At 60.5% G+C, this 455,739-nt stretch carries 422 protein-coding genes, 2 tRNA genes, 1 pseudogene and 1 riboswitch (2 of these 426 cut by a window edge); of the genes and pseudogenes, 256 read left to right on the forward strand and 169 right to left on the reverse strand.

Annotated features, from left to right (window positions below; genetic code table 11):
* The 4 genes from ACSPX5_RS01090 to ACSPX5_RS01105 all read right to left on the reverse strand — a co-directional run.
* Nucleotides 1–457, reverse strand: the 5' portion of a protein-coding gene (locus ACSPX5_RS01090; RefSeq protein WP_011332769.1) for a transporter substrate-binding domain-containing protein. 326 nt of this gene lie to the left of the window's left edge; only the first 457 of its 783 coding nucleotides appear in the window; its start codon is at nt 455–457; its stop codon lies off the left edge, out of view.
* A gap of 251 nt (nt 458–708) precedes the next feature.
* A complete protein-coding gene (locus tag ACSPX5_RS01095; protein WP_439820792.1) occupies nt 709–2,397 on the reverse strand; it encodes an ATP-dependent DNA ligase in 1,689 nt (562 codons plus the stop codon).
* On the reverse strand, nt 2,394–3,428 hold the full coding sequence (locus tag ACSPX5_RS01100; RefSeq protein ID WP_439820793.1) for a ligase-associated DNA damage response exonuclease: 1,035 nt from the start codon (nt 3,426–3,428) through the stop codon (nt 2,394–2,396). The genes ACSPX5_RS01095 and ACSPX5_RS01100 overlap by 4 nt, the downstream gene beginning before the upstream one ends.
* Nucleotides 3,429–3,747: 319 nt before the next feature.
* The gene (locus ACSPX5_RS01105; protein ID WP_439820794.1) at nt 3,748–6,198 is read right to left on the reverse strand and encodes a penicillin acylase family protein; all 2,451 of its coding nucleotides are present in this window, start codon (nt 6,196–6,198) and stop codon (nt 3,748–3,750) included.
* 188 nt (nt 6,199–6,386) lie between these two features.
* Between ACSPX5_RS01105 and ACSPX5_RS01110 the strand changes: the two genes are divergently transcribed.
* A complete protein-coding gene (locus tag ACSPX5_RS01110; protein WP_169429137.1) occupies nt 6,387–6,944 on the forward strand; it encodes a cysteine hydrolase family protein in 558 nt (185 codons plus the stop codon).
* Nucleotides 6,945–7,093: 149 nt separating this feature from the next.
* Here ACSPX5_RS01110 and ACSPX5_RS01115 read toward each other — a convergent pair whose 3' ends face one another.
* Genes ACSPX5_RS01115 through ACSPX5_RS01130 form a run of 4 tightly spaced genes read right to left on the reverse strand, consistent with a single transcriptional unit; the run spans nt 7,094 to nt 8,808 of the window.
* The gene (locus tag ACSPX5_RS01115; protein WP_003198420.1) at nt 7,094–7,297 is read right to left on the reverse strand and encodes an SEC-C metal-binding domain-containing protein; all 204 of its coding nucleotides are present in this window, start codon (nt 7,295–7,297) and stop codon (nt 7,094–7,096) included.
* A 5-nt stretch (nt 7,298–7,302) separates the two neighbouring features.
* Nucleotides 7,303–7,788: an LEA type 2 family protein gene (locus tag ACSPX5_RS01120; protein WP_169429138.1), complete on the reverse strand. Its 486-nt coding sequence runs from the start codon at nt 7,786–7,788 to the stop codon at nt 7,303–7,305.
* A gap of 41 nt (nt 7,789–7,829) precedes the next feature.
* Complete coding sequence (locus ACSPX5_RS01125) at nt 7,830–8,306, reverse strand: YchJ family protein (RefSeq protein WP_169429139.1); 477 nt, start codon at nt 8,304–8,306, stop codon at nt 7,830–7,832.
* Nucleotides 8,307–8,310: 4 nt separating this feature from the next.
* The gene (locus tag ACSPX5_RS01130; protein ID WP_323159896.1) at nt 8,311–8,808 is read right to left on the reverse strand and encodes a DUF6231 family protein; all 498 of its coding nucleotides are present in this window, start codon (nt 8,806–8,808) and stop codon (nt 8,311–8,313) included.
* A 199-nt stretch (nt 8,809–9,007) separates the two neighbouring features.
* On the opposite strand from ACSPX5_RS01130, the gene ACSPX5_RS01135 reads away from it, so the two are divergent.
* The 4 genes from ACSPX5_RS01135 (at nt 9,008) to ACSPX5_RS01150 (ending at nt 11,707) form a co-directional block, all read left to right on the forward strand.
* Complete coding sequence (locus ACSPX5_RS01135; RefSeq protein WP_207866671.1) at nt 9,008–9,703, forward strand: OmpA family protein; 696 nt, start codon at nt 9,008–9,010, stop codon at nt 9,701–9,703.
* A gap of 88 nt (nt 9,704–9,791) precedes the next feature.
* Entirely contained in the window at nt 9,792–10,514 is a 723-nt protein-coding gene (locus ACSPX5_RS01140) for an OmpA family protein (protein WP_134825708.1), read from the forward strand.
* A gap of 163 nt (nt 10,515–10,677) precedes the next feature.
* On the forward strand, nt 10,678–10,956 hold the full coding sequence (locus ACSPX5_RS01145; protein WP_134825709.1) for a DUF1145 domain-containing protein: 279 nt from the start codon (nt 10,678–10,680) through the stop codon (nt 10,954–10,956).
* Nucleotides 10,949–11,707, forward strand: coding sequence for a collagen-like protein (locus tag ACSPX5_RS01150; protein WP_169429143.1), 759 nt, complete (start codon nt 10,949–10,951; stop codon nt 11,705–11,707). Before ACSPX5_RS01145 ends, ACSPX5_RS01150 begins: the two co-directional genes overlap by 8 nt.
* A 45-nt stretch (nt 11,708–11,752) precedes the next feature.
* Here ACSPX5_RS01150 and ACSPX5_RS01155 read toward each other — a convergent pair whose 3' ends face one another.
* The gene (locus tag ACSPX5_RS01155) at nt 11,753–12,217 is read right to left on the reverse strand and encodes a CopD family protein (protein ID WP_169429144.1); all 465 of its coding nucleotides are present in this window, start codon (nt 12,215–12,217) and stop codon (nt 11,753–11,755) included.
* A 99-nt stretch (nt 12,218–12,316) separates the two neighbouring features.
* On the opposite strand from ACSPX5_RS01155, the gene dinG reads away from it, so the two are divergent.
* The 5 genes from dinG (at nt 12,317) to pdxH (ending at nt 20,043) form a co-directional block, all read left to right on the forward strand.
* Complete coding sequence (gene dinG / locus ACSPX5_RS01160) at nt 12,317–14,461, forward strand: ATP-dependent DNA helicase DinG (RefSeq protein WP_169429145.1); 2,145 nt, start codon at nt 12,317–12,319, stop codon at nt 14,459–14,461.
* A 95-nt stretch (nt 14,462–14,556) separates the two neighbouring features.
* Entirely contained in the window at nt 14,557–16,914 is a 2,358-nt protein-coding gene (locus ACSPX5_RS01165; protein ID WP_207866669.1) for a beta-galactosidase, read from the forward strand.
* Nucleotides 16,915–17,008: 94 nt separating this feature from the next.
* The gene (locus ACSPX5_RS01170) at nt 17,009–18,154 is read left to right on the forward strand and encodes a serine hydrolase domain-containing protein (protein ID WP_323159893.1); all 1,146 of its coding nucleotides are present in this window, start codon (nt 17,009–17,011) and stop codon (nt 18,152–18,154) included.
* Between the two features lie 113 nt (nt 18,155–18,267).
* The gene (locus tag ACSPX5_RS01175) at nt 18,268–19,371 is read left to right on the forward strand and encodes an OmpA family protein (protein ID WP_323159892.1); all 1,104 of its coding nucleotides are present in this window, start codon (nt 18,268–18,270) and stop codon (nt 19,369–19,371) included.
* Nucleotides 19,372–19,395: 24 nt separating this feature from the next.
* On the forward strand, nt 19,396–20,043 hold the full coding sequence (gene pdxH, locus ACSPX5_RS01180) for a pyridoxamine 5'-phosphate oxidase (protein WP_169429149.1): 648 nt from the start codon (nt 19,396–19,398) through the stop codon (nt 20,041–20,043).
* A 5-nt stretch (nt 20,044–20,048) separates the two neighbouring features.
* Here the strand turns inward: pdxH and ACSPX5_RS01185 are convergent, their stop codons facing one another.
* On the reverse strand, nt 20,049–20,285 hold the full coding sequence (locus tag ACSPX5_RS01185) for a hypothetical protein (RefSeq protein ID WP_085712943.1): 237 nt from the start codon (nt 20,283–20,285) through the stop codon (nt 20,049–20,051).
* A gap of 168 nt (nt 20,286–20,453) precedes the next feature.
* Here ACSPX5_RS01185 and ACSPX5_RS01190 point away from each other — a divergent pair, with 168 nt between their 5' ends.
* The gene (locus tag ACSPX5_RS01190; protein ID WP_024776354.1) at nt 20,454–20,918 is read left to right on the forward strand and encodes a glycine zipper 2TM domain-containing protein; all 465 of its coding nucleotides are present in this window, start codon (nt 20,454–20,456) and stop codon (nt 20,916–20,918) included.
* Between the two features lie 63 nt (nt 20,919–20,981).
* On the opposite strand, the gene ACSPX5_RS01195 is transcribed toward ACSPX5_RS01190, so the two are convergent.
* From ACSPX5_RS01195 to nhaA, 5 genes are all read right to left on the reverse strand, one after another.
* Nucleotides 20,982–21,236 (reverse strand): colicin E3-like toxin immunity protein, encoded by a 255-nt coding sequence (locus ACSPX5_RS01195; protein ID WP_439820795.1) that lies wholly within the window; start codon nt 21,234–21,236, stop codon nt 20,982–20,984.
* Nucleotides 21,237–21,272: 36 nt separating this feature from the next.
* The gene (locus tag ACSPX5_RS01200) at nt 21,273–21,503 is read right to left on the reverse strand and encodes a DUF7683 domain-containing protein (protein WP_439820796.1); all 231 of its coding nucleotides are present in this window, start codon (nt 21,501–21,503) and stop codon (nt 21,273–21,275) included.
* A gap of 3 nt (nt 21,504–21,506) precedes the next feature.
* Nucleotides 21,507–21,755: a pyocin S6 family toxin immunity protein gene (locus ACSPX5_RS01205; protein ID WP_439820797.1), complete on the reverse strand. Its 249-nt coding sequence runs from the start codon at nt 21,753–21,755 to the stop codon at nt 21,507–21,509.
* 17 nt (nt 21,756–21,772) lie between these two features.
* Nucleotides 21,773–22,945, reverse strand: coding sequence for an S-type pyocin domain-containing protein (locus tag ACSPX5_RS01210; RefSeq protein WP_439820798.1), 1,173 nt, complete (start codon nt 22,943–22,945; stop codon nt 21,773–21,775).
* 133 nt (nt 22,946–23,078) lie between these two features.
* Complete coding sequence (gene nhaA / locus ACSPX5_RS01215; protein WP_169429153.1) at nt 23,079–24,266, reverse strand: Na+/H+ antiporter NhaA; 1,188 nt, start codon at nt 24,264–24,266, stop codon at nt 23,079–23,081.
* Nucleotides 24,267–24,512: 246 nt separating this feature from the next.
* On the opposite strand from nhaA, the gene ACSPX5_RS01220 reads away from it, so the two are divergent.
* Nucleotides 24,513–25,607 carry a PLP-dependent cysteine synthase family protein gene (locus ACSPX5_RS01220; RefSeq protein WP_439820799.1) on the forward strand — a complete coding sequence of 365 codons (1,095 nt, stop codon included), beginning with the start codon at nt 24,513–24,515 and terminating at the stop codon, nt 25,605–25,607.
* A 137-nt stretch (nt 25,608–25,744) separates the two neighbouring features.
* Here ACSPX5_RS01220 and ACSPX5_RS01225 read toward each other — a convergent pair whose 3' ends face one another.
* From ACSPX5_RS01225 to ACSPX5_RS01235, 3 genes are all read right to left on the reverse strand, one after another.
* Entirely contained in the window at nt 25,745–27,358 is a 1,614-nt protein-coding gene (locus ACSPX5_RS01225; RefSeq protein WP_207866663.1) for an NAD(P)/FAD-dependent oxidoreductase, read from the reverse strand.
* Between the two features lie 95 nt (nt 27,359–27,453).
* Entirely contained in the window at nt 27,454–28,107 is a 654-nt protein-coding gene (locus tag ACSPX5_RS01230; protein WP_169429156.1) for a COG3650 family protein, read from the reverse strand.
* A 59-nt stretch (nt 28,108–28,166) separates the two neighbouring features.
* On the reverse strand, nt 28,167–28,766 hold the full coding sequence (locus ACSPX5_RS01235) for a short chain dehydrogenase (protein ID WP_323159887.1): 600 nt from the start codon (nt 28,764–28,766) through the stop codon (nt 28,167–28,169).
* Between the two features lie 103 nt (nt 28,767–28,869).
* Here ACSPX5_RS01235 and ACSPX5_RS01240 point away from each other — a divergent pair, with 103 nt between their 5' ends.
* Nucleotides 28,870–29,784: a LysR family transcriptional regulator gene (locus ACSPX5_RS01240; protein ID WP_323159886.1), complete on the forward strand. Its 915-nt coding sequence runs from the start codon at nt 28,870–28,872 to the stop codon at nt 29,782–29,784.
* On the opposite strand, the gene ACSPX5_RS01245 is transcribed toward ACSPX5_RS01240, so the two are convergent.
* The 9 genes from ACSPX5_RS01245 to ACSPX5_RS01285 all read right to left on the reverse strand — a co-directional run bounded on the left by ACSPX5_RS01245 (nt 29,775) and on the right by ACSPX5_RS01285 (nt 37,380).
* Complete coding sequence (locus tag ACSPX5_RS01245) at nt 29,775–30,248, reverse strand: DoxX family protein (protein WP_169429159.1); 474 nt, start codon at nt 30,246–30,248, stop codon at nt 29,775–29,777. The two genes, ACSPX5_RS01240 and ACSPX5_RS01245, sit on opposite strands and share 10 nt — an antisense overlap.
* Nucleotides 30,245–31,003, reverse strand: coding sequence for an HvfC/BufC N-terminal domain-containing protein (locus ACSPX5_RS01250; protein WP_439820800.1), 759 nt, complete (start codon nt 31,001–31,003; stop codon nt 30,245–30,247). The genes ACSPX5_RS01245 and ACSPX5_RS01250 overlap by 4 nt, the downstream gene beginning before the upstream one ends.
* On the reverse strand, nt 31,000–31,887 hold the full coding sequence (bufB, locus tag ACSPX5_RS01255) for an MNIO family bufferin maturase (protein WP_439820801.1): 888 nt from the start codon (nt 31,885–31,887) through the stop codon (nt 31,000–31,002). Before bufB ends, ACSPX5_RS01250 begins: the two co-directional genes overlap by 4 nt.
* A gap of 25 nt (nt 31,888–31,912) precedes the next feature.
* Nucleotides 31,913–32,221: a BufA1 family periplasmic bufferin-type metallophore gene (locus ACSPX5_RS01260; protein WP_323159883.1), complete on the reverse strand. Its 309-nt coding sequence runs from the start codon at nt 32,219–32,221 to the stop codon at nt 31,913–31,915.
* Nucleotides 32,222–32,378: 157 nt separating this feature from the next.
* A complete protein-coding gene (locus tag ACSPX5_RS01265) occupies nt 32,379–33,080 on the reverse strand; it encodes an ABC transporter ATP-binding protein (RefSeq protein WP_085683273.1) in 702 nt (233 codons plus the stop codon).
* On the reverse strand, nt 33,081–33,848 hold the full coding sequence (livG, locus tag ACSPX5_RS01270; RefSeq protein WP_007969480.1) for a high-affinity branched-chain amino acid ABC transporter ATP-binding protein LivG: 768 nt from the start codon (nt 33,846–33,848) through the stop codon (nt 33,081–33,083).
* Entirely contained in the window at nt 33,845–35,101 is a 1,257-nt protein-coding gene (locus ACSPX5_RS01275; protein WP_169429163.1) for a high-affinity branched-chain amino acid ABC transporter permease LivM, read from the reverse strand. The genes livG and ACSPX5_RS01275 overlap by 4 nt, the downstream gene beginning before the upstream one ends.
* Nucleotides 35,098–36,021 (reverse strand): high-affinity branched-chain amino acid ABC transporter permease LivH, encoded by a 924-nt coding sequence (gene livH, locus ACSPX5_RS01280; RefSeq protein WP_169429164.1) that lies wholly within the window; start codon nt 36,019–36,021, stop codon nt 35,098–35,100. The genes ACSPX5_RS01275 and livH overlap by 4 nt, the downstream gene beginning before the upstream one ends.
* A 231-nt stretch (nt 36,022–36,252) precedes the next feature.
* Entirely contained in the window at nt 36,253–37,380 is a 1,128-nt protein-coding gene (locus ACSPX5_RS01285; RefSeq protein ID WP_169429165.1) for a branched-chain amino acid ABC transporter substrate-binding protein, read from the reverse strand.
* Between the two features lie 352 nt (nt 37,381–37,732).
* On the opposite strand from ACSPX5_RS01285, the gene ACSPX5_RS01290 reads away from it, so the two are divergent.
* The gene (locus tag ACSPX5_RS01290; protein WP_439820802.1) at nt 37,733–38,038 is read left to right on the forward strand and encodes a DUF2288 domain-containing protein; all 306 of its coding nucleotides are present in this window, start codon (nt 37,733–37,735) and stop codon (nt 38,036–38,038) included.
* Between the two features lie 294 nt (nt 38,039–38,332).
* Here ACSPX5_RS01290 and ACSPX5_RS01295 read toward each other — a convergent pair whose 3' ends face one another.
* Nucleotides 38,333–40,534: a hypothetical protein gene (locus ACSPX5_RS01295; RefSeq protein WP_169429167.1), complete on the reverse strand. Its 2,202-nt coding sequence runs from the start codon at nt 40,532–40,534 to the stop codon at nt 38,333–38,335.
* 196 nt (nt 40,535–40,730) lie between these two features.
* Between ACSPX5_RS01295 and ACSPX5_RS01300 the strand changes: the two genes are divergently transcribed.
* Complete coding sequence (locus ACSPX5_RS01300; RefSeq protein ID WP_439820803.1) at nt 40,731–41,627, forward strand: NAD(P)-dependent oxidoreductase; 897 nt, start codon at nt 40,731–40,733, stop codon at nt 41,625–41,627.
* Here the strand turns inward: ACSPX5_RS01300 and ACSPX5_RS01305 are convergent.
* Both ACSPX5_RS01305 and ACSPX5_RS01310 read right to left on the reverse strand, forming a co-directional pair.
* Nucleotides 41,518–43,800 carry a putative bifunctional diguanylate cyclase/phosphodiesterase gene (locus ACSPX5_RS01305; protein WP_207866655.1) on the reverse strand — a complete coding sequence of 761 codons (2,283 nt, stop codon included), beginning with the start codon at nt 43,798–43,800 and terminating at the stop codon, nt 41,518–41,520. The genes ACSPX5_RS01300 and ACSPX5_RS01305 overlap by 110 nt on opposite strands.
* A gap of 148 nt (nt 43,801–43,948) precedes the next feature.
* A complete protein-coding gene (locus tag ACSPX5_RS01310; RefSeq protein ID WP_439822059.1) occupies nt 43,949–44,302 on the reverse strand; it encodes a YkgJ family cysteine cluster protein in 354 nt (117 codons plus the stop codon).
* Nucleotides 44,303–44,604: 302 nt separating this feature from the next.
* Here ACSPX5_RS01310 and ACSPX5_RS01315 point away from each other — a divergent pair, with 302 nt between their 5' ends.
* The gene (locus ACSPX5_RS01315) at nt 44,605–45,954 is read left to right on the forward strand and encodes a spinster family MFS transporter (RefSeq protein ID WP_439820804.1); all 1,350 of its coding nucleotides are present in this window, start codon (nt 44,605–44,607) and stop codon (nt 45,952–45,954) included.
* Between the two features lie 181 nt (nt 45,955–46,135).
* On the opposite strand, the gene rapA is transcribed toward ACSPX5_RS01315, so the two are convergent.
* On the reverse strand, nt 46,136–48,982 hold the full coding sequence (rapA, locus tag ACSPX5_RS01320; RefSeq protein ID WP_439820805.1) for an RNA polymerase-associated protein RapA: 2,847 nt from the start codon (nt 48,980–48,982) through the stop codon (nt 46,136–46,138).
* Between the two features lie 241 nt (nt 48,983–49,223).
* Between rapA and ACSPX5_RS01325 the strand changes: the two genes are divergently transcribed.
* Entirely contained in the window at nt 49,224–49,565 is a 342-nt protein-coding gene (locus ACSPX5_RS01325) for an aspartate-semialdehyde dehydrogenase (protein WP_096819497.1), read from the forward strand.
* Here ACSPX5_RS01325 and ACSPX5_RS01330 read toward each other — a convergent pair.
* From ACSPX5_RS01330 to ACSPX5_RS01340, 3 genes are all read right to left on the reverse strand, one after another.
* The gene (locus ACSPX5_RS01330; RefSeq protein WP_439820806.1) at nt 49,535–50,746 is read right to left on the reverse strand and encodes an aminotransferase class V-fold PLP-dependent enzyme; all 1,212 of its coding nucleotides are present in this window, start codon (nt 50,744–50,746) and stop codon (nt 49,535–49,537) included. The genes ACSPX5_RS01325 and ACSPX5_RS01330 overlap by 31 nt on opposite strands.
* A complete protein-coding gene (locus tag ACSPX5_RS01335; protein WP_439820807.1) occupies nt 50,743–51,213 on the reverse strand; it encodes a RidA family protein in 471 nt (156 codons plus the stop codon). The genes ACSPX5_RS01330 and ACSPX5_RS01335 overlap by 4 nt, the downstream gene beginning before the upstream one ends.
* A gap of 88 nt (nt 51,214–51,301) precedes the next feature.
* Nucleotides 51,302–52,168: a LysR substrate-binding domain-containing protein gene (locus ACSPX5_RS01340; RefSeq protein ID WP_439820808.1), complete on the reverse strand. Its 867-nt coding sequence runs from the start codon at nt 52,166–52,168 to the stop codon at nt 51,302–51,304.
* Between the two features lie 185 nt (nt 52,169–52,353).
* On the opposite strand from ACSPX5_RS01340, the gene ACSPX5_RS01345 reads away from it, so the two are divergent.
* From ACSPX5_RS01345 to ACSPX5_RS01360, 4 genes are all read left to right on the forward strand, one after another.
* Complete coding sequence (locus ACSPX5_RS01345) at nt 52,354–52,515, forward strand: hypothetical protein (RefSeq protein ID WP_167443762.1); 162 nt, start codon at nt 52,354–52,356, stop codon at nt 52,513–52,515.
* Nucleotides 52,516–52,661: 146 nt separating this feature from the next.
* Nucleotides 52,662–52,778: a cytochrome c oxidase subunit CcoM gene (ccoM, locus tag ACSPX5_RS01350; RefSeq protein WP_007959205.1), complete on the forward strand. Its 117-nt coding sequence runs from the start codon at nt 52,662–52,664 to the stop codon at nt 52,776–52,778.
* Between the two features lie 252 nt (nt 52,779–53,030).
* Complete coding sequence (locus ACSPX5_RS01355; protein ID WP_169428789.1) at nt 53,031–53,324, forward strand: transposase; 294 nt, start codon at nt 53,031–53,033, stop codon at nt 53,322–53,324.
* A 49-nt stretch (nt 53,325–53,373) separates the two neighbouring features.
* Nucleotides 53,374–54,183 carry an IS3 family transposase gene (locus ACSPX5_RS01360; protein WP_439820809.1) on the forward strand — a complete coding sequence of 270 codons (810 nt, stop codon included), beginning with the start codon at nt 53,374–53,376 and terminating at the stop codon, nt 54,181–54,183.
* Nucleotides 54,184–54,601: 418 nt separating this feature from the next.
* Here the strand turns inward: ACSPX5_RS01360 and ACSPX5_RS01365 are convergent, their stop codons facing one another.
* Entirely contained in the window at nt 54,602–56,077 is a 1,476-nt protein-coding gene (locus ACSPX5_RS01365) for an inorganic phosphate transporter (protein WP_085712967.1), read from the reverse strand.
* Between the two features lie 375 nt (nt 56,078–56,452).
* Entirely contained in the window at nt 56,453–56,653 is a 201-nt protein-coding gene (locus ACSPX5_RS01370) for a hypothetical protein (protein WP_007957826.1), read from the reverse strand.
* Nucleotides 56,654–57,295: 642 nt separating this feature from the next.
* Here ACSPX5_RS01370 and pcaR point away from each other — a divergent pair.
* The 11 genes from pcaR (at nt 57,296) to pcaC (ending at nt 68,320) form a co-directional block, all read left to right on the forward strand.
* On the forward strand, nt 57,296–58,138 hold the full coding sequence (pcaR, locus tag ACSPX5_RS01375) for a pca regulon transcriptional regulator PcaR (protein WP_207866649.1): 843 nt from the start codon (nt 57,296–57,298) through the stop codon (nt 58,136–58,138).
* A 294-nt stretch (nt 58,139–58,432) separates the two neighbouring features.
* Nucleotides 58,433–59,779, forward strand: coding sequence for an MFS transporter (locus tag ACSPX5_RS01380; protein WP_207866648.1), 1,347 nt, complete (start codon nt 58,433–58,435; stop codon nt 59,777–59,779).
* Between the two features lie 287 nt (nt 59,780–60,066).
* Nucleotides 60,067–60,924, forward strand: a complete 858-nt coding sequence (locus tag ACSPX5_RS01385) for a CoA transferase subunit A (protein WP_003222404.1) — start codon at nt 60,067–60,069, stop codon at nt 60,922–60,924.
* Nucleotides 60,924–61,703, forward strand: coding sequence for a CoA-transferase subunit beta (locus ACSPX5_RS01390; protein WP_169429178.1), 780 nt, complete (start codon nt 60,924–60,926; stop codon nt 61,701–61,703). The genes ACSPX5_RS01385 and ACSPX5_RS01390 overlap by 1 nt, the downstream gene beginning before the upstream one ends.
* Nucleotides 61,700–62,905: a 3-oxoadipyl-CoA thiolase gene (gene pcaF / locus ACSPX5_RS01395; RefSeq protein WP_323159874.1), complete on the forward strand. Its 1,206-nt coding sequence runs from the start codon at nt 61,700–61,702 to the stop codon at nt 62,903–62,905. Before ACSPX5_RS01390 ends, pcaF begins: the two co-directional genes overlap by 4 nt.
* A 36-nt stretch (nt 62,906–62,941) precedes the next feature.
* Nucleotides 62,942–63,646 (forward strand): protocatechuate 3,4-dioxygenase subunit beta, encoded by a 705-nt coding sequence (gene pcaH, locus ACSPX5_RS01400; protein ID WP_207866646.1) that lies wholly within the window; start codon nt 62,942–62,944, stop codon nt 63,644–63,646.
* Nucleotide 63,647: 1 nt separating this feature from the next.
* Nucleotides 63,648–64,214, forward strand: coding sequence for a protocatechuate 3,4-dioxygenase subunit alpha (gene pcaG / locus ACSPX5_RS01405; protein ID WP_169429181.1), 567 nt, complete (start codon nt 63,648–63,650; stop codon nt 64,212–64,214).
* A gap of 193 nt (nt 64,215–64,407) precedes the next feature.
* The gene (locus tag ACSPX5_RS01410; protein ID WP_169429182.1) at nt 64,408–65,703 is read left to right on the forward strand and encodes an MFS family transporter; all 1,296 of its coding nucleotides are present in this window, start codon (nt 64,408–64,410) and stop codon (nt 65,701–65,703) included.
* Nucleotides 65,704–65,748: 45 nt separating this feature from the next.
* Nucleotides 65,749–67,113 carry a 3-carboxy-cis,cis-muconate cycloisomerase gene (locus ACSPX5_RS01415; RefSeq protein ID WP_439820810.1) on the forward strand — a complete coding sequence of 455 codons (1,365 nt, stop codon included), beginning with the start codon at nt 65,749–65,751 and terminating at the stop codon, nt 67,111–67,113.
* Between the two features lie 12 nt (nt 67,114–67,125).
* Nucleotides 67,126–67,917 carry a 3-oxoadipate enol-lactonase gene (pcaD, locus tag ACSPX5_RS01420; protein ID WP_439820811.1) on the forward strand — a complete coding sequence of 264 codons (792 nt, stop codon included), beginning with the start codon at nt 67,126–67,128 and terminating at the stop codon, nt 67,915–67,917.
* 10 nt (nt 67,918–67,927) lie between these two features.
* Nucleotides 67,928–68,320, forward strand: coding sequence for a 4-carboxymuconolactone decarboxylase (gene pcaC, locus ACSPX5_RS01425; protein ID WP_011332825.1), 393 nt, complete (start codon nt 67,928–67,930; stop codon nt 68,318–68,320).
* A 51-nt stretch (nt 68,321–68,371) separates the two neighbouring features.
* On the opposite strand, the gene ACSPX5_RS01430 is transcribed toward pcaC, so the two are convergent.
* The 7 genes from ACSPX5_RS01430 to emhA form a co-directional block, all read right to left on the reverse strand.
* The gene (locus ACSPX5_RS01430; RefSeq protein ID WP_439820812.1) at nt 68,372–69,190 is read right to left on the reverse strand and encodes a methyltransferase domain-containing protein; all 819 of its coding nucleotides are present in this window, start codon (nt 69,188–69,190) and stop codon (nt 68,372–68,374) included.
* Nucleotides 69,191–69,211: 21 nt separating this feature from the next.
* Complete coding sequence (locus tag ACSPX5_RS01435) at nt 69,212–69,568, reverse strand: DUF1641 domain-containing protein (RefSeq protein WP_243433378.1); 357 nt, start codon at nt 69,566–69,568, stop codon at nt 69,212–69,214.
* 26 nt (nt 69,569–69,594) lie between these two features.
* A complete protein-coding gene (locus ACSPX5_RS01440) occupies nt 69,595–70,785 on the reverse strand; it encodes an NAD(P)/FAD-dependent oxidoreductase (protein WP_439820813.1) in 1,191 nt (396 codons plus the stop codon).
* A gap of 185 nt (nt 70,786–70,970) precedes the next feature.
* Nucleotides 70,971–72,230 (reverse strand): OprD family porin, encoded by a 1,260-nt coding sequence (locus tag ACSPX5_RS01445; RefSeq protein WP_169429187.1) that lies wholly within the window; start codon nt 72,228–72,230, stop codon nt 70,971–70,973.
* Between the two features lie 287 nt (nt 72,231–72,517).
* A complete protein-coding gene (emhC, locus tag ACSPX5_RS01450) occupies nt 72,518–73,978 on the reverse strand; it encodes an efflux RND transporter outer membrane subunit EmhC (RefSeq protein ID WP_169429188.1) in 1,461 nt (486 codons plus the stop codon).
* Nucleotides 73,975–77,139: an efflux RND transporter permease subunit EmhB gene (gene emhB, locus ACSPX5_RS01455; protein ID WP_207866640.1), complete on the reverse strand. Its 3,165-nt coding sequence runs from the start codon at nt 77,137–77,139 to the stop codon at nt 73,975–73,977. Before emhB ends, emhC begins: the two co-directional genes overlap by 4 nt.
* Nucleotides 77,140–77,142: 3 nt before the next feature.
* Complete coding sequence (emhA, locus tag ACSPX5_RS01460) at nt 77,143–78,300, reverse strand: efflux RND transporter periplasmic adaptor subunit EmhA (protein ID WP_169429190.1); 1,158 nt, start codon at nt 78,298–78,300, stop codon at nt 77,143–77,145.
* Between the two features lie 267 nt (nt 78,301–78,567).
* Between emhA and emhR the strand changes: the two genes are divergently transcribed.
* A complete protein-coding gene (emhR, locus tag ACSPX5_RS01465; RefSeq protein WP_114881735.1) occupies nt 78,568–79,200 on the forward strand; it encodes an efflux system transcriptional repressor EmhR in 633 nt (210 codons plus the stop codon).
* Nucleotides 79,201–79,449: 249 nt separating this feature from the next.
* Here emhR and ACSPX5_RS01470 read toward each other — a convergent pair whose 3' ends face one another.
* From ACSPX5_RS01470 to ACSPX5_RS01480, 3 genes are read right to left on the reverse strand one after another with little or no spacing between them, the layout of a single operon-like run.
* Nucleotides 79,450–80,499 carry an alkene reductase gene (locus tag ACSPX5_RS01470; protein ID WP_169429191.1) on the reverse strand — a complete coding sequence of 350 codons (1,050 nt, stop codon included), beginning with the start codon at nt 80,497–80,499 and terminating at the stop codon, nt 79,450–79,452.
* A gap of 32 nt (nt 80,500–80,531) precedes the next feature.
* A complete protein-coding gene (locus ACSPX5_RS01475; protein ID WP_439820814.1) occupies nt 80,532–81,695 on the reverse strand; it encodes an MFS transporter in 1,164 nt (387 codons plus the stop codon).
* 33 nt (nt 81,696–81,728) lie between these two features.
* The gene (locus tag ACSPX5_RS01480) at nt 81,729–82,031 is read right to left on the reverse strand and encodes an ArsR/SmtB family transcription factor (protein WP_007957866.1); all 303 of its coding nucleotides are present in this window, start codon (nt 82,029–82,031) and stop codon (nt 81,729–81,731) included.
* A gap of 171 nt (nt 82,032–82,202) precedes the next feature.
* Between ACSPX5_RS01480 and ACSPX5_RS01485 the strand changes: the two genes are divergently transcribed.
* Entirely contained in the window at nt 82,203–82,775 is a 573-nt protein-coding gene (locus ACSPX5_RS01485; RefSeq protein ID WP_169429192.1) for an ACP phosphodiesterase, read from the forward strand.
* Between the two features lie 14 nt (nt 82,776–82,789).
* Here ACSPX5_RS01485 and ACSPX5_RS01490 read toward each other — a convergent pair whose 3' ends face one another.
* Together ACSPX5_RS01490 and olsB are read right to left on the reverse strand one after the other, a co-directional pair.
* Nucleotides 82,790–83,584, reverse strand: a complete 795-nt coding sequence (locus tag ACSPX5_RS01490; protein ID WP_169429193.1) for a lysophospholipid acyltransferase family protein — start codon at nt 83,582–83,584, stop codon at nt 82,790–82,792.
* A complete protein-coding gene (gene olsB / locus ACSPX5_RS01495) occupies nt 83,584–84,339 on the reverse strand; it encodes an L-ornithine N(alpha)-acyltransferase (RefSeq protein ID WP_085729947.1) in 756 nt (251 codons plus the stop codon). The genes ACSPX5_RS01490 and olsB overlap by 1 nt, the downstream gene beginning before the upstream one ends.
* Nucleotides 84,340–84,492: 153 nt before the next feature.
* On the opposite strand from olsB, the gene ACSPX5_RS01500 reads away from it, so the two are divergent.
* The 9 genes from ACSPX5_RS01500 (at nt 84,493) to ACSPX5_RS01540 (ending at nt 93,633) form a co-directional block, all read left to right on the forward strand.
* Entirely contained in the window at nt 84,493–85,398 is a 906-nt protein-coding gene (locus ACSPX5_RS01500; protein WP_439820815.1) for an acyl-CoA dehydrogenase, read from the forward strand.
* Between the two features lie 31 nt (nt 85,399–85,429).
* Nucleotides 85,430–86,509, forward strand: coding sequence for a serine hydrolase domain-containing protein (locus ACSPX5_RS01505; protein ID WP_439820816.1), 1,080 nt, complete (start codon nt 85,430–85,432; stop codon nt 86,507–86,509).
* The gene (locus ACSPX5_RS01510; RefSeq protein ID WP_169429196.1) at nt 86,506–86,808 is read left to right on the forward strand and encodes an amidase; all 303 of its coding nucleotides are present in this window, start codon (nt 86,506–86,508) and stop codon (nt 86,806–86,808) included. Before ACSPX5_RS01505 ends, ACSPX5_RS01510 begins: the two co-directional genes overlap by 4 nt.
* Before the next feature lie 144 nt (nt 86,809–86,952).
* On the forward strand, nt 86,953–88,128 hold the full coding sequence (locus ACSPX5_RS01515; RefSeq protein WP_439820817.1) for a M20 aminoacylase family protein: 1,176 nt from the start codon (nt 86,953–86,955) through the stop codon (nt 88,126–88,128).
* 79 nt (nt 88,129–88,207) lie between these two features.
* Nucleotides 88,208–89,518: a citrate-proton symporter gene (locus ACSPX5_RS01520; protein WP_439820818.1), complete on the forward strand. Its 1,311-nt coding sequence runs from the start codon at nt 88,208–88,210 to the stop codon at nt 89,516–89,518.
* On the forward strand, nt 89,515–90,972 hold the full coding sequence (locus ACSPX5_RS01525; RefSeq protein ID WP_439820819.1) for an amidase: 1,458 nt from the start codon (nt 89,515–89,517) through the stop codon (nt 90,970–90,972). Before ACSPX5_RS01520 ends, ACSPX5_RS01525 begins: the two co-directional genes overlap by 4 nt.
* Nucleotides 90,973–91,031: 59 nt before the next feature.
* Nucleotides 91,032–91,802: an IclR family transcriptional regulator gene (locus ACSPX5_RS01530; protein ID WP_323161559.1), complete on the forward strand. Its 771-nt coding sequence runs from the start codon at nt 91,032–91,034 to the stop codon at nt 91,800–91,802.
* Nucleotides 91,803–91,883: 81 nt separating this feature from the next.
* Complete coding sequence (locus ACSPX5_RS01535) at nt 91,884–92,474, forward strand: YceI family protein (protein ID WP_439820820.1); 591 nt, start codon at nt 91,884–91,886, stop codon at nt 92,472–92,474.
* Nucleotide 92,475: 1 nt separating this feature from the next.
* Nucleotides 92,476–93,633 carry a phospholipase D-like domain-containing protein gene (locus tag ACSPX5_RS01540; RefSeq protein WP_323161561.1) on the forward strand — a complete coding sequence of 386 codons (1,158 nt, stop codon included), beginning with the start codon at nt 92,476–92,478 and terminating at the stop codon, nt 93,631–93,633.
* A 136-nt stretch (nt 93,634–93,769) separates the two neighbouring features.
* Here the strand turns inward: ACSPX5_RS01540 and bglX are convergent, their stop codons facing one another.
* Nucleotides 93,770–96,061, reverse strand: coding sequence for a beta-glucosidase BglX (gene bglX / locus ACSPX5_RS01545; RefSeq protein WP_439820821.1), 2,292 nt, complete (start codon nt 96,059–96,061; stop codon nt 93,770–93,772).
* Between the two features lie 260 nt (nt 96,062–96,321).
* Here bglX and ACSPX5_RS01550 point away from each other — a divergent pair, with 260 nt between their 5' ends.
* The 4 genes from ACSPX5_RS01550 to ACSPX5_RS01565 all read left to right on the forward strand — a co-directional run bounded on the left by ACSPX5_RS01550 (nt 96,322) and on the right by ACSPX5_RS01565 (nt 99,884).
* Complete coding sequence (locus tag ACSPX5_RS01550) at nt 96,322–96,930, forward strand: LemA family protein (protein ID WP_169429204.1); 609 nt, start codon at nt 96,322–96,324, stop codon at nt 96,928–96,930.
* A 13-nt stretch (nt 96,931–96,943) separates the two neighbouring features.
* The gene (locus ACSPX5_RS01555) at nt 96,944–97,696 is read left to right on the forward strand and encodes a TPM domain-containing protein (RefSeq protein ID WP_169429205.1); all 753 of its coding nucleotides are present in this window, start codon (nt 96,944–96,946) and stop codon (nt 97,694–97,696) included.
* Between the two features lie 28 nt (nt 97,697–97,724).
* Nucleotides 97,725–98,342: a TPM domain-containing protein gene (locus tag ACSPX5_RS01560; protein ID WP_323161563.1), complete on the forward strand. Its 618-nt coding sequence runs from the start codon at nt 97,725–97,727 to the stop codon at nt 98,340–98,342.
* 309 nt (nt 98,343–98,651) lie between these two features.
* Nucleotides 98,652–99,884, forward strand: a complete 1,233-nt coding sequence (locus ACSPX5_RS01565; protein ID WP_323161564.1) for a class I SAM-dependent methyltransferase — start codon at nt 98,652–98,654, stop codon at nt 99,882–99,884.
* Here the strand turns inward: ACSPX5_RS01565 and ACSPX5_RS01570 are convergent.
* On the reverse strand, nt 99,874–100,788 hold the full coding sequence (locus tag ACSPX5_RS01570; protein WP_129972890.1) for a DMT family transporter: 915 nt from the start codon (nt 100,786–100,788) through the stop codon (nt 99,874–99,876). The genes ACSPX5_RS01565 and ACSPX5_RS01570 overlap by 11 nt on opposite strands.
* Nucleotides 100,789–100,957: 169 nt before the next feature.
* On the opposite strand from ACSPX5_RS01570, the gene ACSPX5_RS01575 reads away from it, so the two are divergent.
* A complete protein-coding gene (locus tag ACSPX5_RS01575) occupies nt 100,958–101,539 on the forward strand; it encodes a DJ-1/PfpI family protein (protein ID WP_085605454.1) in 582 nt (193 codons plus the stop codon).
* 22 nt (nt 101,540–101,561) lie between these two features.
* Nucleotides 101,562–101,906: a YegP family protein gene (locus tag ACSPX5_RS01580; protein ID WP_169429208.1), complete on the forward strand. Its 345-nt coding sequence runs from the start codon at nt 101,562–101,564 to the stop codon at nt 101,904–101,906.
* Between the two features lie 61 nt (nt 101,907–101,967).
* Here the strand turns inward: ACSPX5_RS01580 and ACSPX5_RS01585 are convergent, their stop codons facing one another.
* Nucleotides 101,968–102,849 (reverse strand): dihydrodipicolinate synthase family protein, encoded by an 882-nt coding sequence (locus tag ACSPX5_RS01585; RefSeq protein WP_207867674.1) that lies wholly within the window; start codon nt 102,847–102,849, stop codon nt 101,968–101,970.
* Nucleotides 102,850–102,875: 26 nt separating this feature from the next.
* Complete coding sequence (locus ACSPX5_RS01590; protein WP_323161565.1) at nt 102,876–103,658, reverse strand: aldolase; 783 nt, start codon at nt 103,656–103,658, stop codon at nt 102,876–102,878.
* 108 nt (nt 103,659–103,766) lie between these two features.
* Between ACSPX5_RS01590 and ACSPX5_RS01595 the strand changes: the two genes are divergently transcribed.
* Nucleotides 103,767–104,309, forward strand: a complete 543-nt coding sequence (locus tag ACSPX5_RS01595; protein ID WP_169429211.1) for a helix-turn-helix domain-containing protein — start codon at nt 103,767–103,769, stop codon at nt 104,307–104,309.
* On the opposite strand, the gene ACSPX5_RS01600 is transcribed toward ACSPX5_RS01595, so the two are convergent.
* Nucleotides 104,310–105,329 (reverse strand): DUF4917 family protein, encoded by a 1,020-nt coding sequence (locus ACSPX5_RS01600; RefSeq protein ID WP_439820822.1) that lies wholly within the window; start codon nt 105,327–105,329, stop codon nt 104,310–104,312. It abuts the gene before it with no gap.
* 155 nt (nt 105,330–105,484) lie between these two features.
* Between ACSPX5_RS01600 and yiaY the strand changes: the two genes are divergently transcribed.
* Entirely contained in the window at nt 105,485–106,633 is a 1,149-nt protein-coding gene (yiaY, locus tag ACSPX5_RS01605; RefSeq protein ID WP_439820823.1) for an L-threonine dehydrogenase, read from the forward strand.
* A gap of 137 nt (nt 106,634–106,770) precedes the next feature.
* Here yiaY and ACSPX5_RS01610 read toward each other — a convergent pair whose 3' ends face one another.
* A complete protein-coding gene (locus tag ACSPX5_RS01610; protein WP_439820824.1) occupies nt 106,771–108,006 on the reverse strand; it encodes an aminotransferase class I/II-fold pyridoxal phosphate-dependent enzyme in 1,236 nt (411 codons plus the stop codon).
* Nucleotides 108,007–108,239: 233 nt separating this feature from the next.
* Between ACSPX5_RS01610 and ACSPX5_RS01615 the strand changes: the two genes are divergently transcribed.
* From ACSPX5_RS01615 to ACSPX5_RS01630, 4 genes are all read left to right on the forward strand, one after another.
* Nucleotides 108,240–109,148 (forward strand): LysR family transcriptional regulator, encoded by a 909-nt coding sequence (locus ACSPX5_RS01615; protein ID WP_439820825.1) that lies wholly within the window; start codon nt 108,240–108,242, stop codon nt 109,146–109,148.
* Between the two features lie 103 nt (nt 109,149–109,251).
* A complete protein-coding gene (locus ACSPX5_RS01620; protein ID WP_439820826.1) occupies nt 109,252–110,445 on the forward strand; it encodes a CaiB/BaiF CoA transferase family protein in 1,194 nt (397 codons plus the stop codon).
* Nucleotides 110,442–111,368 (forward strand): hydroxymethylglutaryl-CoA lyase, encoded by a 927-nt coding sequence (locus tag ACSPX5_RS01625; protein ID WP_439820827.1) that lies wholly within the window; start codon nt 110,442–110,444, stop codon nt 111,366–111,368. Before ACSPX5_RS01620 ends, ACSPX5_RS01625 begins: the two co-directional genes overlap by 4 nt.
* 81 nt (nt 111,369–111,449) lie before the next feature.
* Nucleotides 111,450–112,781: an MFS transporter gene (locus ACSPX5_RS01630; protein WP_207867690.1), complete on the forward strand. Its 1,332-nt coding sequence runs from the start codon at nt 111,450–111,452 to the stop codon at nt 112,779–112,781.
* Nucleotides 112,782–112,813: 32 nt separating this feature from the next.
* On the opposite strand, the gene ACSPX5_RS01635 is transcribed toward ACSPX5_RS01630, so the two are convergent.
* Entirely contained in the window at nt 112,814–113,302 is a 489-nt protein-coding gene (locus tag ACSPX5_RS01635) for a DMT family transporter (RefSeq protein ID WP_439820828.1), read from the reverse strand.
* A 78-nt stretch (nt 113,303–113,380) separates the two neighbouring features.
* Between ACSPX5_RS01635 and ACSPX5_RS01640 the strand changes: the two genes are divergently transcribed.
* The 8 genes from ACSPX5_RS01640 to ACSPX5_RS01675 all read left to right on the forward strand — a co-directional run bounded on the left by ACSPX5_RS01640 (nt 113,381) and on the right by ACSPX5_RS01675 (nt 119,200).
* The gene (locus ACSPX5_RS01640) at nt 113,381–114,292 is read left to right on the forward strand and encodes a LysR family transcriptional regulator (protein ID WP_439820829.1); all 912 of its coding nucleotides are present in this window, start codon (nt 113,381–113,383) and stop codon (nt 114,290–114,292) included.
* Nucleotides 114,293–114,312: 20 nt separating this feature from the next.
* The gene (locus ACSPX5_RS01645; protein WP_439820830.1) at nt 114,313–115,050 is read left to right on the forward strand and encodes a hypothetical protein; all 738 of its coding nucleotides are present in this window, start codon (nt 114,313–114,315) and stop codon (nt 115,048–115,050) included.
* Between the two features lie 35 nt (nt 115,051–115,085).
* Entirely contained in the window at nt 115,086–115,802 is a 717-nt protein-coding gene (locus ACSPX5_RS01650; RefSeq protein WP_439820831.1) for a hypothetical protein, read from the forward strand.
* Between the two features lie 3 nt (nt 115,803–115,805).
* On the forward strand, nt 115,806–116,222 hold the full coding sequence (fos, locus tag ACSPX5_RS01655) for a fosfomycin resistance glutathione transferase (protein WP_439820832.1): 417 nt from the start codon (nt 115,806–115,808) through the stop codon (nt 116,220–116,222).
* 60 nt (nt 116,223–116,282) lie between these two features.
* Nucleotides 116,283–116,921, forward strand: coding sequence for a LysE family translocator (locus ACSPX5_RS01660; protein ID WP_169429222.1), 639 nt, complete (start codon nt 116,283–116,285; stop codon nt 116,919–116,921).
* Between the two features lie 76 nt (nt 116,922–116,997).
* The gene (locus tag ACSPX5_RS01665) at nt 116,998–118,347 is read left to right on the forward strand and encodes a diguanylate cyclase domain-containing protein (protein WP_439820833.1); all 1,350 of its coding nucleotides are present in this window, start codon (nt 116,998–117,000) and stop codon (nt 118,345–118,347) included.
* A gap of 118 nt (nt 118,348–118,465) precedes the next feature.
* Nucleotides 118,466–118,621, forward strand: coding sequence for a KGG domain-containing protein (locus ACSPX5_RS01670; protein ID WP_082302357.1), 156 nt, complete (start codon nt 118,466–118,468; stop codon nt 118,619–118,621).
* A gap of 75 nt (nt 118,622–118,696) precedes the next feature.
* Entirely contained in the window at nt 118,697–119,200 is a 504-nt protein-coding gene (locus tag ACSPX5_RS01675) for a DUF4142 domain-containing protein (RefSeq protein ID WP_085683215.1), read from the forward strand.
* A 49-nt stretch (nt 119,201–119,249) separates the two neighbouring features.
* On the opposite strand, the gene ACSPX5_RS01680 is transcribed toward ACSPX5_RS01675, so the two are convergent.
* Nucleotides 119,250–119,660, reverse strand: a complete 411-nt coding sequence (locus ACSPX5_RS01680; protein WP_011332870.1) for a low affinity iron permease family protein — start codon at nt 119,658–119,660, stop codon at nt 119,250–119,252.
* A gap of 215 nt (nt 119,661–119,875) precedes the next feature.
* Here ACSPX5_RS01680 and tam point away from each other — a divergent pair, with 215 nt between their 5' ends.
* The gene (gene tam, locus ACSPX5_RS01685) at nt 119,876–120,646 is read left to right on the forward strand and encodes a trans-aconitate 2-methyltransferase (RefSeq protein WP_439820834.1); all 771 of its coding nucleotides are present in this window, start codon (nt 119,876–119,878) and stop codon (nt 120,644–120,646) included.
* 42 nt (nt 120,647–120,688) lie between these two features.
* Here the strand turns inward: tam and ACSPX5_RS01690 are convergent, their stop codons facing one another.
* A complete protein-coding gene (locus tag ACSPX5_RS01690) occupies nt 120,689–121,417 on the reverse strand; it encodes a class I SAM-dependent methyltransferase (protein WP_439820835.1) in 729 nt (242 codons plus the stop codon).
* A gap of 518 nt (nt 121,418–121,935) precedes the next feature.
* Between ACSPX5_RS01690 and ACSPX5_RS01695 the strand changes: the two genes are divergently transcribed.
* The gene (locus tag ACSPX5_RS01695; protein ID WP_439820836.1) at nt 121,936–122,304 is read left to right on the forward strand and encodes a DUF6124 family protein; all 369 of its coding nucleotides are present in this window, start codon (nt 121,936–121,938) and stop codon (nt 122,302–122,304) included.
* 260 nt (nt 122,305–122,564) lie between these two features.
* Nucleotides 122,565–123,728 carry an ATP-binding protein gene (locus ACSPX5_RS01700; RefSeq protein ID WP_323161581.1) on the forward strand — a complete coding sequence of 388 codons (1,164 nt, stop codon included), beginning with the start codon at nt 122,565–122,567 and terminating at the stop codon, nt 123,726–123,728.
* 291 nt (nt 123,729–124,019) lie between these two features.
* Here the strand turns inward: ACSPX5_RS01700 and ACSPX5_RS01705 are convergent.
* The 12 genes from ACSPX5_RS01705 to ACSPX5_RS01760 form a co-directional block, all read right to left on the reverse strand.
* Nucleotides 124,020–124,093 (reverse strand) — tRNA-Gly (locus tag ACSPX5_RS01705).
* Nucleotides 124,094–124,263: 170 nt separating this feature from the next.
* Nucleotides 124,264–125,148 carry an alpha/beta fold hydrolase gene (locus tag ACSPX5_RS01710; RefSeq protein ID WP_169429227.1) on the reverse strand — a complete coding sequence of 295 codons (885 nt, stop codon included), beginning with the start codon at nt 125,146–125,148 and terminating at the stop codon, nt 124,264–124,266.
* A gap of 316 nt (nt 125,149–125,464) precedes the next feature.
* Nucleotides 125,465–126,157: a pseudouridine synthase gene (locus ACSPX5_RS01715; RefSeq protein ID WP_439820837.1), complete on the reverse strand. Its 693-nt coding sequence runs from the start codon at nt 126,155–126,157 to the stop codon at nt 125,465–125,467.
* Nucleotides 126,158–126,190: 33 nt separating this feature from the next.
* Nucleotides 126,191–126,409, reverse strand: coding sequence for a cysteine-rich CWC family protein (locus tag ACSPX5_RS01720; protein ID WP_207867706.1), 219 nt, complete (start codon nt 126,407–126,409; stop codon nt 126,191–126,193).
* Nucleotides 126,410–126,414: 5 nt separating this feature from the next.
* Nucleotides 126,415–127,902 carry a sensor domain-containing diguanylate cyclase gene (locus ACSPX5_RS01725; RefSeq protein WP_439820838.1) on the reverse strand — a complete coding sequence of 496 codons (1,488 nt, stop codon included), beginning with the start codon at nt 127,900–127,902 and terminating at the stop codon, nt 126,415–126,417.
* A gap of 168 nt (nt 127,903–128,070) precedes the next feature.
* A complete protein-coding gene (gene atzF, locus ACSPX5_RS01730; RefSeq protein WP_439820839.1) occupies nt 128,071–129,843 on the reverse strand; it encodes an allophanate hydrolase in 1,773 nt (590 codons plus the stop codon).
* A 24-nt stretch (nt 129,844–129,867) separates the two neighbouring features.
* Nucleotides 129,868–133,500, reverse strand: coding sequence for an urea carboxylase (gene uca, locus ACSPX5_RS01735; RefSeq protein ID WP_439820840.1), 3,633 nt, complete (start codon nt 133,498–133,500; stop codon nt 129,868–129,870).
* 280 nt (nt 133,501–133,780) lie between these two features.
* Nucleotides 133,781–134,422, reverse strand: a complete 642-nt coding sequence (locus ACSPX5_RS01740) for an urea amidolyase associated protein UAAP2 (protein WP_439820841.1) — start codon at nt 134,420–134,422, stop codon at nt 133,781–133,783.
* Nucleotides 134,423–134,433: 11 nt separating this feature from the next.
* Nucleotides 134,434–135,159 carry an urea amidolyase associated protein UAAP1 gene (locus tag ACSPX5_RS01745; RefSeq protein ID WP_439820842.1) on the reverse strand — a complete coding sequence of 242 codons (726 nt, stop codon included), beginning with the start codon at nt 135,157–135,159 and terminating at the stop codon, nt 134,434–134,436.
* 13 nt (nt 135,160–135,172) lie between these two features.
* Nucleotides 135,173–135,961 carry an ABC transporter ATP-binding protein gene (locus ACSPX5_RS01750; RefSeq protein ID WP_207867711.1) on the reverse strand — a complete coding sequence of 263 codons (789 nt, stop codon included), beginning with the start codon at nt 135,959–135,961 and terminating at the stop codon, nt 135,173–135,175.
* Complete coding sequence (locus ACSPX5_RS01755) at nt 135,958–136,773, reverse strand: ABC transporter permease (protein WP_102685956.1); 816 nt, start codon at nt 136,771–136,773, stop codon at nt 135,958–135,960. The genes ACSPX5_RS01750 and ACSPX5_RS01755 overlap by 4 nt, the downstream gene beginning before the upstream one ends.
* Nucleotides 136,774–136,791: 18 nt before the next feature.
* Nucleotides 136,792–137,859 (reverse strand): putative urea ABC transporter substrate-binding protein, encoded by a 1,068-nt coding sequence (locus ACSPX5_RS01760; RefSeq protein ID WP_439820843.1) that lies wholly within the window; start codon nt 137,857–137,859, stop codon nt 136,792–136,794.
* Nucleotides 137,860–137,922: 63 nt separating this feature from the next.
* Nucleotides 137,923–138,023, reverse strand: a riboswitch (guanidine-I (ykkC/yxkD leader).
* 280 nt (nt 138,024–138,303) lie between these two features.
* Here ACSPX5_RS01760 and ACSPX5_RS01765 point away from each other — a divergent pair.
* From ACSPX5_RS01765 to ACSPX5_RS01785, 5 genes are all read left to right on the forward strand, one after another.
* On the forward strand, nt 138,304–138,567 hold the full coding sequence (locus tag ACSPX5_RS01765) for a hypothetical protein (RefSeq protein WP_169429235.1): 264 nt from the start codon (nt 138,304–138,306) through the stop codon (nt 138,565–138,567).
* Between the two features lie 178 nt (nt 138,568–138,745).
* The gene (locus tag ACSPX5_RS01770) at nt 138,746–139,129 is read left to right on the forward strand and encodes a hypothetical protein (protein WP_169429236.1); all 384 of its coding nucleotides are present in this window, start codon (nt 138,746–138,748) and stop codon (nt 139,127–139,129) included.
* Between the two features lie 203 nt (nt 139,130–139,332).
* Nucleotides 139,333–140,532 (forward strand): glycosyltransferase family 4 protein, encoded by a 1,200-nt coding sequence (locus tag ACSPX5_RS01775; RefSeq protein WP_439820844.1) that lies wholly within the window; start codon nt 139,333–139,335, stop codon nt 140,530–140,532.
* Nucleotides 140,533–140,578: 46 nt separating this feature from the next.
* Entirely contained in the window at nt 140,579–141,439 is an 861-nt protein-coding gene (locus ACSPX5_RS01780) for a hypothetical protein (RefSeq protein ID WP_439820845.1), read from the forward strand.
* A 2-nt stretch (nt 141,440–141,441) separates the two neighbouring features.
* The gene (locus ACSPX5_RS01785; protein WP_439820846.1) at nt 141,442–147,000 is read left to right on the forward strand and encodes a calcium-binding protein; all 5,559 of its coding nucleotides are present in this window, start codon (nt 141,442–141,444) and stop codon (nt 146,998–147,000) included.
* Nucleotides 147,001–147,077: 77 nt separating this feature from the next.
* Here the strand turns inward: ACSPX5_RS01785 and ACSPX5_RS01790 are convergent, their stop codons facing one another.
* Nucleotides 147,078–148,190 (reverse strand): enoyl-CoA hydratase/isomerase family protein, encoded by a 1,113-nt coding sequence (locus ACSPX5_RS01790; RefSeq protein WP_323161594.1) that lies wholly within the window; start codon nt 148,188–148,190, stop codon nt 147,078–147,080.
* Between the two features lie 133 nt (nt 148,191–148,323).
* Between ACSPX5_RS01790 and ung the strand changes: the two genes are divergently transcribed.
* Nucleotides 148,324–149,019 (forward strand): uracil-DNA glycosylase, encoded by a 696-nt coding sequence (gene ung / locus ACSPX5_RS01795; protein WP_323161595.1) that lies wholly within the window; start codon nt 148,324–148,326, stop codon nt 149,017–149,019.
* A gap of 158 nt (nt 149,020–149,177) precedes the next feature.
* On the forward strand, nt 149,178–149,624 hold the full coding sequence (locus tag ACSPX5_RS01800; RefSeq protein WP_439820847.1) for a hypothetical protein: 447 nt from the start codon (nt 149,178–149,180) through the stop codon (nt 149,622–149,624).
* A 66-nt stretch (nt 149,625–149,690) separates the two neighbouring features.
* Here ACSPX5_RS01800 and ACSPX5_RS01805 read toward each other — a convergent pair whose 3' ends face one another.
* Genes ACSPX5_RS01805 through ACSPX5_RS01825 form a run of 5 tightly spaced genes read right to left on the reverse strand, consistent with a single transcriptional unit; the run spans nt 149,691 to nt 155,066 of the window.
* On the reverse strand, nt 149,691–150,731 hold the full coding sequence (locus tag ACSPX5_RS01805) for an AbrB family transcriptional regulator (RefSeq protein ID WP_207867718.1): 1,041 nt from the start codon (nt 150,729–150,731) through the stop codon (nt 149,691–149,693).
* Nucleotides 150,724–152,238 (reverse strand): tripartite tricarboxylate transporter permease, encoded by a 1,515-nt coding sequence (locus tag ACSPX5_RS01810; RefSeq protein ID WP_085729996.1) that lies wholly within the window; start codon nt 152,236–152,238, stop codon nt 150,724–150,726. The genes ACSPX5_RS01805 and ACSPX5_RS01810 overlap by 8 nt, the downstream gene beginning before the upstream one ends.
* A 1-nt stretch (nt 152,239) precedes the next feature.
* On the reverse strand, nt 152,240–152,698 hold the full coding sequence (locus tag ACSPX5_RS01815; protein ID WP_169429244.1) for a tripartite tricarboxylate transporter TctB family protein: 459 nt from the start codon (nt 152,696–152,698) through the stop codon (nt 152,240–152,242).
* A 58-nt stretch (nt 152,699–152,756) separates the two neighbouring features.
* Nucleotides 152,757–153,734: a Bug family tripartite tricarboxylate transporter substrate binding protein gene (locus tag ACSPX5_RS01820; protein ID WP_169429245.1), complete on the reverse strand. Its 978-nt coding sequence runs from the start codon at nt 153,732–153,734 to the stop codon at nt 152,757–152,759.
* Nucleotides 153,735–153,773: 39 nt separating this feature from the next.
* Nucleotides 153,774–155,066, reverse strand: coding sequence for an OprD family porin (locus ACSPX5_RS01825; RefSeq protein ID WP_207867719.1), 1,293 nt, complete (start codon nt 155,064–155,066; stop codon nt 153,774–153,776).
* Between the two features lie 237 nt (nt 155,067–155,303).
* Between ACSPX5_RS01825 and ACSPX5_RS01830 the strand changes: the two genes are divergently transcribed.
* Both ACSPX5_RS01830 and ACSPX5_RS01835 read left to right on the forward strand, forming a co-directional pair.
* A complete protein-coding gene (locus tag ACSPX5_RS01830) occupies nt 155,304–155,975 on the forward strand; it encodes a response regulator (RefSeq protein ID WP_169429247.1) in 672 nt (223 codons plus the stop codon).
* A complete protein-coding gene (locus ACSPX5_RS01835; protein WP_169429248.1) occupies nt 155,968–157,353 on the forward strand; it encodes a sensor histidine kinase in 1,386 nt (461 codons plus the stop codon). The genes ACSPX5_RS01830 and ACSPX5_RS01835 overlap by 8 nt, the downstream gene beginning before the upstream one ends.
* Nucleotides 157,354–157,356: 3 nt before the next feature.
* Here ACSPX5_RS01835 and ACSPX5_RS01840 read toward each other — a convergent pair whose 3' ends face one another.
* Nucleotides 157,357–158,178 carry an HDOD domain-containing protein gene (locus ACSPX5_RS01840; protein ID WP_439820848.1) on the reverse strand — a complete coding sequence of 274 codons (822 nt, stop codon included), beginning with the start codon at nt 158,176–158,178 and terminating at the stop codon, nt 157,357–157,359.
* A 35-nt stretch (nt 158,179–158,213) separates the two neighbouring features.
* Nucleotides 158,214–159,155, reverse strand: coding sequence for a CAF17-like 4Fe-4S cluster assembly/insertion protein YgfZ (ygfZ, locus tag ACSPX5_RS01845; protein ID WP_439820849.1), 942 nt, complete (start codon nt 159,153–159,155; stop codon nt 158,214–158,216).
* Between the two features lie 149 nt (nt 159,156–159,304).
* Between ygfZ and ACSPX5_RS01850 the strand changes: the two genes are divergently transcribed.
* On the forward strand, nt 159,305–159,559 hold the full coding sequence (locus tag ACSPX5_RS01850) for a succinate dehydrogenase assembly factor 2 (protein ID WP_065257636.1): 255 nt from the start codon (nt 159,305–159,307) through the stop codon (nt 159,557–159,559).
* On the forward strand, nt 159,543–159,995 hold the full coding sequence (locus ACSPX5_RS01855; RefSeq protein WP_169429251.1) for a protein YgfX: 453 nt from the start codon (nt 159,543–159,545) through the stop codon (nt 159,993–159,995). Before ACSPX5_RS01850 ends, ACSPX5_RS01855 begins: the two co-directional genes overlap by 17 nt.
* On the opposite strand, the pseudogene ACSPX5_RS01860 reads toward ACSPX5_RS01855, so the two are convergent.
* Nucleotides 159,964–160,155 (reverse strand): annotated as a pseudogene (locus tag ACSPX5_RS01860) (L-aspartate oxidase); the annotation flags it as partial. The gene ACSPX5_RS01855 and the pseudogene ACSPX5_RS01860 overlap by 32 nt on opposite strands.
* A 43-nt stretch (nt 160,156–160,198) precedes the next feature.
* Here ACSPX5_RS01860 and ACSPX5_RS01865 point away from each other — a divergent pair.
* The 6 genes from ACSPX5_RS01865 (at nt 160,199) to ACSPX5_RS01890 (ending at nt 166,271) form a co-directional block, all read left to right on the forward strand.
* Nucleotides 160,199–161,659 (forward strand): tyrosine-type recombinase/integrase, encoded by a 1,461-nt coding sequence (locus ACSPX5_RS01865; protein WP_439820850.1) that lies wholly within the window; start codon nt 160,199–160,201, stop codon nt 161,657–161,659.
* An 86-nt stretch (nt 161,660–161,745) separates the two neighbouring features.
* The gene (locus tag ACSPX5_RS01870) at nt 161,746–162,561 is read left to right on the forward strand and encodes a TIR domain-containing protein (protein ID WP_439820851.1); all 816 of its coding nucleotides are present in this window, start codon (nt 161,746–161,748) and stop codon (nt 162,559–162,561) included.
* Nucleotides 162,562–162,695: 134 nt separating this feature from the next.
* Nucleotides 162,696–163,232, forward strand: coding sequence for a hypothetical protein (locus tag ACSPX5_RS01875; protein ID WP_439820852.1), 537 nt, complete (start codon nt 162,696–162,698; stop codon nt 163,230–163,232).
* A 779-nt stretch (nt 163,233–164,011) separates the two neighbouring features.
* On the forward strand, nt 164,012–164,407 hold the full coding sequence (locus tag ACSPX5_RS01880; protein ID WP_439820853.1) for a hypothetical protein: 396 nt from the start codon (nt 164,012–164,014) through the stop codon (nt 164,405–164,407).
* A 52-nt stretch (nt 164,408–164,459) separates the two neighbouring features.
* Complete coding sequence (locus tag ACSPX5_RS01885) at nt 164,460–165,455, forward strand: hypothetical protein (protein WP_439821996.1); 996 nt, start codon at nt 164,460–164,462, stop codon at nt 165,453–165,455.
* 288 nt (nt 165,456–165,743) lie between these two features.
* Nucleotides 165,744–166,271, forward strand: a complete 528-nt coding sequence (locus tag ACSPX5_RS01890) for a hypothetical protein (protein WP_439820854.1) — start codon at nt 165,744–165,746, stop codon at nt 166,269–166,271.
* A 310-nt stretch (nt 166,272–166,581) separates the two neighbouring features.
* Here ACSPX5_RS01890 and nadB read toward each other — a convergent pair whose 3' ends face one another.
* A complete protein-coding gene (gene nadB / locus ACSPX5_RS01895; RefSeq protein WP_439820855.1) occupies nt 166,582–168,189 on the reverse strand; it encodes an L-aspartate oxidase in 1,608 nt (535 codons plus the stop codon).
* Between the two features lie 558 nt (nt 168,190–168,747).
* Here nadB and rpoE point away from each other — a divergent pair.
* From rpoE to ACSPX5_RS01915, 4 genes are all read left to right on the forward strand, one after another.
* On the forward strand, nt 168,748–169,329 hold the full coding sequence (gene rpoE, locus ACSPX5_RS01900) for an RNA polymerase sigma factor RpoE (RefSeq protein WP_003172477.1): 582 nt from the start codon (nt 168,748–168,750) through the stop codon (nt 169,327–169,329).
* Nucleotides 169,330–169,360: 31 nt separating this feature from the next.
* Nucleotides 169,361–169,948, forward strand: coding sequence for a sigma-E factor negative regulatory protein (locus ACSPX5_RS01905; RefSeq protein WP_011332903.1), 588 nt, complete (start codon nt 169,361–169,363; stop codon nt 169,946–169,948).
* A gap of 8 nt (nt 169,949–169,956) precedes the next feature.
* Nucleotides 169,957–170,919, forward strand: coding sequence for a MucB/RseB C-terminal domain-containing protein (locus ACSPX5_RS01910; RefSeq protein WP_439820856.1), 963 nt, complete (start codon nt 169,957–169,959; stop codon nt 170,917–170,919).
* A 206-nt stretch (nt 170,920–171,125) separates the two neighbouring features.
* A complete protein-coding gene (locus ACSPX5_RS01915) occupies nt 171,126–172,574 on the forward strand; it encodes a DegQ family serine endoprotease (RefSeq protein WP_169429254.1) in 1,449 nt (482 codons plus the stop codon).
* A 64-nt stretch (nt 172,575–172,638) separates the two neighbouring features.
* Here the strand turns inward: ACSPX5_RS01915 and ACSPX5_RS01920 are convergent, their stop codons facing one another.
* Nucleotides 172,639–174,072, reverse strand: coding sequence for a M48 family metalloprotease (locus tag ACSPX5_RS01920; RefSeq protein ID WP_207867722.1), 1,434 nt, complete (start codon nt 174,070–174,072; stop codon nt 172,639–172,641).
* Nucleotides 174,073–174,169: 97 nt separating this feature from the next.
* On the opposite strand from ACSPX5_RS01920, the gene ACSPX5_RS01925 reads away from it, so the two are divergent.
* Nucleotides 174,170–174,409, forward strand: a complete 240-nt coding sequence (locus tag ACSPX5_RS01925; protein WP_007958011.1) for a sulfurtransferase TusA family protein — start codon at nt 174,170–174,172, stop codon at nt 174,407–174,409.
* Nucleotides 174,410–174,441: 32 nt separating this feature from the next.
* A complete protein-coding gene (locus ACSPX5_RS01930) occupies nt 174,442–175,512 on the forward strand; it encodes an AI-2E family transporter (protein ID WP_439820857.1) in 1,071 nt (356 codons plus the stop codon).
* A 124-nt stretch (nt 175,513–175,636) separates the two neighbouring features.
* Here the strand turns inward: ACSPX5_RS01930 and ACSPX5_RS01935 are convergent, their stop codons facing one another.
* Nucleotides 175,637–176,110 carry a peroxiredoxin gene (locus ACSPX5_RS01935; protein WP_169429257.1) on the reverse strand — a complete coding sequence of 158 codons (474 nt, stop codon included), beginning with the start codon at nt 176,108–176,110 and terminating at the stop codon, nt 175,637–175,639.
* A 10-nt stretch (nt 176,111–176,120) separates the two neighbouring features.
* The gene (locus ACSPX5_RS01940) at nt 176,121–176,681 is read right to left on the reverse strand and encodes a glycine cleavage system protein R (RefSeq protein ID WP_169429258.1); all 561 of its coding nucleotides are present in this window, start codon (nt 176,679–176,681) and stop codon (nt 176,121–176,123) included.
* A gap of 312 nt (nt 176,682–176,993) precedes the next feature.
* Between ACSPX5_RS01940 and dapA the strand changes: the two genes are divergently transcribed.
* From dapA to ACSPX5_RS01965, 5 genes are all read left to right on the forward strand, one after another.
* Nucleotides 176,994–177,872 (forward strand): 4-hydroxy-tetrahydrodipicolinate synthase, encoded by an 879-nt coding sequence (gene dapA, locus ACSPX5_RS01945; RefSeq protein WP_169429259.1) that lies wholly within the window; start codon nt 176,994–176,996, stop codon nt 177,870–177,872.
* Between the two features lie 17 nt (nt 177,873–177,889).
* Nucleotides 177,890–179,005: an outer membrane protein assembly factor BamC gene (bamC, locus tag ACSPX5_RS01950; protein ID WP_169429260.1), complete on the forward strand. Its 1,116-nt coding sequence runs from the start codon at nt 177,890–177,892 to the stop codon at nt 179,003–179,005.
* 4 nt (nt 179,006–179,009) lie between these two features.
* Nucleotides 179,010–179,771: an MBL fold metallo-hydrolase gene (locus tag ACSPX5_RS01955; RefSeq protein ID WP_085710246.1), complete on the forward strand. Its 762-nt coding sequence runs from the start codon at nt 179,010–179,012 to the stop codon at nt 179,769–179,771.
* A gap of 28 nt (nt 179,772–179,799) precedes the next feature.
* Complete coding sequence (gene purC, locus ACSPX5_RS01960) at nt 179,800–180,513, forward strand: phosphoribosylaminoimidazolesuccinocarboxamide synthase (protein WP_007963288.1); 714 nt, start codon at nt 179,800–179,802, stop codon at nt 180,511–180,513.
* An 84-nt stretch (nt 180,514–180,597) separates the two neighbouring features.
* Nucleotides 180,598–180,687, forward strand: a tRNA-Ser gene (locus ACSPX5_RS01965).
* 82 nt (nt 180,688–180,769) lie between these two features.
* Here ACSPX5_RS01965 and ACSPX5_RS01970 read toward each other — a convergent pair.
* A complete protein-coding gene (locus ACSPX5_RS01970) occupies nt 180,770–181,060 on the reverse strand; it encodes a DUF3077 domain-containing protein (RefSeq protein ID WP_439820858.1) in 291 nt (96 codons plus the stop codon).
* A 337-nt stretch (nt 181,061–181,397) separates the two neighbouring features.
* Here ACSPX5_RS01970 and ppk2 point away from each other — a divergent pair, with 337 nt between their 5' ends.
* Nucleotides 181,398–182,222 carry a polyphosphate kinase 2 gene (gene ppk2 / locus ACSPX5_RS01975; RefSeq protein WP_169429262.1) on the forward strand — a complete coding sequence of 275 codons (825 nt, stop codon included), beginning with the start codon at nt 181,398–181,400 and terminating at the stop codon, nt 182,220–182,222.
* An 87-nt stretch (nt 182,223–182,309) separates the two neighbouring features.
* Here the strand turns inward: ppk2 and ACSPX5_RS01980 are convergent, their stop codons facing one another.
* Entirely contained in the window at nt 182,310–182,501 is a 192-nt protein-coding gene (locus tag ACSPX5_RS01980; RefSeq protein ID WP_064383113.1) for a YegP family protein, read from the reverse strand.
* A gap of 280 nt (nt 182,502–182,781) precedes the next feature.
* On the opposite strand from ACSPX5_RS01980, the gene ACSPX5_RS01985 reads away from it, so the two are divergent.
* The 6 genes from ACSPX5_RS01985 (at nt 182,782) to ACSPX5_RS02010 (ending at nt 188,353) form a co-directional block, all read left to right on the forward strand.
* Nucleotides 182,782–183,750 carry a glycosyltransferase family 2 protein gene (locus tag ACSPX5_RS01985; RefSeq protein ID WP_169429263.1) on the forward strand — a complete coding sequence of 323 codons (969 nt, stop codon included), beginning with the start codon at nt 182,782–182,784 and terminating at the stop codon, nt 183,748–183,750.
* A 3-nt stretch (nt 183,751–183,753) separates the two neighbouring features.
* Entirely contained in the window at nt 183,754–184,455 is a 702-nt protein-coding gene (locus tag ACSPX5_RS01990) for a class I SAM-dependent methyltransferase (protein WP_207867203.1), read from the forward strand.
* Nucleotides 184,452–184,838, forward strand: coding sequence for a GtrA family protein (locus tag ACSPX5_RS01995; protein WP_439820859.1), 387 nt, complete (start codon nt 184,452–184,454; stop codon nt 184,836–184,838). Before ACSPX5_RS01990 ends, ACSPX5_RS01995 begins: the two co-directional genes overlap by 4 nt.
* The gene (locus ACSPX5_RS02000) at nt 184,835–186,931 is read left to right on the forward strand and encodes a DUF6311 domain-containing protein (RefSeq protein WP_439820860.1); all 2,097 of its coding nucleotides are present in this window, start codon (nt 184,835–184,837) and stop codon (nt 186,929–186,931) included. Before ACSPX5_RS01995 ends, ACSPX5_RS02000 begins: the two co-directional genes overlap by 4 nt.
* Before the next feature lie 72 nt (nt 186,932–187,003).
* Entirely contained in the window at nt 187,004–187,930 is a 927-nt protein-coding gene (locus ACSPX5_RS02005; RefSeq protein ID WP_169429267.1) for a LysR substrate-binding domain-containing protein, read from the forward strand.
* Nucleotides 187,931–187,987: 57 nt separating this feature from the next.
* Complete coding sequence (locus ACSPX5_RS02010; protein WP_439820861.1) at nt 187,988–188,353, forward strand: 5-carboxymethyl-2-hydroxymuconate Delta-isomerase; 366 nt, start codon at nt 187,988–187,990, stop codon at nt 188,351–188,353.
* A 3-nt stretch (nt 188,354–188,356) separates the two neighbouring features.
* On the opposite strand, the gene ACSPX5_RS02015 is transcribed toward ACSPX5_RS02010, so the two are convergent.
* Both ACSPX5_RS02015 and ACSPX5_RS02020 read right to left on the reverse strand, forming a co-directional pair.
* Nucleotides 188,357–189,292, reverse strand: a complete 936-nt coding sequence (locus tag ACSPX5_RS02015) for a LysR family transcriptional regulator (protein ID WP_169429269.1) — start codon at nt 189,290–189,292, stop codon at nt 188,357–188,359.
* A gap of 213 nt (nt 189,293–189,505) precedes the next feature.
* The gene (locus ACSPX5_RS02020; RefSeq protein ID WP_439820862.1) at nt 189,506–190,690 is read right to left on the reverse strand and encodes a cyanate transporter; all 1,185 of its coding nucleotides are present in this window, start codon (nt 190,688–190,690) and stop codon (nt 189,506–189,508) included.
* Nucleotides 190,691–190,999: 309 nt separating this feature from the next.
* Here ACSPX5_RS02020 and ACSPX5_RS02025 point away from each other — a divergent pair, with 309 nt between their 5' ends.
* From ACSPX5_RS02025 to ACSPX5_RS02040, 4 genes are all read left to right on the forward strand, one after another.
* Nucleotides 191,000–192,649 carry a phosphoethanolamine transferase gene (locus tag ACSPX5_RS02025; RefSeq protein ID WP_439820863.1) on the forward strand — a complete coding sequence of 550 codons (1,650 nt, stop codon included), beginning with the start codon at nt 191,000–191,002 and terminating at the stop codon, nt 192,647–192,649.
* Between the two features lie 131 nt (nt 192,650–192,780).
* Nucleotides 192,781–193,914, forward strand: a complete 1,134-nt coding sequence (gene rnd, locus ACSPX5_RS02030) for a ribonuclease D (RefSeq protein WP_169429272.1) — start codon at nt 192,781–192,783, stop codon at nt 193,912–193,914.
* Nucleotides 193,911–194,204, forward strand: coding sequence for a YcgL domain-containing protein (locus tag ACSPX5_RS02035; protein ID WP_085703814.1), 294 nt, complete (start codon nt 193,911–193,913; stop codon nt 194,202–194,204). The genes rnd and ACSPX5_RS02035 overlap by 4 nt, the downstream gene beginning before the upstream one ends.
* Before the next feature lie 106 nt (nt 194,205–194,310).
* A complete protein-coding gene (locus tag ACSPX5_RS02040; RefSeq protein ID WP_169429273.1) occupies nt 194,311–195,243 on the forward strand; it encodes a D-2-hydroxyacid dehydrogenase in 933 nt (310 codons plus the stop codon).
* Between the two features lie 126 nt (nt 195,244–195,369).
* Here the strand turns inward: ACSPX5_RS02040 and ACSPX5_RS02045 are convergent, their stop codons facing one another.
* Nucleotides 195,370–195,963, reverse strand: coding sequence for a nitroreductase family protein (locus ACSPX5_RS02045; protein ID WP_102717527.1), 594 nt, complete (start codon nt 195,961–195,963; stop codon nt 195,370–195,372).
* A 282-nt stretch (nt 195,964–196,245) separates the two neighbouring features.
* Between ACSPX5_RS02045 and ACSPX5_RS02050 the strand changes: the two genes are divergently transcribed.
* Together ACSPX5_RS02050 and ACSPX5_RS02055 are read left to right on the forward strand one after the other, a co-directional pair.
* Entirely contained in the window at nt 196,246–196,695 is a 450-nt protein-coding gene (locus tag ACSPX5_RS02050) for a YcgN family cysteine cluster protein (protein WP_169429274.1), read from the forward strand.
* Nucleotides 196,696–196,715: 20 nt separating this feature from the next.
* Entirely contained in the window at nt 196,716–197,945 is a 1,230-nt protein-coding gene (locus tag ACSPX5_RS02055; RefSeq protein WP_439820864.1) for a hypothetical protein, read from the forward strand.
* Between the two features lie 134 nt (nt 197,946–198,079).
* On the opposite strand, the gene ACSPX5_RS02060 is transcribed toward ACSPX5_RS02055, so the two are convergent.
* From ACSPX5_RS02060 to ACSPX5_RS02075, 4 genes are all read right to left on the reverse strand, one after another.
* Nucleotides 198,080–198,457 carry a YgaP family membrane protein gene (locus ACSPX5_RS02060; protein ID WP_439820865.1) on the reverse strand — a complete coding sequence of 126 codons (378 nt, stop codon included), beginning with the start codon at nt 198,455–198,457 and terminating at the stop codon, nt 198,080–198,082.
* 81 nt (nt 198,458–198,538) lie between these two features.
* Nucleotides 198,539–199,009: an RNA methyltransferase gene (locus tag ACSPX5_RS02065; RefSeq protein ID WP_007958066.1), complete on the reverse strand. Its 471-nt coding sequence runs from the start codon at nt 199,007–199,009 to the stop codon at nt 198,539–198,541.
* 192 nt (nt 199,010–199,201) lie between these two features.
* Nucleotides 199,202–199,573: a YajD family HNH nuclease gene (locus tag ACSPX5_RS02070; protein WP_007944009.1), complete on the reverse strand. Its 372-nt coding sequence runs from the start codon at nt 199,571–199,573 to the stop codon at nt 199,202–199,204.
* 49 nt (nt 199,574–199,622) lie between these two features.
* Nucleotides 199,623–200,309: a hypothetical protein gene (locus ACSPX5_RS02075; protein ID WP_439820866.1), complete on the reverse strand. Its 687-nt coding sequence runs from the start codon at nt 200,307–200,309 to the stop codon at nt 199,623–199,625.
* Nucleotides 200,310–200,388: 79 nt separating this feature from the next.
* Between ACSPX5_RS02075 and ACSPX5_RS02080 the strand changes: the two genes are divergently transcribed.
* Complete coding sequence (locus ACSPX5_RS02080) at nt 200,389–200,673, forward strand: hypothetical protein (protein ID WP_439820867.1); 285 nt, start codon at nt 200,389–200,391, stop codon at nt 200,671–200,673.
* On the opposite strand, the gene ACSPX5_RS02085 is transcribed toward ACSPX5_RS02080, so the two are convergent.
* Entirely contained in the window at nt 200,670–201,143 is a 474-nt protein-coding gene (locus ACSPX5_RS02085) for a cyclic nucleotide-binding domain-containing protein (protein WP_169429279.1), read from the reverse strand. The two genes, ACSPX5_RS02080 and ACSPX5_RS02085, sit on opposite strands and share 4 nt — an antisense overlap.
* Nucleotides 201,144–201,251: 108 nt before the next feature.
* A complete protein-coding gene (locus ACSPX5_RS02090; protein ID WP_439820868.1) occupies nt 201,252–203,306 on the reverse strand; it encodes a S9 family peptidase in 2,055 nt (684 codons plus the stop codon).
* A gap of 99 nt (nt 203,307–203,405) precedes the next feature.
* Between ACSPX5_RS02090 and ACSPX5_RS02095 the strand changes: the two genes are divergently transcribed.
* From ACSPX5_RS02095 to ACSPX5_RS02105, 3 genes are read left to right on the forward strand one after another with little or no spacing between them, the layout of a single operon-like run.
* The gene (locus ACSPX5_RS02095; RefSeq protein WP_169429281.1) at nt 203,406–203,906 is read left to right on the forward strand and encodes an MFS transporter; all 501 of its coding nucleotides are present in this window, start codon (nt 203,406–203,408) and stop codon (nt 203,904–203,906) included.
* Between the two features lie 16 nt (nt 203,907–203,922).
* Entirely contained in the window at nt 203,923–204,699 is a 777-nt protein-coding gene (locus ACSPX5_RS02100) for a class II glutamine amidotransferase (RefSeq protein WP_025110635.1), read from the forward strand.
* A 14-nt stretch (nt 204,700–204,713) separates the two neighbouring features.
* A complete protein-coding gene (locus tag ACSPX5_RS02105) occupies nt 204,714–205,256 on the forward strand; it encodes a DUF2937 family protein (RefSeq protein WP_085710286.1) in 543 nt (180 codons plus the stop codon).
* Nucleotides 205,257–205,290: 34 nt separating this feature from the next.
* Here ACSPX5_RS02105 and ACSPX5_RS02110 read toward each other — a convergent pair whose 3' ends face one another.
* The gene (locus ACSPX5_RS02110) at nt 205,291–206,202 is read right to left on the reverse strand and encodes a LysR family transcriptional regulator (RefSeq protein ID WP_439820869.1); all 912 of its coding nucleotides are present in this window, start codon (nt 206,200–206,202) and stop codon (nt 205,291–205,293) included.
* A gap of 146 nt (nt 206,203–206,348) precedes the next feature.
* Here ACSPX5_RS02110 and ACSPX5_RS02115 point away from each other — a divergent pair, with 146 nt between their 5' ends.
* Genes ACSPX5_RS02115 through ACSPX5_RS02130 form a run of 4 tightly spaced genes read left to right on the forward strand, consistent with a single transcriptional unit; the run spans nt 206,349 to nt 210,060 of the window.
* Nucleotides 206,349–207,635: an MFS transporter gene (locus tag ACSPX5_RS02115; protein WP_207867192.1), complete on the forward strand. Its 1,287-nt coding sequence runs from the start codon at nt 206,349–206,351 to the stop codon at nt 207,633–207,635.
* A gap of 60 nt (nt 207,636–207,695) precedes the next feature.
* Nucleotides 207,696–208,448 (forward strand): 5-oxoprolinase subunit PxpA, encoded by a 753-nt coding sequence (locus ACSPX5_RS02120; RefSeq protein WP_439820870.1) that lies wholly within the window; start codon nt 207,696–207,698, stop codon nt 208,446–208,448.
* Nucleotides 208,445–209,149 carry a 5-oxoprolinase subunit PxpB gene (pxpB, locus tag ACSPX5_RS02125; RefSeq protein WP_323161613.1) on the forward strand — a complete coding sequence of 235 codons (705 nt, stop codon included), beginning with the start codon at nt 208,445–208,447 and terminating at the stop codon, nt 209,147–209,149. Before ACSPX5_RS02120 ends, pxpB begins: the two co-directional genes overlap by 4 nt.
* Complete coding sequence (locus tag ACSPX5_RS02130) at nt 209,146–210,060, forward strand: biotin-dependent carboxyltransferase family protein (protein ID WP_439820871.1); 915 nt, start codon at nt 209,146–209,148, stop codon at nt 210,058–210,060. Before pxpB ends, ACSPX5_RS02130 begins: the two co-directional genes overlap by 4 nt.
* A gap of 37 nt (nt 210,061–210,097) precedes the next feature.
* On the opposite strand, the gene ACSPX5_RS02135 is transcribed toward ACSPX5_RS02130, so the two are convergent.
* Nucleotides 210,098–211,276 (reverse strand): vWA domain-containing protein, encoded by a 1,179-nt coding sequence (locus ACSPX5_RS02135; RefSeq protein ID WP_007956512.1) that lies wholly within the window; start codon nt 211,274–211,276, stop codon nt 210,098–210,100.
* A 12-nt stretch (nt 211,277–211,288) separates the two neighbouring features.
* Nucleotides 211,289–212,134, reverse strand: coding sequence for an AAA family ATPase (locus tag ACSPX5_RS02140; protein WP_007911294.1), 846 nt, complete (start codon nt 212,132–212,134; stop codon nt 211,289–211,291).
* A gap of 200 nt (nt 212,135–212,334) precedes the next feature.
* Here ACSPX5_RS02140 and ACSPX5_RS02145 point away from each other — a divergent pair, with 200 nt between their 5' ends.
* Both ACSPX5_RS02145 and ACSPX5_RS02150 read left to right on the forward strand, forming a co-directional pair.
* Entirely contained in the window at nt 212,335–212,565 is a 231-nt protein-coding gene (locus ACSPX5_RS02145) for a DUF4160 domain-containing protein (RefSeq protein WP_169429289.1), read from the forward strand.
* Nucleotides 212,553–213,053 (forward strand): helix-turn-helix domain-containing protein, encoded by a 501-nt coding sequence (locus tag ACSPX5_RS02150; protein ID WP_169429290.1) that lies wholly within the window; start codon nt 212,553–212,555, stop codon nt 213,051–213,053. The genes ACSPX5_RS02145 and ACSPX5_RS02150 overlap by 13 nt, the downstream gene beginning before the upstream one ends.
* Here the strand turns inward: ACSPX5_RS02150 and ACSPX5_RS02155 are convergent.
* A complete protein-coding gene (locus ACSPX5_RS02155) occupies nt 213,050–214,126 on the reverse strand; it encodes a DUF748 domain-containing protein (RefSeq protein WP_439820872.1) in 1,077 nt (358 codons plus the stop codon). The genes ACSPX5_RS02150 and ACSPX5_RS02155 overlap by 4 nt on opposite strands.
* 128 nt (nt 214,127–214,254) lie before the next feature.
* Between ACSPX5_RS02155 and cysK the strand changes: the two genes are divergently transcribed.
* Together cysK and ACSPX5_RS02165 are read left to right on the forward strand one after the other, a co-directional pair.
* The gene (cysK, locus tag ACSPX5_RS02160; RefSeq protein ID WP_207867187.1) at nt 214,255–215,229 is read left to right on the forward strand and encodes a cysteine synthase A; all 975 of its coding nucleotides are present in this window, start codon (nt 214,255–214,257) and stop codon (nt 215,227–215,229) included.
* A 187-nt stretch (nt 215,230–215,416) separates the two neighbouring features.
* On the forward strand, nt 215,417–216,355 hold the full coding sequence (locus ACSPX5_RS02165; RefSeq protein WP_169429293.1) for an aspartyl/asparaginyl beta-hydroxylase domain-containing protein: 939 nt from the start codon (nt 215,417–215,419) through the stop codon (nt 216,353–216,355).
* 46 nt (nt 216,356–216,401) lie between these two features.
* Here ACSPX5_RS02165 and ACSPX5_RS02170 read toward each other — a convergent pair whose 3' ends face one another.
* Nucleotides 216,402–216,581 (reverse strand): hypothetical protein, encoded by a 180-nt coding sequence (locus tag ACSPX5_RS02170; protein ID WP_439820873.1) that lies wholly within the window; start codon nt 216,579–216,581, stop codon nt 216,402–216,404.
* A gap of 408 nt (nt 216,582–216,989) precedes the next feature.
* Between ACSPX5_RS02170 and ACSPX5_RS02175 the strand changes: the two genes are divergently transcribed.
* Nucleotides 216,990–217,853, forward strand: coding sequence for a DMT family transporter (locus tag ACSPX5_RS02175; RefSeq protein ID WP_439820874.1), 864 nt, complete (start codon nt 216,990–216,992; stop codon nt 217,851–217,853).
* A 57-nt stretch (nt 217,854–217,910) separates the two neighbouring features.
* Here ACSPX5_RS02175 and ACSPX5_RS02180 read toward each other — a convergent pair whose 3' ends face one another.
* Nucleotides 217,911–218,819: a DMT family transporter gene (locus tag ACSPX5_RS02180; RefSeq protein ID WP_169429296.1), complete on the reverse strand. Its 909-nt coding sequence runs from the start codon at nt 218,817–218,819 to the stop codon at nt 217,911–217,913.
* An 84-nt stretch (nt 218,820–218,903) separates the two neighbouring features.
* The gene (locus ACSPX5_RS02185; protein WP_169429297.1) at nt 218,904–220,529 is read right to left on the reverse strand and encodes a methyl-accepting chemotaxis protein; all 1,626 of its coding nucleotides are present in this window, start codon (nt 220,527–220,529) and stop codon (nt 218,904–218,906) included.
* Nucleotides 220,530–220,949: 420 nt separating this feature from the next.
* Between ACSPX5_RS02185 and aceK the strand changes: the two genes are divergently transcribed.
* The 5 genes from aceK to ACSPX5_RS02210 all read left to right on the forward strand — a co-directional run bounded on the left by aceK (nt 220,950) and on the right by ACSPX5_RS02210 (nt 229,097).
* Nucleotides 220,950–222,671: a bifunctional isocitrate dehydrogenase kinase/phosphatase gene (aceK, locus tag ACSPX5_RS02190; RefSeq protein ID WP_169429298.1), complete on the forward strand. Its 1,722-nt coding sequence runs from the start codon at nt 220,950–220,952 to the stop codon at nt 222,669–222,671.
* A 188-nt stretch (nt 222,672–222,859) separates the two neighbouring features.
* Nucleotides 222,860–226,771, forward strand: coding sequence for an ATP-dependent RNA helicase HrpA (hrpA, locus tag ACSPX5_RS02195; protein WP_439820875.1), 3,912 nt, complete (start codon nt 222,860–222,862; stop codon nt 226,769–226,771).
* Nucleotides 226,772–226,984: 213 nt separating this feature from the next.
* Nucleotides 226,985–228,106: a beta-ketoacyl-ACP synthase III gene (locus ACSPX5_RS02200; RefSeq protein WP_439820876.1), complete on the forward strand. Its 1,122-nt coding sequence runs from the start codon at nt 226,985–226,987 to the stop codon at nt 228,104–228,106.
* Nucleotides 228,107–228,255: 149 nt separating this feature from the next.
* The gene (locus tag ACSPX5_RS02205; protein ID WP_169429301.1) at nt 228,256–228,867 is read left to right on the forward strand and encodes an RNA polymerase sigma factor; all 612 of its coding nucleotides are present in this window, start codon (nt 228,256–228,258) and stop codon (nt 228,865–228,867) included.
* Nucleotides 228,861–229,097 (forward strand): anti-sigma factor family protein, encoded by a 237-nt coding sequence (locus ACSPX5_RS02210; protein WP_169429302.1) that lies wholly within the window; start codon nt 228,861–228,863, stop codon nt 229,095–229,097. The genes ACSPX5_RS02205 and ACSPX5_RS02210 overlap by 7 nt, the downstream gene beginning before the upstream one ends.
* 132 nt (nt 229,098–229,229) lie before the next feature.
* Here the strand turns inward: ACSPX5_RS02210 and ACSPX5_RS02215 are convergent, their stop codons facing one another.
* A complete protein-coding gene (locus tag ACSPX5_RS02215; RefSeq protein ID WP_169429303.1) occupies nt 229,230–230,561 on the reverse strand; it encodes a putative porin in 1,332 nt (443 codons plus the stop codon).
* Nucleotides 230,562–230,841: 280 nt separating this feature from the next.
* On the opposite strand from ACSPX5_RS02215, the gene ACSPX5_RS02220 reads away from it, so the two are divergent.
* Nucleotides 230,842–231,966 (forward strand): GNAT family N-acetyltransferase, encoded by a 1,125-nt coding sequence (locus ACSPX5_RS02220; protein WP_169429304.1) that lies wholly within the window; start codon nt 230,842–230,844, stop codon nt 231,964–231,966.
* Between the two features lie 15 nt (nt 231,967–231,981).
* Here the strand turns inward: ACSPX5_RS02220 and aqpZ are convergent, their stop codons facing one another.
* The 5 genes from aqpZ to ACSPX5_RS02245 all read right to left on the reverse strand — a co-directional run bounded on the left by aqpZ (nt 231,982) and on the right by ACSPX5_RS02245 (nt 237,091).
* A complete protein-coding gene (gene aqpZ / locus ACSPX5_RS02225; protein WP_169429305.1) occupies nt 231,982–232,677 on the reverse strand; it encodes an aquaporin Z in 696 nt (231 codons plus the stop codon).
* Between the two features lie 184 nt (nt 232,678–232,861).
* A complete protein-coding gene (locus ACSPX5_RS02230) occupies nt 232,862–234,694 on the reverse strand; it encodes an ABC transporter ATP-binding protein (RefSeq protein WP_169429306.1) in 1,833 nt (610 codons plus the stop codon).
* Nucleotides 234,695–234,782: 88 nt separating this feature from the next.
* A complete protein-coding gene (locus ACSPX5_RS02235; RefSeq protein ID WP_007956541.1) occupies nt 234,783–235,346 on the reverse strand; it encodes a peptidylprolyl isomerase A in 564 nt (187 codons plus the stop codon).
* 3 nt (nt 235,347–235,349) lie between these two features.
* Complete coding sequence (locus ACSPX5_RS02240; RefSeq protein ID WP_323161618.1) at nt 235,350–236,153, reverse strand: alpha/beta fold hydrolase; 804 nt, start codon at nt 236,151–236,153, stop codon at nt 235,350–235,352.
* 14 nt (nt 236,154–236,167) lie between these two features.
* Nucleotides 236,168–237,091 carry a LysR family transcriptional regulator gene (locus ACSPX5_RS02245; protein WP_169429308.1) on the reverse strand — a complete coding sequence of 308 codons (924 nt, stop codon included), beginning with the start codon at nt 237,089–237,091 and terminating at the stop codon, nt 236,168–236,170.
* A gap of 49 nt (nt 237,092–237,140) precedes the next feature.
* Here ACSPX5_RS02245 and ACSPX5_RS02250 point away from each other — a divergent pair, with 49 nt between their 5' ends.
* The 3 genes from ACSPX5_RS02250 to ACSPX5_RS02260 all read left to right on the forward strand — a co-directional run bounded on the left by ACSPX5_RS02250 (nt 237,141) and on the right by ACSPX5_RS02260 (nt 239,314).
* Complete coding sequence (locus ACSPX5_RS02250; protein WP_169429309.1) at nt 237,141–237,455, forward strand: 3-phosphoglycerate kinase; 315 nt, start codon at nt 237,141–237,143, stop codon at nt 237,453–237,455.
* A 165-nt stretch (nt 237,456–237,620) separates the two neighbouring features.
* Nucleotides 237,621–238,220, forward strand: coding sequence for an FMN-dependent NADH-azoreductase (locus ACSPX5_RS02255; RefSeq protein ID WP_169429310.1), 600 nt, complete (start codon nt 237,621–237,623; stop codon nt 238,218–238,220).
* 212 nt (nt 238,221–238,432) lie between these two features.
* Entirely contained in the window at nt 238,433–239,314 is an 882-nt protein-coding gene (locus ACSPX5_RS02260) for a carboxylate/amino acid/amine transporter (protein WP_102685997.1), read from the forward strand.
* On the opposite strand, the gene ACSPX5_RS02265 is transcribed toward ACSPX5_RS02260, so the two are convergent.
* Nucleotides 239,259–240,164, reverse strand: a complete 906-nt coding sequence (locus tag ACSPX5_RS02265; protein WP_323161619.1) for a LysR family transcriptional regulator — start codon at nt 240,162–240,164, stop codon at nt 239,259–239,261. The genes ACSPX5_RS02260 and ACSPX5_RS02265 overlap by 56 nt on opposite strands.
* Nucleotides 240,165–240,333: 169 nt before the next feature.
* Between ACSPX5_RS02265 and ACSPX5_RS02270 the strand changes: the two genes are divergently transcribed.
* Entirely contained in the window at nt 240,334–240,975 is a 642-nt protein-coding gene (locus ACSPX5_RS02270) for a hydrolase (RefSeq protein ID WP_007956548.1), read from the forward strand.
* A gap of 64 nt (nt 240,976–241,039) precedes the next feature.
* Here the strand turns inward: ACSPX5_RS02270 and ACSPX5_RS02275 are convergent, their stop codons facing one another.
* Nucleotides 241,040–242,338 carry a mechanosensitive ion channel family protein gene (locus ACSPX5_RS02275; protein ID WP_323161620.1) on the reverse strand — a complete coding sequence of 433 codons (1,299 nt, stop codon included), beginning with the start codon at nt 242,336–242,338 and terminating at the stop codon, nt 241,040–241,042.
* Between the two features lie 191 nt (nt 242,339–242,529).
* Between ACSPX5_RS02275 and ACSPX5_RS02280 the strand changes: the two genes are divergently transcribed.
* The gene (locus tag ACSPX5_RS02280; protein WP_115076934.1) at nt 242,530–243,870 is read left to right on the forward strand and encodes a DEAD/DEAH box helicase; all 1,341 of its coding nucleotides are present in this window, start codon (nt 242,530–242,532) and stop codon (nt 243,868–243,870) included.
* Between the two features lie 114 nt (nt 243,871–243,984).
* On the opposite strand, the gene ACSPX5_RS02285 is transcribed toward ACSPX5_RS02280, so the two are convergent.
* The 4 genes from ACSPX5_RS02285 to ACSPX5_RS02300 all read right to left on the reverse strand — a co-directional run bounded on the left by ACSPX5_RS02285 (nt 243,985) and on the right by ACSPX5_RS02300 (nt 246,506).
* Entirely contained in the window at nt 243,985–244,584 is a 600-nt protein-coding gene (locus ACSPX5_RS02285; RefSeq protein WP_207867169.1) for a hypothetical protein, read from the reverse strand.
* A gap of 12 nt (nt 244,585–244,596) precedes the next feature.
* Nucleotides 244,597–245,181 (reverse strand): papain-like cysteine protease family protein, encoded by a 585-nt coding sequence (locus ACSPX5_RS02290; protein ID WP_323161622.1) that lies wholly within the window; start codon nt 245,179–245,181, stop codon nt 244,597–244,599.
* A gap of 233 nt (nt 245,182–245,414) precedes the next feature.
* Nucleotides 245,415–245,690, reverse strand: coding sequence for a hypothetical protein (locus ACSPX5_RS02295; RefSeq protein ID WP_439820877.1), 276 nt, complete (start codon nt 245,688–245,690; stop codon nt 245,415–245,417).
* A gap of 81 nt (nt 245,691–245,771) precedes the next feature.
* Nucleotides 245,772–246,506, reverse strand: a complete 735-nt coding sequence (locus tag ACSPX5_RS02300; RefSeq protein WP_323161623.1) for a DUF899 domain-containing protein — start codon at nt 246,504–246,506, stop codon at nt 245,772–245,774.
* A 176-nt stretch (nt 246,507–246,682) separates the two neighbouring features.
* Here ACSPX5_RS02300 and ACSPX5_RS02305 point away from each other — a divergent pair, with 176 nt between their 5' ends.
* On the forward strand, nt 246,683–247,075 hold the full coding sequence (locus tag ACSPX5_RS02305) for a transcriptional regulator (protein WP_207867165.1): 393 nt from the start codon (nt 246,683–246,685) through the stop codon (nt 247,073–247,075).
* A gap of 48 nt (nt 247,076–247,123) precedes the next feature.
* Here the strand turns inward: ACSPX5_RS02305 and ACSPX5_RS02310 are convergent, their stop codons facing one another.
* The 3 genes from ACSPX5_RS02310 to ACSPX5_RS02320 form a co-directional block, all read right to left on the reverse strand.
* Entirely contained in the window at nt 247,124–247,993 is an 870-nt protein-coding gene (locus ACSPX5_RS02310) for a DUF6279 family lipoprotein (RefSeq protein ID WP_169429319.1), read from the reverse strand.
* Between the two features lie 71 nt (nt 247,994–248,064).
* On the reverse strand, nt 248,065–248,781 hold the full coding sequence (locus tag ACSPX5_RS02315) for a TorF family putative porin (protein ID WP_169429320.1): 717 nt from the start codon (nt 248,779–248,781) through the stop codon (nt 248,065–248,067).
* 218 nt (nt 248,782–248,999) lie between these two features.
* The gene (locus ACSPX5_RS02320; RefSeq protein WP_016985943.1) at nt 249,000–249,188 is read right to left on the reverse strand and encodes a hypothetical protein; all 189 of its coding nucleotides are present in this window, start codon (nt 249,186–249,188) and stop codon (nt 249,000–249,002) included.
* Nucleotides 249,189–249,538: 350 nt separating this feature from the next.
* Between ACSPX5_RS02320 and ACSPX5_RS02325 the strand changes: the two genes are divergently transcribed.
* The 3 genes from ACSPX5_RS02325 to ACSPX5_RS02335 all read left to right on the forward strand — a co-directional run bounded on the left by ACSPX5_RS02325 (nt 249,539) and on the right by ACSPX5_RS02335 (nt 252,054).
* Nucleotides 249,539–250,375 (forward strand): CvfB family protein, encoded by an 837-nt coding sequence (locus ACSPX5_RS02325; protein ID WP_169429321.1) that lies wholly within the window; start codon nt 249,539–249,541, stop codon nt 250,373–250,375.
* Between the two features lie 45 nt (nt 250,376–250,420).
* Nucleotides 250,421–250,825, forward strand: coding sequence for a DUF2177 family protein (locus ACSPX5_RS02330; RefSeq protein ID WP_323161625.1), 405 nt, complete (start codon nt 250,421–250,423; stop codon nt 250,823–250,825).
* Nucleotides 250,826–251,121: 296 nt separating this feature from the next.
* The gene (locus ACSPX5_RS02335) at nt 251,122–252,054 is read left to right on the forward strand and encodes a DMT family transporter (RefSeq protein ID WP_439820878.1); all 933 of its coding nucleotides are present in this window, start codon (nt 251,122–251,124) and stop codon (nt 252,052–252,054) included.
* Here ACSPX5_RS02335 and ACSPX5_RS02340 read toward each other — a convergent pair.
* Entirely contained in the window at nt 251,999–253,180 is a 1,182-nt protein-coding gene (locus tag ACSPX5_RS02340) for an MFS transporter (protein ID WP_439820879.1), read from the reverse strand. The two genes, ACSPX5_RS02335 and ACSPX5_RS02340, sit on opposite strands and share 56 nt — an antisense overlap.
* Nucleotides 253,181–253,284: 104 nt before the next feature.
* Here ACSPX5_RS02340 and ptrR point away from each other — a divergent pair, with 104 nt between their 5' ends.
* The gene (ptrR, locus tag ACSPX5_RS02345) at nt 253,285–254,178 is read left to right on the forward strand and encodes a putrescine utilization regulator PtrR (protein WP_439820880.1); all 894 of its coding nucleotides are present in this window, start codon (nt 253,285–253,287) and stop codon (nt 254,176–254,178) included.
* A 142-nt stretch (nt 254,179–254,320) separates the two neighbouring features.
* Nucleotides 254,321–254,449, forward strand: a complete 129-nt coding sequence (locus ACSPX5_RS02350) for a PA1414 family protein (protein WP_007914492.1) — start codon at nt 254,321–254,323, stop codon at nt 254,447–254,449.
* 106 nt (nt 254,450–254,555) lie between these two features.
* Here the strand turns inward: ACSPX5_RS02350 and ACSPX5_RS02355 are convergent, their stop codons facing one another.
* The 6 genes from ACSPX5_RS02355 to speB form a co-directional block, all read right to left on the reverse strand.
* Nucleotides 254,556–254,804, reverse strand: coding sequence for an acyl carrier protein (locus ACSPX5_RS02355; protein WP_439820881.1), 249 nt, complete (start codon nt 254,802–254,804; stop codon nt 254,556–254,558).
* 43 nt (nt 254,805–254,847) lie between these two features.
* Nucleotides 254,848–255,573 carry an MBL fold metallo-hydrolase gene (locus ACSPX5_RS02360; protein WP_439820882.1) on the reverse strand — a complete coding sequence of 242 codons (726 nt, stop codon included), beginning with the start codon at nt 255,571–255,573 and terminating at the stop codon, nt 254,848–254,850.
* Nucleotides 255,574–255,656: 83 nt separating this feature from the next.
* The gene (locus tag ACSPX5_RS02365) at nt 255,657–257,036 is read right to left on the reverse strand and encodes a sodium:solute symporter (RefSeq protein WP_169429328.1); all 1,380 of its coding nucleotides are present in this window, start codon (nt 257,034–257,036) and stop codon (nt 255,657–255,659) included.
* Between the two features lie 154 nt (nt 257,037–257,190).
* Nucleotides 257,191–258,702, reverse strand: coding sequence for a purine-cytosine permease family protein (locus tag ACSPX5_RS02370; protein ID WP_439820883.1), 1,512 nt, complete (start codon nt 258,700–258,702; stop codon nt 257,191–257,193).
* Between the two features lie 55 nt (nt 258,703–258,757).
* The gene (locus ACSPX5_RS02375) at nt 258,758–259,180 is read right to left on the reverse strand and encodes a YybH family protein (RefSeq protein WP_085683062.1); all 423 of its coding nucleotides are present in this window, start codon (nt 259,178–259,180) and stop codon (nt 258,758–258,760) included.
* Nucleotides 259,181–259,190: 10 nt separating this feature from the next.
* A complete protein-coding gene (speB, locus tag ACSPX5_RS02380) occupies nt 259,191–260,141 on the reverse strand; it encodes an agmatinase (protein WP_439820884.1) in 951 nt (316 codons plus the stop codon).
* Between the two features lie 428 nt (nt 260,142–260,569).
* On the opposite strand from speB, the gene ACSPX5_RS02385 reads away from it, so the two are divergent.
* Together ACSPX5_RS02385 and ACSPX5_RS02390 are read left to right on the forward strand one after the other, a co-directional pair.
* Nucleotides 260,570–261,463 carry a LysR family transcriptional regulator gene (locus tag ACSPX5_RS02385; protein WP_169429331.1) on the forward strand — a complete coding sequence of 298 codons (894 nt, stop codon included), beginning with the start codon at nt 260,570–260,572 and terminating at the stop codon, nt 261,461–261,463.
* Between the two features lie 4 nt (nt 261,464–261,467).
* Nucleotides 261,468–262,064: a tRNA-uridine aminocarboxypropyltransferase gene (locus ACSPX5_RS02390; RefSeq protein ID WP_439820885.1), complete on the forward strand. Its 597-nt coding sequence runs from the start codon at nt 261,468–261,470 to the stop codon at nt 262,062–262,064.
* Between the two features lie 120 nt (nt 262,065–262,184).
* Here ACSPX5_RS02390 and ACSPX5_RS02395 read toward each other — a convergent pair whose 3' ends face one another.
* The 3 genes from ACSPX5_RS02395 to ACSPX5_RS02405 all read right to left on the reverse strand — a co-directional run bounded on the left by ACSPX5_RS02395 (nt 262,185) and on the right by ACSPX5_RS02405 (nt 267,188).
* Nucleotides 262,185–263,546 carry an HlyD family type I secretion periplasmic adaptor subunit gene (locus ACSPX5_RS02395; protein WP_169429333.1) on the reverse strand — a complete coding sequence of 454 codons (1,362 nt, stop codon included), beginning with the start codon at nt 263,544–263,546 and terminating at the stop codon, nt 262,185–262,187.
* Nucleotides 263,547–263,555: 9 nt separating this feature from the next.
* Nucleotides 263,556–265,715, reverse strand: coding sequence for a type I secretion system permease/ATPase (locus ACSPX5_RS02400; RefSeq protein WP_169429334.1), 2,160 nt, complete (start codon nt 265,713–265,715; stop codon nt 263,556–263,558).
* 114 nt (nt 265,716–265,829) lie between these two features.
* The gene (locus ACSPX5_RS02405; protein WP_169429335.1) at nt 265,830–267,188 is read right to left on the reverse strand and encodes a TolC family outer membrane protein; all 1,359 of its coding nucleotides are present in this window, start codon (nt 267,186–267,188) and stop codon (nt 265,830–265,832) included.
* Between the two features lie 533 nt (nt 267,189–267,721).
* Here ACSPX5_RS02405 and ACSPX5_RS02410 point away from each other — a divergent pair.
* Nucleotides 267,722–278,578 (forward strand): retention module-containing protein, encoded by a 10,857-nt coding sequence (locus tag ACSPX5_RS02410; RefSeq protein WP_439820886.1) that lies wholly within the window; start codon nt 267,722–267,724, stop codon nt 278,576–278,578.
* Nucleotides 278,579–278,646: 68 nt separating this feature from the next.
* On the opposite strand, the gene ACSPX5_RS02415 is transcribed toward ACSPX5_RS02410, so the two are convergent.
* Entirely contained in the window at nt 278,647–279,018 is a 372-nt protein-coding gene (locus ACSPX5_RS02415; protein ID WP_439820887.1) for a DUF6124 family protein, read from the reverse strand.
* A gap of 537 nt (nt 279,019–279,555) precedes the next feature.
* Here ACSPX5_RS02415 and ACSPX5_RS02420 point away from each other — a divergent pair.
* The 3 genes from ACSPX5_RS02420 to ACSPX5_RS02430 all read left to right on the forward strand — a co-directional run bounded on the left by ACSPX5_RS02420 (nt 279,556) and on the right by ACSPX5_RS02430 (nt 286,046).
* Nucleotides 279,556–281,478, forward strand: coding sequence for a hypothetical protein (locus ACSPX5_RS02420; protein ID WP_323162204.1), 1,923 nt, complete (start codon nt 279,556–279,558; stop codon nt 281,476–281,478).
* Between the two features lie 167 nt (nt 281,479–281,645).
* Nucleotides 281,646–283,568 (forward strand): hypothetical protein, encoded by a 1,923-nt coding sequence (locus ACSPX5_RS02425; protein ID WP_439820888.1) that lies wholly within the window; start codon nt 281,646–281,648, stop codon nt 283,566–283,568.
* 240 nt (nt 283,569–283,808) lie between these two features.
* The gene (locus ACSPX5_RS02430) at nt 283,809–286,046 is read left to right on the forward strand and encodes an autotransporter outer membrane beta-barrel domain-containing protein (RefSeq protein ID WP_439820889.1); all 2,238 of its coding nucleotides are present in this window, start codon (nt 283,809–283,811) and stop codon (nt 286,044–286,046) included.
* Nucleotides 286,047–286,114: 68 nt separating this feature from the next.
* Here the strand turns inward: ACSPX5_RS02430 and ACSPX5_RS02435 are convergent, their stop codons facing one another.
* From ACSPX5_RS02435 to ACSPX5_RS02460, 6 genes are all read right to left on the reverse strand, one after another.
* Nucleotides 286,115–292,957: a beta strand repeat-containing protein gene (locus ACSPX5_RS02435; RefSeq protein ID WP_439820890.1), complete on the reverse strand. Its 6,843-nt coding sequence runs from the start codon at nt 292,955–292,957 to the stop codon at nt 286,115–286,117.
* Between the two features lie 234 nt (nt 292,958–293,191).
* The gene (locus ACSPX5_RS02440; RefSeq protein ID WP_283241416.1) at nt 293,192–293,314 is read right to left on the reverse strand and encodes a hypothetical protein; all 123 of its coding nucleotides are present in this window, start codon (nt 293,312–293,314) and stop codon (nt 293,192–293,194) included.
* Nucleotides 293,315–293,346: 32 nt separating this feature from the next.
* The gene (locus ACSPX5_RS02445) at nt 293,347–294,255 is read right to left on the reverse strand and encodes an Ig-like domain-containing protein (protein ID WP_439820891.1); all 909 of its coding nucleotides are present in this window, start codon (nt 294,253–294,255) and stop codon (nt 293,347–293,349) included.
* Between the two features lie 71 nt (nt 294,256–294,326).
* Nucleotides 294,327–298,340, reverse strand: a complete 4,014-nt coding sequence (locus tag ACSPX5_RS02450; protein ID WP_439820892.1) for an RCC1 domain-containing protein — start codon at nt 298,338–298,340, stop codon at nt 294,327–294,329.
* A gap of 118 nt (nt 298,341–298,458) precedes the next feature.
* Nucleotides 298,459–298,854, reverse strand: coding sequence for a YbaN family protein (locus ACSPX5_RS02455; RefSeq protein WP_439820893.1), 396 nt, complete (start codon nt 298,852–298,854; stop codon nt 298,459–298,461).
* Nucleotides 298,855–298,864: 10 nt separating this feature from the next.
* Entirely contained in the window at nt 298,865–299,452 is a 588-nt protein-coding gene (locus ACSPX5_RS02460; protein WP_169429347.1) for a UPF0149 family protein, read from the reverse strand.
* Nucleotides 299,453–299,729: 277 nt separating this feature from the next.
* On the opposite strand from ACSPX5_RS02460, the gene recQ reads away from it, so the two are divergent.
* From recQ to ACSPX5_RS02475, 3 genes are all read left to right on the forward strand, one after another.
* Nucleotides 299,730–301,859: a DNA helicase RecQ gene (gene recQ / locus ACSPX5_RS02465; RefSeq protein ID WP_323161799.1), complete on the forward strand. Its 2,130-nt coding sequence runs from the start codon at nt 299,730–299,732 to the stop codon at nt 301,857–301,859.
* Between the two features lie 134 nt (nt 301,860–301,993).
* Nucleotides 301,994–302,428 (forward strand): MarR family transcriptional regulator, encoded by a 435-nt coding sequence (locus ACSPX5_RS02470; protein ID WP_065260957.1) that lies wholly within the window; start codon nt 301,994–301,996, stop codon nt 302,426–302,428.
* A gap of 127 nt (nt 302,429–302,555) precedes the next feature.
* Nucleotides 302,556–304,361 (forward strand): FimV/HubP family polar landmark protein, encoded by a 1,806-nt coding sequence (locus ACSPX5_RS02475; RefSeq protein WP_439820894.1) that lies wholly within the window; start codon nt 302,556–302,558, stop codon nt 304,359–304,361.
* 6 nt (nt 304,362–304,367) lie between these two features.
* Here ACSPX5_RS02475 and ACSPX5_RS02480 read toward each other — a convergent pair whose 3' ends face one another.
* Entirely contained in the window at nt 304,368–306,557 is a 2,190-nt protein-coding gene (locus ACSPX5_RS02480) for a patatin-like phospholipase family protein (protein ID WP_169429350.1), read from the reverse strand.
* Nucleotides 306,558–306,628: 71 nt separating this feature from the next.
* Between ACSPX5_RS02480 and ACSPX5_RS02485 the strand changes: the two genes are divergently transcribed.
* On the forward strand, nt 306,629–306,916 hold the full coding sequence (locus ACSPX5_RS02485; RefSeq protein ID WP_439820895.1) for a SelT/SelW/SelH family protein: 288 nt from the start codon (nt 306,629–306,631) through the stop codon (nt 306,914–306,916).
* Here the strand turns inward: ACSPX5_RS02485 and ACSPX5_RS02490 are convergent.
* Together ACSPX5_RS02490 and ACSPX5_RS02495 are read right to left on the reverse strand one after the other, a co-directional pair.
* A complete protein-coding gene (locus tag ACSPX5_RS02490; protein ID WP_323161796.1) occupies nt 306,910–307,803 on the reverse strand; it encodes a DMT family transporter in 894 nt (297 codons plus the stop codon). The two genes, ACSPX5_RS02485 and ACSPX5_RS02490, sit on opposite strands and share 7 nt — an antisense overlap.
* Before the next feature lie 72 nt (nt 307,804–307,875).
* Complete coding sequence (locus ACSPX5_RS02495; protein WP_439820896.1) at nt 307,876–308,640, reverse strand: AraC family transcriptional regulator; 765 nt, start codon at nt 308,638–308,640, stop codon at nt 307,876–307,878.
* Nucleotides 308,641–308,772: 132 nt separating this feature from the next.
* Between ACSPX5_RS02495 and ACSPX5_RS02500 the strand changes: the two genes are divergently transcribed.
* Complete coding sequence (locus tag ACSPX5_RS02500) at nt 308,773–309,588, forward strand: UDP-2,3-diacylglucosamine diphosphatase (RefSeq protein ID WP_007958385.1); 816 nt, start codon at nt 308,773–308,775, stop codon at nt 309,586–309,588.
* A gap of 15 nt (nt 309,589–309,603) precedes the next feature.
* Here ACSPX5_RS02500 and ACSPX5_RS02505 read toward each other — a convergent pair whose 3' ends face one another.
* Both ACSPX5_RS02505 and ACSPX5_RS02510 read right to left on the reverse strand, forming a co-directional pair.
* Nucleotides 309,604–310,194 carry an HD domain-containing protein gene (locus ACSPX5_RS02505; RefSeq protein WP_439820897.1) on the reverse strand — a complete coding sequence of 197 codons (591 nt, stop codon included), beginning with the start codon at nt 310,192–310,194 and terminating at the stop codon, nt 309,604–309,606.
* A gap of 24 nt (nt 310,195–310,218) precedes the next feature.
* Nucleotides 310,219–310,530 carry a DUF962 domain-containing protein gene (locus ACSPX5_RS02510; protein WP_323161794.1) on the reverse strand — a complete coding sequence of 104 codons (312 nt, stop codon included), beginning with the start codon at nt 310,528–310,530 and terminating at the stop codon, nt 310,219–310,221.
* A gap of 167 nt (nt 310,531–310,697) precedes the next feature.
* Between ACSPX5_RS02510 and ACSPX5_RS02515 the strand changes: the two genes are divergently transcribed.
* Nucleotides 310,698–311,759 carry an AraC family transcriptional regulator gene (locus tag ACSPX5_RS02515; protein ID WP_439820898.1) on the forward strand — a complete coding sequence of 354 codons (1,062 nt, stop codon included), beginning with the start codon at nt 310,698–310,700 and terminating at the stop codon, nt 311,757–311,759.
* Here the strand turns inward: ACSPX5_RS02515 and ACSPX5_RS02520 are convergent.
* Entirely contained in the window at nt 311,716–313,170 is a 1,455-nt protein-coding gene (locus ACSPX5_RS02520; protein ID WP_169429356.1) for a TrkH family potassium uptake protein, read from the reverse strand. The genes ACSPX5_RS02515 and ACSPX5_RS02520 overlap by 44 nt on opposite strands.
* Nucleotides 313,171–313,291: 121 nt before the next feature.
* Between ACSPX5_RS02520 and ACSPX5_RS02525 the strand changes: the two genes are divergently transcribed.
* Nucleotides 313,292–313,858, forward strand: a complete 567-nt coding sequence (locus ACSPX5_RS02525; protein WP_169429357.1) for a nitroreductase family protein — start codon at nt 313,292–313,294, stop codon at nt 313,856–313,858.
* Between the two features lie 5 nt (nt 313,859–313,863).
* Here the strand turns inward: ACSPX5_RS02525 and ACSPX5_RS02530 are convergent, their stop codons facing one another.
* The 6 genes from ACSPX5_RS02530 to ACSPX5_RS02555 form a co-directional block, all read right to left on the reverse strand.
* On the reverse strand, nt 313,864–315,204 hold the full coding sequence (locus tag ACSPX5_RS02530; protein ID WP_169429358.1) for a sensor histidine kinase: 1,341 nt from the start codon (nt 315,202–315,204) through the stop codon (nt 313,864–313,866).
* A 166-nt stretch (nt 315,205–315,370) separates the two neighbouring features.
* Nucleotides 315,371–315,823 carry a Spy/CpxP family protein refolding chaperone gene (locus ACSPX5_RS02535; protein WP_169429359.1) on the reverse strand — a complete coding sequence of 151 codons (453 nt, stop codon included), beginning with the start codon at nt 315,821–315,823 and terminating at the stop codon, nt 315,371–315,373.
* A 136-nt stretch (nt 315,824–315,959) separates the two neighbouring features.
* Entirely contained in the window at nt 315,960–316,637 is a 678-nt protein-coding gene (locus tag ACSPX5_RS02540) for a response regulator transcription factor (protein WP_169429360.1), read from the reverse strand.
* A gap of 7 nt (nt 316,638–316,644) precedes the next feature.
* Nucleotides 316,645–317,055: a translation initiation factor 2 gene (locus ACSPX5_RS02545; RefSeq protein ID WP_169429361.1), complete on the reverse strand. Its 411-nt coding sequence runs from the start codon at nt 317,053–317,055 to the stop codon at nt 316,645–316,647.
* Nucleotides 317,056–317,164: 109 nt separating this feature from the next.
* The gene (locus tag ACSPX5_RS02550) at nt 317,165–317,464 is read right to left on the reverse strand and encodes a YciI family protein (RefSeq protein ID WP_096822226.1); all 300 of its coding nucleotides are present in this window, start codon (nt 317,462–317,464) and stop codon (nt 317,165–317,167) included.
* A gap of 1 nt (nt 317,465) precedes the next feature.
* The gene (locus ACSPX5_RS02555) at nt 317,466–318,062 is read right to left on the reverse strand and encodes a septation protein A (protein WP_169429363.1); all 597 of its coding nucleotides are present in this window, start codon (nt 318,060–318,062) and stop codon (nt 317,466–317,468) included.
* Nucleotides 318,063–318,149: 87 nt separating this feature from the next.
* On the opposite strand from ACSPX5_RS02555, the gene ACSPX5_RS02560 reads away from it, so the two are divergent.
* From ACSPX5_RS02560 to ACSPX5_RS02590, 7 genes are all read left to right on the forward strand, one after another.
* Nucleotides 318,150–319,013, forward strand: coding sequence for a PHP domain-containing protein (locus ACSPX5_RS02560; RefSeq protein ID WP_207866364.1), 864 nt, complete (start codon nt 318,150–318,152; stop codon nt 319,011–319,013).
* 13 nt (nt 319,014–319,026) lie between these two features.
* Complete coding sequence (locus ACSPX5_RS02565) at nt 319,027–319,656, forward strand: L-threonylcarbamoyladenylate synthase (RefSeq protein WP_439820899.1); 630 nt, start codon at nt 319,027–319,029, stop codon at nt 319,654–319,656.
* Between the two features lie 120 nt (nt 319,657–319,776).
* The gene (locus ACSPX5_RS02570; RefSeq protein ID WP_169432605.1) at nt 319,777–320,475 is read left to right on the forward strand and encodes a segregation and condensation protein A; all 699 of its coding nucleotides are present in this window, start codon (nt 319,777–319,779) and stop codon (nt 320,473–320,475) included.
* 11 nt (nt 320,476–320,486) lie between these two features.
* Nucleotides 320,487–321,506: an SMC-Scp complex subunit ScpB gene (gene scpB / locus ACSPX5_RS02575; protein ID WP_439820900.1), complete on the forward strand. Its 1,020-nt coding sequence runs from the start codon at nt 320,487–320,489 to the stop codon at nt 321,504–321,506.
* 2 nt (nt 321,507–321,508) lie between these two features.
* Complete coding sequence (locus ACSPX5_RS02580) at nt 321,509–321,700, forward strand: DUF1289 domain-containing protein (RefSeq protein ID WP_323161789.1); 192 nt, start codon at nt 321,509–321,511, stop codon at nt 321,698–321,700.
* 155 nt (nt 321,701–321,855) lie between these two features.
* A complete protein-coding gene (gene rluB, locus ACSPX5_RS02585; RefSeq protein ID WP_169429367.1) occupies nt 321,856–323,067 on the forward strand; it encodes a 23S rRNA pseudouridine(2605) synthase RluB in 1,212 nt (403 codons plus the stop codon).
* Between the two features lie 847 nt (nt 323,068–323,914).
* Nucleotides 323,915–325,327 (forward strand): amino acid permease, encoded by a 1,413-nt coding sequence (locus tag ACSPX5_RS02590; RefSeq protein WP_439820901.1) that lies wholly within the window; start codon nt 323,915–323,917, stop codon nt 325,325–325,327.
* Between the two features lie 102 nt (nt 325,328–325,429).
* Here the strand turns inward: ACSPX5_RS02590 and glyA are convergent, their stop codons facing one another.
* Nucleotides 325,430–326,779 (reverse strand): serine hydroxymethyltransferase, encoded by a 1,350-nt coding sequence (glyA, locus tag ACSPX5_RS02595; RefSeq protein WP_439820902.1) that lies wholly within the window; start codon nt 326,777–326,779, stop codon nt 325,430–325,432.
* A gap of 556 nt (nt 326,780–327,335) precedes the next feature.
* On the opposite strand from glyA, the gene ACSPX5_RS02600 reads away from it, so the two are divergent.
* A complete protein-coding gene (locus ACSPX5_RS02600; protein WP_439820903.1) occupies nt 327,336–327,935 on the forward strand; it encodes a helix-turn-helix transcriptional regulator in 600 nt (199 codons plus the stop codon).
* Nucleotides 327,925–328,803 carry a queuosine precursor transporter gene (locus ACSPX5_RS02605; RefSeq protein WP_169429371.1) on the forward strand — a complete coding sequence of 293 codons (879 nt, stop codon included), beginning with the start codon at nt 327,925–327,927 and terminating at the stop codon, nt 328,801–328,803. The genes ACSPX5_RS02600 and ACSPX5_RS02605 overlap by 11 nt, the downstream gene beginning before the upstream one ends.
* Nucleotides 328,804–328,873: 70 nt before the next feature.
* Here the strand turns inward: ACSPX5_RS02605 and queC are convergent, their stop codons facing one another.
* The gene (queC, locus tag ACSPX5_RS02610; protein ID WP_439820904.1) at nt 328,874–329,572 is read right to left on the reverse strand and encodes a 7-cyano-7-deazaguanine synthase QueC; all 699 of its coding nucleotides are present in this window, start codon (nt 329,570–329,572) and stop codon (nt 328,874–328,876) included.
* A gap of 285 nt (nt 329,573–329,857) precedes the next feature.
* Here queC and arfB point away from each other — a divergent pair, with 285 nt between their 5' ends.
* A complete protein-coding gene (gene arfB / locus ACSPX5_RS02615; RefSeq protein WP_169429373.1) occupies nt 329,858–330,271 on the forward strand; it encodes an alternative ribosome rescue aminoacyl-tRNA hydrolase ArfB in 414 nt (137 codons plus the stop codon).
* On the opposite strand, the gene ACSPX5_RS02620 is transcribed toward arfB, so the two are convergent.
* The 6 genes from ACSPX5_RS02620 to phhA all read right to left on the reverse strand — a co-directional run bounded on the left by ACSPX5_RS02620 (nt 330,268) and on the right by phhA (nt 334,700).
* Complete coding sequence (locus ACSPX5_RS02620) at nt 330,268–331,455, reverse strand: MFS transporter (RefSeq protein ID WP_439821997.1); 1,188 nt, start codon at nt 331,453–331,455, stop codon at nt 330,268–330,270. The two genes, arfB and ACSPX5_RS02620, sit on opposite strands and share 4 nt — an antisense overlap.
* Nucleotides 331,456–331,550: 95 nt before the next feature.
* Entirely contained in the window at nt 331,551–331,733 is a 183-nt protein-coding gene (locus ACSPX5_RS02625; RefSeq protein WP_439820905.1) for a hypothetical protein, read from the reverse strand.
* 73 nt (nt 331,734–331,806) lie between these two features.
* Nucleotides 331,807–331,938, reverse strand: a complete 132-nt coding sequence (locus tag ACSPX5_RS02630) for a hypothetical protein (protein WP_007958347.1) — start codon at nt 331,936–331,938, stop codon at nt 331,807–331,809.
* 258 nt (nt 331,939–332,196) lie between these two features.
* The gene (locus ACSPX5_RS02635) at nt 332,197–333,390 is read right to left on the reverse strand and encodes an amino acid aminotransferase (protein WP_439820906.1); all 1,194 of its coding nucleotides are present in this window, start codon (nt 333,388–333,390) and stop codon (nt 332,197–332,199) included.
* Nucleotides 333,390–333,746, reverse strand: a complete 357-nt coding sequence (locus ACSPX5_RS02640) for a 4a-hydroxytetrahydrobiopterin dehydratase (protein WP_003222798.1) — start codon at nt 333,744–333,746, stop codon at nt 333,390–333,392. Before ACSPX5_RS02640 ends, ACSPX5_RS02635 begins: the two co-directional genes overlap by 1 nt.
* Nucleotides 333,747–333,863: 117 nt before the next feature.
* Nucleotides 333,864–334,700 carry a phenylalanine 4-monooxygenase gene (gene phhA, locus ACSPX5_RS02645; RefSeq protein ID WP_323161804.1) on the reverse strand — a complete coding sequence of 279 codons (837 nt, stop codon included), beginning with the start codon at nt 334,698–334,700 and terminating at the stop codon, nt 333,864–333,866.
* 223 nt (nt 334,701–334,923) lie between these two features.
* Between phhA and ACSPX5_RS02650 the strand changes: the two genes are divergently transcribed.
* From ACSPX5_RS02650 to flhB, 53 genes are all read left to right on the forward strand, one after another.
* On the forward strand, nt 334,924–336,489 hold the full coding sequence (locus ACSPX5_RS02650) for a sigma-54-dependent transcriptional regulator (protein WP_323161784.1): 1,566 nt from the start codon (nt 334,924–334,926) through the stop codon (nt 336,487–336,489).
* Nucleotides 336,490–336,750: 261 nt separating this feature from the next.
* Nucleotides 336,751–337,491 (forward strand): flagellar basal body rod protein FlgF, encoded by a 741-nt coding sequence (locus tag ACSPX5_RS02655; RefSeq protein WP_085710427.1) that lies wholly within the window; start codon nt 336,751–336,753, stop codon nt 337,489–337,491.
* Nucleotides 337,492–337,536: 45 nt separating this feature from the next.
* Complete coding sequence (flgG, locus tag ACSPX5_RS02660; RefSeq protein ID WP_011333017.1) at nt 337,537–338,322, forward strand: flagellar basal-body rod protein FlgG; 786 nt, start codon at nt 337,537–337,539, stop codon at nt 338,320–338,322.
* Between the two features lie 53 nt (nt 338,323–338,375).
* Nucleotides 338,376–339,071, forward strand: a complete 696-nt coding sequence (flgH, locus tag ACSPX5_RS02665; RefSeq protein ID WP_007965503.1) for a flagellar basal body L-ring protein FlgH — start codon at nt 338,376–338,378, stop codon at nt 339,069–339,071.
* A 27-nt stretch (nt 339,072–339,098) separates the two neighbouring features.
* A complete protein-coding gene (locus ACSPX5_RS02670; RefSeq protein WP_080593281.1) occupies nt 339,099–340,187 on the forward strand; it encodes a flagellar basal body P-ring protein FlgI in 1,089 nt (362 codons plus the stop codon).
* Between the two features lie 11 nt (nt 340,188–340,198).
* On the forward strand, nt 340,199–341,491 hold the full coding sequence (gene flgJ, locus ACSPX5_RS02675) for a flagellar assembly peptidoglycan hydrolase FlgJ (RefSeq protein WP_439820907.1): 1,293 nt from the start codon (nt 340,199–340,201) through the stop codon (nt 341,489–341,491).
* Nucleotides 341,492–341,512: 21 nt separating this feature from the next.
* The gene (gene flgK / locus ACSPX5_RS02680) at nt 341,513–343,558 is read left to right on the forward strand and encodes a flagellar hook-associated protein FlgK (protein WP_169429379.1); all 2,046 of its coding nucleotides are present in this window, start codon (nt 341,513–341,515) and stop codon (nt 343,556–343,558) included.
* 13 nt (nt 343,559–343,571) lie between these two features.
* Entirely contained in the window at nt 343,572–345,143 is a 1,572-nt protein-coding gene (locus ACSPX5_RS02685) for a flagellar hook-associated protein 3 (protein ID WP_169429380.1), read from the forward strand.
* Nucleotides 345,144–345,260: 117 nt separating this feature from the next.
* Entirely contained in the window at nt 345,261–348,857 is a 3,597-nt protein-coding gene (locus tag ACSPX5_RS02690) for a glycosyltransferase (RefSeq protein WP_439820908.1), read from the forward strand.
* Nucleotides 348,858–349,097: 240 nt separating this feature from the next.
* Nucleotides 349,098–351,101 carry a calcium-binding protein gene (locus tag ACSPX5_RS02695; protein ID WP_439820909.1) on the forward strand — a complete coding sequence of 668 codons (2,004 nt, stop codon included), beginning with the start codon at nt 349,098–349,100 and terminating at the stop codon, nt 351,099–351,101.
* Nucleotides 351,102–351,348: 247 nt separating this feature from the next.
* Nucleotides 351,349–352,122, forward strand: coding sequence for a glucose-1-phosphate cytidylyltransferase (gene rfbF / locus ACSPX5_RS02700; RefSeq protein WP_085605742.1), 774 nt, complete (start codon nt 351,349–351,351; stop codon nt 352,120–352,122).
* Complete coding sequence (gene rfbG / locus ACSPX5_RS02705; protein ID WP_439820910.1) at nt 352,104–353,186, forward strand: CDP-glucose 4,6-dehydratase; 1,083 nt, start codon at nt 352,104–352,106, stop codon at nt 353,184–353,186. Before rfbF ends, rfbG begins: the two co-directional genes overlap by 19 nt.
* Complete coding sequence (rfbC, locus tag ACSPX5_RS02710) at nt 353,183–353,743, forward strand: dTDP-4-dehydrorhamnose 3,5-epimerase (protein WP_439820911.1); 561 nt, start codon at nt 353,183–353,185, stop codon at nt 353,741–353,743. Before rfbG ends, rfbC begins: the two co-directional genes overlap by 4 nt.
* Nucleotides 353,740–354,966, forward strand: coding sequence for a methyltransferase domain-containing protein (locus ACSPX5_RS02715; RefSeq protein WP_439820912.1), 1,227 nt, complete (start codon nt 353,740–353,742; stop codon nt 354,964–354,966). Before rfbC ends, ACSPX5_RS02715 begins: the two co-directional genes overlap by 4 nt.
* Nucleotides 354,963–355,814 (forward strand): NAD-dependent epimerase/dehydratase family protein, encoded by an 852-nt coding sequence (locus ACSPX5_RS02720; protein ID WP_439820913.1) that lies wholly within the window; start codon nt 354,963–354,965, stop codon nt 355,812–355,814. Before ACSPX5_RS02715 ends, ACSPX5_RS02720 begins: the two co-directional genes overlap by 4 nt.
* Nucleotides 355,811–356,884: a class I SAM-dependent methyltransferase gene (locus ACSPX5_RS02725; protein WP_207866336.1), complete on the forward strand. Its 1,074-nt coding sequence runs from the start codon at nt 355,811–355,813 to the stop codon at nt 356,882–356,884. The genes ACSPX5_RS02720 and ACSPX5_RS02725 overlap by 4 nt, the downstream gene beginning before the upstream one ends.
* A gap of 17 nt (nt 356,885–356,901) precedes the next feature.
* Nucleotides 356,902–357,639, forward strand: coding sequence for a cephalosporin hydroxylase family protein (locus ACSPX5_RS02730; protein ID WP_007958324.1), 738 nt, complete (start codon nt 356,902–356,904; stop codon nt 357,637–357,639).
* Between the two features lie 54 nt (nt 357,640–357,693).
* Nucleotides 357,694–360,609, forward strand: a complete 2,916-nt coding sequence (locus ACSPX5_RS02735) for a glycosyltransferase family 2 protein (protein WP_439820914.1) — start codon at nt 357,694–357,696, stop codon at nt 360,607–360,609.
* Between the two features lie 25 nt (nt 360,610–360,634).
* The gene (gene pseB / locus ACSPX5_RS02740) at nt 360,635–361,636 is read left to right on the forward strand and encodes a UDP-N-acetylglucosamine 4,6-dehydratase (inverting) (protein WP_169429389.1); all 1,002 of its coding nucleotides are present in this window, start codon (nt 360,635–360,637) and stop codon (nt 361,634–361,636) included.
* Entirely contained in the window at nt 361,633–362,790 is a 1,158-nt protein-coding gene (pseC, locus tag ACSPX5_RS02745) for a UDP-4-amino-4,6-dideoxy-N-acetyl-beta-L-altrosamine transaminase (protein ID WP_439820915.1), read from the forward strand. Before pseB ends, pseC begins: the two co-directional genes overlap by 4 nt.
* A 31-nt stretch (nt 362,791–362,821) precedes the next feature.
* Nucleotides 362,822–363,442, forward strand: a complete 621-nt coding sequence (locus ACSPX5_RS02750; RefSeq protein WP_439820916.1) for a pseudaminic acid biosynthesis-associated methylase — start codon at nt 362,822–362,824, stop codon at nt 363,440–363,442.
* Nucleotides 363,439–364,134: a pseudaminic acid cytidylyltransferase gene (gene pseF / locus ACSPX5_RS02755; RefSeq protein WP_169429392.1), complete on the forward strand. Its 696-nt coding sequence runs from the start codon at nt 363,439–363,441 to the stop codon at nt 364,132–364,134. The genes ACSPX5_RS02750 and pseF overlap by 4 nt, the downstream gene beginning before the upstream one ends.
* Nucleotides 364,131–365,633 (forward strand): UDP-2,4-diacetamido-2,4,6-trideoxy-beta-L-altropyranose hydrolase, encoded by a 1,503-nt coding sequence (pseG, locus tag ACSPX5_RS02760; protein WP_439820917.1) that lies wholly within the window; start codon nt 364,131–364,133, stop codon nt 365,631–365,633. The genes pseF and pseG overlap by 4 nt, the downstream gene beginning before the upstream one ends.
* Nucleotides 365,630–366,682, forward strand: a complete 1,053-nt coding sequence (gene pseI / locus ACSPX5_RS02765; protein WP_439820918.1) for a pseudaminic acid synthase — start codon at nt 365,630–365,632, stop codon at nt 366,680–366,682. Before pseG ends, pseI begins: the two co-directional genes overlap by 4 nt.
* 225 nt (nt 366,683–366,907) lie before the next feature.
* Complete coding sequence (locus ACSPX5_RS02770; RefSeq protein WP_207866321.1) at nt 366,908–367,834, forward strand: ketoacyl-ACP synthase III; 927 nt, start codon at nt 366,908–366,910, stop codon at nt 367,832–367,834.
* Between the two features lie 86 nt (nt 367,835–367,920).
* Nucleotides 367,921–369,213, forward strand: coding sequence for a motility associated factor glycosyltransferase family protein (locus ACSPX5_RS02775; protein WP_169429396.1), 1,293 nt, complete (start codon nt 367,921–367,923; stop codon nt 369,211–369,213).
* Nucleotides 369,210–369,476 (forward strand): hypothetical protein, encoded by a 267-nt coding sequence (locus ACSPX5_RS02780; protein WP_439820919.1) that lies wholly within the window; start codon nt 369,210–369,212, stop codon nt 369,474–369,476. Before ACSPX5_RS02775 ends, ACSPX5_RS02780 begins: the two co-directional genes overlap by 4 nt.
* 243 nt (nt 369,477–369,719) lie before the next feature.
* Nucleotides 369,720–370,571 carry a flagellin domain-containing protein gene (locus tag ACSPX5_RS02785; protein ID WP_085605772.1) on the forward strand — a complete coding sequence of 284 codons (852 nt, stop codon included), beginning with the start codon at nt 369,720–369,722 and terminating at the stop codon, nt 370,569–370,571.
* Nucleotides 370,572–370,643: 72 nt separating this feature from the next.
* Nucleotides 370,644–371,000, forward strand: a complete 357-nt coding sequence (locus ACSPX5_RS02790; protein WP_439820920.1) for a flagellar protein FlaG — start codon at nt 370,644–370,646, stop codon at nt 370,998–371,000.
* 80 nt (nt 371,001–371,080) lie between these two features.
* Entirely contained in the window at nt 371,081–372,535 is a 1,455-nt protein-coding gene (gene fliD / locus ACSPX5_RS02795; RefSeq protein WP_169429399.1) for a flagellar filament capping protein FliD, read from the forward strand.
* A 129-nt stretch (nt 372,536–372,664) separates the two neighbouring features.
* On the forward strand, nt 372,665–373,063 hold the full coding sequence (gene fliS, locus ACSPX5_RS02800; protein ID WP_169429400.1) for a flagellar export chaperone FliS: 399 nt from the start codon (nt 372,665–372,667) through the stop codon (nt 373,061–373,063).
* Nucleotides 373,064–373,073: 10 nt separating this feature from the next.
* Entirely contained in the window at nt 373,074–373,370 is a 297-nt protein-coding gene (locus ACSPX5_RS02805; protein WP_323161772.1) for a flagellar protein FliT, read from the forward strand.
* Between the two features lie 172 nt (nt 373,371–373,542).
* Complete coding sequence (locus ACSPX5_RS02810; RefSeq protein ID WP_016984300.1) at nt 373,543–375,018, forward strand: sigma-54 dependent transcriptional regulator; 1,476 nt, start codon at nt 373,543–373,545, stop codon at nt 375,016–375,018.
* A gap of 128 nt (nt 375,019–375,146) precedes the next feature.
* On the forward strand, nt 375,147–376,340 hold the full coding sequence (locus tag ACSPX5_RS02815; RefSeq protein ID WP_439821998.1) for a sensor histidine kinase: 1,194 nt from the start codon (nt 375,147–375,149) through the stop codon (nt 376,338–376,340).
* Between the two features lie 5 nt (nt 376,341–376,345).
* The gene (gene fleR / locus ACSPX5_RS02820) at nt 376,346–377,737 is read left to right on the forward strand and encodes a sigma-54-dependent response regulator transcription factor FleR (RefSeq protein WP_439820921.1); all 1,392 of its coding nucleotides are present in this window, start codon (nt 376,346–376,348) and stop codon (nt 377,735–377,737) included.
* A gap of 128 nt (nt 377,738–377,865) precedes the next feature.
* On the forward strand, nt 377,866–378,195 hold the full coding sequence (gene fliE / locus ACSPX5_RS02825; RefSeq protein WP_085710460.1) for a flagellar hook-basal body complex protein FliE: 330 nt from the start codon (nt 377,866–377,868) through the stop codon (nt 378,193–378,195).
* A gap of 15 nt (nt 378,196–378,210) precedes the next feature.
* Nucleotides 378,211–379,998 carry a flagellar basal-body MS-ring/collar protein FliF gene (gene fliF, locus ACSPX5_RS02830; protein WP_169429404.1) on the forward strand — a complete coding sequence of 596 codons (1,788 nt, stop codon included), beginning with the start codon at nt 378,211–378,213 and terminating at the stop codon, nt 379,996–379,998.
* Complete coding sequence (fliG, locus tag ACSPX5_RS02835) at nt 379,991–381,010, forward strand: flagellar motor switch protein FliG (RefSeq protein ID WP_007958288.1); 1,020 nt, start codon at nt 379,991–379,993, stop codon at nt 381,008–381,010. Before fliF ends, fliG begins: the two co-directional genes overlap by 8 nt.
* Nucleotides 381,011–381,014: 4 nt before the next feature.
* Nucleotides 381,015–381,821 (forward strand): flagellar assembly protein FliH, encoded by an 807-nt coding sequence (gene fliH / locus ACSPX5_RS02840; protein WP_169429405.1) that lies wholly within the window; start codon nt 381,015–381,017, stop codon nt 381,819–381,821.
* Nucleotides 381,811–383,169: a flagellar protein export ATPase FliI gene (fliI, locus tag ACSPX5_RS02845; protein WP_207866310.1), complete on the forward strand. Its 1,359-nt coding sequence runs from the start codon at nt 381,811–381,813 to the stop codon at nt 383,167–383,169. The genes fliH and fliI overlap by 11 nt, the downstream gene beginning before the upstream one ends.
* A 6-nt stretch (nt 383,170–383,175) precedes the next feature.
* Nucleotides 383,176–383,625, forward strand: coding sequence for a flagellar export protein FliJ (gene fliJ / locus ACSPX5_RS02850; protein ID WP_114881898.1), 450 nt, complete (start codon nt 383,176–383,178; stop codon nt 383,623–383,625).
* A 101-nt stretch (nt 383,626–383,726) separates the two neighbouring features.
* Complete coding sequence (locus tag ACSPX5_RS02855; RefSeq protein ID WP_065260769.1) at nt 383,727–384,032, forward strand: STAS domain-containing protein; 306 nt, start codon at nt 383,727–383,729, stop codon at nt 384,030–384,032.
* Between the two features lie 5 nt (nt 384,033–384,037).
* The gene (locus ACSPX5_RS02860; protein ID WP_439820922.1) at nt 384,038–385,741 is read left to right on the forward strand and encodes an ATP-binding SpoIIE family protein phosphatase; all 1,704 of its coding nucleotides are present in this window, start codon (nt 384,038–384,040) and stop codon (nt 385,739–385,741) included.
* Between the two features lie 81 nt (nt 385,742–385,822).
* On the forward strand, nt 385,823–386,119 hold the full coding sequence (locus ACSPX5_RS02865) for an Hpt domain-containing protein (protein WP_243433359.1): 297 nt from the start codon (nt 385,823–385,825) through the stop codon (nt 386,117–386,119).
* Between the two features lie 105 nt (nt 386,120–386,224).
* Nucleotides 386,225–387,598, forward strand: a complete 1,374-nt coding sequence (locus tag ACSPX5_RS02870) for a flagellar hook-length control protein FliK (RefSeq protein WP_439820923.1) — start codon at nt 386,225–386,227, stop codon at nt 387,596–387,598.
* Nucleotides 387,599–387,822: 224 nt separating this feature from the next.
* Nucleotides 387,823–388,326: a flagellar basal body-associated protein FliL gene (gene fliL / locus ACSPX5_RS02875; protein WP_065260765.1), complete on the forward strand. Its 504-nt coding sequence runs from the start codon at nt 387,823–387,825 to the stop codon at nt 388,324–388,326.
* Nucleotides 388,327–388,335: 9 nt separating this feature from the next.
* The gene (gene fliM, locus ACSPX5_RS02880; protein WP_003222890.1) at nt 388,336–389,304 is read left to right on the forward strand and encodes a flagellar motor switch protein FliM; all 969 of its coding nucleotides are present in this window, start codon (nt 388,336–388,338) and stop codon (nt 389,302–389,304) included.
* A gap of 56 nt (nt 389,305–389,360) precedes the next feature.
* Nucleotides 389,361–389,819: a flagellar motor switch protein FliN gene (fliN, locus tag ACSPX5_RS02885; RefSeq protein WP_439820924.1), complete on the forward strand. Its 459-nt coding sequence runs from the start codon at nt 389,361–389,363 to the stop codon at nt 389,817–389,819.
* Nucleotides 389,820–390,299 (forward strand): flagellar biosynthetic protein FliO, encoded by a 480-nt coding sequence (fliO, locus tag ACSPX5_RS02890; RefSeq protein ID WP_225739953.1) that lies wholly within the window; start codon nt 389,820–389,822, stop codon nt 390,297–390,299.
* Nucleotides 390,299–391,057, forward strand: coding sequence for a flagellar type III secretion system pore protein FliP (fliP, locus tag ACSPX5_RS02895; RefSeq protein WP_085710474.1), 759 nt, complete (start codon nt 390,299–390,301; stop codon nt 391,055–391,057). Before fliO ends, fliP begins: the two co-directional genes overlap by 1 nt.
* Complete coding sequence (gene fliQ / locus ACSPX5_RS02900) at nt 391,054–391,323, forward strand: flagellar biosynthesis protein FliQ (protein WP_085710476.1); 270 nt, start codon at nt 391,054–391,056, stop codon at nt 391,321–391,323. Before fliP ends, fliQ begins: the two co-directional genes overlap by 4 nt.
* Before the next feature lie 3 nt (nt 391,324–391,326).
* On the forward strand, nt 391,327–392,112 hold the full coding sequence (gene fliR, locus ACSPX5_RS02905; protein ID WP_114881905.1) for a flagellar biosynthetic protein FliR: 786 nt from the start codon (nt 391,327–391,329) through the stop codon (nt 392,110–392,112).
* Between the two features lie 3 nt (nt 392,113–392,115).
* Nucleotides 392,116–393,255: a flagellar biosynthesis protein FlhB gene (gene flhB, locus ACSPX5_RS02910; protein WP_169429411.1), complete on the forward strand. Its 1,140-nt coding sequence runs from the start codon at nt 392,116–392,118 to the stop codon at nt 393,253–393,255.
* Between the two features lie 201 nt (nt 393,256–393,456).
* On the opposite strand, the gene ACSPX5_RS02915 is transcribed toward flhB, so the two are convergent.
* Nucleotides 393,457–393,831 (reverse strand): DUF6124 family protein, encoded by a 375-nt coding sequence (locus ACSPX5_RS02915; protein ID WP_439820925.1) that lies wholly within the window; start codon nt 393,829–393,831, stop codon nt 393,457–393,459.
* A gap of 523 nt (nt 393,832–394,354) precedes the next feature.
* Here ACSPX5_RS02915 and ACSPX5_RS02920 point away from each other — a divergent pair.
* From ACSPX5_RS02920 to ACSPX5_RS02990, 15 genes are all read left to right on the forward strand, one after another.
* Nucleotides 394,355–395,023, forward strand: a complete 669-nt coding sequence (locus ACSPX5_RS02920; RefSeq protein WP_439820926.1) for a hypothetical protein — start codon at nt 394,355–394,357, stop codon at nt 395,021–395,023.
* Between the two features lie 186 nt (nt 395,024–395,209).
* Nucleotides 395,210–397,339: a flagellar biosynthesis protein FlhA gene (gene flhA / locus ACSPX5_RS02925; RefSeq protein WP_169429417.1), complete on the forward strand. Its 2,130-nt coding sequence runs from the start codon at nt 395,210–395,212 to the stop codon at nt 397,337–397,339.
* An 11-nt stretch (nt 397,340–397,350) separates the two neighbouring features.
* Nucleotides 397,351–398,691 (forward strand): flagellar biosynthesis protein FlhF, encoded by a 1,341-nt coding sequence (flhF, locus tag ACSPX5_RS02930; RefSeq protein ID WP_207866296.1) that lies wholly within the window; start codon nt 397,351–397,353, stop codon nt 398,689–398,691.
* Nucleotides 398,692–398,804: 113 nt separating this feature from the next.
* On the forward strand, nt 398,805–399,635 hold the full coding sequence (gene fleN / locus ACSPX5_RS02935) for a flagellar synthesis regulator FleN (protein ID WP_003222917.1): 831 nt from the start codon (nt 398,805–398,807) through the stop codon (nt 399,633–399,635).
* On the forward strand, nt 399,632–400,372 hold the full coding sequence (gene fliA, locus ACSPX5_RS02940) for an RNA polymerase sigma factor FliA (protein ID WP_007951959.1): 741 nt from the start codon (nt 399,632–399,634) through the stop codon (nt 400,370–400,372). The genes fleN and fliA overlap by 4 nt, the downstream gene beginning before the upstream one ends.
* Before the next feature lie 167 nt (nt 400,373–400,539).
* Nucleotides 400,540–400,911 (forward strand): chemotaxis response regulator CheY, encoded by a 372-nt coding sequence (locus tag ACSPX5_RS02945; RefSeq protein WP_003183998.1) that lies wholly within the window; start codon nt 400,540–400,542, stop codon nt 400,909–400,911.
* Nucleotides 400,912–400,928: 17 nt separating this feature from the next.
* Nucleotides 400,929–401,717, forward strand: a complete 789-nt coding sequence (locus ACSPX5_RS02950) for a protein phosphatase CheZ (RefSeq protein WP_085710486.1) — start codon at nt 400,929–400,931, stop codon at nt 401,715–401,717.
* Nucleotides 401,718–401,752: 35 nt separating this feature from the next.
* Nucleotides 401,753–404,038 carry a chemotaxis protein CheA gene (locus ACSPX5_RS02955; RefSeq protein ID WP_439820927.1) on the forward strand — a complete coding sequence of 762 codons (2,286 nt, stop codon included), beginning with the start codon at nt 401,753–401,755 and terminating at the stop codon, nt 404,036–404,038.
* A gap of 49 nt (nt 404,039–404,087) precedes the next feature.
* Entirely contained in the window at nt 404,088–405,224 is a 1,137-nt protein-coding gene (locus tag ACSPX5_RS02960) for a protein-glutamate methylesterase/protein-glutamine glutaminase (RefSeq protein ID WP_439820928.1), read from the forward strand.
* The gene (locus ACSPX5_RS02965; RefSeq protein ID WP_169429421.1) at nt 405,224–405,964 is read left to right on the forward strand and encodes a flagellar motor protein; all 741 of its coding nucleotides are present in this window, start codon (nt 405,224–405,226) and stop codon (nt 405,962–405,964) included. Before ACSPX5_RS02960 ends, ACSPX5_RS02965 begins: the two co-directional genes overlap by 1 nt.
* A gap of 12 nt (nt 405,965–405,976) precedes the next feature.
* Entirely contained in the window at nt 405,977–406,867 is an 891-nt protein-coding gene (gene motD, locus ACSPX5_RS02970) for a flagellar motor protein MotD (protein WP_439820929.1), read from the forward strand.
* A gap of 43 nt (nt 406,868–406,910) precedes the next feature.
* On the forward strand, nt 406,911–407,699 hold the full coding sequence (locus ACSPX5_RS02975; RefSeq protein ID WP_007959220.1) for a ParA family protein: 789 nt from the start codon (nt 406,911–406,913) through the stop codon (nt 407,697–407,699).
* Nucleotides 407,700–407,701: 2 nt separating this feature from the next.
* Nucleotides 407,702–408,655 (forward strand): CheW domain-containing protein, encoded by a 954-nt coding sequence (locus ACSPX5_RS02980; protein ID WP_169429422.1) that lies wholly within the window; start codon nt 407,702–407,704, stop codon nt 408,653–408,655.
* An 85-nt stretch (nt 408,656–408,740) separates the two neighbouring features.
* On the forward strand, nt 408,741–409,226 hold the full coding sequence (locus ACSPX5_RS02985) for a chemotaxis protein CheW (protein WP_007959223.1): 486 nt from the start codon (nt 408,741–408,743) through the stop codon (nt 409,224–409,226).
* Nucleotides 409,227–409,619, forward strand: coding sequence for a DUF2802 domain-containing protein (locus ACSPX5_RS02990; protein ID WP_169429423.1), 393 nt, complete (start codon nt 409,227–409,229; stop codon nt 409,617–409,619).
* Between the two features lie 123 nt (nt 409,620–409,742).
* Here ACSPX5_RS02990 and ACSPX5_RS02995 read toward each other — a convergent pair whose 3' ends face one another.
* Both ACSPX5_RS02995 and fliK read right to left on the reverse strand, forming a co-directional pair.
* Nucleotides 409,743–410,072 (reverse strand): EscU/YscU/HrcU family type III secretion system export apparatus switch protein, encoded by a 330-nt coding sequence (locus tag ACSPX5_RS02995; RefSeq protein ID WP_323161758.1) that lies wholly within the window; start codon nt 410,070–410,072, stop codon nt 409,743–409,745.
* Nucleotides 410,069–411,643: a flagellar hook-length control protein FliK gene (gene fliK / locus ACSPX5_RS03000; protein WP_439820930.1), complete on the reverse strand. Its 1,575-nt coding sequence runs from the start codon at nt 411,641–411,643 to the stop codon at nt 410,069–410,071. The genes ACSPX5_RS02995 and fliK overlap by 4 nt, the downstream gene beginning before the upstream one ends.
* A 198-nt stretch (nt 411,644–411,841) precedes the next feature.
* Here fliK and ccmA point away from each other — a divergent pair, with 198 nt between their 5' ends.
* The 12 genes from ccmA (at nt 411,842) to ACSPX5_RS03060 (ending at nt 420,074) form a co-directional block, all read left to right on the forward strand.
* Entirely contained in the window at nt 411,842–412,477 is a 636-nt protein-coding gene (gene ccmA, locus ACSPX5_RS03005) for a cytochrome c biogenesis heme-transporting ATPase CcmA (RefSeq protein ID WP_169429426.1), read from the forward strand.
* Nucleotides 412,474–413,142, forward strand: coding sequence for a heme exporter protein CcmB (gene ccmB / locus ACSPX5_RS03010; RefSeq protein WP_085710502.1), 669 nt, complete (start codon nt 412,474–412,476; stop codon nt 413,140–413,142). The genes ccmA and ccmB overlap by 4 nt, the downstream gene beginning before the upstream one ends.
* Nucleotides 413,143–413,220: 78 nt before the next feature.
* Nucleotides 413,221–413,976: a heme ABC transporter permease gene (locus ACSPX5_RS03015; protein ID WP_439820931.1), complete on the forward strand. Its 756-nt coding sequence runs from the start codon at nt 413,221–413,223 to the stop codon at nt 413,974–413,976.
* Nucleotides 413,973–414,149, forward strand: a complete 177-nt coding sequence (gene ccmD / locus ACSPX5_RS03020; RefSeq protein ID WP_011333085.1) for a heme exporter protein CcmD — start codon at nt 413,973–413,975, stop codon at nt 414,147–414,149. Before ACSPX5_RS03015 ends, ccmD begins: the two co-directional genes overlap by 4 nt.
* Nucleotides 414,146–414,601, forward strand: a complete 456-nt coding sequence (gene ccmE, locus ACSPX5_RS03025) for a cytochrome c maturation protein CcmE (RefSeq protein ID WP_085699419.1) — start codon at nt 414,146–414,148, stop codon at nt 414,599–414,601. Before ccmD ends, ccmE begins: the two co-directional genes overlap by 4 nt.
* A gap of 3 nt (nt 414,602–414,604) precedes the next feature.
* Nucleotides 414,605–416,593 carry a heme lyase CcmF/NrfE family subunit gene (locus ACSPX5_RS03030; protein WP_439820932.1) on the forward strand — a complete coding sequence of 663 codons (1,989 nt, stop codon included), beginning with the start codon at nt 414,605–414,607 and terminating at the stop codon, nt 416,591–416,593.
* The gene (locus tag ACSPX5_RS03035) at nt 416,590–417,126 is read left to right on the forward strand and encodes a DsbE family thiol:disulfide interchange protein (RefSeq protein ID WP_248737940.1); all 537 of its coding nucleotides are present in this window, start codon (nt 416,590–416,592) and stop codon (nt 417,124–417,126) included. Before ACSPX5_RS03030 ends, ACSPX5_RS03035 begins: the two co-directional genes overlap by 4 nt.
* Nucleotides 417,123–417,593 carry a cytochrome c-type biogenesis protein gene (locus ACSPX5_RS03040; RefSeq protein WP_169429428.1) on the forward strand — a complete coding sequence of 157 codons (471 nt, stop codon included), beginning with the start codon at nt 417,123–417,125 and terminating at the stop codon, nt 417,591–417,593. The genes ACSPX5_RS03035 and ACSPX5_RS03040 overlap by 4 nt, the downstream gene beginning before the upstream one ends.
* Entirely contained in the window at nt 417,590–418,789 is a 1,200-nt protein-coding gene (gene ccmI / locus ACSPX5_RS03045) for a c-type cytochrome biogenesis protein CcmI (protein ID WP_439820933.1), read from the forward strand. Before ACSPX5_RS03040 ends, ccmI begins: the two co-directional genes overlap by 4 nt.
* Before the next feature lie 25 nt (nt 418,790–418,814).
* A complete protein-coding gene (locus tag ACSPX5_RS03050; RefSeq protein WP_169429430.1) occupies nt 418,815–419,222 on the forward strand; it encodes a hypothetical protein in 408 nt (135 codons plus the stop codon).
* 235 nt (nt 419,223–419,457) lie between these two features.
* Nucleotides 419,458–419,670, forward strand: a complete 213-nt coding sequence (locus ACSPX5_RS03055) for a type II toxin-antitoxin system HicA family toxin (protein WP_085611511.1) — start codon at nt 419,458–419,460, stop codon at nt 419,668–419,670.
* Nucleotides 419,670–420,074 (forward strand): type II toxin-antitoxin system HicB family antitoxin, encoded by a 405-nt coding sequence (locus ACSPX5_RS03060; RefSeq protein WP_011333093.1) that lies wholly within the window; start codon nt 419,670–419,672, stop codon nt 420,072–420,074. The genes ACSPX5_RS03055 and ACSPX5_RS03060 overlap by 1 nt, the downstream gene beginning before the upstream one ends.
* A gap of 48 nt (nt 420,075–420,122) precedes the next feature.
* Here the strand turns inward: ACSPX5_RS03060 and ACSPX5_RS03065 are convergent, their stop codons facing one another.
* Nucleotides 420,123–421,310, reverse strand: coding sequence for an MFS transporter (locus ACSPX5_RS03065; RefSeq protein WP_169429432.1), 1,188 nt, complete (start codon nt 421,308–421,310; stop codon nt 420,123–420,125).
* Between the two features lie 243 nt (nt 421,311–421,553).
* On the opposite strand from ACSPX5_RS03065, the gene ACSPX5_RS03070 reads away from it, so the two are divergent.
* The gene (locus ACSPX5_RS03070; RefSeq protein WP_169429433.1) at nt 421,554–422,174 is read left to right on the forward strand and encodes a DUF5666 domain-containing protein; all 621 of its coding nucleotides are present in this window, start codon (nt 421,554–421,556) and stop codon (nt 422,172–422,174) included.
* A 55-nt stretch (nt 422,175–422,229) separates the two neighbouring features.
* Here ACSPX5_RS03070 and ACSPX5_RS03075 read toward each other — a convergent pair whose 3' ends face one another.
* From ACSPX5_RS03075 to gcl, 8 genes are all read right to left on the reverse strand, one after another.
* On the reverse strand, nt 422,230–423,228 hold the full coding sequence (locus ACSPX5_RS03075) for a sulfate ABC transporter substrate-binding protein (protein WP_169429434.1): 999 nt from the start codon (nt 423,226–423,228) through the stop codon (nt 422,230–422,232).
* 105 nt (nt 423,229–423,333) lie between these two features.
* Entirely contained in the window at nt 423,334–424,158 is an 825-nt protein-coding gene (locus ACSPX5_RS03080) for an ion transporter (protein ID WP_064378643.1), read from the reverse strand.
* Between the two features lie 21 nt (nt 424,159–424,179).
* Nucleotides 424,180–425,094: an urea transporter gene (locus ACSPX5_RS03085; protein WP_439820934.1), complete on the reverse strand. Its 915-nt coding sequence runs from the start codon at nt 425,092–425,094 to the stop codon at nt 424,180–424,182.
* A gap of 146 nt (nt 425,095–425,240) precedes the next feature.
* Nucleotides 425,241–426,656, reverse strand: a complete 1,416-nt coding sequence (gene pyk, locus ACSPX5_RS03090) for a pyruvate kinase (protein ID WP_207866278.1) — start codon at nt 426,654–426,656, stop codon at nt 425,241–425,243.
* Nucleotides 426,653–427,927 (reverse strand): glycerate kinase type-2 family protein, encoded by a 1,275-nt coding sequence (locus ACSPX5_RS03095; protein WP_439820935.1) that lies wholly within the window; start codon nt 427,925–427,927, stop codon nt 426,653–426,655. Before ACSPX5_RS03095 ends, pyk begins: the two co-directional genes overlap by 4 nt.
* 155 nt (nt 427,928–428,082) lie before the next feature.
* The gene (locus tag ACSPX5_RS03100) at nt 428,083–428,976 is read right to left on the reverse strand and encodes a 2-hydroxy-3-oxopropionate reductase (protein WP_085605836.1); all 894 of its coding nucleotides are present in this window, start codon (nt 428,974–428,976) and stop codon (nt 428,083–428,085) included.
* Nucleotides 428,977–429,135: 159 nt separating this feature from the next.
* Nucleotides 429,136–429,918 carry a hydroxypyruvate isomerase gene (gene hyi / locus ACSPX5_RS03105; protein WP_011333102.1) on the reverse strand — a complete coding sequence of 261 codons (783 nt, stop codon included), beginning with the start codon at nt 429,916–429,918 and terminating at the stop codon, nt 429,136–429,138.
* A gap of 178 nt (nt 429,919–430,096) precedes the next feature.
* Nucleotides 430,097–431,872, reverse strand: coding sequence for a glyoxylate carboligase (gene gcl, locus ACSPX5_RS03110; RefSeq protein ID WP_169429439.1), 1,776 nt, complete (start codon nt 431,870–431,872; stop codon nt 430,097–430,099).
* A 268-nt stretch (nt 431,873–432,140) separates the two neighbouring features.
* On the opposite strand from gcl, the gene ACSPX5_RS03115 reads away from it, so the two are divergent.
* Together ACSPX5_RS03115 and ACSPX5_RS03120 are read left to right on the forward strand one after the other, a co-directional pair.
* On the forward strand, nt 432,141–432,581 hold the full coding sequence (locus ACSPX5_RS03115; protein ID WP_169429440.1) for a GlcG/HbpS family heme-binding protein: 441 nt from the start codon (nt 432,141–432,143) through the stop codon (nt 432,579–432,581).
* A gap of 199 nt (nt 432,582–432,780) precedes the next feature.
* Nucleotides 432,781–433,239, forward strand: coding sequence for an REP-associated tyrosine transposase (locus ACSPX5_RS03120; protein ID WP_439821999.1), 459 nt, complete (start codon nt 432,781–432,783; stop codon nt 433,237–433,239).
* Between the two features lie 113 nt (nt 433,240–433,352).
* Here ACSPX5_RS03120 and ACSPX5_RS03125 read toward each other — a convergent pair whose 3' ends face one another.
* The gene (locus ACSPX5_RS03125) at nt 433,353–433,958 is read right to left on the reverse strand and encodes a TetR/AcrR family transcriptional regulator (protein WP_169429442.1); all 606 of its coding nucleotides are present in this window, start codon (nt 433,956–433,958) and stop codon (nt 433,353–433,355) included.
* Nucleotides 433,959–434,092: 134 nt separating this feature from the next.
* On the opposite strand from ACSPX5_RS03125, the gene ACSPX5_RS03130 reads away from it, so the two are divergent.
* Nucleotides 434,093–435,007 (forward strand): DUF808 domain-containing protein, encoded by a 915-nt coding sequence (locus ACSPX5_RS03130; RefSeq protein WP_207866270.1) that lies wholly within the window; start codon nt 434,093–434,095, stop codon nt 435,005–435,007.
* A 64-nt stretch (nt 435,008–435,071) separates the two neighbouring features.
* On the opposite strand, the gene ACSPX5_RS03135 is transcribed toward ACSPX5_RS03130, so the two are convergent.
* Complete coding sequence (locus tag ACSPX5_RS03135) at nt 435,072–435,860, reverse strand: MlaA family lipoprotein (protein WP_169429444.1); 789 nt, start codon at nt 435,858–435,860, stop codon at nt 435,072–435,074.
* Nucleotides 435,853–437,151 carry a serine/threonine protein kinase gene (locus tag ACSPX5_RS03140; protein WP_207866268.1) on the reverse strand — a complete coding sequence of 433 codons (1,299 nt, stop codon included), beginning with the start codon at nt 437,149–437,151 and terminating at the stop codon, nt 435,853–435,855. The genes ACSPX5_RS03135 and ACSPX5_RS03140 overlap by 8 nt, the downstream gene beginning before the upstream one ends.
* A 223-nt stretch (nt 437,152–437,374) precedes the next feature.
* Here ACSPX5_RS03140 and ACSPX5_RS03145 point away from each other — a divergent pair, with 223 nt between their 5' ends.
* Nucleotides 437,375–437,743 carry a hypothetical protein gene (locus ACSPX5_RS03145; RefSeq protein WP_169429446.1) on the forward strand — a complete coding sequence of 123 codons (369 nt, stop codon included), beginning with the start codon at nt 437,375–437,377 and terminating at the stop codon, nt 437,741–437,743.
* Between the two features lie 122 nt (nt 437,744–437,865).
* On the opposite strand, the gene ACSPX5_RS03150 is transcribed toward ACSPX5_RS03145, so the two are convergent.
* Nucleotides 437,866–439,461, reverse strand: coding sequence for a beta (1-6) glucans synthase (locus ACSPX5_RS03150; RefSeq protein ID WP_439820936.1), 1,596 nt, complete (start codon nt 439,459–439,461; stop codon nt 437,866–437,868).
* 287 nt (nt 439,462–439,748) lie between these two features.
* Here ACSPX5_RS03150 and ACSPX5_RS03155 point away from each other — a divergent pair, with 287 nt between their 5' ends.
* From ACSPX5_RS03155 to ACSPX5_RS03165, 3 genes are all read left to right on the forward strand, one after another.
* Nucleotides 439,749–440,600, forward strand: coding sequence for a glycine betaine ABC transporter substrate-binding protein (locus ACSPX5_RS03155; protein WP_169429448.1), 852 nt, complete (start codon nt 439,749–439,751; stop codon nt 440,598–440,600).
* A gap of 230 nt (nt 440,601–440,830) precedes the next feature.
* Entirely contained in the window at nt 440,831–441,142 is a 312-nt protein-coding gene (locus ACSPX5_RS03160) for a DUF485 domain-containing protein (protein WP_096822125.1), read from the forward strand.
* Entirely contained in the window at nt 441,139–442,797 is a 1,659-nt protein-coding gene (locus tag ACSPX5_RS03165) for a cation acetate symporter (protein ID WP_169429449.1), read from the forward strand. Before ACSPX5_RS03160 ends, ACSPX5_RS03165 begins: the two co-directional genes overlap by 4 nt.
* Before the next feature lie 837 nt (nt 442,798–443,634).
* Here ACSPX5_RS03165 and gltA read toward each other — a convergent pair.
* Nucleotides 443,635–444,924, reverse strand: coding sequence for a citrate synthase (gene gltA / locus ACSPX5_RS03170; protein ID WP_007959044.1), 1,290 nt, complete (start codon nt 444,922–444,924; stop codon nt 443,635–443,637).
* Nucleotides 444,925–445,288: 364 nt separating this feature from the next.
* On the opposite strand from gltA, the gene sdhC reads away from it, so the two are divergent.
* From sdhC to sucC, 8 genes are all read left to right on the forward strand, one after another.
* Nucleotides 445,289–445,663: a succinate dehydrogenase, cytochrome b556 subunit gene (gene sdhC, locus ACSPX5_RS03175; RefSeq protein ID WP_011333113.1), complete on the forward strand. Its 375-nt coding sequence runs from the start codon at nt 445,289–445,291 to the stop codon at nt 445,661–445,663.
* Nucleotides 445,657–446,025 (forward strand): succinate dehydrogenase, hydrophobic membrane anchor protein, encoded by a 369-nt coding sequence (gene sdhD / locus ACSPX5_RS03180; RefSeq protein WP_085710546.1) that lies wholly within the window; start codon nt 445,657–445,659, stop codon nt 446,023–446,025. The genes sdhC and sdhD overlap by 7 nt, the downstream gene beginning before the upstream one ends.
* A 3-nt stretch (nt 446,026–446,028) precedes the next feature.
* Nucleotides 446,029–447,801 carry a succinate dehydrogenase flavoprotein subunit gene (gene sdhA / locus ACSPX5_RS03185; RefSeq protein ID WP_085682949.1) on the forward strand — a complete coding sequence of 591 codons (1,773 nt, stop codon included), beginning with the start codon at nt 446,029–446,031 and terminating at the stop codon, nt 447,799–447,801.
* A gap of 11 nt (nt 447,802–447,812) precedes the next feature.
* Nucleotides 447,813–448,517, forward strand: coding sequence for a succinate dehydrogenase iron-sulfur subunit (locus ACSPX5_RS03190; protein WP_169429450.1), 705 nt, complete (start codon nt 447,813–447,815; stop codon nt 448,515–448,517).
* Between the two features lie 259 nt (nt 448,518–448,776).
* On the forward strand, nt 448,777–451,608 hold the full coding sequence (locus tag ACSPX5_RS03195) for a 2-oxoglutarate dehydrogenase E1 component (protein WP_085732274.1): 2,832 nt from the start codon (nt 448,777–448,779) through the stop codon (nt 451,606–451,608).
* Nucleotides 451,609–451,650: 42 nt separating this feature from the next.
* Nucleotides 451,651–452,871, forward strand: coding sequence for a 2-oxoglutarate dehydrogenase complex dihydrolipoyllysine-residue succinyltransferase (odhB, locus tag ACSPX5_RS03200; RefSeq protein ID WP_169429451.1), 1,221 nt, complete (start codon nt 451,651–451,653; stop codon nt 452,869–452,871).
* Nucleotides 452,872–452,968: 97 nt separating this feature from the next.
* On the forward strand, nt 452,969–454,405 hold the full coding sequence (lpdA, locus tag ACSPX5_RS03205; RefSeq protein WP_011333117.1) for a dihydrolipoyl dehydrogenase: 1,437 nt from the start codon (nt 452,969–452,971) through the stop codon (nt 454,403–454,405).
* A 201-nt stretch (nt 454,406–454,606) separates the two neighbouring features.
* Nucleotides 454,607–455,739, forward strand: partial view of an ADP-forming succinate--CoA ligase subunit beta gene (gene sucC / locus ACSPX5_RS03210; RefSeq protein ID WP_007959029.1) — the 5' portion only. The gene runs 34 nt beyond the window's last position; only the first 1,133 of its 1,167 coding nucleotides appear in the window; the start codon lies at nt 454,607–454,609; its stop codon lies beyond the right edge, outside the window.

The following is a 455,739-nucleotide window of genomic DNA, read 5'->3' on the forward strand; positions in this document are numbered from 1 at the left end:
CCAGCACGGCTTTGGCATAGGCCTCCTGGATGGTGCCTTGCTCGTAACCGACGGTTTTGCCTTTCAGCGAGGCGACGTCGTCGGTAATGCCCGAACCTTTCTTCGACACGTAGGCCGTCGGGCCGGAGAACAGCTCGCTGGAGAAGTCGATGACTTTTTCGCGGGCTTCGGTAACGGTCATCGACGAGATCACGCCGTCGAACTTATTGGCCTTGAGGCCCGGAATCATGCCGTCGAAGTCGCTTTCGACCCATTTGCACTTGACCTTCAGCTCGGCGCAGATCGCGTTGCCCAGATCGATGTCAAAGCCCACCAGGCTGCCGTCGGCCGCTTTCGACTCGAACGGTGCGTAGGAAGGATCGACGCCAAAACGCAGCTCTTTGTATTCCTTGGCCAGCGCGGAGCCGGCGGCCATGCACAACGCCAGTGCAGAAAGGGTCAGCAATGCTTTTTTCATTATTCAATCCCTAAGAACCAATATGAGCGCTTGTGGCGCAGAATGATTGTTACTGGAACGCTTACGACTTATAGAAAGTAGCAATTTCCGAACCAGAGTCCCGAACAAGTGTTTTAAAAGGTGTATGAAGTGCATGCCGGGGACGGTCAGTGCACGAAAACGGGCACGCTGCAAATGCTGCACCAGGATGGTTCGGAGGGATCGTTCCCACGCTCTGCGTGGGAACGATCGGGGAGGCGTGAGGGCAAGGATCAGACCAAGAGGTTTTGCAGGGTCGCCAGGCTGTCGGCCTCCTCGACGGTCTTGTCCTGACGCCAGCGCAGCATGCGCGGGAAGCGCACGGCGATGCCGCTCTTGTGCCGGCGAGAGAGGGCGATGCCTTCGAAGCCCAGTTCGAACACCAGACTCGGCTTCACGCTGCTGACCGGACCGAATTTTTCCACGGTGGTCTTGCGCACGATGCTGTCGACCTCGCGCATTTCTGCATCGGTCAGCCCGGAATAGGCCTTGGCAAACGGCACCAGCGCCCGTGAACTGGAACCGGGCGGGCCGTCCCACACTGCAAAGGTGTAATCGCTGTAGAGGCTGGCGCGGCGACCATGCCCGCGCTGGGCGTAGATCAACACCGCGTCGACGCTGAACGGGTCGACCTTCCATTTCCACCACACGCCCATGTCCTTGGTCCGGCCGACGCCATACATCGCGTCCCGGGCCTTGAGCATCATGCCTTCGACCCCCAGGCGCCTGGAGGCCTCCCGCTGACGGGCTAGGTCGAACCAGTCGTCACCCGTCAGAATCGGCGACGGCAGCAACACCGGGTTGTTGCACTGGGCAATGACGTGTTCCAGTTGTTCACGACGCCTGGCCTGAGGCTGGTTGCGCCAGTCTTCACCCTGCCACTCCAAAAGGTCGTAGGCGAGTACTACCACCGGCGCGTCTTCGAGGATTTTCCGGTCCAGCGACTTGCGGCCGATCCGTTGCTGCAACAAGGCGAACGGTTGCACCGCCGGCGCTTCTGTCGACTGCGGAGCAAAAGCGTCTTCGGTGACCGGGCGGTTGTTCTTCCACACAACGATTTCGCCGTCGATCACCGTGCCGTCGGGTAAACCGTGCAGCAGGGTGTCGAATTCGGGAAAACGCTCTGTCACCAATTCCTCGCCGCGCGACCAGACCCACAGTTTCCCGTCGCGCTTGACCACCTGCGCGCGAATGCCATCCCACTTCCATTCGACTTGCCAGTCGCTCGCGGGGCCGAGCAACGCGTCGAAGGTTTCCACCGGTTGCGCCAGCGCATGGGCGAGGAAGAACGGGTAGGGCTGACCACCGCGCTGGGCATGTTCGTCGCTGGATTCGGGGGCGATCAGTTTCAGGTAGCTGGCGGCGTTCGGCCGGTTGGACAAATCGGTGTAACCCACCAGCCGCTGCGCCACGCGTTTGCTGTCGAGCCCGGCCATGGAGGCCAGGGCGCGGGTCACCAGCAGTTTGGACACGCCGACCCGGAAGCTACCGGTGATCAGTTTGATGCACAGCATCAGGCTCGGCCGATCCAGTTGTGCCCACAGTGCCGGCAACTGATGGGCGAGGTATTCCGGGGTTTCACCGCGCAGGGGCAGCAGTTTGTGCTCGATCCATTGAGCAAGGCCGGCCTCGGAGGTGTACGGGTTTTCCGGGAGCACCAGCGAGATGGTTTCCGCCAGATCGCCGACGGCCTGATAGCTTTCCTCGAACAGCCACGGCGTAAGTCCCGACACGTCGACGGCGAGTTCGCGCAGGATCCGCACGGGCACCAGTTGCCGTGGCCGTCCGCCGGACAGAAAGTACACCGCCCAGGCCGCGTCCTGCGGCGCCGCGTGAGCAAAGTAGGCCTGCATGGCCGCCAGTTTGGCGTTGCTGGAGGTGGTGGCGTCGAGTTCGGCGTACAACCCGGCGAAGTCTTTCATGGTTGCACCTCGGCCACGGTGGGTTCGACGGCGAGGGTGTCCTGTTCATCGTCACCGTATTCGGTGTTGAAACCTTGAGCATCCAGCCCTTTTTCCCGCAGGTGGCGGACCAGCACACCGATCGAGCCGTGAGTGACCATCACCCGTTCGGCGCCGGTCTGTTCGATGGCCCACAACAGGCCGGGCCAGTCGGCGTGATCCGAAAGCACGAAACCGCGATCCACGCCGCGCCGCCGACGGGTACCACGCAGGCGCATCCAGCCGCTGGCGAAGCTGTCGCTGTAATCGCCGAAACGGCGCATCCAGCTGCTGCCGCCGGCCGACGGCGGGGCGATGACCAGCGCCTGGCGCATCATGGGATCGTTTTTCTTCACGTCGCCGGCGTAGATCGTCGGTGGCAGATACACGCCGGCCTCGCGATAGACCCGGTTCAGTGGCTCCACCGCGCCGTGGCTGAGGATCGGCCCGAGGGTTTCGTCGATGCCATGCAGGATTCGCTGGGCCTTGCCGAACGAATAGCAGAACAGCACGCTGGTCCTGCCAGCCTGGATATTCGCCTGCCACCACTGATTGATCTCGCCAAACACCTGCGCCTGCGGCTGCCAGCGGTAGATCGGCAGGCCGAAGGTCGATTCGGTGATGAAGGTGTGGCAGCGCACCGGTTCGAAAGGGGCGCAGGTGCCGTCGGGTTCGATCTTGTAGTCGCCGGACGCGACCCAGACTTCGCCGCCGTACTCCAGGCGAATCTGCGCCGAGCCGAGCACATGGCCGGCGGGATGAAAACTCAAGGTGACGCCGTGGTGGGTCAGGCGCTGGCCGTAGTCGAGAGTTTGCAGGTTGATGTCCTGGCCCAGACGCGCGCGCAGAATCCCTTCGCCGGCGCTGGTGGCCAGGTAATGCTGGTTGCCACCACGGGCATGATCGCCGTGGGCATGAGTGATGACCGAGCGCTCGACGGGTCGCCACGGGTCAATATAGAAATCCCCGGCGGGGCAGTACAAACCTTCGGGGCGGGCGATAACAAGATCCATGGCGTTACCGGAATGGAAGACTTGTTAGCTATGAGGTTGGCGCGAAGTCAGAAGTTCTATTGATTTTCAAAAGCACCCTCACCCCAGCCCTCCCGAAGCGTCGGACCGCCCGGAGGGAGAGGGAGCCTACGGGGGTGTTTGGCGAGGGACATCGACCTGTGAGATCGCGTCGATTATGGATCTTTCAAGCAGCAATACGAATCTGGATTCGGTGCAGCAAGTTCAGGTCGGCGAACCTCTTGAATATTCCCCGATCAGTCCCCTCTCCCTAAGGGAGAGGGTTAGGGTGAGGGGGCTTTTGATCTTTTGGGGAGTAGCGCTATTTCCCGGGAGTAAGCGTCAGCCGCGTCTTGCCATACACCCGGTCAAAGTTCTGCGGCTGCATCGGCAAGCCGATGTACTGGCCTTTGAGCCACGGATCGATGCCGTTCAGGTAGTTCGGGCTCACCGGATTTCCGGATTGTCCTGTGCCGTTCTGCCCCATCAACGGCTCGCTCTGACCGAAGTCGACGATAAAGCGCATCGACGGCGCACGCGTGGTGTTGAAGTCCTGGCCCCAGGCAAATGCCGCCGTATTCAGCGTCGTGTGATCGCCGCCAGCCGCGATCGGGCCGCGGACGGTCTGGCCGTTGGCATTCTTCCACTCGTAGCGGTGCAGTTTTCCCCACTGCCAGGCTTTGTGATCGCCACCCAACTGACTGTCGCCGGCAGTAATCGCTGCCGCCAGACTGCGGGCCAGGATCGCCGGTTTGTCTTCTTTTTGCGGGGTACGGGCGTCGTCCCAGAATGGACTGTCTTCGCGGCCCAGCAAGTGATCGGCCTGGGCGGCGTAGGACAGATCGCCATTGGCGATAAACGCTTTCCACGCCGGGCTGCTTTGCGGGCCGAGTTCGTCGAGGAACATCTGCTTCATGCTTTCCTGCAGGAACAGCTCGTAGATCGCCGCGTCGGCGGAGGTCGGGCTGAGTTTGCCGTCGAACGCCATCAAGCGGGTGTAGGCTTCGCGGGCCTTGCTGCGGTCGGCTTCCGGCAGGGCGTCGATCGCCTGTTTCAGCGGCTGCGCCATGCCCGGGGCTTCGAACATTTTCTTCAGCTTGGCGGCGAACGTGGTGGTTTGGTCGTACTGCATGGCGATCATGCTGCGACCGTCCTGTTTACCGCTGCCGGCCATTTCTGCGAGGCGCTCGCCACGCTCCGGCGCGGCCCAGGAATTGGACAGTTGCATGCCGTAGCCATGGGGAATGACCCGCTGATTGGCGGTGCCGAGCCAGCCCTGCGCCGGATCCTGATCGTACGGATGCAGCATCGGGTCGGCGTAACCGTCCCAGTCGTAGCGACCTTCCCAGCCCGGCGACGGCAACAGGCCTTCGCCTTCACGGCGGTTCGGGAATCGCCCGGTGACTTGCCAGCCGATGTTGCTGGCGTCGGCAAATACCAGATTCAGCGCGATGGCGCGGATTTCCCGGCTGGCGTCCGAGGCGCGTTCAGCGGTTTGCGCGCGGCTTAGATCAAAAAACGCATCGAGGGATTTGTCATCGGTGAAGCTCGGCGTCTGCAGGGCCAGGCCGAAACCTGTGCCCTGAGCGGCGGCCTGAGCACTGTTGAGCAGCGCGCCGTGGCGGGTTTCGTACACCGCTTCGCGAATCGGCCGCTGGCCTTTGACGAAATAGGTTTCGTTGCGCACGCCCAGCGGTTGCCATTTGCCGTTGACCTCGTATGTCAGGCTGCTGCCCTGGCGACGGATCTTTTCCAGAAACAGGTCCTGGTTGTCACCGAAAACACTGGTCGCGCTCCACGCCACTTTGCCGTTGAAACCACCGAGCACCATCGGCAGGCCGGCGACAGTCACGCCGGCGGCCTGGTATTTAGGTGCGTGAATCTGCACGAAACTCCACAGCGACGGCGCGGCCAGCGGCCCATGGCTGTCGCTGGCCAGCAGGCTCTTGCCGTTGCGGCTGCGTTGCGGGGCAATCGCCCAGTTGTTCGAGGTGCTGGCGCCGAGCAGGTTCATCGCCGCCAATTGTTCGCTGGCGTTGCTCAGTTCGTTCAGGCCGGGAATCTGCCCGTTGAGCTTGATGCCTTGCAGTTTGTCGACTTCAGCCATCGGCAGGTTTTCGTCAGGGGCGGACGGCGTCAGCCAGGCGAGCTTGTCGGTGGTGACGGTCTGCGCCAGCACCAGCGAAGCGATTTCTTCCGGCAGGTTGGCCGACTGACTGAAGTTCAGCAGGCAGAAAATCAGCGCCGAATCTTCCGGTTTCCAGTATTCAGGCTTGTAGCCGCTGGAGGCCAGATCCCCCGGCAACTTGTCGGCGTAGCGGAACAGGTAGGCGTTGACGCCCCGCGCATAGACTTCGAAGAAGCGCTTGAGCCGTGGCGACGAGGCCTTGTACAGCTCGCCGGCGCTTTTCTTCAGATTGACGGCGCGCATGTAGCGGTCGGCGTCGAGCATCGAAGCCCCGGACATTTCCGCCAGACGACCCTGGGCCAGCAGGCGCAGGGTGACCATCTGATTGATGCGGTCGCTGGCGTGTACATAACCGAGGGCGAACAACGCATCGTGGAAGCTGTTGCTCTCGATCAGCGGCATGCCCATGGCATTGCGGCGTACCGAAACGTTCTGCGCCAGGCCCTTGAGCGGCTGTACACCGGAGGTGGGCGGGAGGGTGTCCTGGGCGTTCCAGGTCTGACAACCGGTCAGGCTCAGAACACCGGCCACTGCTGCGGCAACGCCGAACCGGGGAAGAAAATGTGAAAGGGCTGGCGAGGCCATGGCAAAGCTCCTGCGGGGGTGTAGAGGCTGGGGGCGCAATAAAGCCGCTACGTTAGTGAGCAGGAGGGGGCCGCGCAAGCGGGGCAAGCGGTTATTTCTTCCCGCTCACGCAGATCGATAGCTTGCTTAGTCACAGGAGGTGATGCTTAAGTTCGGGAATTCAATAATCCCGCGTGAGAAGAATCGCCATGGAGCTCAAGGCCAACGCTGCACTGATCATCATCGACCAGCAAAAAGGCATTCTGGAGCCGCGTCTGGGGCGGCGGAATAATCCGTCGGCCGAAGAACGGATCCTCGATCTGCTGGGCTTTTGGCGGCGCAACGGGCGGCCGGTGATCCACGTGCAGCACCTGTCGCGCTCACCGGATTCGGTGTTCTGGCCCGAGCAGTCAGGCGTGGAATTTCAGGAAAGGTTTTTGCCGCAGGACGGGGAATGGCTGATCCAGAAACAGGTGCCGGACGCGTTTTGTGCAACAAAGCTTGAAGTGAAGTTGCGTGAAGCCGGGATCGGGCAATTGGTCATTGTCGGCGTGGCGACGAACAACTCGGTGGAGTCCACGGCGCGCACGGCGGGCAATCTGGGGTTTGATACGTGGGTAGCGGAGGATGCGTGCTTTACCTTCGACAAGGCCGACTATTTCGGCACGCCGCGTTCGGCTGAAGAGGTGCACGGGATGTCGCTGGGGAATCTGCACGGGGAGTATGCGACGGTGGTCAGTTCGGTGCGGATTCTGGCGGCTGGCTGAAAAGCCTTTGATGATTAGGCCGGCCCCCTTCGCGAGCAAGCCCGCTCCCACATTTGACTGCATTCCGTCAGAAGGAATGCGATCTACTGTAGGAGCGGGCTTGCTCGCGAAGGCGGTGTTTCAGGCGAAGAGATTCTTCGCCTGAAACATCAAGCGCCGTGGCACTTCTTGAATTTCTTGCCGTTGCCGCACGGGCAAGGGTCGTTGCGGCCGACGTCTTTCAGGGCATTGCGCACCGGTTCCTGGTGAGCGTGGCCGCAGTTCGGGCCGTGGACATGGCCATGGTCGTGATCATGGTGATGGTCATGATCGTGGTTGCAGTCTGGGCCATGGACATGAGGTTGCTGGGTCATCGGGGTCACTCCGTAATCAAATCGGCGGGGATTATCACGCCATTGCGTTCCAGGTGCACGTAGTGAGCGATGAATAAACCGGTTTCCATTTCGCCTTGCAGGCGGTAGGGAACCTGCTGGTGCGGATTCTTCAGCATTTTCACCACGTCCTTGACCTTCGGCCACAGGTTGGTGCGGATCGGCACCTTATAAAAAGCACTGCTTTTGGCGCCGACGGTGATCCAGTGTTCATGCTCGCCCTCGGCCAGCAGCATGTCAGCCAGATGTACGCGGTATTCCAGGCCGCGCACGGTCAGCTCGCTGTCATTGGGATTGTCGATGCGAAAGTGCAGGATGAATTTCTGTTCGAGCAGTTTGGCCCGCACCACTTCTACCTTCACCAGATGCACGGCAGGGTCGAGGGTGTCGTCGGCGAACCATGAGGCACAGCCGCCGAGCCCCAGAAACAGCAGCAGTGTGAAGGCTTTGAATATGCGCCATTGACCGACCATCGCAGAACTCCCTTTTGCGCCCAGTCTAGTCGCCGCTCACCCTACGCGCCGAAATACCCCGCGCAGCACTTCTTGAACTTCTGCCCGCTGGCGCAAGGGCAGGCATCGTTGCGCCCGACCTTGAGCGGTACGGTCGGGTCGATGAAGTACCAGCGCCCGCTGTTTTGTACGAACGAGGAGCGCTCGCGGTGACTGTGCTCACCCTGACTGTCATGCCAGCGGGCGGTGAAGGTGACGAAGGCGTGTTCCGGCTGGCCGCCGAAGACCTCCGAACTTTCCACGTTGAGGCCGAGCCAGGTGCTCGATGCACTCCAGTTGCTGATCGACTGGCGATCGAGCCCGGCCTGTTGGGCGGGCAGGGTGGTCGTCACCAGATAATCGATCAGGCCCAGCACGTAGGCGCTGTAGCGCGAACGCATCAGGGCTTCGGCGCACGGTGCCGGATGGCCGGCGTGATAATGGCCGCAGCAGGCATCCAGCAGGTTGCCGCTGCCGCAGGGGCAAATGGCTGTACTCATGGCATTACCACCAGTATTTCCCGAAGTTTTCCGGATTGGCCCAGAACCGAGAGTTGAGCCAGTCGGGGACTTGTTTGTAGTCAAGCAGATCATAGGTGAACAGCGTCAGCACCTGTTCATCCCGGGCAAAGCGTTCGCTGGCCTGAAGGGCGAGCGAATAGAAATCGGTTTCCTGCCAGCCGCTGGCCGTCAGGTCGGCCAGCACGGCGATGCGGCTGGCGTTGAGGTTGCGGATTCCGCCGAGCAGATTCAGGCCATCGCGCTTGGGCAAATGTTCCAGGCAATCCACCACCAGCGCCAGGTCGAAACGGCGCGCCGCCAGTTCTGCCGGCAACGCACCGGGCGCGGCGTGAGCGACGCAGGTATCCGGATGCGCGTCCTTGAAAGCGGCCAGCGCCGGAAATTCGCTGGCGCCGATCAGCAGCAGACGTGCCGGGGCGTAGCGGTCGAGCAGAGCGGCCAGTGCCTGCTGTGGCGTGCGGGAAGAAATCGCGACGTTCATCGAAGCTCCTCAATCAGAGCGCCAAGACTAGCCTGCCCGAGCGTCGAGGCCTAGATCTCTGTTCCGCGGGTTTGCGGCAAATGCCTCGAAGTCCTGTGAACACGCTCGCAAAGACCAGTGGCCTATTGCTGGCGGAGATTAAAACTCCGGTCTTTACTCCCTGAATCGGTTCTAAGCCGATCCCTCAGGAGAAAACTAGATGAGCATAGTTCGGACAGCATTACCCTTGGTTCTGCTAACCAGTGTGTTGACTGGTTGCGCAGGTTTGCAGAAAACCGACTGGCCGACCTGTGCGGCAGTCGGTGGTGTCGTCGGCGCGGGGCTCGGGGCGACGGAAAGCTCGGCCTGGGCCGGTTACGGCGCGTTGCTGGTCGGTGGCACGGCAGCGGCCTATTGCTGGGTGCACGGTGATGGCGATGAAGACGGCGATGGTGTGCCGGACAGTCGCGACAAGTGCCCGCACACGCCTCGCGGCACCAAGGTCGACGCAGACGGCTGCCCATTCCCGGCCCCTGCGCCAGTGGTTGAAGAGGCTGTAGTGGTCAAGGAAGAAACCATCGTCATCCGCGATGTGCACTTCCAGTTCGACAAGGCCAACCTGACGCCATCCGACAAGCAAGTACTCGACAAGGTCGCCACGCGCCTGAAACAGGAATCGTCCACGGCGCGTCTGACCGTGACTGGCCACACCGACAGCGTCGGCAGCGATGCCTACAACAAAAAACTGTCGGATCGTCGCGCGCACTCGGTGGTGGAATATCTGATTCAGCAAGGTGTGCCGCGCGCCAGCTTCGTTTCGGTGACCGGTGCCGGTGAAAGCCAGCCAGTGGCGGATAACAAAACCGCCGATGGCCGCGCGCTCAACCGTCGCACGGAAATCAAAATCGAGCGTTGACGCCCTCGCATCCGCGGCTTGTGCAGTCGCGGATGCGGGTCTTTACTCCTGTGTAACCGGTATGGGCCGGTAACACAGGAGCTTTCATATGAGTGTTCTCTCACGGTCCGTCTTACCGGTGCTGCTGGCAGGCAGCCTGTTGACCGGCTGCGCTACCCACAGCGATGGCACTGCCCCCCTCAATCAACGTACCTGGCCGATCTGCAGCGTCATTGGCGGACTGGTCGGCGGCGGTCTCGGCGCCATTGAAAACGGTGGCTGGGCCGCAGGCGGTGCGGCACTGGGTATCCTCACCGGCGGGCTGATCTGTTATGCCCAGGATGGCGACGAGGACGGCGATGGCGTGTTCGACCGCCGCGACCGTTGCCCTGACACCCCGGCCAACACCCCGGTCGACCACCGTGGCTGTCCGTTGCCGCAATACCCGGTCACTGAAAAACCGGCCGAACCGGCCCCGCAATCCGAAGTCATCACCCTGAGCGATGCTGGAAACGTGCTGTTCGCGTTCGACAAGTCTGACCTGACCCCGGCCGCGAAAAGCCAGCTCGATGCGCTGATGGACAAACTGCGCAATGCCGATGTGGTGAGCATCAAGGTGATCGGCCACACCGACAGCAAGGGGACCGATGCCTACAACCAGGCCCTTTCGGAGCGTCGTGCAAGCAGTGTGGCGGCCTATCTGTTGAGCCAGGGGCTGGCGCCGGAAAAACTCACCAGTGAAGGACGTGGCGAGCGCGAACCGGTTGCCGACAACGAAACCGAAGAGGGGCGCGCGCAAAACCGTCGCGTGGAGTTGCACATCAATCGCTAGGAATCTTCTGTAGTCCGCAGGTTAGAGCTGTCGGTCGACGATCATCGTCGGACCGGCAGCCATCCGACGAGTGCCCGGAACTTTTTTATTTGCCCCTCTGGCTTATCCCGTACGGAAGCCGTTACTGTGCGCCCAAAGAATAATTCGCAACACGGGGGAGCGTATGAAGGTGTTCTGTGGGCTGGGGCGATTGTTGACCCTGGTGTTCTGCTGCGTGGTACTGGCCAATCAGCTGGTGCCGTTTGTTCATCCGTTGCATCTGCTGGTCAATGTGGCTGGCGTCCTGCTGCTGGCCATCCACCTCCTTGAAGTGCTGCTGTGCAACGCCAGCCTCAAGGGTCGGCCGCACCCATGGCGTGATCGTGGCCGTGTTCTGCTGTTCGGCGTTTTCCACCTGCAAACCATCCCGGCCCCGGCCGCTCCGGAGGCTTCCCATGCGTAAACTTTGCCTGCTCGCTGCATTCATCAGTCCGCTGGCCTGTGCCCAGGTGGTCAGTGTCGAAGCCAACTCCCTGATGCGTCTGCCCAACACGGCCAGCACGCTGCAGGTGGAAAAACTGGTGGTCGCCGATTACGGCACTTTGCTGGTGCCATCGAACGTGACCGAATTGAGTGTCGGCGAATTGCAGTTGGGCCACGAGGCGCGTATTGCCATCGTCCCGGGCGATCAGGCGCTGGACATGAAAGTCATCCGCGCCCGGTTTGCCGACGGTAGCCGGATCACGGCGCGAGGCGCACCGGGCACTTATGAAAAGGCGGCCCGTGCCGGGCGTAACCTGAACCTGCAATTCAAGGCGCTGGAGGCTCCGCGGCTGATCGTCGATGCCCGTGGCGGCACCGGAGCGCCGGGTTTCGTCGGGCTTGACGGGGCTAACGGTCAGGAACCGGGCTGCACCTGGGGCCAGGCCGGGCATGGTTTCGACGGCAGTGATGGCAGCAACGGCCAGCCCGGTGCGCCGGGCGCGCTGGTGCGGCTGGAAGTGCCGCGGGAGTTTCCGGCGGAGCTGATCAAGGTCGACGTCGCCGGTGGTGCCGGCGGCGCGGCAGGGCCTGGTGGCAAACCGGGGGCCGGTGGCAAGTCCAAGGGCTGCCTGGTCTATCGCGCCGATGGCGGCAAGAGCGGCAAGCCGGGGGCTGACGGGCAGCCGGGGCCTGCGGGTGCGGCAGGTTCTGTGACGGTGCAGCGCCTGTAATCTGTCAACTGATCGCCCCCGCGCCGTGCGCGGGGGCGATCACAGTCAAATCATCGGCCGCGCAGCAGCCACGGCCACCAGCACCACCCCGACCAGCAGGTTGAACCCCACCACCTTGCGAATCCGACCCAGCACCGCCGCACCTGCCGGCCAATCCTTCGCCTGCACCGCCGTGCGCAGTTCCGGCAGCATCAGCCCCTGAACCCGGATGAACAGCGCGGTCATCACCACGTACAAGCCCATCATCACCTGAACGTACTTCGGCGCGGTCTCGAAGCCGATGTGCTGCAGATGCAACATGCCCACCCCGGTCACCGGCAACAGAATCACCGCTCCCCACACCCAGCGGAAAAAACCTTGAAACACTTCCACCCAGAGCGTCAGGCGCCCAGGCCCGTCCAGCGCCTTCACGGCCGCAGGGCGCAGCACTATCCAGGCGAAAAACATACCGCCGACCCACACCAGCGCGGCCAGTACATGGATGGGGTAAACGAGGCTAAAAGGTGTCATTGGGGTACTCCGATCTGCGCAGGATTGATTCGCGGGGTATGATAGCCCCCCATCCGAACCACTGAAAATTTATCCAGCGTTTTTAGCGCCCGACACTCAATGATCAGCACTGAACTCAAAACCACGATCCAGGGCGCCTACTCGCGTTTTCTAGAGGCCAAGAGCCTCAAGCCGCGTTACGGCCAGCGCCTGATGATCGCTGAAGTCGCCAAGGTCCTCGGGGATATCGACACCGACGACGAAGGCCGGCGCAGTGGCGACCCCGCGATTGTCGCGGTGGAAGCCGGCACCGGTACCGGCAAGACCGTGGCCTACAGCCTGGCGGCGATCCCGACGGCCAAACTGGCGGGCAAACGCCTGGTGATCGCTACCGCGACCGTCGCCCTGCAGGAGCAGATCGTCTACAAGGACTTGCCCGACCTCATGCGCAACAGCGGGCTGAATTTCAGCTTCGCCCTGGCCAAGGGCCGTGGCCGCTACATGTGCCTGTCCAAGCTCGACATGCTGCTGCAGGAAGGCCACGCACAGACCGCTACCGCACAGCTGTTCGAAGAAGAAGGCTTCAAGATCGAGGTCGATGAGGCCAGCCAGAAGCTCTTTACCAGCATGATCGAAAAGCTCGCCGGCAATAAATGGGACGGCGACCGCGACAGCTGGCCCAATGCGCTGGAAGACGCCGACTGGGCGCGCCTGACCACCGATCACAGTCAGTGCACCAACCGTCATTGCCCGAACTTCGGCCAGTGCGCCTTCTACAAGGCCCGCGAAGGCATGGGCAAGGTCGACGTGATCGTCACCAACCACGACATGGTGCTGGCCGACCTGGCGCTGGGCGGCGGGGCGGTTCTGCCGGATCCGCGCGACACCATTTATGTGTTCGACGAAGGCCATCACCTGCCGGACAAGGCCATCGGCCACTTCGCCCACTACACGCGCCTGCGCTCCACCGCCGACTGGCTGGAAACCACCGCCAAGAACCTCACCAAACTGCTGGCCCAGCATCCGTTGCCGGGGGACCTCGGCAAACTGATCGAGCAGGTGCCGGAGCTGGCGCGGGAGATCAAGACCCAGCAGCAATTCATGTTCACCGCCTGCGAACAGATCGCCGATTTCAAGCCCGGTGAAGATGTCGAAGGTCGCGAGCGCCCGCGCCATCGCTTCATTGGCGGGGTGATTCCCGAGCACATGCGCGAGATGGGTATCGAGCTGAAGAAAGGCTACTCACGTCTCAACGACCTGTTCACCCGTCTGACCGACCTGCTCAAGGAAGGCATGGATGGCGAGGTCAACATCGGCATCGCCAGCAACCAGGCCGAAGAGTGGTATCCACTGTTCGGCAGCCTGTTGTCCCGTGCATCCGGCAACTGGGAGCTGTGGACCGCGTTCACCGCCGAAGACCCGGAAGACAACCCGCCGATGGCCCGCTGGCTGACCCTCGCCGAAAGCGGTTCGCTGTTCGACATCGAGGTCAATGCCAGCCCGATTCTCGCCGCCGAAACCCTGCGCCGCAGCTTGTGGAATGTGGCTTACGGCTGTCTGGTAACCTCGGCGACGTTGACCGCGCTCGGCACGTTCGACCGTTTCCGCATGCGCGCCGGTCTGCCGAAAAAAGCCGTCACCGCCGTGGTGCCGAGTCCGTTCCATCATGCCGATGCCGGTGTGTTGCGGGTGCCGGACCTGAAGGCCGACCCGCGTGATGCCGCCGCCCACACCGCCGCGATCATCCGTGATCTGCCGGAACTGGTCGAAGGCTCTCGCGGCAGTCTGGTGCTGTTCTCTTCGCGCAAACAGATGCAGGACGTGTTCGACGGCCTCGACCGCGACTGGCGCAAGCAAGTGTTCATTCAAGGCAACCTGTCGAAACAGGAAACCCTGAACAAGCACAAGGCGCGGGTCGATGGCGGTGATTCCAGCGTGCTGTTCGGCCTCGCCAGTTTTGCCGAAGGGGTGGACTTGCCGGGGGCCTATTGCGAACACGTGGTGATTGCCAAGATTCCATTCTCGGTGCCGGACGATCCGGTCGAGGCCGCACTGTCGGAATGGATCGAAGCCCGGGGCGGCAATCCGTTCATGGAAATCTCGGTGCCCGATGCCTCGCTGAAGCTGGTTCAGGCCTGTGGTCGTCTGCTGCGCACCGAGGAAGACCGCGGCACCATCACCTTGCTGGATCGGCGACTGGTCACCCAGCGCTACGGCAAGGCGATCCTCAATGCGTTGCCGCCTTTCCGTCGTGAAATATCCTGAGACATCGGTGGGCAGTTTTGCCCGCCGCGTTGTCTATCTCTCTGTCATTGCTTTTCCATTGGCCCATGCGGGTCGTTAGGGAGAATTCCGTTCTCATGATTCGTCGTTCGTTGCCTGCCATTTTTGCCCTGGTTTTCGCTGCGCCTTTGCTGGCGGCGCCTGCCGGCCAGCAGACCCTGTTCAATTTTGTCCGCCCCGCCGATGTGGTGAAAGTGGCGACCGAAAACGCCGACCTGCCGCAAGCCAACGCCGAGCAGACCCCCGAAGGCGAAGTGCTGCGCCGAGTGACGTTCAATCCGACGGCCCGCCCGACCTTGCGTCTGTCCCCACAGACCGGCGCCTGGGACTGGTCGCAGTCCGGCATGATGAGCCTGCGCATCCAGAGCGCGATGAACTGGGCGGTGACCGTTTACGTACAAATCCAGAGCAACGACGGCAAGACCCTGGTCAGCCGCGTCGATCTGCCGGCCGGCCCGGCGCAGACCTTGCTCGTGCCGTTGACCGCGACCTCGCCGCTGAGCCAGGGCATGAAGGCTGGCCCGTTGATGCCGATGACGGTCGACGGGCAGCGCATTCTGCTGGCCAGCAGCTCCGGTGAGCTGGATCGCAGCCAGGTGGTATCCGTCAGCCTGTCGATGGATCAGCCGAAAGCCGCGCAAAGTCTGTTGCTGGAGCGTTTCGGCGTGCAGGACGAGGGCGATGTGATCAAGGCCGCCTACGGCAATCTGGTGGACGCCTACGGCCAGTCGACCCGCAACAAGTGGCCGGAGAAAGTCGCCAATGACGAACAGCTGAAATCCGCCGCGGCCAAGGAACAGCAACAGCTGAAAACCTGGTTGGCCGAGCGCGAAAAGTCGTCGCTGGACACATTCGGTGGTTTGAAGAAGGGGCCTGCGTTCAAGGCCAGCGGCTTCTTCCGCACCGAAAAACTCGACGGTCGCTGGTATCTGGTGACGCCTGAGGGGCATCCGTTCTATTCCCTGGGCGTGAACACGGTCAGCCCCGAGGTCAACCAGACCTACGTGGCTGGCCGCGAGTACATGTTCGAGTCCCTGCCCAAACCCGACGAGCCACTGGCCCGTCACTTCGGTGAAGGCGACAACCGTGGCGGCAACGGAGCCGATCAGGGCCGTGGCTACGGCAACGGACGCTGGTATGACTTCTATGGTGCCAACCTGCAGCGCCTGTACGGCGAACCTTGCGTGACCCCGGCGGCGACTGAGCCTGCGCCTGCTGCGCCATGCAAGGCCGCCATCGACGAGCAGAAGTGGACCGGCCATACCCTCGACCGTTTGCAGGCGTGGGGCTTCAACACCGTCGGCAACTGGAGCGCACCGCAACTGGGCGACGCCGAGCGTGTGCCTTACACCTTGCCGCTGTCGATCGTCGGCGATTACACCAGCATCAGTACCGGTAACGACTGGTGGGGCGGCATGCCTGACCCGTTCGATCCGCGTTTCGCCATGGCCACCGAACGCGCCGTGGCGATTGCCGCCCGCGATCACCGTGATGATCCGTGGCTGATCGGCTATTTTGCCGACAACGAACTGGCCTGGGCCGGTCCCGGTGATGATCCGAAGTCGCGTTATGCGCTGGCTTACGGCACGTTGAAAATGACCACCGACGTACCCGCCAAGCGTGCGTTTCTCAAGCAATTGCGCGACAAATACCGCAATCAGGCCGGGCTGTCGAAAGCCTGGGGTATCGATCTGCCGGCGTGGGAATTGATGGAAGACCCTGGTTTCGAAGCGCCGCTGCCGAATCCGGAACACCCGGAAATCGAGGCTGACTTCAAATACTTCCAGAAAGTCTTCGCCGACACCTACTTCAAGACCATTTCCGATTCGCTGAAATGGCACGCGCCGAACCAGTTGCTGCTGGGCGGTCGCTTCGCCATCAGCACGCCGGAAGCCGTGGCCTCCTGTGCGCAGTATTGCGACGTGCTGAGCTTTAACATGTACACCCTGAAACCGCAGGACGGTTATGACTTCGCCGCGCTGCGCAGCCTCGACAAACCGGTGCTGATCACCGAGTTCAACTTCGGCTCCACCGATCGCGGCCCGTTCTGGGGCGGCGTGACGCCGTTGAGCAAGGAAGAAGACCGTGGTCCGGCGTATGCCAACTTCCTCAAGCAGGCGCTGAGCGAACCGTCGATTGTCGGCGTGCACTGGTTCCAGTACCTCGACCAACCGGTGACCGGTCGCCTGCTTGATGGCGAAAACGGCCACTTCGGTCTGGTCGGCGTGACTGATCTGCCATACCAGGGCTTCGTCGAAACGGTGCGCAAGAGCAATCTGGCGACCCTCGATCAGCTCGGGAAAGCAGCCGAGAAAGCCGCGGCGGCAGCGGACAAGGTCGACCACGAGACCGAAGGCGGCCGCAAGGGCGAGGCCGGCAAAGGCCCGGGGCAGGGCGCCGGTCATACCGGCGGGCACTCCGGAAACGGTCATTAAGGCAGGACCGCCCGGCCCGCCGCTGTTCCCAAATCCCTCAAGGGCTGGAACAATGCGGGCCACTTTGTAGAGCGTTTTCGCGGGGGAGTTGCGGGTGCAGATTCAGGGACATTACGAGCTTCAATTCGAAGCGGTGCGCGAAGCTTTCGCGGCACTGTTCGACGATCCCCAGGAGCGTGGCGCCGCGTTGTGCATCCGGGTCGGCGGGGAAACCGTCCTCGACCTCTGGGCCGGCACCGCCGACAAGGACGGCAGCGAAGCCTGGCACAGCGACACCATCGCCAACCTGTTCTCCTGCACCAAGACCTTCACCGCGGTCACTGCGCTGCAACTGGTGGCCGAAGGCAAGTTACAACTCGATGCGCCGGTCGCCCGCTATTGGCCGGAGTTCGCCGCGGCCGGCAAGGAATCCGTGACCCTGCGCCAATTGCTCTGCCATCAGGCCGGTCTGCCGGCCCTGCGCGAACTGTTGGCCCCTGAAGCCTTGTATGACTGGCAGACCATGGTCGACGCCCTCGCGGCCGAAGCACCATGGTGGACGCCGGGCACCGGTCACGGTTATGCCGCCATCACTTACGGCTGGCTGATCGGCGAGTTGCTGCGCCGGGCCGATGGTCGCGGGCCGGGTGAATCCATTGTGGCGCGGGTCGCCAGACCGCTTGGGCTGGATTTCCATGTCGGCCTGGCCGACGAGGAGTTCTACCGCGTCGCGCATATCGCCCGTGGCAAAGGCAATGTCGGCGATGCCGCCGCCCAGCGCCTGTTGCAAGTGACCATGCGTGAGCCGACCGCGATGACCACCCGCGCCTTCACCAATCCGCCGTCGGTGCTCACCAGCACCAACAAACCGGAATGGCGGCGCATGCAGCAACCGGCGGCCAACGGCCACGGCAATGCGCGCAGTCTGGCCGGGTTCTATGCCGGTCTGCTCGACGGCAGCCTGCTGGAAAGCGAAATGCTCGACGAACTGACCCGGGAACACAGCCTCGGCGAGGACAAGACCTTGCTGACCCGCACCCGTTTCGGTCTCGGTTGCATGCTCGACCAACCTGATGTACCAAACGCCACTTACGGCCTCGGCCCGCGGGCGTTCGGTCATCCAGGCGCGGGCGGTTCCATCGGTTTTGCTGATCCGGAGCACGATGTGGCCTTCGGTTTTGTGACAAATACCCTGGGGCCGTACGTCTTGATGGATCCGCGCGCGCAGAAGCTGGCGCGGGTACTTGCCACTTGTCTGTAAAGCGTTACCAGAGGATCCAGGGCCGGAACCTCATACGGTTTTTCGATTCAAAGCGTCTGTTTATCCGGGCGAAAGTCCTCTGATTGTCCATTACTAATTTTTGTGGGTTTCCAATGTCGTCCAAACAAACTCTCGCTCTGGCCCTGTGTTTCGCGATTACCGGTTGTGCACAGACTCCGAAGAATGACGCCGATGGCGGCAGCTGGTGGCCGTTCGGCTCGTCCGACAAGGTCGCGGCCAAGGAGCCGACGCCTGCACCCGCACCTGCACCGGTAAAGCCAGCCGCTACTGCACCGCTCGCCAAGACCGAGAGCAGCAGCCACTGGTACTGGCCGTTCGGCTCCGACGATTCGGCAGACAAGGCCAAAGCCGACGTGAAGCCCGAAGTAAAAACGGAGACCAAGCCTGCCGTTGTCGCCAAGGCCGATGCCGATACCGGCAGCAAGTGGTGGTGGCCGTTCGGCGGCAAGTCTCAGGACACCGCCAAAGCTGTGCCGATGCCCGACCCGAAAGTGACCCAGGCCTGGCTCGACGACTACGAGCCACGCCTGCGTGACGCGATCAAGGGCAGCAACCTGCAATTCGAGCGCCGTGAAAACGTCCTCGTGGTGATCGCGCCGGTTGAAGGTTCGTTCAACCCGAAACGCCCGGCCATGCTGTTGCCGGTGACCCTGAGTCCGTTCACCAATATCGCCAAGATCCTCGAAGCTGACCCGAAAACTGCTGTGCTGGTACTGGGTCACAGCGACAATACCGGTGCAGCACCGGACAACACCAAACTCAGCCAGGAGCGTGCCCAGTCGGTGGCGGCGATCTTCCGTCTGAGTGGCCTGCAGCGTGATCGTCTGATGTTGCGCGGCATGGGCTCCGAGGCACCGCGTGCCGCCAACGACAGTGTTGAAGGTCGCGCCCTGAACCGTCGCGTCGAACTGCTGGTGACCCCGCAGAACACCATGGTTGCGCTGCTGAGCAAGTACAACATGCCAGCACCGAAGCCGGTGACCATGGTTGCCGCTCAGGACGTCAAGCCAGTCGCCAAGCCTGTAACCCCGGCACCTGCTGCGAAGAAAGCCGCTGTCCCTGCCACCAAAAAAGCACCGGCCAAGAAGGCCGCAGCCAAGGCGCCAGCGAAGAAGACCCCGGCGAAGAAAACCGCTCCAGCCAAAGCCGCCGCAACCGACAAGAAAGTCGCTGCGACCGATGCGGCAAAACAGTGATCCGCTAACGAAAAGGAATGCGCCATGACCCAGGCTCTGGCAGATATGCGTCGTGATTACACCCGGGATGGCCTGACCGAGGCGCAAGCCCCGGTCGAGCCTTTTGCGCTGTTCCACCAGTGGTTCGCCGACGCGGTGAAAACCGAGCAGGCGCCAGTGGAGGCCAACGCCATGACCCTGGCCACGGTCGATGCGGACGGGCGTCCGCACTGCCGCATTCTGCTGCTCAAGGGTCTGGACGAGCAGGGCTTCACCTTCTTCACCAACTACGAAAGTGCCAAAGGTCAGCATCTGGCCGCGAATCCGTTCGCGGCCATGACGTTCTTCTGGCCGACCCTGGAGCGCCAGGTGCGCATCGAAGGGCGGGTGGTGAAGGTCACGCCGCAAGAGTCCAACGCCTATTATCAGGTGCGACCTTTGGGCAGCCGACTGGGCGCCTGGGCTTCACCGCAGAGCCGGGTGATCAATGGCCGGGGGGAACTGGAAGAATTGCTCAAGGCTACCGAGCAGCGCTTCACCGACACCCAGCCCGATTGCCCGGAACACTGGGGCGGTTACCGTTTGCTCCCGGAGCGCATCGAGTTCTGGCAGGGGCGCGCCAGCCGCCTGCACGATCGCCTCAACTACCGTTTGCAGGGCGCCGACTGGATTCTTGAACGTCTGGCACCTTAAGCAGTCTACCGAGCGGGATAGCCTGCCGCAGCGGCCTCAAGCCACTTCGGCAGGTCCCGACGCCTGATCTTCTGCGATCGGGCTTGCGCCAGCCGTTCGAGCATGTAGGCGCGTTTGCCTTCATCCTTGCCGGCCAGCGACAATGCCAGATCGCGGTCCATCCAGCGTTTGATCCGCACGTACAACCACCAGTGGAAGTACAAACCGGCGACGGTTGTGACGACGATGATGAAGTAATCCATGAAAATCCTTGGGGTCGGCGGCGCAAGCTATGTATTTTGGCGCTACTGTTGGGTGAGTTCGTGGAGGCCCTGTACCGGACCTGAATGAAACCAAATTTATCCGGGCGGCGCCGTGACAGGCGTCAAGCTGCGGAGTTTAATAAATACCTGTCCTTTGGAGTTGATCCTATGCGTAAGTCTGTTCTGCTGGTTGCTTCCTTTTCCACGATGGCGATGTTGCTTACCGGCTGCCAATCGAGCCTGACCGGTGACTCCTACTCCCGTGACGAAGCGCGTCGCGTGCAGACGATTCGCATGGGCACCATCGAATCCCTGCGTCCGGTGAAAATCGAAGGCACCAAGACCCCGATCGGCGGCGCAGCCGGTGCAGTGGTCGGCGGTGTCGGCGGCAGCGCCATCGGCGGTGGTCGTGGCAGCATCGTGGCAGCCGTTATCGGTGCCGTGGCCGGCGGCCTGATCGGTTCCGCCACCGAAGAAGGCCTGACCCGTACTCAAGGTGTTGAAATCACCGTGCGCGAAGACGACGGCAGCATGCGCGCCTACGTGCAGCAAGTGCAGGAGAATGAAGTGTTCCGCGTCGGTGAGCGCGTGCGGATTTCGACTGTTGGCGGGACCAGCCGCGTTTCGCACTAAGCGGGAAAGAGCGGTAAAGGAAAACCCCGATCAGGTGACTGGTCGGGGTTTTTTGTTTGGTGTTTACCAGTGATCGCAGTAGTCGAAGGGAACTTGGTAGTCATACAAATTTAAATTGATGGCATGACTGAAATGAGTTTGAAGAATACTTACCCAGTCGTTGGTAACGTTAAATCCACCGTTGTTTATGTTGTTTTCTATTGGAATGCCCAGCGCCTCGATCACGGAGCCATCGTCACCGAAGTCTTTCGATAACTCTTCTCCGACGCCGTGACTAGTTTCTTTGTCATACCAATCGAGGCTGATTTTCAAACCCACAAGTTTCTCCTAGAACTCTCGCGACGTAGAGTGTTTTTATACATTGCATGTCAATTGGAAGTAAAAATCCGGATTCACAATTGAACTGCCTATAAGCTTTTCGATCGCTTGTATGTGCTGGGGACTTAAATCGTAACCTTCCCAGCCGTGTTGCTCCTTGGTCCAACCCATGATGGCTTTTATCTGCTCGTCACATCCCGCAGGCAACTCAATTACGAAAGCCTGGAAGTCTGTTTTTTTGTCAAAAGCTTCTACTAAAAATCTCAAGGTTCAGCCTTCACTGCAAAGTCCCATGCAGTACATCAAGTCGTTCCTGAAGGGGGAGCCAATGATTTTCATCGCCGCTCTGGCTTGTGTTTCGGTTAATTCATGCTCGCCCATCGGGACGTCTTTTAAGGATGACCATCCCATAACGTTAAGAATATCCAGCTCTAAAGCTTGTGGTACGGTTTTCTGATACTGCAATGAATTGTCCGGGTTCGGTTCAGGGAAAAAGCCAGTAAGGGCGATAAAAATCATAGTTGAACTCTCATTTGTTATTTTGTTGAGGTGCGTCGTTTAGATCTTGCTTTGCCAGTTTTTTCGCCTGTGTGTATATCGAACTCACCGAGATGGTCTCCTTCCCAGTTGTAAACCTCGACGGCTCCGTGTTGATAGTCCCACTCGTAAATGCGTTTCTTGCTTTCCCAGCGCTTGCGATGGCTTTTTTTACGAACGAGTACAGCATCGGGAAAGGCCGGTAGAACGTCCGGTGGAACATGATAGACATGATCCCCAGAAACCGGACGTGCAACCACTATGTACAGCGGCCGAACTCCAGAATCCGCCGGAAACACCAAAATGAAATCCCGATACTCCGGCGGATAAACCGGGTTCACCAGAATCCCGTCCGCCGCTTTCGTCGGTGGGTACACCCAGATATGCGGTGCCTGCGGAGCGGCTTCCAGCGTGGGGATGCCGAGGATGTCGGAGCCGTCCACGGCAGGCGTCCAGATCAGCTCGATGCCTTCGCCGAGGTCTGCGACAAAGCGGTTACCGCGTGCGGTGAACTGCGCGACATCGACCATTTCCCAGTCGCGGTTCTTGCCGGTGTAGAAGCCGTAACCCTTGAGGCTGCCGTCGGCCTGTTGTTCGACATGCAAGCGCACGCGGGTTCGAGCCTGCTTGAGGGCAAGCAACTGGTCTTCGGTATAGAGCGCGCTGTCGCCCAGGTTCGATGGCATGAACATCGCCACCAGCCCGACCAGCGGGGTGATGACGGCAGTGGAGGCCATCGCGGGCAATGCCTTGAATGCTTCACCCGCAAGGGCGAAGGTGCCCAGTCCTGCCGGGATGGCGGTGCCGCTGATTTTCTTGAGTGGAACGCCGCCGCTGTCATCGGCTTCTCGGCCGCCGAGCAGGATCAGATCGCCGTAATCTTTAAGGCTGTCGGTGGGGACCATTCCCGAAGGATTCGAGTAATCGATGATCGCGTCCGGCAATTTGCAGGACTTGGCAAACACACAGCCGGCACGCACCGGCTCGGGTTTATTCGCAGCAACCTCGCGGCTGCGCTCGAAGGCCTCCTGCCGCGCCAGCATGGCGTCGTACTTGTTTTGTCGCTCGTCCTGATCGGCCAGTTCGGTGGCCGTCATGTAGCGGTAGGTGACGTGATGCCCGTCGCCTGCCGGTGGGTTGGGAACCCGGGGAATGTCCTTTTGACCAGCCACTGATTGTCCTTTCGTTCATGCATCGACAGCCCCTAGAAAGGGGCTGCACGACGTTAACGAAGCAGGAAAATCGTGGCTGTAGGACGCGTCTCTAAAGACGTGGAGATTGTTCGCTACGGCGATCCATGGCGTATCAGGAAGGCAGCGCGGTGTTCTTTCTGCTTGCCGCCAACGTCACCGCATAACCGATCAATGCCGCGAACACCGAGCCGGTGAGAATGCCCATCCGGTCCATCCCGGCGTATTCACTGGCACCCGGCACGAAGGCGAGGGAGCCGACAAACAGGCTCATGGTGAAGCCGATCCCGCACAGGATCGCCACGCCCAGCACCTGACCCCAGTTGGCGTTCTGGGGCAGGGCGGCGATGCCGGTTTTCACGGCAAGCCAGGTCAGACCGAATACACCGACAGTCTTGCCCAGCAACAGGCCGACGGCGATGCCCATCGGCACGTGGTGGGTGAAGCTTTCGGCGGTAACGCCGGTCAGCGACAGGCCGGCATTGGCAAAGGCGAACAGCGGCAGGATGCCGTAGGCCACCCATGGGTGCAGGGCGTGTTCGAGGGTCAGCAGCGGCGAAGGCTCGGCGTTTTTGGTGCGCAGGGGGATGCAGAACGCGAGGGTCACGCCGGCCAGCGTCGCGTGGACACCGCTCTTGAGCACGCAGACCCACAGGATCAGTCCAATGATCATGTACGGCCCGAGCTTGACCACCCCGAGCCGGTTCATCGCCACCAGCGCCGCAATGCACGCCGCCGCCAGACCCAGCGACAGGGTCGAGAGTTCGCCGGAATAGAAGATCGCGATGATCACGATGGCACCGAGGTCGTCGATGATCGCCAGGGTCATCAGGAACAGCTTCAGCGACACCGGCACCCGCTTGCCGAGCAAGGCCAGCACGCCGAGGGCGAAGGCGATGTCGGTGGCGGTGGGGATCGCCCAGCCATCGAGGGCGGCCGGGTTGTCACGGTTGAGGAACCAGTAGATCAGCGCCGGCACCAGCATGCCGCCAATGGCCGCCGCGCCGGGCAGGACGATCTGCGACGGTTTCGACAGCTGGCCGTCGAGCACTTCGCGCTTCACTTCCAGGCCGATGAGCAGGAAGAACAGCGCCATCAGGCCGTCGTTGATCCACAGCAGCAGGGGTTTGGCGATTTTCAACGCGCCGATCTGCGCGACCACCGGGGTGTCGAGCAGGCCGGTGTACAGCCACGACAGCGGCGAGTTGTTGATGATTAGAGCCAGGATGGCCGCGGCGATCAGTAACAGACCGCTGGCAGCTTCCAACTGAAAGAAACGCGTGAAAGTGCTACGCAGAGGCAAGGTCGCTCTCCATCGATAAAGTCAAAAGGTGGGACACCCTAACCCGTACTGTTAGTTGTTAAAACAAAAGTTATATTCTTTTTTGTTATATATGGTTACAAGGCGCCTGCCAGACCTGCAGCAGAGCCTAGCAGTTGCCAAAGGTATTGAAGCTCAGCTGTATCTGTCAGTGCGGCAGGATTTTTCCTAAGCTTGGGGGCTGAGCCTGTGAAGGCACTTCTGCCCGATTCAACGAGAACAACAGCCATGAGCGACAACCGACAGTGGGCCCGCGAAGCCATCCGGATCATCGAGGCTGACTTTCAGCGCAGCGCCGACACGCACCTGATCCCCTTGCCGCTGCCGGGGTTCCCGGGTATCGATTTGTATTTCAAGGACGAGTCCAGCCATCCCACCGGCAGCCTCAAGCACCGTCTGGCCCGTTCGCTGTTTCTCTACGCCTTGTGTAACGGCTGGCTCAAGCCCGGCAAGCCGGTGATCGAGGCGTCCAGCGGTTCAACGGCGATTTCCGAAGCGTACTTTGCGCGGATGCTGGGGTTGCCGTTCATTGCGGTGATGCCGGCGACCACGTCCAAGGAGAAGATTGCCCAGATCGCGTTCTACGGTGGCCAGAGTCATCTAGTGGACGATCCAACCCAGATCTACGCCGAATCCGAACGCCTGGCCCGCGAGCACGACGGTCACTTCATCGACCAGTTCACCTACGCCGAGCGCGCCACCGACTGGCGGGCGAACAACAACATCGCCGAGTCGATCTTCCAGCAGATGCGCTACGAGCAGCACCCTTGCCCGGCCTGGCTGATTTCCAGCCCCGGCACCGGCGGCACCACCGCGACCCTCGGCCGTTACGTGCGCTATCGCCAGCACTGCACCCGCGTGCTGTGCGCCGATGCCGAGCGTTCGGTGTTCTTCGATTTTTACCAGACCGGTGATGCCAGCCTGCGTCTGGACCACGGTTCGCGGATCGAAGGCATCGGCCGGCCACGGGTGGAGGCGTCGTTCCTGCCGAAGGTGATCGATGCGATGGTCAAGGTGCCAGATGCCTTGTCGCTGGCGGCCATGCATTACCTGGCGCAGCGTCTGGGTCGGCATGTGGGTGGGTCGAGCGGCACCAACCTGATCGGCGCGCTGATGGCGGCGCAGCAGATGAAAGCGGCGGGGGAGTCGGGGTCGATCGTGGCGATTCTGTGCGATGGCGGCGAGCGCTACGCAGACACGTATTACGATCAGGCGTGGCTCAAGGCACAGGGCTATGAGCTGGAGGGATTGATGGCGGCTGTGGCAGCAAGTGCCGAGAAGGGTGAGGCGCTGCCAGCCTCGGTTCTGCGCGCCAATATCTGAGAGAAACGCACAAACCAATGTGGGAGCGAGCCTGCTCGCGATAGCGGTAGATTAATCAACATTTCTGTTGAATGTCAGTCCGCAATCGCGAGCAGGCTCGCTCCCACAGTTTTTTGCATTGTTTCAGGTATTGCGAATCAGTCTTTCAGGCCCAGGATGTCACGCGCCACAGCTTCGGCAATGCGAATCCCGTCAACGCCCGCCGACAGAATCCCGCCCGCATACCCCGCACCTTCACCGGCCGGGAACAGACCCTTCACGTTCATGCTCTGCAGCGATTCGTTACGCGTGATCCGCAGCGGCGACGAAGTCCGCGTCTCGATCCCGGTCAGCACCGCATCGTGCAGCGAATAGCCGCGAATCTGCTTCTCGAACGCAGGCAACGCCTCACGGATTGCCTCGATGGCAAAGTCCGGCAGCGCCAGGGCCAGATCCCCGAGTGCCACGCCCGGCTTGTACGAAGGTTCAACCTCGCCCAGCTCGGTGGACGGCGTGCCGTTGATGAAGTCGCCAACCAATTGCGCCGGCGCCTTGTAGTCACTGCCGCCGAGGATGAAGGCGTGGGATTCCAGACGCTCCTGCAACTCGATGCCAGCCAGCGGGCCGCCCGGGTAATCGACTTCCGGGGTGATGCCGACGACGATGCCGGAGTTCGCGTTGCGCTCGTTACGCGAGTACTGGCTCATGCCGTTGGTGACCACACGATTCGGCTCGGAGGTCGCAGCGACAACGGTGCCGCCCGGGCACATGCAGAAGCTGTAGACCGAACGGCCGTTTTTGGCGTGGTGTACCAGTTTGTAGTCGGCGGCTCCCAGCTTGGGGTGACCGGCATACTTGCCCAGCCGCGCACGGTCGATCAGCGATTGCGGGTGCTCGATGCGGAAACCCACCGAGAACGGCTTGGCTTCCATGAACACACCACGGCTGTGCAGCATGCGGAAGGTATCGCGGGCGCTGTGGCCCAGCGCCAGGATCACGTGTTTCGAATGCAGGGTTTCGCCGCTGGCCAGCTCGACGCCGACCAGTTGGCCGTCTTCGATCAGCACGTCGGTGACGCGCTCCTGGAAGCGTACTTCACCACCCAGGGCGCGAATCTCTTCGCGCATGGTCTCGACCATGCCGGTCAGGCGGAACGTACCGATGTGCGGCTTGCTGACGTAGAGGATTTCTTCCGGTGCGCCGGCCTTGACGAATTCGTGCAGCACCTTGCGGCCGAGAAACTTCGGGTCCTTGATCTGGCTGTACAGCTTGCCGTCGGAGAACGTGCCCGCGCCGCCCTCACCGAACTGCACGTTGGACTCGGGGTTGAGCACGCTTTTGCGCCACAGGCCCCAGGTGTCTTTGGTGCGCTGGCGCACTTCGGTGCCACGTTCGAGGATGATCGGCTTGAAGCCCATCTGGGCCAGCAGCAGGCCGGCGAAGATCCCGCACGGACCGAAGCCGACCACGATCGGGCGCTGGCTCAGGTCGCTTGGCGCCTGGCCGACGAATTTGTAGCTGACATCCGGCGCCACGTTGACGTTGCGGTCATCGGCGAACTTGGCCAGTACCTTGGCCTCGTCGCGCACTTCGAGGTCGATGGTGTAGATGAAGCACAGTTCGGAGGACTTTTTGCGCGCATCGTAGCTGCGCTTGAACAAGGTGAAATCGAGCAGCTCATCGCTGGCAATGCCCAGGCGCTGCACGATGGCGGCGCGCAGGTCTTCGTCGGGATGGTCGATCGGCAGCTTGAGTTCAGTGATTCGTAACATGACAGGATCCGGTTCGCGGGGCGCACAACTGCGCCAGGGCGTTTGAAGGCGGCGATTATAAGCCGCAACGGCCGGATCCCGTGAGGGTTAAACGATCAGTCGTTGCGCGAACCGCCGAAATACCCGCAACCGCGCTGCACCTTGCCGTCGATACGCAGTTCGGCGCTCATGTGCTGCACGCTGCCGGTGTTGCTGTCGACGCACCGCTGCGGCGCCACCCACAGCTCGATGCGCTGGTTGTTGGCTTCGCTGCTGAGGTTGAAACGACCGTCGCCCAACTGTTCTTCGACGTAAGGCACTGCCAGCGGTGGTTGACCTTCGCGGTCGATGACCATGCCTTTGCCGCTGACCTTGACGTTCCATTCCGGGCCATGGCCGGCGGCGCGCAGGATCATTTGTTTGAAGTTAGGGTCGTCACAGGCAGTGCCGGAACGTTCGACGCGGTACAACTGGGTCAGGTCGAGACGATCACCGGCGATCTTGCCGCGTACGTCGGCGAAGAGCTTGCCCTGTTGATCGGCCAGGGTGGCGGCCTCCTGCAGGACGCTGGTGCCGCCGACGTCGTTGATCACGTACTGGCGCTGCTCGCCGCAGGCCTGGAACACCAGTTTGCCGTCGGCCGCGGTCAGTTGTCCCTGCATCCGCGTCTGGCCGACGTGGGAGGCGCTTGTCCGCGCACCGTCGAACAACTGGCACGCGGCAAACAGAGGGAGCAGGGCAACAACGATCAAGGAACGGGCAACACGCATCTTCGGCTCTCCAGACAAGTGCCGTCACGTTACGCAGGCTGACCGTTCATCACAAGGGTTTAGCCCACGTGAAATGTCTGACCTGTCTGCAAGCCTTCGACACTTTTGGCGTAGGCCAATGCCACATCCGCTGCGGGAACCGGCTTGTAGCCGCGGAAGTACGGGGCGTAGCTGCCCATGGCTTCCACCAGAACGGTCGGGCTGATCGAGTTCACGCGCAGGCCGCGTGGCAGCTCGATAGCGGCGGCGCGGACGAAGCTGTCCAGCGCGCCGTTCACCAGTGCAGCCGAGGCACCGCTGCGGATCGGGTCGTGGCTGAGCACGCCGGTGGTGAAGGTGAACGATGCACCGTCGTTGGCAAATTCGCGACCGATCAGCAGCAGATTGACCTGGCCCATCAGTTTGTCTTTCAGGCCGAGGGCGAAGCTGGCTTCGGTCATGTCACTCAGCGGGGCGAAGGTCACGTTGCCGGCGGCGCACACCAGCGCGTCGAACTTGCCGGTCTGTTCGAACAGCTTGCGGATCGACGCGCTGTCGCTGATGTCCACCTGGAAATCGCCGCTGCTGCGGCCGATGCGAATGACTTCGTGACGCTGTGACAGTTCTTTGTCCACCGCCGAACCGATGGTGCCGCCGGCGCCGATCAACAGAATTTTCATCGTACTTGCCTCAAGTGATTGAACGAGCTTTCAGTCTAGAGTGGTTTTTTTCGCTGATAAGCGCGCTAATGGGCAACCTTTGGTTTTCAAATGGAAACAATCCATGAGCGAGATCGATGATCTGGCGGCGTTCGCGGTTTTGATTGAGGCCGGCAGTTTTACCTTGGCGGCGCAGCAACTGGGGTGCAGCAAGGGGCAGTTGTCCAAGCGCATCAGTCAGCTGGAGGCGCAGTTTTCCGTGGTGTTGCTGCAACGCACCACGCGTCGGTTGAACCTGACAGCAGCCGGCGCGGCGTTGTTGCCGCAGGCCCAGGCGCTTGTCGTCCAGGTCGAAAGAGCGCGTCAGGCATTGGCACGTTTGAAGGACGACATGGCAGGTCCCGTACGTATGACCGTGCCGGTGTCGCTGGGGGAAACCTTCTTCGACGGTCTGGTGCTGGAATTTTCGCAGAAATACCCCGAAGTGCAGATCGAACTGGAGCTGAACAACAGTTACCGTGACCTGTCCCGCGACGGTTTCGATCTGGCGATCCGCACTGAAGTGGCCAACGACGAGCGACTGGTGGCCAAGCCTTTGCTGGCCTGGCAGGAAATGACCTGCGCCAGTCCGGCCTACCTTGAACGTTTCGGCGAACCGCTTTCGCCACAGGCGCTGACCGAACATCGTTGCCTGCTCAACAGTCACTACGGCGGCCGCGAAGAGTGGCTGTACCACCAGCAGCACGAGCTGTTGCGGGTACGGGTGTCGGGGCCATTCGCCAGCAATCATTACAGCCTGCTGAAAAAGGCCGCACTCGCTGGCGCCGGCATCGCTCGACTGCCGTCCTATCTGTTGCAGACGGAATTGGCTGACGGCCGATTGCGCTGGCTCCTTCGGGATTTTCAGACCCGGCGCATGCCGATGTATCTGGTGCATCCGTATCAGGGCGGGCTGCCGAGGCGTACTCAAGTGCTGGCGGACTATCTGATCGACTGGTTCAAGCGCAGCGGCGAGGCCCTGGACCGTCTTCAGCGGTAACGTCGTGCGATCAGATGATCGATCGACAATTTGCCCGGTCCGGTGGTCATCAGGTACAGCAACACTGCCGCCCAGGTGCCGTGAGTCGGGTAAGCGTCGGGATATACGAACAGCTCGATGACCAGCGTCATGCCCAGCAATGCCAGCGCTGAAAACCGGGTAGCGAAACCGACGAGGATCAGGATCGGGAAAAAGTGTTCGGCGAACGCCGCCATGTACGCGGCGATTTCCGGTGACAGCAGCGGCACGTGGTATTCGCTCTGGAACAGCGGAATCGTCGAGTCCGCCAGATGTGGCCAGCCAATCTGGAACGTGCCGTCGATCAGGTCGATGGCCAGGCCCTCGACCTTGGTCTGCCCGGATTTCCAGAACACTGCGGCGATGGAGAAACGGGCGATGAAGGCGATCAGGCTGTGCGGGATTTTTTCCAGCAGCGCAATGGCGCGGGCAGTGAGGCTGTTCATGGCAAAACCTTGTGATGTAAATGGGTGATGGCCTGGCGACTGATCAACAGGGCGAGGGTCTGGCCGAGATCGAAGGCGTCTGCGGATGCCAGCGCCTGGGTAAGTGAAAGGCCGGCCTTGAGCTGGCGAATGAACTGGCTGATGCCGAGATCCACGTTGAATACCTCGACCTCCAGCCCGTTGCGCAGGATCAGCGCGTGCTGGGCCTGATTCAGATCGATGCCGGCCAGGGTCGCGTCGTGCTGATGCGCGGCCCAGATGTCCACCACGGCGAAGTTTGAATCGAGCAGATACAGCGAAGGATGCAGGCCGATCCGCAGTTCGTTCAGCCCATCGGCATCTGCAAATACAGTGGCGATCCGCTCCTGACTCAGAGGCAACGCATCGGCCGCGTGATAGGCCAGCGTGCGCAGGCGTTCCAGTCTTGCCACGTCGTCCAGATAGGGAACGCTCGCGGCAGGTTCGAACCCGCTGATGAAGTCCGCCAGCTCACTGCCGTAGTCGCTCATCAAAGGACTGTGGGGCGGATGGCTTTGCACAAAAACTCCGGCCATGGCCCGAAAGAACTCGTCACCCACCAACTGCATCACCACGGGATAACTGTCGGCCAATGCATTGATCAGCGAACCCTGCACGTTGTTGCGGTGCACCGCGAAACGACTGGCCGGATCGGCGCCGTTGGCACTGCACAAACCGTCGGGGCAGGGCAGGTCGGTATCGAGCAACGCTGCGCTGAATGCGGCTTGAGTGCTCATGGCCGAGCTCCCGCGCACAGCAACAGCTCATCGGCCTGCTGCGCTTCGGCCATCAGCACATCGAAGGCCGGCACCTGATTGTCCCGTTCGATCAGCGTCGCCACCGGGCCGACGCGCTCCAGCGCCTTGCGGTACAGCGACCAGACGGCCTGATCGATCGGTGCGCCGTGATCGTCGATCAGCAAGCGATCACCGAGGCTGTCGGCATCTTCGGCAAACCCCGCCAGATGGATCTCGCCAACTGCATGCAAAGGCAGTGCGTCGAGGTAGGCCAGGGGGTCGCGCTGATGATTGATGCATGAGACGTAGACGTTGTTCACGTCCAGCAACAGACCGCAGCCGCTGCGCCGAATGACTTCACGGATGAACTCCGCTTCGTCGATGGTCGAGCGCTCGAACGCCAGATAGGTCGCCGGATTCTCCAGCAACATCGGACGTTTGAGGGTGTTCTGTACCTGGTCGATGTGTTCGCAGACGCGGTTCAGCATCGGCGTGTCGTAAGCCAGGGGCAGCAGGTCATTGAGAAACACCGGGCCGTGAGTCGACCAGGCCAGGTGTTCGGAAAAGGCGTGGGGTTGATAACGCTCGATCAGCGTACTCAGGCGTTTGAGGTGCTGAACATCCAGCGGGCCCTCGGCACCGATAGACAGGCCGACGCCATGCAGCGACAGCGGATAAGCCTCGCGGATCAAACCCAGAAAATGATGAAACGGGCCGCCGGCCACCATGTAGTTTTCGGCGTGGACTTCGAAGAAACCGATGTCCGGAAGAGAACCGAGCACTTCACGAAAGTGCCCGGTCTTGAGCCCCAGCCCGGCGCGAGGCGGGAGCCCGGTGAGGGCTGCCCGAGTGCGGGGGGAGGCATGGTCGCAGGATGTGATCATGATCGACACTCGGGCAGCCTCCGGATCAGGACTTGGCCTTGAAGGCTTCCATCTGACCGAAACCGGTCGGCGAGGTTTTGCTTTCGGTGGTGGCGCAGGTGCCTTTTGGAACGAACTTCCAGGCGTTGCCCTGGTAATCCATTTTCGCCGTGCCTGCGCAGGTGGTGCCGGCGCCGGCGGCGCAGTCGTTATGACCTTTCATGGCCACGCCGAAGCATTTTTCCATGTTGCTGTTGTCGGCCGCTTGAACGGTCGAAACAGCGGCCATGCTCAGGGCGGAACCAAGGGCCAGAACCAGGGCGGTGGCGGACAGGGTGCGGGTGGTAGCAGTCATGATGTTTCTCCGGTTTCAACTTGGGTTGGAACAAGCGATGTGCGCTTGCTTACCCCACTAGAGAAACGACCTGGCGATGCGTTACAGCGATCGCGAAAACAATTTTAAAAGCGCAAAAAAAACGGCCCGAAGGCCGTTTTCTGTTTAACGCGATCGATCAACCGCCGAGGTACGCCTCGCGCACTTTCGGGTCGGTCAGCAGCGCTTCACCGGTGCCTTGCATCACCACCCGGCCGTTCTCCAGAACGTACGCACGGTCAGCGATTTTCAGCGCCTGGTTGGCGTTCTGTTCGACCAGGAACACCGTCACACCGTCCTTGCGCAGCTGTTCGATGATGTCGAAGATCTGCTGGATGATGATCGGTGCCAGGCCCAGCGACGGCTCGTCGAGCAGCAGCAGTTTCGGCTTGCTCATCAGCGCACGGCCGATGGCGAGCATTTGCTGTTCGCCGCCGGACATGGTGCCGCCGCGCTGGTTGAAGCGTTCTTTCAGGCGTGGGAAAAGTCCGAGAACCTTGTCCATCTGTTCCTGATAGTCGCCCTTGTCGGTGAAAAAACCGCCCATGGCCAGGTTTTCTTCGACGGTCAGGCGGGCAAACACCCGGCGACCTTCCGGCACTACGGCGATGCTCTTGCGCATGATCTGCGACGAGTCCTGGCCGACCAGTTCCTCACCCATGTAGCGGATGCTGCCGCTGTGGGCCTGCGGCGAACCGCAGAGCGTCATCAGCAGCGTGGACTTGCCGGCACCGTTGGCGCCGATCAGGGTCACGATCTCGCCCTGGCGGACTTCGACGTTGACGCTGTGCAGGGCCTGGATCTTGCCGTAGAAGGTGGAAACGTTTTCGAACTGCAGCATTTACGCTTCCCCCAGGTAGGCTTTGATCACTTCAGGATTGTCGCGGATCTGTTCCGGCGTGCCGTCGGCCAGGGGCGTCCCCTGGTTGATCACGACGATGTGGTCGGAAATGCTCATGACCAGTTTCATGTCGTGTTCGATCAGCAGCACGGTGACGTTGTGCTCTTCACGCAGCACGCTGATCAGCGCCTTGAGGTCTTCGGTTTCTTTCGGGTTCAGACCGGCGGCCGGTTCGTCGAGCATGAGGATCCGCGGACGGGTCATCATGCAGCGGGCAATTTCCAGGCGACGTTGCTGACCATACGCCAGAGTGCCGGCGGTACGGTTGGCGAACTCCTTGAGGTTGACCTTTTCCAGCCAGTATTCGGCGTACTCCATGGCCTCGCGCTCGCTCTTGCGAAACGCCGGGGTCTTGAACAGGCCGGACAGGAAGTTGGTATTCAGGTGACGGTGCTGGGCGATCAACAGGTTCTCGACCGCCGTCATGTCCTTGAACAACCGCACGTTCTGGAAGGTGCGCACCACGCCCTTGAGGGCGATCTTGTGCCCCGGCAGGCCCTGGATCGGCTCGCCGTCCAGCAGGATGCTGCCGCCCGACGGCTGATAGAAACCGGTCAGGCAGTTGAACACGGTGGTCTTGCCCGCGCCGTTCGGCCCGATCAGTGCCACCACTTGTTTTTCCTTGACGGTCAGGGCCACGCCATTGACCGCCAGCAGACCGCCGAAGCGCATGCTCAGGTTTTCGACTTTAAGGATCTCGCGGCTCATTTTCGCAACTCCATGTGTGGGCGTTGCATCGGCAGCAGACCTTGTGGACGCCAGATCATCATCAACACCATCAGGGCACCGAACATCAACATGCGGTACTCGCTGAACTCACGCATCATTTCCGGCAACAGGATCATCACCACGGCCGCAAGAATCACGCCCAGTTGCGAGCCCATGCCACCCAGCACCACGATGGCGAGGATGATCGCCGACTCGATGAAGGTGAACGATTCCGGCGTCACCAGCCCCTGACGGGCAGCGAAGAAGCTGCCGGCGAAACCGGCGAAGCTCGCACCCAGGGTGAACGCCGACAGCTTGATCACGGTCGGGTTGAGACCCAGTGCGCGGCAGGCGATTTCATCTTCACGCAGCGCTTCCCACGCACGGCCGATCGGCATGCGCAGCAGGCGGTTGATGATGAACAGTGCGGCCAGCGCCAGCAGCAGGGCAACCAGGTAGAGGAAAATCACCTTGTTGATCGAGTTGTATTCCAGGCCGAAATACTCGTGGAAGGTTTGCAGGCCTTCCGCGGCCTTGCGTTCGAAGGTCAGGCCGAAGAACGTCGGTTTCTCGATGTTGCTGATCCCGTTCGGACCACCGGTGATGTCGGTCAGGTTGCGCAGGAACAGACGGATGATTTCCCCGAAACCGAGGGTCACGATCGCCAGGTAGTCACCGCGCAGACGCAAGACCGGGAAGCCGAGCAGGAAGCCGAACGTTGCCGACATCAGGCCGGCGATCGGCAGGCAGATCCAGAAGCTCAGGCCGTAGTAGTGCGACAGCAGCGCATAGCTGTAGGCGCCGACGGCGTAGAAGCCGACGTAACCCAGGTCAAGCAGACCGGCCAGACCGACCACGATGTTCAGGCCCAGGCCGAGCATCACGTAGATCAGGATCAGCGTCGCGATGTCCACCGCACCACGGGAGCCGAAGAACGGCCACACCAGTGCACCGAGGATCAGTGCAATGATGATGTAGCGCTGAGTGGTCGGCAGGGTCAGGAAGTTGCTGGCCTTGGCCGGAATCAGCGGCATCCCCGGCGACGAACGCCACGCCTTGCTGATCTGCTGGTTGAACAGCACCCGCAGGAACATCAGCACCGAGCAGATGGCGATGGTCGCCAGAATGGCCGGGCTGGTGTTGTGCACTTCCAGGTTGATGCCGACGATGGTCAGTTTCAGACCCAATACCGGATAGGCCACGGCCCAGACCAGCAAGGCGCTGAACAGCGCCTGTTTAAGATTCCTAGTCATACTTTCTCAACCTCCGGACGGCCCAGAATGCCGGTCGGACGGAACAACAGCACCAGAACCAACAAGCCGAAAGCCACGACGTCCTTGTACTGGTCACCGAAGATATCGGCACCAAAGGCTTCCGCCACCCCGAGCACCAACCCGCCGAGCATGGCGCCGGGGATGCTGCCGATACCGCCCAGTACCGCGGCGGTGAAGGCCTTGAGGCCGACGAGGAAACCGGCGTTCGGGTTGATCACGCCGTACTGCATGCTCAGCAGTACCGCAGCGACAGCCGCCAGCGCGGCGCCGATGACGAAGGTCAGGGCGATGATGTTGTTGGTGTTGATGCCCAGCAGGTTGGCCATCTTGATGTCTTCGGCGCAGGCGCGGCAGGCACGACCCAGGCGAGAGCGGGAGATGAACATGGTCAGGCCGAGCATGGCGACCAGGGTCACCACGAACACCACGATTTGCATGTAGGAAATCAGCACTTCATGTGCGCCACCTGGCCCGATGGAGAAGTTTCCGGGGATCAGGTTGGGGATGGATTTGTCCTTGGAGTCTTGCGCCAGCAGAACCGTGTTCTGCAGGAAGATCGACATACCGATCGCGGAAATCAGCGGGATCAGACGGTTGCTGCCGCGCAGGGGGCGGTAGGCAATGCGTTCGATGCTGTAACCGTAGGAACTGGTGACGACGATACTGGCGATGAACGCCGCGGTCATCAACAGCGGGACATTGTCGAGTCCCATCATGGCCAGCCCGGCGATGGCGATGAACGCCACGTAGGAACCGATCATGTACACCTCGCCGTGGGCGAAGTTGATCATTCCAATGATGCCGTAAACCATCGTATAGCCGATGGCGATCAGGGCATACGTGCTGCCAATGGTCAGACCATTAACCAGCTGCTGGAAGAAGTGATAGATGTCAGGCATTACAGCGCTCCTAAAAACCTGATACGCATTTCACTGGTGGAGTCATTTTCCCGCCCGGCCCCGTGGATCTCTATCCACTTCGAATCCGGGTTTTGCCAGCGAACCGCTGATGACGGTTTTGAGATTTTCAGGTGGGGAGACTGGCGGATCACGCCAGCGCGGCCCAATACATTCGTAAAACAAAGCCCACGGCACGCCGTGGGCTTTATTGGCAGTCAGTCAGGCAGCGCCTTACTGAGGCGACACTTCGGTTTTAGGTTTGCCGAAGTGCCACTGGTAGACCACGAACTTGAAGTCCTTCAGGTCGCCCTTGGCGTCGAAGCTCAGGTCGCCGGTAGGGGTCTTGAAGGTGCCGGCGTGAATGGCAGCCGCCACTTTCGCAGGGTCTTCGGATTTGGCCGCGCTGATACCACCGGCAATCACTTCAACTGCCGAGTAGGACGGGAACACGAACGGGCCGCTCGGGTCTTCTTTCTTGGCCTTGAATGCATCAGCCAGCGCAACGTTGGCCGGATCCTGGTCGAAGGACTTCGGCAGGGTCACCAGCAGGCCTTCGGACGCGTCCTTGGCAATCTGCGAGATAGAGTCGTTACCCACGCCTTCCGGCCCCATGAACTTGGCTTTCAGGCCTTTTTCCTCGGACTGACGCAGGATCAGGCCCAGCTCCGGGTGGTAGCCGCCGTAGTAGACGAAGTCGACGTTGGCTTGCTTGAGCTTGGAGATCATCGAAGAGAAGTCCTTGTCGCCGGCGTTGACGCCTTCGAACACGGCGACTTTCACGCCTTTCTTCTCCAGGGTTGCCTTGACGGCGGTGGCGATGCCTTCGCCGTATTGCTGCTTGTCGTGCAGGACAGCAACGATTTTCGGCTTCACGTGATCGGCGATGTAGTTACCGGCGGCAGGGCCCTGGGCGCTGTCCAGACCGATGGTGCGGAAGACCATCTTGTAACCACGGTTGGTGATGTCCGGGCTGGTGGCAGCCGGGGTGATCATGATCACGCCTTCGTCTTCGTAGATGTCCGAAGCAGGCTGGGTGGAGCTGGAGCACAGGTGACCGACCACGAACTTGACGCCGTCGTTGACGACCTTGTTCGCTACCGCTACCGCTTGTTTTGGATCGCAGGCGTCATCGTATTCAACGGCTTCGAGTTTCTTGCCGTCGACGCCGCCCTTGGCGTTGATCTGCTCGATGGCCATTTTGGCGCCACTGAACTGCATGTCGCCGTACTGGGCTACTGGACCGGTTTTAGGGCCGGCGATACCGATCTTGATGGTGTCAGCTGCGAACGAATGGCTGGCCGCCCCGGCCAGTACCATAGCGGCAAACAGTTTGGAAATCTGCTTAGTAGCCTTAGTCATAGTGCTCCACTCTTACTGTTGTATTTTTTTAGAGTCCTGGCGCCGTAGCAACAGAACCGGGCTGGATATCTTCGCGATACCTTCCGGAAATGCCCCCGGCAACTGTACCGGTACAGTGTAGAGCGCCGGTTGTTGGCCTGGGAAGCTGGCGCCAAGGGGCAAAACCTGAGGGTGTCGCTTTAATGAAAGAAAAAGACAGAATTGCGGCGGGTCTTTCAGAGGGCTTATGCCTCAATCATCAGCATTCCTTGGCTTTCCTGCGCTTTTCGTTCGGTACAGCCTTTTGCTACCGGGTTTTTCTGCCGGACCACCGACGTTATCATTCGCGCCGATTTCTTTTCCGGACAGTCCCATGAATCAAGAACCTAGCACCCTCTATGCCAAGCTGCTTGGTGAAACCGCATCTATTACCTGGAAGGAGCTGGAGCGCTTCTACGCCCAGGGTGCCCTATTGTGGGTCGACGGCGACCTGGATTTGATCGCCATCGCCGAAGCCGTGGCCTCGGATCAAGGCGAGAAAGTCGCTGCCTGGCTGGCCGAAGACAAGGTCGCGAAGCTGTCTGAAACGCGGGCGCTGGATATTTTCGAACGTGATCCGCAGATGTGGGCGGTGGTGGTACGGCCGTGGATTCTGGTCCAGGAAAGGGCGTCGGTCTGAATGGTTGCACCTTGTTGGTGCGATCAAGTGCCGGAAAAAAGTGTGTAGCCGAGTAGCGTGATGGCACGTTGCCGTAGAGAAACGCCACAAGCGCAGGTGGCATAACGGTGACGTAAACGTAACGGGCACAGTTTAGTAAGCAGCCTAACGGCTGCTTAATTGTTTCGGGATGTTGGAAAAGCCTGAAATCTTCAGTGAATTTCAGGGCCCCTTCGCGAGCAAGCCCGCTCCCACAGGAAACGCATTCCAATGTGGGAGCGAGCCTGCTCGCGATGGCGGCGCCACGGTCTGATGTCAGACCGAGTAAGTCTTGCCGGTATGGTTATTGAGCGAAATAACCTTGGTCTTGCCGATCCGGTGACGATAGATCTCGCGCAGGTACTTGATCGACTTCTTCACGCAGTCTCGCGACAGACGAATGTCGTTGATCGAGACAAACTTCTCTTTGTCGTTGATCAGCTCGCGGTACTTCTTCTCGTACATCGGCTTGATCGCGTACCAGTTGGTATCGAGGATCTTCGCCGGGTTCTCGAACTCGTTGAGCAGGTCGTCGATGCGCGCTTCGTCGAATTCCTCATTGATGATGAAGTCGAGGATCGAGTTGTCGAGGGTTTCGTCGAAACGGTACGGGGTCTTCGCGAAGCAACGCTTGATGAACGCCACGATCAGGGTCAGGAAGTCGTCCGACAGGCACGGGCTCTTGGCGATCAGGGTGGTCAGCGACAGGTTGGCCGATGCACCGATCACCAGCGCGTAGCGCTTGAGCGTGGTGTTGGGGAACAGGCTGTTGAGGTGAGTCTTCAACCGGTTCAGGTCCATGTACGACAGCTTGTAGTCTTTCGGCAGCGAGACGATCGAGACCACCGACGAGCAGTTCTTGAAAAAGTGCAGGTCGTGCAGCGCGGCGGCGTCGTAGCCGGAATTCTTGTACTGCTCAAGCGACGCGCGGTAGCGCTTGGATTCGATCGGCAGCAGGCTGATGCCTTCGATGGCCTGAGTGACCTTGTTGAAGTGCGGCAGATCGATCGAGCGGAAGAACAGGTCGTCGATGTTCAGGCGCTGCGGTTCTTTGTCGAACACCTTGAACTTGTCGCTGCTCGGTGGCGGCGTTTCCGGCACTACCGATTCTGCGTAGGCAATCGCCACCGGGCCGGCCAGACTCATGAACAGGTCGTTGGCGTCCAGGCGAATGGTCTCGCCGATGTCGATGCCGGCGCGACGGAAATAGTTCTGGTCGTAGTCGGTCGTGACCGCCTGGGCCGTCAGAATGTTGAAGATCTGCTGCGAGATGTACTGGTTGGCGTGCTTCTCCATCGCATTGACATCAATGTTCTGGATGTTGCCGTCATCGCTCTCTTCGGCGTAACGCATGATGTCGTTGGAAATCAGCATCATCGCGTTCCATGGGCGGATACGGCCCATGACGCTGGCTTCGCTGCTGTCTTCGTTGGCGAAGTTGTACGAGAAATCCCATTCTTCCGACAGGTATTTGCACAGCAGGCGACCGGCGTTGATGTGCAGCGCCTCGGACATTTCGCTGCGGTGGTCGGAAATGTTCGGCAGCACGCAGATGCCGCTGGTGAAGATCGGTTCGAACACGAACGAATGACCGCTCTTGCCGTCATGCTCGTCCATCGGCTTGGTGTCGAACGTCTTGTTCATGTACGAGTGCTGCTGGGCCAGGCCGAATTCCGAGGCCATGCCCGAGCCGGTGCCGCCGCCGGCACTGAAGATCGAAAAATACAGGCGCGACTGGTTGGCCTTGATGCCGCAGCTGTCGATCAGGTACGAGTGGATCATTTTCCAGTCAGGGCTGGAGAAACGCTGGGTGTCCTTGTTCAGGATGATCTTCGCCAGGTACTGGCCGAGGATCGGCGCGTTACCGGCGCCACCGGCGTGGACTTCGGACAAGTCCATGATTTTCATTTTGCTGTAGTCGCGCAGGAAGCCGCTTTTTTCGCCCTTGCGCGAGAAGCGGATGCGCCCGGCGATGTCCTTGTCGAGGTCGCCGAGCATCACCAGCGGCTCGACCAGGAACACTGGCTTGGTCGACTTGTTCGGGCCGATCCGCAGGTTCTGCTTGATCCACTGGGCCGGGCTGTAGCCTTTGTCGGAGGCCAGACGACGGTCGGCCGCGCGGTCTTCATTGTTGAATTCGTTGAGGTAGAACTTGCGCGCGTTGTACACCAGCTCCGCCACGTCGAGGGCGATGTTGGAACCGCAGCGACCGAGGCCGATCAGGCACACCGACGGGAATTCCTGGTCGTTGTGCTGCTCGTTGTCACCTTCCAGGTGCGGCGGACGCGGGAACACCAGATCACGCAGGCCGTCGAGGTTGTCGAGGATGCGGTCAGTGTTGGTTTCGGTGAAGTACAGGTATTGCTGGGTGCCCAGTGGGCGCGAGGGTGGCAATGGCTTCATCGGGGTGGGGCTGTTCGCTGCAGGACTCAGGGTCAGATCGGATACCGCAGTGGCCGGATTATTTTTAGAGGTCATTGTGCGCCATGTACCTGGACTGGTTGGTTCGGCGACCGCTGTCGTCGAGCCTCACGGAATGGGATCTCGCGTCTTTTTGCTGCGCGTATTTGGCCCGTGCGTCAGGGTCTTTGCCTGTGTGTCGCACGGGGGAATCCTTTCCTGATTGATGATGGATCGGCCATTATTCGGCGATCTTTAATCAAAAGGAGGCTAAATGATGTCAACGCGACCTTCGTTGGGGTTTGCCGGAATCGGGCTGATGGGCCTGCCGATGTGCCGGCGTCTGCTGGCCGCCGGTTATCCGCTGACCGTGTGGAACCGCAACCCGGCCAAGTGCGCGCCGCTGGTCGAGGCGGGTGCCCGGCAAGTCGCAACCCCGGCCGAACTGTGCGGGCACGCCGACGTGGTGATGCTCTGTCTGGCGGACACGGCGGTGGTGCGCGAGGTGGTGTTCGGCCCGACCGGCGTGGCTGAAGGGGCGAAACCCGGTCAGTTGCTGGTGGATTTTTCCAGCCTCGAACCCACTGCCACCCGTGAGATGGCAGCCGAGCTGGCCGGCAAGACAGGCATGGCCTGGCTCGATTCGCCGGTGTCTGGCGGGGTGGTCGGGGCCGAGGCCGGCAGTCTGGCGATCATGGTCGGCGGAGATGAAACGGATCTTGATCGCGTACGCCCGGTTTTGCTCGCCCTCGGGCAACGCGTCACACACATGGGCGGTGTCGGCGCCGGTCAGGTGACCAAGGCCTGCAATCAGATGATCGTCGCCTGCAATGCTTTGGTGATCGCCGAAGTGGTGGCGCTGGCCGAACAGGCCGGGGTCGATGCCAGTCTGATCGCCGAAGCGCTGGCCGGTGGCTTTGCCGATTCCAAACCGTTGCAGATCCTCGCCCCGCAAATGGCCGAAAGCCGTTTCGAGCCGGTGAAGTGGCACGTGCGCACGCTGCTGAAAGATCTGGATACCGCAGTGAAGTTTTCCCGGGAAACCGGTTCGGCCACGCCGATCAGCGGATTGGCCGCACAACTGATGCGCCTGCATGGGGCGCAGGGCTTTTTGGAGAAAGATCCATCGACGCTGGTGCAAATGTTCCGCGGGCCAGAGACAACGGATTGACCGCGTGGGGGTGTTTGCGCTGATTGATTTCTTCGAGGACCGGGCGCAGTTCTTCCAGCGGCACCGGGCGGCTGAGCAGGTAACCCTGAATGAAGTCACACCCGGAGCGCTCGAGGAATTCGTATTGCTCCAGGCTTTCCACGCCTTCGGTGACCACTTGCAAGTGCAGGGTGTGAGCCATGACGATGATCGCCTGGACGATCTCCATGTCGGCGGTGGCCTTGGGTATGTCGAGGATGAACGAACGGTCGACTTTCAAGGTGTTGAGCGGCAGACGCTTGAGGTAGGCGAGCGACGAATAGCCGGTACCAAAATCATCGATCGACAGCGATACCCCGAGGGCGCGGATCTGCCGCAACAGCACCAGCGTATTGGCGATGTTGCCCATCAGGGCGTTCTCGGTCACTTCCAGCTCCAGCCGTTCGGGGGCGACCCCGGCGCTGCGCAAGGCCCGTTCGATTTCGTTGGCCAGTTCTTCCCGGGCCAGGTTCAGCGGTGAGCAGTTCCAGGCGATTTTCAGTTCGTCGCAGCCATGGCGCGACAGTTCGCCAAGGTCTTCACAGGCCTTGCGCAGCACCCAGTTGTCCAGCTCGGCGATCAGGCCATTGTTTTCCGCAATGGCGATAAAACGGTCCGGAGTCAGCAGGCCGTGCACCGGGTGTTGCCAGCGTATCAGCGCTTCGAGCTTGGTGACCTTGCCGGTCTTCAATTCGAAGATCGGCTGGTAATACAGTATCAGCCCGTTCTCTTCGCGCAGGGCATGGCGCAATTCTTCTTCCAGTTGCAGTTCCTGGCTGGCGCGGTTTTTCAGGTTGCAGTCGAAGAAGTGCACGCCGTTGCGCCCGGCCCCCTTGGATTGGTACAGCGCCAGGTCCGCGTGCTTGAGCAGTTCCTCGCAAGTGGTGCCGTCCTCGGGAAACAGGCTGATGCCGATGCTGGTGGTCATCACCATGCGGCGTCCGGCCAGTTCGATCGGCTCTTTCATCTTGAGCATGATGCGCTGGGCCAGGTTGCGAGCCTCCTCGCGGTCCCGCAGGCCGATGAGGATGCAGAACTCATCGCCGCCGAAACGCGCGACCACGTCTTCGTGGCCGCGCACCGAGCCCTTGATGTGCTGGGCGATGACTTTGAGCAACTGGTCGCCGGCGTCATGACCGAGGCTGTCATTGATGCGCTTGAAGTGGTCGATGTCGAGAAACATCACCGCGAGCATGCCGCCCTCGGTGGATTTCTGGCTGAGTTTTTCGGCAAAGATCTGGTTGAAACCGCGACGGTTGATCAGGTTGGTCAGGGCATCGTAATTGGCCGCCTGCTGCAGCGACACGCGCGCCTGATCGAGCTGGCTGAGCAGCATGTTGACCCGGCGCAGGTCATCCTCCTTGTTCTGCAGTTTCTTGTCGGCCAGGGCGGCGCTGATGGCGCTGCCGAGGATCAGCAGGGTGATGAAGGCAACGGTGAGCCCCAGTTGCAGATGGTTGGTCTCGGCCTTGAGGGTAGGGATGTTTCCCTCCGGCAACATCAGGTTCAGCGCTGCCATGGCCGTGAAATGCATGCTGATGATGCCGGCGCCGAGAATCAGGGCGGCCACGTACTTGAGCATCTGGATGTGCAGACCGCTGCCTTCGCGCAAATACCCGGCCACCCACAGCGCGGCGAAACTGGCCGCGATGGCGATCACGATCGACAGGATGAACAGGATGGGATCGTAGTAGGCGCTGGCCGCCGACTGCATGGCGGCCATGCCGACGTAATGCATGCCGGCGATGCCCAGGCCGATGACAATGGCGGTCTTGAGGTATTGCAGCAGGCTGGGCTGTGGCTCGCTCAGGGTGTGCATTGCCAGCCAGGACGCCAGCAAGGCGATCAGCAGGGAGAACAGGGTGATGGCGAGGTCGTACTGGATGTCGATCGGAGTCTGGAACGCCAGCATGCTGATGAAATGCATGGCCCAGATGCCGCCGGCCAGGCAGGTGGCGCCGATCCAGCGCCAGAGCCTGCGCGATCCGAGGTCTTCGGCATGGCCGACGCGTTCCGCCATGTCGAGGGTGGCAAAACTCGCGGCGCACGCCACCAGATAGGCGATCAGCACCAGCAAGGGATTGTGTGTGCAATTGAGAATGATCTGCCCGCTGTGCGGCAGCTCGGCAACAAACTGCAAACCAAGCCACTCCATAGCATGCCCCGTCTCTGAGTGCTTCCTTACTGCGTCATGAACGCAGGCGAATGAATGCAGTATAGAGGCCGATTTCGGGGCGCAAGCCGTAGTGGCATATTGGTTCTAATGATTTTGGCATGAGCGCCATAGCGATTGGCGCTAAGGCTCAGGCGACCTCGTTCCAGTGCGGTTGCAACGGCGGCAAGCCGAAGCGGGCACGGGCCTTGTCGCAATCGGTGTTCTGCTCGCCGTTTTCCCACGACGCCTCGAACTCGCGGCAGGGGCTTGAGCGCTTGTCGTAGATCGTGCAACTCACTGCCTTTCCGACTTCGCCCTCCAGCGCGGTGCAGCGCGGCGCCTTGCGGTCGGTACCGATCATGGCGACCCGGCTGGGTGTGATCTGGGTGACCAGCTTATCGGGCACGGTCCCGCCGGAGGATGCGCATTCACCCCAGAAAAATGACACACGAAAATGGGAACAGCAGGCACCGCAATTCAGACACGGACTGACATCGGACATGGGAGGGGCATCAAAGGGATTGATCGGCAGGATCCGGACGGATCCGGCGGCCATTCTAGGCTTTGCCACGGCGTTGGGAAGGGGGGCGCGAAAGTATTTTTTCATTGCCGGATTTTTCCGCAAAACCCCCGGTTTTCGGGGGATTCGAGCCTTTTCAAGGGCTTACGTTTCGTTACAGTGCCATGGTTCCCTATCAGGCTGGCGAATGATCACAGACAGCCCCGACGAGCGTGACTAGATTGCAGGTTCCGGGCTCGAATGCGTCGGCAGTGAAGCCCCATAACAATAAAAGAGACGGACCCATGCAGAACTCGACCCAAGCGGCGAATGCCTGGCGCATTCTGTTCCTGTTGTTCCTCGCCAACCTGTTCAACTTCTTCGATCGCACCATCCCCGCGATCATCATCGAGCCGATCCGCATGGAATGGCACCTCAGCGACTTTCAGCTGGGGATCGTCGGCACCGCATTCACCATCGTTTATGCCATTGCCGGTCTGCCCTTGGGGCGCATGGCCGACACTGGCTCGCGCAGCAAATTGATGGGCTGGGGGTTGGCCACCTGGAGCGCGCTGACGGCGGTCAACGGCCTGGTGGGCAGCTTCTGGAGTTTTCTGCTGGTGCGCATGGGCATCGGCATCGGCGAGGCCAGTTACGCACCGGCGGCCAACTCGCTGATCGGTGACCTGTTCCCGGCCCACCGTCGGGCGCGGGCCATGGGCATCTTCATGCTGGGCCTGCCGTTGGGGCTGCTGTTGGCGTTTTTCACCATCGGCGCGATGGTCAAGGCCTTCGACAGCTGGCGCGCGCCGTTCTTCATTGCCGCGGTGCCGGGGCTGCTGCTGGCGGTGTTCATGTTTTTTATCAAGGAACCCAAGCGCGGCGCGGCAGAAACCGTGCAGGTGTCGCAAGAGAAGGTCGACAAGCCGATTCGCCGGGTGCTGGCGGTGCCGACGTTTCTGTGGCTGGTGATGGCCGGGTTGTGCTTCAACTTTGCGACGTATGCCTGCAACTCGTTTCTGGTGCCGATGCTGCAGCGCTATTTCCTGATGCCGTTGCAGGAGGCGGCGGTGGCCACCGGGCTGATCGTCGGTGTGACCGGTCTGATCGGCCTGACCCTCGGCGGCTGGATCGCCGACAAGATCCACCAGCGCGTGGCCAGCGGCCGGTTGCTGTTTGCAGCGTTCAGCCTGATTGTCTCCACCGTGTGCACGGCCTGGGCGCTGCATGCGGGACGGATCGAGATCGGTGTGTTTGTCGCGCTGTTCAGTGTCGGCTGGCTGTTTGCCTACAACTTCTACACCTGTGTCTACACGGCGATTCAGGACGTGGTCGAACCACGACTGCGGGCCACGGCGATGGCGCTGTTCTTTGCCGGGTTGTATTTGCTGGGCGGAGGTTTGGGGCCAGTGGTGGTGGGCGGTTTGTCGGATCACTTTGCCAAGTCGGCCATGATTTCGGCGGGTGCCGAACAGATGACCGAGGCATTCAAGGCTGTCGGCCTGCATGATGCGATGTACCTGATCCCGGTGGCGCTGTTCTTTACGATGGTGTTTCTGTTTCTGGCGTCGCGGTGTTTTGTGCGGGATGCGAAGCGGATGAAGGAGGGATTGGTCGCGGTGGATGAGCCAGAGGGCTCAGCGGTGACTGCATGACCGCCTTCGCGAGCAAGCCCGCTCCCACATTCGACCGCATTTCCTCCTGAAGGAAACCGGCCAACTGTGGGAGCGGGCTTGCTCGCGAAGAGGCAATCAACAGCGCAGCATAAATAGCAGACAAACAAAAAGGCCCGCATCGCAGCGGGCCTTTTCATGGGTGGCGATGGAGCAGGGCGGTTTAACCCGCCACCAGCACCCGGATCGCTTCCAGTCGCAACGCCGCCTTGTCGAGCATGGCCAGGCCTTGCTCGCGCTGTTTGCGCAGGGCAACCAGTTCGCTGTCGCGCACGGTCGGGTTGACCGCTTGCAGGGCGGTCAGGCGCGCCAGCTCTTCGTCGGTGTCCGCTGCCAGACGGCGGCGGGCCTCGGCCACGCGCTCGGCGTGACGCGGAGTGACCTTGTCTTCACCAGCGTTGATCCGCGGCGTCAGTTGATCGCGCTGGGCCTGAATGAACTTGTTGGCGCTGGCGCGCGGTACGCTCTCCAGTTGATCGTTCAGGGTCTCGAAGGCCACGCGCGACGACAGGTCGTTGCCGTTGGCATCGAGCAGGCAGCGCAGGGCGGCCGGCGGCAGGTAACGGCCCAGTTGCAGCGAACGCGGAGCCACCACTTCGCTGACGTACAGCAGTTCCAGCAAGACGGTGCCCGGCTTCAACGCCTTGTTCTTGATCAGCGCGACAGCGGTGTTGCCCATCGAACCGGACAGCACCAGATCCATGCCACCCTGCACCATCGGGTGTTCCCAGGTGATGAACTGCATGTCTTCGCGCGACAGCGCCTGGTTGCGGTCGTAGGTGATGGTCACGCCTTCGTCGTCGCCCAGCGGGAAACTGGCGTCGAGCATCTTCTCGCTCGGCTTGAGGATCAGGGCGTTTTCCGAATGGTCTTCGCTGTCGATGCCGAACGCGTCGAACAGGGTTTCCATGTAGATCGGCAGGGCGAACTGGTCGTCCTGTTCCAGAATCGCCTCGACCAGTGCTTCACCTTCGCCGGCGCCACCGGAGTTCAGCTCCAGCAGGCGGTCGCGACCGGTGTGCAGCTCGGCTTCCAGACGCTCGCGCTCGGTGCGCGCTTCGTCGATCAGCGCTTGCCACTCGCCGTCGTCGGCTTCTTCGAGCAGCGGCAGCAGGCGCGGGCCGAACTGATGCTGCAAGGCGTTGCCGGTCGGGCAGGTGTTGAGGAACGCGTTCAGCGCTTCGTGATACCACTGGAACAGACGCTCTTGCGGGCTGGTTTCCAGGTACGGGACGTGCAGTTCGATGATGTGCTTCTGGCCGATCCGGTCCAGACGACCGATGCGCTGTTCCAGCAGGTCCGGATGGGACGGCAGATCGAACAACACCAGGTGATGAGCGAACTGGAAGTTGCGACCTTCACTGCCGATTTCCGAGCAGATCAGCACCTGCGCGCCGAACTCTTCATCGGCGAAGTAGGCGGCAGCGCGGTCACGCTCGAGGATGTTCATGCCTTCATGGAACACCGTGGCCGGGATGCCGGAGCGCACGCGCAGCGCGTCTTCCAGGTCCATCGCGGTTTCGGCGTGGGCGCAGATCACCAGCACTTTGGTGCGCTTGAGCATTTTCAGCTGGTCGATCAGCCACTCGACACGCGGGTCGAATTTCCACCAGCGTTCTTCTTCGCTGGCGTCCGGCTGGGACTGGAAGCTGACTTCCGGGTACAGCTCGGCGTGATCGCCCAGTGGCAGTTCGAGGTATTCGTCCGGGCACGGCAACGGGTACGGGTGCAGCTTGCGCTCCGGGAAACCCTGCACGGCGGCGCGGGTGTTGCGAAACAGCACGCGGCCTGTGCCGTGACGGTCGAGCAGTTCACGCACGAGGCGGGCGCTGGCTTCGCTGTCGCCATCGTTGACGGCGGTGAGCAGGGCTTCGCCTTCGTTGCCGAGGAAACCGTGGATGGTCTTGTGCGCTTCGGCCGAGAGACGGCCCTTGTCCAGCAGCTCCTGAACGGCTTCGGCCACCGGGCGATAGTTTTCGCTTTCGGCGCGGAAGGCGGCCAGGTCATGGAAGCGGTTGGGGTCGAGCAGGCGCAGACGGGCGAAGTGGCTGTCCTGGCCCAGTTGTTCCGGGGTAGCGGTGAGCAGCAGCACGCCCGGGATGGTTTCAGCCAGTTGTTCGACCAGCGAGTATTCCGGGCTGACCTTGTCTTCGTGCCACACCAGGTGGTGCGCTTCGTCGACCACCATCATGTCCCAGCCGGCGGCGAACAGCGCGTCCTGGGCCTTTTCGTCTTCAACCAGCCATTCCAGCGCCACCAGGGCCAGCTGGGTGTCTTCGAACGGGTTGGAGGCATCGCTTTCGATGAAGCGTTCTTCGTCGAACAGCGCGACCTGCAGGTTGAAACGGCGGCGCATTTCCACCAGCCATTGGTGCTGGAGGTTTTCCGGCACCAGGATCAGCACGCGATTGGCACGGCCGGAAAGCAATTGGCGATGGATTACCAGACCGGCTTCGATGGTCTTGCCCAGACCCACTTCGTCCGCCAGCAATACGCGCGGTGCGATACGGTCGGCGACTTCACGGGCAATGTGCAACTGGTGGGCGATGGGTTGTGCGCGCACGCCGCCCAGGCCCCAGAGCGCGGATTGCAACTGGCGGCTGGTGTGTTCCAGGGTGTGGTAGCGCAGGGAGAACCACGCCAGCGGGTCGATCTGGCCGGCGAACAGACGGTCGCTGGCCAGGCGGAACTGGATGAAGTTCGACAGCTGGGTTTCCGGCAGGGTGACAGCTTCGTTCTCGGCATTCAGACCGTGATAGACGAGCAGGCCATCGGCATCCTCGACTTCGCGCACGGTCATCTTCCAGCCTTCGAAGTGGGTGATGGAGTCGCCCGGCGAAAATCGCACGCGGGTCAGGGGCGCATTCCTTAGCGCGTACTGGCGGGTTTCGCCAGTGGCCGGGTAAAGCACGGTCAACAAGCGGCCGTCCTGTGCCAGAACGGTGCCTAAACCAAGCTCTGCTTCGCTGTCACTGATCCAGCGTTGCCCCGGTTGATACTGCTGCGCCATGCTGCCTGACTCCCACCTTGAAAAAGCGGGCTATCTTAACGGAATGAGGCCCTGAGGCCAAAGGATTAGGCGTCGCGTGCGGCTATTAAATGCCGACGGCCAACGGAAGGAAGATTAGGTCATGTGTCGGTTTCACGAGCGCTGGCGGCACGAATGAGTGCCAACCCGGTCACAAGTTTTCGACCGATGGCTCAAGGCCCCGATGCCGCAGCCGATAGCCTGCTGACAGGAGACCCTTCATATGTTGCCACCGATGCTCCCCCTGAGCGCCGTGCCGATCACATCCCAACAGGACCCGATCCGCCAGCGGCCGGACATTCCCCCGGTGGTACCGGTGCAGGAAAGCTCCAACGAAAGCACCATCGACCTGCAAAAGCGCGATCCGGAAGAGGACGGTTATCTGCTGCGCGAAGAGCAGCGCCGCCAGCAGGAGCGTGATCGTCGCCGCCGTGAAGCCGACGACGACCCCGAAGCGCACCTCGCCGTTCCTGGCACCGAACTCAATGCCGACAATACCGTACCGGTGGTGCCGCTGATGGAAGACCAGCCGCGTCAGGGCCTGTGGGTCGACATCGAGATCTGAGGCTGGGCGGCCAACTCAGCCAGATTCGTCAGCAATACTTCGATTTCTTCTTCGGTATTCAGATAGCTCACCGACACCCGCGCAATGTTCACCAGCCCACGCGCCTGCATGTCCAGCGGCGTGTAGGCCACGCCATTGGCGCCGATGTTGATTCGCCGCTCGGCCAACGTCTGCTTCAGCGCCACACTGTCCCAGCCTTCAAGCGTGAAGGCGATCAGCCCGGATTGTTGATTGGCCGCTCCGAGATCCCGCAGCGTCAGGCCGGGAATCGCCCTCAGGCGTTGGCGCAATCCACTGCTCAGTTGTTCGATGCGCTGGCGGACGGGGATCGCGCCGAGGCGGTTGTACTCTTCCAGCGCATTGGCCATCCCGGCCAGCAGCGCCAGCGACACTTCACTGGTTTCAAAGCGACGGGCGTCGTCGCGCAGGGTAAAGCGCTTGCCATCCCATGGCGCCGACAATACATCGCGTTGCACGGGGAGCAACCGTTGCAGGAATTGCGGCCGGATGTACATCAGCGCCGTGCCGCGCGGCCCGCGCAGGAACTTGCGCCCGGCACCCTTCAGCACGTCGCACTGCAAGACCTGGACATCGCAGGGCAACTGCCCCAGCGCCTGACCGGCGTCAATGAAATAAGGGATGCCGTGACGCCGCGCCACGCTGCCGATCTGCGCGGCGGGGTTGATCAGACCGCCGTTGGCCGGTAGCCAGGTCAGGGCGATCAGCCGCACCTGGCCGTCGATCATCTGCGCCAGGGCTTGCGGGTCGACCGCACCGTGGGCGTCACAAGGAATCACTTCGAGCCGCGCGCCGGCCTTCACCGCTTCGGCCATGCAGGCCAGGTTGCCGGCCCATTCATGGCGTCCCACCAGAATCCGTTCGCCGGGCTGCCACGGTCCCAACGCGTTGAACGCCTGGCTCCAGGCGGCTGAACCGCTGCTGGCAAAGGCGATGTCCTCGGGCTGGGCGTTGAGCAGGGTGGCTGCGGCTGCTCGTGCGCGTTCCTGCACTTGAATGTCGGCCATCTCCATCGGCCCGCCGAGCGCTTCGCGTTGCAACTGTTCGATCACCGCGGCGAGGGTGGCCTGGCTCGGCAAGGAAGCGCCGGCGTGGTTGAAGTGGATCAACTGAGCGCAGCCAGGTGTGGCGGTGCGCAGACGCAGGATGTCGTCGATGTTCACGGCTTGAGCTCGAAGATCGCGTCGATTTCCACCGCAACGCCGGCCGGCAGGCTCGACACGCCGACCGCGGTGCGCACGTGCCGGCCCTTGTCGCCGAGGGCGTTGACCAGCAGGTTCGAGGCGCCGTTGGCGACGACGCCCTGAGCCTTGAAGTCCGGTGTGGCGGCCACGAACACCCCGAGGCGCAGGATGCGCACCAGTTTCGACAGGTCATCGCCCAGTGCATGGCTCAACTGGGCGAGCAGTCCCAGGGCAGCCAGTTCAGCGGCTTTAACTCCTTCTTCGTCGGAGATCGCTTCGCCCAGTCGCCCAATGAAGGCAGGTTTGCCGTCGAGCAATGGAATCTGCCCGGAGATGAACAGCTGATTTTGACTGACCACATGGTTGACGTAGTTGGCGATCGGCTGGCTCGGTTCGGGCAGGCGCAGACCGAGTTGTTGCACACGTTGGCTGAGGGAATTGGTCATGGGAAGTCCTCCTGAGTGAGGGCTTCAGCATGTTGGCGCGAGCGAAGGGCGACAAACGGATAGATTTAATCCGACGCATCCAAAAAACTCATGCGTTCGCGGTGTCCTCCAGCCATTGGCAGAAACATTGCGCTGCCGACGTGAGCGGGCGTTGCGGGGTGACCAGCCAATAACCGATCTCGCCGACCATTGGCGGCGTGTCGAAGGCCGGCACCAAGGCGCCTTCCTTGAAACGCCGTTCGATCATTCGTTCACGGCCCATGGCAATGCCCTGGCCGGCAACGGCCGCTTCGACGACGATGTTGTAGTCGTGGAGCATGACGCTGGGCACATGAGCCAGATCGATGCCGCTGTGTTGCTGCCAGTCCATCCATTCGAACGGCTGGTGCGACTTGGCCATCAGCAACGGCCCGTTGTTCACGCCCTTGGCCTTGAAGGCCGGGCTGCACACTGGCGTCAGGGTTTCGCCCATGAACCGCCGGGCCTCGACTTTCGCCCAACCACCCTTGCCGTAGCGGATCGCCAGATCCACCTCGCCAGCGTCGACATCGGCCAGTTGCACGGCGGGCAGCAGCTCGACATGGATGTTCGGGTATTTCGCGTTGAAATCCGCCAGACGCGGTGCCAGCCACAGGGTGGCGAAGGAGGCGAGCAGACCGATGCGCAGGGTGGTGGGGCGCTCGCCGCGCAGTTCGTGGGTGGCGGCGGCAATCGCGGCGAGGGCAGGTTCGATCTGCCGGTAGTAATGTTCGCCGGCCGGCGTCAGATCGATCGCCCGGGTGCGGCGCACGAACAGTCGCTGATCGAGGAATTCTTCAAGTTTGTGCACCTGATGGCTGATCGCGCTTTGGGTCACCGACAGCTCATCGGCAGCCTTGATGAAGCTCAAATGGCGGGCCACGGCCTCAAAGGCGCGCAAGGCCATCAGCGGTGGCAGATCCTGATGCAGGGGCACGGCGCAGATCCTTCGGGTTCAGGGCGAGGCGCCGATTGTGCGGGCAAATCCGGTGGGCGGTACATGAATTGTTGTAGAGCGTTCAGGTCAGTGGCTGGTCAGCGCCTGCGCCAGGCCGCATTATTGGCGCAGTCCTGTCGGTGTTCCGGCAGTTGTGATTCAGTCCAAGCGATGCACCGAACGCCATGAGCCAAGACGACAAACTGATCGACCTCAGCACCGAACGCGCCAAGCGGGTTCACGACCTCAACGAAAAACGCCTGAATGAAGTGCGCAAGGCATTCGAACAGGCCATGCCGTTGGGAAAACCGAAGAAAAAGTCGAAAAACAAACCGAAAAAGCGCTGATCTCCCTCTGCATCCGTTGATGCAGGTCAGTTATTTCCCTTTCTTTCCTCCGCACCTTGACCGGCATTGATCCCGGTCAATTTCTGCGCCTGCCCGATTGGTTAACTTGGTTCCATCGCAGCAAAGCAGGGGCCAGGAGGTCAGTCATGTTTTTCGATAACGTGGTGTTTGCCGGGGTTCTGACGGTGGGGCTCATGGTTCTGTTTTTTGCAGGGTTTGGATTTTTTATCTGGAAGGATGCGAACAAGCGCAAGAAGCCTTGATTCTTCCGGGTTTGATGAGCACGCAAGGCATTTTGGGCAACTTCGGTTGCCCTTTTTTTTGTGTCTTGGCGGCCTTTGGGCCGACCATGCTTTGGGTTGTTTTGGGTGAATATCCGTTGCTTCGGGTGCTGCCGCTGGCGGTTCCGCCCTTACGGCGGCTCACTTTTTCAAACGCCAAAAAGTAAGCATGGACCTGTCCCGTGACAACGGACGCCAAGAAGCGATACTTAAATCGCTATCTTGGAGGTTGCCATGTACCCAAGCACTCGCCGTAACTACACCGATGAGTTCAAGGCTCAAGCTATCGCACTCGCGGAAAGCGTTGGTAGAACCGAAGCCGCACGTCAGCTCGAGATGTCCGTGAAAACGCTCGATAACTGGGTTGATGCTGCGCGCAAGGGATTACCGTTGAGTTCTCCAGAACGCAAAGCCATCACCAAAGAAGACAGCGAGCTTGCGCGTTTGCGAGCGGAGGTGGCCGAACTCAAGATGGAGCGCGAAATCCTAAAAAAGGCGGCGGTATTCTTTGCCAGAGAGTCCAGGTGAGATACGCCTTCGTCGCTGCTGAACGGGCTCACTTCCCGGTGCGCATGCTGTGTCGGGTGATGGATGTTTCGATTTCAGGTTTTACGACTACCAGCATCGCGAGGAGCGTCCAGATCGGGATGCGCAGATTCGCGTTGATTTGCGTAAGGTTTATATGGCCAGCCGAAATACATATGGCCGACCACGGCTGGTCGAGGCCTTACGGCGAAAAGCGCATACAGTGGGCCACAAGCGAGTGAGCCGGCTGATGCACGAAGAACGCATACGCGGTAGATCCAAAGGCGGTTTCAAGCCCCGTACCACCGACAGTCACCACTACTTGCCTGTTGCGAGAAATTTGCTCGCTCGTCAGTTTTCCATCGATAACCCCACACCGACTTGGGTCAGTGATATCACCTATATCTCAACCAAAGAAGGTTGGTTGTATCTCGCAGTGGTTTTGAGCATCCAGACGCGCCAAATATTGGGCTATAGCCTGTCGGATCGGATGCCCGACGATTTGGTCGAGAATGCCTTCCTGAATGCCTGGAGCGCCTGTTCCGGCTCTAGTGGTGTGGTTTTTCATTCCGACCAAGGGCGTCAGTATGCGAGTAGCAAATTCCGACTGGCCTTGGCCAAGAAAGACTTCACGCAAAGCATGAGTCGAAAGGGAAATTGTTGGGATAACGCAGTGGCTGAGAGCTTTTTCGCTACTCTGAAAAGGGAGGAGGCGTATGGCGTCTATCCCAGCAAGAGGCTGGCTCAACTATCAATCGCTAACTACATCCATGGGTTTTATAACAGCAGCCGACTGCACTCTGCCTTGGGGTACCGTTCTCCGAACGAATACGCCAGGGTCTTAAGGCAGGCGGCTAAATAGCCAGCTTCTTGGCGTCCGTTGTGATGGGGCAGGTCCACCAAAAAGTCTACGCCCCGGCGTACGGCACTTCGCTTAGGCTCGGCGTTCCCTCGCTACGGCGTCCATCAGGGGGCATCGCCTACGGTTTGCTTCGCTGCACCTCCTCTCGATGCATGCGGCTTCGCCGCACGGTCGCTGCGCTCCCACCCCGGATCAATCCCTCCACTCAGCCTTCCGATGGGGCCGGCACGTCAAGAGCGGTACTCGAGCTAACGCTCATCGTGTTGAGTGGTGAGGAGAGGAAAGCGGACTGCTTTTGCTTTGATCGTTCCCACGCTCTGCGTGGGAATGCAGCCCTGGACGCTCCGCGCTCCATTTCTGAAGGCAACAAAAAAGGCGTGATCCTTTCGAATCACGCCTTTTTCTTTACAGCGGTCTATCAGCTACCCAGTGCCTTCGACGCCAGCCAGAACAGGCCGGCCGACAGGGCCACGGTGGCAGGCAGGGTCAGGACCCAGGCCAGCAGGATGGTTTTCACCGTGCCGCCTTGCAGGCCGCTTTTGTTGGCGACCATGGTGCCGGCCACGCCCGAGGACAGAACGTGGGTGGTGGACACCGGCAGGCTGAAGATGTTGGCCAGGCCGATCATGCTCGCTGCGGTGATCTGCGCCGACATGCCCTGGGCATAGGTCATGCCTTGCTTGCCGATTTTCTCGCCGATGGTCAGGACCACGCGTTTCCAGCCGATCATGGTGCCCAGACCCAGGGCCAGGGCAACCGCCAGAATCACCCAGAACGGGGCGTATTCGGTCGTGGTGGTCAGGTCTTTGCGCAGCTTGTCCAGGTCAGCCTTTTCACGAGCCTCAAGGCCCGGGAGTTTGGCGACTTTCTTCGCGGTATCGTCCAGGCAGAGCAGGTAGCGGCGCACTTCGATGCGGCTCTCCGCCGGCAGCGAGTGGTAATCCGATACACCTTTGAGCGTGTGGAGCAGGGCGGAAATGGTCGGTTCGGTCTGCTGCGGATTGCAGCGGAATTTTTCCGGCAGGTCGCCTTCGACACTTTTGCCCAGGGCCAGGAATTCGCCGAGGGTGGCGGCGTTGCGCTGGTAGAACTGGCTCAGGTGCAGGGTCGCATCGCGAGTACGTTCGATCTGATAGGTGGTGCTGTTCAGGTCGAGCACGAACTGCGCAGGCACGATACCGATCAGGACCAGCATGATCAGGCCGATGCCTTTCTGACCATCGTTGGAGCCGTGTACGAAGCTCATGGCCATGGCGGACATCACCAGGACCAGGCGATTCCAGAAAGGTGGATGCTTCTTGTCGTCGATCTTGCGGCGCTGTTCCGGAGTCTTGTGCATTTTCGACAGCGGACGCCACCATTTCAGGCCGATCAGCACCAGTGCGGCCACCAGGAAGCCAGCCATTGGCGAGAACACCAGCGAAGCACCGATATCGATCGCTTTCTGCCAGTTCACGCCATCACCCAGCGGAATGTCGTTGATCAGGGCATTGGCCAGGCCGACACCGAGGATCGAACCGATCAGGGTGTGGGAGCTGGAGGCCGGGATACCGAAGTACCACGTGCCCAGGTTCCAGGCGATGGCGGCGGCGAGCAGCGAGAACACCATTGCCAGACCATGGCCGGTGTTCACGTTGATCAACAGTTCTACCGGCAGCAGGTGGACAATGGCGTAAGCCACGCCGACGCCACCCAGCAATACGCCGAGGAAGTTGAACACGCCCGAGAAGAACACCGCCAGGTGAGGCGGCATCGCTTTGGTGTAGATAACAGTGGCTACCGCGTTAGCGGTGTCATGAAATCCATTGATGAACTCGAAGGCGAGGACAAATGTCAGGGCGAGCAGGAGGCTCACAAGCACCCAGGCATCCAGTCCGCTGAATAAATCGATCATGAAGGTTTTCTGACCCGGTCATAAGGGGGCGCGATTATGCCAGAAAAGACTGGAAATCGATCCCCTACCTGCTCATCGGTAACATTCTTCAACGAATTAATTTGTATCAGGGCGCATTACCCGAGCTTTTCGCGGGGTTTTACAAGGTATTGATTCAATTGATAAAAATGCGAAGCACCGGCTTCTTGGCCGGTGTGCGGGAGGGTGCAGAAGCTTGTATGAAATATCTGAGAAACGTGCCTGACATGCTCCAAACCTGTGCAATACAGGGGAGTTGGCCGCTGCCCGCGGGTAGCGGGCGCGCAAGGCATCGTCAGCCCACCGTGCTTGTAACCCGGTGAGTACGTTTACCCTCGAAAGATGCAAAGGACGGCGTCAAGGCTCTTCGGCTTTGAGTTCCTCTTCCATTTTTTTCAGTTCTTGCTGGAAGACCTGATCCTGAACGGTAGGGCGTTTACGCCAGGCTTTGCGTTCCGGTTCGGGCTGGGCGGCGTAGGTGGTGACTTCCCCGCCGTAAACTTCCTTGTAACGTTGTTCCTGGCGCTCAAGTTCCGCGCGCAGTTCGTCTTTCGTCACAGTGCTACCTGTATGAGTTGAGATAAATGTCTGGTGAAACGCACTGCAACGAATCGATTGAACCGGTTCGCCAACTGGCTGCTGCCAAGGCTGGCGGCAGTGTAATCGGCAGGAGGATCAAGACTTCCATGTTACAGGCGGCTACGGCACCAGATTAAAACTGACGCAGCATCAGTTTCCTGTTTCAGCGAGCGCGCTGGCGGTGCATGGGTGATGGTCATCAGGCGCTGGCCGGGGCCGAAGGCAATGGACATTGCTTCGGCAAATGGCGTCGACGGCAAATAAAAGTACGGCGCCACTGAGATGCATTATAGCGGCCGAATCGGGATTGACTATCTTTGCCAAGTTAAAAACGGTTCCGGATGTGTGATTGTTTTGTGACTCGCAACTTTTACCGGTAGTTGCATCGTGGTTGCCGGGTGTTGTGTTTCTGGCGCCATTTAGCCGAACAACTAAGAGGGCAGGCGCATGAAAGATAGCGAGTTGAAAACTGCGTCAAGCCGCTTCCGTTCTGAGCCAAACGAGGGTTTGCGATTATCGGTCGATGGTTCGATAATCGCCCAATGTTGGCAATCTTCTGCTTGTGCATTTACTCGCGAGCCGCTTGTATAGCCGTCGATCCGTACAGGAAAAGGACCTGACATGAACGATCAAATGCGCAATTCCTTTACATCGGTGGCGCCACCGATCGTTGCCTCTGCGGCCAAACGTATCGAGGCCATGACCGGCGATCCGGATTTCATGACCTCCCTGGCCCGTGGGCTGGCGGTGGTGCAGGCCTTTCAGGAACGCAAGCGTCATCTGACCATCGCCCAGATCAGCCACCGTACGGAAATCCCTCGCGCCGCCGTGCGCCGTTGCCTGCATACCCTGATCAAACTCGGTTACGCCACCACCGACGGTCGTACTTATTCGTTGCTGCCCAAAGTGCTGACCCTCGGTCATGCCTATCTCTCTTCGACGCCGCTTGCAGTCTCCGCACAGCCGTACCTCGACCGCATGAGCGAACAACTGCACGAGGCCTGCAACATGGCTACGCTGGAGGGTGACGACATTCTTTACATCGCCCGTTCGGCCACCACCCAGCGCCTGATTTCGGTGGATCTGTCAGTGGGCGGACGTTTGCCGGCGTACTGCACGTCCATGGGCCGGATCCTGCTGGCGGCACTGGACGACACGTCGCTGCGCGAATACCTCGACCATGCCGAACTGGTGGCCAAGACCAGCCGTACGCTGCACACCCCCGAGTCCTTGCTCAAGTGTCTGCAGGAAGTGAGGCAGCAAGGCTGGTGCATCGTCGATCAGGAACTCGAACAAGGCCTGCGTTCGATTGCGGTGCCGGTGTACGACGCCTCCGGCCAGGTGGTGGCGGCGCTCAACGTCAGCACTCACGCCGGCCGCGTCAGCCGTACCGAGCTGGAACAGCGCTTTCTGCCGGGCTTGTTGAGTGCCAGCCGTGACCTCAGTGCGCAGTTGTTCACCTGATGAAGCTGTTCGATAAACGCACAGAGTTGCGTTTATCGAATTGACGCTAAAACCCCCGGATCATTAATGTCGCGGCAGCGTCATCCGGCGCTGTTGTGAATGAGCCCGCCGGATCGTCGACTCCCATAATAATGACAAGAGGCAACTTCCCATGCGCACGTTCCCCGACTGTCGCCGCTCCTGTTCCTGTTGCCGGTTTTAGCGCAACGCCTGATTCCCTCCTTATATGCTTGTGTCCGTGCCTGTCTTTGGCCGGTCGCCGTTCGACTGCGTTTTTTGCGTGGAATAAAAATAATGAACCAGCCTCAGTCCGCTGTAGGTCACTGCCTCGACGTGCAGTCCTTCATCAATGCCCAACCGATCTCGCGCTATCAGTGGCGGGTGGTGATTCTGTGTTTCCTGATTGTCTTTCTCGATGGCCTCGACACGGCAGCCATGGGATTTATCGCGCCGGCCCTGTCCCAGGACTGGGGCATCGACCGCGCCAGCCTCGGTCCGGTGATGAGCGCCGCGCTGATCGGCATGGTTTTCGGTGCGCTGGGTTCCGGTCCGCTGGCTGACCGCTTCGGGCGAAAAGTCGTACTGGTCGGCGCGGTATTTCTGTTCGGAGCCTTCAGCCTGGCGTCGGCCTATGCCACCAACGTTGAGCAACTGCTGGTGCTGCGTTTCCTGACCGGTCTGGGGCTGGGCGCCGGCATGCCGAACGCCACCACGCTGCTGTCGGAATACACCCCCGAGCGTAAAAAGTCGCTGCTGGTGACCAGCATGTTCTGCGGCTTCAACCTGGGCATGGCCGGCGGTGGATTCATCTCGGCCAAGCTGATTCCGGCATTCGGCTGGCACAGCCTGTTGCTGATCGGCGGGATTTTGCCGCTGATCCTCGCCGTGGTGTTGCTGGTCTGGCTGCCGGAATCGGCGCGTTATCTGGTGGTGCGTAATCGTGGCACGGACAAAGTCCGCAAAACCCTTGCGCCGATCGACCCGGTCACCGTCGCCCAGGCAGCGAGTTTCAGCGTGCCGGAACAGAAAACCGTCAAGGCACGCAACGTGTTCGCGGTGATTTTCTCCGGAACCTACAGCGTCGGTACGTTGCTGTTGTGGCTGACCTATTTCATGGGCCTTGTCATCGTTTACCTGCTGACCAGCTGGCTGCCGACCCTGATGCGCGACAGCGGCGCGAGCATGGAGCAGGCGGCGTTTATCGGCGCGTTGTTCCAGTTCGGCGGGGTGCTGAGTGCGGTCGGCGTGGGTTGGGCGATGGACCGGTTCAATCCGCACAAGGTCATCGGCATTTTCTACCTGCTGGCCGGGGTGTTTGCCTACGCGGTCGGGCAGAGCCTGGGCAACATCACGTTGCTGGCGACGCTGGTGCTGGTGGCGGGCATGTGTGTCAACGGTGCGCAATCGGCGATGCCGTCGCTGGCGGCGCGGTTTTATCCGACTCAGGGGCGGGCCACCGGTGTGTCGTGGATGCTCGGGATTGGCCGCTTCGGTGCGATTCTCGGGGCGTGGATGGGCGCGACCCTGCTGGGCCTGGGCTGGAATTTCGAGCAAGTGCTGACGGCGCTGGTGATTCCGGCGGGCCTGGCCACGGCGGCGGTGGTGATCAAGGGCCTGGTCAGTCATGCGGATGCGACTTGAGTTGAGTCATTTTGATCCGCGCTGAATGTTCCGGCGCCTTCGCGGGCAAACCCGCTCCCACATTGGAATGCATTTCAAAATGTGGGAGCGACCTTGTTCGCGAAGGCGTTCCGAAGAAGTTTTTGATGTTGATTGATAGGTAGGTAACAATCTGTTCGATAATCGAACACTCAGTCGATTATCGGATTGTTTGGTGATTTTCAGCGGCTTAATCTTCAGTGACTCCGGCGCACAACCTCGCGCCTTTTTATCACTGGCGATTCACTACAAAAACGGGAGCCCGCTCCATGGCTGAGATCCTTTCGCTGCACGACGCGGTGAAGCAATTCGTCAACGACGGCGACACCGTCGCGCTCGAAGGTTTCACTCACCTGATCCCTACGGCAGCGGGTCATGAAATCATTCGTCAGGGCAAGAAAGATCTGACGCTGGTGCGGATGACCCCTGACCTGATCTACGACCAATTGATCGGCGCCGGCTGTGCACGCAAGCTGATCTTTTCCTGGGGCGGCAACCCGGGTGTGGGTTCGCTGCACCGTCTGCGCGACGCAGTCGAGAAGCAATGGCCGCATGCCCTGGAAATCGAAGAACACAGCCACGCCGACCTGGCCAACGCCTACGTTGCCGGCGCCTCCGGCCTGCCGTTCGCGGTGCTGCGAGCCTACGCCGGTTCCGACCTACCGAAGGTCAACCCGCTGATCAAATCCGTAACGTGTCCGTTCACCGGCGAAGTACTGGCGGCGGTGCCGTCGGTGCGCCCGGACGTGACCGTGATCCACGCCCAGAAAGCCGACCGTCAGGGCAACGTGCTGCTGTGGGGCATCCTCGGCGTGCAGAAAGAAGCTGCACTGGCCGCCAAGCGCTGCATCGTCACCGTCGAAGAGATCGTCGACAACCTCAACGCCCCGATGAACGCTTGCGTGCTGCCGACCTGGGCCTTGAGTGCGGTCTGCCATGTGCCCGGTGGCGCGCATCCGTCCTACGCCCACGGTTACACCGAGCGTGACAACCGCTTCTATCAGGCGTGGGACCCGATCGCTCGCGACCGTGAGACGTTTACCGCGTGGATCAACGAATACATCCATGGCTGCGCTGACTTCAGCGAGTTCCAGGCCAAGTTGGCCGCTGCTTCGGAGGCCAAGTAATGACTTACACCACCAATGAAATGATGACCGTCGCCGCGGCCCGTCGCCTGAAGAACGGCTCGGTGTGCTTCGTCGGCATCGGCCTGCCGTCGAAAGCCGCCAACCTGGCGCGCCTGACCTCGTCGCCGGACGTGGTGCTGATTTACGAGTCGGGCCCTATCGGCGCCAAGCCAAGCGTGTTGCCACTGTCCATCGGTGACGGCGAACTGGCGGAAACCGCTGACACCGTCGTGCCAACCGGTGAGATTTTTCGCTACTGGCTGCAGGGCGGACGCATCGACGTCGGTTTCCTCGGCGCGGCGCAGGTCGACCGCTTCGGCAACATCAATACCACCGTGGTCGGCGATTACCATCAACCGAAAGTCCGTCTGCCGGGTGCCGGTGGCGCGCCGGAGATCGCCGGTTCCGCGAAAAGCGTGCTGATCATCCTTAAACAGTCGGCGCGCTCGTTTGTCGACAAGCTCGATTTCATTACCTCGGTCGGCCATGGCGAGGGCGGCGATTCGCGCAAACGTCTGGGCCTGCCGGGCGCAGGTCCTGTCGGCATCATTACTGACCTGTGCACCATGGAGCCGGAAGAGGGCACTAATGAGTTCGTGGTCACCGCGCTGCACCCGGGCGTGACCCGCGAGCAAGTGGTCGCCGCCACCGGTTGGGCGATCCGTTTTGCCGACAGCGTTGCAACTACCGCTGAACCGACCGAGGTCGAGCTGACCGCCCTGCGCGATCTCGAAGCCCGCACCGCAGCGGCCCACGGCCAGGCACCGGGAGAAGCATGATGCGCGACGTTTATATCTGCGATGCGATTCGTACCCCCATCGGCCGTTTCGGTGGCGGTCTGGCAGCGGTTCGCGCCGACGACCTGGCCGCCGTGCCGATCAAGGCCCTGATGGAGCGCAATCCTTCGGTGGACTGGAGCGCCATCGACGAAGTGTTCCTCGGCTGCGCCAACCAGGCCGGCGAAGACAACCGCAACGTGGCGCGCATGGCGCTGTTGCTGGCCGGTCTGCCGGACAGCGTGCCCGGCGTCACTCTCAATCGGCTTTGCGCGTCGGGCATGGATGCCATCGGCACCGCGTTCCGCGCCATCGCCAGCGGTGAAATGGAGCTGGCGATTGCCGGCGGCGTCGAGTCGATGTCCCGCGCACCGTTCGTAATGGGCAAGGCTGATGCGGCGTTCTCGCGCAACATGAAGCTGGAAGACACCACCATCGGCTGGCGTTTCATCAACCCGTTGATGAAGGCCCAGTACGGCGTCGACGCGATGCCGCAGACCGCCGACAACGTCGCCGACGACTACGAAGTTTCTCGCGAGGATCAGGACGCTTTCGCCCTGCGCAGTCAGCAACGTACTGCCGCTGCCCAGGCTGCCGGCTACTTCGCCGAAGAAATCGTCGAAGTGCGGATCGCCCACAAGAAGGGCGAAACCGTGATCAGCCAGGACGAACATCCCCGCGCCGACACCACGCTTGAAGCCCTGACCCGACTGAAACCGGTCAACGGCCCGGACAAGACCGTCACCGCCGGCAACGCTTCGGGCGTGAACGACGGTGCTGCCGCGCTGATTCTGGCCTCGGCCGAAGCGGTGAAAAAACACGGCCTGACGGCTCGCGCCAAAGTGCTCGGAATGGCCAGTGCCGGGGTTGCGCCACGGGTGATGGGCATCGGCCCGGTGCCGGCGGTGCGCAAACTCACCGAACGCCTCGGCGTGGCGGTCAGCGATTTCGACGTGATCGAGCTCAACGAAGCGTTTGCCAGCCAGGGTCTGGCGGTGCTGCGCGAACTGGGGCTGGCGGACGACGCGGCCCAGGTCAACCCGAACGGCGGCGCGATCGCCCTTGGTCATCCGCTGGGCATGAGTGGCGCGCGTCTGGTGCTGACCGCCCTGCATCAGCTGGAAAAGACCGGTGGCAAGAAAGGTCTGGCGACCATGTGCGTCGGTGTCGGCCAGGGTCTGGCCCTGGCCATCGAACGCGTCTGACGCAAGCCGTGACGAAAAAGAACAGAGGAAAGCGAAATGACTGACAAGCCTGGTTACCGCCGCCCGCAGGAAGGCACCCAGCCGCCGTACCTGCACCCCAATTATCAATCCACCAATCTGCGCTCGCCGTCCAAGCCGTTGGTGTTTCTGCCGCATTCGCTGTCGGAAATCACCGGGCCGACCATCGGTGCCGAGCGTGTGGCCGATACCGATAACGATCTGACCGCCCAGCATCAGGGTGAGCCCCTTGGCGAGCGGATCATCATTCATGGGCGTGTGCTCGACGAAAACGGTCTGCCGGTGCCGGGGATTCTGGTGGAGATCTGGCAGGCCAACGCCGCCGGTCGCTACAACCATGCCCGTGACCTGCACGACGCGCCGCTGGACCCGAATTTCACCGGCACCGGCCGCACCGTGACCGACGCCGACGGCTGGTATCAGTTCCAGACCATCAAGCCCGGCGCCTATCCGTGGGGCAACCACCACAACGCCTGGCGCCCGGCGCACGTGCATTTCTCGCTGTTCGGGCCGAGCATCCTGACGCGCCTGGTCACGCAGATGTATTTCCCGGGCGACCCGCTGCTGGCCTACGACCCGATCTACAACTGCGTGCCGGACACCTCGGCCAAGGAACGCCTGATCGCCGCTTTCGATCTGGAAAAAACCATTCCGTCCTACGCCCTCGCTTATCGCTGGGACATCGTGCTGCGCGGCCGCGAAGCCACGCCGATGGAGAAATGAGATGACCCTGACTGCGACCACGTCCCACACCGTCGGGCCGTATTACCACATCGGCCTGACCTGGCTGAACCGTGAAAACCTCGCCAACGAACTGACCCTCGGCCAGCGCGTGGCGATCACCGGGCAAGTGGTGGACGGCAACGGCGATGTCGTCAACGACGCCATGCTCGAAGTCTGGCAGGCCAACGCCGCCGGCAAATATGACCACCCGGAAGACGAGCAGGCCAAGCCGCTGGACCCGAATTTCGAAGGTTTCGGCCGGGTGCCGGTGGATGCCGAAGGGCGCTTCCGTTTCACCACGATCAAACCGGGCACGGTCGAAGGCCTGAAAGGCACGACCCAGGCGCCACATCTGGTGGTGCTGGTGTTTGCGCGCGGTCTGGTGAAACACTTGCTGACGCGGATTTATTTCGAGGGCGATCCGGCAAACGTGAATGATCCGTTGCTCGAATGCGTACCGGCCGAGCGCCGCACCACGTTGTTGGCCAAGCCGGATGCGGCGGGTGTTTATCAGTGGAATGTGATCCTGCAGGGCACTGATGCGGAAACCGTGTTCTTCGATTACTGAAGATCACCACACATCCCTTGTGGGAGCGGGCTTGCTCGCGAAGAGGGCCTGTCAGTCGCCATTGATGTTGGCTGACCCACCGCTTTCGCGGGCAAGCCCGCTCCCACAGGGATTTGCAGCGCTTGAGTATCTGCGGAACGGGACTGTTGCAAAGTATGTCTAGACTCTCACTGTCCCTATCGAGTGAAAAACAATGACAACTATCACCTCCCACTACACCGGCGAAGAGCGCAGCAAGCGAATCTTCGCCATTGTCGGCGCGTCGTCCGGCAACCTGGTCGAATGGTTCGACTTTTATGTCTACGCCTTTTGCGCGATCTATTTCGCCCCGGCGTTTTTCCCCTCCGACAATCCTACGGTGCAACTGGTCAACACCGCCGGGGTATTCGCTGCCGGGTTCCTGATGCGCCCGATCGGCGGCTGGATTTTCGGGCGTCTGGCGGACAAGAAGGGCCGCAAGACGTCGATGATGATTTCGGTATTGATGATGTGCTTCGGCTCGTTGCTCATCGCCTGTCTGCCGACCTACAACAGCATCGGCGTCTGGGCGCCGTTGCTGCTGTTGTTCGCGCGTCTGCTGCAAGGCTTGTCGGTAGGCGGCGAATACGGCACCACCGCGACCTACATGAGCGAAGTCGCGCTCAAGGGGCAGCGCGGGTTCTTCGCCTCGTTCCAGTACGTGACGCTGATCGGCGGGCAACTGCTGGCGGTGTTGCTGGTGGTGATCCTGCAACAGTTCCTCTCCGAAGAAGAATTGCGTGCCTACGGCTGGCGAATCCCGTTCGTGGTCGGTGCGGCAGCAGCGCTGATTTCCCTGTTCCTGCGCCGTTCGCTGAAAGAAACCGCCAGCAAGGAAATGCGCGAGAACAAAGACGCCGGCAGCATCCGTGCACTGTTTCGCGATCACAAGGCTGCGTTCATCACCGTGCTCGGTTACACCGCCGGTGGCTCGCTGATTTTCTACACCTTCACCACCTACATGCAGAAATACCTGGTGAACACCGCCGGCATGCACGCCAAGACCGCCAGCTACATCATGACGGGCGCGCTCTTCCTTTATATGTGCATGCAGCCACTGTTCGGCATGCTCGCCGACAAGATAGGCCGGCGTAACTCGATGCTCTGGTTCGGTGCGCTTGGCACGTTGTTCACTGTGCCGATCCTGTTGAGTCTGAAAAGTGTCAGCAGCCCGGTCCTGGCCTTCGTGCTGATCACCGTGGCACTGGCGATCGTCAGTTTCTACACCTCGATCAGCGGCCTGGTGAAAGCCGAAATGTTCCCGCCGGAAGTCCGCGCCCTCGGCGTCGGCCTGGCTTACGCGGTGGCCAATGCGATCTTCGGCGGTTCGGCCGAATACGTGGCCCTGAGCCTCAAGGCCGGGGGCATGGAAAACGCCTTTTACTGGTACGTCACGGTGATGATGGCAGTGGCGTTCCTGTTCAGCCTGCGCCTGCCGAAACAGGCCGCCTATTTGCATCACGATCTCTAACCGAAGGGCGCGGGCCGTGATGGCCCGCGCCGGCAAGGACTGTTTATGACTCAGCGACCGGGCAATCAATTGTTCGATGCCTACTTCACTGCCCGCGATATGCGCGACGTGTTCTGCGATCAGGGCCGGGTGCAGGCGATGCTCGACTTCGAAGCGGCGCTGGCCCGGGCCGAAGCGCGGGTCGGATTGATTCCGGCGAGTGCTGTCGCGTCGATCGAAAACGCCTGCCACGCCGGGCTGTTTGATTTCGCAGCGCTGGGCGAGGCGATTGCCACGGCCGGCAATTCGGCGATTCCACTGGTGAAGGCGTTGGGCAAACAGATTGCCGCGACCGATGCCGAAGCCGAGCGCTACGTGCATCTGGGCGCTACCAGTCAGGACGTGATGGATTCCGGGTTGGTGCTGCAATTGCGCCAGGCGCTGGAACTGATTGAAGGGGAGCTGGCGCAACTGGCCGATTCCCTCGCCATTCAGGCGCAGCGCCACGCCGCCACGCCGCTGGCCGGGCGCACCTGGCTGCAACACGCGACGCCCGTCACCCTTGGGATGAAGATTGCCGGTTGGCTCGGCGCCGTGACCCGCAGCCGTCAGCGTCTGCGCGAACTCAAGCCGCGGCTGCTGGTGCTGCAATTCGGCGGCGCGTCCGGCACCTTGGCGGCGCTGGGCGAACAGGCGTTGCCGATTGCCCGTGCACTGGCCGAAGAGCTGCAACTGACCCTGCCGGAACAACCCTGGCACACCCAGCGTGATCGCATCGTCGAGTTTGGCGCGGTGCTGGGTCTGATTGCCGGCAGCCTCGGCAAGTTCGGCCGCGACATCAGCCTGTTGATGCAGACCGAAGCGGCGGAAGTATTCGAGCCTTCGGCGCCGGGCAAGGGCGGTTCCTCGACCATGCCGCACAAACGCAATCCGGTGGGCGCGGCGGTGCTGATCGGTGCGGCGACCCGTGTGCCGGGGCTGGTCTCGACGCTGTTCAGCGCCATGCCCCAGGAGCACGAACGCAGCCTCGGCTTGTGGCACGCCGAATGGGAAACCCTGCCGGAGATCTGCTGCCTGGTGTCAGGTGCGCTGCAACAGGCTCGGTTGCTGGCCGACGGTCTGGAGGTCGATGTCGCGCGCATGGCCCGCAACCTCGAATTGACCCAAGGTCTGGTGCTGGCCGAAGCGGTGAGCATCGTGCTCGCGCAACGAGTCGGCCGCGACACCGCGCATCATCTGCTCGAACAATGCTGCAAACGAGCGGTGGCCGAACAACGCCACCTGCGTGCGGTACTCGGTGACGAACCGCAGGTGACCGCCGAACTGAGCGCATCCGAACTGGATCATCTGCTCGATCCCGCCCGTTACCTCGGTCAGGCGCAGGTCTGGGTCGAGCGTGCGGTGGCCGAACATAACGCATTGTCTGACTGAAAGGAGAGGGCTGTGGCTTTCGTTCAACTCGCCGATGGCGAACTGCATTACTCATTGGAAGGCCCGGTCGATGCGCCGGTGCTGGTGCTGTCCAACTCGTTGGGCACCGACCTGCACATGTGGGACGCGCAGATGCCGGCCTTCACCGAACATTTTCGGGTGCTGCGTTTCGACACGCGCGGGCACGGCCAGTCGCTGGTGACGCCGGGCCCTTACAGCATCGAGCAACTGGGTCGCGACGTGCTGGCGCTGCTGGATGCGCTGCACATCGAACGTGCGCATTTCTGCGGTCTGTCGATGGGCGGGTTGATCGGCCAGTGGCTGGGGATCAATGCCGGCCAGCGTCTGAACAAACTGATCGTGTGCAACACCGCTGCAAAGATCGGCGATCCGTCGGTGTGGAATCCGCGCATCGAAACCGTGCTGCGTGACGGCCCGGCGGCGATGGTCGCCTTGCGCGATGCATCGATTGCCCGATGGTTTACTCCGGATTTTTCCGCCGCCAATCCGGCAGCGGCCAAGCAGATCACCGACATGCTGGCTGCGACCAATCCTGAAGGTTACGCCGCCAACTGCGCGGCGGTGCGCGATGCGGATTTCCGTGAGCAGTTGTCGTCGATCAAGGCACCGCTGCTGGTGATTGCCGGTACGGAAGATGCGGTGACGCCGCCGTCCGGCGGGCATTTCATTCAGGAGCACGTGCGCGGCGCCGAGTACGCCGAGTTCCATGCGGCGCATCTTTCCAACGTTCAGGCCGGCGACGCGTTCAGCGACCGTGTGCTGACATTCCTGCTGGCCGATTGAGGGGATTTCCGTGGACGAGAAACAACGTTACGACGACGGCATGCAGGTGCGCCGCGCAGTGCTCGGCGATGCTCACGTCGATCGCAGCCTGACCACGCTGACCGAGTTCAACTCGGAATTCCAGGAGATGATCACCCGTCACGCCTGGGGCGACATCTGGACCCGGCCGGGCCTGCCGCGCCATACCCGCAGCCTGATCACCATCGCCATGCTGATCGGCATGAACCGCGAAGGCGAACTCAAGTTGCATCTGCGGGCGGCGGCAAACAATGGCGTAAGTCGCGGCGAGATCAAGGAAGTGATCATGCAGAGCGCGATCTACTGCGGGATTCCGGCGGCGAATGCGACCTTTCATCTGGCCGAGTCGGTGTGGGATGAGCTGGGTACCGAATCACGCGAGTAATCGTCGAGTTCGAAGAATCGCAGCCTGTGGAAGGCTGCGATCCTTTGGACTTCACACCTTGGCAACAATGAAAATCCGCTTGAACGCAAACAGCGTATGCCCGTCATCCTCCTGCGGATAATGGGCATGCACGCGCATCAGGTAGTGATAAATGAAGCGCGCCTGTTCTTCTGACGTCAGTCCCTGCATCACCGGCCGCAGCGCCGACACCTTCACCCAGTCATAAATCGGCGAACTTCCGCGCACGACCTGCAACTGTTCGGTTTCCCAAATATCCAGCGAGTGGGTCAGCGGCGCGAGCAAACGGTAGTAATCCTCCAGTGACAACAACGTCCGTGCCGACATGCGCTGGCGCAATTGCGCGGTGCCAATCGGTCGACCGCAGGGGCCGGCATCGTCTAGGGTTTCGAGCATCAGCCGATACCACAGCGCATCGCGCCAGTCGGGCATGTGTGCAGCCAGACAACCGCCAGTGTTGAGGTGGCGAAGCAATCCCGGCAACAGCGTTCGATGGTCATCGATGAAGTGCAACACGGCCGCGGCGAACAACAGGTCGGCCGGCTTGCGGGGTTTCCAGTGTTGCAGGTCAGCGTGTTGCCAGCGCGCCTTGATCGGCAGGCAGCGGGCGACCTGAAGCATGTCTTTCGAACTGTCGATGCCCTTGATCTCTGCCTCGGGCCAGCGATCCGCCAGAATCTTTGTGGCAATCCCGGTGCCGCAGCCCAGGTCATAAATGCGTTGGGGATTTTCCAGCTCGACACGGCCGAGCAATTCGTCGACCGGTTGTTGCCTGAGACGGGAAAACTGCTGGTACGCCCGGGCGTCCCAGTCGGTGCAGGTCTTGACCGGCGTTTCGAGTTTTACGCTCATGAGGTGATCCTCTCTGGCGAGTTAAAGTTGTCTTCCGATGACGTTGAGCGCTTTCAGGACAACGGCCACGCCTTTGCGTGTATCGCCGTCGTTCAACAGTTTGAGCAGGGCAAAAACGCTTGGTGGCTGGTGTTGCGCGGCGACTTCAGCCTTGGCCAGACGCAGAGCATTGGCCGCCTCCCAACTGCAGGCTGCCGCCTGTTCGATCAGCAAGGACAGTTTCTCCACCATGGCTTCATCCAGCAGGTCGACCAGATCCGACAGCAGGGACAGCAGGTCGACAATGTTTTCCAGCCGTCCAGCGTCGATCAACGGTTGCAGTCTGGCCATCAGGGCGGTGTAGCCGGGTGTGGCCGACAGGGCTTCAGACTCTTTCATCAGCAATCACTCCTCCCTGTGCAGGGTCAAAGCATTCCACGGGCCACCATCCAGTACAGACCGCGATTAAAGCCATTGCGCAGCAGCCCTCCGAGTTTGGTCGGTGGCGTCGGCAGTACGTCACGGCTGTAGTCGTACCAAAGCGGCATTCCGGCATTCAGGCCCATTTGCGCAACGGCCTGAACGCGGCCGTCATAGGCACTGATGGGGTGCCCCAGACGGATTTCGGCGGCGATGTTGTTGGCGATCACCGGCGCCTGGTTATGGCAGGCGCCTCCGGCCTTGCTCACTGGCAGGTCAACGGTGTCGCCGATCACATAGACCCCGTCCAGGCCATAGACCTGCAGGGTTTCGTGGTTGGTCGGCAACCAGCCTTCGTTGTTGGGCGCCTGGGAAATTCCGGATTCCAGCACGGCATCCACGGCGCGGATCGGCGGGGTTGCCATCAGGATGTCGAACGGTTCGTCCGCGCCTTCATGGGAGTAGGCGATTTTTGCGTCGGGATCGACCTGGCTCAGAGTGAAACCGCGCCGATACTGGATGCCCGCTTTGTCGAAAATGCCCGGCAGGATCTCTCCGGTCGGGCGTTGCAGGAACAGACAGTTGCGCAACAGCTGGGCGGTAGTCGGGTAGGTGTAGATGATCTCCACGTTCTTGCGAACACCACGACGGCACAGAAAATCATGCAGCATGAGTGTCGTTTCTACCGGAGCAATACCGCATTGGTGCGGCACATTGGGAGTCTGCGGAAAAGACACGGTAATGAAAATCCGACCTTTTTCAATCGTGCTCAGACGTTGCGCCAGTTGGCGCGCCGGTTCGTATTGATAGAAATGGTCGCCGGCCTCTTTCAAACCCTCGATGCGTTCCGGAGCGGGCACACAACCGGTGGCGATGACCAGATAGTCGTAGCCCAGACATTGGCCGCTACGGGTCTTGAGGCGTTGGTTGTTGAAGTCGAACCGCGTGACCTGTTCGACCTGAAAGTCGATTTCAGGGCGCAACAACTCGCGTTCCGGACGTTTGAGTTCTTCCTTGAAGAACAGGTTGAACGCCACGTACATGAACGCGGCTTTGTAGTAATGATCGGGGGAGTCCGACAGCAGGGTGATCGAAACTTCGCCACGCAGGATTTCGGGATACAGCTTGCCGACCAGTTGATTGGCCAGCATGGTTCCGCCTACGCCGCCACCGACGATAACTATTCGCTTTTTCATACCTGACCTCCGTGGTCAAGGTGTGCTTCGCGTACAGCATCCGGAGATAACGGAAGGTAAATGGGCTCCTACTGCGGGCTGGAGAATAAAAAACACCGCCTAAATGTAACCGGGTCCCGGGGACTTGCCAGACTCAAATGACCAGCGGTTGAAGACGGCGCTCGCGGGGAGCGCCGTCTTCACATTCACAGCAGACTGATTGGATAGCTGACGATCAGGCGGTTCTCGTCAAACTCGTTGTTGCTGAAATCACGACGCATGGTCGAGTTGCGCCATCTGACGTTCAGGTCCTTGAGCGCGCCGCTTTGCACGGTGTAGCCCAGTTCGGACTCGCGGCCCCATTCCTTGCCGTCGGTGGTGGTCCCGGTGTGGACGTTGTCGCCACTGATGTAGCGGTTCATCAGGGTCAGGCCGGGAACGCCGAGGGCGGCGAAGTTGTAGTCATGGCGCAGTTGCCAGGAACGTTCCCGGGCGTTGTCGTAGCTGGAGTTGTAGCTGTCGTTGGCGAGCGTTCCACCGCTGGTGCCATTGACGCGCATCCAGGCGCTGTCGCCGGTGAGTTTTTGCAGACCGACGTAGAAGGTGTTGCCGCCGTATCGCGCCGAAAACATGCCCGACCAGGTCTTGTTGTCGAGGTCGCCGGCGCGGGCACTGCCGTCGTCCTTGCCATAGAAGAAGCCGAGGTTGGCGCCCAGGGTCCAGTCGCCGAGCGGCTGGCTGTGGATCAGGTTGACGTATTGCTGGCTGTAGATGTCCTTGAGTTCGGCGTTCCACAGGCCGATCTGGGTGCGCTTGTCGTTGAACACGTATTCGCCGCCCTGGAAGTTGAAGCGGTCGGAGGTGAACGCGGCTTTGCCGGTCATCGACATGTCGCTCATGCTGCTGTCGTCACGGGGACTGTTGGCGCGGAACTGGCCGCCGTAAAGGGTCAGGCCATTGATTTCCTTCGAGGTGATCTGGCCGCCGCGAAAGGTCTGCGGTAATGAGCGGCCGTCGTCCGAGCGCAGGATCGGCAGCACCGGCATCCATTCACCGACCTTCACTTCGGTCTGCGACAGCTTGGCCTTGAACGCCACGTTGGTGCGACCGAAGTTGTCTGCCGGGCGACCGTCATGGTCCAGGGGCAGCAATTGCGTGCCGCCCGTTCCTTTACCGCCATCGAGTTTCACCGAGTACAACCCCAATACGTCCATGCCGAAACCGACGGTGCCCTGGGTGAAACCGGACTTGGCGTCGAGGATGAAGCTCTGCGTCCATTCTTCAGCCTTGCCCTGAGCCTTGGTCGGGTTGGTGAAGTTGCGGTTGATGTAGAAGTTGCGCAGGTTCAGGTTGGCCTTGGCCCCGTCGATGAAACCGGCTTCTTCAGCCGCAGCGGGCAGCGCGACGCTGGCCAGGGCGAGGGCGATCAGGCCGGGAAATGCGTAGGGCGCAGGGGAGGTTGTCATGGGCTCGGGTCTCTCTTGTTTTTTTGGGCAAACGGGGACGCTGCGACCGTATTGGTGGCGCAGAAATTCGATGGATGCAGAGGCGAAGCGGCGGCGATCAGCCGGATGGAGCAGGGCGCGGGAGCATGGTGTCGAACCTGTTGTTATTGGTTTTGTGGCTCGAATGGTGCGGGGCGTGGGCGACGCGATTCAATCGGCGAAAGTGGAATTTGGGCGATTATCGAACGCAAGATTCGCAGGCAACAAAAAGCCCGCCAATCGGCGGGCTTCTCGTGTTCACCGGATGATCAGAACAGCTTCATCTTCGGCGCTTCTTCTTTGAGCGGTTCGTTCTGCGCGGTCTGCGCATTCCAGCCGCCGCCCAAAGCCTTGTACAGGTTGACCGCACTGGTCAACTGCGCGAGGCGGTCGGTGATCAGCGATTGTTGCGCGCTGAACAGCTGACGCTGGGCATCGAGGAAGGTCAGGTTGCTGTCGACGCCGATGCGATAGCGACGCTCGGCCAGACGGTAGTAGTCCTGGTTCGCAGCGACGAAGTCGCGCTGGGCCTGCAACTGCTCGGTGTAGGTCTGGCGCGCGGCCAGGCCATCGGCGACTTCCTGGAAGGCCGTTTGAATGGACTTCTCGTAGTTCGCCACGCCAATGTCCTTCTGGATCTTGGCGTAGTCGAGGCTGGCGCGCAGGCTGCCGGCGTTGAAGATCGGCAGGTTGATCTGCGGCTGGAACAGCCACGTGCCCGAACCGCCCTTGAACAGGCCGGACAGGTCCGGACTCAGGCTGCCCGCGTTGGCGGTCAGGCTGATGCTCGGGAAGAACGCTGCACGGGCCGCGCCGATGTTGGCGTTGGCCGCCTTCAGGTTGTACTCGGCCTGAAGGATGTCCGGACGACGCTGCAGCAGATCCGACGGCAGGCCGGCCGGCACGTCGGCCAGCAGGTCATCCGACAGCGGTTTGGCCGCTTGCAGGTTGGCCGGCACACCGGTGCCGAGCAGCAGGGTCAGGCTGTTTTCGTCCTGAGCGACCTGGCGGGTGTAACGCGCCAGTTGTGCCCGGGCGTTCTCGACCGAGGTGCGCGACTGCGCCAGGTCCAGCGCCGAGGCCACACCGACTTCGTTGCTGCGGCTGGTCAGCTTGTAGCTTTCCTCGAAGGCACCGAGGGTGTCCTGAGTCAGCTTGAGCAGTTCCTTGTCGGCCTGCCAGGTCAGGTAGGCGTTGGCCACGCTGGCCACCAGGCTGATCTGGGTGCTGCGGCGCGCTTCTTCGGTGGCGAAGTATTGTTGCAACGCTTGTTCGCTCAGGCTGCGAACCCGACCAAACAGGTCGAGTTCGTAGGCGCTGATGCCGACCGTGGCGGAGTAGGAACTGTTGATGGCCGCTTCACCGCTCTGCGACGCACGGGCCGGAACCCGCTGACGGCTGCCGCTGGCATTGGCCGACACGGCCGGGAACAGGTCGGCGCGCTGGATGCGGTATTGAGCCGCGTAGGCGTCGATGTTCAGCGCCGCGACACGCAGGTCGCGGTTGTTTTCCAGGGCGACCTGAATCAGTTGCTGCAGGGCCGGGTCATGGAAAAACTGCTTCCAGCCCTGTTCGGCAGCGGCCTGCGCCGGTGCCTGGGCCGGCGAGTACGCCGGGCCCTGCGGGAATTGCGCGGCCACCGGTGCTTCAGGCTGCTGATAATCCGGTATCAGCGAGCAACCGCTCAGCACGAAGGCGGCGACTGCGATGGAGAGTAGCGACTTGCTCATTGGCCAGCCTCTTTAGGAGTTTCTATGGCGTCATCCTTGCCGGCGTTTTTGCGCTGACCCATGGACGACACAGTGACGAAGAACAGTGGAACCCAGAATATCGCCAGGATCGTTGCGGTGAGCATACCGCCAATCACGCCGGTACCGATTGCGTGTTGGCTGCCCGAGCCTGCGCCGGTGGAGATGGCCAACGGTACAACACCGAGGACGAAGGCCAGCGACGTCATGATGATCGGTCGCAGACGCATGCGGCAGGCTTCAATGGCCGCATCGCGCAGACTGCGTCCCTGCTCGTGCAATTCCTTGGCGAACTCGACGATCAGAATGGCGTTTTTAGCCGCCAGACCGATGGTCGTCAACAGACCCACCTGGAAGTACACGTCGTTCGACAGACCGCGCAGGCTGGTGGCCATCAGCGCACCGATGATCCCCAGCGGTACCACGAGCATGACCGCGATCGGAATCGACCAGCTTTCATACAGCGCCGCCAGACACAGGAACACCATCAGCAGCGACAGGGCGTACAGCGCCGGAGCCTGCGAGCCGGACAGTCGTTCTTCGTACGACAGACCGGTCCACGAGATACCCACACCGGCCGGCAGCTTCTTGGCGATCGCCTCGACTTCGGCCATCGCTTCACCGGTGGAGTAACCCGGCGCCGGGGCACCGAGGATCTCGACCGCTTCAACACCGTTGTAACGCGCAAGCTTCGGCGAACCGTAGATCCACTCGCCCTTGGCGAACGCGGAGAACGGAACCATGGTGCCGGAGGCGTTACGCACGTACCACTTCTTCAGGTCTTCCGGGCTCATGCGCGAGTCTGGCCGGCCCTGCACGTACACCTTCTTCACCCGACCGCGGTCGATGAAGTCGTTGACGTAGCTACTGCCCAGCGCAATCGACAACGTGTTGTTGATGTCGGCGATGGTGATGCCCAGGGCACTGGCCTTCTCGTCATCGATTTCCAGCTGGAACTGTGGCTCGTCGTTCAGACCGTTCGGACGAACCTGGGTCAGCACTTTGCTCTGTGCCGCCATGCCCAGGAACTGGTTGCGCGCAGCCATCAGTTTTTCGTGACCGATACCGGCGCGGTCCTGCAGGAACACGTCGAAACCGGTGGCGTTACCCAGCTCCAGTACCGCTGGCGGAGCGAAGGCGAACACCATCGCATCGCGGAAGGTAAAGAAGTGCTGCTGGGCGCGGGCGGCGAGTTTGAACACGCTGTTGTCGGCGTTTCGCTCGTGCCACGGCTTGAGCATGATGAACGCCATACCCGAACTCTGGCCACGGCCGGCGAAGTTGAAGCCGGTTACGGTGAACACCGAGGCTACTGCGTCGCCTTCACCGCCGTCCTTGGTCGGACGCAGCAGGAATTCACGCATTTCATCCACCACCACCTGAGTGCGCTGGGCGCTGGAACCGGCGGGGGTCTGCACCTGGGCGAACAGAACGCCCTGGTCTTCTTCCGGCAGGAACGCGGTCGGGATGCGGGTGAACAGCCAGATCATGCCGACCACGATCAGCAGGTAGGCCAGCAGGTACGGTGCCTTGCGCTGCAGGATGTTGCCGACACCGCGCTCGTAGCCACGAACGCCACGGTCGAAGTTGCGGTTGAACCAGCCGAAGAAGCCTTTTTTCGGCGCACCGTGCTCACCGTGCGGAATCGCCTTGAGCATGGTGGCGCACAGCGCCGGGGTGAAGATCAGCGCGACCAGTACCGACAACGCCATGGCCGACACGATGGTGATCGAGAACTGCTTGTAGATCACACCGGTGGAGCCGCTGAAGAACGCCATCGGCAGCAATACCGCCGACAGAACGAGGGCGATACCGACCAGAGCGCCCTGGATCTGGCCCATGGATTTCTTGGTCGCTTCCTTCGGTGACAAGCCTTCTTCGCTCATCACCCGCTCGACGTTTTCCACCACGACGATGGCGTCGTCCACCAGCAAGCCGATGGCGAGGACCATGCCGAACATGGTCAGGGTGTTGATGCTGAAGCCGGCCGCCGCGAGGATGCCGAACGTACCGAGCAATACCACCGGCACGGTCATCGTGGTGATGACGGTGGCGCGGAAGTTCTGCAGGAACAGGAACATCACCAGGAACACCAGCACGATCGCTTCCACCAGGGTTTCAACCACACCCTTGATCGACTCGGTCACCACCGGGGTGGTGTCGTACGGGAACACCACTTCCATGCCTTGCGGGAAGAACGGCTTGAGGTCGTCAATCGTCTTGCGCAGTGCCTTGGCGGTGTCGAGGGCGTTGGCGCCGTTGGCCAGTTTCACTGCCAGTCCGGAAGCCGGGCTGCCGTTGAACTGGGCGCTGATGGCGTAGTTTTCGCCTCCCAGGCCGACGTCGGCCACGTCCTTCAAGCGAACCTGCGAGCCGTCCTTGTTGACCTTGAGCAGAATCTCTTTGAACTGCTCGGCGGTCTGCAGACGGGTCTTGCCGATGATCGTGGCGTTCAACTGCTGGCCCTGCACGGCAGGCAAGCCACCGAGCTGACCGGACGACACCTGGACGTTCTGCGCCGCAATCGCGGTTTTCACGTCGACCGGGGTCAGGTTGAAGTTGTTCAACTTGGCCGGGTCGAGCCAGATGCGCATCGCGTACTGGGCACCGAAGACCTGGAAGTCACCGACACCGGCGGTCCGCGAGATCGGGTCCTGCATGTTCGACACGATGTAGTTGGACAGGTCGTCCTTGGTCATGCTGCCGTCACGCGACACCACACCGATCACCAGCAGGAAGTTCTTCACTGCCTTGGTCACGCGGATACCCTGCTGCTGCACTTCCTGCGGCAGCAGCGGGGTGGCCAGGTTCAGCTTGTTCTGGACCTGGACTTGCGCGGTGTCGGAGTTGGTGCCTTGCTCGAAGGTCGCGGTGATGGTCATGCTGCCGTCGGAGTTACTTTCCGAAGACACATAACGCAGGTTGTCGATACCGTTGAGTTGCTGCTCGATCACTTGCACCACGGTGTCCTGAACCGTCTGTGCCGAAGCACCCGGGTAGGTCACGGAGATCGCAATGGCCGGTGGCGCAATGCTCGGGTACTGGTTGATCGGCAGTTTCAGGATCGAAAGTGCCCCGACCAGCATGATCACCAGGGCAATTACCCAGGCGAAAATCGGACGGTCAATGAAAAATTTTGACATGGATTACTCCCCTTTGCCGCCGGCGGCTTTGTCAGCTGCCTGAGCGGGGGCCGGGTTCTTGTTGCCGACGTTGGTCGCTTCGCTTGGCTTGACTTCGATGCCAGGCTTGACGAATTGCAGCCCTTCGGTGATCAGACGATCGCCGGCCTTCAGGCCGTCTTCGATCAGCCATTGGCTGCCGACGGTGCGGCTGGCCTTGAGCTGACGCAGTTCGACCTTGTTGTCCGGTCCGACGACAAGCGCGGTCGGGGTGCCTTTGAGGTCGCGGGTCACGCCTTGCTGCGGTGCGAGGATCGCGGCGCTGTTCACACCGGCCTGCAACTGCGCGTGGACGAACATGCCGGGCAGCAGGGTGTGATCCGGGTTAGGGAACACGGCGCGCAGGGTCACGGAACCGGTGGTCTGATCGACCGACACTTCGGAGAATTCCAGCTTACCGTCGAGCTTGTACTGGCTGCCGTCTTCCAGGGTCAGCTTGACCGCAGCGGCGTTGTCGCCGGCCTTCTGCAGACGGCCGCTTTCCAGTTCGCGGCGCAGTTCCAGCAGTTCCACCGAAGACTGGGTGACGTCGACGTAGATCGGGTCCAGTTGCTGGATGGTCGCCATCGCATCGGCCTGGCCGTTGCTGACCAGTGCGCCTTCGGTCACCGAAGAGCGGCCGATACGCCCGGAGATCGGTGCGTAGACCTTGGTGTAGCGCACGTTGATCTGTGCGGTCTGCAACGACGCTTCCGATTGCAGGCGATTGGCCACGGCGGTGTCGTATTCCTGACGGCTGACGGCCTGCTCGTCGACCAGTTGCTTGTAACGGTCGGAAATCGACTTGGTCGAACGCAGGTTGGCTTCGGCGCTTTTCAGGGTCGCTTCATAGACCGACGGATCGATCTGATACAGCTGCTGGCCGGCTTTGACATCGCCGCCTTCCTTGAACAGACGCTTGAGAATGATGCCGTTGACCTGCGGACGAACTTCGGCAATGCGAAACGCGCTGGTGCGGCCCGGCAGTTCGGAAGTCAGGGTAAAGGCTTGTGGTTGCAGGGTGACGACGCCGACCTGAGGAGGTGGTGCGGCGGGAGCCGCCTCTTCCTTTTTACATCCGCTGAGCAGCGATGCCAGGGCGACGGCAGTGACCAGAGCGGTAACAGCTGGCTTGAATTGCATGAAGATCCTCGGGTCAGGCGCGCGAAAAGCGCACAAGAAGTGTGGAAGGGTAAAAAATGGGTGCCGGGTGGATAAGTAGCTTGCTAAGGAATATACTTACGTTCATGGTTGTTTGTAAACACCTTCGCTGCGTACCCAACCGGTTACAAAAGTCGTGGCAAGGTCTGAAATTGTAGGCCGGGGGCGTCGATCCGCGAGAGATCCACCCCTTTTTATTCAGCGGATATTCAGCCATCCCTGAAACATTTTGTTTGAGGTTTTACTGCCATGGTTCGTCGTACCAAAGAGGAAGCTCAGGAAACGCGCAGCCAGATTCTGGAAGCCGCCGAAAAAGCTTTCTTTGAGAGGGGAGTGGCTCGCACGACGCTCTCCGATATCGCGAGCCTGGCCGGCGTGACGCGTGGCGCCATCTATTGGCACTTCAGCAACAAGGCCGATTTGCTGCAGGCGATGCTCGATACGCTGCATGAGCCGCTGGATGAGCTGGCCAAGGCCAGTGAAAGCGAGGACGAACCCGACCCGCTGGGCTGCATGCGCAAGCTGCTGATTCATTTGTTTCATCAAGTTGCACTGGACCCGAAGACCCGGCGTATCAACGAAATTCTGTTTCATAAGTGCGAATTCACCGATGAAATGTGCGATCTGCGCCAACAGCGCCGGACCGCCAGCCTCGATTGCAATGTGCGGATCGCGCTGACATTGAGTAATGCGGTCAATCGTGGGCAGTTGCCGGCAGACCTCGACACCGCCCGCGCAGCCATCAGCATTCACGCTTTTATCGATGGCATTCTGTATCAGTGGCTGCTGGCCCCGGACAGCTTTGAGCTGTACGCCGAGGCCGAGCGCTGGGTCGATACCGGGCTGGACATGCTGCGTTGGAGCCCCAGCCTGCGCAAATGAAACAAAATTCGTTATTGGATCAGTTTGTGTCAATGACGGAGGAGGGTGAAGATCCCTGTTCACTCGCCCCGCTGCAATGGGATGCTTTTATATACCTCTGTGGCGCGGGTTGATAGGTAGCGAGCTACGTATTTTGTAGCAATTTTGTGTCGAGCCTGTGAACGAATGTGAACGGCTTGGCCGCCCGGCGACCAATAAAAAGCCCCCGACTCTCACGAGTCGGGGGCTTTTGCGTTTCTGCGGTGAGGCTTACAGGGTCGGGTAGTCGAGGTAGCCGACTGCGCCTTTGCCGTAGAAGGTTTCCGGGTGCGGTTCGTTCAGTGGCGCATCGGCCTTCAAGCGGGCCGGCAGGTCCGGGTTGGCAATGAACGGCACACCGAATGCCACGGCGTCAGCCTTGCCTTCGGCCAGCCAGGCGTTGGCGCTGTCCTTGGTGAAGCGTTCGTTGGCGATGTACGCGCCGCCGAAGGCTTCCTTCAGCTGTGGGCCGAGGCTGTCGGCGCCTTCTTTCTCGCGGGAGCAGATGAAGGCGATGCCACGCTTGCCCAGTTCGCGGGCAACGTAGGTGAAGGTTTCAGCGAGGTTGTCGTCGCCCATGTCATGGGAGTCGGCGCGCGGAGCCAGGTGGACGCCGACACGACCGGCACCCCAGACTTCGATGGCCGCGTCGGTCACTTCCAGCAGCAGGCGGGCACGGTTCTCCAGGGAGCCGCCGTAGTGGTCGGTGCGCTGGTTGGTGCTGCTTTGCAGGAACTGGTCGAGCAGGTAACCGTTGGCGCCGTGGATTTCCACGCCGTCGAAGCCGGCCGCCTTGGCATTTTCCGCACCGACGCGATAGGCGTCGACGATGTCGGCAATTTCAGCGGTTTCCAGTGCGCGCGGGGTTGGGTAGTCGGCCAGCGGGCGAACCAGGCTGACGTGGCCTTTCGGCTGGATGGCGCTCGGTGCAACCGGCGCTTCGCCGTTCAGGTACGACGGGTGGGAAACCCGGCCCACGTGCCACAGTTGCAGAACGATCTTGCCGCCGGCCGCATGAACGGCCTTGGTCACGTTGGTCCAGCCACGCACCTGGTCGTTGGACCAGATGCCCGGGGTGTCCGGGTAGCCGACGCCCATCGGGGTCACCGAAGTGGCTTCGCTGATGATCAGGCCGGCCGAGGCACGTTGTACGTAGTACTCGGCCATCAGCGCGTTCGGCACGCGGCCTTCGTCGGCGCGGCAGCGAGTCAGCGGTGCCATGATGATGCGGTTGGACAGTTCGAGATCGCCCAGTTTGATCGGATCGAAAATTGTTGCCATGAGATACAACCCTCGTGAAGTAAGTGAGTGAATCAGTTAGCGGTGGCCAGCTCGGGATTACCGTTCTGGCGGAAAGTGATCAGGGTCACCAGCAGGGCCAGGACCGCGAGCGCGGCAGCGGCCAGAGGCACGCTGGTCAGGCCGTAGCCGTGGGCGATGACGCTGCCGCCGACCCAGGCGCCGAGGGCGTTGCCGACGTTGAAGGCGCCGATGTTCAGGGTCGACACCAGGTTCGGTGCGGCCTGGCCGTAGGTCACGACGTTCACCTGCAGGGCCGGCACGGCGGCGAAACACGCCGTGGCCCAGAGGAACAGAGTGATCTCGGTCGGGATCAGCGCGATGCTGGTCCAGGTCAGGACAGTGGAGGTCACGGCCATGGCAATGAACACGCCGATCAGCGTCGCGGCCAGGCCCTTGTCGGCCAGTTTGCCGCCGATGATGTTGCCGACGGTCAGGCCCAGGCCGATGAGCATCAGGGTCCAGGTCACGCCACGGGGCGAGACACCGGTGACATCGCCCAGCAACGGTGCGACGTAAGTGAACAGAGTGAACACCGAGGCGGCGAACAATGCGGTCATGCTCAGCGACAGCCAGATACCGGCGCCCTTGAGCGCGGCCAGTTCGGCGCGCATGTCGAGTTTTTCTTCGTCACGCTTGGCCGGCAGGAAGCGGATCAGGCCGATCAGCGCGATCACACCGATGACGGTCACTGCCCAGAAGGTCGAGCGCCAGCCGGCTTCCTGACCGAGGGCGGTGCCCAGTGGTACGCCAAGGACGTTGGCCAAAGTCAGGCCGGTGAACATCAGAGCCACGGCCGAAGCACGTTTGTTCGGCGCCACCAGGTTGGCCGCGACCACCGAACCGATGCCGAAGAACGCACCGTGGCAGAGGGCGGTAACCACTCGTGCGAACATCAGCACCTGGTAGTCAGTGGCGATGGCGCAGAGCAGGTTGCCGATAATGAAGATGCCCATCAACGCTACCAGTGCAGCCTTGCGCGGCAGTTTTGCGGTGGCCATCGCCATGAACGGTGCACCAATCGCCACACCGAGGGCGTAACCGGTGACCAGCCAGCCGGCGCCGGGGATCGACACACCGAGGTCGGCCGCCACATCGGGCAGCAGGCCCATGATGACAAACTCGGTGGTGCCGATGGCGAAGGCGCTCAAGGCGAGTATGAGTAGCGAGAGGGGCATCGTTTAGTCCTTTTGGCTGGCTGACGTTAAGGGTCAGAGCTCTTTGCTGAGGGTGCTGAGGAACGCCTGGATCACGTCCTCGTTGCGTTTGAAAAAGTGCCACTGGCCGGCCTTCTGGCTGCTGATCAGTCCGGCTCGTTGCAGGGTGGCCAGGTGGGCGGAGACGGTCGATTGCGACAGGCCGCAGCGTTGATCGATCTGCCCGGCGCAGATGCCGTACTCGTGGTTGTGGATCTGTTCCGGAAACTGGGCTTTCGGGTCTTTCAGCCAGTTGAGGATGTCTCGTCGTACTGGGTGTGCCAGGGCTTTTATTATTTCGTCGAGGTCAATGTTCATGGCTGGGTGCTCGTGATGTGTGTAGCGCTATATCGCGATGAGGCGAACTTTAAATCGGTATTTCGCGATATACCAATATGAATTCGATCTGACGACCGCATAAATCGGTATATCGGGTTATAACGATATGTGAGATGTAAACAAACGCGGACGCGGTGCTAAGCTGCGCCCATGAACTATCTCGCACATTTGCACCTCGGTGGCCAGCGCCCCGGTCAACTGCTCGGCAGTCTGTATGGCGATTTCGTCAAAGGACGGCTGCAAGGGCAGTTCGACCCGGAGATCGAAGCGGCGATTGCCTTGCATCGTCAGATCGATGTCTTCACCGATCGCCATCCGTTGGTCGACGCTTCACTGGCGCGGTTTACCTCGACCCGCCGCCGTTACGCCGGCATCGTGCTCGACGTGTTCTTCGACCATTGCCTCGCCCGCGATTGGGCGCTGTACGCCGACCGGCCGTTGGGACAATTCACGACTGACGTTTACCGCGTGCTGACCAGCGAGCGGCAGTTGCCCGAGCGGCTGGCGAAGATCGCCCCGCACATGGTGGCCAATGACTGGTTGGGCTCGTATCAGGATTTCGAAGTGCTGGAACAGGTGCTGCGCGGGATTTCCCGGCGCCTGAGCAAGCCTGAAGAACTGGCCGGGGCGATGCAGGAATTGCGCTGTCTGTATGAACCGCTCAGTGATGACTTCCGCTTGTTCTACCCACAACTGCAGGACTTCGCAGGCCGGCAGCTGTAGGCAGATGATGACGTTCAGGCAGCGATCAACTCGCCTGCGCGACGGGGTTCAGCCGGTTTGGCCACTTCGCCGAACAACGCTTTGTGCACCGCTTGCTGGGCTTCGTACGCCAGCGCTGCGCGTTCCCGGCCCTGGCAGGCAATCGGCTTGAGCAGGTGAACTTCCACCTCGCCGCAATCGTTGCTGAACAGACGCATCAGGTGCGACAGCAGATCATCGTCGCCAATGAACGGTGCCAGCGAATCAATCTCGCCATTGCGCAAATAACGGATCGCCACCGGTTGCAGCTTCACCTCGGAATCAATCGCCGCCGACAGCAGACGACCATGAAAGGTGCGCAGCGAACGGCCGTCGGTGGTGGTGCCTTCCGGGAACATCAGCAGCGGATGATCGGTTTGCAGGTGACGGGTCATCTGCTTGCGGATCAACTGGCTGTCGCCCGAGCCGCGACGGATGAACAGGCTGCCGGCCTTCGCCGCCAGCCAGCCGGCCACCGGCCAGGTGCGCACTTCGGCCTTGGACAGAAACGACAGCGGTGTGAGCATCCCGAGCAGCGGAATGTCAGTCCACGACACATGGTTGCTGACCCACAGCATCGGCTGCTTCGGCAGCTCACCGTGGACGGTCACGCGAAAGGGCAGGGCATTGCTCAGGCGCGCCATGAAAAACCGCGACCAGCGCTGCCGGCGTTGCATCGAATGGGCCAGACCCAAACGCTCGAAAACCCCGAAGACACTGGCCATGCTCAGGCCCAGCGTCACCACCAGCAACACTCGCGCGATCCGCGCGTACACCCGCAGCCGGCTCATCACACGGCCGCCTTGAAGTGCTTGGCGTAGCGTGGGCAGAGTTCGTCGCGCTTGAGCAGGATGAACACGTCGGCGACCTGGAAGTCTTCGTCCCAGCACGGCTCGCCGCAGATCTTCGCGCCCAGGCGCATGTAGGCCTTGAGCAGCGGCGGCATTTCGGCGATCACGTTTGACGGAATATCCAGGGTTGGCAACGGATTCTTCGGCTCGGCGCGCAGGTGTTCGGTGCACAGATACCGTTCGCGCAGGCGCTGCATGATCGCGTGAGCCTGGACGCCGCCGTCCTGCATCGGAATGCTCGCGCAGCCCATCAGGTAGCTGTAGCCGCCCTGATTGAGGACTTCGGCCAGTTCGCCCCAAAGCACAGCGATGGTGCCGCCGTTGCGGTAGGCCGGGTCGACGCAGGTGCGACCGATTTCCAGGATCGGGCCTTGCAGGCCGGCGAGGCCGTGCAGGCTGAATTCTTCTTCGCTGTAGAACTTGCCCAGGCTGCTGGCGGCGGTGTGATCGAGCAAACGGGTAGTGGCCACCAGGCGCCCGGTGTTCAGGTCACGCACGCCGATGTGGCTGCAGTGAACATCATAGTCGTCCATGTCCAGACCCAGCTCCGCGCCGTTCAGCTTGGCGTTGAACTCGCCGCTGAACACGTTGAAGCGCAAGGCCTGGGCTTGCTGCAAGGCCTCGGCGCCGATCAGGCGTTCGGCTTGCAGGCGGCGTTCATTGCCGGTGTCGCTGATGCGGGCGATCTGAGTCATGTGAATCTCCGTACGGGCCTTGAACCCGTCATGGGTTGCAGCCGATCGACTTTCTTTATGCAGCCGTGTTGTGCAAAGTCAGGCTATGTAGCCCCGGTGTCATCGCCATGAATGTTTGGTGATGCTTATATGACAGCCCACAAGGAGTCTCTGATGACCTGGTCGACCCTGCTTGAATGCCGCGAACGCCTGCCCGCCGTTGCCGATCTGGCGGAGGGCTTCGCCATGTTGCTGCATCAACTGGGCAGCGTGACGCCGTTCGAACTGGCGGTGGCGGGAGGGCGGCGAATGGCGACGCCGGGGCTGGCGTTTCTGGTGGGGTATCAAGCGGCGTTGCGCATGCTCTGGCCGAGCGCGCCGCCGAGCCTCGGCGCGATGTGTGCGACCGAGCAGCGCAGCCTGCGCCCGGCGGACATGCAGACCCGGCTCACGGATCTGCGCCTCACCGGGCAAAAGGATTTCGTCACTGCCGGCGATGCGGCGGACTGGCTGCTGATCGCCGCGCGCAGTGAACAACCCGGCGAATCACCGCGCCTGAGTCTGGCGGTGGTGTATCCCGGCGAGCCCGGCGTGCGAGTGGAAAAACTGCCGGCGCTGCCATTGATGCCGGACATCAGCCATGGCCGCTTGTACCTCGACGAGGCTCTTTGCGAACTGCTCGCCGGGGACGGTTGGGATGCCTACGTCAAACCGTTCCGCACCCTTGAAGACGTTTACGTATTGAGCGCAATGACTGCATGGCTGTATGGCGTCGGTCAGGACAGCGGCTGGCCGCAGCCGCTGCAATTGCGTTTGCTGGCGCTGTTGGCCGGGTGCGCGGAAGTCAGTCGCCAGCCGCCGAACAATCCGGCGGGGCATGTGTTGCTCGGCGGATTGTTTGCGCAGTTCGACGGGCTCAAACCGGAGGTTGATCAGGCACTGCGTGACGGTAATTCTGAGTGGGCAGCGATGTGGCAGCGCGATCAATCGGTCATGCAACTGGCGGCTGGCGCGCGTGCCAAGCGTCTGGCCAAGGCGTTGGGGGCAAGCCAAAACACATCTGTCATGAACGTCGGCTAGTCTTCTCAGGTTCATACCCAGAGCCCTCACCATGTTCAAAGGCCTGTCCCTGTTTCTGCTGCTGATCAGCTTCACGGTTCAGGCCGAACAATGGCCGGCTGACGACTGGCCGACCGGCCCGAAACTCACCAGCCCGGCCGTCGATGCATTGGAGGCCTACGCCTTCCCGACCCGCGATGACAGCACCCGAAAAGGCATCCGCACCGACGCCTTGCTGGTGATCCGCGACGGCCAGGTTATCTACGAACGCTACGCCGCCGCGACCACCGCCGACACCCCGCACCTGACCTGGTCGATCAGCAAAAGCCTGATGGCCACAGTGCTTGGCGTGGCCTACGGCGAAGGCCTGTTCAAGCTCGATGACCCGGCCGAGAAATATTACCCGGTGCTGGAAAAACACCCGGCCATCACGATCAAGGATCTGCTGCACTGGGCCTCGGGCATCGACTGGCAGGAAGATTACGAATATGCCCCGCTGAAATCCTCGGTGGTGGCCATGCTCTACACCCGTGGTCACCGCGACATGGCCGCCTTCACTGCCGATCACGACAGTTACGCGCCAGCGGGTCAGGCGTTCCGCTATTCCAGCGGCGACAGCAATCTGTTGGCCGCCGCCTTGAAAACCATCGTCGACCCGCAACGTTATCCGGACTACCCGTGGACAGCGCTTTTCGATCCCTTGGGCATTCGCCACGCCACGTGGGAAACCGATGCCACGGGCACCTTCGTCGCGTCTTCCTACGCTTACCTGACGGCACGGGATCTGGCGCGAATCGGCCTGCTGATGGAACGGGACGGACGCTGGAACGACTGGCAATTGCTGCCCAGGGATTGGGTCGCTTTCAACCGCCAACCCTTTGCCGGCTACAAGGCCCATCAGGACGAAGCCGTGCCCGGCGGCCAGTGGTGGCTCAATCGCCCGGCGGATGGCGTCGCCTCACCATGGCCCGACGCACCGCTCGACACCTTCGCCGCCCTCGGCCACTGGGGCCAGGCGCTGTACGTGATCCCCAGCGAAAAACTGGTGATCGTTCGCTATGCCGATGATCGCGACGGCAGCTATAGCCACAACGAATTGCTCAAGCGTGTGCTGGGGGCGGTGCGGCCATGAAACTGTTCAGACAAATCCTGCTGGTGCTCCTGATCGTGCTGCTGGGCTGGGGCTGGCACGAGCGCGAAAACCTGTGGGCCTTCCCGGACATCATCAGCGCCTACACCGCCAAGGAATATTGTTCGTGCCGCTACGTGATGAACAACGACGCCGAATATTGCCGGGGCTACGTGAAGCAGTGGCTGCCCAGCGAACTGACCGATGACCGCACGCAAAAAATCGTCACCGCCAGTGGCCTGGGACGCCGCAACAGCGCCCAGTGGCAAGGCGAACGCCAGGGCTGTCGCCTGCAACCCTGATCCGGTTCCACCCTGTGGAACCACATTCGATTGTCCTCTCGCGTGTCTCGCGGTTATCTGGCGGTGAGCACGACCTGCCGTTGATGTGTCGTGAATTCATAGCGAACAACAAGACCGGGAAACACCCGCGCGAGGAGAACCGTCATGCCCCGACATCAGCATATTCTGGCCTGGCTCAACGACGTGGCCAGCGATCTGCACGCCACCCGCCAGGACATTCACGCTCACCCTGAACTCGGTTTCGAGGAAAGCCGCACCTCGGCGCTGGTGGCCCGGTCGCTCCAGGAGTGGGGCTATGAAGTCCACACCGGCATCGGCAAGACCGGCGTGGTCGGCGTGCTGCGCAACGGCAGCAGCACGCGCAAACTCGGGCTGCGGGCCGACATGGATGCGCTGCCGATCATCGAGAACACCGGCGTCGCCTACAGCAGCCGCCATCAAGGCTGCATGCACGCCTGCGGCCACGACGGACACACCGCGATGCTGCTCGGCGCGGCGCGTTATCTGGCCGCGACACGTCAGTTTGACGGCACCCTGACGCTGATTTTTCAGCCCGCCGAAGAGGGGCAGGGCGGGGCCGAAGCGATGCTCGCCGACGGTCTGCTCGAACGTTTTCCGTGCGACGCGCTGTTCGGCATGCACAACATGCCGGGCCTGCCGGCGGGACATCTGGGCTTTCGCGAAGGGCCGATGATGGCTTCGCAGGATTTGCTCACGGTGACCATCGAAGGCGTCGGCGGCCACGGTTCGATGCCGCATCTGGCCGTGGATCCGCTGGTCGCTGCGGCCAGTGTGGTGATGGCTTTGCAAACCGTGGTCGCGCGCAACATCGATGCGCAGCAGGCGGCGGTGGTGACAGTCGGCGCATTGCAGGCCGGCGAAGCGGCGAACGTGATCCCGCAACAGGCGATCCTGCGCCTGAGCCTGCGTGCGCTGAATGCCGAGGTCCGCGAACAGACCCTCCATCGCGTGTGCTCGATCATCGAGTCCCAGGCCGAAAGCTTCGGCTGCACCTCGACCCTCGAACACCGCCCGGCCTATCCGGTACTGGTCAACCACACCGCTGAAACCGAGTTCGCCCGTCAGGTCGGCGTCGAACTGGTCGGCGCCGACGCCGTGGATGGCAACACCCCGAAACTGATGGGCAGCGAAGACTTCGCCTGGATGCTCCAGCGCTGCCCCGGCGCCTACCTGTTCATCGGCAACGGCGTGGCGCGGCCGATGGTGCATAACCCGGCCTACGACTTCAACGACGACATCCTGTTGACCGGCGCGGCGTATTGGGGCGCGCTCACCGAGAGCTGGCTCAAGCCGGCCTGATTTCTTCACTTTTTGCTGCCGCTGGAACGCAGGTGCGCACGCGCCTGCGTGGTCAACCAACAGCTTCTGGAGAATCCCCATGCAGACTTCGAACGCAGGCGTTTCGCGCACCCGGCAAGTGGTCGCCGCCGTCATCGGCAACGCCCTGGAATGGTACGACTTCATCGTTTACGGCTTTCTGGCGAGCATCATCGCCCGGCAATTTTTCCCGTCCGACGACGACTACGCTTCGCTGCTGATGGCGCTGGCGACGTTCGGCGTCGGCTTTTTCATGCGTCCGGTGGGCGGCATCCTGCTGGGCATCTACTCCGACCGCAAAGGGCGCAAGGCCGCGATGCAGATGATCATCCGCCTGATGACCGTGTCCATCGCCCTGATCGCGTTCGCGCCGAACTACGCCGCCATCGGCATGGGTGCGCCGTTGCTGATTGTGGTGGCGCGGATGCTTCAGGGCTTTGCCACGGGCGGTGAATATGCGAGCGCCACGGCGTTTCTGGTGGAGAGCGCGCCGGCCCATCGCAAAGGCTTGTACGGTTCGTGGCAACTGGTCGGGCAATGCCTGGCGGTGTTCAGCGGCGCGGCGATGGTGGCGCTGGTCACGCATCTGTTTCCCCCCGAAGCGCTGGACAGTTGGGGCTGGCGGATTCCGTTCGTGCTCGGCCTGTTGATCGGCCCGGTGGGCTTGTGGATTCGCAAGCACATGGAAGAGCCGGAAGAGTTTCTTGAAGCGCGCAAGAAAGCCAAAGGCGCAGCGCCAGGCCTATGGCAGGTACTGCGCGAACATCGCCGCAGCCTGCTGGTGTCGATGGGGCTTGCGTGTGGCGCGACGGTGTCGTTTTACGTGGTGCTGGTAAACATGCCGACCTTCGCCCACAAAAGCCTCGGCCTGCCGCTGGATCAGGTGTTGCTGGTGCAGATGCTCGCGGTGGGGCTGATGACCGTGGTGATTCCGTTCTCCGGCGCACTGTCGGATCGCCTCGGTCGGCGGCCGGTGCTGATGGCCTTCACCCTGGCATTCTTCGTCATGGTCTACCCGCTGTATGTGTGGGTCGCGGCGGCGCCTTCGATCGAGCGCCTGCTGGTGATGCAACTGTTGCTGTGCACGGCGATTGGCGGGTTCTTCGGCCCGGCCCCGACCGCGCTGGCCGAGCAGTTCCCGATTGAAGTTCGCTCCACTGGCGTGTCGGTGGCCTACAACGTGGCGGTGATGGTGTTCGGTGGTTTCGCGCCGCTGATCGTCACCTGGCTGAGTAAAGTTCTGAACACCCCGGTGGCGCCGTCGTTCTATGTCTTGTTCGCTTGCCTGTTGACCCTGCTCGGTACTTACTGTTTGCAGGAGGCCCCGCGTGTGAAGAAACCCGTTGCGCTCAACCTGGGAGTGAAACCGTGAGTCCGTTAGCCATTGATCCGATTGTCGCCCTCGACGCCGATGCGCTGTCCCGGGCGATCCATGCCCGCAAGGTGTCGTGCCGCGAGGTGATGCAGGCGTATCTGACGCACATCGACCGCTTCAATCCGGCGGTCAACGCGCTGGTGTCGCTGCGCCCGCAAGACGTGCTGCTGCGCGAGGCCGATGAATGCGACCGGCAACTGGATCGCGGCGAGTCCCGAGGCTGGATGCACGGCATGCCCCAGGCGATCAAGGACCTGGCGGCCACTGCCGGATTGCGCACGACCCTCGGCTCGCCACTGTTCGCCGAGCAAGTGCCGCAGCACGATGCGATCAGCGTGGCGCGGGTTCGCGACTGCGGGGCGATCATCATCGGCAAGAGTAATGTCCCGGAATTCGGCCTCGGCTCGCAGACCTACAACCGCGTGTTCGGTACCACCACCAACGCCTACGATCCGGGCCAGATCGCCGGCGGCAGCAGCGGCGGGGCGGCGGTGGCGCTGGCCCTGCGTCTGCTGCCGGTGGCCGACGGCAGCGACATGATGGGCTCGCTGCGCAACCCGGCGGCGTTCAACAACGTGTTCGGTTTGCGCCCGTCCCAGGGCCGTGTGCCTCACGGCCCGATGCCGGAAGTGTTCGTTCAGCAACTGGCCACCGAAGGTCCGATGGGGCGCACGGTCACCGACGTCGCACGATTGCTCTCGACCCAGGCTGGCTACGATGCGCGAGTGCCACTGTCGCTGGCCGATGAACCACGGGATTTCGGGCTGGATCTGCAACAGGACTGCAACGACCTGCGCCTCGGTTGGCTTGGCGATTACAACGGCTATCTGCCGATGGACGATGGCGTGTTGAGCCTGTGCGAATCGGCGCTGGCGGATTTCAGTGCATTGGGTTGCCACGTCGAGGCCTGCCAGCCGGACTTTTCCATGGAACGCCTGTGGCAAACCTGGCTCACGCACCGGCATTTTCTGGTGCAGGGCAGCCTCGGCGCCGCCTATGCCGACCCGCAAAAACGGACGTTGCTCAAACCCGAAGCGCAATGGGAAATCGAAGGCGGTTTGCGTCTGACGGCGGCCGAGGTCTATCAGGCGTCGGTCGCACGCAGCGAGTGGTATCGTGCCGTGAGCGAGTTGTTCGAGCGTTACGATTTCCTGCTGTTGCCCACCGCCCAGGTGTTCCCTTTTGATGCACGGCAACCGTGGCCGCGAGTCGTCGGCGGGCAGACCATGGACACCTATCATCGCTGGATGGAAGTGGTGATCGGCCCGACCCTGGCGGGGCTGCCGAGCATCAGCGTGCCGGTGGGTTTCAACCCGGCCGGGCTGCCGATGGGCCTGCAAATCATCGGCCCGGCCCGGGCGGATCGGGCGGTGCTGCAACTGGCCTATGCTCATGAGCAACTGACCCGCTGGGTCGAGCGGCGACCGCCGGCATGCCTGCAATCGGCCTGAGCGGCCCGCATCTTGCTGGGCGAAGTGATCTTTGATCCGCATCCATGGAGGTCGAACATATGGGCAGCAAGGCAGACACCGGCAGCGTGCGCTCAGTCGAACGGGCGCTGGCCATCGTCGAATTGCTCGGCGAGCATCAGGCGTTGGGGCTGGAGGAATTGCACTACCTGACGACCCTGCCCAAGGCCACGGTGTCTCGGATGCTCGCGACCTTGCAGGAGCAGGGCTGGATCTATCGTGGCCTCAGCGACCGCCGCTACCGGTTGTGCGCCAAGCGGCTGTTCGGTGATCGTCAGCAACGTTTCAAGCGTCATTTGGTGGAAAGTGCGGCGCCGATGCTGCTGGAGCTGAGCGAGCGCACCGGACTGGTGGCGGATCTGTCGTGCTTCGACGGCGAACGGGTTGAAGTGATGGAAAGTGCGATCCCGCAGGTGTTGCGCAAGCGCTATCCAACCAACTGCCAGATCGTCGGCCATCACGCGAGCCTGTTTCATTCGGCAATGGGCCGGGCGTGCCTTGGCGAACTCGACAGCCAGGACGTGAAACGTCTGGCCGAGCGCGAACGGTTGGCGGATGACGGTGTATTGCAGGCCACCGAACAAGCCTTGCATCAGGGCTTCGGCCAGCGCACCGAAGGTTACTGGGAGTATCCGGTGCGCCTGCCGTTCCTGATTCGTGCGGTGGCGTTGCCGATCCGTGCGCAAGGGCGGCTGGTCGGCAGCATGGCGCTGCACTGGCCGATGGATCAGGCGCCGGTGGAGCGGGTGCTGAGCCTGCACCTCAACAGCCTCGCATCGACTATCGGCGAGGTGCAGCAGGCGTTGGCCTGAGCGTTTGCAGAGACTGACAGCTTGCAATAACGCCACGGCCAGTTAAGGTTCGTGCAGGTTTATCGGCCCCACGAGTCTTCAATGTTCAACCGTACTCTGTGCAACGCCTTCGCCGGCCTGCTGCTGGCCGCCGCCGCGCTGCCGGCCCAGGCCAACTGGTATCTGGACGGCGAGTCGTCGCGGCTGTCGTTCGTCAGCACGAAAAACACCAATATTTCTGAAGTGCAGCGCTTTCTGGTGCTGCATGGCAAGGTCGATCCCGATGGCCGTGCCGAAGTCGAGGTCGAACTGGACTCGATCAACAGCGGCATCCCGCTGCGCGATGAGCGCATGCGCAAGGAACTGTTCCAGATCGAGCAATTCCCCGAAGCGACCATCACCACCCAGATCGACCTGCGCCCGATCAACGATCTGGCCCCCGGGGCGCAGCTTGAATTGCGCCTGCCGCTGACCGTCAACCTGCACGGCAAACAGCATGAATACCCCGCCGAACTGCTCGCCACTCGGCTTGATGACCGACGCTTTCAAGTGGTGACGCTGGAACCACTGGTGATCAGCGCCGAGGATTTCGATCTGCTGCCGGGCCTGGAAACCTTGCGCAACATGGCCGGCCTGTCGGCCATCAGTCTGTCGGTGCCGGTGGGTGCGGTGCTGATCTTCACGGCGCGCTGACATGCGCGGCGCAGTGTTCCCGTGGCGTGACGGCAACCGCTTCGAACTGTTGATCGACGGCCCGCAGTTCTTTCCGCGCATGCTTGAGGAAATCGCCCGCGCCTGTGAACAGATCGAACTGGAGCTTTATCTGGTGGAGGCGGGTGCCTGCGCCGAAGCCGTGGTTCAGGCGCTGGTGCTGGCGGCCGAGCGGGGCGTGCGGGTGCGTTGCCTGTTCGATGATTACGGCAGCCTCGCCTTCACCCTCACGTTGCGCCGGCGGCTGACCGGTGCCGGGGTCGAATTGCGTTTTTACAATCGGCTGAACTGGCGGCGCTGGGTCGGCAATTTCTATCGCGATCATCGCAAGCTGTTGCTGGTCGACCAGCGTCTGGCGGTGGTCGGCGGCACCGGGGTCACCGATGAGTTCTGGACGCCGGGCCACGACACCAGCGAATGGCACGAGGTCATGGTGCAGATCACAGGCCCCTTGGTGCTTGACTGGCAATTGCTGTTCGACCGCCAATGGATCGCCAACCGCCATCGCCGGGCCTGGCGGCCCAACGCGCATTTCGGCCTACCGCGATTGCCCCGAGTGCCAGACACGGGCGAGGGCATGGGCCGCGTGGCTTATGCCGATGCTCGCCAGCATCGCGACATTCTGCAATCGCTGTTCCGCGCCCTGAACAGCGGCCAGAGGCGTATCTGGCTGGCCACGCCGTACTTCCTGCCGACCTGGAAAATCCGCCGCTCCCTGCGCAAGGCCGCCGCCCGCGGGCTCGATGTGCGCCTGCTGCTGACCGGGCCGCGCACCGATCACCCGTCGGTGCGTTACGCGGGGCATCGTTACTACCCGCGCCTGCTCAAGGCCGGGGTGAAAATCTTCGAATACCAGCCGTGTTTCCTGCACCTGAAAATGGTGCTGGTGGACGATTGGGTGAGCATCGGTTCGTGCAATTTCGATCACTGGAACCTGCGCTTCAACCTTGAGGCGAATCTGGAGGCGCTGGATCCGTCACTGACGGCAGCGGTGGTGGCGAGTTTCGAGAAAGACTTCGGCCTGAGTCAGCAGGTGAGTCTGGAGGAATGGCAGCGCCGGCCGCTGTGGCGGCGGGTAAAGCAGCGGGTGTGGGGCTGGGTGGATCGGGTGGTGGTCAACCTGCTCGACAGACGCGGATAACTCTGATTTCGAGCATTCCATAAGTCTAATGTGGGAGCGGGCTTGCTCGCGAAGGCGGAGTGTCATTCAGCACAGATGTCGCTGATACATCGCCTTCGCGAGCAAGCCCGCTCCCACATTGGTTTCGCAGTGTTACTTAAAGCAATTCAAAGCTCTGCTGCGTCACGTCCTGGGAATCCAGGCCGATCTGCACGTTGAACTTGCCAGGCTCGGCCGCGTACTTGAGCTGGGCGTTGTAGAACTTCAGGTCATCTTCGGTGATGGTGAAGTGCACGACCTTCTGCTCGCCCGCCTTGAGCATGATCTTCTGGAAGTTCTTCAGCTCCTTGACCGGACGGATCATCGAACCGGTGACGTCCTGGATGTACAACTGCACCACGGTTTCGCCGTCACGCTTGCCGGTGTTTTTCACTGTGACGCTGGCGTCGAGCTTGCCGGTGGCGTTCAGGGTGGTCGACGACAGCGCCATGTCACTCAAGCTGAAATCGGTGTAGCTCAGGCCGAAACCAAACGGAAACAGCGGCCCGGTCGTGTCATCGAAATACTGCGAGGTGTAGTTGCCCGGTTTGCCCGGCGTGAACGGCCGGCCAATGCTCAGGTGGTTGTAGTAGGTCGGGATCTGGCCCACGGAGCGCGGGAAGGTCACCGGCAGCTTGCCCGACGGGTTGTAGTCGCCGAACAGCACGTCGGCGATGGCGTTGCCGCCCTCGGTGCCGCTGAACCAGGTTTCCAGAATCGCGTCGGCCTGTTCTTTCTCTTCGAGGATGGTCAGCGGACGGCCGTTCATCAGCACCAGCACCAACGGCTTGCCGGTGGCTTTCAGGGCACGGATCAGCTCGCGCTGGTTCTCCGGGATGTTCAGGTCGGTGCGACTCGACGATTCGTGGGACATGCCACGGGACTCGCCCACGGCCGCGACGACCACGTCAGCGTTTTTGGCGGCTTTCACCGCTTCGTCGATCAAGACATTGGCCGGACGCGGGTCATCGACCACTTCCGGGGCGTCGAAGTTGAGGAAGTTCAGGTAGTCGAGAACCTTCTTGTCGCTGGTGATGTTGGCGCCACGGGCGTAGATCAGGTTCGCCTTGTCGCCGATTACATTGCTCATGCCGTCAAACAGGGTCACCGACTGCGCCGGACGACCGGCGGCGGCCCAACTGCCCATCATGTCGATCGGGGCCTTGGCCAGCGGGCCGACCAGCGCGACTTTCGCGGTTTTCTTCAGTGGCAGGGTTTCGTTCTGGTTCTTCAGCAGCACCAGGCTGCGGCGGGCCACTTCACGGGCGTCGGCGCGGTGCAGGCGACTGTCGGCGTAGGTGTCGGCCGGATCGTCTTCGGCCTTGCCGATGCGCAGGTACGGATCCTTGAACAGGCCCATGTCGTACTTGGCGGCGAGGACTTCACGCACGGCGTTGTCGATGTCCTTCTGTTCGATCTCGCCGGACTTGAGCAGCCCCGGCAGCTCTTTGCCGTACAGGGTGTCGTTCATGCTCATGTCGATGCCGGCCTTGATTGCCAGCTTCGCCGCTTCGCGACCGTCGCGGGCCACACCGTGCTTGATCAGCTCGAAGATCGCGCCGTGGTCGCTGACCGCCAGGCCCTTGAAGCCCCAGTCCTTGCGCAGCAGGTCATTCATCAGCCAGGTGTTGGCGGTGGCCGGGATGCCGTTGATCGAGTTCAGCGCGACCATCACGCCGCCGGCGCCGGCATCGATTGCCGCGCGATACGGTGGCAGGTAGTCCTGGTACATCTTCACCGGGCTCATGTCGACGGTGTTGTAGTCGCGACCGCCCTCGACCGCGCCGTACAGGGCGAAGTGCTTGACGCTGGCCATGATGCTGTCGGCTGCGCTCGGCGTGTCGCCCTGATAGGCCTTGACCATCACTTTGGCGATGCGCGAAGTCAGGTAGGTGTCTTCACCGAAGCCTTCGGAGCTGCGGCCCCAGCGCGGGTCGCGGGAGATGTCGACCATCGGCGCGAAGGTGATGTCGAGGCTGTCGGATGCCGCCTCTTTGGCGGCGATGCGCCCGGACTGGCCGATGGCGTCCATGTCCCAGCTCGACGCCAGGGCCAGCGGAATCGGGAAAATCGTACGGTGACCGTGGATCACGTCGTACGCGAAAAACATCGGAATCTTCAGGCGACTGCGCATCGCCGCGTCCTGCATCGGACGGTTTTCGGGGCGGGTGATCGAGTTGAACGTACCGCCGATATTGCCGGCGGCGATCTCTTTGCGGATCAGCTCGCGGGGCATTTCCGGGCCGATGCTGATCAGGCGCAACTGGCCGATCTTCTCGTCGAGGGTCATTTGTTTCATCAGGTTACTGATGAACGCGTCCTTGTTTTCCAGGGGGACCGGGGTCGTGGCGGCCAGTACCTGATGACTGGCCAGGCTGACGAACAGGCCCAGCAAACACAGCTTCTTCATGAATAGTTTTCTCAAGGGCCTAAACGGCGTTACAACACCGGCCAGCCAAAATTTAGGGAGCGACTATTGTTGTTCGGGTGCTGATTCAGAAAACGACAGCCGAATGTACGTCGAAAGTTTCGGCGACGTGATCGCGCAGGGCCTCTTTTTAGCCCATCGGCCCGCCGCAATCCAGTGGCGCGGGCGATTATGCCGTAACCGCCGGCTGAGAATGTTTCGCGATTCATTATTCATGAAATGTGCAAGGGAGCACCCGTCCGATGAATGTCAGTCCTGTCTACCGCTCGCGTTTGCAGGTCGCCACCCTGCTGATGCTGGCCACGTTGTTGACCGCTTGCGGCATCAACAACATTCCGACCCTCGACGAACAGGCCAAGGCCGCGTGGGGTCAGGTGCAGAATCAGTATCAGCGCCGCGCCGACCTGATCCCCAACCTGGTGGAAACCGTGAGGGGCTATGCCAAACACGAGGAGGCCACGCTGACGGCGGTGGTCGAGGCCCGGGCCAAGGCAACGTCGATCCAGGTCGATGCCAGCACCCTCGACAACCCGGAAAAACTCAAGCAGTTCCAGCAGGCTCAGGATCAACTGACCGGTGCCTTGAGCCGGTTGATGGTGGTGTCCGAACGCTACCCGGACCTGAAGGCCAACCAGAACTTTCTCGCCCTGCAATCGCAACTTGAAGGCACGGAAAACCGCATCGCCGTGGCCCGCCGGGATTTCATTCTGGCGGTGCAGAAGTACAACACCGAAATCCGCACCTTTCCCGGTCGCCTCTGGCACAGCGTGATGTACAGCGACCTGCCGATCCGCGAGACCTTCGAAGCCACCAGCCCCGGCGCGGACAAGGCCCCGGAAGTGAAGTTCTGAGCCGGGGATGCCCATGCGTGTGCTGAAAATGGGCCTGGTGCTGATGCTGTGGCTGTTCGCCGTCAGCGCCCGGGCCGAGTTGACCTTCCCGGCGCTGACCGGGCGGGTGGTGGACGACGCGCAGATGATCGAGCCGTCGGTACGTGCGCAATTGAGCCAGCAGTTGCAGGCTCACGAACAGGCGACCGGCGAGCAGCTTGTGGTTGTGACGTTGCCGAACCTGCAAGGCGCCACCATCGAGGATTATGGCGTCGAACTCGGCCGGCACTGGGGTATCGGCCAGAAGGACAAGAACAACGGGGCACTGCTGATCGTCGCCCGGGACGAGCGCAAATTGCGCATCGAAGTCGGCTACGGGCTGGAGGATCGCCTGACCGATGCCCAGAGTTCGGTGATCATTCATCAGGTCATCACGCCGTCGTTCAAGGCCGGCAATTACAGCAAGGGCATCAGCGACGGCGTGGCGGCGATGCTGGTGGTGCTGGGCGGCAATCCGCTGGACGAACCTTCCACGGTGTATGAATCGGCCGGCGATCCCGCGGACGATTTCGTCTCGCGGCACCCGGCATTGTTCGTATTTCTGGTGATGTTGTTCATCCTGACTGTTTTTGTCTGCCAGATGCTCGGTATCCTTCCCGCCGGCCGGGGCGGTTCCGGAGGAGGGGGCGGCTTCGGTGGCGGTGGTTTTGGCGGCGGCGGTGGAGGCGGGGGCTTCAGCGGCGGCGGTGGCAGTTTCGGCGGGGGCGGTTCCTCCGGCGGCTGGTGATAACAATAATGAGCAGGCACTTCACGACATGGCATTACTGACTGAACACGAACAACGCAAGGTCGCCGAGGCCATCGCCCGGGTCGAGCGCGACACCGACGCCGAACTGGTGACAGTGCTCGCGGCCCGCGCCGACGACTACGCGTACATCCCGTTGCTGTGGGCCAGCCTGCTGGCGCTGGTGGTGCCGGGGATCGTGCATTACCTGACCGGCTGGCTGACGATGCACAGCCTGTTGCTGGTGCAGTGGATCAGTTTCGTCGTGCTGTGCCTGGTGTTTCGTTTGCCCAAGGTCACCACTCATCTGGTCCCGCGCCACGTCCGGCACTGGCGCGCCTCGAACCTGGCGCGGCGGCAGTTTCTCGAACAGAACCTGCACCACACGGTGGGCAGCACCGGCATGCTGATTTTTGTCTGCGAGGCGGAGCGGTATGTGGAAATTCTGGTGGATGAAGGAATTTCCAAAAAACTGGATAACAAGAGCTGGGACTCGATTGTCGCGGTGTTTACCGAGCAGGTACGGCAGGGGCAGACGTTGCAGGGCTTTGTCACTTGTATCGAGGCGTGCGGCGAGTTGCTCAAGGTGCATGTGCCGGTGACGCAGGTCAGGAATGAGTTGCCGAATCGGTTGGTGGTGTTGGGGTAGTTTCGGCAGTGTTGTAAGACTTGATATCGCAGCCCTCACCCCAGCCCTCTCCCGGGGAGAGGGAGCCGATTGGGGGATATTGAGGAGATACACCGACTTGAACGATTGGCTTTGAATCCATAATCGACTCGATATTTCAGGTCGATGGATAGCGAAAGACATCTCGGTCGGCTCCCTCTCCCTCCGGGAGAGGGCTGGGGTGAGGGCCGCTTTTAAAAGCCGTTCGGTAAATAAGAGCGTGTCCCCAATCCCCATCCCCCCTAAACTAGCGTCCATTCCCGATTTGCCCGTCCGAGGCCGCTTTTTCCCATGTCCGTTACCGCTCCCTCCGCATCTGCCAAACCGGCGCCCGATCACCACGCCCGGTTCATCGAGCTGCTGCAAACCAGCCTCGAACAGAACGGCTTCATCAAACTGGTGCTGGCCAAGTACGTCGGCGAAGAAGCGGACCTGCAGCGGATCATCATCAAACCGGTGACGGTCAAGGCGCAGCCGTGCCTGTCGTTCGTCTATCGCTACAAGACCCGCGACATCACCAAGAATCTGCCGCTGGACGAAGCAGTGGCGACGATTGCCGGGCTGCTGCCGGCGGCGTTCAAAAATGCGCATTTGCTGGCGTTGACTGACGAAGCCCAGCTCGAATACAGCAAAAAGGGCAAGAGCTCGCTGTTCATGAGCAAGCCCCAGCAATTACGTGAAGTGCCGTCTGCCGAGCATAACCGCGAGAAAAACCGCTTCCTCGATCTGAACCGGCCGTTCCTCAAGGATCTGGGCGTCACCAACGCGCAACACGAGCTGATCCCGGCGATGTCGCGCAAGTGGAAGCAGATCAACAAGTTCATCGAAGTCTTCAGCCATGCTTTGACTTCGTCACCGCTGGCTCTCGACAAACCGGTGCGGGTGGCGGATTTCGGTTCGGGCAAGGGTTACCTGACGTTCGCCATTCATGACTATCTGCGCAACACGTTGAAGGCCGAGGGCGAAGTCACCGGCGTCGAGCTGCGTGAAGAAATGGTCAACCTGTGCAACACCGCCGCGCAGAAGCTCGAACACCCGGGGCTGGTGTTCAAGTGCGGCGATGTGCGCAGTGTGGCGCCGAGCGAGCTGGACGTGATGATCGCCCTGCATGCCTGCGACATCGCCACCGATTATGCGATCCACACCGGCATCCGCTCCGGCGCCTCGATCATCATGTGCTCGCCGTGCTGCCACAAACAGATCCGCCTGCAGATCCAGAGCCCGGCGCTGCTCAAGCCGATGCTGCAGTACGGTTTGCATCTGGGCCAGCAGGCGGAAATGGTCACCGACAGCTTGCGTGCGCTGTTCCTTGAAGCCTGCGGTTACGAGACCAAGGTGTTCGAGTTCATCTCGCTGGACCACACCAACAAGAACAAGATGATTCTGGCGGTGAAGCGCGCCGAGCCGGTGGACCCGACTCAGCTGCTGGTGAAAATTCAGGAGTTGAAGGCGTTCTACCAGATCAGCGAGCACTGCCTCGAAACCCTGCTGCTCGCTGACGGCCTGCTGAAGCTCAAGGCTTGAGCTGAACCCCGGCGGGTAACGTGCCCGGTTGAGCCGGGCGCACCGCGGTCTTGCGCCCGAGCATCACCGTCGCGATCACCCCGCAGGCGAACAGCCAGGTGATCGGTTCCACGTGTTCGCCGAAGAACAGCGCGGAAAACGCGATGGTGAAGAAGATCTGCAACAACTGGATCTGACTGACCCGGGCAATGCCCCCCATGGCCAGCCCGGCGTACCAGGCGAAAAAGCCCAGGAACTGCGAAAACAGCGCGACGTAACCGAAGGCCCACCAGGTTTTTGTCGACACCGCGCCCTGATGCTGCAACGCCAGGTACAGCACCGGGCCGATCAGCAGCGGCGTCGACAGCACCAGCGCCCAGCAGATCACCTGCCAGCCGCCCATCTCCCGGGCCAGACGCCCGCCCTCGGCATAACCCAGACCGCCTACCGCGATCGCACCCAACATCAGCAAATCACCGGCCTGAATGCTGCCGGCGCCGGTATACAACGCATAGCCCAGCACCAGCGCACTGCCCAGCGCGGCGCAGGCCCAGAAGGCTTTCGACGGACGTTCATGGGACAGCCACGCGGCGTACAGCGCCACGCACAGCGGCTGCAAACCGTTGACCAGCGCGCCGTGGGACGCCGGCAAGGTCTGCATGGCCCAGGCCGACAGCACCGGAAAACCGAGAATCACCCCGGCGATCACCAAACTCAGGCCTTTGACCTGCTTCCAGGTCGGCCACTTTTCCCGTCGCCACAACAGCAGCGCCGCTGCCGGAATCGCCGCGAACAACGCACGGCCCAGGCCATTGAGCAGCGGGTGCAGTTCCTGCACCACGATGCGGGTGAAGGGCAGGGTAAGGCTGAAAATCACCACGCCGAGCAGGCCGAGGGCCATGCCGGTGTTTTCGCGCGAAGACATGAGGGCAACCAGATTCGAAGGTGGCAGGGAGATTCATTCATCTAGCCACAAACCACGGCAATCGGGCTGTTACAGCTGAGAGCAGAGTTATCCATACAGTTTGCGAACGCCATCGCGGTCCTTGGACTATTTTGAATACTCCTGTGCATTCACCAGAGGAGCCCTGCCCATGGCCGCGAAAAAGATTCTGATGCTGGTCGGCGATTACGTCGAAGACTACGAAGTGATGGTGCCGTTCCAGGCCCTGCAAATGGTCGGGCACACCGTCCACGCCGTGTGCCCGGACAAAGCCGCCGGCAAGACGGTGCGCACCGCAATTCATGACTTTGAAGGCGACCAGACCTACAGCGAGAAACCCGGTCACCAGTTTGCCCTGAACTTTGATTTCGCCAAGGTCGATGCCAAGGACTACGACGCACTGCTGGTACCCGGTGGCCGTGCGCCGGAATACCTGCGGCTGAACGAAAAAGTCCTGGAACTGGTGAGGGCTTTCGACAAGGCCGGCAAGCCGATTGCTGCCGTCTGTCACGGTGCGCAGCTGCTGGCGGCGGCGGGGATTCTCGAGGGACGCGAGTGCAGCGCCTATCCGGCCTGTGCCCCGGAAGTGCGTCTGGCCGGCGGCACCTACATCGACATCCCGGTCACGGACGGCCATGTCCAGGGCAATCTGGCCACGGCTCCCGCCTGGCCGGCGCACCCGAACTGGCTGGCCGGTTTCCTGGGGTTGCTTGGAACCAAAATCACCCTGTGACACATCGATAAGGAGAAACAGCATGTCCGGATGGTATGAGTTGAGCAAAAGCAGCAACGGCCAGTACAAGTTCGTGCTGAAAGCGGCGAATGCCGAAACCATTCTGACCAGCGAGCTGTACACCACCCGCACGGCCGCCGACAACGGCATCGCTTCGGTGCAGGTCAACAGCCCGCTGGACGAGCGCTACGAGAAGAAATCGACGAAGGACGGGCATCCGTATTTCAACCTCAAGGCTGCCAATCACCAGGTCATCGGCAGCAGCGAGTCCTACTCGTCCGACGCAGCGTGTGCCAAAGGCATCGCCGCCGTGAAGGCCAATGGGCCGACCAAGGTGATCAAGGATAAAACCCTGCCGGTGCTTTGAATCCAGCTCAAAACCCTGTGAGAGCGAGCTTGCTCCCACAGGGTTGGTGTGTACGTTGAACTCAGCTCAGGGTTTTGAGAATGGCCTGCAACTGATTGCGCCCGGCCTCGCTCAGCGGGAACACCGGCAACCGCGGATCGCCGACTTCCAGATCGGTCAGTCGCAGCCCGGCCTTGATCGTCGCCGGCAAGCCGCCCTTGAGGATGAAATCCAGCAGAGGCAACTGGCGGTAGAACAGCTCGCGCGCCTTGCCCAGATCCCCCGCCAGCGTGGCTTCGTACAAATCCAGGTTGAGTTGCGCAATCAGGTTCGGCGCCGCCGTGCACCAGCCTTTCGCCCCGGCGGCGAACGCTTCCAGCGCCAGCGGATTGCAGCCGTTGTAGAACGGCACCCGGCCTTCGCCGAGCAGTTGCAGCTTGTGCATGCGCTGGATGTCGCCGGTGCTCTCCTTGACCATGGTCACGTTTTCCACGCCGTTGACGATGCGCAGGATCAGCTCCACCGACATGTCGGTGCCGCTGGTGGCCGGGTTGTTGTAGAGCATGATCGGCACGCCGATGCTGTCGCCGATGGCGCGGTAATGCGCAAGGATCTCCGCTTCGGTGAGTTTCCAGTAGGACGCCGGCAGCACCATCACCACGTCGGCGCCATGGGCTTCGGCGAAACGGGCGCGGCGCACCGCTTTGGCGGTGGTCAGGTCGGATACGCTGACCACGGTCGGCACCCGTTTGGCCACGTGTTTGATGCTGAACTCGGCGACCTGGTCCCACTCCGCATCGCTCAGGTAAGCGCCTTCGCCGGTGCTGCCCAGTGGCGCGATGGCGTGGACGCCGCCGGCGATCAGACGGTCGATGGAGCGGCCGAGGGCCGGCAGGTCAACGCCTTCGCCGTTGGCGCCGAACGGGGTGATGGTGTAGCCGATGATGCCGTGAATGTTGGACATGTGAGTGCTCCGCAAGGATGTGGTGTTCAGTTCAGGCAATCGGCGTGCTGACGCAGGTTCTGCCGGGCGTAGTAGTTGAATGCAGCGGCGTGGCGTTTGGGTTTCGAGACCCAGTCATGGGCCTCGCGACCCAGCTCGGGGATGATCGGCTTGATCGTCCCGGCAGCCATCGCCAGCAACTGCAGCTTGGCGGCGCGCTCGATCAGTTGCGCGATGACACAGGCTTCCTCGATGGTTGTGCCGGTGGACAGCTGACCGTGGTGGGAAAGCAGAATCGCCCGCTTGTCGCCCAGCGCACCGGCAATCAACTCGCCTTCTTCGTTGCCCACCGGCACACCCGGCCAGCCTTCAAGGAACGCGCAATCGTCGTACAGCGGGCACAGATCCATGTGGGAAATCTGCAGCGGCACTTCCAGCATCGACAGCGCGGCAATGTGCGTCGGGTGAGTGTGAATGATGCAGTTCACGTCCGACCGGGCGCGGTACACCCAGCTGTGGAAACGGTTGGCCGGGTTGGCCATGCCGTGGCCTTCGAGCACTTCGAGATCTTCGTTGACCAAAAGCAGATTGCTCGCGGTGATTTCGTCGAAGCCCAGGCCCAGTTGCTGCGTGTAGTAAGTGCCCGGCTGCGGGCCACGGGCGGTGATCTGCCCGGCGAGGCCCGAATCGTGGCCGTTCTCGAACAGAATCCGGCAGGTCAGGGCCAGCTTTTGCCGGTCTGTCCACGTATTATCCGCCAGGGTTTTTTGCATCTGGGTCAGCGCTTGCTTGACCAGTTGGTCTTTGGGTAGTGCTAATGTCTTGGCCATATCCGTGTCCTGTGGTGGTTGCCATGGATGACACTTAAGAGGCTATATGACACTTTGTGTCATTGGCAAGGACAAATCGTCTTTCCTTTGCTGGATTAATCGCTTCGCATGTCTATCCGTTTGAAATTATTGAGAAAAAAACTTGGCGTAACCCTTGAGGCGCTGGCCGAGAAATCCGGCATGACCAAGAGTTATCTGTCGAAGGTCGAGCGCGGGTTGAACACGCCGTCGATTGCCGCCGCGCTGAAACTGGCCAAGGCGCTGAACGTGAAGGTCGAAGAGCTGTTCTCCGAAGACAACGTCAGCCTCGACAGCTACAGCCTGGTGCGCAGCCACGAACGTCAGTCCCTGGCGGCCAACGATCACAGCCCGGGTTACGCGGTGCTGGCCCATCAGGTCAGCGAACGCAGCCTGCTGCCGTTCATCATCTATCCGCCGACTGAATTCACCGACAAGACCTTCAAGGAACACTTGGGCGAGGAGTTTTTGTTCGTTCACGAAGGCCGGGTCGAAGTGGACTTCATGAACGAACGGGTGTTGCTGGAGCGGGGCGACGCGCTGCATTTCAATGCGCAGAAACCGCACCGGATCCGCTCGGTGGGCGAGGAGCAGGCGCAGTTACTGGTGGTGGTGCACAGCCGCGAGGAGTGATCAGACCTCGACCGGCACCGACAGCTTTGGATTGCCCAACGCATGGCTCTTCGAGTCATAGAACCGCAATCGGGCGCCCGTGCCCTCGAACACCTTCGCGTAGTGGCGCTTCTGGTGCTGGATGAACGCCGCGCTGCGCGGGTAGATCGAGATCGCCACGGTCTTCGGTTTCGCCAGCCGCAGCGCCCGGACTATGTGCGCATCCTGCTCGCCCAGGGCATGGCCGAAGATGCACAGGTTGTCGCCGTGCGCGAGCAGCTGGTCGTAGCAGAACGACAGGTAATCGGAACTGCGGATGGTCTTGAGCTTTTCCGCGCTCGGCCCTTCGTTGACGAACAGTGGCACGTCATCGAGGGTCTTGATCGTGTTGTTGATCGCGAAACTGCCCAGCAGCGTGCCCTCGGTGGCGGTCAGTTTGCGGGCGGTGCCGTCCTGGTTGCGTACCAGATGCAGGCCGCCGTGCAGGTACAGCAAACGTGGTTTGTCAGTGCTGCTTTCGCACAGATCGAAGCTGGCGTCGGGGCCGTTGAACAGATCGTCGATGGCCTCGCCCTGGTGTTGCAGGGCCCAGTAGTTGAGCAGGTCGTAATTGGTGGTGAACACCGTGCGGTAACTCGCCAGTTCGCGGTTAAGAATGCTCAGGGTCGAGGCTTCGACCAGTCGCCACGGAATGTGCAAATCGTGGACGGCGTTGATCAGCGCCTCCTTGATCGCGTAGTAGCGATTGCGCGGCGCGGCCGAGCTGACGGCCAGTGCCTTGTTGACCCGGCTGGTGGTTTTCAGCGCGCCGAGCACCTGCTCGAAGCTGCGCGTGTGCAGGGCGTCGAACACGCTCAGTTCCGACGGGCTCAACGGTTTTTCTTCCACCGTGCGGGCGTTTTCGAACAGCGAGTCGTAGCCGAAATCGTCCCACACCGCGCGACTGGCGCCGTTGCCCAGCAGCAGGCCACTGAAGTCGGTGGTGGCGCGCAACGCGTTCCAGTCTTCGAGTGTGGCGTCGACATCCAGAAAATCGGTCATTGCAGGGCACGTCTCAAAACAAAGGGGCAGATGGACGGCGACTTTATCACGAGCGGGCATTGAGCCAGATCAACATCCGCCGTGACCGATCAGTCGATCCTTTGCGCACCCGCCGAATTGCAAGCGTCGATTCGGCCCCAGTCAGGAGACGCGCCATGAGCAGCACCTTTTTCATTCCCGCGGTCAACATCATGGGCAGCGGCTGCCTTGATGAAGCCATGAATGCGATCCGCAACTACGGTTTTCGCAAGGCGCTGATCGTCACCGACGCCGGTCTGGCCAAGGCCGGTGTGGCGACGATGATTGCCGAGAAACTGGCGATGCAGGACATCGATTCGGTGATCTTCGACGGCGCCAAGCCCAACCCGAGCACCGCCAACGTCGAGTCGGGCCTGGCGCTGCTCAAGGAGAGTCGTTGCGACTTCGTCGTCTCCCTCGGCGGTGGCTCGCCCCACGACTGCGCCAAAGGCATCGCCTTGTGCGCCACCAACGGCGGGCAGATCCGCGACTACGAAGGTGTCGATCAATCGACCAAGCCGCAACTGCCGCTGATCGCCATCAACACCACCGCCGGCACCGCCAGCGAAATGACCCGTTTCTGCATCATCACCGACGAAACCCGCCACGTGAAAATGGCCATCGTCGACCGCAACGTCACGCCGCTGCTGTCGGTCAACGACCCGGCGCTGATGGTCGCCATGCCGAAAAGCCTGACCGCCGCCACCGGCATGGACGCGCTGACCCATGCGATCGAAGCCTACGTGTCCACCGCTGCCAATCCGATCACCGACGCCTGCGCGCTGAAAGCGATGACCCTGATCAGCAGCAACCTGCGTTTGGCGGTACGCGACGGCAGTGACCTGGCCGCACGGGAAAACATGGCGTATGCGCAGTTCCTCGCGGGCATGGCGTTCAACAATGCGTCCCTCGGCTACGTGCATGCGATGGCGCACCAGTTGGGCGGTTTCTACGATTTGCCTCACGGGGTGTGCAACGCGGTGTTGTTGCCCCATGTGCAGACGTTCAACGCATTGGTCTGCGCCGATCGCCTCACCGATGTGGCCCACGCCATGGGTGCCGACATTCGCGGCTTCAGTCCGGAGGAGGGCGCGCAGGCGGCGATTGCCGCGATCCGTTGTCTGGCCAAAGACGTCGACATCCCCGGTGGCTTGCGTGACCTTGGTGCCAAGTGCACCGACATCCCGGTACTCGCGGCCAACGCCCTGAAAGACGCCTGCGGTTTCACCAACCCAAGGGCGGCGGATCAACGGCAGATCGAGGAGATCTTCCGCAGCGCGTTTTAAGCGGACTGACGATCGGGCGCGAACCTCGTACAGAGCACCGCGCCCAACCCCAGGACGCAGCACAGCAGCGCCAACGGCCACGGTCGAGCAGGTAGCAAGCAGGATGAGGCTGGGGTTCATGAGTCGTCCGTGAAGGTTCAGCGGTGGCGATGGCCGCTGTGAGTCAGTAACAGTCCGGTGATCAAATCACAGAAGTGATGGATCAGTGTCGATGCCATGTCGGCGCGCAGGGTCACGCGGATCGCGGCCTTGCCTTGGGCCACCACCGGGAAAAACACCGCGCTGGTGAAAAAGCCGTGTTCGGCCAGTTCAATGGCGATTCGATTGGCCAGAGCGGCCTCGCCGCAGTTGATCAGGCGGATGGCCATGGGACTGCCGTGCTGTTCGGTGCTCAAGAGGCTGTCGAACAGGCGAATATTGGCCTGGAGCCGAACCTGCAAGGCGCGCAGTTCGGCACTGCGATGCAACTGGATCGACGCAAGGCCCGCGCCGATGGCCGCGCAATTGAGGCTTTGCGACCAGTTGCTCGGCCCGCCGTAACGCTGGATCAACTTCCTCTGCCGCTCATTCCCGAGCATCACCAGACCACCGCTGGCCCCGAACGATTTGGCCAGCGAAGCGACGATCAGGCAATCCTCTTCCAGCGCCGGCATTCTTGGCCGTACAAGACCGGCGCCGTTGCTGCCGACCACCGACAGCGCGTGGGAATCATCGAGGTAAAGAAACAGGCCATAACGTTCCTTCAGGTACAGCAGACCGTCCAGATTGGCCACGCCGCCCATGCTGTAGGCCCCGTCGGCTATGTAGGCGACGGCGGTATGACGCTGGCACACCGATTCGAGAAAATCCATGTCGTTGTGGGGGCAGGTCAATACCTGGGTTTCGTCGGCGCAACTGGCTTTCAAGTGATTCATCGAATAATGCGCCAGGCGATCGAACACCATCACCGGCGGGCGGTTGTGCGTAAACACGCCGCTGGCCAGCAACGGCAGGATTCCGGCACTCGCGGCGCTGCAGGACAGACTGCTCAGGCACACAGCGCCGAACAGTTCCGACAGTTCGCTTTCGTACTGATCGAGCAGCGCCAGCTTGCAGCGGTTCTTCGAATTGGCAACGCGCAGCGTGCCGGTTTCACGCAGCGCTGTGATAGCCCCCTCAAGCAGCGCGGGATGGTGATCGAGGCCCAGATAGGAGGTGGTGCAAAAGTGATGGAGAGAGCGCCCGTGCTGATCGAGCCAGTGATTACAGCCTTTGACCTCGACGTTGAGGGCGGCGATTTTTCCAGCCTCCGCAGCCTCCCAATCGTGGTCTGCCAAAGCGATGACTTTGCGGTAATTGGAGAAAGTGTTGGCGGATTCCGACAGGTGATTCACAGGCAGCTCTCCTTGAGCAGGGCAATCCATGGGGTGTTGCAAATTGTGTGTGTTGCCAGACTTTACAGAGAGCCAGGCCAGGCCAGAATCGGATCCCTCCGCAAGTACTGAGCGATTTTGGAGTTTTGCTCGTAGGGCGCTACCGGAAAAGTTTGTAAGGCAATTGAGTGTCTGTCCGAAGAGCAATCCCGGCTATTCTGCCGACACAAACGACCCACGTTATCGAGCTTGCCATGCTGCAAAAAAGCCTGATCCGCCGCCTCGACCTGATCACCCTGCAACTGTTCGTCGCCGTCCACGAGGAAGGCACGCTGACCCGTGCCGCCTCTCGCGAGGCGATTGCCGTGTCGGCGGCGAGCAAGCGTTTGATGGAACTGGAGGAAGCGCTGGGCATCAGCCTGTTCGTGCGTCAGGCCAAGGGCATGACCCTGACCCCGGCCGGCGAAACCCTGTTGCACCACGCCCGGCAGATGTTGTTCAACGTCGAGAAAATGGGCCTCGAACTGGGCGAGCACAGCCACGGCGTGCGCGGCTATGTGCGGATGCTGGCGAACCTGTCGGCGATCATTCAGTTTCTCCCCGAAGACCTGCGCGATTTCGCCGCGCAACAGCCGCAGGTCAAGACCGACCTTGAGGAACGGCCCAGCGCCGGCGTGGTTCAGGGCGTGCTCGATGGCGTGGCGGATCTGGGCATCTGTTCCAGTGACAGCGACATCAAAGGCCTGCACAGCGTGCGCTATCGCCGCGACAAACTGGTGGTGGTGATGCTGCCCGAACATCCGTTGGCGGTGCGTGAATCCGTGGCCTTCAGCGAAACCCTCGACAGCGATTACGTCGGCCTGCATGCCGCCAGTTCGATCAACATGCGCACCCATGCCGCTGCGCGGCAGGCCGGCAAGGTATTGCGCATCCGCATTCATGTGCCGGGCTTCGATGCGGTGTGCCGGATGGTCCAGGCCAACATGGGCATCGGCATCCTGCCGCAACGCGCTTATGAGTTATTCGGTCGGGCGCTGGGGCTGCACGCGGTGCCGCTGACCGATGGCTGGTCGGATCGTGACCTGATCGTGGTGGTGCGTGACGAGGCCGGGTTGTCGCCGGTGAGCCGGATCCTGTTCGAGCATTTGCGCGCAGCCAACTGAGCGTTCGCGTTTGGCGAACGGCCGTTGCCGAGTGACGGCTGGATCGCAGCCATGACGTTCCTCTAGCCTTGGCCGCAATTCCAAGAACAAGAGGTACCCCGCGATGACTGCACCCTTGAGTGCGATCAAAGTGATCGAAATCGGCACCCTGATCGCCGCGCCGTTTGCCGCGCGCATGCTCGCCGAGTTCGGCGCCGAAGTGATCAAGATCGAAGCCATGGGGCAGGGCGACCCGCTGCGCAAATGGCGCAAGCTGCACGAAGGGACGTCGCTGTGGTGGTACCTGCAGTCGCGCAACAAGAAATCCCTGGCGCTCAATCTGAAGTCCGCCGAAGGCATCGAGCTGGTCAGGCAATTGGCGTGCGATGCCGACGTGATCATCGAAAACCTGCGCCCCGGCGCCCTGGAAAAACTCGGCCTGGGCTGGGACGTGCTGCACGCGCTCAACCCCAATCTGACCCTGGTGCGCATTTCCGGCTACGGCCAGACCGGCCCTTACCGTGACCGCCCCGGTTTCGGTGCGATCGGCGAGGCCATGGGCGGCATTCGCTACACCACCGGCACCCCCGGTTCGCCCCCGGCGCGAGTCGGCGTCAGCCTCGGCGACTCACTGGCTTCGCTGCACGCGGTGATCGGTGCACTGATGTCGCTGCTGCGGGTCAAGACCGGGCAGGGCGGCGGGCAGATTGTCGATGTGTCGCTGACCGAAAGCGTGTTCAACGTCATGGAAAGCCTGGTGCCGGAATACGACATGCTCGGCCATGTCCGCGAACGCAGCGGCGGCGCGTTGCCGGGCATCGCACCTTCCAATACTTACCTCACGGCCGACGGCGCCTACGTGGTGATCGCAGGCAACAGCGACCCGATCTACAAGCGCCTGATGCAGGTCATCGGTCGGGATGATCTGGCCGAAGCCGAAGAGTTCGCCCACAACGACGGTCGTGCCGCGAAGAGTGGACTGCTCGATGCCGCCATCACCCACTGGACCAGCAGCCTGCCGATCCATGACGTACTGGCCGCGCTGGAAGCCGCCGAAGTGCCGGCCGGCCGCATCTACTCGGTAGCCGACATCGTTGCCGATCCGCACTATCAGGCCCGGGACATGTTGCTCGACGCCGCGTTGCCCGGCGGGGCGACGGTGAAGATGCCGGGCATCGTGCCCAAACTCTCGGAGACCCCCGGCGGGGTGAACTGGTCGGGGCCCGGCCTCGGCCAGCACACCGATACCATCCTCGCCGGTCTGGGCCTGACCGCTTCGGACATCGAACGCCTGAAAAACCAGGGGGTGGTGCAATGATCAGCGATTACTCGCAGACCCTGATCGTCCAGGAAGTCTCGCCCCGGGACGGCCTGCAGATCGAGCCGACCTGGGTCGAGACCGAAGACAAGATCGCCCTGATCGATCAACTGTCCCGGGCCGGATTCAGCCGCATCGAGGCCGGCTCGTTCGTCTCGCCGAAAGCGATCCCGGCCCTGCGCGATGGCGAGCAGGTGTTCAAGGGTATCCGGCGCCAGCCGGGGGTGATTTATGTCGCGCTGATTCCCAACCTCAAGGGCGCGCAACGGGCGCTGGAGTCCGGGGCCGATGAACTGAACCTGGTGATGTCCGCCAGCCAGACCCACAACCTGGCGAACATGCGCATGCGTTGCGAAGCCTCTCTGGCGGCGTTCGGCGAGATCGTGACCTTTGCCAGCGGCTCGGGCGTGCGGCTCAACGGCAGCATCGCGACGACGTTCGGTTGCCCGTTCGAGGGCAGGATCGACGAAGACCGCGTGCTGCAAATCGTCGAGGCCTATCAGGCACTCGGCATTCAGGGCATCACCCTGGCCGACACCACCGGCATGGCCAATCCGCGACAGGTCGACCGACTGGTGCGACGGGTGTTGCAGCGGGTTTCGGCGGCGGATCTGACCCTGCACTTTCACAACACCCGAGGCCTGGGATTGTGCAATGTGCTGGCGGCTTACGAAGCGGGCGCCCGGCGTTTCGACGCGGCGTTGGGCGGGCTCGGCGGCTGTCCGTTTGCGCCAGGTGCCTCGGGCAACATCTGCACCGAAGACCTGGTGAACCTCTGCGACGAAGTCGGCATTCACAGCGGCATCGATCTGCCGTTGCTGCTGAAACTGTCCCGTGGACTGCCCGCGCTGCTGGGTCATGAAGTGCCCGGTCAACTGGCCAAGGCCGGACGCAATTGCGATCTGCACCCGATTCCCGGCTGATTTCACACGCTCACTGACAACCCCCGAACCAGACAACAAAAACAATCGGACGCCCACCGGCAGTCCGCCTGGAGAAAAACTATGAGCCTCAATGTAATGGAGGCGGGCGCAAGCTCGTCCGTCGATCACGACGCCGAAAAAGCCTTGGTCAGCAAGGTCGCCTGGCGCCTGATGCCGTTGATCATGGTCTGCTACCTGTTCGCCTTCTTCGACCGCATCAACATCAGCTTCGCCAAGTTCCAGTTGCAGGCCGACCTGAGCCTGAGCGACACCGCTTACGGTCTCGGTGCCGGGCTGTTCGTGGTCGGTTACGTGCTGTTCGAAGTACCGAGCAACATGATGCTGTACAAGGTCGGCGCGCGGCGCTGGATCGCCCGGATCATGATGTCCTGGGGCGTGGCGACGGCACTGATGGTGTTCGTCAACAGCGAATGGCAGTTCTACGTGCTGCGCTTTCTGATCGGCGCGATGGAGGCCGGTTTCGCCCCCGGCGTGCTGTATTACCTGACGCTGTGGTTCCCGCAGCATTTCCGTGGCCGCATCACTTCGATGCTGTTCCTGGCCTCGGCGTTTGCCGGTCTCGTCGGTGCGCCGTTCTCCGGACTGGTGCTGGAACACCTCGACGGCGTGCTGCAAATGCGCGGCTGGCACTGGTTGTTTCTGCTCGGTGGCGTGCCGTGCGTCGGGCTGGGTTTCCTGGTGCTGACCTTGCTCAAGGACCGCATCGAGGACGCTCACTGGCTGACCCCTGAAGAGAAAAAACTGCTGGCCAGCCGCATCGCCCATCACGAACCGCACAAGAGCGGCGGCTCGTTGCTGGCGGCGTTGAAGATTCCGGGTTTCCTGACCCTGGGGCTGATCTACTTCCTGATCCAGGTCGCGTCCTACGGCCTGAATTTCTGGGCCCCGCAACTGATCCGCAGTGCCGGCACCGAGAGCCCGGTAATGATCGGCCTGCTGACCTCAATCCCGTATATCTGCGGTGCGATCAGCATGGTGGTGATCGGTCGTCTGTCCGATGCTACCGGTGAGCGGCGCAAGTTTGTCGCGGGGCTGGTGATCGTCGGCGCCATCGGGTTCTTCAGCGCGGGGATTTTCGCCAGCCACACCACGTTTTTGATCGTCGCTCTTGGCTTGCTGGGCGCAGGGATCATTGCGTCGATTCCGAGCTTCTGGACCTTGCCACCGAAGTTGCTGGCCGGCGCCGGGGCCGGTGCGGCGGGCGGGATTGCGGTGATCAACACCCTGGGCCAGTTCGGCGGCATCGTCAGCCCGGTGATGGTCGGCCGGATCAGGGACCTGACCGGCAGCACCACACCGGCGCTGTATGTCATCGGTGTGGCGGCACTGATCGCGGCGGCGTTGCTGCTGTGGGGGCTGCCGCAGAAACTGCGCACGCTGGACAAGTACTGACGTGTCGGGCTGGTCGTGCCGATAGCGCACGATCAGCCCGCCGATGCCAGGGACTTGGAAGCCGAGTCGCCAAACTGGATCAGCACCACTCCCGCCATCAACAACAGCGCGCCGAACAGGCGCGGCAATGTCAGGTGTTTCTCTACCAGCCCGAACAGGCCGAAGTGATCCAGCACGATTGATGTGATCATTTGCCCGGCCAGGGCCAGCGCCAGAAATCCCGAAGCCCCCAGTTTCGGCAGCAACACCACCGCCAAGGCCACGAAGCACACCCCGAACGCTCCGCCGGTCCACATCCACAGCGGCAGCTTGCCGAGCGGGGCCAGCGACGGCAGTGGCAAGCGCAGGACGACAATCACCGGCAACAACACCAGCACGCTCACCACCAGCGAGGTGAACGTCGCCCACAACGGATGCCCCAACCCCCGTGCCAGATTGATGTTGATCGCACTCTGAAACGGCACCACCGCCCCGGCGAATACCGCCAACAGCAGCAATCCGACCCACTGCATCACTCCCATGATCGTTCTCCGGCAAGGTTTTGCTGGACTCTAGGGTATTCGTCGCGCAGATTTAAATTCTGTTTTGGTATCCGGAACATGCATCGAATGAATGATCTGCGCCGCATCGACCTCAACCTGCTGGTGATCCTCGACGCTTTGCTCGGCGAGCAACACGTGACCCGCGCCGCCGAACGCCTGCACCTGAGTCAACCGGCGGTCAGCCACGCGTTGGCGCGTCTGCGCGACTTGCTGGGTGATCCATTGTTGGTGCGTGCCGGTTCGGGGCTGGTCCCCACCGCGCGGGCGCTGGAGCTGGCGGCGCCACTGGCCGACACCCTGGCCCAAGTGCAATCGCTGCTGGCGCCGAATACCTTCGACCCGGCCAGCGCCCGTCGGACCTTTCGGCTTGCGATGTCGGACTACGGCGCGGCGATCATCCTGCCCGGCCTGATTCGCACCTTGCGCACCGAAGCGCCGGGCATTGATCTGCAAATCAGCCATGCCAGCCGCGAAGGCATGGTCGAAGGCCTGCTCAACGGCGACATCGACCTCGCCGCCGGCGTGCTCCCCGAATTGCCTGGCGATCTGCGCAGCACACCGCTGTTCGAGGAGCGCTACGTCTGCCTCCTGGATCGCCAGAGCCTTCCCGCCGGAGGTGTTCTCGACCTGCCAACCTATCTCTCCCGTCCCCATGTCTTGCTGGAAATGCGCGGCAGCGGCACCCCGGAAATCGAACGCACCCTGACCGCCCTGCGCGAACGCCGCCGCGTCGCGGTCAGCCTGCCGCACTGGAGCGTCGCGCCGCAGTTCATCAGTGGCACGGACCTGATCCTCACGGTGGCTTCGCGAGCGTTGAATGAGGTGGATGACGAATCGCTGATCGTCGTGCCGCCGCCGTTTGAAATTGCGCCGTTCACGTTTGTGTCGGCATGGCACAAGCGGCGGGGCGGGGATCAGGCGTTGAACTGGTTGAATCGGCGGATCGGGGAGGGGATAGTGCGCGACTGAAAAACATCAAGGAGCGGGGCGTGACAGTGAAGTCTGGGGTCGTTGGTTGGGTGGCGCTGTGTGGGGCGTTGATGGCGGGGCAGGTGTTGGCTGATTGTGTGCCTGAGCCGGTGACCGGTGATCTGGATTTCTCCGTGTGCAAGGAGTGGCCCGCTTATCCGGGGTTGAACATCAGCGCGAACGCGAAATTTGAACGCAGCTCCGTGCCGGGTGGCACCGACACGAGCGGCACCTATGATTTCAATTTATCGGTCTTGAAAAGCGACCAAACGAAACCGGTTGCCACTTATCACCAGGCCTCCGCTTTCTTTTCGGGTGGGGTGGCGTTGCGAGAGCTCTCACTCGATACCGCGCGCTACAAGCTCACCCCAGAGATACGGGCGTTTGGTGTTCGCGTCCAATTCACCAATGCCTCTCGCCTCAACCCGCTTGAGGAAACGCACCTCTCTCTTTATGTGAGAGAGGGCGAAAAGTTACGCCCCGTGCTCAGTCAATTAGTGGTTTATGAGTACGGCGGCGAATGGGACGGTGATTGCGCCGGCGAGCGGTATGAGACGACCAGAACGATAGAAATCGCCAAGACCAGCTCCCATGGTTATGCCGATCTGATCATCAAAACCCGGCAGAAAGGGACGACCAATGTCGTCCAAGGCGACACTTGTGAAGAAAAGACCAGTGTCAGCAGCCCTGAACTGACAACCCTTCGCTACGACGGAAAATCATACGTTTTGCCTAAAGGTTTCAAAGCCATCGAGTGATACAGAGCCAACGCGACTTAATTCAAGGAAGAACAATGCTCACCCCAACCCGACTTTTCATCGCCCTCAGCTTTTTCGCGATTACCGCCCAGGCGCAACCGGCCTGCGTGACAAAGAAGCATGACGACCAATCGCTCTCGCGCTGCAAACCATGGCCGGCGTTCAAGGAGCAGGTGATTGCCCTCAAGTCCACGTATATCCCGGACGCTGGTAGTGACGATGCGGGCGTGTTTGATCTGGATCTGGCGGTGCTGAACAGCACCAACGCCAAGCCGATTGCCACTTACACCAAACCCGGCGCTTACAACTCCGATGCCATCCGGTTCGACGACCTGGTAATCGACACGGCCCGTTACCGGCTGGCTCCGGATGTCCGTGCCTTTGGTTTGCGTTCGAAGTTCGAGCACAGCTCCCGCGCCAATCCATACGAAAAAACCGATCTGGCGCTGTATGTGCGTGAAGGTGGCAAACTGCGCCCGGTACTGGAAGGTCTGGTGGTCTACAAGAACCATGGTGAGTGGATGGATGATTGCGAAGGTGAAGGACAGCAAGTACGCAGAACCATCGAAGTAGGCCCGACCAGCCACAATGGCTTGGCCGACCTGATCGTCACCTCAAGCGGCACGGCGATGAAAACCGTCAAGGCCGGCAAGGAATGCGTTTCCCAGGATTCCCCACTGAAGAAAACCCAAATCACCCTGACCTACGACGGCAAGCAATACACCCTCCCCGAAGACCTCCGAGGTTACTGACCGATGCTCACCGGCCTCAACCACCTGACCCTCGCCGTCACCGACCTGGACCGCAGCCTCGCGTTCTACCGTGACGTGCTGAAGCTGCAAGTCGAGGCCATCTGGGACGCCGGTGCCTATCTCTCGCTCCCGGGCCTGTGGTTGTGCCTGTCGCTCGATGCACAACGCCAACCCCATCCCGCCGTCGACTACACCCACTACGCCTTCAGCCTCGGCGCAGAAGACTTTCCGCTGTTCGTCCAGCAGCTTCGCGCCGCCAACGTGCAGGAATGGCGTGACAACCGCAGCGAAGGTGCATCGTTCTACTTCCTCGACCCGGACGGTCACAAGCTCGAAGCCCACGTCGGCGATCTGGCCTCGCGACTGGCCGCGTGTCGGCAAAAGCCCTACGCCGGGATGCGTTTTTTCAACGAGTCGTGAATATTCGCCAAACGCTGGGATAGACTGGCGGCCACGTTTTCCGGGACTTGCAGGTTTTCCATGACTCCATCGTTGCTAATGGCCGTGTTGGCCTCGGGATTCATCTACGGCATCACGCCGGGGCCGGGTGTGCTGGCGGTGTTCGGCATCGGCGCCGCGCGCGGCCGACGGGCCGGGGCGGGGTTTCTGTGCGGGCATTTGCTGGGCGATGTGATCTGGTGCAGCACGGCATTGATCGCGATTGTCGGCGCCCGGGAAATCGGCAGCACCGCTTTCGATGTGCTCGGTGTGCTCAGCGGCCTGTACCTGTTCTGGCTCGGCTGGCGTGCGGTGCGGGCCAAGCGCAGCAACGGTGAGCAGCCCCAGGGCGCGGCGCGTCAGCCGTTCTGGCACGGCATTCTGTTCGGGCTGACCAACCCCAAGGCCTACCCGGTGGCGGTGGCGACGTTCACCGCGTTGCTGTCGAGCCGTGCCGAACTGCTCAACTGGTCGATGCTGCCGATGCTGATTGCTTTGAGCTTCCTGGGTGGATTGCTCGCCTACGCTATTCTCATTGGCGTTGTCGGCGCCCGACAGGTGCGTACGCTGTATCAGCGCCATGAACTGGCCATCACCCGGTTGTGCGGGGTAATGTTCATCGGTTTCGCCATCAATGCTCTGGTGCATGCGCTGCCGGGGCTGATGCCGAACAGGAATTGATGTGATCGCAGGGATGCGAGGTCGAGGTCAGGGACGGTTGATCAGTGCTGCATTGCCCGGACACCCACGCTGAACCATGGAAAGCCGAAATTCTGCGCCCTTGGCGAGTTACATCGATCTGTTGCTGGACGCCGTTTGTGCGGTAGACAAACAAGGTCGCTTCGTTTTTGTCAGCGCAGCCTGCGAGCGGATTCTCGGCTACACCCCTGACGAGTTGATTGGCCAGTCGATGATCGACTACGTCTACCCAGCCGACCGTGAGCGCACCCTGGCTGCCGCCAGCGACATCATGGGCGGCGAGCCCAAGCACAACTTCGAAAACCGCTACGTGCGCAAGGATGGCAGCCTCGTGCACATCCTCTGGTCGGCGCGCTGGTCGGAAGTCGATCAACTGCGCATCGCCGTGGCCCGGGACATCACCGAACGGAAACTCGCAGAATCCCGTCAGGCGGCGCTGTACGCGATCTCCGAAGCGGCCCATGCGGCGGAGGATCTGCTGGCACTGTTCAAGCGCATTCACCTGATCATTGGCGAGTGGCTGCCGGCGCTGAATTTCTCCGTGGCGCTGTACGACGACCATTGCGCGCAACTGAATTTTCCCTATCACGTCGACGATGACGAGTTGCAACCGGAGCAACCCGGCACTGTGACCGGTCGGCTGTGCGCAGAAGTGATCCGCAGCGGCCAGCCGATCCTGTTGACGCCGGATTGTCCGCAGGCCCCGGCGGGATTCGAAACCCTGGTGGCGGGGCAGCATTCACCGTGCTGGCTCGGTGTGCCGTTGAACTCAAAAAACGGCACCATCGGCGCCCTGATCGTCAAAAGCCTGCCCGGCGGCGAACGCTACACCGAGCGTGACAAGGAACTGCTGCAATATGTCTGCGCCCAGGTCGCCACGGCCATCGAGCGCCAGCAATTGCACGCTCGCCTGCGGCGCATGGCGCAATACGATCAATTGACCCAATTGCCCAATCGCGAGTTGTTGCGTGATCGATTGAAGGCTGCGCTGACCAGCGCTCGGGAAACATCGGGGCACATGGCGCTGCTGTATGTCGATCTGGATCGCTTCAAGCAGGTCAACGACACCTTCGGCCACGGCGTCGGCGACATGCTGCTGCAGACTGTGGCCAACCGCCTCAAGGGCTGCGTGCGCGAGACCGACACCGTGGCGCGGATCGGTGGCGACGAGTTCGTGGTGCTGTTGCACAGCGTCCATGCCGCCGACGATGCCGACAGCGTGGCGGAAAAGATCCGACAGGTGCTGGTGCAACCCATGCGTCTGGACGGGCACAACCTGCACATCGAACCGAGCATCGGCGTGGCCCGCTATCCCGAGCATGGTGATGAGGAACAGCAACTGTTTCGTCACGCCGACCAGGTGATGTACGCCGCCAAACGGCAGAATCATCAAAGGCTGGACAGTTGATTGGCGCGTCACCGTTCGTCGCGGCGAAAGCAACTTTTCTAAACCTTTGGCAGTCAGGAAATTCTCAATCTAGGCGGGCACCTGCTCGCCTACGATCAATGCCAAGAGGTAGAGAATCATGCCTAACTCAAGAAACTCGAACTCGGGAAACTTTGCCAACGATCGAACGAAGGCGTCTGAAGCCGGTCGCAAGGGTGGGAAAACCACCACCACGACTGTCGACAAAGAGCCTAAAACCGAGATGGGTCGCAAGCCCGCTCAGAAATCGAAATAGTCGGTGAAGGTTGTTTTGATTGAGAGGCGGGGGCGCAAGCTCCCGCTTGAATCTGCAAAGAAGGAGGGCGCGACCATGAGCCGGATGGCCACCCGAGTACGTAACATCAGTTTTGTCAGCCTGCTGGGATTGTTCGCCAGCAGCGCGTTTGCCCAGTCGCCCGCCGACTTCATCAACGAAGCCTCGGCCAAAGGCATGGCCGACATCGAGGCCAGTCGTCTGGCGCACAGCAAGGCCGAGTCCAAAGAGGTCAAGGATTACACCATCGTGGTCATCAACGACCGCACCACCGCCAACCAGCATCTGGCGAAAATCGCCAAGAAACTGGACCTGCCAGTGGCGCCCCGCGAAGAAGTCGCCGACAAGGCCAAGGCGTTGATGCCGGAAGTCAAAGAGGGCGCCAGCTTCGATCAGGCCTACGCCGCCAGTCAGGTCAAAGCCACGGAAGAGGCCATTCAGCAGATCCAGCAGGAGGCCCAGACCACTGACGTGCCGGAGATCAAGGCGTTTGCCGACGAGACCCTGCCGAAACTGCAGAGTCATCTGGAAATGGCCCGGGCCCTTCAGGCCAGTCGCTGAATCCGCAGCAATGAAAACGGCGCTTTTTTAGCGCCGTTTTTTTTGCCTGTCAGCATTCATTCAGATCCTGCTTCGGCTTGCTCTTGTCCCCCAGACCTTCCAGATCAAACACCTCGTTCTCGCCCATCGCCCGGTAATGCCGACGCAACGCCTCCAACTGCTTGAGATCCAGAGACTCCAGCCCGAGCATCGCGTTCTGCGCCTCTTTGTTCACCCGCAGCAACTCATCGAGTTTCAAATGCAGGATGTCGGTGTCACGGTTCTGGGTGTTCTGGATCAGGAACACCATCAGGAAGGTGATGATCGTGGTCGAGGTGTTGATGATCAGTTGCCAGGTGTCGTTGTAATCGAAAATCGGCCCGCTCAACCCCCAGAGCCCGATCAGAATCAACGCCCCCATGAACGTCTTGGGACTGCCGGCCCATAGCGCCAGCGTTTGCGAAATCTTTGCGAATTTCATGGCCGTGTTCCTTGTTGGGGGGAGCTTGAAATTCAGACATCGGAGGGAAGCGGAAAATTCTACTTACAGTTTTCTGAGTCCCTGTGGGCATGGTGAAGACAGCCCTCCCGGCGATATCGGACGTACGTAGGGGAAGGCAGATAAACACGATCGCTGTATCGTGACGGCAGCCACTTTTCCACGTTTCGCCAGAACGTCCACGACAGGAGAACGCAATGACCTGGTCCGCCAAGCAATACGTCACTTTTGAAGATGAACGCACCCGCCCGGCCCGTGACCTGCTGGCGGCGATTCCCACGCGGGAGGCGCGTTCAGTGGTCGATATCGGTTGTGGCCCCGGCAACTCGACCGAGCTTCTGGTGACGCGTTTTCCGGGGGCGAAAGTGCAGGGGCTCGACAGTTCTGCGGACATGATCGATGCCGCGCGCAAGCGTCTGCCGCAGTTGCAGTTCGAGGTGGCGGACATCGATAAGTGGGCGGATGAAGGGCCGTTCGATGTGATCTTCGCCAACGCCGTTTTGCAGTGGGTGCCGGAACACGCGACGTTGTTGCCGGCGCTGGTGGGCAAGTTGGCGCAGGGCGGCAGTCTGGCGATTCAGATGCCGGACAACCTCAACGAGCCGTCCCACCGATTGATGCGTGAAGTGGCTGCCAGCGGGCCGTGGGCCAGAAAACTGGCCGGTGCGGCGGGGCAGCGGACGGAAATGGCGGATGCCAGTGCTTATTTCTCGATGCTGCGGCCGCATTGCGCGCGGGTCGATGTGTGGCGCACCACGTATCACCATCAACTCGCGGGCGGGGCTTCAGGCGTAGTCGAGTGGTTCAAGGGTAGCGGTTTGATTCCGTTCCTCAGTCCGCTGACGGATGCGGAGCGGGCGGAGTATCTGGCGCACTATCTGGCGGAGGTTGCCAAGGCTTATCCGGCGCTGGCGGATGGTTCGGTGTTGTTGCCGTTTCCGCGGTTGTTCATCGTTGCCACACGTTGAAATGAAAAAGGGCCGATTGGATCGGCCCTTTCTTTTTTGCGGTCAGCGCTGTACGGCGACCAGCATCATCATCGGCCGCTCGCGTTCTTCGGCGAGGGCCGGTTGCGCGGCCACGTCTGCATCGCTCGGGCCCCATTCGTTGACGTGTTGAATCGTGAACCCGGCGTCGATCAACGTGTTGAGCAAAGTCCCGACCGTACGATGCTGCTTGATCACCCCGTCGGCCAGCCAGTTGGTCACCCGTTCGCCTTCCATCTGATAACTGTCCAGCGGCCAGCGCTTGTGGCCCTCGCTGTCGATCAGCCAGCCCGGATTGCGCGGCGCCATGAAGATCGGGTGCTCGATGGAAAACACAAAATGCGCGCCGGGTTTAAGTGCCGAATGCAGGTTGGCGAACAGCCCCGAGAGATCCTTGATGTAGTGCAGGGCCAGTGAGCTGTAGGCCAGATCGAAAGTGCACGCAGGTAAATCAAGGTGTTCCAGGTCGGCGCGTTCGTAGCGGATGTTCGCGGCCGAGGTGGTTTCCTTCGCCCGCTCGAGCATTTTCTCCGAGACATCCAACCCCAGCACTTCGGCAGCGCCGTGTTCGCTGGCCCAGCGGCAGAACCATCCATAGCCGCAGCCCAGATCCACCACCTGCAAACCATGGAGGGAGGGCAACAAGGCTTTCAGCGCCGGCCATTCCGGCGCGGCGTCGAGGCCGCCGATGGAGCGGTTCATCTGGCTGTAGCCCTGGAAAAATTCGGGATTGTCGTAGATGTTCTGGGTCATGGTTTGGTGCTCGTCTGAATTCGATTTGGGTGGCTTGGAGGCCAGGGTTTTGAATCCCTCGAAAGGTGATGGCGCGTATTCGTCGATGGCCGCGCAGGGGGAGGGTGGTGGGCGATGGGGAAATGCTAGCGGGTCGGGGCGAGTGTGAGAACCGGGGGAGTGTTGGGGATCTGTAAACGCGGTTTTTCAATTCGGGATGTTTAAAGAGTTGGCCCTGTTTACTGAACCTTCCCACAAGGTTTTCAGGTTGTCCGTCGGAAGTGCGGTCTCTAGCCTGTGAGGGTCGCTGATGAATCGGCGATCGGGATTGGAACCCCGAGGAGAGTTGGAACGCACAATCGTTATTCATGACGTATGCTGCGCACCTTGAATGTGTGCACTCTGTTATGGCGGCTGTGCGCGGGAGACCTTCGGGTCTGCCGGGTTGTCTCTCCCCGGGTTCCAACCTGCGTACAGCTGCCCCCTTTCGCGTGGAACCGAATGGTGCAGCTCCAACATGTTTTTGGAGAGATACAATCATGTTCAAACCAACCCCGAACCCACCTGAAGTCGAAACCGACCCAACGTCCCCATACACCTCAATCGACTCCAGAAAACTCCACGACGCCGCCAACCGCGCCCTCGATCACTACCTCTGCCCCGGCGCCCATGTCATGGGCACGATCAACCAGCCTGAACCGATGTTCCTCGCCAACCCGGCCTACAACACCGAATCGCTGCTCGCCAACGCCAGCGAATCCCTGGGCTCGGCCAGCGAAATGCTCAGCAACTTCGCCGCCGTGCTCGATCCGTCCCATCGCAAGACGGCCCTGGGAATCGCGCAGGTCGTGATGCTGGGGGAATTGGCGGTGAATCAGGCGCTGGATCATGTTGAGGTGAAGAGCTGAATTGCAGCTGTTCTGGCAGGCATAAAAAAACCGGTCATTGCGACCGGTTTTTAGTTTCATTTCAACTTGGCTGCAAAGCGTTGGGTGTTGTCGAATTCCGCATCGGGCGAGTATTCGAGCCAGTATTTCAGACGCAATGCTTGTGTGGGTGACAGAGTTCAGCTCAATAAATAGCAAAATATAGTGAAATCTAAGGGTGTATAGGGATATCTGCTATACATCGATATATTCGTGTAGAGACAAGCATTTGTGAGGCTTTCATGGATCCATACCGTAATCCATTTGCTCCAGGCGCAGGAAGCAGACCGCCTGAGTTGGCAGGACGCAACACAATCCTTGAGGCAGCCAGGATTTCATGTGGGCGAGCCATCAACGGACGAAGCGCCCGATCCATCATGCTTCTCGGATTGAGAGGCACAGGTAAAACGGTACTGCTGAACGAGATTGGAAAAATTGCGAGAGAAGAGGGGCTTCTCGTTTCAAAGGTAGAAGCTCCGGAGCGTGAAAGTCTTGCACGCCTTCTCTTTCCTGAAATGCGGAAAGTCATGCGCTCACTTTCTGCTGTAGAAGCTGCCAAGCAAATTGCGGCCCGTGGACTGAATGGTTTGCGCGGTTTCGCCTCTATTTTCAAGATCGATATTGCAGGCGTGGAGATTGGTGTCGAACCGGAGCCAGGATTTGCTGACAGCGGGGATCTTCAATACGATCTTCCAGACCTTTTTGCCGTGATAGGTCAAGCTGCGCAAGCAGCAGGCAAAGGCTGGATTCTTCTGATTGATGAAGTTCAGTACCTTTCCGAAGCAGATTTATCTGCGCTAATTGTGTCGATCCATCACATGTCGCAAGAAGGGCTGCCGGTACTTCTTGTCGGTGCTGGTCTTCCCCAGGTTGCTCGTTTGGCAGGCGAAGCAAAATCCTATGCAGAGCGGCTTTTTCTATACCCTGCGGTTGATGCGCTTGATCAAGTATCTGCAACTCAAGCAGTTCAGAAGCCAATCGCGGATGAGGAAGCTTCGATCGAGCTCGCAGCACTTGGCAATATTGTTGATCGGACGAGAGGGTATCCTTTCTTCCTTCAGGAGTGGGCGTCCACTGCCTGGAACAACGCTGAAGGGCCTGAAATTACAGTCGAAGATGTGGACCACTCATACGCGGAGACGTTGGCTTCTCTTGATGCGGGCTTTTTCAGGGTGCGTATCGATCGACTGACAAAGTCGGAAGTGCAGTTCGTAAAGACGATGTCGGAGCTCGGAGATGGCCCCTATGCAATGGCCGATATTGCGAGAGCGATGGGGCGTACACAGTCATCGCTTGGTCCGACTCGGGCCAACATAATCTCTAAAGGAATGATCTACAGCACAGATCATGGCTACTTGAATTTCACCGTCCCACTTTTTGCGGAATATATGCGTCGACAAGGATGAACCGGTATCAGACGCGAGACTGAGGACAGAATGCGCGACTGATCCCGCGTGAAAGTGGAAACCGCTGGCTGCTTCTAACACCAACAGTTTGGGTCTTATCGCGGTTAAGTCGTGATAGCTCACAATTAAATGGAATTAGCTGCAGTTGAGGTTGCGCCTGCACCGTTGTTGAGTGCGTTCTGATTCATTCGGCTTGCTCCAAATCCCGGACACAAAAAAACCGGCCCTGCAGGCCGGTTTTTTCTGTTTGTGCATCCCCCGTCAAACCACGACGCAGGACATAAATTCGATTGGAGCGGGTGAAGGGAATCGAACCCTCGTTATCAGCTTGGGAAGCTGGAGTAATGCCATTATACGACACCCGCTCAGAGCGGCTGACTTTGTACCAGACTCGGCCACGGATTTGAAGTTTTCTTTGCACGCGCACAACGGAAAGTCCTGAAACAGAGCCGAAGTCGGTCAATCGCGGGCAAGCGCTGCGGGCTGGAGGACGGCTGAATCTCAGCCTTGCAGGCTTGCTCGCGACGACACTTCTTCAAATGGCCAATGCATGGTGATCCTGGACAAACTGGTAACGCGTTCGGCTGGCCTGTTGCGCAGGTTTCAGGAAACCGAGCAAGGCGTTCTGGCTGTCCCGGCAGGCGGATTTGTGTTCCATGTCGAGGAAGTGCCCGGTGGCCTGCAGGGTGGTGAAGGTGCTTTGCGCCACGTGGTTGCCGAACAGCCGGGCGTCTTCGGCGGCGGTGTATTCGTCCCATTCGCCATTCATGAACAGCACCGGCACGTTGATCTTTTTCGCCGCGTTCAGATAGCACTGGCGATCGCTGTTCAGCACGTTGCTGATGTGAAAGTGCATCTGCCCGTATTCGTGCTCGGCCAGGCTGCTGACGTGGCGATAGTTGAAGCGCTTGAACAGCGACGGCAGGTGTTTGCCGATGGTGTTGTTGACCAAATGGCCGACCCGGTCGCCGTCGCGTTTGCCGAGGCATTCGACGCCGCGCTCCAGGTAGTCGAGCATGTGCGCGTTGACCACCGGAGAGAACGAGCTGATCACGGCTTTTTCGATACGCCGGGGCTGGTGTGCAAGGGCAACCATGGTCGCGGCGCCACCCCAGGAAAACGACAGCACATGTTCGGCGGCGAAGTGGTCGATCAGCTCCAGCAGGATCAGACCTTCGACTTCTTTCGTCAGATGTTTCTCGTGGTGATTGTGGATTTTCGACCTGCCCGCGTAGGGCTGGTCGTAGCAAACCACGTTGAATTGCGGGTGCAGATTTTTCACGGTCTGTGCAAACGACGCAGTCGTGGCCATCGAGCCGTTGACCAGAATAATGGTCTTTTCCGCGGCGTCTGCGCGATAGAACTCCGTGTAAACCCGATACTGACCCTGTATATCCAGCACAGCGATTTCTGGCCTCATGTCATAAGACTCCTGGCAAGCAAGCGGGTATGCGCGCAAATGAGATTGCACGAGCTTTGTGACAGGTAGGCATACGCCTGGAATTTTGTGGCCCATGTCGATCCGGTACGGCAGGTCGACGGGTATTGTTATTGGCGGGCAGTCTGTCGGCTGAGGCGCAACCCTGATGGGCTGTCTACCGACAAAAAGTTTCTTGGATGTTATGTGTGACTCATCGGTCACAATTTGGCCGACGACCTGATTCAAGCAGGGGGATCCGGATCGCGCAAGTGCCGTTGGTAAATTGTTCGACAACTTCTGCTGAGCGGTCGGCTGCTTAGAACAAATGAATCTCTTCGGTGCGCAAAGCACGGTACTCGCCCGGTTTTAGCGCGTGATCGAGCGGCAGCGGGCCCATGGATTCGCGGTGCAGGCGCAGCACTTTGTTGTTGAAGTGACCGAACATGCGCTTCACCTGATGGTAGCGACCCTCGACGATGCTCAACCGCGCCGTTCGCGGGCCGAGCATTTCCAGTTGCGCCGGTTGAGTGGTCAGGTCTTCGAAGGCGAAGTAGATCCCTTCAGCGAACTTGATCGCATATTCCGGGCCGATGTCCTGTTCGGTCTCGACGTAATAGACTTTCGGCAGTTTGGTCTGCGGCTGGGTCAGGCGTCGCGACCAGCTGCCGTCGTTGGTGATCAGCATCAGCCCGGTGGTGTTGAAGTCCAGACGCCCGGCGATGTGCAGGTCATCCTTGTCCGGCTCGTGGATCAGGTCGAGCACGGTCGGATGCTCGGGATCGCGGGTGGCGCTGACGCAACCCTGCGGCTTGTACAGCATGAAGTAGCGTGCCGGTTTGCCGCTTTGCAGCACTTCGTCGTCGACTTCGACGCGGCTGAATTCCAGGACTTCGCTGTGGGGATCGCTGACGACTTTTCCGTCGATGCGCACGCGCTTTTCCACCAGCAACAGGCGAACCTGTTTGCGGTTGTAGCGGGGCAGGTTACTGAGGAAACGGTCGACGCGCATGATCAGGAATCGGCAGGAAGCGGGGCGCGCATCTTACGGGATCGACGGCCTGGCTGCTTGCAGTTGCGCCTCGACCCGGGCGCAGCGCGGGCACAGGCAGGACTTGTCGCGCAGTTCCGCTGGCAGGGCTTCGAGCACTGCCGGGTCAATGGAAACGCCGTAGCACCAGCAGGCACGGTCGGCGGTGCGCGGGTCGGCCAGGGTGCAGTCGTTGCGGGCGCCGCAGGCCGGGCAGAGGTCAGGTTTGTTCATGGGCTTCAGGCATAGGTCGATTGATGCGTTTCCACGCAGGTGCGGTTGCGGCCGGTCTGTTTGGCCCGGTACATCGCATGATCGGCCCGGGACAGCAGGCTGTGCAAGGTGTCATCCGGTTGCAGGGTAGTGGCGCCGATGCTGACCGTCAGATTCAGGGTGTGACCGTTGTAGGCATATTCATGCTGCTCGACGTGCTGGCGGATCTTCTCGGCGATCTTCTGACCGGTCTCGCCGTCGGTGTCCTTCAGCAGAACGATAAATTCCTCACCGCCCCAACGGCAGACGATGTCGGAATGCCGCAGGCAGCTTTGCAGGTCCCGGGCAAAACCGATCAAGACCTGATCGCCGGCCATGTGCCCGTAGGTGTCGTTCAAGACTTTGAAGTGGTCCAGATCCAGCAACAGCGCCGTCAGCGGTTTCGGCTCGCGATGAGCTTCCTGCAAGGCCTGCCCGGCGAGCAAGTCGAAGCCGCGCCGGTTTGGCAGTTCGGTGAGGCTGTCGAGGGTAGCCTGGGCGTGGATCTTGTCCTGATAGCGTTTGATCAAACGATTGACCAGCGCCAGCACGATCAACGTCACCAGCAGGCAAATCAGCAGGTTGAGGTACAGCGACTGGCGAATCTCGCTCAACGCACCGTCTTCACGTTTGTCGACGAACAGGTACCAGTTCAGCTCCGGAATGAACCGCACGTTGAGGAAATGTCCCTGGCCGTGAGCGGAATATTCGTAGCTGCCGCTGTGGGGTTTGGGTAACTGGCTGACCAGACCTTTCATGCTGTCGAGATCCGTCAGGCTTTTCCCGACCTGCGCACCTTCCGGCCCGCCCTCGGCGCCGGTCAGGACCAGTCGGCCAAAGGTGTCGACGAAGTAAACGCTGCGTTGATAGCGCTGCTGGTACTTGTCGATCAACTTGATCACAGCGTCCACCGTCAGCCCTACGCCGGCGGCGCCGATGAAGCGATCGTTGTAGTCGTAGACCTTGTAGTTGATGAAGAAGGTCATGTTGTCTTTGTTGGCCAGGTCCGGGTCGACATTGATCTCGTAGGGTTCTTTCATGTCGCGCACGCGGAAGTACCAGGCGTCGCGTGGCTCGTCGATCTTCACCTGCTTGAGCACGCCCTTGGCGTGGTAGTAGGTGTGGGTGCTGTTGGAGACAAAGAACGCGGTGTAGGCGCCGTAGTGGGTCATGACCTCGTCGAGGTAGCGGGTCATCTGGTCGCTGTCTTTCTCGCCGTTCACCACCCAGTCGCGCATGAAGGTGTCGCGGGACATCATCGAGGAAATCAGGATCGGTCTGACAAGGTCTTTCTGGATTTCCGAGTACACCGTGTCGGAGGTCAGCGGCAGTTCGGTGTTGACGATGTTGTCGCGGATCGACGCGCGCGAGGCGTAATAGCTGAGCAGCGAAGTGGCGAGGAAACCTGCGCCGAGGAGGGCGACCAGGGTCAGTACCAGCGAACGTTGGGAGTGAAACGCAGATCTGAGCGGCATTGGCAATTCCGTTGACAGTGACCCGATGGGCAGCATTCTAGTGGCACGGCGGGGAAAAGACTGCGGGATTTGTGCCTGAAATGCGGGGGGATCAGCCGGGCAGGGGTGTCTGGAGAATGGCTTGCTCATCCAGCCCCCTCCCGGAACGAGAGGGGGCCGATTTTCGGATCAGTTTCTGGTTTGCAGATACGCTCGCCACCCACCCAGATGGCTGATGTCGGTTGCACCTTCCAGGCCGTAAGGTTCGCAGATGAATCCGCTTTCCCATCGGCCATCCGCCAGTTGCACCTTGCCCAGGCCCAGCGGCGCGGGGATCCCGGTCAGGAACGAGCCCAGTTCACTGCTCGGTAACTCCCAGACTTCCACCGCGATGGACACGCCACCGTCGGCCACGCGCAGCATGCCCGGGCGCAACGGCGGGCCACCGGCCAAGGCATAGAGTTTGTAGTCCTTCGAGCTGTAAGTGGCCTCGATCAGGCGTGCGCCGCGTTGCCGCAACTGCCCGTTCAGGGCCAAGCCGTCCAGATGCGCGCCGCAGACCACCAGTCGCGCACGGTCATGGCGCGCCGGGTTGTTCGGCGTCGGCAGCGCGGGATCCTGCTGGCGCTGCAAGGCATCGGCCATGCCCAGCAGATACTGATCGGTGAACGCCCGACCAAACAGCGTCACGCCCCACGGCAGCCCGTTGGCCATGAAGCCGCCGGGTACGGCGACGGCAGCGTAATCGAGCAGGTTCATGAAGTTGGTGTAGTAGCCCAGTTCGGAATTGCGCAGCACCGGTTCCGCGTCGAGTTCCGCCAGCGTCACCGGACGACCGATGGTGGGCGTGAGCACGCAGTCGAGTCCTTCCAGGGCTTTATCGCAAACGGCTTTCAGCGCTTGCAGGCGGTATTGCGCGCGGAACGTCTGCACGCCGCTGACGGCCGGTGCTTTGGCCAGCACCGCGCGGATCACCGGCAGCACCGCCGCAGGATTTTCTTCCATCAACTCGCCGGCCACGCTGTAGCGCTCGGCCACCCACGGCCCTTCATAAAGCAACCGCGCTGCTTCGAGGAATGGCGACAGGTCCAGTTCGACCGCTTCACCGCCCAGAGCTTTCAGACGGTCGATGGCATCGCCGAACAGCCGCGGGCCTTCCTTGCAGCCGAAAAATTCCAGGTCTTGCGCACGTGGTACACCGAAGCGGAACGGCCGTGGTACGCCGAACGCGGAACCGTCATTCCATGACGGATTGCTACGGCTGTATTCGTCCCTCGGATCGAGGTGCGCGGTCAGCGCCAGTAGCTGACTGGCTTCCCGCGCCGTTGCGGTGAACGTGGTGACGCAATCGAGCGTGCGACAGGCCGGCAGCACGCCGGCGGTGGAGATCAGCCCTTTGCTGGCCTTCAGGCCCACCAGATTGTTCAACGCCGCTGGCACCCGGCCGGAGCCGGCAGTGTCGGTGCCCAACGCGAAACTGGCGACACCGAGTGCCACGGCCAGCGACGAACCGGCGCTGGAGCCGCCCGACGGATACTCCGGCAACACGCTGTTCGGGCAGGCGCCGTAAGGCGAACGGCTGCCGTTGAGGCCGGTGGCGAACTGGTCGAGATTGGTCTTGCCCAGCGGGATCGCCCCCAGTGCCAGCAGCCGCTCGACGATGGTTGCCGAACGCTCCGGTACGTAGGCGAACGCCGGGCATGCGGCGGTGGTCGGGACACCGGCCAGATCAATGTTGTCCTTGATCGCGAACGGCGCGCCATACAACGGCAGGCTGTCGAGATCGCGACCGTCGAGGGCGGCCAGATAAGGCTCCATTTCCTCGGCGCTGAGCAGGTGGATGAACAGGTGATAGTCCGGGTTCAGCGCAGCGGCTTTTTCCCGCAACGCCAACAGCAATTGTCGGGGTGTGGTGTCGCCATTGCGGTAGGCCTGGCGCAGTGCGTCGAGTTGCAGATTCATGGGTTGATCCTTTGGCAAATGGTTTCAGTCGAGTTCCAGCACCACGACCCGTTGTCCGGCACGTACCGCCGATCCCGGCTGCACGCGAATGTCCTGCACCACCCCGGCCATGGGCGCGAGCACGGGGATTTCCATCTTCATCGACTCCAGAATCACCAGCACATCACCGGCCGCCACGCGACTGCCGACCTCGACCTGCACCTGCCAGAGGTTGCCGGCGATGTGGCTGTCGATGCTTTGTTGGCCGTTGGCCAGCGGTGTGTCTTCGCTGTTGTCCGGCACGGCTTCTTCACTGTCGAAGTGCGCCTGGCCGCTGGCAATCCAGCGTTCGCGCTCAGCCTGGAAAGCACCCTGTTGCTGCGCCCGGAAAGCGCTGATGCTTTCGGCTTCGCGTTGCAGAAAGGCCTGGTAGTCGGCGAGGTTGAGCTGGCTGTGTTCGATGTTCAGGTCGAAGCGGCCGAGGGGAAAGTCGCGGCGGATGCGCAGCAGTTCGTCGGCGCTGACCGGGTAGAAACGGATCTGATCGAAAAACCGCAGCAGCCAGGGCTTGCCGTCAAACGCGGCGACTTCGCGATAGCGGTTCCACATCTGCAAGGTACGCCCGACGAACTGATATCCGCCCGGGCCTTCCATGCCGTAGACGCACATATAAGCGCCGCCGATGCCCACCGAGTTCTCGGCGGTCCAGGTGCGTGCCGGGTTGTACTTGGTGGTCACCAGCCGATGGCGCGGGTCGAGCGGGGTGGCTACCGGCGCGCCGAGATACACATCACCGAGGCCCATCACCAGATAGCTCGCGTCGAACACCGTGCGTTGCACTTCGTCGAGGTTGGGCAGGTCATTGATGCGGCGGATGAACTCCAGATTGCTCGGGCACCACGGCGCGTCCTTGCGCACGGTGGTCATGTATTTCTCGATGGCCAACTGGCAGGCCGGATCGTCCCACGACAGGGGCAAGTGGACGATTCGCGACGGCACTTGCAGGTCAGTAGCGCTGCACACGGCGTTCCACTCGCCGGCTACGATGCCGAGCAGATCGGCCAACGGCAGTTGCTCGGGCTGGTAGTGGATCTGCAACGACCGAATGCCCGGTGTCAGGTCGATTACGCCGTGCAGGTTTTTGCCTTCCAGCGCCTGCATCAGGGCATGGGCGCGAAAGCGCAGGACCAGATCCAGTTCCGGCGCGCCGATTTCCAGCAGCAGATGGGTATCGCCGGACACACGCCCGACCAGCCGCGTGTCGTCCTGACCCAATTCCAGAACCACAGGCGAAACCAGGGCCTGTGGGAGCTGGCTTGCCAGCGATGAAGTTGACGCGGTGTCTGGTCGGGCCTCATCGCTGGCAAGCCAGCTCCCACAGGTATCCCATTTGCGGGCGAGATCGCGGGCAGTCTTGAGGTCGACCGGCACGAACTGCACCTTGTCCCCGGCCTTGAGCTGACCCAGTTGCCAGAGATCCGCTTCGATCACCGTCACCGGGCAGACAAACCCGCCAAGGCTCGGGCCATCCGGGCCGAGGATCACCGGCATGTCGCCGGTGAAGTCCACCGCACCGATGGCGTAGGGATTGTCGTGGATGTTCGACGGATGCAGCCCGGCCTCGCCGCCGTCGGCGCGCACCCACTCTGGTTTCGGCCCGATCAGGCGCACCCCGGTGCGGCTGGAGTTGAAATGCACTTCCCATTGCGTGGCGAAAAAGGTGCCGATGTAGTTTTCAGTGAAATATTCAGGCGCGCCATGAGGGCCGTAGATGACGCGGATCCGGCGCACGGCGGGTAATTCGCTGACGTGATGGGGGGCCAATGTCTGCCCGGCGCTGCGCTCAGTCAGGGCAGCCAGATGCAGCACGTCACCGGCGCGCAAGGCCCGTCCGCCATGGCCACCGAACTGACCGAGGGTGAAGGTGCTTTTGCTGCCCAGATAGTCCGGCACTTGCACGCCGCCGCGCAGGCACAGGTAGCTGCGGGCGCCTGCGTCGAGCAAACCGCCGAGATGTAACTGGCTGCCCGCTTCAATCAACAGCGCGGTGTTCATCGGCACCGCTTCGCCGTCGAGTGTCAGCGTCAACGGTGCCCCGGTCACCGCCACCACCGCGTCGCAATTAAAGCGCAGCAGCGGCCCGTTCATGGTGATTTCCAGTGCCGCAGCACCCTCGAGATTCCCCAGCAGACGATTGCCCAGACGCAACGCGCGGCTGTCCATCGGCCCCGAGGGTGGCACGCCGACCGCCCAGTAGCCGAGGCGGCCGGGGTAGTCCTGAACGCTGGTCTGGGTGCCGGCGCTCAGTACTTCAAACGTGTTGGCCCGGTACACCAGGCCTTCCAGGCAACGGGTCCAGGGCTGGCCGCTGGCGAACGGCGTATCGAGCAAAATCTGCCGCAAGTAGTCACGGTTGGTTTCCACGCCGTACAGCAGGCTGTCGCCCAGGGCCTGGTGCAGTTCGGCGCGCGCCTGTTCGCGGGTTGGCGCCCAGCTGATGACTTTGGCGATCATCGGATCGAAGTAGGGCGGGATCTCGCAACCGGCCTCGACCCAGGTGTCGATGCGCAGGTGTCGACCATCGGCGACGGGGAAATCGACCGCCGTCAGCAAGCCTGGGCTGGGCTGGAAATCGCGGCCCGGATCCTCGGCATACAGCCGCGCCTGAATCGCATGGCCCTGCGGTTTCAGACCCTCAAACAATTCGCTCAGCGGCGGTAAATCTCCCGCCGCCAGTTCAATCATCCAGCGCACCAGATCGACGCCCCACACCTGTTCGGTAACGCCGTGTTCGACCTGCAACCGGGTGTTCACTTCGAGAAAATAGAAGCGCTGCGCATCGCTGTCGAAAACGAATTCGACGGTGCCGGCGCTGCGGTAATTCACCGCTTTGGCCAGTTTGATCGCCGCCGCGCACAGCTCATCCGCCATGCCTTCGGGCAGGTTCGGTGCCGGGGTTTCCTCGAGGACTTTCTGGTTGCGCCGCTGCACCGAGCAGTCGCGCACACCGAGGGCGATCACTTCGCCATGGCCATCGCCGAACACTTGTACTTCCAGATGTCGTGCACGCTGGATGTACTTCTCGATGAACACGCCAGCGTCGCTGAAATTGTTCTGGCCGAGACGCTTCACCGCTTCGAACGATTCGCTCAACTCGCTGGCGTTACGACACACGCGCATACCGATGCCACCGCCACCGGCGGTGCTTTTGAGCATCACCGGATAACCGACCTGTGCGCCGGCAATCAGTGCGGCGTCGAGACTGTCGAGCAGTTCGGTGCCTTCGAGCATCGGTACGCCGTGCTGTTTGGCCAGGGCCCGTGCGGTGTGCTTGAGGCCGAACACCCGCAGTTGCTCCGGTGTCGGGCCGATGAAGGCAATGCCATGGTTGGCGCAGGCTTCGGCGAACGCCGCGTTCTCGGAAAGAAAGCCGTAGCCCGGATGGATCGCGGTGGCGCCGCTGGCTTTGGCAATGGTGAGGATTTTTTCGACGGCCAGATAAGTGCCGGCAGCGGCGCCTTCACCGAGGCTGTGGGCTTCGTCCGCTTGCAGGATTTGCAGGCTGGCGGCATCGGCTTCGGAGTACACCGCGACACCTTCGACGTGCAGTTCACGCAAGGTGCGCAGAATGCGGCAGGCAATCGCGCCACGATTGGCGATCAGGACTTTTTCGAACATGGCAAAACCCCTGAAGGGGATGCGGGCCGTCCCGCAGTTTTTCGATGAGCGCCGGGGTCGTCCCCGACGGCAAAATCACAATTTCGAAAGTCACCATTGACCTTGTGGGAGCGGGCTTGCCCGCGATGGCGGTGTGTCAGTCATCATCAATGTTGGCTGTGCCGACGCCATCGCTGGCAAGCCAGCTCCCACAGGGTTTAGGGGTGTTTTGGGGATTTCAGGCACTGGCCTGAGCGCGCCTGGCACAGGGCAAACAACCAGCGACGCAGACGGACGAATGTCAGTTCCATACCAGTAACTCCGCAGGTGTCGGGTTGTAGGCGTTGCACGGGTTGTTCAGTTGCGGGCAATTGGAGATCAGCACAATCACGTCCATCTCGGCGCGCAGGTCGACGTATTTGCCCGGCGCGGAAATCCCGTCTTCGAAGGTCAGGCCACCCTCGGCAGTCACCGGCACGTTCATGAAGAAATTGATGTTCGGCCCGATGTCACCTTTGCCCAGCCGACCGTCATGGGCGCAGGCGCGCAGGTAGTTGTCGCGGCAGCTGTGCATGTAGCGTTTTTCCAGGGCGTAGCGCACGGTGTTGCTCTCTTGCGCGCAGGCGCCGCCGAGGGTGTCGTGGCGGCCGCAGGTGTCGGCGATGATGGTCAGCATCGGGTTGCCGAGATTGGAATACAACACGCTGCCGTTGCTCAGGTACACGCTGTTCTGCCGGCGCAATGTGCGTTGCACGTCGTAGCGCTCGCGGGGATTGGCGAGGCTGTAGAACAGCGTATCGACCGCCTGGTTGCCCTCAAGGTCGAGGATGCGCAGGGTCTGGCCGGCCTTGACCTCCATCAGCCAGGGTTCGCCGGCCGGAATGGTGGCGCGGTACACCGCAGCGTCGGGTTGTTTTTGCGAAGTGGCGATAGCAACTGACATGGCGACGATCCTCAGGCGAACAAACGGTCGGTGTTGATAAAGCCGCGCTCGTTCTCCGGGCGCGAGGTACGGCAGTGCTCGGCGACGCTCGGGTCGGCGTTCATCCAGCTCAGCTTCAGCGGTTTTGGCGCATAGTCGGGCGACGGGTCCATCGGGTGTTGCAGGGCAGTGAGGACGACGAGGGTGTCCATCGGTGCGTACAGCTCGATGTAATCGCCGGCCTTCGAATGGCCTTCGACGAAATGGAAGCGCCCGGCTTCATCGACGTTGACCCGGCTGAACAGGTTGAGGGTCATCAGCAGGTCGGACAGGCCCATCCCCCACTTGCCCAGTTCCACCAGCAGGTTGTCGGTGCCGTTGCGAAAGAAACCGTTGCGCAGTTCCTGATAGCGGCCCTGGCCGTATTTCTCCGCGACTTCCTCGGCGCACAGCACACCGCCGAGGCTGTCGCTCCAGCCACAAGTGTCTGCGGTGATTGCCGCCAGCACCCTGCCCATGTCCGAGTAGAGGCAATGGCCGGCGGTCAGCTTGGCGGTGTGTTGGCACTTGAGGCTGTCGGGCAGGTTCAGGCGCTCGGTTTTCTCGTTGGCGTTGAGCAGGGTCAGGCTGACGTTGGCCCCACCGCGCAGGTCGGTCAGGCGCAGCAGCTGGCCGCGTTTCAGGACGAAGGAACGATGGCCTCCGCCTGGCAGGGTTTCTTCGGCGAAGGGTGGAAACAGTTGGGTCGAATCAGTCATGGGAGCAGTCCTCTCAGGCAATACGAAGCGTGCCGGCCAGCTCGGCGGGCAGGGCGTCGACGGCGGCGCGTTGGGCGCGGCGGTCGCTGTTCAAAGGGATGTCGTAGGTGATGCGGGCGCCATAGGCACCGGGGGCGTGCGGGTCGAGGCGGACCTTGTCGAACACCAGCAGGCGGGTGCCGAGGCTGAAACCTTCGGACAGGTCGTGGGTGACCATGAACACGGTCAGTTGCGTCTCGCGCCACAGCCCCAGCAGCAGGGCGTGCATGTCCTTGCGAATGCCCGGATCGAGCGCGCCGAACGGTTCGTCCAGCAGCAACACGCGCGGTTTCATGATCAACGCCTGGGCGATCGCCAGCCTCTGTTGCATGCCGCCGGACAGTTGCGCCGGGTACTTGTCCAGCGCATGGCCGAGGCCGACTTTGTGCAGCAGCGCCGAGGCCTGTTCGCGGGCGTCTTTTTTCGCGCTGCCGAACAAGCGCCCGAGCAGCGGAGCGCGCGGCAATTCCAGGCCGATCGCAACGTTGTCCAGCACGCTCAGATGCGGGAATACCGAGTAGCGCTGGAACACCACGCCACGGCTGGCATCCGGCTCGCGGGCCAGTGGCTGGCCGTCGAGCAGAATCTCACCGCGACTGGCGGTTTCCTGACCGAGCAGCAGGCGCAGGAAGGTCGATTTACCGCAGCCCGAAGCTCCGACCAGCGTGCAGAACTCACCCTCGTTGACGTTGAGGTTCAAGCCTTCGAGCACCACCTGGTCGGCGTATTGCTGCCAGACGTTTTTCACCGTGATGAAGCTCATTTGGCCGCCCCCTCATACCAGGGAAATGCCCGACGGGTCAGGTATTTGAGTCCCCAATCCATCAGCCAGGCGAGCAGGGTGATCCAGACCACGTACGGCAGGATCACGTCCATCGCCAGGTAACGGCGCACGAGGAAAATCCGGTAGCCCAGACCGTCGGTGGAGGCGATGGCTTCGGCGGCGATCAGGAACAGCCACGCAGATCCGAGCATCAGCCGCAGTGAAATCAGCAGGCGTGGCAACAGTTGCGGCAGCACCACACGCAGCATCAGGGTCCAGGTCGAAGCGCCGAGGGTCTGCGCCTTGATCAGCAGTTCGACCGGAATGTCCCGCGCGCGCTGTTCCAGATCACGGGCGAGGGCCGGGGTGATACCGATCACGATCAGCATCACTTTCGACAACTCGCCGAGGCCGAAGACGATGAACAGAATCGGCAGGATCGCCAGCGGCGGCACCATCGACAACACCGTCAGCATCGGCGACAACGGTGCGCCGAACAGCGGCAGGGTGCCGGCCGCCATGCCCAGGCACAGCCCGGCCAGCGCCGCGATGCCGAGGCCGATGGCCAGGCGTCCGAGGCTCGACGCGGTGTCTTGCCAGAGCAGGTATTCGCCGGTGCGACTGTCGGCATTGAATGCCAGGCGTTTGACCGCATCGCTCATCTGCACCGCACTGGGCAGCAGTTTGTCGTTGGGGTTGTCCGCCAGGCGTTCGGCCGAGCCCATAAAGTAGGCGAACAAGACCAGGGCGAAGGGCAGAATCACCAGCAGCAGGCGGCTCGGTCGATCCGGGTGACGATTGATCAGGCGCATGGCCAAATCCTCCGTGGCTTACAGCTTGGCGTCGGCGGCCAGCTGCACGTAGGTCGGATCGAAACGCAGCTTGAGATTGCCGGTGTCGCCGCTGGTCACGCCGTTGGCGAAGGTCATGCCGACGGCGCTGGTGTCCTTGGCGCCTTCGCCGAGCAAACCGTGCTGGAACGAGAACTCGGCAACTTTGCGCATGGTTTCCGGCAGTTGCTTGCTGGTGGCGAACGCCAGGGCTTCTTTTGGCGTGGCGAACAGTTTGGTGGTGTCCAGTTGCGCCTGGAATCCGGCCAGATCGGTGCCCGAAGCTTTGGCCATGTGCTCAAGTGCGGCTTTGCCGGCGGCGTTCCTGGCGTTCATCAAGTCGACCACTTCGAACCACGCGCCGGTCAGCGCCTTGCCCAGCGCCGGGTTGTCTTTGAGGGTGGCGCTGTTGACCACCATCATGTCCATGATTTCGCCGGGGATCTGGCTGGAGTTGAAGACTTCGGTCACGCCGGGTTTGGCCTTGATGTCCGAGAGCATCGGATTCCAGGTGGTGACGGCGTTGACCTGATCGGTGTTGAAGGCGGCGGAAATATCGGCGTCGGAGGTGTTGACCACTTTCAGGTCTTTTTCGGTCAGGTCGACCGAATCCAATGCGCGGGCCAACAGGTAGTGGGAGACGGAAAGCTCGACCAGGTTGACGTCCATGCCCTTGAGGTCGGCGACTTTTTTGCCTTCACCCTTGAGGACGATGCCGTCATTGCCGTTGGAAAAGTCGCTGACGATGAGCGCGGTGCTGTCGACGCCACCGGCGGCCGGAATGGTCAGCGCATCCATGTTGGTCATGGTGCAGCCATCGAACTGACCGGCGGTGTATTGGTTGATCGATTCAACGTAGTCGTTGAGCTGGACCACGTCGATCTTGATCCCGTATTTCTTCGCCCACTTATCGACGATGCCCTGACTGCCGGCATATTCCCATGGCATCCAGCCGGCGTAGATCGTCCAGCACACACTGAAATGGTCTTTCTGGGCAGCCTGGGTCTGGCTGCTGAGGAGGGCGGCGAAGGCGGCGGCGAGCAGGGCAGGGATACGTAGTCGTGACATGGCGGATTCTCCAGTTGATCGAGGGCGGACAGGAAGGCAACGCGGCACCGCGAACGGTGGCTTGTCTCCCGGGCTTTTGTCCCGCCGTGTAACCTCAACTGGAGGTCGCCAACTCTCGGACCAGCCACTCGCAGATGCGAGCCGGAACCCTAGTCAGCCATTGCAAATTGTGGTGCCGCGAACCTGTGATGACTCCTGCACGGGTTTGTTAAAGCGAGAGCCGTGCCAAGTAGCGGCGAGCCCTCTGCCACTTGGCTTGCGGGTGGAGGGGCCAGGTTGGCAGGTGCAGGCAACGCTTTGTGTTGGTGCGCGCTTGCACCGTCATGCAGCGCGGCCGCTGATCCGATGCCCGTTGGGCGTGGGCACTCGGTAGCGGTTCGCCAGTCAAATCTGTTGTCAGCCGGTCTGTGCCGACTGCTGTCGCAGGTCTTTCAGGAGGCCGTCATGCGTATTTCAAAATTGCTGCGTCGGGTGCTGCTGGGTGCAGTGCTCGGTCTGGGACTGTCCGGTTGCTATTACTACGCCGGCAGCTACGATGCCTACCCCGCAACCTATTACTATCCCGGCTATTACTCTCCCTATTACTACGGTGGCTATTACGGTCCGCGTTACTACGGTGGTGCCCGCTATTACTACGGCGGCTATGGCCATCGCGGCGGTTACGGACGGGGTTATCACGGCGGTGGATATCACGGTGGCCACCATTAATCAGTGGCTGAATGAGTCGATGTTTTCGTGAATAAGGTTTCATCAATCACATGTTTCAACTTGTTACAGAAACGCACCAGTTTCAGAAAACGCTGTCAGATATTTCGTCAGTCGCCGAATGAAAGACTGACGCCTGCCAGCGTCGCTGGTGTGGCTACCCGCGGTCCAGGAGGCCGCCATGTATCGCCGAATTCTTCTGTTTACCGTGATGCTTTTTTCCCTTGGCGGATGCGTCCCTTATTCCTACGGAGATGGCTACTACAGCTCAGAGGTCTACACATCGCAGGCACCTTCGTATTACAGCGGTGGCACTTATTACACCGGCGGCACGTATTATTCGGCACCGCGCTACTACCAGCCAGCACCGCGCTACTACCAACCGGCGCCCCGGTATTATTCGGCGCCTCGTTACTACCAACCGGCTCCGCGCTATTACGAGAGCCGTCGCTGGCACGGCGATGACCGCGGACGCTGGGATGGCCACCGTCGTGGTGGCTGGGACGATCACCGGGGTCGTGGTAACTATGACCGTGGCGATCACTGGCGAGGCAACCGCTGGTAACCCCCCGCAAAAAAGCGGCGCATTGAGCGCCGCTTTTTTTGTGCCTGTTTTTTGCGTTGGTGTGGATCGCACCATCTCCTAGGCGGTTATCGGAACCCTCCTACAGTTTCATTTCTGAATATTTGTTAGCGTTTGTATGTACCTGTTGATGTTGAAAAACTTCAACTTTATGGGGGTGTATAAACGCGGAATATTGCTCAGATATGAATCTTCTTATCATTCATCAGAATTTTCCCGGTCAATTTCGTCATGTGGCTTTGGAGGCATTGCGCGGGCGTATGGGCGTCATTGCAATTGGACGCGATACAGCGCCAGGTATTGCCGGGGTAAAGTTACTTCGATATCGACCATCAAGGAAGATGATTAATGGCGTTCATGACTATTTGCATAGATATGAAGAGGCTGTTTTGGACGGGCAGCAAGTTCAACGAATATTGAAGAGACTCAGCCAGGCAGGCTTTCGGCCTGATGTAGTTCTTGCTCACCCTGGGTGGGGTGAAACGCTATTCGTCAAAGACGTGTACCCCGATGTGCCTCTGGTTCATTTCTGTGAATACTATTACCGAGCACGTGGGGCAGACTTTGGTTTCGATCTTGAGTTTCCCTGTGCGATGGATGCGTCTTCAAGGATTAGAGTCTTGAATTCGATGCATCTCCTGAATGTTGAGCAGTGTGATGCCGGGATTGCACCTACACAATGGCAGCGCGGTCTTTTTCCGAAAATATATCAGTCCAAAATTCGCGTCATTCACGAAGGCATTGTTCAATTTGGCGAATCAGAAAAGGTCGAGTCTGTAACGCTGCCGAGTGGGCGCGTGATAAAAGCAGGCCAGCCTATCGTGACTTATGTTGCCAGAAACCTCGAGCCGTACCGAGGCTTCCATAGTTTTATGAGATCCATTCCCTATATTCAGGAAAAGTGCCCGAGTGCGCAGGTCATTGTAATGGGCGGTGATGGTGTCAGTTATGGAGGGATGCCCATTGGATACCCTAACTGGCGAAGCAAGATGGTCGCGGAGGTGGATGTTGATATTTCAAATGTTCACTTTGTTGGGAAGTTGCCTTATCAAACATACAGGTCGGTTCTGAGTCTTTCGAAGGCTCACGTATATTTGACATATCCGTTTGTTTTGTCTTGGTCTCTGTTGGAAGCAATGGCATCTGGCTGTGTTGTCGTAGGTTCAAATACCGCTCCCGTGCAGGAAGTTATCGAGGATGGAATCAGCGGGATACTTGTTGATTTTTTTGACGCTGAAGAAATCGCCACGGCAGTGTGCAGGGTTTTAACGTCTTTCGCTGGTTTTGAGTCTATGAAGGATGCAGCGAGGTTGAAGGCAAGCGAATTCGATGTGGTTAAAGGAGTAAGCGGTTACTTTGAAGTGTTTAAGGAGTTGATGAGGTGAGTTGTTTCGAGTGATGTGATTGGTCATTTTAAAATGGAGATTTGAAATGTTTAAGATGTCTCGCAAGGAGGTTTTTCGCCAGTGCAGAAGGGGAGTTAAATATGGCGTGTTATTAGCGATCTGTTATTGGGTCGTTGATTTCTGTATTCGATGGGAGGAGGCCGCAGAAGCGCGGGAGATTTATCAGAAGAAACAAGGGGCGTGCAGCAGGAAGCTGGCGGGTATGGAGCAGGTTCCGATACTTGGCGGCAGCCTGCTGGATCGGACAAAGATTCCCGGGTTCTATTTTGGATCGACATTAAGGAGCGACGGTTCCTGTATTGCCGATCTTCTTGATGGGTCATTCTGGTGGACGGGAAAAGAACTGGTTCCTGTGTATGAAACTCTTGGGGTAGAACCACCCACCAGCTGGACGCATTACCACGTAACCGCCCGGCTTTACACCAGAAGGGATACCACGAAACCGCACAATATGGGCGGGCGGCATGTGGATTGGCCGGATGAGCTGGTTGTAAAGCTGAAGAACTATCCTGGCCTGGAACTTTGGCTTACCGCGCCTCCACCCAGTATCAAAAATGAATTCTCTGTTCGAATTTTTGTTATGCAGGACTGGCGCCGGCGTGATGGAACACCACGGAAGATAAATTGTATTGGTTTAAATTCGCCCGAATCTAAAGCTTCTGCCAGTGGTTTGAGTAAAGCATATCTTTTGAAAATGGATAAGGAGCAGTTGGAGAATTTGGAGTTTGGTAGTTTGCGTACGTATTGTACGGTCGGGTTGCACCATTTCGACTTTGCAGGTGGGGATGCTCGTATACATTTGGGTACCGAGGGTTTGCGGGGGGCACCAGAAGCGCTTAAGGCTGTCAGTGACTATCTTTCACATTCAATTATTACAAGGAAGTAAATATGAGCTATATATTCAGTGATTTGGAAAAGTCGGAAATTTTGCAGGCTGCAAATATTTGTGAGGGAATGGAATTCAATGTCGAGGATGAAGAGTATTTTGCGTTGGCAATGGAGGGGCGAAACTGCGCTGTACTTTATCGCACATTGTCGAATGTTTTGGGTGAGAAATTTTTAGACGGTTCTGCGTTCGATGAGAACGTAATGGGCATCTTTAAAAACGCCAAACTCTGGCTCGATGTAGCAATTGATGCAAATGGCGGGGTGGGCGCTTACTCTGCATTGATCCGAGCCTACACCCTGCGGCAGGGGGAGTTGAGGTTAAATAAAAAAATCAGCGATTCGAAGATGCAAGAATCATCTAATCAGGTGGCTGTCAATCTCATGAATACGCTGATAAAAGGCTCCGTTGAACATGATTTGGCGCCATGGACTGTGCCCTCCATAAGCCAAATTGCAGCAATCGATGCGAGCGCTATTGGTAAAGTATTATTTCGTGAAGATGTTGATGAAATTGATACAGCTACCAGTCGTAATGCGGGATGGTCTGGAACAATCGGCTTCAGCCTGCTGGGTGGAGAAAAGCCCTATGAAACTTGGAGGTTGATCTCCGCCGGTGATCCGGATTCCCATATAAAAGGGAATCATCATCTTGCCAAGTTAAACAGGCTCGATGACCTAAAGAATATTCTGTTTGCCGTGGATTCATACGGTATAGCCTTGCAGGCAGTGATCAAAAACTTCGGGTCGAATATGGTCGAAAGCCTGTTCTCAGTCCTACCCGAACAGATAAACATCGCTCTCGCCAGTGGCAGCATCAATCCGCTGATTCAGCATGTGGTGAAAGGTACGCCCATCTCACCTATTGTCAGCCTGATATTGCGATATAACCTGAATGATTTCTTTGACATGCTCAGGCGAACCTACGACGGAAACTCGGCCGCCACGCCTACCACCGACGAAACCTTCGCCTCCAACGCCTACACATTTTTCTCCGCACTTTCTCCGTCTCAATCGCAAAGCATCGTTACCAGAACCATTGGCGAGTATGGCAGTGCCAAGGACTGGGCAACGTTGGCCAGTCAGGCAACGCCAATCGGCGCCGCGTTACGCAATTCCCTCAAGCAACTAAGCGAAATCGTGATTGAGCGGGTCGACGGTTTTTCCGAACGCGAACTGGAGCTTTACGATCCCGAAACGGGGGAGGGTTTCATCACTGAGCAGTGGCTTGCCGATCGTTCTGAAATGCTGGCCCGGCTGATTTCCCGAACCAATGGATCGTTCGGTCGAAATACTGTCCAGACCTTTTCCTATTCGGATTTGGCTTCGGGCAAACAGGCCCCGATGACCACAGGCGTCTCAAACCCTCTGGTCATGTTTGGTGATGACGGCGGTCGATCATTTGGTGGCGGAACGAATACCGATCATCTTTACGGCGGTGGCGGCAACGATTCAATCAGCGGACTTTCCGGTAATGATTTTATCCAGGGGGCTCGCGGTAACGACTTTTTGAGTGGAGGCGATGGGAATGACGCGTTGCACGGGATGGTTGGTGATGATGTTTTGGTGGGTGGAAAGGGCAACGACTCTCTTACGGGAGGGGTGGGTAACGATCGATACGAGTTCTCCAGCGGAGATGGAGTCGACGAAATTTTTGATGCGGACGTTGGGGGCCGGTTGCTGATAAATGGACTTCCGATCCAACCTCTCGAACGAAGTGCTCCGCTCAGCAATATCTGGCTTACGGAAGATCGAGCCATCAGCTTGACGCTCATTGAAGATCAGGCTGAAAACACGCTGAACATTAAATACGGACTGAGTGATCTCATCGTCGTAAAGAACTTCAAGCCGGGGATGCTCGGCATTGATCTTCCTGATTACCAGGGCCAGACGTTCCCCGCTCCCGATCTGGTCCTTCAGGGCGACTGGAAAGTCAAAGATAACGACCCAAATGTTCGCGGAGATCAGCCTTCCTTTGATGAGTGGGGCAACGCCGTGCATTTGCCCAATGTTAAGCAGAGGAACAAAGCCGACCTGCTTTACGGATCACCGAAAGATGACCTCATCGTTGGTCTTGGCGGGTCTGATCGATTGTTCGGCAAAGAAGGCAACGATCGTTTATTCGGCGACAAGCAGACGACGCTGGAAAATGCATTTGCCGATGCAACAAAAGGAAAGGCCAGCCGTGGCGACTGGCTGGATGGTGGGCAGGGTGATGACCTGCTTGTCGGCACTGCCTCGCGAGACGTGCTGCTCGGCGGCAACGGTCGCGACACGCTGATCGGTGGAGCAGGTGATGACAATTTGTCCGGTGATCAAACAACCGGAGCACATGAGCAAAATTGGACAGTCAAACGCATCGACGTTCCACTCAGTGATGGCGTCATCAGCATGCGTAGCGTCTTTGACAGATTTTCATTAAATAGTCCCACCGAGGGCAGTGACGACATCCTCTATGGGCAGGGTGGCCGAGATTTTATTATTGGTGGCTGGGGAGATGACCTGCTCGATGGCGGAAGTGACGATGACACGCTGTGCGGCGAAGAGGGTAATGACACGCTGGCTGGCGGGAGTGGCAATGACACATTGCTGGGAGACAACCTGGATTGGGGGGGCGGTCTCGACAGTCGCCATCATGGCAACGATTTGTTGGCGGGTGGCAGTGGCGATGACTCCCTTGCCGGAAACGGTGGTAGCGACGTGTTGTACGGCGGCAGCGGCAATGATGTGCTGAAAGGTGATGACGAGGTGCTGCGAGGCGTTTCGGGTGATGCTGCAGACTTTTTCGGAAGTGATTTTCTGGATGGCGGTGAGGGAAATGACACCCTTTGGGGCGGCGGTGCCGGTGATTCGCTTTTCGGTGGCGGTGGGAATGACGAATTGGTCGGTGATTACCATGAACACCCGATTCGTTATCACGGTGATGATTATCTTGATGGCAGTACGGGAGACGACACACTCCGTGGATTGGGTGGCTCCGACACACTGGTAGGCGGATCAGGTGCAGATGCTCTGGATGGTGATGAGCCTGGCTTGAAAGCGGGCGGAACCAATGATGACCACATTCAAGGTGATGCAGGAAACGATACGCTCTGGGGAGGTTTGGGCGCCGATACGCTTTTGGGCGGTGCCGATGATGATTTTTTGATGGGGGACTACGAGCAAACATCCGAAGCAGAACATGGCGCCGATTATCTTGACGGCGGTTCAGGCAACGACACTTTGCTGGGCGGTGGCGGAAACGACACGCTGGTTGGCGGGGAGGGAGTCGATTATTTGCGCGGCGGCCCTGGCGATAACGTGTTTGAGGGTGGTGCCGGCAACGATTATCTGGAAGGGATGCAGGGTAACGATGTTTTCTACTTCGGAGTGGGCGATGGAGTGGATGTTGTTAGCGATACAGGTGGCAACAATGTCGTAAGTTTTGGCGGTGGATTTTCTGCTGAGAGCTTGCAGGCCGAGATCGTCAATCTTGATGCGGGCACAGCGTTGCGGCTGTCGAATGGTACTGGTGACGCGCTTCTGATTCGTCACCATGAAAATTGGGCAAGTTCTACGTTCAGGTTCAACGATGGTGTGATCCTGAGTTTCAAGGATGTAATCAAATTAACGGTGCAACCGGTAGATGTAACGGATCCGTCTGCGACATTTGCTGCGGTACCCGATCCCGAAAAAAAGCAGGACATTGAGAGTGAGAGCGTAGCAGTCGTCCAGACACAGCCCGATGACTTAGCTCCTTCTACTGAGAAGGAAGGCAGTGAAACGGGTCGTCACACCGGGTGGGATAGCCTTTTTCTTTCGGAACTGAACACAAAGCGCTCAGCGGCCCGGCAGGCATCAGGATTTGCACTGAACGATCAGGGTGTTTGGGTTAGAAGTCATATTGCTACCGACGAAAGTGGCTATGCCATTAGCGCCGAACTGATCCATGAGGACGTTGAAGCCGGAGTCTTTTCCAGAACACCCGAGTGGATGGGGGCGATTGCCGCTGACGCCGTGGTGACTGAAAGGCAGTCAATCTCTGCAACGAAAACTACATTCAAGTTTGTAAAAACTGAAGCAGCGCAATTACCAACACAAAAGCCAAAGTATTATCCGTCTGGCTCCAGTTATTCGGGGTTTTCGTTCAATTTGGGCGATGCTGTAGTCGAAGATATCGATCATTCGGGCGCCATTCAGGGGTGGTACGTGTACCCCGCTGGCAGTTTCGAAAGTCATGAAACTGTTCGTAAAGCGTTTCGCTGGAGTTCTACTACTCAAACGATCAAGCATAAAGTTGTTCATGGTAATGACGCTGGTGGCAGGGTAAATCTCGAAGTGGGAAATCTCTTTCATGGCGGTGCAGGAGATGACTTGGTGGTTACCTATGCTGGTTCGGTGCTTGAATACGGCGAGGTGAACGACAGGATCCCAGGCACATTTTTATCAGCTGGCGCAGGCAACGACACACTGCTCGGCTCCGCGGGTGCCGATTATTTGATCAGTGGGCCGGGAGAAGATTGGCTTTACGCCGAAAACGGTCCCGACACTTACATAGTTGAAGCGCATGATGGCGCAACCACCATTATTGCCGACGTGCTTAACCCTGTTTTTTTGCGCCCCGAGGTTGGAGCCTCTGGGTGGCATGAAGAGTTTGGGGGGCTTGATATTGATACCGTCGTTCTTCCGGAAGAGGCGAAACCAGATAAGTTGAAACTAACCTGGGGCGCTGTGTTGGTTGAGGCGGTAAATATTGAACTGTCACCCACCCCACCACGTGGGGCTCATAGTCGACCGCCTCGGGCCCAAATGCTGTACACCACACTCGATATCGAATGGGGCGGAACTCAAAAAGTACGAATCGTTTTGCCCAATCCGAACGATCTCAGTGGTTCCGGAATTGAACGGGTGAGGTTTGCTGACGGCTCGAGCATCAATTTTAAAGACGTCGTTAGCCGCTTAGGCATCGCCCCCGATACTTATCATCATGGCATCACCGTTCAGTACGCTACTCAGGTCAAGTCTTTTCGAGACAACCGTTTTCTACCGCTCGTGGGCGGTCGCGGTAATGACACCCTCAGCGGCACTGGTGAAATAAGAGGGATGCAAGGAGATGATCTGCTCGGCGGTGGCTCAGGCGATGACGTGCTTTACGGTGGGCCGGGCAATGACACCTTGTCCGGTGGCGGGGGCAATGATGTGTATAAATATGATGGGCTTGGGCGAGACCTGGTAATCAATGCCGGTGGCGGAACGGACGTTATAGACTTTTCGGAGGTCGGAGTGTCGATTGATCAACTCAAGTTCCACCGTGAACGGGATGATCTCGTCATCGTAGTCAGCTATGGCACGTCTCCAAAGATTCGTGTCTCCGAACACTTTTCAGGAGGCGATGCCGCTATCAGCTTCATCAGCGTTCAAGGAGAAGAGGGAGCTGTTGAAAATTACACGGCGAATCAACTCGCTGAGCTTTTGCACCCTCTACCTCCGTTACGGGATGTAGAGGATATCTTGTCGAGAAATGATGAAGAGTCGTTGCAGGCAATGAAGGAAATAATCGCGTTTTACGAGTTGAATGTTTGATCGCAGATGATTTCGCAACTGGCTCAAACTTCCCGCGACAGAGCTCGAGAGACTGCCATCGCGGGCAATGATCGGTTTTAGTATTGCGACAGATCCGCCAACGGATGCCGCCCCTCCCACACCTTGTGAAAGTGCGCCTCGACCACCGCGTCCGGCACCCGGGCGATGTCCGGCCAATGCCAGTGCGGTTTGTGATCCTTGTCGATCAGCCGCGCCCGGACCCCTTCGCTGAACTCTGGATGTCGGCAGCAATTGAGGCTCAGGGTGTATTCCATCTGAAAGACTTCGGCCAGCGACAAGTGGCGGGCGCGGATGATCTGTTCCCAGACCAGATGCGCCGTCAGTGGCGAGCCTTCACTCATGGTTTTCGCCGCACGGGCAATCAACAGATCGCTGCTGTCGCGATGCAGGCTGATGGCTTTCCAGGCGCAGATCACGTCGCTGACATCCAGCCATTCATCGATCTGCTGCCGACGCGGCAGCCATTGCGCCTCAGGTATTTGTGCCACGGCTTCCTGCTGCAACGCCTTGAGCAGGCTGTTGAGTTGCATGGCGGTCTGTTCCTGCCAGTTCAACTGCAACAAACCGTCGATCAGTTCCTGTTGCTGTTCGTCGAGCAGGAAGCGGTCGGCCAGGTCCAGATCGATCGCATCGCGGCCGTTCATGTGCGCGCCAGTCAGACCGAGGAACAAGCCGAGCTTGCCCGGCAGTCGTGACAGAAACCAGCTGGCGCCGACATCCGGGTACAGGCCGATGCTGATTTCCGGCATCGCCAGACGACTGCTCGGCGTGACGATCCGGATGCTCGCGCCTTGCAGCAGGCCCATGCCGCCACCAAGCACATAGCCATGGCCCCAGCAGATCAACGGTTTCGGGTAAGTGTGCAGGCTGTAATCCAGACGATATTCCGCGCTGAAAAACTGCGCAGCCAGCGGCGGCACTTCGCCGGGATGGGCGCGGCAGGCTTCTACCAGACTGCGCACCTCGCCGCCGGCACAGAAGGCCTTGGCGCCGTTGCCGCGCAGCAGCACGCAGACGATTTGCGGATCCTTGGCCCAGGCGTTCAGTTTGTCGCTCAGGGCGTGGATCATCGGCAGGGACAGCGCATTGAGCGACTTTTCGGCATCCAGAGTGGCCACGCCGATGCGCGCGCCGTCGGTGCCGGTCAGTTCTTCGAAGTGCAGATTCATCGTGACCTCGATCGGGAATTTGAACGATCAGTATGACCGCTGCGTGGGAAAGTGCCGGATCTGCGTCAGATCAATTGACAAGCGTGGTCGGCTTTCCTAGGGTTCGCCCCAATTGTTTTTGCCGGATGTAACCATGACTGCTGACGACCGTATCAAACTCGAACCGAGCTGGAAGGAGGCACTGCGTGCTGAGTTCGACCAGCCCTACATGGCAGAGTTGCGCACTTTTCTGCAGCAGGAGCGGGCGGCCGGCAAGGAAATCTATCCGCCGGGCCCGATGATCTTCAACGCACTGAACTCGACGCCGCTGGACAAGGTGAAAGTGGTCATCCTCGGCCAAGACCCGTACCACGGCCCGGGCCAGGCCCACGGCTTGTGCTTCTCGGTGCAACCGGGCGTGCCGGCGCCGCCGTCGCTGGTCAACATCTATAAAGAGTTGAAGCGCGACCTGAACATCGACATCCCCAACCATGGCTATCTGCAGAGCTGGGCCGATCAAGGCGTGTTGATGCTCAACACCACCATGACCGTCGAGCGCGCCAACGCCAATGCGCACAAGGACAAGGGCTGGCAGTTTTTTACGGACCGGATCATCGAGGTGGTCAGCCAGCGCCAGCCGCATCTGGTGTTCATGCTCTGGGGCGCGCATGCCCAGAGCAAGCAGAAGCTGATCGACGCCACCAAGCATCTGGTGCTGACCTCGGTGCATCCGTCGCCGCTGTCGGCCTATCGCGGGTTCCTCGGCTGCGGGCATTTCAGCCGCACCAACAAGTTCCTAGAGCAGAACGGCGAAGCGCCGATCGAGTGGCGCCTGCCGTCGGTTGTTTAAATAATCTTCTGAAGTCTCTCGGGTGGTGAGAGCCGCCCGTCGGATTGCTTCATCTACCTGTTATTTCTGACAGTAGATATAAAGGTGAAACCCGCGTTTAGTTGTGCAGTCGGCGTCACAGGCGACTGTGCTGGTAAACAATGGAGCGGGAGATCGTCATGAATGATTTGAACATCGATGATGTAAAGTCCTTTCCGAAGGCATTGGGAAGTCTTTTTGCAAGAACTACGCGGTTTGATCCAACCGACCCTCTGAGCGTAATCGACACTAAAGATGTTTTTCTCCGCAATGAAGGCGTCTATTACACCGCAGGTGGTAGGGTCGCTACTTCTGTCTTCTTCACGTCGATTATTTTTGAGTTACCACAAGGTCTCGCGATTGGCAAGCACACTCTCGGGCCCGGCGGTATCGGCGTTCGCTATTTCGTTGATGACGGTGGTGGCAGTGGTGGCCAAGAATACTTCCGAGCGTTTGAGGGAGAGATCACGTTCACTGGAGTCGCCGAAGGTAGGCGTTATCAAGCCTCAAATTTTCAATTTAAAGCTCGCATCGGCTCGGCTGGTAAAACGGTAGAAGTGATGATGGGGAAACTCGATATTTCCTGATTGGGCCAAGAATACGCTTCGAGGCATGCTCTTCCGTTCTTGAAGCGTATTGGGCGTCTACATGATTTACGGGCATTCCCCGTTTCTATTCCAATACTTGAACAACGGTTCCGCCAGAAACAACACGAACAACAACCGCATTACCTGCATCGCCGTCACCAGCGGCACTGACAATTGCAGGGTTTCCGCCGTCAGGCTCATCTCGGCGATCCCGCCGGGCATCATGCCCAGGGTCAGCGAACGCAGATCCAGATGCGTCATTGCACTCAGTCCCAACGCCGCCAACGTCGCGATCAACATGGTCAGCGCCGTGCCGATCAACGTGCGTCCCATAAACGAGGGCGCCCGGCGGAAGAACTGCCGGTTGAAGTGACAACCCAGCCCGCTGCCGATCAGCCATTGGCCGATCTGGCTGCCGCCATTGGGCAAACCGATGTGCAGATCCCAGCCGATGCTCACTGCCGCGCTGACCAGCAGCGGACCGAACAGCCATGGGTTGGGTTGACGCAGACGTTGCCAGAGCCAGGCGAGCAGGCCGCCCGCCGGAAAAAGAATCGCCAGCCAGCGCCAATCGACGCTGCCGGCGTGAGAAGTCGGGGCGCCATCGCCCAGCAGATACTTGAACGCCGCCGGAACGCACAACACCACTACCAGCACCCGCAAACTCTGCCCGGCCGCGACATGGCTGAGCATCGCGCCGTTGCGTGCGCCGAGGTTGACCATCTCACCGGAGCCGCCGGGCATGCTGGAGAAAAACGCCGTGGCGCGATCCTCGCCGGTGCGGCGCATCAGCCACACGCCGACCACCGCCGAGAGGCTGGTGACCAGCGCGCCGAAGAAGATCAAGCCGAAGTGGCTGAGCACCTGCTCCATCACCAGCGGGGTGAAGTGCAACCCGATACCGATCCCGACGATCCACTGGCCGCATTTGCGGCCGCCAGGGATTTCGGCCAATTGCCACGGAGTCAGGCAGCGCACCAGGATGATCGCCAGCAACGAGCCGACCATCCACGGTAGCGGCCAGCCGATCTGGCTGGCGATGTAACCGCCAAGCAGACCGACCAGCGGGGTTCCCCACCAGGATTTGAGGGAAGACCGATCAAACATCGGCAATGGCGCGTTGCGCAGCCGAGCGTTTGCGCCAGATGCGCAGCAGCGGCATCAGCAACATGATCGCGGTCAGCACCCAGACGCCGAAGGTGATCGGACTCGACCAGAGGATTTCCAGGGCACCGTTGGAGATCGACAGTGCGCGGCGCAGGTTCTGCTCCATCAGGCCGCCGAGGATGAACCCCAGCAAAACTGGCGACAGCGGGAAGTCCAGTTTGCGCAGGATGTAGCCGAAGATGCCGATGCCGACCATCAGGAACAGGTCGAACGTGGTCGCGTGCACGGCGTACACGCCGATCCCGGTAATGATCGCGATCACCGGCACCAGGGCCCAGTTCGGCACGGCGAGGATGCGGGTGAAGATGCGGATCATCGGGATGTTCAGGATCACCAGCATGATGTTGGCGATGAACAGCGAGGCGATCAGGCCCCAGACGATGTCCGGCTGTTGCTGGAACAGCAGCGGGCCGGGGGTGATGTTGTACAGCGACAGAGCGCCGATCATCACCGCCGTGGTGCCGGAACCCGGTACGCCGAGGGTGAGCATCGGCACCAGCGCGCCGCAGGCGGAGGCACCGATCGCGGTTTCCGGCGCAGCGAGGCCGCGGGCGTCGCCCTGACCAAACTTGCCGCTGGCACCGGCGATGCGTTTCTCGGTCATGTAGGCCACGGCACTGGCCAGCGTCGCGCCGGCGCCCGGCAATACGCCCATGATGAAACCGAGCAGGCCGCAACGGATGTTCACCACGAACACCGACGCCGCTTCCTTGAAGTTGAACATCATCCGCCCGGTGGCTTTCACCGCTTCCTGGCCGCGATGGGTTTTCTCCAGCAGCAGAAGGATTTCGCTGATCGAGAACAGGCCCAGTACCAGCACCACGAACTGAATGCCGTCGGTCAGGTGAATGTTGTCGCCGGTAAAACGATACACGCCGCTGTTGGCGTCGATGCCGACGCTGGACAGGAACAGACCGATCAACGCCGCAATGAACGTCTTCAGTGGTCGGTCACCGGCCATGCCGCCCAGGCAGACAATCGCGAACACCATCAGGACGAAGTATTCCGCCGGCCCGAAGGCAATCGCCCATTTCGCCAGCAGCGGGGCGAACAGCACCATGCCGCAGGTGGCGATGAACGCACCGATGAACGAGCTCCACGCCGACAGCGACAGCGCGACCCCGGCCAGACCCTGGCGGGCCATCGGGTAGCCGTCCAGGGTGGTCATCACGGTGGAGGCTTCGCCGGGAATGTTCAGCAGGATCGAACTGATCCGGCCGCCGTATTCGCAGCCCAGGTACACCGCCGCCAACAGGATCAGCGCCGACTCCGGCGGCAGGCCCAGGGCGAAAGCGATGGGAATCAGCAGTGCCACACCGTTAATCGGTCCCAGGCCTGGCAGCAGGCCGACCACGGTGCCGATCAGCGTACCGGTCAGCGCCGTGACCAGGTTGTACGGGCTCAGCGCGACGCCGAAGCCCTGTCCCAAATATCCGAGCGTATCCATATCAGTTCTCCAGAACGTCGAGCAGACCGAGGGGCAGCGGTACGTCCATCAGACGGTCGAACAGCAGGTACAGACCGATGGCCATCAGCGTGGTCACCACGATGCTGGGCAACCAGCGGCCGCCGTACAGGCGCGCCATCGGGACGCCGATCAGGCAGCTGCTGAGGATGAAGCCCAGCGGCTCGAACAGACCGGCGAACACCAGCAGCAACAGCACGCAGATGCCGATCTTGGTCAGGGTTTCGCGGTCCAGCGGTGGCTCGTCTTCACTGTGTTTGATCGGCGCCGGGCGAAACACCATGTACAGCAGCGCCAGGCTCATCAGGCCAAGCATCAGCAGAGGAAACGCCCGCGGGCCGACCGGCTCGTAGGAAAACGCAGCCTGATAGGGCCACGCCATCAGTGCCAGGCCGGCACAGGCCAGCAGTAACACCGAGGCAAAAATGCGTTGAATCAGCATGAGGAACTCCTGGGCCACGACCTCGATGCGCGAGGCCACGGCCGCTAGACAGAGACGATCACTGGATCAGGCCGAACTCTTTGGCCAGCACTTTGTAATCCGCGACTTGCTTCTTCACGTAGGTGTCCAGCTCCGGGCCGGTCATGGCGAACGGGAACAGTTCACGCTGATCGCGCAGCTTGGCGAACTCTTCGGAAGCCAGCAGTTTGTCGAAGGCACCTTTCCACCAGGCGTAGTCTTCATCGCTGACTTTTGGCCCGAGGTAGAAGCCGCGCACAACCGGCCAGACGATGTCGTAGCCTTGCTCGCGAGCGGTAGGGATGTCTTTCATTTCCGGCTCGTCCAGACGGTTTTCAGCGAACACGGCCAGCAGGCGCATGTCACCGCTCTGGATGTGCGGCATGGAGTCGGAGATGTCGGTGCTGCCGACCTGGATGTGGCCGCCGAGCAGGGCGGTGGCGATCTCGCCGCCACCTTCGAGGGCAACGTAACGCAGGTCGCGTGGGTTGATCCCGGCAGCTTTGGCGATCAGTGCAGTCTGCATCCAGTCCTGGCTGCCGACAGTGCCGCCGGAGCCGATGACTACGGCACTCGGATCTTTCTTCAATGCCTGAACGAGATCATCCAGGGTCTTGTAGGGCGAATCGCTTTTCACTGCGATGGCACCGTAGCTGGTGCCGACCGCCGCCAGCCAGCGTACGTTGGTTTCATCGAAACGGCCGAACTTGCCTTGCGCCAAGTTTAACAGCGAACCGCTGGACCAGGCCACCAGCGTACCGGCGTCCGCCGGGCGCTGAGCCACGACGGCGTTGTACGCAACAGCACCGACACCGCCGGGCATGTAGGTCACGCGCATTGGTTTGGTCAGCAGCTTTTCGTTGACCAGCGCGCTTTGCGCCAGTTTGCAGGTCAGGTCGAAACCGCCGCCGGGGGAGGCCGGGGCGATGCATTCCGGGCGCTTGGGTTCGGCCATCAGTTGGCCGGCGAACAGCATGACGCCAGCGGCCAGAGCAACTTTACGCAGTGATAAGTTCATCTAAGTCTCCTTGGGAGTTGTTGTTATGGACGTACTGAATTACCAAAGGGCAACGCTATAGCTCACCAGCAGACGCACTTCATCGGCATCGCGAGCGGAGTAGTTGGAACGGTAAGTGGCATTACGCAAACGCACGGCAACGTCCTTCAGGGCGCCGCTTTGTACTACATATTTGATCTCGGTGTTGCGCTCCCACTCCTTGCCTTCATCGCCGTTCTTGAGCTTGATGTTGTCACCGCTCAGGTAGCGGCTCATGAAGCTCAGGCCGGGGATGCCGAGTCTGGCGAAGTCGAAGTCGTAACGGGCCTGCCAGGAGCGTTCTTCGGCGCCGGCGAAGTCGTTGATCTGCACGAAGTTGACCAGGTACGGGTCGCTGCCATCGACATAGGGGAAGGCGCTGTCGCCGGACATGTGCTGATAGCCGGCGGTGAACTTGTGGCCGCTCAGGGCATAACTGACCAGGCCGTTGAGCGAGCGGTTGTCGATCTCGCCGCCACGGGCTGCGCCCTGATCGTCACTGACGGCAAAACGCAGGTCGGTGGCGAAGGTGCCCGGTCCCATCGGCCGCGAAGCGACCAGTCCGAAGAAGTGCTGGTTGTAGACGTCGTCGAGTTGGGCGAAGTGGTAGCTGCCGGTGATCTTGTCGGTGAACTTGTAGTCCACGCCGGCAAAGTCGAAGTGCCTGCCGGCGACGGTGCCGGCGAAACGGCCGTTCTTGTTGTTGAGGGCAATGTCCTCGAAATCGGTGCTGTCGCGGTCCTTGGCTTTCTCCAGACGTCCACCGGTGAAGGTCAGGTTCTTGATCTCTTTGGAGGTCAGTAAACCGCCTTCGAAGGTCTGCGGCAGGATGCGCCCGTCGTTCGGCTTGAGGATCGGCAGTTCCGGAATCAGGCTGCCGATCTTCAATTCGGTGGCGGAGATCTTCACTTTGCCGGTCAGGCCGAGTTTGGAGTACTCGTCCGCCGCGCGACCGTCATCGTGGGTCGGCAGCAGGCCGGTGCCGGTGCGGTCCGGACTCGAATCGAGCTTGACCCCCAACATCCCCAGTGCATCGACACCAAACCCCACGGTGCCGTCGGTGTAGCCCGATTGCAGGTTGAGCATGAACCCCTGTGCCCACTCGTCGCGCTTGGACTGCTGGGCGCTGGTGCCATCGCGAAAGTCGCGGTTGAAATACATGTTGCGGGTTTCGAAGGTGGCGGAACTGTCTTCGATGAAATCGGCGTAGCTCATCGGTGCGAAACCGGCGAGGGCGGCGGCACCGGCAAGAGCGGCGGGGCTGAAACGGGAAGGACGAACAGGCTTAAGAGCCTTGGTCTGCAAGGACGGCATGCGAGGTGTACTCCGTTTATTGTTCTTATTGGTCGAAAACGCTTCGAGGCGTTTTTCGTATCGCTGTGTGGCATCAGCGACGGCAGTCGGAACTGTCCGTGGCCCGACTCTAACGGGCTAACCTTTCGCTAACCTTTCAGCTGACTTTCCCGGATTTCGGGCTTCACAGCGGCGGTTGCGGCTGTAAACTCCGCGGCAAAGAATGGCGTCGGCCATCCCTGAATGAGGTAAAGCTCCATGCGTGTTCTGCTCGTCGAAGACCATCTGCAACTGGCCGAAAGCGTTGCCCAGGCGCTCAAGAGCACCGGTCTGACCGTGGACGTGTTGCACGATGGCGTGGCTGCCGACCTGGCGCTGGGCAGCGAGGAGTACGCGATGGCGATCCTTGATGTCGGCCTGCCGCGCATGGACGGATTTGAAGTGCTGGCGCGTCTGCGGGCCCGGGGCAAGAACCTGCCGGTGCTGATGCTGACGGCTCGCAGCGACGTCAAGGATCGGGTCCACGGGCTAAATCTGGGTGCTGACGATTATCTGGCCAAACCTTTCGAGCTGACCGAACTCGAGGCTCGGGTCAAAGCCTTGCTGCGCCGCAGTGTGCTGGGCGGCGAACGCCTGCAGCGGTGTGGTGTGCTGGCCTATGACCTGGAGACCCGGCGCTTCACCCTCGGTGAAGAACTGTTAACCCTGACCTCCCGCGAACAGGCGGTGCTCGAAGCGCTGATCGCCCGTCCCGGCCGGGTGATGAGCAAGGAGCAACTGGCTTCGCAAGTGTTCGGTCTCGACGAGGAGGCCAGCCCCGACGCCATCGAAATCTACGTGCACCGCCTGCGCAAGAAGCTCGACGGTCATGCAGTGGCCATCGTGACTTTCCGGGGCCTGGGTTATCTGCTGGAAAGCCGCGATGCATAAGCCCAGCAGCCTGCGCTGGCGGTTACTGTGGAACCTCGCGCTGTTGTTGGTGGTATTGATGCTGGCCAGCGGATTGAGCGCTTACTGGAACGGTCGCGAAGCCGCCGACACCGCTTACGACCGCACACTTCTGGCGTCGGCGCGGACCATCGCCGCCGGCCTTTCGCAGCGGGACGGCAGTCTCAGTGCCGACGTGCCTTATGTGGCCCTCGACACCTTCGCCTACGACAGCGCCGGGCGCATCTATTACCAGGTCAACGACATCCATCAGAAGTTGATTTCCGGTTACGAAAACCTGCCCGGCCCGCCGCCGGGAACGCCGAGAACCGACAGCTATCCGGCGCTCGCGCGTTTTTACAACGCCACCTATCAGGGCCAGAACGTGCGTGTGGTCAGCCTGTTGAAAGCGGTGACCGAACCGAACATGAACGGCATGGCGGAAATCCGTGTCGCCGAAACCGACGAAGCGCGTGTCAGCATGGCCCGCAGTCTGGCGGCCGATACCTTGTTGCGGCTGGGCATGCTGGCAATTGGCGCATTGTTGCTGGTGTGGTTTGCGGTCAGCGCGGCATTGCGACCGATCGAGCGTTTGCGCACGGCGGTCGAGGAGCGTCAGCCCGACGATCTGCGGCCCTTGCCGCTGGTGGAGGTGCAGCACGAATTGTGGCCGCTGGTGCGGGCGCTCAATCACTTTACCGAACGCTTGCGTGGGCAGTTCGAACGACAGGCGCAATTCATCGCCGATGCCGCCCACGAACTGCGCACGCCGCTGGCAGCGCTCAAGGCCCGTCTTGAATTGGGGCTTCGTTCCGGCGAGCCGCAAATCTGGCGCGAGACACTGGAATCTTCGGCACAAAGCACTGATCGACTGACCCATCTGGCCAACCAGTTGCTGTCGCTGGCGCGGGTGGAAAACGGTGCCCGGGCGATTGCCGAGGGCGGCGCGCAGTTGCTGGATCTGAGCCAGTTGGCCCGGGAACTGGGCATGGCCATGGCGCCTCTGGCTCATGCGCGCGGTGTGGCTTTGGCGCTGGAAGCGGACGAGCCGGTCTGGCTGCGCGGCGAGCCGACGTTGCTCAACGAACTGCTGAGCAATCTGGTGGACAACGCTCTGGCGCACACGCCATCGGGCGGCAACGTGATCTTGCGGGTGCTGTCGCCGGCCGTGCTTGAAGTCGAAGACGACGGCCCGGGCATTCCTCAGGATGAGCGTGACCGGGTATTCGAGCGCTTCTACCGGCGCAACCAGCAGGTTGCCGGCTCCGGGCTGGGTCTGGCGATCGTCGGGGAGATCTGTCGCGCCCATCTGGCGCAGATTACCCTGCACGATGGCGAGCCCGTGGGGTTGAAGGTGCGGGTGAGTTTTATCGCAGGCTGAGACTCAGTAGAACATCGAGCGCGATTCTTCCAGATCTTCGCACAACGCCTTGTTGTCGATGTCTATCCCGAGCTTGCGAAAGGCCGGAACACCGAGCGGGTCGATCCGGGCGAGGGGATGATCGGTGTCTTTGTGGCAATACAGGCTGGCCACTTGCACCAGATCCACGTAATCGACCTGTGGCGATTCGCGTTTCAGATCCTGATACAGCCCCGGCAACTCTACGAGGCGCTCCGGGAATTCCCAGACCCGCAGCAGCTTGTCGCCGATCAGCGGATGAATGTGATCGATCACATGATTGAGGCTGACGGGGTCGGACAGCAGTTCGTAATGGTCTTCGGCGTAGGTCAGGATCGGCAGCACGCCGATCTGGTGCACCAGCCCGCCCAATGCAGCCTGATCCGGCTTGAGCTGGGTATAGCGGCGGCACAATGCGTAGCTGACGCCGGCGATCTCCAGGCTCTTGCGCCAGACTTCGCGCATTTTCTGTTCCACCACCTCGGAGCGTGCGTGGAAGATCTGCTCCATCACCAGACCGATCGCCAGGTTGCTGCTGTAGTTGACGCCCAGCCGGGTGATCGCGGTATGCAGGTCGGTGACTTCCTGCGTGGCGCGCAGCAAGGGACTGTTGACCACTTTGATCAGCCGTGCCGAGAGCGCCGTGTCACGGCCGATGACTTTGCTCAGGTCGCTGACGCTGATGTCCGGGTCTTCGGCGGCCTTGCGAATCTGCAGGGCCACTTCCGGTAACGTTGGCAGAACCAGGTCATCGTTATCGATGGCCTCAACCAAATCCTGTTGGACCTTATCCGCCAGCTCACTCATGTCATTTCTCTAGGGTGTTGCAACAAATGCTGCGATCAACGCTGGATTTCGCGGTCGCGATCCAGTTCGTAAGGCAGGTCGAGCAAGTGCAGCGCCGGCCCTTCGACCGTACCCAGATGCAAATCGCCCGCTTCGGCAGCTTCGGCCTGCAACACGGCCAGCAGTTCAATATTCTTTTCGGCGCGGGCGGCCAGCACCACTTCGCCGATGGAACTGCCGTGGCTCGGAGCGAGCAGCGGGGTGCCGGGCTCCGGCAACTCGCTGGCGTCCAGTTGCACGCGGTACAGGCGACGCTTGAGCTTGCCCAGGTACTGCATGCGCGCAACGATCTCTTGCCCGGTGTAGCAACCTTTCTTGAAGCTCACGCCGCCGACCGCTTGCAGATTGAGCATCTGCGGAATGAACAGTTCGCGGGTGCCCGGCATGACCTGGCCGATACCGGCACGGATCTGGCCCAGCAGCCATTGATTGAGTTCGGCTTCGGTCAATTGCGCAGACAGCTTGCCTTTGATGGCGTCGGCCTGATCGGCTGGCGCCCAGAGTTCGGCACGGTCGGGGGAGACGCGAATCGCGATCAACCCTTCGTGGCGAACCACGCTGTCGGTGTCCGCCGACAGTTCCAGACCCAGGCTGCTCAGGGCTGCATCCCCATGCTCCAGACCGAAGCGCGCCCATGACTCGCTTTCGTCGGTCAGTTTCGATTTGGAGAACACCGCGTACTTTTTCAGGTCCGCCAGTTGTGGCTCCAGCAGCTCGCCGGCCATGGCCAGCAGCACGCCGTCGCCTTCAAGCACGATGCGGAAACTCGACTGCATCCGGCCTTTCTGCGTGCAGCGGGCACCAAGGCTGGCCCGGTCATCACTCAGGTAATTGATATTGCAGGTCAACTGGCCTTGCAGGAATTTGCCGGCGTCCGCGCCGCGAACCGCGAGAACGCCTTCATGAGAGAGGGTGCAGAAAAAAGCAGAATCGGCCATGGGTCATCGCAGGGTAAATAGACTGGGGCACATCATAAGGGGGTGGTGTTGAAATGGGTAGTTCATAAAGGATCGGTGGCGCCCGACCAAAGCCGACTGTTCGGCCCGCCTCGGGCCTGTATACTTGCGGCCTATTTGAGGAGCGCTCCATGGTCGAACAAGTTGAACTGAATCGCCTCTTTTGGCACAGCCGCCGCGGCATGCTCGAGCTTGACGTGTTGCTGGTGCCGTTTGTGAAAGAGGTCTACTCGAATCTGAACGAGGTGGATCGCGCGCTGTATGTCCGCCTGCTGGAATGCGAGGATCAGGACATGTTCGGCTGGTTCATGGAGCGCAGCGAGTCTGAAGATCCTGAGCTGCAGCGCATGGTTCGCATGATTCTGGATCGTGTCCAGCCCAAGTAATACGTTTGAATGCCGCTGGCATGCCTCACGGCAGTTGCTGGCGGCGTATCTCCTGGCCCAGGCGCTGGCCCTGTGCGCTCTGTTTCTGCTTGTCCTGCCTTTCTGGGCCAGCCTGCTCGGGGCGGTCGCCTGTCTGATCCATGCTGTGTGGGTATTGCCCCGTCAGATTCTGCTGAGTCATCCCAAAGCTTTCTGCCGATTGCGTCGTGATGCCGATGGCTGGCAGTTGTGGAATCAGGCCGATGGCTGGCAGGCGGTGCAGTTGCGTCCGGACAGCCTGGCATTGCCGTTGATTGTGGTGTTGCGCTTTCGATTGCGCGGTGAACGGTGGGTCAGATCGATCTGTGTACCCCGGGATGCGCAGGCGGCGGATTTGCACCGACGCCTGCGGGTGCGGCTCAAGTTCAGCCGGCGTAGGTGGGCGGCACCAGAATAGTATCGAGGGCTTCGGGCAGCAGGTCCGGGTAGTCGAGGGTGTAATGCAGGCCACGACTTTCCTTGCGCTCCATGGCCGAGCGGATCATCAGTTCCGCCACTTGCGCCAGGTTGCGCAATTCGATCAGGTCGCGGCTGACTTTATAGTTGCTGTAGAACTCGACCCTTTGAGGCTAAACCCAATGGATACAGGGGTTTCAGCCGATGACCGTCAACCACCGCTCCCAAACTGGGACAAACCTGTTACAAACTGCCCTCGCCAAGCCATACCACTATCGCCGGTCTGGTCGCTATTACCTTCGCCTTCGCCCTCAAGGCACTGATACAGGTTTCTTCACGCTTTCGCTCAGAACTACCGACAAGGCCACCGCTATGAACATCTCGAAGGACATCCTCAAGACCCTCAAGGCTTATCACTTCGACAACCCTGAGGCGACTTGGGATGAACTCCGTGAGCGTCTGGTAGACATAGCCGAGTCGTCCTTGACGATGGCGCATGGGGATAGCTCGTTGGTGGCCTACGAGATGATCCACGATGAGCATCATGAAGCGCTCCGTGAGGCCAGCGCCAAGATGTCCTTGAGCCTGAACCAACAACGAGCAGTGGGCAAAGCGTTGGAGATCATTGAGGCATCTCAGGAGCGCCTGAATGGGAGGCCGGGGAAACTGGTCGAGATCGTTAGAGAACTCAAAGGCGAACCTTGTGGCACGTCTGTAGCCCTTCGTCCGTCCCTATCTGTATTATCGTCTGAAGCCTCCAAGCCGCTGACCTTTAAGGCCATCTCTGAGCTTTACATGGAGGAACGCAAGGAACACGTAGAGACAAGCACCATGAGGGACATAAGGTCTTCTTGTGGCTCTATAGCTGCTGTTCTGGGTGAGCTTGACCTGAAGACCCACACACGGGCTGACATGGTGGCGCTGAAGGAGAGACTTCTTGAGGATCGCTCAGCGTCCACCGTGAAGAAGATACTGACCCGCCTTACCACTGTCATGGATTGGGCTGTTCATAATGGCTACATCGATAAGAGCTTCGATAAAGGCCTTAAGCCTACCAAAGGCGCCGATAGCTCCCGTGAGGCGTTCTCTCAGGATCAGGTAAAGACGCTTATGGTCCACACCAATACGCTCCCGGAGAGCTCGTGGCAGCGCTGGGCATTGTCTCTTGGGGTCATCACTGGGACTCGTATTGAGGAACTGAGGCAGCTCACCAAGGCTGACGTCAAGAAGATCCCAGGCACTGACGGCAATGGCATTTGGGTCATCGACATCAATAGGAACGATGGCAAGACAGCCAAGACCAAGAATGCGCTCCGTGTCGTACCGCTGACCGATGGGGCCTACGGGTTCGACCTTCAGGCATTCCTTGGGTTTGTCGAGAAGGCCGACTCGCAGTTGTTCAAGCTGGGTGCAGGGCAATTCTCGGGATTACTCAATGGGGCACTTCGGGATGTCTTGGGCCTGAAGGCCGACCGCACCCAGACTTTCCATTCGTTACGACATTCTTTGGCTGGTGCCTTGAAGGCCGCTGAGGTTCCTGTGGGAACTGCTGAGTCGATCTTGGGGCATTCGTCAGGGTCAATCAGCTATGACCTTTATGGGGCTGGGAGTGCTGTGGAGATTGGCCGTATGGCTGAGGCATTGAGGGTTGCATTGCTGAGGTAGAGGGGGGCGAATGGCCGTCACTGGATTGGTGGCAAAAAGCTATTTCGCGCTGCTATGATGGAATTTTTTAGTAATGGAAAAGTTTCATGAAGGTATTCATTAGCTGGTCGGGTCCGGTAAGTAAGCGGTTAGCAGAGGCAATACGAGATTGGCTACCGGGAGTTTTGCAGCTTGTAACCCCCTACTTCACACCTGCTGACATAGAGAAGGGCGGTCGATGGGCCAGTGATATTGCAAAAGAGCTTTCAAGTTCTGAACTCGGGATTCTCTGTATCACAAGGGATAATATCCATAGCGATTGGATTCTTTTTGAGGCGGGCGCTCTATCAAAGAGTCTTGATAAGAGTTTTGTATGTCCTATTTTGTTCGGTATTAACAATGCAGACCTCGCCGGCCCTCTAAAGCAATTCCAAACAACCGAGTTTACTAAAACTGATTTTCATAAGCTAATAACGGTAATTAATGGAAGGCTTGGCGAGCAAAAATTACCTGTAAAAACTTTGGACTCCGTCTTTGAAAAATGGTGGCCAGACCTTGAGGAAAGAATTAATGAGATTCTGTCCTCAATAACTATCGTTGACGGTCCCGTACGAAACGATAGAGAGGTCTTAGATGAGATTTTGCTTTTGACTCGGTCGACTCGGCAGGCTTCTCGTCTTCCCACCAAGGCTCTCGAAGAGCTATTAGAATCTTTCATCGCTATACATCAAATGGAAGCGCAAGAGATAGGTGGTTACGAGCAGTCCTTAGACTTGCTTAAAGAAATGTCTCGCTCGGTACGTTTCATTGCAAGAAAATACAAAGATGAATCCTCGAAAATATCCGAACTTTACGAGAAGTTTGAGGCGCTGACTTACCAGACAGCTTCACAAATTCAAGAGGAAGAAGACGTACCGTTCTGAATTATGCTGCAAGGGGCCGGTCGTGGCCCCGAGCACTGGCGATATCTTACCGAATACTAACAATTGGTCTCGCCAAATTTCGCTGTCGTTAAAAACCCTCACTGTGGCTAACCTACCACACGAGGCCCCTTCCAATGACCAGCTACAACCCTGCGCAATATGAGGTCATCACCACCGCATCGCTCGCCATCCCTAAGCGTGTCCGAGGCCGCCCCACCAAGATCATCATCAACCTGCTCCACGGCTTTATTGGACCGACCACTGACTACGGCCAATATCCTTCCTTCGCCATGGATATCCTTGAGGGCATCGCTCGGCTGGACTGGCATGACAGGCCTATCGGGTCTGGTGGCTCATCTAAGCCCCTGTCAGTGAAACGCCTCGTAGCCATCCTTGCGGAACTTGAGGTCGTCTCAGCGGCCACCGTCATGGATCAATATAGGCTGGGTCTCCGACAGGCTCAGCGTTACGTGAAGGCCATTGAACTAGCGATGCCCTACCTTATTAAGAGTCGCCCAGATGCCCTCAGCCACGAGATGCGCTATGGCTTCCTAAAGGCCGACACCCGAGTCAATGACTGGGAAGACCAGCTTGAGCCGCCAAGTCCTGAAGACCTCGCAAAGCTGCACCATGACCTGAGGACGCTGGGGGCTGAGAGCGCCTCTGATTAAATGCCGCATACTTATAAGAACCATTAGGACACCCAATCGACCATAGCAATCGACCAGATAACAGAACCCTTATCGACCCGCTCATTGATGAGAGGGGTAGTGATAATAATCACCCCTCCTCGAAAGGAATCTTAAAGAACATCGCAAAGGAGAACTTCCATGACCTCTGTTATCACCTGTCCAGCAACCTCCAAACTAACTGAAGACGACTTGACTATGTTGTCTCTGGTCTTCCCTGCACCTTCACGGCCTCAATTGATTGAGCTTCGTCGCATCCTCAGCAATCGAAACGCTGCCTATAGGACCTACTGTTCTGGGATCGTCACCTTTGACAAAGACGCCTTGCTCCATGAGGTCGCGTTGAAATGCTCCGCAAAGACTGCTGAGAGGCTGTCCCATTTGGTCGCCCATGAAGTCTGCCTTCAGGCACTCGCTTCGGTGCCCTTGAAGATTCCCTTGACGGGAACTGACCTAATCTCACTCGCGAAATGAAGGCGCCGTCAAGGTGTCGTTAAAAACCCTCACTATGGCTACCGGGTAGAAATACTCCTCAAAAATAATTCCCTTCGATAGCAGCAGTTCCCAGCCGTCGCCACGGTTGTCCTTTAGATGCCGTCAGGCTTGCCATGTCCTGATCCAGCATTAGCCACATAACCCAAACCAAGAACCTTTTGATCGACCTTGGAAGATGCCCATGCGGCTCCCTCCTTGCCGTCTTGTCGTGCGCGTCTATGGCGCCAAGGTCGATCAAAGGGTCACCTCATAGGAGATCCAAACCCATGAACATCACAATCACTAAAGTCCTGAAGAACGAAGTAACTGTGTCGGGGCAGACCCTCAATCGTGAGTACGTCGAAAGCGTCATGTTGCCCTTGTTGATGGCCCAGTGTGGCCGGAACAACGGCACCAAGTTCGGCGTTATCAAAGCCTTCGAGGAAGCCGGTTTGTCCCTCAAGGCCATCCAAGAGGACGCTCAGGTCTACTTCATGACCAAGCGGGAGCAGAAAGAGACCCGTGAGCAACTTCAGCGAGAAGCTGACGAGCGTGCTGAGCGTTTACGCGAGCGGACTCCCCGCGAACTGGCCCAAGCGAAAGCTGAAAGAGATGCCCGTGCTGCTGCCATCCGTGAACAAGGCGAGCGTGTCCGTGCTGCCTCGCGTAACTCTGGCTGGTAACCCCAGACCGTCCCCTTCACTCATCTAATTCAGGAGAACTATTCCCGTGAAAATGCCTAACCAATACGTCAAACCATCGACCTACAGCACTGCTATCACTGATAGTCAAAACGGGTCGATTCGCTTCAATACTGCTGATGTCCGTGTGGAGACCCAAGCGGCCACCGACGTGTCCGTCTACGTGGAAGCCCTTACAGAGGCGCTCGACGATTACCTCAACGGTGATGAGTGGCGCCAAGCGGCAATCGAACATACGCCTTGTGAATTCCGTCCGGCTGGCTCTGAGGCGACCGGTCAGCAAATCATCACGATGGCTGATCGCTCCGTCACTTTTGACCCTCGTAAGAACTGGGATAACCAGACCATCTCGAAGGGCGAAGTCCTGGCCGGGTCTGTGATCTTCACCGAGCCCACCGATAAAGCTCTGGTAATCAGCAAGCGCTTCACCATCCTCGACCACAACCTAATGGCGGGCTTCACTGAGGGCTCCTTGCACCAGACCGGTGAGAAGCTGTTACGAGACATCGAGCATGAGGCCGCTGGCAAGATCGCTGGCATTCTGGCTACAGCTCCGAGCACCGAAAGCGTCAGTGAGCCCAAGCCTACTGGCAAACCTGCCGTGATCGCTGAGGACCTCATCGACATCTTGACGCTGCACATTAACCAGACCGTAGGCAGTTCGCTGTCTGACTTCGTGGTCTTGCTTCCTGTGTCGCTACTGGGCGTTCTTGAGCGGGCTGCTCAGCGTGCTGGAGTAGAGGATATTGAGAGCCTTATCGGCGCCTCTGTGCAGCCTTACTCGGGCACTGACTATGGTCTGTTCCTGCTGCCGAAGCTGTTCACCTCGCTGAGCTATCGCGAAGGCCGTAACGGTGACGTGTGGAAGATCCAAGCGACCCGCAACGGTGCCCACCAGTGCTGGGACGTTGAAATCATGGCTACCGTGGACATCGTTGCTAACGGCAAAGTCCGTGTGAAGCTGACCGCTGATGGTCTCCAGACCGAGGCTGTGGCCCTCCCGATGATTACCCGCATCACCTTGGCGTAGCTTTAGCTCGCTACTGAGCTGATCGTAAAGAGCCCCGTAAGACCGACCCGAGAGGGACCGGCAGGGGCCTCGCTTCACCAGCAATCAAAAACCCTCACCATCGGGGACAGGCAACCGTAATCCGTATCAAAGCCAGTCAACCTCGCTTCAACCCTTCGCCCGTCGCTGGGCATCCATCAAACACAGTCTTTCTGTTTGCTCTCTAAGCCACCGATCAGAGCCCGTCATGGGGCCTGTGTGCTGGTCTGTGGGAGCGAACTCAGAGAGCAAACAAAAGGAAATCATGAAATGACAATCGACATCCAACACAAGCACGCCTCCCACGTCATCATCATCGAGGGTCAGGCCTTCAAGGCTAACGACTTCGGTATGTGGGATTTGACTGACATCTGGCAGACCTTGAAGCTAGCCAAGGGTAAAGCACCAGCACAGTGGCGAACCAAGCAAGCTCAGCGGTTTTTAGACATGCAAAATTTGCAGGTCATCCAAGGCCGTGCTGCTCAGACCCTCGCGACCAAACGAGCAACCATTGAGTTCGCTGGCTGGGTCTCCGATGAATTTAAGGACATGGTCTATGACGCCTTCGAGGCGATCCTTGAGATGCCTGAGGTTGCCTTGCTGGTGGCCGACAAGATGCGCAGCATGGGAAATGACCATAGCGCTGCAATCCTTGATCGCCATGTATTCAATGATCGCTGTGACTGGAAGGCTCTTAAGGTTCCCCACAAGAACACCCAAAAGGGTCTGCATGCTGCTGTAGCAAAGGGCAACCTGACACCGGCACGAGCAGCTCAGCTTGGCCTCAAGGCCATCTAATCGAATCCCCAAGGAGAACCTAATGGACAACCTACAGGCTGCCTACTGGGTCTGCGTGGTTGTTCATGTGGTCTACTGGCTGTACGGGCACTTCAAGACCTCTTAATGAGAATCTGACAGAAAAATCTGAAAGACCACCTCATTCATACTGACTGCCAAGGTTCCCCCGTAGACCCTCGCACAGACCCGCACAGGCGCCGAAGAGATCCTCATGGGCGGGCGATAGAGACCCCAGAGCTGGGACAAATATGGCCCAAAGCTGGTACAAAACGGGGGCTTAGCGTGCTAGGCTCAGGTCTCCTAACGTGCCTCATCTGGTCGGTGTAAGGATCGTATCCTTCGCCTCTGGCAGCATCTCTGGATAGTCCAGCGTGTAGTGCAGACCCCGAGATTCCTTGCGTTCCATCGCTGACTGGATCATCAGTTCAGCTACCTGAGCAAGGTTCCTCAGTTCAATCAAGTCTCTGCTTACTCGGTAGTTGCTGTAGAACTCGTCGATCTCGTCCAGCAGCAGACGCACGCGGTGCTGTGCGCGCTGCAGGCGTTTGTTGGTGCGCACGATACCGACGTAGTCCCACATGAAGCGCCGCAACTCGTCCCAGTTGTGCGCGATGATCACGTCTTCGTCGGAATCGGTCACCTGGCTCGCATCCCAGGCGGGCAGGGCGCGCGGGATGGCGACGTCGGACAATTGCTCGAGAATGTCCGTGGCGGCAGAGCGGGCATAGACGAAGCACTCCAGCAGTGAGTTGCTGGCCATGCGATTGGCACCGTGCAGGCCGGTGAAGCTGGTTTCGCCGATGGCGTACAGACCAGGCACGTCGGTGCGGCCTTGCTGGTCAACCATCACGCCGCCGCAGGTGTAGTGCGCTGCCGGGACGACCGGAATCGGCTGCTTGGTGATGTCGATGCCGAATCCGAGGCAGCGCTCGTAAACCGTCGGGAAGTGCGTTTTGATGAATGCTTCGGGTTTGTGGCTGATGTCGAGGTAGACGCAGTCGACACCCAGACGCTTCATTTCATGGTCGATGGCGCGAGCGACGATGTCCCGTGGCGCCAGTTCGGCGCGTGGGTCGAAGCGCTGCATGAAGCGTTCGCCGTTCGGCAGTTTCAAATGTGCGCCTTCCCCGCGCAGGGCTTCGGTGATCAGGAAACTCTTGGCCTGCGGGTGATACAGGCAAGTGGGGTGGAACTGATTGAATTCCAGGTTCGCCACGCGGCAACCCGAGCGCCAGGCCATGGCGATGCCATCACCGCAGGCGCCGTCAGGGTTGCTGGTATAGAGGTAGACCTTGGCGGCACCGCCGGAAGCCAGAATCACGAATCGAGCGCCGTAGGTATCGACTTCGCCGGTCTTGCGATTGAGCACGTAGGCGCCGAGGCAGCGGTCGCCGTCCAGCCCGAGGCGGCGCTCGGTGATCAGGTCCACCGCGACTCGCTGCTCCAGCAGTTCGATGTTCAAACGCTGTCTGGCCTGGGCCAGCAAGGTTGTGAAAATCGCGGCGCCGGTGGCATCGGCGGCATGGATGATGCGGCGATGGCTGTGGCCGCCTTCGCGGGTGAGATGGAATTCGAATCCGCCGTCTTCAGTCCCGGATTGTTCATCACGGGTGAACGGCACGCCTTGGTCGATCAGCCACTGGATCGCTTCCTTGCTGTGCTCGACAGTGAAACGTACCGCATCTTCATGGCACAAACCGCCACCGGCATTGAGCGTGTCGTCGACGTGGGATTCGACGGTGTCGGTGTCGTCAAGCACGGCCGCGACGCCACCCTGGGCCCAATAGGTCGAACCGTTGGCGAGATCGCCTTTGCTCAGTACCGCGATGCGCAAGTGACCGGGCAGGGTCAGCGCGAGACTCAAACCGGCAGCGCCGCTGCCAATTACCAGGACATCGTGTTGAAACTGTTGGCTCATTTCAGGATTCCGCTCAAAGCGACCCGGGTCGGGGTTGGCGCAAGACAGGCGGAGGGGCGAGTCGAGACAGCCACACAGCCCACTAGTATATAGAGGGGTGGAGCGGCACAATAGCCGGGCTGGTATGGCATTGTGAAACTATCCTGACGACAAAATACCGACGCTTTGTCGGAAGTTTTTTTCATGGGTTTTCGGAAAAGGCGACTGTATCGCAGATGAAACACGCTTTTTCCGCCCTCGGTTGCCCAATGTCGCTTTTACCCGGCTATAAATATTTGGAACTTTTGCCAAAGGCTCAAGATCAATAGACAGTTGCCTGAGACAAGGGACAGTGTCGGCTTCAACGCGGAATCTGCGGTTGGATTCTCGCCGGTGAGCCGATGAAAAGATTATTCGCGCAGCCGGTTTATCCCGCGCTGCGTTTTTCGTGCGTGCCAAATCAGAGCCCGCAGGAAACTTGCTTGGAGGGGGAGAACTTTTGCGAAAAGCCCGAGTCTATGTTTGCAAGTCCGGTCGTTTGGTCATGCAAGCCTCCTCTGAGTTTATCGAGGAGTGTTCATGCTAACCCAGGAAGAGGATCAGCAGCTGGTCGAGCGCGTTCAGCGTGGCGACAAGCGAGCTTTCGATCTGCTCGTGTTGAAGTATCAGCACAAAATTCTCGGGTTGATCGTGCGTTTCGTGCACGACACCCATGAAGCCCAGGACGTTGCGCAGGAAGCCTTTATCAAGGCGTATCGAGCGCTTGGAAACTTTCGCGGAGACAGTGCCTTTTATACGTGGCTGTACCGTATCGCCATCAACACGGCGAAAAACTATCTGGTTTCACGCGGCCGCCGGCCGCCGGATAGCGATGTCAGCTCCGAAGATGCAGAGTTCTATGACGGCGATCACGGCCTGAAGGATCTCGAATCTCCAGAACGTGCATTGCTGCGGGATGAGATCGAAGGCACCGTCCATCGAACCATTCAGCAACTTCCAGAGGATTTGCGCACGGCTTTAACTTTGCGTGAATTCGATGGTCTGAGTTACGAGGACATCGCGAGCGTCATGCAATGTCCGGTTGGTACCGTGCGCTCCCGGATTTTCCGCGCCCGGGAGGCCATCGATAAAGCCCTGCAGCCGTTGTTGCAGGAAAACTAAAGACAGCGGCGACAGCCAAGAGAGGAACGCCATGAGTCGGGAAGCCCTGCAGGAATCGCTGTCCGCAGTGATGGATAACGAAGCGGACGAACTGGAATTGCGTCGAGTGCTCAACGCACTGGATGATGTTGAAACACGCGAAACCTGGGCTCGTTACCAGATCGCTCGGGCAGCCATGCACAAGGATCTGCTGCTTCCACGCCTGGATCTCGCTGCGGCGGTTTCTGCTGCACTGGAAGACGAAGCCACCCCTGCCAAGGTCTCTCGCGGACCATGGCGCAGCCTTGGACGTCTGGCCGTTGCAGCGTCGGTAACCGTTGCCGTTCTGGCAGGTGTCCGCCTGTACAACCAGGACGAAATCGCAGGTGTTGAACTGGCGCAGCAGTCCAATCAGCCAGTGTTGGCTACTCCTCAGGTCAAAGGGCCGGCGGTACTGGCAGGCTACAATGAGAGTTCTGAAGCCACTGGTCCTATGGCCAATGGCGTGCTGCAAGGCCAGCCAGGCTGGCACGATCAGCGTTTGCCGGGTTACCTGCGTCAACATGCTCAGCAAGCTGCGCTGAAAGGTACTGAAAGCGCACTGCCTTATGCACGGGCAGCCAGTCTGGAAAACCGTTAAGGAGGATCATGCGCGCCATACCTCTACTTTCGCTTCTGCTCAGTGGCTGGTTCATTGTTCCAGCCCACGCCGATGAGGCCCAGGATTGGCTGATCCGCCTGGGCCAGGCCGAGCAGCAGCAAAGCTTTCACGGCACATTCGTTTACGAGCGTAACGGTAGCTTCTCTACTCACAGCATCTGGCATCGTGTCCAGAACGGGCAGGTTCGCGAGCGGTTGCTCCAGCTTGACGGTTCGGCGCAGGAAGTCGTGCGCATTGATGGGCATACTCAATGTGTCAGCGGTACCCTGATTGCGGGGCTGGGAGATTCTCCAAACTCTGCCGCTCGTCCTCTCGATCCTCAGAAGCTGAAGAATTGGTATGAGCTTGCCGTGATCGGCAAGTCGCGTGTGGCCGGGCGTGACGCGGTCATCGTATCGCTGACGCCACGAGATCAGTATCGCTACGGGTTCGAACTGCACCTGGACAAGGAAACGGGGTTGCCACTCAAGTCGTTGCTGCTCAACGACAAGGGGCAGTTACTTGAACGGTTCCAGTTCACACGACTGGATACTGCCGAGGTTCCATCCGACAAGGATCTTCAGGCCGCCTCCGACTGCAAACCTGTCAACCTCGACAGTGACAAGGCTTCTGCCGTCAAGACCGCACAGGTCTGGCGATCTGACTGGTTGCCACCTGGTTTCGAACTCACCAGCAGTTCTTCGCACAGGGATCCGGACACCAAAACCCAGGTCAACAGCTTGCTGTATGACGATGGTCTGGCGCGTTTCTCGGTCTTTCTGGAACCGCTGAACGGAGCCGTGGTCACGGATACCCGGACTCAGCTGGGTCCTACGGTTGCCGTATCTCGCCGTCTGACGACGCCACAGGGTGAGATGATGGTGACGGTGGTCGGCGAAATTCCAATCGGTACTGCCGAGCGGATTGCCTTGTCGATACGCAATGATGGCGCTGCAACCAGCAAGCAGTGAGCTGATTTCAGCAGTTTCCGCTTCGTGTTCGAGACATGAAATGTTTGCTGAGCATTTTCATTTGCAAATAATCCGAAAATTTTTTATAGGTCAGAGCCTCTCGGCTCTGGCCTTGTTTGTTGTTCCCGGAACAAAAATGCCGGCCTGTGGTTTCCGGTGTTCCTTGCTCCATATCGCTTAACCCTGCTCGTCGTAACGGGAGCTGTATGTCGATACCAAGTTTGAAGTCTTATCTCTCCATCATCACCGCCGTGCTGGTGCTCGGTCAGGCTGTCCCGGCAGTCAATGCGGCTGAAGCGGCCAGTCCGGTCAATCTGCCGGATTTCACCCAGTTGGTCGAACAGGCCTCGCCTGCGGTGGTGAACATCAGTACCACGCAAAAACTGCCGGATCGCAAAGTGAACCAGCAGATGCCTGATCTGGAAGGCTTGCCGCCGATGCTGCGCGAGTTCTTCGAGCGAGGTATGCCACCGCAGCCGCGTTCGCCGCGCGGTGATCGCCAGCGCGAAGCGCAGTCGCTGGGTTCGGGCTTCATCATCTCGCCCGATGGCTACATCCTGACCAATAATCACGTGATTGCCGATGCTGACGAAATCCTCGTTCGTCTGGCGGATCGCAGTGAAATGAAAGCCAAGCTGATCGGCACCGACCCGCGCTCTGACGTGGCCCTGCTGAAAATCGAAGGCAAGGACCTGCCCGTGTTGAAGCTCGGCAAATCCCAGGATCTGAAAGCCGGTCAGTGGGTCGTAGCGATCGGTTCGCCATTCGGCTTCGACCATACTGTGACCCAAGGCATCGTCAGCGCCGTTGGCCGTAGCCTGCCAAACGAAAACTATGTGCCGTTCATTCAGACTGACGTGCCGATCAATCCGGGTAACTCCGGTGGCCCGCTGTTCAACCTGAACGGTGAAGTGGTGGGGATCAACTCGCAGATCTACACCCGTTCCGGTGGCTTCATGGGCGTTTCGTTCGCCATCCCGATCGACGTTGCCATGGATGTATCGAATCAGCTGAAAAGCGGTGGCAAGGTCAGCCGTGGCTGGCTGGGTGTGGTCATTCAGGAAGTGAACAAGGATCTGGCCGAGTCGTTCGGTCTGGAAAAACCGGCCGGTGCGCTGGTGGCTCAGATCCAGGATGACGGTCCCGCTGCCAAGGGCGGCCTGCAAGTGGGCGACGTGATCCTGAGCATGAACGGCCAACCGATCGTCATGTCTGCTGATCTCCCTCATCTGGTCGGCGCGCTGAAGGCTGGAGCCAAGGCCAATCTGGAAGTGATTCGTGAAGGCAAGCGCAAGAATATCGAGCTGACGGTCGGCGCTATTCCTGACGAAGACAAGGAGCTGGATGCCTTGCCGAAGTCCGGTGTCGAGACTAACAGCAATCGTCTTGGGGTATCGGTCGCTGAACTGAGCGCCGAGCAGAAGAAAACCTATGATCTCAAGGGCGGTGTTGTCATCAAGGAGGTGCAGGACGGTCCTGCAGCCCTGATCGGCCTGCAGCCAGGCGACATCATCACTCACCTGAACAATCAGGCCATTGGTTCTGCCAAGGAGTTCTCCGAGATCGCCAAGGCGCTGCCGAAGAATCGCTCCGTGTCGATGCGGGTTCTGCGCCAGGGTCGTGCCAGCTTCATCACCTTCAAACTGGCTGAATGATCCGCGGTTGCTGAGTCAAAAAAAAACCGCCTCGAAAGAGGCGGGTTTTTTATGCCTGCAGCTTTTATCCCATCATGTCCTTCACCATGCGCTCCTGCTCCATCAGCTCACGCTGGCGGGCATCGATACGCGAGGAGAGCGGGAAGTTGCTTCCAGCCTTGCGCTTGGCGAAATCCAGTTGCTGGATAGCCTGACGATAATCGCCCACCAGTGCGAAGTACTCCGCGCGGGCCTGATGCAAACCAATGATGTTGCCGGCCAAGCCACGAGTTTCCGCCACCTGATACCAGACGTCGGGATCGTCCGGGCGCGACTTCAACAAGCCTTCCAGGGCTTTTTCCGCATCGGCAGTACGGTTCTGCTTCAATAGCAGATCGACCCGAACCTGATTCAGCGGGTAGTTGCCGGGATACTGGGTCAGCATGCGGTCTACCCGCGATTGCGCATCGGCCAGCTTGTTGTTGGTGATATCCAGATCGATCTGCGCCAGGTTGTAGATGATCTCGTTCGGCGATTTGGTCAGCAGTTGCTTTAGATTCTCTCGGGCTTCGTTCAACTGACCACCCTTGATCTGGGCGATCGCCAGGCCGTAACGAGCCACATCGTTGTTCGGATTATCGTCCAGTTGCGCCCGGAAGCGCTTGGCGCCCATCCCGGGGGTTTCTTCATAGATCAACTGTACCCGGGCGCGGATCAACTGATAGCGCATGCTGTCCTCGATACCGCCGGGCTTGGCCTGCTCTGCGCGGTTGCGGGTGTCGGCGATGCGGGATTCGGTTACCGGGTGAGTCAACAGAAACTCGGGTGGCTTGGCGTCGTAGCGATACTGGCGCATCAAGCGTTCGAACATGGTTGGCATCGAACGCGGGTCGTAACCGGCCTTTTCCAGGTTGAGAATGCCGATTCGGTCGGCCTCCTGCTCGTTCTGACGCGAGAAGGTCCGCTGCGACTGAATGGCTGCCGCCTGGGTACCGGCGATGGTCGCGATCCCGGCATCGCCTGCTCCGGCAGCGGCAATCACGATACCGGCCAGCAGAGCGGCCATCATCGGCACCTGCATCCGTTGGGAGGCCTCGACGCCCCGGGCAAAGTGGCGCTGGGACAAGTGAGCCAGTTCGTGGGCCAGTACCGAGGCATATTCACCTTCGGTCTGGGCATTGAGGAATAGTCCACCGTTGACCCCGACAATCCCGCCCGGTGCTGCGAAAGCGTTGAGTTGCGGACTGTTGATCAGAATGAATTCCAGGCGTCGGTCGCTGACCTGGCTGGTTTCCACCAGTTTATAGACGCTCGACTCGACGTAATCCTTGAGCTGAGGATCGTTGAGCTGCGAAACCTGGCTGCGCAGCAATGCCAGCCAGGCGCGACCCAGTTGGTATTCCTGCTGTGGAGAGACGATGGCAGAGCTGGCGTCACCGAGTGACGGCAGGTCGTCGGCGAAGCCCGGTGAGGCGAGCAGGCAAGCGAGCGTCAGCAGGGTAGGGCGCAGAAATGTCATGCACAAAGCCTTAGTCGACAAAGACCTTACTGTAGCCGGACACCGGGCTTGCGACCAGATATTCTAGGCAGCCTGACCACCTGATCCGGAGTAACGCATGACCGACGCTGTAGCCCACGACTGTGAACTGGACGCCAGTGGCCTGAATTGTCCGTTGCCGTTGCTCAAGGCCAAGATGGAGCTGAACAAGCTGCCCAGCGGCGCGGTACTCAAGGTGATTGCCACGGATGCAGGCTCGCAGCGCGACTTTCGCACCTTTGCCAAACTGGCCGGTCATACGCTGCTGCGTGAAGAAGACGAGGCGGGCGTCTACCGTTACTGGTTGAAAAAAGCCTGAAATCGACAGCGTAAAAGACTTAAGGATTATTGATGTTCAAAGTGTTACGCGACTGGATTCAGCGCTATTTCTCCGATGAAGAGGCCGTGGTGCTGGCGGTGCTGTTGTTCCTCGCCTTTACCGCGGTGCTTACCCTGGGTGGAATGCTTGCGCCTGTGCTGGCCGGGATGGTGCTGGCGTATCTGATGCAAGGGCTGGTGGTTACCCTCGAGCGCTTGCGGATACCCGGTGGGGCGGCGGTCGGCCTGGTATTTGCGCTGTTCATGGGCGTGCTGCTGTTGTTCATCGTCGTGGTGCTGCCGCTGCTCTGGCATCAATTGATCACGCTGTTCAACGAGTTGCCGGGCATGCTCGCCAAGTGGCAATCGTTGCTGTTACTGCTGCCGGAGCGCTATCCGCATCTGGTCTCCGACGAGCAGGTGTTGCAAGCCATCGAGGCGGCGCGCGGCGAAATCGGGAAGTTCGGGCAGTGGGCGCTGACGTTCTCGTTATCCAGCCTGCCTCTGCTGGTGAACATCATGATCTACCTGGTCCTGGTACCGATCCTGGTGTTTTTCTTCCTGAAAGACCGGGTGATGATCGGCGAATGGGTACGTGGTTATCTGCCGCGTGAGCGAGCGCTGATTACCCGGGTTGCCGAGGAAATGAACCGACAGATCGCCAACTACATTCGCGGCAAGGTCATCGAGATCGTGATCTGCGGCGGGGTGACCTACATCGCCTTCGTCGCCCTCGGGCTGAATTACGCGGCGCTGCTGGCGTTGCTCGTAGGGGTGTCGGTGGTGGTGCCGTATGTCGGGGCGGTCGTGGTGACGGTGCCGGTCATGCTGATTGCGTTGTTCCAGTGGGGCTGGAGCGATCAGTTCATCTATCTGATGGCAGTCTACGGGATCATCCAGACGCTGGATGGCAATGTGCTGGTGCCGTTGCTGTTTTCCGAAGCGGTCAATCTGCACCCGGTGGCGATCATCTGCGCGGTGCTGTTGTTCGGCGGGTTGTGGGGCTTCTGGGGGGTGTTCTTCGCGATTCCGCTGGCGACGCTGTTCAAGGCTGTGCTTGATGCGTGGCCGCGCAAAGAGCCGGTTGTAGCTCCGCTACTTTAAAAACCGGATTATTCGTTGAGTCTTATTAGCCCCTTTGCGAGCAAGCCCGCTCCCACATCAGACCTCGGTCGACTGTGGGAGCGGGCTTGCTCGCAAAGGCGTCAGTGAAGTCGACGCAGAAACATCAGGCCTTGTTCAGTGCCTGAGCAGCGGCCAGCACAGCATCAACATGGCCCGGCACTTTCACGCCGCGCCATTCCTGGCGCAGAACGCCATCCTTGTCGATCAGGAACGTGCTGCGATCCACGCCCATATATTCCTTGCCGTAGAGTTTTTTCAGCTTGATCACGTCGAACAGCTGGCAGACGGCCTCGTCCTTGTCGCTGATCAACTCGAACGGAAACTCCTGCTTGCACTTGAAGTTCTCGTGGGACTTCAGGCTGTCGCGGGAAATGCCGAAGATTTCCGTGTTGGCATCCTTGAACGCCGCGTACTGATCACGAAAGCCCTGGCCTTCTGTGGTGCAGCCCGGGGTGCTGTCCTTCGGGTAGAAGTAGATCACCACTTGCTTGCCCTTGAGGGCTGAAAGGCTGACGGTCTGCCCGCTGGTGGCGGGTGCTTCGAAGTCGGCAACCGGTTGATCGATAGCTACGGCCATGAAAGCTTCCTTACATTGGGTTCTGTGGGCGCCACGGTTCGATCAGTGCGTCCAGGTTCATGGCATCGGCGAAGTCCAGAAACTGGTCGCGCAGCCAGCTGATCTGGGTGCCGGCCGGCAGGGTCACGGTGAACGTGGCGTTGAGCATGGTGCCGCCGGTCTGCGGCGCCTGATAGGTGTCGCAGGTCAGGTTTTCCAGCTCGACGTTGTGGTCCATGAAGAACTGGCACAGCTCGTTGATGATGTCCGGGCGATAGGCAGAGGACACGTAAGCCACGTACGGCAGGGCCTGAGGGCGGTTTTCCAGGGCCGCGCTGCGCACGACGTTAACGGTGAACGCATGCTTCTTGGCCAGGCCTGGCAGACTGCCTTCCAGGCGCGCCAGGGCGTCCCAGCTGCCGGAGATCTCGAGGATCAGCGCGCTGCACTCGCCGTGACGGGTCAGGCGCGAGGTGACGACCGCGCAGCGGTTTTCATGGCTGGCGCGGCACAGGACGTTGGTCAGCTCCATTGGATTGGCGCCGAGCGCACTGATGACAAGGAATTGTTCGCGAACTGTGGGGGTGGACATGCAGCATTCCTAAAGCGATGAGCGGTCGGTAGGGTAAGGGCGTTGATTGCCGGAACATACCTGTCCGGAAGGCCCTGTTCACGTATCGCCAGAGCCTCGATAATAAGGAAGCGCAAGACGACGACACTGGAACGGGGCCTGAAAGGCCGAAACGGGAGGCTGGAACCCGGCGTACAAGCTGATCTGTACCGATCAAAGTCTGAAGGGTAGCGAAAAGCGGCGCTCAGGGGAATGGCGGCGCAGTACTTCGCTTGTGCAAGCATCTTGGCGCCAGTACCATTACCGCTCTCTTTTTCCGGCAGGAGCGGTTTCATGATTGCGGGCAGTATGGTGGCACTGGTCACACCCATGGATGCACAAGGGCGTCTTGACTGGGACAGCCTCAGCAAACTCGTGGACTTCCACCTCAAGAACGGCACCCATGCCATTGTCGCGGTCGGCACCACCGGCGAGTCGGCAACCCTTGACGTTGAAGAACACATTGCCGTCATCAAAGCCGTCGTCAAACAGGTTGCAGGCCGCATTCCGGTGATCGCCGGCACCGGCGCCAACTCGACCCGCGAAGCCGTCGAGCTGACCCGCAACGCCAAGGAAGCCGGCGCCGATGCCTGCCTGCTGGTAGTTCCGTACTACAACAAGCCGACCCAGGAAGGCCTGTATCAGCACTTCAAGCACATCGCCGAAGCGGTCGACATCCCGCAGATCCTCTACAACGTACCCGGCCGCACTTCCTGCGACATGCAGGCCGAGACCGTGATCCGCCTGTCCACCGTGCCGAACATCATCGGCATTAAGGAAGCCACCGGCGACCTGAAGCGCGCCAAGGCGATCCTCGATGGCGTGAGCAAGGATTTCATCGTGCTGTCCGGCGATGATCCAACCGCAGTCGAGCTGATCCTGCTGGGTGGCAAAGGCAACATCTCCGTCACCGCCAACGTCGCTCCGCGCGAAATGGCCGACCTGTGCGAGGCCGCGCTCAAGGGCGACGCCGAGACCGCACGGGCCATCAATGAAAAACTGATGCCGCTGCACAAGGACCTGTTCATCGAAGCCAACCCGATTCCGGTGAAGTGGGCTTTGGTCGAAATGGGCCTGATGCACGAAGGCATCCGCCTGCCGCTGACCTGGCTGAGCGCTCCTTGTCATGAAACGTTGCGCTCGGCCCTGCGCCAGTGCGGCGTCCTGGTTTAATTGAGGAAGTACAACGCATGAAGCGAATGGCCGGACTTTCCGCACTTGCCTTGATTATCTCCAGCACCAGTGGCTGCGGATGGATCTGGGGCCCGGAAGGTTATTTCCGTGACCGTGGTAGCGACTACCTGGAAGCGAAACAGACTGCACCGATGCAACTGCCAGAAGGTGTCAGCACCTCCAAGCGTCTGGATCCACTGCTGCCGATCCCGCGCAACGTCGCCGACGATACCGCTACCGGCGAATACGTGGTTCCGCGTCCTCAGCCACTGTCGGCGATCGCTGACGCCAGCGACTACTCGCTGCAGAAGAGCGGTGATTCGCGTTGGGTCATGGGCCAGCATCCACCGGCCGAAGTCTGGCCAGTGGCTGTGCAGTTCTTCCAGGACAATGGTTTCCGTCTGGATGAACAGCGTCCGCAAACCGGTGAATTCACCACCACCTGGCAGCATTCCGACGAGCTGTCCGCTGCCATGGCCAAGCGTCTGAGCGCCGCCGGCGTCGCCGCCGACAGCGAAACCCGTGTGCGGGTACGCATCGAGCCGGGCGTACAGCGCAATACCAGTGAAATCTACGTGGTCAGCGCCGAGCGTCCGGCCGGCAGCACCGCCAATGTCGATTTCACCAACCGTTCGGTCAACACTGGTCTGGACGCTGCACTGGTCGACGACATGCTCGCGAGCATGAGCCGCACCTCCGAGAAGGGTGGTTCGGTGTCGATGCTGGCATCGCGTGATTTCGATACCCCGAGCCGCGTCAGCCTCAGCGAAGACGGCAGCGGCAACCCGGTGCTGAACGTCGGCTCGGATCTGGACCGTGCCTGGTCGAGCGTCGGTCGCGCGCTGGAGCAGGGTCAATGGCGTGTTGAGGACATCAACCGCAGCCTGGGTCTGTACTACATCAACCTGGCCGAAAAAGCCGAGAAGAAAGACGACAAGCCTGGTTTCTTCAGCAGCCTGTTCGGCAGCGCGCCGACCAAGGAAGAAGTTGAAGCCCGTGCCGAGCGTTATCAGGTTCGCCTGAGCAAGGTTGGCGAGAACGTTCAGGTCACCGTCGAGAAAAACATCAACACCGTTGCGCCGGCCGATGTGGCCCGTAAAGTGTTGAGCGTGATTCAGGACAACCTGGGCTGATCAGATGCGTTTTGCCGTTCTCGGCAGCGGTAGCCAAGGGAACGGCACGCTGATCGCCAGTGCTGATACGTATGTACTGGTGGATTGTGGTTTTTCCCTGCGGGAAACCGAAAAACGCCTGTTGCGCCTGGGGGTGAACCCGGCGCAACTGAGCGCGATACTCGTGACCCACGAACATGCCGACCACGTGCATGGCGTGGGTTTGCTGTCTCGGCGCTACAATCTGCCGGTCTACCTCAGTCGCGGCACGCTGCGCGGGATGCGCAAACCGATTGAACCCGCAGGCTTCGTGGCCGGCGGCGAACAACTGCAGATCGGTGCTCTGGACATCCGGGTCATTGCCGTGGCCCACGATGCACAGGAACCGACCCAGTATGTCTTCAGTGATCAGGAACAGCGGCGCTTCGGCCTGCTGACCGACCTGGGGTCGTATTGCGAGCAGGTGCTTGACGGTTATAGGGACCTCGATGCGTTGATGATCGAGTCCAACCACTGTCGTGACATGCTGGCACGTGGTCATTACCCGTACTTTCTCAAGCAGCGGGTAGGCGGCGAGCTGGGACATTTGAACAACCATCAGGCGGCATTCCTGGTGGCCGAGTTGGGCTGGCAAGGCCTGCAACACCTGGTCCTGGCCCATCTGAGCAGCAAGAACAACCTGCCGCAGCTGGCCCGGCAATGTTTTGTCGACACCCTCGGGTGCGACCCGGACTGGCTGCAACTGGCCGATCAAGATTCAGGGCTCGACTGGCGCCACATCGCCTAGCCCATCTACTTAGCAAGCGGAGCCCATCATGGAAAAACGTGAAGAACTCTACCGCGGCAAAGCCAAATCGGTTTACAAGACCGACGACGCTGACCGCTTGATCCTGCTGTTTCGCAACGACACTTCGGCGTTCGACGGCAAGCGCATCGAGCAGCTCGACCGCAAAGGCATGGTGAACAACAAGTTCAACGCCTTCATCATGCAGAAACTCGAAGCGGCCGGCATTCCGACCCAATTCGACAAGCTGCTGGGCGACAACGAATGCCTGGTGAAGAAGCTGGACATGATCCCGGTCGAGTGCGTCGTTCGTAACTACGCTGCCGGCAGCCTGGTCAAGCGTCTGGGCGTCGAGGAGGGCATGAAGCTCAACCCGTACACCTTCGAACTGTTCCTGAAGGACGACGCCAAGGGCGACCCGTTCATCAACGAATCCCACGTCGTGGCATTCGGCTGGGGCACCGCTGAGCAACTGGCGCGCATGAAAGAACTGTCGCTCAAGGTCAACGAAGTCCTGAGCAAGCTGTTCGACGACGCCGGCCTGCTGCTGGTGGACTTCAAGCTTGAATTCGGCGTGTTCAGCGATGGCTCCATCGTCCTGGGCGACGAGTTCAGCCCGGACGGCTGCCGTCTGTGGGACAAGGACACCAAGAAGAAGATGGACAAGGACCGCTTCCGTCAGGGCCTCGGTGACGTCATCGAAGCCTACGAAGAAGTCGCCAACCGTCTGGGCGTACCGCTTTAATCGACGCAAGCATCTGATAGCACGGAAAAAATTTCGTTTAGGGGTTTCCCATTCAACGAAAGTGTTGTTATGATGCGCGCCGTTGGAGAGATGCCAGAGTGGCCGAATGGGACGGATTCGAAATCCGTTGTACCTTCACCGGTACCTAGGGTTCGAATCCCTATCTCTCCGCCATACATGGAAAAAGCCCCGTAGCTGAGAAGCTGCGGGGCTTTTTCGTATGTGCTGAAAAAAGCGCCCTCAACGATCGACCCGTTTATTTTGCTTTGCCCATTTCCCTGTCAAGACCTGGTGAAACAGCCTTCATCACATCATCGATCACAGCCTTGCCCATCTCCGTCAAAAAATGCGCAGCCCAGGCATATCGGTCTGTTTCTCTAATGAACGCCGCATCTTCTGCAAGTGCCTTGGCGAGATCCAACAGGTCGGAAGCCTGAGCCAATGCCTGGCCGACAGGCGCTCCGGCGCTGACGTGAAATAACGGATTGTCAGAGCAATAGAGGAGGGGAGTGGTTCCGGCGGTTTTTTCTTCAGGTGCATCATGCATATGTAACTCCTCGACTGTGAGGAGCTGCCACTTTCGTTTCCAAGCGAATGGGTGGCAGCTGCGCGCAGGTTGGAAACCGGGAGTCAAGGAGACCGGCGCTCCCGAGGGCGTGCCACGCACAGCCGCCATAGAGCAAATTTACGGGCGTAAGAAGACGCCAGCATTTGTCAGGGACGCTGTTGCGTGACTCGTCGGGTTTCCAAACTCGGGAGGGAGCCTCAGGAACGTTAGAGGAGTCGTGTCTCACACTCCGAATTAACTGACTAAACTCCTGCATTCAAGGTCATGGACCACCGGGTTTCCGGAGGCCAGCCCCTTCAATGCATGAGGTTTGGTCATGGCAAAGGGAAAGAAGAAAGACTCGCCCAAAGACATCCCCGCTGATCGGCCGAAGCTGTCGAGCAAGGACTATCTGGCGGAGTTGCGTCGACTGCACGTTGAGCTCGTCAAACTGCAGGAGTGGGTGAGGGCCGAGGGCATCAAGGTTTGTGTGATTTTCGAGGGCCGCGATGGGGCGGGCAAGGGCGGGACGATCAAGGCACTTACCGATCGGGTCAGCCCGCGGGTCTTTCGGGTGGTTGCATTACCGGCCCCGAGCGAGCGAGAGAAGAGCCAGATGTATCTGCAGCGCTACCTACCTTATCTGCCGGCGGCCGGCGAGGTGGTGATCTTCGATCGCAGTTGGTACAACCGAGCCGGTGTCGAGCGGGTGATGGGGTTCTGTACCGAGAATCAGGTCGAAAAGTTCCTCAATACGGTGCCCCTGGTAGAGCATGCCATCGTCAATTCCGGAGTGATTCTGCTCAAGTACTGGTTGAACGTCAGTCAGGAAGAGCAGACGCGCCGGCTGGAAGAGCGCATCAAGGACGGTCGAAAGATCTGGAAACTGTCTCCCATGGATCTCAAGTCCTACAGTCGCTGGTATGACTATTCGCGGGCGCGTGACGACATGATCAGGGCGACCGATACCGAATATGCGCCCTGGCTGGTAGCCGACTCGAATGACAAGCGGCGAGCGCGCCTGAATATCATCTCAGATCTCCTCAGCCGCATTCCGTACAAGAGTGTTTCGCGCGAGAAGGTTGAGCTACCCAAGCGGCAGAAGCCTGGGGGCTACAAGGAATCGGATTATCCCTTCCGGCACATCCCCGAGAAATTCTGAAGACAGGTGTTTACGTCGGTCTCGGAAAAGCCCCGTTGATGAAAATCAGCGGGGCTTTTTCTTTTTTGCGGCCTTACCGGATGCCCCTCAAATCTCCTTGACCGGCGTATCCCCCTGCACACCCTTGATCAATTCGATCACGTGCAGACAATCCGCCTTGTTCACATACGACTCCCCGCTGGCAACCGTTTCATGGTTTCCCGCCCTTAACCGCCAGCGCCATTGACCCTTGCCGGTGCTCGGGGTGCCCTTGGATTGCCTGTAAATCTCGAAATACATTCAGTTCGCTCCATGCGATGGGGATATTGCGACAACCTGTTTGACGCATGTTCGCAAGCCTAGCCGAGCCCTGTTATTTGGCTATCGGGGATTTGTTTCCAATCGTTCGATAATGTTTCCGCAATGGGCGGGGCAGAGCGTCTGGATCAGCCTTCGGATTGGCCGGTACGTCCTCGTGGCACACTTGCATGACCTTCAGTGGTGCTGCTTAATACGGTGCGGCTCATGGCGTCGAATCCGCTTCGGCGACCGATAGACACTATAAGAAAAGAGCACTCCATTGACCCAATCGCACGGAACGCCAAACGCGGGGCCGGTGAAATTGTCGCTGGTGGTTCCCGTCTTCAATGAAGAGGACAGCCTCGACGGCTTTCTCCTGCGCATCCATCAGGTATTCAAGTCTGAAGAGCTGATCCGCCTCGAACTGGTGTTCGTCAATGACGGCAGCAGCGATGCGACGCTGGAGCGTTTGCTGCACCGTCAACAACGTGATCCGCGGATCCGTATCGTCGATCTGAGCCGTAACTTTGGCAAGGAAGCGGCGCTTTCCGCCGGTTTGCAGATCTGTACCGGAGAGATCGTGGTGCCGATCGACGTCGATCTGCAGGACCCGCCCGAGGTGATTCTGCAGATGATCGAGCGCTGGCGCGAGGGTTATGAAGTGGTGCTGGGGCATCGCCTCAGTCGCTGCAATGATTCCTGGGCCAAGCAGATCTCGGCCAGCTGGTTTTATCGTTTGCACAACAAGATCGCCGATCAGTCACTGCCCGAGAATGTCGGCGATTTCCGTTTGATGGATCGTTGTGTGGTAGACGCTCTGCTGACACTGCCGGAGTCCCGGCGATTCATGAAGGGGTTGTTCGCCTGGGTCGGTTTTCGCACCACTCAGGTCGAATACGATCGCCCGGAGCGTGCAGTGGGCGAGAGCCGGTTCAATGGCTGGAGGCTGTGGAATTTCGCGCTGGAGGGCATTACCAGTTTCAGCACCGAGCCATTGCGGATCTGGACGTACCTGGGGGCGATGGTGTCTCTGGTGTCGTTTGCCTTTGCCATGTTCATCGTGGTGCGCACGCTGATCCACGGCGTCGACATGCCTGGTTACGCCTCGCTGATGGTCGCGGTGACCTTTCTCGGCGGCTTGCAACTGATCGGCATTGGCGTGCTTGGCGAGTATCTTGGCCGCACCTATATCGAAGCGAAACGCCGACCGGTTTTCCTGGTGCGCCGCATCTATGACCCCAAGGACTGAAGCATGGATCTCAAGGAAACCGACATCCTCGGCGACAGCATCGGCGAGCATTGGTATTACTGCTCGAAGGCGGCGGCCACGCGCCGCATGCTGGGGGAGGCACCGATCAAGCGCATTCTTGATGTCGGTGCCGGCTCAGGGTTCTTTTCTCATCATTTGCTGATGCGCACGGCTGCCCGCGAAGCCTGGTGCGTGGACATCAGCTACCCGGCCGATTTCAGCGCCACCACCGCCGGCAAACCGGTGCATTACCGCCGTGCGATCGACAGCGTGGACGCCGATCTGGTGTTGCTGATGGATGTGCTGGAGCACGTTGATGATGACCTCGGATTGCTCAAGTCCTACGTCGACAAAGTGCCGTCCGGCAGCCGGTTCCTGATGACGGTGCCGGCGTTCCGGTTCCTGTGGAGCGGGCACGATGATTTTCTTGAGCACAAACGTCGCTATACCCTCGGGCAGTTCGAAGCCTTGACCGAAAAGGCTGGGTTGACGGTCGAGCGGGGCGCCTACTACTTCGGCGCGGTGTTCCCGATGGCTGTTGCTTCGCGCCTGATTCCCGGCAGTTCGACACCCCGTTCGCAACTGAAAAAACATCACCCGCTGGTTAATGCGCTGCTGAAGACCCTGTGCCGCCTCGAGCTGCCCTTGATGAACCTGAACCGCGTGGCCGGTCTGAGTGTTTTTGTGCTGGCGCGCAAACCGTGATGCCCGCCGAGAAAGACGCGCTTGTCAGGCGCGGCCTGCGCTTTGCCGTGACGGGACTGTTCGTCACCGCGTTGCATGCGTTGGTGGCGATGTCGTTCATCAATTATGTGAGCCCTGATCCTCCACTGGCCAACGGTGTGGCGTTTGTCGTCGCGACCGTGGTGTCCTATGTGATCAACACGACCTGGAGCTTTTCAGCCCGCTTGCACGGCAAGACGGTGCTGCGATTCCTGCTGGTTTCGGCGGGAGGCTTTTTCCTGGCGATGTTTGTCGCCTGGGCCGCACAGATGGCAGGGCTGCATTACCTGCTGGGCATCGCGGCGGTCGCGCTGACCATTCCGGCATTCACGTTCGTGTTACACAATTTCTGGACCTATCGATGAAGGATTTGCGCAGGCACCCGGCACTCTCCTTACTGCCGTTGTTAATGGGGACGCTGGTGTTTTTCCTGGCGATCGGGCCGCAAGCGCTGAATCCGCAAAACATTGCCTGGCTGGAACAGGGTGATCCGGCGACGCATTATCTGGGCTGGGAATTCTTTCGGCGTTCGCCCTGGACATTTCCACTCGGCCTCAATCCGTTCTACGGTCTGGAACTGAGCAATTCGATCATCTTTTCCGACTCCAACCCCCTGTTGGCGCTGTTGTTCAAACCCTTCAGCGCGTGGTTGCCGGACACCTTCCAGTATTTCGGGTTGTGGCTACTGGTGTGTTGTGTCCTGCAGGCCTGGTTTGGCTGGAAACTGCTCGGGCTGATGACCGGCAATCCCTTGATTCGCCTGCTGGGAGCCGGGCTGCTGGTGTTCTCGCCGCCGATGTTTCTGCGTATGGGCGGGCACCTTTCCCTGGCCGGGCATTTCCTGATTCTGGCAGCGTTGTATCTGGCGCTGGTGCCGGACCTGCGTCGACGGCGCTGGGCCTGGGGGGCGTTGCTGGCGGTGACCTCATGGGTGCACGCCTACTTGCTGGCCATGGTGGCCCTGATCTGGCTGGCGGATCTGCTGGGCAAGACATTCAGCCGGCAATTGACCCGGCGTCAGGGGCTGGTCGAAGGCGGATTGCTGTTTGCGCTGGTGAGTGTGTGCTGCTGGCAGGCGGGTTATTTCAGCATTGCCGACGGTGCGGTCTCGGGCGGTTTCGGTTTGTACCGGATGAATGTGCTGTCTCCGGTCGATCCGGCGGGCTGGTCGTGGATCCTGCCCGATTTGCCAAAACGCGAGGGCGACTTTGAAGGTTTCAACTACATGGGGCTGGGCGTTCTCTTGCTGGTGCCGCTGGCGCTGATTGCCTGGCATGGCAATCGGCAACCCTTGAGGGAGGCGTTGCGCGCCCGTCCTTGGCTGTTGACGGCCCTGTTCGGCCTGTGGCTTTTCGCGCTGTCGAATCAGATCGGTATCGGCTCAATCACCGTCGGCTATCCACTGCCGGAGGTCATCCTCAGGCTGGCCAACGTCTTCCGTGCGTCGGGGCGGATGTTCTGGCCGGTGCTGTATGCCCTCATGTTGGGCCTGATTTTTCTGGTGGTGCGCGGTTATCGACCGCACGTTGTCATTTTTCTGCTCGCTACAGCGCTGCTGGTCCAGGTTGCCGATACCTGCAGTGGCTGGCTTGGCGTGAGACAGGGGAAAATGGTCGCGCCATCGGCAACCTGGAACAGCCCGATGCGCGATCCTTTCTGGGCAAGCGCTGCCGGGCATTACACGAATGTTCGCAGTCTGATGCCGCAGAATCAGCACGATCGCTGGCAGATGATTGCCGAGTTTGCCGCGGTTCACGGCATGAACACCGATGCCGTCTACCTGGCGCGCGTGAGTTCTTCGGCGCTGGCGCTGGCACAGCAGAAAGCGCGGCGCATGCTCGACTCGGGTCAATACGAGGCAGATTCGTTGTACATCCTCAGCGACGATGTCCTGGCGGATGCCGCCAAAGGCATCAACAGTGAAACCGATCTGCTGACCCGGGTGGACGGTCTCATCGTGCTCGCTCCGGGGTGGAAGCGCTGTACCCGGTGTCTGTCCATGAAGGATGAGGGACAGCAGATATCCGTGATTCCCCTCTCGGGGCCAGGGCAAACGCTGACGTTCAATTACCGAAACCGACAACTGGCCAACGGCTGGTCGACACCGGAAAGCTGGGGCACGTGGACGGAGGGGCAACAGGCGAAAATCGAAATGCGGGTGTTGCCGCAGGCGCGTTCAATCGTGCTCGACGCATTGGCCTTCGTTCAGCCACAGCATCCCGCCCAGCGAGTGATCGTGAAGCTCAATGGCGAGCAGGTGCTGACCACAAGTCTGACCCGGTTCCATGGCAATCACCTGGAAATTCCAATCAGCGCCGCGCTCAGTCGCAGCCTTGCGAGCGATGACCGACTCACTATCGAACTGCAATTGCCGGATGCCATCAGCCCTCGGCAATTGGGGATCAACGATGATTCGCGGGTCATGGGCCTGGGGCTGAAGTCCCTGACGGTGCAATGACGCACCGTTTTGATGGACGCTACCCCTGCTGCCTTTCTACACTGCCCGCAATCCGGGGACAGGGGGCAATGGATGAACCGCAATGAACTTCGCAAGGCCGACATCAACCTGATGGTGGTGTTCGAGACCTTGATGCTCGAACGCAACGTGACACGAGCGGCGGAAAAGCTGTTTCTCGGCCAGCCGACCATCAGCTCGGCGCTCAATCGCTTGCGCACCATGCTCAACGATCCACTGTTCATTCGCGTCGGTCATCGCATGGAGCCGACGGCTCGCGCCGAAGACATCTATCGCCATCTCAAGCCTGCCCTGGACTCGCTGTCGGTGGCGCTGAGCCTGACCCGTGATTTCGACCCGGCCGTCAGCACCATGACTTTTCGTATCGGTCTGTCGGACGACGTCGAATTCGGTCTGTTGCCACCATTGCTGCGTGTCTTGCGCCAGGAAGCACCGAACGTGGCATTCGTGGTGCAGCATGTCGATTACTGGCGCATTCCCGATCTGCTGGCGGCTGGCGACATCACCGTCGGTATCAGCCAGACCCGTGGCCTGCCGGCCAATGCCAAGCGCAAACTGCTGCGGCATATCCAGCCGAGCATCCTGCGCGCCGACAAGTCCGACACCCCGCTGACCCTCGACGAATATTGCGCACGGCCCCATGTGCTGGTTTCCCACACGGCCAATGTCAGCGGTTACGCCGATGAGTGGCTGGCGGACCTCGGTCGAACCCGCCAGGTGGTGTTGTCGGTGCCGCAATACAGCGCGCTGCCGGCGCTGCTGGCGGGCACCGACCTGATCGCCAGCCTGCCGGACTACACCGCCGAGGCGATGGCCGCCTCGGGGCTGCTGTTCAAGGAAGCGTTCCCGTTCAAGACCCCGACGCTCGACCTGTCGATGGTCTGGCTCAGCCATGTCGACAGCGATCCGGCCGAGCGCTGGCTGCGTTCGCGGCTGGAGCAGTTCATGAGCGAGCGGCCGGTGATGGCGTCGTTGGCGTGAGTCAGGCGTCGCTGTGTTATATGTACGACCTTTTTGCCGAACCTCTGGAGCACCGACATGCCACATCTGCACATGGAATACACCGCCAACCTGCCGCAACTGAACGCCGACGTGGCGTTGATCCGGCTCAACAACACCCTGGTGGGTTCCGGTCAGTTTGCGGCCGAGTTCGATATCAAGAGTCGTGCGCTCAAGGTGGAAACCTTCAAGGTCGGCACCGCCATGAGCGAGCGGGCCTTTGTTTCAGTGAGGCTGGCGCTGCTCAGCGGCCGATCCCCGGAGATCAAGAAACAACTCTCGCAAAACCTGTTGGCGGTGTTGCAGGAGCTGTGCGAATGGCCGGCGGGTGTCGAAGTGCAATTGAGTGTGGAACTGCTTGATATCGACCGCGAGTCCTACAGTAAAGTCGCCATCGGCGTGTAAGACTCAGGCCGCTTCCAGCTCCGCGCAGGTCTTGATGACCTGCTCGCGCAGCCAGAGGTTGGCGCTGTCCTGATCGACGTTGTGGCTCCACTGCATGTCGAGGGTGAAACCCGGCAGGCCGTTGGGTGCCTCGCAGTGATTGAACACCGCGTCGTTGGTCAGCAAACGCTGGATCCGCCGGGGCAGGGTGAGGATGAAATCGGTGCCGGTGATCATCTTCAATGCTGCGCTGTAGCTGTTGGAACGCGCGACGATCTGGCGCTTCTGTGCCTGCCGTGCGAGCCAGCCATCGACCATGTTGGTGGTCGAGGTCCAGGGCGTGGGGAACACATGCCGACGCTCGGTGAAGGCTTGCAGGCTGAGGCGCGGTTCCAGCGGCGTCGCACGTTTATCGAAGACGCAGACCAGGTCATCTTCCAGCAACATCCGGGATTTCAGGTCGGTATGGCTGCGGTGAAAGTGCGGGCCGAAACAGATCACCAGATCGAGGCTCCCGTCTCGCAGCTCCTGCGCCGGCACGTCGGTCTCGAACTTGTGCATGTTGACCATCACCGGCAGATCGTCGAAGTCGAAACGCTTCAGCATCCGCGGCAGGATCAGTTGCTCGAAGTATTCCGGGGCGCAGATGTTGAAGGTCACCGGCTGCGCCGTCGGGTCGAAGGTCGGGGCGCCGGCGTGGCACAGGTTGATGCTTTCGAGGATTTTCTGCACATGGCCATACATGCTGCTGGCCTTGTAGGTCGGGCGCATGCCCGTGCGGGTATTGACGAACAACTCGTCTTCAAAACTGGTGCGCAGTTTCTTCAGGCAGTAACTGACGGTGGACTGACTGACGAACAGCGCCTCCGACACATCGGTGACGCTGCTTTGCTCATACACGGCGACAAACACCATGAGATCCTGCATGTCGAGCTTTCTAAGCAAGTTACTGTTCAGCATCCGTTCTGTCTCGCTGTGCTCCTTGCGCCGAATCCGCGCAAACGTGTGCGCATGATCGTAACGGAACGATGGTGCCAGGAGAAACCCCTGTAGGATTTTTCACGGACAGTTGTGGGACAGAAAGTTTTAGTAATACGACGTGCCAAAACGATCCTGCAAAAGATGGCCAGAAGCCTTTATCCAGAGGGATGAAGCACCGTGCACAACGCCCGATCAGCGAACGTGTCGGGCGTATTGTCGAGGGTCGAAACGCAGCCCGATCAGCAACATGACCACCATCACTGCGGTCAGCGACCACCAGGCCCATTCGAAGCTGCCCAGTCGATCGCGGATCACCCCGGCCAGCAGCGGCGAGAGACCGGCAATCAGGTAACCGACCCCTTGCACGAAGGCCGTCAGCCCGCCGGCGCGCTGCGGGTTGTCGAGGTGATCGAGGGAGACGATCAGGCTCATCGGGAACAATCCGCCAATGCCCAGCCCCAACAGGCCTGGCCACAGCAGGCTCAGATGTTGCGGACTGAGGATCAAGCCGCAGAAACCGCCAATGATCAGCACCAACAGGGCGCTCAGTACCAGACGCCGGTCACGGCTGCGGTTGGCGATCGCCGGAACCACCAGGCCGGAAATCACCTCCATGGCCGTCAGAAATCCCAACAGCAGACCGGCGTTCTGTTCGCTCCAGCCGTTTTCCACGTAGTACGGCGCCAGCCACGCGAGTACACAAGTGTAGGAAGCGGTCCCCAGACCAAAGAAGATTGCGAGCAGCCAGGCGCGGGAATGGGTGAAAAAGGCCTCCCTTTTCACGGCAGTGGTCGTGATGGGTGGTGCGTCATCGCGTTGTGCCAACCAGAACAACAAGGCGAGCAGCGCCAATGCCGCCCAGATCGCCAGCCCTGCACGCCAGCTGCCCGTGTCGAGCATCACCCTTGGTGCGAACGAGGCAGCGAGCGCGGCACCGCCCATGATCGACGTGACATACAACCCCATGCACAGCGCCACGTTGTCGGGGAAGCGCGATTTGATCAGTGCCGGCATCAAGGCCTGAATCAACGCGATGCCGATCCCGGCCAGGACGGCGCTGACGATCAGTTGCGCCGCCGAATCGAGAAACAGCCGCGCCAGGGTCGCCCCACCAATGATCAACAACGACAGTACCACCGTGCGCCGCTCCCCCAGACGCTGGCTGATGCCGATCCCGAAGAACATCGCCAGTCCCATGGCCATTACCGGCAGCATGGTCAGCAGCGATGCCACGCTGAAGCTCAGCGGGATATCGCCGCGAATCGCCGACAGCAAAGGCCCGACGGCGGCCATCGATGGGCGCAGATTGAGGGCGACCAGAATGATACCGAGCATCAGCCAGACAGCGGGGCGGGCGGTGGCGCGGACGTTTTCCATGTTCAGACCTTTGAATCAGAGGCTGTCGATTAGGCGGGCGCGATACCGGTGCCGGCAAATCAGAAAATCCCGCGGGATATTTAAAAAATCGATACGCCTTCCGTGAGCTCTGCCTGAACGGGCTGTGATTTTTTACTGAATCAGGCCTGATGCACTTGCAGATTTCATGGTTATTTCATGAGCCAACTAATCGTTGGCTTCTTTTTCACAAAAAATTGATGAGGGGCTACGTAGAGTTTTCATCGCTCGGGTCAATGAATTTTTCACAATTGGCCACGGCGCTTCTTTTCAGGAAATAGCCCCCCGCCTATGTTGAAGTTAAAAGCCGTGCGCCCGGAATGGGTGACGTTGTTTGCCAGTGCCTTTTTTTTGGCCGGATTCAATTTCGTCCTCTGGGAACACCTCTTCGAGATCACCGCTGCCGATGGCAAGGGTATCGCCATGCGCATTGCGTTCGGGGTGATGATCTTCGCGGCGTACAACATCGTGCTGACCTTTCTGGCGTTTCGCCCGGTATTGAAACCGGTGTTGACGGCGCTGTTTCTGATCAGTGCCGGTGTGGCTTATTTCATGAGCCAGTATGGGGTGATGATCGATGCGGGGATGTTTCGAAACTTCGCTGAAACCAATGCCACGGAAGTTCGCGATCTGCTGTCTTTGAAGTTGTTCGCTTATCTATTGTTTCTGGGCTTATTGCCGTCGTGGTTGGTGTGGAAGTTACCCGTCGCTTATCGTCGATGGCACCGAGAGTTATTAAGCAAAGTTGTGGTGTGTGCAGCATCGGTCGCGGTCATTGGCGGCGTCGCATTGGCCAACTATCAGGGCTTGTCTTCGCTGTTTCGCAACCACCACGAGTTGCGCCTGATGCTGGTGCCGAGCAACTACATCGGCGCATCTGCCGGCTATCTGCGCGAACAGGTTGTTTCTGTGCAGCAACCGTTCGTCAAGATCGGTGAAGACGCCCAGCGTAACCCTGCACTGCAAAACCGTCCGCGCAAGTCGCTGACCGTGCTGGTGGTGGGTGAAAGTGCCCGGGCGGAGAACTTCAGCATCCTGGGCTACAACCGCGACACCACGCCGAAACTGGACAAGGAAGCCGGCCTGATCGCGTTCACCGATGTGCATTCCTGCGGTACGGAAACAGCCGTCTCGGTGCCGTGCATGTTCTCAAACATGGGCCGCAAGGATTACGACGCCAGCAAGGCGAAGAATGAAGAAGGGCTTTTGGATGTGCTCAAACGTGCCGGCATCGATGTGATCTGGCGCGACAACCAGTCGGGCTGCAAAGGCACCTGCGATCGCGTCACCCTGCAGGATGTCAGCAATCTGAAAGACCCGGCGCTGTGCGCCAACAGCGAGTGCCGCGACGAAATCCTCCTGCAAGGGTTGCAGAATTTCATCGAGCACCTGGACAAGGACACCGTGCTGGTACTGCACCAGATGGGCAGCCACGGCCCGGAATACTTCAAGCGTTATCCCAAGGAATATGAGCACTTCACACCGGTGTGTGAAAGCAACGCGCTGAACAATTGCAGCCGCGAAAGCATCGTCAACGGTTACGACAACACGCTGGTGTACACCGACCATGTGCTGTCGAGCCTGATCGATGTGCTGCGCAGCAACCAGGAAAAAGTCGATACCGCCATGCTGTACCTCTCCGATCACGGCGAGTCCCTGGGTGAGTACAACCTGTTTCTGCATGGCACGCCGTACATGCTCGCGCCGGAACAACAGAAACATGTGGCGATGCTGGCGTGGTTCTCCGACAGTTACCAGAAGTCGTACTCGGTCGACACCCATTGCCTGCAAATGAGCCGCGACAAGCCGTTGAGCCAGGACAACCTGTTCCATTCGATGCTCGGTCTGCTGGAAGTGCAGAGCAAGGTCTATCAGCACGATCTGGACCTGTTCGCCGGTTGCCGCGGTGCCGTCATCGACGGCGTCCTGGCCAGGGACTGAACCCTCGGAATTGTTCTGTAAGACTATTCTTGCTTGCAGGCAGGAGATTTCATCAACGCTCTTGCCCTGCGAAGGCGCGTAAAGCGCCGGTGGCGATATATACTGCGCGCCATTCTTGAAGGGAGAGCCGTGTGGCCATCGATATTCACTGGATTCGCGACAACGATAGCCTCGCGCAGTTTTGCGCCGAGTGGCAGCAGCTGCCGTTCGTTGCCCTCGACACCGAATTCATGCGGGTCGACACCTTCTACCCGATTGCCGGCCTGCTGCAAGTCGGCGACGGCAAACGCGCCTATCTGATCGACCCGCTGACCATTGACGCCTGGCAACCGCTGGCGGCGTTGCTGGAAAACCCGGCGGTGCTCAAAGTCCTGCACGCCTGCAGCGAAGACCTCGAAGTCCTGCTGCGCCTGACCGGCAGCCTGCCAGCGCCGTTGTTCGACACGCAACTGGCTGCGGCCTACCTGAACCTCGGGTTCTCGATGGGCTATTCGCGTCTGGTGCAGGAGGTGCTCGGCATCGAACTGCCGAAGGGCGAAACCCGATCCGACTGGTTGCAGCGTCCGTTGTCCGACACGCAAATCAGCTATGCCGCCGAAGACGCCGTGCATCTGGCGGAGGTTTTCGTACAACTGCGTCCGAAACTGTCTGATGACAAATTCGCCTGGGTACTGGAGGACGGCGCCGAACTGGTTGCCAACTTGCGCCGCGAGACCGATCCGTACGAGGTGTATCGCGAGGCCAAACTGGCCTGGAAGCTGTCTCGCGCGCAACTCGCCGTTCTGCGCGAACTGTGCGCCTGGCGTGAGCGCGAAGCCCGTGCCCGCGACCTGCCGCGCAACCGTATTATCCGTGAGCATTCGTTGTGGCCGCTGGCCCGCACGCAACCGGACAACCTCAGCGCGCTGGGCAAGATTGAAGACATGCATCCGCGTACCGTGCGTCAGGACGGCGAGTTTCTGCTTGATCTGATCAAGCGCTCTGGCAGTGTGGGGCCTGATCAATGGCCGCCAGCCGTGCCGGAGCCGTTGCCGATCGAAGCTGCCGCGCTGATCAAACAGCTGCGGGCGCTCGGTCAGGCCGAAGCCGAACGTCTGGGCATCGCGCCGGAATTGATGCTGCGCAAGAAAACCCTCGAAGCCCTGGTCAAAAGCGGCTTCCCCGAGGGCCCTTACCAATTGCCTGATTCGCTGCGTGGCTGGCGCCGCGAATTGATGGGCCAGAAGCTGCTCGACAGCCTGGCCACCGCCGGAGAACAGCCTTGAAACGTATTTGCTCCATTTATCAAAGTTCGAAGAAAAGCGGCATGTACCTCTACGTGCTCAAGAGCGATGCGCTGGAACGCGTGCCGGAAGGCCTGATGGCGGCGTTCGGCAAGGCGAAGCATTCCTTCGATCTGGTACTGACCCCCGAGCGCAAGCTCGCCAGCGAAGACATCGCCGTGGTCCTGGAGAACCTCGACAAGCAGGGCTACCACCTGCAGATGCCACCGGCCGAGGAAGAGTACATCGAGCACTTGCCCGAAGAGTTGCTGCGACGCAACGACCCGGTCTGATCCGCGAGGCCCTGTCCTGGGCCTCTTGTAACCCCTGGAACGGTTTTTACGGCGACGGCTGCCACGAAGTGGGCGGCCGCCTGCACGGTTTGCGAAAGGTTTGAACATGCGCGTTCTGATTGCTGAACACGACCACGCGATATACGCCCGGCTGCTGCGTCAGGCGGCCCCGGAGCTTGAAGTGCTGACCAGTGGCGACTCCGCCGAGCTGGCCCGCCAGGCTGCTGATTGCCCGGTGTGGCTGGGCCAGCCGGATCTGTTGGCGACCCTGTTGCGTCAGGGCCACCAGCCCCAATGGCTGCAATCGACCTGGGCCGGCATCACGCCGCTGCTGGCCGACGGTTTGCGCCGCGATTACCGCCTGACCCGGGCGGTCGGCATTTTCGGTCAGGTGATGGCTGAATACGTGCTGACCTACATGCTCGGCCACGAGCGCGAAGTGCTGGCGCGACTGGTCAGCCAGGTCGAGCGCAAGTGGGACAGTCGCACCGGCCAGAGTCTGGTCGGGCGCAAGGTGCTGATCGTCGGCACCGGCGACATCGGCCAGAGCGTGGCGCAGTTCCTGCGGCCATTCGGCGTTGAGTTGTACGGCATCGCCAGCAGTGCCCGGGAGCAGGCGCCATTTGTCGAAGTCGGCTCGATGGCGGACCTGCCACGGCTGGTGGGGGAAGTGGATTACGTGGTCAACCTGCTGCCCAACACCGAGCACACCCACGATATCTACGACGCTGCGCTGTTCAAGCAATTCAAGCCGACCGGTTTGTTCATCAACGCCGGGCGCGGTGTGGCGGTGGTCGATGCAGATCTGGTCGAAGCATTGAAGGAAGGCCATCTGGCCGGCGCGGTGATCGATGTCTGCCGTCAGGAACCGCTGCCGCAGCGGCATCCGTTCTGGACCGCGTGGGGCTTGCTGCTGACCGGGCACAGTTCGGCGCCGACGTCGCCGCCGATGATGGTGCAGTTGTTTCTGGACAACTTGCGGGCGTATCAGGCGGGAGAGGCGTTGCGTGGGGAAGTGGATTTCGCACGCGGTTACTGATTCACCGCAGTGAAAAATGTGGGAGCGGGCTTGCTCGCGAAAGCGGTTTATCAGTCAGCCAAGACGTCGACTGGTAAGCCCTCTTCGCGAGCAAGCCCGCTCCCACATTTCGTTATGCGCCATGGCTTAGAGGGTGAAGTCGCCTTCAGCCGCCAGTTCGCTCAGCGGACGACGCGGGCTCGGCGTTTCCCGTGCTTGCAGGTAATCCGCCAGGGTTGCCTTGTCACCCAGCTTGCCCACCGCCACGGCGGCGTGCAGTGCATAACCTTGCGGAATGTTCAGCTCCTTGCGAGTCAGCTCCTGATCGAAGCCGGCCATGCCGTGGGTGTGCCAGCCGCTCAGGCTCGCTTGCAGTGCCAAGTGGCCCCACGCGGAACCGGTGTCGAAGGTGTGCCACAGCGCCGGTGTTTCTTCGGTCGCGCCCGGTGCGGTGAAGGTGGTTTTCGAAATCACGATCACCAGCGCCGACGCGTGTTGCGCCCAGCTGCGGTTGAATTCGTTGAGCAGGCCCAGGTAACGCTCCCAGTTCGGTGTATCGCGACGGGCGTAGAGAAAACGCCACGGCTGCGAGTTATACGCCGATGGCGCCCAGCGCGCGGCTTCGAAGAAGCTCAGCAAGGTTTCTTCCGGAATCGCTTCGCCGGTGAAGGCGCGGGGCGACCAGCGATCGGTGAACTGCGGGTGAATGGCGTATTCGGCAACGCGAGGGTTGGCACTCATCGAGAGATTCCTTGCTACGTTTGAGGACAGGTTTGAAGCAAAACCCGGCGGGATCAGTTGGGCTGAACGATGGGGGCTGTATCTGAAGCCGTGCAGTTCACCGGAATGCAACGCGGTCGAGCGTTAATGGCACCCAGCCAAGGCTTCTTGAGACTGGCAAAACTACTTGGCCGCGCAAAAACTGACAAGCCCTGAACAACCGACAGTCGCCAGCGCTTGGCCCACGGGGCCTTGGGCACTAGACTGGCGGCCTTTTCACCACCTGATGTTGATACTTGAGCCATGGCCGCCAAAGTCGAACCGTTCTGGAAACGCAAAACCCTCGATCAACTGGATCACGAGGAATGGGAATCGCTGTGCGACGGTTGCGGCCTGTGCTGCCTGCAAAAGCTCGAGGATGAAGAAGACAACAGCGTCTATTACACACGCATCGCCTGCAAACTGCTGGACCTGAAAAGCTGCCAGTGCAGCGATTACCCGAACCGCATCAAGTTTGTTCCGGACTGCATCCAGCTCACCCCGGGCCAGGCCGAAGCATTCAAATGGCTGCCGCCGACTTGCGGCTATCGGCTGGTCAGCGAAGGCAAGGATCTGCCGTTGTGGCATCACCTGGTCTGCGGGGATCGGGACGCCGTGCACCACGAACGGATTTCCCAGTCCGGGCGCATGCTCGCCGAAGGCAGCGTGCCGGAAGACGACTGGGAAGATCACCTGATTTTCCGCGCAGGTTAACGATTGACCAAGGAGCAGGTATGGCGACGGGATTGCGCCGGGCGCTGATCGTCACGCTGCTGGCGCTGAGTGCGCCGGTGTGGGCGGCGAAGAAGGTCGATCTGGATTTTCAGGTACGCCTGCTGCCGCAGAGCGATCAGGCCGAGGTGCGCCTGACCCTCGCCAAAGGCGAGGCCGTGCGCAGTCTGGATTTCGACCTCGGCGACGGCAGCCACTACAGCGACTTCAAGGCCGACGGCCAATGGCAATTGACGCCGGGCCAACAGGCACGCGGCGTATGGCGCCCGACGGCGGACAAGGCCAGCCTGACCTACCGCGTGCGTATCAGTCACGGCCGCAAGAACGGCAGCTTCGACACGCGCATGACCCCGACCTGGGCGCTGATGCGCGGTGATGAACTGGTGCCCCCTGCAAAGCTTGATCAGCAGGACGGCATCGAACTGGTCTCACGGCTGCAATTCGAACTGCCCGATGGCTGGAAAAGCGTCGAAACCGCCTGGCCGCGCATCGGCAAGAACAAATTCCGCATCGACAATCCGGCCCGTCTGTTCGACCGGCCTACGGGCTGGATGCTCGCCGGGCACCTCGGCAGCCGCCGCACACGATTGGGGGAGACCGAAGTCACCGTGGCGTCGCCACAGGGGCAGGGCATGCGCCGGATGGACGTGCTGACGCTGTTGACGTTCGTCTGGCCGCAGGTCCAAGCGGTGTTTCCCCGACATCCGAGCAAGCTGCTGATCGTCGGCGCCAACGACCCGATGTGGCGCGGCAGCCTGGCGGCGCGGGAGTCGATCTACTTCAACACGCGTTTGCCTCTGGTCAGCGAGAGCGGCAGCAGCCCCTTGGTCCGGGAGCTGGCGCAGGTGTTCGGGCGCATCAACGACGAGCAGCGCAGTGACTGGATCAAGGAAGGGTTCGCCGAGTATTACGCCGTCGAACTGGTGCGCCGTGCTGGCGGTATGAGCGATGAACGTTATCAGGCCTTGCAGGTGAAACTGGCCAAGGACAGCCAGAAGGTGACGACGTTGCGCGGCGAGCAGATCAGCCCGGCGCAGGTGTCCAAAGCGGTTTTGCTGTTACAGGAACTGGATCGCGAGATCCGTCTGAAGACCCGCAACAAGCGTTCGCTGGATGATGTGCTGCGCGGGGCGATGCATTTGGGGACGGTGGACACCAAAGAGTTCGTGCAACTGGCCGAAAGCATTCTCGGCGAGTCGTCCAAAGTCCTCGATACCGCGTTATTGCAGTAATACCGCCTTCGCGAGCAAGCCCGCTCCCACATGTGATCGCATTACAACTGACGTAGAGCGGTTCAATGTGGGAGCGGGCTTGCTCCGGGCGGCGGTCCGACGAAGAGGCCAGAAGCCTCACCGCAAGTTCAGGCTCAACCCCCGGCCTTGGGCGACTTCACCGAATCATTGCCGGTCACGGTGGCGGTTTTGGTCGCCGCCTCGGCATTGGCTTTGAGCTCGCTCAGCTCTTCACCGGCGCGCTCGATCTTTGTGCGCACGTTGTTCATGTCCTGACGGCTTTTCTCCAGCAGGCTTTTCACCGAGCTGTGGCCGGTGATGCCACGGGCCATGGCCACGCCGCCAATCGCCACCTGAATCAGCCCGAACACGCCGCCACGGCGCAGGCCCTTGCCGACCATGATCACGCCGCCGGCCAGTGAGCCGATGCGCTCCCAGCCTTCGACGTTCTGCTCGGAGCGGGTCTGGAACGGGGTGGATTCGATACGCTCGACGCGTTTGAGCTCGGTCATGATCTTTCTCCAGGCAATGAGTAATGGATAAACAAGCTGACTGCACTGGCGGTCAGCTCGTTCCATCGGATGTGCGGCGTTTCAGCGGAATTTCGGCCCGGAGCGGGTGTTCAGGCCTTTGGCCATGCGGTCGTAAAGCACGACGTTGACCGTGGCGGCGAGGTTCATGCAACCGGTGGTCGGGATGTACACGACGTCTTCGCACCAGTCGCGGATCTCTTGATCCAGCGAGCCGTCTTCGGGGCCGAAGATGTACAGGGCGCGATCCGGGTGAGTGTATTCCGGCAGCGGGCGGGCGCCGTCGACCAGTTCCACGGCGACCGGGACGCAGTTGAGCGGCAGGATTTTTTTCAGGTCGTCGATGCCGATCAGCGGGATGTCGTAGTGCACGCGCTTGGTGTCGGTGACGAAATCGGCGGCGCGCTCATAGCGTTTGCCGGTGTAGAACACGGTCGACACGCCATAGCAGCCTGCGGCGCGCATCACCGAACCGACGTTTTCCGGTGATTTGGGGTTATACAAACCAATGCAGCTGTACCGTTTGTCTGCCACGAGCGGGGTGCCTTCGGGAAAAAGAGGGCGATTATACGGGGATTGGGGGAGGGGTGTTCAGTTTGAGATTGGCGGTGCCTGCCAGGCCGCCTTCGCGAGCAGGCTCGCTCCCACAGTTGATCGGTGTCGTACACAAAACCAATGTGGGAGCGAGCCTGCTCGCGAAAGGGCCGGGTCAGCCACTGAAGATCTTCAGTCCTCTTTCTTCATGAGGCCGGCCAGGGCAGCAAACGGATTGTGCGTGGCCTTGGCGATTTTCGGCGTGCTCAGCGAGCCTTCGCCGAAATACTGCTGGTCGGTGTAGCGCGAGTGTTCGTTGTCGTGGCAGTACAGGCACAGCAGTTCCCAGTTGGAACCGTCCTGCGGGTTGTTGTCGTGGTTGTGGTCGCGGTGGTGCACGGTCAGCTCGCTCAGGCGCTTGCCGGAAAACTCACGGGCGCAGCGGCCGCACACGTGCGGGTACATCTTCAGGGCCTTGTCGCGGTAGCCCATTTCCTTGTCGCGCTGGTTGTCGGCGAGGATGCGATCCAGCTTCGAAGTGTTGGTCGGGGTGGACGAACTCATGGGTTCACCTTTGCAGAAAGACTAATGACGGTTATGACGCCAGTTTAGCTCAGCCCTTGAGCTTCTCGGCAATCCAGATCGTGTGGCGCGTGCCCTTGTTGCCGTGGGCGAAGACCTGGACTTCCTCGGCTTTGAAACCGGCCTTCTTCAATTTGTCGGAAAACTGCCGGTCGGCGCTGGCCGACCACACCGCCAGCACGCCTTTGGGCCGCATTGCCCTGGCGCACGCGGCAAGGCCGGCGGCGGAATACAGCCAGCTGTTGGCCTTCTGGGTCAGGCCTTCGGGGCCGTTGTCGACGTCGAGCATGATCGCGTCGAAGCCGTTGGGCTCGCTTTGCAGCACTTTGGCCACGTCTTCCTGACGGATCACCGTGCGCGGGTCGAGCAGTGGGCGCCCGGACTTTTCACCGAGCGGGCCACGGTTCCACTCGACCACGCCGGGTACCAGTTCGGCGACCACCACTTCGGCGCTTTTGCCCAGGTGCTTGAGCGCGGAGGCGAGGGTGAAGCCCATGCCCAGGCCGCCGATCAGCACTCGCGAATCCGGCCGGCCGGCGACCTTGCGGCAGGGGATTTCGGCCAGTGCATCTTCGGAGCCGTGCATGCGGGTGTTCATCAATTGCCCGCCGTCGCCGCCCTGGATCTTGATGACGAAATCCTCGCCATACTCGAACAGGCACAGGGCGCCGCCGTTGTCAGGGATCGGCGTGGTGTCGAGCAGAACGAAACGTTTCATGGAAATCTCTACAGGGGGGAAGGCAAGCCGGCGCGTTGGGAGTAGCCTGAAGGCAGACTTCAGGCCAACGGAGCCCTTGATGAAGCGCACCATTCTAACGGTCATTGCCCTGGCCGCGCTCTCGATAACTGCCGTACAGGCGCAACAGACGATTCCCGTCAGCCCGACGCCGCAACCGGGTTCGCCCGGTACTGCGACGCCAACCCCGTATCCGCAGATCAGCCCCGTGCCGATTCCCAAGGCCGGCCCCGGCAGTGGCGGGCCACCGCTGGTGCCGATCGAAATGCCCAGCCCGCCGACCAAGGATCAGCCGGTGCCGGGGATCGAACAGCCTGACGGGAAAAGCAAATCCCCCGGCGGCTAGATCTGTTGCGCCGCCAGTTGACCGTCGGCCATGCGCAGGCGTTTGGACAGGGAGACGGCGAGGGCGCGGATGATCTTGGCGGCGATCTTCGGCGCATCGTTGAGCATTTTTTCCAGCGAGTCCTTGCCGAGGTTGAGCAACTGACAGTTGCTCGCCGCCACGCAAGTTGCCGAACGGCGTTCACCGTCGAGCACGGCCATTTCACCGAACGCCCGACCGCTGCGCAGGGTGGCCATGGTCACGATCTGGCCGTCGCCACCGGTTTTCTGCACGGCCACCTGGCCGGTGTGGATGATGCACATGAAACTGCCGGCATCGCCTTCGCGAAAGATCGCTTCGCCTTCAGCCACGGTGCTGATGCTGAAGTAGCCCGAAGCGGCGGCGAAATCCGCCAGTTGCAATTGATCGAACAGGCCGCAGTCCATCAGCCAGTCGCGGATTTCGTTGTTCAGTAGAGTGGGTTCTGACATGTCGTGCGGTCTTTTTGTTGTGTCGGGTGGCAGGCTCGCCACCGGGGGCCGATCTGCTTATCGGCTCCCGGTGCCCGGAATTAAGACCTGACTGACCGGCGGAGTTCCTCAGGCGATGCCCAGAACCTTGAAAACAAATGCATATTCGAGCGCTACGTCACGTAATCCCTGATAACGCCCGCTCATGCCGCCGTGGCCGGCGCCCAGTTCGGTCTTGAGCAGCAATGGATTGTCATCGGTCTTGGTCGCGCGCAATTTCGCCACCCACTTGGCCGCTTCCCAATACTGCACGCGGCTGTCGTTGTAGCCGGCGATTACCAGCGTCGCAGGATAGGCCTGCGCGGTGACGTTTTCGTACGGCGCATAGGCCTTGATCCGCTCGTAGACCTCCGGGTCTTCGGGATTGCCCCACTCGTCGTATTCGGTGACGGTCAGCGGCAGATCCGGGTCGAGCATGGTGTTGAGCACATCGACGAACGGCACTTCGGCAATCGCCACACCGAACAGCTCCGGGCGCTGGTTGAGCACCGCGCCGATCAGCAGGCCACCGGCGCTGCCACCGCTGATCGCCAGTTGTGGCGCGGTGGTGATGCCGTTGAGGATCAGGAATTCGGCGCAGGCAATGAAGTCGCTGAAGGTGTTGTGCTTGTGCTCCTGCTTGCCGGCGCGATACCAGCCTTCCCCCAGTTCACCGCCGCCACGCACGTGGGCGATGGCGAATGCCATACCGCGATCCAGCAGGCTCAGGCGGGCATGGGAGAACCACGGATCGAGGCTCGAGCCGTAGGCACCATAACCGTAGAGGTACAGCGGCACTGGCTTACCGATCATTTCGCGTTTCATCACCAGACTGATCGGCACCAGCGTGCCGTCCGGGGCAGTGGCCCAAAGGCGCTGGCTGACGTAGGCGTCGGCGTCGAACGGGCCGAGCACCGGGGTTTCCTTGAGGACAGTCTGCTCGCCGGTGGCGAGGATCAGTTGCCGGACCTGAGCCGGACGATTCAGCGCCTCATAGCGCAGGCGAATGCGGTCGCTTTCGAACTCCAGGCTGTTTTGCACGTAGAGGCTGTAAGCCGCGTCCGGCAATTGCACGCGATAAGGCGCCAGACCGTGTGGGTGGACCTCGATGATCGGCAATCCGCCTTCGCGCAGACTCAGGGTCAGGGCTTCGGCGTTGAGGGTCACGCCATCGAGCATCACCGAATCGCTGTGCGGGATCAGGTTCTGCCAGTCGGCTTCGCTCGGTGCGATGCCGGTGTCCGGGGCCTGATAGAGGGCGAAATTGATGCCGTCGCGGTTGGTGCGGATGAACCAGGTCCATTCGCCATCAAGCTTGCCGTGGTCGACGTCGTACTCGTGATCCTCGACCCGTGGCGCCAGGCAGGTGAACGGCTGGTGCGGCTGATTGGCGTCCAGCGCCCAGACTTCGCTGGTGGTCTTGCTGCCCAGGGACAGCAGCAATTGCTGTTCGGAACTGGCGCGATAGCAATGCAGGAAGAAACGCCCGTCCGGCTCGTGGAACACCTCTTCGGCGGCAGTGCCGTCGAGGCGATAGCGGAACAGTTTGTGCGGGCGATGGGTGTCGTCGAGCACGCCGAAGAACAAGGTCAGGCTGTCGTTGGCCCAGGTCATGCTGCCGTCGCAGTCCTGGAATTCCAGTTCGCTGACACGTTCGCTGGATAATTCCTTCACGAACAGCGTGTAAATCTCGTCGCCCGAGGCATCGACGCTGTAGGCCAGGCGCTGGTGATCCGGGCTGATGCTGAACGCGCCGAGGGAGAAAAAGCCGCCATTGGCCAGAGCATTCGGGTCGAGCAGCAGCTGTTCGCGGCTTTCGTCGAGGGTAAGGCTGTCGTCGGCAGGGCGCGGGCAGCGATAGTGGCGGGGGTATTCGTCACCCGCGGTGGTGCGGGTGTAATACAGATACGGGCCCCACGGCGACGGCAGGGACAGGTCGGTTTCGAGGATCCGGCCCTTGATCTCCTCGAACAGGGTTTCGCGCAATTCGGCCTGATCGGCGGTCTGCGCCTGCTGGTAGTCGTTTTCGGCCTTGAGGTAGTCGAGCACCGCGTCGGTGTCGCGTTCCTGCAGCCAGGCATACGGGTCGTGACCGGCATCCTTGCGGGCAATCGGGGCGCTGGTGACGTTGGCGGATACGGGCATGGAAAGCTCTCGGACATGACAAATAAGGGCTGCACGGACGGCGGGGAAGCCTGACGTGCGAAAAGTCGTTACTATAAGCGCCTCTTTGCCTGCCTTGCCATGGACACCATGACCGAGAACGACTATCTGATCGCCTGGGGCCTTTACGCCTTTGCCGCTGTTGGCTGCCTGCTGGTGTGGATGCGCATGACCCGCTGGATGTGGCGCTGGCTGCGCGAACCGCTGCGTGTGCTGATGGCGGTGTTGCTGTTCAGCCCGACCATCATCGATCCGGTGAAGGAAAAATTCGCCCCGGCCGTCGCCATTACGGCGCTGGATCTGGCGTTCAAGGTGGGCAACAACGCCTGGCGCGCGATTTCCGAACTGCTCATGTACGCGATGATCGCGTTCGGCCTGTACCTGGTTTTCGTGCTGATCCGCTTCCCGATCGAACGCGCTTCGAAAGCTCGCAAGGAGCAGGCTGAAGCAGCCCGCGCAGCAGCCCGTGCCGATGACGAGCGCGACGGCGATCAACCGTTCGGCGGTGCCGGCGATGATCGTTACGGCCGTCCACCTCTGCCGAGCAATCCGCAGCGCGGGCGCGTCGAGCCGCGTCTGTAATCACGAGAGCCCGCACATGTGTGAACTACTGGGCATGAGCGCCAACGTGCCGACCGATATCGTGTTCAGCTTCACCGGGCTGATGCAGCGCGGTGGTCGAACCGGGCCGCACCGCGATGGCTGGGGCATTGCCTTCTACGAAGGGCGCGGCTTGCGTCTGTTCCAAGACCCGGCGGCCAGCAGCGAGTCGGAAGTGGCGAATCTGGTGCAGCGCTATCCGATCAAGAGCGAAGTGGTGATCGGTCATATCCGTCAGGCCAACGTCGGCAAGGTCTGCCTGTCCAACACCCACCCGTTCGTCCGCGAACTGTGGGGGCGCAACTGGTGCTTTGCGCACAATGGCCAGCTTGCCGATTTCACCCCGATCAAGAGTTTCTACCGCCCGGTCGGCGACACCGACAGCGAAGCAGCGTTCTGCGATTTGCTCAACCGCGTACGTGCAGCGTTTCCGGAACCGGTCGATATAGAGGTGCTGCTGCCGGATCTGGTCGCCGCGTGCGCCGAATACCGCAGCAAAGGCGTGTTCAACTGCCTGCTCAGCGACGGCGACTGGCTGTTCTGCTATTGCTCGACCAAACTGGCACAGATCACCCGTCGCGCACCGTTCGGCCCGGCGCGGCTCAAGGACGTCGATGTGATCGTCGATTTCCAGGCCGAAACCACGCCCAACGATGTGGTCACGGTGATTGCCACCGAACCGCTGACCGAAAATGAAACCTGGACCCGCTACGAACCGGGCCAATGGAGCCTGTGGCGACGCGGCGAATGCGTCAGCCAGGGCACGACCGAATAAAGGATCTCTCCTCGATGTTGCTCAGTTATCTACGGCTGGTGTTGTTTGCGGCGGGCCTGTTGATCGGTGTCCAGGTGCCTGGCTTCATCAACGATTACGCCAAGCGGGTCGAAGCGCACCTGATCGAGGCGCAGACCGGCCTGCGCGGTTTCCAGGGCACCGCCGAGCAGTTCTTCAAAGGTGATCTGCAGGCGCTGGTCGCTCACTATCGCGCCAGCGAAGACCCGGTGTTTCGCAGTGATGCCGACAGCCTGAGCACCTTGCTCAACCGTCAGCTGGCGCTGGACAAGCAATTCCAGGCGATGCAGGGCCCGTGGTACATCCGCTTCCTGCAAGTGGTGCTGGCCGCCGACCCGGACATCCGCAAGGAAACCTGGAACGGCTACAGCTACCAGATCCTGCTGACGCCGGAAGCGATGATCTGGGGCATGAGCGGCGCGCTGCTGCTGTCGTTCGGCCTTGAATGCCTGTTCCGTCTGATCGACTGGGTGGTGCTGGGCGGCAAGCGCCTGCGCCAGAGCCGGCCGATCGAAGACCGGGATGTGCGCGGGTTGTAAGCTTCGATGCATCGTTCCCACGCAGTGGGAACGATCAACTTAAAGCGATGTAATCCTTGCCGACCTTGCGCGCATACCCCTCCAGCACCTGCTGACACAACGTCACAATCTCTTCGACCCATTCCACACCGACCCGCCACGACACCACCACCTGCAGATTCGGCGGACGCTGTTCGATGTCGAGCAGGGTCAGTTCGCCCCGCGCCAGTTCCTCGGCCACCAGCACCGGCGGCAACGCGCCAATGCCGAATCCGTCGCGCAACAGCCGGGTGATCGCCGACACCGAATTCACACAGTTCAACCGTGGCGCCAGCACGCCCTGGGCCTGCATCAGCGCCAGAATGTCCTGATGCGGCCGGGAGTTTTTCGAGTAGGTGATGATCCGTTCCTGCGCCAGGTCGGCGAGGTTTTGATAGTCGCGGTTGTAAATCGAATGGCTGGCGACGATCCAGCCGATGGGGTGACTGGCCAGCTCCAGGCTGCGCACGCTTTCCTGGCGCACCAGATCGGTTTGCAGGATCAGATCGAGAAAGCCTTTTTGCAGCTGATCGCAGAGGTTCAGCGAGGTATCCGCCACCAGCTCGATTTCCACTCGCGGGTACAGATCGGTCATCTGCGCCACCAACGGGCTGAGCCAGGTGTGGATCACGGTATCCATCACCCCGATGCGCACCCGGCCGACCTTGCTCGATCGGGTCTCGATCGACTGTTTCAGCGCCTGCATCGTGTCGAGCATCTGCTCGGCATAGTCCAGCACTTTCAAACCTTCCGGCGTCAGGCTGACACCGCGTGAATCGCGCAGAAACAGCTTCACCCCGAGCTCGCCTTCGAGCACCGCGATCCGGCTGGAAATCGAGGCCTGGGTGGTGAACAGCTTGTCGGCGGTCAGGCGAAAACTTTTCAGCCGAGCGACCCAGACGAAGGTTTCGAGAAACTTCAGGTTCATGGCAACAAATTTTTCTTATGTCTTGGGCGGGTTTTTATTCGTTGGACGCGACCGGGTGACGCACCCAAGAATCGACGCATCCGGTTCCCACGATAGGCGTCGTAGGAGCTTCGAACAAGACCAATAAAAGCCTGCGGAGACATGCCATGAGTGCGCCCGACACCCTCGACCTCCCCAAGACTGCGGCCCGTCCCGGCCCGTTCGACTGGTATCGCAACATCAATCAGCAGGAGCGCCGGACCTTCTGGAGCTGCAAGATCGGCTACGGTCTGGACGGCATGGACACCCAGATGCTCAGCTTCGTGGTGCCGACCCTGATCGCGATGTGGGGCATCACCACCGGCGAAGCCGGCCTGATCCACACCAGCACCCTGATCGCTTCGGCCATCGGCGGTTGGGTGGCGGGAATTCTCTCCGACCGCATCGGCCGCGTCCGCACCCTGCAGCTGACGGTGCTGTGGTTCGCCTTCTTCACTTTCCTTTGCGGCTTCGCCCAGAACTACGAACAGCTGTTGATCGCCCGCACTCTGATGGGCTTCGGTTTCGGCGGTGAATGGACTGCCGGCGCGGTGCTGATCGGCGAAGTGATCCGCGCCAAGGACCGCGGCAAGGCGGTGGGCATGGTGCAATCCGGCTGGGCGCTGGGTTGGGGGCTGACGGCGATTCTGTACGCGCTGCTGTTCTCGGTACTGCCGCCGGAAGACGCCTGGCGCGCACTGTTCATCCTCGGCATCGTGCCGGCGGTGTTCGTGATTTTCGTCCGCCGTCTGGTGAAAGATCCTGAGATCTACCGCGAAGCCAAGGCCAAACAAACCCCGCAAAGCCCGTCGAAGTTTTACGAGATCTTCGCCCCCGGCATGCTCTTCACCACGTTCCGCGCCTCGCTGCTCACCACGGGCGCCCTCGGCGGTTACTACGCGATCACCTCCTGGCTGCCGACTTTTCTGAAGAACGAGCGCGGCTTGAGCGTACTCGGCACCGGCGGTTATCTGGCGATGGTGATCATCGGCTCCTACGTCGGTTATGTGATCAGCGCCTATTTGACCGACCTGTTGGGGCGCAAGAAGAACTTCATCCTGTTCGCGGTCGGCTCGTTCACCATCGTTCTGCTCTATACGCAATTGCCGGTCAGCAACGGCGTGATGCTGTGGCTGGGCTTTCCGCTGGGCTTCTTTGCCTCGGGAATTTTCAGTGGCATGGGGGCGTTTCTGACTGAGTTGTTTCCGACGCGGATTCGCGGCTCGGGGCAGGGCTTCTGCTACAACATCGGCCGGGCGCTGGCGGCGTTGTTCCCGCTGCTGATCGGGTTGCTCAGCCAGAAAGTACCGCTGAGTGTAGGCATCGGTGCCTTTGCGGCAGTGTCCTACGGCGTGGTGATCCTTGCGGCATTGAGCCTGCCGGAAACCCGTGGCAAGCAACTGGACGCGCAGTAACTGATAACCTGCGACAACGTCCTACGATAAAAAAAGACCAAAGCTACAGGAGTGTTCACCGTGAGCCGCCTGCTATTGAACTGTGACATCGGCGAGAGCTTCGGCAGCTGGACCATGGGTCTGGACGCGGAAGTCATGCCCTTCATCGATTGCGCCAACATTGCCTGCGGTTTCCATGCCGGCGATCCGGGCATCATGCGCAAGACCGTCAGCCTGGCCCTGAGCCATGGCGTGCAGATCGGCGCGCATCCGGCCTATCAGGATCTGGTGGGGTTCGGCCGACGTTCCATGGCCTACACCGCCCAGGAACTGCAAGATATCCTGCATTACCAGATCGGCGCCCTCGACGGCATCTGTCGTGCCCAGGGCGGGCGGGTGAGTTACGTCAAACCCCACGGCGCGATGTACAACGACATGATGGCCAACCCGGCGCAGTTGCGAGCGGTGATTCAGGCCGTCGCGGCTTACGATCGCAGCTTGCCGCTGATGCTGATGGCCACCCGCGATAACACGGCGGCGCAACAGCTCGGCGACGAATACGGCGTGACCCTCTGGTTTGAAGCCTTCGCCGACCGTGCCTACGACAGCGCCGGCCGGCTGGTCTCGCGACAACTGCCCGGCGCAGTGCACCACGACTCCGAAACCATCATCGGGCAGGCGCTGACCATCGCCCGTGGTGACAATCTCACGGCCAGCGACGGCAGCGCGCTGCACCTGCAAGCCAACACCTTGTGCGTGCATGGTGACAACGCCAGTTCAGTGGCCGCCGTGCAACGCATTCGTCAGGCCCTGAACGAGCAGAGCGCGCCATGAATCCGCGGGTGGAAGTGGTGGCGCTGGATTGCCTGATGCTGCGGCTGTTCGATGAAATCGCCGAAGCCAACATGCCGTGGATGCTCGCCGCCAGTGAGCGGTTGCGCACGGTGTTCGGCGCACATCTGATCGATCTGGTGCCGTCGTACACCACGTTGATGGTGCATTACGATCTGACCGCGTTGAGCCCGAATCAGGCGCGGGAGTTGATCGCCGAAGCGCTGATAGACCTGTCGCCGAATGCGCACACCGGCGGCCAGTGCCATGTGCTGCCGGTCTGGTACGACCTGAGTGTCGGCCCGGAATTGAGCCTGCTGTCAAAACGCAGCGGTTTGTCGGTGGAAGAAGTGATCCGCCGTCACAGTGCCCGGGAATATCAGGTGTTCGCGCTCGGATTCGCACCGGGGTTTGCCTTCATGGGGCTGGTGGAAGAAGTCCTCGCGGCACCGCGTCTGAATACCCCGCGCAAGAAGGTCGCTGCCGGCAGTGTCGGTATCGCCGAGCGCCAGACCGCGGCGTATCCGGTGGTGTCTCCCGGCGGCTGGAACCTGATCGGTCGCACGCCGGCAAAACTGTTCGACCGTGAACGCGATGGCTACAGCCTCATGCAGCCCGGCGATACCGTACGTTTCGAAGCGGTGAGCCATGCCGAATTCATCCGCCTCGGTGGTGACGACACGCCTCTGGAGGTCCTTGCATGAGCCGACTGACGATTGAAGCGAGCACACCGCTGTGCCTGTTGCAGGATGCCGGGCGATTCGGTGTGCGCCATCTGGGCGTGACCCAGGGCGGCGCGGCGGACTGGCGGTCGATGGCCTGGGCCAACTGGCTGCTGGGCAATGGCCTGGATGTGCCGGTGATCGAAATTACCCTCGGTGGGTTTGCAGTGGTGGCGGAGGAGGATTGTCTGCTCGCGCTGGCCGGTGCCGATCTGGGTGCGCAGATTGACGGTGAGGCGTTGGCGCCGTGGCACAGTTTCAAACTGCGCAAAGGGCAGACCTTGAAGTTCACCCAGCCGGTGCTGGGGGCGCGGGCCTATGTGGCGGCGCCCGGTGGTTTCAGTGCGCCGAAAGTGCTGGGTAGCAGCGCCACGGTGGTACGTGAGGCGCTTGGCGGTCTTGATGGTTTTGGCTTGCCGCTGGCCAAGGGCGCTTCGCTGAGTTATCAGGGCGAAACCCTATTGGTGCGTGAGGTTCCGGCGGAGCATCGACCGGACCTGCGCCTCGACGCGCCGCTCGATCTGGTGCTCGGCGCGCAGATCGGTCAGTTCAGCGGGCAGAGCCTGTTCGATGCCTTCAACCGTGCATGGACGCTGGACAGTCGTGCCGACCGAATGGGCATTCGGTTGCTGGGGACGGCGTTGCAGTATCAGGGCAAACCGATGATTTCCGAGGGCATTCCGCTGGGCGCGGTGCAGGTGCCGCCGGACGGGCAGCCGATCGTGTTGCTCAATGACCGGCAGACGATTGGCGGCTATCCGCGATTGGGAGCGTTGACGCCGTTGGCACTGGCGCGTCTGGCGCAGTGTCTGCCGGGGGCGAAGGTCAGATTGCGCCCGGTGGTACAGGACGTCGCGCACCGGGAGCATATCGAGTATCTGAAGCGCTTCTGATCATTTCCCCCGCCGCTGGCGGGGGAGCCATTGCGGATTACTTGGACAGAAACCGCATCCCTTCTTCCAGTCCGCGCAACGTCAGCGGATACATCTGGTCCTCGATCAAATCCCGCACGATGTTGGTCGACGAGGTGTAGCCCCACGTATCTTTCGGGTACGGATTGATCCAGATGAGCTTCTTGTACTTCTCCATGAAGCGCTGCATCCACACGTAACCCGGCTCTTCGTTCCAGTGCTCGACGCTGCCGCCGGCCTGGGTGATTTCATAAGGCGCCATGGCCGCGTCGCCGATGAAGATCACTTTGTAGTCGGCGCCGTACTTGTGCAGCAAGTCCTGGGTCGAGGTGCGCTCGGAGGTGCGGCGCATGTTGTTCTTCCACACCGATTCATAAATGAAGTTGTGGAAGTAGAAGTACTCCAGATGCTTGAACTCGGTCTTGCAGGCCGAGAACAGTTCCTCGCAGATCTTCACATGGGCGTCCATCGAGCCGCCGATGTCGAACAGCAGCAGCAGCTTCACCGTGTTACGCCGTTCCGGGCGCATCTGGATGTTCAGCAGCCCGGCGTCCTTTGCGGTGTGGTCGATGGTGCCATCGATGTCCAGTTCTTCCGCCGCGCCCTGGCGCGCGAATTTGCGCAGGCGGCGCAGGGCGACCTTGATGTTGCGGGTGCCCAGCTCCACGGAGTCGTCGAGGTTCTTGTACTCGCGCTGATCCCAGACTTTCACCGCTTTGCCCTGGCGCTTGCCGGCGTCGCCGACCCGGATGCCTTCCGGGTTGAAACCGCCGGAGCCGAACGGGCTGGTGCCGCCGGTGCCGATCCATTTGTTGCCGCCGGCGTGGCGCTCCTTCTGTTCTTCCAGGCGTTTCTTGAACTCTTCGATCAGCTTGTCCAGACCGCCGAGGGACTGGATCTGTGCGCGTTCCTCGTCGGTCAGCGAGCGCTCGAATTCCTTGCGCAACCAGTCTTCGGGAATCAGCGCCTGCAGGTGATCGTCGAGCTTTTCCAGGCCGTTGAAGTAGGCGCCGAACGCACGGTCGAACTTGTCGAAATGCCGTTCGTCCTTGACCAGGATCGCCCGGGACAAGTAGTAGAACTCGTCCATGTCGGCGAAGGTCACGCGCTGTTTCAGCGCGTTGATCAGGTCGAGCAGCTCGCGCACCGACACCGGTACCTTGGCTGCACGCATTTCATTGAACAGGTTGAGCAACATGGCATCAGCCTCTTAGCGGGTGCCGCGACGGCTCATGAACGCCAGGCGCTCAAGCAGTTGCACGTCCTGTTCGTTCTTCACCAGCGCACCGGCCAGCGGCGGGATGGCTTTGGTCGGATCGCGTTCGCGCAGCACCGCTTCGCCGATGTTGTCGGCCATCAGCAGTTTCAGCCAGTCGACCAGTTCAGAGGTCGACGGCTTCTTTTTCAGGCCCGGGACCTTGCGCACGTCGAAGAACACGTCCAGCGCTTCGCTGACCAGGTCTTTCTTGATGTCCGGGTAGTGAACATCGACGATTTTCTGCAGGGTGGTGCGGTCCGGGAAGGCGATGTAATGGAAGAAGCAGCGGCGCAGGAAGGCGTCCGGCAGCTCTTTCTCGTTGTTGGAGGTAATGATGATGATCGGACGTTTCTTGGCCTTGATGGTCTCGTCGATCTCGTAAACGTAGAACTCCATCTTGTCGAGTTCTTGCAGCAGGTCGTTGGGGAACTCGATGTCGGCCTTGTCGATTTCGTCGATCAGCAGGATGACCCGCTCTTCGGACTCGAACGCTTCCCAGAGCTTGCCTTTCTTCAGGTAGTTGCGCACGTCGTGGACTTTTTCATTGCCCAGTTGCGAGTCGCGCAGACGGCTGACCGCATCGTACTCGTACAGGCCCTGATGGGCCTTGGTGGTGGACTTGATGTGCCAGGTGATCAGCTTGGCGCCGAACGATTCGGCCAGTTGCTCGGCGAGCATGGTCTTGCCGGTGCCCGGTTCGCCCTTGACCAGCAGCGGCCGCTCCAGGGTGATGGCGGCGTTGACCGCCAGCTTCAGGTCATCGGTGGCGACGTAGGCCTGGGTGCCTTCGAACTTCATCTGCTAATCCTCGAACGGTAACGCCGACCTGAACGGGCAGGGCGGGGGCGAAATAATCGGATGCCCGACTATAACGCGCAGCCCGGTCGACTGTGAACGCAGACGGCTTATTCAGTCTCTGAATGGGGCGTCACATGTTGACTCAGTTTCGGCACGAGGCCAGTATTCAGGTATCGCCAATTTGGCGATAGCCTTCGGGCATGACTACCAAATACCGATTTCGCGAAAAATACCGCATTCAGTTGCGCGAGAAGGATCACCCGCCACCCCATGTTCACCTGACCGGTGGCGGAGTGGATGTGATGCTGAGCCTGGAAACCGTCGAGGTCATGATGGGCAAGGCACCGCCACTGATCGTCAAGGAAGCGTTGGAGTGGGTTTCGGCCCATCAGACGCAATTGCTGGAGGACTGGAAACGATGTTACTCATGAAGCGGCCGCGGCTGGCGGCAGTGCAGGCTCTTGGCGATGCTTGTCTGTCGCTGACCTTTATCGACGGACAACAGATGAACCTGGACTTGAGCCGCGATCTGCAAACCTATCCGGGGCTCGCTCCGCTACTGGACGCTGAAGTCTTCGCAACCGCTGAGTTGGGTGACGACGGCTGGAGCGTGGAGTGGCTGGAACCGGATATCCAGATTGGTGCCGATACCTTGTACCGGGACGCGCTCGCGCAAAATGCGCCGGACGAAAACACACGGATTTTCATGGATTGGCGCGCTCGAACCGGTTTACCGTTGAATGAGGCAGCCGAAGCGTTGGGTGTCAGCGCTCGCAGCATCAGTCGCTACAGTAATGGCCGGGAAGCCGTGCCCAGGTCATTGGCCCTGGCCTGTCTGGGTTGGGATTCGCTGCAGGAAAAACCTGCACTGATCGCGGCAGAGGATACCGGGCGCTACATCGTCAACCGAAAAACTTAGCCCGCATCCGGCTTCGGCCGTTCATACCGGGCATTGAAGGCCTGAATGAATCCGTTGCGCAAAATCTGCAAAAACGCTTCGAACGCGCTGATATCTTGCTGGTGCACGCTGCCACTGAGTTCGACGCGGGTGGCGAACTGGTTCTTGCCCTGGTTTTTCAGCACGGTTTCGGTGCCGCCGACCAGTGCTTCCCAGATCGAGCGGAAGATGCCCTTGTTCTTGTTCTCGACATCCTGCTGCCAGTTGAACACGTCGACGTCGCGCAGCAGCGGTTTGATGTAGCCCTTGAGCTGGCCCTTGTTGGCGGCGGCTTCGATGACCACATCGCCGTGGCCGGCGTTGAAGTCGAATTTGCCGTAGGCCGAGGCGAAGTCGTTCATGCGCTTGAGTTCGAGGTCACGGGCACGCAGGCGGAACTCGAAATCCTCGAAGTTGCTTAACGGATCGAACGTGGCGGAGGTCTCCAGAGGTGCCTGACCGAGCAGCAGGGCCTTGCCCTCGAAGCTGGCATCGCGCTTGCCCTTGTTGTCCACGACGTTGGTCAGGTTGTAAATGCTCGCCTCAACGTTGGTGGCGTTCATGTTCACCGGTGGTTTGGAGTTGAAGTTGCGAAAACTGATGCGCCCATCGTTGATCTGCACTTCGTCGAGGGTGATCGGCAGCAGCTTGCCCAGTTGGGCGCGCCAGTCGGTGCCTTTACCGGTCTGGGAATTTTGCTTGTTGGCACCACCATCGACGAAGTTCACTTGTGGCTTGAAGAACTTCACCTGCGCCACCACCGCATGGTCGTACCACAGCGAGTGCCAGCTGACGGACAGGTCGACCAGCGGCGCATCGACGAACGGCACCGGCACTTTGCCGTCGACCTTGACGATTTTCAGGCCGTTGATCTTGTAGGCCCCGCGCCAGAGCGCCAGATCGACGTCGGTGATCTGGCCGCGGTAGTCGCCCATGTTGGCCAGTTTCTCATTCAGGTAGTCGCGCACGAGGTAGGGCAGGGCGATGTGCAGGGCGACCAGCAACACCACGATGGTGGCGACAATCCATAACGGCCAGCGGTAGCGACGCTTCATGGCAACAAATCCCGAACGGTGTAAAGCGATTGACTGCCGCCTGCAGCAGACGTTCGGCCCGACTGGACTGAGGAGGTCAACAGGCTTACCTTGGAGCGCTGAATTCAACGCTGCACAAGGACCCAGCCATGAGCCGTATTTTTGCTGACAACGCCCATTCCATCGGCAACACGCCGCTGGTGCAGATCAACCGCATCGCGCCCCGTGGCGTGACCATTCTGGCCAAGATCGAAGGTCGCAACCCGGGCTACTCGGTCAAGTGCCGGATCGGCGCCAACATGATCTGGGACGCCGAAAGCAGCGGCAAACTCAAGCCGGGCATGACCATCGTCGAGCCGACTTCGGGCAATACCGGCATCGGCCTGGCCTTCGTGGCGGCCGCTCGCGGTTACAAATTGCTGCTGACCATGCCGGCCTCGATGAGCATCGAACGGCGCAAGGTGCTCAAGGCGCTGGGCGCCGAACTGGTGCTGACCGAACCCGCCAAGGGCATGAAAGGCGCGATCGAAAAGGCCGCGGAAATCGTCGCCAGTGATGCAGGCAAATATTTCATGCCGGCCCAGTTCGATAACCCGGCCAACCCGGCCATCCACGAAAAGACCACCGGCCCGGAAATCTGGAACGACACCGACGGTGCCATCGACGTGCTGGTGGCGGGCGTCGGCACTGGCGGAACCATCACCGGTGTATCGCGGTATATCAAGAATACGGCGGGCAAGCCGATCATCTCGGTGGCTGTGGAGCCGGTGTCTTCGCCGGTGATCACCCAAGCCCTGGCCGGTGAGGAGATCAAGCCGAGCCCCCACAAGATTCAGGGTATCGGTGCCGGTTTTGTGCCGAAGAACCTGGACCTGTCGATGGTCGACCGGGTCGAGCGCGTCACCGACGAAGAATCCAAGGTCATGGCGCTGCGTCTGATGCAGGAAGAGGGGATTCTGTGCGGCATCTCCTGCGGTGCGGCGATGGCTGTGGCGGTGCGCCTGGCGGAAACCCCGGAAATGCAGGGCAAGACCATCGTGGTGGTACTGCCGGACTCCGGTGAACGTTATCTGTCGAGCATGTTGTTCAGCGATCTGTTCACCGATCAGGAGAACCAGCAGTAAGCGGCCCGTTGATTCAGGTCAGCCCTGGTTCAGGAGCGCTATGCTAATTAGTGCTTTGTTGCGCAATTCTTAACACTGAATCTTGGGTTGGGCGGGTTTTTCCCGGAGCCGGTAGTGTTTATCATGGCCGGCCGCCATGTCGGGTAAATGACAGGGCGTGGCGTTGTTTTTTTTCAAGGAGTCGTTGATGACCTTTTCGTTGGCCGCCAAGGTATCGGTGTTGCTGCTTTTCGTGAGCAGCATCCTCTACGTGCATTTGCGCGGCAAGGCGCGTCTGCCGGTGCTGCGCCAGTTCGTCAACCATTCGGCGCTGTTCGCTCCGTACAACGCCTTGATGTACCTGTTTTCCGGCGTGCCGTCCAAACCTTACCTGGACCGCAGCAAGTTCCCGGAACTGGACGTGCTGCGCGACAATTGGGAAACCATCCGCGACGAAGCGATGCATCTGTTCGACGAGGGCTACATTCGCGCCGCCGAGAAGAACAACGACGCCGGTTTCGGCTCGTTCTTCAAGAAGGGCTGGAAGCGTTTCTACCTCAAGTGGTACGACAAACCGCTGCCCTCGGCCGAGACCCTGTGCCCGAAAACCGTGGCACTGGTGAGCGCCATTCCCAACGTCAAGGGTGCGATGTTCGCGTTGTTGCCGGGCGGCAGCCACTTGAACCCGCACCGTGATCCGTTCGCCGGTTCCCTGCGTTATCACCTGGGGCTGTCGACGCCCAACTCCGACGATTGCCGGATCTTCGTTGACGGTCAGGTTTACGCCTGGCGTGACGGTGAAGACGTGATGTTCGACGAGACTTACGTGCACTGGGTCAAGAACGAAACCGAACAGACCCGCGTCATCCTGTTCTGCGACGTCGAGCGTCCGCTGAGCAACCGCCTCATGACCCGCATCAACCGCGCCATCAGCGCCTGGCTGGGCCGTGCCACCGCCCCGCAGAACCTCGACGACGAGCGCGTCGGCGGGATCAACCGGGCCTATGCCTGGACCAAGAACTTCAGCGACCGGTTCAGCGGTGTGGTTAAACAGTGGAAACGCCGCAATCCAAAGGCCTACCGCGTAATGCGGCCGGTGCTGGCGGTGGTGGTGTTGACGTTGCTGGGGTATTGGCTGTTTGGTTGAGGCTTGATGCAGACGTGTAAAAAAACCGCTCCTTGTGAGCGGTTTTTTATGCGGGGAAGATAAAGGATGCGCCGGCGAGGACACTTCCCGGCTCTTCCGCTGCTGGATTAGCAAATGCCTCTCTGATTCGGAGTAACTCCCTTTCAGATAATTCTCCAGCAGAGAGCTTTCCTTTGGCCCTGATCGATTTGGCGCCTGGCGCTTTGTTCTCAGCGACAGCTTTCATGGCGTCTCCACTATGATCATTGCAATTGCAAACGAGCCTATGCGCCTGCCTCTCCAAGTCATTGCAATCCATGTCGCAGGCTGGTTATAGTCGGCGCTCGTGAGTCCCACTACTCACCTTCCATCCCTTCAAAAAAGATCAGCCCAGATGCCTGCATCCCTCATCAACGCGGTAGTCGATTCAGCGGTCAACGCTGGCGTCGTGCCGTGCGGGAATCAGCAGCCTGTGCAGATCAGTCATTTCCCTCCACCTGTCAGTAGCACGCCGGTGTGCGCAGTCGTATCACCGCCGGGCGTTGGTGTTTCGGGCTGATCAGCGTTTTCTGCTGACCCCTGTGCCCGCCTGAAAAAACCTACTGAATTTCAGCTTCGGCTGAGTTGGCTATTTGCCTGACTACAGGTGGTATTCATGTTTGTCCTTTCGAAAAAGTCCGCGCTCGCGGCGGCGTCCACGAGCCTGTTCGTTCTGCTGTGGAGCAGCGGGGCGATCTTCTCCAAGTGGGGACTGGCCCACGCCTCGCCCTTTGCCTTTCTGCTGATCCGTTTTGTGATCGCCCTGTGCGGGCTGGTGCTGCTGGCGCCGTTGCTCAAGCTGAAATTGCCCAAGGGCGGCCAGCCGATGCTGTACGCGATGGCCACCGGCGTGGTGCTGTTGGGGGCTTATCAGATCTTCTATCTGCTGGCGCTGGACCTGAAAGTCACGCCCGGGGTGATGGCGACCATCATGGGCGTGCAGCCGATCCTCACGGTGGTGATCATGGAGCGGCAGCGCTCGGCGAGCCGGATGTTTGGTCTGGCGCTGGGGCTGGCGGGTCTGATCATGGTGGTTTATCAGGGCATCGGTCTGGCCGGGATGTCACTGGCGGGGATGTTGTTCGGGCTGCTGGCGCTGGCGAGCATGACCTTCGGCTCGATCATGCAGAAGCGCATCACCGACAATCCCCTCGGCACGCTGCCGGTGCAGTACCTGGCCGGTCTGTTGCTGTGCGGGATTTTCGTGCCGTTCCAGCCGTTCCACTTCGAGCACAACGCCGGTTTCATCGTGCCGGTGTTATGGATGGGACTGGTGGTTTCCGTGCTGGCGACGTTGCTGCTGTATCGACTGATCGCCCGGGGCAATCTGGTGAATGTCACCAGTCTGTTCTATCTGGTGCCTGCCGTGACCGCGGTGATGGACTACCTGATCTTCGGCAATCGCCTGGCGGCGTTGAGCGTGCTGGGGATGCTGTTGATCATTGTCGGACTGGTATTCGTGTTCCGTAAATCGGCGTAACAGCCACAAATGAAAAAGGCCCGGGAGGAAACTCCCGGGCCTTTTTGCATCTGTCGATCAGCGGGTCGCGGCTTCTACCGGTTTCACTGTCGCCGGCTTCAGTACCAGCCATAGCGCAATCGCGATCAACACCCCGCCGTACACGTGGGCCATCGACAGCGGTTCATCCAGAAACAGCGCCCCCCACAACACGCCGAATGGCGGGATCATGAAGGTCACAGTCATCGATTTCACCGGCCCGATGGAGCTCAGCAGGCGGAAATAAATGATGTAGGCAAACGCAGTGCAGCCCAGACCCAGGCCCAACAGCGACAGCCAGACATTCCAGCCACCCCAGCTCACCGGTGGCTGGGTGATGACGCTGTAGCCGAACAGCGGCAGCAGGAACAGCGTCGCACCGAGCATGCTGCCCAACGCCGACAGACGGCTGTCGAGCCCGCCGGCCTGATCCAGCCAGCGCCGGGCGAGGAAGCCGGCGAAGCCGTAGCAGGTCGTTGCGAGCAGGCAGGCGACAGCGCCCATCAACAGCGGCAGATCGAACGCGACCGGGCCGGCGCGGGTCAGCACACCCACGCCGAGCAGACCAAGGAAAACTCCGGCCAGCTTGGCCGCCGTTAGTTTTTCACTGAAGAACAGCCCGCCGATCAATACGCCCATCAGTGGCGTGGTGGCATTGAAGATCGCGGAGTACCCGGCGGGCAGTACCTGGGCTGCGACGGAGTACAGGGTGGCCGGAACGCCGGAGTTGATCACGCCCAGCATCATCACGGTCTTGAGCTTGCCTTTGAAATCCCAGTTGATGCGCATCAGACCAAGGATCACCAGCAAACCGACGGCCGCGATCGAGACCCGGAAAAAACCGGTAGGAACGGTGCCGATCGCGGGGGCGATGATGCGCATGAACAGGAAGCTCGCACCCCAGATCGCAGCCAGCGACAACATGCGGAAAATATCGACAGGGCTCACGGGCAACTCCTTCCTTGATGGGGACGAGAGTGTTGCCGAGCGCCCTGACGATGGCAACCGCCAAACGGGCATTTAATTGTCCCGTCAGAGCACGAAGCGTGTCACCAGCCCGTTGAGGTCGACAGCGAGGCGCGACAGTTCCTGACTGGCGGCAGACGTCTGGGTGGCGCCAGCGGCAGTCTGCGTCGACAGGTCGCGGATGGTCACCAGGTTTTCATCGACTTCCCGGGCCACCAGTGCCTGTTGCTCGGCGGCACTGGCGATCACCAGATTGCGCTGGTTGATCTGCGAGATCGACGCGGTGATTTTCTCCAGAGCCTGGCCAGCGCTGTTGGCCCGGCGCAGGGTGTGGCTGGCTTGCTCGGCGCTGCTTTGCAACGCGCCGACAGTGGCACCGGTGCCTTGCTGGATGCTGCTGATCATCAGCTCGATTTCTTCGGTGGAGTTTTGCGTGCGCTGGGCCAGCGAGCGGACCTCGTCGGCAACCACTGCAAACCCACGTCCGGCCTCGCCGGCTCGCGCCGCTTCAATGGCGGCGTTAAGCGCCAGCAGGTTGGTCTGCCCGGCGATGCCGCGAATCACTTCCAGCACCTTGCTGATGTCCTGGGCCTGGGTCGCAAGGCCCTCGGCCTGTTCGGAGGCACCTAGCACGGCACTGACCAGTTCCTGAATCGAACTGATGGTCTCACTGACCTGCACATGCCCGTGCCTGCTGTCCTCGTTCGACGCTTGGGACGCCTCGGCGCTGGATACCGCATTGGCGGCCACTTCATCCACCGCCGTGCTCATCTCGGTGACCGCGGTGGCGGCCTGTTCGATCTGATCGTTCTGCTGTTGCAGGCCGCGGGTGCTCTGTTCCATCACCGAACTCATTTCTTCGGCGGCGGAGGCCAATTGTTGGGCCGACTCACTGATGCCGCGAATGGTCGAGCGCAGATTGCCCTGCATCTCGGCCAGCGCTGTAAGCAGTTGCGCCGCTTCATCCCGGCCCTCGCTGTCGATGCGGCCGCTGAGATCACCGGAGGCAATCCGTCGTGCCACGTTCAGCGCCTGATTGATCGGCGCTGTGATGCTGCGGGTCAGCCGCCAGGCCAGCAGCAACGTGGCAATCAAAGCGATGACGATAGTCGTGGCGACGATCCATAGCGCCTGCTGGTACATCGCCGCCGCGGATTTGGCCGCGGCATCCGCGCCTTGTTGATTGAGAGCGATCATTTGCTCCAGGGTCTTGTCGAGCACGCTGCCCTGGGGGGCCAGTTCATTGGTCAGGCGCATGTAGGCCTGGTCATTTTGACCGGCGTCGATCTGTTTGAGGATCTGGTCGAGGATCGCCAGGTACTTGGCCGTATCTGCACCCAGGCCTTCCAGCATTGCCCGTTCCTGATCGTTGGCAATCAAGGCCTTGTGATCGTCGAGGCGCTTGAGCAGCTCCTGTCGCTGCGCCGTGAGAATACCTTTGCTTCGCTCGCGCACGGCAGCCTGGGTGCTGGTGATCAGGCGCAGGGATTCAAGGCGGATGCTGGCGATGTTCGCCGCTGTGTCATGAATGCTTTCGATGCTGGGCATCCATGATTCTTCGATCACGGCTGCGCTTTCGCGAAGGCCTTTCATCTGGCTCAGACCGAACAGGCCAACCACCACCAGCAGACTGGCCAGAACGGCAAAACACAAACTGGCGCGCAAACCGATGCGCAGATTCCGGATAGACATCAATATGCTCCTTGGGCTTTGGGGGAGAGAGGTCGTCCTCGTGGGCCGAGGATCTTGTTGTGAGGCGGGGTAATGGCGGGCTGTATATCAAAGTGCCATCATCTTGGTAAGGGCAGACACCCGCCAACGTCGCAGACAATGGAAAGGAATGGACAAGTCTGGAAAAGCCGCGGGCTAGAGATGTCGTTGCTGGATTGGATCCGAAACCCAGTGAAATCGCGGGCTGGCGCGTTATCACGAAAAGAGCGCGGATGCCGCTTTGCTGACCGAACGGTCGATTAAAAAAACTTTGATAAAAACTGTGTCGTTGTACAACCCGGTCGCGGATTTGGCAGAAATTACGCTTCTCCTGTCCCCGGTTCCGTGGCTAAGCTCAGGCCTTCGAGCACAGATTCTCCAATTCCCGCAGAGGTCTCATCTATGCCGCAGCAATGGCCAGCCACCGACATCGCCCGCATGATCCTCGATGGCTTTGACGATTACCGCGAGCATTTTCGGCGGATCACCGATGGCGCCCGTGAGCGCTTCGAGCAGGCGCGCTGGCAGGAGACGCAAACCGCGTCGGCGGCGCGGATCAACCTCTACGAAGACAAGGTCGGCGAAACCGTCGCGCGCCTGCGCGAGTATTTCGAGGCGGACACGCTGATGGATGTCAGCTGCTGGCCGCTGGTGAAAAGCGCCTACATCAGCATCATCGACCTGCGCTTCGACGATGAGCTCTCCGAGACCTGGTACAACTCGATCTTCTGCGGACTGTTCAGCCACGACCTGATCAGCGATGGCTGCATGTTCATCCATACCACCCGGCCGAGCCTGCGCCGTGCCCGGGCCGCACAGACCCGCACCTACAAACCCCATGGGCAGTTGTCGGGCATGCTCGCGAGCATCTTTGCCGATTACCGTTTCAGCGAGGATTACGCCGATCTGCCCCGGGATCTGCAGCGTCTGGAAGCGCAACTGCGCGAGAACCTGCCGGACTGGGTGTGCAAGGACCCGGAGTTGAGCGTCGAACTGTTTTCCTCGGTGCTGTACCGCAACAAGGGCGCCTATCTGGTCGGACGCATCTACACCAACGACGATCAGTGGCCGCTGGTGATTCCGCTGCTGCACCGCGAGGGGCGGGGGATTCAGATCGACGCGCTGATCACTGACGAAGCCGATGTGTCGATCATCTTCTCGTTCACCCGTTCGTATTTCATGGTGGATGTGCCGGTGCCGGCGGAGTTCATCGGCTTTCTCAAGCGCATCCTGCCGGGCAAGCACATCGCCGAGCTGTACACCTCGATCGGCTTCTACAAGCACGGTAAATCCGAGTTTTACCGCGCCCTGATCAATCACCTGGCCAACACCGACGATCAGTTCATCATGGCCCCGGGCGTGCGCGGCATGGTCATGAGCGTGTTCACGCTGCCGGGTTTCAACACGGTGTTCAAGATCATCAAGGACCGCTTCTCGCCATCGAAAAACGTCGATCGCGCCACGGTGATCGAGAAGTACCGACTGGTGAAAAGCGTCGACCGTGTCGGGCGCATGGCCGATACCCAGGAGTTCGCTGATTTCCGCTTTCCGTTGAGCAAGTTCGATCCGGCGTGCCTGGCCGAGTTGCTGGAAGTCGCGCCGTCCACAGTGTCGCTGGAAGGCGAAACCGTGCTGATCCGCCACTGTTGGACCGAACGCCGGATGACCCCGCTCAACCTCTATCTGGAAAACGCCAACGAAGCCCAGGTGCGCGAGGCGCTGGAGGATTACGGGCTGGCGATCAAGCAACTGGCGGCGGCCAACATTTTCCCCGGCGACATGCTGCTGAAGAACTTTGGCGTCACCCGTCATGGCCGGGTGGTGTTCTACGACTACGACGAGATTTGCTTCCTCACCGAAGCCAACTTCCGCCACATCCCGCCACCCCGCACGCCGGAGGACGAAATGGCTTCCGAGCCGTGGTATTCGATTGGACCGCTGGACGTGTTCCCCGAGGAGTTTCCGCCGTTTCTGTTTGCCGATGCCAAGCAGCGCAAGTTGTTCGATCAGTTGCATGGTGAGCTGTACAACGCCGATTACTGGAAGGGGTTGCAGGAGGCGATTCGGGCGGGGAAAGTCATCGACGTCTTTCCGTATCGGCGAAAGGGCCTCGATAACGAGTGACTTTCTGGAATTGCTGCGCAATTCATCGCGAGCAGGCTCGCTCCCACATTTGATCGCGCTGTGCACCGGTTTTATGGTCGCTGGTAATCCAGGGTGGGAGCGAGCCTGCTCGCGATCGGCCGCGCAGCGGTCGTAAAATCTGCGACAATCGCGTCCTTGCGCCACTAGACGACCGAATTGCGTACCCGATGACCGACGAATCGCCCTCCATCGACAAACTGCTGAAAAACCTCGATCACGCCATGCTCGCCGACCGCCACCGGCTGCGGCGGCAGTTGCTTGAACTGCGCAAGAAACCCGACGAGGCCAAGCTGGCCCAGTGGGTGGCGCGCATGCAGGCGTCCTGCGATCAGGTGCTGGCGCGCAAGGCCAGCCTGCCGGTGATCCGTTACGACGACAGCCTGCCGATTGCGGCCAAGCGCGACGAAATCAAGAAGGCCCTGGAAAAGCATCAGGTGTTGATCATCGCCGGCGAAACCGGCTCGGGTAAAACCACCCAGTTGCCGAAAATCTGTCTGGAGATCGGTCGCGGCCAGCATGGTCTGATAGGCCATACCCAACCCCGTCGAATCGCAGCACGCAGCGTGGCCAGTCGGGTTGCCGAAGAACTCGGCACGCCGCTGGGCGCACTGGTCGGCTATCAGGTTCGATTCGAGGATCAGAGCGATTCCAATACGCTGATCAAACTGATGACCGACGGCATCCTGCTGGCGGAAACCCAGAACGACCGCTACCTCGAACGCTACGACACGATCATTGTCGACGAAGCCCACGAACGCAGCCTCAACATCGACTTCCTGCTCGGTTACCTGAAAACCCTGCTGCCGCGTCGTCCGGACCTGAAGGTCATCATCACTTCGGCGACCATCGATCTGGAGCGCTTCTCCAAACATTTCGACGATGCGCCGATTGTCGAAGTGTCCGGCCGCACCTTCCCGGTGGACACCTGGTATCGCCCGCTGACGCTTGAGCAGGACGAAGAGGGCAACCGCGTCGAAGACGACCTGACCGTGGATCAGGCGATCCTCGCCACCCTCGACGAAATCGCCGCGTACGAGCGCAGCGAACGCCGCAGCCCCGGCGATGTGCTGGTGTTCCTGCCCGGCGAGCGTGAGATCCGCGACGCCGCCGACATGCTGCGCAAGGCCCAGCTCAAACACACCGAAATCCTGCCGTTGTACGCGCGCCTGTCGCCGGCCGAGCAGCAGCGGATTTTCCAGTCCCATCCGGGGCGTCGTGTGGTGCTGGCGACCAACGTCGCCGAAACCTCGCTGACCGTGCCGGGCATCCGTTACGTGATCGACAGCGGCACCGCGCGCATCAGCCGCTACAGTTACCGCGCCAAGGTCCAGCGACTGCCGATCGAAGCGATTTCCCAGGCCAGCGCCAACCAGCGTAAAGGTCGCTGCGGCCGGGTCGAGCCGGGTATCTGCGTGCGCTTGTACAGCGAAGAGGATTTCCTCGGTCGCCCGGAATTTACCGACCCGGAAATTCTGCGTACCAACCTTGCGGCGGTTATTTTGCAGATGCTCCATCTGCGCCTCGGCGAGATCACGGATTTTCCGTTCATCGAGCCGCCGGACGGCAAGGCGATCAGCGACGGTTTCAACCTGCTGCAAGAACTCTCGGCGGTGGATCGCAACAGTCAGCTGACCCCGCTCGGCCGCCAGTTGGCGCGCCTGCCGGTGGACCCGCGTATGGGCCGCATGTTGCTTGAAGCGGCAAAGCTCGGCAGCCTGCAGGAGGTGCTGATCGTGGCCAGCGCCATGTCGATTCAGGACCCTCGCGAGCGTCCGCCGGAACGCCAGCAAGCCGCCGATCAGGCCCACGCTCAGTGGAAAGACGTCGATTCGGACTTCGCCGGGCTAGTCAATCTGTGGCGCGGTTTTGAGGAGCAGCGCCAGGCACTGACCGCCAGCCCGCTGCGCAACTGGTGCCGCAAGAATTTCCTCAACTACCTGCGCCTGCGCGAGTGGCGTGATTCCCATCGCCAGTTGAGCCTGATCTGCCGCGATTTACAGTTGAGCGTCAATAAAGAGCCGGCGGATTACCCGAAACTGCACAAAGCGGTATTGGTCGGCCTGCTCAGCCAGATCGGGCAGAAAACCGAGGACGGCGACTATCTTGGCGCCCGTCAGCGGCGGTTCTGGATTCACCCTTCGTCGGGCATTGGCAAGAAGCGTCCGCAATGGGTGATGACCGCCGAACTGGTGGAAACCACCAAGCTCTACGCACGGATGGTGGCGAAGATCGACGCCGACTGGATCGAACCGCTGGCCGGGCATCTGATCAAGAAAAACCACTTCGAACCGCACTGGGAGAAGAAGCGCGGCCAGGTCGTTGCGTTCGAACAGATCACCCTGTTCGGCCTGATCGTGGTCGGCCGTCGACCGGTGCATTACGGCCCGGTGGATCCGGTGGTCTCGCGGGAGCTGTTCATCCGCGAAGGCCTGGTGCGGGGCGAGATCCAGTCCCGGGCCAAGTGCCTGACCGCCAACAAGCAATTGCTGGAACAACTCGACGAACTGGAAGCCAAGGCTCGCCGCCGGGACATTCTGGCGGACGAAGAAACGCTGTTCGCGTTCTACGATGCTCGACTGCCGGCGGAGATCCATCAGACCGCGACGTTCGACAGCTGGTATCGGGTCAACAGCCAGAAAGACCCGCAACTGCTGATCATGCGCGAGGAAGACGTGCTGGCTCGCGAGGCCAGCGAAGTCACCGCCCAGCATTACCCGGACACGCTGCACATCGGCGATCTGGAGCTGGCCCTGAGTTACCACTTCGAACCGAATCACCCGCGCGACGGCGTGACCTTGCGTGTGCCGGCGCCGCTGTTGCCGATGCTGCCGCCGGAGCGTCTGGAGTGGCTGGTGCCGGGGCTGATCGAGGCCAAGTGCATTGCGCTGGTGCGCAACCTGCCAAAAGCCTTGCGCAAGAACTTCGTGCCGGTGCCGGACTTCATCAAGGCCGCGCTGCAACGCATGACCTTTGCCGAAGGTTCGTTGCCGCAAGCGTTGGGTCGTGAGCTGCTGCGCATGACCGGTGCGCGGGTCAGCGACGAAGCCTGGGCCGAAGCGGCGCAACAGGTCGAAAGCCATCTGCGGATGAACCTGGAAATCGTCGACGGCCAGGGCAAGTTCCTTGGCGAAGGACGGGATCTGGCGGAGCTGACCGCACGTTTCGCCGAAGCCAGCCAGGCCGCATTGGCCGTGCCGCAGAGTGCGAAAAGTCAGCAACCGGTGGAGGCCAAGGTCTTCGCTCCGGTGGCGCAAAAGACTCAGCAGAAGATCGCCGGACTGTCGATGACGGTCTATCCGGCGCTGGTGGAAGAGGGCGGCACCGTCAAGGAAGGTCGCTTCTCGACGCCGGCCGAGGCCGAGTTCCAGCATCGCCGCGCCTTGCAGCGCCTGTTGATGCAGCAACTGGCCGAACCGGCCAAGTTCCTGCGCGGCAAGTTGCCGGGCCTGACCGAACTGGGTTTGCTGTACCGTGAGCTGGGTCGGGTCGATGCGCTGGTGGAAGACATTCTGCTGGCCAGCCTCGACAGCTGCATTCTCGACGGCGAAGACCCGTTACCTCGCGACGGCGCAGGCCTGGCGGCACTGGCCGAGCGCAAGCGTGGCAGCTGGACCGAGCACGCCGAGCGGGTGGCACGTTTGACCCTGGAAATTCTCAAGCTCTGGCACGGTCTGCAAAAGCGCTTCAAGGGCAAGATCGATCTGGCTCAGGCGGTGGCGTTGAACGACATCAAGCAGCAGCTCGGCCATCTGGTGTATCCGGGCTTCGTCCGGGAAACGCCGATGCTCTGGCTCAAGGAATTACCGCGTTATCTGAAGGCGGTCGAGCAGCGTTTCGAGAAGTTGGGCGCGCAGGTGCAGAAGGATCGGGTCTGGAGCGGCGAACTCGCCGGGCTCTGGACGCAATACCAGACCCGCGCCGCCAAGCATGCGCAGGAAGGCAAACGCGATCCGCAGCTCGAGTTGTATCGCTGGTGGCTGGAGGAGTACCGGGTTTCGCTGTTCGCTCAGCAGTTGGGGACGAAAGTGCCGATCTCCGACAAGCGTCTGAACAAACAGTGGACGCAGGTCGAGGCCTGACCTCCGATCCTGCAAAAGGCGCCAAAAGCCAAGGTTTATGGCAAACTTCGCGCCTATAAACGCCGGCCCCGCGGTTTTGAGCCTTCTCTACTGCGGGCGAGGTCGGAATAAAGCGATGCCAGGTTTTTGCGTCCCTTGATACGGGAATGGACCCTTTGCGTGTTGGCACGTCGGTGCCAGCACTTTCTGCCTGAACAGATTAGAGAAACGACCATGCATAACGTCGTCATCAGCGGCACCGGCCTGTACACCCCGGCCAACAGCATTTCCAACGAAGAGCTGGTGCAGTCTTTCAATACCTACGTCGCCCAGTTCAACGCGGACAATGCTGACGCCATCGCCAGCGGCGAGATTCAGGCTCTGACCGAATCCAGCGCCGCGTTCATCGAAAAAGCCTCGGGCATCAAGAGCCGCTTTGTCATGGACAAGGACGGCATCCTCGATCCGCAGCGCATGGCGCCACGCTTGCCGGAACGTTCCAACGACGAATGGTCGGTGCTCTGCCAGATGGCCATCGGTGCTGCCGAGCAAGCCTTGCAGCGCGCCGGCAAGACCGCCGCCGACATCGACGGTGTGATCGTCGCCTGCTCCAACCTGCAGCGCGCCTATCCGGCCATCGCCATCGAAGTCCAGGAAGCACTGGGCATCCAGGGTTTCGGTTTCGACATGAACGTTGCCTGCTCGTCGGCGACCTTCGGCATCCAGCAGGCGGCCAACACCGTGCAACTGGGCCAGGCCCGGGCGATCCTGATGGTCAACCCGGAAGTCTGCACCGGTCACCTGAATTTCCGTGACCGCGACAGCCACTTCATCTTCGGAGACGCCGCAACCGCCGTCGTCATCGAGCGTGCCGATACGGCGACATCGAAACACCAGTTCGAGGTGGTCAGCACCAAACTGCTGACCAAATTCTCCAACAACATCCGCAACAACTTCGGCTTCCTCAACCGTGCAGCGGAAGAGGGCATCGGTGCCCGCGACAAGCTGTTCGTGCAGGAAGGCCGCAAGGTATTCAAGGATGTCTGCCCGATGGTGGCCGAACTGATCGGCGAGCATCTGCAAGAGAACAAGCTCAACGTCGGTGACGTGAAGCGCTTCTGGCTGCACCAGGCCAACCTGAGCATGAATCACCTGATCGTGCGCAAGTTGCTGGGCCGCGAAGCGACTGAAGAAGAAGCCCCGGTGATTCTCGACACCTACGCCAATACCAGCTCCGCCGGTTCCGTGATCGCATTTCACAAGTATCAGGACGATCTGGCGGCTGGTTCGCTGGCGGTGCTGAGTTCGTTCGGCGCCGGCTACTCGATTGGTAGTGTGATTCTGCGCAAGCGTTGAAATTAAGGTTAATTTCCTCTTAATCGCGTTGATCTTTCCTACAGCCGGATCAACTGCAACGCTGTAATTTTCGAGGGTGACGGCAGGGTGGTGCGTTGAGCGCCATCCTGCCGTTATCATTTTCGAAGTCAGGACAAGGGGATTGAGGGATGGCGGCTGACGACACCCAACTGCTGGCACGTTTGCTGGCTGGTGAGCAGAAGGCTTTCAAGGAACTGGTCACGACCTATCAAAGCGCCATGCGCGCGGTAGCCTATGCGATTGTCGGCCAGCGCCACGTCGAGGAAGTGGTGCAGGACGCCTGGCTGTCGGTGGTGCGCCATATCGGCAGCTTCGAGGGGCGCTCCAGTCTCAAGACCTGGCTGCTGACCATCACCGCCAACTCGGCCAAGGGTCGTTACAAGCAGAACCGCCGCGAAGTGCTGATGGATGATCTGCCGTCGCCCCACGGCACCATCGACGACGACCGTTTTTCCACCGGCGACGGCCATTGGCTGATCGCCCCGTTCGCCTGGCATCAGGACACCCCCGAAGCGCTGCTCACCGAGGGTGAGTTGCGCGAATGTCTGGAGCACACGCTGCTGAGCCTGTCGGAACTGCAAAGCAGTGTGCTGGTGTTGCGCGAGCGCCAGGGCCTTGAACTGGAAGACATCTGTAATCTTCTGGAAATCTCGCTCTCCAATGTCCGTGTGCTGCTGCATCGGGCACGTTTGAAGGTCTTCGCGACCGTGGAACATTTTGAGGAGACAGGCGAATGTTGACCTGCAAGGAGCAAGTGGCACGTTCCAGCGATTATCTCGATGGCCAGTTGAGCTTTCGCGAGAAGTTGTTGGTGCGTCATCACCTGATGTTCTGCCCCAATTGCCGGCGTTTCATTCGTCAGATGCGTCTGATGCAGGCGACATTGCGGGTGATGCCGGAGAAACCGGATGAGGGTGTGGATGCGTTGGCCGAGCGTTTGGCGGCACAGCGGCGAAAAGACAGTCCCTGAGGCAAAAAACAGCCCGGCGTGACAGCGGCGAACGGATGATGGGGGTCGCTGCTGCACCGGGCTGTAGGAGAAAAGCAGCTTCAAGCGACAAGTGAGGCATTCACTCGCGGCTTGAAACCTGGCATTGCTGTTTTAGAACTTGGCTTCGGCATCCAGTTGCAGCGTGTTGATGTCGGAGTCGGTCTTCTTGAGGCTGGCGTTGGTGTAGTCCGAGTTAGCCATGAAATACGTGGCGCCCAGGGTGAAGTTCTTGTCCAGCTCGTAGCTCACTTTCAGCTTGCTGCCGCGCGAACCGGTGTAGCCGTTGGCGAAGTCGGAGTCGGTGAAGGCACCCACCACCGCGTTACGCTGTACGTCGCGATAGTTGTAGTCGACGCCAAAGCCGTAAACCTTGGTCTTCACGCCGGCCAGCCAGCCAGTGTCCTGGTCGTTGCTGGCGTCTTTGTTGTTCACGTACTGACCGTAGATCGACAACGGAACCGGCAGGTTGGCGATGTCCAGTTGACCGAAGCCTTCATACAGTTTGAAGGTTTCGTTCGGGCTGTTGCCGTTGACGGCCAGGGCGCATGGCGCGGTCACGGTGCCGCTGGTAGGGCAGGCGCTGTTCTTGTCGTTGTCGTAGGAATAGATGCTGCCGCCCAGGGTCAGTTTCAGGCTGTCGGTCAGTGCGAAACGACCGCCCAACTGGCCAGCGTACAGACGCAGGTCGTGCTTGAACTGCACGCCTTCGCCGTCGACGTTGTCCTTGAGGGTGTAGTGACCGGCGCTACCGAACAGCTCGGTGCTGCCGCTCAGTGGGTACTTGTAGGTAACGGCCAGGCCTTCCGGGTTGATGTCGCTGTCCCAGATGATGTCGCCCATGCTCACCCATGGCTGGTTCATTTTACCGGCGATCAGGTGCAGGTTCTTGACCGCGTCAGGGTGGTAGTCGACGTAGCCCAGGTCGAGCCAGATCTGCTTCTTGTCGAAGTAGTTGTTCAGGTCCTGGTTGGTGGAGCGGGCGTCGTCGCTGCTGCCGGTGGCGATACGGATACCGGTATCAACCTGCGGGTTGATTTCGGTGTAGGCACCCAGACGGGCACGAATGCGCTGACGGTCCTGGTCCTTGGCGTTCGGTACGCCGTCGTTCTTCACGGTTTCCTGGCGGAAACGTACGTCGCCCTTGAACTGGGTCTTGGCAGCCCAGGCGAGTTTCTGGTCGAAGCTGCTCAGCTCGTTGGTTTTCTTCGCGGTTGCCGCGATTTGCTCGTTGGTCTCTTGCTGCGCCTGCTGCGCGATTTGCTGGGCCTTCTGATCCTGGGCCAGTTCGGTTTGCAGTTCTACGTACTGCGCCTGGGTGATGGAACCGTTAGCCTTGAGCATGTCGAGCAGTTTGGCGTCGACTGCGGCACTGGCCGGAACACTCATGGCCAGCAACAGGCCACCGCACAGGGCCGCCGCAGTTTTCGTGGAAGCAAGACGCATAGCATTCTCCGAAGATGAGAGGGATGGCTGAACCATCCTGGGCACAACCGACAATTTGAAGGTCGGAAAACTGTGTCCGGGTAGAACCCGGCGCTCTAAAAACAGGCGCCAGTATCGCGATGGTTTATGACAGAGCAGTGGCACAGTGATGGCAGGTTGATGACGATACAAAACCTCCGTGAACTATTGATCCAGAGCGCTGTCGCGCAATCGGACGTGGGCAAGACGGGGGCGATCAGCGATACTCGCGAGGCTTTCAGGGCCAAAAGTGGAGAGGAAAATGCCGTTGCAGCGCCTGCAAAAACTGTCGGAAATCGAACCGGCGTTCTGGGATGCACTGGTGCCGGAAAACCAACCGTTTCTGCGTCATGCCTTCCTCGGTGCACTGGAGGACAGCGGCAGCGTCGGCCCGCACACCGGCTGGCAGCCGGAACATTTGCTGCATGTGGAAAATGGTCGTCTGATCGCGGCGCTGCCCGCGTATCGAAAGTGGCATTCCTACGGCGAATACGTCTTCGATCACGGTTGGGCCGACGCCTGCGCCCGCGCCGGCATCGATTACTACCCCAAGTTTTTGAGTGCGGTGCCGTTCAGCCCGGTCACCGGGCCACGCCTGTTGGCGGCGAACGTCGAGGATGGGTTTGAACTGCTCAAGAGCCTGCCGGGTTATCTGGAAATCGAAGAACTCTCCGGCGCCCACATCAACTTCACCGATGCCTTTACTGATGCCGCCATGGCCGAGCAGCCGGGCTGGCTGCAACGCATCGGCTGTCAGTACCACTGGCAGAATCGCGGCTATCGCGACTTTCAGGACTTTCTCGACGTGCTCAGTTCGCGCAAGCGCAAACAGATGCGCAAAGAGCGCGAGCAAGTGGCGGGGCAGGGGTTCGAATTCGAATGGCTTGAGGGCAGAGAGCTGGACGAGGCGCAGTGGGATTTTGTCTACGCCTGTTACGCCAACACCTACGCGGTACGCCGGCAGGCGCCGTACCTGACCCGGGAGTTCTTCAGCCTGCTGGCAGAGCGCATGCCGGAATCGATCCGCGTCGTGCTGGCCAGGCAGGGTTCAAGGCCTGTGGCGATGGCATTCAGCCTGGTGGGCGGCGACAGTTTTTACGGGCGCTACTGGGGATGCCTGGCCGAGTACGACCGGCTGCATTTCGAAACCTGTTTCTACCAGGGCATGGACTACGCGATTGCCCAGGGTTTTCAGCGTTTCGACGCCGGCGCCCAGGGCGAACACAAACTGATTCGCGGGTTTGAACCGGTGATCACTCACTCCTGGCATTACCTTCGCCATCCCGGTTTGAAAGCCGCGGTCAAAGACTTCCTGCACCAGGAGCGCGCCGGTGTACTGGCCTATGCCGAAGAGGCGAGGAGCGCCTTGCCGTATCGGCAAGCCTGATCCTCGCCACTGCCCTCAACTGTCGTCCTTGCCCAGCCAGCGATAGACCACACCGCCCACCACCGCGCCCAGCAGCGGCGCGACCCAGAACATCCACAGTTGCGCGATCGCCCAGCCGCCGACCATCAGCGCCGGGCCCGTGCTGCGGGCCGGGTTGACCGAGGTGTTGGTCACGGGAATCGAGATCAGGTGGATCAATGTCAGGGCCAGACCGATGGCGATCGGTGCCAGTCCCGCCGGGGCGCGTTTGTCAGTGGCGCCGAGGATGATGACCACGAACATGGCGGTCATGACCAGTTCGGTGACGAACCCCGATGCCATGGAGTATTTGCCCGGCGAGTGTTCGCCATAACCGTTGGAGGCCAGGCCTGCGGCGATGTCAAAACCCTCCTTGCCGCTGGCAATGTGATACAGCAGCGCCGCTGCCAGAATCCCGCCGATCACCTGGGCGATGATGTAGGCGGGCAGTTCTTTGGCCGGGAACCGGCCGCCGACGACCAGACCAACCGACACGGCCGGGTTGAGGTGACAGCCGCTGATATGGCCGATGGCAAACGCCATGGTCAGCACCGTCAGACCAAATGCCAGGGCGACCCCCAGCACGCCGATACCCAAGGGTGAGGACGCAGCGATCACCGCGCTGCCACACCCGCCTAACACTAACCAGAACGTACCCAACAACTCCGTGGCCGAACGTTTTAACAGAGACATGAGAGTGTCCTTGATAGACGCGCTATCGAGACTGTATCGAATTGTGCTTCCTTGCAATTACGACAGGTTCATCTCCAGAACCTTCGCTGAGTACAGCAGGGAATGCGGGGATTTCCAGCAGGCATGAAAAAACCGCCAGAGCCCGTGGTGGAAGGGCTGTGGCGGTTTTTTGTTGGTCGCAGGATCAATCGATGCCGACAAACCCTCCGGTCTGGTGCGCCCATAGCCGTGCGTACAATCCACCGTGGGCCAGCAGTTCGGCATGGTTGCCGGTTTCGGCGATCCTGCCGTTCTCCAGCACCACCAGCCGATCCATGCGGGCAATGGTCGAGAGGCGGTGGGCGATGGCAATTACGGTCTTGCCCTGCATCAGGGTTTCCAGGCTTTCCTGGATCGCCGCTTCGACTTCCGAGTCCAGTGCCGAGGTCGCTTCGTCCATGATCAGGATCGGCGCGTCCTTGAGCAGCACCCGGGCAATCGCGATCCGCTGGCGCTGGCCGCCGGACAGCTTGACGCCGCGCTCACCGACATGGGCATCGAATCCGGTGCGTCCTTCGGCATCCGACAGCAGGGGAATGAACTCGTCGGCGCGGGCCTTGTGCACCGCTTCCCAGAGTTCGGCGTCGGTGGCGTCAGGCTTGCCGTACAGCAAGTTGTCGCGGATCGAACGGTGCAGCAACGACGTGTCCTGAGTGATCATGCCGATCCGCGCACGCAGGCTCTCCTGGCCGACTTCAGCGATATTCTGGCCATCGATCAGGATCCGCCCGCCCTCGACGTCGTACAGACGCAACAGCAGGTTGACCAGGGTCGACTTGCCGGCGCCGGACGGGCCGATCAGACCGATTTTCTCGCCGGGCTTGATGGTCAGGTTGAGGTCGCCGATGATGCCTTTCTTCTTGCCGTAGTGAAAATCCACGTGCTCGAAACGCACTTCGCCACGGGCCACGGCCAGCGGTTTGGCCTGTTCGTGATCGGTGACGCTGACCGGTTGCGAGATGGTCTGCAGACCGTCCTGGACCATGCCGATGTTTTCGAAGATCCCGGTGACCACCCACATGATCCAGCCGGACATGTTGACGATGCGGATCACCAGGCCGGTGGCCAGGGCGATGGCGCCGACGGTGATCAGCGACTGTGACCACAGCCACAGCGCCAGCGCGGTGGTGCCGACGATCAGCAGGCCGTTCATGGTGGTGATCGCCACGTCCATGCTGGTGACCACCCGGCCGGCCATCTGGGCCTTTTCGGTCTGTTCCTGCATCGCTTCGCGGGCGTAATGCTGTTCGAAATTGGTGTGGGCGAACAGCTTCAGGGTGGCGATGTTGGTGTAGCCATCGACGATCCTGCCCATCAGTTTCGAACGCGCGTCAGACGCTGCGACGGAGCGGTCCTTGACCCGTGGCACGAAGTAGTAGAGCGCGCCGATGTAGGCGGCGATCCAGGTCAGCAGGGGGACCATCAGGCGCCAGTCGGCTTCGGCGAACAGCACCAGCGAACTGACCGCGTAGATCAGCACGTGCCACAACGCATCCACTGCCTGCACGGCGGAGTCGCGCAGCGAGTTGCCGGTCTGCATGATGCGCTGGGCGATGCGCCCGGCGAAATCGTTCTGGAAGAAGTTCAGGCTCTGCTTGAGCACGTAGCTGTGGTTCTGCCAGCGAATCATGCTGGTCATGCCCGGGCTCAGCGTCTGGTGCACCAGCAGGTCGTGCAGGCCGAAGAAGATCGGACGCAGCACCAGCGCAACCACTACCATCCAGGTCAGTTCCAGGGCGTGGTCGCTGAAGAAGTTCGGGTTGGGGGTGCCTTGGGCCAGGTCGATGATGCGGCTCAGGTAACTGAACAGCGCCACTTCGATCAGGGCGGCGAACAGGCCGACCACCAGCAGGGCGGCGAAACTCGGCCAGACCTGCTTCAGGTAATAGGTATAGAAGGGCAGAACACGGTTCGGCGGAGCCGCCGTAGGAGCGTCACGGAATATGTCGATCAGTTGTTCGAAACGGCGATAGAGCATCAGATAACCGCCCGGAGCACGGGCTCTCCTTTTATCAGTGTGAGCGGCGCGATGGGTGATCGGCGCCGCTCGATATGCCCTGTAAAGCTTAGTCGATGCGCTTGGCCGACTTGATGATCACAGGGTCGACAGGCACGTTTTGCATGCCCTGTTTGGTGGTGGTCTGGGAGTTGACGATGATGTCGACCACGTCCATGCCCTTGACCACTTTGGCGAACACCGCGTAACCGGCGTCGCGGCCCGGATCGAGGAAGGCGTTGTCGGCCACGTTGATGAAGAACTGGCTGGTGGCCGAATCCGGGTTGGAAGTACGGGCCATCGACAGGGTGCCACGAACGTTGTGCAGACCGTTGCTGGCTTCGTTCTTGATCGGTGCCTTGGTTTCTTTCTGTTGCATCTGCTGGGTGAAGCCGCCGCCCTGAGCCATGAAGCCCGGGATCACGCGGTGGAAAATGGTGTTGGTGTAGAAACCGCTGTCGACGTACTCAAGGAAGTTCTTGGTACTGATCGGCGCCTTGACCGGGTCCAGTTCGATTTCGATCTGGCCGTTGGTGGTGTCCAGCAGCACGTGCGGCGCTTTTGCCGGCGTGGCAGCCATCAGGTTGGCGGCGAACAGCACGGTGCCGGCGGCGAGGGCGAGTTTTTTCAGCATGGGTCAGTGATCCTGAGGGTGATTATCGGCTGTGGCGAGGAACTCCAGCAGCGTTTGATTGAAGCGTTCGGGCTGATCGAGCGGGGTGGCATGGCGAGAATCGGCGATCACCACCAGTCGCGCATCGGGCAGCAGTCTGACATAGGTTTCTTTCAGCGAAACGGGGGTGTAGTCCCGGTCGGCGCTGATGACGAGGGTTGGACAGGTGACCCGGCAAAGGCGTTCCTGAACCCCCCAGCCAACAATCGCATCGAAGCTGGCGAGATAAGCACGTTTGTCGTTTTTTGCCCAGCGTTCGGCCATCTTCTGTCGCAAATCCGCCTGTTCCGGTTTGGGGAACAGCTTGGCACCCAACGCCTTGCCAATGGTCGCCAGGCTGAGCAGGCGCATCAGGCTCCAGCGCTTGAACCACTGCCAGTAATCGTCTCGGCTGCGCACCTTGACCTCGGGCGCGCTGTTGACGATGGTCAGGCTCTTGAGCATCTGTGGCTGATCGACGGCGAACTGGAAGCCGATCATGCCGCCCATGGACAGCCCGACGTAATGCACCGGGCCGAGCTTCAGGTGCTCGATCAGGGCGAGCATGTCAGCGCTGAACCCGGCGATGCTGTAGCGTTCGCGGGGCTTGTCGGAGCGGCCGTGACCGCGCACATCCGGGACGATCACCCGGTAATGCGCGGCGAGTGCCGGAATCTGCATTTCCCAGTCCAGGGTGCTGGAACCGAGCCCGTGAACCAGCAGCAACGGATCGCCGTGGCCATATTCCTCGTAGTGCAGGTTGCAACCTTCATGCTCGAAATACGCCATGGGTGAACTCCGTGTCAGGCTTGTTCAGGGGCGGCGAACGGTGCGTCCAGCGGCAGGGTGTCGAAAGTGCGCAGCAGTTCGATAAGGATTTGCGTGGCTGGACCCAAGGGTTTGTCCTTGTTCGAATACAGATAGAAACTGGAGTTGCGATTGCCGCCCCTGTCCAACGGTAGCAGCTTGAGTGAGCCGTCTTTCAGCTCCCGCTCGATCATGTGTCGGGGCAGCCAGGCGAATCCCAGGCCACTGCTGACAAACGTCGCCGCCGTGGCGAGACTGCCGACGGTCCAGCGTTGTTCGGCGCCGAGCCAGCCAACGTCCCGGGGTTGCTGGCGGCCGGAGTCGCGGATCACCACTTGCATCTGGGTTTCCAAGTCCTGGAAATTCAGCTCGCGGTTCAGCCGGTGCAGGGCGTGTTCGGGGTGGGCAACGGCGACGAACTCCACGTCGCTCAATTCCGCGCCGAGGTAACCGGGAATGCTCAGTCCGGTGATGGCCAGATCGGCCACACCTTCGAGCAGCACTTCTTCGACGCCTGACAGCACTTCCTCACGCAGACGCACGCGGCAGCCGCGGCTTTGGGGCATGAACGCGGTCAGCGCGCGAACGAGGCGGGCAGTCGGGTAGGCGGCATCGACCACCAGCCGCACCTCGGCCTCCCAGCCTTGCTCCATATGATGGGCGAGGTCTTCCAGTTGGCTGGCCTGTTTCACCAGTTGCCGAGAGCGTCGCAGCAACACGCCGCCGGCCTCGGTCAGCACCGCCTTGCGGCCGTCGATGCGCAGCAACGGCACACCGAGTTGATCCTGCATGCGGGCGACGGTGTAGCTCACCGACGATTGCGAACGGTGCAAGGCTTCGGCGGCCTGGGCGAATCCGCCATGGTCGACCACCGCCTGCAACGTTCGCCATTGATCAAGGGTCACGCGGGGCGCTTTCATCGATAGCTCCTCTTGTCCTAAGCTGGCTGTCCCTCATGGAGACTGCCGAATGAAAAAATTCTGTTGTGTGGTGCTGGCGCTGCTGCCGCTGACCGCGTTTGCGTATCCGATCGATGTGCAGAAGAATCTCAATGGCCTGAAGATCGACTACGAGTCTTATGACACCGATAAAGACATCGGCTCCATCCGGGTCGCCAACTACGGCGAGGTCGACGCGGTCTGCAAAGTCGTGTTCAGCAATGGCCCGGAAGCGCCGCGAACCCGCAATATTGAAGTGCCGGCCGGCAAACACACCAATGCCACCGCCAAGTTCTCCCGCGAGATCATCAAGCTGCGCGTCGAGCTGAGCTGCAAACCGAAATAACCGGCCCCAATCCTGTGGGAGCAGGCTCGCTCCCACAGGGCACAGGTTGCATATAAACGAATATTTCGATGGTTTGCAGCAATTATTTGCGCTTTTTGATCGATATGACTCTGTTTAACCTTCACTCCATCGACTTACAACATTCTCGGATGGAGGCTACACAACATGTCCCGCGTTCTGATCATCGAAAGCAGCGCCCGCCAGCAAGACTCGGTTTCCCGTCAACTGACCCAGACCTTCATCAGTCAGTGGAAAGCAGCGCATCCGGACGATCAGATCACCGTTCGTGACCTCGCCGTGAACCCGGTGCCACACCTGGACATCAACCTGCTGGGCGGCTGGATGAAATCCGCCGAGCAGCGCAACGACAGCGAGCAGTCCTCGCTGGACCGTTCCAACGAATTGACCGATGAATTGCTCGCCGCCGACGTGCTGGTGATGGCTGCGCCGATGTACAACTTCGCCATCCCGAGCACCCTGAAAGCCTGGCTCGACCATGTACTGCGTGCCGGTGTGACCTTCAAGTACACCGAAACCGGCCCGCAAGGCCTGCTCAGCGGCAAGCGTGCCTACGTGCTGACCGCCCGCGGCGGCATCTACGCCGGTGGCCCGGCGGATCATCAGGAACCGTACCTGCGTCAGGTGATGGGTTTCATCGGCATCCACGACGTGACCTTCATCCACGCCGAAGGCATGAACCTGGGCGGCGACTTCCAGGAGAAAGGCCTCAACCAGGCCAACGCCAAACTGTCCCAGGTCGCTTGATATGTTAATCGCCAGATAATCGCCGATTGTTCTAGTGACCTGGCGCAACCCCTTCAAGGCTCTACGCGCATCGAACCTCCCTTTGCACTTGTTGCTCCTGAGTGCTGCAGCCCGATTGAACGCTTTAGCGAGATCGGGCTTTTTTTTGCCCGGGATTTAGCGATGGCCGGCAAAAAACGCTATCGTCGCCGCCATTCGAAATCGAGGCGAGCATGGGCTATCTACTTTTTGTCACGCTGATCCAGGCGTTTTCCTTCAGTCTGATCGGCGAATACCTGGCCGGTCATGTCGACAGCTACTTCGCGGTGCTGGTGCGTGTGGTGCTGGCCGGGCTGGTGTTCATTCCGCTCACCCGCTGGCGTTCGGTGGAACCGGCGTTCATGCGCGGCATGCTGCTGATTGGCGCGTTGCAGTTCGGCGTGACCTACGTTTGCCTGTACTTGAGCTTCCGGGTACTGACGGTGCCGGAAGTGTTGCTGTTCACCATCCTCACGCCGTTGCACGTGACGTTGATCGAAGATGCACTGAACCGCCGCTTCAACCCGTGGGCGCTGATCGCCGCACTGGTGGCGGTCGCAGGCGCGGCGGTGATCCGCTACGACCGGATCAACCCGGACTTCTTCATGGGCTTTTTGCTGCTGCAACTGGCAAACTTCACCTACGCCGCCGGGCAGGTGCTGTACAAGCATCTGGTGGCAAAACACCCGAGCGATCTGCCGCACTACCGACGTTTCGGTTTCTTCTACCTCGGCGCACTGGCGGTGGCGTTGCCGGCGTTCCTGCTGTTCGGCAAATCCAACTTCCTGCCCGAAGCGCCGCTGCAATGGGGCGTGCTGGTGTTCCTCGGTCTGGTCTCGACCGCGCTCGGTTTGTACTGGTGGAACAAGGGCGCCTGCCTGGTCAACGGCGGCACCCTGGCGGTGATGAACAACCTGCACGTGCCGGTGGGGTTGCTGCTGAACCTGCTGATCTGGAATCAGCACGAAGAACTGGGGCGGTTGTTCCTCGGAGGCAGCGTGATTCTGGCGGCGGTGTGGATCAGCCGGTTGGGGATTCGCCAGTCGGCGCCAATTGCTCCACCAGAAACTCGATAAACGCCCGGGTCTTCTGCGGCACCCGTCGCGCTGAGGAATACACGGCATTGATGGTGATCGCCGGGGCCTGCCATTCGCACAGTACCGGCACCAGTCGTCCCGCTGCCAATGACTCTTCGACGATGAAGTCTGGCAGCAGCGCAATGCCCATGCCGGCCTCGGCCGCTTGCGCCAGCAGGTCGCCGTTGTTGGCGTGCAGCGGCCCGGTCACGTTGACCCGCTGCGTCTCCTTGCCGTTGCACAGTTGCAGGCTGACGCCGCTCTGCAGATAGCCGTAGTTCAAGCATTGATGCGAGCGAAGATCCTGCGGGGTCTGCGGCGCGCCTGCGCGTTCGAGGTAAGCGGGGGAGGCGACCATGATCCGCGGCGCCGGCGCCAGTTGCCGGGCGATCATGGTTGAGTCGGGCAGGCTGGCGATACGGATGGTCACGTCGAACCCACCGCGCACCGGATCGACCTGCTGGTCGCTGAGCACCAGTTGCAGCTCGATGTTCGGGTGCTGCTCGTGGAACAGCGGAATCAGCTTGCCCAGTCGCCGCAGGCCGAACGACATCGGCGCGTTGACCCGCAACACCCCGCGCAATTCACCCACCCCATCCCGCGCCCGCTGTTCGGCCTCGTCCAGTGCCGCAATCACTTCTCGCGCCGCTTCGAAATATTCGGCACCGGCCTCGGTCAGGTGCAGGCTGCGGGTGGTGCGTTGCAGCAGTTGCACACCGATGGCTTCTTCCAGCGCCTGAATCTGTTTGCTGACTTTCGAGCGGGGCACGTCCATGGCCCGGGCGGCGGCCGCGAAGCCGTTCTCGCCGACCGTCACCACGAAGGCGCGCATGCATTCGATGCGATCCATGATTGTCCCTATTTTAGAATCAATGATTCTCGATTTTAGGTAATTGTCCCTTTATCGGCTAGCCCCTAAAGTGACATCCAAGCCGAGACAACAACGCCGCAGACGGCCAGCCACTCGACTCACCCATTACCCGATCGAAACTCTGAATCGACATCAAAAGGAACGCGCCATGTCTATCCGTGAACTGCTGAACCCTACCAATTCCGCCCTGATCCTGATCGACCACCAGCCACAAATGGCTTTCGGCGTACAGTCGATCGACCGTCAGACCCTGAAGAACAACACCGTCGGCCTGGCCAAGGCAGCGAAGATCTTCAACGTGCCGACCATCTACACCTCGGTCGAAACCGAAAGCTTCAGCGGCTACATCTGGCCGGAACTGCTGGCGGTGCACCCGGAGCAGAAACCGATCGAGCGCACCTCGATGAACTCCTGGGAAGACAAGGCGCTGGTTGACGCGGTGAAGGCCACCGGTCGCAAGAAACTGATCATCGCCGCACTGTGGACCGAGGTCTGCCTGACCTTCCCGGCCCTGGAAGCCCTGGCCGAAGGCTACGAGGTGTACATCGTCACCGACGCGTCCGGCGGCACCACCAAGGAAGCTCACGACATGTCGGTACAGCGGATGATTCAGGCCGGCGCAGTACCGGTGACCTGGCAGCAAGTGCTGCTCGAGTACCAGCGTGACTGGGCGCACAAAGACACTTATCAGGCGGTGATGGACCTGGTGCTGGAACACAGCGGCGCTTACGGCATGGGCGTCGATTACGCCTACACCATGGTGCACAAGGCGCCGCAACGGCAGGCCTGATAGGTCGGCAGGACAAAAAAAGACGCAACCCGGGTTGCGTCTTTTTTTTGCGCTGAAGAAAGCGCTACATCAGATGTTTTTCGGCTTCTGGAATATGGCTCGCGCCAAGGACTGCCGGCAACAACCCCGACCGCAAATCCCCGCCACTCGGCTGCTGATACAGGCTCAACCCGAACTCCGGCAACACCGCTAGCAGGTAATCGAAAATATCCCCCTGGATCCGCTCGTAATCGGCCCACACCGTGGTGGTGGTAAAGCAGTAGATTTCCAGCGGAATGCCCTGGGCCGTGGTCTGCATCTGGCGGACCATGCAGGTCATGTTCGGCTGGATCTCCGGGTGACTCTTCAGATAGGCCAGCGCATAAGCGCGGAAGGTGCCGATGTTGGTCATGCGCCGACGGTTGGCCGACATCGCCGCGACGTTGCCCTGCGCTTCGTTCCAGGCCTTGAGCTCGGCTTTCTTGCGGGCCATGTACGCGGTCAGCAGGTGCACCTGGGAGAGTTTTTCTTCTTCATCGTCGCGGATGAAACGCACACCGCTGGCGTCGATGAACAGACTGCGCTTGATCCGCCGCCCGCCGGACTGCTGCATGCCGCGCCAGTTTCTGAATGATTCGGACATCAGGCGCCAGGTCGGGATCGAGACGATGGTCTTGTCGAAGTTCTGCACCTTGACCGTGTGCAGGGTGATGTCGACCACATCGCCATCGGCGCCGACCTGCGGCATTTCGATCCAGTCGCCGACCCGCAGCATGTCGTTGCTGGTCAGTTGCACGCTGGCGACGAACGACAGCAAGGTGTCCTTGTAGACCAACAGGATCACCGCCGACATCGCACCCAGACCCGACAGCAGCAACAGTGGTGAACGGTCGATCAGGGTGGCGACGATGATGATCGCGCCGAACACGTACAAGACCATTTTCGCCAGTTGCACATAGCCCTTGATCGAGCGGGTGCGGGCGTGTTCGGTGCGGGCGTAGATGTCCAGCAGTGCATTGAGCAGGGCGCTGACCGACAACAGCAGGAACAGAATGGTGAACGCCAGCGCCACGTTGCCGAGGAACACCATGGCGGTCTTGCTCAGTTCCGGCACCAGGTGCAGGCCGAACTGGATCACCAGCGACGGTGTCATCTGCGCCAGACGCTGAAACACCTTGTTATGGCGAAAGTCGTTGAGCCAGTGCAGCGCCGGTTGGCGCCCGAGCATTCGGCTGGCATGCAGGATCAGGTAGCGTGCCACTCGTCCGAGGACCAGCGCGATCACCAGCAGCAGGAGCAGAGCCAGGCCGGCGTGCAGGAGCGGGTGCTGATCAAGGGCACCCCAGAGGTCTTGGGCGTTGAGCCAGAGCTGTTTGAAATCCATGAGTGAGACGATTCTTCTGTTGGACGCGACGGGCGATTAGAGCATTTAAGACGCTGTGTATTACCGTTGGAGACAAATCGAGCAACAAAAAAGCCACTGATTACCGCGGATTTCACAAAGAAACTCGGCCTGAGCGCTCGAAACCGGTAACCTATGCAGCTGATTTTTTGCATATCTTCGAGGTAGCACCCGTGTTTTCCCAATTCGCCCTGCACGAACGCCTGCTCAAAGCCGTGGCCGAGCTGAAATTTGTCGAGCCAACGCCTGTGCAAGCCGCGGCCATTCCGCTGGCGCTTCAGGGGCGTGACCTGCGGGTGACGGCGCAAACCGGTAGCGGCAAGACCGCCGCTTTCGTCCTGCCGATCCTCAACCGCCTGATCGGCCCGGCCAAGATCCGCGTCAGCATCAAGACCCTGATCCTGCTGCCGACCCGCGAGCTGGCCCAGCAGACCCTGAAGGAAGTCGAGCGCTTTTCGCAGTTCACGTTCATCAAGTCCGGCCTGATCACCGGCGGTGAAGACTTCAAGGTCCAGGCCGCCATGCTGCGCAAGGTGCCGGACATCCTGATCGGCACTCCGGGCCGGATGATCGAGCAACTGAACGCCGGCAACCTCGATTTGAAAGAAGTCGAAGTGCTGGTGCTCGACGAAGCCGACCGCATGCTCGACATGGGTTTCGCCGAAGACGTGCAGCGTCTGGTCGACGAATGCCCGAACCGTCAGCAGACCATGCTGTTCTCGGCCACCACTGGCGGTTCCGGTTTGCGCGAGATGATCGCCAAGGTGCTGAACAACCCTGAGCACCTGCAGCTCAACGCGGTCAGCCAGCTGAACGACACCACCCGTCAGCAGATCATCACCGCCGACCACAATCAGCACAAAGAACAGATCGTGAACTGGCTGCTGGCCAACGAGACCTACCAGAAGGCCATCGTCTTCACCAACACCCGGGCCATGGCCGACCGTATCTACGGTCGCCTCGTCGCCCAGGAATACAAGGCGTTCGTGCTGCACGGCGAGAAAGACCAGAAAGATCGCAAACTGGCGATCGACCGTCTGAAGCAGGGCGGTGTGAAGATCCTGGTAGCCACCGACGTGGCGGCCCGTGGTCTGGACGTAGACGGTCTGGATCTGGTGATCAACTTCGACATGCCACGCAGCGGCGACGAATACGTACACCGCATCGGTCGTACCGGCCGTGCCGGCAACGACGGTCTGGCGATCTCACTGATCTGCCACGGCGACTGGAACCTGATGTCGAGCATCGAGCGTTATCTGAAGCAGAGCTTCGAGCGCCGCACCATCAAGGAAGTCAAAGGCACCTACGGCGGACCGAAAAAGGTCAAGGCCTCGGGCAAAGCTGTCGGCGTGAAGAAGAAAAAGACCGACGCCAAGGGCGACAAGAAGAAAACCGCCGCCAAGACCCCGACCAAGCGCAAGAGCGCCAACCGTCCGAAACCGGATTCTCTGGTGAGCAGCGACGGCATGGCCCCGCTCAAGCGCCGCAAGCCGGCAGCGCCTGCGGCTGAATAAGCCGTTCCAGACGCCGAAAAAAACCCGGACAGTGTCCGGGTTTAATGAGATGGTCAGCCTGACCGAGAAGCCCTGCAGGTTTACGCTTGCAGGGCTTTTTATTGCCGGCGTTTGTCAGCTGCCCAGCTGTCCACGGGTGTCGGCATCAAAGCGCTGCTTGGTCTGATCCGCCTTCGGTTTGAGCTGCGCGAGCAGTGCTGCCTCGCTGTACAGCCCGGGCAGCGCCAACTCCTTGGGCGTTGGCTCGATCGGGATCAGCACATCTTCACCGACCGCATGCAGCCAGATGGCCACGACCTGCAGCGCCGAAACGAAGAGCACCCGCAGCTCAACGGTTTTGCCCTGCAGCTGTGGCGATTGCTCCGCCAGCTTCAGCGCATCGACCGTGGCGCTCGCCAGGTTGCCGTGGTTCAACGAGGCGAACTCGACGTGACCGCGAACCTCAGCCAATTGCGCATCGGCAATTGACACACCGTCGGCAAACACCAGGTAATGCCAGTCACCGAGCCGGGCATCCTTCAGGCCTTTGCCTTGGCTCAGATCCTCCAGGCTCAACGAATAACCGCGATAGGCCTCGCTCAGGCTGATTTTCGCCGGCACCGCACTGGCGAACTGGCGATTGATGCCAAACCCCTGGGTTTGAAGCGCCGCTTGCAATACTGGACGCAAGGTCTGCACGCCGTTGGAAGGCGCCTTTGGATAAGTCAGTTGCATGATGTCGCCCTCCTAGTTTCTCGCCGTGAAGTAAGTGTGAGTCCAGTTGCCGCCACCGTTGTAGGAGCCGGGGAATGAATTCAGTGCGCGGGTCGAGTAGCCGTAGATCGAATCCGCGACCAGCACGTAGTTGCCGTTGGTGCCGTAGATCGTCAGGAAGTGCGCACCGCCGCCGTACCAGGCACAGCGCAGACCGACGGGGCGGCCCATGTTGATCTGGTTCTGAATGGCCGACATCTGCAACGACCCCTGATTCATCCCGTTGTAGCTGCGGGTGGTTTGCAGGGCCGAATCCAGATAGCCGTAGACGTTACACGGCCCCGGCTGGCTGCAGCAGTTGCGGTTCAGTTGGGTGCTGGCAACGCCGCACTGGGTCCAGGACCCGGTGCCGTAATAGTTGCCGATCGAAGCGGAAACCGCGGCCCAGCACCAGTTGGTCCGGGTCTGTTGCTGCATCGTGAAGTTGAGGCTTGGGGCCGCCAGAGCCTCGGCCTGTGGAGCTGCTTCGACCTCGACCAGATGCGCGTCGAGCAGATGGCCGGTCAGGCACCCGGGCAGGGTGTTGCCGGTGAACTGCGTTGTTTCAGTGGTTAACATTTTTCAATCCTCCATGAATGAAAACAAATGTCCTGCATAGATGTGCGAGCCGTCGGCGGTTAAGGGGTGCCACTTCTGCGGCGGGTTCCGAACAGGCTCGAGGTAACCCTAGGTCTGTATATGCATTTGTGCAAATAAATAAATGCACAAATGCAACTTTGCGGGCGAAAGGACACTGCTTTCAGCATGTCCTTTGTGGTGGAAGTTGAAGTGCGAGGCCTTTGCCCACGTCGTTACCCTTCGGTTTTATGCTCGGCCGAATCCAGCTCCTTCAAGCGCTGATCGATCAGCTGGCATTTGTCCGGCAGATCGGCAGAGTCGGTGCCCAGATCCATTTTTTGCAGCTCGGCATTGATTTCCTTGGCCTTGGTCGGGTTTTGCTCGGTGAGTTTTGCCACTTCCTGGGCCAGTTGCTCGCGCTTGGCGGTGGCTTCTTCCGGGGTGCAGGCCCAGACGGGCAGGGCGCAGGCGAGGGTGGTGGCAAGAGTGAGTTTGAGCAGGGTTTTCATGGGTGCAGGCCTCGGATCCGGTTAAGGCGGGTTAATCGGTTGAGGGCTGTGTCCAGTGAAAAGTTCAGTGTCTTTGCCGGCTCAGTCGCCGTGGCAGCAACTGGATTTTTGCGCTGCGTCATACCGATCATGATGCCGCACCCACTCCATGATCTCGTCCTCGTTCCGGCCTTTGGGCGTGAGGTCGAGAAAGTTGTAGGCGCCGACCAGCATGTCCAGACCCCGGGCGTACGTTGAGTAGGTGTGGAATATCTCGCCGTTATTGGCGCGATAAAACACGCTCAGCCCCGGCATCTCTTCCTCGGCACTGTCAGTCTTTTCATAGTTGTAGGTAGCCTTTGCGGCTTCGGCGTCTTCTGCGTGGGCGCAAACACCAAAGTCGTAGTTAAAGTCGGAACCGTCTGACGACACCCAGTCGAACTTCCAGCCCATCCGCCGCTTGAACGCCTGGAATTCGGCAAATGGTGCGTGGGATACCGCCACCAACGCGATGTCGTGATGGGCGAGGTGCAAATTGGCGCCGTCGAAGTGGTCTGCGAGGAAGGAACAGCCCTGGCAGCCTTCTTCCCAGCCTTTGGCGAACATGAAGTGGTAAACGATGAGCTGGCTGTGGTCGCCGAACAGATCGGCCAGTTTCATTTCGCCGTCCGGCCCCATGAAACGATAGTCCTTGTCTACCTTCACCCATGGCAGAGCGCGGCGTTTGGCGCTGAGGCGGTCGCGCTCCCGGGTGAAGGCCTTTTCATCGGCCAGATGCTGCTTGCGGGCGGTGAGCCACTCTTCGCGCGACACCACCGGATGATTCTCAACGTTCATGCTGATTTCTCCTGCGGGGGTTGAAAACGTCTGTCTCAGACTAGTCGCTCGACACCTGCAAGATTCGACAGACCGCCGGTCGGTCAGGGTGGTAAACGAAGCTGAACGGCTACTGCCCGCTCGGGTCACAACCTAAGACAGCGCCATTAATCACGCGCACCGGAGGTTGAATCAGGATGACGACTTATAACTGGGATTTGATTGAACGCCTGCTGCATGAAGTGCAGAACGGCGCAGGCCACAGCTTTGCGCCGCGGTCCTACGCAGAAGACTATGCGGCGGAAAAAGCGGCGGCAGGCGAGCCGATCGAGAATCTGGATCATTTGAAAACGATCGCCTGTGAATACGAGCAGAAGCTGTTGCTGCGCGGTTTTATCGAACCCCGTGGCGACGATGAGGGCAGCACCGGCAACAATTTCAGTCTGACTCCTCGTGGCTCGAGCCTGTTGAGCCTGATCGACAGCAGCATTCCCGGTAACGATCATCCGCGTCAGGTGCTGGATGAACAGGAGGATGCGCTGGATGAGGCGACGTTCGATCGTGTGGCGTCGAACGCGCAGATTGCCTGAACCCTGTGCGGGAGCCGGGTTTTCCGGCTGCCGAAGATTCAATGAATCTCAGCCAGCCTTCGCAGCTTGCAAACATTTGAGATCATTGAAGTCCTTGCGCACCCCGTCGATTTTCTTCAACAACCGCTGTCGTTGTTGTGGCGTACTCTCAGCCATCAGATCCACCGCCAGTGAACGTGCCTGCGCCTCGGTGTCGGCGTAGGCCTTGCGGTAATCCGCTGTCCATAAGCGCTCGCGGTAGACCAGAAGTGTCTCGATCCGCTGTGGGAAATCCGCACTTTTACGCTGGGCCACGGCGGCGCTGAACTGCTGTTGCCAGTGCGCTCGGTTGGCGATCCATTGAGTGTTCTGATCGCCCAGGGCTCTTGACCACGCCATTATGCGTTGCTCTTGCGTGGTGCTCAAAGGCCCGAGCCAGTCGTTGAGGCGCTTGTCCATCCGAGCGCCACGTTCGGCGATCTGCTGGGCCAGTGGTGGCTTCACATATTCCTGCTGGCGTTTGCGCAGATCCTTGGCAAACGCATCGTTCATTTCTGCGACCTGTTTGTCGTCCAGCCCTTGCAGCAACTCAATCGCCGACGGGGTAATCTGCCGGGCAGTTTCGGCAATTGCCTGCTTGGCCTCCAGTGTGCGGGCCTGGAGCGCGGCGTCGGTGACCTGGTTGGTTTCGACCATGGTTTGCAGGCGATCCAGCCAGTCCAGATAACCCGGCAATTGGGTGGTGCAGTGCCAGCTCAGGTGTTCCTTGAGGCGCTCGTTGAACCAGCCTTTCTGTTCGCCGGTCATGTCCAGGTAGTCGCTGAGCGTCCATGGAATGATCACATCGAGATTGCGATAGGCGAGGCCGACGCGGCTGCACGCGCCGAGGGCGAGGGTGAAGATCAACAGGGTGGCGCAGTGTTTGAACCAGCGAGACATGAGCGAGTCCTTGCGAAAGCCTGGCGTCTGATTCTTATGTGAACGCAGGATGCTCCCGGCAGTTCAGCCAATCAATAGAACGCGCGTTCGGCCTTGAGCGTGACCAGCCCGTCGCACTGGCTGTTGTGCCCGGAATAGGCGGAGCAATCGCTGCCGCTGAGGCTGGAATTGCTGTAAGTCAGGTCCAGGTCAATGCCCATCACCGGCCGGGAAAACTTCACCGACCAATCGGTAAAACTGCTGACATACCCACCGTCCACCGAGACAGGAGTATTGAGCTGATGGGTGGTGTATTTCATGCTGATCCCGATGCCGAACGGCTGGTTGCCGCCCAGATCGGCGAACAAGGTGTTGTTCTGTTTGTCCGGGTCGTTGCTCAGTGCGATGCCGAAACGGCTGCCGAGAAGGGTCAGGCCGCCGAACAGCTCCTGGCTGTCGAGGGTCTCGACCTTCGGATAGCTGTAATGGATCATCCCGACTTCGTAGCCGAGGGTTTGATCGAAAGGTTGTTTAAAGCCTACGTAGGAGTCGATCTCCAGATTCTTGCCTGGCGTCAGCCCCATGCTCGGCGCGTACTGGCCAATGTAGAGGCCGCTGTCGTGGCTCAGGTCGAGGCCGCCGTGGAACGAGCCGGCTGCCGAGGGCTTGACCAGACCCTGGGCCATGCTGCGGCTGGGCGTGGTGCCGAGTTTCAGGTCGAAGTCGCCGAGTTCGCGCTGGAAAATCTGCGCGTGCGCCACCGGGCTCGCCAGCAGTCCTGCAAGAATTAAACAGAGGGGTTTGAGCATGCGTCACTCCTTGAACAGCGAGCGCAGGGCGACGTACCTGCTGAAACGCTTGATCCAGACGCGTGCAAGGATACCGGCGAATGTGCGGCTTCGGAGGCCGTTCGTCGATTTCTGTTGTTTTGTTGAGTTTGATTAAACGCGACAGAGGCGGTGAGAGGGTTCCGGTCCAGACGCTTCGAAGCTCAAAGCGTCTTGGGACTGGTGTGTTGCGGGGGGGATTACTTCTTGCCCAGGCTAATCTGCTTGGACGGGCCGAACGTCTGGCCGCTGACGCCCTTGGCAATTTGCTGGATCTCGCCGCCGGACTTGAGGAATGCCGCGATCTGATCGTTGATCGATTCGCTGGTCTCAACGGCTGGAGCTGGCTTTGCTTTGCTGGTGGATGCTTTTACACGCATGGCGGCCATTAACCTGTAGAAAAGTAACTCGGCCAGGCATCGTACAGGAATAACTTGACAATTGCTTGGTAAATATCCCCCGAAATAACCAACCTTGTTCGTGGATTATTCTTCGCTCAATAATTGAAATACCTCGCTAACCTGCTGTTTTAAATAAAAACATCGCTCGAGATCGGCATGATTTTCAACGGTCGGGAGCGGAGGAAAATCGCTGGGCCGGTCTGACGAATGGTGCCCGCTCGGCGGCAAACCTAGAAAAATCAAGGCTTCGCGCAGATTTCCGTCGAGGTCAGGATCTGGCGCCCGACGAAGCCGGCAAAAACGGGTAGAATGCCGCCCACGCAATGAGGGTATTGGAAATGGCTTTAGTCGGGCGTTACAACAGTTTGCAAGTGGTGAAACACACTAACTTCGGTTTATATCTGGACGGCGGTGCCGACGGCGAAATTCTTTTGCCCAACCGTTATATTCCTAAAGATATTCCCAGCGAAGATGAAGACTGGCTCAATGTTTTCATTTATCTGGACAGCGATGACAAACTAATTGCCACCACTGAAAAACCGAAAGTTCAGGTCGGTGAATTTGCCAGTTTGAAAGTTGTTGAAATCAACAGTATCGGTGTGTTCCTCGATTGGGGGTTGCCAAAGGATCTGTTGCTGCCTTACTCCGAAGAAAAACGTCAGATGACCGCTGGCGAATACTGCGTGGTGCACGTCTACCTCGACAAACACACCCGCCGCATCACCGCCACTGCGCGACTGGATCGCTACCTCGACAAGACCCCGGCCAACTACAGCGCCGGCCAGGAAGTCGATCTGCTGGTGGCCGAAGCCACCGACATGGGCTTCAAGGCAATCATCAACAACAAGCACTGGGGCCTGATTCACAAGAACGAAATCTTCAAGTTCATGCGTTCCGGCATGCGCGAGAAAGGCTTCATCAAGGAAGTTCGCGCCGACGGCAAGATCAGCCTGAGCCTGCAACCGGTGGGGCAGGAGGCGGCCAGCAGTCTGAGTTCGAAGATCCTCGCCAGGCTGCGCGAAAGCAACGGCACCCTGGCCGTCAGCGACAAGAGCGATCCGGCCCTGATCAGCAGCCTGTTCGGTGTCAGCAAGGGCAACTTCAAGAAGGCCATCGGTTCCTTGTACAAGGAAGGCAAGATCGTCATTCATGCCGATCGTATTGAACTAACCTGAGCCTGACGTGGCCCATGTTGCATGGGCTCACTTGAGGTCGGGCAGATGAAAAAAGCGCTGATTGCCTATGTCGCCACGTTACTGACATTTCTACTGCTGGACGGCATCTGGCTCGGCGTGTTGATGGCGCCGACCTATCGCGAACTGCTCGGTTCGCTGATGCTCGAAAAACCGTTGCTGGTGCCGGCAGCGGTTTTTTATTGCCTGTACGTGTTTGGCTGTGTGGTGTTCGTGGTGTTGCCGGCGATGACCTGGCAACGCGCTGCCCGCTTGGGTGCGCTGCTCGGGCTGGTCGCTTACGGCACCTATGACCTGACCAACTGGGCGACGTTGCGCGGCTGGTCGGTGCAGGTGACATTGATGGATTGGGCCTGGGGGACGTTTGCCACGGCGCTGGCCTGTACGGTCGGATTTGTCGTGACCGGCCGGTTTGGAAGGTCAGCCCGTTGATTTCGGTTGCTTGAACTGACGCCATCGCTGGCAAGCCAGCTCCCACAAAGTCTGTGTCGTACTCAGGTTTCGGAACCTCCACGTCACCTGTGGGAGCTGGCTTGCCAGCGATTGACGGCGTAGCTGTCAGCCAGACACCGCTGACGTTTCAGGAGAATGAAGTGTCTCTTCCAGACGGCTTTTTTTGGCCAACTGGTTAATAATCCCCGTGACCATTTTTCGCCCCGGACGAAGAGCCGGGGCTTTGTTTTGATCTTTGGAAAAACTGCCATGTGGTGTGTATTCGAGGTGCTGCGGTGAGCGTCAGTCGGCGCAGTGCCGACGGCTTTGCCCTGCAAGTGATGATCGGCCTGTGCCTGATCTGGGGCGTGCAGCAGGTGATGATCAAGTGGGCGGCGACCGATATCGCGCCGGTGATGCAGGCGGCGGGGCGGTCGGGGATTTCCGCGTTGCTCGTGGGCTTGCTGATTTGCTGGAAGGGCGGCTGGGATCAGGTCGGCACGACCTGGCGCGGCGGTTTACTGGCCGGTGCCTTGTTCGGGCTGGAGTTCTTCTTCATCTCCGAAGGCTTGCAGCTGACCACTGCAGCGCACATGTCGGTGTTCCTCTATACCGCGCCGATCTTCACTGCGCTGGGCGTGCATTTTCTGTTGCCCAGCGAGCGTCTGCGGCCGGTGCAATGGCTGGGGATCCTCATGGCATTCGTCGGGATTGCCGTGGCGTTTGCCGGCGGCGTGTCGTGGGACAACCTCGATCACCGCATGCTGCTGGGCGATGCCCTCGGCGTGCTGGCCGGTGCCAGTTGGGGGGCGACCACCGTAGTGGTGCGCGCCTCGCGCCTGTCGGAAGCGCCGGTGACGCTGACTCTGTTTTATCAGCTGATCGTCGGTTTCGTCGGCCTGCTGTTGATCGCACTGCTCAGCGGCCAGATCACCCACGTCAGCCTGACCGTCGTGGCCGTGGGCAGCGTGCTGTTCCAGGGGCTGGTGGTGTCGTTCTTCAGCTACCTGACCTGGTTCTGGCTGCTGCGCCGTTATCTGGCGGCCAACCTCGCCGTGTTTTCCTTCATGACGCCGTTGTTCGGCGTCACGTTCGGCGTGGTGTTGCTCGGCGAAGAGTTGAGCCTGAACTTCATCATCGGCGCCGTGCTGGTGTTGCTTGGCATCACCTTCGTCAGCGCGGAACAGTGGGTGCGTCGGCGTTTGCGCAAGGCGCTCGGTCAGCCGTAACCGATTTGCACGCCAGCCCGCCGGCGATCAGCAAGCCGCTGCCGGCGATCACCAACGCCGGTTGCAGGCCACCGCTGAAATGGCTGCTGACCGCCGCCAGCAACGGCCCGCTGAGCTGGCCGACGGCGAAGCACGCAGTCAGCAGGCCGGCGTTACGCTGGGTGGCGTGGGGCGCCAGTTCCCGGGAGCGTTGCATCACCAGTTGCATGCAGGCCAGGAACGGCGTGCCGCACAGGATCACGCCCAAAGCCAGACCGAGGCCGCTGCCCAACAGGCAGGCAAACACCCCGGCAGCCTGCAACCATAGTGTCGCCATCAACCAGTGCCGGGTGGTGTCCGGATCGTGCCGACGCAGACTCACCAGCAACACCCCGATCGAGGCGCCGAGGCCGAAGCACGGCCAGAACAGATCGGCCTGCCATTGCCCGTGAAACTGCGCGTTGGCCATTTGCGACAGAAACGTGGCCGGAATGATGTAGCCCACGCCGTAAAAGGCATACACCACCGCCAGACGCCCAATTCCACGATCCGACGAACTTGCGGCAGTCGGTGCGCCCGGCACACCGATGCCCGGTTGCGGCAGAATCCGCACGATCCCCAGCAACATCACCAGCGCCACGGCGGCATAGATCAGCCACAAAGTGGCGGAAGTTTGCTGCGCCAGATGTGAGAACAGCGCCAGCAACCCGGTCAGAAAAATCCCCAGCCCCGGCCCGGCAAACACCAACGCCCCCAACCGTGGACGACCGGCCGCCGCAGCCAGTGGCTGACTCAGTGCCGTAATCATCACCAGCACCCAGGCGCTCGCCACACCGGTGCCGAAACGCAGCAGCAGATGCGACCAGAAACCGTTGGCCCAGAACGACGCCAGCGTCAGCAGCACACACAACCACAGGCCGCCGTGCAGACGCCGCTGCACTTGATCCGGCCGCCGGGAAAGCATCGCATCCAGCGCCCCGAGCAGGTAACCGAGGTAGTTGGCCGCCGCAATCAGACCGGCGGCCGTCAGGTCGATCTGGCCTTCACTGAGCAGATGCGGCAGTTGCGGGGTGAGGGCGAAACGCCCGATGCCCATGGCCATCATCAGGGCAATGAAACAGGCGGATAAGCGAATCAGGGGTGACATGGTCTGAATTCCGTTGGAGGTTCAATGACCGTCAGGCTAGGACTGATTGACTTTCTTTAAAATTGAATAATAGTGAGTAACTTGTTCTGTTCAGGAGAAAATTTGTGGAGTTCAGCCAGCTGCGAATCTTCCAGGCCGTGGCGGAGGAGGGCTCGATCACCCGTGCCGCCGAACGTTTGCACCGCGTGCCGTCGAACCTGTCGACCCGGCTTAAACAGCTGGAGGAGCAACTGGGCGTCGAACTGTTCGTCCGTGAGCGTCAGCGTTTGCAGTTGTCGCCTGCGGGAAAAGTCCTGCTGGACTACACCGGCAAACTGTTCGCCCTGCGCGATCAGGCCAGTGCGGCGGTGATGGGCGGGCAACCGGCGGGGGATTTCGTGCTCGGCACCCTGTACAGCACCGCGGCGATTCATTTGCCGGCGCTGCTGGCGCGGTATCACAAGCAGTATCCGGCGGTAAATCTTCAGGTGCAGTCCGGACCCAGCGGCGAATTGCTGGAAGGTTTGCTCACCGGGCGGCTGGACGCGGCACTGGTGGATGGCCCGCCGCAGCTGGCCGGGATCGACGGGGTGCCGCTGTGCAATGAGCGGCTGGTGCTGATCAGCGAGCCGGATCACCCGCCGGTGCGCAGTGCCAAGGATGTCGAGGGGCGGGCGGTGTTTACCTTTCGTCATGGTTGCGCCTACCGGGCGCGGCTGGAGTCGTGGTTCGCTCACTATCACGCGGCGATGGGCCGGGCGATGGAGATCGAGTCCTATCAGGGCATGCTCGCCTGTGTGATTGCCGGCAGCGGCGTGGCACTGATGTCGGAGTCGATGCTCGCCAGTCTGCCGGGGCGTGAAAGTGTCGCGGTGCACTCGCTGGCCGAGCCTTTTGCCAGTGCGACAACCTGGCTCATGTGGCGCCGGGGCATGGTCGGCGCCAATCTCAATGCGTGGATCGAACAGCAGCAGGCGCTCTATCCCGTGGCTGGCAAAGATACCCGGGAAACGGCTTGAACGAACGGTCAGGGATTTTGATCCATTCAGTAACAGATCATTGCGGATTTGGCCGAGCATTGCGTAGGACTTCGGACTATTATCAGTGCGAAGCGGCCTCAGAATTCCGGACGCTCAGCACCACCCTGAAGGGGGCATGACGATGAAAGAGAAAATTCAAAACTGGCTGCACGATTTGGGTGTTGCCCTCGGCTTGATCGAACCGCCTCTGCAACCGGTCCCGATTCGCACTGACGACGAACAGCGTCGGCGTCAGCAGCGTCGGCGCTAATGCCCCGATCTGAATAACAACGATTTGAAGTTAAAGAGATCGCAGCCTTCGTCAACGCCTGCATGAAACCGTGCAGGCGCTGACGAAGACTGCGATCTTTTGCTTTTCAGTGTCGCCCGATCTCGATCAGAAAGCGGCTCAAGTCGTTCGCGGTTTTCGCGTTCTTGAGCATGTGATCTTCTTCGGCGGTGAATGCCGTCAGTCCGAATTCGTCTTCCAGATGGAAGATCAGGTCTTCGATATCCGCCTTCTCCAGACCCAACTCCGCCAGGCTGGTGCGGTCATTGAAGTCGTGGTTTTCCAGCAGACGCTTGATGAACCTGTGGACGGCGGCACGCACGGCAGCTCTTCTCATGGCAGATCTTTTTTGGGTAGGTCTGACTGGAGTACAGCAGGCCTCAGGCGTGTCGGCGCAACCATTCGTCAATCATCGAACGTAAATGCTCTCCTGAGAAACTGCCGAAATGCCCGCCATGCACGGTACGGATCGGCAACGCCTGCAAGCGTCGCAGGCTGGCGGCGTAGTCCTCGAGATTCGAGTGGTAGGCGTCTTCAATCAGCGGCCCGTTGTAGATGATGTCGCCGCTGAACAGGGTTTCGCTGGCCACTTCGTAGAGGCTGATCCCGCCCGGCGAATGCCCCGGCGTGTGCAGCACCTGCAGCGTGCGGTTGCCCAGGTCCAGCACATCGCCGTCCTCGACAAAACCCGTGGCCGGCGCCGCCTTGACCCGGTATTCGGCGTAGCACAACGGGCAATCCGGGTGCGCCTCGAACATGTCGTCGCCGACGAAGGCCCGGCTCAAGTCATTCTCGCCATCCGGTGCTGCCAGAATGTCCGCCTCGGCGGGATGTACCAGCCGTTCGGCGAACTCGTGATGCCCGGCGATGTGATCGAAATGGCAATGACTGGCCACCGCCACCAGCGGCCGTTCGGTCAGCCACGGCAATTGCTCGCGCAGGCTGACCAGCCCGGAACCGCTGTCGAGCAGCAAATCCTTGTCACGCCCCTGAACATGCCAGAGGTTGCAGCGGTAGAACGGGCGGATGAATGGTTCGTGGATCAGGCGAATGTCATCGCTCAGGTTTTGCACTTCGAACCACTGATCGCGAGAAACAATCTTCATAAAGCATTTTCTCCAGACGAAAAAAAACGGGTGTGGCAACCGACGCCACACCCGCCGAAGAAAGTTGTTGCTACGGCTTCAGCTTAGATCGCGCTCGCCACGGTCGCCGGGCGACGGGAAAACAGGCTGACCACCACAAAACTCACCAGCCCCACAGCCAGGCTGTAGTAGATCGGCGTGTTGGCATCCAGACCGTCCTTGACCATGAACAGCAAGGCGGTGGCGAAGCCCAGGCCCATGCTGGCGATGGCGCCGGCGGTGGTGGCGCGCTTCCAGAAGATCGCGCCGATCAGCGGTATCAGCATGCCGCCCACCAGCAGGTTGTAAGCGAGGGTCAGGGCGCTGATCACGTCATTGACCACCAGCGCGATACCCAGCACCACGACACCGGTCAGTAGGGTGAACAGACGGTTCACACCCAGGCTCGATTGTTTGCCACCCCGCAGTTTCGGCAGCAGGTCTTCGGTCAGGGTGGTGGCAGCGGCGAGCAGACCGGCGCTGGCGGTAGACATCATCGCAGCCAGAGCAGCGGCGATCACCAGACCCCGGATGCCATCCGGGAGCGACAGTTTGACGATCGCGGCGAAGGCGTTGTTGACGTTGTCCAGATCCGGAATCAGTACGTGCGCCGCCATGCCGATCAGGGCACAGGCCAGACCGTAAAGGATGCAGTAGATGCCCGCGAAGCTACCGGCGTACTGAGCCACTTTTTCGTTCTTGACGGTGAACACCCGTTGCCAGATGTCCTGACCGATCAGGATGCCGAAGAAGTAGATCATGAAGTAGGTGATGATCGTGTCCCAGCCGATGGTGGTGAAGTTGAATGCCGCAGCCGGCAGCTTCAGCACCAGTTCGTCCCAGCCGCCGACGCGGTACAGGCAGATCGGCAACAGGATGAACATCAGGCCGACGGTCTTGATGATGAACTGGACGATGTCGGTCAGGGTCAGCGACCACATGCCGCCGATGGCCGAGTACACCACCACGACGCCACCGCCGAGCAGTACCGAGACCCAGAACGGCAGGCCGAACAGCACTTGCAGCACGGTACCGATGGCGAGGATCGAGGTCACGCCGATCATCAGCGCATAGGCCAGCATGATCGCCGCGCTCGCCGAGCGGGCCATCGGGTTGTAGCGTTTTTCCAGGACCTGGGTAACGGTGTAGATCTTCAGTTTCAGCAGCGGCTTGGCCAGGAACAGGTTCAGCGCCACGATGCCGCAACCCAGTGCCGCACACAGCCAGAAGCCGGAAATGCCGTGCACGTAGCCCAGACGCACGGTGCCGACGGTAGACGCGCCACCCAGAACGGTCGCCGCCATGGTGCCCATGTACAGGCTCGGGCCGAGGTTACGTCCGGCGACGAGAAAGTCCTCGTTGGTCTTGGCTTTGCGCATGCCGAAATAGCCGAGCAACAGCATGCCGGCCGCGTAGATGAGGACGACGAATAAATCCAAAGCCATGATGGCGTGTCTCCGATTGTCTTTTTTATGGTGAAACAGAAATCATTTTTTTCCTTGTGGGAGCGAGCCTGCTCGCGATAGCGATTATTCAGTCACATCGATATTGGATGTGCTGCCGTCATCGCGAGCAGGCTCGCTCCCACAGGGGGTGGTGTCAGGCTGGCTGACGCATTTCAGGCTTTGCTGCTGTGGCAGCACCCTGGCTCCGGGGATCCTTCGGGCCGTAGACCAGCGCCGGTTCCGGGAACAGGCTGAGCAACATCAGGTACATCACAGAGGCCAGGCCGAGGGTCACCAGCAGGCTGATGTCGATGCCGCCGGCCAGTTCACCGAGCGGGCCGACGAACTGCCCCGGCAGGTTGACGAAGCACAGGCCGACCGCCGCGCTCGGGATCCAGGCACCCAGGCCGCGCCAGTTCCAGCCGTGGCTGAACCAGTAGCGTCCGCCTTGCTCACCACGCGTGAACACTTGCAGGTCGTCCGGGCAGTAGAAGCCGCGACGCACCACCAGGCCGATGATCATGATCACCATCCATGGGGTGGTGCAGGTGATGATCAGCACCGCGAAGGTCGACACGCTCTGCACCAGGTTCGCCGCAAAGCGCCCGATGAAGATGAAGGCAATCGACAGCACGCCAATCAGCAGCGTCGCCTTCACTCGCGACAGCAGACGCGGGAACACGCTCGACATGTCCAGCCCTGTGCCATACAGCGACGTGGTGCCGGTGGACATGCCGCCGATCACCGCAATCAGGCACACCGGCAGGAAGAACCAGCTCGGCGACACCGCCAGCAGACCGCCGACGTAGTTGTTGGCCGCGATGTAGTCCGGTGCCTGGATCGCGACGATGGTCGCGGTGGTCAGGCCGAACAGGAACGGGATGAAGGTGGCGATCTGCGAGAAAATCACTGCTGCCATGATCCGCTTGCGCGAGGTTTCACGCGGGATATAGCGGGCCCAGTCGCCGAGGAACGCGCCGAAGGAAATCGGGTTGCTCATGGCCACCAGTGCGGCGCCGATGAACGCGGCCCAGAAACCCGGCTGGCCGAGGCTGACGGTGCCGGCGTAGTGCGAATCGAAAGGACCGGCGAAGGCGAAGATGCCCAGCAGGAACAGCAGGCTCGCGCTCCACACCGCGACTTTGTTCACCCACAGCAGGAAGCGGAAGCCGTAGATGCACACGGTCAGCACCAGAATCGCGAACAGACCGTAGGCCAGGCCCAGGGTCAGGTCGGTTTCCGGCAGGCCGATCAGGCGTTTGGCACCACCGATCAGCGCATCTCCCGAACTCCACACCGAGAGCGAGAAGAAGGCGATGGCGGTCAGCAGCGACAGGAACGAACCGACGATCCGCCCGTGCACGCCGAAGTGCGCACCGGACGACACGGCATTGTTGGTGCCGTTGAGCGGGCCGAACAGGCCCATCGGTGCGAGGATCAGCGAGCCAAGCAGCACACCCGCGACAATCGCCCAGACGCCCGCCTGAAAGGACAGGCCGAACAGCACCGGGAAACTGCCGAGCACGGCGGTGGCAAAGGTATTCGCGCCGCCAAAGATCATGCGGAACAAGTCCACGGGACCGGCGGTGCGTTCGTTGTCCGGGATCTGTTCGACCCCGTGGGTTTCAATCTGCGTAAGGCTTTGGTCTTTGTTGTTGTTATTCATGATCTGCTCCGATCATAAAGGCGCGCTCATCGTGCGTGAGGCGTCACCTGTTTGGCTAAGGGGGTGGCAGCCCTTCCGGCATTGCGGACAAATGTTCGTGGCAGGCCAGCCAATGGCCTTGTTGTTCTAGGCTCGACGCTTGTTTCCTGAAAACAATCGTCTCGCGCTCCTGGCTGAAGTGTTGCTCCCCTTGCATGCGCAGCTCGGTGGCCACGTCATGGATGAAAATCGCCACGTCACCCTGCAGGCTGACGAAGGCGTTGCTCGAGGTGCAGGACAGCACCTCGAAGCCATCCTCGGCGCGCCAGCTGTCCCACAACGCCTGATAGGCATCGCGCGACAGCAGGGGCTGTTCGAGGGTGTAGAACACGAAGCTGGCATCGGCGCTGAACGCGCCGAAGTAGGCTTCGCGATCGTTGCGGGCGAAGGCGGACACCAGATCGGCGGCCGCTTTCAGAACCTGATCACGTTCGTTCATGACCCGACCCTCAGCGGTGGACCACACCCGGCAGTACGCAGAGCATTTCGTACAGCAGGTTGGCGGCCAGCAGCGAGGTGTTGCCGGTGGTGTCATAAGCGGGCGAGACTTCTACCAGATCGCAGCCGATCAGGTCGAGGCCTTGGCAGCCGCGAACGATTTCAATCGCCTGAATGGTCGTCAGACCACCGATTTCCGGGGTGCCGGTGCCTGGCGCCCAGGCCGGGTCGATGCCGTCGATGTCAAAGCTCAGGTACACCGGGCCGCCACCGACTTTCTCGCACACTTCGGCCATCAGCGGTGCCAGCGACTTGTGCCAGCACTCTTCGGCTTGAACAACGCGGAAGCCCTGATCGCGGCTCCAGTTGAAGTCGTCAGCGGTGTAACCCTGCGCACGCAGACCGATCTGCACCACGCGGTCGCAGTCCAGAAGACCTTCTTCGACGGCGCGACGGAAGGTCGTGCCGTGGGCGATCTTCTCGCCGAACATGTGATCGTTGACGTCAGCGTGGGCGTCGATGTGCACCAGACCGACCTTGCCGTGCTTTTTGTGGATGGCACGCAGGATCGGCAGGGTGATGGTGTGGTCGCCACCCAGGGTCATCGGGATGACGTTGTGCTCGAGGATGTTGTCGTAGGCTTCTTCGATGATGCGCACGGCGTCGAGCAGGTTGAAGGTGTTGATCGCCACGTCACCGATGTCGGCAACCGACAGCGAGTCGAACGGCGCAGCGCCGGTGGCCATGTTGTACGGGCGGATCATCACCGATTCGGTGCGGATGTCGCGCGGCCCGAAGCGGGTGCCGGGGCGCAGCGAAGTACCGATGTCCAGTGGCACGCCAACGAAGGCAGCGTCCAGGCCGGCAGCGGTCGGTACATGGGGGAGTCGGAGCATGGTGGCGATGCCGCCGAAGCGCGGCATTTCGTTGCCGCCCAGTGGTTGGTGAAGAATCTTGTCCACGGGTAGGGCCTCATCGTCTTTGTTTTATTTATGTCGGCGCACCGCATTCGCAAGGTCACGGGCACCGCTGTGGGCCGATTCTGCGAAATGTAGTGAGGCGGAAGAATCGCTACGGGCAAATACTTAGTTCAGAATTTTCTAAACTAATGATGTGGGTAGAGATAGACTTTGTGCGCCTTGGGGTTTGTGATCGGCTGAACATCGCCGCCCTCACCCCAGCCCTCTCCCGGAGGGAGAGGGAGCCGATAGAGTTGTTCTCAGGAGCTTCATCGACCTGAAATATCGAGTTGAATTTAATAGAATCTGGGACAGACGCAGAATTTGAAGGCCATGGAGATCGGCTCCCTTTCCCCCTCTCCCCCTTGGGGAGAGGGCTGGGGTGAGGGGTGGTTCCAACAGACGACACAGTTCCCAGCCCCGGAGTAGATATGGCCAACGCTTTACCCGACCTGAAACTGTTGCGCATCTTCGTCAGCGTCGTGCGTCATCAGGGGTTTGCCAACGCGCAGCAGGAACTCAACCTGTCGACCTCGGCGATCAGCACCTACATGAGTCAGCTCGAAACCGCGTTGGGTCTGGTGCTGTGTCATCGCGGGCGCGGCGGTTTCAGCCTGACCAGCAAGGGCGAGCTGTTCCATCAGGAAACCCTGCGCCTGCTGGCCGAACTCGAAGGTTTCGAGCAATACGCCGCCGCGCTCAAGGGCGAATTGCGCGGCACGCTCAACCTCGGGGTGATCGACTCGACGGTCAGCGACAAGGCCTTGCCATTCGCCGAAGCCATTGGCGCCTACAGTCAGGAACACCCGGCGGTGCATTTGCATCTGTCGGTGATGAGCCCGTATGAACTGCAACTCGGCGTGCAGGACAACCGCCTCGATCTGGCCATCGGCGCGTTTTCCACACGCATGAGCGGTCTGGTGTACATGCCGCTGTACCGCGAGCAGCACTGGCTGTATTGCAGCAACCGTCACCCGTTGTTCAACGAACGGCGGATTCCCGAGCAGGTCATTACCCAGCAACGCATGGTCGGTCGTGGCTACTGGAGCCAGGCGGAACTGGCGCGCCACGGTTTCAAACACAGCGCCGCCACTGTGGAAAGTATGGAGGCGCAGCTGATTCTGGTGCTGTCCGGCGCCTACATCGGTTACCTGCCGGAGCACTACGCCCAGGCCTGGGCCGACAAGGGCGATTTGCGGGTTTTGCTGCCGGCGACCTTCGGTTATCAGGCGCCGTTTTCGATGATCATGCGCCGTGGGCGCAGCCGCGAGCCGCTGATCCAGACCTTCCGCGACCTGCTCAAAGCGCAGCTCAATCAGGCATAAGAACATGTCCAGACCCCAATGCCCGCGCTGCCTGCGCCCACAAACCCATTGCCTGTGCCCGCTGATCCCGAGCCTCGACAGCCGCACCCGGGTGTTGCTGTTGCAGCACCCGAGCGAGGTCAATCACGCGCTCAACACGGCACGACTGGCGGCGCTCGGTTTGAAAAATGCCGAACTGATCGTCGGCGAAGTGTTCGAGGATCTGCCCGCGCTGTTGAGTCGGCCAGGCTATCGGGCGCGGTTGCTGTTTCCGGCGGACGATGCACAGCCGATGCAGGCTTACACCGCATCGGATGAGCCGTTACTGCTGGTGGTGCCCGATGGCACGTGGCGCAAGGCGCGCAAGATGTTGCATCTGAATCCGCTGCTGGCGGCGTTGCCCCGGGTGACGCTGGCGCAGGGCGGGGTTTCCCGGTATCGGTTGCGCAAGGCACCGGGGCCGGGGGCGTTGTCGACGATTGAGGCGATTGTGCAGGCGTTGCAGACCTTGGAAGCGCCGGCCTCTTTCGAACCGCTGCTCAAGCCGTTCGAGGCGTTGATCGAGGGGCAGATTGCAGCGATGGGGGAAGAGGTTTTTCAGCGTAATCATGGCGACAGATAGTCGTTGTCTGAGCTGGCCTCTTCGCGAGCAAGCCCGCTCCCACAGGGAGCGCATTTCAAATGTGGGAGCGGGCTTGCCCGCGAAGAGGCCAGATGATTCACCCCAAATTCCGGATCATCACTAGCGCTCGCGCATCGCCTCGGTCCGCGCCTTCAACACCGGTTTGAGCAGGTAGTCCAGCACGCTTTTCTCCCCGGTAATGATGTCCACCGTCGCCACCATCCCCGGAATGATCAGCAGCGGTTTCACATCCCCGCCCAGGTGGTTTTTGTCGGTGCGCACCTGGATCAGGTAGAAGCTGTTGCCCTTGTCGTCGGTGATGGTGTCGGCACCGATCAGTTCAAGTTTGGCACTCAGCCCGCCGTAGATCGTGTAGTCGTAGGCGCTGAACTTGACCATGGCTTTCTGGCCCGGATGCAGGAACGCCACGTCCTGCGGCCGGACTTTGGCTTCGATCAGCAGGTTGTCTTCCAGCGGCACGATTTCCACCATGTCGCTGCCAGGCTGGACCACGCCGCCGATGGTGTTGACCTTCATCTGCTTGATCACCCCACGCACCGGCGAGGTCACGGTGGTGCGGCTGACACGGTCGTCGATGGCGATGCTCGAGGCGGTGATTTTCGACAGGTCGGTGCGTTTCTCGTTGAGCTCCTTGGCCGCCTCGGAACGGAAGGTCTGCTCCGATTCGTCGATCTTGCTTTTGATCTCGTTGATCGCCGATTCGGCCCGGGGAATGGCGAGCGTCGTGGCATTCAACGAGCCCCGAATTTCCACTGCGCTACGACGTAGACGGAGGATCTCCACGGGCGAAACCGCACCGGTTTTCACCAGCGGTTCCGACATGTTCATTTCCTGTTGCAGCAGCGCCAGGCTCGAACTGTATTGCCCCTGTTTCGACCGAAACTCGGCCAGCTCCTGCGCCTTCTGCCGCAGTTGTTCGCTGAGGGTGCGTTGCTCGCTGGCCAGCCGCCGTTGCCGCTGCTCGTACAGCGAGCGCTCGTCCTCGGCCACTTGCGGAGCCTTGGCAATCACCTCGTCAGAGAGCTTGAACGGCCGGCCCTCGGCTTCGGCGGACAAGCGTTCGACCTGCGCGGTCAGGGCATAACGATCGGCCTCGCTCTCTCCCTTGTTCGACAGAAACCGCGTGTCATCCAGCCGCAGCAAGGTGTCGCCCTTGCTGACCATCTGCCCTTCACGCACGAAGATCTCGGTGACGATCCCACCCTCGAGGTTCTGGATCACCTGAACCTTGCTCGACGGAATCGCCTTGCCTTCGCCCATGGTCACTTCCTGGAGCACGGCGAACTTGGCCCAGACCAGCGCACTGATCAGCAGCGCCGCGGCCAGCCACACGGTAATGCGCGACCAGCGCGGCGAATCCTGCAATGAGGCGCCGGCGGTTTCCGGCATGAATTCAGCCTCGGCGCTTTTGCCGAAACTGTCGAAATAACCGCGCTGTTTTGAAGAGGAGGAAGCAGACATGGGCAACTCCTAGACCGCCGCCGAGCCGACCCGGCCCTTGCGCAGTGCATCGATGACTGCTTCTTTCGGACCGTCGGCGACGATCCGGCCGTTGTCCAGCACCAGCAACCGGTCCACCAGGCTCAGCATCGAGGTGCGGTGGGTGACCAGCAGCAAGGTTTTGCCCTGCACCCAGCCGTGCAGCTTCTGGCGCAGGACGTCTTCGCTGCTGTTGTCCATGGCGCTGGTGGGTTCGTCGAGCAGCATGATCGGCGGGTCGAGCAATAGCGCCCGGGCCAGCAGAACGGCCTGGCGCTGACCGCCGGAGAGCAATTGCCCGCGCTCGCCCACCGGTCGGTCGAAGCCTTGCGGATGCTGCCGGGCAAGCTCGGTGACGCCGGTCAGTTCGGCCACTTCAAGCATGCGCGAATCGCTGATATAGCGGGCGCCGAGGGTCAGGTTGTCGCGCAGGCTGCCGGCCAGCAGCGGCAGGTCGTGGGCGACATAACCGATCTGCTGGCGCAGGTCGGCGACATCCAGTTGCCGCAGGTCGAGGCCGTCGAGCAGCAGTTGGCCTTCTTCCGGTTCGTAGAACCCCATCACCAGCCGCGCCAACGTGCTTTTGCCCGAGCCGCTGCGACCAATGATGCCGATCCGCTCGCCGGGTTTGACGCTGAAACTAACGTTGCTCAGGGCCGGTGCATTCTGGCCGTTGTAATGAAAAGTCACCGCATTGGCGTCCAGCGCACCTTGCAATTGCGTGCGCTCCAGCGGCTGCTGTTTGCCGTCACGCTCCTGGGGCAGGGCCATCAGCGCGTCGGTGCTTTTCATGGTCAGTTGCGCTTGCTGGTAGCGGGTGATCAGCCCGGCGATCTGGCCCAGTGGCGCGAGCACGCGGCTGCCGAGCATGTAACTGGCGACCAGCGCACCGACGCTGAGGTTGCCGGCGATGATGCTGTAGACCCCGGCGACGATGGTCGCCATCCCCGAGAACTGCTGGATGAACAACGTGCCGTTGGTGGCCAGCGCCGAGAGATTACGGGCGTGGCTGTCGAGGCGGGTGAGGGCGCCGTGGGTGCTCTCCCATTTGTGCTGGCGCTCGCTTTCGGCGCTGCAGGCCTTGAGGGTTTCCAGGCCGCCGAGGGTTTCGATCAGCAACGCCTGACGCTCGGCGCCGAGGCTCAGGCTTTTTTGTACGGTGTCGCGCAGGCGAACCTGAATGATCATCGCGAACACGATCGTGATCGGAAACGCCAGCAGCGGAATCACCACCAGCCAGCCACCGAGCAGGCCGATCACCACCAGCATCAACACCACGAAGGGCAGGTCGATCAGGCTGGTCAGGGTGACGGCGGTGAGAAATTCCCGCAGCCCCTGAAAATCGTGAATGCTCTGGGCAAATCCGCCGATGGTCGCCGGCCGGGCCTTCATCGCCATACCGGTGATGCGCTCGAATAAAGTCGCGGAAAGGATCACGTCGGTTTTCTTGCCGGCGGTGTCCAGCAGGTGCGCGCGCACCACCCGCAGCACCAGTTCGAACCCGGTGCCGATCAGCAGCCCGATGGCCAGCACCCACAGGGTTGACGTGGCCTGGTTCGGCACCACCCGGTCGTAGGTCTGCATCACGAACAGCGGCACCATCAGGCCCAGCAGGTTGATCAGGAAACTGGCGAGGATCGCGTCGCTGTACAGCCATTTCGACAGCTTCAGGGTATCGCGAAACCACGCCTGCACCCGTGGCACCAGCGGTGAACGCAGGTCTTCCAGTTCATGCCGTGGCCGGGCGAACAGGGCCTGCCCCGTATAGTGTTCAGCGAGTTCTTCGCGGCTGACCCACTGCTCGCCGCCGTCGGCCTCACTGGGCAGGATCAGCGCCTTGCCATCATCGGCAAAACGCCGCAGCACCGCCGTGCGCCCGTTGCCCAGCAGCAACAGCACCGGCAGGTTCAGCGGTGAAATGTCTTTGAGTTCCCGGCGCAGCAAGCGCGCCTGCAACCCGGCCCGGGCGGCGGCGCGGGGCAGCAGGTCCAGGCTCAGGCGTTGTTTGTCCAGGGGCAGCCCGGCACTCAGGCTGGCGCGACTGACCGTCGCGCCATGGAGTTTGCAGAGGATCAACAGACCGTCGAGTAACGGGTCATCGAAGCTCAGCCGCGGATCGATCCCGGATGTTCCGGGTTCCATGCTGGTCATATTGATCGCTCCCGTTGAACTGGCTCGGCTATCCACATCAACCCTGTGTTGATCGTTCCCACGCGGAGCGTGGGAACGATCAGATTGCGGCCTTCGGCAGCGCCTGCACGGGGCTTATTTCAGCTCGGGCAGACGTGCTTCGTTCTTCACCTCGGTAGCGGCAATCGCATCGGCGGGCAGTACCACCCGTTGTTTGCTCAGCAACTGACCCATGTTCGCCAGTACGCGGTACATCGAAAACTCCTCGGTGTAGCGGATTTCGGTGTAGCGGCGGTTGGCGTTGTACAGCTCGTTTTCACTGTCGAGCAGGTCAAGCAGGGTGCGTTGGCCGAGGCCGAACTGATCCTGATAGGCCGCGCGCACGCGCTTGGTGGTCTCGGCGTATTCGCGGGCGGTCGGGGTCTGTTTCTTGGCGTTGACCATGGCGTTCCAGGCCAGGTGAATGTTTTCGTTGAGCTGGCGCAGGGCGTTGTTGCGGATGTCCATGGCCTGGTTGATCTGGTGCGCATCGGAGGCCAGGCGTGCCTTGTCGCTGCCCCCGCGGAACAGGTTGTAATTCATCACCACGCCGACCCGCCATTCGTTGTCGTGGCCCTCGTCACCCTGCACGTTGTTGTTGGCGCCGACCGCCGCTTCGGCATCGAAACGCGGGTAGAACGGCGACTTGGCGACTTCGTACTGGCTCTCGGCCGATTGCACGTCGGCCTGGGCGGATTTCAGATACGGGTTGTTCTCGACCATGCTCTGCTGGGCTTCGGGCAGGCTGGCGGGCAATTCACCACGGGTCGAGGCCGGTGCTTCCAGTTCATCGGGCATGCGCCCGACCACGGCGTAGAAATTCGATTCGGCGTCCGCCAGATCGACCTCGGCGGTGTCGAGGTTGTTCTGCGCCAACGCCTTACGGGCCACCGACTGGTCGGAGTCGGCAGTGCTGCCGATGCCGCGCTGGGTGCGCAGGCCGATCTGGTCATTGACCCGCAGGTGCGCCTGCAGATTGTTCCTGGCCAGGGTTACCAGTTCGCGGCGCTTGAGCACTTCGAGGTAAACCTCGATGGTACGCAGGGCCAGGTCCTGGGCGGTACCTTGCGCGTAATACGCGCGCGAATTGGACACGCCCTTGGTGCGCTCGACTTCGTTGGCGGTGTTGAAACCGTCGAACAGCATCTGCCGCAGACGCAGCTCGGACTGGGTGTAGTTGAGGATTGCGGTGTGGTGGTTACCGAGGGCCCGGGTGTTGGTGTTGTCGCTGTAGCCGCGCCCATAAGCAGCGTTCAGATCCACCGACGGATAGAAGCCACCCTTGGCGACTTTTACCTGTTCGTCGGCCGACAGTTTGGCGTCAACCCGCGACGCCAGTTCCGGGTGGGTCGCGATGGTGCTCTGAATGGCTTCGGTGAGGTTCATGGCCTGAGCTTGGGATGTGCAAGCCATGGCCAGCAAAACCGCACTGCAGAGGGGGGTTAGAACGCGCATGGGTGCATCTCCCTGAGTCCTGATGGTATTTCGCTGTCGCCAATTTATTGACGATATTTTTAGTGTTTAGCGTCTCATCGCTGTTACAACAGAGCTAAGAACATCTTGAAGCGTAGCTAAGAAAAATTTTTCATATGGCTTATGCCAAAAAAAACTTATGCGCTTCGCCGAATCCGGCACATTGTTCCATTCGAAAGCCTTTGTTTTATGCGCTTTAGGGAGTGCATGAAGGCTTGAGGAAAGTTCCATTCACTTTGCGACATACGGGCGAAGTACTGCTAAAGGGGAGGGACGCGTAGCGGTCAATGAGTGACAGTTTTTTGTCACTCGGGTGATTCACCACCGTTACGTAGCGCTAGTGGGCGTGCTGCATCGATCAGGGATTCCAAGTGCCTGAGGGCGCTGGAGTTTCTGAATGTGCACAACCTGCGAAACGAACTGTCGAGGTGCGAGCGTCGCCCCGACAACCCGCTTGAGCCATGGGCTGCTTCGCGAACCAGTGCCGACGGTGGTCGGCAGCGGAGGAAATGCACATGGCAACGCTCATCGGGATCGTCACCAAAGTCATTGGTCAGGTTTTCGCTCAATCGGCAGACGGAAGTCGGCGCCCATTGGTGGAAGGCGATCGGCTGTTTGCCGGGGATCAATTGATCACCGGGGCGGAGGGCGCGATTGCCGTCCATCTGCAAAACGGCCAGGAACTGACCCTGGGCCGGGACAGCAGCCTGACCCTGACCGGACAATTGCTGGCCAACCACGCACCCCATGTGGATGCCCCGGAAGCGCTGACCCCGAGCGATGCCCAACTCACCGACGTGGCCCAGATCCAGAAAGCCATTGCCGCCGGTGAGGACCCGACCAAATCCGCTGAAGCCACCGCCGCAGGCCCCGATGCCCCTGGTGATACCAATGGCGGCAAGGGTGGCGGCCACAGTTTTGTGCTGCTGACCGAAGTGGGTGGCCGGGTCGATCCGGTCATCGGTTTCCCCACGGCCGGTTTCGGTGGCATTCCCGAGTTTCCGGAAGAACGCCACAACGCGGTCATCGACAACGGCGACAACACGCCGGCGCCGGTCATCCCGCCACCGGTCAACAACCTTGTGACCCTCACAGGCCTTGATGTGCTCGGGGGCGAACTGACGCTCAACGAAGCCAATCTGCCGGATGGCTCCGCCGCCAATCCCGGCGCGCTGACCCAGGCCGGCAGCTTCAGCATTTCGGCGCCGGACGGGCTTTCCAGCCTGAGCATCGGTGGTATCAACGTAATCGTCGGCGGCGTGCCGGTCGGTTTCCCGCAATCGATCACCACGCAGCTGGGCAACACCCTGACCATCACCGGTTACAACCCGGCGAACGGCACGGTCAGCTACAGCTACACCCTCAACGGAAACGACACCCATCCTGCGGGCGACGGTGCCAACAGCCTCAGCGAACATTTCACGGTGATTGCGGGCGACAGCAACGGCGACACGGCGACCGGCTCGCTGGACGTCAACATCACCGATGACGTGCCCAAAGCCGTCGATGACAGCAATGCGAGCACGGCTTCGGAAACCCTGCTGACCCTGACCGGCAGCGTCCTGACCAACGACGTGCAAGGCGCCGACCGCATTCCTGCCGGCCCCAACAGCGGCCCGGTGGTCGCCGGTACGTTCACCGGGACCTATGGCACGCTGGTGCTGAATGCCAACGGCACCTACACCTACACGCTGAACACCAGCGACGCGGATTTCAAGGCGTTGCATGGTGGCGGCAATGGCACCGAAACCTTCACCTACACCCTGCATGACTCCGATGGTGATACCAGCACCGCGAACCTCGTGCTGCAGATTCACAACAACGACGATCCGGTGATCATCAACGGGTTGAACGTCGAAGGTAGCGAGCTGACGGTATTCGAGAAAAACCTCAGTACCGGCAGTGCGCCAGATGCCACTGCGCTGACCCAGAGCGGCACGTTTACCATCACTGCTTTGGATGGCGTTACCACGCTGACTGTCGGCGGAATCGCCGTGGTCACCAACGGCGTGGCCGCTGGCTTCCCGCAATCGGTCACGACTCCGCTGGGCAGTACGCTGACCATCACCGGGTTCAATGCCACGACCGGCGTCGTCAGTTACAGCTACACCCTGGTCGACAACGAAGCGCACCCGACTGCCAACGGCGCCAACGTACTGAATGAGCAGTTCGCTGTCACCGTGGTGGATGACAATGGCACCACCGCCAACGGTTCGCTGGACGTGAACATCGTCGACGACTTGCCAAAAGGCGTGGATGACAGCAACGCCGGCACCGCCTCGGAAACCAACCTCACGCTGACCGGCAACGTCCTGACCAACGATGTGCAAGGCGCTGACCGTGTACCGACTGGCCCGATCACTGCCGGCACTTTCACCGGGACTTACGGCACCTTGGTGCTGAATGCCAACGGCACCTACACCTACACCCTCAACACCAGTGACGCCGACTTCAAAGCCCTGCACGGTGGTGGCAATGGCACCGAGACCTTCACCTACACCATCACCGATGCCGATGGCGACACCAGCACCGCGAACCTGGTCCTGCAGATCCACAACAACGACGACCCGGTGGTCATCAACGGGTTGAACGTCGAGGGCGGTGAACTCACCGTCTACGAAAAAAACCTCGGCGACGGCAGCAGCCCCGATGCTCCAGCACTGACCCAAAGCGGCACCTTCACCATCACCGCGTTGGACGGCGTCACCACGCTGACCATTGGTGGAATCGCCGTGGTCACCAACGGTGTCGCCGCAGGCTTCCCGCAATCGGTCACGACTCCGCTGGGCAGTACGCTGACCATCACCGGGTTCAATGCCACGACCGGCGTCGTCAGTTACAGCTACACCCTGGTCGACAACGAAGCGCACCCGACTGCCAACGGCGCCAACGTACTGAATGAGCAGTTCGCTGTCACCGTGGTGGATGACAACGGCACCACCGCCAACGCCACGCTGGACGTAAATATCGTCGACGACCTGCCCAAAGGCGTGGACGACAGCAACGCCGGCACCGCCTCGGAAACCAACCTCACGCTGACTGGCAACGTCCTGACCAACGACGTGCAAGGCGCCGACCGTGTACCGACCGGCCCTAGCGCCGGCCCTATCACCGCCGGTACTTTCACCGGGACTTACGGCACATTGGTACTCAACGCCAACGGCACCTACACCTACACCCTCAATACCAGTGACGCCGATTTCAAAGCCCTGCACGGCGGTGGCAACGGCACGGAAACTTTCACCTACACCATCACCGATGCCGACGGTGACACCAGCACTGCGAACCTGGTCCTGCAGATCCACAACAATGACGATCCAGTGATCATCAACGGCCTGGACGTAAACGGCGGCGAACTCACCGTCTTCGAGAAAAACCTCAGCACCGGTAGTGCGCCAGATGCCACGGCTTTGACTCAGAGTGGCACGTTCACCATCACTGCGTTGGACGGTGTCACTACCCTGACCATCGGTGGTATCGCCGTCGTCACCAACGGTGTCGCCGCAGGCTTCCCGCAATCGGTGACCACGCCTTTGGGCAGCACGCTGACCATCACCGGCTTCAATGCCACGACCGGCGTCGTCAGCTATAGCTACACCCTGGTCGACAACGAGGCGCATCCGAACGCCAACGGCGCCAACGTGCTGAATGAGCAGTTCGCCGTGACCGTGGTCGATGACAACGGCACCACCGCCAACGCCACGCTGGACGTGAACATCGTCGACGACCTGCCCAAAGGCGTGGATGACAGCAACGCCGACACCGCCTCGGAAACCAACCTCACGCTGACCGGCAACGTCCTGACCAACGACGTGCAGGGCGCCGACCGCGTACCGACTGGCCCGATTACCGCCGGCACTTTCACCGGGGCTTACGGCACCTTGGTGCTGAACGCCAACGGTACTTACACCTACACGCTGAATACCAGCGATGCCGACTTCAAAGCCCTGCACGGCGGCGGCAACGGCACCGAGACCTTCACCTACACCATCACCGATGCCGACGGCGACACCAGCACCGCGAACCTCGTGCTGCAAATCCACAACAACGACGACCCGGTGGTCATCAACGGGTTGAACGTCGAGGGCGGTGAACTCACCGTCTACGAAAAAAACCTCGGCGACGGCAGCAGCCCCGATGCGCCAGCCCTGACCCAAAGCGGCACTTTCACCATCACCGCGCTGGATGGCGTCACCACGTTGACCATCGGCGGAATCGCCGTGGTCACCAACGGCGTGGCCGCTGGCTTCCCGCAATCAACCGTCACTCCGTTGGGCAGCACGCTGACCATCACCGGTTTCAACGCTGCAACCGGCGTCGTCAGCTACAGCTACACCCTGGTCGACAACGAGGCGCATCCGAACGCCAACGGCGCCAACGTGCTGAATGAGCAGTTCGCCGTGACCGTGGTCGACGACAACGGCACCACCGCCAACGCCACGCTGGACGTGAACATCGTCGACGACCTGCCCAAAGGCGTGGACGACAGCAACGCCGGCACCGCGTCGGAAACCAACCTGACGCTGACCGGCAACGTCCTGACCAACGATGTGCAAGGCGCCGACCGCGTACCTGTCGGAGAAAATGCCGGCCCGATTACCGCCGGCACTTTCGCCGGGACTTACGGCACCTTGGTGCTGAACGCCACCGGGACTTACACCTACACGCTGAACACCAGTGACGCCGATTTCAAAGCCCTGCACGGCGGTGGCAACGGCACCGAGACCTTCACCTACACCATCACCGATGCCGACGGCGACACCAGCACCGCGAACCTGGTCCTGCAGATCCACAACAATGACGATCCAGTGATCATCAACGGCCTGGACGTAAACGGCGGCGAACTCACCGTTTACGAAAAAAACCTCGGCGACGGCAGCAGCCCCGATGCTCCAGCCCTGACCCAAAGCGGCACCTTCACCATCACCGCGCTGGATGGCGTCACCACGTTGACCATCGGCGGAATCGCCGTGGTCACCAACGGCGTGGCCGCTGGCTTCCCGCAATCGGTGATCACGCCTTTGGGCAGCACGCTGACCATCACCGGTTTCAACGCTGCAACCGGCGTCGTCAGCTACAGCTACACCCTGGTGGATAACGAAACCCATCCGACCGCCAACGGCGCCAACGTGCTGAATGAGCAGTTCGCCGTGACCGTGGTCGATGACAACGGCACCACCGCCAACGGTTCGCTGGACGTGAACATCGTCGACGACTTGCCAAAAGGCGTGGACGACAGCAACGCCGGCACCGCGTCGGAAACCAACCTCACGCTGACCGGCAACGTCCTGACCAACGACGTGCAAGGCGCCGACCGCGTACCGACTGGCCCGATTACCGCCGGCACTTTCACCGGGACTTACGGCACCTTGGTGCTGAACGCCAACGGTACTTACACCTACACGCTGAATACCAGCGATGCCGACTTCAAAGCCCTGCACGGCGGCGGCAACGGCACGGAAACTTTCACCTACACCATCACCGACTCGGACGGCGACACCAGCACCGCTAACCTGGTCCTGCAGATCCACAACAATGACGATCCAGTGATCATCAACGGCCTGGACGTAAACGGCGGCGAACTCACCGTCTTCGAGAAAAACCTCAGCACCGGTAGTGCGCCAGATGCCACGGCTTTGACTCAGAGTGGCACCTTCACCATCACCGCGTTGGACGGCGTCACTACCCTGACCATCGGCGGCATCGCCGTGGTCACCAACGGCGTGGCCGCTGGCTTCCCGCAATCAACCGTCACTCCGTTGGGCAGCACGCTGACCATCACCGGCTTCAACGCTGCAACCGGCGTCGTCAGCTACAGCTACACCCTGGTCGACAACGAAGCTCACCCGACTGCTAACGGCGCCAACGTACTGAACGAGCAGTTCGCTGTCACCGTGGTGGATGACAACGGCACCACCGCCAACGGTTCGCTGGACGTGAACATCGTCGACGACTTGCCAAAAGGCGTGGACGACAGCAACGCCGGCACCGCGTCGGAAACCAACCTCACGCTGACCGGCAACGTCCTGACCAACGACGTGCAGGGCGCCGACCGTGTACCGACTGGCCCGATCACTGCCGGCACTTTCACCGGGACTTACGGGACATTGGTACTCAACGCCAACGGCACCTACACCTACACCCTCAACACCAGCGATGCCGACTTCAAAGCCCTGCACGGCGGCGGCAACGGCACCGAGACCTTCACCTACACGATCACCGATGCCGACGGCGACACCAGCACCGCGAACCTCGTCCTGCAGATCCACAACAACGACGATCAGGTCTACCTCAACGGCCTGGACGTAAACGGTGGCGAACTCACCGTCTACGAGAAAAACCTCAGCGACGGCACCAGCCCCAACACCCCGTCACTGACCCAGAGCGGCACCTTCACTGTGACTGCCCTCGACGGTCTGCAAACCCTCACCGTGGGCGGCATTGCCGTGATCACCAACGGTGTCGCGGCCGGCTTCCCGCAATCGGCGGTCACGCCGCTGGGCAGCACGTTGACCATCACCGGATACGACCCGGCCACGGGTGTGGTCAGCTACAGCTACACCCTGGTGGATAACGAAACCCATCCGACCGCCAACGGCGCCAACAGCATCACCGAGAACTTCAACGTGGTGGCGACCGATACCGATGGCAGCACCGCCACCGGGCAGATCAACGTCAACATCATCGACGACCTGCCGACCGCCAAGCCCGATGCCACGTCGGTGCAGGAGGGCGGCACCGTCAGCGGCAACGTGCTGGACAACGACATCGGCGGCGCCGACGGCCCGGCAGCGGGTGGCGCGGTAGTGGGCGTGCGCGCCGGTTCCGACACCTCGACCTCGGCCATCGGCGGCCTCAACAGCAACATCAACGGCACCTACGGCTACCTGACCCTCGACGCCAACGGCAACGCGGTCTATCACAGCAACCCGAATGCCGTGAGCGGCCCCGGCGCGGTAGACGTGTTCGTGTACACCGTGCGCGATTCCGACGGCGATGAAAGTACCACCACCATCACCATCGACGTTTCCAACAGCCAGCTGCGCGCGGTCAGCGACACCGACGTCACCGTGTACGAAAAAGCCCTCGACCTGAACAAGGACGGCCAGGATCTGGCCGCCGGTACAGTCACCGGCAGCGATCCGACCAGCACCGGGGAAACCGCGTCGGGCACGCTGGTTGGCTCGGTCACCGGCGCGGTCGGTGCAATCAGCTACGCGCTGGTCGGCAGCGCCACCGGCAACTACGGGCAGATCGTGCTCAACCCCAACGGCACCTACACTTACACCCTGACCTCACCGGCCAGCACCACCCCGCATGCCGATGACGGCGCCAACACCCTGACCGAAACCTTCACCTACCAGGCCACCGATTCACTGGGCAACGTCGTCACCAGCACTATCGTGGTCAACATCGTCGATGACGTGCCGAAGGCGATCAACGACAGCAATGCCAGCACCGCGTCGGAAACCCAGTTGACCCTAAACGGCAACGTGCTGACCAACGACGTGCAAGGCGCCGACGTGGTGGCGACCGGTCCGAATGCCGGCCCGATCACCCCCGGCACCTTCACCGGCACTTACGGCACTCTGGTGCTGAACGCCAACGGCACGTACACCTACACGCTGAACCCCAACGATGCAGACTTCAAAAACCTGCACGGCGGTGGCAACGGCACCGAGACCTTCACCTACACCCTGACCGATGCCGACGGCGACACCAGCACCGCCAACCTGGTACTGAACATCCACAACAACGACGATCCAGTGGTCCTCAACGGCCTCGACGTGAATGGCGGCGAACTCACCGTCTACGAGAAAAACCTCAGCGACGGCACCAGCCCCGACACCCCGGCACTGACCCAGAGCGGCACCTTCACAGTCACCGCGCTCGACGGCCTGCAAACCCTGACCGTGGGCGGCATTGCCGTGATGACCAACGGCGTGGCAGCCGGCTTCCCGCAATCGACCGTCACCCCGCTGGGCAGCACGCTGACCATCACCGGTTACAACCCGACTACCGGCGTGGTCAGTTACAGCTACACCCTGGTGGATAACGAAACCCACCCGAACGCCAACGGCGCCAACAGCATCACCGAGAACTTCAACGTGGTGGCGACGGACACCGACGGCAGCACTGCGACCGGGCAGATCAACGTCAACATCATTGACGACCTGCCAACCGCCAAGGCCGACACCGGTTCGGTGGCGGAGGGCGGCACGGTCAACATCAGCGTGCTGGGCAATGACATCAGCGGCGCGGATGGCGCGGCGATCGTGGTCGGCGTGCGCGCCGGCGGCAACACCGCGACCTCAGCCATCGGCGGCCTCAACAGCAACATCAATGGCACCTACGGTTACCTGACCCTGGATGCGGCCGGCAACGCGGTCTATCACAGCAACCCGAACTCGGTGAGCCCGCCGGGCGCTACCGACACCTTTACCTACACCATCCGCGACAGTGACGGCGATGAAAGCACCACCACCATCACCGTCAACGTCGCCGACAGCAAACTCGTGGCCTCGACCGATCAGGACGTGACCGTCTACGAAAAAGCCCTCGACCTGACCCAGGACGGGCAAGACCTGGCCCCCGGCACGGTCATCGGCAGCGATCCGAGCAATACCGGCGAAACCGCCACCGGCACGCTGGTCGGTGCGGTCACCGGCGGCAGCGGTTCGATCACCTACACCCTGGTCGGCAGCGCCACCGGCACTTACGGGCAGATCCTGCTCAATCCCGACGGCACGTACACCTACACCCTGACTTCGGCACCGAAAACCACGCCGAACGCCAACGACGGGCCGAACACCCTGAGCGAAAGTTTCACCTACAAGGCCACCGATGCGTTGGGCAACAGCACCACCAGCACCATCGTGGTCAACATCGTCGACGACGTGCCCAAGGCTGTGGCCTCGGATCGCTCGGTGGCGGCGGTGGAGATCGACTCCAACATCCTCATCGTGCTCGACATCTCCGGCAGTATGGCCGACGCCTCCGGCGTGCCGGGCCTGTCGCGGCTGGACCTGGCCAAGCAGGCAATCAGCGCCTTGCTCGACAAGTACGACGATCTGGGCGATGTGAAAGTGCAGCTCGTCACCTTCAGCAGCAACGCCACCGACCGCACTTCGGTATGGGTCGATGTGGCGACCGCCAAGACCCTGCTCGCCGGCCTCAGCGCCGGTGGTGGCACCAACTACGACGCGGCCGTGGCGACCATGCAGACCGCGTTCAACACCTCGGGCAAACTCACCGGGGCGCAGAACGTCGGCTACTTCTTCTCCGACGGCAAACCCACCACCGGCCAGGAAATCGGCACCGCCGACGAGACCGCGCTCAAAGCTTTCCTTGATGCCAACAACATCAAGAACTACGCAATCGGTCTCGGCAGTGGTGTAAGCAACGCCAACCTCGATCCGATCGCCTACGACGGTATCAGCCACACCAACACCAACGCGGTGGTGGTCACTGACCTCAATCAACTGAACTCGGTGCTCTCCGGCACCGTGGAGGGCGCGCCGGTCACTGGCTCGTTGCTGGGGGACAGTGGTTCATTCGGCGCCGATGGCGGTTTCATCAAATCCATCGTGGTCGACGGCACCACCTACACTTATGACCCGAAAGCCAATAGCGGCCAGGGTTCGCTGACTGCCAGCGGTGGCACCAACCACGGCACCTTCAACACGGTGAACAACACCCTGAGCATTGCCACCAACAACAGCGGCACGCTGGTGATCAACCTCGACACCGGCGACTACAGCTACACCTCGCAGAAAACCACGACGACGGTGATCACCGAGAACATCGGCTTCACCCTCAGCGACAACGACGGCGACCTCGCCAGCTCCACGCTGACGGTGAAAGTGATCCCGAATTCGCCGCCCGTGGCGGTGGACGACCACATCATCACCAACGTGCTGTCGAGCAATGTCGTGGTGCCGGGCGAGCTGCTGCTGGCCAACGATACGGATCCGGACGGCGATACCCTCAACGCCTCGCCAACCACCTTCAACACCGGCTGGGTCGCCAAGGGCGCGGACTTCACCGGCACTGGCGCGATCAGCTTCACCGGCACCAGCAACACCGCCGCCAACCAGAACCTGGCTGATGTGCGCAACGCCTTCGCGGCCAACACAGCGGCCATGACGGCAGTGCTGGTGGTCAGCGGCTACCTCGGCGCGGTGACCAACGCCAATGCCAACGATGAAGACCTCATCACCGTCAAACTGAAACAGGGCGAGACCCTCAACCTCGACCACAACCTGGCGGCCGGGCACATCACCATGGAGTATTCGGTGAACGGCGGGGCGTTCGTCAGCATCGCCGACGGCGGCACCATCACCGCCGGTGCCGATGGCACGTATCAGATCCACATAACCAACATCACCAACACCAGCGGCAGCAACACCAATGCTGCGGAAAACTATCAACTGACCATGACGGTCAACTACGCCGGGGCTCACGACGTCACCCCGGATTTCCACGGCTCCTACACCGCCAACGACAACCACGGCGGCAGCGACACCGCCAACGTGACCATCAGCTATCAGGACGGCCACACCCTCACCGGGACGTCCGGCGATGACGTGCTGGTGGCGGGCAGCGGCGACAACATCCTCAACGGCGGGGACGGCAACGACGTACTCACCGCAGGCTCCGGCAACAACGAGCTGCACGGCGGCGCCGGCAACGACTTGCTCTACAGTGGCCCGGGCAACGACCTCCTCGATGGCGGCACCGGTATCGACACGGTCAGCTATGCCCACGCGACGGCCGGTGTGACAGTCAACCTGAGCCTGCTCGGTGCGCAGAACACCCTCGGTGCAGGCATCGACACCATCAGCAATGTCGAAAACCTCGTCGGCTCGAACTTCAACGACACCCTCACCGGTGACAACAATAACAACGTGATCAACGGCGGCCTGGGCAACGACATCCTCAATGGCGGCGGGGGCGATGACCTGCTGATCGGCGGGATGGGTAACAACACCCTGACCGGCGGGCCGGGCGCCGACACCTTCCAGTGGCTCAAAGGCAACAGCGGCCACGACACCGTCACCGACTTCACCCCGGGCACCGACAAGCTCGACCTGTCGCAATTGCTGCAAGGTGAAAACGGCACCGCGGCGTCACTGGATGACTACCTGCACTTCACCGTTACCGGCAGCGGCGCCTCGGTCATGACCAGCATCGACGTCAGCGCCATGGCCGGCGCCACGCCGAACCAGACCATCGACCTGGCCGGCGTCAACCTCGCCAGTCACTATGGCGTGACACCGGGGGCGGGGGGCTTGATTGCCAGCGGGCACGACACGGCGACGATCATCAACGGCATGCTGAATGATCATTCGTTGAAGGTGGATACGGTGTGAGCTAATCGCTGAAACGACAAAACCCGCCGTCCCGAGTGATCGGGGCGGCGGGTTTTTCTTTGCTCAGGCTACAGCGGCGTCTCAGCCTTCAGTTCCAGATTGTCCAGCACCCGGTTCACCGCCAGTTCAGCCAGCATGATCAACTGCGCAATCCCCAACAGCACATGCCGCTGGGGCGTATCGATCATCCCGGCGAAATCACTGGCCATGGTTTTGGCCGAGGTTAGGGTTTCGCAGGCTTCGGCCAGCAGCTCTTCGCTCGGGATGTCGGGGGCGATGAGGTAGCGGGTGTTGGGTTTGAGCAGCGGTTTTCTGGGGTGGAACGGATTGAGGTAGTGATCGAGGGCGCGTTCGGCGGCTTCGTGGAATTTCTTGGAGTCGAGGGTTTCGTAGGGCGAGGTTGTGTCGGTTTCGGGTGGGTTTGGCGTGGGTTTGATCATGGGTAAAGCCTCTAGAGTAGTGGAGGCGCCACGCTTCGCTGCTAAACGAAAGAGGTGGCGGCCGTACGCGGGTTAGCAGACCAGGACTCTAGAACCCGGCGCACCGAAGTGCCCCACGCAAAGCCGCCATAACGTGAACGGACAGGCATGAGCCTGATCACGAACGAACGGCATTGTGCGTCTAGAGTAGATCCGGGCTGCTAAACCCGATCGCTGCCTTTCAGCGACCGCCAAACAATAGAACCCGCCCCCAAGGCGCACAAGCCGGCGGATTCTGGCGGATGCGTAGGCATCGGCGCAAGGACGCGTAGCCTGAGTCAGTCACCGATCCCTTTTGTTAAACATTTCTGTTTATGCCGTTCTGCCGGATGGGTGGCGGTGTTCAATCTCCGACGAGCGGTAGCAAAACCTGTAATTTCTGACAGTAGCCAGCGAATGTGCAACGCCGTTAAATCACGTCAGAGCAACGAATCCTCAACCTGCAGATAACGTGCAGTTGTTCAGGGAGCGTGGCCATTTCGTGAGAGGGCGTCTGTAATGCCGATTACTCAAGACCAGATCGACCCTGTAGTTCCAGAGCTGGAAAAACCCAGGGTTCCCGCCATTCTCAAGGATGAGAACGGCGATGAAAGTCCCGATGGGCTGCTGCCGCGCAGTGCCTTGAGCGATGATTTGCAAGTGATTGTCCCCAACTGGATACCGCCCCCCGTCGCTGATCCCGTCTACATCCTTTCCATCAGTTGGGTGCTGGAGGGCGGACTGTTCACTCCGGTGTACAAAGAGACATTCGATACGCCGGGTGAGAAGGTCTTGAAAGTCCCGCGGGACAAGCTGGCGCATGGCATTTACGCCTTGTCCTACGAGTTGAATTACGGTGGGAACAAGCAATATTCCTTTAATACTCGAGTGACGGTCGATCGGCTGCCCCCGAATGATGGGCAAACCGGCGATGCCTTGGTCATGCTGAACGTTACCGGCGACATCACCGATGACTATCTCACCCGCTTTGGCGAGGTCAGGTTTCAAGTCCCGTTTTATGTGGATGCCATGGCACGGGACCGTGCGATCCATTTCCTGACCGACAACGACAACCCGCCGGACTCCGAGCAGGAAATTGGTGAGCAAGTATTCAGCCAGCAGGACATCGATCAGAGGCAACTGATCATCACGATTTATGAAGCGGACATTCGGGCCAAGGGACACGGCCAACGTTTCTTTTATTACATGTTGCGGGACTGGGCCCGAAACACCGGACCGCGCTCTATTCTTTTGCCGGTGTTCGTCAATCTGAAACCCGGGCCCGGCAAACTCAAGCCGCCACGTGTGCCTTTGTCGGCCAGGGGATTGATCGACCGCGAGCATGCCCGCGAAGGGGCTACGAATCAGAAGGCTGTTACGGTCGAAATCGATAACTATGACAATCCGGATGCTTCCGACAAGCTTTTGATCCGGTGGAATGGTCATGATCTCGCACCGCTCGATGTCGATCCTGCGAAGCCGGTACAGACCGCGACCGTGCCCTGGCCAACACTGACGGCCGACGGGCTCGGTCCCATGGACGCGCGTATCGACTACCGCGTCAGTCGGGGCGGGACGCCGACGCCGCCGTCACCGGAAACAACCGTGCCCTTCAACTTTACGGTCGCAGGTCAAGACCACCCCGACGCACCTGCGCTGTTGAATACCAGGCTGGCGAAGGTCGAGATTTACGGAGCCGTTTCAAAACAGCTGAACAAGCTGCTTCCCGATGACTACGAATTGCCCGCCGAAGGGCGCCTGGCACTGCATGACAACCCTGAGCCAGGGGAAAAAGTCTTACTGTACTGGGGAACCATCAGTGCACCCGTCGCGAAGTATGAGGTTCAGCCCGGTGATACGGCCGGGACAGTAATTCTCTTCAGTATCCCTTGGGAGTTTATCGACCAGGACAAGGAAAATCCGGCGCTGCCTGTGCGGTACTTCACCGATAACGGTGTGAACCGGCAGTTGGCCCCGACAACCCCGGTGAACGTGGCAATCATCATCATCAGGAATCTGCCCGAGCCGACCTTCCCCGATGGCGGGCGGGAAGGGGTACTCAATTGCTGCGCCAACCCGCGGTTGTGGGTGCATGTGAAAGTTCATATCGAGGGTAATGACGCGTTCGACGAGGATGATGTTGTCGACCTGCGTTGGCAAGGGTGTCAGGGCCCCAACGGCACTTCTCCTATTTCGGGCGTCGCGCACTCTTTCGAAACGACGCTGACTCTTGATCAGGCACGCAATGGTTTTGACGTGTTGGTGACGGACTATCAAAAGCTGATTGCACCCATGGTCAATAACGGATCGGCGCTCTGTCGTTACTTTTTGAGAAAGAGCAATGGCGGGCGGGGAGAGTCAAGGCCGGATTTCGTGCTTATCAATAGAACCATGCCCAGCGGGGAAATCTGTGGGCCGGATAATGATCTTTGTGATCAGTGATTTCGCCGAAGGGGCAAGTGTTTCAGGAAGTTGGTGCGTGTAATAACTGCTGATGCGCACAGTCGTGCCAATGCAGTGTTTTTTGATTTGCGGTTGGTTCCAGGTGTTCTGGCACGGGGCTGCAATACCCTTTGTCATTTAATCAAGTCATTGAAAGGATGAACAAGATGAACAATGTCATTAAGTTGACCCCGGTACAAAGTCGTGAGCGTTATTTGAGTATTCTCCGAAATTCACCGAAAGCGGACTTTGAAGCGCCTGTGCTGGATGATGACAATCCTCTGCTGCCTGATGAGGTGGACGATGATCCGAATCAATTGCACAAACAGTATCAGGGTTTTGCATTGAAAGTGACTGTCCTCAGGTTCGACGGGGCTGACGATGATCCTTCCGTTGATGGGTTTATAAATCTGACTTGGGATGGCACTCGGCAAGGCCCCCGGTACAACTACCAAACCCCTATTGCTGCTGGGAACATTCCAATGGTATTGCCAGCAGGGCTTACGAATGTCTCAGGCCCCCACACGTTGAGCTATGTACTCAATCATGGCGGGAACACTAAAGATATTCCGGATCTGCTCATCAATATCGACACTACGCTACCTGATGTCAGCGGTCTTGTTACTCTTCCTCCGGAGGTGGAGGCAAACGGCATTACCAAGCCTTATCTGGATGCCAACGGTTTTGTCCTGATTACCATGCCAAAGGTCGCCGATATAAAAATAGGGGACAAGTATGAATGTTATTTTGGCTCGACATTTCCGACCCCGGTATTCGTAGGGGAATTTATTGTTAGCGATCCTCTTGATGCCGTTACCTTTAAGCTGACCACCGCAATGGTCGGAACTGAAGAGGGTGAGAAAGCGATTTTTTACTATCGTACGGATCGGAAAGGTAACCGAAGTCTAAATTCGCCTTTCAAACGAGTGAACGTAACAGTGACGGACCCTCCAAAGGATTTGGAGGATCCAAGTATTCCGCTGCTTGATAACGACACGGCACCGAAGAAGATTGACCTCGCCGACGCTCGGATGCGCGCAGGAGTGGGGATCATCGATAAGTACGAGAATTTTGTGGACGGTGATGAACTTGAGGTCACCGTCGATAGCGTTGTATTGCCAGCACAAAAAATCGCTGGCTTCCCAACTTATGTACCGGTTCCTTATTCGTACTGGCATAACGGTGATCTCGGAGATAAAACCATTAAGGTCAGCTATCAAATAAAACGTGGAGAGATTCGACATCCTGCCAGTAATCCCCCCGAAAACCCCGATGTAAGAGTCGATCTGCGCCGGCCAGGGGACGGCGAAGGTCCAGATGATCCAAATCCCGATTTTCGTCCAGTCGATGTTCAAGGGGCGGGCGGCAATCCGATCAACGTTTTGACGGTGCTGGACAAGGATAAGGATGTTGACGTAAAAGCGGTCGCTTACCCGGGTATCAAGGATAAGGATACTGCCACTCTGATCTGGAACGGGGTTGAAGTACCAGACGCTGAAGGCGGTGTTCTTCTGTTGGATGGTACGGAGACTGAGCTAAATTGGACAATTGAGTGGTCAGTTGTAGACGCTGGTGGGAACGGCACGGAAGTTCCAGTGACTTATAAGGTCACCAATCCTGATGTGAACGATAACGAAGAGCGCTCAATGCCACGGGATGTAGATGTGTTCATCAGACCGGGGAGTGTGCCTCAGGCAACCTTCCAGCATCTCGATCCGGATTTTGATTATTTGAATTGCCCTTCGTTGCAAAGCCATCCAGTGCTTATAAAATGTATCGAAGTTTTTATTCCGGGGGGAGAGCCGCAACTGGAAGGTCAGACGTTGACTTTTACTTATCAGGGCTACAGTGATTCCACTGGTAATACTGTGATACCGAATAATAAGGATGAAGTTAAATATCAGCCGGATTCTTCGGATGTGCAAAATGGTTTTACCATACGCTTTCCGTATGAGCAGTTTCTTATTACAGGAAATGCATGGGGGGCGGTGAGTTATAACGCCGTGATTGATGGGCGGCCTACACCTTCAGTGCGTCACCTGGTCAGGGTGCTCATGAGGAATGGTGATACGACACCTTGCAGTATTTGAAAAAAACGGGAGGCTGTTGCCTCCCGTTTTTTTATAACATTAGTGTCAGGGATTTTTCTTCCTTGCTTATCGGACTTTTCCTACATTTTTTTGTGAGGAATCCGATTAGCCTCCGCGCTCTATTTTTTCACGCAAATGCATTTCGCAATTTCGCACAGGTATATCAGAGGTGGGTAAGTCATGAGAATATTTGGCGGGCGGCTTGAACGTCTTTCTGTAAAAAACGCGTTGAGTATTCTGATGGTCATGCCAGCCATTTCCATTTCCAGCGGCGGCATACTGGCAGCCACCATTGTCGATAACACGACGCTGGATATCGATTCGACGACAACGCCGATCGATTATCTGGTGCGCAACAACGGTGTGTTGAACGTCAATGGTGCCATCACCCAGTCAATTACCATTCAATCCGGATCGACACTGACCATCAATGGCGCCACGGTCGTCAGCAATCCTGGCGTCGAAGGCATTCTGGTCACCAGCAGCCGGGGCACCATCAACCAGGCCAATGTGACCAGCGACGACATCGGTCTGGCCGTCAACCGATCTTCGATTGCCGCTGGCGGCTCCACTGTGGATGTTTCCAACAGTCAGATCCGTGGTGATGTTTTCGGTGCGCAAGTCACGGGGCTCAGCACTTTGTCGCTGGCCAATACGCAAGTGACCGGTACTGGCAGCAATGGCATTGGTGCGAATCTTCTTGGCGGCGCGCTGAACGCCTCCGCCGAGACTGTCATCACCGGTCAGGCGACAGGCGTGCGCATGGTCAACGACACGGAGAATGTCGGCGCCCGTTCGCTCTCGCTGGATAACGCCACTGTACGAGGGGTCAATGGCTCGGCAGTTCTGGTTGATCGCGGTACCAATGCCACTGTCAATCTGTCTAACGGCGCCAGCCTGCTCGCCGGGAACAACAACTTGCTCGATGTCCAGGGCGCGTCCACCGCTGCCATGACCGTCGCCAACAGCACTCTGCAAGGCAACATCAACATCGCCGGCAACAGCACCGGCAACCTGACGTTCGATCAAGGCCGCATGACCGGTGATGTGCTGGTCGAAAACGGTTCGACCGCCAACGTCACCCTGCAGAACAGCTCGCAATTCACCGGCCGTCTCGACAAGGTCAATGGCGTGTCCGTCAACAGCGGTTCGATCTGGACCCTGACTGGCAACGACACCGTAGGAACGCTCGCCATGAATGGCGGGACGGTTCGCTTTGGTGCGCAGGATGTGCCGAATACCTTCTACCAGTTGAATGTCGGTACGCTCGCCGGCTCGCCGGATGGTTCCAGTACTTTCGCCATGAAGGGCAACTTCGCTACGGGGCAGCATGACGTCCTCAACGTTACCGGTGTGGCAACCGGACAGTTCGGTTTGCTGGTGGCGGCGTCGGGCCTGGATGCGGTGAATCCGCAGCAACTGACCCTGGTGCACACGGCCGCGGGCGATGCGCACTTTGCACTGACGGGCGGGCGAGTGGATCTCGGTACCTGGTCCTATGACCTGGCCCAGCGACCGGGAGGAACGGGCGGCACTGAGTGGTTTCTCGATCCGACCACCCAGGTGATCAGCCCCGGCGCCAGTGCGGTACTGGCCTTGTTCAATTCTCCGATGACCCTGTTGTACGGCGAAGCCAGCTCATTGCGTAGCCGCATGGGCGAGTTGCGATTCAATGGTGGCCAGTCGGGCGCCTGGGCACGCACCTATGGCAATCAGTACAACGTCGCCGAAGGTTCCGGTGTGGCGTACCAGCAGAACCAGCAAGGGATTTCCCTCGGTGCCGATGCCCGGGTGAATGACAGCAATGTGCTGGTGGGCTTGATGGGTGGTTACAGTCAATCAAAACTGAGTCTCGAACACGGCACCTCAGGCACGGTCGACAGTTACTACTTCGGGCCCTACGTGACGTGGATGGACCGCGACACCGGCTACTACGTTGACGGTGTGTTGAAATTCAACCGTTTCCGCAACGAAGCCAAGGTCGGTTTGAGCGACAGCACACGTGCCAAGGGCGATTACGTTAATTGGGGCGTCAGCGCATCGGTGGAAGGCGGTCGTCATATCCAGTTGAGCAACGATTACTTCATTGAGCCGTTCGTTCAGTTTTCGGCAGCGCAGATCCAGGGCAAACGCTTCAGCCTGGACAACGACATGGAGGCCGATGGCGATCGTACCCGCTCATTCCTGGGCAAGGCTGGCGCCACGTTCGGGCGCAATTTTGATATCGGCAACGGGGCTGTTGCGCAACCTTATGTGCGTGCGGCCATTGCCCATGAGTTTGCCGATGACAACAAGGTCGAGATCAACGAAAACAACGTGTTCAACAACGATCTATCGGGCTCGCGGGCGGAGTTCGGTGCCGGTTTGGCGGTGGCCATGTCGGAGAAGTGGCAGGTGCATGTCGATCTGGATTATGCCAATGGCAAGCATATCGAACAGCCTTGGGGGGGGAATGTGGGGTTGAGGTATAGCTGGTAAGCCACGATCCCGAATATCAGGAAACCGCTACTCTTTTCAGGGAGTAGCGGTTTTTTTGTATCCGGCTTTTATGCGCGTCGTATGCCGAAGCCATCGGCAGTACCACCTCCAATGCCGATATCGACTCGTGTATCAGTCTGACCGGTAGCCGGGAAGATCACCATCCGTTTGCCGATGCCGCCTGAGTCGGACGCCCAGCACCAGCGCTCAATGGTGCGTCGACCGCCGTAGTTACTGATAAAGGCTCGCCATTCGGCCAGAGTAGGAATTCTTCCTCCCATACTGGCCGCCGTGTTTGCACATACGGTGTAGGTATTGAAGTGGCCTGTGCCAAACAGTCTTTCCACGTTTGAAGTGGTGACGGTGTAACTGGCGGTTTGATTCGCATTGTCCGTAACGGTGATGGTTGCTGAACCGTTGCCCTTGGAAATGACGCGGCCGCTGCTGACGTTGACTTCTGCGATGTTGGGGTTACTGGAGGCATATCTGTAGGGAAGCACGCCTCCACTGGCCGATCGGTCACCAAAGGCGCCGGCAGGAGGGTTGGTAGGGGTGTCGTTATCCCTGAAGTGCCAGGCATTCAGACTCATAGTGGCTGGATTGATGGTCAGTGGCGGGATTGGTGAATTGACCGTGAAACTCCGTGCCCCTGAAGTCTGGCCCGCGCCGTACAGTGCTTTGGCGGTGAAGCTGTGCGCTGCCACGCTCAACCCCGTAAGGTCTTTGGTCCAGATGCCGGTGGATGGGGCCGCTGTGGCGTTACCCTTGCTGACGGCCCCGTCGAGGATCTCCACCTGCTGGCCCTTGCTGGCGGTGCCCGTCAGTTTCACGGTTGTGTCGACGGTGGTGCCGCCATTTGGAATCACGGTGCCTTTGGAATCCTGCGCGTTGGTGATGGTCGGCGCCGCCGCCGCAGTCACGGTCAGTGTCCGTGCCCCTGAAGTCTGGCCCGCGCCGTACAGTGCTTTGGCGGTGAAGCTGTGCGCTGCCACGCTCAACCCCGTAAGGTCTTTGGTCCAGATGCCGGTGGATGGGTCCGCTGTGGCGTTACCCTTGCTGACGGCCCCGTCGAGGATCTCCACCTGCTGGCCCTTGCTGGCAGTGCCTGTCAGTTTCACGGTTGTGTCGACGGTGGTGCCGCCATCTGGAATCACGGTGCCTTTGGAATCCTGGGCGTTGGTGATGGTGGGTGCAACCGCCGCAGTCACGGTCAGTGTCCGTGCCCCCGAAGTCTGGCCCGCGCCGTACAGTGCTTTGGCGGTGAAGCTGTGCGCTGCCACGCTCAACCCCGTAAGGTCTTTGGTCCAGATGCCGGTGGATGGGTCCGCTGTGGCGTTACCCTTGCTGACGGCCCCGTCGAGGATCTCCACCTGCTGGCCCTTGCTGGCGGCGCCCGTCAGTTTCACGGTTGTGTCGACGGTAGTGCCGCCATCTGGAATCACGGTGCCTTTGGAATCCTGGGCGTTGGTGATGGTCGGCGCCGCCGCCGCAGTCACGGTCAGTGTCCGTGCCCCCGAAGTCTGGCCCGCGCCGTACAGTGCTTTGGCGGTGAAGCTGTGCGCTGCCACGCTCAACCCCGTAAGGTCTTTGGTCCAGATGCCGGTGGATGGGTCCGCTGTGGCGTTACCCTTGCTGACGGCCCCGTCGAGGATCTCCACCTGCTGGCCCTTGCTGGCGGTGCCCGTCAGTTTCACGGTTGTGTCGACGGTGGCGCCGCCATCTGGAATCACGGTGCCTTTGGAATCCTGGGCGTTGGTGATGGTCGGCGCTGCCGCCGCAGTCACTGTCAGTGTCCGTGCCCCCGAAGTCTGGCCCGCGCCGTAAAGTGCTTTGGCGGTGAAGCTGTGCGCTGCCACGCTCAACCCCGTAAGGTCTTTGGTCCAGATGCCGGTCGATGGGTCCGCTGTGGCGTTCCCTTTGCTGACGGCCCCGTCGAGGATCTCCACCTGCTGGCCCTTGCTGGCAGTGCCCGTCAGTTTAACGGTTGTGTCGACGGTGGCGCCGCCATCTGGAATCACGGTGCCTTTGGAATCCTGAGCGTTGGTGATGATCGGTACATCCACGGCGGTCACGGTCAGTGTCCGTGCCCCCGAAGTCTGGCCCGCGCCGTACAGTGCTTTGGCGGTGAAGCTGTGCGCTGCCACGCTCAACCCCGTAAGGTCTTTGGTCCAGATGCCGGTGGATGGGTCCGCTGTGGCGTTACCCTTGCTGACGGCCCCGTCGAGGATCTCCACCTGCTGGCCCTTGCTGGCGGTGCCCGTCAGTTTCACGGTTGTGTCGACGGTGGTGCCGCCATCTGGAATCACGGTGCCTTTGGAATCCTGGGCGTTGGTGATGATCGGTACATCCACGGCGGTCACGGTCAGTGTCCGTGCCCCCGAAGTCTGGCCCGCGCCGTACAGTGCTTTGGCGGTGAAGCTGTGCGCTGCCACGCTCAACCCCGTAAGGTCTTTGGTCCAGATGCCGGTGGATGGGTCCGCTGTGGCGTTACCCTTGCTGACGGCCCCGTCGAGGATCTCCACCTGCTGGCCCTTGCTGGCGGTGCCCGTCAGTTTCACGGTTGTGTCGACGGTGGTGCCGCCATCTGGAATCACGGTGCCTTTGGAATCCTGGGCGTTGGTGATGGTGGGTGCAACCGCCGCAGTCACGGTCAGTGTCCGTGCCCCTGAAGTCTGGCCCGCGCCGTACAGTGCTTTGGCGGTGAAGCTGTGCGCTGCCACGCTCAACCCCGTAAGGTCTTTGGTCCAGATGCCGGTGGATGGGTCCGCTGTGGCGTTACCCTTGCTGACGGCCCCGTCGAGGATCTCCACCTGCTGGCCCTTGCTGGCAGTGCCCGTCAGTTTCACGGTTGTGTCGACGGTGGTGCCGCCATCTGGAATCACGGTGCCTTTGGAATCCTGGGCGTTGGTGATGGTGGGTGCAACCGCCGCAGTCACGGTCAGTGTCCGTGCCCCCGAAGTCTGGCCCGCGCCGTACAGTGCTTTGGCGGTGAAGCTGTGCGCTGCCACGCTCAACCCCGTAAGGTCTTTGGTCCAGATGCCGGTGGATGGGTCCGCTGTGGCGTTCCCTTTGCTGACAGCCCCGTCGAGGATCTCCACCTGCTGGCCCTTGCTGGCAGTGCCCGTCAGTTTCACGGTTGTGTCGACGGTGGTGCCGCCATCTGGAATCACGGTGCCTTTGGAATCCTGGGCGTTGGTGATGGTCGGCGCTGCCGCCGCAGTCACTGTCAGTGTCCGTGCCCCCGAAGTCTGGCCCGCGCCGTAAAGTGCTTTGGCGGTGAAGCTGTGCGCTGCCACGCTCAACCCCGTAAGGTCTTTGGTCCAGATGCCGGTCGATGGGTCCGCTGTGGCGTTCCCTTTGCTGACAGCCCCGTCGAGGATCTCCACCTGCTGGCCCTTGCTGGCGGTGCCCGTCAGTTTCACGGTTGTGTCGACGGTGGTGCCACCATCTGGAATCACGGTGCCTTTGGAATCCTGGGCGTTGGTGATGGTGGGTGCAACCGCCGCAGTCACGGTCAGTGTCCGTGCCCCTGAAGTCTGGCCCGCGCCGTACAGTGCTTTGGCGGTGAAGCTGTGCGCTGCCACGCTCAACCCCGTAAGGTCTTTGGTCCAGATGCCGGTGGATGGGTCCGCTGTGGCGTTCCCTTTGCTGACGGCCCCGTCGAGGATCTCCACCTGCTGGCCCTTGCTGGCAGTGCCCGTCAGTTTCACGGTTGTGTCGACGGTGGTGCCACCATCTGGAATCACGGTGCCTTTGGAATCCTGGGCGTTGGTGATGGTGGGTGCAACCGCCGCAGTCACGGTCAGTGTCCGTGCCCCTGAAGTCTGGCCCGCGCCGTACAGTGCTTTGGCGGTGAAGCTGTGCGCTGCCACGCTCAACCCCGTAAGGTCTTTGGTCCAGATGCCGGTGGATGGGTCCGCTGTGGCGTTACCCTTGCTGACGGCCCCGTCGAGGATCTCCACCTGCTGGCCCTTGCTGGCGGTGCCCGTCAGTTTCACGGTTGTGTCGACGGTGGTGCCGCCATCTGGAATCACGGTGCCTTTGGAATCCTGGGCATTGGTGATAGTGGGTGGAACAGCTGCTATCACCGTAAAGGCACGGATCAGGCTGGAAACCGGGTCCGCTGGATATAGAGCGTGGGCTGTAATGTGATAATCCTTGATCTGGAGGTTGAGCAGGGGCTTGCGCCAGACGCCATCGGCATCAACATCAGCATTGCCGTGCGAGGTCGAGCCATCGAAAATCTCGACCGTCTCATCTCGGGTCGCAGAGCCTTCGACAGTTACCTGCTCAAAGAAAGTCTCGCCACCCTCTGTAACCTCCCCATTGGCGTCAGTCACATGGGTGATCTTCGGCGTCAGCCAGTCGTATCGGGTTCTGATCGTAAGCGGCAATCTCGGGAACTCAATCGCATCGTCTTCTTGAGCGCTGCCATCAAACGAGACTTTGCAAATCACGTTTGCCGGTGTGGAATGCCCCAGTTTCATTAACTCGCTTCGAGGCAGCACTTCATTCAGCCCGCTGCTGAATTGCGCGGGAGTGATTTCCACGCCATCGAGCATCCGGATGATGTAGTCGCTGCCCACCGCTGTCTTGCCTTCCAGCCTCAGCCAGAGACGTTGCTTGAGCGCAATGTAATGCCACTTGGCAACGAGTGTTGTGGCGTTCCCATTGAACGTCATCAGATCCAGGACCCGGTTATCGTCTGACTCAGGTACTTGAGGGCGAGGCAGATCGTTTTCGGGGTCATCGAAGCCCGTGACTCTCAGGCCCAGCGACTCCGATTCTGTCTCGTGGCCATAGCGGCGCACGAAGTACTTTACATCCACGTTTTTGTTGATGTTGGGGCCGATAACCGTTGAGGCCAGATGAAAGTCCACACTGCCACTGCTGTGTCCGGGAAGTTCAGGAACTGTTGGTGTGCCGGCACCGGGGGTCCCGACCCAGAGCAGGCGAATGGTGTCGAGGGCCGGGTCCATACTGTCGTAGCTGACTTTGATGTCCACACCGTTCAACCCGTCCATGGGTTTGAGTACGGCGTTCGGTGCCTGTTTGACTTGTGGCGCTGGCAATTCACCTACCAGCGACCCGATCAGCAGATTGAGTGCGGCGGAGTGACTGTATAAACCTGTGGACGCGTGCTTGAGCGAGTAACGCACTCTGACGTACTGCCCGATACTGATCGTGACGAAGTTCGCGGGCACTCGAAAACGCAGCGGTTTACCGGCGCTCAGCGAGGTGATAGGCACCCAGTCGCTGATGCTGCCGAACGGATGGGTCGCTTGCCAGTACCAGGTCACGATGTCATGTGTTTGCGTCGGCGGATTTTCGATGAATATGTGGACGACATCGAAGACTTTGGAAGGGTCGAGCACATCGGGGTTTTTGTCGGCTTCCTCCACCTCGGGCCTGGGCAGTGTCGCGGTGACGGCTTGCACCTTGACCAACAGATGCTCTGAATCACTGACGCCATAGAGCTCCGGCTTGTCATTGAACACGGTGTACCAAAGATCGAGTTTGCCCTTGTCGAGCACGCTGATGTGCTCTTTGTCGACGTAAGCAGTGAAAAAGCCTTCTTTTGCCTCATTGTCACTGACGGTATGAGTGAACTCATGGACATAGGGCTGACCGTTGGACTTTTCACCTATCCAGTGACCGGCGACCAGATCGCCATTGGCAATGGTCAAGTACTTGATCCGTACCGTGGCGTAGGATCTGTCCGACTCGAGTATGTCGCCCAGCAACTCGACAATCTTCGGTGCGTCCGGCATCGAAACGTCACCCACCACGTCGGCGAATTCGCGTTTGGAGGATAACGGCGGACTTGCGTCCGCTTTCGTCAGCACGTAGGAGGCATCAGCCCGGCCCATGGCGATGGCGCGGACTTGCGCGTACGGCACCTTGAATTCCATGACACTCGGAATGTTTTCCACCGATTTGGTTTCGGTGTGAATCAACGGCTTGCCAGTGAAAGGGGTGCCAATCCAGGTCATTTTCACTGAGTCGTTCAGCGCGAAATCCGAGCCCTGGATATGGACCTGGACCGTGACGTCCTCCTTGTTCAAGTTGATGATCGTGATGATCCCATTAACCGATTGCTTGATGATCGGTGCAGCCAGACGCCAAGCGCCGGCGTCCACGGCGATTTGTGTGCGTTTGGAGTGCCGGGAAGACCAGTTCCATAGTTCATCGTGAGGGTCGTACTTGATTTCCAGTGCCGCGCTGTCGCCACCGGCCAGAATGTCTTCCTGTTTGGCGATGATCACGATGGGTTCCTTGCCCTCTGCCTGAGCTTGCGTGACGAGAAGAGGTGTCAGGGTATGACTGCCCCAGCGCATCAGAATCCTGTCTCGCACCCTGATTTCCGGATAAGCAGGAACCGTCAGGGGAACCCCTTTTTTTGCCCACTCCGCGTCGATCAATCCCTGATCGATGATTTCCTGCGGCAGCTGCGCGATGTGCAGTGCGGAGTGCCCTTCGGGTAGATGAGGCTCCGTGTCTCGGCCACCGGGTCTGGTGAGTTTGACGAAAAACAGCGACACCACAGAGGGATCGTCCGGCGTGGTGGCGCCGAATCGGGTCAACTCATAAAAGCATTCATGCTGACCGGGAGTGAACAACTCCTTGGGCAGGTAAAAGAACAAGTGTTTGTCTTTCTCTCCCGGTTCAACCTTTCGGGTGAGCACCGGAACGCCGTCCCAATGAATAACACTTTCATCACCCTCCAGCATGTCGAGGTACGCCACAATCACGCTCAGCACACCGCTGTCACTTCCCGACACCACCTCAATATTGATCCCGCCATCCACGCCCTCGACTGGTGTGACTGCGCCGCTGATCTGCATGGGCCGAAGCGCCAGGGTGACGGGCGGGTCGAGATCAGGAAACAAAAGCGGACTGTGGGTGAGCATGACGAAACTCCTGAAAGAGCACGCATTGGGATCGCAGACGGTTTTTTATTGAACCTGAGGGAAGGAGGGAGAGGTACTGTCAGATCTGACAGGGGCAGGCTGGTTTGCGACGAGCGGTCCGGGCTCACGGTGTTTCCCGCCAACAAGTTGGTCTTGCGGATCGAATTCGAACCCGTGGCCATGCGCAGCGCAGTGTCAGAGGATAAGCCGCAGGAGCTGACAACTCCTTGAGGATCAGACCCTGCGGCTTTGAAAAGTTGAGCGTTGAGCGGTTTCCGGATCGGTGGCGGCCTGGCTGACACTGCCGAGCAGCGCCAATGCGAGCAACAGACATCTGATTCGCAACGTGCTTTGCATGGCGATCTCCACAAGTTTTTGGTCGCCGTCGCTCAAGTCTGGGAGACCCCCAGGACCTGCCAGAACGAGGCCGTGTCCTGGCTGGTGGCGTTGTCATTGACCGAAGAACCGTTGAGGTCGTATGTCCAGGCGGTGTCGGCGCCCAGTACGTCGGCGGTCCACACCGGGTAGTTCAGCCACTCGAGGAAATCCGCGACAGGGCCGCAGTCGGGGAAATAAAGCGTCCACAGCCGTTTCGACTGGGCGAGGGTGATCGGTTGCAGCTTTGCAGCGGTACAAATTCTGGTCATGCCCTCCCAATCCGCGCTGGCACTCAGGAAGTGCACCTCCTGAATACCCTTGACAGTGAGGGGGTACTCGCGACTCTGGTTCTGGCTGTCGGTCGCGCGGATCCTGCAGGCGCCGTTGCGCAGGGCGGTGATCTCGCCCGATCGTGCATCGGCACTGGCAATCAGTGGATCGGTGCTGTCGTAGGTGTAGGGAGCCTGGCCCCAAGTGGCTTTACGGGTCATGCGCGCCGCTGGGGGAGGGGCAAGTGGCGGCTTGTCGACGGAGACGACGTAGTTTTCAGTGCTCAGATCCAGTGTGGCGTCGGCGTCGAAACCCGTCTGCAATTTCAGATCCAGGATGTCCGATGGTTCACGAGTGCTTTGGTGCAGCTGTACTTCGTAGCGAATCGGTACGATGTCATTTTCGTCGGCAACAAATTCCGAAGCGTCAACTTTGAACACGACATCACTGCCGACTGCGCCGGCGCTGATCGGCAGGTCATCGGTATAGGTATCACCGACGAACAAGAAAACGTGATCGCGGAACTTCATTGGCACCCAGGGCTTTATTCTGACGGTCGCCCCTCCGGGGGGAAGCGTTTGCGGATCCAGAATGTCGAGAGGCGCTTCGTCTACAGTTGGCGCCCGCAGATTGTTGTTGGTCTGGCTCATGTCACCCTCCGCTCAAGTCAAATAGGCGGCGCTCGGGCGAGCGCCGCACAGCAAGTCACCGTCGATGGGTGTCAGGGGGTATTGAGCCTGGCCAAACGGCTGGCCTTGAGCGCCAGACCGCGGGTGGCCGCATTGGCGTAGTACGATACCTGGCCTTTGAGCCGGTCTTGAGCGGCACTGCTGTCGCCGCCGGCGAGTGCATTGCCCCAGGTCACCACTTCGCCGTCGGAAGTGAGCGCCGTAAAAGCATGACGGTTGGCGTAGATCGCGGTGACGTTGACCAGTTTGGCGGTGACGGGCGTGGTATCTCCGCCGAGCAATGGGTCTCCCCAGGCCACCACGGTTCCATTTCTGCACACTGCCGCGAACGCTCCAGCGGTGGCGGCCAGTTGAACAAGATCGTCCCTGCCGGCGATCGGGTCAGGTATCAGGCCACCCGAATTGGCCTCGGGCCATCCGACGACGTGACCACTTTCTCGAAGTGCTGCAAACGCATTCGAACTGGCGACAACTGAGATGATATCCGTCAGGGAGCGGATTTCCGCAGGTATTGTCCCGCCATAGGTGGCAGGTCCCCAGCCCGCAATTTGTCCGCTTTTGAGCATGACGACAAAGGCTTGAGCATTCGCGCAGGCCAGTGTCTCGATGTTGGTCAGGCCGGCGACATCGTCGGATACGGTTCCGCCTTTCGCGGGATCGCCCCAGGCGACCACGGCGCCGTTTTCCCGAAGTGCGGCGAAAGCGAAGCCGTTGCCGATCACGTGTTTGATGTCGGTAAGGCTGGCAATCTCTGGAGGAACAACGCCGCCAAACCCCGCTCCACCTCCCCACGCCATCACCTGGCCGGTTACTCTGAGGACAGCGAAAGCATCTCCGGCTGGCGCCAGTTCGACTGCATCTGTCAAGGCCAGGATTTCGTCAGTCAGGTTTCCGCCTTTGGCAGCGCTGCCCCAGGCATGGACTGTTCCATTGGTTTTTATGCCCGCAATAGCCACGCTGTTGCCGGCGAGCACTTTGAAGTCCGTAGGAACCACCGCGCCCATTTCTCCACCCTGACCTGCAGTTCCGGGCCATGCCACGGTGAAGTTGTTGGTGCGAATCACCGCGTAGGAGCTGCCAGAACAAGCAATCCGGGCAATATCGGTGAAGGTCTGAAAGGTTGGCGGGATTTTCTGACCATTCAATGGGTTACCCCAGGCTGCCAGATTGTTCCTGTCCCGCAGCGCCACGAATGCCCCGTCATTGGCGGGAGTGCCCGGGCCACCGGTGCCAAATATGTTCACTCTGTTCAGGGTGACCTGGTCGTCGCTGGTGCGAACTTGCAAGGGGGTATAAGGGGCGGTATCAACCCAGATCTTCGCTTTCGTCCAGGTGCTGTCTTCAGCATATTTCCACTCTGCCTCTACCCGTTGCCGGGTGTCTGCGTTGAAGGCGGATATGAGCCAGCTGGAGCTGGTCTCCCGATAAATCCCCTTGTTGTAGCGGGCTCCCATGACTTGCAACTTGCCACTGCCAATCACCTTGCGCACATCGTAAACCGTCGGGTTGGAGGGGCCATCGGTTCCGCCGGCCCGGCGTTTGATTTTGTAGCTCAAGGCGATGCTTCGGCCGTCGTTGTCGTTGATCACGCTATGCGGCACCTTGATCACGGCCAGCTCTTTGTCGGCCTGCCCGGACGTCACTGTATGCGAATACGTGGTGGTGGTTTGACCCTCTACCGTTACCGTGATTTCGTCGTCTGTCTTCAGCAGGGCGGTTGCCGGTATCACCACCGTTGCGCCGTTCGGGTGAACATCATCGGGATTCAACTGATCCTTTTGCGGTCCGGTCGCTTCTCTGAAAGTAGCGTCTGGCGGTGTGGACTCCGTCGTCTCCACTCTCAGCGGATAATCCTCCCCCGGGGTTTGGCCACCCTCGAACAGTGCCACGTAATAACGGATCACCACATTCTTGTTCAGGCAGGCCAGCACGATGGCATGGTCAACCGTGAACTCAACGGGTTTGCCCTTGTTGTTTCCGCTGATGGTTTTGTCGTCCTTGTGCACTGTCGCGCCGTCCGTCGTGGCCCACTCCATATAGAAATGATCGCCGGCGTTCTCTGGCCGGTTGGCGGCAATTTCGACGGTAGCCCCGTTCGGGACTTTGGATGGATCCAGTATGCCGTCAATGGCTTGCAGTACCTTGGCTGGATCCAGCAGTGGTTGGTCTGCCTTGCCGACGACGAAGGTCAGGGGATCGGAATAGCTGGTGATGTCGGTTTCGTTGCGCAAGATCCGGTAAGTGGCCGTCACTTTTTTTCCGCGGTTGGGCTCAATGTGCTCTGCTACGAATTTGGCATCCAGTGTGAAGTTAACGTCCTTGTCGGCTGAGAGGGCGTTCAGGACGACGAAGTCTTCCTTCTTGCCTGTGACCTCGGCATCCCACGTATAGGTCACTGTGTCGCCAGACTTGCTTGGCGTACCGGTGGGTCTTGGCGCAGTGAATTTACTGGCGCCTGCGGGCAAATCGCCGGGTTCGAGTTCACCATTCTGCTCTCCCAGAACGATGGGCTTGACCAGTTCAAACTGCGGTTCGCCGACATTCACGGAGGCAGCAGGCCGGGAACGGCGCCTGATGATTTCACCGCCTTTGTCCATCAGCAGTGTGTAGGACGCGACGACTTTTCCGCCTTTGAGGGTGTGAATGTGTTTGCCGTCAATGGGGATGCCAAAACCGTTTGGGTTGTCCACCTCGGACTGATCCGGGAAATACCAGCTATCTTCGAAGCTGGGATCATAGGGTTTGCTATCGGGCCGCGTGCCAAACCATCTAGGTTCGATTGCCATACCGACTTCAATGACCGGATTGTGCGGGATTCGCAAAGTGGTACTCGCGAGGTCGTCGGGAATCGCACCATTTTGTGCATCGTCGAGAATCGGGGCGGCCAGTTGATCGGCTTCGCCCACAATCTGCACGAACTGGCGTTTGGATCGAAGCGGATCGGTGCTGCCATCGCGTTTCAGCTGGTAAGAGAAAGTGGCTTGGGTTTTTGCCAGCTTTCGCGCATCCGGGGTCTGGATTACCAACTCGTAGGCGTGTGGCACGTTGTCGATCTTCTCCAAGGGCGCCACGGCTTCGATCGGATCGCCCTCTACCGTGGTGCCGCGCATCTTCAGTTCGATGTCGTCGTCAAGCTCGAAGTCTGGGGGTCTGGCCACCACTTGAACGATGACGTTGTCGTCACCCAGTGTCTCAAGATCAAGCACGTTGTTGATGGCCCGGTCGACAATAGGCGCGGGCAGAAGATCTGTGCCCAACGAGACTACGATCCGGGTTTCCGTGCTCCAGTCTTCTGCAACGTTTTTCGCTATGTCCGTCACAATGAAGGCCACACCAAGGCCCTTTTCATCGCTGTCGCCGGCGCATTCGATGAGTGCTTTATCCACCACGATTTCGATTGGGTTGTTGTCGGGGTCATTGATCTGCTCGGCGGTCAGCGGTGCGGACTTTTTGGGATAACCGCCCCAGGTAATTTCCGCAATATCGCCGACGGCGGCATTGGGGTAAGGCGGGGCGGTGCCGGACTTGGAACGGATGATGATCGGCACACCCGCCTCTGCTATGTCCTTATCCACGACACCGTTGACGATTTTCGGATCGATATGCATAAACAGCTCAGAGTGGCCGGGGCCTGGCAACGTATCTTGCCCCCCCGGAATCTCGAGTTTTTCGTATATATTGGTCGGCGGAGTCTGGGTTTCCCACGCTTGATTGAGTCGTTTGACTCGGTAATTCAGGGTATGCGAGCCGGTCTTGGCGTGCCGGGGGGGGACGAACAGCGTTACGCGCTGGTCCACCTCGGCGGCATCCCTGATGGTGGTCTGAGCAACGACATTGCCATCCTTCAACAGTTCGACGTCGTCACCGATGCCCATCTGGTTCCATGGCCAAAGGTAAGTCTGCAGTCCTTGTTCGGGGTGTACCCCCATCGCCGCGGCCCGATTGATCGCCCACTCACCGGAAGGCAGTGGTTCGGGTTGCTTGTCGGGGATTTCCAGCTCGGCAAGCGCTCGGGTGGCAACTCTTTTCGCAGGTTGTTTCAACATGGCAGACACTCCTGTCGAGGGATGGGCGACGGAGTGATTTAAGGATTGAAGTCGATCGCTTGGCTACTGTCAGATCTGACAGGTGAGCAGGGTTTTTCGACGAACGGATGCTGAGCGCTCAGCGCTTGTGCAGGGTTTTCTGTCGCAGAATGTAGACCGTCACCAGCACCGCACTGGTCAGCATGAACCCCCGCGCCCACGGCAGTGGCACCAGATAGCAGGAAAACAGAATGCTCGGCCACATCAGCCCGATCGCGTAGACCTTGCCCTTGAGCGGAATGCCGTTGCCGTCGAGGTAATCGCGGATCCATGGCCCGAGTCGGGGATGCTCGACAAGCCACTGATAGAAACGCGGGGAGCTGCGGGCAAAGCACGCGGCTGCCAGCAACAGGAAGGGAGTAGTGGGGAGAACAGGCAGGAAAATCCCGATCACCCCCAATGCCACGCTCAGCCAGCCAATGGCCAGCAGGATGTAGCGCAACATCAGGGGGCGGTTGCCTATGGGGTTGTCCATAGGCCGGATCTTAGTGGTGACGTGGCTTGAGGATCGCCGGTTTTTCGTCGGGCGCCTGGCACAGCAGGTACAGTGCGGTCAGGGCTTCCGGAATCTGCACGATCATGTCGTCCATCAGGTTGGCATCCTTGGCGATGTCTTCGAACTCGGGCTGTTCGTCGAACAGGCCCGAACCGACCATGATCGGCAGGAGCATTTCGCTGACTTCTTCTTCGGCGGTTTCGAACCAGGCCGCTTCGCGCAGGAACACGCCTTCCATGAAACCGATGCACCAGCCGCGCAGTTCGGAATCGTCCGGGTCGTCGCCCAGGTCCAGATCGCAGGGCAGCTCGAATTCTTCATCGGAGGCCAGTTGGCGGGCGATGTGGGCCTTGAGGCCGATCAGTGTGGCTTCGATCTCTTCGCGCTGGGCTTCACTGCTGTAATGCGGCTCTTCGGCGAACAGGGCGTCGATCCACTCACGATCGGGGACCACGTCAGCGCAGATCGACAGCGCAGTCAGGTAACCGTGAGCGGCCACGTAGTCCAGCGCCTCTTCATGCAGCTCGTCGGCGTCGAGGAAGACTTGCAGGCGGGTTAGTTGCTCGGCGAAGGACATTAAAGGGCTACCTTGGGGGAATAAACAATGCGGGAATTCTAGGCCTTCTTGAGCCCTCAAGCCAGCCGCACGGCAGATTTGCCCGCACAAGCTTCTTATCGGCGGTGCCCTTTGCCGGGGAGGGCTCGGGTATACTGCCGCGCTTTGCGATCCCTGCCGGTGTCGCGGCTGAATCTGTACGGCGTCATGCAATGCGCCCTTACGTTTTGTTTAAAGCAGCCTCGGCTGACTTGAACCAGCCTGTGCAGGGATGTTTCGGTGGATTTTTGGAGTTTTTATGCTCGAACAGGCTCAACGCGTCCTCAAGGACATCTTCGGCTACGACAGTTTCCGTGGCCGTCAGGGTGCAATCATTGAGCGCGTGGCCAGTGGCGGTGATGCCCTTGTTCTGATGCCGACCGGCGGCGGCAAGTCCCTGTGCTTCCAGGTGCCGGCGCTGCTGCGCGACGGCCTGGCGGTGGTGGTGTCGCCGCTGATCGCGCTGATGGACGATCAGGTCGCGACCCTCGAAGAGCTGGGCGTGGCGGCCGCCGCGTTGAACTCCACATTAAGCGCCGAACAACAGCGCGACCTCGCCAACCGGATCAAGCGCGGCGAAGTGAAGATGCTGTATCTGGCGCCCGAGCGTCTGGTGCAGCCGCGCATGCTGTCGTTCCTGCAAGGCTTGAACATCGCCCTGTTCGCCATCGACGAAGCGCACTGCGTGTCGCAATGGGGCCATGACTTCCGCCCGGAATACCTGCAACTTGGGCAGTTGGCGGAAATGTTCCCCGACGTGCCGCGCATCGCTCTGACCGCCACCGCCGACAAGCGCACTCGGGAAGAAATCGTTACACGTCTGCATTTGCAGAACGCCGAACGTTTTCTCTCGAGCTTCGACCGGCCGAACATCTTCTACCGCATCGTGCCCAAGGAGCAGCCGCGCAAGCAGTTGCTGGCGTTCCTTGCCGAGCGGCGCAGCGACGCCGGCATCGTCTACTGCCTATCGCGCAAGAAGGTGGAGGAGGTGGCCGCGTTTCTCACCGAGCAGGGTTTCCCGGCGCTGCCGTATCACGCCGGTCTGCCCAACGATCTGCGCGCCTATCACCAGAAGCGCTTCCTCAACGAGGAAGGTCTGATCATGGTCGCCACCGTGGCGTTCGGCATGGGCATCGACAAGCCCAACGTGCGTTTCGTCGCTCACCTCGACCTGCCGAAATCCCTTGAAGCCTATTACCAGGAAACCGGACGCGGTGGCCGCGACGGTCTGCCGGCGGACGCGTGGATGGCCTACGGGCTGCAAGACGTGGTGATGCTCAAGCAGATGCTGCAGAACTCCGAGGGCGACGAGCGCCACAAACGTCTGGAGCAGCACAAGCTCGACGCCATGCTCTCGCTCTGCGAAGAAACCCGCTGCCGCCGGCAGGCGTTGCTGGCGTACTTCGACGAAGACATGCCCGAGCCGTGCGGCCACTGCGACAACTGCACCGACGGCGTGCAGACCTGGGACGCCACCGAGCCTGCGCGTCAGGCGCTGTCGGCGATCTATCGCACCGGCCAGCGTTACGGCGTCGGCCATCTGGTGGACGTGCTGCTGGGCAAGGACAACGAAAAGGTCCGCAGCTTCGGCCACCAGCACCTGTCGGTGTACGGCGTCGGCAAGGCGCTGAATGAGAGCGAATGGCGCTCGCTGTTCCGCCAGTTGGTGGCCCGTGGTCTGGCGGATGTCGATCATGAAGGCTATGGCGGCCTGCGATTGAGCGATACCTGCCGGCCTTTGCTCAAGGGCGAAGTGACCCTTGAACTGCGCCGCGACCTCAAACCACAAATCACCGCCAAGAGCGGCAGCAAGAGCCAGGCCAGTCAACTGGTGCGTGGCGAAGAGCGCGAACAGTGGGAAGCCTTGCGCGCCCTGCGGCGCAAACTGGCGGAAGAACACGGTGTGCCGCCATACGTCATCTTCCCCGACTCGACCCTGCTGGAAATGCTCCGCAGCCAGCCGACCTCGCTGGCGGACATGGCCCGGGTCAGCGGCGTCGGTGCGCGCAAGCTGGAGCGTTACGGCGAGGCCTTCCTCGAAGTGCTCGGCGGCGAGGCCGAGGCGCCGAAAGTGGTGGCCGACGTGCGCCACGAACTGATCACCCTGGCCCGCGCCGGCATGACGCCGTTGCAGATCTCCGGTCAGTTGCAGTGCTCGGAAAAGAACGTCTACACCATGCTCGCCGAAGCCATTGGCAAGCAGCAGCTGTCGCTGGAGCAGGCGCTGGATCTGCCGGAAGACCTGATGGGCGAAGTCCAGGATGCATTCCTCGACGGCGAAGGCGAGTTACCGTCGGTCGCCGAAGTGGCGGAGCTGTTTGCCGGTCGTGTACCGGAAGGTGTGCTGTATTGTGTAAGGGCTGCGTTGCAATCGGAATTCGAAATGTGAGCCTGGGCTTACACAAACCGTTATACAGATGTAACGATTCAGTACAGGGCGGCTCTTGCCTATAGCCAAATGTCATGCTTAGCTGACTAATAATTAGTTTTTCTCTATTTCTTCAGCCTAACCATGAGTGTTTTATGCCGTTAACCGATCAACACCGCTTTGGCATGCAACTGGCCCAGATGTCCCGTGGCTGGCGTGCCGAACTGGATCGCCGGCTGGCCGGCCTGGGTTTGTCCCAGGCACGCTGGCTGGTGCTGCTGCATCTGGCGCGTTTCGAAGAGGCGCCGACCCAACGGGAGCTGGCGCAAAGCGTCGGCGTCGAAGGGCCGACCCTTGCCCGCCTGCTCGATAGTCTGGAAAGCCAGGGCCTGGTGCAACGCCAGTCCGTGATGGAAGACCGTCGGGCAAAGAAAATTGTGCTGTGTGCTCCGGCCCGCCCGCTGATCGAGCAGATCGAAACCATCGCCACGCAACTGCGCAAGGAGTTGTTCGAGGGCATCGATGAGGCTGACATGAAGGTGTGCATGCGGGTTCACGGGCACATTCTGGCCAACCTGGAAAAATCTTGAGGCACAACGACGTGCCGTTTTTTTGAGGGATCGTGCTGGGCAGACTATAAGAACTACTGGGCAATATCGTGTTCGTACCGGATGTGCGAACCCATAGAAGTCGGTTTTGCTTATTTAAGGGATGCTCATGCTCGACAGTCGGCACGTAGTACTGCGTTGCGCCAATTCGCTGCTGGTGGCCGGTGTTCTCACCTGGTCCACGGCATCACTGGCGCTGGGTCTCGGTGATATCACCGTGCATTCAGCGCTCAATCAACCGCTCAAGGCCGACATCGCCCTGGTGGACGCCGCAGGGCTCAGCGCAGGCGAGCTCTCGGCCAGTCTGGCCTCGGCGGACGAATTCGGCCGTGCCGGGGTCGAACGGGTGTTCTTTCTCAACGACCTCAAGTTCACCCCGATCCTGCATGGCAATCGCAACCTGATCCGGGTGACATCGACCAAACCGGTCAACGAACCTTTCCTGAATTTCCTGGTGCAGCTCAATCAGCCCAACGGTCATGTATTGCGCGAATATACGGTGCTGATCGATCCGCCGGGGTCGCCGGGCATCGTGCCGGCCACCGACGAACCTGATGTCCATGCGCAATCTTCGGAGTTTCCAACGCCCGAGGCGCCCGCTGCCACTACCCGGAACAAGCCTGCGGCAGCACCGGTAGTGCCGGCGCCTCAAACGACTGCGGCCAGCGACGCGCAAGCGGAACAGCTGGCGGCCAGTGTGCTGCAGAACCAGCAACTGCAGAAAACCATCGATGAGCTGAACGTGAAGCTTCAGGCGCAAGACGTGCAGATCGCCGATGGCAAGAAGCAGTTGGCCGATCTGCAGACGCGTCTGGCAGCGGCTCAACAGGCGCCTCCGGCACCCGCAGCCCCGGCGGCGCCTGCCTCGGTCACGATTCCGGTCGCTGCGCCGGCGGAGGCTCAAGACGACTCCGTCAGTTGGCCACTGCTCGGTGGATTGCTGCTGTTGCTGGGAGGGCTGGTGGCAGGGCTGATCCTGCGCCGCCGACGTCAGCCGGCAGAAATTCCGGAAGGGCCAGTACGCGTGCTGCCGCAGCGTAGCGAGCCAGAACTCAATGACAGCGAGAACGCTCGTCCTCATGCAGCCCATGGTGCCGTGGAGCATCGGGACGAGCAGGCAACCGGCGATGTGCTGGAGGCCGTGGGTATTTATCTGGCCTATGGACGACTGGGCGAGGCGCTCGGCTTGCTGCGCGACGCGCTGAAAAAAGAACCGGATCGCATCGATCTCGGTGTGCAGTTGCTAGAGGTGCTGGGACGGCAGGGCGATCAGGCGGCGTATGACGAACAGGAAAACCACTTGCGCCAGCTCGGTGTCGAGGACCCGCGGTTGCACGAGATTCGCGCCCGATATCCGAAACTGGCCAGGACTGAACCGTTGGCTGCGGCGGCCCCGGTCATTGCCGCGTTACCCGTTGAGCAAGCTGCACCCACAACTCCGCTGGCCGAAGATGATTTCGAGCTGAATCTGGAGCAACTGTCGATGGATGCCAGCTGGGATCTGGAAGACAGTCGCTCGGCATCGGACCCGCTGTCCTCGGCACCCTCGGCACTTGGCTCGAGCCTGCAAATCTTGCCGCAGGATTTCGACTTGCCACAAACCACCAGCGATGACGTTGAAACGACAGAGCTGGAGTGGATCGCCGAGCCGGATGTGCAGCCGATAGACGACGATTTTCTCAACGAATTTGGCGATCCCGGCCAGTCACTGGCGCTGGAACCGCTTGATCTGCAAGCCGCGGAGCCCGAGCCGGATCCCGCTCAGGCCGTCAGCGCCGGCAAGCTCGAACAGGCCCAGACCTGCATCGACGATGGCGACCTCGACAGTGCGATCGCCTTGCTCAATGAGCTGCTGAAAGAGGCCGATGAGCCGCTCAGGCAAACGGCACGAACCCTGTTGGCCGGGATTCGCTGATCCGGCTCAGAAGGTCTGCCCCAGATTCAGATAAACCGCCTGTTCATTGGCATCATTGAGGCCATAGCTGAAATTCAGCGGCCCCAGCGGAGTGTCAAAACCGATGAACACGCTGGCCGCATTGATGTAGCCGCTGTCGAACTCGTTGTCGTTGTTCCAGGCCCGTCCGCGCTCAAGCGACCCGCCGGCATACAACGGGAAATCCAGCGGCAGATAAGCGCGGGGTGTCAGACGGCGGTAAAACACCGCCCGCATCAGACTGACGTTCTGCCCGGAGATGGCATCTTCGCGGAAACCGGACAGCTGTCGGGCGCCGCCGAGCAGGAAGCTCGATGTCACCACGTTGGCATCGTCCAGTGTGCGGCCGTAACGCCCGCCCAGAATCAGCGTGTTCGGGCCGCTGCTCATGGCTTTGTCCAGTTTGAATTCCCACTGTCGGTAGCGCGTGTCGGAACCCAGGCTCGGTTCGAATTGCATCAGGGTCAGGCTGACGTCCTTGCCGTCGTGGGGGAAGTAAACGTTATCCAGTGAGTCGAACGAATATTTCAGCGCATAGAAGCCTTCGTTGAAGTGTTCGCTCGGCAGGTTCTGATCGCCGATCCGTACGTCCGCCTTGCCCCAGGCCTCACCGACGCCGAAGCGGATTTCACCGTTGTTGCCGATCTGGCGGCCGACGTTGAGACCCAAACCGTAGCGCTCCACCCGATATTGGGCGATCGGATCGTTGTCGAGCACCGAGTCGACGTTCTGCGCTTCGAACGCCGCATACGGCGCGACGAAGTAGCGTGAGCCGACATCCAGTGGCTGATAGAACTCGGTATAGAGCTCCTGCTTGTCGCCGATCTGCGCCCGGGTCAGCCACTCGGCACCGAGGCGGTTGATGCCGTTCATTCGGTAGCTGGCGCCGAGGTTGAAGGCGCTGTCACCGCGCATATCGTCCGACAGGTTCAAACCGACCCGCAAGTAATCGGTGCCGCTGCGCTTGCCCCGGGCGCTGATCACCAATGTGTGTTCCTGGCCCTTGTGCACCACGCGGTACTGCACCTGTTCGAAGTAATCCAGGCCGTACAGGGTGCCCATGTCCGAGTGCAGGCGCCCAAGGTCCAGCGGCTCGCCGATGGGCTGGCGGATGTAGTAACGGATCACTTCGTCACCGACTTTCGAGTCGTTCTCGACCCTGATCGCGGTAATGATCGGCGTGCGCTGGCCCGGAGCTCGGGCGGCATTGAGCTCGGCATCCTGCGACACCGCAGGCTTCAATCGGGCGAGGCGGGCGTCGAGGGCTTTGGTGGCACGGTAACCCGCGTCGATCATTTCCTCGGCACGACCGAAATCGGTGACGCCGAAACTGGCCAGCGGCGGCTGGATCAGCACGTCGTCCGGGTGCAGCGCCGCCAGTTGTTCTTCGGAGTTGCGCCGGGTCATCAGGGTGATCGACTGGTTCAGCACATCGACTACGGTGGTCAGTTGCTTGCGATTGCGCAGTGGAGTACCGATGTCGACCACGATGGCCACGTCGACGCCCATTTCCCTGGCGACATCGAGGGGAATGTTGTCGGTCATGCCGCCGTCCACCAGCAACCGGCCATCGAGTTCGACCGGAGCGAATACCGCCGGAATCGACATGCTGGCACGGATCACCTGGGGTAGATGGCCTTTGCGAAACACCACTTTTTCGCCGTTGGCGATGTCAGTGGCCACGGCGCGGAACGGGATTGGCAATTTGTCGAAATCACGGGTGTCACTGGTGTGCGCCAGCAGACTTTCCAGCAGCAGCGCCAGGTTTTGCCCCTGAATCACGCCCAATGGCAGGCCGAGGCTGCCGTCATCGCGAAAGCTCAGTTTCTGTTTCACCAGAAAATCGCGGTCGTCCTGTTTGCGCCGGAACGGCACGTCTTCACGGGGCGGGGCATCGGACAGGGCCTGCTGCCAGTCGATGTTCAGGGCGAGATTTTCCAGTTCGTCGATCTTGTAGCCCGAGGCGTACAGCCCTCCGACTACCGCACCCATGCTGGTGCCGGCAATCGCATCGATCTTGATGCCTTGCTCTTCCAATGCCTTGAGTACGCCGATGTGCGCCAGCCCACGGGCCGCACCACCCGACAACACGAGGCCGACTTTTGGCCGTGGTGCTTCACTGGCATGGACGAACAGCGGGAGGAAACCAAGCAAAAGGCAGATCAGCAGACGACGCATTGTGAGTCTCGGGGCGAGCGTTAAAGCCGGCTATTATAGCGGCGCCCTCTGGCTCAGGAGTTTCAGCGATCATGACCGTAGCAAAACCGGAAATCGTCATCACCTATTGCACGCAATGCCAGTGGCTGTTGCGCGCCGCATGGCTGGCGCAAGAACTGCTCAGCACCTTTGGCGACGATCTTGGCAAGGTGTCACTGGTACCGGGCACCGGCGGTATCTTTCACATCAGTTGCAACGATGTGCAGATCTGGGAACGCAAGGCAGACGGTGGCTTTCCCGAGGCCAAGGTGCTCAAGCAGCGAGTGCGTGACCAGATCGACCCTGAGCGTGACCTCGGGCACAACGACCGTATTCAGTGAGACGCGGCTTCGGCCGTGACGGTTTTCTTGTCGCTGTTGCCTGACATCCGGCTCGACACCACGATAGCGACGATGATCAGCGCGCCACCGATCAACATGCGCAGTGTCGGGTTTTCATCGAACAGCAACCACGCGACGGTAATCCCGTACACCGGCTCCATCGCAAACACCACCGCCGCGGTGCGCGCCTTGATCACGGCGAGACTGGCAACGAACAAGCTGTGGGCGACGCCGGTGCAGAACACCCCGAGCAAACCGATCCACAGCCAATCGATGGCGCGCACTTCACTCAGTTGCGGCGCCGCCACCGGCAGCAGACACAGCGCCACTACCACGTTCTGACACAGCGCTGCCTGCACCGCCGGAATGCGGCCGGAGCTGGCACGGTTGGTCAGCGACAGCAGGGAAAACAGCAGGCCGGACAGGATCGCCCAGAGCAGCCCGGTGGTTGCGCCGCTGGCCAGATCGAACGCCGGGGTCACCAGCACCAGGCCGACACTGACCAGTGCCACCAGAATGATTTCGTTGGCGCGGATACGTTCGCGGAAAATCAGCCCTTCGAGAATCACCGTGAAAGCCGGGAAGCTGGCGAAACCGAGGGTGGCCACTGCGACACCCGCCACCTTCACGGCAATGAAGAAACTCACCCAGTGACCCGCCAGCAATACACCGCTCAAAGCCAGTCGGCGCCAGTCCGTGGCTTGCAGTTTTTGCCAGCCGTGCTGACTGGCGAAGCGGGCAAAAAACGCCAGCGCGAGAACGGCAAAGGCAGCCCGTCCAAAGACGATGACCGCCGGGGTTGCGGCGGCGAGTTTGCCGAAGACGCCGGTCAGGCCGAACATCAATGCGCCAATATGCAGGGCGCCGAGGGCGGTACGGGGAGTCATTGCAGTCCTTTTTTCAAACACCATTTCAGGCACACATTGAAGCCTGTAGCGGCGGAAAAGTCTGTCGGCAGACTATCGATTTTTGTCGTCAGCCTCGCGTCGCAATTGTGTAGGAGAGGTCCTGAACTCGCGCAGGACGGCAGCCGAGAAGGCACTTTGCGATCCATAGCCGACACGGCTGGCCACTTCACCGATGGGTAGCGTGGTTTCTCGCAACAGTGTGACGGCTTTATGCAGCCGTCGACTGCGAACGTAGTCCATGGGAGTCTGCCCGCATTCGGCGACGAACCGGGCATGCAATCGGGCGCTGGATAACCCGGCGATTCGCGCCAGGTCCGCGACCTGCAGCGGATAGGCCGCGTACTGCTCGATGTGCGCATCGAGTGCCGCGTAGGGCAGGCGACGTGCGCAGACTTCGGCAGGTTGGGCGTGGTTCAGGCTCGCCAGTAACAAAACCGCACCCTGTTGTGCAATCAACGGATCGTCCACCGGACTGTTCGCCAGCCAATTGACCAGTTGGCCTTGACCGGCATCCAGCGACAGGCGCGCGGTGTTATCCAGCAGACGGCGGCTGGCCTCGGCGTGATCGCCCAGTGAGCGCGTCAGCCATTGCTCGTCGGGCACATCCAGCACCAGACAGCGGCTGCCCTTGGGGCTGCCGCACGCATGATGCGCGCCGGCGGGGATCACCACGAAACTCTGCTGCAACACCTGACTGCCTTGCCCTTGGACTTCGAAATCCAGCGCGCCGGACAGGCCGAACACCAGTTGCGCGTGGTCGTGACTGTGAACGATCAGGTCGTGGGTGTAATGGCGCAGGGTCAGGATCGGTGGCATGGCGGTCTCCGGGCGAGCCGCCAGTCTACACCGGCGCGAGAGCGCCGCGTTTGTCACAAGACTGACGCACACCTGTCACGGTGGATTAACCGGGCTCGCGCACAGTGGCGAAAACATCGCAGAGGGTTGCCCATGACCAGCGCCGAGCTCGCCAGACCCAGCCGTAAACAAAGGGTTCGCACCTTGTGGATCTCCGACGTGCACCTGGGCACGCGGGATTGCCAGGCCGAGCATCTGTCGCAGTTTCTCAAGGGCTATCATGCCGACAAGATCTACCTGGTCGGCGACATCATTGACGGCTGGAAACTACGCGGCGGCATGTACTGGCCCCAGGCGCACACCAACGTGATCCGCCGCTTGCTGACCATGAGCAAGCGCGGCACCGAGGTGATCTACGTCACCGGCAACCATGACGAATTCCTGCGGCGCTATTCGAAGCTGATCCTGGGCAACATCCAGTTGGTCGACGAAGCGGTGCACGTCACAGCCGATGGCCGGCATCTGTTAGTGATCCACGGCGACCAGTTCGACGTGATCACCCGTTATCACCGTTGGTTGGCGTTCCTCGGCGATTCGGCCTACGAATTCACCCTGACCCTCAATCGCTGGCTCAATCACTGGCGGGCGAAATACGGTTACGGCTACTGGTCGCTGTCAGCCTATCTCAAGCACAAGGTGAAGACGGCGGTGAGCTTCATCAGCGACTTCGAAGAAGCTATCGCCCACGAATGCGTGAAGCGCGAATTGCACGGCGTGGTCTGCGGGCACATTCACCACGCCGAGATCCGCAAGGTCGGCGAGGTGGATTACCTCAATTGTGGCGATTGGGTGGAATCGTGCACGGCGCTGATCGAGCACTGGGACGGCACGATCGAGCTGTATCGCCTGGCCGATGCGCAGGCGCGGGAAGCCGAATTGAAAGCGGCGAAGGTTGCCGAACTGGCCTGAATTTTTCAAATCGACTCAGGCCGGGTTGTGCTCTTCCATCGCCGCTTTGTAGATCGAGTTTTTCGGCTGGGCGAACAGCCGTTCCATCATCGGTTCGAAGAAGCTCAGCGGCAGGGTGTCGTACTCGGAGTCGAACGCCGCCGCGTCGTATTTCGCGCAGAACTCAGCGGTCGCCAGAAACTGCGGGTGGTCGCTGAATTGTTCGCGCAGGTGCCGATCCATGCCCAGGTGATGGAAGAAGTAGTAGCCCTGGAAAATCCCGTGTTTTTCCACCATCCACAGGTTCTCGGCGCTGACGAACGGTTTGAGGATGGCGGCGGCGATGTCCGGATGATTGTAGGAGCCGAGGGTGTCGCCGATGTCGTGGAGCAGGGCGCAGACCACGTATTCCTCGTCGCGGCCGTCGCGAAAGGCGCGGGTGGCGGTTTGCAGCGAGTGGGTGAGGCGATCCACCGGGAACCCGCCGAAATCACCTTCGAGCAATTTCAGATGCGCCATGATCCGGCCCGGCAATTGGCGGGCGTAGGCGCTGAAATCCGCCGCGATGATCGCCCAGTCTTCCTGCGTGCCGTCCTTCATATGAGTGAAACGGGCAGTGGCATTCATCGGCAATCCTCTTGGTCAAGGTTTCTAGAACGCTACGCGGCCCAGGATCATGTCGCGGTACATGACGAAATCCCCCAGCAGGCTGTAGAGCGGATGCTGGAAGGTGGCCGGGCGGTTCTTCTCGAAAAAGAAATGGCCGATCCAGGCGAAGCTGTAACCGGCCAGTGGCAGGGCGAGCAACAGCAGCCAGGCGCCCTTGGCGATGGTCATCGCGAGAATGAAGATCACCAGCGTCGTCCCGATAAAGTGCAGGCGGCGGCAGGTGCTGTTGCTGTGTTCGCTGAGGTAATACGGATAGAACTCGGCGAAACTGTTGAAATGCTTGATGGTTTCCACGACTGCTATCTCTGTGGTTATTGTTCTGACGGCAAGTTGTTCGGCGGGTAGCTTATTTGAGTCTAGAGTGATCATTGGCGTCGGCCAGTGACAATCGGCGCCACTTTACTATCCTTGGGAAATCGGCCGTAGTATGCGGCTCATCATGTCATTCAAGAAAAAACGCCATGAGCGAACGAACGACTTCTGCAAGCTGGGCGATGGGGATTGTCAAGGCACTGGAAATGGACGGCCTGGATTGCCGGGTTCTGTTCAGACAGCTGGGGCTCGACTACGCGGCGCTGGAGGATCCGGACGCGCGCTTCCCGCAGGACTCCATGACCCGACTCTGGCAACGGGCGGTCGAGCTGTCCGGGAATCCCGCCATCGGCCTGAACATGGGCAAGGTGGTGCGACCGGCCTCGTTCCATGTTGCGGGCTACGCGCTGATGTCCAGCAACACCTTGGCCGAAGGCTTTCAGCGACTGGTGCGGTATCAGCGGATCATCGCCGAAAGTGCTGACCTGAGTTTTCGCCTGCTCGACGAAGGCTATGCGTTGATTCTGACGGTGCATGGCGATCATCTGCCACCGACCCGGCAAAGTGCCGAAGCCTCGCTGGCCTGCGCGCTGGCGCTGTGCGGCTGGCTGACCGGGCGCACGCTGCACCCGCGCAAAGTGCTGGTGCAGGGCGACGAGCCCGATGATCTTTTACCCTACAAACAAGCCTTCCATGCACCGCTGGTGTTCAACGCGCCGTATGACGCGCTGATCTTCGAGCGTGCCGACATGGAAGCGCCGTTACCCACCGCCAACGAGGCGATGGCGCTGCTGCACGACCGGTTTGCCGGGGAATATCTGGCGCGGTTTTCCGAAAGTCGCGTGACCCACAAGGCGCGCCAGGTGTTGTGCCGTCTGTTGCCTCAGGGCGAACCCAAGCGCGATACGGTGGCGCAGACCCTGCACCTGTCGCAGCGCACCTTGCAACGGCGGTTGCAGGAGGAGGGCACCAGTTTCCAGCAGTTGCTGGATGACACCCGCCGCGAACTCGCCGAGCAATACCTGGCGCAGCCGAGCATGACCCTGCTGGAAATCGCCTATCTGTTGGGGTTTGCCGACCCGAGCAATTTCTTCCGCGCCTTCCGCCGCTGGTTCGACACCACGCCCGGCGATTACCGGGCGCGTTTGCTGGACGCGCCGAACGCGATCAGTGACGCCAGAACGCCGGAATACACAGCACAAACACCGTAATGATCTCCAGTCGGCCGAGCAGCATGCCGAACGACAGGATCCACTTGGCGGCATCGGGCAGTGTGGAGAAATTGCCCGCCGGCCCGATGGTTTCACCCAGCCCCGGGCCGACGCCGGACACCGTGCTGGCGGCGCCGGTCAGCGCGGTCATCCAGTCCACGCCCAACAGCGACAGCAGCAGGGCGATCACGCAGATGGTGATGGCGAAGAAGAACGAAAAGGTCAGGATCGAACGGACGATTTCTTCGTCGAGGCGATGACCGTTGTACTTCTGTTTGATCACCGCGCGCGGGTGGATCAACTGGTTAAGGTTGGCCTTGAGCAGGATGTAGGCGACCTGGAAACGGAAGATCTTGATCCCGCCCGCCGTCGAACCGGAACAGCCGCCGACGAAGCCCAGATAGAAGAACAGCATCAGCGAGAAGTTGCCCCACAGGCTGTAATCCCCCAGTGCAAAACCGGTGGTGGTGACCACCGAGGTCACGTTCAGCGCCACATGACGCAGCGCGTCCAGCCAGTGCAGATTGGTGGTCCACCAGTACCAGGTGCCGAGCACCAGCCAGGTTACCAGCAACATGCCGAGCAAACCCTGCACCTGTTGATCCTTGATCAGCGCCCGGCGGTTGCCGCGAAGCGTCGCCACGTACAGGGTGAACGGCAGGCTGCCGAGGATCATCACCACCACGGCCACCCAGTGCACTGCCGGTTGCGTCCACTTGGCCAGGGACTGGTCGGAGGTCGAGAATCCACCGGTGGAAATCGCCGACATCGCATGGTTGATCGCATCGAACGGGCTCATCCCCGCCCACCAGAACGCCAGACTGCCGAGAATGGTGATGCCCACGTACGCCGCCACGATCAGCCGCGCCACCATGTGCGAGCGGGGCATGACCTTTTCCGAGCGGTCCGAGGATTCGGTCTGGAACAGGCGCATGCCGCCGATGCGCAGCAGCGGCAGAATCGCCACCGCCATGCCGATAAAGCCGATGCCGCCGAGCCAGTGCAGCAGCGAGCGCCACATCAGGATGCCCGGGGACATGGTGTCCAGCCCGCTGAGTACGGTCGACCCGGTGGCCGTGATGCCGGACATGCTTTCGAAAAACGAGTCGGTGTAGCTGATGTGCTGGGTCAGCAGAAACGGCAGCGCGGCGAAGATGCACACCACCAGCCAACTGGTGACGGTCAGCAGGTACATGTCGCGGGGTCGCAGGTGAATGTGTTCCGGACGTCCGGGAATCACCAGAGCCAGACCGGCGACGAAGGTGATCATGCTCGCCCAGAGGAACGACGGCAGATCGCCGGTGTGGTCGAAGATCACCAGGGTGGCCATGGGCACGACCATGGCGATGGCCAGGGTGATGAGGAAGATGCCGATGATGAAACCAATGATCCGTAAGGTCGGCAACGCCATGAAGTCCGCTCGGGCTGATGTGGGAAGGGCGCCATTCTACCTGCGGGGCAAGGCATGTAAACCGACGCGGCCGGATCACTTGCCGCTAGAATAGCCGGACATTTTTTTCAGGAGGTGGCCGATGCAGGCTCTCGACGCTTTGCTCAACCGTGTTTCCGTTCCACGACTGATCGATCCGGCCCCCACCGCCGAACAGCGCGAAGTGCTGTTTGCCGCCGCGACCCGCGCACCGGATCACGGCCATTTGCAGCCGTATCGTTTCCTGACCGTCGAAGGTGCGGCGCGTGAGCAGATGGGTCAGTTGCTGGCCGAAGCGGCGCAGATGCAGGAAGGCGAAGTCACCGAAGCGATGATCGACAAGGCGCGCAACGGCCCGCTGCGGGCGCCGCTGGTGGTCGTGGTCATCGCCAAACTTCAGGATCACGTCAAATACCCGAAGGCCGAGCAGTTGCTGGCCGCAGGCTGTGCGGCGCACGGCATTCTGCTGGCGGCCTACGCGCAGGGGATTGGTGCCGTTTGGCGCACCGGTGATCTGGCCTACTCGAAACATGTCGCCAAGGGCCTGGGCCTGACGGATGACGAAGAAGTGATTGCCTTCCTGTACCTCGGTACGCCGCAGAAAGAACCGCGGGTGGCCGAGAAGGTTGATCTGGCGGAGTTTGTCAGCGCCTGGCCGGCAAAGGCCTGATTCAATCAGGGCTGGACCACCGCCCCCGGTTCCAGCGGCAATTCAAGACTGGCCACAAACCCGCCCTGCGGGTGGTTGGCCAGCACCAGCGTCCCGCCATGCCGTTCCGCCGCCCGCCGGGCAATCGCCAGGCCCAGGCCATGGCCTGCAGCGGTCTGCCCCGGCGCCCGATAAAACGGTTCGCCCAACTGGCTCAAGTGCTCGGCCTGCACCCCCGGCCCATGATCCCGCACGCTGACCACGATTCGTTCGCCCTGACGTGACGCCTGCATTTCAATCGGCTGCCCGACCGGGTTGAAGCGCTGGGCATTGCGCAGCAGGTTGTCCACGGCGCGTTCGATCATGGTCGGCCAGCCTGTCAGATTGAGCGCCGGGTCGGCTTCCAGGCGGACGGTCTGTTCGGGTGAGCCCAGTTGCGCATCCTTTTGCAGAGTGCCCAGCAGGGCATTCAAATCCACGGCTTCGGCGCTGGCATTGTCGGCATCGACTCGTGCCAGCACCAGAATTTCACTGATCAACGCTTCCAGCCGATCGCATTCACGGGTCAGGCGCGGCCAGAGTTTTTCCCGTTCTTCCGGGCTGGCCCGTTCGGCCAGTGCCAGGGCGATGCGCAGTCGTGCCAGCGGTGAACGCAATTCGTGGGAGACGTCGCGCAGCAACTGGCGCTGACTGCCGATCAGACTTTGCAGACGTGCGCCCATGCGGTTGAAGTCGTTGGCCAGCACACCGAATTCATCGCGGCGGTTGGCCAGTTGCGCCAGGCTGTTCTGTTGATAGGTGGTCTGGCCGAGGTCATGCACTGCACCGCGCAGGCGACTGAGCGGGCGAGTGATGGAAAACGTCACCAGCAGGCTGAACAGGGTCAGCACCACCAGCGCGATGCCCAGCGCACTCAACGGCCAGAGCAGGCTTTCGCGGTGCCAGGCGTCGAGTTCCGGGTGCGGGATGCGGTAGATGAACAGGTAGGTGTCACCGCTTTTTTCGCTGGTGAACTCGTCGGTCAGACGGCGCCAGGGCAGGCGTCGGTCATCGTTGTTCTGCCGCGCCTCGAAGGCGGCCGCGCGCCGGGGGAAGGTGCCGCGTACCACCGGGTCGCCGCTTTCGTTCAGCACTTGCACGTCGATGTGGTACTGGCGTTTGCGCTGTTCGAGGATGTTCTGGGCGGCGTCTTCGCCCTGGGCTTCGTAGGTCTGCGTCCATTCGGCGGCCAGGGTGTTGAGGCCCGGATGGCGGCTGAGGATCCACGCGTCCTGGTTGAGCATGTGCCCCAGCAGAATGGAAAGCCCTGCAACCAGAGCGATGGCCAGCCAGAAGCTGGCGAGGATACGCCAGAACAATGAACGCACAGAAAATCCTCAAACTAGCGCAAAACCTGTGGGAGCGAGCCTGCTCGCGATAGCGTAGTGTCAGACAGCTCAGTCTTGTCTGATACACCGCTATCGCGAGCAGGCTCGCTCCCACATTGGGCTGGGTGAAAAAAGACCCGACGGCGTGAACCGTCGGGTCAGAACATTATTGCGCCTTTTGCGGCTGTTGCGCTTTCCAGGCTTTGAACTCGGCCCATTCGGCGCGACGTTCAGCCTGTTTCTTCTGGATCTCGTCGAATTTCTTCTGTTGATCCGGTTTCAACACGGCGCGGACATCGGACTCGGCTTTCTTGTGGTTGGCCGCCATCTCGTCCTTCATGGCTTTCTGGTCGGCTGGCGACAGTTTCTCCAGGTATTTTTCGACCGTCTGGTGACGCTCTTGCATCTGCTCGCCCATGATCTTGCGGATCTGCTCGCGCTGTTCGCGGGACAGGTCCAGCTCGCTGTACGGGCCTTTGCCGTGCATGCCGTGCATCTGACCGCCGTGGCGCGGGCCGTCCAGCGGGCCACCCATCGGGCCGCCATCCTGTGGTGGCATGGCCATGGCGACGGTCGGCAGGGCAGCGGCAAACATCAGAGCGATAAGAGTCTTGCGCATGGTGTATCTCCTTTGTCTCGTTCCCGGTACGTTCCGGATGAGTACAGATTACGGAGATCAAGGTCAGCGGCGGTCAGCGCTGTGTAAAGCTTGGGTAAACACGTTTTCGCGCCGACCTGACAAAACTTACGAACGATCAGAGGCTGTAGTAGTAGCCACGGCTGCGCAAGGCCACGATGCGCGGGCGGCCGTCGGCGTGGGGGCCGATTTTCTTGCGCAGGTTGCTGACGTGCATGTCCAGGCTGCGGTCGTACAGGGTCAGCTTGCGGCCGAGGGCGATCTGCGCCAGTTCCTGTTTGTCCAGCGGCTCGCCCGGCTGCTTGAGTAAAGCTTCGAGCAGACGGCTTTCGGAAACGGTGAGGGTGAATTCCTTCTCGTCGATGCTGACGACACCGCGCACCGGACTGAAGCTCAAGTCGCCAAGCTCGAGCTGGGTCGACACGGCGGCCGGATGACTGCGGCGCAGCACGGCGCGCAGGCGGGCGGTGAGCTCGCGGGGGTCGCAGGGTTTGGCCAGGTAATCGTCGGCACCGAGTTCCAGGCCGAGGATACGGTCCAGCGGCTCGCCACGGGCCGAAAGCATCAGCACCGGCAGATCGGCGTGATCGCTGCGCAGTTGCTTGAGCAGTTCCAGACCGCTGCCGTCGGGCAGCATCACGTCCAGCACCACGGCGGCGGGGGCGGACTCGGCCAGGGCCTTGCGGGCGCTCTGGCCGTCGTGACACGCACGGACCTGAAAGCCTTCCTGGCTCAGCCAACTGCTCAGAAGCTCACACAGCTCCTGGTCATCATCAATCAGTAACAGCTCGCTCATGACTCACTCAATTTAGCCATTGTCGACGTTTTCGACTTGCACCACTGGCAAAGATACCGCAGAGCAGGGCCAATAGCGCTACCCCGGCGCCGGTGACGAACCATTGCTGCTGTTCAGTCAGCAGGCGCGGCAGCGGGCTGGCCTGGGCTTCCTTGAGTTGCAGCTTCAGACGCTGGTTCTCCTGGCGCAACCGGGCAAGCTGGGCGCTTTCGCGGGTGCTATCGGCATCCTGCAGTTGTTTGCTCAGTGCTTCCCGCTGCTGCTCGCTGACCTTCAGGCGCTGCTGCAACTCGGTGATCTGGCTGCCGGCGCTTAACGACAACGGCGTGGAATTGCCGCTTTCGCTGCTTTCCTCACCATGGGCGGGTGCCATGATCGACAACGTGACCAGCATCAGACACAACGGACCCTTGCGCATCGCGACTCCTGTTACCAAATGGATATTGGGCAGGTTGTCGGCCGGCAAACGAGAATAATGAGCGATTGAGAACGCGATGAACCGACAAGGTTCATCGCGTGGGGAAGGACTACGGCAGGACTTGCTTGAACGGCTTGACGACAACGTTGGCGTAGACGCCGGCGGCGATGTACGGATCGGCATCGGCCCAGGCTTGTGCCGCGCTCAGGGAATCGAATTCGGCAACGATCAGGCTGCCGGTGAAACCCGCGGCGCCCGGATCATTGCTGTCGACCGCCGGGTGCGGGCCGGCCAGGACGATGCGGCCTTCGCCCTTGAGCACTTGCAGACGTTCAAGGTGCGCCGGGCGGGCGGCGAGGCGCGCGTCCAGGGAGTTGGCGACGTCGGTGGCAATGATGGCGTAGAGCATGTCAGTCCTCGGTTTTTGGCGTTGTGGTATCGGCGTCGTGCAGGTGACGGGACAGGTAAATGCCCTGAGCGACCAGGAACAGCACGGTCAGGCCCAGGCTGCCGAACACCTTGAAGTCCACCCAGTAGTCCTGGAACGTGAACGCGACGAACAGGTTGGCGGCGCCGCAGAACAGGAAGAAACCGATCCAGGCGATGTTCAGGCGCGTCCAGACGGCGTCCGGCAGGGTCAGTGCGTGGCCCATGATGCGCTTGATCAGCAGGCGGTCACCGATGAAATGGCTGCCGATGAAGGCCAGGGCAAACAGCCAGTTGACCACCGGGGCTTTCCACTTCAGGAAGGTTTCGCTGTGGAAAGCCAGGGTCAGACTGCCGAACACGAGGCAGGCGATCAGGGTCAGCCACTGGCTCTTTTCCAGCTTGCGCTGCTTGATGAAGAGCGCGCCATAGACCACCAGGGAGCTGATGATCAGCACGGCGGTGGCGCTGTAGATGCCGCCTACGGTCAACTCATTGCCGGCAACGTCGACGGTGCGTGGATCGAGTTTGTAGACGATGAAAAACAGCAGAAGCGGGATGAAATCGATGAATTGTTTCACAGTGAGAGCCAGAAGCTGGATGTGGCGGCATAATAACAAACATATGGGCGCGCGATAGCGCCGGCTGATTTGAGGTTACACATCCCCGTGAATGTTGATTTGCACTGCCACAGCACGGCCTCCGATGGCGCCCTGGCGCCTGCGGCACTGGTTGCGCGTGCGTTCGAAAATGGCGTGCGAGTCCTGGCCCTGACCGACCATGACACCCTCGAAGGCCTCGCCGAAGCGCGCACGGCCGCCGAAGCGCTGGGCATGCAACTGGTCAACGGCGTCGAACTGTCCTGCACCTGGGGCGGCGCGACCATTCATGTGCTGGGCTACGGTTTCGACGTCAACGCCGCGCCGTTGGTCGAGGCGATCGCCAGTCTGCACGATGGCCGCTGGCTGCGGTCTGAAGAAATAAGTCGCAAGCTCGCCCTCAAGGGCATGCCCGGCGCGCTCGACGGCGCGCGGCAGATCCAGCAGGAACTGGGCGACAGCGGCAACGCACCGGCCCGTCCGCATTTCGCCGACTGGATGGTGCGTAAAGGTTTCGTCAAGGATCGCGCCGAAGCGTTCCGCAAATGGCTCGGCGCCGGCAAGCTGGGGGACGTCAAGCAACACTGGCCGACCCTAGAAGACACCGTCGGCACGCTGCGCGCCGCCGGCGCCTGGGTCAGCCTGGCGCATCCGTGGCACTACGATTTCACCCGCAGCAAGCGCCGAAAGCTGATTGCAGACTATATTCAAGCGGGCGGGCAGGCGATCGAAGTGGTCAACGGTCACCAGCCTGCGGAACAGGTGGGCAGCCTTGCGATTCTTGCCCGTGAGTTCGGTCTGCTGGTCAGCGCCGGCAGTGATTTCCATGGCCCTGGTGGCTGGTCCGAGATCGGCCAGTACCGGCCGGTGCCGGAGGACCTTTCACCCCTGTGGTGTCGGTTCAAACATGACACAGTTATTGCCGCCGTCTGAACAGGTAGAGAATGTGAGTCAATTTTTCCAGATTCATCCGGAAAACCCGCAAGCGCGCCTGATCAAACAGGCGGTCGAGATCATCCGCAAGGGTGGGGTGGTGGTCTATCCCACGGACTCTTCCTACGCAATCGGCTGCCAGATCGGCGACAAGAACGGCATCGAGCGCGTTCGACGCCTGCGTCAGCTCGACGAAAAGCACAACTTCGCGCTGATCTGCAGCGATCTGTCGCAGCTGGGCAATTACGCCAAAATCGACACCGGGACCTTTCGAATCCTGAAAGCCCACTTGCCGGGGCCTTACACCTTCATTCTCAACGCTACCCGTGAAGTGCCGCGGCTGTTGCTGCATCCGAAGAAGCGCACCATCGGCCTACGCGTGCCGAGCCATCCGATTGCCTTGGCATTGCTTGCCGAACTGGGCGAGCCGCTGATGAGCGTGACCCTGATCATGCCCGGCGAAGAAGACCCGCTGAGTGATCCGTACGAAATGCGCCAGTTGCTGGAGCATCAGGTGGACCTGATCATCGACGGCGGTTTCGGCGGCATCAAGGCCTCCACCGTAATCGACCTGACCGGCGACGATCCGGAAGTGGTCCGCGTCGGTTGCGGCGATCCGGCTCCGTTCATGGTCGAGGCCTGAATGTCCGCAGTGGAAACCGTTGATCCCCAGGCCGGTGCCCAGCAGGAACTGCCGTTTGCCATGGTCTATGGCCAGGCGGTCACGGAAATGCCGCTGGACCTGTACATCCCGCCGGACGCCCTGGAAGTCTTCCTCGAAGCCTTCGAAGGCCCGCTCGACCTGCTGCTGTACCTGATCCGCAAACAGAACATCAATATCCTCGACATCCCGGTGGCGGAAATCACTCGTCAGTACATGGGTTATGTCGAGTTGATGCAGTCGGTGCGCCTGGAGCTCGCCGCCGAATACCTGGTGATGGCCGCGATGCTGGCCGAGATCAAGTCGCGGATGCTGCTGCCACGGGCCGAAACCGTCGAGGACGAAGAGGAAGACCCGCGCGCTGAGCTGATCCGCCGTCTGCAGGAATACGAGCGTTTCAAGGCTGCGGCCGAAGGCATCGATGGCCTGAGCCGGGTCGGTCGCGACGTGATCGTTCCAAAACTCGACGCGCCGCAGGCCACGGTGCGCAAGTTGCTGCCGGACGTGGCGCTGGAAGAAATATTGATGTCCATGGCAGAAGTGCTGCGCCGTGGCGACATGTTCGAAAGCCATCAGGTCAGCCGCGAGGCGCTGTCCACCCGCGAACGCATGAGCGACGTGCTGGAGCGTCTCAAGGGCGGCGGCTTTGTGCCGTTCGTCGAGCTGTTCACCGCCGAGGAAGGCCGGCTCGGGGTGGTAGTGACCTTCATGGCGATCCTTGAACTGGTCAAGGAATCCCTGGTCGAGCTGGTGCAGAATGAGCCGTTCGCCGCGATCCACGTGCGAGCCCGAGTCGAATAACGAGTCCGAACATGAACCTGAGTGAACCCCGCGAGCTGGCGCCCCTGCTTGAAGCCTTTCTGTTGGCCTCGGGAAAGCCGCAAACCCTTGAACGTCTGTACGAGTTGTTCGAGGAAGGCGAACGGCCGGAGCCGCCGGTCTTCAAGAAAGCCCTGGCCCTGCTGGAAAAGTCCTGCGAGGGGCGGGCGTTCGAGCTTAAGGAGGTCGCCTCCGGCTATCGCCTGCAGATCCGCGAGAAGTTCGCGCCATGGGTTGGCCGGCTGTGGGAAGAGCGCCCGCAGCGTTATTCCCGGGCCCTGTTGGAAACCATGGCGCTGATTGCCTATCGCCAGCCGATTACCCGTGGCGAGATCGAAGATGTGCGGGGGGTGGCGGTCAACACCAACATCGTCAAGACGCTGATGGAGCGCGAGTGGATCCGCATCGTCGGCTATCGCGACGTGCCGGGCAAACCGGCGATGTTCGCCACCACCAAGGCGTTTCTCGATCACTTCAACCTCAAGAGCCTCGACGAGTTGCCGCCACTGGCCGAACTGCGCGAGATCGAGCCGGATCCGGTGCTTGACTTCGACGATGCTCCAGTGCCGCCTGGCCTGCAGGAGCTGGCCGATGCCAGTGCCGAGCCGGAAGAGCAGAAAGAGGAAACCAGTTTCCACACGCTGTTGCTGGAGCTGGACAGCATGGAGGAGGGGATCAAGACCGACTTCGACGATTTGCTGCGTGACGGGGTGGGCGGCGAATCGATGCCGACCGGGGTTGAGTCCGATCCGGTCGAACCGCCGGTTGAGGGTGAGCCAGAATCTGACTTTGAGCCTGAATTCGAGCCTGAATTCGAGCCTGAATTTGAGTCCGAACCTGAACTGGAAGACGATGTGCTCGGCGTGGCCGAAGCCCGGGAAAAACTGCTGGCCGCCGTTGCTCGCCTCGAACAACCCGCACCAGAACCTGAGCCAGCACTGAGCGAAGAAGAAGCCGAAGCCCGGGCACTGGCCGAAGCCATCGAAGCCGAGCGCCGCGAGTTCGAGGATTGAGCATGAGCTCGACCAAAGACCCGTGCATCAGCCTCTGCAAGTTCAGCGATGACATCTGTCTGGGATGCGGCCGCAGCAAGCGCGAGATCCGGGCCTGGAAGAAATTCGACAAGGACGACAAGCGCACGGTGCTGGCCGAAGCTGCGCTGCGCCTGATCAAGCTCGGCGCCACCGGTCGGCGGAAAAAGAAATAACCTTGGTTTGATCGACTAGTCTCTGATGCGCACGCGGCCACATCCGCGTATGATTCGCGACCCTTCGGCGATCCCTTCGCCCGAAAACCCAGATTTCAATGCTTCGGCAGGCCCAATCCAGAGCCGCTGAACAGACCACACCGGGAGGTGCCCAGATGAGTGACAACCAGAAAGACGACCAGCAAATCGGCCCAGCAGGCGAAAAGCTGCAGAAAGTCCTCGCCCGTATCGGCGTCGGCTCGCGCCGTGACGTGGAAGCGTGGATCAGCCAGGGCCGGATCAAGGTCAATGGCACAGACGCCACCCTTGGCCTGCGCGTTGACATGCACGATGCCATTACCATCGATGGCAAGGTCATCAAGCGCGAAGAGGCTGCCGAGTCGGTCCGCCGCGTGATCATGTACAACAAGCCGGACGGCGAGATCTGCACCCGTGACGACCCGGAAGGTCGTCCGACCGTGTTCGACAAGTTGCCGCGTCCGAAAGAAGGGCGCTGGATCAACATCGGCCGTCTCGACATCAACACCACCGGTCTGCTGATGTTCACCACCGACGGTGAGCTGGCCAACCGCCTGATGCACCCGTCCTACGAGATGGACCGCGAGTACGCAGTCCGTGTTCGCGGCGAAGTCGATGACGAGATGATCGAGCGTCTGAAGGCCGGCGTCGTGCTGGAAGACGGTCCGGCGCGCTTCACCGATATTCAACAGGCACCGGGCGGCGAAGGCTTCAACCACTGGTATCACTGTGTGGTGATGGAAGGTCGCAACCGTGAAGTGCGTCGTCTGTGGGAATCCCAGGGCCTGGTGGTCAGCCGTCTGAAGCGCGTGCGTTTCGGTCCGGTGTTCCTCAACTCCGACCTGCCGATGGGCCGCTGGCGCGAAATGAGCCAGTACGAAGTCGACGTGCTGAGCGCCGAAGTCGGCCTGACCCCGGTGGCCATGCCGCAACTGAATGCCAAGAGCAAAGACAAGCTCGACCGCATGCAGCGTAAATCGTCGCGGCCGATGCCTCGCACCGAGCGCGTGCGTACCTTGCGTCCGGCCAACGGCGCACCGGCGGCGGCCGGCCCGCGTACCGTGCGTGAGCCGCAGATCGAAGGCGAGCGTCCGGGTCGCAAGCCAGCGGCGCGTCCGGATGGCGAGCGCGCTCCGCGTGGGCGCACCGAGCGTGGTGAAGGTCGTGCACCGGCCGGTCGCGGTACGCCAGTGGCGGATCGTCCAGCCGAGACCAGGCGTCCGGCCAAACCGGCGCCGAAGCGTCCAGGCATCAAACTGGCGGACGACGACAAGCCGTCGGGCAAGCGCCGTGGCGCACCGGCCGGTTCCGGCCAGCGTCCGGGTTTCGGTCGCAAGAAGCCGGAATAACGCGGTTGTAAGCTTCGAGCGACAAGCTTCAAGCTGAAAACAGAAAACGCCAACCTCAGGGTTGGCGTTTTTTTTTGGTCTTTTTATTTCTTTTTTTAGGCGTGTTTTTCTTGTTTTTAAACAAAAAACTTAACGCCTTTCAAATAGTTAGCCAGCTAACGTCAATCACCGGACGCCACTTCGATGGGTCTGGAGTGGAAACTTTACGTTACGCGCTGTCAGTGGATATTTACGAAAAAGACCTCGCTGTCCCATGAATCGGGTGGCTTTGACTGGCTGTAAGGAAAATCTGCCGCAGCCACGCCCGCCGGGCCTTGCGCAGCCCTCTGGCGTGCTTGTTTCAGCGTCGTTTGGAAGGTGAGATGCGCGGCATGCCTGTCGTGCAGGTGCATAACAAGAAGGAGGCGCAATGAACGCCGTAATCCATTTTCACTTCTCCACGTGGGGCGGATTGTCCATCGTCCACGCCGATGGCCTGCAAAGGCCTGACTCAATTTTTGCAGCCGCCCGGGTCGCCCGGGGTGGACACACGCAATCCCGGCAACCGACACGCTGATCCAGCGGGGTCTGGCAGCAGGGGGTTAGCGGTGTACAATGCGCCGCGTTTTACCTGTGACCCTCTGCGTAATCGCGCATACCTCAAGGCTATCCGTCTTGTTCACTCCGTCGCGTCACGAGCGTGTCGGGTTCGATTTCGTCACAGATAAAAACAAACAGGTGACGCATGACCGTTGTAAAAAAGCTGAATTCCTGGTGCCTGCGCTGGGGTTTGATCAAGGTTGGTTGAAATCGCAACCTTGCAGCAACGTCTACTGAACATCATCAAACCTTGCGTGAGACCTTTTTCATGAGTGGACAAAACTCGCAATCAGGCGAGCTGAAACGCGGCCTGAAAAATCGCCATATTCAACTGATCGCCCTCGGTGGCGCGATCGGTACAGGATTGTTCCTCGGCTCGGCCGGGGTGCTGAAATCCGCCGGCCCGTCGATGATTCTCGGCTATGCCATCTGCGGCTTCATCGCTTTCATGATCATGCGCCAGCTCGGCGAAATGATCGTCGAAGAGCCGGTGGCCGGATCCTTCAGCCACTTTGCGCACAAATACTGGGGCGGTTTCGCCGGTTTCCTGTCGGGCTGGAACTGCTGGATCCTGTACATCCTGGTGGGCATGTCGGAGCTGACCGCAGTCGGCAAGTACATCCACTACTGGGCGCCGGATATCCCGAGCTGGGTCACCGCAGCCGCGTTCTTCGTGCTGATCAACGCGATCAATCTGGCCAACGTCAAAGTTTTCGGTGAAGCCGAGTTCTGGTTCGCGATCATCAAGGTCGTGGCGATCGTCGGCATGATCGCCCTGGGCAGCTACCTGCTGGTCAGCGGCCATGGCGGCCCGCAAGCCTCGGTCAGCAACCTGTGGTCCCATGGTGGCTTCTTCCCGAACGGCGTCAGCGGTCTGGTGATGGCCATGGCGATCATCATGTTTTCCTTCGGCGGTCTGGAAATGCTCGGTTTCACCGCCGCCGAAGCCGACAAGCCGAAAACCGTGATCCCGAAAGCGATCAACCAGGTGATCTACCGGATCCTGATTTTCTACATCGGCGCGCTGGTGATCCTGCTGTCGCTGACCCCATGGGACAGCCTGCTGGAAACCCTCAACGCTTCGGGCGATTCCTACAGCGGCAGCCCGTTCGTGCAGGTGTTCTCGATGCTTGGCAGCAACACCGCCGCACACATCCTCAACTTCGTGGTTCTGACTGCGGCATTGTCGGTGTACAACAGCGGCACCTATTGCAACAGCCGCATGCTGCTGGGCATGGCCGAGCAGGGCGACGCGCCGAAAGCGCTGGCGAAGATCGACAAGCGCGGCGTACCGGTGCGTTCGATCCTGGCGTCGGCAGCCGTGACCCTGGTGGCGGTGCTGCTCAACTACCTGATCCCGCAACATGCGCTGGAACTGCTGATGTCGCTGGTGGTTGCGACGCTGGTGATCAACTGGGCGATGATCAGCTTCTCGCACTTCAAGTTCCGCCAGCACATGAACAAGACCCACCAGAAGCCGCTGTTCAAGGCGCTGTGGTATCCGTACGGCAACTACATCTGCCTGGCGTTCGTGGCGTTCATTCTCGGTGTGATGCTGCTGATCCCGGGCATTCAGGTCTCGGTGTATGCGATTCCGGTGTGGGTCGTGTTCATGTGGGTCTGCTATGTGATCAAGAACAAGCGTGGTGCGCAGCAGGCGTTGCACGCTGCCGTGAAATAACGCGGCAAGCCAAACAAGAAACCCGGCCAGGCGCCGGGTTTTTTGTTTTCGCGGATTTCGACAGTGATCCCGAACGCCTTGCGCGTTCGGTGGTTCGAGGCTCTATGCGTAGTCGGCAATGGGATAAAGCGTGCACAACGCTTCGGTCTGTAAGCGGAATTGGTCTCTGGCGGAGTGCTCCAGTGTGTAATCCCGTTCGCCGAGCGCTGTCACTTTGTCGAGGATCCGGCACATCAGGTCGACAATCTGCCGGCATCCCCGCGAGTCGATGTGGCGCTGGGCAATGGAGCCCGTGCCGATACGCAAGCCACTGGTCACGGAGGATGATCGAGCCTCGCTGGGGACACGATGCCTGTTCACGATGATCCCGCATTGCTCCAGCGCCGATTCTGCAATGGCGCCGGTGATGCCGCTGCGCAACCGAAGCAGAATCGTGTGATTTTCACTGCGTCCGCCCACGACTTCGTAATCATGTGCCTGAAACGCAGTGGCAAGTTCATCGGCGGTATGGCGGATCCGCGCCATGTAAGCGTCGAATTCGGCCGACATTGCATGACCCAGCGCCGTCGCCTTGGCCGCGATCATGTTGACGGCCGGCGCGCCCTGCATGCCGGGAAACACGGCGTGATCAAGGGCGCGGCTGAAGGTCGTCCGCAAGCCGGGGACTTTGGTATTGGCGTCCCGGCCGCAAAGAATCAGGCCGCCTCGGGGGCCCATGAGTTGCTTGTGTGTGCAGGTGGTCGTGACGTGTGCAACGTCAATCGGGCTCGGATGCCGTCCGGTGGCAACCAGTCCGGCGATGTGTGAAATGTCGGCGAGCAGGATGGCGCCGGCCTCATCGGCAATCTCGCGAAAGCGTTCGAAATCCACGATCCGCGAGTAAGCAGTGGCGCAGCACATGATGATGCGCGGGCGGTGAGCGAGCGCCAGCGTTCGCACCTCGTCGTAATCGATCAGGCCTTGGGAGGTCGTACCGTACTGGATGGCTTTGTAGTGGTCGCTCGAGAACGCTGCGGTGCTGCCGTGGGTGAGGTGGCCGCCATGTTCGACGGCCATTCCCAGCAGGGTATCCCCCGGTTCGAGCAGGCCGGTGAGCACCTGGTAATTGGCGTTCGATGCCGAGTGTGGCTGCACGTTGGCGTACTGAGCGCCGAACAGCGCCCGGGCTCTTCGAATGGCCAGCGACTCGACCAGGCTGACGTTCTCGCAACCGGCGTTATAGCGCCTGCCGGGTGTGCCCTCGGCCGTCACGTTGACCAGCGCCGACGCAGAGGCCGCCAGGGTGCGTGGGTTGACTGCGCAGGAGGAAGATACCAGCGACAGGGTCTGGTGCTGTCGCGTGACTTCGGCGTCAAGGATCTGCGCGAGTTCGGCGTCTTGCACTCGCAGATCCGTCAGGCCGCGCCGCAGCAAGTCGGCCTGGGTCGTAAGCAGTTGAGTATTGACCGGCATTCTTTGTATTCCTTCCCTGTTTGTTGCGCGCCGCGAACAACAGCGCGACTTTCCTGGTTTTGCGTGTGCCGACATCCATGTATCGCCACAAGCTGTACAGGCGGATCCGTGTTCCGGCGCCGATGCGCGCAAAACCAACGTCTGTACAGGTAGCCACTGTCTGATTTCCTCTGCGGGTTACCGTGACGAGGGACAGCTTGAAGCATCATAGTTTTTTTGTTTGTGAACGCGAGAAAAATTAATCAAAAAAATGAACATTGTTCAAAGAAAATGATTCTTTTTGCAGGGCTCAAGGTGTAAAGCTGTAGGGCGACCGTCGCCGCTTTGCGGTGGTGAAGGGGAAGGCAGCGGGAACTAACACGTCAGTACAGCTTGCAGGTGAGTCTGCAAGTCTGGATGAGTCGCCCCGGTTTCGGTCACTCAAGGATGGAGGATGCTATGATCTCTCGCGGTTTTGACAGGGATGCAACTGTAATCAACGACCTGATGTGAGTGCCCGTGAGTCATCATTCAGGGTGTGTTTTCATTACAGTTATAAATGGGCGGTCAGTAACTCATGCACAGAAGAGAAAGATCGGAGAATCTGAAAAACAATATCAAGTACCTGATAAAAAGTCGTGGGGAGACGCAGCTGTCCTTGTGTAACTCCAGTGGCCTGACCAGAACGACCATCTATAACATCCTCGAGGGGAAGGTGGTCAATGTGCAGCAGTCCACGGTTCGCAAGATTTCCGATTTCTTTGGTGTTTCCTATGAAGAAATAGAAACCATCGATTTTGAAGAGAAGGAGATAATAGAAAGCAGTATCTCGCCGCAGGGGAACATGAATCCGGCGGCAGTGCCTGTTCTGAAAGAGAGTCTGGTGATCCAGAATCTGGACAAGAGAATTGGCGAGTTGGCCACGGTTTATCCATTGACTTATTATTTTGGCGCCTCTTTCAATTTGATAGGTGTGCTGCTGGAAAACGAGATCAGTGGATTGAATGAACCGGGCGATCTATTGATCGTTCAGAAAGGGTCTTCGAGTAGCGACAGGGAAAAGCTGCTGTATGACAAAACCACGAACAGGCTGCTGATATCCAGAGAGACTGGCGTTGCCACGGATCGTATTTGTGTTATCGGGGATATAATCGAGGAACGATTTAATGGGCTGTAGTGTTGGAATGGAAAACAGCAAGTACAAGCTATTGGGGTTTGAAAACGGTAAAAGCCTGGCTGTCATCATGGTGATTGCGACAGGCAAGATAATCAAAATAAAACTGAGTGAAGTGTTGAATAGTGAGATTATGGATAATCTGAACAAGCTGGAAATAAAGAATCTGTACAAGAAGTTTTATTCCCAGGGAGGGGCGCTCACCGCTTATGAGTTGAATGATCGCCATGAGAGTTCCTGGATGATCTATATCATTCTGAACCTCATGTTGTTTACGCTGTATATCTTTACCAGTATCGCCGCGACCAAGCCGATCTATCTGGAGTCTCTGGACATTATCGTAACGCCTGGGACTTTTCTTTATCCGCTGACGTTTCTGATCGTCGATCTGTTGAATGAAACGTTCGGTCTCAGGCTTGCGCGAAAAGCGATTCTCTTTGCCTTCATCAGCAACGCGGCCATCATCATCCTGCTGGCCATCACGACTCATCTCCCCGGATTGCCTGGCTGGAAGCTCGATGGCCCTTACAATGATGTCATTGGCCAGTTGTCTTCTGTCCTGGTAGCTTCCTCTGTTTCATTTCTGGTTTCCGAAAATATAAACTCGTATTTGCTGTGCAAAATCAAGGAACTCACAAATTCCAGATTTCTGTTCTTGCGCGTGTTTTTAAGTACGTTGTTTGCGGTAATCATCGACAGCTTTCTTTTCTGCTTCATCGCGTTTTATGGTGCGATGGAAACCAGCGCGATACTGAACATGATCTACGTTCAGATTGCGATAAAGGTTGGCTTTGCTTTCTTTAATGTATTGCCTGCTTATGGGGCAAGGGCATTGTTCAAGAAGTACCTGACTGGCGGTCAGGCGCAATAATGCAGAATGGCGCTCACCGGGTGTATCGGTTATGTCATACCGGGTGAGCGCTTGTTGTGTCGTCGAATATTCAGTTCAGATTCAGTTTTGCTTTCAGGCTGTGCGTAACCTGATCTTTGTTGTTCAGGTATTCATTGAGGCCTTTGGCACGAAGGTTACACGCGTCGCAATTGGAGCAGCCGTTACCTTTGATGCCGTTGTAGCAGGTCAGTGTCTGGTCCCGAATGAACTCCAGTCGCTGATGGTAGTCGGCCAGGGCCCAGGTTTCCGCTTTGTTCAGCCACATCAGCGGAGTGTCCAGGGTCAATTGATAGTCCATGCCCAGTACCAGGGCTTTGTTCAATGCCTTGACGAAGTCATCCCGGCAATCCGGGTAACCCGAAAAGTCTGTTTCACAAACGCCGGTAATGACGGTTCTGGCTTGTACCTGATACGCATAAATGGAAGCCAGGGTCAAAAACAGGATGTTTCTGCCGGGTACAAAAGTACTGGGCAGGCTTTCTCCTGAACTGTTGATGGTCGGAACCGGAATGTTGTCGCGGGTCAGGCTGCTGATGGCCAGTTCATTCAGCAGCGACACATCCATGGTCTTGTGCACGGTCACGCCAAGTTCTTTTGCCAGTTGCTGTGCAACTTCAATTTCCGCGCGATGGCGCTGGCCATAGTCAAATGTGATGCAGTGAATCTCATCGTAATGGGTCAAGGCATGGATCAAGCAGGTTGTTGAATCCTGTCCGCCGCTAAATACGATGACTGCTTTATTGCTCATGATTATGCTTCCTGCATGGAAAGGGTAAATGCAATATTCGAACAATAATCGAGGGGGCTTGTCCCGGTTGCTCATTGCCGTGGCGATATTCTACGTAGTACGGCGCTCATTGGCACTGACGAATGCCCCCCTATTGACGGCGCATTTTCTCCCAAACGTTTTCCCGTTTCGCCTGATAGTCGCCGTGTATAGTGAAAAGGCGCAACACTGAAAGCACACCCAGGGTCCTGCTGACCGTAGTTTCTACAGATGCGGCGTAGCGCAAGGCTCTACGATGAGAATGCAATGCTGAAGATTTCCAATAACGTGCATCTGCCGGATGCCGAGATCGAACTGACCGCTATCCGCGCCCAGGGGGCCGGTGGGCAGAACGTCAACAAGGTCTCCAGCGCCGTGCACCTGCGCTTCGACATTCCGGCCTCGTCCTTGCCCGAGTTCTACAAGGAGCGCTTGCTGGCGTTGCGTGACAGCCGCATCACCAGCGATGGCGTGCTGATCATCAAGGCCCAGCAATACCGCACGCAGGAACAGAATCGCGCCGATGCGCTGGAGCGCCTGATCGAGCTGATTCTCAGCGCTACCAAGGTCGAGAAGAAGCGCCGGCCGACCAAGCCGACGCTGGGTTCAAAGAAACGTCGGCTCGAATCGAAAACCAAGCGGGGCAGTATCAAGGCCGGGCGGGGCAAGGTGGATTTCTAGTCTTCGCGGTACTTTGATGTGTGGCGATACAGATAGATGCTCAGCGCCAGGCCACTCAGTGCGGCAATGGCAGCGAACAGGAAGATCGAGGCAAAACCGAAGCCCGACGCAATCGCCCCGGCCAGGGGGCCGGTGATCCCCAGCGACAGATCGATGAACAACGAATAGGCGCCGACCGCCGCCCCACGGCTGGAGGCCGGCACCAGGTTCACCGCCTCTACGCCCAGTGCCGGGAACACCAGCGAGAAGCCGAAACCGCTCAATGCCGCGCCGGCCAGCGCCCAGTGTGCATCCGGTGCGATCCATAGCAGCAACAGGCCGAGGGTTTCCACCGACAGACAGGCAATCGCTACGCGAAAGCCGCCGAGACGGTTGATCAGATTGCCGAACAGCAGTCGCGCGCCGATGAAGCTGGCGCCGAACAGGCTCAGGCACAGCACCGCGTTATCCCAATGCCGGGTGGCGTAATACAGCGTGATGAAGGTGGCGATGGTGCCGAAACCGATCGAGCCCAGTGCCAGGCCGCAGCCGTGTGGAAAGACACGCCCCAGTACGTGCATGAACGGCAGGCGCTCGCCGGCGACAATCGGCGCAGCGGTCTTCGGCCAGGCCAGCAGCACTCCCAGCGTTGCGAGCAGCAGAATGCTCACGCCCATGCTCCAGAGGCCGAAACGGCTGACCAGCCACACCCCGAGCGGCGCACCGATCGCCAGCGCGCCGTAACTGGCGATGCCGTTCCACGAGATGACTTTGGCCGTGTTGGCCGCGCCGACGCGGCCGATGCCCCAGCCGATCGATCCGGAACCGACGAGACTTTCCGCGCTGCCGAGTACCAGGCGACCAACGAACAGGCTGATCAGGCTGAGCATCGGCAGGTTGGGCGTCCATGCGGAGATCAGCATGAACACACCGCTCAAGCCGCAACCGGCCAGACCAATCATCACCGCACGTTTGCTGCCCTGGTTGTCGATGATCTTGCCGGCATACGGACGGCTGAGCAGGGTGGCAAGGTATTGCACGCTGATCACCAGGCCGGCGATGACCGCGCCGAAACCCAGGTCGCTGTGCACATAGCCCGGCAGTACGGCCAACGGAATGCCGATATTGAGGTAACCGATGAAGGTGAACAGGACGATGGAAACGACTTGCAGCGTGACCGCCAGGGGGCGCTGGGGTTCTGGCATTGAGGACGACATGAGTAACGATCCACGGGGAGAGCAGAATAGATAGGCTGCTCATGATACCGGCGTGGACGATTCTGCGGCGGGGAAAAGTAAAACTATTTGGCCGGAGCGACCAGTTGCGTGGTGACCAGTGCCGCGAGGGCGTTTTCTTCGCTGCCGAAACGGGCGAGCAGGGCGGCCTGTTTCTCGGGCGAGAGGCGGCTCCAGATCTCGATCATCTTCTCGGAGGCGCCGATGAGGATTGCGGCCTGGTGTTCGTCAAAGGATTCTTCGGTCATGGCGGGCTCGGCTTCAGGCAGTGTGGAAAGCGCATGTTAGCGCTTTCCACACGGTCTGTACGGCGGGTATTACTTACTCTTCGCTGTCGGCCGGACGGCTTTCGGCGGCTTCTTTCGGCTCGGGCTGTTGGGCGCCGGCTTGTTGCGTGGTCGTCTGCTCAGTTTCGTGCAGGCTTGGGAAGGGGAGATTCGGAATCTCGTGCATGGTTGCGCTCCTCGCTAAGTCTGTTGATAGATCTGGTAGATCCGCGCTTTCAGAAAGCCTGCGAAGGATACAGCAGGAAAAGTGACAAACAGATTTTTAAATCCATTTGTTTCGACGGGCGGGATTGTCTAGACAAGTGCGACAGGGTGACGCAGGGCAAATGTGGGAGCGAGCCTGCTCGCGATAAGTGCTTGTCAGTCGACATTTGTGCTGACTGATGCACCGCTGTCGCGAGCAGGCTCGCTCCCACAATTGGGGTTATTTGCAGACGTTGGCGATCGCTTCGGCCAGCAGGTCGAGGCGCGTCGCATCAATCCCGGCGACGTTGGCCCGGCCCGAGCTGACCATGTAAACGCTGTGATGCTCGCGCAGGTTTTTCACTTGTTCCGGCGACAGGCCGGTGTAGGAGAACATCCCGCGTTGCACGCCAATGTGCGCAAAACGCTCGCGCAGACCGTGCGGTTCCAGCGCTTGCACCAAGCCACTGCGCAACTGGGCGATGCGCAGACGCATGGCTTCCACTTCGTCGGCCCAGCGGCGTTTCAGCTCCGGGTCGGCGAGGATCGTGGCGACGACAGCGGCGCCGTGATCCGGTGGCGTCGACCACAGGTTGCGGGCGATGTGGGCCAGTTGACTGCGGATGTCGATGAGCTTGTCAGCGCTTTTCGCGCAGACGATCAGCGCACCGGTGCGGTCGCGGTACAGGCCGAAATTTTTCGAGCAGGAACTGGTGATCAGCAGCTCGGGCAACTCGGCGGCGAACAGCCGGGTTGACCATGCATCCTGCTCCAGACCATCGCCGAAACCCTGGTAGGCAAAGTCGATCAGCGGCAGCAGGTTGCGGCTGCGCACCACGTCCAGCACCCGCTGCCAGTCGTCGTGACCCAGGTCGAAACCGGTCGGGTTGTGGCAGCACGCATGCAGCAGCACCACATCACCTTTCGGCACTTCATTGAGCGCGGCGAGCATTGCATCGACGTCGAGACGGTTGTCGCTGCCGACGTACGGGTAATGGCTGATTTTGACCCCGGCAGCCGCGAAAATCGTTTCGTGGATCGGCCAGGTCGGGTTGCTCAGCCATACGCCTTTGCCCGGCAGGCATTGCGCGATGAAATCCGCTGCCAGACGCAGGGCACCCGTGCCGCCCGGGGTCTGGGTGGCGCCGGCACGTTGCTCGGCGATCAGTGCCGAATCGGCACCGAGCACCAGCTCATTGATGACTTTGCCGAACAGCAGATTGCCATGGCCACCGATGTAGGTCTTGGTGTCCTGGCTCTCGACCAGACGCGCCTCGGCGATTTTCACCGCCTCGGGGATCGGCGTCAGGCCCTGGGCATCCTTGTAGACGCCCACGCCGAGGTCGAACTTGCGCGGGTTGGAATCCTGCGCGTAGGCCTCCATCAGGCCGAGGATCGGGTCGCCGGGCACCCGGCCGATGGCGTCGAAGTGCATTACTTGCGTCCTTCTGCAGTCTTGGCCACTTCGTCAGTGCGCGCGGCCATGATGAAGTCGTTGCGGTGCAGGCCTTTGATCGAGTGGCTCCACCAGGTCACGGTGACTTTGCCCCATTCGGTCAGCAGGCCCGGGTGATGACCTTCGGCCTCGGAGATCTCGCCGACGGCGTTGGTGAAGGCCAGAGCGTGCTTGAAATTCTTGAACAGGAAGACTTTTTCCAGCTGCATGATGCTGTCACGCACTTCGATGTTCCAGTCAGGGATCTGCTTGATCAGGATCGGCAGTTCTTCATCGCTGACTTGTGGGGCATCGGCACGGCACGCTTCGCAATGGGCTTGGTTCAAAGTGGACATGGTTTGATTCCTGAGATCGGATGTCTTTTTTATAAGAGCTGTTACGGTCGTCAATGTCGTCACGCTAAACCAAAGCCGCGACGACTGACAGACTCACTTGTAAGTAAAAGCCACGGTTCACGCAGCTTTTGGTTTCGGTGGAAACTTCGGTGCGTGCAGACCCAGCTGCATGCCTTGCTTGACCATGGCCATGATGTCTTCGTGAGCCAGGTCGAACAGGCGCTTGAGGTTCGGCAGGACAAAATACAACGGTTGCAGGATGTCGATGCGGTACGGCGTGCGCATGGCTTCCAGCGGATCGAAGGCCTGATGCTCGGGCTCGTCCGACAGCGAATAAACGGTTTCTTTCGGCGAAGAAAGGATGCCGCCGCCGTAGATGCGTTTGCCTTGCGGGGTGTCGACCAGGCCGAACTCGATGGTCATCCAGTACAGACGCGCCAGATAAACGCGTTCTTCCTTGGTCGCTTGCAGGCCGAGCTTGCCGTAGGTGTGGGTAAATTCGGCGAACCACGGGTTGGTCAGCAGAGGGCAGTGGCCAAAGATCTCGTGGAAAATGTCCGGCTCTTGCAGGTAGTCCAGTTCTTCACGGGTGCGAATGAACGTGGCCACCGGAAACTGCTTGCTGGCGAGCAATTCGAAAAAGGTCTGGAAGGGGATCAGCGCCGGGACGCGGGCAACCTGCCAACCGGTGGTCTCGCCGAGCACCTTGTTGATCTCGCCCAGTTGCGGGATGCGGTCGTGGGGCAGGCCGAGTTTTTCGATACCGTCCAGGTATTCCTGGCACGCCCGACCCTCGATCACTTTCATCTGGCGGGTGATCAGCGTGTTCCACACCGCGTGTTCTTCGGCGGGGTAGTCGATAAAACCTTGCGCATCGGGCTCGCGGGCCACGTATTGCGTCTGCTTCATACTGCTCTCCTGCGAGGGGAATTCGTTCTTGTTATGTCCTGCGATGGACTGAGAAATACCCCAGCGCGTGCCGTGTTGCACCAGGTTGATGGCCGGTCAGGCAGGAAAAGTCTCTTTGAGTCGTAAATTTTTCGTTACGATTTGTGCGATAAGTCGTGATTACGGTGATTGGCGGGTTTGAAATGGCCAGTGTCTGTCACATAATCTTGACGACTATCTTGCGGGCGGCAGAGAAAAATCCGCCCCTTTACCTGTTTCGGGCCTTTATATGCGTATCAAAGTCCACTGCCAGAACCGTATCGGCATTCTGCGCGACATCCTCAATCTGCTGGTGGAGTACGGGATCAACGTCGCCCGCGGTGAGGTCGGCGGTGAACACGGCAACGCGATCTATCTGCATTGCCCGAATCTGATCAACCTGCAGTTCCAGGCGCTGCGACCGAAATTCGAGGCCATCGCCGGGGTCTTCGGTGTCAAGCGTGTCGGGTTGATGCCCAGCGAGCGCCGACACATGGAGCTGAATGCGCTGCTCGGTGCGCTGGAGTTTCCGGTGCTGTCGATCGACATGGGCGGCTCCATCGTTGCCGCCAACCGGGCGGCGGCGCAGTTGCTCGGGGTTCGGGTCGACGAGGTGCCGGGGATTCCACTCTCGCGTTATGCCGAAGACTTTGACTTGCCGGAGCTGGTGCGCGCCAACAAATCGCGAATCAACGGCATGCGGGTCAAGGTCAAGGGCGACATCTTTCTGGCCGACATCGCCCCGCTGCAATCGGAGCACGACGACAGCGAGGCCATGGCCGGTGCCGTGCTGACCTTGCACCGGGCGGACCGCGTCGGCGAGCGCATCTATAACGTGCGCAAGCAAGAGTTGCGTGGCTTCGACAGCATCTTCCAGAGCTCGAAAGTGATGGCGGCGGTGGTGCGCGAAGCCCGGCGCATGGCGCCGCTGGATGCGCCTCTTCTTATTGAGGGTGAAACCGGAACCGGCAAGGAGTTGCTGGCGCGTGCCTGTCACCTGGCGAGTCCGCGCGGGCAGTCGCCGCTGATGGCGCTCAACTGTGCGGGGCTGCCGGAGTCGATGGCCGAGACCGAGCTGTTCGGCTATGGCCCCGGCGCCTTTGAAGGGGCGCGGGCCGAAGGCAAGCTCGGATTGCTTGAGCTGACGGCGGGCGGCACGCTGTTCCTTGATGGCGTTGGCGAAATGAGCCCGCGCTTGCAGGTGAAATTGCTGCGCTTCCTGCAGGACGGCTGCTTCCGGCGTGTAGGCAGTGATGAAGAGGTTTATCTGGATGTGCGGGTGATCTGCGCCACCCAGGTGGATCTGTCGGAGCTGTGTGCGAGAGGGGAATTTCGCCAGGATCTGTATCACCGTTTGAACGTGCTGTCGCTGCACATTCCGCCCTTGCGCGAATGCCTCGACGGTTTGACGCCGCTGGTCGAGCACTTCCTCGATCAGGCCAGCCGACAGATCGGTTGCCCGCTGCCGAAACTGGCGCCGGCGGCAATGGACCGGCTCAGTCACTACCATTGGCCGGGCAACGTTCGGCAACTGGAGAACGTGCTGTTTCAGGCGGTGTCGCTGTGTGATGGCGGGACGGTCAAGGCCGAACATATTCGTCTGCCGGACTATGGCGTGCGTCAGCCGCTTGGCGACTTCTCGCTGGAGGGCGGGTTGGACGAGATTGTCGGGCGCTTCGAGAAAGCGGTGCTGGAGCGACTGTATTCCGAACATCCAAGCAGTCGGCAGCTGGGCAAGCGGCTCGGGGTTTCGCACACCACGATTGCCAACAAGCTGCGTGAGTACGAAGTCGGCAAGGAGTCAGGCAACGTCTGATCACGCCCACGCAGATCGTTCCCACGCTGATCCCCCCACGCAGTGTGGGAACGATCAATTGATAAGGGTCAGGTGTTTGCCGCCAAGCGGCATGACACCGCCGGTTTTTCGTCTTCGATACATTTCCCCAAACCCCGCCATTTCCCTCAAGTCCTTTGTTTATCGGGTCCCTGGCCGCCAGAAAAAAGTTGGTCTGCAAATTGCTTGTGGGTCAGCAGTACAGCGGTGGGCGGCAAACGTCCGGCATGCAGAGGAAAGAGTGTGGACAAGTACCTTTATGTGGCAATGACCGGCGCCAGCCAGAACGCACTGGCGCAAAAGGCTCATGCCAACAACCTGGCGAACATCTCCACCAATGGTTTTCAGCGCGACCTGGAGCAGGCGCGTTCGATGCCGGTGTTCGGTGACAGCTTTCCGGCGCGTGCGTTTGCCATGAGCGAGCGGCCCGCCACCGATTTCACGCCGGGCTCGCTGGTGCAGACCGGGCGTGACCTCGACGTGGCCGTCAGCGGCAACGGCTTCATTGCCGTGCAGAACCCCAACGGCGGCGAAAGCTACGTGCGCACCGGCAGCCTGAACATCGACGCCCTCGGCGTACTGCGCGCCGGCAACGGCATGCCGGTGCTGGGCAATGGCGGTCCGATTGCCATTCCACCGGAGCAGCAGGTGGAAGTCGGTGAAGACGGCACCATCAGTATCCGTGCGATGGGCGAAGGCCCGCGCGTCATGGCCGAAGTCGACCGGATCAAACTGGTCAACCCGGACATCAAGAACATGAACAAGGGCCTGGACGGTTCGATTTACACCAAGGACGGCCAGCCTGCGCCGGCCGACGCCAACGTCAAACTGGTGTCGGGTTTCCTGGAGTCGAGCAACGTCAATGCCGTGGAAGAGATGACCTCGGTGCTGGCCCTGGCCAAGCAGTTCGAGTTGCACGTCAAGATGATGAACACCGCCAAAGACGACGACCAGGCCATGGCTCGGGTCTTGCAGATCAGCTAATTATCAGAACGTCGCGCCGTAAAACAGGCGCACGAGGAGAATCGAATGCTTCCGGCTCTATGGGTTGCCAAAACCGGTCTGTCCGCCCAGGACACCAACCTGACCACCATTTCCAACAACCTGGCAAACGTGTCGACCACGGGTTTCAAACGTGACCGCGCCGAGTTCCAGGACCTGCTGTATCAGATCAAGCGTCAGCCAGGCGCCCAGTCGACCCAGGACAGCGAACTGCCGTCGGGTCTGCAAGTGGGTACCGGTGTGCGCATCGTCGGCACCCAGAAAAACTTCACCGCCGGTAGCCTGCAAACCACCGAGCAGCCGCTGGACATGGCCATCGATGGTCGTGGCTTCTTCCAGATCCTGCAGCCGGACGGCACCACGTCCTACACCCGTGACGGTACTTTCCACCTCGACTCCAATGGCCAGATCGTCAACGCCAGCGGTTTCGCGCTGGAGCCGGCGATTGTCATCCCGAACAACGCCCAGACCTTCACTGTCGGCCGCGACGGCACCGTATCGATCACCGTTGCCGGCAACCCGGCCGCCCAGGTGATCGGCAACCTGCAAACCGCCGACTTCATCAACCCGGCCGGTTTGCAAGCGGTGGGCAACAACCTGTTCCTGGAAACCGCCGCTTCCGGTGCGCCGCAAGTCGGCACTCCGGGCCTGAACGGTTTCGGCACCACCCTGCAGAACACCCTGGAAACCTCCAACGTCAGCACCGTGGAAGAGATGGTCAACATGATCACCACCCAGCGCGCGTACGAGATGAACTCCAAGGTGATCTCCACCGCCGACCAGATGCTCTCGTTCGTAACGCAGAATCTGTAATCAAGTCTATGAGGCGGTCATGAGGCCGCCTGCAACACCGTGAGGTAAGGGTCATGAAGCGCTTCGTATCTGTTCTGGCATTGGGTGGGGTGGTCTCGCTCGCGGGCTGCGTCGCTCCGACGCCCAAGCCCAATGACCCTTACTACGCTCCGGTGTTGCCGCGTACGCCGTTGCCGGCGGCCGCCAACAACGGCTCGATCTATCAGGCCGGTTTCGAACAGAACCTGTACAGCGACCGCAAGGCGTTCCGGGTCGGTGACATCATCACCATCACCCTGAACGAGAAGACTCAGGCCAGCAAGAACGCCAACTCGCAAGTGGCCAAGAACAGCAAGACCGGCATCGGCCTGACTTCGCTGTTCGGCGGCAGTGGCACCACCAACAACCCGTTGGGTGGTAACGATCTGAGCCTGGACGTCGGCTACAGTGGCGACCGTGCGACCAAGGGCGACAGCAAGGCGGCCCAGGGCAACACCCTGACCGGTTCGATCACCGTGACCGTCGCCGATGTGCTGCCCAACGGCATCATCGCCGTGCGCGGCGAGAAGTGGATGACCCTCAATACCGGTGATGAGCTGGTGCGGATCGCCGGTCTCGTACGCGCCGATGACATCGCCACCGACAACACGGTGTCGTCGACCCGGGTCGCCGATGCGCGCATCACCTATTCGGGCACCGGTTCGTTTGCCGATGCGAGTCAGCCAGGCTGGTTCGACCGTTTCTTCCTCAGCCCGCTGTTCCCTTTCTAGGTGGCTACGTTGAATTTCAAGAGCCTCATGCTCGCTGCGGCGTTGATGTCCGCAGCCTTTGGTGCCCACGCCGAGCGGCTGAAAGATATCGCCAGCATTTCCGGCGTGCGTTCCAACCAGTTGATCGGCTACGGCCTGGTGGTCGGGCTTAACGGCACCGGCGACCAGACCACGCAAACCCCGTTCACCCTGCAGACCTTCAACAACATGCTCTCGCAGTTCGGCATCAAGGTGCCGCCGGGATCGGGCAACGTGCAGCTGAAAAACGTCGCGGCGGTGTCGGTCAGTGCCGATCTGCCGGCGTTCGCCAAACCGGGTCAGCAGGTCGACATCACCGTTTCGTCCATCGGTAACTCCAAGAGCCTGCGCGGCGGCACCCTGTTGCTGACCCCGCTCAAGGGTATCGATGGCAATGTCTACGCCATCGCTCAGGGCAACCTGGTGGTCGGCGGTTTCGATGCCGAAGGTCGTGACGGTTCGAAGATCACCGTCAACGTTCCGTCGGCCGGTCGCATCCCGGGCGGAGCCTCGGTTGAGCGTTCGGTACCGAGCGGTTTCAACCAGGGCAACAGTCTGACGCTGAACCTCAACCGTTCCGACTTCACCACTGCCAAGCGCATCGTCGACAAGATCAACGACATGCTCGGCCCTGGCGTCGCCCAGGCCATCGATGGCGGCTCGATTCGCGTCACTGCGCCGCTCGATCCGAGCCAGCGCGTCGACTATCTGTCGATCCTGGAAAACCTCGAAGTCGACCCGGGTCAGGCGGTGGCGAAAGTCATCATCAACTCGCGTACCGGCACCATCGTCATCGGCCAGAACGTGAAGGTGTCGCCGGCCGCCGTGACCCACGGCAGCCTGACCGTGACCATCACCGAAGACCCGATCGTCAGCCAGCCGGGCCCGCTGTCCAATGGTCAGACGGCCGTGGTCCCGCGCTCGCGTGTGAATGCTCAGCAGGAAGCCAAGCCGATGTTCAAGTTCGGCCCGGGCACCACCCTCGACGAAATCGTGCGTGCGGTGAACCAGGTCGGCGCGGCGCCGGGTGACCTGATGGCCATTCTCGAAGCACTGAAGCAGGCCGGCGCGTTGCAAGCCGACCTGATCGTGATCTGAGGACCGCACTCATGGATATGCGCAAAAGCGGTCTGGTCAGCAGCAGCGATTCGGGTTCGTACTCCGACCTCAATCGTCTGAATCAGCTCAAGGTTGGCGACAAGAACAGCGACGGGAACATGCGCAAGGTGGCGCAGGAATTCGAATCGCTGTTCCTTGGTGAGATGCTCAAGTCGATGCGTTCGGCCACTGAAGCGCTGGGCCAGGACAATCCGCTCAACACCCCGGCAGCCAAGCAGTATCAGGAAATGTATGACCAGCAACTGGCTGTTTCCCTGTCCCGCGAGGGCGGTGGTATCGGCCTGGCCGACGTGCTGATGAAGCAGATGTCGAAGAACAAACCGATGGCGCCGGGTGAGGCCGCTGCCGCGTCCGCCGCCAAGCAGCAAGAGGCCCTGGCCAAGGCTGCTGCGGTGCCCACGCCGGTTGCCGCCGGCACCGTGGCCACCAGCGGTCCGCTGTCGCGCCTCAATGGCGAGCGTCCGTTGTGGGCTTCGCGTTCGGTGCATGCGCCGAATACCCAGCTGGCCCATCGCAACGACATGGAAATGATCAACCAGCGTCGTCTGGCCCTGCCACCGAAACTGGCTGATCGCTTGCTCGCCGGCCTGGTGCCTTCGGCTACGGCGACCGCGTCCACGCAACTGCCGCAGCGTGCCGCGACGGCCGCTGCCACCGGTTCCGGCCCGCTGTACAACGGCGACTGGCTGGCCCGTGCCGAGGCAGACAAAGCCTCTGGCGGACAGATGCAGATCTATGGTCGCGCCATGGCGCAGATTCCGCTGGCACCGGCCAAGCGCGCCTTCAGCAACGCCGACGAATTCGTCAACACCATGCTGCCGATGGCCAAGGAAGCTGCAGCGCGCATTGGCGTCGATCCGCGTTATCTGGTGGCTCAGGCTGCACTGGAAACCGGTTGGGGCAAGTCGGTCATGCGCGCCCAGGACGGCAGCAGCAGTCACAACCTGTTCGGGATCAAGGCCAGTGGCAACTGGAAGGGCGATTCGGCCCGGGCGATCACCAGCGAATTCCGCAACGGGCAGATGGTCAAGGAGACGGCCGAGTTCCGTTCCTACGCCTCCTACAAGGACAGCTTCCACGATCTGGTGACTTTGCTGCAGAGCAATAATCGCTATCAAGATGTGTTGAAGTCGGCCGATAACCCAGAACAGTTTGTACGCGAATTGCAAAAGGCCGGTTACGCGACCGACCCGAACTACGCGACGAAGATTTCGCAGATTGCCAGGCAGATGACGGTCAATCAGAGCTACGCTGCGGCCGGCGTTTCAACAACGCCTTTATAAACACAAGGTAAGGTTTGAATCATGAGTTTGCTCAATATCGGGATGTCGGGGTTGGCCGCGAGTTCGTCCTCTCTGGCTGTGACAGGTAACAACATTGCCAACGTCGACACCGCCGGTTATTCACGCCAGCAAACCGTGCAGAGCACCAAGTCCTCGATCCAGAGTGGCAACGTGTTCATCGGTACGGGCACCACCCTGGCGGACGTGCGCCGGGTGTACAACTCTTACCTCGAAACTCAACTGCACACCGCCACTTCGCTCAACAGCGAAGCGGCCGCCTACGGTGCTCAAGCGACCGCGCTGGACGCCTCGCTGTCCGATACCAACACTGGCCTGACCGGTGTGCTGCAGAAATTCTTCACCTCGATGCAGGGTGTAGCGACCTCGGCGACCGACGACACTTCCCGTCAGTCGGTGCTTACCGGTGCACAGGCGCTGACCAGCCGCTTCAATGCCCTGGCCAAACAGCTGAACGATCAGAACACCACGATCAACGGCAACCTGGCGGACATGGCTGCCCAGGTGAACAAACTGGCCACCTCGATTGCCAACCTGAACCAGAAAATCGGTGAGGTCTCCACCAGCGGCGGCCAGCCGAACGACCTGCTCGACAGCCGTAACGAAGCCGTGCGCCAGCTCTCCGAGTTGACCGGTGCACAAGTCGTCGAACGCGGCACCAGTTTCGACGTCTACGTCGGCAGCGGTCAGCCGCTGGTCGTCGGCAACACCACCAACACCCTGAGCACCGTGCCGAGCAAGGATGACCCGTCGCGCATGGCCATTCAGATGGATCGTGGCTCGAGCACCATCGACATCACTTCGGTGATGAATGGCGGTGAAATCGGTGGTCTGCTGACCTATCGCAATGAAGTGCTCAACCCTTCGCTCAACGAACTGGGTCGTGTCGCGCTGGTCATTGCCGACCAGATGAACCGCCAGCAAGCCCAGGGCATCGACAAGAACGGTGACTTCGGCGCGCCGATCTTCAACGACATCAACAGTGCTGCGCTGATCAGTCAGCGCAGCATTGCCTCGGCAGGCAACAGCGCGGGTTCGGGCAACCTGAACGTCACCATCAAGGACACCGGCAAGCTGACCACCAGCGATTACCAGGTCACCTTCACCAGCGCCACCGACTATTCGGTCAAGCGCTCCGATGGCACCGACATGGGTTCGTTCAGCACCACCACCACGCCACCGCCAGTGATCGACGGTTTCACCCTGGCCCTCAATGGCGGTGCGCTGAGTGCCGGTGACACCTTCAAGGTGACGCCGACCCGCAACGCAGGATCCACGATTCAGACCGTGCTCACCGATCCGAAGAAAATCGCGGCGGCAGCACCGTTGACTGGCGTGGCCAGTGCCAACAATTCCGGCACCTACACCCAGCCGACGCTGGTCGACACTCTCGACATCACCAACCCGGCCTCCCAGGCCGAGTTGCAGAATGCGCTCAAGTATTCGACGCCGGTCAAACTGGTCATGGGTGCGGTCACCAGCGGCAGCCAGTCGTACAACATGGTCGATGCCAAGGGTTTCACCATCGGTACCGGCACCATCGTGCCGGGGCAGGCCAACACCCTGAACCTGAAAATCGGCATGGTCGACTCCACCGGGGCTCCGGTGATGGATACCTCGGTCACGCCGAACGTGCAGAAAACCTTCACCGTTCAGACCACCGTGGGCGCGACACCGAAACCAGGCGAAACCTTCACGATCAACCTGACCGGCGCCGCTTCTTCGGACAACCGCAACGCGCAGGCGCTGGTCGGCCTGCAGACCAAGCAGACCGTGGATACCGGCACGGCAAGCAAGGGCATCAGCCTGACCGACGCCTACAACAAACTGGTGACCAACGTTGGTACCAAGGCCGCTCAGAGCAAGTCCGACAGTGCAGCCACCACGGTGATTCTGGATCAGGCACAAGGCGCGCGCGATTCGCTGTCCCAGGTCAACCTGGACGAAGAAACCGGCAACCTGGTCAAGTATCAGCAGTACTACACCGCCTCTTCGCAAATCATCAAGGCTGCGCAGGAAACCTTCGCAACGCTGATCAACAGTCTTTAAGGAGCCGTAATTCATGCGCATTTCCACCGCCCAGTATTACGCGACACAAGCTGCCCAATATCAGCGTAACTACAGCAAGACTGTCGCTACCGCCAACGAGGCGAGCAGCCTGCAGCGCATCAACACCGCCGCCGACGATCCGATCGGCGCCGGGCGCCTGCTCAAGCTGGGGCAGCAGGCCTCGATGCTGGAGCAGTATCAGGGCAACATCGATACCACCAAGAACTCGCTGACCGTGCAGGAGTCGACGCTGAACTCCATCACCACCGCTTTGCAGCGCGCGAAGGAGATCGGTCTGGCGGCCAACAACGGCATCGCCACCGACGATAACCGCAAGGCTTATGCGGCAGAGCTGAGCCAGATCCAGCAACAAGTGCTGGGCCTGATGAACTCCAAGGATGCCAACGGCAACTACATGTTCTCCGGTTCCAAGACCGACACGGCGCCGTACTCGCAAAACGTCGATGGCACCTACACCTACAACGGCGACCAGACCCAGATCAACCTGGGCATTGGCGACGGCATGTCGGTGACCACCAACACCACCGGTTGGGACGCGTTCCAGCAGACCATCAATACTGCCCGCACCCAGACCAGCATGACCGCTCCGTTGGTCGACGATGGTCGCGTGGTACTGACCAACGGTATCGTTGGCACCGCTGCGACGTACAACGCCAAGTTCGCGGCCGGCCAACCGTACACCGTGGACTTTCTCAGCAGCACTCAGCTGAAGATCACCGATGCCCTGGGCAACGACGTGACGTCCGAGGCTAGCCAGAACGGGCTGATCAGCAACAGCAACGGCACGAACCAGACGGTCAGCTTCCGTGGCGTCGACCTGAAGTTGAACATCAACCTCAAGCCTGGTGACACCAACCCGGACGCGGTCATCGCCGGTCACAGCTTTCAGCTGTCCGTCACTCCGGACTCGTTCACCACGGCGCGCAGCCCCGGCAACCCGTCCACCGCGGTCATCACCGGCTCCAGCGTGACCAACCAGGGCGCCTACGACGCCACGTTCCCGTCGGGCGGCGGTGCGATCCTGAAGTTCACCAGCGCCACTGACTTCGATCTGTACGCGGCGCCGGTCACCGCTGACAGCAAGCCGATTTCGTCGGGCACCATGGTTGGTGCAAACGCCACGGCGGCGGGCGTGACCTTCGCCATCGGCGGCACGCCGGGCGCGGGCGATCAGTTCTCGATCCAGTCCAACAACCACCAGACCCAGAACGTGCTCGACACCCTGGGCCAGATGGTCGCGGCGCTGAACCTGCCGGTCGATGCCGACCCGGTCACCAAGCAGAAATTCCAGGGTGCCATGGAATCGGCCCTGGGTAACCTCGACAGCGCCTCCACGCAGATCGGCGCGGCCGTCACTTCGATCGGTGCTCGCGGTCAGTCGCTGGATGATCAGGACACCACCAACCAGAGTCTGATCCAGGCGAACACCACGACCCAGGGTTCGATCCGTGATTCGGATCCGGCCGAGGTGATGACCCGCCTGACCTTGCAGCAGACCATGCTGCAGGCCTCGCAACTGGCATTCAGCAAAATCAGCCAGTTGGGCCTGTTCAACAAGATCTGATGCTGACCGGGCGCGCGAGCGCCCGGTTGCTCTGACTGCTCTGTACTTATTGTTCTTCTTTTGCGGCTTCAAAGGGCTCGCTGTTCCGGGCGGGTTCCCGCCGCTTGCGAGTCCGCCGTGAATTCACTCCCCCTTGTCAGTCTTGTTATCCCTGCCTTCAATCCACGTTTTTTCGAACGGGCCTTGAACAGTGCCGTGAGTCAGACTTACGGCAATCTTGAGATCATTGTCTGTGACGACAGTCGTGGCGACGAGATCGAGCAAACTGTTGCGTCGATCATCGAGCGTACCGGGGTTGCGGTGCGCTACGTGCGCAATGTCCAAACGCTGGGGATGGTCGGCAACTTCCATGCGTGCCTGGAACAGGCGCAGGGTGAATTCATCAAGTTCCTGTGCGACGACGATCAGTTGTTTATCACCTGCATCGAAAGTCAGGCACAAACGCTCATCGATCAGACAGATGTCAATCTGGTATTGGCTCAGCGCCTGTTTTGGGACGCTGACGACCTGCCGCTGCCGTCGCGACTGGAAAATACTCCGCTGTCTCCGGTGTCCGGTCTGTTCAAGGGCGAAGACCTGCTGGCCATTTTCGAAAACTTCCCGGTCAATATTCTTGGCGGCTTCAGTAATGCCCTGTTCCGCCGGGCCGATGTGCTGGAACTGCTTCCGGCCCTGACACAACCGGGCCATTGTTTTGTCGCTTCCCTGGATTTTGCGTTGTATGTGTGCCTGCTGCGCCGCGCAAACCTTGTGGTGTCCAATCACATTCTGAGTGTCGAGCGCCTGTACCCCGAGCGTTTGAGCGCTCAGCAAGCGATGCGCGATGCGACCATGGTCGAGCGGCAATGGTTGACGCAGATGCTCAAGGCTCGCAGTGGCGAGTCGGCGCCTGCGCCGGGTTGGGTGCGCTATCTGCCGGTCACCAAGGCGGGTGAATCGCCTCGGGTCTGGGAAGAGTTGCCGCTGAGCCGGACGCTGGGCACCAAGCAGACCACTCAGGATTGGCATGTCGGTATTGCCAGCGTCAGCTTTGCCCAGCTGTACGCGCAATGGCTGGCGTGCCGCAGCCTGACCGAAGGTCAGCGTGAATTGCTCCCGGAGACCATGGCCAACTGGCCGCGCATTCCGAAGATCGTGCCGGTCATCATCGACGAACAGGGCAGCGTTTCCGCCCTGGAACTGACCCTGCAATCGCTCGCCGCCCAGGAGTACGTGCCTGAGCTGACACTCGTATTGTCGGCATCCTGCACCGAAGCGCAGTTGGATGAGCGGGTCGTGCGCATGCCGCTGCAGGATGACTGGCGCCAGCAGCTCAATGAACTGCTGCCGCAACTGGACGGCGCTGACTGGTTCTATCTGCTGCGTGCCGGTGATCGACTGGTCGTGCCGGCGTTGTTGGTGATGGCTGAGCGCATTGCGCTTTCGCGCACGCTGATGTGTCTGTACAGCGATGAAGGCGGGTTGAGCGAGGGTGAATCCACAGAGCCCGTGTTCAAGCCGGATTTCAACCTGGACCTGATGCGCAGCTATCCGTACGTGGGCAGGGCGCTGGCATTCGAGCGTGAACGCTTCCTGGCACTGGGTGGTTTTGACTCCGTGTTCGGCGAGCTGGCCCCGCACGACGTCTTGCTGCGTATGGTCGAGAACGACGGCTTGCAGGCAGTCGGTCACATCTCCGAGATTCTGCTGGAGTCGGCATTCGATCTGGCCAAGTGGTTGTCGGAGCCGCAACTGGCAGACAGCAACGCGCAATTGCTTGAGGCGCATCTGCACCGTCTGGGCATCTCGCATGACATTCGCCGGGGCAGTTCGGCGTTGCTCAACCGTGTGGACTATCGCCACGCGAGCCAGCCACTGGTGTCGATCGTCATCGTCAGCAAGGATCAGACGGCCGCCGTACAGCGTTGCGTCGAGAGCCTGCTGGAGAAAACCGCCTACGGCGAATATGAGTTGCTGCTGGTCGACAATGGCAGCGAGACCGCCGAGGCGAAAGCCTGGTTTGACGGCATGTCGCAATTGGGCAGCGAGCGGATTCGCGTGCTCGACTGCCCGCTGCAGGACAATGTGGCGGCAGTGCGCAATGTCACGGTCAGCCAGGCTCGCGGCGAGTATGTACTGCTGCTCAACCCGTACAGTGTGATCACCCACGGTGACTGGCTGACGGAAATGCTCAATCATGCACAACGCCCGGAAGTTGGCGTGGTGGGCGCCAAGATCTTCAACCCGGATGGTCGGGTATTGCATGCCGGTCTGATTCTCGGCCTGCAGGGACCAGCGGGCGTACCGTTCTACGGCGAGTCGATGCATGCGACGGGTTACATGTACCGGCTGCTGGTCACACAGGATCTGAGCGCTGTCGGCAGCGATTGCCTGATGGTGCGCAAGTCGGTTTTTGAAGCGGTCGGCGGGCTGGATGAGGAGCATCTGGCGCAATCGCTGCACGAGGTCGACCTGTGCTTGCGCGTTGGTCAGGAAGGCTATCTGGTGGTCTGGACGCCATTTGCCCAACTGGCGCTCGGCGCACAGCCGGTCGTAGCGGCGAACGACGCTGAAGTGGCGTTGCACACCCAGGAGCAGGAAGTCTTCTACAAGCGCTGGCTGCCGATTGTGGCGCGCGATCCGGCGTATAACGCCAACCTGTCGTTGAACGGGATTGTCGGGTCGAGCTTTCGTCTCGATCCGGGACTGCGTACTGGCTGGAGTCCGTTTTCGCAGCCGCAATTGCCGAAAATTCTCGCGCTGCCAGTCAACGCATCGGCCATCGGTCACTACCGCGTGACGCAACCGCTGATCGAGCTGGAAGCGGCAGGGCGGGCGCTGGGGCGCATTCATTACAACCTGCCGAGCATCATCGAGGTCGAACGTCAGTCGCCGGATGTGATCATTTTGCAGGGTCGTTATTCCGAAGGCCCGATCAACGAAATTCCGAGCCTGCAAAAGTATTCCAACGCCCGCAGGATCTACGAACTCGACGACTACGTGATCCATGTTCCTCATCGCAATGCCCACATTCGCAACATGCCGGGCAAGGACGAAATGGAGGCGCTGGTACGTCGTGCGATCGGCATGTGCGACCGGGTCGTAGTGTCCACGGCGCCGCTGGGTAATGCGCTGTCGAGCATGCACAACGATATTCGCGTTGTTCCGAACATGTTGGCCAAACACCTGTGGTCAGACCTGCGCAGCCAGCGCCGCACGTCGAAAAAACCGCGGGTCGGCTGGGGTGGCGGCACCAGTCACCACGGTGACCTTGCTGTCATCGCCGATGTGGTTCGCGAATTGGCGAATGAGGTCGACTGGGTGTTCTTCGGCATGTGCCCGGACGATTTGCGTCCGTACATGCATGAGTTCCACGGTGTGATCGGCCTGGACGTGTACCCGGCGAAACTGGCCAGCCTCAACCTCGATCTGGCCCTGGCACCGCTGGAGTTCCACATCTTCAACGACTGCAAGAGCAACCTGCGTCTGTTGGAATATGGCGCCTGCGGCTACCCGGTGATCTGCACCGACACCGAGGCCTATCGCGGCTACCTGCCTTGCACGCGGATCAAGACCAACACCACGGATGAGTGGTTGCAAGCGATCCGCATGCACCTGGCCGACCCGGACGCCAGCTATCGCATGGGTGATGAGTTGCGTGAAGTCGTACTGCGCGACTACGTGCTGCGTGGTGACAACCTGCGGTACTGGGAAGCGGGCTGGCTGGCGGACTGACCGGTTCGCGCGGGCCCCTCTGGAAAACAGGCGACTTTCGAGTCGCCTGTTTTTTTTTTGCGCCGCAAAAAACGTATTTGTATCAATCGCGATACTTTTTTTGCTCGACGGCCTCAAGCATCGGGATTTTTCTGTCGATATCTCTCTATTCGCTCATTCGGGATGGCTGACGCAGGCAGGGTCGGCGTGTGCACGGGATGGCAGGTTCGCGGATTCAACAACCATGCAAGGAAGAAGCAAATGGCAGTAGTGAATGGAACGAGTGATGCGGATGTCCTGTTGGGCACCGACGGTGATGACCAACTCTATGGACTGGAGTCGGATGATGTGTTGCTGGCAAGCGCCGGCAATGATCTGCTGGATGGCGGGGAAGGGTTTGATACGGTGAATTATTACGCCTTGTCCTCGGGCGTGAACGTCGAGTTCAGCAGTGCTTCGGCGACTGTCACTGCCGCTGACGGCAAGGTCGATACGCTGGTCGGCGTGGAGAAGGTCTTCGGCACTTTTCAAAATGACACCTTCACCAGCAATGTGGCCGGCGTGACGCTGGAAGGCAGTGTCGGTGACGATGTGTATATCGTCGGCAGCGAGGGTGTGACGATCATCGAGGAAAACTATCTCGGCTACGACGAGCTGCGCACCAGTCTCAACACCATCAAGATGGACCCGTTCATCGAGAAACTGACCTTTACCGGCACGGGCGATTTCAAGGGTTACGGCAATGCCAGCGACAACGAGATCATCGGTGGCGCCGGCAACGACTGGCTGTGGGGCGGCGCCGGCGCTGATCACTTCGTGGGTGGCGAAGGCTTCGATACCGTCAGCTATTCCGACAGCCTCGAAGGTGTGAGAGTCCTGGACTTCGAGAACTTCGACGCATTGACCATCGCCTATGGCGACTCCTTCACCGGCATCGAGGCGATTCAGGGATCGAATTTCGATGACGTGGTGTATCTGCTCGATAACGCCATGATCGTGGATGGCGCCGATGGCTACGACACCGTGAGCTACCGTCACTCCTGGGATGGCGTCAATATCGGCATCGGTCAGCAGGCAGGTCCGGATGTCACGTTGCTGAACGTGGAGAAAGTCATCGGTACGCCGTTCGCTGACCACTTCACCGCCAACGTCGGCGGCCTGACCCTGGAGGGCGGCGCGGGTGATGATGTGTACACGATCAACAGCGAGGGTGTGACCATCATCGAGCAGAATTTCCCCGGTGGCATCGATCAGCTGAACACCAGCCTGTCGTCGATGCACATGGCTGCGTTCATCGAGAACATGACCTACACCGGCACGGCGGACTTCACCGGATACGGTAACGACGAAGACAACAGAATCATCTCCGGTGCCGGCAATGACGTCCTGTCGGGTGGCGCGGGCGGTGATCGCTTTGAGGGCGGGGCCGGTATCGACATCGTCAGCTACGACGACAGCAACGAAGGGTTGAGCGCCTCGCTGGGCTGGGGGCCGCAAAGCGGTATCGCGCTCTACGATACCTACGTCGATATTGAAGGGCTGCGCGGTAGCCGGTTCGATGACTTCCTGCGAGGCGACTCGGGTGACAACGTCCTCGAAGGCGGGTCTGGTAGTGATCAGATTGTGGGTGGCGATGGCAATGACTATCTCTATGGCGGACTGAAATCCGGTCTCGACACAAATGTCGCGCAGGCCGACTTGCTGTCTGGCGGTTCGGGCGATGACGTCATCGTCAGTGCCGTGAATGACCTGGGTACATTGGCCCATGGAGACGAGGGCGATGACACCGTCACGGTCAACCGCGGCAGTGCCTACGGTGATGAAGGCAATGACGTGCTGACCGGGACCGGCAGCAACTACATGCTGTTCGGTGACAGCGGTCATGACGTGCTGGTTCTCAACCTTGCGGGCCAGTCCGGCACTGGCGGCTTCGCGTTCGGCGGTACGGGTGATGACACCTATGTCGTGAACACCACCGGGCTGGTAACAATTCAGGACGAAGGCTGGGACCTCAATGACACGCTGATCCTGAATACTGTCGCCAATCTCAGTCAGCTGAACGTCACTCGCATCGGTGATGACGCCTATCTGCATGGCGCCAACGACGGCAGCGTCGGCGTTCCCGACAGCGGCGTGAAGCTGCAGGGCTGGTACGCCGAGTCTGCCGTGTATGCCGGGTACAACAAAATCGAGCATCTGCAGACCGCTGACGGCCAGATCTACGACCTGCCGGCCACGATCGATGGATTCGCGATGTTTGGCTGATCCGTCCGATTGATTGAAACAGCTTGATGAAAGGGATGAGTCCGGCCACGGATTCATCCCTTTTTTCATGCCCGCATTTCCCCGCCGACACAGGGCTGGCGGAGCTGGCGCGTTTCCTGCAAGTCCCCTTCAAATCGCCATAAAACGAGCGCTCGCGGTCATTCACCTGCGCCCGGACTGGCAAAGGTTTAGCCGCAAAGGCCTGCAACAGCGAGGCCGAGCCCTGTGACGTAGAAGAGGGGAGACGATGAAGGCAGTTATTTTGGCGGGTGGCCTCGGCACGCGCATCAGTGAAGAGTCGCACCTCAAGCCCAAGCCGATGATCGAGATCGGCGGCAAGCCAATTCTCTGGCACATCATGAAGCAGTATTCCGCCCACGGAATCCACGACTTCGTGATCTGCCTCGGCTACAAGGGCTACGCGATCAAGGATTTCTTCGCCAACTACTTCCTGCACACTTCCGACGTCACGTTCGACATGCGCAACAACCGCATGGACGTTCACCAGAACTACAGCGAGCCGTGGAGCGTCACCCTGATCGACACCGGCGAGGAAACCATGACCGGTGGCCGTCTGCTGCGTGCCGGCCGTTACCTCAAGGATGAAGAGGCGTTCTGCTTCACCTACGGCGATGGTGTTTCCGACATCAACATTGCGCAACTGGTGGACTACCACAAGGGCCACGGCCGTCTGGCGACCGTCACCGCCGTGCAGCCGCCGGGCCGCTACGGTGCCCTCGAGCGTCACGGCGATCAGGTCCTCGGCTTCACCGAAAAACCGCGCGGCGACGGCGGCTGGATCAATGGCGGCTTCTTTGTGCTGTCGCCGAAAGTGCTGTCCTACATTGCTGGCGACGAAACCACCTGGGAAGCGGAGCCTTTGGCTCAACTGGCTCAGGACGAACAACTGAAAGCCTTCGAGCACGAAGGTTTCTGGCATCCGATGGACACCCTGCGCGACAAAAACCATCTCGAAGCACTGTGGCAGAGCGGGGAGGCCCCATGGAAGCAATGGGCCTGAGTCCTGAGTTCTGGCGCGGCAAGCGGGTTCTGGTCACCGGGCACACCGGTTTCAAGGGCAGCTGGCTGACCCTGTGGCTGCAAAGCCTCGGCGCGCAAGTCAGCGGTTTTTCCCTCGACCCGTCGACCGAGCCGAGCCTGTTCGAACTGGCGCGCGTGCACGAAGGCATTAACGACCAGCGCGGCGACCTGCGTGACCTCGGCGCCTTGCTGGAAATCATCGCCGACAACGAGCCGGAAATCGTCCTGCACCTGGCGGCGCAGCCGCTGGTGCGCGAAGGCTATCGCGATCCGCTCGGTACTTATTCGAGCAACGTCATGGGCACCCTCAACCTGCTCGAAGCGATTCGTCAGGTCGGTTGCGTGCGGGCCTGTGTGCTGGTGACCACCGACAAGGTCTACGCCAACAAGGAATGGCTGTGGCCGTACCGCGAGGACGAAGCCCTCGGTGGCCACGACCCTTACAGCAGCAGCAAGGCGTGCTGCGAGTTGCTGGCGCAGTCTTACGCAGCCTCGTTCTTCCCGGTCGACAAGTACGCCGAGCACGGTCTGGCGCTGGCCACCGCGCGCGCCGGCAACGTGTTGGGTGGCGGTGATTTCGCCCCTGAGCGCCTGATTCCCGACGTACTGAAAGCCTGGTCGGCCGACGAGCCGGTGACTTTGCGTTACCCGCAAGCCGTGCGCCCGTGGCAGCACGCGCTGGAGCCGTTGGCCGGCTACTTGCAACTGGCCGCCGGGCTCTACGAACTAGGCCCGGAGTACGCCGGGGCGTGGAACTTCGGCCCGGGTGAGGCGGACATGTGCAGCGTCGGCGAGGTGGTCGAACTGCTCTCCAATCGCTGGCCTCAGGCCCGTGGCCTGCGCCTCGAAAAGAGTGACCTGCACGAAGCCGGCCTGCTGCGTCTGGACAGCAGTCGCGCCCGTCAGGTGCTGGGCTGGCAACCGCGCTGGTCGTTGCAGCAGTGTCTGACCCAGACCCTCGACTGGCATCTGGCCTGGCAGAACGGCGACGACATGCGCACCGTGACCCTCGGCCAACTGAACCTGTACCGGGGCGCGCTGTGAGCGAATTCTCCTTGAAACAGTTGCCGCTGGCCGGGCTGTTCAGCGTCCAGCACAAACGCTTCGAAGATCAGCGCGGGCATTTCGCCCGACTGTTCTGCGAAGGCAGCCTGAAGGCGTTTGGCGCCGAATTCCACATCCGCCAGATCAACCACTCCTGCACTCGCGAGAAGGGCAGCGTGCGCGGTCTGCATTACCAGAACGCCAACGCGCCGGAAGCCAAATTGATCACCTGCCTGCGCGGTGAAGTGTGGGACGTGGCGGTGGACCTGCGCCCGGATTCCGAGACCTTCCTGGACTGGCACGCCGAGCACCTGAAGGCCGGCGACGGTCGCAGCCTGTTGATCCCGGCCGGCTTCGCCCACGGTTTCCAGACCCTCACCGAGGATGCCGAACTGCTTTACCTGCACAGCGCCGACTACGCGCCGGAGCATGAGGGCGGTCTGTCGGTGAACGACCCACGGCTGGCGATTGCCTGGCCGTTGCCTGTCAATAATTTGTCAGCGCGGGATTCCAGCCATCCCGCGCTCGATCAACACTTTGCTGGAGTGCGTCTATGAACTGCCGTGGGTGCGCCGCACCGCTGAGCCTGCCGCTGATTGACCTCGGCACCTCGCCACCGTCCAACGCCTACGTGCACGCCGATCGGCTGGAACAGGCCGAACAATGGGTGCCGCTGAAGGTCGCCGTGTGTCAGCAATGCTGGCTGGTGCAGACCGAGGATTACACCTCAGCCGACAGCCTGTTCGACGCCGAGTACGCCTACTTCAGCTCGTTCTCCAGCACCTGGCTGGCCCACGCCGAGCGCTATGTGGCCGAGATGGTCGAGCGCTTCGGTCTGACCGCTGACAGCCGCGTGGTGGAAGTCGCCGCCAACGACGGTTACCTGCTGCAATACGTGGCCGATCGCGGCATCCCGTGCCTGGGCGTCGAGCCGACCCGCAGCACCGCGCAGGCGGCACGGGAAAAAGGCCTGGAGATCCGTGAGCTGTTCTTCGGCCGCGATACCGCCGCACAGCTGAAAAGCGAAGGCTGGGCCGCCGACCTGATGGCCGCCAACAACGTGCTGGCTCATGTGCCGGACATCAACGATTTCCTCGGTGGATTCGCCACGCTGCTCAAACCGACCGGCGTGGCTACGTTCGAATTCCCGCAACTGCTGACGCTGATGGCGGGTGCGCAGTTCGACACGCTGTATCACGAACACTATTCCTACCTGTCCCTGACCGCCGTGCAGACCCTGTGCGAGCGCAACGGTCTGGAAGTGTTCGACGTCAGCCAGCTGACCACCCATGGCGGATCGCTGCGGGTCTTCGTGCAGCGCAAGGACGGCGAACGCCGCGCCGTGCAACCGGCGGTGCAACAGCAGTTGCAGGCCGAGCTCGACGCGGGTGTCAAAACCTCCGAGTACTACGCGACACTGGCGCCGGCCGCCGAACGCATCAAGCACGACCTGCTGCGTTTCCTGTTGCAGGCCAAGGCCGATGGCAAGCGTGTGGTCGGTTATGGCGCTGCGGCCAAGGGCAACACCTTGCTCAACTACGCCGGGGTCAAGCCTGATCTGCTGGCCTGGGTCGCCGATGCCAACCCGCACAAGCAGGGCAAGCTCTTGCCGGGCAGCCGTATTCCGATTGTCGCGCCGGCGCAGATCGATATCGAGAAGCCTGATTACGTGCTGGTGCTGCCATGGAACCTGTTGCACGAAGTCAGTCAGCAACTGGCCCAGGTGCGTCAGTGGGACGGGCGTTTCGTGATTGCCGTGCCTGAGTTGAGCGTGCTGTGAAGGTTCTGGTCACCGGAGCCACCGGCTTCGTCGGTCGCCATCTGGTCGCGGCATTGCTGGCCCGTGGCTGCACGGTGCGAGCGGTCGCGCGTAATGTGCAAAACGCCGCGAGCATGCCGTGGATCAATGACGTCGAGTTTGTGAGCGCGGATATTCACGCGGCGGATCTGGATGTCGGTGCGTTGACCGAGGGCGTCGATGCACTCGCGCACCTGGCCTGGCCGGGGTTGCCGAACTATCGGGCGCTGTTCCATTTCGAGCACAACCTGATGGCCGACTACCGCTTCATCAAAGGCGCGGTGGAGGCGGGCGTGAAGCAGGTCCTGGTCACTGGCACCTGCTTCGAGTACGGCATGCAGAGCGGCCCGCTGAGTGAGCAGAATCAAGCGCAACCGGCCAATCCCTACGGACTGGCCAAGCACACCCTGCACCTGTTTTTGCAAAACCTGCAGCAGGAGCATCCGTTCACTCTGCAATGGGCGCGGCTGTTCTATCTGCACGGCGCCGGGCAAAACCCCAGCAGTCTGTTGGCGGCGCTGGACCGGGCAATCGATGCGGGCGAGACGACGTTCAACATGTCGGCCGGCGAACAGCTGCGGGACTTCCTGGCGATTGAAACAGCCACCGGTTACCTCGCGGCGATCCTGCATAAGCGCGATTTCGACGGCACGATCAATTGCGCCAGCGGCCAGCCGGTTTCGGTGCGTGCGCTGGTCGAAGAGCGCGTGCGCGTGCGTGGCGCAACCATCGGCCTGAACCTCGGCCACTACCCGTATCCGACCCACGAACCGCTGGCGTTCTGGGCAGTGACCGAGCGCTTGCAACAGTTATTGGGAGAGTCGCAATGAGGCACGAGTTGTATCGGGTCACCGACCTGCCGGTGCTGCAGAACCGCACTTTTGCCGATCCTGAATCGGCGAAAGCGTCGGCCAGTGCCGACCTGTTGCTGGTGCAGGATGAACGCAGCGGTCTGATCTTCAACGCGGCGTTCGATGCCGACAAGCTCAGCTACGACGCCGACTATCAGAACGAGCAGGCGCATTCCGGCCAGTTCCAGAAGCACTTGAGCGATGTCGAAGGCATCATTGCCCGGCACTTCAAGGGTCAGGAGCTGATCGAAGTCGGCTGCGGCAAAGGCTATTTCCTGGAGCTGCTCAAAGGCTTTGGCTACCGCATCACCGGCATCGACCCGGCCTACGAAGGCGAGAACGCCGACGTGATCAAGGCCCCGTTCACCCGTGGTCTGGGGCTGGAAGCGGACGCCATCGTGCTGCGCCATGTGCTGGAGCACATTCAGGATCCGGTGAGTTTTCTGGCGGTAATCGCCGAAGCCAATCAGGGTGGCGGGCAGATCTACATCGAAGTGCCGTGCTTCGACTGGATTCTCGAACACCGCGCCTGGTTCGACCTGTTCTACGAGCATGTCAATTACTTCCGCCTCGATGACCTGCGCCGGATGTTCGGCACGGTGCATGAGGCCGGCCATCTGTTCGGTGGCCAATACCTGTACATCGTCGCTGACCTTGCCACGTTGCGTCTTACCCCGGAACAGCCGGTACCACGCCTGGCATTGCCTGACGATTTCACCGCCAGCCTCGAGCGCGCGGTGCAGATCATTCAGGACGCACCCGAGCAGGGGTCGGCGATCTGGGGCGCCTCGTCCAAAGGCGTGATCTATTCGCTGTTCCTGCAACGCGCCGGTGTGGCGGTGGATCGGGTGGTGGATATCAACCCGGCCAAACAGGGGCGTTACCTGCCCCTGAGCGGCGCGCGGGTGTCCTCGCCGCAAGAGGCGATGGATGCGTTGCCCGAAGGCGCCAACCTGTTTGTGATGAACTCCAATTACCTCGAAGAAATCAAGCGGATGACCGGTGGACGCTACGTCTATCACGCCGTCGACAGCGCTTCGTTCCAGTGACCATTGAGAATTTTCAAATGACCGACAACAGCATCAATAAAGCCTTTGAAGCCGAGTGCCGCGAGCAGATCGCCCAGCAGGGTGACGACCAGAAACTTACCGGTCTGGCCCGTGATTTCTTCAACGAATCGGCCAAACACAAATACAGCTACCACTTCTCGTGGATGGGTCGTCCGATCATCCAGCTGCCGCAAGACATGATGGCCATGCAGGAAATCATCTGGCAGGTGAAACCGGACCTGGTCATCGAGTGCGGCATCGCCCACGGCGGTTCGATCATCTACTACGCCTCCTTGCTGGAGCTGCAAGGTCACGGCGAAGTGCTGGGCATCGATCTGGATATTCGTCCGCATAACCGCGAAGCCATCGAAAGCCACCCGATGAGCAAGCGCATCAAAATGATCGAAGGTTCGAGCATCGACCCGGCCATCGCCGCTCAGGTTCGCGCTGCTGCCGAAGGCAAGAAAGTCATTCTGGTACTCGACTCCAACCACACCCACGACCACGTGCTCGAAGAGCTGCGCCTCTACGCACCACTGGTTTCGGTCGACAGCTACTGCGTGGTGATGGACACCGTGGTTGAAGACATGCCGGCCGACTTCTTCCCGGATCGTCCATGGGGCCCGGGCGACAACCCGAAGACCGCCGTGTGGAAATACCTGGAAGAGAACAAGGATTTCGAAATCGACGTTCAGCTGCAGAACAAGCTGCTGATCACCGTGGCGCCGGACGGTTACCTGCGTCGCGTTCGTTAATTCGCAAATCAACAAAGCGTCATTTTGGCAAATTGCCGGTTGTGGGGAGAGGTTATGCAAGGCAAGTACAGTTCTGAACAAGCGCTGCCGCTCAATGAGCTGTTGACCGTGGTGTTGATTACTCACAATCGTCCGGCGTTTCTGCGCCGGGCGGTGAAGTATTACAGCAGCTTGCCCTGCAAGATCATGGTGCTGGACTCCACGGCCGAGCGGCCTGAAGGCGATTTTTCTGCGGTCGATTATCACCACGTGCCGCAGTTCGCCTACTGGGGCATGCAGGCCAAGCTGGCTTACGGCGTCGAGCAACTGACCACGCCGTACATGGTGCTGGCGGCCGACGACGACTTCATCCTGCATGACTCGCTGGCCGAGTCGGTGAGCTTCCTGCAAGCGAACCAGGATTACGGCATGTGCCACGGCTATTGCCTGATGTACCTGTCGCTGGCCGGTGACGTGAGCTACTACCGCCGCGACAAGAAAGTCATGGAAGATTATTCGTCCGAGAAAGCCCAGGATCGGGTGATTGACTACATGAGTCAGTACATCCCGCCGTTCTACGCGGTGACCCGTACCGATCTGATGAAGACCTGGCATTCGGCATTGCCGCCAGGCACCAGTTTCCAATGGCAGGAAATCGGCCATGTGTATTTCTTGCTGGCCAGCGCCAAGGCGCGGATCCTGCCGATTCCTTACGTGGTACGCGAGATCAACTACGGCAACTCCGAGCACAGCACCGAGGTGTACCACTCGCTGACGTACGCCGACGCCAAATCCGTGGCCGAGCGTGAAGCCTTTGCCGAGTTCCTCGCCGGGTTGCCTACTGCGATCCAGGGCCTGGATGCAGAACAGAGCAAAGCGTTTGTCCTGCAAAGTTTCGAGGCCATGGTCGACAGTCTGCAAAGCGGCCGGGCGCTGACGGCGGAACTGATTGTCCAGTCCACCTGGAACCAGGTGCTCAAGGTGCCGGACCGTCGATTCGGGCCGTTGCAGTACGTCGAAATGCCGTTCTACAACCAGGCATTCTTCGATCGTCTGGCGCAATTCGAATTCATGCTGCACGCGATGCCCGCCGGCCGCGTTCAATTGCAGGGGCTCGAAGGGGTGTGGACGCGTCAGGCGCATCTGCTCCAGGCACGCAACAACGACACGCAGGACAGCGTGCTTGAGCGTCTGTGGCAGGCCCACGACCTCAATGCCTTCAACCGTACCGTGAACAAGCGTCTGGTGGCGCAACTGGAACTGGCGGGCGAAGACGAAGAAGCGCAAAAAATGCGTGACTGGATTGCACGCCTCGATGCGCTGACGGTGGAAGATCACCATCGCACGTTCGACGCCATGCAGTCCGGCCGGCTGCTCAAGTGGCTGGATTCGCGTCAACCGCAAGCCGGGCAGGTCGAGGCGATTGCCGAGCATCTGGCCGTCAACGGTGGCGGTCAGCAGTTCGGCATTTTCCTGCTGGATATGGACAACGATATCGACAAGCTGCAAGTCAGCCTCGACAGCTTGCTTGAAGGCCAGTGCAAGACGTTCAGGATCGTCGTGTTCACCACCGGTGAAGCACCGGCGGCCACCACCGCACAGAACACCCTGCATTTTGTCCGCGTGACGCCGGGCAACCTGATCGACAAACTCAACCAGAGTGCCCGTCAGTCACCATCCGACTGGGTGCTTCTGGCGCAAGCCGGGGATGAATTCACCGCCAGCGGCCTGTTGCGCGCCAGCCTGGAACTGATGAACGCCGGCGATTGCCGTGCCGTCTCCACCGACGAAATCCAGCGCGCGGAAAACGGTGCGCTGGTGGGCGTGTTCCGTCCGGGTTTCAACCTGGACCTGCTGCTGAGCCTGCCGACCATGATGGCGCGTCACTGGTTGATTCGTCGCGATGCGCTGGTGGAGGCCGGTGGTTATTCGGCTGACTTCAGCAAGGCGCTGGAGTTCGACCTGCTGCTGCGCATCATCGAGCAGGATGGCCTCAACAGTCTGGCCCACCTTGATGAGCCGCTGCTGATCACCGAGGCGCCAGTGCTGGAGGAAAACGCTCACGAGCGTCTGGCCCTGCTGCGTCACCTGGGCAACCGTGGCTACAAGGCCAAGGTCACGTCGTCCGTGCCGGGCATTTACCAGATCGACTACCACCACAGCGATCGTCCTCTGGTGTCGATCATTGTGCCGGCCGGCGACGATCTGCCAGCCCTGCAGCGCTGCCTGGAAGGGGTGCAGCAACGCACGCGCTATCAGAAGTACGAAATTCTGGTCGCCATCAACGCCGGGCAGTCGGCTGAGGTCAATGACTGGCTTGGCACGTATCAGCATCCGAAAGTCCGGGTACTGCGTGCCGATCAATCGCTGAGTGCACCGGCGCTGTACAACGCCGCCAGCCAGCAGGCGCAGGGCGAGTATCTGGTATTGCTCGCGGCTGACGCAGAGGTAGTCAACCCGAACTGGCTCGACTCGTTGCTCAACCATGCCCTGCGTCCGGAAGTCGGCGTGGTGGGCCCGAAACTGGTCGACCGTGACGGAAAAATCAGCCAGGCCGGTTTGATTCTCGGCATGAACGGCGGGGTTGGCTCGGCATTCGTCGGCGAAAAACACGATGCCCAGGGTTACCTGTACCGGTTGTCCGTGGATCAGAACTACTCGGCGGTTTCGAATGTGTGCCTGATGGTGCGCAAAGAGCTGTTCGTTGCGCTGGACGGTCTGGACGACGGCACATTCTCTGACGGTTTCAGCGATGTCGATCTGTGCCTGAAAGCCGCTCAGGCTGGCTTCCTCACGGTCTGGACGCCTTCGGTGCAAGTCATTCACCAGGCCGAAATTGCCCCGGCAACCCGGGCACTGGCTGCCCTGCAGGAAAAATGGGCCGCGGCTTTCGCCCAGGATCAGGCTTACAACGCGAACCTGAGCCTGAGTGGCAAAGGCTTTGTTCTGAATGACAGCGCTTCGCTGAACTGGGCGCAGTTGATCGGCTAGGTCGACAGGGAACAGGACTCAAGACATGTTCAACGGTAAATCGATTTTCATCTCCGGCGGCACCGGCTCGTTCGGGCGCAAGTTCATTGCGCGCCTGCTCGAGCAATACCAGCCCAAGCGCGTGGTGGTGTTCTCCCGGGATGAGCTCAAGCAATACGAAATGCAGCAGACGTTCAACGCGCCGTGCATGCGTTACTTCCTCGGTGACGTGCGCGACGCCGATCGTCTGCGCCAGGCCATGCGCGGCATCGACTACGTGGTGCATGCCGCGGCGTTGAAGCAGGTGCCGGCGGCGGAATACAACCCGACCGAATGCATCCGTACCAACGTCAACGGCGCGGAGAACATCATCGCCGCTGCCATCGACAACGGCGTGAAGAAAGTCGTCGCGCTGTCGACCGACAAGGCGGCGAGCCCGATCAACCTGTACGGCGCCACCAAGTTGCTGTCGGATAAGTTGTTCGTGGCGGCCAACAACATCGCCGGTGAACAACAGACGCGTTTTGCCGTGGTGCGCTACGGCAACGTGGCCGGCTCGCGCGGGTCAGTGGTGCCGTTTTTCAGCAAACTGATTGCCGAGGGTGCAACCGAACTGCCGATCACTGACGAGCGCATGACCCGCTTCTGGATCACCCTCGATCACGGCGTGCAATTCGTCCTCGACAGCTTTGCGCGGATGCACGGCGGTGAAGTGTTCGTGCCGAAGATCCCGTCGATCCGTGTGGTCGATCTGGCTCGCGGCATGGCCGAGCATCTGCCGCACAAGAATGTCGGCATCCGTCCGGGCGAGAAACTGCACGAACTGATGGTGCCGCTGGACGATGCGCGGATGACCCTGGAGTTCGAGGATCACTACACGATCCAGCCTTCGATCCGCTTCACCAGCGTCGATGTCGATTTTGCCGTCGATAAACTTGGCGAGCACGGGCGGCCGGTGGGCGAGGACTTTGAGTACCGCTCCGACACCAACCCGCACTTCCTCTCGGTGGGGCAGATCGCCGACCTGCACGCGAAGCTATCGGTATGATTCCCTACGGTCGGCAAAGCCTCGACCAGACGGACATCGACGCGGTCGTCGAGGTGTTGCAGTCCGACTGGTTGACCCAGGGACCGACCATCGAGCGTTTCGAACAGGCGATGGCCGAGCGTTGCCAGGCTGATTTCGCCGTCGCGGTGTGCAACGCCACGGCGGCGCTGCACATTGCCTGTCTGGCGGCGGGGCTGGGAGTGGGCGACCGCTTGTGGACCACGCCGAACACCTTTCTCGCGTCGGCCAACTGCGGCCGTTACTGCGGTGCCGACGTTGACTTCGTGGACATCGATCCGCTGACCTGGAACCTCGATGCCGAGGTACTGGCCAGCAAACTCGACGCGGCCGAGCGCGACGGCACCTTGCCCAAAGTGTTGGTGGCGGTGGCGTTTTCCGGGCAGAGCTGCGACATGCGGCGCATTGCCGAACTGGCCGAACGCTACAACTTCACCGTGATCGAAGACGCTTCCCACGCGGTCGGCGCGAGTTACGCCGGTCGCCCGGTGGGTTGCGGTGAATTTGCCGCGATGACCGTGTTCAGTTTCCATCCGGTGAAGATCATCACCAGTGGCGAAGGCGGCATGGTGCTGACCAATCGCCCGGAGCTGGCCGAGCGTCTGCAACGCCTGCGCAGCCACGGCATGACCCGCGATCCGCAGCAGATGACCGAGCCCAGTCATGGGCCGTGGTACTACCAACAGGTCGAGCTGGGTTTCAATTATCGAATCACCGATCTGCAAGCGGCACTGGGCCTGTCACAGCTGAGCAAACTGGACGACTTCATCGCCCGTCGCCGGGCGCTCGCCGCACGTTACGATCGTTTGCTGGCGTATTTGCCGGTCACCGTGCCGAGCGCCCAGCCGGAGGCTGAATCGGCCTGGCACCTGTACGTGGTGCGCTTGCAGACCGATCGCCTCAACCTCAGCCACCGTCAGGTGTTCGAAGGCTTGCGTGCCGCCGGTATCGGCGTGAACCTGCACTACATTCCGGTGCATTTGCAGCCGTACTATCGTGAACTGGGTTTTGCCGAGGGTGACTTCCCCGAGGCCGAACGTTATTACGCCGAAGCGATCAGCCTGCCGCTGTTTCCGTTGTTGAGCGATCAACAACAGGATTACGTGGTCGAGCAATTGCGTCGGTTGACTGAATGAGTGCCGTTGCGGCGGTGGATGGAAAACGGCAATGCGTGATCTGAGCGAACAGGAACAATTCTGGCAGGGCGAATTCGGTAACCAGTACGTCGACCGCAACGTCGGGCAACCGCTGGTGGCCGCCAATCTGGCGTTGTTCGCCAAAGCACTGACCCGGGCCGGACGGGTCGACAGCCTGCTGGAACTGGGCACCAACGCCGGCAACAACCTGCAGGCGCTGCGTCAGTTGCTGCCGCGTTGCGAGCTGTTCGGAGTCGAAATCAATGCCAGTGCCTGCGCCCAGGCGCGTGCGCTGGAGATTGCGAACATCTGGCACGGTTCGCTGTTCGACTTTCCCCGTGAGCGCCAATACGACCTGACCCTGAGCAAAGGCGTGCTGATCCATCTGGCCCCGGAGCTGTTGCCGACGGCCTATGCGCAGTTGTACGAGCTGAGCCAGCGCTACATCCTGATCGCCGAGTACTACAATCCGTCGCCGGTGGAAGTGTCCTATCGCGGCAACAGCGGCAAACTGTTCAAGCGTGATTTCGCCGGGGAAATGCTCGATCGCTATCCTGATCTGCAACTGCTGGATTACGGATTCGGTTATCGCCGCGATCCGCAATTTCCGGTGGACGACATCACTTGGTTTCTGCTGGAAAAACGTCCTTGAACAACGTCGCAATCATCCCGGCCCGCGGGGGCAGCAAACGCATCCCGCGCAAGAATCTCAAGCCGTTCGACGGCGTGCCGATGATTGTCCGTTCGATTCGCACGGCGCTGGATTCAGGGTTGTTCGAGCAGGTCGTGGTCAGTACCGACGACGCAGAGATCGCAGACGTGGCGCGGGCCAACGGTGCTCATGTGCCGTTCATGCGTCCGGTGGAGCTGGCCGATGACTTCACCGGCACTGCGGCGGTGATCGCGCATGCCTTGCAGCAGCTGCCGGCCTTCGAATACGCCTGCTGTGTGTACGCCACGGCGCCGCTTTTGCAGGCGCGGTTTCTGCGTCAGGGCCTGGAGTTGCTGGCGCAGCATCCGGACAAGTCCTTTGCTTTTTCAGTCACTGATTTCGGCTTTCCGGTGCAGCGCGCCCTGACCCTGGACGGGCAGGGCGCGCTGACGGCGTTGTACCCCGAGTTTCGCAATACCCGTTCGCAGGATCTGCCGGCTGCCTTTCAGGATGCCGGCCAGTTCTATTGGGGCCGTAGTGAGGCCTGGCTGAGTGGAGAGGTGCTGTATTCGCCGGCCAGTCTGCCGGTGATCCTGCCCCGGTATCTGGTGCAGGACATCGATACCGTCGAAGACTGGAAACGCGCCGAATACCTTTACGCCGCCCTCAAGGCTGGTGGAGAGCTGCAATGAGAGTGCTGATCCGCGCCGACGCCTCGCCGACCATCGGCAGTGGCCACATCGCCCGGTGCCTGACGCTGGCGCGGGTGTTGCGCGCTCAGGGCAGTCATGTGGCGTTTGCCTGTCGGCGATTGCCGGGCAATCGGCTCGATGCGCTGCAGGGCGAAGGTTTTGAGACGTTCGCGTTGCCGGATCGTTATGCCGGTGAAGACCCGGAGCAGGCCATCGAATCGATGCTGCCGTGGCAGGCGGATATCGATGCACTGGCGAAGCAGCTGGACGGTCAGGCCGGATTCGACTGGGTCATCGCCGACCACTACGGCCTCGATCATCACTGGCAGACTGCGGCCCGTCGCTTCGCGCCACGAATCGCCGCCGTCGACGATCTGGCGACCCGTCGGTACAGCGTGGACTTGCTGCTCAATCAGAACCTCTCCGGTCTCAGCGAAAACTATCAGCCGTTGCTGCCGGCCGGTTGCCGAACGCTGCTCGGTCCACGCTTCGCCATGCTGCGCGAGGAGTTCAACGGCCCGGCCATCGACATCAAACCGGTGGCGCATCGGGTACTGGTGAATTTCGGCGGCTTCGATGCGGCGCGCCAGACCCATCACGCGATGCAGGCGCTGGCGGATTTTTCCGGGCTTGAAGTGGATTTCGTCGCCGGTGCCGATAACCCGGCATGGGCAGAGATGCAGGCACTCGCCGAGACACGGCCGAACTGGCGCCTGCACAGTTTCGTCAGCGATTTTCATCGACGCATGACTGAAGCCGACCTGTTCATCGGCGCCGGCGGTGGTACCAGTTGGGAGCGCGCAGCCATGGGCCTGCCGACGATCTGCATTGCGGTGTCGAACAACCAGCAGGCCAACGGCGAGGTGATGGCGGCGGCCGGCGCGCATGTGTTCATGGGCGCGCGGGAGCAGGTCAGCGTCGAGCAACTGCGCGATGCCATCGGCTTTGTCGTGGGCAACGTTTATCTGCGCCAGAGCCTGGCCGAGCGTTCGCGGCAACTGGTGGACGGGCGCGGTGCGCTGCGGGTTGCGGCGGCACTGGCCGGCGCGGTGCTCAAGTTGCGCGCAGTGACGTTGGACGATGCGCAGGTGTTGTTCGACGGGCGCAATGCCGAGGTGGTGCGTCGCTGGTCGCTGGACAGCGCTGCGATTGACTGGACGCAACATGTGAACTGGCTGGGCGCGAGTCTGCGCAATCCTCAGCGCTTGCTGCTGGTGGCCGAGGCGGATGATGGCCCGGTCGGCGTCCTGCGCTACGATTTGCGTGGCTTCGAGGCAGAAGTTTCGCTGTATCTGTTCGAAGGGCGTTTCGGCCTTGGTTGGGGCAGGGCGCTGCTGGCGCAGGGTGAAGCTTTCGTGGCTGCGCACTGGCCGCAAATGACCGCCATCACTGCCCGGGTCTTGCCGGCCAATCGGCCCTCGATGAATGTTTTCCGTGACGCCGGGTACACACAAAGTGCCTGCGCGTTCACCAAGGTTTTGAAGGAATCCCGTCCATGAGCAGTTTCAAGATCGGCAATCGCCTGATCGGTGCCGACGCACCGCCGTTCATCATTGCCGAAATGAGCGGCAACCATAATCAGTCGTTGGACGTCGCCCTGCAGATTGTCGAGGCGGCGGCCGAGGCAGGTGCTCACGCCTTGAAGCTGCAAACCTACACCGCCGACACCATGACTCTGGATCTGGCTGAAGGCGAGTTCTTCATCAAGGACCCGAACAGCCTGTGGGCGGGCACTTCGCTTTACGACCTGTATGAAAAGGCCCACACGCCTTGGGAGTGGCATGCGCCGATCTTCGCCCGGGCGAAGGAGTTGGGCATGCTCGCATTTTCGACGCCGTTCGATGACAGCGCCGTGGACTTCCTTGAAGGCCTCGAGGTGCCGGCCTACAAGATCGCCAGTTTTGAAAACACCGATCTGCCGCTGATCCGGCGTGTTGCGGCGACCGGCAAGCCGCTGATCATTTCCACCGGCATGGCCAGCATCGCCGAGCTCGACGAAACCGTGCGCGCTGCCCGTGAAGCCGGGTGCAAGGATCTGGTGCTGCTCAAGTGCACCAGCACCTACCCGGCGACGCCGCTCAACAGCCATGTGCGCACGATCCCGCATCTGCGAGAGCTGTTCGGTTGTCAGGTGGGGCTGTCCGATCATTCGATGGGCGTCGGCGTTTCGGTGGCGGCTGTGGCGCTCGGAGCTACAGTGGTTGAAAAGCACTTCACCCTCGACCGCGCGGCGGGCGGGGTGGATGCCAGTTTTTCGCTGGAGCCAGCGGAAATGGCCAGCTTGGTGGTCGAGACCGAGCGCGCCTGGCAGGCCATGGGCCAGGTGCATTACGGCGTGACCGAGGCTGAGAAAAAGTCCCTGGTTTACCGCCGGTCGCTGTACGTCACGGCGGACATGGCGGCCGGTGAACCCTTCACGGCGGCCAATCTGCGCGCCATTCGTCCCGGTCTCGGTCTGCCGCCCAAGCACGCCGATGCCGTCCTGGGCCGCCGCGCGCGGGCGCCGATCAAGCGCGGTACGCCGCTGGAATGGTCATTGGTCGAATAACCCGATCTGCACCGATTCGGCAAAATAGCGTGACCTGCGAGTCATAACGCGCATCTTCACTGTATTGTATTGACCGGGGAGATGGCGCCTGGCCCGTTATCGGTTGCAGTGATAGCCCTTTGCGCTCCCCGTGGCTGCCCGTTGTGGCGGCCGTTTTCTGTTTGTCGGCGCCCCTCGAATCCTTGCGAGCGGTGGTATTGGGCTGTTTATTATTGGGAAGCCGTAATGATTGGCATAAAAAGCATTGCGAGCTACGTTCCTGTAGCCGGCGTGGACAATTACGCACAAGGTGCAAAATTCGAGAAGGATGAAGAATTCATCCTCGGCAAGATCGGTTCGGCCTTCCTGCCACGTAAAGACGCAGAACAGGAAACTTCCGATCTGTGTGTTGAAGCGGCCAATGCGCTGTTTGCCAGCAACCCTGAACTGAAACGTGAATCCATCGATGCACTGATCGTCGTCACCCAGAACGGTGACGAAGAAGGCCTGCCGCACACCGCAGCAATCGTCCAGGACAAACTGGGTCTGCCAACCAATGTCGCCGCGTTCGACATTTCCCTGGGCTGCTCCGGTTACGTTTATGGCATCTACGCGATCAAGGGCTTCATGGAAGCTGCCGGCCTGAAGAACGGCCTGCTGATCACCGCCGACCCGTATTCGAAGATCGTTGATCCGGAAGATCGCAACACCACCATGCTGTTCGGCGACGCCGCCACCGCGACCTGGATGGGCGAAGACCCGACCTGGGCGCTGGGCAAGGCCAAGTTCGGCACCGACGGTTCCGGTGCGCCGCACCTGAAAGTTACCGATGGCGTGTTCTTCATGAACGGGCGTCAGGTGTTCAACTTTGCGTTGCTCAAAGTCCCGGCGCACTTGCATGAGCTGCTCGACGATTCGGGCCTCAACGCCGATGACATCGATGCCTTCTGCATCCATCAGGGCAGCGCGGCGATTGTCGATGCCGTGGCGCGGCGCTTTGAAGGCGAGCCGGAGAAGTTCATCAAGGACATGGTCGAGACCGGCAACACCGTGTCGTCCAGTGTGCCGCTGCTGCTGGAAAAACACGTGATGGATTCCGACTGGAACCGTATCGCGATCAGTGGTTTCGGTGTCGGTCTGTCGTGGGGTTCGGCGATTATTTATCGTCCTTGAATCTGTTAAAAACGGCGGATACAAAAATAGCGTTCAAGGGTTAACCTTGAACGCTATTTTTTTGCCTGAAGGGAGCGCGAGGCGCCATGAGCGAGTTTTTCCAGGCCAATGCCCACGTCATTGAGCGACGCTGGCCGGCGCTGTTCGCGCGATTGCTGAACGAAGACAGTTCGGTGATCGACGCCGGATTGACACAGGGGCTGGGTTCGACGCTGAGCATCAACGGCATTCAGCTCACCAGTCGCCACGACCGCGTCCATGAGGCCCGGGTTCAGGCCGCCAGCCTGCCGGCGGACAAGTCGCGATTGCACGTCTATGGCACCGGCCTCGGAGATCTGCCGACGGTTCTGCTGGAGCGTGCCGGGCTCGAGCGGCTGTATGTACACATCCTCAATGGCGCGCTGTTTGCGCTGGTGTTGCAGTTGCTCGATCAGCGGCAATGGCTGGAAGACTCGAGGGTAGAGCTTCTGTACGCCGGGGACATGCCGGACATCTGCACGCCGTTCTTTGCCTTGCCTGCCGAAATGCTGCTGGCCGATGACTTCAACGCGAAGATCCGTGATCGACTGGTCAGTGAAGTGCACTTGAGTTTCAACAATCGTGAGTTCGATCCGCAGTCGCCGTTCATTCTGCAGCGTCTGCAGGACTGCTTGCCGGTGCTGCTCGCTGACGATGATGTGGCGCAATTGTTCGGCACTTGCACTGGCCGGGAAATCTACGTGATCGGCACCGGGCCGACGCTTGAGCAGCATTTCGAGCGACTGGCCACGATTCGCGAGCGAGACGAGCGCCCCTTGTTCATTTGCGTCGACACCGCTTACCGGCCGCTGCGCGAGCACGGGATTGTGCCGGACTATGTAGTGAGCATCGATCAGCGCATCAGCTTTCGGCATTTGCCTTTCGAAGAGTCCGACGGCATTCCCTTGGTGTATCTGCCCATGAGCGATCCTGAGGTGTTGAGGGCCTGGAAGGGCAAACGCTATGGCGGTTATTCGCTTAGCCCGGTCTACGCGGCGTTGCGAGAGCAACATCCACGGGCACTGCTGCATGTGGGTGGCAGCGTGATTCACCCCGCGGTGGATCTGGCGGTGAAGATGGGAGCTGCGCAGATCACCCTGTTCGGCGCCGACTTCGCTTTCCCGATGAACAAGACCCACGCCGGCTGGAACGATGGTGATCTTGGGCCGTCAGTGAATCAGGCGCGGCACTGGGTGCGTGACGGGTTCGGTGAGCGCGTCAGTACGCAGCTCAATTTTCGCGGATATCTGTGTGTACTGGAGCGATACATCGCCAGCCAGCCGCACGTCGAGTTTTTCAACAGTAGTCGCGCAGGAGCGTTGATTGCCGGGACGCGCTTCAATCAGGAGTTCGTGCAATGAGTGCAATGCAACGAAGTGTCGACGAATGCCGTCGGTGTGCCGGCCTGTTTCGTCTGGGGCGTGATGTCGAAGCAGCGCTGGACATGGTTGATGTATTCGAAGGTGCGCAGCATTTGCTGATGTCCGCGTCGCCGGATATCCAGCAGTCGTGGGCGCAAGTGCTCACACAAATGCTCGATTGTCAGGAGCGCCAGGATTGGCTCGGGCTCGCCGACTTCATGGAGTACGAATTGATCCGGTTACTGGAAAGTTCGGCGTCCTGAAAAATGCCGATAGCGCTGGCCCGCAGGTTTGCGCTGCAGACGGTTTCATGGCGTCATTTTTCCGAGGGTGAAGTGCTGCTAAGTCTTTGTTTTCTAGGGGGTGGCAGGGTGATGGCAAATTTTTTCAAAAAAGCCCTCAAGCAACCTGCAAACCCGACGATAACTATTACGAAGGTTCTCTAGGCCATACCCGGCGGTTGCCAGGGCCGGAAGCCGCAGTACCCAACCAACGAGGAATTCGTCATGGCTTTAACAGTAAACACCAACACCACGTCGTTGAACGTTCAGAAGAACCTGAACCGCGCTTCCGACGCTCTGTCGACTTCGATGCAGCGCCTGTCTTCCGGCCTGAAAATCAACAGCGCTAAAGACGACGCCGCTGGCCTGCAAATCTCCAACCGTATGTCTTCCCAGATCCGCGGTAACACCCAGGCCATCCAGAACGCCAACGACGGTATCTCCGTTGCTCAGACCGCTGAAGGCGCTCTGCAAGCTACTACCGACATTCTGCAGCGTATGCGTGAACTGGCTGTTAAAGCACGTAACGGTACCAACGGCACTGCTGACCAGACCGCTACCAACGCTGAATTCGCACAAATGTCCGACGAGATCACCCGTATCTCGGCTTCGACCAACCTGAACGGCAAAAACCTGCTGGACGGTTCGGCTGGTACTGTGACCCTGCAAGTTGGCGCAAACACTGGTTCGGCTAACCACATCGACCTGGTACTGAGCTCCAAGTTCGACGCCGCCAGCCTGTCGGTAGGTAGCGGTACTGTTGTTCTGACCGGTGCTACTTCGGCTGCCGCTGCTTCGAACATCGACAACGCTATCACTGCAATCGACGCCGCTATCGCTGCAATCGGTGCAACTCGTGCCAGCCTGGGTGCTTCGCAAAACCGTCTGAACAGCACCATCCAGAACTTGCAGAACATCAACGAAAACACCACTGCTGCACAAGGTCGCGTACAAGATACCGACTTCGCCGCAGAGACTGCTAACCTGACCAAGCAGCAAACCCTGCAACAGGCTTCGACCTCTGTTCTGGCTCAAGCCAACCAACTGCCTTCCGCTGTACTGAAGCTGCTTCAGTAATTTCGGAATGAGTTTTGGCGGGGGAGTGCGCTTGCGTGCTCTCTCGCTTTTTCACGTTAAGAGGTGATGAGCATGGACATGAGCGTAAAGCTTAACGTGACTTATCCGGCTCCCAAGCCAGCCAGTACCGTCACCGACAAGCCGTCGGAGACCAAGCCTCACGTGGTTGATGCTGTTGCTGATTCGAAAAAGAGTCAGGAAACGGATGAAACCAAATTGAAGCTGGCGGTGCAGGAGATCGAGAAGTTTGTTCAGTCGATCAAGCGTAACCTGGAGTTCTCGATCGATGAGCATTCCGGAAAGGTCATCGTCAAGGTGATCGCAAGCGAGACGGGCGAGGTCGTACGACAGATCCCCTCCGCAGAAGCTCTCAAGCTGGCAGACAGCCTCGCCAATGCGAGCCACGTGTTGTTCGACGCCAAAGTCTGATAGCTGGCATGAATCGTGTTTGAAGTTCTTTAGATCCCACAAGGGTCAAAAGACTGGCAACAACCCCAAGGGAGATGCACATGGCAAGTCCAATTTTACCGGGTTCCGGCCTGGGTTCCGGCCTGGACATCGGTGCGATCGTTACTGCGCTGGTCAACGCTGACAAGTCGGCGAAACAGACGCAGATCGATGCCAGTACCAAGACCAACACGCTGAAGATTTCCGGTGTCGGTACGCTGAAGAGTGCGCTGACTGCATTCCAGACGGCGATGACCAACCTGGGCAGCAAGACCAATCCGGCGTTTTCCGGTTACACGGCCACTTCGGGTACTCCGAGTGTTCTGGGCGTGACTTCGGATAACACTGCGGTCTCGGGCACTTACAGTGTTGTTGTGAACAATCTGGCTACCGGCTCGAAAATAGCCAGCGCATCCTTTGCCGGCGGTGCTGCCAGTGCCATTCCGAGTGGTACTCTGAAAATCAGTCAGAATGGCACTGATTACAATGTCACGATTCCAGCCAATGCGACCTTGCAGACTACTCGTGACGCGATCAACACGGCTCAGGGTATCAATGGTATTTCTGCCAACATCGTGACGGATAGCACCGGTTCGTCGCGTCTGGTCATCAGCTCGAGCAAGACAGGCGCGGGCTCGGACATGACGGTCAGCGGTATTGCCGGTCTGGAAATCGATGGCACCAAACCGATGAGTGCCACCCCGGCGGCGGGTGATTCCGGAGCGGTCAATGGGCTCGCCAAGGATGCGTCGCTGACCATCGATGGCCTGGCGGTGACCAGCAAAAGCAACAATGTGACGGGTGCCATCAGTGGTTTGTCGATGAACCTGCTGACTGTCCCTAATCCGCCTGGCACGCCAGTTGTGGTGAGTGTTGACGCCAACACCAAGGGATTGCAGACGTCGGTTCAGGCCTTCGTTGATGCCTACAACACCTTGAAAAGTACTGTCGACACTTTGTCCAAGGCAACGCCGGACGAAGATGGCAAGCTGACCGTTCAGGCGGCTTTCACTGGGGATTCCCTGCCGCGTTCGCTGATTGCCGATATTCGTAGCCAGTTGACCATGCCAAGCGGCACCACCGGCGGTCCGATGGCCTACCTGTCGCAGCTGGGCGTCATGACTGACAAGCTCACCGGTAACCTGACTTTCGACACGGTCGCGTTCAACAAAACGATGAGCACGCCAGGCATGACCGGCCAGGTCCAGCAGATGTTCTCTGGCACCACCGATAAAAACGGTTTGTTGGCGCGCATGAGCAAGGCGGTGGATCCGTACCTCAAAGGGGCGGATGGTGTATCTCCCGGTTTGCTCGATCAGCGCATGACCATCCTGAACGGTAACGCGCGCAGCCTTACCGCCCAGCAAACGGCACTGGATATACGCGTTGCCGGCATGACCAAGACGTTGACTGCAAAATACAACGCCATGGACTTGCTGGTAGGGCAAATGAAGGCCACGGCGAGCAGCATTACGTCGTTCTTCAGCTCGCTGAACGCTCAGCAATCTGCGAAGTAACATGTAAGAGCGACAAAAACCCGGCTACGCTTTCGAGCGTGTGCCGGGTTTTTGTCTTGTGGTCTAAAGTTTTTCGGCTCGCTGGCGATACACTGGTCATGCGAGTCATTGTGGCAAATGAGGTAGAACATGAATCCGATGTTAGCCCTTCGGCAATACCAGAAAGTTGGCGCCCACGCTCAGACGTCCGAAGCGAGCCCCCACCGTCTGGTACAAATGTTGATGGAAGGTGGTCTGGCGCGCATTGCGCAGGCCAAGGGCGCGATCGAGCGCAAGGACATCCCTGCAAAATGCACGGCGATCGGCAAGGCCATTGGCATCGTCAGCGGCTTGCGTGAAGGCCTGGATCTGGAGAAGTCCGCCGATACGCTGGCTGATCTGGACGGGCTGTATATCTACATGATGAAGCGTCTTGCCGAGGCCAATATCAACAGCGATCCGCGTATTCTGGATGAAGTCGCCGGCTTGCTGAGCACGGTAAAAGAAGGCTGGGACGCCATCGCGCCTACGCCAGCTCCTCAGTTCTAAGGAGATCACCATGAGTCTTGTATTGCAGCGAATCGAAGAAACCCGAGAAGCGTTGGTCGGTGCCCTGGCCGAGCGCAACTGGGAGGCGATCGGTCAACTGGACCTCGATTGCCGTTCCTGCATGGAAGATGTCTTGAGTGAGACTTCGGTGGATGAAGTGGCGCTACGCGACAATCTTGAGGAGCTGCTGCATGTCTACAAGCAGCTTCTTGAGGTCGCCATGGGTGAACGTCAGGCGATAGTCGACGAGATGTCGCAGATCACCCAAGCGCAGAACGCGGCAAAGGTTTACCATCTGTTTGGTTAATTAACCCTCAGTTAATCCAGACATGTGCGCCATAAATTTGACTGTGCACGGTTTTTTGACTTAACTAGTGGCTGTTTTCAGATTTCAGGCGTCTACAGGCACACGGTGTCCTGCAAGCGTCTCGCTTGCCCCTCGTTTTGGGCATTGAGTTGACTAGGGAAGTTGCTATTGCATGTGGCGTGAAACCAAAATTCTGCTGATCGATGACGATAGCGTCCGCCGCCGCGACCTGGCGGTGATCTTAAATTTTCTTGGCGAAGAAAATTTACCCTGCGGAAGCCATGACTGGCAGCAGGCAGTCGGCTCTTTGTCGTCTAGTCGTGAGGTCATTTGCGTACTGATCGGGACGGTCAATGCTCCTGGTGCGCTTTTGGGCTTGCTAAAGACACTCTCAACCTGGGATGAGTTCCTTCCGGTTTTGCTGATGGGCGATAATTCTTCGGTGGACTTGCCCGAAGACCAGCGCCGCCGGGTACTTTCGACTCTCGAAATGCCGCCGAGCTACAGCAAATTGCTGGACTCCCTGCACCGTGCCCAGGTCTATCGCGAAATGTATGACCAGGCCCGCGAGCGCGGCCGTCATCGCGAACCCAACCTGTTCCGCAGCCTCGTCGGCACCAGCCGGGCGATCCAGCATGTGCGCCAGATGATGCAGCAGGTGGCCGACACCGACGCCAGCGTGTTGATCCTCGGCGAGTCCGGCACCGGCAAGGAAGTGGTTGCGCGCAACCTGCATTACCATTCCAAGCGTCGCGACGCGCCGTTCGTACCGGTCAATTGCGGGGCGATCCCGGCAGAGTTGCTGGAAAGCGAACTGTTCGGCCACGAGAAGGGCGCCTTTACCGGCGCGATCACCAGTCGTGCCGGCCGCTTCGAGCTGGCCAACGGCGGTACGCTGTTCCTCGACGAAATCGGCGACATGCCGCTGCCGATGCAGGTCAAGCTGCTGCGCGTGCTGCAGGAACGCACCTTCGAGCGCGTGGGCAGCAACAAGACCCAGAGCGTCGACGTGCGCATCATTGCCGCGACCCACAAGAATCTCGAAAGCATGATCGAGATCGGCACCTTCCGCGAAGATCTCTACTATCGCTTGAACGTGTTCCCGATCGAAATGGCGCCGCTGCGTGAGCGCGTCGAAGACATCCCGTTGCTGATGAACGAGTTGATCTCGCGCATGGAGCACGAGAAACGCGGTTCGATCCGTTTCAATTCCGCCGCCATCATGTCCCTGTGCCGCCACGGCTGGCCGGGCAACGTCCGCGAGCTGGCCAACCTGGTGGAGCGCATGGCGATCATGCATCCGTACGGGGTGATCGGCGTGGTCGAGCTGCCGAAGAAATTCCGCTACGTCGATGACGAAGACGAGCAAATGGTCGACAGCCTGCGCAGCGATCTGGAAGAGCGCGTGGCAATCAACGGTCACACGCCTGACTTCACTGCCAACGCCATGCTACCGCCGGAAGGGCTTGATCTGAAGGACTACCTCGGTGGTCTGGAACAGGGCCTGATCCAGCAGGCGCTGGATGATGCCAACGGCATCGTGGCCCGTGCCGCCGAGCGTCTGCGCATCCGTCGCACCACGCTGGTGGAGAAGATGCGCAAGTACGGCATGAGCCGACGCGATGGTGATGAACAGGCGGATGATTGACGCCTGTTTTTCAACGGCTTCATTTATAAGCAGTTTTTTTTAGGCACGGGTATTGCTAAGTCCCTCGCAACGTTCCGTTTAACTGACGGTCAGCCAAGCGAGAGAGCACAATGCCCCAAGCCTCCCAGATGTCTTCTGTTCCCGAGTCCTCGGGGCAACTGCCGTCCGTAGAGCAGGCCGGTCGCCAGGGGCTTGAGCAGGCGTTTGCGCTGTTCAACCAGATGTCGAGTCAATTGACCGACTCCTACAGCATGCTTGAAGCGCGGGTCACCGAGCTCAAGGGCGAGCTGGCCGTGGTCAGCGCCCAGCGCATGCAGGAGCTGGCGGAAAAAGAACGTCTGGCCAACCGTCTGCAAAATCTCCTTGATCTGTTGCCGGGTGGCGTCATCGTCATCGATGTCCACGGCATCGTGTGCGAGGCCAATCCCGCCGCCATCGATCTGCTGGGTTTACCGCTGGAAGGCGAGCTATGGCGGCATGTGATTACCCGTTGCTTTGCGCCCCGTGAAGACGACGGTCATGAAATCTCCCTGAGAAACGGTCGACGCCTGTCGATTGCCACCCGTTCGCTGGATGCCGAGCCGGGGCAATTGGTGCTGCTCAACGACCTGACTGAAACCCGTCACTTGCAGGATCAGCTCGCGCGCCACGAACGGCTGTCGTCGTTGGGGCGTATGGTCGCCTCGCTGGCCCACCAGATCCGAACTCCGCTTTCCGCCGCACTGTTGTATGCCAGTCATTTGACTGAGCAGGCGCTGCCGGTCGCCACCCAGCAGCGCTTTGCCGGGCGCCTCAAGGAGCGTCTGCATGAGCTGGAGCACCAAGTGCGCGACATGCTGGTGTTCGCTCGCGGTGAATTGCCGCTGACCGACCGCATCACGCCCAATGCCTTGATGCAGTCGTTGCAGGCGGCGGCGCTGACCCATGTGCAGGATCTGCCGATCCGTTGGCAATGCGACAGCCATGCGGGCGAGTTGCTGTGCAATCGCGACACGCTGGTCGGGGCAGTCCTCAATCTGATTGAAAACGCGATTCAGGCCAGTGGCGGTGATGTGCGCCTGAAAGTGCATTGCTACACCCGCGACAACACCCTGCGCCTGTGCGTCAGCGATAACGGTGGCGGCATCGAGCCGGCGGTGCTGGCGCGGCTGGGCGAGCCGTTTTTCACCACCAAGGTCACCGGCACCGGCCTGGGCCTGACCGTGGTCAAGGCTGTGGCCCGTGCGCATCAGGGAGAATTGCAACTGCGTTCGCGAGTCGGGCGCGGCACGTGCGCGCAGGTCGTCCTGCCGATGTTTTCCGTTGTACAGGGAGCTGAGTGAAGGTCATGGGCATCAAGGTTCTGCTGGTCGAAGATGACCGCTCGTTGCGCGAAGCGCTGGCCGATACGCTGTTGCTGGCCGGTCACGACTATCATGCAGTGGGTTCGGCCGAAGAGGCGTTGAACGCTGTCGAGCGCGAAGCGTTCAGTCTGGTGGTCAGCGACGTCAACATGCCGGGCATGGACGGCCATCAATTGCTCGGCCTGTTGCGCGCCCGTCAGCCGCAGCTGCCGGTGCTGCTGATGACCGCTCATGGTGCAGTCGAGCGCGCGGTGGATGCCATGCGTCAGGGCGCGGCGGATTATCTGGTCAAGCCATTCGAGCCCAGGGCCCTGCTGGATCTGGTAGCGCGTCACGCCTTGGGCAGCCTTGGTGCCAGCGATGCCGAAGGGCCGGTCGCGGTCGAGCCGGCCAGTGCCCAGTTGCTGGATCTGGCAGCGCGGGTTGCCCGCAGTGATTCCACCGTGCTGATTTCCGGCGAGTCCGGCACCGGTAAAGAGGTGCTGGCGCGCTACATTCACCAGCAATCCCATCGTGCCAGTCAGCCGTTCATTGCGATCAACTGCGCGGCGATCCCGGACAATATGCTCGAAGCGACATTGTTCGGTCACGAGAAGGGGTCGTTCACCGGCGCCATCGCGGCGCAGGCCGGCAAGTTCGAGCAGGCCGACGGCGGCACCATTCTGCTCGACGAAATTTCCGAAATGCCCCTGGGTCTGCAAGCCAAGCTGCTGCGGGTCTTGCAGGAACGCGAGGTCGAGCGGGTGGGGGCGCGCAAGCCGATCACCCTCGACATTCGCGTAGTCGCGACCACCAACCGTGATCTGGCGGGTGAAGTGGCGGCGGGGCGGTTCCGTGAAGATCTCTACTATCGTCTGTCGGTGTTTCCACTGGCCTGGCGTCCGCTGCGTGAGCGGACCGCCGACATCCTGCCGCTGGCCGAGCGTCTTTTGGCCAAGCACGTCAATAAAATGAAGCATGCGATGGCGAAGTTCTCGCCCGAGGCGCAGGCGTGCCTGATCGGTTATCCATGGCCGGGCAACGTGCGCGAGCTGGATAACGCGGTCCAGCGGGCGTTGATCCTCCAGCAGGGCGGCTTGATTCAGCCGCAGGATTTCTGCCTCTCCGGGCCTGCGCTGTTCGCCCCTTTGCCGGTGGCGATGCCACTCACTCCCGTCATTCGTGAAGTCGAGATCGAGGCGGATTCGGCCGGTGCGCTGGGCGATGACCTGCGTCGTCGCGAGTTCCAGATGATCATCGACACCCTGCGCACCGAGCGCGGTCGACGCAAGGAGGCTGCCGAAAAACTCGGTATCAGCCCGCGTACGCTGCGCTACAAACTGGCGCAAATGCGCGATGCGGGGATGGACGTCGAAGGCTATCTGTTCGCCACCTGAAGGGTGGTGCAAACGTTTGAAAACGCATTTCTCGAAGCGGTGCCCGTGAGCTGGCACCGTTGTTGCTAACACCTGAGTACCCGCCGAGTGAGTGTCAAAAAATTGCGGGCCGCCCAAGAGAGTAGACCATGAGCCAAGGTATTGAATTTAATCGGTTGATGATGGACATGAAGGCCATGCAAATGGACGCCATGTCGAAGCCGAAATCGACTGCCGCCGTCCCTGAAGTGGCAGGCAGCAGCTTTTCCGACATGCTCGGTCAGGCCATCAACAAAGTGAACGATACTCAACAGGCCTCGAGCCAATTGGCCAACGCGTTCGAAATCGGCAAAAGCGGCGTCGATCTGACGGACGTGATGATTTCCTCGCAGAAGGCCAGCGTGTCGTTCCAGGCACTGACCCAGGTGCGCAACAAGCTGGTTCAGGCTTATCAAGACATCATGCAGATGCCGGTTTAAGGACGAGATTGAGTCATGGCAGAAGCAGTCGCCGATAACGTTCCGGCCAAGGCCACCCCGATAGACGGCAAACCGCCGCTGTTCGGCCTGTCCTTCCTGGAAAACCTCTCCGAGATGACCGTGCTGCGTCAGGTGGGCCTGTTGGTCGGCCTGGCTGCGAGCGTGGCGATTGGCTTTGCCGTGGTGCTGTGGTCGCAGCAACCGGACTACCGGCCTCTGTACGGCAGCCTTGCCGGCATGGACGCCAAGCAGGTCATGGACACCCTGGCCTCCGCCGACATTCCCTACACCGTCGAACCGAATTCCGGCGCCTTGCTGGTCAAGGCCGATGACCTGTCCCGTGCGCGGCTCAAGCTCGCGGCCGCTGGTGTCACTCCCAGCGACGGCAACATCGGTTTTGAAATCCTCGACAAGGAACAGGGTCTGGGCACCAGCCAATTCATGGAAGCGACCCGTTATCGTCGCGGCCTCGAAGGCGAACTGGCCCGCACCATCTCCGCGCTGAACAACGTCAAGGGCGCACGCGTTCACCTGGCCATCCCGAAAAGTTCGGTGTTCGTGCGTGACGAACGCAAGCCAAGCGCATCGGTACTGGTCGAGTTGTACTCCGGTCGTTCGCTGGAGCCAGGCCAGGTCGTTGCCATTATCAACCTGGTGGCGACTTCCGTTCCCGAGCTGAGCAAATCGCAGATCACCGTCGTCGACCAGAAGGGCAACCTGCTGTCGGATCAGGCGGAAAATTCCGAAATGACCATGGCCGGCAAGCAATTCGACTACAGCCGCCGCATGGAAAGCATGCTTACCCAGCGCGTGCACAACATTCTGCAACCGGTACTGGGCAACGATCGCTACAAGGCTGAAGTATCGGCCGATATCGATTTCAGTGCCGTCGAATCCACCGCCGAGCAGTTCAATCCCGATCAGCCGGCGCTGCGCAGCGAGCAGTCGGTCAACGAGCAGCGCACCGCCAGCAATGGCCCGCAAGGCGTACCGGGCGCCCTGAGCAATCAGCCACCGTCGCCGGCGTCGGCGCCGCAAACCACCGGTGGCGCCCAGGCTTCCACCGGCATGGTGCAGCCAGGCCAGCCACTGGTTGACGCCAACGGTCAGCAGATCATGGACCCGGCCACCGGCCAGCCGATGCTCGCGCCGTACCCGGCAGACAAGCGTCAGCAATCCACCAAGAACTTCGAACTCGACCGTTCCATCAGCCACACCAAACAGCAGCAGGGTCGCCTGAATCGCCTGTCGGTGTCGGTGGTGGTGGACGATCAGGTCAAGATCAACCCGGCCAACGGCGAAACCACTCGTGCGCCGTGGAGCGCCGACGAATTGGCGCGCTTCACCCGTCTGGTACAGGACGCCGTCGGCTTCGACGCCAGCCGTGGCGACAGTGTCAGCGTAATCAACATGCCGTTCTCCGCCGAGCGCGGTGAAGTGATTGCCGACATTCCGTTCTACTCCCAGCCTTGGTTCTGGGACATCGTCAAACAAGTGCTGGGTGTGCTGTTCATCCTGGTGCTGGTGTTCGGCGTGCTGCGTCCGGTGCTGAACAACATCACCGGCGGCGGCAAAGGCAAGGAACTGGCCGGTCTGGGCGGTGACGTGGAACTGGGTGGCATGGGCGGTCTGGACGGTGAACTGTCCGGCGATCGCGTCAGCCTCGGTGGCCCGACCAGCATCCTGCTGCCGAGCCCGAGCGAAGGCTATGACGCTCAGTTGAACGCAATCAAGAGTCTGGTGGCAGAAGACCCGGGTCGTGTGGCCCAGGTCGTGAAAGAGTGGATTAACGCAGATGAGTGATAACCGAGCCGCCGTCGCCAAATTGTCCCGGGTCGATAAAGCCGCGATTCTGCTGCTGTCCCTGGGTTCGACCGATGCCGCACAAGTGCTGCGCCACATGGGCCCCAAAGAGGTTCAGCGGGTCGGCGTGGCCATGGCCCAGATGGGCAACGTCCATCGTGAGCAGGTCGAGCAGGTCATGAGCGAGTTCGTCGACATCGTCGGCGACCAGACCAGCCTGGGCGTCGGCTCCGACGACTACGTGCGCAAAATGCTCACCCAGGCCCTGGGCGAAGACAAGGCCAACGGCCTGATCGACCGCATCCTGCTGGGTGGCAACACCAGCGGTCTCGACAGCCTGAAATGGATGGAACCGCGCGCCGTTGCCGACGTGATCCGTTACGAGCACCCGCAGATCCAGGCGATCGTGGTCGCGTACCTCGATCCGGATCAGGCCGGTGAAGTACTGGGCAACTTCGACCACAAGGTGCGTCTGGACATCATCCTGCGTGTCTCGTCGCTGAACACCGTGCAGCCGGCGGCCCTGAAAGAATTGAACCAGATCCTCGAGAAGCAGTTCTCCGGCAACTCGAACGCCTCGCGCACCACCCTGGGTGGCATCAAGCGGGCGGCGGACATCATGAACTTCCTCGACAGCTCGATCGAAGGCCAGCTCATGGACTCGATCCGCGAAGTCGACGAAGACCTGTCCGGTCAGATCGAAGATCTCATGTTCGTGTTCAACAACCTGGCCGATGTCGACGACCGCGGTATCCAGGCGCTGTTGCGCGAAGTGTCCTCCGATGTGCTGGTGCTGGCCCTCAAGGGTTCGGACGAAGGCGTCAAGGAAAAGATCTTCAAGAACATGTCCAAACGTGCTGCCGAACTGCTGCGCGACGACCTCGAGGCCAAAGGCCCGGTGCGCGTCAGCGACGTGGAAACGGCGCAGAAGGAAATCCTCACCATCGCCCGCCGTATGGCCGAAGCCGGAGAAATCGTGCTCGGTGGCAAGGGCGGCGAGGAAATGATCTAACACCATGGTCAAGAACGACGACGATGTGACGGACCTGATCCGTGCCCGGGATGTCCGTGGTTTCGAAACGTGGGCGATCCCGAGCTTCGATCCGCCGGCACCGGAACCCGAGCCGGAACCGGAGCCCGAACCGCCGGAAATGGAAGAAGTGCCGCTGGAGGAAGTCCAGCCACTGACCCTGGAAGAGCTCGAAAGCATCCGTCAGGAGGCTTACAACGAGGGTTTCGCCATCGGCGAAAAAGAAGGCTTTCACAGCGCCACCCTCAAGGTGCGGCAGGAAGCCGAAGTGGTCCTGACGGCCAAGGTCAACAGCCTTGAGCAGTTGATGGCGAACCTGTTCGAGCCCATCGCCGAGCAAGACACGCAGATCGAAAAGTCGCTGGTCGACCTTGTGCAGCACATTGCCCGTCAGGTGATCCAGCGCGAGCTGGCCATCGACTCGACGCAGATCGAACACGTCATGCGCGACGCCCTCAAGCTGTTGCCGCTGGGCGTGGGCAATGTGCGGCTGTACGTCAATCCGCAGGATTTCGAGCAGGTCAAAGCCCTGCGCGAACGTCATGAGGAAACCTGGCGTATCGTCGAGGACGAATCGTTGTTGCCGGGCGGTTGCCGGGTTGAAACCGAACACAGCCGGATCGATGCGAGCATCGAAACCCGTGTCGGCCAGGTCATGGCCAAGCTGTTTGATCAACTGCACGAACAGGCCCTGCACCCGGCCGAACCGGACCTGAGCCTGGATCTGCCGCAAACGCCGAAACCGGCACCGGTCACTGACGAGCCGCTCGCGGACGCCCCCGATGCGCCTTGAACGCACCAGTTTCGCCAAGCGCCTGAGCACCTACGCCGAGGCCACCGAAATTCCCGGCGCGCCGATCCTCGAAGGACGCCTGCTGCGCATGGTCGGCCTGACCCTCGAAGCCGAAGGTCTGCGCGCCGCCATGGGCACCCGTTGCATGGTGATCAACGACGACAGCTACCACCCGTCCCAGGTTGAAGCCGAAGTCATGGGCTTCTCCGGCAGCAAGGTTTTCCTGATGCCGGTTGGCAGTGTTGCCGGTATTGCGCCGGGCGCCCGTGTGGTGCCGCTGGCCGATACCGGTCGCCTGCCGATGGGCATGAGCATGCTCGGTCGTGTGCTGGACGGCGCCGGACGTGCGCTCGACGGCAAGGGCGGCATGAAGGCCGAAGACTGGGTGCCGATGGACGGCCCGACGATCAACCCGCTCAACCGTGACCCGATCAGCGTGCCGCTGGACGTCGGCATCCGTTGCATCAACGGTTTGTTGACGGTCGGTCGCGGCCAGCGTCTGGGCCTGTTCGCCGGTACCGGTGTCGGTAAATCCGTCCTGCTTGGCATGATGACCCGCTTCACCGAGGCCGACATCATCGTCGTTGGCCTGATTGGTGAGCGGGGTCGAGAAGTCAAAGAGTTCATCGAGCACATCCTCGGTGAAGAAGGCCTCAAGCGTTCCGTGGTAGTGGCATCGCCGGCGGACGATGCGCCCCTGATGCGTCTGCGCGCGGCGATGTACTGCACGCGGATTGCCGAGTATTTCCGTGACAAGGGCAAGAATGTCCTGTTGCTGATGGATTCCCTGACCCGTTTCGCCCAGGCCCAGCGGGAAATCGCCCTGGCCATCGGTGAGCCGCCGGCGACCAAGGGCTATCCGCCGTCGGTGTTCGCCAAACTGCCGAAACTGGTGGAGCGCGCCGGTAACGCGGAGAAGGGCGGGGGTTCGATCACCGCGTTCTACACCGTGCTGTCCGAGGGCGACGACCAGCAGGACCCGATTGCCGACTCGGCGCGGGGCGTGCTCGACGGCCACATCGTGTTGTCCCGGCGTCTGGCCGAGGAGGGGCATTACCCGGCCATCGACATCGAAGCGTCGATCAGTCGGGTAATGCCGGCCGTGGTGCCGCCTGATCACATGGTCCGGGCGCAATACTTCAAACAGCTGTGGTCCCGTTATCAGCAGAGTCGCGACCTGATCAGTGTCGGTGCCTATGTCGCCGGTGGTGATCGCGAGACTGACCTTGCCATCAATCTGCAGCCGCAACTGGTCAGGTACCTGCGCCAGGGGCTGAACGACAGCATCAGTCTGGGCGAAAGCGAGGCGTACCTCGAAACAATCCTCGCCCCTGCGACCGGCGGGTAACCGGTCATGGCCCTGAGCCGCGCCGCGCGTCTGGCACCGGTGGTGGAAATGGCCGAAAAGGCCGAGAAAACCGCCGTGCAGCGTCTCGGGTATTTCCAGGGGCAGGTGAAAGTGGCCGAAAGCAAACTTGCCGACCTGCATGCCTTTCGTCTGGATTACTCCGAGCAATGGATCGTACGCGGCAGCACCGGCGTGACCGGGCAGTGGCTGCTCGGGTTTCAGGGGTTTCTGACCCAGCTCGACACGGCGGTGGACCAGCAACGGCAGAGCCTGCAATGGCACCAGAACAATCTGGACAAGGCCCGCGAGGCCTGGCAACAGGCGTTCGCCCGCGTCGAAGGCTTGCGAAAACTTGTACAACGCTATCGAGATGAAGCCCAGCGAGTCGAAGACAAGCGCGAGCAAAAGCTGCTGGACGAACTGTCCCAGCGCCTGCCGCGCCGCGATGCTTATTGACGGGGGGATCTCTGACAGTCTCCGGCGGCTTCCTGCCTTGCCCATGGCCCTTGCAAGTGCTAAACCTTGTACACGTTCGTCAATGACAAGGAAGCCAGTACATGTCAGTCGTTACAGAAGTCTCTCCCGATGGTCAAAAGCTGACGATTTCGATCAAGGGGCGGTTCGATTTCGGTCGCCATCAGGAGTTTCGCGAGTCTTATGAACGACTCGACAGGAAGCCCGACTCCATCGTGGTGGATCTGAAGGACGCCACTTACCTCGACAGCTCGGCTCTGGGCATGTTGCTTCTGCTGCGTGATCACGCCGGAGGCGACGACTCGGATGTGCGCGTGGTCAACAGCAATTCGGATGTGCGCAAGATCCTCGCCATTTCCAATTTCGACAAACTGTTCGACATCAGTTGACGGCCATGCAGCCGCAAGAGCCGCTGACGATCCTCATCGCCGAGGACAGCGCCGCCGACCGGTTGCTGTTGTCGACCATCGTCCGTCGTCAGGGGCATGCCGTGCTCACGGCCGCTAACGGTGCCGAAGCCGTTGAGGTGTTTTCCAGCCAGCAGCCCCATCTGGTGCTGATGGACGCGATGATGCCGGTCATGGATGGTTTCGAGGCCGCGCGGCAAATCAAGGTGCTGGCGGGTGAAAACCTGGTGCCGATCATATTCCTCACGTCGCTGACCGAAAGCGAAGCCCTCGCGCGATGCCTGGAGGCGGGGGGTGACGATTTTCTGGCGAAGCCTTACAACCAGGTGATCCTGTCCGCCAAAATCAAGGCGATGGACCGCTTGCGGCGTCTGCAGGCTACGGTCCTTCAGCAGCGCGACCTGATTGCCCGGCATCACGACTACCTGCTCAACGAGCAACGGGTCGCCAAGGCCGTGTTCGACAAAGTCGCGCACTCCGGTTGCCTGAGTGCGCCGAACATCCGGTACCTGCAATCACCCTATGCGCTGTTCAACGGTGATCTGTTGCTGGCGGCCTATACACCTGCCGGCGACATGCATGTGTTGCTGGGTGACTTCACCGGTCACGGTTTGCCCGCGGCGGTGGGGGCCATGCCTCTGGCAGAAGTGTTCTACGGCATGACCGCCAAGGGCTACGGTCTGGCCGAAACCCTGCGTGAAATGAATGCCAAGCTCAAGCGCATCCTGCCGGTGGACATGTTCTGCTGCGCCACGCTGCTCTGTCTGAGTTTTCAACGACGCAGCGTGGAAATCTGGAACGGCGGCATGCCCGACGGTTACCTTCATCGCATCGCCACCGGGGAGCGGGTACCCCTTGCGGCACGGCATCTGCCGCTGGGAGTGCTCAGTCCTCAGGCCTTCGATGATCGCACCGAGGTGTTCTCGATGGCGGTGGGGGATCGCGTTTTTCTGCTGTCCGACGGCGTGATCGATACCTGCGATGCCAATGATCAGTTGTTCGGCGTCGAGCGCTTGCAGCAGGTGTTTGCCGGTAACCGGCAACCGGATCGCCTGTTCGCCGAAATCGAGCAGGCGTTGCAGGATTTTCGCGGCGAAGCCCGGGACGATGTGAGCATGGTCGAGGTCAGCCTGCTGGACATGGTGCAGGTCAATCCGCCGGCTCCGGTGTACTCCGACAGCGGCCAGTCCTGTCCGCTGGACTGGTCGGTGAGTTTTGAATTTCGCGGCGCTACGCTCAAACGCTTCAACCCGTTGCCCTACCTGTTGCAATTGCTGCTGGAGGTGCACGGTCTGCGCACCCAGAGCGGAGCGTTGTACAGTGTACTGGCCGAGCTTTACTCCAATGCGCTGGAGCATGGGGTGTTGGGGCTGGACTCCAGTCTCAAGCGCGATGCCTCGGGTTTTGCACGTTACTATGAACAGCGCAACAAGCGTCTGGATGCCCTGCAGGACGGCTATGTGCGTGTGCATCTGCAGGTTCGTCCGCAAGGTGAAGGTGGTTGTCTGGTGGTGCGTGTCGAAGACAGCGGCAAGGGTTTTGACGTGGCTCGGGTGATGGAGCGTCCGCTGGACGATGTCCGTCTGTCGGGACGTGGCGTCAGCCTGATCCGGCAATTGAGCAGAAACCCGAGCTGGTCCGACGATGGTCGCAGTGCTCGCGTGGAGTTTTTCTGGGAGGCTCTGGCATAATCCGCGCATTCTTGATCAAGGAGTGAACAAGTGACTGATGCCTGTGTAGATCGCGACGTGCTGAGCGCGTTGCAAGAAGTCATGGAGGATGGCTATCCGGAATTGCTGGATACGTTCCTGGCAGATTCCGAAGCGCGCCTGTGTGAATTGCAAAAAAACGCCGATGCCGACGCCTTGTCGTCTGTCGCCCACAGTTTCAAAGGCAGTAGCAGCAATATGGGGGCGACCCGCCTGGCCGAGCTTTGCCAGGAGCTGGAACAGCACGCCAAGGACAGGAGCCCCTCCGAAATCATCAAGCTGGTGGCCGAAATCCACGACGAATTCGCGCATGTGCGCCCCGTCTATGAGGCCGAGCGACAGCGCTCACCTGCCCATTGAGTCAGCCGTCCGGCGCTTTTGTCCGATGCCGGACGAAACTGGCCCGGCACTTGCAGTCATCTCGTTCAACTGTACCTTTGATCCCAGTGCAGCGGAGACCGTGCCATGCCTGCAACCCCTAACATTCTTCTTCAGACTGCCGCCCAGGCCAAGGCGCAAGCCGCCTCTGCCAAGTCGTCAGCGGTCGCCGCAGTGCCCGGGGACAAGGCCTCAAGCTTCGCTCAAGTGTTTGCCGATCAGGGGCAGAACAAGCCTTGCGCTGCCACCGATAACTCGGTGGCACCTGCACGCGACAAGGACTCGGGCAGCGTGGGCAAGGCGGACGCCGGCAAGGATCAGTCTGCCGCTGCTGCATCGACGGTTGCCGATAGCGGCAAAGCCTTGCCCGCCGATAAAACGTCGTCGACCCCCTCGGACGACGACAAGGTTGCCAGCGACGATGCATCCGACACTCCGGCCACGCCGGTCGCCGACACTGCGCCTGTTGTGGATCCGGCACTGGATCCGGCGCTGATGCAAGTCGTGCAGCCGGTTGTCACGCCGCCGGTCGTGGCGGCACCTGTCGTTGAAACGCCAGCGAAGCCTGAGACCCAGGCGCCGGCGGTGGCTGCGTTACCGGCGGCTGCCACGGCGACGCCTGCCGCCGAGAGTGATTTCGATCCCGAGGCCGATCCGCTCGATGCGCTGCCGGTGCTGCGCATGGCGATGGAGCAGAGTGGTCACATTTCCGCTTCCAGCCAGTCGCAGCCCAAGGCGACGCCTGCGCAAGCCCAGGCTGATGGCGAGCTGACCTCGGCGCAGACGTTTGCCGCCAGCATGGCCAGCATGCTGGATGTGCAGGCTGACAAGGACAGCACCAGCCAAGGTGGCGAAAAATCCTTCGCTGGCCTGATCGACGATGGTTTGAAAGACCTGAAATCCGCCACCAGCGATACCCGCGTGGATGATTTCGCCAACCGTCTGGCGGCGCTGACTCAGGCCGCCACACCGAAAACCGCCAACGCGGTGCCGGTGAGCCAGCCGATCGCCATGCATCAGAATGGCTGGACCGAAGAAGTGGTCAACCGCGTCATGTACCTGTCGAGCAACAACCTGAAGGCTGCCGATATTCAGTTGCAGCCGGCCGAGCTGGGTCGTCTGGATATCCGGGTGAACATGGTGCCGGACCAGCAGACCCAGGTGACATTCATGAGCGCACACCCGAGTGTTCGCGAAGCGCTCGACGGCCAGATGCATCGTCTGCGTGACATGTTCACGCAGCAGGGCATGGGGCAGGTCGATGTCAACGTTGCCGACCAGAACCGTGGCTGGCAGGGGCAAGGCCAGGAACAGGCGCAGCAGGGGCAGGCTGGTCGCACCAGCGCCGCCGGCGGTCGCCTGGATTCGGCCGAAGAAGAGTTGACGCCGGCGGCCGTGGCTGAAGCCGCCGCTCAAACCACCAGCGTGATCGGCAGCAGCGCCGTCGACTACTACGCCTGACACGACGCTGTACTCCTGTGGGAGCGGGCTTGCTCGCGAAATCGGTAAGACAAACAACACATCTGTTGAATGTTTAACCGCATTCGCGAGCAAGTCGAATCGTCGCACCGCCGCTCCCACATTGGTTTGTGGTGCTCTCCACGATGCTCCGACACTTCTGGCATAACACTTGCTCTTGCCTTGCCGTGCGACTGTGAAAACCCGATTAGTGACGGATTATTGGCATGGCGAAGAGCGAAGCAGCAGCAGTAAAAGACCCCGCAACCAAAGGCAAACTCAAGATGATCATTGCGATCGTTCTCGGGTTGCTGCTGGCCATCGGCGCGTCTGTGGGGGCGACCTGGTTCTTCATGCACAGCGCCCAGAGCAAACCTGCGGCTGCAGTGGAAACCGCTCCGGTCGGCAAGCAGCCGGCGATTTTCGAGCCGATGGCGCCGGCGTTCGTGGCCAACTACAACCAGAATGGCCGTCAACGCTACATGCAGGTGAGCATCACCATGCTGGCGCGCAATCAGGCCGATCTGGACGCGCTCAAAGTGCACATGCCGGTGATCCGCAACAACCTGGTGATGCTCTTTTCCGGTCAGGACTTCGCCACACTGGCGACGCCGGTCGGTCAGGAGATGTTGCGCCAGAAGGCCACGGCCAGCGTCCAGGAAGTGGCGCAGAAAGAGCTGGGCAAAGTGGTGATCGAACAGTTGCTTTTCACTAATTTCGTACTGCAGTAGGAACACGACATGGCCGTGCAGGATCTGCTGTCCCAGGATGAAATCGACGCGCTGTTGCATGGCGTCGACGATGGTCTGGTACAGACCGATAACGCTGCCGAACCCGGCAGTGTCAAAAGCTACGACCTGACCAGCCAGGATCGCATCGTCCGTGGACGCATGCCGACTCTGGAGATGATCAACGAGCGTTTTGCCCGCTATACCCGCATCAGCATGTTCAACATGCTGCGCCGCTCGGCGGACGTTGCCGTCGGTGGCGTGCAGGTGATGAAGTTCGGCGAATACGTGCACTCGCTGTACGTACCGACCAGTCTCAACCTGGTCAAGATCAAACCCCTGCGCGGCACCGCGCTGTTCATCCTCGACGCCAAACTGGTGTTCAAGCTGGTGGACAACTTCTTCGGCGGCGACGGCCGTCACGCCAAGATCGAAGGGCGTGAATTCACCCCGACCGAACTGCGTGTGGTGCGCATGGTGCTGGAACAGGCGTTCGTCGATCTGAAGGAAGCCTGGCAGGCGATCATGGAAGTCAATTTCGAGTACATCAACTCGGAAGTGAACCCGGCCATGGCCAACATCGTCGGCCCGAGCGAAGCGATCGTGGTCTCCACGTTCCACATCGAACTCGATGGCGGTGGCGGCGACCTGCACGTGACCATGCCGTACTCGATGATCGAGCCGGTGCGCGAAATGCTCGACGCCGGTTTCCAGTCGGACCTCGACGACCAGGACGAGCGCTGGGTCAACGCCCTGCGTCAGGACGTGCTCGATGTCGACGTGCCGATTGGCGCCACCGTGGCTCGCCGCCAGTTGAAGCTGCGCGACATCCTGCACATGCAGCCGGGTGACGTGATCCCGGTCGAGATGCCGGAAGACATGATCATGCGCGCCAACGGCGTGCCGGCCTTCAAGGTCAAGATGGGCTCGCACAAAGGCAACCTCGCGTTGCAGGTGATCGAGCCGATCGAGCGTCGCTGAGGCGACGCAACACCCCTTACGCCTTTAACTGAATTGTTGCCCGCCGAGGACAAATGATGAACGACGAAATGAACGCCCAGGACGATCAGGCACTGGCCGACGAATGGGCTGCGGCCCTGGAAGAGACCGGTGATGGCGGCCAGGCCGACATCGACGCACTGCTGGCCGCCGACGCTGGCACTTCGAGCTCCAACCGTCTGCCGATGGAAGAGTTCGGCAGCGTGCCGAAGAGCAACGAGCCGGTCAGTCTGGACGGTCCAAACCTGGATGTGATTCTCGACATCCCGGTTTCCATCTCCATGGAAGTGGGCAGCACCGACATCAACATCCGCAACCTGCTGCAACTCAACCAGGGGTCGGTGATCGAGCTTGATCGCCTGGCCGGTGAGCCACTGGATGTGCTGGTCAATGGCACCCTCATCGCTCACGGCGAAGTGGTCGTGGTCAACGAAAAGTTCGGCATCCGCCTGACCGACGTGATCAGCCCAAGTGAACGCATCAAGAAGCTGCGCTGAGTGAAAAAGGTTCTGGGTTCCTTGCTGGCCGCGGTGCTGGCACTGCCATTGACTGTCATGGCTGCAGAGCCTGCGGCCGCGACCGCTGCTGCGGCGTCTCCCGCGGCGCCCGCGATTGCTCCGGCAGTCAGCAGTGGTGTCGCCGGGCAATTGACGCAGTTGGTATTCGGCCTGTTGCTGGTGCTGGGGCTGATCTTCTTCCTCGCCTGGCTGCTGCGCCGGGTGCAGAACGCGGGACCGGCGGGCAAGGGGCAGGTGATCGAGCTGATCGGTTCCCGAGCGCTCGGCCCGCGTGACCGTCTGATGCTGGTGCAGGTCGGCAACGAGCAGATTCTGCTTGGCCTGAGCCCCGGCACCATCACCGCGCTGCATGTGCTCAAGGAGCCGGTGGACGTCCCGGCCACCTCCGAAAAAGCGACTCCGGAATTTGCCCAGCATCTGTTGAAGATCCTCGGCAAGGATCAGAAGGATAAGAAGTAATGGGTGCGTTGCGCATCGTCTTGACCCTGGCCTTGATGTTGGCCGCGCCACTGGCGTTTGCCGCCGATCCGTTGTCGATCCCGGCGGTCACCCTGGGCACCAATGCCAACGGGGCGCAGGAGTATTCGGTCAGCCTGCAGATCCTGCTGATCATGACGGCGCTGAGTTTCATCCCGGCTGCCGTCATTCTGATGACCAGCTTCACCCGGATCATCATTGTCTTCTCGATCCTGCGTCAGGCCCTCGGCCTGCAACAGACGCCGTCGAACCAGATTCTCACCGGCATGGCGCTGTTCCTGACCCTGTTCATCATGGCGCCGGTGTTCGACCGGGTGAACAACGATGCCTTGCAGCCGTACCTGGCGGAGAAACTCACCGCCCAGCAAGCGGTGGAAAAGGCCCAGGTGCCGATCAAGGACTTCATGCTCGCGCAGACCCGTTCCAGCGATCTCGAGCTGTTCATGCGTCTGTCCAAGCGCACCGATATCGCGACGCCGGATCAGGCGCCGCTGACCATTCTGGTGCCGGCGTTTGTGACGTCCGAATTGAAAACCGCGTTCCAGATCGGCTTCATGATCTTCATTCCGTTCCTGATCATCGACCTGGTGGTGGCCAGTGTGCTGATGGCGATGGGTATGATGATGCTGTCGCCGCTGATCATTTCCCTGCCGTTCAAGATCATGCTGTTCGTGCTGGTGGATGGCTGGGCGCTGATCATCGGCACCCTGGCCAGTAGCTTCGGAGGTGTTTCGCCATGACGCCGGAAGTTGCGGTCGATATCTTTCGTGAAGCGCTGTGGCTGACCACGATGATGGTCGCGATCCTGGTGGTCCCGAGTCTGCTGGTGGGCCTGCTGGTGTCGATGTTCCAGGCCGCAACGCAGATCAACGAACAGACCCTGAGCTTTCTACCGCGTCTGCTGGTGATGCTGGTGACCCTGATCGTCGGCGGTCCGTGGATCATCCAGACCTTCATGGAATACATCATCCAGCTGTACAAAAACATTCCGCTGGTCATCGGCTAGGTCATGCAATCGCTGCTTCAGTTGACCGACACCCAGATCAGCACCTGGGTGGCGACGTTCATGCTGCCGCTGTTTCGCATCGGCTCGATGCTGATGGTGATGCCGGTCTTCGGCACCACGCTGGTTCCCAAACGCATTCGCCTGTACCTCGCACTGGCGATCACTGTGGTGATCTCGCCGAACCTGCCGCCCATGCCTGCGGTGAGTCCGCTGGATCTCAGTGGCTTGTTGTTGATCGCCGAGCAGATCCTGGTCGGGGCAGTGCTCGGGTTCTCCTTGCAACTGTTCTTCCAGGCTTTCGTGATCGCGGGGCAGATCGTTGCGATCCAGATGGGCATGGGCTTCGCCTCGATGATCGACCCTACCAACGGCGTGTCGGTCGCGGTGATCGGGCAGTTCTTCACCATGCTGGTGACGTTGCTGTTTCTCGGCATGAACGGTCACCTCGTCGTCTTCGAGGTGCTGACGGAAAGCTTCACCACGCTGCCGGTGGGTGCAGGCCTGATGACCGCGCATTACTGGGAACTGGCCGGCAAGCTCGGCTGGGTGCTGGGCGCGGCATTGATGCTGGTGCTGCCAGCGGTCACTGCGCTGCTGGTGGTCAACATTGCGTTCGGTGTGATGACCCGTGCGGCGCCGCAACTGAACATCTTCTCGATCGGTTTTCCGCTGACCCTCGTGCTCGGTCTGTTCATCGTCTGGGTCGGTCTGGCAGACATTCTCAATCAGTATCAGCCGCTGGCCGTCGAAGCCTTGCAGCTGCTACGTGAACTGGCACAGGCGCGCTGAGTCATGGCAGAGAGCGAGAGCGGTCAGGATAAAACAGAAGACCCCACGGAGAAGCGCAAGAAGGACTCCCGGGAAAAGGGCGAGATTGCGCGCTCCAAGGAGCTCAACACCCTGGCCATCATGCTCGCCGGTTCCGGTGCGCTGCTGGTGTTTGGCGGCATGCTGGCGCAGGACCTGATGGAACTGATGCGCATGAACTTCACGCTGTCGCGAGAAGTGATCATGGATCAGGGGGCCATGGGCAAGTTCCTGATGAGCTCCGGGCTGACAGCGCTGGTGGCGATCCAGCCGATCATGATCACTTTGCTGCTGGCTGCGTTTCTCGGGCCGATCGCGCTCGGCGGCTGGCTGTTCGCCGCGGGCTCTCTGGCACCCAAGTTCAGTCGGATGAACCCCGCTTCGGGGTTCAAGCGCATGTTCTCCATGAAGTCGGTGGTCGAACTGCTCAAGGCATTGGCCAAGTTTCTGATCATTCTGGCCGTGGCGCTGGTGGTGCTGTCCGGGGATGTCGACGACCTGTTGCGCATCGCCCATGAGCCGATGGACCGGGCCATCATCCACAGCCTGCAAGTGGTCGGCTGGAGCACCCTGTGGATGGCGTGCGGGTTGATCATTATCGCGGCAGTCGACGTCCCGGTGCAGATCTGGGAGAGCATCAAGAAGCTCAAGATGACCAAGCAGGAAGTGCGCGACGAGCACAAGGATCAGGAAGGCCGGCCGGAGGTCAAACAGCGGATCCGTCAGGTGCAGCGCGAGATGTCGCAGCGGCGGATGATGGCGGCGATCCCGGATGCCGATGTGGTCATCACCAACCCGACGCACTACGCCGTGGCCCTCAAGTACGATTCGGAGAAGGGTGGGGCGCCGGTGTTGCTGGCCAAGGGCAGCGACTTCCTGGCACTGAAGATCCGCGAGATCGCCGTGGCCAACGAAGTCATGCTGCTCGAATCGCCAGCCCTGGCGCGTTCGATCTATTACTCCACCGAGCTGGAAGAAGAGATTCCCGGCGGTCTGTACCTGGCGGTCGCTCAGGTGCTGGCGTACGTCTACCAGATCCGCCAGCACCGCGCAGGCAAGGGCAAGTTCCCGGAACCGCTCAAGGATGACCTGCCGATTCCGCCGGATCTGCGGCGCGATTCCTGATAGTGATGAAGCAAAAAAAACCGCCATCCGGTTGAACCCGGTGGCGGTTTTTTTACGCCTGATGACCTGTGTTGCTTGTGAGGCCGCTTTCGCGAGCAGGTCGAATCGTCGCACCGCCGCTCCCACAGGGAAATGCATTCCAAATGTGGGAGCGGGCTTGCCCGCGAAGGCGTCAGTCGCTACGACGCATTTCTCAAGTCTTTACACAGAGGTCTGCGACGGCGGTAGTTCCAGATTATTCAGCACCCGATTCGCTGCCAGCTCCCCGAGCATGATCAGTTGCCCGATCCCCATCAGCGTCCTGCGCTGCGAGGCGGGCATTAGGTGAGCAAAGTCATTGGCGATGGTTCTGGCGGAAGCGAGGGTTTCGCAGAGTTCGACCAGCAGCTCTTCGTTTTTGAAGTCTGCGGTGACGGCAAACATTCGACGGGTTTTGCGCGGCGGTGCAGTGGAGCCGGGCGGGCAGAGATAGTGATCGAGCGCGCGGTCGGCGGCTTCGTGAAGCTTTCTGGAATCGAGGGATTCGTAGGGCGAGGCGGGGTTGGTTTCGGGTGGGTTGGGTGTTGGTTTGATCATGGTGAAGCTCCTATAAGAGTGGAGCCGCACGAAACTGTCGCTAAACAGAAAGGTGGCGGCTGTACGCGGGTTAGCGAACCGGTTATAGGCACCCGGCAGACCCGAGGGTCTCCCGCATACAGCCACCATAGCGGAGTTGCAGACATTGAGTCTGCGACAAGGCATGGAGCGCTGGTGCACCTATTTATGATTCGAGTCGCTAAACCCGATCGCTGATTCGTCAGCGACCGATCCACAATAGAACCCGCCCCCAAGGCGCACAAGCCGGCGGATTCTGGCGTAGCTGTAGGCAATGGCGCAAGAATTCGTAGCCTCGAAGGCGTGTCTGGAGGTGTCTTTTAAACACGGGAGTTTAAAAGACAATGGGTGCCGTCGGTCTGAAACGTCCCGCGACCTGTTAGTTCTGACAGTAGACGCGTGTTGTTCCCGGGCGCCTTATAAATCCGGAATTCACGCCGTTGCCTATTCGCACTCTGCGAACGCAGTGGTTGATAACTCATTCACTTGAAGTAGGGGATAGAACATGACAGGGCGCGTTTACCGAAAACTGCCGGGCATGGAGATGGAGTTCGTTTCAGGGAAGCTGGAAAGGGACGCAGGCGAGCGGGCCATCGTCTATGAGGTGACGTGCGACCTGAAGTTGGACTTTCTCAATTTTCTGGTCATGGCCAATCAGTACATTCCGAATTATCTGGATAACCCCATCAATGCGATCCGGCCTGAACTGGCCGGGTTTGCGTATCACTACTCCTACAACTACTTCTTTGGTGCGGCCGGTCATATCAGCGATAACCCGTCGTTGTTCGCTCTCTTCACCGACCGTGGTTATTACATGGACCAGTGGGCGACTGATGGCGGGCCCGTAGAACAACGATATGGAAAACCCTCATTCACGTCGGTCGGCAACCAATTGCGCATCACGTCGCGGCAGTACTTTCGGCTGGATGCGGGGGCTCCTCCGATCGAAATCAGGGACCTGCCATTCATTCGCTTCGAATGGGCATTTAATCTGATGAAGGGTCATGCGAAGTCCACTGATGTCGCGCCTGTCACCATGGTGGTACTGATGTCTACGGAGGAGGACGTTGTCGATGTCGATGGTCACAGCGTGTTCAGGGGCACGCGCTATCTGGATAATGCAGCCCTCTCCTTCGGCCCGATCACTTCGGCGCACATTCTGGTAGCCAGTTGACTATCGGGGTTTCATCTCAGTGAACATCGCTGAACAGGGGCGGGCGCACGACGTGCGTGCCGCCCCTTTGTGCATTCATCACCCCTCTGTTTCAAGCCTTGGCAAAAGTTGGAAGGCTTCTTGCAGTAGCCGCCGTGCGCCTGCTTCGGGCGTCAAAAGTTTGCTTTAAAGGAACGGGGAAAACCGGTGGATCGCTCTCAGTTAATCAACAGTGCTCGCTCGAACATTGCCGATCTCAGTCGGGGCAATCTGGGTGTGCCGCTGTTGCTGCTGGTCATGCTGGCGATGATGATGTTGCCGGTGCCGCCGTTCCTGCTCGACGTGTTCTTCACCTTCAATATTGCCCTGTCGATCGTCGTGCTGCTGGTCTGCGTGTACGCCTTGCGGCCGCTGGATTTTGCGGTGTTTCCGACGATCCTGCTGGTGGCGACGCTGTTGCGACTGGCGCTGAACGTGGCGTCGACGCGGGTGGTGATGCTCCATGGTCAGGACGGCCACGCCGCTGCCGGCAAGGTGATCCAGGCCTTCGGTGAGGTGGTGATCGGCGGCAACTACGTGGTCGGTATCGTGGTCTTCGCGATCCTGATGATCATCAACTTCGTCGTAGTGACCAAGGGTGCCGGGCGGATCTCCGAGGTGAGCGCGCGTTTCACCCTCGATGCGATGCCCGGCAAGCAAATGGCGATCGACGCCGACCTCAACGCCGGTCTGATCGACCAGAACCAGGCCAAGGCCCGTCGTTCCGAAGTCGCCCAAGAGGCTGAGTTCTACGGTTCGATGGACGGTGCCAGCAAGTTCGTTCGCGGTGACGCCATTGCCGGCCTGCTGATTCTGTTCATCAACCTGATCGGCGGCATGGCCGTCGGTATCTTCCAGCACAACATGTCCTTCGCTGACGCCGGCAAGGTGTACGCCTTGCTGACCATCGGTGACGGTTTAGTGGCGCAATTGCCATCACTGTTGTTATCGACAGCGGCAGCGATCATGGTGACCCGTGCTTCCGGCTCGGAAGACATGGGCAAACAGATCAATCGCCAGATGTTCGCCTCGCCCAAGGCGTTGGCGGTGGCCGCCGGTCTGATGGCGGTCATGGGGCTGGTGCCGGGCATGCCGCACTTCTCGTTCCTGACCATGGCCGCGCTGGCCGCCGGTGGTGCTTATCTGTTCTGGAAAAAGCAGAACGTGGCCAAGGTGCAGGCGCTGGAAGAGGTCAAGCGTCAGCAGGAACTGCTGCCGTCGCCGGCCCGTGCCATGGAAACCAAGGAGCTGGGCTGGGACGACGTGACGCCCATCGACATGATCGGCCTGGAAGTCGGCTATCGCCTGATTCCGCTGGTGGACCGCAACCAGGGCGGCCAGTTGCTGGCGCGGATCAAGGGCGTGCGCAAGAAGCTCTCCCAGGACCTTGGCTTCCTGATGCCGACCGTACACATCCGCGACAACCTCGACCTGGCGCCGAGCGCCTATCGCCTGACCCTGATGGGGGTGATCCTGGCCGAAGCCGAGATCTATCCGGATCGCGAACTGGCGATCAACCCGGGGCAGGTCTACGGCACGCTCAACGGCATCACCGCCAAAGATCCGGCTTTTGGCCTGGAGGCGGTGTGGATCGAAGTCAGCCAGCGCGCCCAGGCGCAATCGCTCGGTTACACCGTGGTGGACGCCAGCACCGTGGTCGCCACCCACTTGAACCAGATTCTGTACAAGCACTCCAGCGAGCTGATCGGCCACGAAGAAGTGCAGCAACTCATGCAATTGCTGGCCAAGAGCTCGCCAAAACTGGCTGAAGAGCTGGTGCCGGGTGTGGTCACGTTGTCGCAGTTGCTCAAAGTTCTGCAGGCGCTGTTGGCCGAACACGTGCCGGTGCGCGACATCCGCAGCATTGCCGAAGCGATCGCCAACAACGCCGCCAAGAGTCAAGATACCGCCGCGCTGGTGGCTGCCGTGCGCGTTGGCGTATCCCGCGCCATCGTCCAAAGCATTGTAGGCACTGACTCCGAGCTGCCTGTGATCACCTTGGAACCAAGGTTGGAACAAATATTGCTCAACAGTCTGCAGAAGGCAGGACAAGGCTCGGAAGAGGGCGTTCTGCTGGAGCCGAGCATGGCCGAGAAACTGCAGCGTTCGCTGATCGAAGCGGCGCAGCGTCAGGAAATGCAAGGACAACCGGTGATCCTGTTGGTAGCAGGCCCGGTTCGCGCGATGCTCTCGCGCTTCGGCCGCCTGGCAGTTCCTGGACTGCATGTGCTGGCCTACCAGGAAATTCCGGACAACAAGCAAGTGACCATCGTTGCGACAGTAGGGCCCAACGGCTGAGGTAGTGGTTTATGCAAGTTAAGCGTTTTTTCGCCGCCGATATGCGTCAGGCCATGAAGCTGGTTCGTGATGAGCTGGGCGCTGATGCCGCCATCATTGGCAACCGCCGCATTGCCGGCGGTGTCGAGCTGACGGCGGCGCTGGATTACAAACTGTCGGCGCTGGCCCCGCGTGTTCCGAACATGGAACTCGAGGACGAGCTGCGCAAGACCCAGTCGCGTATCGTCACCGCCCAGGCCGAACTGAGCCTGCGTGGCGAAGCCGACGGCAACACCAATCGCCAGCTGTTCGCCGGACTGCCATTGACCGCCGGCCTGCCGCTGACCGCAGCCGAGCCTCTGACAGAACCGACGTATGCCGCTCCGGCCCGTCCAGCCCCGGCACCTGCGCCGGCGGCCGCTGGTGTCGATCCGCGTGCGCTGGATTCGATGCGTTTCGAACTCAACAGCCTGCGCGAGCTGATGGAAGTACAGCTCGGCACCCTGGCCTGGAATCAGCTGCAAGGCAGCCGCCCGGCTCAGGCGAATCTGTATCGTCGTCTGCAGCGCATCGGTCTGTCGGGCCCGTTGTCCCGTGATCTGCTGTCGATGATCACCGAGATCGACGAACCTCGTCAGGCCTGGCGCATGCTGCTGGCGCATCTGGCACGAATGATTGCCGTACCGGAAGTCGAGCCGCTGGAAGAGGGCGGGATCATTGCCATGGTCGGCCCGGCCGGCATGGGCAAGACCACTACTCTGGCCAAACTCGCTGCCCGCTACGTGCTCAAGTACGGCGCGCAGAACATCGCGCTGGTGAGCATGGACAGTTTCCGCATTGGTGCTCAGGAACAGTTGAAAACCCTGGGCCGGATCCTCAATGTGTCGGTGACCCACGTCGATCCGGGCCAGTCCCTGGTGCAGGCGCTGGATCCACTGCTGCGCAAGCGCGTGGTGCTGATCGATACCGCCGGCCTGCAAGCCAGCGATCCGGCCCTGCGCATGCAGCTGGAAAGCCTGGCCGGTCGTGGCATTCGGTCGAAAAATTATCTGGTGCTGGCAACCACCAGCCAGAAACAGGTTCTAACCGCCGCTTATCACAGTTACAAGCGTTGCGGGCTGGCCGGGTGCATCCTGACTAAACTGGATGAGACGGCCAGCCTTGGCGAAGTGCTGAGCCTGGCGATCAGTCATGAACTGCCGGTCGCCTACCTGACCGACGGCCCGCGGATTCCGGATGATCTGCATCTGCCGCGCCGTCATCAATTGGTCAGCCGCGCCGTCAGCGTGCAAATGCAGGAAGAACCCAGCGAAGAAGCCATGGCTGACATGTTCGCTGATATCTACCACAGTCCGACCAAGCAGGTTGGCTGAGGTAATGAACCGTTTTTGTACCTACATCGATGGTCTGCCATGCATTGTTCCGGTTGTGAACGCGCAGCCAGTAATGTGGCCTCCGTCTATGCAAGACAAGGTAAAGAAATAACATGGGCAGCATGCATCCCGTACAGGTGATCGCGGTGACCGGCGGCAAAGGTGGCGTCGGCAAGACTAACGTGTCAGTGAACTTGTCCCTGGCGCTGGCAGAGCTTGGCCGTCGGGTCATGCTGCTGGACGCCGACCTGGGGCTGGCGAACGTCGACGTTCTGCTGGGCCTCACCCCCAAACGTACCCTGGCCGATGTGATCGAGGGCCGCTGCGAGCTGCGCGACGTGCTGTTGCAAGGCCCCGGCGGGATCCGCATCGTGCCGGCCGCGTCCGGCACCCAGAGCATGGTTCACCTGAGCCCGGCCCAGCATGCCGGTCTGATTCAGGCGTTCAGCGACATCGGCGACAATCTCGACGTGCTGGTGATCGACACCGCTGCGGGTATTGGTGACTCGGTAGTCAGTTTTGTTCGCGCAGCCCAGGAAGTGTTGCTGGTGGTCTGCGACGAGCCGACCTCGATCACCGACGCCTACGCGCTGATCAAGCTGCTCAACCGCGATTACGGCATGAACCGCTTCCGCGTCCTGGCCAACATGGCCCAGAGCCCGCAGGAAGGTCGCAATCTGTTCGCCAAGTTGACCAAGGTCACGGATCGCTTCCTCGACGTCGCCTTACAATACGTCGGTGCGGTGCCTTACGACGAGAGCGTGCGCAAGGCGGTGCAGAAGCAGCGTGCGGTCTATGAAGCCTTCCCGCGTTCCAAGTGCGCACTGGCATTCAAGGCGATCGCGCAAAAGGTCGATACCTGGCCGCTGCCCGCCAACCCGCGCGGCCACCTCGAATTTTTCGTCGAGCGCCTCGTGCAGCAAACGGCAGGACCTGTGCTATGACCGCCAGCGGTATGAATCTTTACAAGAAGTCGGCGCGTGACGCGCAGTACGAGCTGATCGAGCGTTACGCGCCGCTGGTCAAACGCATTGCCTACCACTTGCTGGCGCGATTGCCGGCCAGTGTGCAGGTCGAGGACCTGATTCAGGCCGGGATGATCGGCCTGCTCGAAGTCTCGACCAAATACGACGCCAGCAAGGGCGCCAGTTTCGAAACGTACGCGGGCATCCGGATCCGTGGCGCGATGCTCGATGAAGTGCGCAAGGGGGACTGGGCGCCGCGCTCGGTTCACCGCAACACCCGAATGGTCAGCGATGCGATTCGCTCGATTGAAGCTAAAACCGGACGTGACGCTAAAGATCACGAGGTTGCGGCCGAACTCCAATTGAGTCTCGACGATTACTACGGGATTTTGAATGACACCCTGGGCAGCCGACTGTTCAGTTTCGACGACCTGTTGCAGGACGGCGAACATGAAGGGCTGCACGAGGATGGCGCCAGTGCTCATCTTGAGCCGTCGCGTGACCTGGAAGACGAGCGCTTCCAGGCGGCGCTGGCGGACGCGATTGCCAATTTGCCGGAGCGTGAGCGACTGGTGTTGGCGCTGTACTACGACGAAGAACTGAACCTCAAGGAAATCGGTGAAGTCCTTGGCGTCAGTGAATCGCGGGTCAGCCAGTTACACAGCCAGTGCGCGGCCCGTTTGCGGGGGCGTTTGGGAGAGTGGCGAGCGCGCTGAAGGCAGTGTGGGGACACTGCGAACGAGGCTGGTGCGGTGGTGAACGGCACCGGTCTTGCTCTGTTGTGCTCCAGACAGTCGTCGAGTGCTTTGCCGGATTGATTGAAATGGCGCGTCCAGGTGCTGGGCGCGTTTAAGACTGCTTGGAGGTCGAATTGAACAAAGACATGAAAATCCTCATCGTTGATGACTTCTCAACGATGCGGCGGATCATCAAGAACCTGTTGCGTGACCTCGGGTTCACCAACACCGTTGAAGCCGACGATGGCACCACCGCCATTCCGGTGCTCAACAGCGGCAGCATCGACTTTCTGGTGACCGACTGGAACATGCCCGGCATGACCGGTATCGACCTGCTGCGTCACGTGCGCGCCGACGAAAAACTCAAGCACCTGCCAGTGCTGATGGTGACCGCTGAAGCCAAGCGCGAGCAGATCATCGAAGCGGCCCAGGCCGGCGTTAACGGCTACGTGGTCAAACCTTTCACGGCTCAGGCGCTGAAAGAAAAAATCGAGAAGATTTTCGAACGCATCGGCTGATGACGCGCGGGGGAGCTATGGAGCATAAAGAATCTTCACAGGGCGACTTTGAGTCGACCCTGAAAAAACACGCGGTCGAACTGGTCGAAAGCCTTGAAAAGGGCAGGTTCGGCGACGCTGTGCAACTGATCCATGAGCTCAATCAGACCCGTGACCGTGGCCTGTACCAGGAAGTGGGCAAGCTCACGCGTGAACTGCACAGTGCGATCGTCAACTTCCAGATCGATCCGCACATGCCGCAGGCCGAGGAAGTGTCGCAGATCACTGATGCGACCGAGCGTCTGGGCTATGTGGTCAAGCTGACCGAAGCCGCGGCCAACCGCACCATGGATCTGGTGGAAAGCGCGACCCCTGTGGTCAATGGTCTGGCTGACGAAGCCCAGGCGTTGAGTGCTGACTGGGGCCGCTTCATGCGTCGTGAGGTCGGGGCTGAAGAGTTCCGCGAACTGGCGCGCCGGGTCGACGGTTTTCTGTCACGCAGCAGCGCGGACAATCGCGCGGTGTCGAGCAACCTCAACGACATTCTGCTGGCCCAGGATTACCAGGACCTCACAGGTCAAGTGATCAAGCGCGTGACCCAGTTGGTCACCGAAGTCGAAAGCAACCTGCTCAAGCTCGTGCTCATGGCCAGCCAGGTGGACCGCTTTGCGGGCATCGAACATGACCGTGCGGCGATGCTTGCTGAAAAAGATCCACAAAAACATCTCTCGCAGGGTGAAGGTCCGCAGATTCATGCCGATAAACGAGAAGACGTTGTGTCCGGTCAGGACGATGTGGACGATTTGCTATCCAGCCTTGGATTTTGAGTTTAGGTTTTTAGACCTGTAGGAGCACCCCATTAATGAGCTTCGGCGCCGATGAAGAGATCCTTCAGGATTTCCTGGTTGAGGCCGGCGAGATTCTTGAGCAACTGTCCGAACAACTGGTCGAGCTGGAAAGCCGCCCGGATGACGCAGATCTGCTCAACGCAATTTTTCGCGGTTTCCACACTGTAAAAGGGGGCGCCGGCTTCCTTCAGCTCAACGAGCTGGTGGAGTGCTGTCACATCGCCGAAAACGTGTTCGACATCCTGCGCAAGGGTGAGCGACGCGTCGATGCAGAACTGATGGACGTGGTGCTCGAAGCGCTGGACGCGGTGAACAGCATGTTCAGCGAAGTCCGCGATCGCAGTCCGATCACCGCCGCCACCCCGCAACTGCTGGCCGCCCTGGCGCGCCTGGCCGAACCGCAATCGGCGGATGAAGCCCCGGCTTCGCCCGTTGCCGAGATGATCGAAGAACTGGTCGTTGAGAACGAGGCCGGGGACTCCAGCGACATCACCGATAACGAATTTGAACAGTTGCTGGACTCGCTGAACGCCGTCAAGGCCGAAGCCGAAGCCCCGGCGGCTACCGCTGCGCCTGCTTCCGATGAAGCGGCCAGCGATGAAATCACCGACGCCGAGTTCGAGTCGCTGCTCGACCAGTTGCATGGCAAAGGCCAGTTCGCGGCCGACGCCGTGGCTCCGGCCGCTGCTGCACCTGCTGCTCCGGCGGCGGGCGACAGCTCGGACATCACCGACGACGAATTCGAAGCCTTGCTCGATCAGTTGCACGGCAAGGGCAATTTTGCTGTCGATGCGCTGGAGTCGGCGATTGCTTCCGTTCCTGCGAATGCGAATGCTGCTCCGGCAGCGGCGGCGGCCGGTAGCGATCTGATCACTGACCACGAGTTCGAATCGCTGCTCGACGATCTGCATGGCAAAGGCAAGTTCACTGACGTCGCCACCGGTGCCGTCGTGACAGCCGGCAATGCTTCGGCTGTTGCAGCGCCTGCCGCCAAGACCCCGGCCGCTGCGGCGAAACCTGCCGCAAAAGCGCCTGAGCCGAAAGCCGAACCGGCCAAACCGGCTGCCGCTGCTGCACCGGCTCCGGCCCGTGCTCCGGCGACACCGCCACCGGAAAAACCGGCGAGCGAAGCCGAGACCACCGTTCGCGTGGACACCGCTCGTCTCGACGAAATCATGAACATGGTCGGCGAGCTGGTGCTGGTGCGTAACCGTCTGGTGCGCCTGGGCCTGAACAGCGGCGACGAGTCGATGCAGAAGGCCGTGTCGAACCTCGACGTGGTCACTGCCGACTTGCAGACCGCTGTCATGAAGACCCGGATGCAGCCGATCAAGAAAGTCTTCGGCCGCTTCCCGCGTCTGGTTCGCGACCTCGCGCGTCAGCTCAAGAAAGAGATCAACCTGGAACTGGTGGGCGAAGAGACCGACCTCGACAAGAACCTCGTCGAGGCACTGGCTGACCCGCTGGTCCACTTGGTGCGCAACGCGGTCGACCACGGCATCGAGTCGCCGGAAGAACGCGAAGCCTCGGGCAAGGCCCGTGGCGGCAAGGTGATCCTGGCCGCTGAACAGGAAGGCGACCACATCCTGCTGTCGATCTCCGACGACGGCAAAGGCATGGACCCGAATGTCCTGCGCGCCATCGCCGTGAAACGCGGCGTGATGGACAAGGATGCCGCCGATCGCCTGAGCGACACCGAGTGCTACAACCTGATCTTCGCCCCGGGCTTCTCGACCAAGACCGAGATCTCCGACGTGTCTGGCCGCGGTGTGGGCATGGACGTGGTGAAGACCAAGATTTCCCAGCTCAACGGTTCGATCAACATCTACTCGACCAAGGGCGCGGGCTCGAAAATCGTCATCAAGGTACCGCTGACGCTGGCGATCATGCCGACCCTGATGGTGATGCTCGGCAACCAGGCGTTCGCGTTCCCGCTGGTGAACGTCAACGAAATCTTCCACCTCGACCTGTCGACCACCAACGTCGTGGACGGCCAGGAAGTGGTGATCGTGCGGGACAAGGCGCTGCCATTGTTCTACCTCAAGCGCTGGCTGGTCAGCTCCGCAGCTCACGAAGAGCAGCGCGAAGGCCATGTGGTGATCCTTTCGGTGGGCACCCAGCGGATCGGCTTCGTCGTCGATCAACTGGTCGGTCAGGAAGAAGTGGTCATCAAGCCATTGGGCAAAATGCTGCAGGGAACCCCGGGCATGTCCGGCGCCACCATCACCGGTGACGGCCGCATTGCGCTGATTCTCGATGTTCCAAGCATGCTCAAGCGTTACGCCGCACGGCGTATTTGAATCCGGGGCGGCGGGGCGACGACGTCCCGCCGCACCTAATGGAGTGTTTATGGCAGTCAAAGTCCTGGTGGTGGACGATTCGGGTTTTTTCCGCCGCCGCGTCTCGGAAATTCTTTCAGCGGATCCGAGCATCCAGGTTGTCGGTACGGCAACCAACGGTAAAGAGGCGATCGATCAGGCCCTGGCCCTCAAGCCGGACGTGATCACCATGGACTACGAGATGCCGATGATGGATGGCATCACGGCCGTGCGGCACATCATGCAGCGCTGCCCGACGCCGGTGTTGATGTTCTCCTCGCTGACGCACGAAGGCGCCCGGGTCACCCTGGATGCGCTGGACGCCGGCGCGGTGGATTTCCTGCCGAAGAATTTCGAAGACATCTCCCGCAATCCGGAGAAGGTCAAGCAACTGCTGTGCGAGAAGGTTCACAGCATCTCACGCAGCAACCGTCGTTTCAGTGCCTACAGTGCGCCGACGCCTGCCGCTGCACCGACGCCCGCACCGGCGGCTCCCGCGCCGTCGAGCTTCAGCAGTCACAGCAGCGCACCGGCCCGTCCGGCACCTGCGCTTGCACCGACTCGCGCGCCAGCGGCCAGCGCTTCGTCGCCAGCCCCGAAACGCAAAAACTACAAGCTCGTGGCGATTGGTACATCGACCGGCGGCCCGGTCGCACTGCAGCGGGTTCTGACCCAGTTGCCGGCCAACTTCCCGGCACCGATCGTGTTGATCCAGCACATGCCGGCAGCCTTCACCAAGGCCTTTGCCGAGCGTCTGGACAAGCTGTGCCGCATCAGCGTCAAGGAAGCCGAGGATGGCGACATCCTGCGTCCGGGCCTGGCGCTGCTGGCTCCGGGTGGCAAGCAGATGATGATCGACGGCCGTGGCGCGGTGAAAATCCTGCCGGGCGACGAGCGTCTGAACTACAAGCCTTGCGTGGACATCACTTTCGGTTCCGCAGCGAAATCCTACAGCGACAAAGTTCTGGCGGTCGTGCTGACCGGCATGGGCGCCGACGGTCGCGAAGGCGCCCGTCTGCTCAAGCAGGGCGGCAGCACCGTCTGGGCTCAGGATGAAGCCAGTTGCGTGATCTACGGCATGCCGATGGCGATCGTCAAAGCTGACCTCGCGGATGCGGTATACGGTCTGGACGATATCGGCAAGCACATCGTCGAGGCGTGTATCTGATGGATGTTCTGAGCCTTATCGGGATCATCATGGCGTTTGTCGCGATCATCGGCGGCAATTTCCTTGAAGGCGGTCACCTGGGCGCACTGGCCAACGGCCCGGCAGCGCTGATCGTGCTCGGCGGGACCATCGGTGCCGCCTTGCTGCAATCGCCGATGAGCGCGTTCAAGCGTGCCATGCAGATTCTGGCCTGGATCTTTTTCCCGCCGCGTGTGGATCTGGCCGGCGGCATCGATCGGGTGGTCAACTGGAGCCTCACGGCGCGCAAGGAAGGCCTGCTCGGCCTGGAAGGCGTGGCGGATGCCGAGCCTGATGCCTACTCGCGCAAAGGCCTGCAACTGCTGGTCGATGGCGCCGAGCCGGAAGCGATCCGCAGCATCCTCGAAGTGGATTTCTACACCCAGGAAGCCCGTGATATCGAGGCCGCCAAGGTCTTTGAAAGCATGGGGGGCTACGCGCCGACCATCGGTATCATCGGTGCGGTGATGGGCCTTATCCACGTGATGGGCAACCTGGCCGATCCGTCACAACTGGGCAACGGCATCGCTGTGGCATTCGTCGCCACGATCTACGGTGTGGCCAGCGCCAACCTGATCCTGTTGCCGGTCGCCGCCAAGCTCAAGTCAATCGCGTTGCGGCAGTCGCGTTATCGCGAAATGTTGCTGGAAGGTATTTTGTCGATCGCTGAAGGTGAAAACCCACGCTCCATCGAGTTGAAGCTCCAGGGCTTCATGGATTAAGGGACTAACCTCATGGCACGTCGTCGCCAGCATGAAGAGCACGTAAACCATGAACGTTGGCTGGTTTCCTATGCCGACTTCATCACCTTGCTCTTTGCCTTTTTCGTGGTGATGTACTCCATCTCGTCGATCAACGAAGGCAAGTACAAGGTCATCTCCGAAGCACTGATCGGGGTATTCACCGACTCCGACCGCTCGCTCAAGCCGATCCCGATCGGTGAAGAACGCCCCAAGACCATGACCCCGGCCAAGCCGCTGGTCAAGGACAGCGAGCAGGTCGATGCCGGTATCGCGGGGGCCAGCGATCCGTTGAAAAGCATCGCCGACGATATCAGCGCTGCGTTCGGCGACCTGATCGCGAGCAACCAGATGACCGTGCGCGGCAACGAGCTGTGGGTCGAGATCGAACTCAACTCCAGCCTGTTGTTCGGCAGTGGCGATGCGATGCCGAGCGATATCGCGTTCAACATCATCGACAAGGTTGCAGCGATCCTCAAACCGTTCGACAACCCGATCCACGTCGAAGGCTTCACCGACGACCAGCCGATCCGCACCGCGCAGTACCCGACCAACTGGGAGCTGTCGTCAGCGCGCTCGGCGAGCATCGTGCGCATGCTGGCCATGCAAGGCGTCAACCCTGGCCGCATGGCTTCGGTGGGTTACGGCGAATTCCAGCCGGTGGCGAACAACGCCACCGCCGAAGGCCGGGCGAAGAACCGTCGCGTGGTACTGGTGGTGTCGCGCAATCTTGATGTGCGCCGCAGCCTGACGGGCACCGGGACCGCCAATGCAACACCGGACGCCGCGTTGAAGCGTGCTGGCACACAAACTGCACCGACCCCGGTCAAGACGCCGGGACGCGAGAGTGCCGTCAATTCTCCGTCGCCCGCATTAATACGCTGAGCCATGTCTCGGCCGAGCATCTCGGCCGGGAGGAACAATCCGAATGAGAGTCTGGGCAGTCGCCAATCAAAAGGGTGGTGTTGGTAAAACCACTTCTTCCATCGCTTTAGCCGGTTTGCTGGCAGAGGCGGGCAAACGCGTGGTCGTGGTCGATCTCGACCCGCACGGCTCGATGACCAGCTATTTCGGTTACGACCCCGACAGCCTGGAACACAGCAACTACGACCTGTTTCTGCACAAAGGCAGTGTGCCGCAAGGCCTGCCTGGCCAGTTGCTGCTGTCGACCAGCGACGAGCGCATTTCCCTGTTGCCTTCGAGTACCGCGCTGGCCACCCTCGAGCGTCAGTCGCCAGGGCAGAGTGGTTTGGGCCTGGTGATCGCCAAGAGTCTGGCGCAGCTGTGGCAGGACTTCGATTACGCGATCATCGACAGCCCGCCGTTGCTCGGCGTGCTGATGGTCAACGCCCTGGCCGCCAGTCAGCAACTGGTGATCCCGGTGCAGACCGAACACCTGGCCGTCAAAGGCCTGGAGCGCATGGTCAACACCCTGGCGATGATCAACCGTTCGCGCAAACAGGCGCTGCCGTTCAGCATCGTGCCGACCCTGTTCGATCGCCGCACCCAGGCGTCGATGGGCACCTTGCGCGTGCTGCGCGACAAATTCCCCGACGAGATCTGGCAGGGCTATATCCCGGTCGATACCCGTCTGCGTGACGCCAGTCGTGCCGGTGTCACCCCTTCGCAGTTCGACGGCAAGAGCCGTGGCGTGCTGGCCTACCGCGCGCTGCTCAAGCATCTGCTGGCGCAACAACTCGTTCCGCAGGTGGCTTGAGCATGAATCGGCCGATCAAACTGACTTCGCGTCCGCAACTGGCCTTGCAGTCCTATCTGGACAGCTTGCTGGAGGATGTGACGGAAGAGATCCCGCAGGAAACCGAAGCGCCGGTCGAGGTGGTCGAGACCGCCGCGGCGCTCGATGAATTCCAGGCTGCCGTGCTTGAAGAGCAGGCCCGGGATGCGCAAAAAGCTGCCCGGCCGGTCGCCCCGGTTGCAGCGCCTGCCGCGGTGGTAGCCAAAGCGCCTGCGACACTGATCAAAGAGCCTGAGCCGGTGCGCGTGGTCTCGACTCTGGCACCGCTGCTGCAAACCCGACTTCTGCAAACGCCTCCGGTTCCGGCGGCGCCCGAGCCCGAGCCTGAAGCACCTGCGCCAGCCCCGGTCGAACCGACCCTGGTTGCGCCGCTGGTCGAAGTGCATCTGCCGCCGAGCAACACGCCACCACCGGTGGAAACCGACGGCCGTCCGGCCTGGGCTTCGGAAGCTTTCGAATGCCTGCTGTTTGACGTCGCCGGGCTGACCCTGGCCGTGCCACTGGTGTGCCTGGGTTCGATCTATTCGCTGGCCGGCCATGAGCTGACGCCGCTGTTCGGCCAGCCGGAGTGGTTCCTTGGCATCCTGCCAAGCCAGGCCGGGAACCTCAAGGTGCTGGATACCGCACGCTGGGTCATGCCGGATCGCTATCGCGATGACTTCCGTCAGGGCCTGCAATACGTGATTTCGGTACAAGGTTACGAGTGGGGGCTGGCGGTGCATCAGGTCAGCCGCTCGTTGCGTCTGGATCCGAATGAAATCAAATGGAGAAGTCACCGGGGTCAGCGGCCATGGCTCGCGGGCACGGTGATTGAACACATGTGCGCCTTGCTCGATGTGTCCGCTCTGGCCGAGTTGATCGCCAGCGGTGGGGCAAAGCACATGTCCGGCAGTAAGCCGAACCACAAACCGACATGACACTTACATAACAGACAGCACCGGCATACGCATGGCGGCGCACAGAACACACACCGCCAGGCGCGGTTTTTCGAGGGGCTAGGGTATGAACGACAAGGCTACGGCGGCAAAGGGTTCCGAAGATCCGATCCTGCAATGGGTGACCTTCAAGCTGGACAATGAAACCTACGGCATCAATGTGATGCGCGTTCAGGAAGTCCTGCGCTACACCGAAATCGCTCCGGTTCCGGGTGCACCGAGCTACGTGCTGGGCATCATCAACCTGCGCGGTAACGTGGTGACGGTGATCGATACCCGTCAGCGCTTCGGCCTGATGAGCGGCGAGATCAGCGACAACACCCGTATCGTCATCATCGAAGCCGACAAGCAGGTTGTTGGCATCATGGTCGACAGCGTGGCTGAAGTGGTTTACCTGCGTCAGTCGGAAATCGAGACCGCACCGAACGTCGGTAACGAAGAGTCGGCCAAGTTCATCCAGGGCGTGTGCAACAAGAACAACGAGTTGCTCATCCTGGTCGAGCTGGACAAGATGATGAGCGAAGAAGAGTGGTCGGAACTGGAGAACATCTGATTGATTCTCGAGGTAGCGGTCATTGTCCTGTTCCTGTTCTGGGCAGGCACGCTGGCAATGTTTCTGGCGTACATCAAGGCGCAGCGGGTCATCGCTGCGCAACAGGCTCAGGGCGATGCGCTGCGTGATCAGCGCATCAAGGACCTGGCCAAGCGTGTCGACGATTACCAGAACGGCAACGTGCGCATGGGTGAAGCCCTGCACGAGCTGCGCGCGGTCGTCGGGCCGATTCCGGACAAGCTTTCCCAACTCGAACAGCGCGATCCGTCGAGCCTGTCGTTCGCCCAGGCGGCGAAACTGGTCGGGATGGGCGCGAGTGTCGATGAGCTGACTCAGTCCTGCGGGTTGACCCAGGCTGAGGCGGAGTTGATGCGCAAGCTGCACAAGAACTGATTATTGCGTTGAGGCTAATGGCCTATTCGCTAGCAAGCCCGCTCCCGCATTCGACTGCATTCCTTCAATAGGATCGCGGTCGAATGTGGGAGCGGGCTTGCTCGCGAAGGGGCCTTCAAAACCTCAGTAATCGTCGCCGCGCTCGGTGACGTCTTTCTCGACCATCGGTGCATCCGGGTCCTGTCCCGCCGGGAACTTGCCCTTGAGGTTCCAGGCAAACGCGATGATCTCGGCAATCGTCAGGTACAGCTCTTGCGGGATGCTGTCGCCCAGTTCCATTCGAGCCAGCAACTTCACCAGCTCGGCGTTTTCGTAGATCGGCACTTCACAGTCGCGAGCAATACGCAGGATTTCTTCGGCCAGCTCGTCGTCGCCCTTGGCGGTGAGGGTCGGGGCGTGGCTGCCGTCGTACTTGAGGGCGATGGCCTGGCGTGGAGCGGTGGAATCGTTCATGCGGTTTCGTCGACCCAGCGATGTTCGAGACGGGTTTGGATGCCTTGCGGCGGTGTGCCGAGGTGACAGTCAAGGTCGCCGACGTTCAGTCCCGAATCCAGCAGACGCTGACGCAGCGTGCTCAGGTTGCTTTCGATCAGGCTGGCGGTATATGGCCGCTCGGCCCACAACTGGCTTGAGAGGCTGCCACTGATCAGTTGTGCCTGAATCTGCATCGGCCCCAGCGGTTCCATGTCGAACGCCAGGTCGACGCGCCACAGTTGCTGCTTCGGTTCCCGCTCATCGCGGCGCTGTTCGTTGGCGTCCTGTTTCTGCGGCGCTTCTTCGCGCTGGAACTTGACCTGCAACGGTACGATGTCCTGCAGGTTGCGCATCGGGATTTCCAGTTGCCAGGTGCTGAGCAGCCGCCCGTCGTCGGTCACGCCGGTCTGTTCCAGACTCGACAGCTGATGACTTTGCAGGCGCGAGACAGCGGCGGCGGCCAGGCGCAGCAAATGTTCCAGATCGCCTTCACCTTCCAGACTTTGCAGCAGCCGGTCGGGCAGCGGGAAGCTGCTCGGCACCGGCTTCGCACTGACCTGACCGAGCATGCCGAGGGCGTTGCGCACGAAGCTTGGCAGCGCCTGGGCCAGGGTGTTGGCGGCGATGATCGCATTCAGATTGGTATTGCCGGGCAGGCCGGGGGTGAGCTGGGCGATCAGCTTGAGCAGATCGGCTTTCATGTCCGGGGCCAGCGCCGGGTTTTGCCCGGCCAGCAGTTTGGCTTCGAGAAAGGCGCCGCTGTTGAGCAGTGCCTGAGCCAGGCCTTTGGGGGTGGTCAGTTGCCCGACGTCCGGCAGGTTGGCCAGCAGCCGGTCCACTGCGGCACGCAGATCACTGGAGGTCTGGTCGTCGGTGGGTGGCAGGCTCTGGAGCATTTTAAGCAAGCCATCCAACGAACCCTGACGGCTTTGCTGGCTGACCAGTTGCTGACTGACCGCCAGTTGTTCCTGGCGATTGCTCAGCGGCAGGAATTTCAGGGTCTGCGAATCCTGCACCAGCGCCGACAACAGAGTGCCGATGCGTAATGGCTGAGGGCTGTCGATGCTCAGGGTGCTACCGCTCAACACCGTGTTGAGCAGGCTGACCGTCGAACGGAACACCGTCGGCTGCCCCGGTACCTGCGCCAAGGCCTGATTCGTCAGCACCTTGCCTTGCAGCAGCGTGCCGACCGGCAATTGCGCGGTATCGATGCGGGTGAGGGTAGCGACAGCCGTGGCGATGGCCTGTTGCACGGTGATCGCCAGATTGCCTGCCGACGGCTGAGTGACGGCGAGGTTGGTGCCTTGTGGCAACGGCAGGGTACTTGTCGCTTGCACGGTAGTCTGACGGCCGCCGTCGAGGGTGACCTTGAGCAGCACCTGAAAGGCCTGGTCCGCCGGCTTCAGCGACAACACCTCGGCCTTGGCGCTCTGGCCGGCGGCAATCAGCCCGTCGACCGGCGTCAGCAACTTCAGCAGCTCGCCCACCTGCGGGCGAGCCGTCGCCGGGGCGGTGGGCGGGAGCGGGAGGATGTTCATTTCGCCTGTCATACGCGGACACAACCTGAGGAAAATGCACTCGGGAGAGCAGGGGACGCCATGTATAATGCCGCCCGTCCTTCCGTTCGTTCAAAAAAACATAGCAATTGTTTGACGCAGCTCTCTGGATTGAGCCGTCATTGCATTTATGCTGCAACTCTTTAACGGCCGCCCCAGAGCCGACTTGAACCGTATAAGGCCCGTGAACCCTTGACCAGCCCTGTCCTGCAAACCGTCGGCCTCGCCTGTGAGCGTGATCTCAGACTGCTCTTCGAGAATCTCGAATTGAGACTGGCCAGTGGCGATATGGTGCAGATCAGCGGTCCCAACGGCAGCGGCAAGACCAGCTTGCTGCGTTTGCTGTCCGGCCTGATGCAACCGACCGAAGGTCAGGTGCTGCTCAACGGTCAACCCCTGGCCGAACAACGCAGCGAACTGGCGCGCAATCTGCTGTGGATCGGCCATGCTGCCGGGATCAAGGACCTGCTCACCCCGGAAGAAAACCTCGCCTGGCTCTGCGCCCTGCATCAACCCGCCGGACGCGAGGCGATCTGGCAGGCGCTGGCGGCAGTTGGATTGCGCGGATTCGAGGATGTTCCCTGTCACAGCCTGTCCGCCGGTCAGCAGCGCCGCGTGGCGCTGGCGCGCTTGTATCTGGACAGTCCGCCGCTGTGGATCCTCGATGAACCCTTCACCGCGCTCGACAAACAGGGCGTGGCGCAGCTCGAAGAGCATCTGGCCAGACACTGCGAGCAGGGCGGCCTGGTGGTGCTGACCACTCACCACACGCTGAGCCGGATGCCGGCCGGTTATCGCGACATCGATCTGGGGAACTGGGCAGTATGAGTGTGTTCGGCCTGTTGGTTGCCCGTGAGTCCCGACTGCTGTTCCGCCGCCCGGCGGAGCTGGCCAATCCGCTGATTTTCTTCGCCATCGTCATCGCGCTGTTCCCGCTGGCCGTCGGACCGGAAACTCAAGTATTGCAAAACTTGTCCCCGGGGTTAGTCTGGGTGGCGGCGCTTTTGTCGGTCCTGCTCTCGCTGGACGGGCTTTTCCGCAGTGATTTCGAAGACGGATCCCTTGAACAGTGGGTCCTTTCGCCGCACCCCCTGCCACTTCTGGTGTTGGCCAAGGTGCTGGCACACTGGCTTTTCTCCGGGCTGGCACTGGTTTTGCTCTCGCCGTTACTGGCGTTGATGCTCGGGTTGCCGGCTGCGTGTCTGCCGGTATTGCTGCTTTCGTTGCTGCTGGGTACACCGGTGCTGAGCTTGCTCGGCGCGGTAGGCGCGGCGCTGACGGTCGGTCTGAAACGCGGTGGCCTGTTGCTGGCGCTGTTGATTCTGCCGTTGTACATCCCGGTGTTGATCCTCGGCAGTGGCGCCTTGCAGGCGGCGTTGCAGGGCATGCCGGCGACGGGTTATCTGTTGTGGCTTGGCAGCCTGACCGCCCTGGCAATAACCCTGACACCCTTTGCAATAGCGGCTGGCCTGAAGATCAGCGTCGGCGAATAATGAGGTCTGGTTAAAATTTAACCAGCAAAGACCCTGAGACTGCTCGCACCGATGAGCGGCACCCGTGATGGAAACAGTATGAACTGGACCTGGTTTCACAAGCTCGGCTCGCCCAAGTGGTTCTACGGCATCAGCAGCAAGTTCCTGCCGTGGCTGAGCATCGCAGCGTTGCTGCTGATCGCTGTCGGCGTCGTCTGGGGCCTGGCCTTCGCGCCGCCGGACTATCAGCAAGGCAACAGCTTTCGCATCATCTACATCCACGTTCCCGCCGCGATGCTCGCTCAGTCGATCTACGTGATGCTGGCGGTGTGCGGTGTGGTCGGGCTGGTGTGGAAGATGAAACTGGCCGACGTCGCCCTGCAATGCGCTGCTCCGATCGGTGCGTGGATGACCGCCGTGGCGCTGGTCACCGGGGCGATCTGGGGCAAGCCGACCTGGGGTTCGTGGTGGGTTTGGGACGCGCGGCTGACCTCGATGCTGATTCTGCTGTTCCTGTATTTCGGCGTGATCGCCCTGGGCAACGCCATCAGCAACCGCGACAGTGCCGCCAAGGCCTGCGCGGTGCTGGCCATCGTCGGCGTGATCAACATCCCGATCATCAAATACTCGGTGGAGTGGTGGAACACCCTGCACCAGGGCGCGACTTTCACCCTCACCGAAAAACCGGCGATGCCTGCCGAAATGTGGCTGCCGCTGCTGCTGACGGTGTTGGGTTTCTACTGTTTCTTCAGCGCCGTGCTGTTGCTGCGCATGCGCCTTGAAGTGCTCAAGCGCGAAGCCCGCGCCAGTTGGGTGAAAGAAGAAGTGCAGAACAGCCTGGAGGCCGCTCGATGAGTTTCGCGTCATTCGGCGATTTCCTCGCCATGGGCCATCACGGCCTGTATGTCTGGTCGGCCTACGGCATCTGTCTGGCGGTACTGATCCTCAACGTGGCGGCGCCAATCGCGGCCCGCAAGCGTTATCTGCAACAAGAGGCGCGTCGTCTGCGCCGGGAGAACGGCAAGTGAATCCGCTGCGCAAAAAGCGTCTGATCATCATTCTGGCAATTCTGGTCGGGGTCGGCGCTGCCGTCGGCCTGGCCCTGAGCGCCCTGCAGCAGAACATCAACCTGTTTTACACCCCGACCCAGATCGCCAACGGCGAAGCGCCGCAGGACACGCGCATCCGCGCCGGCGGCATGGTCGAGAAAGGTTCGCTGCAACGCTCACCGGATTCCCTGGACGTGAAATTTGTGGTCACTGACTTCAACAAGTCCGTGACCATCACCTACCGTGGAATCCTGCCGGACCTGTTCCGCGAAGGGCAGGGCATTGTTGCTCTCGGCAAGCTCAACGCCGACGGCGTCGTAGTGGCCGATGAAGTGCTGGCCAAGCACGATGAGAAATACATGCCGCCGGAAGTGACCAAGGCCCTGAAGGACAGCGGTCAATCCGCGCCAACCCCAGCGAAGGAGGGTTGATCGATGACTTCAACGATTTTTATTCCCGAGCTTGGCCATCTGGCGATGATTCTGGCGCTGTGTTTCGCGCTGGTGCAGGCGGTGGTGCCGTTGCTCGGTGCCTGGCGCGGCGACCGTCTGTGGATGGGCCTTGCCCAGCCAGCGGCGTGGGGACAGTTCGCGTTCCTGCTGTTTGCCTTTGGCGTCTTGACCTACGCGTTCATGACCGACGACTTCTCCGTGGCTTACGTCGCGATGAACTCCAACAGCGCGCTGCCGTGGTACTACAAGTTCAGCGCCGTGTGGGGCGCCCACGAAGGGTCGCTGCTGCTGTGGGCGTTGATCCTGGGTGGCTGGACGTTCGCCGTATCGGTGTTCTCCCGGCAACTGCCGCAAGTGATGCTCGCCCGCGTGCTGGCGGTGATGGGCATGATCAGCACCGGTTTCCTGCTGTTCCTGATCCTGACTTCTAACCCGTTTTCGCGGATCCTGCCGCAGATCCCGGCCGACGGACGTGACCTCAATCCGCTGCTGCAGGACATCGGTCTGATCGTGCATCCGCCGATGCTGTACATGGGCTATGTCGGTTTCTCGGTGGCGTTTGCGTTCGCCATCGCCGCATTGCTCGGCGGTCGCCTCGATGCGGCGTGGGCACGCTGGTCGCGTCCGTGGACCATCGTCGCGTGGGCCTTCCTCGGCATCGGCATCACCCTCGGTTCGTGGTGGGCCTACTACGAACTCGGCTGGGGCGGCTGGTGGTTCTGGGACCCGGTGGAAAACGCCTCCTTCATGCCGTGGCTGGTGGGTACGGCGCTGATCCACTCGCTGGCGGTCACCGAGAAACGTGGCGTGTTCAAGAGCTGGACGGTGTTGCTGGCGATTGCCGCCTTCTCCCTGAGCCTGCTCGGTACCTTCCTCGTACGTTCCGGCGTGCTGACGTCGGTGCATGCGTTTGCCTCGGATCCTGAGCGCGGTGTGTTCATCCTGATCTTCCTGCTGTTCGTGGTCGGCGGTTCGCTGACGCTGTTTGCCTTGCGCGCCCCGGTGGTCAAGAGCCAGGTCGGCTTCAACCTGTGGTCGCGGGAAACCCTGCTGCTGGGCAACAACCTGGTGCTGGTGGTGGCCGCGTCGATGATCCTGCTGGGCACGTTGTATCCGCTGATTCTCGATGCGATCAGCGGCGCCAAGCTGTCGGTCGGCCCGCCGTATTTCAACGCGTTGTTCATTCCGTTGATGGCGCTGCTGATGGTGGTGATGGCGGTCGGTGTGATCGTTCGCTGGAAAGACACCCCGGTGAAATGGCTGGTGAGCATGCTGACCCCGGTGCTGCTGGGCAGCGTGGCGCTGGCAGTGGTGGCCGGTGTCGCCTACGGCGATTTCAACTGGGCGGTGATCGCGACCTTCCTGCTTGCCGCCTGGGTGTTGCTGGCCGGCGTGCGCGACATCTTCGACAAGACGCGCCACAAGGGCCTGATCAAAGGTCTGCCGACCCTGAGCCGCAGCTACTGGGGCATGCAGCTCGCCCACCTCGGTATCGCCGTGTGTGCGCTGGGCGTTGTGTTGTCGAGCCAGAACAGTGCCGAGCGCGACCTGCGTCTGGCGCCGGGCGAGTCAATGGAACTGGCCGGTTATCAGTTTGTGTTCGAAGGTGCCAAACACTTCGAAGGGCCGAACTTCACCTCTGACAAAGGCACCATCCGGGTGATCCGCGATGGCCGCGAAATCAGCGTGTTGCACCCGGAAAAACGCCTGTACACCGTGCAGAGTTCGATGATGACCGAAGCCGGGATCGACGCCGGTTTCACCCGTGACCTCTACGTCGCGCTGGGTGAACCACTGGGCGACGGCGCCTGGGCGGTGCGGGTGCATGTGAAACCGTTTGTACGCTGGATCTGGTTCGGCGGTCTGCTGACCGGTCTGGGCGGGATACTGGCGGCGCTGGACCGGCGTTACCGGGTCAAGGTCAAAGCCCGTGTGCGTGAAGCGCTGGGCATGGAAGGAGCCGCTGCATGAGACGTTGGTTGATGCTGGTGCCACTGGCGATTTTCCTGCTGGTGGCGGTATTTCTTTATCGCGGTCTGTACCTGGATCCGGCGGAACTGCCGTCGGCGATGATCGGCAAACCGTTCCCGGAGTTTTCCCTGCCGGCGGTGCAGGGCGAAAAGACCCTGACCAAGGCCGACATCCTCGGCAAACCGGCGCTGGTCAACGTCTGGGGCACCTGGTGCATTTCCTGCCGGGTCGAGCACCCGGTGCTGAACAAACTCGCCGAGCGCGGCGTGGTGATCTACGGCATCAACTACAAGGACACCAACGCCGATGCGTTGAAGTGGCTGGCCGAATTCCACAATCCGTATCAACTGGACATCCGTGACGACGAAGGCTCCCTGGGTCTGAATCTCGGTGTCTACGGCGCGCCGGAAACCTTCTTCATCGACGCCAAGGGCATCATTCGCGACAAGTACGTTGGTGTGATCGACGAGCAGGTCTGGCGCGAAAAACTGGCGGCCAAGTATCAGGCGCTGGTCGACGAGGCCAAGCCATGAAGCGCTTTTTAGCTGCGATGGTGCTGGGTTTGAGTTTGGCCGGTGTGGCCCACGCCGCCATCGACACCTACGAGTTTGCCAAAGAAGGCGATCGCGAGCGTTTCCGCGAACTGACCAAGGAACTGCGCTGCCCCAAGTGCCAGAACCAGGACATCGCCGACTCCAACGCGCCGATTGCCGCCGACCTGCGCAAAGAGATTTTCCGCATGCTCGGCGAGGGCAAGGACAATCAGCAGATCATCGACTTCATGGTCGACCGCTACGGTGATTTCGTTCGCTACAAACCGGCGCTCAATGCCAAGACTGCGCTGCTGTGGTTTGGCCCGGCCGGGTTGTTGCTCGGCGGTTTTGTCGTCATCGCCGTGATCGTCCGCCGCCGTCGCGGGCAACGCGCCGAGACGCCGCAATCGCTGTCCCCTGAAGAACGTCAGCGCCTCGACCAACTGTTGGATAAAACCCAAGAATGATTGATTTCTGGCTTGCCGCAGGGCTGTTGCTTCTGGTCGCCCTGAGTTTTCTGTTGATCCCCGTCCTGCGTGAACGTCGCGCCCAGCGTGAAGAGGATCGAACCGCCCTCAACGTCGCCCTGTATCAGGAGCGCGTCGCCGAACTGCAATCGCAGCAGGCTGAAGGCGTGCTCGACGCTGCGCAAATGGACAGCGGCCGTGCCGAAGCGGCCCGTGAGTTGCTGGCCGACACCGAAGGTGCGGCGCCGGCGCGGGTTTCGAAACTGGGCAAACCGCTGCCGCTGCTGGCAGCCGTACTCGTGCCGGTGCTGGGCCTTGGTTTGTACATGCATTTCGGTGCCGCTGACAAAGTCGAACTGACCCGCGAGTTCGCCCAGGCACCGCAATCCATGGAAGAGATGACCCAACGGCTGGAGCGCGCAGTCGCCGCGCAACCGGATTCAGCCGAAGGCCTGTATTTTCTCGGCCGTACCTATATGGCTCAGGATCGTCCGGCGGACGCGGCGAAGATGTTCGAACGCGCCGCCAACCTGGCCGGCCGTCAACCGGAACTGCTCGGCCAGTGGGCGCAGGCGCAGTACTTCGCCGATGGCAAGAAGTGGTCGGACAAGATTCAAGCCCTGACCGACGAAGCACTGAAGGCTGATCCGAAAGAAGTCACCAGCCTCGGCCTGCTGGGGATCGCCGCGTTCGAAGGCGAGCGCTATCAGCAAGCCATCGATTACTGGAATCGTCTGCTGGAGCAACTGCCAGCGAATGACAAGTCCCGCGAAGCTCTGCAGGGCGGTATTGCGCGAGCGACCGAGAAACTTGAAGCCAGCGGCGGCAAGGTGGCTCAGGCACCGGCCGTGAAAAGCGCACGGCTCAAGGTCAGCGTCGATCTGGCCAGCGAACTGAAAGGAAAGGTGCAACCGGGCGACAGCGTGTTCATCTTCGCCCGCGCCGTTTCCGGCCCTCCAGCGCCGTTGGCGGCCAAGCGTCTTACTGTCGCGGACCTGCCGGTCACCGTCGAGCTGAGTGATGCCGACGCAATGATGCCGCAATTGAAACTGTCGAACTTCCCCGAAGTCCAACTGGTTGCGCGCATCTCCCGAGCCGGTCAACCGACCGCCGGTGAGTGGGTCGGTCGCAGCGGGCCTCTGGCCAGCAGCACCACCGCGCCGCAAAAACTGACCATCGACAGCCCGGACAAATAGCCGGAACCAACAGGAAAGCACCGCCATGAACGCCATCGCCCGAATCACAGTCCTCACACTGGCCCTGGGCTTGAGCGCATGTGCGGTGCAACGACCGGAGCCAACCACAAGGCTGCCGCCGATTCCGCCGTCACAACCCAGCCCGACGCCATCGACCAGTCCGACGCCAGGCAAACCGGGCATTCCGGCCAAACCCTCGAAACCCGCCCCACGCACCTCAGCAAGCTTCGCCCCGCCACCGGGCGGCAACAGCCACTGGGATCAGAAACTGGGCGTGTACGTGCTGGATGACCAGACCAACACCTTCTACCGCCAGCGCACCTACTACCGCTGGAACAACGGCTGGAGCCGCTCGATCAGCCCCAACGGACCGTGGGAGGACACCAACATCCACGGCGTACCGGCGGGACTGGGCAAGCAGTTCGGGGAGTAAAAAAACGGCGATCTCAGGATCGCCGTTTTGCTGTCTGGGGTGATGAGCAATGCCTCACTCGTATCCTGTCCTCAACGCCTGAGCTTGCTTTGCGAGAAGCGCCAATGCCTGCTCGCCGGGACGGGTGCATCAATCACATGCTGCAAAACAACCGAACGTCGTGCTGCGAATTTCTGTGCTTGAGTAAAGATAACTCTAGGGTTACTTTTGTTAAACCGAAGCAAGGAGGCGGTTGGTGCAGAGCAGGCTATTGATCAAGGAGCTGGAGGAGGCAGGCTGGACGCTGGACCGGATAACCGGCAGCCACCACATCTTCACGCACCGTTACAACCCATACACGATTCCCGTCCCTCATCCGAAAAAGGATTTACCGGTCGGGACGGTCAAGAGCATCAGGAGGCGTGCCGGGTTGTACAACCCGCCAGCCAGTTACAGAGGAGATCCGTAATGCAATACCCAATCTGCATCGAATGGGGTGACGAGAACACCGCCATCGGTATTCAGATCCCCGATATTCCCGGCGCGATTACTGCCGGAGATACGTTTGAGGATGCCTACAACGCAGCCGTCGAGATTGCCCACATCATGCTGCAGGAAATCGCGGCGGATGGTGATTCGATTCCGATGCCGACCTCGGCGGCGACCCATCGCAACAATCCGGAATTTGCCGACATGGGCTGGGGCATGCTCGAGCTGGACATCTCGCCGTACATGGGCAAGACCGAAAAGGTCAACGTGACGTTGCCCGGCTATGTCATCCAGCGGATTGACCGCTACGTGCGTGAACACAACGTCAAAAGCCGCTCTTCCTTTCTGGCAGATGCCGCCATGGAAAAACTGGTTCGGCATTGAGCATCAGGCACTGTCGGATCAGTGATCCGACAGTGCTTTTTTCAGATTTCAGGCAGTCGCCAAAGCAGCCTTTTGCGAAACACTCAAAAACCGCACCAGCGCCAGCAGCGGGAAGGCGCTGCCGACAATCACGATCCACAACCAGCCGCCATGTTCGTACACCGCACTGGCCACCGACGAGCCGAAGGCGCCACCGACAAAGATGCTGGTCATGTACAGCGCGTTGAGGCGGCCGCGGCTTTTGGCGTCGAGGGAGTAGACCGCGCGCTGGCCGAGCACCATGTTCATCTGCACGCAGAAGTCGAGCACCACGCCGGTCACGGCCAGGCCGATCACGCTGTAGGCCGGGTGGATGAAGGCCGGCAGGAAGCTCAGGCTGGCGAACAGCATGGCCAGCAGCGAGGCGATGCGGGTGTGGCCGGCGTCGGCCAGGCGTCCGCTGATCGGGGCGGCGATGGCACCGATGGCACCGACCAGGGCGAAGATCGCGATTTCACTCTGGGACAGGCCATGGTTGCGCGCCAGTTCCAGCGGCACGGCGGTCCAGAACAGGCTGAAGGTGGCGAACATGCAGGCCTGGTAGAACGCCCGCTGACGCAGCACCGGTTGCTGGCGCAGCAGCGTCCACAGCGAGCCGATCAACTGGCCGTAGGAAGCACTGTGATCAGGTTGGCGCTTGGGCACGGTCAGGGCCAGCACGATGCTGATCGCCGCCATCAACCCCGCCGCGATCATGAACATCGCCCGCCAGCCGAGATGGTCGGCGACCACGCTCGACACTGGCCGCGCCAGCAGAATCCCCAGCAGCAGACCGCCCATGATCCCGCCGACCACCCGGCCACGGGATTCCTCGGGCGCCAGATGCGCGGCCAGCGGAATCAGGATCTGCACCGATACCGAGCTGAAGCCCACCAGCAGCGAAATCAGCAGGAACACATTGGGCTGATCGGTAAACGCCGCGCCGAGCAGGCTGGCAATCGCCACCACGGTAGTGATGATCATCAGGCGGCGGTTTTCCAGCAGGTCCGCCAGCGGCACCAGGAAGAACAGGCCCAGCGCATAGCCGATCTGGGTCAGCGACACGATGAAGCTGGCCATGGTGTCGGTCAGGCCGATGTCCGGCGCAATCAGGCCGATGATTGGCTGGGCGTAGTAGATGTTGGCAACGATGGCGCCGCAGCAGAAAGCGAACAGCAGCACCATGCCTCGGGTCATTGCGTGAGTTGTGGCGGTCATAGGGTTTCTCGATCCAGCGAAAAGGAATGCGGTGAGGCTAAGGGACGAACCGGACCGGCGGTAGAAGCCTTGGATCGATATCAGTCATTCCGTTGCGGAATAGATGGCAGCCGGTGAAGTGTCGTCCATCGGCGAACCTTGCGTCCGACCGGGGAGGGCCGATGATACATTCACTTACATCTTGTTCGATAGCGTGCTTATGTTGTCATTGGATTTCCACCTGCAAACAACCGGAGGATTGCGATGTTTCGACAGCTGCTTCGCCACACCACGACTCTTGTAATGATCGGCGTACTGGGTGCCGGCAGCGTCTACGCCGGCGAAGCTCCGGGCATGCGCATGGGCGTGCGCGGCGAAATCACCGGGGTCAGCCCCGACTCGCTCAAGGTTCACGTCAACAGCGGTGAAAACGTGGTCGTCCAGTTGACCCCGGACACCAAAGTCCGCGCCGTCACCCTGGCCAACATCGAAGACATCAAGCCCGGTAGCTACATCGGTTCAGCCGCCATTCCCCAGGAAGATGGCACGCTCAAGGCGCTGGAGGTTCACGTGTTCCCGCCGGAACTGGCCGGCAGCGGCGACGGTCATCGGCCGTTCGACCTGGCCAAGGGCAGCAGCATGACCAACGGCAGCGTCGGCGATCTGGTGGTGAGCAACGGCCGGGTGCTGACCGTCAATTACAAGGGCGGCCAGCAGAAGATCCTGGTGCCGGAGGACGTGCCGATCGTCAACCTGACGCCCGGCGATCGCAGCCTGCTCAAGGTTGGCGTGAAGATCGTCACCTTCGTGACCCAGAGCGCGGACGGCACGCTGACCGCGCAATCGATCTCGGCGGGCAAGGATGGCGTCAAGCCGCCCATGTAGCCGCTCACAAAAAAGGCGACCTCTTGAGGTCGCCTTTTTCATTTCAGCTCACGCCTTACTGGCCATTGTAGATCTGGTCGAAGATCCCGCCGTCATTGAAGTGGGTCTTCTGCACGGTCCGCCAGTCGCCGAAGGTTTTCTCGACCGACAGGAAGTCGACTTTCGGGAAGCGGTCGGTGTACTTGGCCAGTACCGCCGGGTCACGTGGACGCAGGTAGTTGGCGGCGGCGATTTCCTGACCTTCCGGCGACCACAGATACTTCAGGTATTCCTCGGCCGCGGCACGGGAGCCTTTCTTCTCGACCACTTTGTCGACCACCGACACTGGTGGCTCGGCTTCGGCGGAGACGCTCGGGTAGATGACTTCGAACTGGTCGCGGCCGAACTCGCGGGCGATCATTTCGGCTTCGTTCTCGAAGGTCACCAGCACGTCGCCGATCTGGTTGGTCATGAAGGTGGTGGTGGCGGCACGGCCACCGGTATCGAGCACCGGCGCTTGCTTGAACAGTTTGCCGACGAAGGCCTTGGCCTTGTTTTCATCACCGCCATTCTTCAGCACATAGCCCCAGGCCGACAGGTAGGTATAGCGGCCGTTGCCCGAGGTTTTCGGGTTCGGCACGATCACTTGCACGCCGTCCTTGAGCAGATCCGGCCAGTCTTTCAGGGCTTTCGGGTTGCCTTTGCGCACGATGAACACGGTGGCCGAGGTGAATGGCGCACTGTTGTTCGGCAGACGGGTGACCCAATCCTTCGGTACCAGTTGGCCGTTGTCCGCCAGAGCGTTGATGTCGGTGGCCATGTTCATGGTGATGACGTCAGCCGGCAGGCCGTCGATCACCGAGCGCGCCTGTTTGCTCGAACCGCCGAAAGACATTTGCACCGTGATGTTTTCGTTGTGTTCGGCCTGCCAGTGTTTCTGGAACGCAGTGTTGTAGTCCTTGTAGAAATCGCGCATCACGTCGTAGGAAACGTTAAGCAGGGTCGGTGCGGCCTGAGCCACGCTGCCGAAGGCAAGACCAGCGGCGAGAAGTGAGGCGCCAAAGAGTTTTTTCACTGCGCATTCCTTGTTCTGTAGGGGTGTTTTTTACAAAGATGAGGCCATTTGCCAGCGACTATAGCGGGGCACGCATAGTCGCTTAAAGATTAAAAAGAACTTTGCTTATTCCATTTTCTTAAATAACGGGTTGCCGCATCGCGAACAGAAAGCGGCGCTGCTTTCATGGCTCTTTTTCTGGCAAACCGGGCAGTCGTGTTGCAACTGTTCACCACGCATCGCATTGGCCAGTTCAGCGGTGAAGATCCCGGTGGGCACCGCGATGATCGAGTAACCGGTGATCATCACCAGCGACGAAATCACCTGGCCCAACGGCGTCTTCGGCACGATGTCGCCGAAGCCGACGGTAGTCAGGGTCACGATAGCCCAATAGATGCCCTTGGGAATGCTGGTGAATCCGTGTTCCGGGCCTTCGATCACGTACATCAACGTGCCGAAGACCGTTACGAGTGTGCAGACGCTCACCAGAAACACCACGATCTTCTGCTTGCTGCCGCGCAGCGCCGACATCAGGTAGTTGGCTTGCTTGAGGTAGGGACTGAGTTTGAGGACGCGGAAAATCCGTAGCATCCGGATGATCCGGATAATCAGCAGGTACTGCGCATCGCTGTAGTACAGCGCCAGGATACCCGGCACGATCGCCAGCAGATCCACCAGTCCATAAAAGCTGAAGGCATAGCGCAGCGGTTTGGGCGAGCAGTACAGGCGCAGAATGTACTCGCCGGCAAAGATGATGGTGAACCCCCACTCGATATACGCCAGCACATCGGCGTAATTGCGGTGAACGCTGTCGATGCTGTCGAGCATCACGATCACCAGGCTGGCCAGAATGATCAGCAGCAGAATGCCGTCGAAACGTCGCCCGGCGGGGGTGTCGCTCTGGAAAATCATGACGTAAAGCTGTTCACGCCAGTGCTTGTTACTGTCCATGGATCACGCCTGAATCAAAGATCAGCGCAGCCTAGGTTGATTCTCCCCGTCAGCGCAAGGCGCCGCGTTCAACTCGGGTTGGTGCATCAGGCGAATGCCGCCGCGCAGCAGCCAGCAAGCGAGAATGAACGGCGCCGTGAGGGTCGCCAGCCCCAAGGCACTGAACAGCGGTGTCAGCAGCAGCGCCAGGCCGATGCCGAACAGCGGCAGCCACGGTTGTTGGCGCCGGGCGCTGAAGGCGAGGGCGGCGAGGACGGCGTTATAACCGCCCAGACCCAGCAGCGCGACCTGGCTGTCGTGTTGCGACAGGCTGGAACCCAGGCCAATCGCCGAAGCCAGCAGCGCCCAGGCAAAGGCCCGGCGATCGGCGATCAGTAAACCGGCGGCGATCAATCCACCGGCCAATGGATGGTTGAGAAACATCACCTGACCGAAGCCTTTCAGGGCGGCACCGAGCAGGTTCACGGTGTTCAGCTCAAGCGCCGGAGCAGGCGTCGAAGCTTCGGCGAAACACAGGAACACCCAGCTCAGCAACACAAAAGGCGCGGTGTAGGCGGGCAGGTACTCGGTGAGGCGTGCGCGTTTGAGCCACTGCTGCGTGATCATCGCGCTCAGACCACCGGCCGCCAGAATCAGCGGCGGCAGCATCGGCGACCAGGGGAAATACAGGCTCAGCAACAGACCGACCAGCACGCCGTTGTAGCTGAACAGTCCGGCCTGGCGATCCGCCTTGGCGTAGTTGCGCCGTTGCGCGGTGAGCAATCCGGCGACCGCGCCCAGCAGCGCGCCGGCGAACAGCACCGGCGCGGTGAATAAAATGGCCAAAAGGCACAGCAGGCCACACAGCGGATGACGCTGGAGGAAGATTTGACTGAAGCCGTTGAGCAAAGCCTCGGCCCAGTCGGGGCAGTGGGTGTTGAAATGATTGGCAGGCATGGCAGTTCTGAAAGTCAGTGAAACCGAGTTGACTTCTTCGCCAGCAGGCTGGCTCCCACATTGAATCTTTGTTCAGTCATTGAGTTTGTGATGCACACAAATCAACTGTGGGAGCGAGCCTGCTCGCGAAGAGGCCGGTACAGGCGCTAAATCAACGTTTCGATACGCAGCGAGTTAGTCGATCCAGGCTGCCCGAACGGCACCCCCGCAGTGATCAGCAGCGTGTCGCCACGCTCGGCCATGCCTTGCGCCTGGGCGATTTCCAGCGCGGTCGAACACACCTCATCGACCTGGCGCAGGCGATCATTGACCACCGAATGAATGCCCCACGCCACGCTCAAGCGGCGTGCGGTCTGCAGGTTCGGCGTCAGGTTGAGGATCGGCGCTTTCGGCCGCTCCCGCGCCGCACGCAGACTCGATGCACCGGACTCGCTGTAGTTGACCAGCACCGCCACCGGCAACACGTTGCTGATCCGACGTATTGCACAGCTGATTGCATCGGACACGGTCGCTTCGGCTTTCGGCCGGCTGACGTCGAGTTGGGTCTGGTAGTCCGGACCGTTCTCCACCTGGCGGATGATCTTGCTCATCATCTGCACGGCTTCCAGCGGGTACTCGCCGGACGCGGTTTCGGCTGACAGCATCACCGCGTCGGCACCTTCGGCCACGGCGTTGGCCACGTCGGTGACTTCGGCGCGGGTCGGCGCCGGGGAGAAACGCATCGACTCGAGCATCTGCGTCGCCACCACCACCGGTTTGCCGAGCTGGCGGCAGGTGGTGATGATGTTTTTCTGGATCTGCGGCACGCTCTCGGCCGGCACTTCCACGCCCAGGTCACCGCGAGCCACCATGATCGCGTCGCTCAGTTCGGCGATCTCGCGCAGTTGCTCGACGGCCGACGGCTTCTCGATTTTCGCCATCAGGAACGCCTTGTCGCCGATCAGCTCGCGGGCCTCGCGGATGTCTTGCGGACGCTGCACGAACGACAGCGCGACCCAGTCCACACCCAGTTCCAGTCCGAAGCTCAGGTCGCGGCGATCCTTGGTGGTCAGCGGGCTCAGATCGAGCACCGCTTGCGGCACGTTCACACCTTTGCGATCCGACAGCTCGCCGCCATTGAGCACGGTGGTGTCGATCGCATCGGAGTATTTGGTGACGACGCGCAGTCGCAGTTTGCCGTCATCGAGCAGCAGATCCATCCCGGCTTCAAGCGCCGCGATGATCTCCGGGTGCGGCAGGTTCACCCGGCGTTCGTCGCCCGGTGTCGCGTCCAGATCAAGGCGGAAGGCCTGACCGCGATGTAACTGAACCTTGCCGTCAGCGAACTTGCCGACCCGCAGTTTCGGCCCTTGCAGGTCCATCAGGATCCCGAGCGGATAGTTGAGCTGGCGCTCGACTTCGCGGATCCACTGATAGCGCTTGGCGTGGTCGGCGTGATCGCCGTGGCTGAAGTTGAGGCGGAAGATATTGACCCCGGCCTCGACCAGCTCGCGGATGTCTTCGATGCCGTCGACGGCAGGCCCGAGGGTGGCGAGGATTTTGACCTTTTTATCAGGCGTCATGATTTAGAGCTCTCGAGGATCAGGATGGCGCGGAAGTCGTTGACGTTGGTGCGGGTCGGCTCGGTGACGATCAGCGCATCGAGCGCCGCGAAGTAGCCGTAACCGTTGTTGTTATCCAGCTCGTCGCTGGCGCTCAGGCCCAGGGCGGTGGCGCGGCCGTAGCTGTCCGGGGTCATGATCGCGCCGGCGTTGTCTTCCGAGCCGTCGATGCCGTCGGTGTCACCGGCCAGGGCGTAGACGCCGGGCTGGCCCTTGAGGTTGTCGGTGAGGCTGAGGAGGAATTCGGCGTTGCGGCCGCCACGGCCATTGCCGCGCACGGTCACGGTGGTTTCGCCACCGGAGAGAATCACGCACGGCGCCGCCAGCGGCTGGCCGTGATGAATGATCTGGCGCGCGATGCCGGCGTGGACTTTCGCCACTTCGCGGGATTCGCCTTCCAGGTCGCCGAGGATCAGCGTGCTGAAACCGGCCTGACGGCATTTCACCGCCGCCGCATCCAGCGATTGCTGAGGACGGGCGATCAACTGGAAGTGACTGCGGGCCAGGCTCGGATCGCCGGGTTTGACGGTTTCCGATTCCGGGCTTTGCAGCCAGGTGCGCACCGATGCCGGAATCTCGATGCCGTAGCGCTTGATGATCGCCAGCGCTTCGGCGCTGGTGCTCGGGTCGGCCACGGTCGGGCCGGAGGCGATGACCGTGGCGAGATCGCCCGGCACATCGGAAATCGCGTAGGTATAAACAGTGGCGGGCCAGCAGGCCTTGCCCAAGCGTCCGCCCTTGATCGCCGAAAGGTGCTTGCGCACGCAGTTCATCTCGCCGATGGTCGCGCCGGATTTGAGCAGGGCTTTGTTGATCGACTGTTTGTCGGCCAAGGTGATGCCTTCGGCCGGCAGCGCCAGCAGGGCAGAACCGCCGCCGGACAACAGGAAAATCACGCGGTCTTCTTCGGTCAGGTTGCTGACCAGTTCCAGCACGCGTTTGGCCACGGCCAGACCGGCAGAGTCCGGCACCGGGTGCGCGGCTTCGACCACTTCGATTTTTTCGCACGGGGCGCCGTGACCGTAGCGGGTCACCACAAGGCCCGAGACTTCACCTTCCCAGCAGCGCTCGACCACTTGCGCCATGGCGGCGGCAGCCTTGCCGGCGCCGATGACGATCACGCGACCTGTGCGATCGGCCGGCAGATGCGCTTCGAGGACCTGGTTCGGATGGGCCGCGTCGATGGCTGTGGCAAACAGCTCGCGCAGCAGTTGTTGCGGATCGACCGACATGGCGGGCTCCCGGAATTCTTGTTATTGGAAGGGCAACTCAGATCCATTGTGGGAGCGGGCTTGCTCGCGAATGCGGTGGGTCAGTCAATCTCCATGTCGACTGACACGCCCTCTTCGCGAGCAAGCCCGCTCCCACACGGAAAGCGACGCAGGGTTTACTTCTTGTCGCGAATCGAGAAGTTGGCCATGTGTTCCAGGCCCTTGATCAGCGCCGAGTGGTCCCAGTTGCTGCCACCGATGGCCGCGCAGGTGCTGAACACTTGCTGGGCGTTGGCGGTGTTCGGCAGGTTGATGTTCAGCTCCTTGGCGCCTTGCAGGGCCAGGTTCAGGTCCTTCTGGTGCAGGCTGATGCGGAAGCCCGGATCGAAGGTGCCCTTGATCATGCGCTCGCCGTGCACTTCGAGGATCTTCGAGGACGCGAAACCGCCCATCAGCGCTTCACGTACCTTGGCTGGATCGGCACCGTTTTTCGACGCGAACAGCAGGGCTTCGGCCACGGCCTGAATGTTCAGGGCAACGATGATCTGGTTCGCCACCTTGGCGGTCTGACCGTCGCCATTGCCGCCGACCAGGGTGATGTTCTTGCCCATGGCCTGGAACAGCGGCAGTGCGCGTTCGAAGGCATCGGCGTCGCCACCGACCATGATGCTCAGGGTCGCAGCCTTGGCACCGACTTCACCACCGGACACCGGAGCGTCGAGGTATTGCGCGCCTTTCTCGTTGATCTTCGCCGCGAAAGCCTTGGTGGCGGTCGGCGAGATCGAGCTCATGTCGATCACGACCTTGCCCTTGCCGATACCGGCAGCCACGCCGTCGGCGCGGAACAGCACGTCTTCGACCTGCGGGGTATCCGGGACCATGACGATGATGAATTCAGCTTCCTGCGCCACTTCGCGTGGGTTGGCCAGAGCGACGGCGCCAGCGGCGACCAGGTCGGCAGGTGCAGCATCGTGGTGCGCCGACAGGAACAGGCTGTGACCGGCTTTCTGCAGGTTCGCCGCCATTGGGTGGCCCATGATGCCGGTGCCGATGAATCCGATTTTAGCCATGAGAAATTCCTCTTGTTTTTGTCTTGCTCAAGCAAATAGGGGGTGTTGCTTTGGGTGGGAGCGGGCTTGCTCGCGAATGCGGTTCAACATTCAACATCTTCGGTGACTGACACACCGTCTTCGCGAGCAAGCCCGCTCCCACAGGGTTTTGCATTGTTCTTAAATCGCGTTGTGGGTCTTCAGCCAGCCGAGGCCCGCTTCAGTGGTGGTCAGCGGTTTGTACTCGCAGCCGACCCAGCCCTGATAACCGATGCGATCAAGGTGTTCGAACAGGAAGCGGTAGTTGATCTCGCCAGTGCCCGGCTCGTTGCGGCCCGGGTTGTCGGCCAGCTGCACATGGTTGATCTCGGCCAGGTGCGATTGCAGGGTGCGGGCCAGATCGCCTTCCATGATTTGCATGTGATAGATGTCGTATTGCAGGAACAGATTGGCGCTGCCGACCTGCTCGCGAATCGACAGGGCCTGCGCCGTGTTGTTCAGGTAGAAACCCGGGATGTCGCGGGTGTTGATCGCTTCCATCACCAGTTTGATGCCGACGGCTTGCAGCTTGTCGGCGGCGTACTTGAGGTTGGCGACGAAGGTCTTTTCAACGGTGGCATCGTCCACGCCCTGCGGACGAATACCGGCCAGGCAGTTGACCTGGGTGTTGCCCAAAACCTGTGCGTAAGCGATGGCCAGATCGACCCCGGCGCGGAACTCTTCCACCCGGTCCGGCAGGCACGCGATACCGCGCTCGCCCTTGGCCCAGTCACCGGCCGGCAGGTTGAACAGCACTTGGGTCAGACCGTTGGCGTCGAGTCTGGCCTTGATTTCGGCGGAGCTGAAATCGTACGGGAACAGGTACTCGACACCGCTGAAGCCAGCCTTGGCGGCGGCGTCGAAACGGGCAAGGAAATCCTGTTCGGTGAACAGCATGGACAGGTTGGCTGCGAAGCGCGGCATGGTGGTCTCCTAAAATGGTTTTGACGCGGGTGGTCAGACTAAACGCGATCAAGTCCCCTCTCCTGGGGGAGAGGGTTAGGGTGAGGGGGAATCTTGAGTCTGATCCCGATTTTGCGAACACCGCAAAACCTTTCCCTCACCCCAGCCCTCTCCCGGAGGGAGAGGGAGCCGGTTACGTTCAATCGAGCAACGAAATCGCCGTTGGCGCATCGTTGCCGACCAGCGCCAGGTCTTCGAATTCGTTGACGGCGTTGATCTCGGTCCCCATGGAGATGTTGGTCACACGCTCCAGAATGATCTCGACGATCACCGGCACCTTGAACTCTTCGATCAGCTCTTCGGCCTTGCGCAGGGCAGGGGCGATGTCAGCCGGTTCGAACACACGCAGTGCCTTGCAGCCCAGGCCTTCGGCGACGGCGACGTGATCGACACCGTAACCGTTGAGTTCCGGTGCGTTGAGGTTATCGAAGGACAGCTGCACGCAGTAGTCCATTTCGAACCCGCGCTGGGCCTGACGGATCAGCCCCAGGTACGAGTTGTTCACCACGACGTGGATGTACGGCAGTTTGAACTGAGCGCCGACCGCCAGTTCTTCGATCATGAACTGGAAGTCATAGTCCCCCGACAGGGCCACGACTTTACGGTTCGGATCGGCCTTCACCACGCCCAGCGCTGCCGGAATGGTCCAGCCCAACGGGCCTGCCTGGCCGCAGTTGATCCAGTGACGCGGCTTGTAGACGTGCAGGAACTGCGCGCCGGCAATCTGCGACAGACCAATGGTGCTGACGTAGCAGGTGTCCTTGCCGAACACCTGGTTCATTTCTTCGTAAACGCGCTGCGGCTTGACCGGCACGTTGTCGAAGTGGGTCTTGCGTTGCAGGCTGGACTTGCGCTGCTGGCAGTCCTGCAGCCAGGCACTGCGGTTTTTTAGTTTGCCGGCGGCTTGCCATTCACGGGCGACCTCGATGAACACGGTCAGCGCGGCGGCAGCGTCGGAAACGATGCCCAGGTCCGGAGTGAACACGCGGCCGATCTGGGTGCCTTCGATGTCGACGTGAATGAACTTGCGACCTTCGGTGTAAACATCGACCGAACCGGTGTGACGGTTGGCCCAACGGTTACCGATGCCCAGCACCACGTCGGATTTCAGCATCGTGGCGTTGCCGTAACGGTGCGAAGTCTGCAGACCGACCATGCCGACCATCAGCGGGTGATCGTCCGGAATCGTGCCCCAGCCCATCAGGGTCGGGATGACCGGGATGCCGGTCAGCTCGGCGAACTCGACCAGCAGATCGCTGGCGTCGGCGTTAATGATGCCGCCACCGGCCACCAGCAATGGACGCTCGGCCTGATCGAGCAGTGCCAGGGCCTTTTCAACCTGCACGCGGGTGGCGCTCGGCTTGGCCAGCGGCAGTGGCTGGTAGGCGTCGATGTCGAATTCGATTTCGGCCATCTGTACGTCGAACGGCAGGTCGATCAGCACCGGGCCCGGACGGCCGGAGCGCATTTCATAGAAAGCTTTCTGGAAGGCGTAAGGCACCTGGCCCGGCTCCAGAACGGTGGTTGCCCACTTGGTCACCGGCTTGACGATGCTGGTGATGTCGACGGCCTGGAAGTCTTCCTTGTGCATACGGGCACGGGGTGCTTGCCCGGTGATGCAGAGGATCGGGATCGAGTCCGCGGAGGCGCTGTACAGACCGGTGACCATGTCGGTACCGGCCGGGCCGGAAGTGCCGATGCACACGCCGATGTTGCCGGCCTTGGTGCGGGTGTAGCCCTCGGCCATGTGCGAGGCGCCTTCAACGTGGCGAGCGAGGACGTGATCGATGCCACCGACTTTCTTCAGGGCGGAATACAGCGGGTTGATCGCAGCACCCGGAATGCCAAAAGCGGTATCAACCCCTTCACGGCGCATCACCAGAACGGCGGCTTCGATTGCTCTCATTTTGCTCATGGTTTTGTGCCTCTTTACGTTTTGTAATTGTATACAAGTGGCTTTGCGCAGAGTGTATTCACGGCGGACGGCGCAGGTCAATCCATTTTCTCAAGCGGCTGTTTCATTCGTCGGAAGCCTGTTCTGCTGTGGCTTTTCGTCGCATGAGGCGCTTTTCGAGAATTATTGTATACAAAAAAATAATTCATTGTGTTCTATTTGTGGCATCGGGCTGCGGCACAAACGCGCAGTCCAACGACTTTCCCAATAACAAAATGAGGACGGCACCATGAGCGCTTTAACCTTGAAAGTTGCAGTCAAGCTGGTCAACGAAGCCATCAATGCAGGGCGGGCGATCTCCGCCGCGCCGCTGACCATCGCGGTACTGGATACCGGCGGCCATCTGGTCACCCTGCAACGCGAAGATGGCGCCAGCCTGCTGCGCCCGAACATCGCCATCGGCAAAGCCTGGGGCGCCATCGCCCTGGGCAAGGGCTCACGCCTGCTGGCGCTGGACGCGCAACAACGCCCGGCCTTCATCGCCGCACTCAACAGCATGGGGCAGGGCAGCGTCGTGCCGGCACCGGGTGGTGTGTTGATTCGTGATCAGGCGGGGAGCGTGCTGGGTGCGATCGGCATCAGCGGCGATCTGTCGGACATCGATGAACAGGTGGCAATCAAGGCCGTGGAGGCCCTGGATCTGCGGGCGGATGCGGGGGTGGCTGCGTGATTTTCGGCGTTTGAATTGACGCCATTGCGAGCAGGCCCACGGTTGACCTCATTTGTACTGAAGGAACTCGGTCGAATGTGGGAGCGGGCTTGCTCGCGAAGGCGATTTTCCAGACACATCCAGCTAAAAATCTTGCCTTCAATATTCGATACTCACGGCTAGCCTTTTCATGAAGTCAATCATGAGAAAAGGCAATGGAATGCCGAAACTGTCTGCGTCACATCGACTTAGAGTCGGACGTTTTACCGAACAAAATCGCATCTATCTCCTGACAGCCAATACTCATAAACGCGAACCTGTCTTCAAGGATTACGCCTTGGGAAGACTAGTTGTTCATCAGTTCAGGCATGCACAAGATACGGGGTTTATTGATTCATTGGCTTGGGTCGTCATGCCGGATCACTTCCACTGGCTGGTGCAATTGCAGAAAGGATCACTGGGGCAGTTGATGTGTCAGGTCAAGTCCTTGAGTGCCAGATCAGTTAATTCAGCGACTGGCAGGACGGGTGGCCTGTGGCAACCAAGCTTCCATGATCATTCGCTTCGGCAGGAGGAAAGTCTGGTTAGGTTGGCACGGTACGTCGTAGCCAACCCGTTGCGGGCTGGACTGGTGGAAAAGCTCGGTGACTATCCGCTGTGGGATGCGATCTGGGTCTGACCGTGAGACCGAGTTGCCACATTCGCGAGCAAGCCCGCTCCCACATTTGATTTGTGGTGCTCATAGATCAAATGTGGGAGTGAGCTTGCTCGCGATGCATTCAACGCAGTCTTTCAGTCCGGCTCGCAGCCCTTGAGCACCAACCGGGTGATGGTTTGTGCCGCCGCTTCATAGTCGGCTTCGTCGAGCTTTTCCTTGCCGGTCACGGCGGAGATCTGCCAGTCGAAGTCGGCGTAGGTCTGGGTCGCGGCCCAGATGCTGAACATCAGGTGGTTGGGGTCGATCGGGGCGATCTGGCCGCGGTCGATCCAGGTCTGGATGCAGTTGATGTTGTGCTTGGCCTGGCCATTGAGTTGCTCGACCAGGTCGGCGCTCAGGTGCGGGGCGCCGTGCATGATTTCGCTGGCGAACACCTTGGAGGCAAACGGCAGGTCGCGGGAGATGCGGATCTTCGAGCGGATGTAGCCGCTCAGCACTTCGCTCGGTACGCCGTCCGGGTTGAACGGGGTCGAGGCCTGCAGGATCGGCACGATGATACTTTCCAGTACCTCGCGGTAGAGGTTTTCCTTGGACTTGAAGTAGTAATAGACGTTGGGCTTGGGCAGTCCTGCCTTGGCGGCGATGTCGCTGGTTTTGGTCGCCGCGAAGCCCTTGTCGGCAAACTCTTCACTGGCGGCACGCAGGATCAGTTCTTTGTTGCGCTCGCGGATTGTGCTCATAAACCCGGTGGTTCCTTGCCTGTTCTGGCGGTTGCGCATGGTAGCACCGGCCTCGCGCGACGCTCAACAATGCCCCGTGTGGCCTGCAGTCGCGGTATGCTGCGCGGCATTATTCACATAAGGAAACATGATTCATGGCAGGAAGCAGTTTGCTGGTGCTGATCGACGACATCGCTACCGTTCTGGATGATGTGGCGTTGATGAGCAAAATGGCCGCCAAGAAGACCGCCGGGGTGCTCGGCGATGACCTGGCGCTCAATGCCCAGCAAGTCTCCGGCGTACGCGCCGAGCGGGAAATTCCCGTCGTGTGGGCGGTGGCCAAGGGCTCGTTCGTCAACAAGCTGATCCTGGTACCGTCGGCGCTGGCGATCAGTGCCTTTGTGCCGTGGCTGGTGACGCCGCTGTTGATGGTCGGTGGCGCGTATCTGTGCTTCGAAGGTTTCGAAAAGCTCGCGCACCCGCTGCTGCACGGCAAGGATGAAGATCAGGCCGAGCATGCGCAGTTGACCGCCGCGGTGGCCGATCCTGCGACCGATCTGGTGGCCTACGAGAAGGACAAGATCAAAGGCGCGATCCGCACCGACTTCATCCTTTCGGCGGAAATCATCGCCATCACCCTCGGAACCGTGGCCGAGGCTTCGCTGACCCAGCAAGTGATCGTGATGTCGGGCATCGCGGTCGTCATGACCGTGGGCGTCTATGGCCTGGTGGCCGGGATCGTCAAACTCGATGACCTCGGCCTGTGGCTGACGCAGAAGCCCGGCGCTGCGGCGAAACGCATCGGCAATGCGATCCTGCGGGCCGCGCCTTACATGATGAAAGGCTTGTCGGTGATCGGCACGGCGGCGATGTTCCTGGTCGGCGGCGGCATCCTCACTCACGGCGTACCGCAGGTGCATGACTGGATCGAGAGCGTGGCCGCTGCGGCGGGCAGCGTAGGGTTTGCAGTGCCTGTGTTGCTCAACGGCGTCGCGGGGGTCGTGGCGGGGGCGGTGGTGCTGGCTGTTGTATCGGTCGTCGGGAAGATCTGGAAAGCCCTGAAGGGCTGATGTCTGCTCAATGAAAAAGGCCATTCGATTTGCATCGTATGGCCTTTTTTTGTAACTGCCGGATTTACTCGGCGATCTGCAGTTTGCGCGATTCGGTATACACGTAGCGCACCTTCTCGTACTCGAACGGCGAGTTCATCTGGCCGTATCGGAAATGGGTCTGATAGCGCTTGTCGACTGCCCGCAGCGCCCAGATTTCCGGATGGTTTTCGCTGACTTTCGATACGTTCAGGTAGTTGATCGCCGATTCGGCGGTGTAGTCCACCGCGAGGCCCGCGGTGTCGCGGATGTTCGACGGGCCGAGAATCGGCAGCACGAAGTAGGCGCCGCCCGGTACACCGTAGAAGCCCAGGGTCTGGCCGAAGTCTTCGTTCTGGCGTGGCAGGCCCATGGCGGTGGCCGGATCCCACAGGCCGGCGATGCCGATGGTGGTGTTGAGCAGCAGGCGCGCGGTGGTTTCCATCGAGCGCTTGCCTTTGAACTGCAACAGGCTGTTGACCAGGTTCGGCACGTCGCCAAGGTTGTTGAAAAAGTTGCTCACACCGGAACGCACGAAGCCGGGCGTGACATAACGATAACCATCGACCACCGGCAGGAACACCCATTGGTCGAAGCGGTAGTTGAAGTGGTAGACCCGGCGGTTCCACGATTCCAGCGGGTCATACACATTCAGCGCGTTGAGCGTGGAGCGCTCGAACTCGCGCTGGTCCAGCCCCGGGTTGAACTTGAGTTTGGACAGCGGCTCCTTGAAGCCGTCACTGTCGACCACCACCGGTGCGTTGGCTTTGCTGTTGTCGGCCTGGGCCACGCCTGCACAGAGTAACGCTGCAAACAGCAGGAGATATTTAGCCACGGAAGAACTCCAGCATGGCGTCGCTGTTGACGCGGTAGTTAAGGTTGCCGCAATGGCCGCCCAGTGGGTAAACCGTCAGCCGATCGCCGAAGGTCTTGCGCAGGAAACCGAGGTCGCCGGGGCCGAGGATCACGTCGTCGGCGTTGTGCATCACGGCGATTTTCGGGCTGTCGTGCAGGTAATCCTTGAGGGCGTACAGGCTGACCTGATCGATCAGTTGCAGCAGGCTGCCGCCGTCGGTGCGGGCGCGCCACATCGGGATCACCTGTTCAGTCAGGTAGCAGTCGAAGTCGCATTGCAGCGCACGCTTGAGGAACGGCGTGAGGCTGGTGCCTTCGGTGATCGGGAATTTCGGCGGGGTGATCAGACCGCGACGGTTGATCAGGTCAGAGGTAAAGGCGATGTCGGCGGCCGAGAAACGGAACGAGGTGCCGATCAGCATCGCCATCTGCTCGTTGCTCAGGTGCTGCTTGGACTGCTGGAAGTCATAGAGCAGCGCATCGTTGAGGTCGATGTAGCCCTTTTGCTGGAAGTAGCGGGTCAACTTGGACAGCACCAGTTCATAGAACGTGGTGCTGTTGTTGATGCCCTTGACCTCGGTCTGCACCAGCTTGTCGAGGTTGGTGATCGAGGTGTAGAGGTTGACCGGCGGATTCAGCAGCAGGACTTTCTTGAAGTTGAAACTGCGGCGGGTTTCGTCCAGGTGAGCGACGAACGCAGCGTCCAGCGCACCGAGGCTGTAGCCGCTCAAGTAATAGTCGGTGACCGGCACTTTCGGATTTTGCGCGCGAACGGCCTGCATCACCCGGTACATGTCTTCGGCGTCTTCCTTGGTCACGCCGGGGGTGGCGAAGCGCGAGGCGGCGCTCATGAAGTCGAAACTGGTGGGGGAGGACAGCTGCACCACGTGGTAGCCGGCCTTGTAGTAGAGCTTTTTCAGGTATTCGTTGAGGCTGCTGTCATAACGCGCGCCGGTGCCGGCAATCAGGAAGATCAGCGGGGCAGCCTTGTCCTGGGTGGCGATGCGATAGGTGAGTTTTTTCACTGCCCAGAAATTGTCCGGCAGGATGAACTCGCGTTCCGGGCGCAGGGTGACGCTGCGGTCGGTCTGATTGATGTCGTCGTCCGACGGCAACTCCGGACGCAGGTCCGGCGGCGTGGTGGCGATGGTCGCTTCGAACGGGTTGGTCAGGGGATAGCCATAGCTGGCGGCGTCGATATCCACCGCCAGCGCGGACGCACTCAGAATAAGGCCGCCAAACAGGGCGGCGAAGCGCAAGGATCGGAGCATGAGTGAATCCCTTAAAGGAAGGTGCCGAATGAGGTTCGCAGGCTATGACCACTGGGTTAGCGCCAAAGTGCCATGCCGAGGCACCAAACTGACGGAATTCGGGGTAATAGCAGTCGGACGATACACTTTGCGCGGATCGAATGACCAGTTAAGAGTTGTTAGTTCTTGCACAAGGCTGGCAGGCGATTAAGCTGGCCGCCGATTTCATCGATTGGAGTGCTCCATGTCCCGCCGCTTGCCTGTGATTCTGCTGCTCGTTCTGTTGCCGTTATGGCTGGCTGCCAGTTATGGCGCGCGTTATGGCTTTATGGAGGACGCGCAATGGGTGGGCATCTGCGTGGATGAGGCGAGCCGATGGGAATGCTCGGTGCGCTCGAACCTTGGGCTGTTGATCCACTTTCAGGTGCTGGGCTGGGCGGCCATTGCAGCTGCGGTGATCGGTTTTGTCGTGCCAGGACGGGCAGGGTGGTGGCTGGCGGTGCTGGCGCTGGTGTTCGGGTTGCCGGCGCTGGCGCTGTACAACACGACGCTGGCGGTGTTTGCGGTGGTAATTGCCGGGTTGCGGCTGGTTAGAGAGTCTCGCGGCGTCTGACAGTCAGCCATCGCTGGCAAGCCAGCTCCCACACTTGATCCATGCAGACACAGAACCTGTGGCAGACGGGAATCCTGTGGGAGCTGGCTTGCCAGCGAAGAGGCCGGTTCAGCCTCTGAAGGTCAGCTTTTGCGAACCTGCAGGCAGCGCCACAACGCGGCCACCATCAACCCGCTGACCAGCGCCCAGCCCCACGCCTGCTGGTTCTGCAGACCTTCACGGAACAGCTGCGGGGCGATGCCCGCGCCAATGATGAAGGTCAGCAAGGCGATTTCCCGGCGCGGCACGCTCACCGGACGGCACAGATAAACCAGCGCCGGCAGGATGAGCGCCATGCTCGCAAAGCTGCGATAGCGCGGATCGAACACCATCTCCAGCATCATCACCGCGCTGGCAAAACCGGCTGCCGCTACCAGCCAGCCGGCCCGGCGTTCGAACACGGCGAAGGCGCGCTCACGCCAGCCATTGCGGGCGCTCAAGGTGAGCGCGGCGTGGGCCAGAATCAGCAGGTTCAGTGTCGTCAGCAAACCGACCCACAGCCATTCGCTGGTGAACCGCGTGGTCACCCGTGCCAGATCGCCCCAGGCGCCAATCGAACAGGCGGCCAGTGCGCCGAGCAGAGGCAGGATCAGGGCGCTGCGGGTCGTGCGCACGCGACCGCCCAGCAGCAGCGTGCCAATGAAAATCAGCCCGCCGACGCCCAGCCACTGTTTCCAGTACGGCACGTTGGTCACCGGCCCGGCGAGTACCCCCTTGTCCTGACGGTCTGCATCGAACAATCCCCAGTAACCGCCGACCGCGCCTTCACTGCCGCGCTTCCACGGCTGGTCGAAGGCTTCAATCAGGTTATAACGCCAGCCCTGCTGTTCCGCGAGGGTGACAAAACCGCGAATGAACTTGGCTTCGTTGACCCGGCTCGGCAGCGCGGTTTCCCGCTGGCGGCCTTCGCTCGGCCAGCCGGTTTCGCCAATCATTACGTCCTTGGGGGCGAACTTGTTGCCGAACACCTGGCGCACATCGGCCACGTGTTGCAGGGCGGCGTCGATGTTCGATGGATCGTCTTCCCAGTACGGCAGCAAATGAATGGTCAGGAAGTCCACCGCCGGCGCGACTTCCGGGTGCTTGAGCCAGAACTCCCAGACATCGGCGTAGGTCACCGGTTGCTTGATATGGCTTTTGACCTTGTTGATCAACTTCGCCAGTTGCGCACCGGTGACTTCCTTGCGCAGCAAGGCTTCGTTGCCGACGATCACCGCGCTGACCACATCCGGGTTGGCGTTGGCCGAAGCGATCAGCAGATCGACTTCTTTCTCGGTGTCCACCGGGTTGCTGTTGACCCAGGCGCCGATCATCAGCTTCAAGCCATGCTTGCGTGCCAGCTCCGGCAGGGCTTCGAGGCCCGTCATGGAGTAGGTGCGGATGCATTCGAAGCGGGTGGCGAGCAGGGCAAGGTCGGCGTCCATGCGCTCCGGGCGCAGTTTGAACGGCACGTCGAACGGCGACTGATCCTTGTCGAACGGGGTGTAGGAGGCGCATTGCAACTTGTGGGTCGGGGTGGCGACGTCCGGCAGGATCACCGGTTTGCCGAGGCCATACCAGAAGCTGCACAGGGCAAACAGCCCCAGCAGGCAGGCGAACAGATAAGGAAGAAAGGGGAAACGGGAAGTCGCGGACATGGTCAGGCCGAGTGGCTGCAAAGCGACGCATGTTACCTGCATTTATAAGGAGGTTGGTGGCTCGCGCGATTTTGACATGCAAAGTTCGGGCGGATTGTCTGGCGCCAAATATCCGGACGCAGTTAATGGCTTTCTGATGTCGTTTCTCGTTGCCTTGAGGTCGCTGACAGAGCAGGTCTTATCGGGCGTCAGGTTGATGATCGGAGCCATCAGTACTCCGCTGATGTTCGAACGAGTTCGCGGTCAGGCGTGATGGGGGCGCTGTGCACCATAACAATACGTTGACGATGTCCGGCATCCGTCGGGCGCAGCATTTCGGGGAAGTAACGATGAAGATGCGACGACTTTTAGGCGCAGGTGCCGCTCTGGTACTTGCGATGAGCTCCACTTTCGCCAGCGCTGAAAAACAGACCCTGAACATCGGTTACGTTGACGGCTGGTCCGACAGCGTCGCGACCACCCACGTGGCGGCCGAAGTGATCAAGCAGAAACTCGGCTACGACGTGAAACTGCAGGCCGTCGCCACCGGGATCATGTGGCAGGGTGTTGCCACCGGCAAACTCGACGCCATGCTCTCGGCCTGGCTGCCGGTGACCCACGGCGAATACTGGACCAAGAACAAGGATCAGGTCGTCGATTACGGCCCGAACTTCAAGGACGCGAAAATCGGCCTGATCGTGCCGGAGTATGTGAAAGCCAAGTCGATCGAAGACCTGAAAACCGATGACACGTTCAAGAATCGCATCGTCGGCATCGATGCCGGTTCAGGCGTGATGCTCAAGACCGATCAGGCGATCAAGGATTACGGCCTCGACAAATACACCCTCAAGGCCAGTTCCGGCGCCGGCATGATTGCCGAGCTGACCCGTGCCGAGAAGAAAAACGAATCCATCGCCGTCACCGGCTGGGTGCCGCACTGGATGTTCGCCAAGTGGAAACTGCGCTTCCTCGACGACCCGAAAGGGGTGTATGGCGCGGCTGAAACCGTGAACAGCATCGGCAGCAAGGAACTGGCGACCAAGGCGCCGGAAGTGGCCAAGTTCCTGAAGAACTTCCAGTGGGCTTCGAAAGACGAAATCGGCGAAGTCATGCTGGCGATCCAGGACGGTGCCAAACCTGACGCAGCCGCCAAGGACTGGGTCGCCAAACACCCGGACCGCGTGGCTGAATGGACCAAGTAATCTAAGTCGAAGCGTCTACTCTGCGCTTCCCAGGGCCGCCCGGCCTTCTCGTCGGGCGGCCTTTTTCATTGCCCTTCCTTTAATGGCGGATGCGCAACTTTTTCGGGCCGTCTGGAAATTGGCAAAAACGCCATGGCGTTCTACTACTAAGGTCGTCTGGAAGCCGGCTCGCAGCCGCATACAGTGGATACGTTCCAAAAATAAAAATCTGTGCTGCGAGGATAAAAACAATGAACGACAGCATTTACCTCTCTATTCAGAACAGCCCGCGCTTCAAGGAGCTGGTGAAAAAAAGGGAAAGGTTCGCCTGGATACTCTCGGCGATCATGCTAGGGCTCTACTCCGGATTCATCCTGCTGATCGCGTACGGGCCGCAAGTGCTCGGGACCAAGATCAGTGCCGGCTCATCGATCACCTGGGGCATCCCCATCGGTGTCGGGCTGATTGTCTCGGCCTTCGTCCTGACCGGTATCTACGTACGCCGCGCCAATGGCGAGTTCGACGACCTGAACAATGCGATTCTCAAGGAGGCTCAGCAATGATCCGGCGTCTACTGGCTCTTTTGAGCATCGCAGCGTTCGCTCCAGCCGCCTGGGCCGCTGACGCCCTGACCGGCGAAGTCCACAAACAACCGCTCAACGTTTCCGCGATCGTCATGTTCGTGGTGTTCGTCGGCGCGACCCTGTGCATCACCTATTGGGCGTCCAAACGCAACAAGTCGGCCGCCGACTACTATGCGGCGGGCGGCAAGATCACCGGTTTCCAGAACGGTCTGGCGATTGCCGGTGACTACATGTCGGCAGCGTCCTTCCTGGGGATCTCCGCGCTGGTGTTCACCTCCGGCTACGACGGCCTGATCTATTCGATCGGCTTTCTGGTGGGCTGGCCGATCATTCTGTTCCTGATCGCCGAGCGTCTGCGTAACCTGGGCAAGTACACCTTTGCCGACGTGGCGTCCTACCGCCTCGGGCAAACCCAGATCCGCACGCTGTCTGCCTGCGGTTCGCTGGTGGTGGTGGCGTTCTACCTGATCGCGCAAATGGTTGGTGCCGGCAAGCTGATCCAGCTGCTGTTCGGTCTCGACTACCACGTTGCGGTGATCCTGGTCGGTATCCTGATGTGCCTGTACGTGCTGTTCGGCGGCATGCTGGCGACCACCTGGGTGCAGATCATCAAGGCTGTGCTGTTGCTGTCTGGTGCCTCGTTCATGGCGCTGATGGTGATGAAGCACGTCAACTTCGACTTCAACACCCTGTTCTCCGAAGCCATCAAGGTTCACACCAAGGGCGAGGCGATCATGAGCCCCGGCGGTCTGGTGAAAGACCCGATCTCGGCGTTCTCCCTCGGCCTGGCACTGATGTTCGGTACCGCTGGCCTGCCGCACATCCTGATGCGCTTCTTCACTGTGAGTGACGCGAAAGAAGCCCGTAAGAGCGTGCTGTACGCCACCGGTTTCATTGGCTACTTCTACATCCTGACCTTCATCATCGGCTTCGGCGCGATACTGCTGGTCAGCACCAACCCGGCCTTTAAAGATGCGGCGGGCGCGCTGCTCGGCGGCAACAACATGGCGGCGGTGCACCTGGCCAACGCCGTGGGCGGCAGCATCTTCCTCGGCTTCATCTCGGCCGTGGCGTTCGCAACCATTCTGGCGGTCGTGGCCGGTCTGACCCTGGCCGGCGCTTCGGCGGTGTCCCATGACCTGTACGCCAGCGTGATCAAGAAGGGCAAGGCCAACGACAAGGATGAGATTCGCGTTTCGAAGATCACCACCATCGCGCTGGGCGTTCTGGCCATCGGCCTGGGCATCCTGTTCGAAAGCCAGAACATCGCGTTCATGGTGGGTCTGGCGTTCTCCATCGCGGCGAGCTGCAACTTTCCGGTGCTGCTGCTTTCGATGTACTGGAAGAAACTGACCACCCGTGGCGCCATGATTGGCGGCTGGCTGGGGCTGGTGAGTGCGGTGGGGCTGATGATTCTTGGCCCGACCATCTGGGTGCAGATTCTGCATCATGAGAAGGCGATCTTCCCTTACGAGTATCCGGCGCTGTTTTCGATGATCATTGCGTTCATCGGCATCTGGTTCTTCTCGATCACCGATAAGTCGGCGGCGGCAGAGAACGAGCGTGCGCTGTTCTTCCCGCAGTTTGTGCGCTCGCAGACTGGGTTGGGGGCGAGTGGGGCGGTTTCGCACTGAGGCTTCTAGGTTGAATATGTAGGTTGAGTTGGATGGAAATGCCCTGGTCGAGAGATTGGGGCATTTTTTTTGTGGGCGGTTATCGGACTTTCTTTGGGGTGGTTTTGATTTGTGTGTATATCCGTTGCTGCGGTAACGGCTTCTTGGGGTTTCGCCCTTACGGCGAGTCACCTTTTCCAAACGCCGAAAAGGTAACCCAAAAGGCTTTACCCTGACGTACGGCCCTCGCTGTGGCTCGGGTTCCTTCGCTCCGGGATTGATCCGGGGGCATCGCCTACGGTTTGCTTCGCTGCACCTCCTCTCGATGCATGCGGCTGCGCCGCACGGTCGCTGCGCTCCCACCCCCGGATCAATCCCTCCACTCAGCCTGCCGACGGGCCCTGAGATCAAAAGCTTTACTCGAGCTAACGCTCATCGTGTTGAGTGGTGAGGAGCGGGGGCTCTTGATCTGGCTTTTGCTTTGGCTTTGGCTTTTGATTTTTTGCCCCTTCGGCAGGCCGAGCGGAGGTGTCCGTCAGGGGGTAGGCGCGCAGCGCCGTGCGGCGCAGCCGCATACATCGAGAGGAGGTGCAGCGAAGCAAACCGTAGGCGATGCCCCCTGATGGACACCGTAGCGAGGGAACACTGAGCCTAGGCGAAGTGCCGTACGCCGGGGACCAAGCCTTTTGGTTCCTTTTTGGCGTTTGAAAAAGGGACTCGCTGTAAGAGCGAAACCGCCAGCGGCATCACCCGAAGAAACGGATATGCCCCCCAATAAAAACAGCCACAAAAAAACGGCCCCCATTCACATGGAGGCCGTTCCCGGTACAACGCTAAGACGCTATCGCAAGACAGCTCTTATTTGCGGTCTTCCAGCTTGGTGATATCTCGCGACTCGTAACCAGTGTACAGCTGACGCGGACGGCCAATCTTGTACGGGCTCGAGAGCATTTCCTTCCAGTGGGAGATCCAGCCGACAGTACGTGCCAGGGCGAAGATCACGGTGAACATGCTGGTCGGAATGCCGATCGCCTTGAGGATGATTCCCGAGTAGAAGTCGACGTTCGGGTACAGCGAGCGTTCGATGAAGTACGGATCGGTCAGAGCGATCTCTTCCAGGCGCATGGCCAGTTCGAGTTGCGGATCGTTCTGGATGCCCAGTTCCTTCAATACTTCGTCGCAGGTCTGCTTCATGACAGTCGCGCGAGGGTCACGGTTCTTGTAGACGCGGTGACCGAAGCCCATCAGCTTGAACGGATCGTTCTTGTCCTTGGCCTTGGCGATGAACTTGTCGATGTTCGAGACATCGCCGATTTCATCGAGCATGGTCAGCACGGCTTCGTTCGCACCGCCGTGGGCAGGGCCCCACAGTGCGGCGATACCGGCGGCGATACAGGCGAACGGGTTGGCACCCGAAGAGCCCGCCAGGCGCACGGTGGAGGTCGAAGCGTTCTGCTCGTGGTCGGCATGGAGGATGAAGATCCGGTCCATGGCCTTGGCGAGTACCGGGCTGATCGGTTTGATCTCGCACGGGGTGTTGAACATCATGTGCAGGAAGTTTTCCGCGTACGACAGGTCGTTGCGCGGGTACATCATGGGTTGACCCATGGAGTACTTGTAAACCATCGCGGCCAGGGTCGGCATCTTGGCAACCAGGCGGATCGCGGAGATTTCGCGATGCTGCGGGTTATTGATGTCGAGGGAGTCGTGGTAGAAGGCCGAGAGGGCGCCGACTACACCACACATGACGGCCATCGGGTGGGCGTCGCGGCGGAAGCCGTTGAAGAAGGTTTTCAGCTGCTCGTGAACCATGGTGTGGTTCTTCACGGTGCCGACGAACTGGGCCTTTTGCTCTGCAGTCGGCAGTTCGCCGTTCAGCAGCAGGTAGCAGGTTTCCAGGTAGTCCGACTTTTCAGCCAGTTGTTCGATCGGGTAGCCGCGGTGCAGCAGGATGCCGTTGTCGCCGTCGATATAGGTGATCTTCGATTCGCAGGAAGCGGTCGACATGAAACCGGGGTCGAAAGTGAAGCGGCCCGTGGCCGTCAGGCCCCGAACATCGATTACATCGGGACCAACGGTGCCGGTTAAAATGGGCAGCTCGACGGGGGCTGCGCCCTCGATGATCAACTGCGCTTTTTTGTCAGCCATGTGGCCTCCTATTTATGCTTGAAATCATCAGACAGACCCCCCACGCAGGGCCCGCACCACTATAGTGAGATAAATTCGAATGTCAATTTGCCTAAAGTCTTGCTCCAGAAGGCTTTAACCGTACTTTTTCCTCGAAATTGCCTGCCATTTACGCCTTTTATACGACTTGTGCAATCCGCTATTGGGGGTAGGCGATTGCGTTGTCATTAGTAGCCTAACTGTCTATACTCGGCGACCGACCGCCAAGGGCTTTTGGGCTTGCTTTCATTGGGGGTCGCATCCCTGGGTGGTGGTTACCTGACCAGTGCACTCCCCAACAACTTTGCCCTGATTGTTAGGGGCTCTTCAGTGTGAAAAAAAAGCCGTGAAAAGCCAACGACCTGTAAACCTAGACCTAAGGACCATCAAACTCCCCATCACCGGCGTTACGTCGTTTCTTCACCGTGTTTCCGGCATCATCCTCTTCCTGGGCCTCGGCATCATGCTTTATGCATTGGGCAAATCCCTGGGTTCCGAGGAAGGTTATGTCGAGGTGAAGGCATGCTTGACCAGCCCGCTGGCCAAGTTCGTAGCATGGGGCCTCCTGTCCGCTCTTCTGTATCACCTGGTTGCCGGTGTGCGCCACTTGATCATGGACATGGGCATCGGTGAGACGCTGGAAGGCGGCCGCCTGGGCTCGAAACTGATCATCGCCGTTTCCGTGGTGCTGATCGTTCTGGCAGGAGTTTGGATATGGTAACCAGCGTTACAAACCTTTCGCGTTCGGGCCTCTATGACTGGATGGCACAGCGTGTGTCTGCGGTCGTTCTCGCGGCTTATTTCATATTCCTGATCGGCTACCTCGCCGCTCACCCGGGCATCGGTTATGAACAATGGCATGGCCTGTTCGCCCACAACGGAATGCGTATCTTCAGTCTGCTGGCACTGGTTGCCCTGGGCGCTCACGCCTGGGTCGGCATGTGGACCATCGCGACCGACTACCTGACGCCGATGGCGCTGGGCAAGTCTGCGACTGCAGTACGTTTCCTTTTCCAGGCAGTATGCGGCGTCGCGATGTTCGCTTACTTCGTCTGGGGTGTGCAGATTCTCTGGGGTATCTGATTCATGGCTAACATTCCAACGATTTCTTTCGACGCCATCATCATTGGCGGCGGCGGTGCCGGCATGCGCGCTGCGCTGCAGCTGGCACAGGGCGGTCACAAGACTGCCGTGATCACCAAGGTCTTCCCGACCCGTTCGCACACTGTTTCCGCCCAGGGCGGCATCACCTGCGCAATCGCGTCGGCCGACCCGAACGATGACTGGCGCTGGCACATGTACGATACCGTCAAGGGTTCCGACTACATCGGTGACCAGGACGCTATCGAATACATGTGTCAGGAAGGCCCGGCTGCCGTTTTCGAGCTGGATCACATGGGGCTGCCGTTCTCGCGTACCGAAACCGGCCGTATCTACCAGCGTCCGTTCGGCGGTCAGTCGAAGGATTACGGTAAAGGCGGGCAGGCTGCCCGTACCTGCGCAGCATCCGACCGTACCGGTCATGCGCTGCTGCACACCCTTTATCAGGGCAACCTGAAAGCCGGTACCACGTTCCTGAACGAGTACTACGCTGTCGACCTGGTAAAAAACCAGGAAGGCGAATTCGTCGGTGTGATCGCAATCTGCATCGAAACCGGCGAAACCACCTACATCCGCGCGAAAGCCACCGTTCTGGCTACCGGCGGTGCAGGTCGTATCTATGCCTCCACCACCAACGCCCTGATCAACACCGGTGACGGCGTCGGCATGGCTCTGCGTGCTGGCGTGCCGGTACAAGACATCGAAATGTGGCAGTTCCACCCGACCGGCATCGCCGGCGCCGGTGTACTGGTTACCGAAGGTTGCCGTGGTGAAGGTGGTTACCTGATCAACAAGCACGGCGAGCGTTTCATGGAGCGTTATGCTCCGAACGCCAAAGACCTTGCCGGTCGCGACGTGGTTGCCCGTTCGATGGTTAAAGAAATCATCGCCGGCAACGGTTGCGGTCCGAATGGCGACCACGTAATGCTCAAACTCGACCACCTGGGCGAGGAAGTGCTGCACAGCCGTCTGCCAGGCATCTGCGAACTGTCGAAGACGTTCGCACACGTTGACCCGGTGGTTGCTCCGGTTCCGGTTGTTCCGACTTGCCACTACATGATGGGCGGCGTTGCCACCAACATTCACGGCCAGGCGATCACCCAGGACGCCGAAGGTGTGGATCAGATCATTCCTGGTCTGTTCGCCGTAGGTGAAGTGGCTTGCGTATCGGTTCACGGTGCCAACCGTCTGGGCGGCAACTCGCTGCTCGACCTGGTGGTATTCGGTCGCGCTGCCGGCCTGCACCTGGAGAAGGCGCTGACCGATGGCATCGAATACGACGACGCTACCGAAGCCGACATCGAAGCTGCCCTGGCGCGTCTGAACGCCCTGAACAACCGTACCGACGGCGAAGACGTCGCTACCCTGCGTCGCGAGCTGCAAAGCTGCATGCAGAACTACTTCGGTGTATTCCGTACCGGCGAATACATGCAGAAGGGTATTGCCCAGCTGGCCGATCTGCGCAAGCGCATCGCCAACGTGAAGATCAACGATAAGTCGCAGGCATTCAACACTGCACGTATCGAGGCGCTGGAACTGCAAAACCTGCTGGAAGTGGCTGAAGCTACCGCCATTGCTGCCGAAGTACGTAAAGAGTCCCGCGGCGCTCACGCCCGTGAAGACTTCGAAGACCGTGACGACGAAAACTGGCTGTGCCACACCCTGTACTTCCCGGGTGAGAAACGTGTCGCCAAGCGTGCCGTGAACTTCTCGCCGAAGACTGTTCCGACTTTCGAACCAAAAGTCCGGACTTATTAAGGGTGACCGCCATGTTGAAAGTCAGTGTTTATCGTTACAACCCTGATCAGGACGCTGCGCCGTTCATGCAGGAATTCCAGGTCGATACCGGTGGTAAGGACCTGATGGTGCTGGACGTGCTGGCCCTGATCAAAGAGCAGGACGAAGGTTTCTCCTATCGTCGCTCCTGCCGTGAAGGCGTCTGCGGCTCCGACGGCATGAACATCAACGGCAAGAACGGCCTGGCGTGCATCACGCCGCTGTCCGCTGTCGTCAAAGGTAACAAGCTGATCATTCGTCCTCTGCCAGGTTTGCCGGTTATCCGTGACCTGGTCGTCGATATGAGCATCTTCTACAAGCAATACGAGAAGGTTAAGCCTTTCCTGCAGAACGACACGCCGGCTCCGGCCATCGAGCGTCTGCAGTCCCCTGAAGAGCGTGAAAAGCTCGACGGTCTGTACGAGTGCATCCTGTGCGCCTGCTGCTCGACCTCTTGCCCGTCCTTCTGGTGGAACCCGGACAAGTTCCTGGGTCCGGCTGCACTGCTGCAAGCGTACCGCTTCCTGGCAGACAGCCGTGACACCAAGACGTCCGAGCGTCTGGCATCCCTCGATGACCCGTTCAGCGTCTTCCGCTGCCGGGGCATCATGAACTGCGTCAACGTATGTCCGAAAGGCCTGAACCCGACTAAGGCCATCGGTCACATCCGTAACATGCTGCTTTCGAGCGGCGTGTGATTCAGAAGCTGTAAAAGTAGTACTGCTTCACCGTAGAGGCTGTGGCGCGGGCTTCAACCCGCGCCAGGGCTATAACCAGAGCAACAGCCATAAGCTGCAGCTCTTATTTTGAAGAAATGAGACAAGCAGGGGCATCCGGGCTGGTACCCGGACTATCAGTGTGATCCTAAGTGGCTTGTTTTGGTCGCTGCATTCGGACTTCTGCAAGCTTGCTCGGTGTCGGCACCGATGGTGTTCCCCTAACCGAGGGTGACCAAGCATGCAAGAAAGCGTGATGCAGCGCATGTGGAACAGCGCCTACCTTTCAGGTGGAAACGCTGCCTATGTGGAAGAGCTTTATGAGCTCTACCTGCACGACCCTAACGCTGTGCCAGAAGAGTGGCGCACCTACTTTCAGAAGCTGCCCGCCGACGGCGGCTCTGCCACCGATGTTTCGCACTCCACAATTCGCGATCATTTCGTGCTGCTGGCAAAGAACCAGCGCCGCGCCCAACCGGTTTCCGCCGGCAGCGTGAGCAGTGAGCACGAGAAGAAGCAAGTTGAAGTGCTGCGATTGATCCAGGCCTACCGTATGCGTGGCCACCAGGCAGCCCAGCTTGACCCGCTGGGACTGTGGCAGCGTCCTGCACCTGCAGACCTGTCGATCAATCATTACGGCTTGACCAATGCCGATCTTGATACGACCTTCCGTGCCGGCGACCTGTTCATCGGCAAAGAGGAAGCGAGCCTACGCGAAATTCACGAAGCGTTGCAGCAGACATATTGCCGCACCATCGGCGCTGAATTTACGCACATCACCGATTCAGAGCAGCGCCAGTGGTTCCAGCAGCGTCTGGAAAGCGTACGTGGCCGTCCGGAATACTCCGCCGACATCAAGAGCCACCTGCTTGAGCGCGTGACGGCCGGTGAAGGCCTGGAAAAATACCTGGGTACCAAATACCCGGGCACCAAGCGTTTCGGTCTGGAAGGCGGCGAAAGCCTGATTCCGATGCTCGACGAACTGATCCAGCGTTCCGGTTCCTACGGCACCAAGGAAGTCGTCATCGGCATGGCCCACCGTGGCCGTCTGAACGTACTGGTCAACACCTTCGGCAAGAACCCGCGCGAGCTGTTCGACGAGTTCGAAGGCAAGAAGAAGGTCGAGCTGGGTTCCGGTGACGTTAAATACCACCAGGGCTTCTCGTCCAACGTGATGACCGCCGGCGGTGAAGTTCACCTGGCCATGGCGTTCAACCCGTCCCACCTGGAAATCGTTTCCCCGGTGGTCGAAGGTTCGGTACGTGCTCGTCAGGACCGTCGCAACGATGCGACCGGCGAGAAGGTATTGCCGATCTCCATCCACGGTGACGCGGCATTCGCCGGTCAAGGCGTGGTGATGGAAACCTTCCAGATGTCGCAGACCCGCGGTTTCAAGACCGGCGGTACCGTGCACATCGTGATCAACAACCAGGTCGGTTTCACCATCAGCAATCCGCTGGACTCGCGCTCCACCGAGTACGCGACCGACGTTGCGAAGATGATCCAGGCGCCGATCCTCCATGTGAATGGCGATGATCCGGAAGCCGTATTGTTCGTGACCCAGCTGGCCATCGACTACCGCATGCAGTTCAAGCGTGACGTGGTGATCGACCTGGTCTGCTACCGTCGTCGTGGCCACAACGAGGCCGACGAGCCAAGCGGCACCCAGCCACTGATGTATCAGCAGATCACCAAGCAGCGCACCACCCGTGAGCTGTACGCTGATCGTCTGACCCAGGCCGGTGTACTGGATGCCGAGCGCGTTCAGGCGAAAGTCGACGAATACCGCAACGCGCTGGACAACGGTCTGCACGTAGTGAAATCGCTGGTCAAAGAGCCGAACAAAGAGCTGTTCGTGGACTGGCGTCCGTATCTGGGCCACGCCTGGACTGCGCGTCACGACACTCGCTTCGATCTGAAGACTCTGCAGGAACTGTCCGCCAAGCTGCTGGAAATTCCGGAAGGCTTCGTGGTTCAGCGCCAGGTTGCGAAGATCTACGAAGACCGTCAGAAGATGCAAGCCGGCGGCCTGCCGATCAACTGGGGTTACGCTGAAACCATGGCGTACGCGACCCTGGCGTTCGAAGGACACCCGATCCGCATGACCGGTCAGGACATCGGCCGCGGTACGTTCTCGCACCGTCACGCTGTTCTGCACAACCAGAAAGATGCCGGCACCTACATTCCGCTCAAGCATCTGTATGAAGGTCAGCCGCGTTTCGACCTGTACGACTCGTTCCTGTCGGAAGAGGCCGTGCTGGCGTTCGAATACGGTTACTCGACCACCACGCCGAACGCGCTGGTGATCTGGGAAGCCCAGTTCGGCGACTTCGCCAACGGTGCACAGGTTGTCATCGACCAGTTCATCACCAGCGGCGAGCACAAGTGGGGCCGTCTCTGCGGTCTGACCATGCTGCTGCCACACGGCTACGAAGGCCAGGGCCCTGAGCACAGCTCGGCGCGTCTTGAGCGTTACCTGCAGTTGTGCGCCGAGCACAACATTCAGGTGTGCATGCCGACGACTCCGGCGCAGATCTACCACTTGCTGCGTCGTCAGGTGATTCGCCCGCTGCGCAAGCCGCTGGTAGTGCTGACTCCGAAGTCGCTGCTGCGCCACAAGCTGGCCATCTCGACGCTGGAAGATCTGGCCGAAGGTTCCTTCCAGACCGTTATCCCGGAAATCGATGCACTGGACCCGAAAAAGGTCGAGCGCGTGGTTCTGTGCAGCGGCAAGGTCTACTACGACCTGCTGGAAAAACGCCGTGCCGAAGGCCGCGAAGATATCGCCATCGTGCGTATCGAGCAGCTGTACCCATTCCCTGAGGACGACTTGAAAGAAGTCCTGGCTCCTTACACCAACGCCAAAGCGGCTGTCTGGTGCCAGGAAGAGCCGATGAACCAGGGCGCCTGGTACTGCAGCCAGCACCACCTGCGTCGCAGCATCAGCAACCTCAACAAATCTCTCGTACTCGAGTACGCGGGCCGTGAGGCTTCTGCTGCACCTGCATGTGGTTACGCATCGATGCACGCCGAGCAGCAGGAAAAACTGCTGCAAGACGCGTTTACCGTTTAACGCCTTCGCGCACCTGAAACCGAATTTAAGGAACCACAGACAATGGCTATCGAGATCAAAGCCCCCACTTTCCCGGAATCGGTTGCCGATGGCACCGTTGCCACCTGGCACAAACAACCGGGCGACGCCGTCAAGCGTGACGAACTGATCGTCGACATCGAAACCGACAAGGTCGTTCTGGAAGTGCTGGCCACCGCCGACGGCGTGCTGGGCGCAATCGTCAAGGGCGAGGGCGAAACCGTTCTGTCCGACGAAGTCCTGGGCTCCATCGTTGAAGGCGGCGCTGCTGCCGCTGCTCCGGCTGCCGCTGCTGCTCCGGCCGCTGCTGCCGCTGCCCCGGCTGCTGCCGGCGCTGACGAAGACGCGATCGCCGCACCAGCCGCTCGCAAGCTGGCCGAAGAAAACGGCATCAACCTGGCTTCCGTTAAAGGCACCGGCAAAGACGGCCGTGTGACCAAGGAAGACGTGGTTGCCGCAGTTGAAGCGAAGAAATCCGCTCCGGCTGCTGCGCCGAAAGCTGCTGCTCCGGCCGCTGCCGCTCCTGTGTTCGCCGCTGGCGACCGCATCGAGAAGCGCGTTCCGATGACTCGCGTTCGTGCCACCGTTGCCAAGCGCCTGGTTGAAGCCCAGTCGAACATGGCGATGCTGACCACTTTCAACGAAGTCGACATGACCGAAGTCATGGCGCTGCGTTCGAAGTACAAGGACCTGTTCGAGAAGTCCCACAACGGCGTACGCCTGGGCTTCATGTCGTTCTTCGTGAAGGCTGCCACCGAAGCGCTGAAACGCTTCCCGGCGGTCAACGCTTCGATCGACGGCAACGATATCGTTTACCACGGCTATGCCGACATCGGTGTGGCAGTGTCCAGCGACCGTGGCCTGGTGGTTCCGGTTCTGCGCAACGCCGAGCACATGAGCCTGGCTGAAATCGAAGGCGGCATCGCCACCTTCGGCAAGAAGGCTCGTGACGGCAAACTGTCGATGGACGAAATGACCGGCGGTACCTTCACCATCACCAACGGTGGTACCTTCGGTTCGATGATGTCGACCCCGATCGTCAACCCGCCGCAGGCAGCGATTCTGGGCATGCACAACATCATCCAGCGTCCGATGGCCATCAACGGTCAGGTCGTTATTCGTCCGATGATGTATCTGGCACTGTCCTACGATCACCGCCTGATCGATGGCAAAGAAGCTGTGACTTTCCTGGTGACCATCAAGAACCTGCTGGAAGATCCGGCTCGTCTGTTGCTGGATATCTGATAGAAGCAGCCATGAGCTGCAGGTTTCAGGCTGCCGGGAACGGCAGTCTGGCTTGCAGCTTGCGGCTTGAAGCTTTTCGCTAAAGAGGATTTTTTGAATGTCGCAGAAATTTGACGTAGTAGTGATCGGTGCGGGCCCTGGCGGCTACGTGGCAGCCATCAAGGCCGCGCAACTCGGCCTGAGCACTGCCTGCATCGAGAAGTACACCGATGCTGAAGGCAAGCAAGCCCTGGGCGGCACCTGCCTGAACGTAGGCTGCATTCCTTCCAAGGCGCTGCTGGACAGCTCCTGGAAATACAAGGAAGCGAAAGAAAGCTTCAACGTCCACGGTATCTCGACCGGCGAAGTCAAAATGGACGTCGCTGCGATGGTTGGCCGCAAGGCTGGCATCGTCAAGAACCTGACCGGCGGTGTTGCCACCCTGTTCAAGGCCAACGGCGTTACTTCGATCCAGGGCCACGGCAAACTGCTGGCCGGCAAGAAAGTCGAAGTCACCAAGCCGGACGGCTCGGTTGAAGTCATCGAAGCCGAAAACGTCATCCTGGCTCCAGGTTCGCGTCCGATCGACATTCCACCGGCTCCGGTCGATCAGAAAGTCATCGTCGATTCGACTGGCGCTCTGGAATTCCAATCCGTACCTAAACGTCTGGGCGTGATCGGCGCTGGCGTGATCGGTCTGGAACTGGGTTCGGTCTGGTCGCGTCTGGGTGCAGAAGTGACTGTCCTGGAAGCCCTGGACACCTTCCTGATGGCAGCGGACACCGCGGTTTCCAAGGAAGCGCTGAAAACCCTGACCAAACAGGGTCTGGACATCAAGCTGGGCGCTCGCGTAACCGGCTCGAAAGTGAACGGCGACGAAGTCGTTGTGAACTACACCGACGCCAACGGCGAACAGACCATCACTTTCGACAAGCTGATCGTAGCCGTTGGTCGCCGTCCGGTGACCACTGATCTGCTGGCAGCCGACAGCGGCGTGACCCTGGACGAGCGCGGTTTCGTGCACGTTGACGATCACTGCGCCACCACCGTACCGGGCGTCTACGCCATCGGTGACGTGGTTCGCGGCATGATGCTGGCTCACAAGGCCTCGGAAGAGGGCATCATGGTCGTCGAGCGCATCAAGGGCCACAAGGCCCAGATGAACTATGACCTGATCCCTTCGGTTATTTATACTCACCCGGAAATCGCATGGGTCGGTAAAACCGAGCAGGCCTTGAAAGCTGAAGGCGTTGAAGTTAACGTCGGCACCTTCCCGTTCGCAGCATCCGGCCGTGCCATGGCCGCCAACGATACCGGTGGTTTCGTCAAGGTCATCGCCGATGCCAAGACTGACCGCGTATTGGGCGTGCACGTGATTGGCCCGAGCGCTGCAGAACTGGTTCAGCAGGGCGCGATCGGTATGGAATTCGGCACCAGCGCTGAAGACCTGGGCATGATGGTTTTCTCCCATCCGACCCTGTCCGAAGCCTTGCACGAAGCAGCTCTGGCAGTGAATGGCGGCGCCATCCACATTGCCAACCGCAAGAAGCGTTAAGACACACAATAAGAAACCACGGCGGTACGGCCCGTCGTGAGCCTTGCGTGCAAGACTCACCGCGGAATGTCCGCTGGACGCAGTCTTGCGTAGCTGCACCGGGTATCCGGAAAGGCTACGCAAGCAGCAGTCACAGGTGGCGCGGCACTCATAAAGAGCGCAGCGCCGAATGCGCAGTACCTAACGAAGACGGTAAAAAGCATGAATCTTCACGAGTATCAGGGTAAGCAGCTGTTCGCTGAATACGGCCTGCCAGTTTCCACTGGTTTCGCAGTAGACACCCCGGAAGCAGCAGCAGAAGCTTGCGACAAAATCGGCGGCAACGAGTGGGTTGTCAAAGCCCAGGTTCACGCCGGTGGTCGCGGTAAAGCGGGCGGCGTCAAGCTGGTTCGCAGCAAAGAAGACGCCAAAGCCTTCGCACAGCAGTGGCTGGGCAAGCGTCTGGTGACTTACCAGACTGATGCCAATGGCCAGCCAGTCACCAAGATCCTGGTTGAATCGTGCACTGATATCGCTAAAGAGCTGTACCTGGGCGCTGTCGTTGACCGTTCGAGCCGTCGCATCGTGTTCATGGCTTCCACCGAAGGTGGCGTGGACATCGAGAAAATCGCTCACGACACTCCAGAAAAAATTCTGAAAGCCACTATCGATCCACTGGTTGGCGCTCAGCCATTCCAGGGTCGCGAGCTGGCATTCCAGCTGGGTCTGGAAGGCAAGCAGGTTGCTCAGTTCGCCAAGATCTTCGTAGGTCTGGCCAAGCTGTTCAAGGATCACGACCTGGCTCTGCTGGAAGTGAACCCGCTGGTGATCAAGGCTGACGGCGATCTGCACTGCCTGGACGCCAAGATCAACATCGACGCCAACGCAATGTACCGTCAGCCTAAGCTGAAGACTTTCCACGATCCGTCCCAGGACGATCCGCGCGAAGCGCACGCTGCCAAGTTCGAACTGAACTATGTAGCGCTGGAAGGCAACATCGGCTGCATGGTGAACGGTGCCGGCCTGGCCATGGGTACCATGGACATCGTCAACCTGCACGGCGGCAAGCCAGCCAACTTCCTCGACGTAGGTGGTGGTGCTACCAAAGAGCGCGTGACCGAAGCTTTCAAAATCATTCTGTCCGACAGCAATGTCGCTGCAGTACTGGTTAACATCTTCGGCGGCATCGTTCGTTGCGACATGATTGCCGAAGGCATCATCGGTGCAGTGAAAGAAGTCGGCGTGAAAATCCCGGTTGTTGTTCGTCTTGAAGGCAACAACGCTGAACTGGGCGCTAAAGTACTGGCAGAAAGCGGTTTGAACATCATCGCTGCTACCAGCCTGACCGACGCTGC

Origin of the sequence: Pseudomonas sp. HLG18 (genome assembly GCF_051903985.1) — a bacterium.
Classification (GTDB): Bacteria; Pseudomonadota; Gammaproteobacteria; order Pseudomonadales; family Pseudomonadaceae; genus Aquipseudomonas; species Aquipseudomonas fluorescens_BT.

Excerpts from the sequence above, each read along its gene's own strand:
- ACSPX5_RS01285 (WP_169429165.1), bottom strand. The coding sequence starts at position 37,380 with ATGACTAAGGCTACTAAGCAGATTTCCAAACTGTTTGCCGCTATGGTA.
- ACSPX5_RS02115 (WP_207867192.1), top strand. The coding sequence starts at position 206,349 with ATGAGTGCGCCCGACACCCTCGACCTCCCCAAGACTGCGGCCCGTCCC.
- ACSPX5_RS02015 (WP_169429269.1), bottom strand. The coding sequence starts at position 189,292 with ATGCTGAACAGTAACTTGCTTAGAAAGCTCGACATGCAGGATCTCATG.
- ACSPX5_RS01920 (WP_207867722.1), bottom strand. The coding sequence starts at position 174,072 with ATGACATTTCTGCGCCCTACCCTGCTGACGCTCGCTTGCCTGCTCGCC.
- emhB (WP_207866640.1), bottom strand. The coding sequence starts at position 77,139 with ATGTCAAAATTTTTCATTGACCGTCCGATTTTCGCCTGGGTAATTGCC.
- ACSPX5_RS02230 (WP_169429306.1), bottom strand. The coding sequence starts at position 234,694 with ATGCTCTATCGCCGTTTCGAACAACTGATCGACATATTCCGTGACGCT.
- rluB (WP_169429367.1), top strand. The coding sequence starts at position 321,856 with ATGAGTGACAACCAGAAAGACGACCAGCAAATCGGCCCAGCAGGCGAA.
- queC (WP_439820904.1), bottom strand. The coding sequence starts at position 329,572 with ATGAGCAATAAAGCAGTCATCGTATTTAGCGGCGGACAGGATTCAACA.
- emhC (WP_169429188.1), bottom strand. The coding sequence starts at position 73,978 with ATGAGCAAGTCGCTACTCTCCATCGCAGTCGCCGCCTTCGTGCTGAGC.
- ACSPX5_RS01275 (WP_169429163.1), bottom strand. The coding sequence starts at position 35,101 with ATGACTAGGAATCTTAAACAGGCGCTGTTCAGCGCCTTGCTGGTCTGG.
- ACSPX5_RS03115 (WP_169429440.1), top strand. The coding sequence starts at position 432,141 with ATGAGCGCTTTAACCTTGAAAGTTGCAGTCAAGCTGGTCAACGAAGCC.
- flhF (WP_207866296.1), top strand. The coding sequence starts at position 397,351 with ATGCAAGTTAAGCGTTTTTTCGCCGCCGATATGCGTCAGGCCATGAAG.
- ACSPX5_RS03080 (WP_064378643.1), bottom strand. The coding sequence starts at position 424,158 with ATGGACAGTAACAAGCACTGGCGTGAACAGCTTTACGTCATGATTTTC.
- ACSPX5_RS02320 (WP_016985943.1), bottom strand. The coding sequence starts at position 249,188 with ATGGCCGCCATGCGTGTAAAAGCATCCACCAGCAAAGCAAAGCCAGCT.
- ACSPX5_RS02135 (WP_007956512.1), bottom strand. The coding sequence starts at position 211,276 with ATGTTGCTCAACCTGTTCAATGAAATGCGTGCAGCCAAGGTACCGGTG.
- ACSPX5_RS01475 (WP_439820814.1), bottom strand. The coding sequence starts at position 81,695 with ATGCCCCTCTCGCTACTCATACTCGCCTTGAGCGCCTTCGCCATCGGC.
- ACSPX5_RS02150 (WP_169429290.1), top strand. The coding sequence starts at position 212,553 with ATGTTACTCATGAAGCGGCCGCGGCTGGCGGCAGTGCAGGCTCTTGGC.
- ACSPX5_RS01830 (WP_169429247.1), top strand. The coding sequence starts at position 155,304 with ATGCGTGTTCTGCTCGTCGAAGACCATCTGCAACTGGCCGAAAGCGTT.
- ACSPX5_RS02775 (WP_169429396.1), top strand. The coding sequence starts at position 367,921 with ATGAGCGAGTTTTTCCAGGCCAATGCCCACGTCATTGAGCGACGCTGG.
- ACSPX5_RS01615 (WP_439820825.1), top strand. The coding sequence starts at position 108,240 with ATGCTGCAAAAAAGCCTGATCCGCCGCCTCGACCTGATCACCCTGCAA.
- fliR (WP_114881905.1), top strand. The coding sequence starts at position 391,327 with ATGCAATCGCTGCTTCAGTTGACCGACACCCAGATCAGCACCTGGGTG.
- ACSPX5_RS01510 (WP_169429196.1), top strand. The coding sequence starts at position 86,506 with ATGAAACTGTTCAGACAAATCCTGCTGGTGCTCCTGATCGTGCTGCTG.
- ACSPX5_RS02960 (WP_439820928.1), top strand. The coding sequence starts at position 404,088 with ATGGCAGTCAAAGTCCTGGTGGTGGACGATTCGGGTTTTTTCCGCCGC.
- ACSPX5_RS02175 (WP_439820874.1), top strand. The coding sequence starts at position 216,990 with ATGTTTGTCCTTTCGAAAAAGTCCGCGCTCGCGGCGGCGTCCACGAGC.
- dapA (WP_169429259.1), top strand. The coding sequence starts at position 176,994 with ATGATTGCGGGCAGTATGGTGGCACTGGTCACACCCATGGATGCACAA.
- ACSPX5_RS01940 (WP_169429258.1), bottom strand. The coding sequence starts at position 176,681 with ATGTCCACCCCCACAGTTCGCGAACAATTCCTTGTCATCAGTGCGCTC.
- fliG (WP_007958288.1), top strand. The coding sequence starts at position 379,991 with ATGAGTGATAACCGAGCCGCCGTCGCCAAATTGTCCCGGGTCGATAAA.
- ACSPX5_RS01580 (WP_169429208.1), top strand. The coding sequence starts at position 101,562 with ATGTCCGGATGGTATGAGTTGAGCAAAAGCAGCAACGGCCAGTACAAG.
- ACSPX5_RS01955 (WP_085710246.1), top strand. The coding sequence starts at position 179,010 with ATGCGTTTTGCCGTTCTCGGCAGCGGTAGCCAAGGGAACGGCACGCTG.
- ACSPX5_RS01190 (WP_024776354.1), top strand. The coding sequence starts at position 20,454 with ATGCGTAAGTCTGTTCTGCTGGTTGCTTCCTTTTCCACGATGGCGATG.
- ACSPX5_RS01905 (WP_011332903.1), top strand. The coding sequence starts at position 169,361 with ATGAGTCGGGAAGCCCTGCAGGAATCGCTGTCCGCAGTGATGGATAAC.
- rpoE (WP_003172477.1), top strand. The coding sequence starts at position 168,748 with ATGCTAACCCAGGAAGAGGATCAGCAGCTGGTCGAGCGCGTTCAGCGT.
- ACSPX5_RS02955 (WP_439820927.1), top strand. The coding sequence starts at position 401,753 with ATGAGCTTCGGCGCCGATGAAGAGATCCTTCAGGATTTCCTGGTTGAG.
- ACSPX5_RS01165 (WP_207866669.1), top strand. The coding sequence starts at position 14,557 with ATGATTCGTCGTTCGTTGCCTGCCATTTTTGCCCTGGTTTTCGCTGCG.
- ACSPX5_RS02340 (WP_439820879.1), bottom strand. The coding sequence starts at position 253,180 with ATGTCACCCCTGATTCGCTTATCCGCCTGTTTCATTGCCCTGATGATG.
- ACSPX5_RS01470 (WP_169429191.1), bottom strand. The coding sequence starts at position 80,499 with ATGGCAACAATTTTCGATCCGATCAAACTGGGCGATCTCGAACTGTCC.
- ACSPX5_RS02235 (WP_007956541.1), bottom strand. The coding sequence starts at position 235,346 with ATGCTGAAAAAACTCGCCCTCGCCGCCGGCACCGTGCTGTTCGCCGCC.
- ACSPX5_RS02105 (WP_085710286.1), top strand. The coding sequence starts at position 204,714 with ATGTTGCTCAGTTATCTACGGCTGGTGTTGTTTGCGGCGGGCCTGTTG.
- ACSPX5_RS01840 (WP_439820848.1), bottom strand. The coding sequence starts at position 158,178 with ATGAGTGAGCTGGCGGATAAGGTCCAACAGGATTTGGTTGAGGCCATC.
- gcl (WP_169429439.1), bottom strand. The coding sequence starts at position 431,872 with ATGAGCAAAATGAGAGCAATCGAAGCCGCCGTTCTGGTGATGCGCCGT.
- gltA (WP_007959044.1), bottom strand. The coding sequence starts at position 444,924 with ATGGCTGACAAAAAAGCGCAGTTGATCATCGAGGGCGCAGCCCCCGTC.
- ACSPX5_RS01800 (WP_439820847.1), top strand. The coding sequence starts at position 149,178 with ATGAATGATTTGAACATCGATGATGTAAAGTCCTTTCCGAAGGCATTG.
- ACSPX5_RS01835 (WP_169429248.1), top strand. The coding sequence starts at position 155,968 with ATGCATAAGCCCAGCAGCCTGCGCTGGCGGTTACTGTGGAACCTCGCG.
- ACSPX5_RS01380 (WP_207866648.1), top strand. The coding sequence starts at position 58,433 with ATGAACCAGCCTCAGTCCGCTGTAGGTCACTGCCTCGACGTGCAGTCC.
- ccmI (WP_439820933.1), top strand. The coding sequence starts at position 417,590 with ATGATTGATTTCTGGCTTGCCGCAGGGCTGTTGCTTCTGGTCGCCCTG.
- flgH (WP_007965503.1), top strand. The coding sequence starts at position 338,376 with ATGAAGCGCTTCGTATCTGTTCTGGCATTGGGTGGGGTGGTCTCGCTC.
- ACSPX5_RS02010 (WP_439820861.1), top strand. The coding sequence starts at position 187,988 with ATGCCACATCTGCACATGGAATACACCGCCAACCTGCCGCAACTGAAC.
- ACSPX5_RS02415 (WP_439820887.1), bottom strand. The coding sequence starts at position 279,018 with ATGATCAAACCCACGCCAAACCCACCCGAAACCGACACAACCTCGCCC.
- ACSPX5_RS02805 (WP_323161772.1), top strand. The coding sequence starts at position 373,074 with ATGAGTCTTGTATTGCAGCGAATCGAAGAAACCCGAGAAGCGTTGGTC.
- ACSPX5_RS02980 (WP_169429422.1), top strand. The coding sequence starts at position 407,702 with ATGAATCGGCCGATCAAACTGACTTCGCGTCCGCAACTGGCCTTGCAG.
- ACSPX5_RS01095 (WP_439820792.1), bottom strand. The coding sequence starts at position 2,397 with ATGAAAGACTTCGCCGGGTTGTACGCCGAACTCGACGCCACCACCTCC.
- ACSPX5_RS02605 (WP_169429371.1), top strand. The coding sequence starts at position 327,925 with ATGGGCTGTAGTGTTGGAATGGAAAACAGCAAGTACAAGCTATTGGGG.
- ACSPX5_RS01335 (WP_439820807.1), bottom strand. The coding sequence starts at position 51,213 with ATGACCAATTCCCTCAGCCAACGTGTGCAACAACTCGGTCTGCGCCTG.
- ACSPX5_RS03130 (WP_207866270.1), top strand. The coding sequence starts at position 434,093 with ATGGCAGGAAGCAGTTTGCTGGTGCTGATCGACGACATCGCTACCGTT.
- rfbF (WP_085605742.1), top strand. The coding sequence starts at position 351,349 with ATGAAGGCAGTTATTTTGGCGGGTGGCCTCGGCACGCGCATCAGTGAA.
- olsB (WP_085729947.1), bottom strand. The coding sequence starts at position 84,339 with ATGACTCAGATCGCCCGCATCAGCGACACCGGCAATGAACGCCGCCTG.
- rapA (WP_439820805.1), bottom strand. The coding sequence starts at position 48,982 with ATGGCGCAGCAGTATCAACCGGGGCAACGCTGGATCAGTGACAGCGAA.
- ACSPX5_RS01540 (WP_323161561.1), top strand. The coding sequence starts at position 92,476 with ATGCGCGGCGCAGTGTTCCCGTGGCGTGACGGCAACCGCTTCGAACTG.
- ACSPX5_RS01300 (WP_439820803.1), top strand. The coding sequence starts at position 40,731 with ATGATGTCAACGCGACCTTCGTTGGGGTTTGCCGGAATCGGGCTGATG.
- fliS (WP_169429400.1), top strand. The coding sequence starts at position 372,665 with ATGAATCCGATGTTAGCCCTTCGGCAATACCAGAAAGTTGGCGCCCAC.
- ACSPX5_RS03150 (WP_439820936.1), bottom strand. The coding sequence starts at position 439,461 with ATGCAGGTAACATGCGTCGCTTTGCAGCCACTCGGCCTGACCATGTCC.
- ACSPX5_RS03190 (WP_169429450.1), top strand. The coding sequence starts at position 447,813 with ATGTTGAAAGTCAGTGTTTATCGTTACAACCCTGATCAGGACGCTGCG.
- ACSPX5_RS02385 (WP_169429331.1), top strand. The coding sequence starts at position 260,570 with ATGGCCAACGCTTTACCCGACCTGAAACTGTTGCGCATCTTCGTCAGC.
- ACSPX5_RS02205 (WP_169429301.1), top strand. The coding sequence starts at position 228,256 with ATGGCGGCTGACGACACCCAACTGCTGGCACGTTTGCTGGCTGGTGAG.
- dinG (WP_169429145.1), top strand. The coding sequence starts at position 12,317 with ATGATCAGCACTGAACTCAAAACCACGATCCAGGGCGCCTACTCGCGT.
- ACSPX5_RS02995 (WP_323161758.1), bottom strand. The coding sequence starts at position 410,072 with ATGAACGATTCCACCGCTCCACGCCAGGCCATCGCCCTCAAGTACGAC.
- ACSPX5_RS02315 (WP_169429320.1), bottom strand. The coding sequence starts at position 248,781 with ATGCTCAAACCCCTCTGTTTAATTCTTGCAGGACTGCTGGCGAGCCCG.
- ACSPX5_RS02170 (WP_439820873.1), bottom strand. The coding sequence starts at position 216,581 with ATGAAAGCTGTCGCTGAGAACAAAGCGCCAGGCGCCAAATCGATCAGG.
- yiaY (WP_439820823.1), top strand. The coding sequence starts at position 105,485 with ATGAGCAGCACCTTTTTCATTCCCGCGGTCAACATCATGGGCAGCGGC.
- ACSPX5_RS01485 (WP_169429192.1), top strand. The coding sequence starts at position 82,203 with ATGAACTATCTCGCACATTTGCACCTCGGTGGCCAGCGCCCCGGTCAA.
- ACSPX5_RS02215 (WP_169429303.1), bottom strand. The coding sequence starts at position 230,561 with ATGCGTCTTGCTTCCACGAAAACTGCGGCGGCCCTGTGCGGTGGCCTG.
- ACSPX5_RS02370 (WP_439820883.1), bottom strand. The coding sequence starts at position 258,702 with ATGAATAACAACAACAAAGACCAAAGCCTTACGCAGATTGAAACCCAC.
- ACSPX5_RS02070 (WP_007944009.1), bottom strand. The coding sequence starts at position 199,573 with ATGAGTTCGTCCACCCCGACCAACACTTCGAAGCTGGATCGCATCCTC.
- ACSPX5_RS02360 (WP_439820882.1), bottom strand. The coding sequence starts at position 255,573 with ATGAAGATTGTTTCTCGCGATCAGTGGTTCGAAGTGCAAAACCTGAGC.
- ACSPX5_RS01575 (WP_085605454.1), top strand. The coding sequence starts at position 100,958 with ATGGCCGCGAAAAAGATTCTGATGCTGGTCGGCGATTACGTCGAAGAC.
- fleR (WP_439820921.1), top strand. The coding sequence starts at position 376,346 with ATGGGCATCAAGGTTCTGCTGGTCGAAGATGACCGCTCGTTGCGCGAA.
- hyi (WP_011333102.1), bottom strand. The coding sequence starts at position 429,918 with ATGCCGCGCTTCGCAGCCAACCTGTCCATGCTGTTCACCGAACAGGAT.
- ACSPX5_RS02975 (WP_007959220.1), top strand. The coding sequence starts at position 406,911 with ATGAGAGTCTGGGCAGTCGCCAATCAAAAGGGTGGTGTTGGTAAAACC.
- ACSPX5_RS01365 (WP_085712967.1), bottom strand. The coding sequence starts at position 56,077 with ATGATCGATTTATTCAGCGGACTGGATGCCTGGGTGCTTGTGAGCCTC.
- fliM (WP_003222890.1), top strand. The coding sequence starts at position 388,336 with ATGGCCGTGCAGGATCTGCTGTCCCAGGATGAAATCGACGCGCTGTTG.
- ACSPX5_RS02460 (WP_169429347.1), bottom strand. The coding sequence starts at position 299,452 with ATGTCCTTCGCCGAGCAACTAACCCGCCTGCAAGTCTTCCTCGACGCC.
- ACSPX5_RS01885 (WP_439821996.1), top strand. The coding sequence starts at position 164,460 with ATGCCTAACCAATACGTCAAACCATCGACCTACAGCACTGCTATCACT.
- pseC (WP_439820915.1), top strand. The coding sequence starts at position 361,633 with ATGATTCCCTACGGTCGGCAAAGCCTCGACCAGACGGACATCGACGCG.
- ACSPX5_RS02290 (WP_323161622.1), bottom strand. The coding sequence starts at position 245,181 with ATGTTAACCACTGAAACAACGCAGTTCACCGGCAACACCCTGCCCGGG.
- ACSPX5_RS01150 (WP_169429143.1), top strand. The coding sequence starts at position 10,949 with ATGCGTAAACTTTGCCTGCTCGCTGCATTCATCAGTCCGCTGGCCTGT.
- ACSPX5_RS02155 (WP_439820872.1), bottom strand. The coding sequence starts at position 214,126 with ATGAAGCGTCGCTACCGCTGGCCGTTATGGATTGTCGCCACCATCGTG.
- ppk2 (WP_169429262.1), top strand. The coding sequence starts at position 181,398 with ATGGCAAAGGGAAAGAAGAAAGACTCGCCCAAAGACATCCCCGCTGAT.
- pcaF (WP_323159874.1), top strand. The coding sequence starts at position 61,700 with ATGATGCGCGACGTTTATATCTGCGATGCGATTCGTACCCCCATCGGC.
- ACSPX5_RS02635 (WP_439820906.1), bottom strand. The coding sequence starts at position 333,390 with ATGCACTTCGACGCCATCGGCCGGGTGCCCGGCGACCCGATCCTCGGC.
- ACSPX5_RS01390 (WP_169429178.1), top strand. The coding sequence starts at position 60,924 with ATGACTTACACCACCAATGAAATGATGACCGTCGCCGCGGCCCGTCGC.
- ACSPX5_RS02095 (WP_169429281.1), top strand. The coding sequence starts at position 203,406 with ATGGACACCATGACCGAGAACGACTATCTGATCGCCTGGGGCCTTTAC.
- ACSPX5_RS02130 (WP_439820871.1), top strand. The coding sequence starts at position 209,146 with ATGAGCCGACTGACGATTGAAGCGAGCACACCGCTGTGCCTGTTGCAG.
- ACSPX5_RS01445 (WP_169429187.1), bottom strand. The coding sequence starts at position 72,230 with ATGACAACCTCCCCTGCGCCCTACGCATTTCCCGGCCTGATCGCCCTC.
- ygfZ (WP_439820849.1), bottom strand. The coding sequence starts at position 159,155 with ATGGCCGATTCTGCTTTTTTCTGCACCCTCTCTCATGAAGGCGTTCTC.
- ACSPX5_RS02535 (WP_169429359.1), bottom strand. The coding sequence starts at position 315,823 with ATGCGCAAGACTCTTATCGCTCTGATGTTTGCCGCTGCCCTGCCGACC.
- ACSPX5_RS02525 (WP_169429357.1), top strand. The coding sequence starts at position 313,292 with ATGCAGGCTCTCGACGCTTTGCTCAACCGTGTTTCCGTTCCACGACTG.
- ACSPX5_RS02540 (WP_169429360.1), bottom strand. The coding sequence starts at position 316,637 with ATGAGCGAGCTGTTACTGATTGATGATGACCAGGAGCTGTGTGAGCTT.
- ACSPX5_RS03085 (WP_439820934.1), bottom strand. The coding sequence starts at position 425,094 with ATGCCTGCCAATCATTTCAACACCCACTGCCCCGACTGGGCCGAGGCT.
- ACSPX5_RS01880 (WP_439820853.1), top strand. The coding sequence starts at position 164,012 with ATGAACATCACAATCACTAAAGTCCTGAAGAACGAAGTAACTGTGTCG.
- ACSPX5_RS02410 (WP_439820886.1), top strand. The coding sequence starts at position 267,722 with ATGGCAACGCTCATCGGGATCGTCACCAAAGTCATTGGTCAGGTTTTC.
- ACSPX5_RS01145 (WP_134825709.1), top strand. The coding sequence starts at position 10,678 with ATGAAGGTGTTCTGTGGGCTGGGGCGATTGTTGACCCTGGTGTTCTGC.
- ACSPX5_RS02780 (WP_439820919.1), top strand. The coding sequence starts at position 369,210 with ATGAGTGCAATGCAACGAAGTGTCGACGAATGCCGTCGGTGTGCCGGC.
- ACSPX5_RS02550 (WP_096822226.1), bottom strand. The coding sequence starts at position 317,464 with ATGCTCTACGCCATCATTGCCACCGACGTCGCCAACTCCCTGGACGCG.
- purC (WP_007963288.1), top strand. The coding sequence starts at position 179,800 with ATGGAAAAACGTGAAGAACTCTACCGCGGCAAAGCCAAATCGGTTTAC.
- emhA (WP_169429190.1), bottom strand. The coding sequence starts at position 78,300 with ATGCAATTCAAGCCAGCTGTTACCGCTCTGGTCACTGCCGTCGCCCTG.
- ACSPX5_RS01720 (WP_207867706.1), bottom strand. The coding sequence starts at position 126,409 with ATGAACAAACCTGACCTCTGCCCGGCCTGCGGCGCCCGCAACGACTGC.
- ACSPX5_RS01625 (WP_439820827.1), top strand. The coding sequence starts at position 110,442 with ATGATCAGCGATTACTCGCAGACCCTGATCGTCCAGGAAGTCTCGCCC.
- ACSPX5_RS02685 (WP_169429380.1), top strand. The coding sequence starts at position 343,572 with ATGCGCATTTCCACCGCCCAGTATTACGCGACACAAGCTGCCCAATAT.
- livH (WP_169429164.1), bottom strand. The coding sequence starts at position 36,021 with ATGCCTGACATCTATCACTTCTTCCAGCAGCTGGTTAATGGTCTGACC.
- ACSPX5_RS03015 (WP_439820931.1), top strand. The coding sequence starts at position 413,221 with ATGAACTGGACCTGGTTTCACAAGCTCGGCTCGCCCAAGTGGTTCTAC.
- aqpZ (WP_169429305.1), bottom strand. The coding sequence starts at position 232,677 with ATGTCTCTGTTAAAACGTTCGGCCACGGAGTTGTTGGGTACGTTCTGG.
- ACSPX5_RS02485 (WP_439820895.1), top strand. The coding sequence starts at position 306,629 with ATGACCGTAGCAAAACCGGAAATCGTCATCACCTATTGCACGCAATGC.
- ACSPX5_RS01535 (WP_439820820.1), top strand. The coding sequence starts at position 91,884 with ATGTTCAACCGTACTCTGTGCAACGCCTTCGCCGGCCTGCTGCTGGCC.
- ACSPX5_RS02950 (WP_085710486.1), top strand. The coding sequence starts at position 400,929 with ATGGAGCATAAAGAATCTTCACAGGGCGACTTTGAGTCGACCCTGAAA.
- ACSPX5_RS02520 (WP_169429356.1), bottom strand. The coding sequence starts at position 313,170 with ATGGCGTTGCCGACCTTACGGATCATTGGTTTCATCATCGGCATCTTC.
- flgG (WP_011333017.1), top strand. The coding sequence starts at position 337,537 with ATGCTTCCGGCTCTATGGGTTGCCAAAACCGGTCTGTCCGCCCAGGAC.
- ACSPX5_RS01515 (WP_439820817.1), top strand. The coding sequence starts at position 86,953 with ATGCCCCGACATCAGCATATTCTGGCCTGGCTCAACGACGTGGCCAGC.
- ACSPX5_RS01690 (WP_439820835.1), bottom strand. The coding sequence starts at position 121,417 with ATGACCCAGAACATCTACGACAATCCCGAATTTTTCCAGGGCTACAGC.
- ACSPX5_RS02325 (WP_169429321.1), top strand. The coding sequence starts at position 249,539 with ATGGCTTTAGTCGGGCGTTACAACAGTTTGCAAGTGGTGAAACACACT.
- ACSPX5_RS02920 (WP_439820926.1), top strand. The coding sequence starts at position 394,355 with ATGACAGGGCGCGTTTACCGAAAACTGCCGGGCATGGAGATGGAGTTC.
- ACSPX5_RS01310 (WP_439822059.1), bottom strand. The coding sequence starts at position 44,302 with ATGTCCGATGTCAGTCCGTGTCTGAATTGCGGTGCCTGCTGTTCCCAT.
- ACSPX5_RS02445 (WP_439820891.1), bottom strand. The coding sequence starts at position 294,255 with ATGAGCCAGACCAACAACAATCTGCGGGCGCCAACTGTAGACGAAGCG.
- ACSPX5_RS02490 (WP_323161796.1), bottom strand. The coding sequence starts at position 307,803 with ATGACTCCCCGTACCGCCCTCGGCGCCCTGCATATTGGCGCATTGATG.
- ACSPX5_RS01565 (WP_323161564.1), top strand. The coding sequence starts at position 98,652 with ATGTCCGTTACCGCTCCCTCCGCATCTGCCAAACCGGCGCCCGATCAC.
- ACSPX5_RS02985 (WP_007959223.1), top strand. The coding sequence starts at position 408,741 with ATGAACGACAAGGCTACGGCGGCAAAGGGTTCCGAAGATCCGATCCTG.
- ACSPX5_RS01115 (WP_003198420.1), bottom strand. The coding sequence starts at position 7,297 with ATGACCCAGCAACCTCATGTCCATGGCCCAGACTGCAACCACGATCAT.
- ACSPX5_RS01915 (WP_169429254.1), top strand. The coding sequence starts at position 171,126 with ATGTCGATACCAAGTTTGAAGTCTTATCTCTCCATCATCACCGCCGTG.
- ACSPX5_RS02965 (WP_169429421.1), top strand. The coding sequence starts at position 405,224 with ATGGATGTTCTGAGCCTTATCGGGATCATCATGGCGTTTGTCGCGATC.
- ACSPX5_RS01695 (WP_439820836.1), top strand. The coding sequence starts at position 121,936 with ATGTTCAAACCAACCCCGAACCCACCTGAAGTCGAAACCGACCCAACG.
- recQ (WP_323161799.1), top strand. The coding sequence starts at position 299,730 with ATGCTCGAACAGGCTCAACGCGTCCTCAAGGACATCTTCGGCTACGAC.
- ACSPX5_RS01305 (WP_207866655.1), bottom strand. The coding sequence starts at position 43,800 with ATGGAGTGGCTTGGTTTGCAGTTTGTTGCCGAGCTGCCGCACAGCGGG.
- ACSPX5_RS01295 (WP_169429167.1), bottom strand. The coding sequence starts at position 40,534 with ATGACCTCTAAAAATAATCCGGCCACTGCGGTATCCGATCTGACCCTG.
- pcaR (WP_207866649.1), top strand. The coding sequence starts at position 57,296 with ATGAACGATCAAATGCGCAATTCCTTTACATCGGTGGCGCCACCGATC.
- atzF (WP_439820839.1), bottom strand. The coding sequence starts at position 129,843 with ATGAATCTGCAACTCGACGCACTGCGCCAGGCCTACCGCAATGGCGAC.
- ACSPX5_RS02350 (WP_007914492.1), top strand. The coding sequence starts at position 254,321 with ATGAAAGAGAAAATTCAAAACTGGCTGCACGATTTGGGTGTTGCCCTC.
- ACSPX5_RS03140 (WP_207866268.1), bottom strand. The coding sequence starts at position 437,151 with ATGCTCCGATCCTTGCGCTTCGCCGCCCTGTTTGGCGGCCTTATTCTG.
- bglX (WP_439820821.1), bottom strand. The coding sequence starts at position 96,061 with ATGAAGAAGCTGTGTTTGCTGGGCCTGTTCGTCAGCCTGGCCAGTCAT.
- ACSPX5_RS01550 (WP_169429204.1), top strand. The coding sequence starts at position 96,322 with ATGAATGTCAGTCCTGTCTACCGCTCGCGTTTGCAGGTCGCCACCCTG.
- ACSPX5_RS02395 (WP_169429333.1), bottom strand. The coding sequence starts at position 263,546 with ATGTCTGCTTCCTCCTCTTCAAAACAGCGCGGTTATTTCGACAGTTTC.
- ACSPX5_RS01890 (WP_439820854.1), top strand. The coding sequence starts at position 165,744 with ATGACAATCGACATCCAACACAAGCACGCCTCCCACGTCATCATCATC.
- ACSPX5_RS03100 (WP_085605836.1), bottom strand. The coding sequence starts at position 428,976 with ATGGCTAAAATCGGATTCATCGGCACCGGCATCATGGGCCACCCAATG.
- bamC (WP_169429260.1), top strand. The coding sequence starts at position 177,890 with ATGAAGCGAATGGCCGGACTTTCCGCACTTGCCTTGATTATCTCCAGC.
- ACSPX5_RS02365 (WP_169429328.1), bottom strand. The coding sequence starts at position 257,036 with ATGGCTTTGGATTTATTCGTCGTCCTCATCTACGCGGCCGGCATGCTG.
- livG (WP_007969480.1), bottom strand. The coding sequence starts at position 33,848 with ATGAGCCGCGAGATCCTTAAAGTCGAAAACCTGAGCATGCGCTTCGGC.
- ACSPX5_RS03070 (WP_169429433.1), top strand. The coding sequence starts at position 421,554 with ATGTTTCGACAGCTGCTTCGCCACACCACGACTCTTGTAATGATCGGC.
- ACSPX5_RS01220 (WP_439820799.1), top strand. The coding sequence starts at position 24,513 with ATGAGCGACAACCGACAGTGGGCCCGCGAAGCCATCCGGATCATCGAG.
- pcaH (WP_207866646.1), top strand. The coding sequence starts at position 62,942 with ATGACTGACAAGCCTGGTTACCGCCGCCCGCAGGAAGGCACCCAGCCG.
- ACSPX5_RS01910 (WP_439820856.1), top strand. The coding sequence starts at position 169,957 with ATGCGCGCCATACCTCTACTTTCGCTTCTGCTCAGTGGCTGGTTCATT.
- fliA (WP_007951959.1), top strand. The coding sequence starts at position 399,632 with ATGACCGCCAGCGGTATGAATCTTTACAAGAAGTCGGCGCGTGACGCG.
- fliJ (WP_114881898.1), top strand. The coding sequence starts at position 383,176 with ATGGCCCTGAGCCGCGCCGCGCGTCTGGCACCGGTGGTGGAAATGGCC.
- fos (WP_439820832.1), top strand. The coding sequence starts at position 115,806 with ATGCTCACCGGCCTCAACCACCTGACCCTCGCCGTCACCGACCTGGAC.
- ACSPX5_RS02005 (WP_169429267.1), top strand. The coding sequence starts at position 187,004 with ATGAACCGCAATGAACTTCGCAAGGCCGACATCAACCTGATGGTGGTG.
- ACSPX5_RS01715 (WP_439820837.1), bottom strand. The coding sequence starts at position 126,157 with ATGCGCGTCGACCGTTTCCTCAGTAACCTGCCCCGCTACAACCGCAAA.
- ACSPX5_RS03095 (WP_439820935.1), bottom strand. The coding sequence starts at position 427,927 with ATGTCGGTCGATCCGCAACAACTGCTGCGCGAGCTGTTTGCCACAGCC.
- ACSPX5_RS02100 (WP_025110635.1), top strand. The coding sequence starts at position 203,923 with ATGTGTGAACTACTGGGCATGAGCGCCAACGTGCCGACCGATATCGTG.
- ACSPX5_RS01555 (WP_169429205.1), top strand. The coding sequence starts at position 96,944 with ATGCGTGTGCTGAAAATGGGCCTGGTGCTGATGCTGTGGCTGTTCGCC.
- ACSPX5_RS01260 (WP_323159883.1), bottom strand. The coding sequence starts at position 32,221 with ATGACTGCTACCACCCGCACCCTGTCCGCCACCGCCCTGGTTCTGGCC.
- ACSPX5_RS01155 (WP_169429144.1), bottom strand. The coding sequence starts at position 12,217 with ATGACACCTTTTAGCCTCGTTTACCCCATCCATGTACTGGCCGCGCTG.
- emhR (WP_114881735.1), top strand. The coding sequence starts at position 78,568 with ATGGTTCGTCGTACCAAAGAGGAAGCTCAGGAAACGCGCAGCCAGATT.
- ACSPX5_RS02270 (WP_007956548.1), top strand. The coding sequence starts at position 240,334 with ATGTCTATCCGTGAACTGCTGAACCCTACCAATTCCGCCCTGATCCTG.
- ACSPX5_RS02250 (WP_169429309.1), top strand. The coding sequence starts at position 237,141 with ATGAAAAAATTCTGTTGTGTGGTGCTGGCGCTGCTGCCGCTGACCGCG.
- bufB (WP_439820801.1), bottom strand. The coding sequence starts at position 31,887 with ATGATCACATCCTGCGACCATGCCTCCCCCCGCACTCGGGCAGCCCTC.
- pseG (WP_439820917.1), top strand. The coding sequence starts at position 364,131 with ATGAGAGTGCTGATCCGCGCCGACGCCTCGCCGACCATCGGCAGTGGC.
- ACSPX5_RS01700 (WP_323161581.1), top strand. The coding sequence starts at position 122,565 with ATGGATCCATACCGTAATCCATTTGCTCCAGGCGCAGGAAGCAGACCG.
- ACSPX5_RS02260 (WP_102685997.1), top strand. The coding sequence starts at position 238,433 with ATGGGCTATCTACTTTTTGTCACGCTGATCCAGGCGTTTTCCTTCAGT.
- tam (WP_439820834.1), top strand. The coding sequence starts at position 119,876 with ATGACCTGGTCCGCCAAGCAATACGTCACTTTTGAAGATGAACGCACC.
- ACSPX5_RS01815 (WP_169429244.1), bottom strand. The coding sequence starts at position 152,698 with ATGCTGATTCAACGCATTTTTGCCTCGGTGTTACTGCTGGCCTGTGCC.
- ACSPX5_RS01430 (WP_439820812.1), bottom strand. The coding sequence starts at position 69,190 with ATGAGCGTAAAACTCGAAACGCCGGTCAAGACCTGCACCGACTGGGAC.
- glyA (WP_439820902.1), bottom strand. The coding sequence starts at position 326,779 with ATGCCGGTCAATACTCAACTGCTTACGACCCAGGCCGACTTGCTGCGG.
- ACSPX5_RS01120 (WP_169429138.1), bottom strand. The coding sequence starts at position 7,788 with ATGGTCGGTCAATGGCGCATATTCAAAGCCTTCACACTGCTGCTGTTT.
- fliP (WP_085710474.1), top strand. The coding sequence starts at position 390,299 with ATGGGTGCGTTGCGCATCGTCTTGACCCTGGCCTTGATGTTGGCCGCG.
- ACSPX5_RS02600 (WP_439820903.1), top strand. The coding sequence starts at position 327,336 with ATGCACAGAAGAGAAAGATCGGAGAATCTGAAAAACAATATCAAGTAC.
- ACSPX5_RS02355 (WP_439820881.1), bottom strand. The coding sequence starts at position 254,804 with ATGAGAAGAGCTGCCGTGCGTGCCGCCGTCCACAGGTTCATCAAGCGT.
- uca (WP_439820840.1), bottom strand. The coding sequence starts at position 133,500 with ATGTTCGAAAAAGTCCTGATCGCCAATCGTGGCGCGATTGCCTGCCGC.
- ACSPX5_RS01810 (WP_085729996.1), bottom strand. The coding sequence starts at position 152,238 with ATGGATACGCTCGGATATTTGGGACAGGGCTTCGGCGTCGCGCTGAGC.
- ACSPX5_RS01935 (WP_169429257.1), bottom strand. The coding sequence starts at position 176,110 with ATGGCCGTAGCTATCGATCAACCGGTTGCCGACTTCGAAGCACCCGCC.
- ACSPX5_RS02275 (WP_323161620.1), bottom strand. The coding sequence starts at position 242,338 with ATGGATTTCAAACAGCTCTGGCTCAACGCCCAAGACCTCTGGGGTGCC.
- ACSPX5_RS03120 (WP_439821999.1), top strand. The coding sequence starts at position 432,781 with ATGCCGAAACTGTCTGCGTCACATCGACTTAGAGTCGGACGTTTTACC.
- fliF (WP_169429404.1), top strand. The coding sequence starts at position 378,211 with ATGGCAGAAGCAGTCGCCGATAACGTTCCGGCCAAGGCCACCCCGATA.
- ACSPX5_RS02430 (WP_439820889.1), top strand. The coding sequence starts at position 283,809 with ATGGTCATGCCAGCCATTTCCATTTCCAGCGGCGGCATACTGGCAGCC.
- ACSPX5_RS01560 (WP_323161563.1), top strand. The coding sequence starts at position 97,725 with ATGGCATTACTGACTGAACACGAACAACGCAAGGTCGCCGAGGCCATC.
- fliN (WP_439820924.1), top strand. The coding sequence starts at position 389,361 with ATGAACGACGAAATGAACGCCCAGGACGATCAGGCACTGGCCGACGAA.
- ACSPX5_RS02855 (WP_065260769.1), top strand. The coding sequence starts at position 383,727 with ATGTCAGTCGTTACAGAAGTCTCTCCCGATGGTCAAAAGCTGACGATT.
- ACSPX5_RS01765 (WP_169429235.1), top strand. The coding sequence starts at position 138,304 with ATGCGTATTTCAAAATTGCTGCGTCGGGTGCTGCTGGGTGCAGTGCTC.
- ACSPX5_RS02580 (WP_323161789.1), top strand. The coding sequence starts at position 321,509 with ATGAGCTCGACCAAAGACCCGTGCATCAGCCTCTGCAAGTTCAGCGAT.
- ACSPX5_RS01385 (WP_003222404.1), top strand. The coding sequence starts at position 60,067 with ATGGCTGAGATCCTTTCGCTGCACGACGCGGTGAAGCAATTCGTCAAC.
- ACSPX5_RS03165 (WP_169429449.1), top strand. The coding sequence starts at position 441,139 with ATGATCCGGCGTCTACTGGCTCTTTTGAGCATCGCAGCGTTCGCTCCA.
- ACSPX5_RS01290 (WP_439820802.1), top strand. The coding sequence starts at position 37,733 with ATGAATCAAGAACCTAGCACCCTCTATGCCAAGCTGCTTGGTGAAACC.
- ACSPX5_RS02265 (WP_323161619.1), bottom strand. The coding sequence starts at position 240,164 with ATGGATCGCATCGAATGCATGCGCGCCTTCGTGGTGACGGTCGGCGAG.
- ACSPX5_RS01235 (WP_323159887.1), bottom strand. The coding sequence starts at position 28,766 with ATGAAAATTCTGTTGATCGGCGCCGGCGGCACCATCGGTTCGGCGGTG.
- ACSPX5_RS01110 (WP_169429137.1), top strand. The coding sequence starts at position 6,387 with ATGGAGCTCAAGGCCAACGCTGCACTGATCATCATCGACCAGCAAAAA.
- ccoM (WP_007959205.1), top strand. The coding sequence starts at position 52,662 with ATGTTTTTCGATAACGTGGTGTTTGCCGGGGTTCTGACGGTGGGGCTC.
- ACSPX5_RS02000 (WP_439820860.1), top strand. The coding sequence starts at position 184,835 with ATGAAGGATTTGCGCAGGCACCCGGCACTCTCCTTACTGCCGTTGTTA.
- nadB (WP_439820855.1), bottom strand. The coding sequence starts at position 168,189 with ATGAGCCAACAGTTTCAACACGATGTCCTGGTAATTGGCAGCGGCGCT.
- ACSPX5_RS02110 (WP_439820869.1), bottom strand. The coding sequence starts at position 206,202 with ATGAACCTGAAGTTTCTCGAAACCTTCGTCTGGGTCGCTCGGCTGAAA.
- arfB (WP_169429373.1), top strand. The coding sequence starts at position 329,858 with ATGCTGAAGATTTCCAATAACGTGCATCTGCCGGATGCCGAGATCGAA.
- ACSPX5_RS02245 (WP_169429308.1), bottom strand. The coding sequence starts at position 237,091 with ATGAAAGCGCCCCGCGTGACCCTTGATCAATGGCGAACGTTGCAGGCG.
- ACSPX5_RS02435 (WP_439820890.1), bottom strand. The coding sequence starts at position 292,957 with ATGCTCACCCACAGTCCGCTTTTGTTTCCTGATCTCGACCCGCCCGTC.
- ACSPX5_RS03065 (WP_169429432.1), bottom strand. The coding sequence starts at position 421,310 with ATGACCGCCACAACTCACGCAATGACCCGAGGCATGGTGCTGCTGTTC.
- ACSPX5_RS02650 (WP_323161784.1), top strand. The coding sequence starts at position 334,924 with ATGCGTATCAAAGTCCACTGCCAGAACCGTATCGGCATTCTGCGCGAC.
- ACSPX5_RS02470 (WP_065260957.1), top strand. The coding sequence starts at position 301,994 with ATGCCGTTAACCGATCAACACCGCTTTGGCATGCAACTGGCCCAGATG.
- ACSPX5_RS01790 (WP_323161594.1), bottom strand. The coding sequence starts at position 148,190 with ATGAATCTGCACTTCGAAGAACTGACCGGCACCGACGGCGCGCGCATC.
- hrpA (WP_439820875.1), top strand. The coding sequence starts at position 222,860 with ATGACCGACGAATCGCCCTCCATCGACAAACTGCTGAAAAACCTCGAT.
- ACSPX5_RS02240 (WP_323161618.1), bottom strand. The coding sequence starts at position 236,153 with ATGGCGTATTTCGAGCATGAAGGTTGCAACCTGCACTACGAGGAATAT.
- ACSPX5_RS01875 (WP_439820852.1), top strand. The coding sequence starts at position 162,696 with ATGACCAGCTACAACCCTGCGCAATATGAGGTCATCACCACCGCATCG.
- ACSPX5_RS01135 (WP_207866671.1), top strand. The coding sequence starts at position 9,008 with ATGAGCATAGTTCGGACAGCATTACCCTTGGTTCTGCTAACCAGTGTG.
- ACSPX5_RS03195 (WP_085732274.1), top strand. The coding sequence starts at position 448,777 with ATGCAAGAAAGCGTGATGCAGCGCATGTGGAACAGCGCCTACCTTTCA.
- ACSPX5_RS01725 (WP_439820838.1), bottom strand. The coding sequence starts at position 127,902 with ATGCCGCTCAGATCTGCGTTTCACTCCCAACGTTCGCTGGTACTGACC.
- ACSPX5_RS02810 (WP_016984300.1), top strand. The coding sequence starts at position 373,543 with ATGTGGCGTGAAACCAAAATTCTGCTGATCGATGACGATAGCGTCCGC.
- ACSPX5_RS02865 (WP_243433359.1), top strand. The coding sequence starts at position 385,823 with ATGGAGGATGGCTATCCGGAATTGCTGGATACGTTCCTGGCAGATTCC.
- ACSPX5_RS02220 (WP_169429304.1), top strand. The coding sequence starts at position 230,842 with ATGCCGTTGCAGCGCCTGCAAAAACTGTCGGAAATCGAACCGGCGTTC.
- ACSPX5_RS01660 (WP_169429222.1), top strand. The coding sequence starts at position 116,283 with ATGACTCCATCGTTGCTAATGGCCGTGTTGGCCTCGGGATTCATCTAC.
- ACSPX5_RS01640 (WP_439820829.1), top strand. The coding sequence starts at position 113,381 with ATGCATCGAATGAATGATCTGCGCCGCATCGACCTCAACCTGCTGGTG.
- ACSPX5_RS02715 (WP_439820912.1), top strand. The coding sequence starts at position 353,740 with ATGAACTGCCGTGGGTGCGCCGCACCGCTGAGCCTGCCGCTGATTGAC.
- ACSPX5_RS02085 (WP_169429279.1), bottom strand. The coding sequence starts at position 201,143 with ATGTCAGAACCCACTCTACTGAACAACGAAATCCGCGACTGGCTGATG.
- ACSPX5_RS01490 (WP_169429193.1), bottom strand. The coding sequence starts at position 83,584 with ATGAGCCGGCTGCGGGTGTACGCGCGGATCGCGCGAGTGTTGCTGGTG.
- ACSPX5_RS01530 (WP_323161559.1), top strand. The coding sequence starts at position 91,032 with ATGGGCAGCAAGGCAGACACCGGCAGCGTGCGCTCAGTCGAACGGGCG.
- ACSPX5_RS02475 (WP_439820894.1), top strand. The coding sequence starts at position 302,556 with ATGCTCGACAGTCGGCACGTAGTACTGCGTTGCGCCAATTCGCTGCTG.
- lpdA (WP_011333117.1), top strand. The coding sequence starts at position 452,969 with ATGTCGCAGAAATTTGACGTAGTAGTGATCGGTGCGGGCCCTGGCGGC.
- ACSPX5_RS02210 (WP_169429302.1), top strand. The coding sequence starts at position 228,861 with ATGTTGACCTGCAAGGAGCAAGTGGCACGTTCCAGCGATTATCTCGAT.
- ACSPX5_RS03160 (WP_096822125.1), top strand. The coding sequence starts at position 440,831 with ATGAACGACAGCATTTACCTCTCTATTCAGAACAGCCCGCGCTTCAAG.
- ACSPX5_RS02625 (WP_439820905.1), bottom strand. The coding sequence starts at position 331,733 with ATGACCGAAGAATCCTTTGACGAACACCAGGCCGCAATCCTCATCGGC.
- ACSPX5_RS01355 (WP_169428789.1), top strand. The coding sequence starts at position 53,031 with ATGTACCCAAGCACTCGCCGTAACTACACCGATGAGTTCAAGGCTCAA.
- ACSPX5_RS02915 (WP_439820925.1), bottom strand. The coding sequence starts at position 393,831 with ATGATCAAACCAACACCCAACCCACCCGAAACCAACCCCGCCTCGCCC.
- ACSPX5_RS02060 (WP_439820865.1), bottom strand. The coding sequence starts at position 198,457 with ATGACCGAGCTCAAACGCGTCGAGCGTATCGAATCCACCCCGTTCCAG.
- ACSPX5_RS02080 (WP_439820867.1), top strand. The coding sequence starts at position 200,389 with ATGAAGCGCACCATTCTAACGGTCATTGCCCTGGCCGCGCTCTCGATA.
- ACSPX5_RS01140 (WP_134825708.1), top strand. The coding sequence starts at position 9,792 with ATGAGTGTTCTCTCACGGTCCGTCTTACCGGTGCTGCTGGCAGGCAGC.
- ACSPX5_RS01970 (WP_439820858.1), bottom strand. The coding sequence starts at position 181,060 with ATGCATGATGCACCTGAAGAAAAAACCGCCGGAACCACTCCCCTCCTC.
- ACSPX5_RS02480 (WP_169429350.1), bottom strand. The coding sequence starts at position 306,557 with ATGCGTCGTCTGCTGATCTGCCTTTTGCTTGGTTTCCTCCCGCTGTTC.
- ACSPX5_RS02590 (WP_439820901.1), top strand. The coding sequence starts at position 323,915 with ATGAGTGGACAAAACTCGCAATCAGGCGAGCTGAAACGCGGCCTGAAA.
- ACSPX5_RS02730 (WP_007958324.1), top strand. The coding sequence starts at position 356,902 with ATGACCGACAACAGCATCAATAAAGCCTTTGAAGCCGAGTGCCGCGAG.
- ACSPX5_RS01480 (WP_007957866.1), bottom strand. The coding sequence starts at position 82,031 with ATGAACATTGACCTCGACGAAATAATAAAAGCCCTGGCACACCCAGTA.
- ACSPX5_RS01600 (WP_439820822.1), bottom strand. The coding sequence starts at position 105,329 with ATGACCGATTTTCTGGATGTCGACGCCACACTCGAAGACTGGAACGCG.
- ACSPX5_RS01265 (WP_085683273.1), bottom strand. The coding sequence starts at position 33,080 with ATGCTGCAGTTCGAAAACGTTTCCACCTTCTACGGCAAGATCCAGGCC.
- ACSPX5_RS01760 (WP_439820843.1), bottom strand. The coding sequence starts at position 137,859 with ATGTCACGACTACGTATCCCTGCCCTGCTCGCCGCCGCCTTCGCCGCC.
- ACSPX5_RS02055 (WP_439820864.1), top strand. The coding sequence starts at position 196,716 with ATGGCGACGGGATTGCGCCGGGCGCTGATCGTCACGCTGCTGGCGCTG.
- ACSPX5_RS03125 (WP_169429442.1), bottom strand. The coding sequence starts at position 433,958 with ATGAGCACAATCCGCGAGCGCAACAAAGAACTGATCCTGCGTGCCGCC.
- flhB (WP_169429411.1), top strand. The coding sequence starts at position 392,116 with ATGGCAGAGAGCGAGAGCGGTCAGGATAAAACAGAAGACCCCACGGAG.
- ACSPX5_RS01990 (WP_207867203.1), top strand. The coding sequence starts at position 183,754 with ATGGATCTCAAGGAAACCGACATCCTCGGCGACAGCATCGGCGAGCAT.
- ACSPX5_RS02425 (WP_439820888.1), top strand. The coding sequence starts at position 281,646 with ATGAACAATGTCATTAAGTTGACCCCGGTACAAAGTCGTGAGCGTTAT.
- fliI (WP_207866310.1), top strand. The coding sequence starts at position 381,811 with ATGCGCCTTGAACGCACCAGTTTCGCCAAGCGCCTGAGCACCTACGCC.
- ACSPX5_RS01925 (WP_007958011.1), top strand. The coding sequence starts at position 174,170 with ATGACCGACGCTGTAGCCCACGACTGTGAACTGGACGCCAGTGGCCTG.
- ACSPX5_RS02735 (WP_439820914.1), top strand. The coding sequence starts at position 357,694 with ATGCAAGGCAAGTACAGTTCTGAACAAGCGCTGCCGCTCAATGAGCTG.
- pyk (WP_207866278.1), bottom strand. The coding sequence starts at position 426,656 with ATGACGCCTGATAAAAAGGTCAAAATCCTCGCCACCCTCGGGCCTGCC.
- ACSPX5_RS01785 (WP_439820846.1), top strand. The coding sequence starts at position 141,442 with ATGAGCTATATATTCAGTGATTTGGAAAAGTCGGAAATTTTGCAGGCT.
- ACSPX5_RS01595 (WP_169429211.1), top strand. The coding sequence starts at position 103,767 with ATGTCTATCCGTTTGAAATTATTGAGAAAAAAACTTGGCGTAACCCTT.
- ACSPX5_RS02870 (WP_439820923.1), top strand. The coding sequence starts at position 386,225 with ATGCCTGCAACCCCTAACATTCTTCTTCAGACTGCCGCCCAGGCCAAG.
- ACSPX5_RS02450 (WP_439820892.1), bottom strand. The coding sequence starts at position 298,340 with ATGTTGAAACAACCTGCGAAAAGAGTTGCCACCCGAGCGCTTGCCGAG.
- ACSPX5_RS01680 (WP_011332870.1), bottom strand. The coding sequence starts at position 119,660 with ATGAAATTCGCAAAGATTTCGCAAACGCTGGCGCTATGGGCCGGCAGT.
- cysK (WP_207867187.1), top strand. The coding sequence starts at position 214,255 with ATGAGCCGTATTTTTGCTGACAACGCCCATTCCATCGGCAACACGCCG.
- fliL (WP_065260765.1), top strand. The coding sequence starts at position 387,823 with ATGGCGAAGAGCGAAGCAGCAGCAGTAAAAGACCCCGCAACCAAAGGC.
- ACSPX5_RS01105 (WP_439820794.1), bottom strand. The coding sequence starts at position 6,198 with ATGGCCTCGCCAGCCCTTTCACATTTTCTTCCCCGGTTCGGCGTTGCC.
- ACSPX5_RS02040 (WP_169429273.1), top strand. The coding sequence starts at position 194,311 with ATGCGCGTTCTGATTGCTGAACACGACCACGCGATATACGCCCGGCTG.
- ACSPX5_RS02945 (WP_003183998.1), top strand. The coding sequence starts at position 400,540 with ATGAAAATCCTCATCGTTGATGACTTCTCAACGATGCGGCGGATCATC.
- ACSPX5_RS02750 (WP_439820916.1), top strand. The coding sequence starts at position 362,822 with ATGCGTGATCTGAGCGAACAGGAACAATTCTGGCAGGGCGAATTCGGT.
- ACSPX5_RS03030 (WP_439820932.1), top strand. The coding sequence starts at position 414,605 with ATGACTTCAACGATTTTTATTCCCGAGCTTGGCCATCTGGCGATGATT.
- ACSPX5_RS02090 (WP_439820868.1), bottom strand. The coding sequence starts at position 203,306 with ATGCCCGTATCCGCCAACGTCACCAGCGCCCCGATTGCCCGCAAGGAT.
- ACSPX5_RS01505 (WP_439820816.1), top strand. The coding sequence starts at position 85,430 with ATGTTCAAAGGCCTGTCCCTGTTTCTGCTGCTGATCAGCTTCACGGTT.
- ACSPX5_RS01820 (WP_169429245.1), bottom strand. The coding sequence starts at position 153,734 with ATGAACTTATCACTGCGTAAAGTTGCTCTGGCCGCTGGCGTCATGCTG.
- ACSPX5_RS01230 (WP_169429156.1), bottom strand. The coding sequence starts at position 28,107 with ATGCGTGTTGCCCGTTCCTTGATCGTTGTTGCCCTGCTCCCTCTGTTT.
- ACSPX5_RS01750 (WP_207867711.1), bottom strand. The coding sequence starts at position 135,961 with ATGAGCTTCATCACGGTGAAAAACGTCTGGCAGCAATACGCCGACCAG.
- ACSPX5_RS03155 (WP_169429448.1), top strand. The coding sequence starts at position 439,749 with ATGAAGATGCGACGACTTTTAGGCGCAGGTGCCGCTCTGGTACTTGCG.
- ACSPX5_RS01240 (WP_323159886.1), top strand. The coding sequence starts at position 28,870 with ATGAGCGAGATCGATGATCTGGCGGCGTTCGCGGTTTTGATTGAGGCC.
- fliQ (WP_085710476.1), top strand. The coding sequence starts at position 391,054 with ATGACGCCGGAAGTTGCGGTCGATATCTTTCGTGAAGCGCTGTGGCTG.
- ACSPX5_RS02515 (WP_439820898.1), top strand. The coding sequence starts at position 310,698 with ATGAGCGAACGAACGACTTCTGCAAGCTGGGCGATGGGGATTGTCAAG.
- ACSPX5_RS01825 (WP_207867719.1), bottom strand. The coding sequence starts at position 155,066 with ATGCCGTCCTTGCAGACCAAGGCTCTTAAGCCTGTTCGTCCTTCCCGT.
- ACSPX5_RS02545 (WP_169429361.1), bottom strand. The coding sequence starts at position 317,055 with ATGCGCAAGGGTCCGTTGTGTCTGATGCTGGTCACGTTGTCGATCATG.
- ACSPX5_RS02185 (WP_169429297.1), bottom strand. The coding sequence starts at position 220,529 with ATGTCTATCCGGAATCTGCGCATCGGTTTGCGCGCCAGTTTGTGTTTT.
- ACSPX5_RS01415 (WP_439820810.1), top strand. The coding sequence starts at position 65,749 with ATGACTCAGCGACCGGGCAATCAATTGTTCGATGCCTACTTCACTGCC.
- ccmD (WP_011333085.1), top strand. The coding sequence starts at position 413,973 with ATGAGTTTCGCGTCATTCGGCGATTTCCTCGCCATGGGCCATCACGGC.
- ACSPX5_RS02620 (WP_439821997.1), bottom strand. The coding sequence starts at position 331,455 with ATGCCAGAACCCCAGCGCCCCCTGGCGGTCACGCTGCAAGTCGTTTCC.
- sdhA (WP_085682949.1), top strand. The coding sequence starts at position 446,029 with ATGGCTAACATTCCAACGATTTCTTTCGACGCCATCATCATTGGCGGC.
- ACSPX5_RS02165 (WP_169429293.1), top strand. The coding sequence starts at position 215,417 with ATGACCTTTTCGTTGGCCGCCAAGGTATCGGTGTTGCTGCTTTTCGTG.
- ACSPX5_RS02495 (WP_439820896.1), bottom strand. The coding sequence starts at position 308,640 with ATGCCACCGATCCTGACCCTGCGCCATTACACCCACGACCTGATCGTT.
- ACSPX5_RS02725 (WP_207866336.1), top strand. The coding sequence starts at position 355,811 with ATGAGGCACGAGTTGTATCGGGTCACCGACCTGCCGGTGCTGCAGAAC.
- ACSPX5_RS02255 (WP_169429310.1), top strand. The coding sequence starts at position 237,621 with ATGTCCCGCGTTCTGATCATCGAAAGCAGCGCCCGCCAGCAAGACTCG.
- ACSPX5_RS03035 (WP_248737940.1), top strand. The coding sequence starts at position 416,590 with ATGAGACGTTGGTTGATGCTGGTGCCACTGGCGATTTTCCTGCTGGTG.
- ACSPX5_RS02140 (WP_007911294.1), bottom strand. The coding sequence starts at position 212,134 with ATGAAGTTCGAAGGCACCCAGGCCTACGTCGCCACCGATGACCTGAAG.
- ACSPX5_RS01440 (WP_439820813.1), bottom strand. The coding sequence starts at position 70,785 with ATGAAAAAGCGAATAGTTATCGTCGGTGGCGGCGTAGGCGGAACCATG.
- rfbG (WP_439820910.1), top strand. The coding sequence starts at position 352,104 with ATGGAAGCAATGGGCCTGAGTCCTGAGTTCTGGCGCGGCAAGCGGGTT.
- ACSPX5_RS01315 (WP_439820804.1), top strand. The coding sequence starts at position 44,605 with ATGCAGAACTCGACCCAAGCGGCGAATGCCTGGCGCATTCTGTTCCTG.
- pxpB (WP_323161613.1), top strand. The coding sequence starts at position 208,445 with ATGAATCCGCGGGTGGAAGTGGTGGCGCTGGATTGCCTGATGCTGCGG.
- ACSPX5_RS01930 (WP_439820857.1), top strand. The coding sequence starts at position 174,442 with ATGTTCAAAGTGTTACGCGACTGGATTCAGCGCTATTTCTCCGATGAA.
- ACSPX5_RS01225 (WP_207866663.1), bottom strand. The coding sequence starts at position 27,358 with ATGTTACGAATCACTGAACTCAAGCTGCCGATCGACCATCCCGACGAA.
- ACSPX5_RS01125 (WP_169429139.1), bottom strand. The coding sequence starts at position 8,306 with ATGAGTACAGCCATTTGCCCCTGCGGCAGCGGCAACCTGCTGGATGCC.
- fliH (WP_169429405.1), top strand. The coding sequence starts at position 381,015 with ATGGTCAAGAACGACGACGATGTGACGGACCTGATCCGTGCCCGGGAT.
- flgJ (WP_439820907.1), top strand. The coding sequence starts at position 340,199 with ATGGATATGCGCAAAAGCGGTCTGGTCAGCAGCAGCGATTCGGGTTCG.
- ACSPX5_RS02400 (WP_169429334.1), bottom strand. The coding sequence starts at position 265,715 with ATGACCAGCATGGAACCCGGAACATCCGGGATCGATCCGCGGCTGAGC.
- ACSPX5_RS02285 (WP_207867169.1), bottom strand. The coding sequence starts at position 244,584 with ATGCAACTGACTTATCCAAAGGCGCCTTCCAACGGCGTGCAGACCTTG.
- ACSPX5_RS02075 (WP_439820866.1), bottom strand. The coding sequence starts at position 200,309 with ATGAAACGTTTCGTTCTGCTCGACACCACGCCGATCCCTGACAACGGC.
- fleN (WP_003222917.1), top strand. The coding sequence starts at position 398,805 with ATGGGCAGCATGCATCCCGTACAGGTGATCGCGGTGACCGGCGGCAAA.
- pseI (WP_439820918.1), top strand. The coding sequence starts at position 365,630 with ATGAGCAGTTTCAAGATCGGCAATCGCCTGATCGGTGCCGACGCACCG.
- sdhD (WP_085710546.1), top strand. The coding sequence starts at position 445,657 with ATGGTAACCAGCGTTACAAACCTTTCGCGTTCGGGCCTCTATGACTGG.
- ACSPX5_RS01650 (WP_439820831.1), top strand. The coding sequence starts at position 115,086 with ATGCTCACCCCAACCCGACTTTTCATCGCCCTCAGCTTTTTCGCGATT.
- ACSPX5_RS02440 (WP_283241416.1), bottom strand. The coding sequence starts at position 293,314 with ATGCAAAGCACGTTGCGAATCAGATGTCTGTTGCTCGCATTGGCGCTG.
- fliE (WP_085710460.1), top strand. The coding sequence starts at position 377,866 with ATGAGCCAAGGTATTGAATTTAATCGGTTGATGATGGACATGAAGGCC.
- ACSPX5_RS02310 (WP_169429319.1), bottom strand. The coding sequence starts at position 247,993 with ATGTCTCGCTGGTTCAAACACTGCGCCACCCTGTTGATCTTCACCCTC.
- ACSPX5_RS02785 (WP_085605772.1), top strand. The coding sequence starts at position 369,720 with ATGGCTTTAACAGTAAACACCAACACCACGTCGTTGAACGTTCAGAAG.
- ACSPX5_RS01500 (WP_439820815.1), top strand. The coding sequence starts at position 84,493 with ATGACCTGGTCGACCCTGCTTGAATGCCGCGAACGCCTGCCCGCCGTT.
- ACSPX5_RS01670 (WP_082302357.1), top strand. The coding sequence starts at position 118,466 with ATGCCTAACTCAAGAAACTCGAACTCGGGAAACTTTGCCAACGATCGA.
- ACSPX5_RS02390 (WP_439820885.1), top strand. The coding sequence starts at position 261,468 with ATGTCCAGACCCCAATGCCCGCGCTGCCTGCGCCCACAAACCCATTGC.
- ACSPX5_RS01710 (WP_169429227.1), bottom strand. The coding sequence starts at position 125,148 with ATGAGGCCAGAAATCGCTGTGCTGGATATACAGGGTCAGTATCGGGTT.
- ACSPX5_RS01325 (WP_096819497.1), top strand. The coding sequence starts at position 49,224 with ATGTTGCCACCGATGCTCCCCCTGAGCGCCGTGCCGATCACATCCCAA.
- ACSPX5_RS02670 (WP_080593281.1), top strand. The coding sequence starts at position 339,099 with ATGCTCGCTGCGGCGTTGATGTCCGCAGCCTTTGGTGCCCACGCCGAG.
- ACSPX5_RS02630 (WP_007958347.1), bottom strand. The coding sequence starts at position 331,938 with ATGCACGAGATTCCGAATCTCCCCTTCCCAAGCCTGCACGAAACTGAG.
- ACSPX5_RS01250 (WP_439820800.1), bottom strand. The coding sequence starts at position 31,003 with ATGAGCACTCAAGCCGCATTCAGCGCAGCGTTGCTCGATACCGACCTG.
- ACSPX5_RS02145 (WP_169429289.1), top strand. The coding sequence starts at position 212,335 with ATGACTACCAAATACCGATTTCGCGAAAAATACCGCATTCAGTTGCGC.
- ACSPX5_RS03060 (WP_011333093.1), top strand. The coding sequence starts at position 419,670 with ATGCAATACCCAATCTGCATCGAATGGGGTGACGAGAACACCGCCATC.
- ACSPX5_RS02640 (WP_003222798.1), bottom strand. The coding sequence starts at position 333,746 with ATGTCCACTTTGAACCAAGCCCATTGCGAAGCGTGCCGTGCCGATGCC.
- ung (WP_323161595.1), top strand. The coding sequence starts at position 148,324 with ATGACTGCTGACGACCGTATCAAACTCGAACCGAGCTGGAAGGAGGCA.
- ACSPX5_RS02300 (WP_323161623.1), bottom strand. The coding sequence starts at position 246,506 with ATGAACGTTGAGAATCATCCGGTGGTGTCGCGCGAAGAGTGGCTCACC.
- scpB (WP_439820900.1), top strand. The coding sequence starts at position 320,487 with ATGAACCTGAGTGAACCCCGCGAGCTGGCGCCCCTGCTTGAAGCCTTT.
- ACSPX5_RS01345 (WP_167443762.1), top strand. The coding sequence starts at position 52,354 with ATGAGCCAAGACGACAAACTGATCGACCTCAGCACCGAACGCGCCAAG.
- fliD (WP_169429399.1), top strand. The coding sequence starts at position 371,081 with ATGGCAAGTCCAATTTTACCGGGTTCCGGCCTGGGTTCCGGCCTGGAC.
- ACSPX5_RS01205 (WP_439820797.1), bottom strand. The coding sequence starts at position 21,755 with ATGATTTTTATCGCCCTTACTGGCTTTTTCCCTGAACCGAACCCGGAC.
- ACSPX5_RS02050 (WP_169429274.1), top strand. The coding sequence starts at position 196,246 with ATGGCCGCCAAAGTCGAACCGTTCTGGAAACGCAAAACCCTCGATCAA.
- ACSPX5_RS01740 (WP_439820841.1), bottom strand. The coding sequence starts at position 134,422 with ATGTCAGTTGCTATCGCCACTTCGCAAAAACAACCCGACGCTGCGGTG.
- ACSPX5_RS02815 (WP_439821998.1), top strand. The coding sequence starts at position 375,147 with ATGTCTTCTGTTCCCGAGTCCTCGGGGCAACTGCCGTCCGTAGAGCAG.
- ACSPX5_RS01775 (WP_439820844.1), top strand. The coding sequence starts at position 139,333 with ATGAATCTTCTTATCATTCATCAGAATTTTCCCGGTCAATTTCGTCAT.
- ACSPX5_RS02500 (WP_007958385.1), top strand. The coding sequence starts at position 308,773 with ATGACCAGCGCCGAGCTCGCCAGACCCAGCCGTAAACAAAGGGTTCGC.
- ACSPX5_RS01245 (WP_169429159.1), bottom strand. The coding sequence starts at position 30,248 with ATGAACAGCCTCACTGCCCGCGCCATTGCGCTGCTGGAAAAAATCCCG.
- ACSPX5_RS01185 (WP_085712943.1), bottom strand. The coding sequence starts at position 20,285 with ATGGATTACTTCATCATCGTCGTCACAACCGTCGCCGGTTTGTACTTC.
- ACSPX5_RS01780 (WP_439820845.1), top strand. The coding sequence starts at position 140,579 with ATGTTTAAGATGTCTCGCAAGGAGGTTTTTCGCCAGTGCAGAAGGGGA.
- ACSPX5_RS01570 (WP_129972890.1), bottom strand. The coding sequence starts at position 100,788 with ATGTCTTCGCGCGAAAACACCGGCATGGCCCTCGGCCTGCTCGGCGTG.
- ACSPX5_RS02020 (WP_439820862.1), bottom strand. The coding sequence starts at position 190,690 with ATGGAAAACGTCCGCGCCACCGCCCGCCCCGCTGTCTGGCTGATGCTC.
- ACSPX5_RS01590 (WP_323161565.1), bottom strand. The coding sequence starts at position 103,658 with ATGGCCAAGACATTAGCACTACCCAAAGACCAACTGGTCAAGCAAGCG.
- ACSPX5_RS01980 (WP_064383113.1), bottom strand. The coding sequence starts at position 182,501 with ATGTATTTCGAGATTTACAGGCAATCCAAGGGCACCCCGAGCACCGGC.
- ACSPX5_RS01770 (WP_169429236.1), top strand. The coding sequence starts at position 138,746 with ATGTATCGCCGAATTCTTCTGTTTACCGTGATGCTTTTTTCCCTTGGC.
- ACSPX5_RS02305 (WP_207867165.1), top strand. The coding sequence starts at position 246,683 with ATGACGACTTATAACTGGGATTTGATTGAACGCCTGCTGCATGAAGTG.
- ACSPX5_RS01675 (WP_085683215.1), top strand. The coding sequence starts at position 118,697 with ATGAGCCGGATGGCCACCCGAGTACGTAACATCAGTTTTGTCAGCCTG.
- ACSPX5_RS01100 (WP_439820793.1), bottom strand. The coding sequence starts at position 3,428 with ATGGATCTTGTTATCGCCCGCCCCGAAGGTTTGTACTGCCCCGCCGGG.
- ACSPX5_RS01620 (WP_439820826.1), top strand. The coding sequence starts at position 109,252 with ATGACTGCACCCTTGAGTGCGATCAAAGTGATCGAAATCGGCACCCTG.
- ACSPX5_RS02295 (WP_439820877.1), bottom strand. The coding sequence starts at position 245,690 with ATGAAAACCCTGCTCAAACTCACTCTTGCCACCACCCTCGCCTGCGCC.
- ACSPX5_RS03050 (WP_169429430.1), top strand. The coding sequence starts at position 418,815 with ATGAACGCCATCGCCCGAATCACAGTCCTCACACTGGCCCTGGGCTTG.
- ACSPX5_RS01585 (WP_207867674.1), bottom strand. The coding sequence starts at position 102,849 with ATGTCCAACATTCACGGCATCATCGGCTACACCATCACCCCGTTCGGC.
- ACSPX5_RS01520 (WP_439820818.1), top strand. The coding sequence starts at position 88,208 with ATGCAGACTTCGAACGCAGGCGTTTCGCGCACCCGGCAAGTGGTCGCC.
- ACSPX5_RS01745 (WP_439820842.1), bottom strand. The coding sequence starts at position 135,159 with ATGACTGATTCGACCCAACTGTTTCCACCCTTCGCCGAAGAAACCCTG.
- ACSPX5_RS01805 (WP_207867718.1), bottom strand. The coding sequence starts at position 150,731 with ATGTTTGATCGGTCTTCCCTCAAATCCTGGTGGGGAACCCCGCTGGTC.
- ACSPX5_RS02770 (WP_207866321.1), top strand. The coding sequence starts at position 366,908 with ATGATTGGCATAAAAAGCATTGCGAGCTACGTTCCTGTAGCCGGCGTG.
- ACSPX5_RS02025 (WP_439820863.1), top strand. The coding sequence starts at position 191,000 with ATGTTGAAGTTAAAAGCCGTGCGCCCGGAATGGGTGACGTTGTTTGCC.
- ACSPX5_RS02695 (WP_439820909.1), top strand. The coding sequence starts at position 349,098 with ATGGCAGTAGTGAATGGAACGAGTGATGCGGATGTCCTGTTGGGCACC.
- ACSPX5_RS02330 (WP_323161625.1), top strand. The coding sequence starts at position 250,421 with ATGAAAAAAGCGCTGATTGCCTATGTCGCCACGTTACTGACATTTCTA.
- ACSPX5_RS01870 (WP_439820851.1), top strand. The coding sequence starts at position 161,746 with ATGAAGGTATTCATTAGCTGGTCGGGTCCGGTAAGTAAGCGGTTAGCA.
- ACSPX5_RS02045 (WP_102717527.1), bottom strand. The coding sequence starts at position 195,963 with ATGAGTGCCAACCCTCGCGTTGCCGAATACGCCATTCACCCGCAGTTC.
- ACSPX5_RS02420 (WP_323162204.1), top strand. The coding sequence starts at position 279,556 with ATGCCGATTACTCAAGACCAGATCGACCCTGTAGTTCCAGAGCTGGAA.
- ACSPX5_RS02505 (WP_439820897.1), bottom strand. The coding sequence starts at position 310,194 with ATGAATGCCACTGCCCGTTTCACTCATATGAAGGACGGCACGCAGGAA.
- ACSPX5_RS01410 (WP_169429182.1), top strand. The coding sequence starts at position 64,408 with ATGACAACTATCACCTCCCACTACACCGGCGAAGAGCGCAGCAAGCGA.
- ccmB (WP_085710502.1), top strand. The coding sequence starts at position 412,474 with ATGAGTGTGTTCGGCCTGTTGGTTGCCCGTGAGTCCCGACTGCTGTTC.
- pdxH (WP_169429149.1), top strand. The coding sequence starts at position 19,396 with ATGACCCAGGCTCTGGCAGATATGCGTCGTGATTACACCCGGGATGGC.
- flgK (WP_169429379.1), top strand. The coding sequence starts at position 341,513 with ATGAGTTTGCTCAATATCGGGATGTCGGGGTTGGCCGCGAGTTCGTCC.
- ACSPX5_RS02405 (WP_169429335.1), bottom strand. The coding sequence starts at position 267,188 with ATGCGCGTTCTAACCCCCCTCTGCAGTGCGGTTTTGCTGGCCATGGCT.
- ACSPX5_RS01635 (WP_439820828.1), bottom strand. The coding sequence starts at position 113,302 with ATGGGAGTGATGCAGTGGGTCGGATTGCTGCTGTTGGCGGTATTCGCC.
- ACSPX5_RS01175 (WP_323159892.1), top strand. The coding sequence starts at position 18,268 with ATGTCGTCCAAACAAACTCTCGCTCTGGCCCTGTGTTTCGCGATTACC.
- ACSPX5_RS02790 (WP_439820920.1), top strand. The coding sequence starts at position 370,644 with ATGGACATGAGCGTAAAGCTTAACGTGACTTATCCGGCTCCCAAGCCA.
- pseB (WP_169429389.1), top strand. The coding sequence starts at position 360,635 with ATGTTCAACGGTAAATCGATTTTCATCTCCGGCGGCACCGGCTCGTTC.
- fliK (WP_439820930.1), bottom strand. The coding sequence starts at position 411,643 with ATGACAGGCGAAATGAACATCCTCCCGCTCCCGCCCACCGCCCCGGCG.
- ACSPX5_RS01850 (WP_065257636.1), top strand. The coding sequence starts at position 159,305 with ATGGTCGAACAAGTTGAACTGAATCGCCTCTTTTGGCACAGCCGCCGC.
- ACSPX5_RS02860 (WP_439820922.1), top strand. The coding sequence starts at position 384,038 with ATGCAGCCGCAAGAGCCGCTGACGATCCTCATCGCCGAGGACAGCGCC.
- ACSPX5_RS02375 (WP_085683062.1), bottom strand. The coding sequence starts at position 259,180 with ATGAACGAACGTGATCAGGTTCTGAAAGCGGCCGCCGATCTGGTGTCC.
- ACSPX5_RS01630 (WP_207867690.1), top strand. The coding sequence starts at position 111,450 with ATGAGCCTCAATGTAATGGAGGCGGGCGCAAGCTCGTCCGTCGATCAC.
- motD (WP_439820929.1), top strand. The coding sequence starts at position 405,977 with ATGGCACGTCGTCGCCAGCATGAAGAGCACGTAAACCATGAACGTTGG.
- pcaG (WP_169429181.1), top strand. The coding sequence starts at position 63,648 with ATGACCCTGACTGCGACCACGTCCCACACCGTCGGGCCGTATTACCAC.
- odhB (WP_169429451.1), top strand. The coding sequence starts at position 451,651 with ATGGCTATCGAGATCAAAGCCCCCACTTTCCCGGAATCGGTTGCCGAT.
- ACSPX5_RS03040 (WP_169429428.1), top strand. The coding sequence starts at position 417,123 with ATGAAGCGCTTTTTAGCTGCGATGGTGCTGGGTTTGAGTTTGGCCGGT.
- aceK (WP_169429298.1), top strand. The coding sequence starts at position 220,950 with ATGCCGCAGCAATGGCCAGCCACCGACATCGCCCGCATGATCCTCGAT.
- ACSPX5_RS01755 (WP_102685956.1), bottom strand. The coding sequence starts at position 136,773 with ATGCGCCTGATCAATCGTCACCCGGATCGACCGAGCCGCCTGCTGCTG.
- ACSPX5_RS03145 (WP_169429446.1), top strand. The coding sequence starts at position 437,375 with ATGTCCCGCCGCTTGCCTGTGATTCTGCTGCTCGTTCTGTTGCCGTTA.
- ACSPX5_RS01865 (WP_439820850.1), top strand. The coding sequence starts at position 160,199 with ATGACCGTCAACCACCGCTCCCAAACTGGGACAAACCTGTTACAAACT.
- ACSPX5_RS01435 (WP_243433378.1), bottom strand. The coding sequence starts at position 69,568 with ATGAAAGAGTCTGAAGCCCTGTCGGCCACACCCGGCTACACCGCCCTG.
- ACSPX5_RS01665 (WP_439820833.1), top strand. The coding sequence starts at position 116,998 with ATGGAAAGCCGAAATTCTGCGCCCTTGGCGAGTTACATCGATCTGTTG.
- ACSPX5_RS02200 (WP_439820876.1), top strand. The coding sequence starts at position 226,985 with ATGCATAACGTCGTCATCAGCGGCACCGGCCTGTACACCCCGGCCAAC.
- ACSPX5_RS02455 (WP_439820893.1), bottom strand. The coding sequence starts at position 298,854 with ATGGACAACCCCATAGGCAACCGCCCCCTGATGTTGCGCTACATCCTG.
- ACSPX5_RS01130 (WP_323159896.1), bottom strand. The coding sequence starts at position 8,808 with ATGAACGTCGCGATTTCTTCCCGCACGCCACAGCAGGCACTGGCCGCT.